Source organism: Pseudomonas sp. NPDC096925 (genome assembly GCF_044762545.1).
GTDB lineage: Bacteria > Pseudomonadota > Gammaproteobacteria > Pseudomonadales > Pseudomonadaceae > Aquipseudomonas.
Genome location: NZ_JBIWEM010000005.1, coordinates 1 through 361,512, shown reverse-complemented (window position 1 = coordinate 361,512; position 361,512 = coordinate 1). Strand labels below are relative to the sequence as shown.

General features: G+C 63.8%; 318 protein-coding genes, 2 pseudogenes and 2 riboswitches. Of the genes and pseudogenes, 190 read left to right on the top strand and 130 right to left on the bottom strand.

Going from position 1 to position 361,512, the window contains the following annotated elements; genetic code table 11:
- Positions 1-135: 135 nt before the first annotated feature.
- From ACIQYU_RS17265 to ACIQYU_RS17255, 3 genes are all read right to left on the bottom strand, one after another.
- On the bottom strand, positions 136-450 hold the full coding sequence (locus tag ACIQYU_RS17265; protein ID WP_063912157.1) for a DUF2388 domain-containing protein: 315 nt from the start codon (positions 448-450) through the stop codon (positions 136-138).
- Between the two features lie 89 nt (positions 451-539).
- Positions 540-2,225 (bottom strand): GspE/PulE family protein, encoded by a 1,686-nt coding sequence (locus ACIQYU_RS17260; RefSeq protein ID WP_402800976.1) that lies wholly within the window; start codon positions 2,223-2,225, stop codon positions 540-542.
- Between the two features lie 215 nt (positions 2,226-2,440).
- Complete coding sequence (locus ACIQYU_RS17255; protein WP_003259353.1) at positions 2,441-2,746, bottom strand: hypothetical protein; 306 nt, start codon at positions 2,744-2,746, stop codon at positions 2,441-2,443.
- 126 nt (positions 2,747-2,872) lie between these two features.
- On the opposite strand from ACIQYU_RS17255, the gene ACIQYU_RS17250 reads away from it, so the two are divergent.
- Entirely contained in the window at positions 2,873-3,343 is a 471-nt protein-coding gene (locus tag ACIQYU_RS17250; RefSeq protein WP_063912155.1) for an Lrp/AsnC family transcriptional regulator, read from the top strand.
- A 101-nt stretch (positions 3,344-3,444) separates the two neighbouring features.
- Here ACIQYU_RS17250 and ACIQYU_RS17245 read toward each other — a convergent pair whose 3' ends face one another.
- A complete protein-coding gene (locus ACIQYU_RS17245) occupies positions 3,445-4,812 on the bottom strand; it encodes a CYTH domain-containing protein (protein WP_207837464.1) in 1,368 nt (455 codons plus the stop codon).
- A 219-nt stretch (positions 4,813-5,031) separates the two neighbouring features.
- On the opposite strand from ACIQYU_RS17245, the gene argE reads away from it, so the two are divergent.
- Positions 5,032-6,174: an acetylornithine deacetylase gene (gene argE / locus ACIQYU_RS17240; RefSeq protein WP_402800969.1), complete on the top strand. Its 1,143-nt coding sequence runs from the start codon at positions 5,032-5,034 to the stop codon at positions 6,172-6,174.
- Positions 6,175-6,298: 124 nt separating this feature from the next.
- Positions 6,299-7,597: an amino-acid N-acetyltransferase gene (argA, locus tag ACIQYU_RS17235; RefSeq protein WP_063912152.1), complete on the top strand. Its 1,299-nt coding sequence runs from the start codon at positions 6,299-6,301 to the stop codon at positions 7,595-7,597.
- Between the two features lie 151 nt (positions 7,598-7,748).
- Here argA and ACIQYU_RS17230 read toward each other — a convergent pair whose 3' ends face one another.
- Together ACIQYU_RS17230 and ACIQYU_RS17225 are read right to left on the bottom strand one after the other, a co-directional pair.
- Positions 7,749-9,125, bottom strand: a complete 1,377-nt coding sequence (locus tag ACIQYU_RS17230) for a glutamine synthetase family protein (protein ID WP_063912151.1) — start codon at positions 9,123-9,125, stop codon at positions 7,749-7,751.
- A gap of 272 nt (positions 9,126-9,397) precedes the next feature.
- Positions 9,398-9,658, bottom strand: a complete 261-nt coding sequence (locus tag ACIQYU_RS17225; protein WP_207837469.1) for a hypothetical protein — start codon at positions 9,656-9,658, stop codon at positions 9,398-9,400.
- Between the two features lie 41 nt (positions 9,659-9,699).
- Between ACIQYU_RS17225 and ACIQYU_RS17220 the strand changes: the two genes are divergently transcribed.
- The 7 genes from ACIQYU_RS17220 to ACIQYU_RS17190 all read left to right on the top strand — a co-directional run bounded on the left by ACIQYU_RS17220 (position 9,700) and on the right by ACIQYU_RS17190 (position 18,008).
- Positions 9,700-11,058: a glutamine synthetase family protein gene (locus ACIQYU_RS17220; protein WP_013974708.1), complete on the top strand. Its 1,359-nt coding sequence runs from the start codon at positions 9,700-9,702 to the stop codon at positions 11,056-11,058.
- A gap of 47 nt (positions 11,059-11,105) precedes the next feature.
- Positions 11,106-12,467 (top strand): aspartate aminotransferase family protein, encoded by a 1,362-nt coding sequence (locus ACIQYU_RS17215; protein ID WP_063912149.1) that lies wholly within the window; start codon positions 11,106-11,108, stop codon positions 12,465-12,467.
- A gap of 170 nt (positions 12,468-12,637) precedes the next feature.
- Positions 12,638-13,735, top strand: a complete 1,098-nt coding sequence (locus tag ACIQYU_RS17210; RefSeq protein ID WP_063912148.1) for a polyamine ABC transporter substrate-binding protein — start codon at positions 12,638-12,640, stop codon at positions 13,733-13,735.
- Between the two features lie 157 nt (positions 13,736-13,892).
- The gene (locus ACIQYU_RS17205) at positions 13,893-14,987 is read left to right on the top strand and encodes a polyamine ABC transporter substrate-binding protein (RefSeq protein ID WP_207837471.1); all 1,095 of its coding nucleotides are present in this window, start codon (positions 13,893-13,895) and stop codon (positions 14,985-14,987) included.
- Between the two features lie 71 nt (positions 14,988-15,058).
- Positions 15,059-16,201 carry a polyamine ABC transporter ATP-binding protein gene (gene potA, locus ACIQYU_RS17200; protein WP_207837473.1) on the top strand — a complete coding sequence of 381 codons (1,143 nt, stop codon included), beginning with the start codon at positions 15,059-15,061 and terminating at the stop codon, positions 16,199-16,201.
- A gap of 35 nt (positions 16,202-16,236) precedes the next feature.
- Positions 16,237-17,118, top strand: coding sequence for an ABC transporter permease subunit (locus tag ACIQYU_RS17195; protein WP_172827500.1), 882 nt, complete (start codon positions 16,237-16,239; stop codon positions 17,116-17,118).
- Positions 17,115-18,008 (top strand): ABC transporter permease subunit, encoded by an 894-nt coding sequence (locus tag ACIQYU_RS17190; protein ID WP_003258560.1) that lies wholly within the window; start codon positions 17,115-17,117, stop codon positions 18,006-18,008. The genes ACIQYU_RS17195 and ACIQYU_RS17190 overlap by 4 nt, the downstream gene beginning before the upstream one ends.
- Before the next feature lie 106 nt (positions 18,009-18,114).
- On the opposite strand, the gene ACIQYU_RS17185 is transcribed toward ACIQYU_RS17190, so the two are convergent.
- Both ACIQYU_RS17185 and ACIQYU_RS17180 read right to left on the bottom strand, forming a co-directional pair.
- Positions 18,115-18,570, bottom strand: coding sequence for an REP-associated tyrosine transposase (locus ACIQYU_RS17185; RefSeq protein WP_402800959.1), 456 nt, complete (start codon positions 18,568-18,570; stop codon positions 18,115-18,117).
- Between the two features lie 254 nt (positions 18,571-18,824).
- Positions 18,825-19,688: an RHS repeat-associated core domain-containing protein gene (locus ACIQYU_RS17180; protein WP_343582557.1), complete on the bottom strand. Its 864-nt coding sequence runs from the start codon at positions 19,686-19,688 to the stop codon at positions 18,825-18,827.
- A 273-nt stretch (positions 19,689-19,961) separates the two neighbouring features.
- On the opposite strand from ACIQYU_RS17180, the gene ACIQYU_RS17175 reads away from it, so the two are divergent.
- The 18 genes from ACIQYU_RS17175 to ACIQYU_RS17090 all read left to right on the top strand — a co-directional run bounded on the left by ACIQYU_RS17175 (position 19,962) and on the right by ACIQYU_RS17090 (position 37,730).
- A complete protein-coding gene (locus tag ACIQYU_RS17175) occupies positions 19,962-21,050 on the top strand; it encodes an efflux RND transporter periplasmic adaptor subunit (RefSeq protein ID WP_333957322.1) in 1,089 nt (362 codons plus the stop codon).
- Positions 21,047-22,114, top strand: a complete 1,068-nt coding sequence (locus ACIQYU_RS17170) for an efflux RND transporter periplasmic adaptor subunit (protein WP_207837480.1) — start codon at positions 21,047-21,049, stop codon at positions 22,112-22,114. Before ACIQYU_RS17175 ends, ACIQYU_RS17170 begins: the two co-directional genes overlap by 4 nt.
- The gene (locus ACIQYU_RS17165) at positions 22,111-25,164 is read left to right on the top strand and encodes an efflux RND transporter permease subunit (RefSeq protein ID WP_207837482.1); all 3,054 of its coding nucleotides are present in this window, start codon (positions 22,111-22,113) and stop codon (positions 25,162-25,164) included. Before ACIQYU_RS17170 ends, ACIQYU_RS17165 begins: the two co-directional genes overlap by 4 nt.
- 250 nt (positions 25,165-25,414) lie before the next feature.
- Positions 25,415-25,597, top strand: a complete 183-nt coding sequence (gene oscA / locus ACIQYU_RS17160; RefSeq protein ID WP_016712582.1) for a sulfur starvation response protein OscA — start codon at positions 25,415-25,417, stop codon at positions 25,595-25,597.
- Positions 25,598-25,645: 48 nt separating this feature from the next.
- On the top strand, positions 25,646-26,653 hold the full coding sequence (locus ACIQYU_RS17155; protein WP_207837484.1) for a sulfate ABC transporter substrate-binding protein: 1,008 nt from the start codon (positions 25,646-25,648) through the stop codon (positions 26,651-26,653).
- Between the two features lie 185 nt (positions 26,654-26,838).
- Positions 26,839-27,657, top strand: a complete 819-nt coding sequence (gene cysT, locus ACIQYU_RS17150) for a sulfate ABC transporter permease subunit CysT (RefSeq protein ID WP_063912140.1) — start codon at positions 26,839-26,841, stop codon at positions 27,655-27,657.
- Between the two features lie 11 nt (positions 27,658-27,668).
- Complete coding sequence (cysW, locus tag ACIQYU_RS17145) at positions 27,669-28,541, top strand: sulfate ABC transporter permease subunit CysW (RefSeq protein WP_063912139.1); 873 nt, start codon at positions 27,669-27,671, stop codon at positions 28,539-28,541.
- A 3-nt stretch (positions 28,542-28,544) separates the two neighbouring features.
- Positions 28,545-29,534 carry a sulfate/molybdate ABC transporter ATP-binding protein gene (locus tag ACIQYU_RS17140; RefSeq protein ID WP_013974693.1) on the top strand — a complete coding sequence of 330 codons (990 nt, stop codon included), beginning with the start codon at positions 28,545-28,547 and terminating at the stop codon, positions 29,532-29,534.
- A gap of 319 nt (positions 29,535-29,853) precedes the next feature.
- Complete coding sequence (locus ACIQYU_RS17135) at positions 29,854-30,645, top strand: energy transducer TonB (protein WP_333957325.1); 792 nt, start codon at positions 29,854-29,856, stop codon at positions 30,643-30,645.
- Between the two features lie 30 nt (positions 30,646-30,675).
- Positions 30,676-31,395: a MotA/TolQ/ExbB proton channel family protein gene (locus ACIQYU_RS17130; RefSeq protein WP_063912137.1), complete on the top strand. Its 720-nt coding sequence runs from the start codon at positions 30,676-30,678 to the stop codon at positions 31,393-31,395.
- Position 31,396: 1 nt separating this feature from the next.
- Positions 31,397-31,798 (top strand): biopolymer transporter ExbD, encoded by a 402-nt coding sequence (locus ACIQYU_RS17125; RefSeq protein ID WP_063912136.1) that lies wholly within the window; start codon positions 31,397-31,399, stop codon positions 31,796-31,798.
- Between the two features lie 273 nt (positions 31,799-32,071).
- On the top strand, positions 32,072-32,653 hold the full coding sequence (locus ACIQYU_RS17120; protein ID WP_207837490.1) for an alpha/beta hydrolase: 582 nt from the start codon (positions 32,072-32,074) through the stop codon (positions 32,651-32,653).
- Between the two features lie 64 nt (positions 32,654-32,717).
- Positions 32,718-33,548, top strand: a complete 831-nt coding sequence (locus tag ACIQYU_RS17115; RefSeq protein ID WP_207837492.1) for a sigma 54-interacting transcriptional regulator — start codon at positions 32,718-32,720, stop codon at positions 33,546-33,548.
- A 175-nt stretch (positions 33,549-33,723) separates the two neighbouring features.
- Positions 33,724-34,509, top strand: coding sequence for a MetQ/NlpA family ABC transporter substrate-binding protein (locus ACIQYU_RS17110; protein ID WP_063912133.1), 786 nt, complete (start codon positions 33,724-33,726; stop codon positions 34,507-34,509).
- A gap of 276 nt (positions 34,510-34,785) precedes the next feature.
- Complete coding sequence (locus tag ACIQYU_RS17105; protein WP_402800946.1) at positions 34,786-35,451, top strand: amino acid ABC transporter permease; 666 nt, start codon at positions 34,786-34,788, stop codon at positions 35,449-35,451.
- Positions 35,432-36,091, top strand: coding sequence for an amino acid ABC transporter permease (locus ACIQYU_RS17100; protein WP_233694047.1), 660 nt, complete (start codon positions 35,432-35,434; stop codon positions 36,089-36,091). The genes ACIQYU_RS17105 and ACIQYU_RS17100 overlap by 20 nt, the downstream gene beginning before the upstream one ends.
- Positions 36,088-36,861 (top strand): amino acid ABC transporter ATP-binding protein, encoded by a 774-nt coding sequence (locus ACIQYU_RS17095; RefSeq protein WP_207837498.1) that lies wholly within the window; start codon positions 36,088-36,090, stop codon positions 36,859-36,861. Before ACIQYU_RS17100 ends, ACIQYU_RS17095 begins: the two co-directional genes overlap by 4 nt.
- Complete coding sequence (locus ACIQYU_RS17090; RefSeq protein WP_207837500.1) at positions 36,858-37,730, top strand: transporter substrate-binding domain-containing protein; 873 nt, start codon at positions 36,858-36,860, stop codon at positions 37,728-37,730. The genes ACIQYU_RS17095 and ACIQYU_RS17090 overlap by 4 nt, the downstream gene beginning before the upstream one ends.
- 129 nt (positions 37,731-37,859) lie before the next feature.
- Here the strand turns inward: ACIQYU_RS17090 and ACIQYU_RS17085 are convergent, their stop codons facing one another.
- Both ACIQYU_RS17085 and ACIQYU_RS17080 read right to left on the bottom strand, forming a co-directional pair.
- A complete protein-coding gene (locus ACIQYU_RS17085) occupies positions 37,860-38,678 on the bottom strand; it encodes an alpha/beta fold hydrolase (RefSeq protein WP_207837502.1) in 819 nt (272 codons plus the stop codon).
- A 63-nt stretch (positions 38,679-38,741) separates the two neighbouring features.
- A complete protein-coding gene (locus ACIQYU_RS17080; RefSeq protein ID WP_402800941.1) occupies positions 38,742-41,105 on the bottom strand; it encodes a penicillin acylase family protein in 2,364 nt (787 codons plus the stop codon).
- An 86-nt stretch (positions 41,106-41,191) separates the two neighbouring features.
- Between ACIQYU_RS17080 and ACIQYU_RS17075 the strand changes: the two genes are divergently transcribed.
- Positions 41,192-41,758 carry a sugar O-acetyltransferase gene (locus ACIQYU_RS17075; protein WP_087499796.1) on the top strand — a complete coding sequence of 189 codons (567 nt, stop codon included), beginning with the start codon at positions 41,192-41,194 and terminating at the stop codon, positions 41,756-41,758.
- Here ACIQYU_RS17075 and ACIQYU_RS17070 read toward each other — a convergent pair.
- Positions 41,737-42,306 (bottom strand): DUF6436 domain-containing protein, encoded by a 570-nt coding sequence (locus ACIQYU_RS17070; protein ID WP_402800937.1) that lies wholly within the window; start codon positions 42,304-42,306, stop codon positions 41,737-41,739. The two genes, ACIQYU_RS17075 and ACIQYU_RS17070, sit on opposite strands and share 22 nt — an antisense overlap.
- Positions 42,307-42,425: 119 nt before the next feature.
- Here ACIQYU_RS17070 and ACIQYU_RS17065 point away from each other — a divergent pair, with 119 nt between their 5' ends.
- Positions 42,426-43,352 carry an alpha/beta hydrolase gene (locus tag ACIQYU_RS17065; RefSeq protein ID WP_207837508.1) on the top strand — a complete coding sequence of 309 codons (927 nt, stop codon included), beginning with the start codon at positions 42,426-42,428 and terminating at the stop codon, positions 43,350-43,352.
- On the opposite strand, the gene ACIQYU_RS17060 is transcribed toward ACIQYU_RS17065, so the two are convergent.
- A complete protein-coding gene (locus ACIQYU_RS17060; RefSeq protein ID WP_063912124.1) occupies positions 43,353-44,105 on the bottom strand; it encodes a DUF2059 domain-containing protein in 753 nt (250 codons plus the stop codon). It abuts the gene before it with no gap.
- A gap of 113 nt (positions 44,106-44,218) precedes the next feature.
- Here ACIQYU_RS17060 and ACIQYU_RS17055 point away from each other — a divergent pair, with 113 nt between their 5' ends.
- Together ACIQYU_RS17055 and ACIQYU_RS17050 are read left to right on the top strand one after the other, a co-directional pair.
- The gene (locus ACIQYU_RS17055; RefSeq protein ID WP_207837517.1) at positions 44,219-44,851 is read left to right on the top strand and encodes a 2OG-Fe(II) oxygenase; all 633 of its coding nucleotides are present in this window, start codon (positions 44,219-44,221) and stop codon (positions 44,849-44,851) included.
- On the top strand, positions 44,838-45,341 hold the full coding sequence (locus ACIQYU_RS17050; RefSeq protein WP_402800933.1) for a DUF523 domain-containing protein: 504 nt from the start codon (positions 44,838-44,840) through the stop codon (positions 45,339-45,341). The genes ACIQYU_RS17055 and ACIQYU_RS17050 overlap by 14 nt, the downstream gene beginning before the upstream one ends.
- Positions 45,342-45,463: 122 nt before the next feature.
- On the opposite strand, the gene ACIQYU_RS17045 is transcribed toward ACIQYU_RS17050, so the two are convergent.
- A complete protein-coding gene (locus tag ACIQYU_RS17045; RefSeq protein WP_402800930.1) occupies positions 45,464-45,952 on the bottom strand; it encodes a transporter substrate-binding domain-containing protein in 489 nt (162 codons plus the stop codon).
- A gap of 224 nt (positions 45,953-46,176) precedes the next feature.
- Here ACIQYU_RS17045 and ACIQYU_RS17040 point away from each other — a divergent pair, with 224 nt between their 5' ends.
- Positions 46,177-46,653 carry a DUF4399 domain-containing protein gene (locus ACIQYU_RS17040; protein WP_207838168.1) on the top strand — a complete coding sequence of 159 codons (477 nt, stop codon included), beginning with the start codon at positions 46,177-46,179 and terminating at the stop codon, positions 46,651-46,653.
- Between the two features lie 165 nt (positions 46,654-46,818).
- Here ACIQYU_RS17040 and serA read toward each other — a convergent pair whose 3' ends face one another.
- On the bottom strand, positions 46,819-48,048 hold the full coding sequence (serA, locus tag ACIQYU_RS17035) for a phosphoglycerate dehydrogenase (protein WP_207838165.1): 1,230 nt from the start codon (positions 48,046-48,048) through the stop codon (positions 46,819-46,821).
- A gap of 170 nt (positions 48,049-48,218) precedes the next feature.
- Here serA and ACIQYU_RS17030 point away from each other — a divergent pair, with 170 nt between their 5' ends.
- The 4 genes from ACIQYU_RS17030 to ACIQYU_RS17015 all read left to right on the top strand — a co-directional run bounded on the left by ACIQYU_RS17030 (position 48,219) and on the right by ACIQYU_RS17015 (position 52,403).
- Positions 48,219-49,616, top strand: coding sequence for an FAD-binding oxidoreductase (locus ACIQYU_RS17030; RefSeq protein ID WP_402800925.1), 1,398 nt, complete (start codon positions 48,219-48,221; stop codon positions 49,614-49,616).
- Between the two features lie 25 nt (positions 49,617-49,641).
- Positions 49,642-50,307 carry a fumarylacetoacetate hydrolase family protein gene (locus ACIQYU_RS17025; RefSeq protein ID WP_207838159.1) on the top strand — a complete coding sequence of 222 codons (666 nt, stop codon included), beginning with the start codon at positions 49,642-49,644 and terminating at the stop codon, positions 50,305-50,307.
- A gap of 182 nt (positions 50,308-50,489) precedes the next feature.
- Complete coding sequence (locus tag ACIQYU_RS17020; protein WP_233694053.1) at positions 50,490-51,410, top strand: SdiA-regulated domain-containing protein; 921 nt, start codon at positions 50,490-50,492, stop codon at positions 51,408-51,410.
- A 90-nt stretch (positions 51,411-51,500) separates the two neighbouring features.
- Complete coding sequence (locus ACIQYU_RS17015) at positions 51,501-52,403, top strand: SdiA-regulated domain-containing protein (RefSeq protein WP_233694054.1); 903 nt, start codon at positions 51,501-51,503, stop codon at positions 52,401-52,403.
- Between the two features lie 102 nt (positions 52,404-52,505).
- Here the strand turns inward: ACIQYU_RS17015 and rpiA are convergent, their stop codons facing one another.
- On the bottom strand, positions 52,506-53,180 hold the full coding sequence (gene rpiA, locus ACIQYU_RS17010; RefSeq protein ID WP_063912115.1) for a ribose-5-phosphate isomerase RpiA: 675 nt from the start codon (positions 53,178-53,180) through the stop codon (positions 52,506-52,508).
- Between the two features lie 134 nt (positions 53,181-53,314).
- Here rpiA and ilvA point away from each other — a divergent pair, with 134 nt between their 5' ends.
- Positions 53,315-54,829, top strand: coding sequence for a threonine ammonia-lyase, biosynthetic (gene ilvA / locus ACIQYU_RS17005; RefSeq protein WP_063912114.1), 1,515 nt, complete (start codon positions 53,315-53,317; stop codon positions 54,827-54,829).
- Positions 54,830-54,978: 149 nt separating this feature from the next.
- A complete protein-coding gene (locus ACIQYU_RS17000; RefSeq protein WP_225779645.1) occupies positions 54,979-55,404 on the top strand; it encodes a DUF2269 domain-containing protein in 426 nt (141 codons plus the stop codon).
- A 129-nt stretch (positions 55,405-55,533) separates the two neighbouring features.
- Here the strand turns inward: ACIQYU_RS17000 and ACIQYU_RS16995 are convergent, their stop codons facing one another.
- On the bottom strand, positions 55,534-56,190 hold the full coding sequence (locus ACIQYU_RS16995; protein ID WP_207838151.1) for an HAD family phosphatase: 657 nt from the start codon (positions 56,188-56,190) through the stop codon (positions 55,534-55,536).
- Positions 56,191-56,331: 141 nt separating this feature from the next.
- Between ACIQYU_RS16995 and ACIQYU_RS16990 the strand changes: the two genes are divergently transcribed.
- Together ACIQYU_RS16990 and ptsP are read left to right on the top strand one after the other, a co-directional pair.
- Positions 56,332-56,811: an RNA pyrophosphohydrolase gene (locus tag ACIQYU_RS16990; RefSeq protein ID WP_003249017.1), complete on the top strand. Its 480-nt coding sequence runs from the start codon at positions 56,332-56,334 to the stop codon at positions 56,809-56,811.
- Between the two features lie 22 nt (positions 56,812-56,833).
- Positions 56,834-59,113 carry a phosphoenolpyruvate--protein phosphotransferase gene (ptsP, locus tag ACIQYU_RS16985; protein WP_087499782.1) on the top strand — a complete coding sequence of 760 codons (2,280 nt, stop codon included), beginning with the start codon at positions 56,834-56,836 and terminating at the stop codon, positions 59,111-59,113.
- Positions 59,114-59,247: 134 nt separating this feature from the next.
- Here ptsP and ACIQYU_RS16980 read toward each other — a convergent pair whose 3' ends face one another.
- On the bottom strand, positions 59,248-59,994 hold the full coding sequence (locus ACIQYU_RS16980; protein WP_233688357.1) for an NRDE family protein: 747 nt from the start codon (positions 59,992-59,994) through the stop codon (positions 59,248-59,250).
- A gap of 128 nt (positions 59,995-60,122) precedes the next feature.
- On the opposite strand from ACIQYU_RS16980, the gene ACIQYU_RS16975 reads away from it, so the two are divergent.
- From ACIQYU_RS16975 to ACIQYU_RS16965, 3 genes are read left to right on the top strand one after another with little or no spacing between them, the layout of a single operon-like run.
- A complete protein-coding gene (locus tag ACIQYU_RS16975; RefSeq protein ID WP_233688358.1) occupies positions 60,123-60,905 on the top strand; it encodes a sulfite exporter TauE/SafE family protein in 783 nt (260 codons plus the stop codon).
- 16 nt (positions 60,906-60,921) lie between these two features.
- Entirely contained in the window at positions 60,922-61,728 is an 807-nt protein-coding gene (gene lgt / locus ACIQYU_RS16970; RefSeq protein ID WP_063912108.1) for a prolipoprotein diacylglyceryl transferase, read from the top strand.
- A gap of 51 nt (positions 61,729-61,779) precedes the next feature.
- Positions 61,780-62,751 carry a thymidylate synthase gene (locus tag ACIQYU_RS16965; RefSeq protein ID WP_343585567.1) on the top strand — a complete coding sequence of 324 codons (972 nt, stop codon included), beginning with the start codon at positions 61,780-61,782 and terminating at the stop codon, positions 62,749-62,751.
- A 116-nt stretch (positions 62,752-62,867) separates the two neighbouring features.
- Here the strand turns inward: ACIQYU_RS16965 and cadR are convergent, their stop codons facing one another.
- The gene (gene cadR / locus ACIQYU_RS16960) at positions 62,868-63,311 is read right to left on the bottom strand and encodes a cadmium resistance transcriptional regulator CadR (protein WP_233688157.1); all 444 of its coding nucleotides are present in this window, start codon (positions 63,309-63,311) and stop codon (positions 62,868-62,870) included.
- 84 nt (positions 63,312-63,395) lie between these two features.
- Between cadR and ACIQYU_RS16955 the strand changes: the two genes are divergently transcribed.
- From ACIQYU_RS16955 to ACIQYU_RS16930, 6 genes are all read left to right on the top strand, one after another.
- Positions 63,396-65,609 carry a heavy metal translocating P-type ATPase gene (locus tag ACIQYU_RS16955; protein WP_233688126.1) on the top strand — a complete coding sequence of 738 codons (2,214 nt, stop codon included), beginning with the start codon at positions 63,396-63,398 and terminating at the stop codon, positions 65,607-65,609.
- A 9-nt stretch (positions 65,610-65,618) separates the two neighbouring features.
- Positions 65,619-66,488, top strand: a complete 870-nt coding sequence (locus tag ACIQYU_RS16950; RefSeq protein ID WP_402800911.1) for a LysR family transcriptional regulator — start codon at positions 65,619-65,621, stop codon at positions 66,486-66,488.
- Positions 66,489-66,707: 219 nt separating this feature from the next.
- On the top strand, positions 66,708-67,766 hold the full coding sequence (locus tag ACIQYU_RS16945) for a putative 2-aminoethylphosphonate ABC transporter ATP-binding protein (RefSeq protein WP_233688128.1): 1,059 nt from the start codon (positions 66,708-66,710) through the stop codon (positions 67,764-67,766).
- Between the two features lies 1 nt (position 67,767).
- Complete coding sequence (locus ACIQYU_RS16940) at positions 67,768-69,492, top strand: putative 2-aminoethylphosphonate ABC transporter permease subunit (protein WP_402800907.1); 1,725 nt, start codon at positions 67,768-67,770, stop codon at positions 69,490-69,492.
- Positions 69,493-69,510: 18 nt separating this feature from the next.
- A complete protein-coding gene (locus ACIQYU_RS16935; RefSeq protein ID WP_402800905.1) occupies positions 69,511-70,536 on the top strand; it encodes a putative 2-aminoethylphosphonate ABC transporter substrate-binding protein in 1,026 nt (341 codons plus the stop codon).
- A 133-nt stretch (positions 70,537-70,669) separates the two neighbouring features.
- Positions 70,670-71,218, top strand: coding sequence for a phosphonate degradation HD-domain oxygenase (locus ACIQYU_RS16930; protein ID WP_233688131.1), 549 nt, complete (start codon positions 70,670-70,672; stop codon positions 71,216-71,218).
- Positions 71,219-71,343: 125 nt separating this feature from the next.
- Here ACIQYU_RS16930 and ACIQYU_RS16925 read toward each other — a convergent pair whose 3' ends face one another.
- Complete coding sequence (locus tag ACIQYU_RS16925; protein WP_233688132.1) at positions 71,344-72,708, bottom strand: GTPase/DUF3482 domain-containing protein; 1,365 nt, start codon at positions 72,706-72,708, stop codon at positions 71,344-71,346.
- A complete protein-coding gene (locus ACIQYU_RS16920; RefSeq protein ID WP_233688133.1) occupies positions 72,701-74,092 on the bottom strand; it encodes a DUF2868 domain-containing protein in 1,392 nt (463 codons plus the stop codon). Before ACIQYU_RS16920 ends, ACIQYU_RS16925 begins: the two co-directional genes overlap by 8 nt.
- A gap of 54 nt (positions 74,093-74,146) precedes the next feature.
- On the opposite strand from ACIQYU_RS16920, the gene ACIQYU_RS16915 reads away from it, so the two are divergent.
- On the top strand, positions 74,147-74,662 hold the full coding sequence (locus tag ACIQYU_RS16915) for a dihydrofolate reductase (RefSeq protein WP_087499771.1): 516 nt from the start codon (positions 74,147-74,149) through the stop codon (positions 74,660-74,662).
- Positions 74,663-74,706: 44 nt separating this feature from the next.
- Here ACIQYU_RS16915 and ACIQYU_RS16910 read toward each other — a convergent pair whose 3' ends face one another.
- Together ACIQYU_RS16910 and ACIQYU_RS16905 are read right to left on the bottom strand one after the other, a co-directional pair.
- On the bottom strand, positions 74,707-74,913 hold the full coding sequence (locus tag ACIQYU_RS16910) for a hypothetical protein (RefSeq protein WP_233688158.1): 207 nt from the start codon (positions 74,911-74,913) through the stop codon (positions 74,707-74,709).
- Positions 74,914-75,057: 144 nt separating this feature from the next.
- Positions 75,058-76,449, bottom strand: a complete 1,392-nt coding sequence (locus tag ACIQYU_RS16905) for an L-cystine transporter (protein ID WP_233688134.1) — start codon at positions 76,447-76,449, stop codon at positions 75,058-75,060.
- Between the two features lie 243 nt (positions 76,450-76,692).
- Here ACIQYU_RS16905 and ACIQYU_RS16900 point away from each other — a divergent pair, with 243 nt between their 5' ends.
- The gene (locus ACIQYU_RS16900; RefSeq protein ID WP_233688135.1) at positions 76,693-77,748 is read left to right on the top strand and encodes a haloacid dehalogenase-like hydrolase; all 1,056 of its coding nucleotides are present in this window, start codon (positions 76,693-76,695) and stop codon (positions 77,746-77,748) included.
- Positions 77,749-77,757: 9 nt separating this feature from the next.
- Here ACIQYU_RS16900 and ACIQYU_RS16895 read toward each other — a convergent pair whose 3' ends face one another.
- Positions 77,758-78,426: an FMN-dependent NADH-azoreductase gene (locus ACIQYU_RS16895; RefSeq protein ID WP_015272171.1), complete on the bottom strand. Its 669-nt coding sequence runs from the start codon at positions 78,424-78,426 to the stop codon at positions 77,758-77,760.
- 139 nt (positions 78,427-78,565) lie between these two features.
- On the opposite strand from ACIQYU_RS16895, the gene ACIQYU_RS16890 reads away from it, so the two are divergent.
- Positions 78,566-79,420, top strand: coding sequence for a LysR family transcriptional regulator (locus ACIQYU_RS16890; RefSeq protein WP_402800896.1), 855 nt, complete (start codon positions 78,566-78,568; stop codon positions 79,418-79,420).
- Between the two features lie 70 nt (positions 79,421-79,490).
- On the opposite strand, the gene ilvD is transcribed toward ACIQYU_RS16890, so the two are convergent.
- Positions 79,491-81,332 carry a dihydroxy-acid dehydratase gene (ilvD, locus tag ACIQYU_RS16885; RefSeq protein ID WP_063912093.1) on the bottom strand — a complete coding sequence of 614 codons (1,842 nt, stop codon included), beginning with the start codon at positions 81,330-81,332 and terminating at the stop codon, positions 79,491-79,493.
- Positions 81,333-81,809: 477 nt separating this feature from the next.
- Here ilvD and ACIQYU_RS16880 point away from each other — a divergent pair, with 477 nt between their 5' ends.
- Positions 81,810-82,466 carry a magnesium transporter gene (locus tag ACIQYU_RS16880; RefSeq protein WP_233688137.1) on the top strand — a complete coding sequence of 219 codons (657 nt, stop codon included), beginning with the start codon at positions 81,810-81,812 and terminating at the stop codon, positions 82,464-82,466.
- 140 nt (positions 82,467-82,606) lie between these two features.
- Here the strand turns inward: ACIQYU_RS16880 and ACIQYU_RS16875 are convergent, their stop codons facing one another.
- Positions 82,607-83,803: a class I SAM-dependent rRNA methyltransferase gene (locus ACIQYU_RS16875; RefSeq protein WP_233688138.1), complete on the bottom strand. Its 1,197-nt coding sequence runs from the start codon at positions 83,801-83,803 to the stop codon at positions 82,607-82,609.
- Positions 83,804-84,142: 339 nt separating this feature from the next.
- Between ACIQYU_RS16875 and ACIQYU_RS16870 the strand changes: the two genes are divergently transcribed.
- Both ACIQYU_RS16870 and mutM read left to right on the top strand, forming a co-directional pair.
- On the top strand, positions 84,143-84,961 hold the full coding sequence (locus ACIQYU_RS16870) for an HDOD domain-containing protein (protein WP_233688159.1): 819 nt from the start codon (positions 84,143-84,145) through the stop codon (positions 84,959-84,961).
- Positions 84,962-84,964: 3 nt separating this feature from the next.
- The gene (gene mutM, locus ACIQYU_RS16865) at positions 84,965-85,777 is read left to right on the top strand and encodes a bifunctional DNA-formamidopyrimidine glycosylase/DNA-(apurinic or apyrimidinic site) lyase (RefSeq protein WP_233688139.1); all 813 of its coding nucleotides are present in this window, start codon (positions 84,965-84,967) and stop codon (positions 85,775-85,777) included.
- Positions 85,778-85,945: 168 nt separating this feature from the next.
- Here mutM and ACIQYU_RS16860 read toward each other — a convergent pair whose 3' ends face one another.
- The 5 genes from ACIQYU_RS16860 to ACIQYU_RS16840 all read right to left on the bottom strand — a co-directional run bounded on the left by ACIQYU_RS16860 (position 85,946) and on the right by ACIQYU_RS16840 (position 90,444).
- Positions 85,946-86,197, bottom strand: a complete 252-nt coding sequence (locus ACIQYU_RS16860; RefSeq protein WP_013974644.1) for a YfhL family 4Fe-4S dicluster ferredoxin — start codon at positions 86,195-86,197, stop codon at positions 85,946-85,948.
- Between the two features lie 108 nt (positions 86,198-86,305).
- The gene (gene coaD / locus ACIQYU_RS16855) at positions 86,306-86,785 is read right to left on the bottom strand and encodes a pantetheine-phosphate adenylyltransferase (RefSeq protein ID WP_003249065.1); all 480 of its coding nucleotides are present in this window, start codon (positions 86,783-86,785) and stop codon (positions 86,306-86,308) included.
- A 112-nt stretch (positions 86,786-86,897) separates the two neighbouring features.
- Positions 86,898-88,496 carry a GMC family oxidoreductase N-terminal domain-containing protein gene (locus ACIQYU_RS16850; protein ID WP_402800890.1) on the bottom strand — a complete coding sequence of 533 codons (1,599 nt, stop codon included), beginning with the start codon at positions 88,494-88,496 and terminating at the stop codon, positions 86,898-86,900.
- 21 nt (positions 88,497-88,517) lie between these two features.
- Positions 88,518-89,003, bottom strand: coding sequence for a twin-arginine translocation pathway signal protein (locus ACIQYU_RS16845; protein WP_233688141.1), 486 nt, complete (start codon positions 89,001-89,003; stop codon positions 88,518-88,520).
- Positions 89,004-89,013: 10 nt separating this feature from the next.
- Positions 89,014-90,444 carry a coniferyl aldehyde dehydrogenase gene (locus tag ACIQYU_RS16840; RefSeq protein WP_402800886.1) on the bottom strand — a complete coding sequence of 477 codons (1,431 nt, stop codon included), beginning with the start codon at positions 90,442-90,444 and terminating at the stop codon, positions 89,014-89,016.
- Between the two features lie 151 nt (positions 90,445-90,595).
- Between ACIQYU_RS16840 and ACIQYU_RS16835 the strand changes: the two genes are divergently transcribed.
- Positions 90,596-91,261: a TetR/AcrR family transcriptional regulator gene (locus ACIQYU_RS16835; RefSeq protein ID WP_233688143.1), complete on the top strand. Its 666-nt coding sequence runs from the start codon at positions 90,596-90,598 to the stop codon at positions 91,259-91,261.
- 47 nt (positions 91,262-91,308) lie between these two features.
- Positions 91,309-92,163 (top strand): sulfurtransferase, encoded by an 855-nt coding sequence (locus ACIQYU_RS16830; protein ID WP_233694065.1) that lies wholly within the window; start codon positions 91,309-91,311, stop codon positions 92,161-92,163.
- A 140-nt stretch (positions 92,164-92,303) separates the two neighbouring features.
- Here the strand turns inward: ACIQYU_RS16830 and ACIQYU_RS16825 are convergent, their stop codons facing one another.
- The 4 genes from ACIQYU_RS16825 to ACIQYU_RS16810 all read right to left on the bottom strand — a co-directional run bounded on the left by ACIQYU_RS16825 (position 92,304) and on the right by ACIQYU_RS16810 (position 96,952).
- Complete coding sequence (locus ACIQYU_RS16825; protein ID WP_233688145.1) at positions 92,304-93,296, bottom strand: hydrolase; 993 nt, start codon at positions 93,294-93,296, stop codon at positions 92,304-92,306.
- 215 nt (positions 93,297-93,511) lie between these two features.
- Positions 93,512-94,114: a 16S rRNA (guanine(966)-N(2))-methyltransferase RsmD gene (gene rsmD, locus ACIQYU_RS16820; RefSeq protein ID WP_233688146.1), complete on the bottom strand. Its 603-nt coding sequence runs from the start codon at positions 94,112-94,114 to the stop codon at positions 93,512-93,514.
- Positions 94,114-95,604 (bottom strand): M16 family metallopeptidase, encoded by a 1,491-nt coding sequence (locus tag ACIQYU_RS16815; RefSeq protein WP_402800880.1) that lies wholly within the window; start codon positions 95,602-95,604, stop codon positions 94,114-94,116. Before ACIQYU_RS16815 ends, rsmD begins: the two co-directional genes overlap by 1 nt.
- On the bottom strand, positions 95,597-96,952 hold the full coding sequence (locus tag ACIQYU_RS16810) for a pitrilysin family protein (protein ID WP_207828229.1): 1,356 nt from the start codon (positions 96,950-96,952) through the stop codon (positions 95,597-95,599). Before ACIQYU_RS16810 ends, ACIQYU_RS16815 begins: the two co-directional genes overlap by 8 nt.
- 231 nt (positions 96,953-97,183) lie before the next feature.
- Here ACIQYU_RS16810 and ftsY point away from each other — a divergent pair, with 231 nt between their 5' ends.
- The 4 genes from ftsY to rpoH all read left to right on the top strand — a co-directional run bounded on the left by ftsY (position 97,184) and on the right by rpoH (position 101,369).
- On the top strand, positions 97,184-98,710 hold the full coding sequence (ftsY, locus tag ACIQYU_RS16805) for a signal recognition particle-docking protein FtsY (RefSeq protein ID WP_402800877.1): 1,527 nt from the start codon (positions 97,184-97,186) through the stop codon (positions 98,708-98,710).
- A gap of 2 nt (positions 98,711-98,712) precedes the next feature.
- The gene (gene ftsE, locus ACIQYU_RS16800) at positions 98,713-99,384 is read left to right on the top strand and encodes a cell division ATP-binding protein FtsE (protein WP_013974630.1); all 672 of its coding nucleotides are present in this window, start codon (positions 98,713-98,715) and stop codon (positions 99,382-99,384) included.
- Positions 99,381-100,403 (top strand): permease-like cell division protein FtsX, encoded by a 1,023-nt coding sequence (gene ftsX, locus ACIQYU_RS16795; protein ID WP_207828240.1) that lies wholly within the window; start codon positions 99,381-99,383, stop codon positions 100,401-100,403. The genes ftsE and ftsX overlap by 4 nt, the downstream gene beginning before the upstream one ends.
- A gap of 111 nt (positions 100,404-100,514) precedes the next feature.
- The gene (gene rpoH, locus ACIQYU_RS16790) at positions 100,515-101,369 is read left to right on the top strand and encodes an RNA polymerase sigma factor RpoH (RefSeq protein WP_015272155.1); all 855 of its coding nucleotides are present in this window, start codon (positions 100,515-100,517) and stop codon (positions 101,367-101,369) included.
- Between the two features lie 170 nt (positions 101,370-101,539).
- On the opposite strand, the gene mtgA is transcribed toward rpoH, so the two are convergent.
- Positions 101,540-102,250, bottom strand: a complete 711-nt coding sequence (mtgA, locus tag ACIQYU_RS16785) for a monofunctional biosynthetic peptidoglycan transglycosylase (RefSeq protein ID WP_207828242.1) — start codon at positions 102,248-102,250, stop codon at positions 101,540-101,542.
- 64 nt (positions 102,251-102,314) lie between these two features.
- Here mtgA and ACIQYU_RS16780 point away from each other — a divergent pair, with 64 nt between their 5' ends.
- The 4 genes from ACIQYU_RS16780 to trmB all read left to right on the top strand — a co-directional run bounded on the left by ACIQYU_RS16780 (position 102,315) and on the right by trmB (position 104,570).
- On the top strand, positions 102,315-102,686 hold the full coding sequence (locus ACIQYU_RS16780; protein WP_144175501.1) for a DUF423 domain-containing protein: 372 nt from the start codon (positions 102,315-102,317) through the stop codon (positions 102,684-102,686).
- Between the two features lie 103 nt (positions 102,687-102,789).
- Entirely contained in the window at positions 102,790-102,990 is a 201-nt protein-coding gene (gene thiS / locus ACIQYU_RS16775) for a sulfur carrier protein ThiS (RefSeq protein WP_003257817.1), read from the top strand.
- A 53-nt stretch (positions 102,991-103,043) separates the two neighbouring features.
- The gene (locus ACIQYU_RS16770; protein ID WP_013974625.1) at positions 103,044-103,838 is read left to right on the top strand and encodes a thiazole synthase; all 795 of its coding nucleotides are present in this window, start codon (positions 103,044-103,046) and stop codon (positions 103,836-103,838) included.
- 9 nt (positions 103,839-103,847) lie between these two features.
- Complete coding sequence (gene trmB, locus ACIQYU_RS16765) at positions 103,848-104,570, top strand: tRNA (guanosine(46)-N7)-methyltransferase TrmB (RefSeq protein ID WP_013974624.1); 723 nt, start codon at positions 103,848-103,850, stop codon at positions 104,568-104,570.
- 428 nt (positions 104,571-104,998) lie between these two features.
- Here trmB and ACIQYU_RS16760 read toward each other — a convergent pair whose 3' ends face one another.
- From ACIQYU_RS16760 to ACIQYU_RS16720, 9 genes are all read right to left on the bottom strand, one after another.
- Positions 104,999-105,325, bottom strand: a complete 327-nt coding sequence (locus ACIQYU_RS16760) for a DUF3392 domain-containing protein (RefSeq protein ID WP_003257821.1) — start codon at positions 105,323-105,325, stop codon at positions 104,999-105,001.
- Between the two features lie 9 nt (positions 105,326-105,334).
- Positions 105,335-106,510, bottom strand: coding sequence for a radical SAM family heme chaperone HemW (gene hemW, locus ACIQYU_RS16755; RefSeq protein ID WP_207828244.1), 1,176 nt, complete (start codon positions 106,508-106,510; stop codon positions 105,335-105,337).
- Positions 106,507-107,103 carry an RdgB/HAM1 family non-canonical purine NTP pyrophosphatase gene (rdgB, locus tag ACIQYU_RS16750; RefSeq protein WP_207828246.1) on the bottom strand — a complete coding sequence of 199 codons (597 nt, stop codon included), beginning with the start codon at positions 107,101-107,103 and terminating at the stop codon, positions 106,507-106,509. The genes hemW and rdgB overlap by 4 nt, the downstream gene beginning before the upstream one ends.
- Positions 107,100-107,534, bottom strand: a complete 435-nt coding sequence (locus ACIQYU_RS16745; protein WP_013974622.1) for a DUF4426 domain-containing protein — start codon at positions 107,532-107,534, stop codon at positions 107,100-107,102. The genes rdgB and ACIQYU_RS16745 overlap by 4 nt, the downstream gene beginning before the upstream one ends.
- A 22-nt stretch (positions 107,535-107,556) precedes the next feature.
- Positions 107,557-108,177, bottom strand: coding sequence for a methionine biosynthesis protein MetW (gene metW / locus ACIQYU_RS16740; RefSeq protein ID WP_003249106.1), 621 nt, complete (start codon positions 108,175-108,177; stop codon positions 107,557-107,559).
- Positions 108,178-108,184: 7 nt separating this feature from the next.
- Entirely contained in the window at positions 108,185-109,324 is a 1,140-nt protein-coding gene (locus ACIQYU_RS16735; protein WP_207828248.1) for a homoserine O-acetyltransferase, read from the bottom strand.
- 99 nt (positions 109,325-109,423) lie between these two features.
- Positions 109,424-110,014, bottom strand: a complete 591-nt coding sequence (locus ACIQYU_RS16730; RefSeq protein ID WP_063912070.1) for a YggT family protein — start codon at positions 110,012-110,014, stop codon at positions 109,424-109,426.
- Positions 110,015-110,024: 10 nt separating this feature from the next.
- Positions 110,025-110,843: a pyrroline-5-carboxylate reductase gene (proC, locus tag ACIQYU_RS16725; RefSeq protein WP_207828250.1), complete on the bottom strand. Its 819-nt coding sequence runs from the start codon at positions 110,841-110,843 to the stop codon at positions 110,025-110,027.
- A gap of 38 nt (positions 110,844-110,881) precedes the next feature.
- Positions 110,882-111,568, bottom strand: a complete 687-nt coding sequence (locus ACIQYU_RS16720) for a YggS family pyridoxal phosphate-dependent enzyme (RefSeq protein ID WP_207828252.1) — start codon at positions 111,566-111,568, stop codon at positions 110,882-110,884.
- 65 nt (positions 111,569-111,633) lie between these two features.
- Between ACIQYU_RS16720 and ACIQYU_RS16715 the strand changes: the two genes are divergently transcribed.
- On the top strand, positions 111,634-112,632 hold the full coding sequence (locus ACIQYU_RS16715; protein WP_402800862.1) for a type IV pilus twitching motility protein PilT: 999 nt from the start codon (positions 111,634-111,636) through the stop codon (positions 112,630-112,632).
- A 127-nt stretch (positions 112,633-112,759) separates the two neighbouring features.
- Here ACIQYU_RS16715 and ACIQYU_RS16710 read toward each other — a convergent pair whose 3' ends face one another.
- The gene (locus ACIQYU_RS16710) at positions 112,760-113,398 is read right to left on the bottom strand and encodes a C40 family peptidase (protein ID WP_207828256.1); all 639 of its coding nucleotides are present in this window, start codon (positions 113,396-113,398) and stop codon (positions 112,760-112,762) included.
- 166 nt (positions 113,399-113,564) lie between these two features.
- Between ACIQYU_RS16710 and ACIQYU_RS16705 the strand changes: the two genes are divergently transcribed.
- Positions 113,565-113,981, top strand: coding sequence for a TM2 domain-containing protein (locus ACIQYU_RS16705; protein ID WP_207828258.1), 417 nt, complete (start codon positions 113,565-113,567; stop codon positions 113,979-113,981).
- 126 nt (positions 113,982-114,107) lie between these two features.
- On the opposite strand, the gene ACIQYU_RS16700 is transcribed toward ACIQYU_RS16705, so the two are convergent.
- From ACIQYU_RS16700 to ACIQYU_RS16690, 3 genes are all read right to left on the bottom strand, one after another.
- Positions 114,108-114,806 carry an SPOR domain-containing protein gene (locus ACIQYU_RS16700; RefSeq protein WP_063912064.1) on the bottom strand — a complete coding sequence of 233 codons (699 nt, stop codon included), beginning with the start codon at positions 114,804-114,806 and terminating at the stop codon, positions 114,108-114,110.
- Between the two features lies 1 nt (position 114,807).
- Complete coding sequence (gene argS / locus ACIQYU_RS16695) at positions 114,808-116,544, bottom strand: arginine--tRNA ligase (RefSeq protein WP_207828261.1); 1,737 nt, start codon at positions 116,542-116,544, stop codon at positions 114,808-114,810.
- A 121-nt stretch (positions 116,545-116,665) separates the two neighbouring features.
- Positions 116,666-118,885, bottom strand: coding sequence for a primosomal protein N' (locus ACIQYU_RS16690; RefSeq protein WP_233688147.1), 2,220 nt, complete (start codon positions 118,883-118,885; stop codon positions 116,666-116,668).
- Between the two features lie 167 nt (positions 118,886-119,052).
- Between ACIQYU_RS16690 and rpmE the strand changes: the two genes are divergently transcribed.
- The 3 genes from rpmE (at position 119,053) to ACIQYU_RS16675 (ending at position 121,538) form a co-directional block, all read left to right on the top strand.
- Positions 119,053-119,268: a 50S ribosomal protein L31 gene (rpmE, locus tag ACIQYU_RS16685; protein ID WP_008092997.1), complete on the top strand. Its 216-nt coding sequence runs from the start codon at positions 119,053-119,055 to the stop codon at positions 119,266-119,268.
- 2 nt (positions 119,269-119,270) lie between these two features.
- The gene (locus ACIQYU_RS16680; RefSeq protein ID WP_233688148.1) at positions 119,271-120,092 is read left to right on the top strand and encodes a thermonuclease family protein; all 822 of its coding nucleotides are present in this window, start codon (positions 119,271-119,273) and stop codon (positions 120,090-120,092) included.
- 177 nt (positions 120,093-120,269) lie between these two features.
- Positions 120,270-121,538 (top strand): malic enzyme-like NAD(P)-binding protein, encoded by a 1,269-nt coding sequence (locus ACIQYU_RS16675; RefSeq protein WP_063912060.1) that lies wholly within the window; start codon positions 120,270-120,272, stop codon positions 121,536-121,538.
- Positions 121,539-121,727: 189 nt separating this feature from the next.
- On the opposite strand, the gene ACIQYU_RS16670 is transcribed toward ACIQYU_RS16675, so the two are convergent.
- Complete coding sequence (locus tag ACIQYU_RS16670) at positions 121,728-124,178, bottom strand: penicillin-binding protein 1A (RefSeq protein WP_402800992.1); 2,451 nt, start codon at positions 124,176-124,178, stop codon at positions 121,728-121,730.
- 194 nt (positions 124,179-124,372) lie between these two features.
- Between ACIQYU_RS16670 and pilM the strand changes: the two genes are divergently transcribed.
- The 11 genes from pilM (at position 124,373) to ACIQYU_RS16615 (ending at position 139,469) form a co-directional block, all read left to right on the top strand.
- Positions 124,373-125,254, top strand: coding sequence for a type IV pilus biogenesis protein PilM (gene pilM / locus ACIQYU_RS16665; RefSeq protein ID WP_233688149.1), 882 nt, complete (start codon positions 124,373-124,375; stop codon positions 125,252-125,254).
- Positions 125,251-125,787, top strand: coding sequence for a PilN domain-containing protein (locus tag ACIQYU_RS16660; RefSeq protein WP_233688150.1), 537 nt, complete (start codon positions 125,251-125,253; stop codon positions 125,785-125,787). Before pilM ends, ACIQYU_RS16660 begins: the two co-directional genes overlap by 4 nt.
- A complete protein-coding gene (locus tag ACIQYU_RS16655) occupies positions 125,784-126,800 on the top strand; it encodes a pilus assembly protein PilP (RefSeq protein WP_233688151.1) in 1,017 nt (338 codons plus the stop codon). Before ACIQYU_RS16660 ends, ACIQYU_RS16655 begins: the two co-directional genes overlap by 4 nt.
- On the top strand, positions 126,724-127,992 hold the full coding sequence (locus tag ACIQYU_RS16650) for a type IV pilus secretin PilQ (protein ID WP_233688152.1): 1,269 nt from the start codon (positions 126,724-126,726) through the stop codon (positions 127,990-127,992). The genes ACIQYU_RS16655 and ACIQYU_RS16650 overlap by 77 nt, the downstream gene beginning before the upstream one ends.
- A gap of 4 nt (positions 127,993-127,996) precedes the next feature.
- Positions 127,997-128,515 (top strand): shikimate kinase AroK, encoded by a 519-nt coding sequence (aroK, locus tag ACIQYU_RS16645; protein WP_028698445.1) that lies wholly within the window; start codon positions 127,997-127,999, stop codon positions 128,513-128,515.
- Between the two features lie 96 nt (positions 128,516-128,611).
- The gene (gene aroB / locus ACIQYU_RS16640) at positions 128,612-129,709 is read left to right on the top strand and encodes a 3-dehydroquinate synthase (protein ID WP_015272135.1); all 1,098 of its coding nucleotides are present in this window, start codon (positions 128,612-128,614) and stop codon (positions 129,707-129,709) included.
- 15 nt (positions 129,710-129,724) lie between these two features.
- Positions 129,725-131,359, top strand: a complete 1,635-nt coding sequence (locus ACIQYU_RS16635) for an SPOR domain-containing protein (protein WP_207828293.1) — start codon at positions 129,725-129,727, stop codon at positions 131,357-131,359.
- A 372-nt stretch (positions 131,360-131,731) separates the two neighbouring features.
- Positions 131,732-136,177: a glutamate synthase large subunit gene (gltB, locus tag ACIQYU_RS16630; RefSeq protein WP_207828294.1), complete on the top strand. Its 4,446-nt coding sequence runs from the start codon at positions 131,732-131,734 to the stop codon at positions 136,175-136,177.
- A gap of 106 nt (positions 136,178-136,283) precedes the next feature.
- Positions 136,284-137,702 (top strand): FAD-dependent oxidoreductase, encoded by a 1,419-nt coding sequence (locus ACIQYU_RS16625; RefSeq protein ID WP_013974599.1) that lies wholly within the window; start codon positions 136,284-136,286, stop codon positions 137,700-137,702.
- Positions 137,703-137,940: 238 nt separating this feature from the next.
- Complete coding sequence (gene hemE / locus ACIQYU_RS16620; RefSeq protein ID WP_025340953.1) at positions 137,941-139,005, top strand: uroporphyrinogen decarboxylase; 1,065 nt, start codon at positions 137,941-137,943, stop codon at positions 139,003-139,005.
- A 116-nt stretch (positions 139,006-139,121) separates the two neighbouring features.
- A complete protein-coding gene (locus ACIQYU_RS16615; protein ID WP_063912051.1) occupies positions 139,122-139,469 on the top strand; it encodes a YgiW/YdeI family stress tolerance OB fold protein in 348 nt (115 codons plus the stop codon).
- A 100-nt stretch (positions 139,470-139,569) separates the two neighbouring features.
- Here the strand turns inward: ACIQYU_RS16615 and ACIQYU_RS16610 are convergent, their stop codons facing one another.
- The gene (locus ACIQYU_RS16610; protein ID WP_233688160.1) at positions 139,570-140,757 is read right to left on the bottom strand and encodes an MFS transporter; all 1,188 of its coding nucleotides are present in this window, start codon (positions 140,755-140,757) and stop codon (positions 139,570-139,572) included.
- Positions 140,758-140,923: 166 nt separating this feature from the next.
- Between ACIQYU_RS16610 and ACIQYU_RS16605 the strand changes: the two genes are divergently transcribed.
- The 4 genes from ACIQYU_RS16605 to ACIQYU_RS16590 all read left to right on the top strand — a co-directional run bounded on the left by ACIQYU_RS16605 (position 140,924) and on the right by ACIQYU_RS16590 (position 143,399).
- Positions 140,924-141,823, top strand: coding sequence for a LysR family transcriptional regulator (locus tag ACIQYU_RS16605; protein WP_207828305.1), 900 nt, complete (start codon positions 140,924-140,926; stop codon positions 141,821-141,823).
- A 76-nt stretch (positions 141,824-141,899) separates the two neighbouring features.
- The gene (locus tag ACIQYU_RS16600; RefSeq protein ID WP_207828307.1) at positions 141,900-142,673 is read left to right on the top strand and encodes a ParA family protein; all 774 of its coding nucleotides are present in this window, start codon (positions 141,900-141,902) and stop codon (positions 142,671-142,673) included.
- Between the two features lie 71 nt (positions 142,674-142,744).
- Positions 142,745-143,053, top strand: a complete 309-nt coding sequence (locus tag ACIQYU_RS16595) for a type II toxin-antitoxin system HigB family toxin (RefSeq protein WP_402800848.1) — start codon at positions 142,745-142,747, stop codon at positions 143,051-143,053.
- The gene (locus ACIQYU_RS16590) at positions 143,043-143,399 is read left to right on the top strand and encodes a type II toxin-antitoxin system HigA family antitoxin (RefSeq protein WP_207828315.1); all 357 of its coding nucleotides are present in this window, start codon (positions 143,043-143,045) and stop codon (positions 143,397-143,399) included. Before ACIQYU_RS16595 ends, ACIQYU_RS16590 begins: the two co-directional genes overlap by 11 nt.
- 3 nt (positions 143,400-143,402) lie before the next feature.
- Here ACIQYU_RS16590 and trxC read toward each other — a convergent pair whose 3' ends face one another.
- From trxC to betI, 7 genes are all read right to left on the bottom strand, one after another.
- On the bottom strand, positions 143,403-143,837 hold the full coding sequence (trxC, locus tag ACIQYU_RS16585; RefSeq protein ID WP_013974593.1) for a thioredoxin TrxC: 435 nt from the start codon (positions 143,835-143,837) through the stop codon (positions 143,403-143,405).
- 69 nt (positions 143,838-143,906) lie between these two features.
- The gene (gene selO, locus ACIQYU_RS16580; RefSeq protein ID WP_207828317.1) at positions 143,907-145,367 is read right to left on the bottom strand and encodes a protein adenylyltransferase SelO; all 1,461 of its coding nucleotides are present in this window, start codon (positions 145,365-145,367) and stop codon (positions 143,907-143,909) included.
- 180 nt (positions 145,368-145,547) lie between these two features.
- Positions 145,548-148,856, bottom strand: a complete 3,309-nt coding sequence (mscK, locus tag ACIQYU_RS16575) for a mechanosensitive channel MscK (protein WP_207828319.1) — start codon at positions 148,854-148,856, stop codon at positions 145,548-145,550.
- Between the two features lie 35 nt (positions 148,857-148,891).
- Positions 148,892-150,634: a potassium/proton antiporter gene (locus tag ACIQYU_RS16570; RefSeq protein ID WP_207828321.1), complete on the bottom strand. Its 1,743-nt coding sequence runs from the start codon at positions 150,632-150,634 to the stop codon at positions 148,892-148,894.
- Positions 150,635-150,899: 265 nt separating this feature from the next.
- Positions 150,900-152,597: a choline dehydrogenase gene (gene betA, locus ACIQYU_RS16565; protein WP_075046623.1), complete on the bottom strand. Its 1,698-nt coding sequence runs from the start codon at positions 152,595-152,597 to the stop codon at positions 150,900-150,902.
- A gap of 78 nt (positions 152,598-152,675) precedes the next feature.
- The gene (gene betB, locus ACIQYU_RS16560) at positions 152,676-154,148 is read right to left on the bottom strand and encodes a betaine-aldehyde dehydrogenase (protein WP_025340943.1); all 1,473 of its coding nucleotides are present in this window, start codon (positions 154,146-154,148) and stop codon (positions 152,676-152,678) included.
- Positions 154,149-154,187: 39 nt separating this feature from the next.
- Positions 154,188-154,844, bottom strand: a complete 657-nt coding sequence (betI, locus tag ACIQYU_RS16555) for a transcriptional regulator BetI (RefSeq protein ID WP_016712476.1) — start codon at positions 154,842-154,844, stop codon at positions 154,188-154,190.
- Positions 154,845-155,377: 533 nt separating this feature from the next.
- Here betI and ACIQYU_RS16550 point away from each other — a divergent pair.
- Positions 155,378-157,324 carry a BCCT family transporter gene (locus ACIQYU_RS16550; protein WP_402800989.1) on the top strand — a complete coding sequence of 649 codons (1,947 nt, stop codon included), beginning with the start codon at positions 155,378-155,380 and terminating at the stop codon, positions 157,322-157,324.
- 175 nt (positions 157,325-157,499) lie between these two features.
- On the opposite strand, the gene ACIQYU_RS16545 is transcribed toward ACIQYU_RS16550, so the two are convergent.
- The 4 genes from ACIQYU_RS16545 to gpmI all read right to left on the bottom strand — a co-directional run bounded on the left by ACIQYU_RS16545 (position 157,500) and on the right by gpmI (position 162,651).
- Positions 157,500-158,267, bottom strand: a complete 768-nt coding sequence (locus tag ACIQYU_RS16545) for a divergent polysaccharide deacetylase family protein (protein ID WP_207828332.1) — start codon at positions 158,265-158,267, stop codon at positions 157,500-157,502.
- Positions 158,268-158,275: 8 nt separating this feature from the next.
- Positions 158,276-159,592: a S41 family peptidase gene (locus tag ACIQYU_RS16540; protein ID WP_233688153.1), complete on the bottom strand. Its 1,317-nt coding sequence runs from the start codon at positions 159,590-159,592 to the stop codon at positions 158,276-158,278.
- A 78-nt stretch (positions 159,593-159,670) separates the two neighbouring features.
- Positions 159,671-160,975, bottom strand: a complete 1,305-nt coding sequence (locus tag ACIQYU_RS16535) for a murein hydrolase activator EnvC (protein ID WP_123085573.1) — start codon at positions 160,973-160,975, stop codon at positions 159,671-159,673.
- Positions 160,976-161,115: 140 nt separating this feature from the next.
- Entirely contained in the window at positions 161,116-162,651 is a 1,536-nt protein-coding gene (gene gpmI / locus ACIQYU_RS16530) for a 2,3-bisphosphoglycerate-independent phosphoglycerate mutase (protein ID WP_207828336.1), read from the bottom strand.
- A 207-nt stretch (positions 162,652-162,858) separates the two neighbouring features.
- Between gpmI and ACIQYU_RS16525 the strand changes: the two genes are divergently transcribed.
- The 3 genes from ACIQYU_RS16525 to secB are packed head-to-tail and all read left to right on the top strand — an operon-like array spanning position 162,859 to position 164,053.
- Positions 162,859-163,272, top strand: coding sequence for a rhodanese-like domain-containing protein (locus tag ACIQYU_RS16525; protein WP_402800838.1), 414 nt, complete (start codon positions 162,859-162,861; stop codon positions 163,270-163,272).
- Between the two features lies 1 nt (position 163,273).
- On the top strand, positions 163,274-163,528 hold the full coding sequence (gene grxC / locus ACIQYU_RS16520; protein WP_063912037.1) for a glutaredoxin 3: 255 nt from the start codon (positions 163,274-163,276) through the stop codon (positions 163,526-163,528).
- A gap of 39 nt (positions 163,529-163,567) precedes the next feature.
- On the top strand, positions 163,568-164,053 hold the full coding sequence (gene secB / locus ACIQYU_RS16515; protein ID WP_013974581.1) for a protein-export chaperone SecB: 486 nt from the start codon (positions 163,568-163,570) through the stop codon (positions 164,051-164,053).
- A gap of 163 nt (positions 164,054-164,216) precedes the next feature.
- Here the strand turns inward: secB and trmL are convergent, their stop codons facing one another.
- Positions 164,217-164,678 carry a tRNA (uridine(34)/cytosine(34)/5-carboxymethylaminomethyluridine(34)-2'-O)-methyltransferase TrmL gene (gene trmL / locus ACIQYU_RS16510; protein ID WP_025340939.1) on the bottom strand — a complete coding sequence of 154 codons (462 nt, stop codon included), beginning with the start codon at positions 164,676-164,678 and terminating at the stop codon, positions 164,217-164,219.
- Here trmL and ACIQYU_RS16505 point away from each other — a divergent pair.
- Positions 164,677-165,114, top strand: coding sequence for a hypothetical protein (locus ACIQYU_RS16505; RefSeq protein WP_207828353.1), 438 nt, complete (start codon positions 164,677-164,679; stop codon positions 165,112-165,114). The genes trmL and ACIQYU_RS16505 overlap by 2 nt on opposite strands.
- A gap of 435 nt (positions 165,115-165,549) precedes the next feature.
- Here ACIQYU_RS16505 and ntrC read toward each other — a convergent pair whose 3' ends face one another.
- The 3 genes from ntrC to glnA form a co-directional block, all read right to left on the bottom strand.
- Positions 165,550-166,986, bottom strand: coding sequence for a nitrogen regulation protein NR(I) (gene ntrC, locus ACIQYU_RS16500; protein ID WP_003249213.1), 1,437 nt, complete (start codon positions 166,984-166,986; stop codon positions 165,550-165,552).
- Positions 166,983-168,068, bottom strand: coding sequence for a nitrogen regulation protein NR(II) (gene glnL, locus ACIQYU_RS16495; protein ID WP_063912033.1), 1,086 nt, complete (start codon positions 168,066-168,068; stop codon positions 166,983-166,985). The genes ntrC and glnL overlap by 4 nt, the downstream gene beginning before the upstream one ends.
- 365 nt (positions 168,069-168,433) lie before the next feature.
- A complete protein-coding gene (glnA, locus tag ACIQYU_RS16490; RefSeq protein WP_015272115.1) occupies positions 168,434-169,840 on the bottom strand; it encodes a type I glutamate--ammonia ligase in 1,407 nt (468 codons plus the stop codon).
- A gap of 492 nt (positions 169,841-170,332) precedes the next feature.
- Here glnA and thiI point away from each other — a divergent pair, with 492 nt between their 5' ends.
- Together thiI and typA are read left to right on the top strand one after the other, a co-directional pair.
- The gene (thiI, locus tag ACIQYU_RS16485) at positions 170,333-171,787 is read left to right on the top strand and encodes a tRNA uracil 4-sulfurtransferase ThiI (protein WP_207828355.1); all 1,455 of its coding nucleotides are present in this window, start codon (positions 170,333-170,335) and stop codon (positions 171,785-171,787) included.
- Between the two features lie 127 nt (positions 171,788-171,914).
- A complete protein-coding gene (typA, locus tag ACIQYU_RS16480) occupies positions 171,915-173,735 on the top strand; it encodes a translational GTPase TypA (RefSeq protein WP_013974573.1) in 1,821 nt (606 codons plus the stop codon).
- A 186-nt stretch (positions 173,736-173,921) separates the two neighbouring features.
- Here the strand turns inward: typA and ACIQYU_RS16475 are convergent, their stop codons facing one another.
- Complete coding sequence (locus ACIQYU_RS16475; protein WP_003259873.1) at positions 173,922-174,326, bottom strand: YkgJ family cysteine cluster protein; 405 nt, start codon at positions 174,324-174,326, stop codon at positions 173,922-173,924.
- Positions 174,327-174,511: 185 nt separating this feature from the next.
- Here ACIQYU_RS16475 and ACIQYU_RS16470 point away from each other — a divergent pair, with 185 nt between their 5' ends.
- The 5 genes from ACIQYU_RS16470 to ACIQYU_RS16450 all read left to right on the top strand — a co-directional run bounded on the left by ACIQYU_RS16470 (position 174,512) and on the right by ACIQYU_RS16450 (position 179,876).
- Positions 174,512-176,962, top strand: coding sequence for a glycogen/starch/alpha-glucan phosphorylase (locus tag ACIQYU_RS16470; RefSeq protein WP_207828358.1), 2,451 nt, complete (start codon positions 174,512-174,514; stop codon positions 176,960-176,962).
- 255 nt (positions 176,963-177,217) lie between these two features.
- Complete coding sequence (locus tag ACIQYU_RS16465; protein WP_016712457.1) at positions 177,218-178,228, top strand: class 1 fructose-bisphosphatase; 1,011 nt, start codon at positions 177,218-177,220, stop codon at positions 178,226-178,228.
- 3 nt (positions 178,229-178,231) lie between these two features.
- Positions 178,232-178,828: a DUF924 family protein gene (locus tag ACIQYU_RS16460; protein ID WP_063912031.1), complete on the top strand. Its 597-nt coding sequence runs from the start codon at positions 178,232-178,234 to the stop codon at positions 178,826-178,828.
- A gap of 224 nt (positions 178,829-179,052) precedes the next feature.
- Positions 179,053-179,307, top strand: coding sequence for an outer membrane protein assembly factor BamE (gene bamE, locus ACIQYU_RS16455; RefSeq protein WP_003249234.1), 255 nt, complete (start codon positions 179,053-179,055; stop codon positions 179,305-179,307).
- Complete coding sequence (locus ACIQYU_RS16450) at positions 179,304-179,876, top strand: lipocalin family protein (RefSeq protein ID WP_207828367.1); 573 nt, start codon at positions 179,304-179,306, stop codon at positions 179,874-179,876. The genes bamE and ACIQYU_RS16450 overlap by 4 nt, the downstream gene beginning before the upstream one ends.
- A gap of 169 nt (positions 179,877-180,045) precedes the next feature.
- Here the strand turns inward: ACIQYU_RS16450 and ACIQYU_RS16445 are convergent, their stop codons facing one another.
- Positions 180,046-181,410 (bottom strand): formimidoylglutamate deiminase, encoded by a 1,365-nt coding sequence (locus ACIQYU_RS16445; RefSeq protein WP_207828369.1) that lies wholly within the window; start codon positions 181,408-181,410, stop codon positions 180,046-180,048.
- Positions 181,411-181,555: 145 nt separating this feature from the next.
- On the opposite strand from ACIQYU_RS16445, the gene hutC reads away from it, so the two are divergent.
- The 7 genes from hutC to hutG all read left to right on the top strand — a co-directional run bounded on the left by hutC (position 181,556) and on the right by hutG (position 190,201).
- On the top strand, positions 181,556-182,266 hold the full coding sequence (gene hutC / locus ACIQYU_RS16440; protein ID WP_177328482.1) for a histidine utilization repressor: 711 nt from the start codon (positions 181,556-181,558) through the stop codon (positions 182,264-182,266).
- Complete coding sequence (locus tag ACIQYU_RS16435; protein ID WP_207828378.1) at positions 182,263-182,835, top strand: HutD family protein; 573 nt, start codon at positions 182,263-182,265, stop codon at positions 182,833-182,835. Before hutC ends, ACIQYU_RS16435 begins: the two co-directional genes overlap by 4 nt.
- A 466-nt stretch (positions 182,836-183,301) precedes the next feature.
- The gene (gene hutU, locus ACIQYU_RS16430; protein ID WP_207828380.1) at positions 183,302-184,975 is read left to right on the top strand and encodes a urocanate hydratase; all 1,674 of its coding nucleotides are present in this window, start codon (positions 183,302-183,304) and stop codon (positions 184,973-184,975) included.
- Between the two features lie 106 nt (positions 184,976-185,081).
- Positions 185,082-186,614 (top strand): histidine ammonia-lyase, encoded by a 1,533-nt coding sequence (hutH, locus tag ACIQYU_RS16425; RefSeq protein ID WP_063912025.1) that lies wholly within the window; start codon positions 185,082-185,084, stop codon positions 186,612-186,614.
- A gap of 148 nt (positions 186,615-186,762) precedes the next feature.
- A complete protein-coding gene (locus ACIQYU_RS16420) occupies positions 186,763-188,166 on the top strand; it encodes an amino acid permease (RefSeq protein ID WP_207828382.1) in 1,404 nt (467 codons plus the stop codon).
- A gap of 15 nt (positions 188,167-188,181) precedes the next feature.
- Positions 188,182-189,387 (top strand): imidazolonepropionase, encoded by a 1,206-nt coding sequence (hutI, locus tag ACIQYU_RS16415; RefSeq protein ID WP_402800824.1) that lies wholly within the window; start codon positions 188,182-188,184, stop codon positions 189,385-189,387.
- A gap of 10 nt (positions 189,388-189,397) precedes the next feature.
- Positions 189,398-190,201 carry an N-formylglutamate deformylase gene (gene hutG, locus ACIQYU_RS16410; protein ID WP_207828386.1) on the top strand — a complete coding sequence of 268 codons (804 nt, stop codon included), beginning with the start codon at positions 189,398-189,400 and terminating at the stop codon, positions 190,199-190,201.
- Positions 190,202-190,260: 59 nt separating this feature from the next.
- Here the strand turns inward: hutG and ACIQYU_RS16405 are convergent, their stop codons facing one another.
- A complete protein-coding gene (locus tag ACIQYU_RS16405; RefSeq protein ID WP_402800821.1) occupies positions 190,261-195,789 on the bottom strand; it encodes a dermonecrotic toxin domain-containing protein in 5,529 nt (1,842 codons plus the stop codon).
- A 152-nt stretch (positions 195,790-195,941) separates the two neighbouring features.
- On the opposite strand from ACIQYU_RS16405, the gene pip reads away from it, so the two are divergent.
- The 7 genes from pip to ACIQYU_RS16370 all read left to right on the top strand — a co-directional run bounded on the left by pip (position 195,942) and on the right by ACIQYU_RS16370 (position 204,708).
- Positions 195,942-196,913: a prolyl aminopeptidase gene (gene pip, locus ACIQYU_RS16400; protein ID WP_207828389.1), complete on the top strand. Its 972-nt coding sequence runs from the start codon at positions 195,942-195,944 to the stop codon at positions 196,911-196,913.
- Positions 196,910-197,347 carry a D-aminoacyl-tRNA deacylase gene (gene dtd / locus ACIQYU_RS16395; RefSeq protein WP_207828391.1) on the top strand — a complete coding sequence of 146 codons (438 nt, stop codon included), beginning with the start codon at positions 196,910-196,912 and terminating at the stop codon, positions 197,345-197,347. The genes pip and dtd overlap by 4 nt, the downstream gene beginning before the upstream one ends.
- Before the next feature lie 263 nt (positions 197,348-197,610).
- On the top strand, positions 197,611-199,323 hold the full coding sequence (locus tag ACIQYU_RS16390; RefSeq protein ID WP_207828394.1) for a glucan biosynthesis protein G: 1,713 nt from the start codon (positions 197,611-197,613) through the stop codon (positions 199,321-199,323).
- Complete coding sequence (mdoH, locus tag ACIQYU_RS16385; protein ID WP_207828402.1) at positions 199,316-201,889, top strand: glucans biosynthesis glucosyltransferase MdoH; 2,574 nt, start codon at positions 199,316-199,318, stop codon at positions 201,887-201,889. Before ACIQYU_RS16390 ends, mdoH begins: the two co-directional genes overlap by 8 nt.
- Before the next feature lie 252 nt (positions 201,890-202,141).
- Positions 202,142-202,939, top strand: a complete 798-nt coding sequence (locus ACIQYU_RS16380) for a transporter substrate-binding domain-containing protein (RefSeq protein WP_024087841.1) — start codon at positions 202,142-202,144, stop codon at positions 202,937-202,939.
- Positions 202,940-203,018: 79 nt separating this feature from the next.
- Positions 203,019-203,981: an amino acid ABC transporter permease gene (locus ACIQYU_RS16375; protein ID WP_087499690.1), complete on the top strand. Its 963-nt coding sequence runs from the start codon at positions 203,019-203,021 to the stop codon at positions 203,979-203,981.
- Positions 203,974-204,708 (top strand): amino acid ABC transporter ATP-binding protein, encoded by a 735-nt coding sequence (locus ACIQYU_RS16370; RefSeq protein ID WP_063912406.1) that lies wholly within the window; start codon positions 203,974-203,976, stop codon positions 204,706-204,708. Before ACIQYU_RS16375 ends, ACIQYU_RS16370 begins: the two co-directional genes overlap by 8 nt.
- Positions 204,709-204,819: 111 nt before the next feature.
- Here ACIQYU_RS16370 and ACIQYU_RS16365 read toward each other — a convergent pair whose 3' ends face one another.
- The 12 genes and pseudogenes from ACIQYU_RS16365 to ubiE all read right to left on the bottom strand — a co-directional run bounded on the left by ACIQYU_RS16365 (position 204,820) and on the right by ubiE (position 215,152).
- On the bottom strand, positions 204,820-205,524 hold the full coding sequence (locus tag ACIQYU_RS16365; RefSeq protein ID WP_371106037.1) for a methyl-accepting chemotaxis protein: 705 nt from the start codon (positions 205,522-205,524) through the stop codon (positions 204,820-204,822).
- Positions 205,525-205,674: 150 nt separating this feature from the next.
- A pseudogene (locus tag ACIQYU_RS16360) lies at positions 205,675-206,763 on the bottom strand (methyl-accepting chemotaxis protein); the annotation flags it as partial.
- Positions 206,764-207,025: 262 nt separating this feature from the next.
- Positions 207,026-208,942, bottom strand: a complete 1,917-nt coding sequence (locus tag ACIQYU_RS16355) for a methyl-accepting chemotaxis protein (protein ID WP_207828442.1) — start codon at positions 208,940-208,942, stop codon at positions 207,026-207,028.
- A gap of 101 nt (positions 208,943-209,043) precedes the next feature.
- On the bottom strand, positions 209,044-209,751 hold the full coding sequence (locus tag ACIQYU_RS16350; protein ID WP_207828445.1) for a 16S rRNA (uracil(1498)-N(3))-methyltransferase: 708 nt from the start codon (positions 209,749-209,751) through the stop codon (positions 209,044-209,046).
- On the bottom strand, positions 209,748-210,536 hold the full coding sequence (gene tatC, locus ACIQYU_RS16345; protein WP_013974546.1) for a twin-arginine translocase subunit TatC: 789 nt from the start codon (positions 210,534-210,536) through the stop codon (positions 209,748-209,750). The genes ACIQYU_RS16350 and tatC overlap by 4 nt, the downstream gene beginning before the upstream one ends.
- The gene (tatB, locus tag ACIQYU_RS16340; protein WP_207828454.1) at positions 210,533-210,910 is read right to left on the bottom strand and encodes a Sec-independent protein translocase protein TatB; all 378 of its coding nucleotides are present in this window, start codon (positions 210,908-210,910) and stop codon (positions 210,533-210,535) included. Before tatB ends, tatC begins: the two co-directional genes overlap by 4 nt.
- Before the next feature lie 3 nt (positions 210,911-210,913).
- Positions 210,914-211,186 (bottom strand): twin-arginine translocase TatA/TatE family subunit, encoded by a 273-nt coding sequence (locus tag ACIQYU_RS16335; protein WP_003259853.1) that lies wholly within the window; start codon positions 211,184-211,186, stop codon positions 210,914-210,916.
- A 154-nt stretch (positions 211,187-211,340) separates the two neighbouring features.
- Complete coding sequence (locus ACIQYU_RS16330; RefSeq protein ID WP_207828456.1) at positions 211,341-211,676, bottom strand: phosphoribosyl-ATP diphosphatase; 336 nt, start codon at positions 211,674-211,676, stop codon at positions 211,341-211,343.
- Position 211,677: 1 nt separating this feature from the next.
- Positions 211,678-212,070, bottom strand: coding sequence for a phosphoribosyl-AMP cyclohydrolase (gene hisI, locus ACIQYU_RS16325; protein WP_013974544.1), 393 nt, complete (start codon positions 212,068-212,070; stop codon positions 211,678-211,680).
- A 72-nt stretch (positions 212,071-212,142) separates the two neighbouring features.
- Positions 212,143-213,762, bottom strand: a complete 1,620-nt coding sequence (ubiB, locus tag ACIQYU_RS16320) for a ubiquinone biosynthesis regulatory protein kinase UbiB (RefSeq protein ID WP_207828464.1) — start codon at positions 213,760-213,762, stop codon at positions 212,143-212,145.
- Positions 213,759-214,382 carry an SCP2 domain-containing protein gene (locus ACIQYU_RS16315; RefSeq protein ID WP_233687315.1) on the bottom strand — a complete coding sequence of 208 codons (624 nt, stop codon included), beginning with the start codon at positions 214,380-214,382 and terminating at the stop codon, positions 213,759-213,761. The genes ubiB and ACIQYU_RS16315 overlap by 4 nt, the downstream gene beginning before the upstream one ends.
- Positions 214,382-215,152, bottom strand: coding sequence for a bifunctional demethylmenaquinone methyltransferase/2-methoxy-6-polyprenyl-1,4-benzoquinol methylase UbiE (gene ubiE, locus ACIQYU_RS16310; RefSeq protein ID WP_013974541.1), 771 nt, complete (start codon positions 215,150-215,152; stop codon positions 214,382-214,384). Before ubiE ends, ACIQYU_RS16315 begins: the two co-directional genes overlap by 1 nt.
- Before the next feature lie 124 nt (positions 215,153-215,276).
- Here ubiE and ACIQYU_RS16305 point away from each other — a divergent pair, with 124 nt between their 5' ends.
- The 3 genes from ACIQYU_RS16305 to ACIQYU_RS16295 all read left to right on the top strand — a co-directional run bounded on the left by ACIQYU_RS16305 (position 215,277) and on the right by ACIQYU_RS16295 (position 216,894).
- Positions 215,277-215,552: a polyhydroxyalkanoic acid system family protein gene (locus ACIQYU_RS16305; protein ID WP_015272091.1), complete on the top strand. Its 276-nt coding sequence runs from the start codon at positions 215,277-215,279 to the stop codon at positions 215,550-215,552.
- Between the two features lie 123 nt (positions 215,553-215,675).
- Entirely contained in the window at positions 215,676-216,095 is a 420-nt protein-coding gene (locus tag ACIQYU_RS16300) for a phasin family protein (protein WP_023663112.1), read from the top strand.
- 10 nt (positions 216,096-216,105) lie between these two features.
- The gene (locus ACIQYU_RS16295; protein WP_207828474.1) at positions 216,106-216,894 is read left to right on the top strand and encodes a phasin family protein; all 789 of its coding nucleotides are present in this window, start codon (positions 216,106-216,108) and stop codon (positions 216,892-216,894) included.
- Positions 216,895-217,024: 130 nt separating this feature from the next.
- Here ACIQYU_RS16295 and ACIQYU_RS16290 read toward each other — a convergent pair whose 3' ends face one another.
- The 14 genes from ACIQYU_RS16290 to gshB form a co-directional block, all read right to left on the bottom strand.
- Entirely contained in the window at positions 217,025-217,639 is a 615-nt protein-coding gene (locus ACIQYU_RS16290) for a TetR/AcrR family transcriptional regulator (RefSeq protein ID WP_233694671.1), read from the bottom strand.
- Between the two features lie 13 nt (positions 217,640-217,652).
- The gene (gene phaC, locus ACIQYU_RS16285; protein WP_207828477.1) at positions 217,653-219,335 is read right to left on the bottom strand and encodes a class II poly(R)-hydroxyalkanoic acid synthase; all 1,683 of its coding nucleotides are present in this window, start codon (positions 219,333-219,335) and stop codon (positions 217,653-217,655) included.
- Between the two features lie 168 nt (positions 219,336-219,503).
- Positions 219,504-220,355: a poly(3-hydroxyalkanoate) depolymerase gene (gene phaZ, locus ACIQYU_RS16280; RefSeq protein ID WP_085587802.1), complete on the bottom strand. Its 852-nt coding sequence runs from the start codon at positions 220,353-220,355 to the stop codon at positions 219,504-219,506.
- A gap of 61 nt (positions 220,356-220,416) precedes the next feature.
- The gene (phaC, locus tag ACIQYU_RS16275) at positions 220,417-222,096 is read right to left on the bottom strand and encodes a class II poly(R)-hydroxyalkanoic acid synthase (RefSeq protein ID WP_087499673.1); all 1,680 of its coding nucleotides are present in this window, start codon (positions 222,094-222,096) and stop codon (positions 220,417-220,419) included.
- Between the two features lie 269 nt (positions 222,097-222,365).
- Entirely contained in the window at positions 222,366-222,743 is a 378-nt protein-coding gene (locus tag ACIQYU_RS16270) for a gamma-butyrobetaine hydroxylase-like domain-containing protein (RefSeq protein ID WP_207828480.1), read from the bottom strand.
- A gap of 163 nt (positions 222,744-222,906) precedes the next feature.
- A complete protein-coding gene (gene hslU, locus ACIQYU_RS16265; RefSeq protein ID WP_015272084.1) occupies positions 222,907-224,250 on the bottom strand; it encodes an ATP-dependent protease ATPase subunit HslU in 1,344 nt (447 codons plus the stop codon).
- 76 nt (positions 224,251-224,326) lie between these two features.
- Entirely contained in the window at positions 224,327-224,857 is a 531-nt protein-coding gene (gene hslV, locus ACIQYU_RS16260; protein ID WP_207828483.1) for an ATP-dependent protease subunit HslV, read from the bottom strand.
- A gap of 212 nt (positions 224,858-225,069) precedes the next feature.
- Complete coding sequence (locus ACIQYU_RS16255) at positions 225,070-226,341, bottom strand: dihydroorotase (RefSeq protein ID WP_207828492.1); 1,272 nt, start codon at positions 226,339-226,341, stop codon at positions 225,070-225,072.
- Positions 226,338-227,342, bottom strand: coding sequence for an aspartate carbamoyltransferase catalytic subunit (locus tag ACIQYU_RS16250; protein WP_046613439.1), 1,005 nt, complete (start codon positions 227,340-227,342; stop codon positions 226,338-226,340). Before ACIQYU_RS16250 ends, ACIQYU_RS16255 begins: the two co-directional genes overlap by 4 nt.
- Positions 227,343-227,354: 12 nt before the next feature.
- Positions 227,355-227,873 (bottom strand): bifunctional pyr operon transcriptional regulator/uracil phosphoribosyltransferase PyrR, encoded by a 519-nt coding sequence (gene pyrR, locus ACIQYU_RS16245; RefSeq protein WP_063912001.1) that lies wholly within the window; start codon positions 227,871-227,873, stop codon positions 227,355-227,357.
- 49 nt (positions 227,874-227,922) lie between these two features.
- Complete coding sequence (ruvX, locus tag ACIQYU_RS16240) at positions 227,923-228,360, bottom strand: Holliday junction resolvase RuvX (protein WP_013974530.1); 438 nt, start codon at positions 228,358-228,360, stop codon at positions 227,923-227,925.
- Positions 228,360-228,929, bottom strand: coding sequence for a YqgE/AlgH family protein (locus ACIQYU_RS16235; RefSeq protein WP_207828494.1), 570 nt, complete (start codon positions 228,927-228,929; stop codon positions 228,360-228,362). The genes ruvX and ACIQYU_RS16235 overlap by 1 nt, the downstream gene beginning before the upstream one ends.
- Before the next feature lie 171 nt (positions 228,930-229,100).
- On the bottom strand, positions 229,101-230,006 hold the full coding sequence (locus ACIQYU_RS16230) for an energy transducer TonB (RefSeq protein ID WP_207828502.1): 906 nt from the start codon (positions 230,004-230,006) through the stop codon (positions 229,101-229,103).
- 91 nt (positions 230,007-230,097) lie between these two features.
- Positions 230,098-231,051 (bottom strand): glutathione synthase, encoded by a 954-nt coding sequence (gshB, locus tag ACIQYU_RS16225; protein WP_207828505.1) that lies wholly within the window; start codon positions 231,049-231,051, stop codon positions 230,098-230,100.
- Positions 231,052-231,288: 237 nt separating this feature from the next.
- On the opposite strand from gshB, the gene ACIQYU_RS16220 reads away from it, so the two are divergent.
- The 7 genes from ACIQYU_RS16220 (at position 231,289) to ACIQYU_RS16190 (ending at position 240,937) form a co-directional block, all read left to right on the top strand.
- Positions 231,289-231,690, top strand: coding sequence for a PleD family two-component system response regulator (locus ACIQYU_RS16220; protein WP_003257770.1), 402 nt, complete (start codon positions 231,289-231,291; stop codon positions 231,688-231,690).
- A gap of 47 nt (positions 231,691-231,737) precedes the next feature.
- The gene (gene pilH / locus ACIQYU_RS16215) at positions 231,738-232,103 is read left to right on the top strand and encodes a twitching motility response regulator PilH (protein ID WP_025340906.1); all 366 of its coding nucleotides are present in this window, start codon (positions 231,738-231,740) and stop codon (positions 232,101-232,103) included.
- Positions 232,100-232,654, top strand: coding sequence for a chemotaxis protein CheW (locus ACIQYU_RS16210; protein ID WP_003257767.1), 555 nt, complete (start codon positions 232,100-232,102; stop codon positions 232,652-232,654). The genes pilH and ACIQYU_RS16210 overlap by 4 nt, the downstream gene beginning before the upstream one ends.
- 11 nt (positions 232,655-232,665) lie before the next feature.
- Positions 232,666-234,720, top strand: coding sequence for a methyl-accepting chemotaxis protein (locus ACIQYU_RS16205; RefSeq protein ID WP_207828510.1), 2,055 nt, complete (start codon positions 232,666-232,668; stop codon positions 234,718-234,720).
- A 22-nt stretch (positions 234,721-234,742) separates the two neighbouring features.
- On the top strand, positions 234,743-239,695 hold the full coding sequence (locus ACIQYU_RS16200; RefSeq protein WP_402800790.1) for an Hpt domain-containing protein: 4,953 nt from the start codon (positions 234,743-234,745) through the stop codon (positions 239,693-239,695).
- Positions 239,688-240,161, top strand: a complete 474-nt coding sequence (locus ACIQYU_RS16195) for a chemotaxis protein CheW (RefSeq protein ID WP_207828523.1) — start codon at positions 239,688-239,690, stop codon at positions 240,159-240,161. The genes ACIQYU_RS16200 and ACIQYU_RS16195 overlap by 8 nt, the downstream gene beginning before the upstream one ends.
- Before the next feature lie 158 nt (positions 240,162-240,319).
- Positions 240,320-240,937, top strand: a complete 618-nt coding sequence (locus ACIQYU_RS16190) for a hemolysin III family protein (RefSeq protein WP_063911994.1) — start codon at positions 240,320-240,322, stop codon at positions 240,935-240,937.
- Here the strand turns inward: ACIQYU_RS16190 and ACIQYU_RS16185 are convergent, their stop codons facing one another.
- Positions 240,938-241,657 carry a 16S rRNA (uracil(1498)-N(3))-methyltransferase gene (locus ACIQYU_RS16185; protein ID WP_207828526.1) on the bottom strand — a complete coding sequence of 240 codons (720 nt, stop codon included), beginning with the start codon at positions 241,655-241,657 and terminating at the stop codon, positions 240,938-240,940.
- 130 nt (positions 241,658-241,787) lie between these two features.
- Entirely contained in the window at positions 241,788-243,194 is a 1,407-nt protein-coding gene (locus ACIQYU_RS16180; protein ID WP_402800787.1) for an adenosylmethionine--8-amino-7-oxononanoate transaminase, read from the bottom strand.
- Positions 243,195-243,458: 264 nt separating this feature from the next.
- On the opposite strand from ACIQYU_RS16180, the gene ACIQYU_RS16175 reads away from it, so the two are divergent.
- From ACIQYU_RS16175 to ACIQYU_RS16165, 3 genes are all read left to right on the top strand, one after another.
- Entirely contained in the window at positions 243,459-245,324 is a 1,866-nt protein-coding gene (locus tag ACIQYU_RS16175) for a flavin monoamine oxidase family protein (RefSeq protein WP_402800784.1), read from the top strand.
- A gap of 273 nt (positions 245,325-245,597) precedes the next feature.
- Positions 245,598-246,149, top strand: coding sequence for a cytochrome b (locus ACIQYU_RS16170; RefSeq protein ID WP_207828532.1), 552 nt, complete (start codon positions 245,598-245,600; stop codon positions 246,147-246,149).
- A gap of 34 nt (positions 246,150-246,183) precedes the next feature.
- On the top strand, positions 246,184-246,762 hold the full coding sequence (locus ACIQYU_RS16165; RefSeq protein WP_207828535.1) for a YceI family protein: 579 nt from the start codon (positions 246,184-246,186) through the stop codon (positions 246,760-246,762).
- A gap of 158 nt (positions 246,763-246,920) precedes the next feature.
- On the opposite strand, the gene ACIQYU_RS16160 is transcribed toward ACIQYU_RS16165, so the two are convergent.
- The 5 genes from ACIQYU_RS16160 to ahcY all read right to left on the bottom strand — a co-directional run bounded on the left by ACIQYU_RS16160 (position 246,921) and on the right by ahcY (position 253,551).
- Positions 246,921-248,804 carry a DEAD/DEAH box helicase gene (locus tag ACIQYU_RS16160; protein WP_207828545.1) on the bottom strand — a complete coding sequence of 628 codons (1,884 nt, stop codon included), beginning with the start codon at positions 248,802-248,804 and terminating at the stop codon, positions 246,921-246,923.
- Positions 248,805-249,023: 219 nt separating this feature from the next.
- The gene (locus ACIQYU_RS16155) at positions 249,024-249,812 is read right to left on the bottom strand and encodes an ABC transporter substrate-binding protein (protein WP_207828548.1); all 789 of its coding nucleotides are present in this window, start codon (positions 249,810-249,812) and stop codon (positions 249,024-249,026) included.
- Positions 249,813-249,977: 165 nt separating this feature from the next.
- The gene (locus ACIQYU_RS16150) at positions 249,978-251,054 is read right to left on the bottom strand and encodes a hypothetical protein (protein ID WP_402800778.1); all 1,077 of its coding nucleotides are present in this window, start codon (positions 251,052-251,054) and stop codon (positions 249,978-249,980) included.
- 92 nt (positions 251,055-251,146) lie between these two features.
- The gene (gene metF, locus ACIQYU_RS16145; RefSeq protein ID WP_085621759.1) at positions 251,147-251,992 is read right to left on the bottom strand and encodes a methylenetetrahydrofolate reductase [NAD(P)H]; all 846 of its coding nucleotides are present in this window, start codon (positions 251,990-251,992) and stop codon (positions 251,147-251,149) included.
- Positions 251,993-252,141: 149 nt separating this feature from the next.
- Positions 252,142-253,551 (bottom strand): adenosylhomocysteinase, encoded by a 1,410-nt coding sequence (gene ahcY, locus ACIQYU_RS16140; protein ID WP_207828553.1) that lies wholly within the window; start codon positions 253,549-253,551, stop codon positions 252,142-252,144.
- Between the two features lie 20 nt (positions 253,552-253,571).
- Positions 253,572-253,668, bottom strand: a riboswitch (S-adenosyl-L-homocysteine riboswitch).
- 178 nt (positions 253,669-253,846) lie between these two features.
- Here ahcY and ACIQYU_RS16135 point away from each other — a divergent pair.
- Complete coding sequence (locus tag ACIQYU_RS16135; protein WP_003257757.1) at positions 253,847-254,248, top strand: acyl-CoA thioesterase; 402 nt, start codon at positions 253,847-253,849, stop codon at positions 254,246-254,248.
- 52 nt (positions 254,249-254,300) lie between these two features.
- On the opposite strand, the gene ACIQYU_RS16130 is transcribed toward ACIQYU_RS16135, so the two are convergent.
- Positions 254,301-255,536: a sodium:proton antiporter gene (locus tag ACIQYU_RS16130; RefSeq protein WP_207828556.1), complete on the bottom strand. Its 1,236-nt coding sequence runs from the start codon at positions 255,534-255,536 to the stop codon at positions 254,301-254,303.
- Between the two features lie 190 nt (positions 255,537-255,726).
- Between ACIQYU_RS16130 and ACIQYU_RS16125 the strand changes: the two genes are divergently transcribed.
- Complete coding sequence (locus ACIQYU_RS16125; protein WP_063911985.1) at positions 255,727-256,560, top strand: EamA family transporter; 834 nt, start codon at positions 255,727-255,729, stop codon at positions 256,558-256,560.
- Positions 256,561-256,590: 30 nt separating this feature from the next.
- A complete protein-coding gene (locus ACIQYU_RS16120; RefSeq protein ID WP_207828557.1) occupies positions 256,591-256,977 on the top strand; it encodes an MAPEG family protein in 387 nt (128 codons plus the stop codon).
- Positions 256,978-257,026: 49 nt separating this feature from the next.
- On the opposite strand, the gene ACIQYU_RS16115 is transcribed toward ACIQYU_RS16120, so the two are convergent.
- Positions 257,027-258,178, bottom strand: a complete 1,152-nt coding sequence (locus ACIQYU_RS16115) for a murein transglycosylase A (protein WP_207828559.1) — start codon at positions 258,176-258,178, stop codon at positions 257,027-257,029.
- A 119-nt stretch (positions 258,179-258,297) separates the two neighbouring features.
- Here ACIQYU_RS16115 and ACIQYU_RS16110 point away from each other — a divergent pair, with 119 nt between their 5' ends.
- Complete coding sequence (locus tag ACIQYU_RS16110) at positions 258,298-258,744, top strand: cytochrome c (RefSeq protein ID WP_025340887.1); 447 nt, start codon at positions 258,298-258,300, stop codon at positions 258,742-258,744.
- A gap of 183 nt (positions 258,745-258,927) precedes the next feature.
- Here ACIQYU_RS16110 and ACIQYU_RS16105 read toward each other — a convergent pair whose 3' ends face one another.
- The 3 genes from ACIQYU_RS16105 to ACIQYU_RS16095 form a co-directional block, all read right to left on the bottom strand.
- Positions 258,928-259,320, bottom strand: a complete 393-nt coding sequence (locus ACIQYU_RS16105; protein WP_207828561.1) for a DUF1090 domain-containing protein — start codon at positions 259,318-259,320, stop codon at positions 258,928-258,930.
- Between the two features lie 258 nt (positions 259,321-259,578).
- Positions 259,579-260,769 carry a methionine adenosyltransferase gene (gene metK, locus ACIQYU_RS16100; RefSeq protein WP_063911980.1) on the bottom strand — a complete coding sequence of 397 codons (1,191 nt, stop codon included), beginning with the start codon at positions 260,767-260,769 and terminating at the stop codon, positions 259,579-259,581.
- A gap of 18 nt (positions 260,770-260,787) precedes the next feature.
- Entirely contained in the window at positions 260,788-261,780 is a 993-nt protein-coding gene (locus ACIQYU_RS16095; RefSeq protein WP_207828564.1) for a metalloregulator ArsR/SmtB family transcription factor, read from the bottom strand.
- A 344-nt stretch (positions 261,781-262,124) separates the two neighbouring features.
- Here ACIQYU_RS16095 and tkt point away from each other — a divergent pair, with 344 nt between their 5' ends.
- The 10 genes from tkt (at position 262,125) to ACIQYU_RS16045 (ending at position 272,505) form a co-directional block, all read left to right on the top strand.
- Positions 262,125-264,122, top strand: coding sequence for a transketolase (gene tkt, locus ACIQYU_RS16090; protein ID WP_207828567.1), 1,998 nt, complete (start codon positions 262,125-262,127; stop codon positions 264,120-264,122).
- Between the two features lie 180 nt (positions 264,123-264,302).
- Entirely contained in the window at positions 264,303-265,364 is a 1,062-nt protein-coding gene (epd, locus tag ACIQYU_RS16085) for an erythrose-4-phosphate dehydrogenase (protein WP_207828569.1), read from the top strand.
- Positions 265,365-265,376: 12 nt separating this feature from the next.
- Positions 265,377-266,540, top strand: coding sequence for a phosphoglycerate kinase (locus ACIQYU_RS16080; RefSeq protein ID WP_024087831.1), 1,164 nt, complete (start codon positions 265,377-265,379; stop codon positions 266,538-266,540).
- Complete coding sequence (locus ACIQYU_RS16075) at positions 266,540-266,791, top strand: hypothetical protein (RefSeq protein WP_025340881.1); 252 nt, start codon at positions 266,540-266,542, stop codon at positions 266,789-266,791. Before ACIQYU_RS16080 ends, ACIQYU_RS16075 begins: the two co-directional genes overlap by 1 nt.
- A gap of 63 nt (positions 266,792-266,854) precedes the next feature.
- Positions 266,855-267,184, top strand: a complete 330-nt coding sequence (locus ACIQYU_RS16070) for an MliC family protein (RefSeq protein WP_063911976.1) — start codon at positions 266,855-266,857, stop codon at positions 267,182-267,184.
- Between the two features lie 100 nt (positions 267,185-267,284).
- A complete protein-coding gene (gene fba, locus ACIQYU_RS16065; RefSeq protein WP_016712383.1) occupies positions 267,285-268,349 on the top strand; it encodes a class II fructose-bisphosphate aldolase in 1,065 nt (354 codons plus the stop codon).
- Between the two features lie 323 nt (positions 268,350-268,672).
- On the top strand, positions 268,673-270,799 hold the full coding sequence (locus ACIQYU_RS16060; RefSeq protein ID WP_207828572.1) for a bifunctional diguanylate cyclase/phosphodiesterase: 2,127 nt from the start codon (positions 268,673-268,675) through the stop codon (positions 270,797-270,799).
- 39 nt (positions 270,800-270,838) lie between these two features.
- Positions 270,839-271,339, top strand: coding sequence for a M48 family metallopeptidase (locus tag ACIQYU_RS16055; protein ID WP_207828575.1), 501 nt, complete (start codon positions 270,839-270,841; stop codon positions 271,337-271,339).
- A gap of 12 nt (positions 271,340-271,351) precedes the next feature.
- Positions 271,352-271,648, top strand: a complete 297-nt coding sequence (locus ACIQYU_RS16050) for a helix-turn-helix domain-containing protein (RefSeq protein ID WP_016395304.1) — start codon at positions 271,352-271,354, stop codon at positions 271,646-271,648.
- Between the two features lie 119 nt (positions 271,649-271,767).
- Positions 271,768-272,505 (top strand): ABC transporter substrate-binding protein, encoded by a 738-nt coding sequence (locus ACIQYU_RS16045; protein WP_207828577.1) that lies wholly within the window; start codon positions 271,768-271,770, stop codon positions 272,503-272,505.
- 131 nt (positions 272,506-272,636) lie between these two features.
- On the opposite strand, the gene yccS is transcribed toward ACIQYU_RS16045, so the two are convergent.
- The 7 genes from yccS to ACIQYU_RS16010 form a co-directional block, all read right to left on the bottom strand.
- Positions 272,637-274,820 (bottom strand): YccS family putative transporter, encoded by a 2,184-nt coding sequence (gene yccS / locus ACIQYU_RS16040; protein WP_207828580.1) that lies wholly within the window; start codon positions 274,818-274,820, stop codon positions 272,637-272,639.
- 83 nt (positions 274,821-274,903) lie between these two features.
- Positions 274,904-276,085 (bottom strand): NAD(P)/FAD-dependent oxidoreductase, encoded by a 1,182-nt coding sequence (locus ACIQYU_RS16035; RefSeq protein WP_207828583.1) that lies wholly within the window; start codon positions 276,083-276,085, stop codon positions 274,904-274,906.
- A 122-nt stretch (positions 276,086-276,207) separates the two neighbouring features.
- Positions 276,208-277,545 (bottom strand): ATP-dependent RNA helicase DbpA, encoded by a 1,338-nt coding sequence (gene dbpA / locus ACIQYU_RS16030; RefSeq protein ID WP_233687397.1) that lies wholly within the window; start codon positions 277,543-277,545, stop codon positions 276,208-276,210.
- Positions 277,546-277,657: 112 nt separating this feature from the next.
- Positions 277,658-279,085, bottom strand: coding sequence for a multidrug transporter subunit MdtD (gene mdtD, locus ACIQYU_RS16025; protein ID WP_207828585.1), 1,428 nt, complete (start codon positions 279,083-279,085; stop codon positions 277,658-277,660).
- 127 nt (positions 279,086-279,212) lie between these two features.
- Positions 279,213-280,532, bottom strand: coding sequence for a TldD/PmbA family protein (locus ACIQYU_RS16020; protein WP_402800756.1), 1,320 nt, complete (start codon positions 280,530-280,532; stop codon positions 279,213-279,215).
- Positions 280,532-281,974, bottom strand: a complete 1,443-nt coding sequence (locus tag ACIQYU_RS16015) for a TldD/PmbA family protein (RefSeq protein WP_233687326.1) — start codon at positions 281,972-281,974, stop codon at positions 280,532-280,534. The genes ACIQYU_RS16020 and ACIQYU_RS16015 overlap by 1 nt, the downstream gene beginning before the upstream one ends.
- A gap of 31 nt (positions 281,975-282,005) precedes the next feature.
- Positions 282,006-283,808, bottom strand: coding sequence for an acyl-CoA dehydrogenase (locus ACIQYU_RS16010; protein ID WP_402800753.1), 1,803 nt, complete (start codon positions 283,806-283,808; stop codon positions 282,006-282,008).
- Between the two features lie 237 nt (positions 283,809-284,045).
- Between ACIQYU_RS16010 and ACIQYU_RS16005 the strand changes: the two genes are divergently transcribed.
- The 3 genes from ACIQYU_RS16005 to ACIQYU_RS15995 all read left to right on the top strand — a co-directional run bounded on the left by ACIQYU_RS16005 (position 284,046) and on the right by ACIQYU_RS15995 (position 285,620).
- Entirely contained in the window at positions 284,046-284,267 is a 222-nt protein-coding gene (locus tag ACIQYU_RS16005; protein ID WP_402800750.1) for a hypothetical protein, read from the top strand.
- A complete protein-coding gene (locus tag ACIQYU_RS16000) occupies positions 284,264-284,695 on the top strand; it encodes a hypothetical protein (RefSeq protein WP_207828595.1) in 432 nt (143 codons plus the stop codon). The genes ACIQYU_RS16005 and ACIQYU_RS16000 overlap by 4 nt, the downstream gene beginning before the upstream one ends.
- A gap of 661 nt (positions 284,696-285,356) precedes the next feature.
- On the top strand, positions 285,357-285,620 hold the full coding sequence (locus ACIQYU_RS15995; protein ID WP_019473937.1) for a DUF3077 domain-containing protein: 264 nt from the start codon (positions 285,357-285,359) through the stop codon (positions 285,618-285,620).
- Between the two features lie 426 nt (positions 285,621-286,046).
- Here ACIQYU_RS15995 and putA read toward each other — a convergent pair whose 3' ends face one another.
- On the bottom strand, positions 286,047-290,000 hold the full coding sequence (putA, locus tag ACIQYU_RS15990; RefSeq protein ID WP_402800746.1) for a trifunctional transcriptional regulator/proline dehydrogenase/L-glutamate gamma-semialdehyde dehydrogenase: 3,954 nt from the start codon (positions 289,998-290,000) through the stop codon (positions 286,047-286,049).
- A 12-nt stretch (positions 290,001-290,012) separates the two neighbouring features.
- Positions 290,013-290,360 (bottom strand): hypothetical protein, encoded by a 348-nt coding sequence (locus ACIQYU_RS15985; protein ID WP_207828606.1) that lies wholly within the window; start codon positions 290,358-290,360, stop codon positions 290,013-290,015.
- On the opposite strand from ACIQYU_RS15985, the gene putP reads away from it, so the two are divergent.
- The 9 genes from putP to ACIQYU_RS15940 all read left to right on the top strand — a co-directional run bounded on the left by putP (position 290,359) and on the right by ACIQYU_RS15940 (position 301,196).
- Entirely contained in the window at positions 290,359-291,837 is a 1,479-nt protein-coding gene (gene putP, locus ACIQYU_RS15980; RefSeq protein ID WP_207828616.1) for a sodium/proline symporter PutP, read from the top strand. The genes ACIQYU_RS15985 and putP overlap by 2 nt on opposite strands.
- Positions 291,838-292,022: 185 nt before the next feature.
- Entirely contained in the window at positions 292,023-292,859 is an 837-nt protein-coding gene (locus tag ACIQYU_RS15975) for a 23S rRNA (adenine(2030)-N(6))-methyltransferase RlmJ (protein WP_207828619.1), read from the top strand.
- Positions 292,860-293,053: 194 nt separating this feature from the next.
- Positions 293,054-294,811: a carbamoyltransferase gene (locus ACIQYU_RS15970; protein WP_207828621.1), complete on the top strand. Its 1,758-nt coding sequence runs from the start codon at positions 293,054-293,056 to the stop codon at positions 294,809-294,811.
- Positions 294,795-295,925 (top strand): glycosyltransferase, encoded by a 1,131-nt coding sequence (locus ACIQYU_RS15965; RefSeq protein WP_207828623.1) that lies wholly within the window; start codon positions 294,795-294,797, stop codon positions 295,923-295,925. The genes ACIQYU_RS15970 and ACIQYU_RS15965 overlap by 17 nt, the downstream gene beginning before the upstream one ends.
- On the top strand, positions 295,925-296,821 hold the full coding sequence (locus ACIQYU_RS15960) for an antimicrobial resistance protein Mig-14 (protein ID WP_207828625.1): 897 nt from the start codon (positions 295,925-295,927) through the stop codon (positions 296,819-296,821). The genes ACIQYU_RS15965 and ACIQYU_RS15960 overlap by 1 nt, the downstream gene beginning before the upstream one ends.
- Complete coding sequence (locus ACIQYU_RS15955; RefSeq protein ID WP_207828965.1) at positions 296,818-298,221, top strand: PIG-L family deacetylase; 1,404 nt, start codon at positions 296,818-296,820, stop codon at positions 298,219-298,221. The genes ACIQYU_RS15960 and ACIQYU_RS15955 overlap by 4 nt, the downstream gene beginning before the upstream one ends.
- Positions 298,222-298,270: 49 nt before the next feature.
- Positions 298,271-299,227 carry a glycosyltransferase gene (locus tag ACIQYU_RS15950; protein WP_207828627.1) on the top strand — a complete coding sequence of 319 codons (957 nt, stop codon included), beginning with the start codon at positions 298,271-298,273 and terminating at the stop codon, positions 299,225-299,227.
- Between the two features lie 66 nt (positions 299,228-299,293).
- The gene (locus ACIQYU_RS15945; RefSeq protein WP_207828628.1) at positions 299,294-300,067 is read left to right on the top strand and encodes a glycosyltransferase family 2 protein; all 774 of its coding nucleotides are present in this window, start codon (positions 299,294-299,296) and stop codon (positions 300,065-300,067) included.
- Positions 300,068-300,104: 37 nt separating this feature from the next.
- Positions 300,105-301,196 (top strand): glycosyltransferase, encoded by a 1,092-nt coding sequence (locus tag ACIQYU_RS15940; RefSeq protein WP_207828629.1) that lies wholly within the window; start codon positions 300,105-300,107, stop codon positions 301,194-301,196.
- 3 nt (positions 301,197-301,199) lie between these two features.
- Here ACIQYU_RS15940 and ACIQYU_RS15935 read toward each other — a convergent pair whose 3' ends face one another.
- A complete protein-coding gene (locus tag ACIQYU_RS15935) occupies positions 301,200-301,805 on the bottom strand; it encodes a toluene tolerance protein (protein WP_207828630.1) in 606 nt (201 codons plus the stop codon).
- Between the two features lie 100 nt (positions 301,806-301,905).
- Between ACIQYU_RS15935 and ACIQYU_RS15930 the strand changes: the two genes are divergently transcribed.
- From ACIQYU_RS15930 to hldE, 3 genes are all read left to right on the top strand, one after another.
- A complete protein-coding gene (locus ACIQYU_RS15930; RefSeq protein WP_207828631.1) occupies positions 301,906-303,081 on the top strand; it encodes an O-antigen ligase in 1,176 nt (391 codons plus the stop codon).
- Between the two features lie 15 nt (positions 303,082-303,096).
- Complete coding sequence (msbA, locus tag ACIQYU_RS15925) at positions 303,097-304,905, top strand: lipid A export permease/ATP-binding protein MsbA (protein ID WP_207828632.1); 1,809 nt, start codon at positions 303,097-303,099, stop codon at positions 304,903-304,905.
- Positions 304,906-305,035: 130 nt separating this feature from the next.
- Positions 305,036-306,457 (top strand): bifunctional D-glycero-beta-D-manno-heptose-7-phosphate kinase/D-glycero-beta-D-manno-heptose 1-phosphate adenylyltransferase HldE, encoded by a 1,422-nt coding sequence (hldE, locus tag ACIQYU_RS15920; RefSeq protein WP_207828633.1) that lies wholly within the window; start codon positions 305,036-305,038, stop codon positions 306,455-306,457.
- Between the two features lie 131 nt (positions 306,458-306,588).
- Here the strand turns inward: hldE and ACIQYU_RS15915 are convergent, their stop codons facing one another.
- From ACIQYU_RS15915 to ACIQYU_RS15900, 4 genes are all read right to left on the bottom strand, one after another.
- Positions 306,589-307,557: a metal ABC transporter ATPase gene (locus ACIQYU_RS15915; RefSeq protein ID WP_207828634.1), complete on the bottom strand. Its 969-nt coding sequence runs from the start codon at positions 307,555-307,557 to the stop codon at positions 306,589-306,591.
- Between the two features lie 52 nt (positions 307,558-307,609).
- Positions 307,610-308,422: an aldo/keto reductase gene (locus ACIQYU_RS15910; RefSeq protein WP_207828635.1), complete on the bottom strand. Its 813-nt coding sequence runs from the start codon at positions 308,420-308,422 to the stop codon at positions 307,610-307,612.
- Positions 308,419-309,594 (bottom strand): FAD-binding oxidoreductase, encoded by a 1,176-nt coding sequence (locus tag ACIQYU_RS15905; RefSeq protein ID WP_207828636.1) that lies wholly within the window; start codon positions 309,592-309,594, stop codon positions 308,419-308,421. The genes ACIQYU_RS15910 and ACIQYU_RS15905 overlap by 4 nt, the downstream gene beginning before the upstream one ends.
- Positions 309,595-309,787: 193 nt before the next feature.
- Complete coding sequence (locus ACIQYU_RS15900) at positions 309,788-310,120, bottom strand: multidrug efflux SMR transporter (protein ID WP_063911950.1); 333 nt, start codon at positions 310,118-310,120, stop codon at positions 309,788-309,790.
- A gap of 87 nt (positions 310,121-310,207) precedes the next feature.
- Here ACIQYU_RS15900 and ACIQYU_RS15895 point away from each other — a divergent pair, with 87 nt between their 5' ends.
- Both ACIQYU_RS15895 and waaA read left to right on the top strand, forming a co-directional pair.
- Positions 310,208-311,098 carry a LysR family transcriptional regulator gene (locus ACIQYU_RS15895; protein ID WP_207828638.1) on the top strand — a complete coding sequence of 297 codons (891 nt, stop codon included), beginning with the start codon at positions 310,208-310,210 and terminating at the stop codon, positions 311,096-311,098.
- A gap of 11 nt (positions 311,099-311,109) precedes the next feature.
- Positions 311,110-312,381, top strand: a complete 1,272-nt coding sequence (gene waaA, locus ACIQYU_RS15890; protein ID WP_207828640.1) for a lipid IV(A) 3-deoxy-D-manno-octulosonic acid transferase — start codon at positions 311,110-311,112, stop codon at positions 312,379-312,381.
- A gap of 114 nt (positions 312,382-312,495) precedes the next feature.
- Here waaA and ACIQYU_RS15885 read toward each other — a convergent pair whose 3' ends face one another.
- Positions 312,496-313,932: a TolC family outer membrane protein gene (locus ACIQYU_RS15885; protein WP_207828643.1), complete on the bottom strand. Its 1,437-nt coding sequence runs from the start codon at positions 313,930-313,932 to the stop codon at positions 312,496-312,498.
- Positions 313,933-314,092: 160 nt separating this feature from the next.
- Positions 314,093-314,199, top strand: a riboswitch (TPP riboswitch).
- 154 nt (positions 314,200-314,353) lie between these two features.
- Here ACIQYU_RS15885 and thiC point away from each other — a divergent pair.
- Positions 314,354-316,234: a phosphomethylpyrimidine synthase ThiC gene (gene thiC, locus ACIQYU_RS15880; RefSeq protein WP_087499604.1), complete on the top strand. Its 1,881-nt coding sequence runs from the start codon at positions 314,354-314,356 to the stop codon at positions 316,232-316,234.
- A 165-nt stretch (positions 316,235-316,399) separates the two neighbouring features.
- Positions 316,400-317,683, top strand: a complete 1,284-nt coding sequence (gene cytX / locus ACIQYU_RS15875; protein WP_207828645.1) for a putative hydroxymethylpyrimidine transporter CytX — start codon at positions 316,400-316,402, stop codon at positions 317,681-317,683.
- On the opposite strand, the gene ACIQYU_RS15870 is transcribed toward cytX, so the two are convergent.
- Complete coding sequence (locus ACIQYU_RS15870) at positions 317,652-318,398, bottom strand: RsiV family protein (protein ID WP_046613356.1); 747 nt, start codon at positions 318,396-318,398, stop codon at positions 317,652-317,654. The genes cytX and ACIQYU_RS15870 overlap by 32 nt on opposite strands.
- A 185-nt stretch (positions 318,399-318,583) precedes the next feature.
- Here ACIQYU_RS15870 and ACIQYU_RS15865 point away from each other — a divergent pair, with 185 nt between their 5' ends.
- The 9 genes from ACIQYU_RS15865 to ACIQYU_RS15825 all read left to right on the top strand — a co-directional run bounded on the left by ACIQYU_RS15865 (position 318,584) and on the right by ACIQYU_RS15825 (position 327,911).
- Positions 318,584-319,201: an NUDIX domain-containing protein gene (locus ACIQYU_RS15865; RefSeq protein WP_063911945.1), complete on the top strand. Its 618-nt coding sequence runs from the start codon at positions 318,584-318,586 to the stop codon at positions 319,199-319,201.
- Positions 319,192-319,644: a DUF1249 domain-containing protein gene (locus tag ACIQYU_RS15860; protein WP_016501905.1), complete on the top strand. Its 453-nt coding sequence runs from the start codon at positions 319,192-319,194 to the stop codon at positions 319,642-319,644. Before ACIQYU_RS15865 ends, ACIQYU_RS15860 begins: the two co-directional genes overlap by 10 nt.
- An 85-nt stretch (positions 319,645-319,729) precedes the next feature.
- Positions 319,730-320,530 (top strand): 3',5'-cyclic-AMP phosphodiesterase, encoded by an 801-nt coding sequence (cpdA, locus tag ACIQYU_RS15855; protein ID WP_207828652.1) that lies wholly within the window; start codon positions 319,730-319,732, stop codon positions 320,528-320,530.
- A 183-nt stretch (positions 320,531-320,713) separates the two neighbouring features.
- Entirely contained in the window at positions 320,714-321,322 is a 609-nt protein-coding gene (locus tag ACIQYU_RS15850; RefSeq protein WP_207828654.1) for a YqiA/YcfP family alpha/beta fold hydrolase, read from the top strand.
- A gap of 34 nt (positions 321,323-321,356) precedes the next feature.
- Positions 321,357-323,261: a DNA topoisomerase IV subunit B gene (parE, locus tag ACIQYU_RS15845; RefSeq protein ID WP_015272020.1), complete on the top strand. Its 1,905-nt coding sequence runs from the start codon at positions 321,357-321,359 to the stop codon at positions 323,259-323,261.
- The gene (locus ACIQYU_RS15840; protein ID WP_207828656.1) at positions 323,258-324,244 is read left to right on the top strand and encodes an esterase-like activity of phytase family protein; all 987 of its coding nucleotides are present in this window, start codon (positions 323,258-323,260) and stop codon (positions 324,242-324,244) included. The genes parE and ACIQYU_RS15840 overlap by 4 nt, the downstream gene beginning before the upstream one ends.
- A complete protein-coding gene (locus ACIQYU_RS15835; RefSeq protein WP_207828658.1) occupies positions 324,241-324,759 on the top strand; it encodes a TIGR02281 family clan AA aspartic protease in 519 nt (172 codons plus the stop codon). Before ACIQYU_RS15840 ends, ACIQYU_RS15835 begins: the two co-directional genes overlap by 4 nt.
- 10 nt (positions 324,760-324,769) lie before the next feature.
- Positions 324,770-327,028: a DNA topoisomerase IV subunit A gene (parC, locus tag ACIQYU_RS15830; protein ID WP_207828660.1), complete on the top strand. Its 2,259-nt coding sequence runs from the start codon at positions 324,770-324,772 to the stop codon at positions 327,026-327,028.
- A gap of 172 nt (positions 327,029-327,200) precedes the next feature.
- Positions 327,201-327,911 carry a membrane integrity-associated transporter subunit PqiC gene (locus ACIQYU_RS15825; protein WP_063911940.1) on the top strand — a complete coding sequence of 237 codons (711 nt, stop codon included), beginning with the start codon at positions 327,201-327,203 and terminating at the stop codon, positions 327,909-327,911.
- 160 nt (positions 327,912-328,071) lie between these two features.
- Here ACIQYU_RS15825 and ACIQYU_RS15820 read toward each other — a convergent pair whose 3' ends face one another.
- Entirely contained in the window at positions 328,072-329,529 is a 1,458-nt protein-coding gene (locus tag ACIQYU_RS15820; protein ID WP_207828663.1) for an AhpA/YtjB family protein, read from the bottom strand.
- 135 nt (positions 329,530-329,664) lie between these two features.
- Here ACIQYU_RS15820 and serB point away from each other — a divergent pair, with 135 nt between their 5' ends.
- Positions 329,665-330,879: a phosphoserine phosphatase SerB gene (gene serB / locus ACIQYU_RS15815; RefSeq protein ID WP_063911938.1), complete on the top strand. Its 1,215-nt coding sequence runs from the start codon at positions 329,665-329,667 to the stop codon at positions 330,877-330,879.
- Positions 330,880-330,976: 97 nt separating this feature from the next.
- Here the strand turns inward: serB and asd are convergent, their stop codons facing one another.
- From asd to ACIQYU_RS15800, 3 genes are read right to left on the bottom strand one after another with little or no spacing between them, the layout of a single operon-like run.
- Positions 330,977-331,840 carry an archaetidylserine decarboxylase gene (asd, locus tag ACIQYU_RS15810; RefSeq protein ID WP_063911937.1) on the bottom strand — a complete coding sequence of 288 codons (864 nt, stop codon included), beginning with the start codon at positions 331,838-331,840 and terminating at the stop codon, positions 330,977-330,979.
- 9 nt (positions 331,841-331,849) lie between these two features.
- Positions 331,850-332,659, bottom strand: coding sequence for a rhodanese-like domain-containing protein (locus tag ACIQYU_RS15805; protein WP_233687336.1), 810 nt, complete (start codon positions 332,657-332,659; stop codon positions 331,850-331,852).
- A gap of 44 nt (positions 332,660-332,703) precedes the next feature.
- Positions 332,704-334,239 (bottom strand): HDOD domain-containing protein, encoded by a 1,536-nt coding sequence (locus ACIQYU_RS15800; RefSeq protein ID WP_207828671.1) that lies wholly within the window; start codon positions 334,237-334,239, stop codon positions 332,704-332,706.
- Between the two features lie 130 nt (positions 334,240-334,369).
- Here ACIQYU_RS15800 and motA point away from each other — a divergent pair, with 130 nt between their 5' ends.
- Entirely contained in the window at positions 334,370-335,221 is an 852-nt protein-coding gene (gene motA / locus ACIQYU_RS15795; RefSeq protein ID WP_015272014.1) for a flagellar motor stator protein MotA, read from the top strand.
- Between the two features lie 3 nt (positions 335,222-335,224).
- The gene (motB, locus tag ACIQYU_RS15790) at positions 335,225-336,238 is read left to right on the top strand and encodes a flagellar motor protein MotB (protein WP_207828673.1); all 1,014 of its coding nucleotides are present in this window, start codon (positions 335,225-335,227) and stop codon (positions 336,236-336,238) included.
- 159 nt (positions 336,239-336,397) lie between these two features.
- Here motB and rsgA read toward each other — a convergent pair whose 3' ends face one another.
- Positions 336,398-337,429 carry a small ribosomal subunit biogenesis GTPase RsgA gene (gene rsgA / locus ACIQYU_RS15785; RefSeq protein WP_063911933.1) on the bottom strand — a complete coding sequence of 344 codons (1,032 nt, stop codon included), beginning with the start codon at positions 337,427-337,429 and terminating at the stop codon, positions 336,398-336,400.
- A gap of 145 nt (positions 337,430-337,574) precedes the next feature.
- Here rsgA and orn point away from each other — a divergent pair, with 145 nt between their 5' ends.
- Both orn and ACIQYU_RS15775 read left to right on the top strand, forming a co-directional pair.
- Positions 337,575-338,117, top strand: coding sequence for an oligoribonuclease (gene orn / locus ACIQYU_RS15780; RefSeq protein ID WP_003258152.1), 543 nt, complete (start codon positions 337,575-337,577; stop codon positions 338,115-338,117).
- A 100-nt stretch (positions 338,118-338,217) separates the two neighbouring features.
- Positions 338,218-338,829 carry a trimeric intracellular cation channel family protein gene (locus ACIQYU_RS15775; RefSeq protein WP_063911932.1) on the top strand — a complete coding sequence of 204 codons (612 nt, stop codon included), beginning with the start codon at positions 338,218-338,220 and terminating at the stop codon, positions 338,827-338,829.
- A gap of 297 nt (positions 338,830-339,126) precedes the next feature.
- Here the strand turns inward: ACIQYU_RS15775 and queG are convergent, their stop codons facing one another.
- Complete coding sequence (gene queG, locus ACIQYU_RS15770) at positions 339,127-340,191, bottom strand: tRNA epoxyqueuosine(34) reductase QueG (protein ID WP_207828675.1); 1,065 nt, start codon at positions 340,189-340,191, stop codon at positions 339,127-339,129.
- Positions 340,192-340,256: 65 nt separating this feature from the next.
- On the opposite strand from queG, the gene ACIQYU_RS15765 reads away from it, so the two are divergent.
- The 18 genes and pseudogenes from ACIQYU_RS15765 to ACIQYU_RS15680 all read left to right on the top strand — a co-directional run bounded on the left by ACIQYU_RS15765 (position 340,257) and on the right by ACIQYU_RS15680 (position 358,615).
- Positions 340,257-341,117, top strand: a complete 861-nt coding sequence (locus ACIQYU_RS15765; RefSeq protein WP_333956836.1) for an NAD(P)H-hydrate dehydratase — start codon at positions 340,257-340,259, stop codon at positions 341,115-341,117.
- Positions 341,118-341,119: 2 nt separating this feature from the next.
- Positions 341,120-341,578 carry a tRNA (adenosine(37)-N6)-threonylcarbamoyltransferase complex ATPase subunit type 1 TsaE gene (gene tsaE, locus ACIQYU_RS15760; RefSeq protein ID WP_243434030.1) on the top strand — a complete coding sequence of 153 codons (459 nt, stop codon included), beginning with the start codon at positions 341,120-341,122 and terminating at the stop codon, positions 341,576-341,578.
- An 11-nt stretch (positions 341,579-341,589) separates the two neighbouring features.
- Complete coding sequence (locus ACIQYU_RS15755; protein WP_063911928.1) at positions 341,590-343,026, top strand: N-acetylmuramoyl-L-alanine amidase; 1,437 nt, start codon at positions 341,590-341,592, stop codon at positions 343,024-343,026.
- Positions 343,023-344,921, top strand: a complete 1,899-nt coding sequence (gene mutL, locus ACIQYU_RS15750; RefSeq protein WP_207828679.1) for a DNA mismatch repair endonuclease MutL — start codon at positions 343,023-343,025, stop codon at positions 344,919-344,921. The genes ACIQYU_RS15755 and mutL overlap by 4 nt, the downstream gene beginning before the upstream one ends.
- Before the next feature lies 1 nt (position 344,922).
- Positions 344,923-345,894, top strand: coding sequence for a tRNA (adenosine(37)-N6)-dimethylallyltransferase MiaA (miaA, locus tag ACIQYU_RS15745; RefSeq protein ID WP_063911926.1), 972 nt, complete (start codon positions 344,923-344,925; stop codon positions 345,892-345,894).
- Between the two features lie 94 nt (positions 345,895-345,988).
- Positions 345,989-346,249, top strand: coding sequence for an RNA chaperone Hfq (gene hfq / locus ACIQYU_RS15740; protein ID WP_003258160.1), 261 nt, complete (start codon positions 345,989-345,991; stop codon positions 346,247-346,249).
- Positions 346,250-346,261: 12 nt separating this feature from the next.
- A complete protein-coding gene (hflX, locus tag ACIQYU_RS15735) occupies positions 346,262-347,563 on the top strand; it encodes a ribosome rescue GTPase HflX (protein WP_015272005.1) in 1,302 nt (433 codons plus the stop codon).
- Positions 347,564-347,659: 96 nt separating this feature from the next.
- Positions 347,660-348,841 (top strand): FtsH protease activity modulator HflK, encoded by a 1,182-nt coding sequence (gene hflK / locus ACIQYU_RS15730; RefSeq protein ID WP_063911925.1) that lies wholly within the window; start codon positions 347,660-347,662, stop codon positions 348,839-348,841.
- Positions 348,841-349,710: a protease modulator HflC gene (gene hflC / locus ACIQYU_RS15725; RefSeq protein ID WP_063911924.1), complete on the top strand. Its 870-nt coding sequence runs from the start codon at positions 348,841-348,843 to the stop codon at positions 349,708-349,710. The genes hflK and hflC overlap by 1 nt, the downstream gene beginning before the upstream one ends.
- A gap of 302 nt (positions 349,711-350,012) precedes the next feature.
- Entirely contained in the window at positions 350,013-351,200 is a 1,188-nt protein-coding gene (locus tag ACIQYU_RS15720; RefSeq protein WP_207828681.1) for an ATP phosphoribosyltransferase regulatory subunit, read from the top strand.
- 56 nt (positions 351,201-351,256) lie between these two features.
- Positions 351,257-352,549 carry an adenylosuccinate synthase gene (locus tag ACIQYU_RS15715; RefSeq protein ID WP_063911922.1) on the top strand — a complete coding sequence of 431 codons (1,293 nt, stop codon included), beginning with the start codon at positions 351,257-351,259 and terminating at the stop codon, positions 352,547-352,549.
- Positions 352,550-353,099: 550 nt separating this feature from the next.
- Positions 353,100-353,792, top strand: a pseudogene (locus ACIQYU_RS15710) (methyl-accepting chemotaxis protein); the annotation flags it as partial.
- Positions 353,793-353,813: 21 nt separating this feature from the next.
- Complete coding sequence (locus ACIQYU_RS15705) at positions 353,814-354,698, top strand: methyl-accepting chemotaxis protein (RefSeq protein WP_371034222.1); 885 nt, start codon at positions 353,814-353,816, stop codon at positions 354,696-354,698.
- Between the two features lie 98 nt (positions 354,699-354,796).
- The gene (locus tag ACIQYU_RS15700; RefSeq protein WP_233694651.1) at positions 354,797-355,288 is read left to right on the top strand and encodes a DUF2867 domain-containing protein; all 492 of its coding nucleotides are present in this window, start codon (positions 354,797-354,799) and stop codon (positions 355,286-355,288) included.
- A gap of 231 nt (positions 355,289-355,519) precedes the next feature.
- A complete protein-coding gene (locus ACIQYU_RS15695; protein WP_207828688.1) occupies positions 355,520-356,008 on the top strand; it encodes a type VI secretion system tube protein Hcp in 489 nt (162 codons plus the stop codon).
- 9 nt (positions 356,009-356,017) lie between these two features.
- A complete protein-coding gene (locus tag ACIQYU_RS15690) occupies positions 356,018-356,992 on the top strand; it encodes a hypothetical protein (RefSeq protein WP_402800711.1) in 975 nt (324 codons plus the stop codon).
- Positions 356,989-357,366: a hypothetical protein gene (locus ACIQYU_RS15685; RefSeq protein WP_207828699.1), complete on the top strand. Its 378-nt coding sequence runs from the start codon at positions 356,989-356,991 to the stop codon at positions 357,364-357,366. Before ACIQYU_RS15690 ends, ACIQYU_RS15685 begins: the two co-directional genes overlap by 4 nt.
- Positions 357,367-357,958: 592 nt before the next feature.
- On the top strand, positions 357,959-358,615 hold the full coding sequence (locus ACIQYU_RS15680) for a Bax inhibitor-1 family protein (RefSeq protein ID WP_207828700.1): 657 nt from the start codon (positions 357,959-357,961) through the stop codon (positions 358,613-358,615).
- A gap of 50 nt (positions 358,616-358,665) precedes the next feature.
- On the opposite strand, the gene ACIQYU_RS15675 is transcribed toward ACIQYU_RS15680, so the two are convergent.
- Both ACIQYU_RS15675 and ACIQYU_RS15670 read right to left on the bottom strand, forming a co-directional pair.
- The gene (locus tag ACIQYU_RS15675; RefSeq protein WP_207828709.1) at positions 358,666-360,231 is read right to left on the bottom strand and encodes an iron ABC transporter permease; all 1,566 of its coding nucleotides are present in this window, start codon (positions 360,229-360,231) and stop codon (positions 358,666-358,668) included.
- Positions 360,231-361,244 carry an extracellular solute-binding protein gene (locus ACIQYU_RS15670; RefSeq protein ID WP_402800705.1) on the bottom strand — a complete coding sequence of 338 codons (1,014 nt, stop codon included), beginning with the start codon at positions 361,242-361,244 and terminating at the stop codon, positions 360,231-360,233. Before ACIQYU_RS15670 ends, ACIQYU_RS15675 begins: the two co-directional genes overlap by 1 nt.
- Between the last annotated feature and the right edge of the window lie 268 nt (positions 361,245-361,512).

Here is a 361,512-nt window from a genome sequence, read left to right as displayed (position 1 = left end):
TCAAGATGGGGCTGGCCGGCCTGAGTCCCGTGGCATACAGGAATCAGGCCGCAGCAGCCTAATCAAAGATTGTCCAACAAATGGGGCGCACCTCAACCTGTGGGAGCGGGTTCACCCGCGAAGCAGGCGACGCGGTTACTCGGCTACCGCATTCTTGGCCAGGATGGCATTGGCCAGTTCCATGTCGGAAGCCTGCATCCCCGGGTTCTCCGCGCGGGCCTGGCGAATCGCCGCTTCAAGGAACGGCCCGCGGATTGCGCCTTCGCTGGCCACGAAGCTGCCGGCGTCATCCTGCGCCGCCATCACCAGCTTGTGATCCCCGGAGGTCAGATAGCTCGATGCCGTGGTAGCACCGGTAGTCATCACGTTACGCCAGAAGGTATCGGCCATGGCCGAGCCGATAGGTAGCGAAAGCAAGGCAGCAGCAGCGATGGCGGTTTTGACACGCATGTTGAAACACCTCGAAGGGTGAGGGTTGAAGATGCGCGGTTTGATCCTGCTACAGGGCTGCAAGTTCCTTGAATACAAAGGATTTTTGCTCAGGAACAAGCCCGTAGCACTTCCTCTGCACAGGTCTGCCCGCTGGCCACTTTGGCCTCGCCGCAGCGGCGCAGATCAAGCAATCCATCAGCTACGGCCTGACGCCGCAAACTGGCCAGGTCGCTGCCCGGGCCTATCTGGGCGCGCAGGCTGTCGCTGGGCACCAGCAGCTCGAACAACCCTGTGCGGCCGTGGAACCCGGTGCCGCGACAGGTGCGGCACGGCTGGCCACCGGGCACCGCTGCCTCACCCCGGCAATCCGCGCACAGTGTGCGCACCAACCGCTGGGCCATGACCCCGACCAGCGTCGCCTTTATCAGGTAGTCGGCCACACCCAGTTCCTGAAGGCGGGTGATTGCACCACAGGCGTCGTTGGTATGCAGGGTCGACAGCACCAGGTGCCCGGTCAGGGCCGCCTGCACCGCCACCAGGGCAGTTTCGCGGTCGCGGATTTCGCCAATCATGATGATGTCCGGGTCCTGGCGCAGCATGGCCCGCACCCCGTTGGCAAAACCCAGGTCGAGGGCGGGCTGCACCTGCAACTGGTTGAAGGCGGGTTCCAGGCGCTCGATCGGGTCTTCGATGGTGCACAGGTTGACTTGCGGCGTGGCCAGCAGCTTGAGGCTGGCGTACAGCGTGCTGGTCTTGCCGGAACCGGTGGGGCCGGTGACCAGGATGATGCCCTGGCGCTGGCGCAGCAGGCCTTGCCACTGGTCCAGTTGTGGCCCTTCCAGGCCGAGCCGTTCGAAGCCTTCCTGCAACTGATGAGGGTCGAACAGGCGCAGCACCAGTTTTTCGCCGTACGGGGTCGGCAGGGTCGACAGCCGCAGTTCTACCTCACCGCCGCCAGGCAGGCGGCTTTGCAGCCGGCCATCCTGCGGCCGGCGTTTTTCTGCGACATCCATGCACCCCAGGTGTTTCAGGCGGCTGACCAGCGCCAGGGTTACCCCGACGGGAAAGGCATAGATGCTGTGCAGCAGGCCGTCGATGCGGTAGCGCAGCTGGCCTTGCTCGCGGCGTGGCTCCAGGTGGATATCACTGGCGCGCTGCTCGATGGCGTACTGCAGCAGCCAGTCGACGATATGCACGATGTGCGCGTCGTCCGCGCTGGCCTCGGCCTGGCGCTTGCCCAGCTCCAGCAGCTGTTGGAGTTCGCCCAGGCTGGCTGACTGCTGGGATTGCGCGCTCTTTACCGATTGGGCCAGGCGGTGGAACGACTGCCCTGCCTGGCGGATCTGCAGCGGGCTGGCCAGCACGCGATGGATCGGCCGGCCCAGGCTGCGGGAGAGATCGGCCTGCCAGTCATCCTGGTAGGGCTGGGCGCTGGCGACGGTGACGCTGGAGGTGTCGGCGGCGACGATGAGGATGCCATGGCGCTGGGCGAAGGCCGGGGCCATCAGGCCGGTGACCTGGGGCAGGTCCAGTTGCAGCGGGTCGATGCGCAGGTAGGGCTGGCCGACCTTGTTGGCCAGCCATTGGCAGAGGCGGTCCAGGTCCAGGGGTTGACCAGGTTGTCTGCGGTCTTCCAGGGCGCAGGCGGCGATCTGCTCCAGCGGGTGAGTGGTTGGGTGGGTGGCGGCGTGTTCGAGTACCTGCAGGGTGTCGTTGGCGTGCAGGTGCTCGTCCATGAGCAGGGCCTGGAGCACGCGTTTGAGGTCGAGTGCCGGGTTGTCGGGGGTGTGCATGGTTGGCGTCCGTGCCTGATAGGGGAGTGCTGATCAAGGGTAGCCGGGCGAGGGAGGGTCAATATGGATGAAGGGTTTCGGGATTTTGCTGGGCCTGTGCTGGCCTCTTCGCGGGCTTGCCCGCTCCCACAGGTACACCACAGGGCTGAAGTCGGTGGTAATCCTGTGGGAGCGGGCGAGCCCGCGAAGAGGCCAGTACAGGAAAAGCGGATGATTCAGACCACCGCCAGCTCCACCCGCTGCAGGTTGCTCAGGCTCACCTCGCCCACACACACCAGGTTACGCAGTTTCTGCGCAATCACCTCGGCCCGGTGCCAGCTAAGGCCACCGATGCCAACTTCGATATCCAGCCAGTCATCCTGCTGGCTGACCTGCACGCTGTGTGGGGTCAGGAACTGCAGGGCAAACAGGTTGAGCACCCGGCACAGGCTGTCAGGCTCGGCCTCGGCCTGCAGGCGATAGTGCACGGTGCTGTGGGCGCTGCTGGCGGCCCAGGCGTCGGTACGAGGCTGTGCGTTCATGTCGGTCTCCGCAAGTGTGGGAGAAATTCTTGCACGTTGGTGGCGGTATTTTTTCGCTATGATTTGATCGTTTCGCTGTATTGGCGAATTGTTCTATTCGTGCGGTGCTGCCAAGGAGAATTATTAATGCAAAGCGAGCTGGACGCCTACGACCGCCGTATCCTCGAACTGCTGCAGGAGGACGCTTCGCTGTCCAGCGCGCAGATCGCCGAACGCGTGGGGCTGTCGCAATCGCCGTGCTGGCGGCGTATCCAGCGGTTGAAGGAGGAGGGGGTGATTCGCGGGCAGGTGACCTTGCTGGATCGCAAGAAGGTCGGCCTGAACACGCAGATTTTCGCCGAGGTAAAACTGAACGCCCATGGGCGTTCCAACTTCACCGAGTTCACCGAGGCGATCCGCGGGTTTCCAGAGGTGCTGGAGTGCTATGTGCTGATGGGGTCGGTGGACTTTCTATTGCGCATCGTCACCCCGGATATCGAGGCTTATGAACGGTTCTTCTTCGAAAAACTGTCGAACGTGCCGGGGATTCAGGAGGTGAACTCGATCGTGGCGTTGTCGGAGATCAAGTCCACCACCAGCCTGCCACTGTCGCGTTGAGGCATTCGCGGGTAAACCCGCTCCCACAGGGATATCAGTGAGCCAGAGAGCAGCGCGAGCCCTGTGGGAGCGGGTTTACCCGCGAAGAAAACGACGCGGTATCAAGCCTTGAGCAGGTGCTTCCAGCCGCGGCTCTGATCCACCGCCCGGGCCTGTTCGATACGTGCTTCCAGCACTTCATCGCTGATTGGCTGCTCGGCCAGCTCATGCAGCTTCTTCAGGTCGCCATACAGGCGGTCCATCTGCGGCGCTTCCAGCACCTGACGGGCATGGTGCAGCCAGGCCAGCAGCTGTTCGATACGCGGCAGCTGCTCGGCCAGGTCTTCCGGACGCTGGGTGTACAGCGGCAGCTTCAATGCTCGGCCTTCCTCGCCCAGCAGGTGCGCCAGCCAGCTGGCCAGTTGCGCCTTGCCCTGACGCTCGCCACGGCCTTTGCGTTCCACGGTCCAGGCACGGGCCAGCAGCCAGCGCGAGGTTTCCAGCGAGAACTGGCCCCAGCGTACGTCTTCCAGCTCTTCGGCGAACTGCTCTGGGGCGGCGCGGCGGATGTCTTCGTCTTCGTTGCCGGCCTGCACCAGCGGGCGCCAGTCTTCGAGCAGGGCGTCGAGGCTGTTGCGCAGGTCTCGGGTGGTGGCGCGCGGCGCGGCCTGGCCCAGGCTGGCGGTAATCGCACGCAGTTCGCTCAGGCACTCGACCCAGTCCTGCAGCAGGCGCCAGTGGCCGTTGTGGCGGTATTGCTCGGCCAGGCGCTGGCTGCTGCCCAGCAGTTGCCAGGCCAGTGCGGCGTAGGCGTCATCCACGGCCATTTCGGCTTCCAGCTCGGTGTGCGGCAGGCCCAGCTCGTAGCTGTCCGGCTCCAGCAGGCGGTAGCCACGCTCGGCCTTGCTGATGTCGCATGGCATCAGCGGCAGGCTGGCGGCCAGCTCGGCGGCCAGTTCCAGCAGGGCCTGCGGTTCACCTTCGCGCAGTTCCAGTTCCAGCTCGCAGATTTCTTCCTTGCGTTTGCCGGCGATCACGAAGCCCTGGTCCAGTGCTGCCTCGATCACCACCTTGCTCTTGCCACGGCCCCAGGCGATTTCGGCGTATTCACGGCTGAAGTCGGTGGTGAACAGCGGCTTGATGGTCTTTTTGTCCAGGTTGGCCAGTTGCGCGGGCCAGCAGCTGTCGTCGAGCTTCTTCAGGTCGAGCTTGACCTTGTCCAGCTGCCATTCGTGCTCGTTGCGCTCGGACAGGCCGGCCACGCTGGTGCCGCGGCACTTGAGGGTCTGGATGATGGCCTCGCCATCGCGGCGCAGGCGCAGGGCGACACGGGCAGCGGAGAGCTCGCGCTCCGGGGTGTCGAAGTACTGGTTGAGCAGTTCGCGGGTCTGCCAGCCGGACTTGTTGCGCTTTTTCAGCAGAGGGTGCTCGCGCAGGGCGGCAAGGGTCTCGCGGCTGGCGCGGAGCTTGAGTTCGGTTTCTTTGTGCATCACAGGCTCGAAGAAGGGGGCGTGGTTGCCCAGCAGTCTACAGGAGTCGGCTCTCGTCTGTTGGATCGTGGTGGCTTCTTCGCGGGTAAACCCGCTCCTACAGGTACTGTGCTGCCCCCAGGTGCGGCGCGTTCCCTGTGGGAGCGGGTTTACCCGCGAAGAAGCCCACACGGTTGGACGGCATTGCTATGATGGGCAACGCTTCCGAGGAGTACGCGCATGCCGTTGCCGACGCTGAAAGACCAGTTCGCCGCCCTGATCGCCGCGCCCTCGGTCAGTTGCACCCAGCCTGCGCTGGACCAGTCAAACCGTCAGGTCATCGACCTGCTGGCCGGCTGGCTGGGTGACCTTGGCTTCAACTGCGACATTCGCCAGGTCAGCCCCGGCAAGTTCAACCTGCTGGCCAGCCGTGGCACTGGCCCGGGTGGCCTGGTGCTGGCGGGGCACAGCGACACCGTGCCTTATGACGAACAGCTGTGGGCCAGCGACCCGCTGAAACTGACCGAAACCGACGGCCGCTGGGTCGGCCTGGGCAGTTGCGACATGAAGGGCTTCTTCGCCCTGGTCATCGAGGCGGTCATCCCACTGCTGGAGCACGATTTCAAGCAGCCGCTGCTGATCCTTGCCACCTGTGACGAAGAAAGCTCCATGTCCGGCGCCCGTGCCCTGGCCGAGGCCGGTCAGCCGCTCGGCCGTGCGGCGGTGATCGGCGAGCCCACCGGGCTGCGGCCGATCCGCATGCACAAGGGCATCCTCATGGACCGCATCGACATCCTCGGGCGCAGCGGCCACTCCTCGGACCCAAGCCTGGGCCGCAGCGCCATGGAGGCCATGCACGCAGTGATGGGCGAGCTGATGGGTTTGCGCCAGCAATGGCAGCAGACCTACCGCAACCCGCAATTCACCGTGCCGACCCCGACCATGAACTTCGGCTGCATCCATGGCGGCGACAACCCCAACCGTATCTGCGGCCAGTGCGCCCTGGAATTCGACCTGCGCCCGCTGCCAGGCATGGACGTGGAGCAACTGCGCGCGGCCATCCGCGCCAAGCTGGTGCCCGTGGCAGAGCGCTTTGAGGTGCGCATCGACTATGCACCGTTGTTCCCGGAGGTGCCGCCATTCGAGCAGGCTGCCGACTCCGAGCTGGTGCAAGTGGCGGAACGCCTTACCGGCCACCGCGCCGAAGCGGTGGCGTTCGGCACCGAAGCGCCTTATCTTCAGCAACTGGGCTGCCAGACCATCGTGCTGGGCCCCGGCGACATCGCCTGTGCCCACCAGCCCGGCGAATACCTTGAAATGTCACGAATCGAGCCTACCGTGCGTCTATTGCGTGACCTGATCCGGCACTATTGCCTGAACTAAACGTCAACCGGACTGATTCGTTCCTGCCTAGAGGAGACCGCGCGTGACCGCAAGCCTGTTCCGACGATGATCCTGAACGCCCCCTGTATCGCCGTTCTCCGTCCACTTATCCACAGGCCCTGTCATGCCCGACTACGTCAACTGGCTGCGTCATGCCTCCCCGTACATCAATGCCCATCGCGACTGCACCTTCGTGGTCATGCTCCCTGGCGATGGGGTGGAACACCCTAATTTCGGCAACATCGTCCACGACCTGGTGCTGCTGCACAGCCTGGGCGTGCGTCTGGTGCTGGTGCATGGCTCGCGCCCGCAGATCGAAAGCCGCCTGGCTGATCGCGGCCTGACCCCGCACTACCACCGTGGCATGCGCATCACTGATGCCGCCACCCTGGACTGCGTGATCGATGCCGTCGGCGCCTTGCGCCTGGCCATCGAGGCACGCCTGTCGATGGACATCGCCGCTTCGCCGATGCAGGGCTCGCGCCTGCGCGTGGCGTCCGGCAACCTGGTAACGGCGCGGCCGATCGGCGTGCTCGAAGGCGTGGACTACCACCACACCGGCGAAGTGCGCCGGGTCGACCGCAAGGGCATCAGCCGCCTGCTTGACGAGCGCTCCATCGTGCTGTTGTCGCCGCTGGGCTACTCGCCCACGGGGGAAATCTTCAACCTGGCCTGCGAAGACGTGGCCACCCGCGCCGCCATCGAACTGGGGGCCGACAAGCTGCTGCTGTTCGGCGCCGAGCCGGGCCTGCTGGACGAGGACGGCAAGCTGGTGCGCGAACTGCGCCCACAGCAGGTTGCCCCGCATTTGCAGCGCCTGGGCAGCGATTACCAGGGCGAGCTGCTGGACGCCGCGGCCGAGGCTTGCAAAGGCGGCGTGGCGCGCAGCCATATCGTCAGCTATGCCGAGGACGGCGCCTTGCTGACCGAACTGTTCACCCGTGGTGGTGGCGGCACGCTGGTGTCGCAGGAGCAGTTCGAAGTGGTGCGCGAGGCGACCATCGAGGACGTGGGCGGTTTGCTGGAGCTGATCAGCCCGCTGGAAGAGCAGGGCATCCTCGTGCGCCGTTCGCGTGAGGTGCTGGAGCGGGAGATCGAGCAGTTCAGCGTGGTCGAGCGCGAGGGCATGATCATCGCCTGTGCGGCGTTGTACCCGATTGCCGATTCCGACGCCGGCGAGCTGGCGTGCCTTGCGGTGAACCCGGAGTACCGTCATGGCGGGCGTGGCGACGAGCTGCTGGAGCGCATCGAAAGCCGGGCGCGGCAGTTGGGCTTGAACACCCTGTTCGTGCTGACGACGCGTACCGCGCACTGGTTCCGCGAACGCGGGTTTGCGCCGAGCGGGGTCGAGCGGCTGCCGGCGGCGCGGGCTTCGCTTTACAACTACCAGCGCAATTCGAAGATTTTCGAGAAGCCCTTGTAAGCCTGTACCGGCCTCTTCGCGGGTGAACCCGCTCCCACAGGATCTTCACCGGACCTGAGGCCGGCGCGGTCCCTGTGGGAGCGGGTTTACCCGCGAAGCAGGCGACACCGATCTCGAACAAAAACGCCGCCCTTGTGGGCGGCGTTTTCGTTTACACGGTGTGCAGGTACCAGTTGTACTCGAGGTCGGAGATCGAATGCTCGAACTCCTCCAGCTCGCTCTCCTTGCACGCGACGAAGATGTCGATGTACTTCGGATCGATGTACTTGTTCAGGATCTCGCTGTCGTCCAGCTCGCGCAGGGCATCGCGCAGGTTGTTCGGCAGGCTCTGCTCCAGCTGCTCGTACGAGTTGCCTTCGATCGGCTCACCCGGCTCGACCTTGTTGGTCAGGCCATGGTGCACGCCGGCCAGTACGGCAGCCATCATCAGGTACGGGTTGGCGTCGGCACCAGCCACGCGGTGCTCGATGCGCACGGCGTCCGGCGAACCGGTCGGCACGCGCAGGGCCACGGTGCGGTTGTCCAGGCCCCAGCTTGGCGCGTTCGGTACATAGAACTGCGCACCGAAGCGGCGGTACGAGTTGACGTTCGGGCAAAGGAACGCCATGGACGCGGGCAGGGTCTCGAGCACACCGCCGACAGCGTGACGTAGCGCGGCGTTCTGCTCGGGATCCTCGCTGGTGAAGATGTTGTTGCCATCTTTGTCCAGCACGGAAATGTGTACATGCAGGCCGTTGCCAGCCTGGCCCGGGTAGGGCTTGGCCATGAAGGTGGTGTCCATTTCATGGTCGTAGGCGATGTTCTTGATCAACCGCTTGAGCAGTACCGCGTAGTCGCAGGCCTTGAGCGGGTCGGCCACGTGGTGCAGGTTGACTTCGAACTGCGCCGGGGCGCTTTCCTTGACGATGGCGTCGGCCGGGATGCCTTGCTCCTTCGCGCCTTCCAGGATGTCCTGCAGGCAGTCGGCATATTCGTCGAGGTCGTCGATCAGGTACACCTGGGTCGACTGCGGGCGCTTGCCCGAAATTGGCGAGCGCGGCGGCTGCGGACGGCCGTTCACGTTCTCCTGGTCGATCAGGTAGAACTCCAGCTCGAACGCGGCGCAGATGGTCAGGCCCATCTCGGTGAACTTGCTCACCACCTGACGCAGCACTTCACGCGGGTCGGCGAAGAACGGCTCGCCTTCGAGTTCGTGCATGGTCATCAGCAACTGGGCGGTAGGGCGCTTTTGCCACGGCTCGTTACAGAGTGTGTCAGGGATTGGATAGCAGATGCGGTCAGCATCGCCGATGTCCAGGCCCAGCCCGGTGCTTTCGACGGTGGAACCGTTGATATCCAGGGCGAAGAGGGAGGCAGGCAGGTTGATGCCTTTCTCGTAAACCTTGTGGAGGCTGGTGCGCTCTATGCGCTTGCCACGCACCACACCATTCATATCTGCAATCAGAAGGTCAACGTAGAGAACCTCAGGATGTTCCTTAAGGAACGCGTTCGCTTCGTTAAGCTGAACGGCACGCGGGGGTACCGACATGATGCAACACCTTTGTTGTCAAAAATATCAATCAAGGGGGGCTTGCAAGACCAGTCAATCGAAAAGACAAACTGATGTCAAGCCAACCCCATGATGCCCTGAAATGGCACATCGACGGCAGATTTGCTGCATATCGGGGCAAGCCATTATCCGCTATTTCCCGCGGAAAGGGCTATCTCCGACAAGCCGTGTTTTATTTTTTACGGAGGTGTTGTGTAAAAAAATGAACAAGGCTAAGCTCGGTCTCAACCCAGAACACAATAATACGAGGGTCACATGGTCCGCTTGCCGCGACCTGAAAGCACTGCCTGCGCGGTGCCATCAGGTACATCCGTCATTTTTGCAAGCTTCGTCAATGGCGTGGCCGCCCTGGCCGCAATAATTGACGTTTGGCGCTCCCGGACCTGCCCTCGTAGCGGCTTGCCGCCCTTCGTTTCGTCTTTCTGCCTTTCGAACTCATTACGGACGCACCTGTTTTCAGTGTATCCACTGTGGCTCTGCGCGGGGGTTTTTGCTTTAGCAATGTACTCCATCCAGAATCAGTGCGCGGACCACCTTACCTCCTGAGGTATTTATGAGTAACAACCTCGACCAGCTCACCGATTGGTTGAAAGAGCACAAGATCACCGAAGTCGAATGCATGATCAGTGACCTGACCGGCATCACGCGCGGCAAGATTTCGCCTACCAACAAATTCATCGCCGAAAAAGGCATGCGCCTGCCCGAGAGCGTGCTGCTGCAGACCGTGACCGGCGACTACGTCGACGACGACATCTATTACGAACTGCTCGACCCGGCGGACATCGACATGATCTGCCGCCCCGACGAGAACGCCGTGTTCCTGGTGCCATGGGCCATCGAGCCGACCGCCCAGGTGATCCACGACACCTACGACAAGAAGGGCAACCCGGTAGAGCTGTCGCCGCGCAACGTGCTGAAGAAAGTCCTCAAGCTCTATGCCGACAAGGGCTGGCAGCCGATCGTCGCGCCGGAGATGGAGTTCTACCTGACCAAGCGCAGCGAAGACCCGGACTTCCCGCTGCAGCCCCCGGTAGGCCGTTCGGGCCGCCCGGAAACCGGCCGCCAGTCGTTCTCGATCGAAGCCGCCAACGAATTCGATCCACTGTTCGAAGACGTCTACGACTGGTGCGAACTGCAGCAGCTGGACCTCGACACGCTGATCCATGAAGACGGCACGGCGCAGATGGAGATCAACTTCCGGCATGGCAACGCCCTGCACCTGGCCGACCAGATCCTGGTGTTCAAGCGCACCATGCGCGAGGCTGCGCTCAAGCACAACGTGGCCGCCACCTTCATGGCCAAGCCCATGACCGGCGAGCCAGGCAGTGCCATGCACCTGCACCAGAGCGTGGTCGACGTGGCCACCGGCAAGAATATCTTCAGCAACGACGATGGCAGCATGAGCGAACTGTTCCTGCACCACATCGGTGGCCTGCAGAAGTTCATCCCCGAGGCGCTGCCGCTGTTCGCGCCCAACGTCAACTCGTTCCGCCGCTTCCTGCCCGACACCTCGGCGCCGGTGAACGTGGAGTGGGGCGAAGAAAACCGTACTGTCGGCTTGCGCGTGCCAGACGCCGGCCCGCAAAGCCGCCGGGTCGAGAACCGCCTGCCGGGCGCCGACGCCAACCCTTACCTGGCCATTGCCGCCAGCCTGCTGTGCGGCTACATCGGCATGGTCGAAGGCATCGACGCCAGCGCGCCGGTGCAGGGCCGTGGCTACGAACGCCGCAACCTGCGCCTGCCACTGACCATCGAAGATGCCCTGGAACGCATGGAAAACAGCCGTGCGCTGGTGCAGTACCTGGGCAAGAAGTTCATTACCGGCTACGTCGCCACCAAGCGCGCCGAACACGAGAACTTCAAGCGAGTCATCAGCTCCTGGGAGCGTGAGTTCCTGCTGTTTGCTGTCTGATCAACCTTGGTGCCGCAGGACGCGGCTGTCGAACAACGGAGAAGCACATGAGCGTCAACAACCCGCAAACCCGTGAATGGCAAACCCTGAGCGGGGAGCATCACCTCGCGCCCTTCAGCGACTACAAGCAGCTGAAGGAGAAGGGGCCGCGCATCATCACCAAGGCCCAGGGTGTGCATTTGTGGGATAGCGAGGGGCACAAGATCCTCGACGGCATGGCTGGCCTGTGGTGCGTGGCGGTGGGTTATGGCCGTGAAGAACTGGTGCAGGCGGCAGAAAAGCAGATGCGCGAACTGCCGTACTACAACCTGTTCTTCCAGACTGCCCACCCGCCTGCGCTGGAGCTGGCCAAGGCGATTTCCGACGTGGCGCCGCAAGGCATGACCCATGTGTTCTTCACCGGCTCCGGCTCCGAAGGCAACGACACCGTGCTGCGCATGGTCCGCCACTACTGGGCGCTGAAAGGCAAGCCACAGAAGCAGACCATCATCGGCCGCATCAACGGTTACCACGGTTCCACCGTGGCCGGTGCCAGCCTGGGCGGCATGAGCGGCATGCACGAGCAGGGCGGCCTGCCGATTCCGGGCATCGTGCATATCCCGCAGCCGTACTGGTTCGGTGAAGGCGGCGACATGACCCCGGATGAATTCGGGGTGTGGGCGGCCGAGCAATTGGAGAAGAAAATCCTCGAAGTCGGCGAAGACAACGTCGCTGCCTTCATCGCCGAGCCAATCCAGGGCGCCGGTGGCGTGATCATCCCGCCGGAAACCTACTGGCCGAAGGTCAAGGAGATCCTCGCCAAGTACGAGATCCTGTTCGTCGCCGACGAGGTGATCTGCGGTTTCGGCCGCACCGGCGAGTGGTTCGGTTCCGACTACTACGACCTCAAGCCCGACCTGATGACCATCGCCAAGGGCCTGACTTCCGGTTACATCCCCATGGGCGGTGTGATCGTGCGTGACACCGTGGCCCAGGTACTCAGCGAAGGCGGCGACTTCAACCACGGCTTCACCTACTCCGGCCACCCGGTAGCGGCGGCGGTGGGCCTGGAAAACCTGCGCATCCTGCGCGACGAGAAAATCGTCGAGAAGGCGCGCACCGAAGCGGCACCGTATTTGCAAAAGCGTTTGCGTGAACTGCAGGACCACCCGCTGGTGGGCGAGGTACGCGGCCTGGGCCTGCTCGGCGCGATCGAGCTGGTCAAGGACAAGGCCACCCGCAGCCGTTACGAAGGCAAGGGCGTGGGCATGATCTGCCGTACCTTCTGCTTCGACAACGGCCTGATCATGCGCGCGGTGGGGGACACCATGATCATCGCGCCACCGCTGGTGATCAGCCACGCGGAGATCGACGAACTGGTGGAAAAGGCACGTAAATGCCTTGATCTGACGCTCGAAGCGATCCGCTGACAGTTTGCTAGGCTAGCGATGTGACATTAAGTCGTTACAAGGCCCTGCTTTCCTTGAAACAGAGCCTTGTAACTTGCCAGACTAGCGACTGTTTCAGTCGCCGCGCGCTCTGCACCGTAGGTCCTGGCTGCTGAACAGATGGCTAAATAAAAAATTCTGGAGCAATACGCATGAATAAAATGGGCAAGACGTTGCTGGCCGCCGCCCTGATGGGTGCCATGGCTACCGCTGTTCAGGCTGAAGACAAGGTGTTGAACGTCTACAACTGGTCGGACTACATCGCTCCGGACACCATCGCCAAGTTCGAGAAGCAGTCGGGCATCAAGGTCAAGTACGACGTCTTCGACAGCAACGAAACCCTCGAAGCCAAGCTGCTGGCCGGCAAGTCGGGCTACGACATCGTGGTGCCGTCCAACAACTTCCTGGCCAAGCAGATCAAGGCTGGCGTGTACGAGGAACTGGACCGTTCCAAGCTGCCGAACTGGAAGAACCTCGACACCGACCTGCTCAAGGCCGTTGGCGATGCCAGCGACAAGGACAACAAGCACGCCTTCCCGTACATGTGGGGCTCGATCGGCATCGGCTACAACCCGGAGAAGGTCAAGGCCGCGCTGGGCGTGGACAAGATCGACTCGTGGGACGTGGTGTTCAAGCCTGAGAACATCGCCAAGCTCAAGAGCTGCGGCGTGAGCTTCCTGGATGCCCCGACCGAAATGCTGCCGGCTGCGCTGCACTACCTGGGCCTGCCGAGCAACAGCACCAAGAAGGAAGACCTGAAGGCCGCCGAGGACCTGTTCCTCAAGATTCGTCCTTCGATCACCTACTTCCACTCGTCCAAGTACATCGGCGACATGGCCAACGGCAACATCTGCGTAGCCGTCGGTTACTCGGGTGACCTGGAGCAGTCCAAGGCCCGTGCCCACGAAGCCGGCGACAAGGTCAAAGTGGACTACGTCATTCCGAAGGAAGGTGCTGGTACCTTCTACGACATGGTCGCTATCCCTAAAGATGCCGAGCATAAAGACGCTGCCTACCAGTTCATGAACTTCCTGATGCAACCGGAAATCATGGCTGAAATCACCAACGCCGTGCGTTTCCCGAACGGCAACGCTGCCGCCACCCAGTTCGTGGACAAAGAGATTACCAGCGACCCGAGCATCTACCCGCCTGCTGAAGTGAAGAAGCAGCTGTACGCGATCGCTGCGCCTGAGGCGTCTGCCCAGCGTGTGATCACCCGTAGCTGGACCAAGATCAAGTCGGGCAAATAAGCCCGATGCGGCACCTCTGGGCCGGGGTTCCCGGCCCAGAGCCAGTGAAAGGCAATTGATGATTGCGGCATCGAAGCTGCGAAGGTAAGTTGCGCGCCGGTTTTGCGTGTGCGGCAGCATTGTCGCTACCCAGGCACTGATTGTGAGGACCACCCACTTGTCCATTTCTGTATTCCGCAAGGCCTTGATGGCTGGAGCGGGCCTGACGCTGGCATGCAGCGTCCAAGCGGCGCCTACGGTGCACTTCTACAACTGGTCCGACTACGTCGGCCCGACCACACTCGCGGACTTCGAGAAAGCCACGGGCATCAAGCCCGTGCAAGACGTGTTCGACTCCAACGAAACCCTGGAAGGCAAGCTGCTGGCTGGCAATACCGGCTATGACGTGGTGGTGCCGTCCAACCATTTCCTCGGCAAGCAGATCAAGGCGGGCGCGTTCCAGAAGCTCGACAAGAACCTGCTGCCCAATTATTCCAACCTGGACCCGGCGCTGATGAAGCGTCTGGAAAGGAACGACCCGGGCAACCAGTACGCCGTGCCTTACCTGTGGGGCACCAACGGCATCGGTTACAACGTCGACAAGGTGAAGGCCGCGCTGGGCGTGGACACCATCGACTCCTGGGCAGTGCTGTTCGAACCCGAGAACATGAAGAAGCTCGCCAAGTGCGGCGTGGCTTTCCTCGACTCGGCGGACGAAATGCTGCCGGCGGTGCTCAACTACATGGGGCTGGACCCCAACAGCACCAATGCCAAGGACTATCAGGCCGCCGAGAAGAAACTGCTGGCGGTACGCCCGTACGTGACCTACTTCCACTCGTCCAAGTACATCACCGACCTGGCCAACGGCGACATTTGCGTCGCGGCGGGCTTCTCGGGTGATGTGTTCCAGGCCAAGGCCCGCGCTGAAGAGGCGAAGAAGGGCGTGAACCTGGCCTACGCCATTCCCAAGGAAGGCGGCAACCTCTGGTTCGACGTGCTGGCGATCCCCAAGGACGCCAGGAACGTCAAAGAGGCGCATGCCTTCATCAACTATTTGCTGAAGCCTGAGGTTATCGCCCAGGTCAGTGATTACGTCGGTTACGCCAACCCGAACCCCAAGGCTGGCGACCTGATGGACCAGGCCGTGAGGACTGACGCCGCGGTTTACCCACCGCAGGAAGTGCTGAACAAGATGTTCGTGAATTCAGAGTTGCCACCCAAGGTGCAACGGCTGATGACCCGTAGCTGGACCAAGGTCAAGTCGGGCAAGTAAAAATCCAGGCCCGCGGCGGCACCTGTAGAACAGGGCTCCCGGGCACAAAAATCTTGTTGGGAGTTTCACTCATGGCAGTTGCCTCCGGTGCCTATAAAAAAGCCCTCGAGGGTGGCCAGCAACCCAAGCAGGTGCTGGTCAAGATCGACCGGGTTACGAAAAAGTTCGACGAAACGGTAGCCGTGGACGATGTGTCCCTGGAAATCCGCAAGGGCGAGATCTTCGCCCTGCTGGGTGGCTCCGGTTCTGGCAAGTCCACCTTGCTGCGCATGCTGGCCGGCTTCGAGCGCCCGACCGAAGGGCGGATCCTCCTCGATGGCGTCGACATCACCGACATGCCGCCCTACGAGCGGCCGATCAACATGATGTTCCAGTCCTACGCGCTGTTCCCGCACATGACCGTGGCGCAGAACATCGCCTTCGGCCTGCAGCAGGACAAGATGCCCAAGGCCGAGATCGACGCCCGCGTGGCCGAGATGCTCAAGCTGGTGCACATGACCCAGTACGCCAAGCGCAAGCCGCACCAGCTGTCCGGCGGCCAGCGCCAGCGCGTGGCTCTGGCCCGCTCCTTGGCCAAGCGCCCCAAGCTGCTGCTGCTCGACGAGCCGATGGGCGCACTGGACAAGAAACTGCGTTCGCAGATGCAGCTGGAACTGGTGGAGATCATCGAGCGCGTGGGTGTGACCTGCGTGATGGTGACCCACGATCAGGAAGAGGCCATGACCATGGCCCAGCGCATCGCCATCATGCACCTGGGCTGGATCGCCCAGATCGGCTCGCCAGTGGACATCTACGAGACCCCCACCAGCCGCCTGGTGTGCGAGTTCATCGGTAGCGTCAACCTGTTCGAAGGTGAAGTGGTTGACGACGCCGAAGGCCACGCGATCATTGCCAGCCCGGAGCTGGAGCGCAAGATCTATGTCGGCCACGGCATCACCACTTCGGTGGAAGACAAGCACATCACCTACGCCCTGCGCCCGGAGAAGATGCTGGTCACCACCCAGCAACCGACCTGCGAGCACAACTGGTCGCGCGGCAAGATCCACGACATCGCCTACCTGGGCGGCCATTCGGTGTTCTACGTCGAGCTGCCGAGCGGCAAGGTCGTCCAGTCGTTCGTCGCCAACGCCGAGCGCCAGGGCACACGCCCGACCTGGGGCGATGAAGTGTACGTGTGGTGGGAAGACGACAGCGGCGTGGTACTGCGGTCATGAAACCTCGCAAGCTCAAGCGAGCACTCCAGCGCATCATCCCGGAGGGGCGGCATCTGGTGATCGGCGTGCCGTTCATCTGGCTGTTCCTGTTCTTCATGCTGCCGTTCTTCATCGTGCTGAAGATCAGCTTCGCCGAAGCCGACGTGGCGATCCCGCCGTATACCGAGATCTACAGCTACGTCGAAGACAAGCTGCAGCTGGTACTCAACCTGGCCAACTACGGCTTGCTGACCGAGGATGAGCTGTATATCTCGGCTTACCTGGGCTCGCTGAAGATGGCCTTCTTCAGCACCCTGCTGTGCCTGTTGATCGGCTACCCGATGGCCTACGCCATTGCCAACGCCAAGAAGGAGACGCAGACAGTCCTGCTGTTGCTGATCATGATGCCGACCTGGACCGCGATCCTGATCCGCGTCTATGCCTGGATGGGCATCCTCAGCAACAACGGCCTGCTCAACGGCTTCCTGCTGTGGACCGGGTTGATCGACCAGCCGCTGCAGATCCTCAACACCAACCTGGCGGTGTACATCGGCGTGGTCTATTCGTACCTGCCATTCATGATCCTGCCGCTGTTCGCCAACCTGGTGAAGCACGACCCGAGTCTGCTCGAGGCCGCTTCGGACCTGGGTTCGAGCACCTTCAACAGCTTCTGGAAGATCACCGTGCCGCTGTCGAAGAACGGCATCATCGCCGGCTGCATGCTGGTGTTCATCCCGGTGGTGGGCGAGTTCGTGATTCCTGAACTGCTCGGCGGCCCGGAAACCCTGATGATCGGCAAGGTGCTGTGGCAAGAGTTCTTCAACAACCGTGACTGGCCGGTGGCCTCTGCGCTGGCGGTGGTAATGCTGGCGATCCTGATTGTGCCGATCCTGCTGTTCAACCGCAGCCAGGCCAAAGAAATGGAGGGCAGGGCATGAAGCGCTTCAGTTTCTCCAAGCTGATGCTGGTGCTCGGCTTGCTGTTCATCTACCTGCCGATGCTGATCCTGGTGATCTACTCGTTCAACGCCTCCAAGCTGGTGACGGTATGGGGTGGCTGGTCGGTGAAGTGGTATGTCGGCCTGCTCGACAACACCCAGCTGATGGGTTCGGTGATGCGTTCGCTGGAAATCGCCTGTTACACGGCGGTGGCTGCGGTGGCGCTGGGTACCTTGGCGGCGTTCGTGCTGACCCGGGTGACCCGCTTCAAGGGCCGCACGCTGTTCGGTGGCCTGGTCACCGCACCGCTGGTAATGCCCGAGGTGATCACCGGCCTGTCGCTGTTGCTGCTGTTCGTGGCCATGGCGCAGATGATCGGCTGGCCGCAGGAGCGCGGCATCGTCACCATCTGGATCGCCCACACCACGTTCTGTGCGGCGTATGTGGCGGTGGTGGTGTCGGCACGCCTGCGTGAGCTGGACCTGTCGATCGAGGAAGCGGCGATGGACCTGGGTGCCAAGCCGTGGAAGGTGTTCTTCCTGATCACCATCCCGATGATTGCGCCATCGCTGGCGGCGGGCGGCATGATGTCGTTCGCGCTGTCGCTGGATGACCTGGTGCTGGCCAGCTTCGTGTCGGGCCCGGGTTCGACCACCTTGCCGATGGAAGTGTTCTCGGCGGTGCGCCTGGGCGTGAAGCCGGAGATCAACGCCGTGGCCAGCCTGATCCTGCTGTCGGTGTCGTTGGTGACCTTCTTCGTCTGGTACTTCAGCCGCCAGGCTGAAGAGCGCCGTCGCAAGGCGATTCAGCAGGCCATCGAAGAGGGTGCAGCGGCCAACGCGTCGCAGCCGCAGGTCAAGCGCCCGGCGCAGGTTGCTGCGTCGGCCTGACCCGGCCCTTTCGCGGGCTTGCCCGCTCCCACAAGGACATCACAGCCTTCAGGCTTGTGGTGATCCCTGTGGGAGCGGGCAAGCCCGCGAATGCCTCAACGATGATTCAAAGCCATACCGCATCCCAGTGTGGATAGTCCCTGACACTCCTGACCAATCCTGCCCTCAAGGGATTGGCAACAATGTACCGGGCTACATGCACCACACACTCTTCCCGCCGCAGCGCATGGTCATGGTAACCGGGTTGCCAGATCGGTTCGTGCCTGACACCTGCCTTGCGTAACGCAATGGCTGTGCGTGATTTGAACTTGCGCATCAGCGTTCCCAATGCCACTTCCTTCAGCTCGACCAGCCAATGCAGGTGGTCCGGCATCACTACCCAGGCCAGGGAATGGCAATCCTGAATGTCATTTGAAACCCGCAGATGTTTGACCACCAGGCGAGCATTGTCGAAGTCATGGAACAGTGGTTTTCGTTGGTGCGTGATGGTGGTCAGCAGATAGAGCCTGCCTGGCTCGGAGTAGCGCCCACGACGCAGTCGGTGGGATTCGGCTAATGGCATTGTGATCTTCCTTGAAATTGAACCTCCTTTTAAAGGTAGTGGCTGAAGCGGGGGTTACCGGGTGGCTGATGGTTTCTGAATATGGCAGAAGCTCATGCATTGCTGTGCCGGCCTCTTCGCGGGCGCGCCCGCTCCCACAGGTACAGCACAGGTCTCAATGCCTGCGCTCTCCCTGTGGGAGCGGGCGTGCCCGCGAAAAGGCCCGCGCAGGCGCTGAAAATGCCGAACTGATCTCCGTCATTGAACCCTGAACTTCATTCCGGGTTGCGAACATTACTAGCGGACATAGCCACCTGGTAAGGGGGAGGTGCAGCTCCGGGAATGCTGACTCTCGGGCTGTCTCCAATATTAGCGAATGTGGTCATTTCAATATCCGTGGAACGGGTTGCATTCGCGTAAGACGGAGGTGGAACTTCGGGGAAGAGTGTGTTGTAGGGAGGGGGTTCAACTGCTGTTCGCTGCCTGCGCTGCGAGAGCTGTGCAACTAGTGGCCGTATATTGTTTGACTTCAGAGCAGTATAAGCACCCAAAATAGAAGTAGCAGCAAATGCAGCGCCTGCAATAATTTCGGCTGTTTTGGACTTCGTAGCGACCGCTGCAACGACTGCTACTAATGTTGTCCCCAAGGCTGCTGAAGTAGCTAACAAGAGTGCCCGACGGGAAAAGTGCCCCGTAGGATCAGTACTATTTACCGGATCCCCGGCACAGTACGCATAAGCGTTCGGGCCACCTTCATCAAACGGGCTTGAATTATCTGGGCTACAGAACCTCTTGTGCGTGGGGCTGAACAGGCGATAGCCATTGCCTAGCAAGTAACCGCCTGTTGCCGTGTCCAGTTGCTCGCCGTTGAATGCCAAGGGGTTGTTCGCTTCGCTCTGGGCCGGGCGTCGGCCATAGGGGGTATAAGCGAACTGCACCTTACCGGCGTGTCCAAATTCGCTCATGACGGTGTTGGTATTGTTCACCGTCATGATTGAGCGCGATACCTCAGCACCTGACGTGCATTGCGCCAGGAGGCTACCCTGATGCCGGAAGATGGAGCGTGATACAGACCCGCCGAGTTCGGTGGAAACACGGCCGTTCTGGTAGAAGCGGCGTAAACTTTTTGCAGCGGCCATGGGGCCTCCGAGGGTTCAAGGGGGAACAGAAAAATGCCTCTCTGTGGTGCCACTGTCGGGGCGACCGGTTGGGGACACTATGTAATGCCCTGGCGATAATCGGCTACTGGCAGAAATGCCAGGTTTTCAACGAAAACCTTGTGCCGAACCTGCCCTGTGTCGCCAGCATTCGGTATGCCTCCCTTGCGCATATGGCCAGTGCCGTTTGTCCAACCCTGAACTACGCTGACAGTCGCATCCCACGAATCATTTGCGCGCAAGCAAGGAGCCTGCATGACGTTGATACGTCCGCTGTTGGTCGTCTGCCTGGGGCTTGTGTCCCTGCTGTCGGGCTGTAGTAAGGAAGAAACCACCGAAACACTGCCACGCGTAGGCGTGCAACAGGTATCACCCACCGATTTCGCTGCCAGGGTCACCCTGACCGGCGATGTGCAGGCACGGGTGCAGACCGACCTGTCGTTCCGCGTCGGCGGCAAGATCATTTCGCGCAGCGTCGATGTGGGCGATCACGTCAAGGCCAACCAGGTGCTGGCGCGGCTGGACCCGAAAGACCTGCAGAACAATGTCGACTCGGCCAAGGCCGAGGTGTTCGCCGCGCAGGCGCGGGTCACCCAGACCAGCGCCGCCTTCGTGCGCCAGCAAAAACTGCTGCCCAAGGGCTACACCAGTCAGAGCGAATACGATTCCGCCGAAGCCGCGCTGCGCAGCAACCAGAGCGCGCTCAAGGCCGCACAGGCGCAATTGGCCAACGCCAACGAACAACTGAGCTATACCGCGCTGGTCTCCGAGGCTGATGGTGTCATCACCGAGCGCCAGGCCGAGGTCGGCCAGGTGGTGCAGGCGACCATGCCGATCTTCAGCCTGGCCACCGATGGCGACCGCGACGCGGTGTTCAACGTCTACGAATCGCTGCTGGTGGCCCCGCCCAGCGATGCCGGCGTGATCGTCAGCCTGCTGGATGACCCGAAGGTCCAGGCCCGTGGCTTCGTGCGCGAAATCACCCCCACGGTGTCCGCACAAAGCGGCACGGTACAGGTCAAGGTCGGGCTGAGGGATGTGCCGCCAGGGATGCAACTGGGTGCACCGGTTACCGCCACCACCAATGCCCAGGGCCGGCCAAGTGTCGAGCTGCCATGGTCGGCACTGACCAAGGCCCTGCATGAGCCTGCCGTCTGGGTAGTGGGCGAGGGCGACAAGGTAGAGCTGCGCAAGGTCGAAGTCAGCCGTTACCTCACCGGCAGGATCGTGGTCGCCAGTGGCCTGAAGGGCGGCGAAACCGTGGTGGTCAATGGCGGGCAGTTGCTGCACCCCGGCATGCAGGTGCAGAAGGTCGACGCCAAGGCCCAAGGGGGTGAGCTATGAAGCGCCTGCTGCTGATGCTGTCGGCTGGCGTGCTGCTGGCCGGTTGCAGTAGCGAGGACGAGGTACCAGAGCCGATTCGGCCGGTGCTGTCGGTCAAGGTCGAACCCCAGGTGCAGTCGCAGCTGGGCCGTTTCGCCGGCAGTATCCAGGCACGTTTCGAAAGCACCTTGGGTTTCCGGGTTTCCGGACGTATTGCCCGGCGCTGGCTGGATGTGGGCGCCCAGGTGAAACCGGGTGACATCCTGGCCACGCTCGACCCGACCGACCAGCAGAACCAGCTGCGCGCCGCCGAAGGCGACCTGGCCAAGGTGCAGGCGCAGTGGATCAACGCCCAGGCCGATGCCCGCCGCCAGCAACAGCTGTACGACCGTGGCGTAGGCGCCCAGGCCCAGCTGGATATCGCCCAGACCAACCTGAAAACCACCAGTGCGGCGTTGGAGCAGGCGCGCTCTGCACTCAGCCAGGCACGTGACCAGCTCGACTACAGCACCCTGCGCACCGACCACGCCGCGGTAATCACCGCCTGGAAGGCCGAAGCCGGGCAAACCGTCACCGCCGGCCAGGCCGTGGTAACCCTGGCCCGGCCGGATGTGAAGGAAGCGGTGATCGACCTGCCGATCGGCCTGGCCGAGCAGTTGAGCAAAGGTCTGACCTTCACCGTTGCTTCGCAGCTGGACCCGACCATCAACACCACCGCCAGCCTGCGCGAGCTGGAGCCCCAGGCCGACGCCACCACCCGAACCCGCCGCGCCCGCCTGACCCTGGCCAGCACACCGGCGGCCTTCCACCTGGGCACTGCCATCAGCGTGACCCTGAGTTCGCAGGTGTCGCCGCGCAGCGAACTGCCCTTGAGTGCCTTGCTCGAGCGTGACGGCAAGACCCAGGTGTGGGTGATCGATACGCAACAGAAGACCGTGGCCACCCGTGACGTGGCCCTGATCGACCGCACCGCCGACAGCATCGTGCTGACCGCTGGCGTACAGCCCGGCGAGCGTGTGGTCACCGCCGGCGTCAACAGCCTCAAGCCTGGCCAGAAGGTCACCTTCGACGAGGATGCGCAATGAAAGGAAGCTTCAACCTGTCCGACTGGGCACTCAAGCATCAATCGTTCGTCTGGTACCTGATGTTCGTTGGCCTGCTGATGGGGATTTTCTCTTACTTCAACCTGGGCCGTGAGGAAGACCCGTCGTTCACCATCAAGACCATGGTCATCCAGACCCGCTGGCCCGGCGCGACCCAGGACGAAACCCTGTACCAGGTCACCGACCGTATCGAGAAGAAGCTCGAGGAACTCGACTCCCTCGATTACACCAAAAGCTACACCCGCCCAGGCGAATCCACGGTTTACGTCTACCTGCGCGATACCACCAAGGCCAAGGACATCCCGGAAATCTGGTACCAGGTGCGCAAGAAGATCCAGGACATTCGTGGTGAATTCCCGGCGGGTATCCAGGGGCCCGGGTTCAACGATGAATTCGGCGATGTGTTCGGTTCGATCTACGCCTTCACTGCCGACGGGCTGACCCTGCGCCAGCTGCGCGACTACGTGGAACAGGCGCGGGCCGAAGTGCGCGATGTACCCAACATCGGCAAGATCGAGCTGATCGGCACCCAGGACGAAGTGCTGTACCTGAACTTCTCCACCCGCAAGCTGGCAGCCCTGGGCATCGACCAGCGCCAGGTCATGCAGGCCCTGCAATCGCAAAACGCCGTGACCCCAGCCGGGGTGATCGAGGCCGGACCGGAGCGTATCTCGGTGCGTACCTCCGGGCAGTTCACTTCGGAAAAGGACCTGCAAACCGTCAACCTGAAGATCAACGACCGCTTCTTCCGCCTGGCCGATATCGCCGATATCGAGCGCGGCTACGTCGATCCCCCTTCGCCGATGTTCCGCTACAACGGCCAGACGGCGCTGGGCCTGGCCATCGGCATGAAGGCCGGTGGCAATATCCAGGTGTTTGGTGCGGCGCTGAAAAAGCGCATGGATCAAGTGGTCGAAGACCTGCCGGTGGGCGTCGGGGTACACACCGTCTCCGACCAGGCCGTGGTGGTCAAGCAAGCGGTCGGCGGCTTCACCAGTGCGCTGTTCGAGGCGGTGGTGATCGTGCTGGCGGTGAGCTTCGTCAGCCTCGGCGTGCGTGCCGGGCTGGTAGTGGCCTGCTCGATCCCGTTGGTGCTGGCCATGGTGTTCGTGTTCATGGAATACAGTGGCATCACCATGCAGCGGATTTCGCTGGGGGCGCTGATCATCGCCCTGGGCTTGCTGGTGGACGATGCGATGATCACCGTGGAGGTGATGGTCACGCGGCTGGAAATGGGCGAAAGCAAGGAGCAGGCGGCGACCTTTGCCTATACCTCAACGGCCTTCCCCATGCTAACCGGTACCCTGGTGACGGTGGCCGGTTTCGTGCCGATCGGCCTCAACGCCAGTTCGGCGGGCGAGTACACCTACACGCTGTTCGCGGTGATTGCCGTGGCGCTGATGGTGTCGTGGGTGGTGGCGGTGTTCTTCGCCCCGGTGCTCGGCGTGCACATTCTCAGCAGTGCCAAGCTCAAGCCCCATGAAGCAGAGCCGGGCCGTGTCGGCCGAATCTTCGAGCATGGTTTGTTGTGGTGCATGCGCAACCGCTGGCTGACCATCATCGGCACCGTGGCGCTGTTCGCCCTGGCGATCTTCTGCGAGCGCTTCGTGCAGAACCAGTTCTTCCCGTCCTCGGACCGCCCGGAAATCCTCGTCGACCTCAACCTGCCGCAGAACGCGTCGATCGAGGAGACGCGCAAGGTGGTCGACCGCTTCGAGGCGCGGATCAAGGACGACCCGGACCTGGTGCACTGGAGTACCTACATCGGCCAGGGCGCGATCCGCTTCTACCTGCCCCTCGACCAGCAGTTGCAGAACCCGTACTACGCGCAGCTGGTGATCGTCAGCAAGGGCTTCGAAGAACGCCAGGGCATGATGGACCGGCTGCAGAAGATCCTGCACGAAGAGTTCGTTGGCGTCGGCACCAACGTGCAGTCGCTGGAAATGGGCCCGCCGGTGGGCCGGCCGATCCAGTATCGGGTCAGCGGCGCCAATATCGACGAGGTACGCAAGCACGCCATCGAGCTGGCCACCTTGCTCGACCAGAACGAGCATATTGGCGAGATGATCTACGACTGGAATGAGCCGGGTAAGGTGCTACGCGTGGAAATCGCCCAGGACAAGGCTCGCCAGCTTGGTCTGTCGTCGGAGGACGTGGCCAATGTGATGAACAGCATCGTCAGCGGCGTGCAGATTACCCAGGTCAACGACAACATCTATCTGGTCGACGTGGTCGCCCGTGCCGAGGACAACGAGCGGGGTTCACCCGATACCCTGCAGAACCTGCAGATCCTCACGCCCAACGGCACCTCGATCCCGCTGCTGTCGTTCGCCACCGTGCGCTACGAACTGGAGCAGCCGCTGGTATGGCGCCGTGACCGCAAGCCGACCATCACCATCAAGGCCTCGGTCAACGGCGATATCCAGCCTACCGACCTGGTGGCGCAGTTGAAGCCGAAGATCGACGAATTCGCCAGCAAGCTGCCGGTGGGCTTCGAAGTGGCCACCGGTGGTACGGTGGAGGAGAGCGCCAAGGCCCAGGGGCCGATCCGCAAGGTCATCCCGCTGATGCTGTTCCTGATGGCGACGTTCCTGATGATCCAGCTGCACAGCGTGCAGAAGCTGTTCCTGGTGGTCAGCGTGGCGCCGCTGGGGTTGATTGGCGTGATCATTGCGCTGGTACCCACGGGTACGCCGATGGGCTTCGTGGCGATTCTCGGCATTCTCGCGCTGGCGGGCATCATCATTCGTAACTCGGTGATCCTGGTGACCCAGATCGACGAGTTCGAAGCCCAGGGCTTGTCGCCGTGGGATGCGGTGGTGGAAGCCACCAACCATCGGCGCCGGCCGATCCTGCTGACCGCGGCGGCGGCGAGCCTGGGCATGATCCCGATTGCCCGCGAGGTGTTCTGGGGGCCGATGGCCTACGCCATGATCGGCGGGATCATCGTGGCGACCCTGCTGACGCTGCTGTTCCTGCCGGCCTTGTATGTGGCCTGGTACAAGATCCGCGAGCCACAGAAACATTCCTGAAGCCGTGCAGTGAACCCTGTGGGAGCGGGTTTACCCGCGAATGCGATGGTGGATCTACCGCCGCATTCGCGGGTAAACCCGCTCCCACGGGGCCTTCTGTTGTCTTCAGGATGAGTGTTTGTTTTTGGTTATATAAACATTCTTAAACAGTATTTTTAAGAATAACTCCGCCTCACTACTATTGCCTTCAAGCCAGGCAATAAATCCCCTTCAAACCCCTGCCCGGCATCTCACTCCAAGGAGAACGAGCATGAGTGCATCTCTGCGTAGCATCGACGGTCAGGACGAAGCCACCATTCTGCGTGAAATCCAGAGCGCTCTGCGCGACCTGCGATTCGGTGCGGTGGAGATCACTGTGCACAACGCTCAGGTCGTACAGATCGAGCGCAAGGAGAAGTTCCGCCTGCAGCAGCCCGGCAACAAGGCCGGCTGATCGCGCCACACATCCAAAACTAGAAAAATGCCAATCGGGAGCTTCACCATGTCCATCCGCCGTTATGCGCTTGCCGCCCTGGCCAGTGCTGTTTTTGCCGGTTCCGCCATCGCCAAGGACTACGAACTGCTGAACGTGTCCTACGACCCGACCCGCGAGCTGTATCAGCAGTACAACGCCGAGTTCATCAAGCACTGGCAGCAGGCCCACCCGGGCGACAAGGTGAAGATCCAGCAATCCCACGGTGGTTCGGGCAAGCAGGCCCGTGCGGTGATCGACGGTCTGCGTGCCGACGTGGTGACCCTGGCCCTGGCCGGTGACATCGACGAAGTCGCCAAGCTCGGCAAGACCCTGCCGGACAACTGGCAGACCCGCCTGCCGGATGCCAGCACCCCGTACACCTCGACCATCGTGTTCCTGGTGCGCAAGGGCAACCCGAAAGGCATCAAGGACTGGGGCGACCTGATCAAGAAAGACGTGTCGGTCATCACCCCCAACCCGAAAACCTCCGGCGGCGCCCGCTGGAACTTCCTGGCTGCCTGGGCCTATGGCCTGAAGACCGGCGGTAGCGAAGAGAAGGCCAAGGCATACGTGCAGGAGCTGTTCAAGCACGTGCCGGTGCTGGACACCGGCGCCCGTGGCTCGACCATCACCTTCGTCAACAACGGCCAGGGCGATGTGCTGCTGGCGTGGGAAAACGAAGCCTTCCTGGCGTTGAAGGAAGACGGTGGTGCCGACAAGTTCGAGATCGTCGTGCCGTCGCTTTCGATCCTGGCCGAACCGCCGGTGGCGGTGGTGGACAAGAACGCCGAGAAGAAGGGCAATACCGAGATTGCCACCGAATACCTCAAGCACCTGTACAGCCCGGCCGGGCAGAAGATTGCCGCCGAGAACTTCTACCGCCCGCGTGACGAGAAGGTCGCAGCCGAATTCGGCAAGCAGTTCCCGAAACTTGACCTGGTAACCATCGACAAGGACTTTGGTGGCTGGAAAACTGCACAACCGAAATTCTTCAACGATGGCGGTGTGTTCGACCAGATCTATCAGGCACAGTAATCGCCAAGGAAAAGCGGGGCCGCTATGCGGCCCATTCGCGACGCAAGGCCGCTCCCACAAGGAACCGCAATCTCCTGTGGGAGCGGCCTTGCGTCGCGATTGGGCTGCAAAGCAGCCCCAAGATTCAGAAGCCTGCACCGGCCCGGGATTGATTCCGGGCTTCGTGCGTTCAACCAGGGATATTTATGTCACGCCGCATTTCCCCCGTCATACCCGGCTTCGGGCTGACGCTGGGCTACACATTGGTGTACCTCAGCCTGATCGTGCTGATACCGCTGGCCGCCATGTTCGTGCATGCCGCGCAGCTTACCTGGGAGCAGTTCTGGAACGTCATCAGTGCGCCGCGGGTGATCGCCGCGCTCAAGCTGAGTTTCGGCACCGCCCTGTTCGCCGCCGTCATCAACGGTGTGATCGGTACCCTGCTGGCCTGGGTGCTGGTGCGCTACACCTTCCCCGGGCGCAAGATCATCGATGCGATGATCGACCTGCCGTTCGCCCTGCCCACGGCCGTAGCCGGTATCGCCCTGACCGCCCTGTATGCGCCCTCGGGCTGGGTCGGCCAGTTCGCCACCGACCTGGGCTTCAAGATCGCCTACACCCCGCTGGGTATCACCCTGGCGCTGACCTTCGTCACCCTGCCGTTCGTGGTGCGGACGGTGCAGCCGGTACTGGCCGACATTCCGCGTGAAGTGGAGGAGGCCGCCGCCTGCCTGGGCGCCAAGCCGCTGCAGGTGTTTCGCCACGTGCTGGCGCCAGCGCTGCTGCCTGCCTGGCTGACAGGCTTTGCCCTGGCCTTCGCCCGCGGCGTGGGCGAGTATGGTTCGGTGATCTTCATTGCCGGCAACATGCCGATGAAGACCGAGATCCTGCCACTGCTGATCATGGTCAAGCTCGACCAGTACGACTACACCGGCGCGACCGCCATCGGCGTGCTGATGCTGGTGGTTTCCTTCATCCTGCTGCTGCTGATCAACCTGCTGCAGCGCCGTATCGAAACCCCTTGAAGGAGGCCGGCATGTCCAGTACATCCCTGAATGCAACCGCCGCCGCCAATGCCGCCCGCCGGGGCAGCGCCACATCGCGGCGCATCCTGATCGGCCTTGGCTGGCTGGTGTTCGCGCTGTTCCTGCTGCTGCCGCTGGTAATCGTGGTGTCGCAGGCGCTGAAGAACGGCTTTGGCACCTTCTTCGAGGCGATCTTCGAGCCTGACGCGTTGTCGGCGCTGAAGCTGACCCTGCTGGCCGTGGTCATTTCGGTGCCGCTGAACCTGGTGTTCGGCGTCAGCGCCGCCTGGTGCGTGAGCAAGTACACCTTCCGTGGCAAGAGCATCCTGGTCACCCTGATCGACCTGCCGTTCTCGGTATCGCCGGTGATCGCCGGCCTGGTCTACGTGCTGATGTTCGGCGCGCAAGGCCTGTTCGGGCCGTGGTTGCAGGACCACGATATCCAGATCGTGTTCGCCCTGCCGGGCATCGTCCTGGCCACCATCTTCGTCACCGTGCCGTTCGTGGCCCGTGAGCTGATCCCGCTGATGCAGGAGCAGGGCACGCAGGAAGAGGAGGCCGCGCGCCTGCTCGGCGCCAATGGCTGGCAGATGTTCTGGCACGTGACCCTGCCGAACATCAAATGGGGCCTGATCTACGGCGTGGTGCTGTGCACCGCGCGGGCCATGGGCGAGTTTGGCGCGGTGTCGGTGGTGTCGGGCCACATCCGCGGCGTGACCAACACCTTGCCGCTGCACGTGGAGATCCTCTACAACGAGTACAACCACGTCGCGGCCTTCAGCGTGGCCAGCCTGTTGCTGATCCTGGCGCTCTTCATCCTGCTGCTCAAGCAGTGGAGCGAGAACCGTATTAACCGCCTGCGCCACAGCGCCGCGGAGGAATGATTCATGTCGATCGAAGTTCGTAACGTCAGCAAGCGCTTCAACAGCTTCCAGGCCCTGGACAACATCAACCTGGACATCAACAGCGGCGAGCTGGTGGCCCTGCTTGGCCCGTCCGGCTGCGGCAAGACTACCCTGCTGCGCATCATCGCCGGCCTGGAAACCCCGGACCAGGGCAATATCGTGTTCCATGGCGAGGACGTGTCCGGCCATGACGTGCGCGACCGCAACGTCGGTTTCGTGTTCCAGCACTACGCGTTGTTCCGCCACATGAGTGTGTTCGACAACGTTGCCTTCGGCCTGCGCATGAAGCCCAAGGGCGAGCGCCCGAGCGAGAGCAAGATTGCCGAGAAGGTGCATGAACTGCTGAACATGGTGCAACTGGACTGGCTGTCCGACCGCTACCCCGAGCAGTTGTCCGGTGGCCAGCGCCAGCGTATCGCCCTGGCCCGCGCCCTGGCGGTGGAACCCAAGGTGCTGCTGCTGGACGAGCCGTTCGGTGCGCTGGATGCCAAGGTGCGCAAGGAGCTGCGCCGCTGGCTGGCGCGCCTGCACGAGGACATCAACCTGACGTCGGTGTTCGTCACCCACGACCAGGAAGAGGCCATGGAGGTGGCTGACCGCATCGTGGTGATGAACAAGGGCGTGATCGAGCAGATCGGCTCGCCGGGCGAGGTGTACGAGCACCCGGCCAACGATTTCGTCTACCACTTCCTCGGTGACTCCAATCGCCTGGCCCTGAGCGAAGGGCATCATGTGCTGTTCCGCCCGCACGAAGTGTCGCTGTCGCGGCACGAGACCGAAGGGCACCATGCGGCCGAGGTGCGCGATATCCGCCCGTTGGGTGCGACCACGCGGGTAACCTTGAAGGTGGAAGGGCAGAGCGAGCTGATCGAGGCCGAGGTGGTCAAGGACCATGACAGCCTGACCGGGTTGGCGCGAGGGGAGACGTTGTTCTTCCGGCCGAAGGTTTGGCAGAAGGTGGCGGATATCTGAGTCGCCTTTGATGATGAAAAGCCCGGGGTTGGTCCCGGGTTTTTTATTGCCTGGGAGATTGTCGGGGCTGCTTTGCAGCCCATCGCCGGCGCAGCCCTCGCGGCAATCTCATGCCTTGCGCGAATATTTTGAATGCGTGCAAAGCATGATTCATGGCTCGCTCTGCTACATCCCGCGAAACTCGCGGCATTGAGAAAACTCGCCAAAGTGTATATTCAGTAAAGTTCTAACTATAATTTTAAACATTACTTTAAGAGATAAGCCCCTGACCGCGATGATTCAGCCACACACCTGAATCGAGACCCCAGGAGTTTGATCAATGGGTAATGTCCAGTCGGCCGTCAGGGCCTACGACCAGCCATGGCGCCCGGCCCCGGGCGACCTGGTCGACCTTGGACGCACGCTTCGCCTTCCGCTTGGCCAGCTGCGCCTGCAACGCACGCCCGTCAGTGGGCTCAAGCGCCGCGACAAGCTGGTGTTGAGCCTGCTGGTGCTGGCCCTGCATGGCGCTGCAGCGTACTGGGTCAGCCAGGCACCAACGCCCGAGCTGCCGGTGGTGCCACCGCAAGTACCGCCCATGACCATCGAGTTCGCCGCGCCGGCGCCGCCTGTAGTCGAGCCACCGCCACCAGCTCCGGCACCGCCGGTGGTCCAGCCGCCACCGCCGCCTGTGGTCGACGAACTGGCCGCCAAGCCCAAACCCAAGCCAAAACCCGTACCCAAGCCGGTGGTCAAGCAACAGCCCAAGCCACAGCCCAAGCCGGTCGAGGCACCGCCGCCAGCCCCTGTGGCCGCTCCGGCACCGCCAGCGCCACCCGCGCCGGCCCCGGTCACCCCGGCCTCGGCCAACGCGGCGTACCTGAAGAACCCGGCGCCGGAGTACCCGCAGATGGCTCAGCGGCGCGGTTGGGAAGGCACCGTACTGCTGCGCGTCGAGGTGCTGCCCAGCGGCAAGCCCGGGCAGATCCAGATCCAGAAGAGCAGCGGCCGCGATGCCCTCGACGCTGCCGCACTGGCCGCGGTCAAGCGCTGGAGCTTCGTGCCTGCCAAGCAGGGCGACGTGGCCCAGACCGGCTGGGTCAGCGTACCGATCGATTTCAAGCTTCGCTAACTTTCTCGCAGAACACAGGAAGACATCATCATGAGCCTGCTGGCATCCCCCCTCGAATCCGTTGAAAGCGCAGTCATCTGGCTGCTGGTCGGTTTTTCTGTCGTCACCTGGGGCCTGGCCCTGGTCAAGGTCGTGCAGTTCGTGCGGCTGAAGCATCAGGACAAGCGCTTCCACCAGCAATTCTGGGCCGCCTCGAGCCTGGACTCGGCTGCCGAGCCCAGCCACGAACTGCCTGGCCCGGCCGCACGCGTTGCCCAGGCCGGTTACGCTGCCATCGCCGTCGGTGACAGCCAGGCCAACGACCTGAGCCACGCCATCAACCACCAGGACCGCCTGGAGCGTGCCCTGCGCCAGCAGATCGTGCGTGAGCGCCGCTCGCTGGAAACCGGCCTGGCGGTGGTCGCCAGTATCGGCAGCACCTCGCCCTTCATCGGCCTGTTCGGCACCGTGTGGGGCATCATGGAAGCGCTCAAGGGCATCAGCGCGGCCGGCTCCGCCAGCCTGGAAACCGTGGCCGGGCCGATTGGCGCGGCACTGGTGGCCACCGGCGTGGGTATCGCCGTCGCGGTGCCGGCGGTGCTGGTCTACAACTACTTCCTGCGCCGCCTCAAGCTCACCGCCGCCGACCTCGATGACTTCGCCCACGACTTCTACAGCCTGGCGCAGAAGAGTGCCTTCCGCGTGCTGGTGCACCCGGCGGTGCACAGGCCCCAGGCCGGCTTCACCCAGCCGGTGAAGGAGGCGTCCTGACATGGCCTTTTCGACCCAGGATAGCGACGAAGTCCTCAGTGAAATCAACGTCACGCCGTTGGTGGACGTCATGCTGGTGCTGCTGGTGGTGTTCATCGTCACCGCGCCGCTGCTGACCAATGCCATCCCCATCAACCTGCCCAAGACCGAGGCCGTGGCCCCGGTGGAGCAGAAGGACCCGCTGGTGGTCAGCATCGATGGTGGCGGCAAGTTGTTCATCAACAAGGACGAGATCCAGCCCGACCTGCTGGAAACCAGCCTCAAGGCTGCCAAGGACAAGGACGCGGACGTGCGTGTACAGCTGCAGGCCGATGACGGCGTGAACTACGGCGAAGTGGCGCGGGCCATGGCGGCTATCGAACGTGCCGGGATCAGCAAGCTGGCGGTGATTACCGCGCGCTAAACCTGCCACTTCTCTTCAGGCAAGTGCTTAGGGGCCATATCTCTTGGCAGGGGATGGCCCCTTTTTTTGCCTGGATTTCATTGATATCGATGCCCCCTGTGGGAGCGGGTTTACCCGCGAATGCGATGTAGGCGTCACCGACGCATTCGCGGGTAAACCCGCTCCCACAGGGATTGAATTTTGGTTATTAACAAATAGCTTCTTATTCCTTTACTGATATAACTCCCTCTCTATACTTGTCTCCAAGCACGCAAACTCACTGGAGGCGTCCCCATGCGCAATGAGTCGATTCGCTACCTGATTGTGCCGGGCTGGCAAGGATCGCCAGACAACCATTGGCAGAGTCACTGGCAGCGCACCCTGCCCAACAGTGCCCGGGTCGAGCAGCACGACTGGCTGACCCCGCAACGCCGGGACTGGGTGCAAGCGCTGGAGCAGGCGATTGCCGCCGAGCGCTCGCCGGTGATTCTGATCGCCCACAGCCTGGGTTGCATCACCGTCGCTCATTGGGCCGCGCAAGCCAGCCCGGCCCTGCTGCGGCGTGTACGCGGCGCGCTACTGGTGGCACCCGCTGATGTAGAGCGGCCGACCTGCGCGCCAGCCCTGCGCAACTTCGCGCCGATCCCGACCGAGGCACTGCCGTTCCCAAGCCAGGTGGTCAGCTCCGACAACGACCCGGCCGTGAGCGTGCCAAGGGCGCTGTACCTGGCCCAGGTATGGGGCGCCGAAGCAGGGCTGCTGACCAACGCCGGGCATATCAACGTCAAGTCCGGCCATGAGCGCTGGGAACAAGGCTTCGCCTACCTGTATCGCTTGCAAAGCCGGGTCGAGCAGCGCGCACTGCGCCGCGCCTGATCGCCCTTACTGTTTACCGTTTGCCTGACGCCCGGCCACTGCAGGCCTGGGGCGGGAGTTCGTCATGACTTTTCAAAACCCCTTTGGCCAGCCCTTGCTGACCTTCCCCGAGCTGGACAAGAGCCCGTTGAGCATCCGCGCCAAGGCGCTGGTGTTCATCGACCCGCGTTCGCAGCAGTTGCGCGCAGAGCTGGAGCAGCTGGCGCCGCAACCCCTGCCGGTGCTGATCCGTGGCGAAACCGGCACCGGCAAGGAACTGCTGGCCCGGCAGATCCACCGGGCCAGCGACCGCAGCGGGCTGTTCGTGTCGGTCAACTGCGCAGGCATCAGCCCTACCTATGCCGATGCCGAGCTGTTCGGCTACAGCGCCGGCAGCCAGGGCGGTACAGCCAGCAGCCGTGCCGGCTGGTTCGGCTCGGCAAACGGCGGCACGTTGTACCTGGACGAAATCGCCGACTTGCCGCTGGCCATCCAGGGCAAGCTGCTGGCCGCCCTGGAAAACCGCGAGGTAACCCGGGTGGGCGCGCAACAGCCGCAACCAGTGGACGTGCGCCTGGTGGCCGCCACCAGTATCGACCTGGCGCGGGTGGTGCGTGCGGGGCGTTTCAACGAGCGCCTGTACCAGTACCTGCGCGAGGGGGCGCTGGAACTGCCGCCGCTGCGCGAGCGGCCGGGCGATATCCTGCCGTTGGCCGAGTACTTCGTGGGCATCTACAGCGTGCGCCTGCAGCGGCCTGTGCCGCTGGTGAGCGAGGCGGCGCAGCAGGTTCTGGAGGCGCACCCCTGGCCCGGCAACACCCGTGAACTGGAGAACGTCATCCACTTCGCCTTGCTGGTGAATGACGGCGAAGAGATCCTGGCCGAGGACCTCGACCTGCCCGACCCCGCGCGCTAGACATGGCTCATAAGCAACGTGGCTGATGGCAGTCTGTTTTTGGAATAAGCAGCTAAATAAAAGATATTGTTACGGAATAAAAAATCTAGGTATTGTCCGCCTCACGCCCGCTGGTGAACCGGTTGGGCACCCGATTCGCCATCGTCGATGGCCCAGAACCAGAACAAGGACCACCATGAAGAAGACCCTGCTGACCACTGCCCTGGCCGCTGCCCTGTCGTTCGCCGGCCTGGCTGCCGCCGCCGAGAAACTGGTAGTTGCCGCCACCCCGGTACCGCACGCCGAAATCCTCGAGCTGATCAAGCCGACCCTGGCCAAGGAAGGTGTGGACCTGCAGATCAAGGTCTTCACCGACTACGTGCAGCCGAACGTGCAGGTTGACCAGAAGCGCCTGGACGCCAACTACTTCCAGACCCTGCCGTACCTGCAGAACTTCAACGAAGGCAAGGGCACCCACCTGGATACCGTGATCGGCGTGCACGTCGAACCCTTCGGTGGTTACTCGAAGAAGGTCAAGAGCCTGAGCGAACTGAAGGAAGGCGCCACCGTTGCCATCCCTAACGAGGGCAGCAACAGCGGCCGCGCCCTGCTGTTGTTGCAGAAGGCTGGCCTGATCACCCTGAAGGATCCGAAGAACGCCCTGGCCACCCCCAAGGACATCGCCGAGAACCCGAAGAAGCTGAAGTTCCGCGAGCTTGAGTCGGCCATGCTGCCGCGTGTGCTGGACCAGGTCGACCTGGACATGATCAACACCAACTACGCTCTGGAAGCCGGCCTGAACCCGGCCAAGGACGCGCTGGTGATCGAAGGCAGCGACTCGCCATACGTGAACTTCCTGGTCGCCCGCCCGGACAACAAGGATAGCGAAGCCATCCAGAAACTGGCCAAGGCCCTGACCAGCCCGCAAGTGAAGGAATTCATCGCCAAGAAGTACCAGGGTGCGGTGCTGCCGGCGTTCTGATGCGCTTACATTACCTTGCATGACCCAACGCCGACACCACGTGTCGGCGTTTTTGCTTGTGGGCGCAGTACCCTGTGGGAGCGGGCGCGCCCGCGAAGCAGGCGACGCGGTGGATGGCACCGGCTACGCCGGTGTTCGCGGGCGCGCCCGCTCCCACAGGGTACTGCGTGACGTCTCGGTGATATGAATATTCTATAAAGGTATTTACTAAAAAGTTTTTAGATCATTAGAGTCTATCTATCGTGCCCACGCGCACCCTGCAGACCTGCTTTACCCATGACCCTCGACACCGCATTCATCCTCAGCACGCTGCCCGCCTTCCTCAAGGCAGTGGGCATGACCCTGCAGGTCGGCCTGATCGCCATCGTCACCTCGCTGCTGGTCGCCCTGGTCAACGCCACACTGCTGGTATTGCGCACCCCGTACCTGTGGCGCCTGGTAAAAGCCTACGTGGAGCTGGCGCGCAACACGCCGCTGCTGATCCAGCTGTTCTTCGTCTACTTCGCCTTGCCCAGCCTGGGCCTGAAGATTTCCGGCTTTGCCGCGGCAATCATCACCATGACTTTCATGGGCGGTGCCTACCTGACCGAAGTGCTGCGCGCCGGCATCGAGGCCGTGCCCCGTGCCCAGCTGGAGTCCGGGCGCTCCATCGGCCTGTCCGAAGGCCAGCTGCTGCGCCACGTGGTGCTGCCGCAGGCCGGCATCCTCAGCCTGCCGGCGCTGTTCGCCAACTTTATCTTCCTGCTCAAGGAAACCACCGTGGTGTCGGCGGTGGCCGTGCCGGAAATCCTCTACACCACCAAGAACTACATCGCGCTGTACTACAAGACCTATGAAATGCTCACCGTGCTGACCCTGCTCTGCGTGCTGCTGTTCCTGCCGCTGTCGTTGCTGCTGCGCCATGTCGAAAGGAGGTTGCAACATGCCCAGTTCGGCGTCTGAACTGCTGTTGCAGGCGTTGCCGCAGCTGGCAGGCGGTGCGGCGCAGACCTTGGCCATCTCCGCGCTGGGCATCCTCTTCGCGACGCTGGGCGGTGTGCTTTATGGTGTGTTGGCAACCTTGGGCAACCGGGCCCTGAATATCGCCTTGCAGGTGTACCTGGAACTGTTCCGTGCCATCCCGGTGCTGGTCTGGCTGTACCTGGTGTTCTTCGGCCTGCCGATCTTCTTTGCCCTGAGCATCCCCAGCTTCTGGTGCGCGGTGCTGGTGCTGGGCCTGTGGGGCGCCAGCGAGGTGGGTGAGGTGGTGCGAGGCGCACTGCGTTCGCTGCCGCGCGGCCAGCGCGAGGCGGGGCTGTCGATCGGCCTGGCCGGCTGGCAGCTGTATGGCTACGTGCTGTTGCCACAGGCGCTCAAGCGCATGACCCCGCCGACCATCAACATCTACACGCGAATCATCAAGACCAGCTCGCTGGCGGTGCTGATCGGCGTGGTCGAGGTGATCAAGGCCGGCCAGCAGATCATCGAACGCACCTACGAGTCGGTGCTGATCTACGGTGCCTTGTTCCTGTTCTTCTTCATCGTCTGTTATCCGCTGTCCGCCGCTTCACGCGTGCTGGAACGCCGCTGGGCCCACTCATGAGCGCATTGATCGAATTCCAGGGTTTCAACAAGTTCTTTGGCGAGCACCAGGTGCTCAAGGACGTCGACCTCCAGGTGGCGGCCGGCGAGGTGGTGGTCATTCTCGGCCCCAGCGGCTGTGGCAAAAGCACGCTGCTGCGCTGCCTCAACGGCCTGGAGCAGGCCCACGGCGGCCACTTGCGCCTGGCCGGGCAGGAGCTGCTCGATCCGCGCACCGATTGGCGCGAAATCCGCCAGCGGGTCGGCATGGTGTTCCAGAGCTATCACCTGTTCGGCCACATGAGCGTGATCGACAACCTGCTGCTTGGCCCGCTCAAGGTGCAAAAGCGCGAGCGCGCCGAAGCGCAGGCCCAGGCCGAGGCGCTGTTGGCGCGGGTCGGCCTGCTGGACAAGCGCGACGCCTTTCCCCGGCAGTTGTCCGGGGGCCAGCAACAGCGCATCGCCATCGTGCGCTCGCTGTGCATGAACCCCGAGGTGATGCTGTTCGACGAGGTTACCGCGGCCCTCGACCCGGAAATGGTCAAGGAGGTGCTGCAGGTGATCCAGGGCCTGGCCCGCGACGGTATGACCTTGCTCATCGTTACCCACGAAATGGCCTTCGCTCGCGCGGTGGCCGACCGCATCGTGTTCATGGAGGCCGGCAGGGTCCTTGAACAGGGTGACCCCGAGAGCTTCTTCACCCGACCGCGGACCGCACGCGCGCAGCAGTTCCTGGAGAAATTCTCCTTCGTAGAAAGCCTGCCGAAGACACTGCACAAGGAACTGTCATGAAAACTGCCAACCTCACCAAACTGCTGGTGCCGCTGTTCGGCCTGGCCCTGCTGGCCGGCTGCAACAAGGCTGAAGAACCACCCAAGCCCGCGGCGGCCTCGCCGTCCACCAGCTACCTGGAAACCATCAAGGCCCGTGACAAGCTGATCGTCGGGGTGTTCACCGACAAGCCACCGTTCGGTTTCGTCGATGAAAAGGGCCGCTACGTGGGCTTTGACACCGACATTGGCCGGCGCCTGGCCAAGGACCTGCTGGGCGATGAAAACAAGGTCGAGTTCGTTGCCGTGGAGCCGGCCAGCCGTATCCCGTTCCTGCAGAGCGACAAGGTCGACCTGATCCTCGCCAACATGACCGTGACCCCGGAGCGCAAGGAAGCGGTGGACTTCACCAATCCCAACCTGCGCGTTGCCGTGCAGGCCATCGTCGCGGATGGCAGCCCGGTGCAGAAGCTCGACGACCTGGCCGACAAGACCATCATCGTCACCACCGGCACTACCGCTGATATCTGGCTGACCAAGAACCACCCGGACTGGAAACTGCTCAAGTTCGAGAAGAACAGCGAGTCGCTGCAAGCGCTGGCCACCGGCCGTGGCGATGCCTATGCACAGGACAACCTGATTCTGTTCAGCTGGGCCAAGCAGAACCCGGGCTACCGCGTGCTGCCTGAGCTGCTGGGTGAAGAAGCCCCGATTGCACCGGCGGTGAAGAAGGGCAACACCGAGCTGCGTGACTGGGTGAATGCCGAGCTGGCCAAGCTGGGGGAGGAGAAGTTTCTGCTGAAGCTGTATGACCAGTATGTACGCAAGGAACTGAGCGATGACACCAAGCCGGAAAGCGTGATTGTGGAAGGGGGCAAGTGGCAGGGTTAGTCGGGTAAATGGGGCCGTTGGGGGGGCGGGTTCACCCGCGAACACCGGCAAAGCCGGTGCCATACACCGAGTTGCCTGCTTCGCGGGTGAACCCGCTCCCACAAGGGCTGCAAGGCAGCCCCGGCAATATCACTGGTTGCGCGGCAGCCAGTTCAACAGGAATTCATTCACCACCCGCGGGTTCTCCAGGCTGGAGATATGCCCCGCAAACGGAATCTGCGCCGCCAGGCAGCCAATGATCCGTGCCATTTCATTGGACTCTTCCGGCGGCCGTGGGATGTCCTGGTCGCCACAGACAACGATGGTCCGCTCACTGGCCAGTTCTCCCAGCCGTGACAACAGGTCTGGCCGGCCAAAGATCACCCGCCCCATCGGATCGAGACTGTGCCGAATCACCTCGGCGCTGTTCGCCTTCAATGCTGCGCGGAAGCCTTCGCGCACTTCCGGCACAGTCTGCCCGCCTGCATGGAAGAAGATCGGCACGACGATATCCAACAATGGCTCCGGGAACAGCCCCGCAGCACTGGCGGCGTCGAGCAGGCCGAAGTACTTGAGCCGGGTCGCCTCCGGCTCGGCGCCGAGGTAAGTGTCCATCAGCACCAGGCGGTCTACCCGCTCGGGGTGTTCCAGGGCCAGTTGCGCGCCCCACATGCCGCCGACCGACAGGCCGACCAAATGGCATTTGCCAATGTCCAGGGCGTCCAGCAGTGCCAGATGCTGGCGGGCCAGGGCGCTCATGTCGATGGTCGTGGCAGGCGGAGCATCGGAGCCGCCGTGGCCCCACAGTTCGGGGACGATGACGCGGAAGTGTGCTGACAAGGCCTCGATTTGTGGCTGCCACATCTCGGCGGACCACAGGTAGCTGTGGCCGAGCAGGACCGGGAAACCCTGGCCCTGGTCGATGTAGCTCATGCGGGCGCCGTCGATTTCGATGAAGTGTCTTTGCATGGAATGGGTCTCGGCCGGGAGTGCTGTAGGGTATTCGAAATTGTCGAGGGCCGCTTTGCAGCCCTACGGTACTGGCACCAGACGCAAGGTACTCTGCGCCGGAATCACCCCCATCTGCGCCTTCTGGTACTGCCCCTGCACATACCCTTCGGCCTGATCCGCAAAATGCCTGTCGAACGGCACACCACTCTGGCCGACTGGGTTGCTGGTCAGCGCCTGCCCGGCATCGGCAAAGTCGACCAGCCGCCGAGTCGACGGCCCATAGGTCACCGGCCATGGCGCCGGGCCGATTTTCGCCGAGAGGTTGTTCGGCACTTCATGGGTGCCCGGTGCAGCGAACGGGCCGACGTTGAACAGCAGGTTCAGCGGCTTTTTGACCCCCAGCGGGTGGTTGTGGGTCAGGGTATGCGCCTTGCCCCACTGCCAGCTGGCCGGGTCACTGCCCACAGTCTCCCGCAGGTGCTTCAAGCTGTTCTGCCACGCCGTGCGTACCACGGCGGTACGGTCGGTGCGCTGGTTGCCTCCGCGAGTGCTCCACCAGGGCGAATCGGCATCCGCCGCCAGGCGCGGCAGGGCGGCGTCGATGGCGCGGGTGCTGATCAGCACCGGGAACCAGGTGTCGCCCAGTTCGTCATGCAGGGCCGCGAATGCCAGTTCGTAGAGGAACTGGTTGAACAGTGTGGCGCTGGTAGAGTCGAGCGGGTAGTCGCCGCCCCAGGCTGCCAGTTGCTCGACCAGCTCTTTCTCTTCGTCACCTTCGGCCACTGCACGTAGCGTTGCCAGCAGTGGTGCAAGGGTGCGCGGGCCATGGTCGCTGGCAGTGTCCAGTTGCAGCGCCTGGCTGTTTTGGGTGTCCCACTTCACCTCGGGGTCGGCCAGGTGGCGGTCGAGCTGGCGGCCACGGTCCGGCAGGTTGTAATAGCCCGGTACCGGCACCACCGCCGGCGGCTGGTAGTTGGCCGAGACAATGTAGCCGCGCGCCGGGTTCTCCTGTTGCGGGTTGACGCTGAATGGATAGAAGCCGAGCTTGTCGGCCTGCGCACTGCCACCGTCGAGGATGAACGCGGGATCGACGCCGTCGGGGCGGATCGGCAACTGCGCCGCCGCCCACCAGCCGATATCGCCACGGGCATTGGCCCAGACCAGGTTAAGCCCCGGCGCATGCACCTTGGCCGCGGCCTCGCGCATCTTGCCCAGGGTATTGGCGCGGTTGAGCTGGTAGAAACCGTCGAGAATCGGGTTTTCGGTTTCCAGGAACGCCCACCACATGGCGATAGGCGTGGGCCCGGCGGTGGCGCCCAGCACGTCGTTGACGATCGGGCCGTGGGGCGAGCGGCGCAGGCTGAGGGTGACCGGTGCTTCGCCTTTGACGGCGATCTGCTGCTCGGTCTTCTCCAACGCCTGCCATTTGCCATCGACCATCACCTGGTTGGCGTCGGCCGGGTTGGTGCGTTCGGCGATCAGGTCGACGTCGTCGTTCTGGAACATGGTCAGGCTCCAGCCAAAGTCGCGGTTGTGGCCGAGCAGGGCGAACGGGTTGAGCGCCTGGAAGTAGCCATACAGGTTGAAACCGGGCGCCGACAGCTCGGCCTCGTACCACACCGCCGGCACCGCGAAACCGATGTGCGGGTCGCCGGCCAGCAGTGGCTTGCCACTGCGGGTACGGCTACCGGCCACGGCCCAGGCGTTACTGCCCTCGAATTGCGGGATGCCCGCCTCACCCAGTGCTTCATGGCTGAGGCGGGCGAGGGCTTCCAGGCTTTGCCAGTCGGCAGCGGCCAGCGGTGTACCCAAGGCGCCCTCGGGCTGCCAGGCGAGATCGAAGATGTTCAGGTACTCGGGGCCCAACTGGTCGCGAATGTAGGTCAGCGCGGGCTCGGTGCGAAACGCGGCGGCAAAGCTGTAGGCCAGGTAGCCGGCGATGCTCAGGGTGTCTTCGGCGCTGAACGGGCGCGCAGTGATGCCCAGCAGGTCGAACTCCATGGGCTTGGGGTGGCTGGCCTGCCAGCTGTTCACACCCTCAAGGTAGGCCTGCAGGGCTTGCCAGGCGGGCGCTTGCCGGTCCTGACGCTTGGCCATCAGTGCTGCCTGCTCGCGAATGCGCAGGCTGCGGAACAGGGTGTCGGTGGGCAGCAGCTTGTCACCCAGCACCTCGGCCAGCTCGCCCCGGGCAAGGCGGCGCAGGATCTCCATCTGGAACAGCCGGTCCTGGGCATGCACGTAACCGAGGGCACGGTACAGGTCCGGTTCGCTCTGCGCCTGCAGGTGCGGTACGCCGCGGGCGTCGTAGCGCACGCTGACCGGGGCCTGCAGGCCGGCGATGGCCACCTCGCCCTCGCGTTGTGGCAGCTTGCCCTGCACATACCAGTATCCGGCGCCGGCGGCCACGGCAACTACCACGGCCAACAGGGTCAGGCTGCGCTTCATGCAGGCTCCTTGTGCGTTCAAGCGAAAAATGTGGTCCGATGATCGGCGGATTCGCGAACAGAGCATAGCCCCAGGAAGGAGTTTCCATGTCCCTTAGCGAAAAACAGAAAATGCTTACAGGCCAGCTCTATCACGCTGGCTGCCCCGAGCTGCAGGCCGAGCAGATCGCCAACAAGCACTGGATGCACCGCTACAACAGCAGTGTCGAGTTGCTCAACGACGCACGTCACGGGCTGCTGCTAGAGCACTTTGGCCAGGTCGGTGAAGGCGCGGTGATCCGCCCGCCGTTCTATTGCGACTATGGCTACAACATCAGCGTCGGCCGCAATACCTTCATGAATTTCAGCTGCGTGATCCTCGACGTGCTGCCGGTGCGAATCGGTGACGACTGCCAGATCGGCCCCAACGTGCAGATCTATACCGCCGACCACCCGCTCGACCCCGAGGTGCGCCGCACCGGGCTGGAGAGCGGTCGGCCGGTGACCATCGGCAACAACGTGTGGATCGGCGGCGCGGCGATCATCCTGCCGGGGGTGACCATCGGTGACAACGCCGTGGTGGGTGCCGGTAGCGTGGTCACCCGTGACGTGCCGGCGGGCGCGGTAGTCGTGGGCAACCCGGCTCGGGTGCGTCAGCCGGCCCAAGAGCAGTAGCAGCCCACCGCCAGGGTATTGGAGGCGCTCACCTGGCGGCCGTCGAGCAGCGCCTTGAGGATCGGTTCGATGAAGCTGTTGCTGGCGTTGCACACCGCGCCTTCACTGTAGGGGCCGAAGTAGGCGAGGTGGCCTTGCCGGTCCCAGATAGCCACCGCCGGGGAGGCGGGCAGGTGTTCGCTGCCGGGCAGGCCGGTGAGTGGCTTGAGGGCGGTGAGGTTGGCGGGCAGTTGGCCGTGGCTGCCGGGCTTTTGCAGCACGTGGAAGATCACGCCCTGGCTGGCGAACTGGCTGACCAGGTCGCCCAGGTGCTGCTGGTTGCCGACGTTGCACGGGCAGGCCGGGTCCCAGAAATGCACTACCCGGATCGGGCCGGGGCCAGCCAGTTCGGTGGGCAGTCGCAGCTGGCTACCATCGAACAGCGTCGCCTGGTTGTCGAACGGTCGCAGGTAGCGGGCCTGGAAGGTGGTGTAGGCCTGCCAGAGGATGGTCACGCCGACCAGAAGGGTGATTGCCGTGCACAGCGGTTTGATGAGCCGAGTCTTCATGAAGTTTCCGCGGTCCCTGTAGGAGCGGTGCTGGTGGTTCGAAGGTGAGCAAGCTTGCCACGACGCCAGCCAGAGCTGAATATCCCAGATCAATACTTGCTTCACTGTGGATGTACCCGATGCCCGCTGCCTTTCACCCTGACCTCCTGCGCACCAGCCTGGCGCCGCTGACCGCTCGCCAGCCGTTGTCGGCGCAGGCGCAGGACTACCAGCGCTTCTATGGCCTGAACCTGCCGGCACATAGCTGGCTGGGTGGCTTTCAGGCTGCCGGGTTCGACCTGGTCGGGCAGGTCTGGCTACCCGAACAGCCGACCGCGACGCTGTTCCTGCTGCACGGCTATTACGACCATATGGGCCTCTACCGGCATGTGATCGATTGGGCGCTCAAACAGGGTTTCGCCGTGATCAGCTGCGACCTGCCCGGCCACGGTCTGTCCAGCGGCGAGCGGGCCAGCATCAGTGATTTCGCGGTGTACCAGCAGGTGCTGGAGGCATTGTTCGAACAGGCGCGCACGCTGCAACTGCCGCGCCCCTGGCACCTGTGCGGGCAAAGCACCGGTGGCGCCATCGCCGTGGACCACCTGTTGAACCAGGGCGCGCGCAGCCCCATCGATGGCCAGGTCATCCTGTTGGCACCGCTGGTGCGGCCCTGTGCCTGGCGCTGGTCGAAGCTGAGCTATCGCGTGCTGCGTCACTTCGTGAACGGCATCGAACGGCGTTTCAGCGAGAACACCAATGACCCGGCCTTTCTGCCGTTTCTGGAAGCCGACCCGCTGCAACCGCGCCGCCTGCCAACGGCCTGGGTGGGCGCCTTGATTGCCTGGGTCAAGCGCATCGAGGCCGCGCCGCGCAGTACGCGGCGGCCGTTGATCGTGCAAGGAGAGGCGGATGGCACAGTGGACTGGCCGTACAACCTTGAAGTACTCAAGGCCAAGTTCGCCGAGCCACAGATATTGATGCTGCCTGAGGCCCGTCACCACCTGGCCAACGAGCTACCGGGCATTCGCCAGCGCTACTTCGACTTCATCGACCAGCGCCTGGGCTGATCACTTCAGGTCGTTGGTGCTCTGGCCAACCGCCAGGCCTGCGCGCACTGCGGCCAGGGCGGCCTGGTAGTAAGCCTTGCCATCTGGCGACTCGGCAAAGGTGGCGAACTCTTCCAGCTCGGCATCGGACAGGTCACGGTAGACATACAGCAAGGTGTTGTTGAGGTCTTCGCCGATCTGGTTCATCAGGCGTTGGCGCTGGCCGTCGAGCAGGCCCTGGGCCTGGCCGCTGCCGAACAGGCCGGGGATCATCGAGCTGAGGCTATCGGCCGCCACGCCAGCGATGGCCAGGCTCACTTCGGCGCCGGCTTCGCGCGCCGGCAGAGCCTGGGCCAGGTGGCCGATGATCAGCAGGCGGTCGTCGCTGGCCTGGATTTTCGGCAGGCCCTTGGCATTCCTGGCCAGTTCATCCTTGCGTGTGGCCTTGAGCTCGGCGGCTACCACCTTGCGGCCCAGCGGCGAGCGGAAAAAGGCCAGCGCCGGTGCCGGGTTGGCCAAGGTTGCGCGCAGCTGCGCCTGGGCACGCCGGTCCACCGCCTGGGCCTGGAAACGCTGGTTGCTGTTGTTGACCAGCGCCTGGTACACGGCGGGTGGCAAACTGTTGCGGTAGCGTTCCTGGGCGGCGGTCAGGGCATCGTTGAAATGGGCGCGCTGGTCGGGCCAGCCGGCGGCCTTGTACAGTTGATCCAGGTTGTCTGCCCAGACAGGCACGGTGCAGATCATCAGCAGAATCAGGGAAAACAGACGGCGCATTCAGGACTCCTGTCGGCAGGTGGCTATTGTCCGTGGCCGGGCGCCGGTTTGTCGAGATATCCGCGTGCTTCTCGGCCAAGTGGCGCTGTGCGCCGGCATGGCTAATGGATATGATGCGCGCCATGCACATCTCCCCTGAACACCCGATGCTTGCGGCCGTCGTCGACGATCTGGCCACCCATGGCTGGTCCCAGCAGGCGCTGTTTCTGCCTGCCGACCTGGTGCGCGCGCTGGCGGCCGAGTGCCGGCGCCGTGATGCCGAAGGCGAACTCAACCCTGCGGGGGTTGGGCGCGGTGCTGCCCAGGAGGTACGCGAGGCCATCCGCGGCGACCAGATCCAGTGGATCGACCCCGGCCAGGCCGAGGCCTGCGACCAGTACCTGGCCGCCATGGACCAACTGCGCCAGGCCATCAACCGGGGCCTGTTCCTCGGCCTGGAGGATTTCGAGTGCCATTTTGCCCTGTACCCACCGGGGGCATTCTATCGCCGGCATCTGGACCGCTTCCGTGACGATGACCGGCGCATGGTGTCGGCGGTGCTGTACCTGAATGAAGACTGGCAGCCGCAGGACGGTGGCCAGTTGCGCATGTTCCTGGCGGACGGTGTCGAGCATGATGTCGAGCCGGTGGCTGGCTGCCTGGTAGTGTTCCTGTCGGGCGAGGTGCCCCATGAGGTGCTGCCGGCCGGGCGTGAGCGGCTTTCGTTGACCGGGTGGTTCCGGCGCCGTGGCAATGACCTGTTCTGACCTGCCCAAGGTGCTGGTCAGCGCCTGCCTGCTGGGGCAGCCAGTGCGCTATGACGGCTGCGCCAGTGGCCACCCCGACCTTTTGCAGCATTGGCAGGCCGAAGGGCGCGTGGTGCCGTTGTGCCCGGAAGTGGCCGGTGGCTTGCCGACACCACGGCCGCCGGCAGAGATACCGGGCGGGCAGGGGGGGGAGGTGCTCGACGGTGGCGCGCAGGTGCTGACGGTGACGGGCGAGGATGTCAGCGCCGAGTTCCTGGCCGGGGCGCAACGGGCGCTGGAGCTGGTGCGCCGGCACGGCATTCGCGTGGCGGTGCTGAAGGCGGGTAGCCCTTCGTGTGGCAACCGGTTGACCTATGACGGCACGTTCAGTGGTGTGAAGGTGGCGGGGGAAGGGGTGACCACGGCATTGCTGCGGCGGGCGGGGGTGCTGGTGTTCAGCGAGCTGGAGCTGGACGAGGCACAGCAGGCGCTGGCTGGGCTTTCAGCTTAAGCCTGTACCGGCCTCTTCGCGGGTGAACCCGCTCCCACAGGGAAAGCACCCGCTCCCGGGCCTGTGATTAACCTGTGGGAGCGGGCGAGCCCGCGAAGAGGCCAGTACAGGCAATAAAGCGCTTACTGCCCGGACGCAGTTTCAGGCACACCCTTGAACCACTTCTGCTCAAGCTCGGCAGTCCGCCCGCTGTCCTTGAGCCGCTGCAGTGCATTGTTCACCGCGCTCTCGAACGCCGGGTTGTCCTTCTGGAACGGGATCACCAGCTGCTTCTCGCCAAACGGCAGGCTTACATCGAGCTGGCCGTCACCTTTGGGCGATTCGCTCGACGGGGTCAGTGCGATGTCGTACTTGCCACTCTCGACACCGGGCAGTACCTCTGTCGCAGGGGCTTCGATGAATTCGGCCCGCAGGTCCAGCTCCCTGGCCAGGTCCTGGCCGAACTCGATCTCGAAACCGGTCAGGTGGTCATTTTCCTTGAAGGCGTACGGTGAGTTGTCGGCCTGCACGGCGATGCGCAGTTCGCCCCGGTCGGCGATTTCATCTATCAGCTCGGCCTGAGCCAATGGCGTGATCAGTACCGCCAGCAATACCCCTATGGTCGAACGCATGAAAGCCCCTTTCTTCTTTGGCAAATGAATAACCTTCGCCACGGCTTTTTTCCTCGCCGTGGTCGAGCGCAGCCTATGACCTTGAAGCCTCGGCATTGTTTAACCTTGATTGAAATATTTCTGCCTGACGATGTGAACATCTGGGCGCACATATCAACTAAGGTGAACCACCGCCGCCACTGGAATATTGGCGGCGGTCAATAAGTGAATCACAGGAGAAGTGAATGAACAGCCTATTTTCGCGTGCTGCCGTTGCCGGTCTGTTGATGGGAGCGTCGGTGTTCGCCAGTGCCACAGATGCCCTGAAGAGCCAGGAACCGCCAAAGGAGGCCAAGGTCTTCATCGTTTCCCCCGCCGATGGCGCTACGGTCGACCAGACCTTCACCGTCAAGTTCGGCATCGAGGGCATGGCGCTCAAGCCCGCGGGTGACAATACCCCGCACACCGGGCACCACCACCTGCTGGTGGATGTGGACAAGGAACCCATGGCCGACATGGCGCTGCCAGTCAGCCAGATGCCACAGAGCGGCACCGCGCTGCCGGCGGGCCCGCAGGTGCTGCACTTCGGCAAGGCGCAGACCGAAACCAGCATTACCCTGACCCCGGGCAAGCACACCCTGCAGTTGGTGCTGGGTGACCAGTATCACGTGCCGTTCAAGCCGAGCGTCGTGTCGCAGAAGATCACGGTTGACGTGAAATAGGTGTTGGATTCTTCGCGGGTAAACCCGCTCTCACAGGGATCCCACAGGTCTGAAGCTTGTGGTGATCCTGTGGGAGCGGGTTTACCCGCGAAGCAGGCGACACCAATGTCACAGGCAAAAAAAGGGAGGCCACCAGGGCCTCCCTTTTTCATGTCGCCAGCGAACTTAGAACAGGACGCGGGAACGGATGGTGCCCTTGACCTGTTGCAGCTTCTCTTGCGCCAGGTCGGAGTACTCGGCGTCAACGTCGATCACCACGTAACCGACTTTCTCGTTGGTTTGCAGGAACTGACCGGAGATGTTGATGCCGTTCTCGGCGAAGACCTTGTTGATCTCGCTGAGTACGCCCGGGATGTTTTCGTGGATGTGCAGCAGGCGGTGCTTGCCTGGGTGTGCCGGCAGGGCAACTTCCGGGAAGTTGACCGAGGACACCGAGGTACCGTTGTCGCTGTACTTGACCAGCTTCTCGGCCACTTCCAGGCCGATGTTGGCCTGGGCTTCGGCGGTGGAACCACCGATGTGCGGGGTCAGGATCACGTTGTCCAGGCCGCGCAGCGGGCTTTCGAACTCTTCGTCGTTGGAACGTGGCTCGACCGGGAACACGTCGATGGCGGCGCCGATCAGGTGCTTGTCCTTGATGGCGGCGGCCAGGTGGTCCAGTTCGACCACGGTGCCACGGGCGGCGTTGATCAGGATCGAGCCCTTCTTCATGGCACGAATCTCCTTTTCGCCGATCATCCACTGGGTGGATGGCAACTCAGGCACGTGCAGCGAAACGATATCGGCCAGGCCCAGCAGCTCGTGCAGGCTGGTGACTTGTACGGCGTTGCCCAGTGGCAGCTTGGTCAGTGGGTCGAAGAAGTAGACCTGCATGCCCAGGCTTTCGGCCAATACCGACAGCTGGGTACCGATCGAACCATAACCGACGATGCCCAGTTTCTTGCCGCGGATCTCGAACGAGTTGGCCGCGCTCTTGATCCAGCCACCACGGTGGCAGGAAGCGTTCTTCTCAGGGATGCCGCGCAGCAGCAGGATGGCTTCGGCCAGTACCAGTTCGGCTACCGAACGGGTGTTGGAGTAGGGCGCGTTGAACACGGCGATACCGCGCTCGCGGGCAGCTTCCAGGTCGACCTGGTTGGTACCGATGCAGAAGCAGCCGACGGCGACCAGTTTCTTGGCGCAGTCGAAGATCTCTTCGGTCAGCTGGGTGCGCGAACGGATGCCGATGAAGTGGGCATCGGCGATCTTTTCCTTCAGCTCGGCTTCCGGCAGCGAACCAGTGAGGTATTCGATGTTGGTGTAGCCGGCGGCCTTGAGGGTATCGACCGCGTTCTGGTGCACACCTTCAAGAAGAAGGAACCGGATCTTGCTCTTGTCGAGAGAAGTCTTGCTCATCTGCGTAAACCTGTATCCCGGAGAAAAAATGGCGAGGGTGATGCCAGGCGCGAAGGCAGCCTTAGCATGAACAGCGGGAGGGCTATGCTAGCATACGCGACACAATCTGAGCTTATCCCGACAGGTGAAGTGTGCTCAGGGTGACTATGAATAAGTCGAGAGTTCCAGCGATGACTCACCTCGCTGTTATTGATGAACTGATGACCCTTGTCGACCCTGGCAAGGTCCTGACCGACGCAGCTTCCCTGGAAGCCTATGGCAAGGACTGGACCAAGCATTACCCACCGGCGCCCAGCGCCATCGTGTTTCCCAAAACGGTGGCGCAGGTGCAGGCGATCGTGCGCTGGGCCAATACCCACAAGGTGGCGCTGGTGCCGTCTGGTGGGCGTACCGGGCTTTCTGCAGGCGCCGTGGCGGCCAATGGCGAAGTGGTGGTCGCCTTCGACTACATGAACCAGATTCTCGGCTTCAATGCCTTCGACCGCACCGTGGTCTGCCAGCCCGGGGTGATTACCCGCCAGCTGCAGGCCTGTGCCGAAGAGCAGGGCCTTTATTACCCGGTGGACTTCGCCTCCAGCGGTTCCAGCCAGATTGGCGGCAATATTGGCACCAATGCTGGCGGGATCAAGGTAATTCGCTACGGCATGACCCGCAACTGGGTGGCCGGGCTGAAAGTGGTCACCGGCAAGGGTGAATTACTGGAGCTGAACAAGGACCTGATCAAGAACGCCACCGGCTATGACCTGCGCCAGCTGTTCATCGGCGCCGAAGGTACCCTGGGCTTCGTGGTCGAGGCCACCATGCGGCTGGACCGTGCACCGCGCAACCTCACCGCGATGGTGCTGGGCACCCCGGACTTCGATTCGATCATGCCGGTGCTGCATGCCTTCCAGGCCAAGCTGGACCTGACCGCCTTCGAGTTCTTCTCCGACAAGGGCCTGGCCAGGATCCTGGCGCGCGGCGACGTGCCGGCACCGTTCGAGACCGCCTGCCCGTTCTATGCGCTGCTGGAGTTCGAGGCCAGCACCGAGGAGGTGGCCAACGAAGCCTTGGCCACCTTCGAGCACTGCGTCGAGCAGGGCTGGGTGCTGGACGGGGTGATGAGCCAGAGCGAGACCCAGCTGAAAAATCTGTGGAAACTGCGCGAGTACCTGTCGGAAACCATCTCGCACTGGACCCCGTACAAGAACGACATTTCCGTCACCGTGTCGAAAGTGCCGGAGTTCCTGCGCGATATCGATGCCATCGTCGCCGAACATTACCCGGATTACGAAGTGGTGTGGTACGGCCACATTGGCGACGGCAACCTGCACCTGAACATCCTCAAGCCCGAGCACATGAACAAGGATGAGTTCTTTGCCTCGTGCACCAAGGTCAACAAGTGGGTGTTCGATATCGTCAAACGCTACAACGGCTCGATCTCGGCCGAGCACGGCGTGGGCATGACCAAGCGCGACTACCTGGGCTACAGCCGCTCGCCCGAAGAAATCGCCTGCATGAAGGCAATAAAGGCCGTGTTCGACCCTAACGGCATCATGAATCCGGGTAAGATCTTCGCACCTGAATAGAAAGCAGTATCCAGAGGAGTCGGCCATGAGTTACCAGCACCAGTACGTAGACGGCACGCGCATTCACTTCCCGCTGGGCAAGGTGGTGTGCATCGGCCGTAACTATGCCGAGCATGCCAAGGAACTGGACAACCCGATCCCCACCGAACCATTGCTGTTCATCAAGCCGGGCAGTTGCGTGGTGCCGGCCGAAGGTGGCTTCAAGATCCCGACCGAGCGCGGCTCTGTGCACTATGAGGCCGAAATTGCCGTGCTGCTGGGCAAGCCGCTGTCGACTCATCCGAGCGAGGAAGAGGTGCTGGACGCCATTTCCGGTTATGCCCCGGCGCTGGACCTGACCCTGCGCGATGTGCAGGCCAGGCTGAAAGAGAAGGGCCTGCCATGGGAGCTGGCCAAGTGCTTTGACGGCGCCTGCGTACTGCCGCCGTTCGTGTCGGCCGCCAGCTTCGAGGACGTGACCGACATCCCGGTGCGCCTGACCGTCAACGGCGAGGTGCGCCAGGACGGTAACAGCGCGATGATGCTCAACCCGATCGTGCCGATGATCCAGTACATGGCTGCGCATTTCTCGCTGCAGGCGGGGGATGTGATCCTCACCGGTACTCCGGCTGGCGTAGGGCCGTTCCATGTCGGTGACGAACTGGTGCTTGAGCTGCCGGGTGTGAGCCGCTTCGAAAGCCGGGTGCTTTGAGCTGGAACCGTATCGCCTTCTTCGCGGGCAAACCCGCTCCCACAGGAACTGCGCAACTCTCAAGGGCGGCGCTATGCCTGTGGGAGCGGGTTCACCCGCGAAGAGGGCAGACCTGTTTACCGATTTTTCACACCCAATCCGGATAATGCGCGGATCTACGCCCATTTCCCCAGGACCCCTGCATGCCATCTCCCTCCAGCGCCCCGGCAACCCCCAAGCGTCGTTTCTTCCTGCGCTGGCCCTTCGGCCTGGCCGTGGCAGCGGTAATCGGCTATGGCGTGGCCGTGGCCATGCACTGGGATGACCGCGGTGCGCTGTGGGTCAAGGAAAGCTTCGAAAGCACCGCCGAGCGCAGCGAAAGCGTATGGCTGCCGGACTACCAGGTCGACATCGATGCCAAGCCGCTGCCAGGCATGGACGACGATGAAGCCTCGGACGTGGCTTTCAACCCGCGTACCCGCACCCTGTTCGCAGTCATGGGCAAGAACCCGATCCTGGTCGAGCTGAGCCTGGATGGCGATGTACTGCGCAAGATCCCGCTCAACGGCTGGAACAACCCGGAAGGCGTTGCCGTGCTGGAAGACGGCTACCTGGCAATCACCGACGAGCGCCTGCACGACCTGACCGTGGTCAAGGTGGATGCGCAGACCACCGCGTTGAACCATGATGATTTCCAGAGCCACGACCTGGGCCAGTCGGTGAAGAGCAACAAGGGCTTCGAGGCGGTGGCCTGGGACCCGCTGCGCCAGCGCCTGGTCATCGGCGAGGAGCGCCCGCCCAAGCTGTATACCTGGAATACTGATGGCCGCAGCCCGCTCACCGGTGAAAAAAAGCTGCTGCCCAGCGATGAACTGGACCTGCGCAACCTCTCGGCGCTTAGCGTCGATCCGCGTACCGGCCACCTGTTGGTGCTGTCGTCCGATTCCAACATGCTGCTGGAGCTGGACGAGCAGGGCCAGCAAGTCAGCTTCATGACCTTGCTGGGTGGTTTCAACGGCCTGCAGGGCACCATCCCGCGGGCCGAAGGGGTGGCCATGGACGACAAGGGCAACCTGTACATGGTCAGCGAGCCGGCTCTGTTCTATCGCTTCAGAAAGAACTGACCCCAATATCCGGATTTTCGGATGCTGGCATTAAGCTTTACTTCAGTTGTTCATGGTTAGATTCGCCACCCCTATGTCGAGTCTGCCCTCATGCGCCGTTTTGTTCGCCCGTTTCCTGTTCTGGCCGTCATCGGCCTGATCCTGCTCGGCTTGGCCGGGCAGGAGTTCCGCCTGTTCGAGCGTGTCTGGTTCAATCTCAAGGCCTGGTGGCAGCCAGCCGAGCAGAGCATCGGCCTGGACCGTTACCGGGTGGTGGTGGAGGCACAGCCGATCGAGGGGCTGGATGACGACATTTCGGCGCTGACCTACGACCCGGACCGCAAGACCCTGTTTACCGTCACCAATGCCCGCTCGGAACTGATCGAACTGTCGCTGGACGGCCGCATCCTGCGCCGGGTACCGCTGACCGGCTTCGGCGACCCGGAAGCCGTGGAGTACGTCGGGCCCAATAGCTATGTGATTACCGATGAGCGTCAGCAGCGGCTGATTCGCGTGCGCCTGGAGGACGACACGATGTTCCTCGATGCCGGCGATGCCGAGCAGCTGACCCTTGGCATTGGCCTGAATGGCAACAAGGGCTTCGAGGGGCTGGCCTACGATTCGGCGGGCAAGCGCCTGTTCGTGGCCAAGGAACGTGACCCGATGCTGATCTACGAGGTGCATGGCTTCCCGCACGACAACCCGGAGCAGCCCTATGCGGTGCATGTGGTACAGGACCGCAAGCGCGATTCGCGGCTGTTCGTGCGGGACCTGTCGAGCTTGCAGTTCGATGAGCGCAGCGGGCACCTGCTGGCGCTGTCGGACGAGTCGCGGCTGGTGCTGGAACTGGATGTGGAGGGTCGGCCGCTGAGTACCTTGTCGTTGCGCAAGGGGTTCCAGGGGTTGCAGGCGACGGTGCCGCAGGCGGAGGGGATTGCGATGGATGAGGCGGGGACCATCTATCTGGTCAGTGAGCCGAACCTGTTCTATGTGTTCAAACAGCCGGCGGATTGATTGCCTGGAAGGGCCTATTCGCGGGCATGCCCGCTCCCACATACGCCACAGGTTTCAGACCCCGTGCAGTTCCTGTGGGAGCGGGCGTGCCCGCGAAGAAGATTACTCGGCCTTCAGGCTCTTCACGCCTTCAGCGGTACCCAGCAGCAGCAAATCCGCCGGACGCGCCGCGAACAGGCCGTTGGTCACCACGCCAACGATGGCGTTGATCTGCGCCTCCAGCTCCACCGGGTTGGTGATCTGCAGGTTGTGCACATCGAGGATCACGTTGCCGTTGTCGGTCACCACACCCTCACGGTACACCGGGTCGCCGCCCAGCTTGACCAGCTGGCGAGCCACGTGGCTGCGGGCCATCGGGATCACTTCGACCGGCAGTGGGAAGGCGCCCAGCACAGGTACCAGCTTGCTGGCGTCGGCGATGCAGATGAAGGTCTTGGCCACGGCGGCGACGATCTTCTCGCGGGTCAGGGCTGCGCCGCCGCCCTTGATCAGGTTCAGGTGCGCGTCGCTCTCGTCGGCGCCGTCCACGTAGAACTCCAGTTCGCTGACGCTGTTCAGCTCGTAGACCGGGATGCCATGGCCCTTCAGACGCTGGGCGGTGGCTTCGGAGCTGGCGACCGCGCCGTCGAAGGCAGTCTTGTGCTGAGCCAGGGCGTCGATGAAGAAGTTGGCGGTCGAACCGGTACCGACGCCGACGACGCTCTTTTCATCCAGCTTGGGCAGAATGAAGTCGACAGCGGCCTGGGCGACGGCCTGTTTGAGTTGGTCCTGGGTCATGCGGGCTCCGAGAGGGGCAGGGCGGTTTTGAAAAGAGCCTAGTATAACGGCTCGGGCGGCTTTGCTGTGGTCGCCCGACGTAGCGCTGGGGTAGACTCCCAGCCCTTGTCCCGCGGCCCAGTGATGCTTTCCCGATGCTCGAACAGTACGTCAAGAAGATCCTCACCTCGCGCGTCTACGACGTTGCGGTCGAAACCCCGCTGCAGAGCGCCGGGCAACTGAGCAAGCGCCTGGGCAACCAGATTCTGCTCAAGCGCGAAGACTTGCAGCCGGTGTTCTCGTTCAAGATCCGCGGGGCCTACAACAAGCTGGCCCAACTGACCCCGGAAGAACTGGCCCGTGGCGTGGTCACCGCCTCGGCCGGCAACCATGCCCAGGGCCTGGCCCTGGCCGCACGCGAGATGGGCATCAAGGCCACTATCGTGATGCCCAAGACCACCCCGGAGATCAAGGTCGAAGGCGTGCGTTCGCGGGGCGGCAAGGTGGTGCTGCATGGCGACTCGTTCCCCGAGGCGCTGGCCTATTCGCTGAAACTGGTCGATGAAAAGGGCTTCGTCTACGTCCACCCCTATGACGACCCGCACACCATCGCCGGGCAGGGCACGGTGGCCATGGAAATCCTGCGCCAGCACCCTGGCCAGCTGGACGCGATCTTCGTACCGGTGGGCGGCGGCGGCCTGATCGCCGGCATTGCTGCCTACGTGAAGTACCTGCGTCCGGAAATCAAGGTGATTGGCGTCGAGCCGGACGATTCCAACTGCCTGCAGGCGGCCATGGCGGCCGGTGAGCGTGTGGTGCTGCCGCAGGTCGGGCTGTTCGCCGATGGCGTGGCGGTGGCGCAGATCGGTCAGCACACCTTCGATATCTGCCGCCATCATGTGGATGAAGTGGTCACCGTCAGTACCGACGAGATCTGCGCGGCGATCAAGGATATCTACGATGATACCCGCTCGATCACCGAACCTGCCGGTGCCCTGGGCGTGGCGGGCATCAAGAAGTACGTCGAGTTGTACGGCGTCACCGGGCAGACCCTGGTGGCCATCGATTCCGGTGCCAACGTCAACTTCGACCGCCTGCGCCATGTGGCCGAGCGTGCCGAGCTGGGTGAAAAGCGCGAGGCGATCATCGCCGTGACCATTCCCGAGCGCCCAGGCAGCTTCAAGGCCTTCTGCGAGGCTATCGGCAAGCGCCAGATCACCGAGTTCAACTACCGCAAGCACACCTCCGACGAGGCGCATATCTTCGTCGGCGTGCAGACCCACCCGGAAAACGACCCGCGGGCGGCGCTGGTGCAGCAACTGACCGATCAGGGCTTCCCGGTTACCGACCTGACCGATAACGAGCTGGCCAAGCTGCATATTCGCCACATGGTCGGCGGCCATTCGGCTGGTGCCAGTGACGAAATGGTGCTGCGCTTCGAATTCCCCGAGCGGCCGGGGGCGCTGTTCAACTTCCTCAACAAGCTGGGCGGGCGCTGGAACATCTCGATGTTCCACTACCGCAACCATGGCGCGGCTGACGGCCGCGTGGTGGCCGGATTGCAGGTACCGGAGGACGAGCGCCACCTGGTGCCGACGGCGCTGGCGAAGATCGGCTACCCGTACTGGGACGAGACTGACAACCCGGCTTACAAGCTGTTCCTGGGCTGAGCGGCTAAGCTTGGGGCTGATGGCCCTTTCGCGGGTAAACCCGCTCCCACAGGTACTGCACAAGTCTCGAGGTCAGTGCAGTACCTGTGGGAGCGGGTTCACCCGCGAAGAAGCCACTGCAAAATGGCCTGCTCAAGGACAATAGAGACATGGAACACCTGACCACCTTCAAGACCCTGCACATCATCGCCACCGCGCTCCTGCTGCTGGGCGCCCTGGGCCTGGCGCTCTGGACCGTGCGTGCCCGCCGCCAGGGCGATGCCGAGGCTTACGCCAAGCTGCTGCGTCGCCCGCTGGTGTTCGTCTGGCTGGTGATGGGCCTGTGCCTGGTGAGCATGCCGTTCACCGGCTGGTGGCTGGTACATCTGGTGGGCTGGCCGCTGGGACAGACCTGGGTGCTGGCGTCCAGTGTCATTTATACGCTGGGCGCGTTTGCCGTGTGGTGGCTGCTGATCCGGCTGAACCGGCTGCGCAAGGCCGAGGTGGTGGGGTTGCGCTTTACCCTGGCACTGGCGGTATTCAGTGGGGTTTGCTTCCTGTCCATTGCCGGGCTTATGGGCGCCAAGCCGGTCTGAAAGCCTTGTGCTGTATGTGCTGGCCTCTTCGCGGGTAAACCCGCTCCTACAGGACCTGTGCAAGGCTTGATGGCTGTGCAGTACCTGTGGGAGCGGGTTTACCCGCGAAGAGGCCGCTACAGGAAAACCTCAATCTCGCAACGAAACCACCGGCCACCCACGTTGCTCGGCCTCCGCCCGCAGGTTCGGGTCGGGATCCACCGCTACCGCATGCGCCACCCGCTGCAACAACGGCAGATCGTTCATAGAGTCGCTGTAGAAGTAGCTGTCCGCAAGATCAAAGCCGTTCTCCAGCATCCAGCGTTCCAGTCGCGTCACCTTGCCTTCACGGAAACACGGTATATCGGTACTACGCCCGGTATAGCGGCCATCACGCGTCTCGCATTCGGTCGCCAGCAACACGCGAACCCCCAGGCGCCGGGCAATCGGTGCGGTGACGAAGCGGTTGGTGGCGGTGATGATCACCAGCTGGTCGCCGGCCTCGCGGTGCTGCTGCAGCAAGGTCAGCGCCTTGGGCAGGATGATCGGCTCGATGCAGTCGCGCATGAAGTCGCGGTGCAACTCGTCTAGCCGGGCTAACGGTGTTGCTGCAAGGATTTCCATGGAGAAGGCCAGGTAGGCCTGCAGGTCCAGGGTGCCATTCAGGTAGTCCTGGTAGAAGCCATCATTGCGTTGCTTGTAGGCAACCGGGTCGAGGATGCCGCGCTGGCAAAGGTAGTCACCCCAGGCATGGTCGCTGTCGCCACCGAGGAGGGTATTGTCCAGGTCGAATAAAGCCAGGCGCATCGAGGTCACTCGCATCAGCCACAGGGTAGGCCGGCAGAATACGGAGTTTTCACGCGGCTGCACATAAGCTTGGCGGGCGCGTTGCTGCGCTCGCAAGCTTTGTGGAACAATGCGGTGACATGCGTTTGCGAGGTTGCTGCCGTGATCGACCCGGATGGTTTTCGCCCCAATGTCGGGATCATTCTCACGAATGATGCCGGGCAGGTGCTATGGGCTCGCCGGATCAACCAGGATGCCTGGCAGTTTCCACAGGGTGGCATCAACCCTGACGAGACGCCGGAAGATGCCCTGTACCGCGAGCTGAACGAAGAAGTTGGCCTTGAACGCGATGATGTGGAAATTCTTGCCTGCACCCGTGGCTGGTTGCGTTATCGTTTACCCCAGCGACTGGTGCGTACGCATAGCCAGCCGCTGTGCATCGGCCAGAAGCAGAAATGGTTCCTGCTGCGTCTGGTCAGCAACGAACAACGGGTGCGGATGGACCTGACCGGCAAGCCGGAATTCGACGGCTGGCGCTGGGTCAGCTATTGGTACCCGCTGGGCCAGGTTGTGACATTCAAGCGCGAGGTCTACCGACGCGCCCTGAAAGAGCTAGCACCGCGTCTGCTGACGCGCGACTGACGACGGAGTTCGACCCCGAGCCATGCTCAATACGCTGCGCAAGATCGTCCAGGAAGTAAACTCCGCCAAAGATCTCAAGTCGGCGTTGGGGATCATTGTCTTGCGTGTCAAGGAGGCCATGGGCAGTCAGGTCTGCTCGGTCTACCTGCTCGACCCGGAAACCAACCGCTTCGTGCTGATGGCCACCGAAGGCCTGAACAAGCGTTCCATCGGCAAGGTCAGCATGGCCCCCAACGAAGGCCTGGTCGGCCTGGTCGGTACCCGGGAAGAGCCGCTGAACCTGGAAAACGCCGCCGACCACCCGCGTTATCGCTACTTTGCCGAAACCGGCGAAGAAAAATTCGCCTCCTTCCTCGGTGCGCCGATCATCCACCACCGCCGTGTGGTCGGGGTATTGGTCATCCAGCAAAAGGAGCGTCGCCAGTTCGACGAGGGCGAAGAAGCCTTCCTGGTCACCATGAGCGCCCAGCTCGCCGGGGTTATCGCCCACGCCGAGGCCACCGGCTCGATCCGTGGCCTGGGCCGCCAGGGCAAGGGCATCCAGGAAGCGCGCTTCGTCGGCGTACCGGGCTCGCCTGGCGCCGCCGTGGGGCGCGCCGTGGTGATGTTGCCGCCGGCTGACCTGGAAGTGGTACCGGACAAGACCGTCGATGACATCGACGCCGAACTGAAGCTGTTCCAGAACGCCCTCGAAGGTGTGCGCGACGATATGCGCAAGTTGTCGGCCAAGCTGGCCACCCAACTGCGCCCGGAAGAGCGTGCACTGTTCGATGTGTACCTGATGATGCTTGAAGACGCGGCCCTGGGCGGTGAGGTGACCGAAGTCATCAAGACCGGCCAGTGGGCCCAGGGCGCCCTGCGCCAGGTGGTGGGCGAGCACGTCAACCGCTTCGAGCTGATGGACGATGACTACCTGCGCGAGCGCGCCTCCGACGTCAAGGACCTTGGCCGGCGCCTGCTGGCCTACCTGCAGGAAGCCCGCGCACAGTCGCTGGTGTATGCCGACAACACCATTCTGGTCAGTGAAGAGCTGACCCCGGCGATGCTCGGCGAAGTACCGGAAGGCAAGCTGGTCGGCCTGGTCTCGGTCCTGGGCTCGGGCAACTCCCACGTCGCCATCCTGGCCCGCGCCATGGGCATCCCCACGGTGATGGGCCTGGTCGATTTGCCGTATTCCAAGGTCGACGGCATCGAGATGATCGTCGACGGCTACAAGGGCGAGGTGTTCACCAACCCCAGCGAAGTGCTGCGCAAGCAGTACAGCGACGTGGTCGAGGAGGAGCGCCAGCTGGCCCAGGGCCTGGATGCCCTGCGCGAACTGCCGTGCGTTACCCCGGACGGCCACCGCATGCCGCTGTGGGTCAACACCGGCCTGCTCGCTGACGTGGCCCGTGCCCAGCAGCGCGGTGCCGAAGGGGTAGGGCTGTACCGCACCGAAGTGCCGTTCATGATCAACCAGCGCTTCCCCAGCGAGAAGGAGCAGCTGGCCATCTACCGCGAGCAGCTGGCGGCCTTCCACCCGCTGCCAGTGACCATGCGCACCCTCGACATCGGCGGCGACAAGTCGCTGTCGTACTTCCCGATCAAGGAAGAAAACCCGTTCCTCGGCTGGCGCGGCATCCGCGTCACCCTCGACCACCCGGAAATCTTCCTGGTGCAGACCCGCGCCATGCTCAAGGCCAGCGAGGGGCTGAACAACCTGCGCATCCTGCTGCCGATGATTTCCGGCATCCACGAGCTGGAAGAGGCGCTGCACCTGATCCACCGCGCCTGGGGCGAGGTGCGTGACGAAGGCACCGATGTGCCGATGCCGCCGGTTGGCGTGATGGTGGAAATTCCTGCGGCGGTGTACCAGACCAAGGAGCTGGCGCGGCAGGTGGACTTCCTGTCGGTCGGCTCCAACGACCTGACCCAGTACCTGCTGGCGGTGGACCGCAACAACCCGCGGGTCGCCGACCTGTACGACTACCTGCACCCGGCGGTGTTGCAGGCGCTGAACACGGTGGTGCGCGATGCCCATGGTGAAGGCAAGCCGGTGAGTATCTGCGGCGAGATGGCCGGTGACCCGGCGGCGGCGATCCTGTTGATGGCGATGGGCTTCGACAGCCTGTCGATGAACGCCACCAACCTGCCGAAGGTGAAGTGGATGCTGCGCCAGATCAACCTGGGCAAGGCCAAGGAACTGCTGGCCGAGGCCCTGAGCCATGACAACCCGCAGGTTATCCACAGCTCGCTGCAACTGGCCCTGAAGAACCTTGGGCTGGCGCGGATGATCGGGCCCGGGGCCAATAAAACCCTCTGAATATGAGGTGGCCTGTTCCGGCCTCTTCGCGGGTAAACCCGCTCCCACAGGTACAGCGCAGCCTTCAGATGCGGCGAAGTACGTGTGGGAGCGGGTTTACCCGCGAAGAGGCCGGAACCAGCAACATCAAATTATCAGACAAGCAACTCAACTTCCCCCAAATGCCCACCAAAGGGCCCGAAACTGCGCTCAACCAGCCGCCTTCTTCCCTGATCATCCACAATCAGCACCGTACTCGCCCGCGTCCCGTAGTTCTGGCTGGCAATGAACACACTCGACAGCAGCTTCTCGGTCGCCAACCCAACGCCCGTCTCCGGTAACTCGCCCTCCGGCGCCGGTTCGGCATCGGCCAGTAACGCCAGCAAGCGCTGCGGCTCCGGCGTTTCCAGCAATCCTTCCAGCCCACTACGCGCCTTCACCAGCTTCGGCCACGGCGTATCCAGCCCGGCATTGGAAAGCCCGTAAACCCCGGCCTCCAGCAGGCGCGGCGCCGCGTCCCGGGCATGCAGGTAACCCAGCTGCCGCCCGTCGCCCACCAGCAGGTTGAACCCCGAATAGTGCCTGCTGTGGCTGGCCACCTGGTCCAGGTAAGCCTCGACCCCAAGCGCACCCTGCAGATACGCCGCCACCAGTTCACCCCGCGAACGCGGGCCCAACGCCTGCCCCGGGTCGCGGATATTGGTCAGCGCCGCGAACCGCCCCTGCGGGCCCACGCCCAGCCAGGTGCCTCCAGCTTCCAGGTCGCGCCCGGCATAGATCCCGGGCGCATCCTCCCAGGCCGCCAGGGCCTGGGTGGGGCGGGCATAGAACTCATCGCGGTTGGCCGCCACGATCAGCGGCAGGGCATGCCCCGGCCGCCAGGCGAATACGATCAGGCACATCGGTCGGGCCTCTGGGTTTTTTCCACTGTACCCACTCCGGCAGGGCGGATCCAACCTGACACACAGTTCACTAGAGCCCCGAGCCCGGCTTCCGTTACCATGCCGCATTGTTTTCTCGGGGAAGACGAATGGAATTCGTGCTCTATCTGCTGTTGGGCGCCTGCGCCGGTGTGCTGGCCGGGCTGTTCGGTGTGGGCGGCGGTATCATCATCGTGCCGGTGCTGGTGTTCAGCTTCACCTTGCAGGGTTTCGATGCCTCGGTGCTGACCCACCTGGCAGTCGGTACATCGCTGGCAACCATCGTCTTCACCTCGATCAACGCCGTGCTCGAGCACCAGCGCAAGGGCGCGGTGCAATGGCCGATCTTCGCCTGGATGACCCTCGGTATCCTGCTTGGGGCCGGTGTCGGCGCCAAGACCGCCTCGCTGATCCAGGGGCCGCTGCTGCAAAAGATCATCGGCGTATTCGCCCTGGTCATCGCCGCGCAGATGGCCCTGGACCTCAAGCCCAAGGCCAGTCGTGGCATCCCCGGCAAGCCTGCGCTGATTGGTGCCGGTGGGGTGATCGGCTGGGCCTCGGCCATTTTCGGCATCGGCGGCGGCTCACTGACCGTGCCGTTCCTGACCTGGCGCAGCCTGCCCATGCAGCAGGCAGTGGCCACGTCCTCGGCCTGTGGTCTGCCGATTGCCGTGGCCAGTGCCCTGAGTTTCATGCTGCTGGGCTGGCACGCGGAGCACCTGCCGGCCCACAGCCTGGGTTACGTGTACCTGCCGGCGCTGGTCGGCATTGCCGTGACCAGCATGTTTTTCGCCCGCTTCGGCGCGCGCCTGGCGCACAAGCTGTCGCCACGTTTGTTGAAACGCCTGTTCGCAGCCCTGCTGTTCTGTGTCGGCCTCAGCTTTTTGATTTGAATCGAGAGGAAGTTCCATGCTGCCTTACCCGCAGATAGACCCCGTGGCCGTGGCCATCGGGCCGCTGAAAATCCATTGGTACGGCCTGATGTACCTGGTCGGCATCGGCGGTGCCTGGCTGCTCGCCTCGCGCCGGCTGAACCGCTTCGACCCCACCTGGACGCGCGAAAAGCTCTCCGACCTGGTGTTCTGGCTGTCGATGGGGGTGATCGTCGGTGGTCGCCTGGGCTACGTGCTGTTCTATGACCTGCACCAGTACCTGGCCAATCCGACGCTGATCTTCGAGGTTTGGAAGGGCGGCATGTCGTTCCATGGCGGCTTCATCGGCGTGATGCTGGCGGCCTTGTGGTTCGGCAAGCGCAACAACAAGTCGTTCTTCGAGCTGATGGACTTCGTCGCCCCACTGGTGCCGATCGGCCTGGGGGCCGGGCGCATCGGCAACTTCATCAACGCCGAGCTGTGGGGCAAGGCCACCGACGTGCCATGGGCGATGGTCTTCCCGCCGTTCAGCGACCCGGCGCAGTTGCCGCGTCACCCGTCGCAGCTTTACCAGTTCGCGCTTGAAGGTGTGGCGCTGTTCCTGATCCTCTGGGCGTTCTCGCGCAAGCCGCGGCCGACCATGGCGGTATCCGGCATGTTCGCGCTGTTCTACGGCATCTTCCGCTTCATCGTCGAATTCGTCCGCGTACCTGATGCCCAGCTTGGCTACCTGGCCTGGGGCTGGCTGACCATGGGTCAGATTCTGTGCGTACCGATGATCCTGGCTGGCCTTGGCCTGATCTGGTGGGCTTATAATCGCAAGCCTACGGCGAAACCCGCCTGATTAATCCCACGGCAGGGGCGATCCCCCTGCCGTTTTTGCTACAGGTAAGCCATGAAACAGTATCTGGACCTGGTCCGCGACGTCATCGAAAACGGCACGCTGCAGGGCAACCGCACCGGCATCCGCACCATCAGCCTGCCGGGCGCCATGCTGCGTTTTGACCTGCAGAAGGGCTTCCCCGCCATCACTACTCGCAAACTGGCGTTCAAGTCGGCAATCGGCGAAATGGTCGGTTTCCTGCGTGGCGTGAAGAACGCCGGTGAATTCCGCGAGCTGGGCTGCAAGGTCTGGGACCAGAACGCCAACGAGAACGCCCAGTGGCTGGCCAACCCGTTCCGCCAGGGCCATGACGACCTGGGCGAGATCTACGGCGTGCAATGGCGCCAGTGGCCGGGCTACAAGCGCATCCCGCTGAGCAACCCGGCGGCCATCGAAATGGCCGAGAAGGCGGGCTTCCGCCGCATCGCCCAGGACGAGGAGGAGGGCGTCGCGTTCGTCATCCTGTACAAGGCCATCGACCAGGTGCGCCAGTGCCTGGACACCATTGCCAACGACCCGGGCAGCCGCCGTATCCTGTTCCACGGCTGGAACTGCGCGCAGCTGGACGAAATGGCCCTGCCGCCGTGCCACCTGCTGTACCAGTTCCACCCGAATGTGGAGACCAGGGAGATTTCCCTGACCCTCTACATCCGCTCCAACGACCTGGGCCTGGGTACGCCGTTCAACCTCACCGAAGGCGCGGCGCTGCTGTCGCTGTTCGGCCGCCTGACCGGCTACACCCCGCGCTGGTTCACCTACTTCATCGGCGATGCCCATGTGTATGAAAACCACCTGGACATGCTCAACGAGCAGCTCAAGCGTGAGCCGCTCGAAGCACCGAAGCTGGTGATCAGCGACCGCGTGCCGGCGTTTGCCGAGACGGGCAAGTACGAGCCGGAGTGGCTGGAGAAGATCGAGCCGAGCGATTTCTGGCTGGAAGGGTATGAGCACCATGCCCCGATGACGGCGCCGATGGCGGTCTGACAGATCACTATTGCCTGTACCGGCCTCTTCGCGGGTAAACCCGCTCCCACAGGGACCGCACAAAGCTCAGGCCTGTGCAGTACCTGTGGGAGCAGGTTTACCCGCGAAGCTTTGGGCTAATGCCCGTGGCTCCGCCCCACATGCGAATGCTCGGTATCCGGCACCGATACCGCCCCGTTCGTCTCCAGTTGCTGCAAGATCGCGCACTCAGCCCCCTGTGCATTGCAGCGCCGCCGTAGCTCCACAAGCTGATCCTGTAACGCCACCAACCCATCAATCCGTGCCTGCACATGCTCGATATGCTCGTCGATCAGCGCATTGACGCTGCCGCACGAATCGTCGGGGCTGTCGCGCAGGCGTAGCAGGCTGCGGATTTCATCCAGGGTCATGTCCAGGGTGCGGCAGTTGCGGATGAAGGTCAGCCGCTCGACATGGACCTGGGTGTACAGCCGGTAGTTACCGTCGCTACGCGCCGGTTCCGGCAGCAGCTGTTCACGCTCGTAGTAGCGGATGGTTTCCACCGCGCAGTCGGTGGCTTTGGCCAGTTCTCCGATCTTCATCACGAAATTCTCCAGCAAGTGGCTTGACCCTATAGTGGCTACAGGGTGTTCACTTGGCAACAGGCTCAAATTAAGGACGACCCCATGAACCAGCCTGTCAGCCACGAACACAAGCACGATCACCACGCCCACAGCTGCTGTGGCGGCGCTGCTGCGCCAGCCCTGGTCCAGCTGAGCGAAAAGGCCAGCAGCCACGCCCAGTTCAGCCGTTTCCGCATCGAGGCCATGGACTGCCCGACCGAGCAGACCCTGATCCAGGACAAGCTGGGCAAGCTGGCTGGCATCGAGCAGCTGGAATTCAACCTGATCAACCGTGTGCTTGGCGTTCGCCACACCCTGGGTGGCACCGCCGAAATCGAGCAGGCCATTGACAGCCTGGGCATGAAAGCCGAGCCGCTTGGCGCCGCAGATGATGGCACCGGGAGCGCACCACAAGTGGTCAAGACCCGTTGGTGGCCGCTGGCGCTGTCCGGTATTGCCGCGATCTCCGCCGAAATCGTGCACTTTGCCGCGCTGGCCCCGGAGTGGGTGGTGGCGGCGCTGGCGTTGGCAGCGATCCTTGGCTGTGGCCTGGGTACCTACAAGAAGGGCTGGATCGCCCTGAAAAACCGCAACCTCAACATCAACGCGCTGATGAGCATTGCCGTGACGGGCGCGGTGCTGATCGGCCAATGGCCGGAAGCGGCCATGGTGATGGTGCTGTTCACCGTTGCCGAACTGATCGAAGCCCGCTCGCTGGACCGCGCGCGCAACGCTATTGGTGGCTTGATGCAGCTCACCCCGGACATGGCCACCGTGCGCCAGGCTGATGGCCAGTGGCGGGCAGTTGAGGTGCGGGAGGTGGCCATCGGTGCCTTGGTGCGGGTACGCCCCGGCGAACGCATTGGCCTGGACGGTGAAGTGACTAGCGGGCAATCGAGCGTCGATCAGGCACCGATCACCGGCGAAAGCCTACCCGTGGAGAAGGGCGTGGGCGACAAGCTGTTCGCCGGCACCATCAACCAGGCAGGGGCGCTGGAATTTCGCGTTACCGCTGCTGCCGGTCAATCGACCCTGGCGCGTATCATCAAGGCCGTCGAGGAGGCGCAAGGCGCGCGCGCACCTACCCAGCGTTTCGTCGACCGTTTCTCGCGCATCTACACCCCCGTGGTGTTCGCCATTGCCTTGGCCGTGGCGGTGATACCGCCGCTGTTCATGGCTGGCGCCTGGTTCGACTGGGTCTATCGCGCCCTGGTGCTGCTGGTGGTGGCCTGCCCATGCGCCCTGGTGATCTCGACCCCGGTGACCATCGTCAGCGGCCTGGCCGCCGCCGCGCGCAAGGGCATCCTGATCAAGGGGGGCGTGTATCTGGAAGGCGGGCGCCAGCTGGACTTCCTGGCCCTGGACAAGACCGGCACCATCACCCACGGCAAGCCGGTGCAGACCGACGCCAAGGTACTGGAGCCGCTGTTCGAAGGCCGCGCGCAAGCCCTGGCCGCCAGCCTGGGCGAGCGTTCGGACCACCCGGTTTCCCGCGCCATTGCCCAGTTCGGCAAGGAGCAAGGCCTGGCCTTGAGCGAGGTCGATGACTTCGCCGCCCTGGCCGGGCGCGGCGTGCGCGGCACCATCGCGGGTGAGGTTTACCACCTGGGTAACCACCGTCTGGTCGAGGAGCTGGGGCTGTGCTCGCCCGAGCTCGAGGCCCAGCTGGATGCGCTGGAGCGCCAGGGCAAGACCGTGGTGCTGCTGCTCGACCGCTCCGGCCCGTTGGCGCTGTTCGCCGTGGCCGACACGGTCAAGGAAAGCAGTCGCCAGGCCATCGCCGAGCTGCACGAGTTGGGCATCAAGACTGTCATGCTGACCGGTGACAATCCACATACCGCCCAGGCCATCGCCACTGTGGTGGGTATCGACCGCGCCGAAGGCAACCTGCTGCCTGCCGACAAGCTCAAGAGCATCGAAGCCCTGTACGCACAGGGCCATCGGGTGGGCATGGTCGGTGACGGCATCAACGACGCCCCGGCGCTGGCCCGCGCCGAGATCGGTTTTGCCATGGCGGCGGCCGGTACCGACACCGCCATCGAGACCGCCGATGTGGCGCTGATGGACGACGACTTGCGGAAAATCCCGGCCTTCGTCAGGCTGTCGCGCCAAAGTGCGGCGATCCTCATGCAGAACATCGTTCTGGCGTTGGGCATCAAGGCGATATTCCTGGCGATCACCTTTGCCGGCATGGCCACCATGTGGATGGCGGTGTTCGCCGACATGGGCGTGAGCCTGCTGGTGGTGTTCAACGGCTTGCGCCTGTTGCGCAAATAGAGGACGTGCATGCTGAGTTCGGAGCTGAAAGCCTTCTACATGGTGGCCCGTTTGGGCAGCATCACCCTGGCGGCGAAGAAGCTCGGGCTCAGCCAGCCCACGGTGACCACGCAGATCCGCAACCTGGAAGGCCAGTACGCCGTGGAGCTGTTCTACCGCGGCGGGCGGCGCCTGGTGCTGAGCGAGGAGGGCGTGCGCCTGCTGCCGATGGTCAAGGCACTGTTGCAGCAGGAGGCCGACATCGAGTTCGAACTGCGCAACAGCGGCCAGGCCCAGGGCAGCCTGCGCATTGCGGCAACGGCGCCTTACTACATTCTCGACCTGGTGAAGATCTACCGCGAACGCCTGCCGCAGGTGGAAGTGGCGGTGGAAATCGGTAATTCGCAGCAGGTGCTGGAGATGCTTGAGGACTACCGGGTGGATATCGCCGCTTCGTCGCAACTGGTGGAAGACGCGCGGCTGGTGCGGCGGGTGCTGGGGACTGACCCGTTGGTGGTGGCGGTGCATCGCAACCACCCGTTGGCCCATCGCCAGGCGGTATCGATCGAGGTGGTGGCCGGGCACTGCCTTTTGATGCGCGAGAAGGGCTCGACCACACGCAAGCTGACCGAGCAGATGATGCAGGAGGCCGGGGTAAAGGCCGGGGCGTTGCTGGAGATTGGCAGCCGCGAGTCGATCCGCGAGGCGGTGCTGCGCAATATCGGCATCAGCGTGATTGCCCGCCATGAGGTGCCGCATAACCCCGACTTGCGGGTGCTGGCGCTGGAGAACGCGCCGGTGATGCATGAGTACCTGTATTGCCTGAAGGAAAGGCGCCAGGCCCGGTTGCCGGCGGCCTTCCTTGGGGTGGCGCAGGAAGTGGCCGGTTCGCACTTCTAGATTTGTGTTGGCTTTTTCGCGGGTAAACCCGCTCCCACAGCTACTGCACAGCCTTCAGAGGCGACGCAATCCCTGTGGGAGCGGGTTTACCCGCGAAGAGGCCCTCTCAGGGCACTACAAAATCTGCCTATACCACTATCACCCGCTTTTGCCCTAAAGCCACAGAACCTTCGCACAGCCTTTCTAGCATGGCCCCCATCGCTTCGATGAGGCCCTGCCATGAACCACACCACCCCCGGCGCACAGATGACAGTGCGCAATATCCACAAGCGCTTCGGTGCCTTCACGGCGCTCAACGATGTCTCGCTGGACATCGCCGCCGGCGAACTGGTGTGCCTGCTCGGCCCGTCCGGCTGCGGCAAGACCACGTTGCTGCGCTGCATCGCCGGCCTGGAGCGCCAGGACCGGGGTACGTTGTACATCGGCGAGCGCGACATCTCCGAGTTGCCACCCCAGGCCCGTGACTACGGCATCCTGTTCCAGTCCTACGCGCTGTTCCCCAACCTTACCGTCGAAGCCAACATCGCCTACGGCCTGACCGGCAGTGGCCGTGAGCAGGCCCGCCAGCGGGTGGCCGACATGCTCGAACTGGTGGGCCTGGCCGGCAGCGAGAAGAAATACCCAGGCCAGCTTTCCGGCGGCCAGCAGCAGCGTGTTGCCCTGGCTCGCGCGCTGGCGCCGTCGCCATCGCTGCTGCTGCTTGACGAGCCCATGTCGGCGCTGGATGCCCGGGTGCGCGAGCACTTGTGCACCGAACTGCGCCAACTGCAGCGCCAGCTGGGAATCACCACGCTGATGGTCACCCACAACCAGGACGAAGCCATGCTGATGGCCGACCGCATTGCGGTGATGAACAACGGCCAGGTCGAGCAGTACGCCACCCCGCAGGAAATCTACGACCAGCCGGCCACGCCGTTCGTTGCCGAGTTCGTCGGCCAGGGCAACTGGCTGCCGTTCCAGCGCAGCAGCGACAGCCATGCCCAGGTTGGCGGCATGAGCATGCGCCTGGCGCCGGGGTCGGCCCGGGCCAGCAGCGGCCGGCTGTTCTGCCGCCCGGAGGCGATCACGGTCAACCCGGTGGTGCACGAAGAAAACCTGTTCCCGGCCAGGGTCCGCGAAATCACCTTCCTCGGTAACCGCTGCCGCATGAGCTTCGAGCTCAAGGCCCTGCCAGGCCATGCACTGCTGGCGGAGCTGGCCCCCGAGGCCATGCCGCGCCTGGGCTCGCAGGACATCTGGGTGGCGCTGCCGCCGCAGCGCCTGCAGGTGTTTGCCTGAGATGGCTGCGCCAATGTCCCTGCCGTTGAGCCAGGCCAAAGCCGCGCCGCGTGCTGGCGTCGCCCTGGGTGACCGGTTGTTCGTCGTCGGCGGCAAGAGCCTGCTGCTGATCCTTCTGGTGCTGGCGGTGCTGCTGCCGCTGCTGGCGATCTTCTGGCGCGGCTTCAGTGCCGAAGCGGGCCAGGGTGGCGGCCTGCTGGCGGCCCGCGAACTGTTCGCCAGTGAAAACTTCCACTGGCTATTGGGCAACAGCCTGTCGGTGGCCTTCACGGTGGCGGCCATCGTGGTTCCGCTGGCCTACCTGTTCGCCTATGCCCTGCAACGCACGCTGATTCCGGCCAAGGGCCTGTGGCGGGGGATTTCGCTGCTGCCGCTGCTGGCACCGTCGATGCTGCCGGCCATCGCCCTGGTCTACCTGTTCGGTAACCAGGGGCTGCTGCGCGGGTTGCTCAGCGACAACATCTATGGCTTCTGGGGGATCGTGCTGGGCGAGGCCATCTATACCTTCCCACATGCCCTGATGATCCTGTTGTCGGCGCTGTCGCTGGCCGATGCACGCCTGTTCGACGCGGCGTCCAGCATGGGTGCCGGCCCTTGGCGGGCGTTCTCCAGCATCACCTGGCCGGCCACCCGCCAGGCGGTGTTCGCGGCGTTCTGCCTGGTCTTCACCCTGACCATCACCGATTTTGGTGTACCGGTCGTGGTCGGTGGCGATTATCAGGTGCTGGCGCTGGAAGCCTACAAGGCGGTGGTCGGCCAGCAACAATTCGGCCGTGGCGCGCTGATCGGCATGGTGCTGCTGTTGCCGGCGCTGTTCAGCTTTACCGTCGATGCCTGGCTGCGCCGGCGCCAGGGTGAGGCCATGAGCGGCCGTGCCCAGGTGTTCGAGCCCAAGCCATCACGCGGTCGCGATGCCTGCTTCCTGGCCATCGTGCTGCTGGTGTGCGCGGCGTTGCTGCTGGTGATCGGTATGGCTGTGTACTCGTCGCTGGTCACCTTCTGGTCTTACAACCTGGCGTTGTCGCTGCGTCACTACATGTTCGAGGACACCGCCGGTGGCGGCTGGCTGGCCTACCGCAACAGCGTGACCATGGCCATCGGCACCGCGCTGATCGGCAGCATGGTGATCTTCACCGGCGCCTACCTGATGGAGAAGACCCAGGGCCAACGCCTGCTCAACCAGGCGCTGCGCCTGCTCAGCTTCATCCCCATGGCCGTGCCGGGCCTGGTGCTGGGCCTGGGTTACGTATTCTTCTTCAACCTGAACGGCAACCCGCTGCATGTGTTCTACGGCGGCATGGGGCTGCTGGTGGTGTGCACAATCGCCCACTACCTGACCACCGCGCAGATGACCGCGAGCACCGCCCTGCGCCAGCTCGACGGTGAATTCGAGGCTGCCGCGCTGTCGCTGAAGGCGCCGCTGTACAGGCACTTCCTGCGGGTGACCGTGCCGATCTGCCTGCCGGCGCTGCTGGACATCATTCGCTACCTGTTCGTCTCGGCGATGACCACCGTGTCGGCGGCGATCTTCCTGTACAGCCCCGACACCATCCTGGCTGCCGTCGCCGTGCTGAACATGGACGACGCCGGCAACGTCGGTGGTGCCGCCGCCATGTCCACCCTGATCCTGCTGACCAGTGCCGGCGCTTCACTGCTGCTGGCCGCAGCCTCACGCGGCCTGCTGCGCCGCTCCCAAGCCTGGCGCCAACGCGCCGCGACCGTCTGACCTGTAAGGAACCTACCCATGTACAAGCACCTTGCACTTGCCGCTGCCGTTTCCGCCGTGTTCAGCCTGCAGGCTTCGGCCGCTGGTACCCAGCTTACGGTCTACACCGCCCTGGAAGCCGAACAGCTGAAGAGCTACAAGCAGGCCTTCGAGAAGGCCAACCCGGACATCGAGATCAAGTGGGTCCGTGACTCCACCGGCATCATCACCGCCAAGCTGCTGGCCGAGAAAGACCGCCCGCAAGCCGACGCGGTGTGGGGCCTGGCCGCGTCGAGCCTGGCCATCCTTGACCAGAACGGCATGCTCGAAGCCTATGCACCGAAGGACCTGGGCAAGATCGCCGGCAACTACCGCGATGCTGCCAACCCGCCAGCCTGGGTCGGTATGGACGTGTGGGCCGCGACTCTCTGCTTCAATACCATCGAGGCCGAGAAGCAGGGCCTGAGCAAGCCGGTCAGCTGGCAGGACCTGACCAAGCCCGAGTACAAGGGCAAGATCGTCATGCCGAACCCGGCCTCGTCCGGCACCGGCTTCCTGGATGTCAGCGCCTGGCTGCAGACCTTTGGCGAGCCGCAGGGTTGGGCGTACATGGATGCGCTGCACCAGAACATCGGCCAGTACGTTCACTCTGGTTCCAAACCGTGCAAGCTGGCAGCAGCGGGTGAATTCCCGATTGGCATCTCGTTCGAGTACCCGGCCGTGCAGCTCAAGCGCCAGGGTGCGCCGCTGGACATCGTGCTGCCGAAGGAAGGCCTGGGTTGGGAGATCGAAGCGACTGCGGTGATCAAAGGTTCGCCCAAGGCGGACGCGGCCAAGCGCCTGGCTGATTTCTCGGCAAGCCCGGTGGCCATGGAACTGTACAAGGAGAACTTCGCCGTGCTGGCCGCGCCGGGCATTGCCAAGCCGCAGACCGAACTGCCGGCGGATTATGAACAGCGCCTGATCAAGAACGACTTTGCCTGGGCCTCGAAGAACCGTGACCAGATCCTGGCCGAGTGGCGCAAGCGCTATGACGGCAAGTCGGAGAAGGTGGCTCAACAGTAACCTGCACCGGCCTCTTCGCGGGTGAACCCGCTCCCACAGGTACCGCGCAGTCCTTCAACTGTGCGCAATCCTTGTGGGAGCGGGCATGCCCGCGAAGAAGCCACTGCTGCAATCCAGCCAGGAGAAGACAGTGATGCCCACCCCAGCCCAGATCATCGACAGTACCTTCGCGCTGTACGAACGCCACGGCAGCGGCGATTACATCGGCGAAGCCATCACCCAGCTCGAACACATGTCCCAGGCCGCACAACTGGCCATGGCCGAAGGCTTCGACGATGAAGTGGTGCTGGCGGCGTTTTTCCACGACATTGGCCACCTGTGCGGCGGTGACGCCAGCATGGGCGGCTACGGTGTGGTCAGCCATGAACGCATCGGGGCCGAGTATTTGCGCCGTTGTGGTTTTGGCGAGCGCATGGCGCGGCTGGTGCAGTATCACGTGGAGGCCAAGCGTTACCTGACTTTGCGGCAGGCGGGGTATTACCAACGGCTGAGCGAGGCGAGCCGGAGAACCTTGGAGTATCAGGGGGGTGTGATGAGCGAGGCCGAGGCGGATGCGTTCGAGCGGGACCCGCTGTTCGAGGTGAGCTTGCGGATGCGGGAGTGGGATGAGCAGGCGAAAGTGGTCGGGGTGCCGGTGATTGACCTGGATGGGTTGAAGAAGAAGGCTTTGGCACTGCTTTGAGAGATGGGCTGCCTGTGCCGGCCTCTTCGCGGGTGAACCTGCTCCCACAGGAATAGTGCACATCTCAAGGAATGTGAGATACCTGTGGGAGCGGGTTTACCCGCGAAGAGGCCAGACCTGCTTGATCAAAACTGTGAAACCAGCGCCTCCAGCTGCTCCTGACGCTCAGCCTGGTTCAGCTTCGCCCCAGGGTTCAACGTGGACCACTGCGGATGCGCCCGGGCCTTGCTCAGCGCCTCCGGCAACTTGCCCTCCCGCCAGGCCTTCTCGTCCAGTTCCCCCAGCCGAATGCTGTCCTGCGCCGCATGCCCGCGGTTTTCCAGCGCCACCATCAACTGCTGCTGACGCAAGGCCAGCAGGCGCAGCACCGTGTCGTCCACAGTCAGTTCGCGCTTGCCCTTGAGCTTGCCCATCAACCGCGAACCATAGTTGCGCGCCGTCTGCAGCGCGCCGCCGGCAATCGCCCCGGCCAGCGCCGCCGCACCGAGCGTAAGGCCGCCGACCAGCAAGTCGACCCCGGCACCCGCCGCCGCACCGGCCGCCACACCGCTGCCCAAGCGCACGCCCAGCAGTTTCAGGGTCTCGGGATTGAACAGGTCATCGCCCCAACGGCCATCCAGCAAAGGCAGATCGGTGGCATGGGCATCCTCGCGGCGGAAGGCATACAGCTTGAGCAATGCCTCGACGCAGCGCTGTTCGCGCTGGCGCACCTCTTGCCGCAAGGCCTCGACGGCCCGGGCTTCGGCAGCCGGTTCGGCCTCGACGCTGCGCCGGCAGGCGGCGCAGTCCAGCAGCAGCTCGGCAATCAGGCGCTTGCCGCTGTGCCGGCGTGCCAGGCGCTGTGCCTGCTGGTCGTCGATCAGCCGCTGCAGGGCCGGGCGGGCGTCTTCCAGCAGCAGCGCCAGGCTTTCGTACAAACGACGCTCGCCGTCCTCTGGCGGCGCCACGCTGTCGAACCGCACCAACGCGTGAAGCCCAAGCCTGGCAAGGGCTTCACGCCATTGCGGTTCGCGGTGCTGGTGGCTGGCGACGAAGTTGAGCACCGGTAGCAGCGGCTTGCCGCAGCTGGCCAGCACTTCCAGTTCGTCGCGGTACTTGGCCAGTACCGGCTCGCGGGCATCGATCACATACAGGCCGGCATTGCTGGCCAGCAGCTGGCGCAGCACCTTGGCCTCCTGCTCGAAGCGCTGGCGCGCTTCGCTGCCCTGCAGAAAGCGCTCCAGGCGGGCCGGGCCGTCCAGGCGCTCGCCCGGGCGCTCCAGGCGTTCGAGGTAGTCGAGCAGGGCGATGGCGTCTTCCAGGCCCGGAGTGTCGTACAGCTCCAGCAAGGGTTCGCCGTCCACCGACAGCCGCGCACCTTCCACATGGCGGGTGGTGCTGGGGCGGTGGGAGACTTCGCCAAAGCCGACGTCGCGGGTCAGGGTGCGCAGCAGCGAGGTCTTGCCGACGTTGGTGTGGCCGACCACGGCCAGTTTCAGTGGCTCAGTCATGACCATGCTCCAGCCAGGTCAGCGGCGAGGTATCGGCATGCACCAGGCCAAAGCGGTCGAGGGCTTCGTGCCAGTCGCCCAGGCGTTGGGCGTCCAGGGCCTCGCCTGGTGCGGGCTGCAGTAGCCAGATTCGGGTCGCACCGGCGTTGCGTGCCAGTTCGGCGAGCAGCGCCAGGCTGCCACGGTCGGGCGAGCGGCGCGGGTCGCAGGCGATGGCCAGGCGTGCCGGGGGGAAGCGGCTGAGCTGTTCGAGCAGGCGGTTGCGCGATTCGCGGCTGTCGAGCACGCCGGCACTGGTCACGCTTTTCGGCAGGGCGGGTGGCCAGGGGTGCTGGTCGTCCAGCTCCAGGCCGACCAGCAGGGCACCGCTGCTGCCGCTTTCCAGCTGGCCTGCGGCAAACTGCGGCAAGGTTTCGGGCGCGGCATCCTGCACGCCGATGCGTTCGCTGCGCGGCATCAGCGCTTCACGCAGCTGCGCGTAGCCGGGCAGGCTGAGGTCCAGCGACAGGCGTTGGCGGCCCTGGCGCCAGCGCCACAGGCACAGCGCGGCCAGCAGCAGGCGCGGCAGCAGGCCGTACACCAGCACCACGCCAAGCAGCCAGCTGGCCCAGGCCTGGCGTGCCAGGTCCAGGGCCGGCTGGCTGTCGCCGCTGGCGCGGATCATGGCCTCGTCGGGTACCGTGAAGCCCAGTAACGAGGGCAGGGCGCCCAGGGCCTGGGTCAGGTGGATGAACGGGTCGGCGGCGAGCAGGGTGGTTTCCCAGACAAAGCCATAGCGCCGGGTCGCCAGCAAGGCCAGCAGCATGCCCAGCGCGCTGATCATCGCCAGCAGCCACAGGCCGTGCACCAGCAGGCCGAGCAGCCAGCGGTTGAGGCGCTGGCGTTGCAGCAGCACCAGCAGCGCCGGTGCCAGGTGCGCGGCCTTGGCATCACGGGCAAAGCGCTCGCTCAGCCACAGCCACAGGCGGCCCAGCCCCGCGCCATGCTCGCCGCTCACGGCAAAGCCGATGGCCCAGCCCAGCAGCATCAGCAGGTTCAGCCCCAGCAGGCTGCCCAGCGCCCAGAACACATTCACCGGGCGTTGCCCGTCGCCCAGGGCGGCCAGTGCCAGCCCCGCGCCGCTGAGCACGGCCAGCAGCAGCAAGGCCAGCAGCGCCAGGCGTGCGCCCTGCTTCCAGTGGCGCAGGGCGGTGCTGATACCGTCGCGTTCGGCCAGGAACAGCGCACGGGTTTCGATGCGAGCGGCCAGGTCACCGCCTGCCTGGCGGGCGCGGCGGTTGGCTTCCTGGTCCTCCAGGGGGCCGGCATGTTCCTCGCGCAGGCGTACCGCTTCGGTGAGCCAGCGCTTGTCCAGTGAAGTCGGTGCAGTCACAAGGTCTTCCATTGCACAGGTCAGGGCAGAAGCATAACCCACACGCCCGGTGCTATCCTCGCTGGCATGAATACATCACTCCCCCTCAGCCTGATCGCGGCTCACGCCGAGAACCGCGTGATCGGCATCGACAACTCCATGCCCTGGCATTTGCCGGGGGACTTCAAGTACTTCAAGGCCACTACCCTGGGCAAGCCGATCATCATGGGGCGCAAGACCTGGGACTCGCTGGGCAGGCCCTTGCCCGGGCGGTTGAATATCGTGGTCAGCCGGCAGGCAGGGCTGGAACTGGCGGGGGCCGAGGTGTTTGGTTCGCTGGAAGAGGCGCTGGTGCGGGCCGAGCAGTGGGCGCGTGAGCAGGGCGTCGATGAGCTGATGCTGATTGGCGGGGCGCAGCTGTATGGGCAGGCGCTGGAGAAAGGGCTGGTCAGCCGCATGTACCTGACGCGGGTCGAGTTGTCGCCGGAGGGGGATGCCTGGTTCCCTGAGTTCGATCGGGGGCAGTGGAAGCTGGTGTCGAGCGAGGCGCAGGCTGAGGAAGGCAAGCCTCGGTATCACTTCGAGGTCTGGAACAAGGTTTGAGATTGCCGGGGCTGCCTTGCAGCCCTTTCCGACCGGTCCGGCGCTCAGGTGAGCAGCTTGATGATCAATGCGGTGACAGTAGCCACCGTGGTGACGAAACCGACGGCGATGGCAACCGGGTACCAGAAGGTTTCGCGGGTCATTTGGCCGGCTTCAGCATTCAGCTTGCGTGTCTCGGCCATCAACTTATCCACTTCGACGCGGATCTTGGCAACCTCAACGCGGATTTTTTCGGCTTCTGCCTGGGTCATGTGGTACTGCTGCATGGTGGTTCCTTTCCATCGGCGCATTCGCTAGCCCGGCTGTCAGTATATCAACGCCAATAGCCAGCTATTGCTTGCTTCCCATGCCATTGCGTTACTGGATATTGGGGCCGCATAGCGACCCCTTCCTTATCAGGAATGGCTCAGCTCGGCATGTTCATCACCAGCCAGCACTTCCTTGTCGGTCTCTTTCAACAACTGGCTGGTCACCACCCCTGCGGTCATCGAACCGTTCACGTTCAACGCCGTACGGCCCATGTCGATCAGCGGTTCCACCGAAATCAGCAATGCCACCAGTTCCACCGGCAGGCCCATGGCCGGCAACACGATCAGCGCGGCGAATGTCGCACCACCACCTACGCCGGCAACCCCTGCCGAACTCAGGGTGACGATGGCCACCAGGGTGGCGATCCACAGCGGGTCGAAGGTATCGATGCCCACCGCCGGCGCCACCATCACCGCCAACATGGCGGGATAGAGGCCGGCGCAGCCGTTCTGGCCAATGGTGGTACCGAACGATGCGCTGAAGCTGGCAATCGACTGCGGTACGCCCAGGCGGCGGGTTTGCGCTTCGATGTTCAGCGGAATGCTGGCAGCGCTGGAGCGGCTGGTGAAGGCGAAGGTCAGCACCGGCCACACCTTGCGGAAGAAGCGCAGCGGGCTCACGCCGGTGGCGGCGAGGATAACGCCGTGCACCACGAACATCAGCGCCAGACCCAGGTACGACACCACCACGAAGCTGCCCAGCTTGAGGATGTCTTCCATGTTCGAGCTGGCCACCACCTTGGTCATCAGCGCCAGTACGCCATACGGGGTCAGCCTCATCACCACCCGCACCAGGCGCATCACCCAGGCCTGCAGGGTGTCGATGGCCGACAGCGCGCGCTCGCCCTTCTCGGCATCGTCCTTGATCAACTGCAGCGCAGCCAGGCCAAGGAACACGGCAAAGATCACCACGCTGATGATCGAGGTCGGCTTGGCCCGCGCCAGGTCACCCACCGGGTTGCTGGGGATGAACGACAGCAGCAGCTGCGGGATGTTGAGGTCGGCGACCTTGCCGGCGTAGTCGCTGTGGATAACCTGCATGCGTGCGCTTTCCTGGGCGCCAGCCACCAGGCCTTCGGCGCTGAGGCCGAACAGGTTGGTCAGGACGATGCCGATCAATGCGGCAATGGCGGTGGTCAGCAGCAGGGTGCCGATGCTCAGCACGCTGATACGGCCCAGCGACGAGGCATTGTGCAGGCGTGCCACGGCACTGAGGATCGAGGCGAAGATCAGCGGCATGACGATCATCTGCAACAGGCCGACGTAGCCGTTGCCGACCAGGTCGAGCCAGGCGATGGTGGCCTTGAGTACGGGGTGGCCGGCGCCATAGACGGTATGCAGGATCAGGCCAAACACCACGCCCAGCACCAGGCCCAGCAATACTTTCTTGGCCAGGCTCCAGTCGGTGCGGCGGGTTTGTGCCAGGCCCAGCAACAGGGCCAGGAACGCCAGCAGGTTAAGGGACAGCGGCAGGTTCATTGAAGCTCCAGCGGTAAAGGCAAAAGAGGCATCGCCTCTGTGAGCGAATGCGAACGGAAATGCTAACAGCCTGAAAACAAACGAATTTATACCCAAATGCTATGTGTATAGTCGTTTATGGAATAACGGCGTGTCGCGGATTGCAATGAACACGGCGTTTGCAACTGCATGGAGGTCGTTATCGAGGGCTGTCGGTAGGGGGTGTTGCACTAGCGTTTGTGGGTCATTTCAGGAGATCCGTGCATGAAATTCGCTCCGAAAGCCGTCGCCATCGGCCTGTCCCTGCTGTTCAGTATCGAAACCTTCGCCACCGAGCTCAAACACTGGCCTGCCGAGGCTGCCAGACAGCTCGACAGCATGATCGCCGCCAATGCCAACAAGGGTAACTACGCGGTGTTCGACATGGACAACACCAGTTACCGTTATGACCTTGAAGAGGCTTTGCTGCCGTTCATGGAAAACAAGGGGTTGTTGAGCCGCGACAAGCTCGACCCCTCGCTGAAGCTGATGCCGTTCAAGGATACCGCCGAGCACAAGGAAAGCCTGTTCAGTTACTACTACCGGCTGTGCGAAGTAGACGACATGGTCTGCTACCCGTGGGTAGCCCAGGTGTTCTCCGGCTTTACCCTGCAGGAGTTGAAGGTGCAGGTGGATGAACTGATGGCTTCCGGCAAGCCGATCCCCAGCACCTACTACGAAGGCGACCAGGTCAAGACCATCGAGGTGCAGCCACCTAAGGTCTTCAAGGGCCAGGCCGAGCTGTACAACAAGCTGATGGAGAACGGTATCGAGGTGTATGTGATTTCGGCGGCCTCCGAAGAGCTGGTGCGCATGGTCGCCTCGGACCCCAAGTACGGTTACAACGTGAAGCCGCAGAATGTGATTGGCGTGAGCTTGCTGCTGAAGGACCGCGCCAGCGGCCAGCTGACCACCGCGCGCAAGCAGATCAGTGCCGGGCACTATGATGCCAAGGCCAACCTGGGGCTGGAGCTGACACCGTACCTGTGGACCCCTGCCACCTGGATGGCTGGCAAGCAGGCGGCGATCCTGACCTATATCGATGAGTGGAAGAAGCCGGTGCTGGTGGGCGGCGATACGCCAACCAGCGACGGCTACATGCAGTTCCATGGCGTGGATGTGAGCAAGGGCGGCATCCACCTGTGGATAAACCGCAAGGCCAAGTACATGGACCAGATGAACGGGATGATTGCTCGGAATGCCGCGGCGCAGGCCAAGGAAGGGTTGCCGGTGACAGCGGACAAGAACTGGGTGATCGTGACACCGGAGCAGATCCAGTAACGAGGCCTGTCAGCCGTTGCGGCCCACGATGAGAGTCCGGGCCGCTTCCTGATCGATGTTCTGTGCCAACAAGGTCACTGCTTCGATGGCGCTTGCACGGACGCTGGCCCCCACCGGGCCAAGCGTCTGTTCGACCACGACACTGTGCACCTGGTTAATACCGACGAAGCGGAACCACGTATCGATGAAGGGCTTCTCCAGGCCAAAAGCCTGGTCGGGTGTCTGTGAGTCAGAGCCGTAACCAAGTCCACGGGAGTAGATTGCAACAGCCCGACGTCCGCCCAGCATGCCATTCAACCCTTGCTCATCGAAGGTGAACAGGACGCCTTTGTGCGAAATTGCGTCGATCAGATGCTTGAGCTTGTACGGGATGCCGAAATTCCACAGCGGTACGCTGAACACCAAGGTATCAGCCCGGTGGAACCGTTCAGCGAGTGCCTTGATCTGCCCCCATGCTGCAGCCTGGGCGGTTGACAGTGGGGCATCGGCAAGCCCTGCGTACTTTGCCGCGAGCAAAGCGCCATCCACTTCGGGGAGCTCGCATTCCCAAGGGTCAAGGCAGTCAATCTCCACGGCTTTGCGCTCGGCCAATGCCGTCAGGAACACTTCTGCAATCTGAGTGGAAACGGACCGCTCTCCTCTCGGTGAGGCACAAACATACAAGATACGTTCAACCATGGGGCTTCTCCTTGGCAGCGTTGGTGACACTTCCCCTGGCGTTCGACTGCACAGGTGCTTGGCGCAAAGTCTGATTCAGAATGATTGTTTATAGAAATGACGTATGCTCTGCATATTGAGTGAGATAGGTGATTAATCTGTGTTCGATACTGTGCTTTTGCGTAGCTTGCTTGCCGTTGCCGACAACGGTGGTTTCACGCGCGCGGCGCAGAGGCTGCATCTAACGCAGTCGGCGATCAGCGCTCACATCAGGCGGCTGGAGAGTGAAGCTGGGCACAAATTGCTGGAGCGCACGACCCGTTCGGTCAGCCTGACGCCAGCGGGCGCCCGGCTGGCAGGTTATGCCCGCACTATCCTGGCGTTGCATGATGATGCTCTCGCGAGCCTTGGCGTAGGCCGTCGGGTTTCAGGCATGGTATTTGTGGGCTTGAGCGAGGAGATGGTGAAAGCCCCCATCATCGACTGCCTGCGTCGATTCTCGGTGGCGCATCCCGATGTAGAGGTTTCCCTGAAAGTCGGCCTGACCGGCGAGCTGCTTGCACTTGTTCAATCGGGTGGGCTCGATATCGTGTTGGGGAGCCGCTGCGGCGACGAAGAACGTGGCGAACTGCTTTGGTCCGAGCCGTTGGTCTGGGCGAGAGGGCCGGTTGCGCTGCCCACCGATGATGCAACCACTCCAATACCCTTGGCGGTGTTTTCCGAACAATGCCCCTACCGTGCCGCCGCCATCGAAGCCCTGGCGCGTGCGGGGCGACAATGGCGGATCGTTTGCCAGAGCCCAAGTGCCGGGGGGCTGATAACCGCTGTCAGTGGTGGGCTGGGTGTAACGCCAGTCACCCGGTCGTCCGCACTGGCTGCAGGTTTACAGGAAGTGCCAACGCTGCCATCCCTTCCTCAAGCGCAGTTCATTTTGACCTCGGTGGCGAAGCCGAAGCGCTCAGTTGCCCTGCTGCTGGCGCAATTGCGCCAATGTGCTTCGAGGGGGGAGCTTTGACTCAGCATTTCTCTAGCGCCATAAAAAAGCCGGCGCACAAGGCGCCGGCTTTTTCAAACGCCAGAAAGCCTTACAACCCTTCCAGCATGGCCTTGTTACGCACGGCGCCCTTGTCGGCACTGGTCGCCAGCAGGGCATAGGCCTTCAGCGCGGTGGTCACCTTGCGTGGGCGTACTTCAGCCGGTTTCCAGCCCTTCTTGTCCTGCTCGACACGGCGCTCGGCCAGCTCTGCGTCGCTGACTTGCAGGTTGATCGAACGATTCGGGATGTCGATCAGCACCTTGTCGCCGTCGCGCACCAGGCCGATGGCGCCACCAGCAGCGGCTTCCGGCGAGGCGTGGCCGATCGACAGGCCCGAGGTACCGCCCGAGAAGCGGCCGTCGGTGAGCAGGGCGCAGGCCTTGCCCAGGCCCTTGGACTTCAGGTACGAGGTCGGGTACAGCATTTCCTGCATGCCCGGGCCACCTTTCGGGCCTTCGTAGCGGATGATCACGATGTCGCCGGCCTTCACTTCGTCGGCGAGGATGCCGCGTACGGCGCTGTCCTGGCTCTCGAAGATCTTCGCGGTGCCTTCGAACACCAGGATCGACTCGTCGACACCGGCGGTTTTCACTACGCAGCCATCCAGCGCGATGTTGCCGTACAGCACGGCCAGGCCGCCTTCTTGCGAGTAGGCATGCTCGACACTGCGGATGCAGCCTTCGGCGCGGTCCAGGTCCAGGCTCGGCCAGCGGGTCGACTGGCTGAACGCGGTCTGGGTCGGGATGCCGGCAGGGCCGGCCTTGAAGAAGGTGTGCACGGCTTCGTCATCGGTCTGGGTGATGTCCCACTTGGCGATGGCTTCTTCCATGCTGCGGCTGTGCACGGTCGGCAGGTCGGTGTGCAACAGGCCGCCACGGGCCAGCGAGCCGAGGATGCTGAAGATGCCGCCGGCACGGTGCACGTCTTCCATGTGATATTTCTGGATGTTCGGCGCAACCTTGCACAGCTGCGGCACCTTGCGCGACAAGCGGTCGATGTCGCGCAGGTCGAACGCCACCTCGGCTTCCTGGGCGGCGGCCAGCAGGTGCAGGATGGTGTTGGTCGAGCCGCCCATGGCGATGTCGAGCATCATGGCGTTCTCGAACGCCTTGAAGTTGGCGATGTTGCGCGGCAGTACCGACTCATCGTTTTCGCCGTAGTAGCGCTTGCAAAGCTCGACGATGGTGCGGCCGGCGGTGAGGAACAGCTGCTCGCGGTCGGCGTGGGTGGCCAGGGTCGAACCGTTGCCCGGCAGGGCCAGGCCCAGGGCTTCGGTCAGGCAGTTCATCGAGTTGGCGGTGAACATGCCGGAGCACGAACCGCAGGTCGGGCAGGCGCTGCGCTCGTATTCGGCGACTTTTTCGTCGGAAGCCGAGGAGTCGGCGGCGATGACCATGGCGTCGACCAGGTCCAGGCCGTGGCTGGCCAGCTTGGTCTTGCCGGCTTCCATCGGGCCGCCGGACACGAAGATTACCGGGATGTTCAGGCGCAGGGCGGCCATCAGCATGCCGGGGGTGATCTTGTCGCAGTTGGAGATGCACACGATGGCGTCGGCGCAGTGGGCGTTGACCATGTACTCCACGGCGTCGGCAATGATCTCGCGGCTTGGCAGCGAGTAGAGCATGCCGTCGTGGCCCATGGCGATGCCGTCATCGACCGCGATGGTGTTGAATTCCTTGGCCACGCCACCGGCGCGTTCGATTTCGCGGGCGACCAGCTGGCCCAGGTCCTTCAGGTGCACGTGGCCCGGGACGAACTGGGTGAACGAGTTGGCGATGGCGATGATCGGTTTCTTGAAGTCTTCGTCCTTCATCCCGGTGGCGCGCCACAGGGCACGGGCGCCGGCCATGTTGCGGCCTTGGGTGGAAGTCTTGGAACGATAATCAGGCATGAAACACTCCTGGCGGCTTAATCAGGTCACAAAAAGGGGAGTGAGCTTCACTTGTCCTTTGCGCCGCAGGCCGGTTGCCACTGGCACGGATGGGGCCGAAGACCGCGCGGGATCGCCGCGTGCTTGGGCAGAGCTCATAAACCCGCCGGGGATGACTGGCGATGAATAGGCCGATTCTACACCGCTGGCGCGGCGAGGGAATGGCGATGTGTCCAGGCGGTGGCTTTGGCCTAACGGCTGGTACTTGTAGGACGCTTCCGAAACGGCGGCCAAGGGGCTGACCGGCCCGCCTCGAACAACTATTATGCGGCCGCCGCATGTGCGGTTTCACGAGATACCCCTCAATGGACCTTCCCAGTTACCGGTTCCGCACGAACCTGCAATCTGGCACTGAGCGCGCCGCCGCCAGGGCTGCCGAAGGCTTGAGTCCGCAAGGCTGAAGTCTGTGGGCGCCTGGGTCGGCGCCTGGAGAACTTCATGCAAAATCAAATCGATAAAAACATCCTTCAACCGGAGACCCACGCAGCCCTTGAGGCGCAGCGGCGCGAAGCGACCGAGGATTTTCACAAAGGCGCTTCGATCACCAACCATGTTGGAAACCTGCGGGATGCAACCCTTGGGCTGCTTTACCGCAAGCGTGTGCTATGGCTGGTGGTGCTGGTGTTTGGCAACCTGTTTTCCGGGGCGGGTATTGCCGCATTCGAGGAAACCATAGCCGCACACATCGCCCTGGTGTTCTTCCTGCCGTTGCTGGTGGACAGTGGCGGCAATGCCGGCGCCCAGTCGGCGACGCTGATGGTACGTGGCTTGGCCACAGGGGACGTGGTGATGCGTGACTGGTGGCGCATGCTGGGGCGTGAATTCGGCGTGGCGCTGGCGTTGGGCGTAACCATGGCCATTGCAGTGGCGTCTTTGGGAGTGCTGCGCGGCGGGCCGCAAATCGCCTTGATTGTTGCCAGCAGCATGGTGGTGATCGTGCTGGTAGGCAGCCTGATCGGCATGAGCCTGCCGTTCCTGCTCAGCCGCTTCAAGCTGGACCCGGCCACGGCCAGTGGGCCGCTGATCACATCGATTGCCGATGCGGCGGGGGTGCTGGTGTATTTCGGGATAGCGACGCAGGTGTTGGGGATCTGACACTGTCTCGTGCTGGTTTCACCGGCCTCATCGCCGGCAAGCCAGCTCCTACAGGTACTGCACAGGTCTCGAGGGCTGTGGTGATCCTGTGGGGGCTGGCTTGCCGGCGATGGGGCCGGTGCAGGCCGTTTGCTTCTCGGTCAGCTGTTGGGCAGCAACCGGCAGGTGATGCTCTTGATGTAGCGGGTTTCGGCGATGGCCGGGTGCACCGGGTGGTCCGGGCCTTGGCCGCCGCGCTCGAGCAGTTGCATGTTGCGGTCCAGGTGGCGGGCGCTGGTCAGCAGGATGTTGTGCAGGTCGTCCTCGGGCAGGTGCATGGAGCACGAGGCGCTGACCAGGATGCCGTCCTTGGTCAGCATGCGCATGGCCTGCTCGTTCAGGCGGCGGTAGGCCGCTTCGCCGTTTTTCAGGTCTTTCTTGCGTTTGATGAAGGCGGGTGGGTCGGCAATGATCACGTCGAAGCGCTCTTCGGCGGCCTTGAGCTCGCGCAGGGCTTCGAACACGTCGCCTTCGATGCAGGTCAGCTTCTCGCTGATGCCGTTCAGCGCGGCGTTACGCTCCACGCCGTCCAGGGCAAAGCCCGAGGCATCGACGCAGAACACTTCGCTGGCGCCGAAGGCACCGGCCTGCACGCCCCAGCCACCGATGTAACTGAACAGGTCGAGCACGCGCTTGCCTTTCACGTACGGCGCCAGGCGTGCACGGTTCATGCGGTGGTCGTAGAACCAGCCGGTTTTCTGGCCTTCACGCACCGGGGCTTCGAACTTGACACCGTTCTCTTCCAGCGGCACCCAGTCCGGCACTTCGCCATAGACGGTCTCGACATAGCGCTGCAGGCCTTCGGCGTCACGCGCGGAGGAGTCGTTCTTGAACAGTATGCCGCTTGGCTTGAGTACCTGTACCAGGGCTGCAATCACGTCATCCTTGTGCGCTTCCATGGTTGCCGAGGCCAACTGCACCACGAGGATGTCGAAGAAGCGATCGACCACCAGGCCTGGCAGCAGGTCGGAGTCGCCATAGACCAGGCGGTAGCATGGTTGGTCGAACAGGCGCTGGCGCAGCGACAGGGCAACGTTCAGGCGGTGCACCAGCAGCGACTTGTCCAGCGGCAGCTTGGCGTCGCGCGACAGCAGGCGGGCACAGATCAGGTTGTTCGGGCTCAGTGCGACGATACCCAGTGGCTTGCCGTTGGCCGCCTCGAGAACGGCCTGCTGGCCGGCCTGGAAGCCTTGCAGCGGGGTCGCGGTAACGTCGACTTCGTTGCTGTAGACCCACAGGTGGCCGGCGCGCAGGCGGCGGTCGGCATTGGCTTTGAGGCGAAGGCTGGGCAGGGACATGACGTCGCTCCGGGAAAAAGAGCGGGATTATAACCTGTTGCCTGGCCGCGCGCCCGTTGTGGGAGCGGCCTTGTGTCGCGAAAGGGCTGCGCAGCAGACCCAGGGTTTCAGCGGCGCTGCATGGATTGCCGGGGCCGCTTTGCGGCCAATCGCGACGCAAGGCCGCTCCCACAACGTCCGCGCAGGCCTGTGCCGGTGAAGTAAAAAATCGCTGCAACCATTCAGTGGTTGGTCCCATTCCGCGTTAGAGGGTTAGAATCGCGGGTCCCAAAAGAGTGTGTACGTATGTCCCAGGAACTCAGCGCCGAACAGATCCAGCAAGCCTTGCAAGGCATCACCATCCCGCCGCAACCGCAGATCATGGTCGACCTGCAGTTCGAGCAGTACATGCCTGACCCGGACCTGGAAACCATCGCCAAGCTGATTTCCCAGGACCCGGGCCTCTCGGGGGCCTTGCTCAAGCTGGTCAACTCCCCGCATTTCGGCCTTTCCAACAAGATCGGCTCGATCCAGCGGGCGGTGAACCTGCTGGGCAGCCGTTCGATCATCAACCTGATCAACGCCCAGTCGATCAAGGGCGAGATGACTGACGAGACCATCGTCACCCTCAACCGCTTCTGGGACACCGCCCAGGATGTGGCGATGACCTGTCTGACCCTGGCCAAGCGCACCGGCATCCAGGCGGCGGACGAGGCTTACACCCTCGGCCTGTTCCATGACTGTGGCGTGCCGCTGATGCTCAAGCGCTTCCCCGACTACATGGATGTGCTAGAGGAGGCCTATGCCAAGGCCGACGAGGAAACCCGCGTGGTCGACAGCGAAAACCGCGTGTTCAACACCAACCATTCGGTGGTCGGCTATTTCACTGCCAAGTCCTGGCGCCTGCCCGAGCACCTCAGCGCGGCCATCGCCAACCACCACAACGCCTTGGCGGTGTTCCGCGACGAGAGCTCGCGCAATACCCAGAGCCAGCTGAAAAACCTGCTGGCGGTGCTGAAGATGGCCGAGCACATCTGCGCTTCCTACCGGGTGCTGGGTAACCAGGCCGAGGACCACGAATGGAATGTGGTCGGCCCGCTGGTGCTCGATTACATTGGCTTGTCGGAATACGATTTCGAAAACCTCAAGCAGAACATTCGCGAGTTGGGCGGGCACTGACACATGCCGGAATTACCTGAAGTAGAAACCACCCGGCGCGGTATTGCGCCCCATCTGGAAGGCCAGCGTGTCAGCCGGGTAGTGGTGCGTGACCGGCGCCTGCGCTGGCCGGTTCCGGAAGACCTGGATGTACGTCTGTCAGGGCAGCGCATCGTCAGTGTCGAGCGGCGTGCCAAGTACCTGTTGATCAATGCCGAGGTCGGTACCCTGATCAGTCACCTGGGCATGTCGGGCAACCTGCGCCTGGTCGAGCTGGGCTTGCCCGCAGCCAAGCATGAGCACGTGGATATCGAGCTGGAATCGGGGTTGATGCTGCGCTACACCGACCCGCGCCGCTTTGGCGCGATGCTGTGGAGCCTGGACCCGTTCAACCACGAACTGCTGCTGCGCCTGGGGCCGGAGCCGCTGACCGACCTGTTCGACGGCGAGCGGCTGTTCCAGCTGTCCCGTGGGCGGTCGATGGCGGTCAAGCCGTTCATCATGGACAACGCGGTGGTTGTGGGGGTGGGCAACATCTACGCCACCGAGGCGCTGTTTGCCGCCGGCATCGACCCCCGTCGGCAAGCGGGCGGGATTTCCCGGGCGCGCTATCTGAAGCTGGCGATCGAGATCAAGCGCGTGCTGGCGGCGGCGATCGAGCAGGGCGGCACCACGCTACGCGACTTCATCGGTGGCGACGGGCAGCCGGGGTACTTCCAGCAGGAATTGTTCGTGTACGGGCGGGGCGGGCAGCCATGCAAGGTGTGCGGCACGGAGTTGCGCGAGGTGAAGCTGGGGCAGCGGGCGAGTGTGTATTGCCCGCGCTGCCAGCGCTGAGGCAAGTTACGCGGAACCCCTTGTGGGAGCGGCCTTGCGTCGCGAAAGGGCCGCACAGCGGCCCCGGCAGTTTCTGCTGCGAAGCTGAAATCCTGGGGCCGCTTCGCGCCCCATCGCGACGCAAGGCCGCTCCCACACAGGGACCGCGTGGAGGCGGTCAGGCAGCGATCAGGCCTTGCCGGTAATCCGGCGGTACTTGGCCATCAGCTCTTCTTCGGTTTCCGGGTGCGCCTCATCCAGCGGGATGCAGTCGACCGGGCAGACCTGCTGGCATTGCGGCTCGTCGTAATGGCCTACGCACTGGGTGCACAGGTTAGGGTCGATCACGTAGATCTCTTCGCCTTGGGAGATGGCCTCGTTCGGGCACTCGGGTTCGCAGACGTCGCAGTTGATGCAATCGTCGGTGATGATCAGGGACATGGGGACTCCGGCCGGGGCTCAGCGCCCGGGCATGTTCAACGCAGTGGGCACAATTGTGCCGCATTCGCGCCCGCAGTGCACGCGGGCGCGATGATCAGCCGCTAAAGATTACTTCTTGAAGCGTTCGGTCAGCGCATCGGCCACCACCGGGTGGACGAACTTGCTGATATCCCCCCCCAGCGCGGCAATTTCCCGGACCAGGGTCGAGGAAATGAACGAGTAGCGCTCCGAAGGCGTGAGGAACAGGCTCTCGACGTCGGGCGCCAGTTGCCGGTTCATGTTCGCCAGCTGGAACTCGTACTCGAAGTCGGACACCGCACGCAGGCCGCGCAGGAAGACGTTCGCGCCCTGTTCCTTGGCGAAATGCGCCAGCAGCGAGGAGAAGCCGATGACTTCGACATTGGGCAGGTGCTTGGTGACCTCACGGGCGAGCTCCACCCGTTGTTCCAGCGGGAACAGCGGGTTTTTCTTGGGGCTGGCCGCCACCGCGATGATCACGTGGTCGAACAGCCGCGAGGCGCGCTCGACCAGGTCGCCATGGCCTTTGGTAATGGGGTCGAAAGTACCCGGGTACAACACTCGGTTCATCGCGTCATCCTGGCTGGAGTGCGTTGGGGAGTCGGATGGTAGCGCAGCGACGGCGCCCCGGCCAAGTCATGCGGCCGGCTGATGGCACTATAGACAGGGGCCCAGTTGCTTGTCATGCGCTGTGTGCCAGGCGGGCGACCAGTGCTTCGGTGAGCCTGGCGCTGATGGCATACACCGACAGTTGCGGGTTGGCACCAATGCTGGTGGGGAACAGCGAACCGTCGTGAATCGACAGGTTTTCCAGCTGGTGATGGCGGCCCAGGCTGTCGCACACCGCCTGGCGCGGGTCGTCGCCGAAGGCGCAGCCACCCATCACGTGGGCGCTGCCCAGGCGTGTGCGGAACGGCTCCAGGCGCAACTTGTCGATCATGGCCAAGGCCTGTTCCAGGCTGGACGCGGCGCTGGCATCGCTGTGCACGGGGGTAACCTGGGTGGCGCCGGCGGCGAACTGGATCTGCGCCATGCTGCGGTAGGCGCGGCGCAGGCCGTCGCGCAGGTAGTCGGTGACCGGGTAATCGAGCACTGGTGAGCCATCGCCGCGCAGCTCCACGGCCCCGCCCTGGCTTTGCGGGTGGAACCCGTCACGCAGCAGTGCCAGCATCACGTGGGTATGCGGCAGTTCGGCCATGCGCAGGGCATTCTCGTGGCCGTGCCCGCCCAGCAGGGTGCTGGCCAAGGCCGGGTGCAAGGGCGGTACTTCCAGCTTGTAGCCGATCGGGCCGTCGCTGCCGCCTTGCCATTGGAAATGGTCGCTATAGATGGACTGCGGGGCGCCGTAGTAGGGGTCGATACGCTCGTTGAAGCGTGCTGCGCTGAAGTTGACCAAGTGCAGGAAGGTACGTTTGCCCAGGCGGCCATGCGGGTCGGGCGCGTCGGAACGCAGCAACAGGGCCGGGCTGTTGATGCCGCCACCGGCGAGGATGTAGTGACGCGCGCGAACACGAACCAGCCGGCCTGTGGGGTGTATGCCCTGGGGATCCAGCGTCTGGCAGGTCAGGCCCTGGATGCGCTCGCCGTTGTGTTCGAAGCGCTCGGCCCGAGCCAGGTACAGCAGCTCGCCGCCCTGTTCGAGGGTGGCGGGAATACGGGTTACCAGCATCGATTGCTTGGCATTTACCGGGCAACCCATGCCGCAGTAGCCCAGGTTCCAGCAGCCGCGCACGTTGCGCGGGATCACCGCCCAGCGGTAGCCCAGCTGTTCGCAGCCACGGCGCAGCACGTCGTTGTTGGCATTCGGTGGCAGGGCCCAGGGGGTGATGCCCAGCTCCTGCTCGATGCGTTCGAACCAGGGGCGCATTTGCGCCTCGCCCAGGCCCGTCACGTTGTGGGCCGTGGCCCAGTGCGCCAAGGTCTGTGGCGGGGTGCGAAAGCTCGAGGTCCAGTTGACCAGCGTGGTGCCGCCCACGGCGCGGCCCTGGAGGATGGTGATGGCGCCGTCCTTGCTCATGCGGCCCAGGCCTTCCTGGTACAGGCTGGCATAGGCTTCGTTTTCCAGCAGGTGGAAATCGCTGCTGGTCTTCAGCGGGCCTTCTTCGATCAGCAATACCTTGAAGCTGGCAGTACTGAGCATCTGCGCGCTGGTAGCGCCACCGGCACCGCTGCCGATCACGGCAACGTCGGCTTCCAGCGTGAGATCGTGTGTCAGGCGCGAGGCGTCATGGGTGATCCAGCCGCTTTCCAGGCCTTGGCGAAACGGGTCGGGGACAGGCATTGGCGCTGCTCTTGATTGTTTTCAGATTTTCGGTGGCCCCGGGTAGCCGCAGGCGGCCCAGGATTCGGGGCGTTCGTACCAGGCCATCTGCAGCAACTGCAGCAGCGAGGCGTGGCCCATGCGCAGCAGGTTCAGCGAGCTGTCCTGCCAACGTTGCAGGAAGGCCGTGACCTGCGCGGCGCTGGCTTGGTCCCAGGCGCCCCAGACACCGGTCAGGGGACCACGGGTGAGCGGCAGGCTGAGCACGTCGAACAACTGCCGGGTGAGCTTGAGCATTTCCGGCGACAGCGCCGCCAGCTTGTGGTCGAGGCTGTGCAGCACCAGGGTCTCGGCGGCCTGCGTACCGGCCAGTACCACCGGGATCATCGCGCGCAGCAGCGGCAGGTCGTCGTTGCGCAATACCTGGTAGCCGGTCGCGGCTGTTTGTGCGCTGCAGCCGACCAGGCTGGTACCGGCCAGAAAGACGCTGGCACCAAGGCTGAAGCGCAGCAGTTCGCGGCGGTGCATGGGCTGGCCCTCAGCGGATGAACAGCTTGAAGACCAGGCGCTGCAAGGCTTTGCCATAAGGCGGGTAGACCAGCCTGGTAGCGTTGAAGCGCTGCTTGGCCAGTACCGCCTTGGCCTTGCTGAAGGTCAGGAAGCCGTCATGGCCATGGTAATGGCCCATGCCTGAAGGGCCGATGCCGCCGAATGGCAAGTCGTCCTGGGCGACGTGCAGCAGGGTGTCGTTCAGGCACACTCCACCGGAGTGGGTGTGGCGCAACACCTGCTCCTGGCCGGCGCGGTCATGGCCGAAGTAGTACAGCGCCAGCGGGCGGGGGCGCTGGTTGATGTAGGCCAGTGCCTGCTCAAGGCTGTCGTAGGGCAGCAGCGGCAGCAGCGGGCCGAAGATTTCATCCTGCATCACCTGCATGCCGTCGTTCACGTCCAGCAGCAGGTGCGGCGGCAGGCGCCGGCCCTGGCGGGTTTCGCCGGGGTACAGGTCGAGCACCTGCGCCCCTTTGGCGTGGGCATCGTCCAGCAGGTGCTGCAAACGCTGCAGTTGGCGCGGGTTGATGATGGCGGTGTAGTCGGGGTTGTCGGCGATGCGCGGGTACAGACGGCGGACGGCACGCTGGTAGGCGTCGCTGAAGGCCTCCAGCCGCTCGCGCGGCACCAGCACGTAATCGGGGGCAACGCAGGTCTGGCCCGCGTTGAGGGTCTTGCCGAAGGCGATGCGCTCGGCGGCGCTGTCCAGCGGTACGTCGGCCGAGACTATGGCCGGTGACTTGCCACCCAGTTCCAGGGTGACCGGGGTCAGGCTGTGCGCTGCAGCCAGCATTACCTGGCGACCCACGCTGGTGGCGCCGGTGAACAGCAGGTGGTCGAACGGCAGGCGGGCAAAGGCCTGGCCTACCTCAACCTCGCCGAGCACCACGCTGACCAGGTCACAGGGGAACACCCGCTCCAGCAACTGCTTAAGCGCCAGGCCAGTGGCAGGCGTGGCTTCGCTGAGCTTGAGCATGACCCGGTTGCCGGCGGCCAGGGCACAGGTCAGTGGGCCGATGGCAAGGAACAGCGGGTAGTTCCACGGCACGATGATGCCGACCACGCCCAGGGGTTGGTAGCGTACCTGTGCGCTGGCCGGCTGGAAGGCCAGGCCGACCCTGCGCCGACTGGCGCGCATCCAGCGTTGCAGGTTCTTTTCGGCGTGGCGCAGGCCTTGCACCGAGGGCAGCAGTTCGGCCAGCAGGGTCTCGTCGGCGCTGCGCCCTTCAAAGTCCTCGCCGATGGCCTCGATCAGTTCGGCCTGGCCGGCCAGCAAGGCTGCACGCAGGCTTTTCAGCCATTGGCGCCGCTGCGCGGCCGGCGGCAATGGGTTGCCGGCAAAGGCCTGGCGCTGGGCGGCGAACGTCGCCGCAAGGTCGAGGTCGAATTGCACAGGGGGCAAGGCACTGGGCGAGTTCATGGCGGCTTCGAGTCCGGGCAGGGAATCCCTAGAGCCTATACTCTAATTTGTACGATGGTGCGAATTTTTCCGCGCTGTCGAGCGGTGCATTCCACCGCCAATACGCCGTAAGATGACCCTTTGATGAAGGCCCGCAGACTGGGAGCTGAGCATGGCCCCGCGCATGAAGACCCGAGAGCGCATCGTGCAGAACAGCCTGGAGCTGTTCAACCAGCAGGGCGAACGCAGCGTCAGTACCAACCACATTGCCGCGCACATGGAAATTTCGCCCGGCAACCTGTATTACCACTTCCCCAACAAGCAGGCGATCATTGCCCTGTTGTTCAGCCAGTACGAAGAACTGGTGGACAGCTTCCTGCGCCCGCCACAAGGCCGTGCGCCGACTGTGGAGGACAAGCGCTTCTACCTAAAGGCGTTGCTGGCGGCGATGTGGAACTACCGCTTCCTGCACCGCGACCTGGAGCACCTGCTGGACAGCGACCCGGAGCTGGCCGCTCGTTACCGGCGCTTTTCCGAGCGCTGCCTGCGCCAGGGCCAGGCGATCTACCGTGGCTTCGTCGAGGCGGGCATCCTGGCCATGGCGCCGGCGCAGATCGAATCGCTGACCATCAACGCCTGGATCGTGCTGACGTCCTGGGTACGTTTTCTCAGTACCACGCGGGAGCATTCCGCGCACCTGGGTGAAGAAGCCTTCAAGCGTGGCGTCTACCAGGTACTGGTGCTGGAGCTCGGCTTCGTCACCGATAACGCCCGCAATGCCGTGGACGCCCTGTGCCAGGAATTCCATGTACCGTTCAACCAGGCCCTGGAGCACTAGCCCGGGGCCCCAGTGCTATCGATAGTGCCATCGATCAGGAGATTGTCATGCCCCTTGCGCAATTGATCACCCCGCAGCAGTTGGCCGAGCGTCTGGGCTCGCCCAAGTTGGTGATTCTCGACTGCCGCTTTGCCCTCGAGGATGTGGACTATGGCCAACGCAGCTATGCCTTGGGGCATATTGCCGGGGCGCATTTTGCCGACCTGGAGCGTGACCTCAGCGGGCCGGTGAGCAAGGGGCGCACCGGGCGCCACCCGTTGCCGGATCCGCGTCGGCTGGTCGAGCGCCTGCGCGAGTGGGGCCTGGACGACGACAGCGAGGTGGTGCTGTACGATGACGGCCCCGGCGCTTATGCCGCCCGTGCCTGGTGGCTGCTGGCCTGGCTGGGCAAGCGCAGCGGCGTTGCGATCCTCGACGGTGGCCTGAAGGCCTGGCATGCGGCGCACCTGCCGCTGAGCCTGGACCCACCGCTCAAGCGGGAAGGCACCTTCAACGGTGAGCCGGACGGCAAGCTGCTGATCGATGCCGAGCACCTCGCCAAGCGCCTGGGTGACGCAGACCTGACCTTGATCGATGCGCGTGCCTTGCCGCGCTTCCGTGGCGAAGTGGAACCGATCGACCCGGTGGCGGGGCATATTCCCGGGGCGCAGTGTGCGGCGTTTACCGACAACCTGGGGGATGATGGGCGCTTTTTGCCGGCGGATCAGCTCAAACAGCGCTTTGCCGAGAAACTGGCCGGGCGGGCGCCGGAGCAGTTGGTGGCGTATTGCGGGTCAGGGGTGACGGCGTGTCATAACCTGTTTGCCCTGGCGTTGGCCGGGTATCCGCTGGGCAAGCTGTATGCCGGGTCGTGGAGTGAGTGGATCAACGATCCGCAGCATGGCGTAGCCACTGGCGAATAAGCCGGTCAAATCCTGTAGAAGATCGCCCAGGCCCTGTGGGAGCGGGCGAGCCCGCGAAGCATGCAACGCGGTGGCTGGCACCGGCTGCGCCGGTGTTCGCGGGCGCGCCCGCTTCCACAGAGTTCCTGCAAAACAATCGTTTATGTGCCTTCCAACAGCCACTGTGGAATCCGCCGCTCCAGGTAGTACCCCGGGTTACGCAGGCTGCCATCGACAAAGCCCACATGGCCGCCGCGGCTGTGCAGTTCGAAGCGGGTCTGCGGCGCCAGTTCGCGGGCAGTTGGCAGGCTGTGGCCGGCGACGAAAGGGTCATCGCTGGAATGGATGATCAGCGTCGGCGTGCGGTTCTGGCCGAGGAAGAAATGACTCGATGAACGGCGGTAGTAATCGTGGGCATCGCGAAAGCCATTCAGTGGTGCGGTAACCTTGCCGTCGAAGTCCCAGAAGGTGCGCAGGTTGCCCAGCGGCCCCAGCCGTTGCAGCGCCGCCAGCCGTTCATGCTGGCCCTTGTCGTGGAAGTGCCGCTGCTTGAGCTGCACATACGCCAGCATCTCGCGCATGAAATGCGCCTGGTACACCTTTGAAAAGCCCTGGCCGATGCGGTCGGCGCAGTGGTCCAGGCGAAATGGCACCGACACTGCCACCGCCGCCTGCAACTGGCTGGCGACTCCGCTTTCGCCCAGGTATTTCAGCAGCACATTGCCGCCCAGCGAATAACCCACCGCATACAACGGCGCCAACGGCCGCTGGGCGCGCAGGTGGTTGACTATTTCCGCCAGGTCTTCGCTGGCGCCGGAATGGTAGCTGCGTGGCAGCAGGTTGGGCTCGCCCGAGCAACCGCGCCAGTTCACTGCCACGCTGGCCCAGCCGCGGCCTTGCAGCGCTTGCTGCAAGCCTTTGACGTAGGGCGAGTTGGACGAACCGGTCAACCCGTGCAGCACCAGCACCAGCGGAGCATGCGGCTGGTGCGGGCCGTGCCAGTCCAGGTCGATGAAGTCGCCATCGGCCAGCCACAGCCGCTCGCGGTTGCGCTGCAGTTCGGGCAGCTTGCGCCACAGTGGCCCCCACAGGGTTTGCAGGTGGGGGTTGGACAGGCCGATGGCCGGGCGGAATGTGGCGCTGGGGCTGGGCATGCTGGGCGACTCGTGATGTGCCTGCCTAGAGTGCCATGAAACAGCGGCACTGTACCTGCGCTATTGGTCGGTGGTGGCGTGTACCAAGCCTGCTGGCGCAGGTGGGGAGGGGCGCGCGGTCATGGTTGAAGTGCTCCTGCAGGAAACGAAGGAGCAGCTTCAGCCATGGGGGGCAGGTTTGTGGTAACCAAATACGGCAACCCTGGGTTACCGGATCAACCCCGTTGCCAAAGTGCGTAGTGCACCTGGCCGGTCTTCTTCTCACGGTGCAGGCGCCAGTTGCCCGGCAACTGCAAGGTCGATGGCGCTGCCTCGCTTTCGGTGTAGATCCACGCCTGTTCGCGAAGCCACTGGTTCTGTTCCAGCAGGTTGCAGGTGTCAGCCAGCAGGTCCTGGTGGAACGGCGGGTCGAGGAACACCACGTCGAACTGCTGCTTGGCCGGGCCTTGCAGATAGCGCAGGGCGTCGGTCTGCAGGATTTGCCCACGCGGGCAGCGCAGGATCTCGAGGTTGTTCTTCAGGTTGGCGATGGCCGCCGGGTTGCTGTCCAGCGCCACGGCGTCCTCGGCCCCGCGGGACAGGGCTTCGAGCACCAGGGCGCCGCTGCCGGTGAAGGCGTCCAGCACGCGGGCACCCTCGATATAGGGTGCCAGCCAGTTGAACAGGGTTTCGCGCACGCGGTCGGGCGTTGGCCGCAGGCCTTCGCCTTCCGGCACCGCCAGACGGCGGCTGCGCCATTCGCCGGCGATGATGCGCAGGTGGCCCTGGCCCTTGCTTTGGCCCGGTTGCGGGCGGGCGGGAGGGGTGGATCTTGGCATTAGTGCTCCGGTACCCCGAGCGGCTGCTCGGAGGGCTTGTCAGTGGGTGCTGGCAGCGGTTTTTGCGGCACTTTCGGGCCAGCGGTGACGATCACCAGTTTATCGGCTGACAGGTGTTTGTTCATGGCCGTTCTTACCTGCTCGACGGTGAGGGCCTGGGACTGCTGCATGAAATCCTCCAGCCAGGTCAGCGGCAGGTTGTAGAAGCCAATGGCACCCAGTTGGCCGACGATACTGGCGTTGCTGGCATTGGACAGCGGGAAGCTGCCAGCCAGTTCGCGCTTGGCATCGTCCAGCTCCTGCTGGGTGGGGCCGGCCTTGAGGTAGTCGGCGAGAATATCCTGCACCAGCTTGAGCGTGCCCTCGCTGAGTTCGGCACGGGTCTGCAGGTTGATCATGAACGGGCCGCGCACCTGCATCGGGCTGAACACCGAGTACACGCCGTAGGTCAGGCCGCGCTTTTCACGCACCTCGCTCATCAGCCGGGTGCCGAACGCACCGCCGCCGAGGATCTGGTTGCCCAATGACAGGGCCGGCCAGTCCGGGTCCTGGCGGTCGATGCCGAGTTCGGCCAGCATCAGGTGAGTCTGCTTGGACGGGAAGTCGATGTGGGTCAGGCCTGCCTTGGTTTCGCCGGGTTGGGCCGGTGCGGCCAGCGCGGGGCCCTTGGGCAGGCCAGCTGATACCTGGGCAGCGATGGCTTCTGCCTCGGCGCGGCTGAGATCGCCGACCAGGGCGATGACCGCGTTGCCGCTGGTGTAGGCCTTGGCGTGGAAGGCGCGAAGCTGTGCCAGGGTGATGCCGCTGATGCTTTCGGCGGTGCCGTCGCTCGGGTGGGCGTAGGGGTGGTCGCCGTAGAGCTTGGCGAACAGGGCCTTGCCAGCGACCTTGCCGGGGTTCTGCTTTTCATACTCGAAGCCGGCCAGCATCTGGTTCTTGATGCGCTTGAGGGCGTCTTCGGGGAAGGTCGGCTTGCCGGCCACCTCGGTGAACAGCTTGAGCGCCGGTTCGCGCTTGTCCCTGGCGCTGAGGCTGCGCAGCGAAGCCACGGCCATATCGCGGTAGGAACCGTTGCCAAAGTCGGCGCCCAGGCCCTCGAAGCCTTCGGCGATGGCAGTCACGTCCTTGCCGGCCACGCCCTCATTGAGCATGGCGTTGGTCAGGGCGGCAAGGCCTGGGGTGCCGCCATCCTGGCTGCTGCCGGCGGCGAAGGTGACGCGCAGGTCGAACATCGGCAGTTCGCGGGCTTCGACGAACAGCACCCGGGCGCCTTCGGCGGTGTTCCAGTGCTGGATGTTCAATTGGCGCCGGCTGGGCGCCTTGCCATCCAGCTCGGCCAGCGACTGCAAGGTGTTGGCCGGGCGAGCCGCGTTGCTGTCGGCCTTGGCGGCGTTGTCGGCCATGACCGGAGCGGCCAGCACCGCTGCCAGCGCCAGTGCGCGGATGCCCGTGGCCAGCAGGGTTGGGCGTGGTGCGCGGCGATCACTCATGAGCGGACTCCTCGGGCAGTACATGGGCAACGCTCAGGCGTTCGCGGGTGAAGTAGGTGCGCGCGGCGTTCTGGATGTCCTGCGGGGTAACGCGCCTGAGTTCGTCCAGCTCGCTGTCGATCAGCTTCCAGGACAGGCCGACGGTTTCCAGTTGCCCGATGGTGGTGGCCTGGCTGCTGATGGAGTCGCGGTCGTAGACCAGGCCGGCAATGACCTGGGCGCGTACGCGCTCCAGCTCTTCGGCGCTGGGTGGGGTGGTCTTGAGCTCATCCAGCAGCTGCCAGACGCCTTTCTCGACATCGGTGAGGGTTTTCTGCTTCTGCACGTTCGGGGTGGCCGAGATCAGGAACAGGCTGTCGCCACGGGTGAAGGCGTTGTAGCTGGACGAAGCGCCGGCCACCAGCTCCTGGCCACGCTCCAGGCGTGCCGGCATGCGGGCACTGTAGCCGCCGTCGAGCAGCGCCGAGATCAGGCGCAGGGCATGCACTGTACGCGGGTCCTTGGCAGTGGGCAGGCCAGGTACGTTGAAACCGTAGATCAGACTCGGCAACTGGGTGCGCACATGCAGGGTCAACTGGCGCTGGCCTGGTTTGGCCAGTTCGAGCGGCAACTTGGCCGGCGGCACGGCACGTTTGGGGATGCTGCCGAAGTACTTTTGCGCCAGGCCCTTGACCTCATCGGCGGTGACATCGCCGACCACCACCAGGGTGGCGTTATTGGGGGCGTACCAGGCTTCGTACCAGCGGCGCAGTTCCTCGACCTTCATGCGCTCCAGGTCGGCCATCCAGCCGATGGTCGGGGTGTGGTAGCCGCTGGCCGGGTAGGCCATGGCGCGGAACAGCTCGAACGCCTTGGCGTTGGGCTGGTCGTCGGTGCGCAGGCGGCGTTCTTCCTTGATCACCTCGATTTCGCGGCTGAACTCGTCGGCGGGCAGGCGCAGGCTGGCCAGGCGGTCGGCCTCCAGCTCCAGGGCCACCGGCAGGCGGTCGCGGGCCAGTACCTGGTAATAGGCGGTGTAGTCATCACTGGTGAAGGCGTTTTCTTCGGCGCCAATGTCACGCAGGATGCGCGAGGCCTCGCCGGGGCCGACCTTGGCGCTGCCTTTGAACATCATGTGTTCCAGCGCGTGGGACAGGCCGGTCTGGCCCGGGGTTTCGTAGCTGGAGCCAACCTTGTACCAGATCTGCGAGACCACCACCGGGGCGCGATGGTCCTCGCGCACGACCACTTTCAGGCCGTTGTCGAGGATGAATTCGTGGGTGGGTTGCACATCGGCGGCGAAGGCCGTGAGTGGCAGGCAGAGCGTGCCAAGCAACAGGCCAGCGGCGCGGCGGGCTAGAGCATTCATACGGTGTTTAACCTGTTCGACGGCCCGCTGGGTTTAGCGTCGGCGGGCCAGGAGGTGCTAGGATACTGATCCGGTTGCCTGGCGACCATGCCTGTCGCCGTTCTGGCCCGCAGGACACTAAGACAAAACGTTGCGCATGAACCAGCCGGCTTCAAGATAGTCTGTTCTGCGTAGAGAGAATTCCTGATGCGCCATAGCTGGCCCATCGCTACCCTGAGATAGCCGTCTTCCATGTTTGGTTCCAACGACGACAAAAAAGCGCCGGCCGAGGCTGGCGAAAAGAAAGGCCTGTTCAGCTGGTTCCGCAAGAAACCGCAGCAACCTGTGGCAACGGGCGTGCCCGCGAATGAAGCCCCCACCGTCGAGCAGCCTGCAGCCGCTCCGGTCGAGGGATCTACCGCCGAAGTGGCACAGGCCCCCGAGCCCGTTCAGGCCCCTGCGGCCCCACAGCTGACTGAACCGCAGCAGGTCCCCGCACCAGCCCAGTCCCCGGTAGTCGAGGCCCCCGTTCCCGAACCGGTTGCTTCCCAGCCGTTGCAGGCCCCTGAGCCCGAACCGGTCGCGTCCCGGCCGTTGGTGGCACCTGCACCGCAACCGGTCGCGTCGATGCCCTTGCAGGCAGCCCTGGTCGAACCGGCCCCTGTCGAGGCGGCCCCGGTCGTCGAGCCGGTCGCGCCGGTCAGCAACCTGGTGCTGCCGGTTGCCGAAGAGCCCGTGGCCCTGGTGCCGGACCTGGAGCCGAAAGCGCCGCCCGCCATCCCGGAACGCCCTGCACCAGCGCCTGCTGCCCCTGTGGCTGCGGCCCCGGTCGCCGCGCAGGCCGAACAGGCCAAGCCCGGCTTCTTCGCCCGCCTCAAGCAGGGCCTGTCGAAGACCAGCGCCAGCATCGGCGAGGGCATGGCCAGCCTGTTCCTGGGCAAGAAAGTCATCGATGACGACCTGCTCGACGAAATCGAAACCCGCCTGCTGACCGCCGACGTTGGTGTGGAAGCCACTTCGACCATCGTCCAGAACCTGACCCAGAAGGTTGCACGCAAGCAGCTGGCCGACGCCGATGCCCTGTACAAGTCGCTGCAGGAAGAGCTGGCTGCGCTGCTGCGCCCGGTCGAGCAGCCGCTGGTGGTACAGGCGCAGAACAAGCCTTATGTGATCCTGGTGGTCGGTGTGAACGGCGCCGGCAAGACCACCACCATCGGCAAACTGGCCAAGAAGCTGCAGCTTGAAGGCAAGAAAGTGATGCTGGCAGCTGGTGACACCTTCCGTGCCGCTGCGGTCGAGCAGTTGCAGGTGTGGGGCGAGCGTAACCAGATCCCGGTGATCGCCCAGCACACCGGTGCCGACTCCGCTTCGGTGATCTTCGATGCCGTACAGGCCGCCAAGGCCCGTGGTGTCGACGTGCTGATCGCCGACACCGCTGGCCGCCTGCACACCAAAGACAACCTGATGGAAGAGCTGAAGAAGGTCCGCCGGGTCATCGGCAAGCTCGACGCCGAGGCGCCGCACGAGGTGCTGCTGGTGCTCGATGCCGGCACCGGCCAGAACGCCATCAGCCAGGCCAAGTACTTCAACCAGAGCGTCGAACTGACCGGTCTGGCCCTGACCAAGCTGGACGGCACTGCCAAGGGCGGTGTGATCTTCGCCCTGGCCAAGCAGTTCAAGCTGCCGATCCGCTTCATCGGTGTCGGTGAAGGCATCGACGACCTGCGTACCTTCGAAGCCGAGCCGTTCGTCAAGGCTCTGTTCGCCGAGCGAGACTGACCATGATCCGATTCGAACAGGTTGCCAAGCGCTACCCCAATGGTCATGTGGGTTTGCATGAGCTGAGTTTCCGGGCGCGCCGGGGCGAATTCCTGTTCGTCACCGGCCATTCGGGCGCGGGCAAGAGCACCTTGCTGCGCCTGCTGCTGGCCATGGAACGCCCGACCAGCGGCAAGCTGATGCTGGCCGGGCAGGACCTGGGCCAGATCAGCAATTCGCAGATCCCGTTCCTGCGCCGGCAGATCGGCGTGGTGTTCCAGAACCACCAGCTGTTGTTCGATCGCACGGTGTTCAACAACATCGCCTTGCCGCTGCAGATTCTCGGCCTGTCCAAGGCCGAGGTCGCCAAGCGCGTGGACTCGGCGCTGGAGCGTGTGTCGCTGGCCGACAAGGGCGAGCTGTTTCCGGCCGACCTGTCCACCGGGCAGCAGCAGCGGGTGGGTATCGCCCGCGCCATCGTTCACCAGCCAGCCCTGCTGCTGGCCGACGAGCCCACCGGTAACCTCGACCCACGCCTGGCCGCGGAGATCATGGGCGTGTTCGAGGACATCAACCGCCTGGGTACCACGGTATTGATCGCCAGCCACGACCTGGCACTGATTGCGCGCATGCGCCACCGCATGCTGACCTTGCAGCGCGGCCGCTTGATCGGCGATGGGGAGGCCGGGCAATGAGCACTACACGTACGCCGAAGGTTTCCGAGCGGGTTGCGCCGAAACCGGCCGACCCGCAACCGGCGAAGAAAAAGCGCGACGACGATGACGGCCCGGATTTCCGCACGCTGCTGCATGCCTGGCTGGAAAGCCACCGTGCCAGCATGGCCGACAGCCTGCGTCGCCTGGGCAAGCAGCCGATCGGCAGCTTTTTCACCTGCCTGGTGATGGCGGTGGCGCTGAGCATGCCCATGGGTCTGTCGTTGCTGCTGAAGAACGTCGAGCAGCTTGGCGGCTCGTGGCAGCGCGCCGCGCAAATTTCGCTGTACCTCAAGCTCGATGCCGGCAGCCGCGAAGGCGAGGCGCTGCGCGACGAGATCAAGGGCATGCCTGGTGTGGCCGACGCGCAGTATGTCAGCCGCGAGCAGGCGCTGGAGGAGTTCCAGCAGCAGTCCGGCCTGGGCGAAGCCCTGCGTGAACTGCCCGACAACCCGCTGCCTGGCGTGGTGGTGGTGACCCCGACCGAGGTCGACAAACCAGCCCTGGAAGCCTTGCGTCAGCGCTTGTCGGAGCTGCCACGGGTGGAAACGGCGCAGCTCGACCTGGTGTGGGTCGAGCGCCTGGCGGCCATCCTCAAGCTGGGTGACCGCTTCGTCTTCGGCCTGGCCGTGATGCTGATTTCTGCGCTGCTGTTAGTAATCGGTAACACAATTCGTCTACACATTGAAAACCGCCGCACCGAGATCGAAGTGATCAAGCTGGTCGGCGGCACCGACGCCTACGTGCGCCGGCCTTTCCTGTACATGGGCGCGCTGTATGGCCTGGGTGCAGGCGTGATCGCATGGGGCATCCTGGCGTTTGGCCTGAACTGGCTGAACGAGGCGGTGGTAGGGCTTTCCGGGCTGTACGGCAGCGACTTCGCCCTGGGCGGGGTACCGGCGTCCGATGGTCTGTCCCTCTTGATCGGGGCGGTGCTGTTGGGGTATATCGGTGCATGGATCGCAGTGGCCCGCCACCTGAACGAGCTGGCGCCGCGATAGTTTTTACCTGCCAGCATTGACAAATTCTTCACTACGGAACTTGTACCGTCGTTCCAGGTCAATGTTGGCAGCGCCCACAAGGCGCGAGTTTTGTAAGTCGGAGGTTCTTGAATGACCACATCGTTGCAACCTGCCTATGCCCTGGTGCCCGGTGCAAACCTGGAAGCCTACGTGCACACGGTCAACAGCATCCCGCTGCTGACTGTCGAGCAGGAGCGTGATCTGGGCGAGCGTCTCTATTATGAGCAGGATGTCGAGGCCGCTCGTCAAATGGTGATGGCCCACCTGCGTTTCGTCGTACATATCGCCCGTAGCTATGCCGGCTACGGGCTGGCCCAGGCTGACCTGATCCAGGAAGGCAATGTCGGCCTGATGAAAGCCGTCAAGCGCTTCAACCCGGAAATGGGCGTGCGCCTGGTGTCGTTCGCCGTGCACTGGATCAAGGCAGAGATCCACGAGTTCATCCTGCGCAACTGGCGCATCGTCAAGGTGGCTACCACCAAGGCCCAGCGCAAGCTGTTCTTCAACCTGCGCAGCCAGAAGAAGCGTCTGGCCTGGCTGAACAACGACGAAGTGCACCGCGTGGCGGAAAGCCTGGGCGTGGAGCCGCGTGAAGTTCGCGAGATGGAAAGCCGCCTCAGCGGCCAGGACATGGCCTTCGATCCGGCAGCGGAAGCTGACGACGACAGCGCTTTCCAGTCGCCTGCGCATTACCTGGAAGACCACCGTTACGACCCGGCGGTGCAGCTGGAGGATGCCGACTGGAGCGACAACTCCACCAGCAACCTGCACGAAGCGCTGCAAGGTCTGGACGAACGTAGCCGTGACATTCTCTACCAGCGCTGGTTGGCGGAAGAGAAGGCCACGTTGCATGAGCTGGCGGACAAGTACAGCGTTTCGGCTGAGCGGATTCGCCAGCTGGAGAAAAATGCGATGAACAAGGTCAAGGCGCTGATCGCGGTCTGATCGAGCCCTGCCTGCAAAGAAAAGCCGCTGGCCCGGATAGGGCGAGCGGCTTTTTTATTGGTGTTGGCTTTGCCGGCCTCTTCGCGGGCGCGCCCGCTCCCACAGGGCCCCTGCTAATTCAATGAGTCATGTGCAGTTCTATGAGGGCGGGCGTGCCCGCGAAGAGGCCCTCAAAGCTTGCGTGAAGTGTCGAGCTGCATCAGGTAGCTGGGCCCACCCAATTGGCTCATCTGCCGGCGGATCCAGCCGGCCCGGCTGGCCACATAGGCACTCGGCCGACTGGCACTCCACTTGATCGGGCTCGGCAGCACCGCTGCCAGCTGCGCCGCCTGCTGTCGGCTGAGTCGACTGGCATCGACGCCAAAGTGATAGCGCGCTGCAGCCTGGGCGCCAAACACACCTTTGCCCCATTCGGCACTGTTCAGGTAGACCTCGAGAATCCGCTCCTTCGACCAGAACAGCTCGATCAATGCGGTGAACCAGGCTTCCAGCCCTTTGCGGAACCAGCTGCGCCCGGACCACAGGAACAGGTTCTTGGCCACCTGCTGGGTCAGGGTGCTGGCCCCGCGAATGCTGCCGCCGCGCTCGTTGTAGGCCAGTGCCGCCTGGATGGCCGGGATGTCGAAGCCCCAGTGGTTGGCGAACTTCTGGTCCTCGCCAGCGATGACCGCGACCTTGAGATCGTCGGAGATGTTCTCCCACGGCTCCCAGTCGCGCTGCAGGTCGATCGGCTCGCCATTCACCCAGGACTCCACCTTGCGCTCGACCATGAGCGCGGTACCGGGTGGTGGCACCCAGCGGAACACCAGCACCAGCACGATGCTGCCGGCAGCGAACCAGAGCAGGGCGCGGGAGAGGCGGCGGAGAAGGGTTGGCAGCATGACGATGGCTTGGCCGTACGGGTTGAAGGGGCCATTATACAGACCCGATCCAAGGAGTCGTCCCATGCTTCGCAGCTTCCTGATGCTTGCCGCCTTTTTCGGCTTCACCGGTGTCGCCCTGGGGGCTTTCGCCGCCCACGGCCTGAAAAGCCGACTGACGGCCGACTACCTGGCAATCTTCCAGACCGGTGTGTCCTACCAGTTGGTGCATGCCCTGGCGATCTTCGCCGTCGCCGTGCTCTCGGTGCACCTGCCGGGGCGCCTGGTCGGCTGGGCTGGCGGCCTGTTTGCCCTGGGGATAGTGCTGTTCTCCGGTAGCCTGTACCTGCTGACCCTGAGTGGCTTGGGCAAGCTTGGCATCATCACCCCGATTGGTGGCCTGTGCTTCCTCGCCGGCTGGTTGTGCCTGGGCCTTGCAGCCTGGCGGCTCGGTTGACCATGTGGTCCACAATCGCGACTAATGGCGTGCACCGCCCTTGGGTTGCAGGGCGGTTCAGCGCTAGAATGCGGGCCCCCAAAGAACAATGGTGGCCGTGCGCATGCGCATTCAACTGAACGGTGAACCTTACGAATTGCCCGCTGGCGAAAGCGTCGCGGCCCTGCTGGCCCGCCTGGAACTGACCGGGCGCCGCGTCGCGGTGGAGCTGAACCTGGATATCGTGCCGCGTAGCCAGCACGACAGTACGCTGTTGAACGACGGTGACCAGGTCGAAGTGGTCCACGCCATCGGTGGCGGCTGATTCCGGCCGGCGATTCACCTGCAAGCCCAGCAACCTATTCCCGAGGAACAACCATGAGCAACGTTCGTAGCGACAAGCCCTTCACCCTGGCCGGGCGTACTTTCCAGTCGCGCCTGCTGGTCGGTACCGGCAAGTACCGTGACATGGAAGAAACCCGCCTGGCCATCGAGGCTTCGGGTGCCGAGATCGTCACCGTTGCCGTGCGCCGCACCAACATCGGCCAGAACCCGGGCGAGCCGAACCTGCTCGACGTGTTGCCACCGGACCGCTACACCATCCTGCCGAACACCGCTGGTTGCTACGACGCAGTCGAAGCCGTGCGCACCTGCCGCCTGGCCCGTGAACTGCTGGATGGCCACAACCTGGTCAAGCTGGAAGTGCTGGCCGACCAGAAAACCCTGTTCCCCAATGTGATCGAAACCCTCAAGGCCGCCGAAGTGTTGGTCAAGGACGGTTTCGACGTGATGGTCTACACAAGTGACGATCCGATCATCGCCCGCCAGCTGGCCGAAGCCGGCTGCATCGCGGTCATGCCGCTGGCTGGCCTGATCGGTACCGGCCTGGGTATCTGCAACCCCTACAACCTGCAGATCATCCTGGAAGAGTCCAAGGTGCCGGTGCTGGTCGATGCCGGTGTAGGTACCGCGTCCGACGCTACCATCGCCATGGAAATGGGCTGCGAAGCGGTGCTGATGAACTCGGCCATCGCCCACGCCCAGCAGCCGGTGCTGATGGCCGAGGCCATGAAGCACGCCATCGTCGCCGGTCGCATGGCCTACCTGGCCGGCCGTATGCCGAAGAAACTCTATGCCAGCGCCTCTTCGCCGCTGGATGGTCTGATCAAGTAAGAGCCCCTGATGACTGAATCGCACGATACGCCGATCACCCCCGACGGCGAAGCCCGCCCGCACCGCCGCATCAAGAGTTTCGTGATGCGCGCCGGGCGCATGACCGAAGGCCAGCAACGTGGCCTGGAGCAGGGCGGCCCGCTGTACATCCTGCCGCTGGCCGACAGCCCGGTGGACTACGACCAGGTGTTCGGCCGTTCGGCGCCGCGCACCCTGGAGATCGGCTTCGGCATGGGCCATTCCCTGCTGGAAATGGCGGCTGCCGCGCCTGAGCAGGACTTCATCGGTGTGGAAGTACACCGCCCGGGTGTTGGCGCGCTGCTCAACGGTGTGCTGACCCAAGGCCTGAAGAACCTGCGGGTATATGACTGCGATGCCATCGAAGTGCTGAACCGCTGCGTGGCGGACAACAGCCTCGACCGCCTGATGCTGTTCTTCCCTGACCCATGGCACAAGGCGCGTCACCACAAGCGCCGCATCGTCCAGCTGGAGTTCGCCGAGCTGGTACGGCGCAAGCTCAAGCCCGGTGGTGTGTTCCACATGGCTACCGACTGGGAGCCGTATGCCGAGTACATGCTGGAAGTGATGAGCGCTGCCCCGGGCTATCGCAACCGTGCGGCCGACGGTACCTACGTGCCGCGCCCGGAAGAGCGCCCGATCACCAAGTTCGAGCGCCGCGGCGAGCGGCTGGGACATGGGGTTTGGGATTTGAAGTTCGAGAAGGTGGATTGATCGGCTGATACGGCCTTTCGGTGCACTGGTGCCTGCAGGAATGCAGGCGAAAAAAAACCGCCTTGAGAAGGGCGGTTTTTTTATGTGAGCGACAGGACTGAGTATCCTTCGATCTGAGGTTTCACAGAAAACCCTCACACAGTTTTCGAAGTCATCGAAGTGCCGGTTAGATGCTGGAAGATTGGCCCGCCAATACGGAGGCCAGGGCATATGAAGCGTTTGCTTGATGCGCTGAGCCGCGTTTGGAAGCTGGTCCGGATCTTGACTGTGCTCAAGACCGTTCGGGATTTCATGCGCGATCACTTCGATGATGCCCAGTAAGGGCTAGTCAAGTGGTAGGGCTGCCCTGGTTTTCCGGGGCAGCTTTTAGAACCCATCTCTGTACTCGGATTACGCGCTCCTACAAGGGTTCAGTGCCAGGCCGTGGCTCAGCCCCGGCGATCCGCCACTACCCCGATCAGCACCAATACCACCAGCAAAACCGGCGCCAGCGCGTAGTTGTTGAACTGGCTCAGCCCCTTCACCACCCACGGCGTGGCGTAGATCAGTGCCGCACCGCTGCCGATCATCACCAGCAAGGCCATGAACGGTACGCGCAGGGCGCCCGCCAGGCCGCCCAGGCGCTGTTCCACCCAGCCCTTGATATCGGTGCCGAACAGCACCAGCAGGCAGCCTACCAAGGCCAGTGAAATCTCCGACAGGTTGCTGCGGCTCCAGCGAGAAACCGTCGCGAGCAGATCAAGTACCAGATCCATGGGTCATCCTTAGGTCAAGAAATACTGCAGCAGGTCATTGAGGAACAACTGGCCCCTTGGCGTGGCCACCAGTCGATCCGGTTGGACCTGCAAAAGGCCTTTTTGTTCGGCGGCGCGGCGGGCTTCGGCCAGCTGTGCCAGCGGCAAACCGGTACGCTGGGTGAACAGTTCGGCTTCCACGCCATCGGTCAGGCGCAGTGCGTTCATCAGGAACTCGAACGGCAGTTCGTCGACCGGCAGCCGCTTCTCGCCGGCCTTGAACGGCTTGGCCAGGTTCAGGTAGTCCTTGGGCAGGCGGGTTTTCCAGGTGCGCAGGATGCGCCCGTCGGCGAAGGTCAGCTTGCCGTGGGCACCGGCACCGATGCCGATGAAGTCGCCAAAGCGCCAATAGTTGAGGTTGTGCCGTGCGGCGCGGCCCGCCTGGGCGTAGGCCGAGACTTCGTACTGGCGGAAGCCGTGCTCGGCCATCAGCGCCTGGCCGGCTTCCTGGATATCCCAGAGGATGTCGTCCTCGGGCAGCTCGGGTGGCTGGTTCCAGAACACCGTGTTCGGCTCCACGGTCAGCTGGTACCACGACAGGTGCGTCGGCCCCAGGTCGATGGCCTGGCGCAGGTCGCCCAGCGCGTCGTCCAGCGACTGCTCGGGCAGGCCGTGCATCAGGTCCATGTTGAAGTTGTCGAAGCCGGCGGCGCGCGCCATGCCGGCGGCGCGGACCGCTTCATCGCCGTTGTGGATGCGCCCGAGCGCCTGCAGTTTGGCTGGCTGGAAGCTCTGCACGCCGATGGACAGGCGGTTGATGCCGGTTTGCCGGTAGGCCTTGAACTTGTCCTGCTCGAACGTGCCCGGGTTGGCCTCCAGGGTGATTTCGATGTCCGGCGCAAACGGGATACGTTGCTCCACGCCACGCAGCAGCCGGCCAAGGGCGTCGGCACTGAACAGGCTGGGGGTACCGCCACCGAAGAAGATCGAGCTGATCGGCCGGCCTTGCACGGCGGCCAGTTCCTGGTCGAGGTCGGTCAGCAGGGCGGCGACGTAGGCGTCTTCCGGCAGTTCAGGCCCGGCAGCGTGGGAGTTGAAGTCGCAGTAAGGGCATTTGCGTACGCACCACGGAATGTGGATGTACAGCGCCAGCGGCGGCAGGCTGGTGAAGCCCGCCGCGCCGGGGTTGGACAGCGTTTCGATCATGCCAGGCCCAGACGTTGGCGCAGCAGGGCCATGGCGCGGGCGCGGTGGCTGAGCTGGTTCTTGTCCACAGGAGCCAGGTCGGCGCTGGAGCAGCCGCGCTCCGGAACCCAGAACAGCGGGTCGTAGCCAAAGCCGTGCTCGCCACTGGCCTCGAACATGATGCGCCCGTGCCACAGGCCTTCGCAGAGGATCGGCAGCGGGTCGTCGGCATGGCGCACCAGCGCCAGGACGCAGACGAACTGCGCACCGCGCTCGGCTTCAGGCACGTCTTTCAGCGCTTCGAGCAGCTTGGCGTTGTTCGCCGCATCACCCTTGCCGTCGGCATAGCGCGCCGAGTAGATGCCCGGCGCGCCGCCGAGGAAGTCCACCGCCAGGCCCGAATCGTCGGCCAGGGCCGGCAGGCCGGAAATGCGTGCGGCGTTGCGTGCCTTGAGGATGGCGTTCTCGACGAACGACAGGCCGGTTTCTTCCGGCTCGACCTGGCTGAACTCGCCGATCGAGTGCAGCTGCACGGAGGCGCCGAGCATGGCCTGGAGTTCCTTGAGTTTGCCGGCGTTGTGGCTGGCCAATACGAGTTGCTGGAAATTCATCATTCGCCTGGGAACACTTCCTGGTTGAAGCTGAGGGAGTTGCTGATGCCGCCGGTTTCGATGTTCAGGTCGAAGGTGACGGTTTCTGGCTGGTCGATCTTGAACTGGGCGATGTAGTACACGGCGCCCTGTTCGGTGATCTGCTTGAATGACAGCGGGCTGCTACGCCCGGTCAGGTCCTTGACCGTGCCGCTGACCACCGCCATGGCGGGCTTGTTGGCCTTGAGTACGGCAATGTTGAGCACACCCTGGTTCTTGCTGCGGACCAGGCCGGTGGCCGCGGCCACCTCCGGTGTCAGCATGCTCGAGGTGAACGCACTGTAGTGCACCGTCACGTCGCCAAACACTTCCTTGCGCTCGGGGCGGGCGGCATCGGCAGCCAGTACCGGCAGGGCCAGGCACAGGCTGATCAGGAACAGGGCTAGGCGACGCATGGGGTGACTCCTCCGGTGGGCGTCAGACCGCGAGCTGATGCTCTTGCAGGCCCGGGCTGCTGACGCGATAGATGCCGATCTCACCTAGAAGATTAGGCCAAAGCCGGCCACCCCACCCATTACGGTGCAAGTGATCGACGGCCAGGCGGTCGAGCACCTTGGCCCGGCGTTCGTGCACCAGCTCTTCGAAGTCGGCGAAGGTGCAGAAGTGGATGTTCGGCGTGTTGTACCAGGTGTACGGCATGAAGTCCGATACCGGCATGCGGCCTTTGGTCGCCAGGTACCAGCGGCAACGCCAGTGGCCGAAGTTGGGGAAGGTGATGATGCACTGGCGGCCCACGCGCAGCATCTCGTCGAGGATGCGGTCGGGGTACTCCACGGCCTGCAGGGCCTGGGTCATGATCACCACGTCGAAACTGTTGCTGGCGAAGTTGCCCAGGCCCTTGTCCAGGTCCTGCTCGATCACGTTGACGCCCTTGGCCACGCAGGCGGCGATGTTGTCGGCGTCGATTTCCAGGCCATAGCCGGTGACCTGCTTGCGGTCGCGCAGCGAGGCCAGCAGTTCGCCGCTGCCGCAGCCCAGGTCGAGTACCCGGCTGCCGGCGGGGATCCAGTCGTGGATGATTTCCAGATCGGCTCTCATGCTGTCCTCAGATGGCAATGCGGTTCATGTAGTTCGAGAAACCCTGCATGTAGCGAGGTGTGGGGATCAGGAAGGCATCGTGCCCGTAAGGCGAGTCGATCTCCAGGTAGCAGACGTTCTTGCGCGCAGCCATCAGGGCGTCGACGATCTCGCGCGAACGGGCCGGGGAGAAGCGCCAGTCGGTAGTGAACGACATGATGCAGTAATCCGCCTTGACGTGGTCCAGGGTGGCCGCCAGGTCGCCGCCTTTGGCTGCAGCCGGGTCGAAATAGTCCAGCGCCTTGGTCATCAGCAGGTAGGTGTTGGCGTCGAAACGGCCGGAGAACTCCTCGCCCTGATAGCGCAGGTAGCTCTCGACCTGGAATTCGACGCTGTGGAAGTCGTAGTTGAGCTTGTCGCTCTTCAGCTCACGGCCGAATTTTTCACCCATCGAGTCGTCCGACAGATAGGTGATGTGGCCGACCATGCGCGCCAGCATCAGGCCGCGTTTGGGGATTACCCCCTGGTCCTGGAACGAACCGCCGTGGAATTCGGGGTCGGTGAGGATGGCCTGGCGTGCCACTTCGTTGAAGGCGATGTTCTGTGCCGACAGCTTGGGCGCCGAGGCGATGTCGACGCAATGGCGCACGCGCTCGGGGTAGCTGATGGTCCACTGCAGCGCCTGCATGCCACCCAGGCTGCCACCGACTACCGCGGCCCACTGATGGATGCCCAGGCGCTCGGCCAGGCGCACCTGGCTGTGTACCCAGTCTTCCACGGTCAGCACCGGGAAGTCGGCGCCATAGGCTTTGCCGGTGGCCGGGTTGATGCTGCTGGGGCCGGTACTGCCGTTGCAGCCGCCCAGGTTGTTCAGGCTGACCACGAAGAAACGGTTGGTGTCGATCGGCTTGCCAGGGCCGATGCAGCTGTCCCACCAGCCCGGCTTGCGGTCGGTGGCGGCATGGTAGCCAGCGGCATGATGGTGGCCGGACAGGGCATGGCAGATCAGCACGGCATTGCTCGCGCTGGCGTTCAGGGTGCCATAGGTCTCGTAGACCAGTTCATAACTGGCCAGGGAGCGGCCACAGGCCAGGGCCAGCGGCTCATCGAACCGGGCTGTTTGCGGTACTACCAGACCGACGGAATCTTCGGGAAAGACAGTGGACATCGACCCTGCTCACGCTTGACGGAGGCGTAAGTCTAAAGAGCGCTACCCCCAGCGGCAAGCAAAGGCTTGCCGCTGGAAGCAACCAAGGTCAGGTGAGGCTCAGATCATCCGCCACAGCTCTTGTGGCATGCCGGCATAGGCGGCCAGCGGCGGCATGACGAACGACTGGATTACCTGGATCGCAAGGAAGGCGAAGATCGGCGAGATATCCATGCCGCCCAGGTTGGGCACGATGCGGCGGAACGGTGCCAGCACCGGCTCGCTGATCTGGTAGGCCAGTTCAGCTGCGGGGTTGTGGCTGTTGGGGGCCACCCAGGACACGATCACCATGACGATCATCGCCACCCAGAAAATCTTCAGGAATAGCGAGGTGATACCGATGATTGCCCACATCAGCAGGTGCAGGATGTCACCGAAGGTGCCGTAGGTGACCATCAGCACGAAGGCCATCAGCAGCGCCTGGATGAGCACCGACAGTAGCAGAGACGAGGTGTCCAGCCCGCCGACGCTGGGGATGACCCGGCGAATCGGCTTGAGCAGCGGCTGTGTGGCACGCACGGCGAACTGGCACAGCGGGTTGTAGAAGTTGGCCTTGACCAGCTGCAGGACGAAGCGCAGCAGGACGATCACCAGGTACAGGCTGACCAGGGTTTGCACCACGAAGATCGCGGCGCCGGACAGTGCATTCATCTATGGCTCCTTATTTGCCCAATTGTTCGGCCAGCTCTGCGGAGCGTGTGGCCGCGGCCTGCAGCGCCTGTTCGACGATGGCTTCGAAGCCGCTGGCCTGGAACGACTTGATCGCAGCTTCCGTGGTGCCGGCAGGCGAGGTGACCCGGCGGCGCAGTTCGGCGGCATCGACATCGCTGGCAACCGCCATGCGCGCGGCGCCCAGGGCTGTCTGCAGGGTCAGCTGGGAGGCGGTTTCACGTGGCAGGCCAAGCTTTTCGCCCGCCGCGGTCATGGCCTCGATCAGCAGGAAGAAGTACGCCGGGCCGCTGCCGGAGACGGCGGTCACGGCGTCCAGTTGCTGCTCCTGTTCCAGCCACAGGGCGGTGCCCACGGCCGACAGCAGTTGCTCGGCCTGCTCGCGCTGTGCGCCGGACACTTCGGCGGTGGCGTACAGGCCGCTGACGCCCTGGCGCAGCAGTGCCGGGGTGTTGGGCATGCAGCGCACCACCGGGCGAGCGCCCACCCAGCTCTGCAGGCTGGCGCAGGTGATGCCGGCGGCGATGGAAACGATCAGCTGGCCATCCTGCAGGTTCGGTTGCAGGGCCTGGCACACGGCTTTCATGACCTGCGGCTTGACCGCCAGCACGATGACGTCGGCGCCATCGATGGCCTGGGCGTTGTTCTCGAAGGTTTCGATGCCGTGCTCGGCCTGGATGCGGCTGCGGGTCTCGGCGCCCGGGTCGCTGGCGCGGATCTGCGAGGCGTCCAGGCCCTGGGCACGCAGACCACCGATCAGGCTGGCGGCCATGTTGCCGGCGCCGATAAAGGCAATACGAGTCTTGCTCATGTCAGGTCCTTGTGGGGAAGAGTGAGTAAAGCATGGAATCAGGGCTGCCCGTAGTCGCGGGCACCGAACAGGGCGGTGCCGATACGCACCCAGGTCGCCCCCTGTGCAATGGCCGCTTCCAGGTCGTGGCTCATGCCCATGGACAGGGTGTCCAGGCCAAGGCCCAGGCCTTCCTGCAGCTGGCGCAGGGTGGCGAAGGCGGCTTCCTGGGCGGCTCGGTCATCGGTGGGTTCGGGGATGGCCATCAGCCCGCGCAGGCACAGGTTGGGCAGCGCGGCTACCGCCTTGGCCAGGGCCGGCAGGTCGGCAGGGGCGCAGCCAGACTTGCTGTCTTCGCCGCTGACGTTCACCTGCAGGCAGATGTTCAGTGGCGCCAGCCCGGCCGGGCGCTGCTCCGACAGGCGTTGGGCGATTTTCAGGCGGTCCACGGAATGTACCCAGTCGAAATGCTCGGCGATGGCCTTGGTCTTGTTCGACTGAATGGGGCCGATGAAGTGCCAGATCAAGGGCAGGTCGCTGAGTGCCTGCTGCTTTGTCAGCGCTTCCTGTAGGTAATTTTCCCCGACATCGCGTACGCCAGCGGCATGGATCTCACGGATGGCGCTGGCTGGCTTGGTCTTGCTCACGGCCAGCAACTGGACGCTGGCCGGATCGCGCCCGGCAGCCTGGGCAGCGCTGGTGATACGGGCGGAAATAGCGGAAAGGTTGTCTGCTAGGGTGGACATGGACTGATGCCGGCGGCTGTGGGGTTTGCGGCATTCTACCTACTTGAAGGCCTTTGGGGAGTCTCATGGATGTGACCGACCTGTTGGCCCGGGCTGTAGATGCGGGGGCTTGCGACCTGCACCTGGCAGCGGGGCAGATACCGATGTTGCGCCTGGATGGCGAGCTGCAGCGCATGGCGCTGCCGGCCTTGTGCTCGGCCGCCTTGATCGAGGGGCTGGCACCCATGTTGGGTGAAGACCAGCGCCGGCAATGGGCCCAGGGTGATGAGCTGGACCTGGCGCTGGAACTGCCTGCGCTCGGGCGCTTTCGGCTGAACCTGTTTCGCCAGTTGCATGGCCCTGCCGCCACCTTTCGCCTGATCCCGGGGCGCATCGCCACGCTCGATGAACTCGACCTGAGGGATGTGTTTCAAGCTGTTGCGCAGTGCAGTGATGGCTTGATCCTGGTGGGTGGGCCGACCGGCAGCGGCAAGTCCAGCACCCTGGCGACGCTACTGGACCAGCTGAACCGTGATCGGGCACTGCATATCATTACCCTCGAAGACCCTGTCGAAGTTATCCACAGCAGCCAGCGCAGCCTGGTCAACCAGCGTGAGATCGGTCGCCACTGCGGTGGGTTCGCCCAAGGGCTACGCAGTGCCCTGCGCCAGGATCCGGATGTGATCATGATCGGTGAGCTGCGCGACCTGGAAACCATTCGCCTGGCCTTGCGCGCGGCCGAGACCGGGCACCTGGTGCTGGCGACCGTGCATACGCGTTCGGCGGTTAACAGCATTGACCGGTTGGTGGAGGTGTTTGCTGCCGAGGAAAAGCCGCTGGTGCGGGCGATGCTGGCCGAGTCATTGCGCCTGGTGGTGGCGCAGGTACTGGTCAGGCGTGCGGGCGGTGGGCGGGTTGCGGCGCGGGAAGTGCTGGTGGTGACGCCAGCGGTGCGCAATCTGGTTCGGGAGGGGCGGATGGCGCAGTTGTGTTCGGTGATGCAGGCGGGTGGTGCGGACGGGATGCGGACGATGGAGGGGGCGATGCGAGGGTTGAAGGAGAGGGGGCTGATCAGCGATCTATAGTGCCTGTGCTGGCCCTTTCGCGGGTAAACCCGCTCCCACATGGATAACACAGCCTTCGAATGCTGTGGTGTACCTGTGGGAGCGGGTTTACCCGCGAAGAGGCCCGGGCAGGAGAGCGCCGATCAGCTCAGCGCTTGGCCAGGTTCAGCTGCTGTTGTTCTTTCGGCAGCACCCGCTTGGCCACTACGTAATGCTTCTGCCAGTAAGGCTTGCTCAGGGTGTCGATGCTTACCCGCTTGCCACGGCGTGGTGCATGGATGAAGCGGTCGTTGCCCAGGTAGATGGCAACGTGGTTCACCCGGCGGCTCTTGATGTTGAAGAAGATCAGGTCACCTGGCTTCAGGTCACCCTTGGCCACCTTCACGCCGTGGCCCTGGGCCATGGCATTGGAGGTGCGCGGCAGGTCGACGTCGGCGACGTCGTTGAAGGCGTATTTGACCAGCCCGCTGCAGTCGAAGCCTTTCTTCGGGCTGCTGCCACCCCAGACATAAGGGGTGCCGAGCACATTCACCGCACGGCTGAGCACATCGCTGCTCTGCTTCGGCGACATGGCAGCGATCGGCATGCCGGGCACGCCGCGGCTGCTGCTGGCAGCATTGCCTGGGCGGGTGCGCAGCGCGGTCTGCTTGACCGGTGCGTGTCTCACCGAGGCGTTGGTGGTATAGCCGGTGAAACCATTGGGAAGACGTTGCTCACGGTTGGTGGCGTGGGCGGCCAGGGGCAATAATAGGCAGAGGGTCAGCCATGTCTTGAGTAAAGGCGGCATAGATGAAGCTCTTATGAATAGTTATGTGTTGGGCGCGCAACTTTATAACAGCTTTTTGATCAGTCTTTGATCCGTTGGTCGATTGTTCAGGTGCCGTACGTCGGCCTGCGACAAGAAAGTCACATTTTTTTTTAGAAAATTTTCGGATAACCCAAGGGGGCTATGAATGAACAGTTATCAACAGGGGGCGCCGTTTCACGACACCCACAGCAAGACCATTGGCTATCTGCTATGGATTTTCGGCTTTACCGGGTCGCATCGCTTCTATTACGGCAAGCCCGTCACCGGCACCATCTGGTTCTTCACCCTGGGCCTGCTGGGCATCGGCTGGTTGATCGACCTGTTCCTGATCCCGTCCATGGACCGTGAAGCCGACCTGAGGTTCCAGTCCGGGCGCGTTGACTACAACATCGCCTGGATCCTGCTGACCTTCCTCGGGGTGTTTGGCCTGCACCGGCTGTACCAGGGCAAGTGGGTGACCGCGATCATCTACTTCTTTACCGGCGGGCTGTTCCTGGTGGGGGTGCTGTATGACTTCTGGACGCTGAACAGCCAGGTTTCCGAGCGGAACGCATCGCGCTGAAATTATTCGCGGGTGAACCCGCTCCTACAGGCACCATAGAGCCCTGTGGGAGCGGGTTCACCCGCGAAGAGGCCGGAAGCGCCTATGAAAAAGGCCTGTCGCACCGAAGCGGCAAGGCCTTTTTTGTTACTGACGGGTCTGCCGCTGCTGCAGCAACAGGTTGCTGAAACCTGCCCCGGCCAACTGTTTCTGCGCCCCGGTAAGCTGCTCACGGTTGCTGAACGGGCCCACCAGTACGCGGTACCAGGTTTCGTCCTTGACCGTGCCCGACTCTACCTTCACTGCCTGGCCCAGCAGAATGATCTGCGCGCGCACCTTGTCGGCATCGGCCTGCTTGCGGAACGAGCCTGCCTGCAGGAAGAACTGGGTGGTCGCCGCCGGCTTGATCACCGGTGGTGCCGGTGGCGGAGTCTGCCCCATCAGCGCTGCCTGGGCGCGCGCCGTGTCGATCTTCGCCGCTTCGGCCGGTGTCACCGGAGTCACCGGTTGGGCCGGTACTGGAGGCGTTTTCTCTGGCACGGCCTCCGGCGGCACGATCACCTCGGACTCCGGCAGCAGCGTGTAGAAGTCATACTTCGGCTTCACCGGCTGCTGCGGGGTGGCCTGCGCCGGCTTGCCGGCTTCGGCCACTTTCTCCGCCTTCTGCTGCTCAGGCTTGGTGCGCTTGATGTCTTCGCCACCGGGCTCGAGTTTCATCAGGAACACGATGAACGCGCCTACGGTCAGGCCGACCGCCAGCCATACCCAACCGGGAATCGGCTGCTTGGCCGGCGCCGTCTGGCGGCTGGCGCCGCGTTTGGGTGCGGGTTTTTTCTTGGCAGCCAACTTACATGCGCTCCAGGGTTTCCAGGCCGAGCAGTTCCAGACCTTGCTTGAGGGTGCGGCCAGTCAGGGCTGCCAGGCGCAGGCGGCTCTGTTGTTGCTCCGGGGTATCGGCAGCCAGAATCGGGCAGTTCTCGTAGAAGCTGGAGAACAGGCCGGCCAGGTCGTACAGGTAGCTGCACAGCACGTGCGGCGTGCCCTTGTCGGCGACGTTGTTGAGGATTTCGCCAAACTGCGCCAGGCGCGCGGCCAGGTCCTGCTCGTGGGCAGCCTGCAGCACGATGTTGCCTTCGACTTCATCGAAGCCCTTGCCCAGCTTGCGGAACACGCCGGCCACGCGGGTGTAGGCGTACAACAGGTAAGGCGCGGTGTTGCCTTCGAAGTTGAGCATCAGTTCGAAGTTGAAGCTGTAGTCGCTGGTGCGGTGCTTGGACAGGTCGGCGTACTTCACCGCGCCAATGCCCACCACTTCACCGATGTGGCGCAGTTCTTCGTCGGCCAGGCTCGGGTTCTTTTCCTTGACCAGCGCGTAGGCGCGCTCCTTGGCCTCGGTGAGCAGGTCGATCAGCTTCACGGTGCCGCCGTCACGGGTCTTGAACGGGCGGCCGTCGGCGCCGTTCATGGTGCCGAAGCCCATGTGTTCCATCTGCATCGGGTGGCCGACGAAGCCTGCGCGGCGTGCAACTTCGAACACCTGGTTGAAGTGCAGGGCCTGGCGCTGGTCGACGAAGTACAGGGCGCGGTCCGCCTTGAGCACGTTGCTGCGGTAGCGCACGGCGGCCAGGTCGGTGGTGGCGTACAGGTAGCCGCCGTCGGCCTTCTGCACGATTACCGGCAGTGGTTCGCCTTCGCTGTTCTTGAACTCGTCGAGGAACACGCACTGGGCGCCCTGGTCTTCGACCAGCAGGCCCTTGGCCTTGAGGTCGGCAACCACGTTGGCCAGGTCGTCGTTGTAGGCGCTTTCACCCATCACGTCGGCCATGGTCAGCTTGACGTTGAGCAGCTCGTAGGTTTTCTGGCAGTGCGACAGCGAAATGTCCTTGAAGCGCGTCCACAGGGCCATGCAGTCCGCGTCGCCGGCCTGCAGCTTGACCACCAGGCCGCGGGCGCGGGTGGCGAATTCTTCGGATTCGTCGAAGCGCTTCTTGGCGGCACGGTAGAAGTTTTCCAGGTCCGACAGCTCGTCGCTGGTGATCGGGTTTTCTTCCAGGTAAGCCAGCAGCATGCCGAACTGGGTGCCCCAGTCGCCCACGTGGTTCTGGCGGATCACGTCATCACCGAGAAACTCCAGCACGCGCGCCACACTGTCACCGATGATGGTCGAACGCAGGTGGCCGACGTGCATCTCCTTGGCCAGGTTGGGTGCCGACATGTCGATCACCACCTTTTGCGCAGGGCCGGCCTTGCGCGCGCCCAGGTGGGCGTCGGCCAGTGCAGCATCCAGGCGGTTGGCCAGGGCGTCGGTGTTCTGGAAGAAGTTGAGGAAGCCGGGGCCGGCGATCTCGACCTTGCTGATGTCGGCGCTGGCCGGCAGGGCATTGATCAGTTTCTCGGCCAGGTCGCGCGGCTTCATGCCGGCCGGCTTGGCCAGCATCATGGCGATGTTGCTGGCAAAGTCGCCGTGGGTCTTGTCCCGGGCGTTTTCCACCTGGATCGCCGGCGACAGCCCTTCAGGCAGCACACCGTCGGTGACGAGTTGGGTGAGGGCTTGCTGGATCAGCTGGCGAATGGTGTCTTTCATGGGGATCTCTTTTCGACCGCAAGCGCGGTGGAGCGCTTGGATGCGCAGGTGGAAAAACTGGGCATTATCCGTGGCTGGGGGCGGGTTGCCAACCTTTGGGGCTGCAAAGCAGCCCGCAGGATCAATAAAGGTCTACCGGGTCGACATCCAGCGACCAACGCACCTGGCGCCCGCTCGGCATCTGCTCCAACACTAGCAACCAGGCGCTGATCAGTCGATGCAAAGGCGCCCGCGTATTGGCCTGTATCAACAATTGCGCGCGGAAGCGCCCGGCGCGGCGCTCCATGGGGGCCGGTACCGGCCCCAGCAGCTCGATGCCAGGCAGCTGCTGTTCGGCCACCAGGCGCTCGGCGGCGGCACAGGCCTCGTCGAGGAAACCTTCGGCCTGCCCGGGCTTGTGCGCTTCGGCGCGCAGCAGTGCCAGGTGCGAGTAAGGCGGCAGCCCGGCGGCGCGGCGTTCGTCCAGGGCCTGCTCGGCGAAGGCGAAGTAGCCCTGCTCGGTAAGCTGCACCAGCAGCGGATGGTCGGCCAGGTGGGTCTGGATGATGACCTTGCCGGGTTCCTCGGCCCGCCCGGCCCGCCCGGCAACCTGCACGATCAGCTGCGCCATGCGTTCGCTGGCGCGGAAATCGCCGGAGAACAGCCCGCCATCGGCATCGAGGATGGCCACCAGGGTCACCCGCGGGAAGTGGTGGCCCTTGGCGAGCATCTGGGTGCCGACAAGGATGCTCGGCTGGCCGCGCTGGATGGTGCTGAACAGGTTGTGCATGGCGTCCTTGCGTGCCGTGCTGTCGCGGTCCACGCGCAGGATCGGGTAATCCGGGAACAGCACTTTCAGGCGCTCTTCGGCGCGCTCGGTGCCGGCACCGACCGGGCGCAGGTCAACGTGGTTGCACTGCGGGCACTGCTGCGGCAGGCGCTCGTCATAGCCGCAATGGTGGCAGCGCAGCACGCCGGAGCGCTGGTGCACGGTCATGCGTGCATCGCAGCGCGGGCATTCGGACAGCCAGCCGCAATCGTGGCACAGCAAGGTCGGGGCGAAGCCGCGGCGGTTGAGGAACACCAGCACTTGCTGGCCCGCCTCCAGGGTCTGGCGGATGGCCTGCTGCAGCGGACCGCTGATGCCGCTGTCCAGCGGCAGGCTCTTCACATCCAGACGCAGCATGCGCGGCGGGCGGGCGCCGCCGGCGCGCTGGTTCATGCGCAGCAGGCGGTAGCGACCGGTCAGGGCGTTGTGCAGGGTTTCCAGCGATGGCGTGGCAGAACCGAGCAGGATCGGGATGTTTTCCTGGTGGGCGCGCACCAGCGCCAGGTCGCGGGCGTGGTAGCGCAAGCCTTCCTGCTGTTTATAGGAACCGTCGTGCTCCTCGTCGATGATGATCAGGCCGGGGTTCTTCATCGGCGTGAACAGCGCCGAGCGGGTGCCGATGATGATGTCGGCCTCGCCATCCCGGGCGGCCAGCCAGGCATCCAGGCGCTCGCGGTCGTTCACCGCCGAATGCAGCAGGGCGATGCGGGCGTTGAAGCGTTGCTCGAAGCGGGCCAGGGTCTGTGGGCCGAGGTTGATCTCCGGGATCAGTACCAGGGCCTGCTTGCCGGCTTCGAGGGTTTCGCGGATCAGCTGCAGGTACACCTCGGTCTTGCCGCTGCCGGTGACACCGGCCAGCAGGAAGGCACCAAAGCCGCCAAAGCCTTCGCATACGGCGTCGAAGGCGTCGCGTTGCTCTTCGTTGAGCGGTAGTTCCGGCTGGGCCAGCCAGTGTTCATGGCGCAGCGTCGGCAGGTGGCGGCGGACCTCGATCTGCACCAGGTCCTTGGCCAGCAGCAGGTCGAGGCTGTCCTTGTTCAGGTTGAGCTTGGCCAGCAGGCTGTGGGCCACACCGTGCGGGTGCTGGGCCAGGGTCTTGAGGGCATCGCGCTGGCGTGGTGCACGGGCGATGCGCGGGTCTTCCAGGCGGGCGCCGGGGGCGACGTGCCAGAAGCGCTCCTGGCGCATTTCGGCGGGTTCACCCTGGCGCAACAGGGTTGGCAAGGCCCAGCTCAGCGTGTCGCCCAGGCTGTGCTGGTAGTACTGGGCGGTCCACAGGCACAATTTGAATAGCGACGGCGGGATCGGCGACACCGGGTCGAGCAGGGCGCTGGCCGGCTTTAGCTTGTCGGCTGGCACTTCGCTCTGCTCGCACACCTCCACCAGCACGCCGATCATTTCGCGGCGGCCGAATGGCACGCGAATGCGCATGCCCGGGGTCAGGGTCTGGCGCGCCATGCTTGCCGGCGCCTTGTAGTCGAACAGGCGACGCAGCGGAGAGGGCAGGGCAAGGCGCAGGATGACGTCGGACACGCGGAAAGTCTCGGAGGGCGTTTCAAAGACTGGCGAGCCTAGCAGACGACGGTCGGTGCAAGCGACAACTTGCGTTGGCGTGATGCTCTGGTATTATTCGCCGCCTAATTACGTGCGGTATTCAACAATTGGTGTTGGGTGGCGGCACGCAGCTCGAGGAAGTGACCATGAAAGCAGATATTCATCCGAACTACGAAGTAGTTGCAGTCACCTGCAGCTGCGGCAACAAATTCGAAACGCGTTCGACCCTGGGCAACACCCTGGCGATCGACGTTTGCAACCTGTGCCACCCGTTCTACACCGGTAAGCAGAAAGTCCTGGACACCGGTGGTCGCGTACAGAAGTTCGCCGATCGCTTCGGTATGTTCGGTACCAAGAAGTAATCATGCGCATGGCGAATCCTTCGGGCTTCGCGTTGCTGCTGAAAAAAGCGCCCCTTGTGGGCGCTTTTTTTATGGGCGTCATCTGGCATGTCCCGGCCCTGGCGTTCTGCCCACTGCCAGAGCAAATGCAGCAGGTGGCGGTACGCCAGGTGGTGGATGGCGATACCTTGCGCCTGGTCGATGGCCGCAGTGTGCGCCTGATCGGCATAAATACCCCGGAAATCGGCCGCAACGGCCGCACCAGCGAGCCCTATGCCGAGGCCGCCAGGCAGCGCCTGCAAGCGTTGGTCAAGGCCAGTGACGGGCGTGTCGGGCTGGTGCCGGGCATCGAGGCCAGGGACAAATACGGCCGTACGCTGGCGCACATCTACGGCCGCAATGGCGACAATCTGGAAGCGCAATTGCTCAGCGAGGGCCTGGGTTATCGTGTGGCGGTTGCCCCCAATGTGCGCCTCAGCGCTTGCCAACAGCTTGCCGAGCAGGCAGCGCGCAAGGCTGGCAGCGGACTGTGGCGCCGTTCGCCGGTGGTGCGTGCTGGGGATGTGAGGCAGTCGGGTTTCGCGATCATTGCAGGCCGCATCGAAGGCGTGGAGCGCAACCGGGGCGGGGTCTGGCTGACCCTGGACAGTGCTGTGGTGCTGCAGGTTCCCGCTCGTCTGCAACGCAACTTCCCCGCCAGCTTCTTCGATAACCTCAAGGGACGCCAGGTCGAAGCGCGTGGTTGGGTGCTGGATCGTTCCCGCAAGGGCGGCCTCAAACCCGGGCAGCGACGCTGGGTGTTGCCGTTGACCGATCCGAGCATGTTGGAGCGCATTTCAGGCTAAAAGATGTAGACATTTCGCTATTAGATTGTACACACTGTGAGCCGTATGCCCCGTGGGTTATAGCGTAAAGTCGTAGGCTAAAGGCCTTGACACAAGTGACCGACCAGTCTTGTGACTCCCCGGCTCTTTGCGTATCCTCGGCGGTCCGTCAGAACAGTAAATAGCGGAATGCCCACCATGTCAGACCTGAAAACCGCCGCTCTCGAATACCACGCTCAACCTCGTCCGGGGAAACTGAGCGTCGAGCTCTCCAAGCCCACTGCCACCGCCCGTGACCTCGCCCTGGCCTACAGCCCAGGTGTTGCTGAGCCCGTGCGCGAAATCGGCCGTGATCCAGAGCTGGCTTACAAATACACCGGCAAAGGCAACCTGGTTGCGGTGATTTCCGATGGCACCGCCATCCTCGGTCTGGGCGACCTCGGCCCACTGGCTTCCAAGCCGGTCATGGAAGGCAAGGGTGTTCTGTTCAAGCGTTTCGCCGGTATCGACGTGTTCGACATCGAAGTCGAATCGGAAAGCCCGCAAGCGTTCATCGACACCGTTCGCCGCATCTCGATCACCTTCGGTGGCATCAACCTCGAAGACATCAAGGCACCTGAGTGCTTTGAAATCGAGCGCACCCTGATCGAACAGTGCGACATCCCGGTATTCCACGATGACCAGCACGGTACCGCCATCGTGACCGCGGCCGGCATGATCAACGCCCTGGAAATCGCCGGCAAGAAGCTGGAAGACGCCAAGATCGTCTGCCTGGGTGCCGGCGCTGCGGCCATCTCCTGCATGAAGCTGCTGGTGAGCATGGGTGCCAAGGTCGAGAACATCTACATGATCGACCGCAGCGGCGTGATTCACGCTGGCCGTGACGACCTGAACCAGTACAAGGCTCAGTTCGCTCACGCCACCGACAAGCGCACCCTGGCTGACGCCCTCGACGGTGCCGACGTGTTCGTAGGCCTGTCCGGCCCGAACCTGCTGAGCGCCGAAGGCCTGAAGTCGATGGCTGCCAACCCGATCGTGTTCGCCTGCTCGAACCCGGACCCGGAAATCGCGCCAGAGCTGGCTCACGCCACTCGCAGCGACGTGATCATGGCGACCGGTCGTTCCGACTACCCGAACCAGGTCAACAACGTACTGGGCTTCCCGTTCATCTTCCGTGGTGCCCTGGACGTTCGCGCCAAGCGCATCAACGAAGAAATGAAGATCGCTGCCGCCATCGCCCTGAAAGACCTGGCCAAGCTGCCAGTGCCGAAGGAAGTGTGCGACGCCTACGGCGTACAGGCTCTGGAGTTCGGCCGTGAGTACATCATTCCGAAGCCGCTGGACGCCCGCCTGATCACCGTCGTTTCCGACGCTGTGGCCAAGGCCGCCATCGAATCCGGCGTGGCTACCCTGCCGTATCCGAAGCACTACCCGCTGACCAGCGTGGATGACGTGTTCAAAGGCTGATTGCTGCCTGGCGACACAAAAAAGCCCCGGCTCGCATGAGCCGGGGCTTTTTGTTTGCCGGTGGGGTTGGCGCGGCCTTTGTGGGAGCGGGCGTGCCCGCGAAGAATCCAGCGCGGAGGCTGGCACCGGCTACGCCGGTGTTCGCGGGCATGCCCGCTCCCACAGGGTCGGTGTTGCCTTCGAGGGCTCTTAGAACAGATCCATCGGTGCCGCTTCATCCGCCGGCAGCGGGCTGCCCGGTGCTGCGCCAGTGCCCAGTTCGTCCACCGACGGCGGCGAGTCCTCGGCCTTGAACAGCTCGAAGTAGGCATTCGGCGTGCTCGGCGAAGCGGCACGGCCGCTGACCGGGTCGACGCGCAGACTGAGGATGCCTTCCGGCTCGGCAGGCGCATGCTCAGGCTTGTCCTTGAGTGCCGCACCCATGAAACTCATCCAGATCGGTAGCGCCACGGTGCCGCCATACTCGCGGCGGCCCAGGGTTTCGGGCTGGTCGAAACCAACCCACACGGTAGTCACGTAGTCGGCGTTGTAGCCGGAGAACCAGGCGTCCTTGGACTCGTTGGTGGTACCGGTCTTGCCTGCCAGGTCGGTACGGCCCAGGGCCAGCGCCCGGCGACCGGTACCGCGCTTGATCACGTCCTGCAGCATGCTGGTGAGGATGTAGGTGGTGCGCCCGTCGATGATCTGCTCGGCCACCGCCGGCGCTTGCGGTGCAGACGCCACCTGGCTGAAGGCAGCGGGTGCCTCGCCCGGCATGGCTGCGGTGCTGATCGGCTGTTCGGGCGCTGCCAGGCCCGCCTGGTCCTCGGCTCCTTGCGGTACCCGGGCCGGGTTGGCGGTAAACAGCGTCTCGCCGCTGCGGCTTTCGATGCGCTCGATCAGGTACGGGGTGATCTTGTAGCCGCCGTTGGCAAAGGTGCTCCAGCCGGTAGCGATTTCCATCGGGGTCAGGGTGGCGGTGCCCAGTGCCAGCGACAGGTTGCGTGGCAAGTCCTGCTTGTTGAAGCCGAACTTGGCGATGTAGTCGATGGTGCGGTCCACGCCCATGGCCTGCAGCAGGCGGATCGACACCAGGTTGCGTGACTTGTACAGCGCCTCGCGCATGCGGATCGGGCCAAGGAAGGTATTGGTGTCGTTCTTCGGCCGCCAGACCTTGTCCAGGTACTCGTCGACGAACACGATCGGTGCGTCGTTCACCAGGCTGGATGCGGTATAGCCACTGTCCAGGGCGGCACTGTAGACGAACGGCTTGAAGCTCGAGCCCGGCTGACGCTTGGCCTGCATGGCGCGGTTGTAGTTGCTCTGTTCGAACGAGAAACCGCCGACCAGGGCGCGGATGGCGCCGTTGTAGGGGTCGAGGGTGACCAGTGCACTCTGCGCCCCAGGTACCTGGCTGAACTTGAGCTTGCCATCCTCCAGGCGCTGCACGCGCACCAGGTCGCCGACCTGGGCCACGTCCGCCGGTGACTGCGGCGCACGGCCCTGGGAGTTGCTGTTGATGAACGGGCGCGCCCATTTCATGGTGTCCCAGGCAACCAGCTCTTCCTGGCCAGCGCGGGTCAGCACCTTGAGGCCGTTTTTTTCGACCTGGGTGACGATGGCCGGTTCCAGGCCGCCTAGGCTGCGCTGCTTGCCCAGTTCCTGCAGCCAGACCGCCTGGGTGCGGCCCGGGAAGCGTGCTTCGGGGCCGCGATAGCCGTGGCGCTCGTCGTAGTCGGAGAGGCCGTTGAGGATGGCCTTGTTGGCCATTTCCTGCATGTCGCTGGGCACCGTGGTGGTAACGCGGAAGCCTTCGGTATAGGCGTCGCTGCCGTAGCGGCCGACCATTTCGGCACGGGCCATTTCGGCGATGTAAGGCGCATTCACTTCAGGTGCGGGCACGTGGTAGCTGGCGTTGAGTGGCTCGGCCAAGGCTGCCTGGTAGCTGGCTTCGTCGATCTTGCCCAGCTTGTACATGCGGCCGAGGATCCAGTCGCGGCGTTCTTTGGCGCGCACCGGGTTGGCCAGCGGGTTGAAGCGCGAAGGTGCCTTGGGCAGGCCGGCGATCATCGCCATCTGCGCCAGGCTCACGTCGCGGATCGACTTGCCGTAGTACACCTGTGCAGCGGCGTCGATACCGTAGGCGCGGTTGCCCAGGTAGATCTTGTTCACGTACAGCTCGAGGATCTCGTCCTTGGTCAGCTCACGCTCGATCTGCAGGGCCAGCAGGATCTCGTTGGTCTTGCGCGAGAAACTGCGCTCGCTGGTGAGGAAGAAGTTCTTCGCCACCTGCATGGTGATGGTACTGCCGCCGGTCTGGATATGCCCGGTTTTCACCAGCTGGGTCGCGGCGCGCATCAGGCTGCTGGGGTCGACACCGTAGTGGTTGAGGAAATTGTCGTCCTCGGCCGACAGAAGCGCCTGGATGAACTGTGGGGGAATTTCCGCGAAACGGATTGGTGAGCGACGCATTTCGCCGAACTCGGCAATCAGCTTGCCGTCGCTGCTGTACACCCTGAGGGGGATCTGCAACTGGATGCTTCTGAGCGATTCGACCGAGGGCAGGCTGGGGCTAAGATACAGAAACGCACCGCTCACACCGAGTACGAGCGCGCAGATGACTGCGACGGAAGACCACCAGAAGAACTTCAGCAGGCGTATCAAGGCTTTTCGGTGTCCAGGTTGGGAGTGGATTGCGTGCAGGTCCGGCGGACCAGAAAACGCTGGGCATTATAAGCATTTTTTCGCCTCTCCGGGTTACCGGTCAGGCTGCCCGTCGCCTCGATGGGCCTGCGTGGCCCAGTGTTGGCGCGGGGTTGAGGCAGATAGCTGCGACAGACAACAAGGATGCCACGATGCTAGGACGCTTCGGCAAGGATGCCGGTTCACTCGTGGGGGTGGAAATTGCCCCTGACACCGTTCGGATGGTGCAACTGCAGCGGCATAACCGACGCTGCAGGGTGCTTGTGTCGTTACAAGAGCCGTTCGAATCACCGGCTGGCAGTGATTGGGTAGCAGAGCCTGCCGCCGTTGTGGCTGCCTTGAGGCGTGCCTATCGACGCAGCGGCCTCAGGCAGCGCCGGGTAGCGCTGGCGCTGCCGGCCAACCAGGTGATCTGCAAGCTGTGCCACTTGCCAGTGGAACAGGGCGGAGCAGAGATGGAGGCGCAGCTGCTGGCTGACGCCGAACGGCTATTCCCATTTCCGTTGGAAGACCTGGCCCTGGATTTTCAGGTCATGGGGGGCTCCCGTGACCAGCCAGGTTGCGCCGAGGTGATGGTGGCTGCGTGTCGGCAGAGTGCGCTGGCGCCACTTGAAGCCGTCGTCGAGGAGGCCGGGTTGCAGCTGGAGGCCGTGGAGATTGACAGCATTGCCTTGGGTCGCATGCTGCCGCAGGGCAGTCATCAGGGCGCGGCGTTGCTGCGTATCGAGGCGCACAGCACCACCCTCTATAGCTGGCAGTCGGGCTGGCCGCAGCAACGGCGTGAGCTGAGCCTGGGCATGTCGACGATATCGGGGGCGCTGCCGGAGCGCCTGCAGGACCTGCTCGCCAATGAGTCTTTGCCCGATTGCCTGTTGGTCGCCAGTCGTTCGCCGATAGAGGCGGGCCGGCTGCAGGACCTGGGCTCCCGGTTGAACCTGCCGTGTCGCCTGGTGCCCGACCTGGCAGGCCTGGAGCACCTCGATGGCGCGATGATCCTGGCGAGCGCCCTGGCGCTTGGAGGGTTGCGCCGATGATGCGGCTGAATCTTCTGCCCTGGCGCGAACGGCAGCGTCAGGCGGCGTTGCGGTGTTTTCGCAGGCAGCTGGTCGCCGGTGCGCTGCTGGCCCTGTGTGCCGTGATGCTGGTCGACCAGTTGGCCCGCCAGCGCGGGCAGCAGCAGGCGCTGGCCAACACCCAGCGCCAGGCAGCCCTTGAGGTGTTGGGCGAGCAATTGCAGCCGCTGGCCGAGGTGCGTGCGCAGCACCAGGCACTACTGGCTCGCACGGCCACGCTGGAAGGCCTGCGCGCCCATCAGGATGTGCTGGCCGGGCTGTTCGCCGACCTCGAGAGGGCGTTGCCAGTGGGTGTGCAGCTACTCGACCTCAGCCTTGAAAACGGCCGCCTGCAGATGACCGGGCTGGCCACGTCCGGTGCCGTGGTAGCGCAGTTCATGCGTGACCTGAGCCGCTCGAATGTGTTGTTCGGTCTGGAACTCAGGCGCATCAGGAGCCTGCCGGGCGGCGATGAATTCCTGCTGGGCGCGCGTTTTTCGGCGTTCTGGTTGTGAATGCTGCATTGGTACTCGGCTGGCTGGCCGTGGCCGAGCGCTCCCGACGCTTCAGGCAGCTGGCGCCAGTGCTGGTGGCCGTGGCGTTATTCGGCCTGGGCTGCGCGATACGTCTGCCGGCAGTGTTGCAGCAGCAGGCGCACGAGAAGGCCCGGTACATAGAGCTGAACGAACAGCAGGCAGCCAGTGCGGTGCAGCTGGCCGAACTGGAGCAGCTCCAGGCGTCCGTGGCCATTGCCGAGCAACGCTTGCAGGAGGCGCACTGGCACCTGGCCGCCGGAGAGGACATGAGCGACCTGCTCGACCGCCTGGCGGCTTCGGGGCATGCGCATGGTTTGCTCATCGAGCGGTTCGATGTGCACGAAGACGAACAACAGGCCGGTTTGCGCAAGGTACCGCTGGAGCTACAGGTGGTGGGGCGTTATGCGGCCTTGCGCCAGTGGCTGGGCGATTGGTTGGGCCAGGCGCGCGTGTTGCGCAGCGGTGACCTGCAGCTGGCTGCGGTCGCTGGCCAGCCTGGTCTGCTGCGCCTGCAGTTGCGGGTTGATGCCTATCAGGCGCTGGCCCCCACGCCGGCGCCCGCTGCACTTGCGCGCATGCCTGCCAGGGGCATGGCCGCAGCGCCCGCAGTCGACCCGTTTGCGCCCGGTGCGACGCGATTGACGGGCACCGGGCTGGCCAATGTGCCTTTGGCGCAACTGGAGATGGTTGGCAGCCTGTCGCGTGGGGAGGAACACGAAGCACTGCTGGTGGCTGCTGGCAGGCTCTATCGCGTGCGCCCTGGGGACCGGGTCGGGCGTGATCTGGGGGTGGTGGCGAAGGTTGATCAAAGCCAGGTCGAAGTACGCGAACGGCTGTTCATGGCAGGGGTGTGGCACGAGCGCACGGCGTTCATCACCCTCGCAAAGCGCCTGGGCAAGGAGGCCCCGGACCACGATGAAAACATTGAAGAAATGGGCGCTGGCAGCGGTGCTGCCGATCCCGCTGGCGTTGGCGACGCCTCATCAGGGTGAACCGCTGTCGCTGAACTTCCAGGATGTGGAAGTGCGCTCGCTGCTGCAGGTGCTGGCTGACTATGCCGGCGTCAATCTGGTCGCCAGCGATGCCGTGCAGGGTAGCGTCACCTTGCGCTTGCAGGATGTGCCGTGGGACCAGGCGCTGGACCTGGTGCTGCGCAGCAAGGGCCTGGCCCGGCGCCAGGAGGGTAATGTGCTGCTGGTGGCGCCTGCGGCCGAGTTTGCCGCGCAGTCTGTCGATGCCCGCATGGGGCAGGCGCTGGATGCGCAGTTGCAGCCGTTGCGTCGGGAACTGCTGCCCATCCATCATGCCAACGCCGGCGAGCTGGCGGAGTTGCTGCTGGCGAGCCTGGCGGACGACGGTATTCTCACCGGGCGAGGTAGCCTGAGTGTCGATGAGCGCACCAATACCCTGGTGGTATACCAGCCCGCCGACCGCCTTGCCGAGTTGCGGAAACTGGTGGCGCAGCTGGACGTGCCGGTGCGCCAGGTGGCAATAGAGGCACGTATCGTCGAGGCCAACGTCGATTACGAGAAGAACCTGGGGGTGCGTTGGGGTGGGCCGCTGTACGTTGAAAGCCCGCGGCCGGGCAAGGATTTGTTCGTCGACCTTGGAGTGGAGCGCGTGGGCAGCAGCATCGGCCTGGGCCTGCTGCGTGGCGGCGTGCTGCTCGACCTGGAGCTCAGTGCCATGGAAAAGAGCGGCAATGGCGAGATCATCTCGCAGCCCAAGGTCGTCACTGCCGACAAGGAAACGGCCAGGATCCTCAAGGGTACCGAGGTGCCTTACCAGGAAACCAGCAAGAGTGGCGCCACCTCGGTCGCGTTCCGCGAAGCCTCGCTGTCGCTGGAGGTGACCCCGCAGATCACTCCGGACAACAAGGTGATCATGACCGTCAGGGTGACCAAGGACGAGCCGGATTACGTCAATGCCTTGAACAATGTACCGCCGATCCGCAAGAACGAGGTCAATGCCAGGGTTCGCGTGGCGGACGGCGAAACGATCGTGATCGGTGGCGTGTACTCGACCTCGCAAAACAATGTGGTCGACAAGGTGCCATTTTTCGGCGATCTGCCGTATGTTGGGCGGCTGTTTCGACGCGATGCATTACAAGAGAAAAAATCCGAGCTGCTGGTCTTCCTGACTCCGCGTATCATGAATGACCAGGCGATTGCTGTGAGTCGTTGATTCTGTGCGAAATTTGATACTTGTGGGGCCCATGGGCGCTGGTAAAAGCACCATTGGACGCCTATTGGCCAAAGAGCTGCGCCTGCTGTTCAAGGATTCCGACAAGGAAATCGAACTGCGATGCGGCGCCAACATCCCGTGGATTTTCGACAAGGAAGGCGAGCCGGGTTTCCGTGACCGTGAGCAGGCGATGATCGCCGAGCTGTGCGCACTCGACGGCGTGGTCCTGGCGACCGGCGGTGGTGCGGTAATGCGCGAAGCCAACCGCCAGGCGCTGCATCAGGGTGGCCGGGTGATCTACCTGCATGCTTCGGTGGAACAGCAGGTTGGCCGTACCGCACGCGATCGCAATCGCCCCCTGCTGCGCACGGCCAATCCCGAGGCGACCTTGCGCGCCCTGCTGGAAGCCCGCGACCCGCTCTACCGCGAGATCGCCGACTTGGTAGTAGAAACCGACGAGCGGCCACCACGCATGGTGGTGATCGATATTCTCGAGCGCTTGCAGCAGTTGCCGCCCCGTTAGCCCGGGACTATTCTCGGCCCCCAGCGCCGAGGCGAGGTTCAACGTTACCGCGTGGGCGCCTGAACGGCGTCGCGCCCAAGTACATTGTGGGGATACATGCAGACACTAAAAGTCGACCTGGGCGAGCGTAGCTACCCGATCTACATTGGCGAAGGCCTGCTGGACCAGCCCGAGCTGCTGGCGCCGCACATCGCCGGGCGGCAGGTTGCCATCGTTTCCAACGAGACCGTCGCGCCCCTGTATCTCGAACGCCTGAGCAAGACCCTGGGTGCCTATTCGGTGCTGCCGGTGGTATTGCCCGATGGCGAAGCCCACAAGAACTGGGAAACCCTGCAACTGATTTTCGATGGCCTGCTGACTGCGCGGCACGACCGCCGCACCACCGTGGTCGCCCTGGGTGGCGGCGTGATCGGTGACATGGCCGGCTTCGCTGCCGCCTGCTACCAGCGCGGCGTCGACTTCATCCAGGTGCCGACCACCCTGCTGTCCCAGGTCGACTCTTCGGTCGGCGGCAAGACCGGCATCAACCACCCGCTGGGCAAGAACATGGTCGGTGCCTTCTACCAGCCCAATGCGGTGCTGATCGATACCACCAGCCTCAAGACCCTGCCGGCACGCGAGCTGTCCGCAGGCCTTGCCGAAGTGATCAAGTACGGCCTGATCTGCGACAAGCCGTTTCTCGCCTGGCTCGAGGACAATATGCAGGCGCTGCGTGCCCTCGACCCGGTGGCGCTGACCGAAGCCATCCGCCGCTCCTGCGCGGCCAAGGCCGCGGTAGTGGGTGCCGACGAGCGCGAGTCTGGCGTGCGCGCCACGCTGAACCTGGGGCATACCTTCGGGCATGCCATCGAGACCCACATGGGTTATGGCGTGTGGCTGCACGGCGAAGCCGTGGCGGCGGGCACGGTAATGGCCCTGGAGATGTCCATGCGCCTTGGCTGGATCGACCAGGCCGAGCGCGATCGCGGAATCCGCCTGTTGCAGGACGCAGGTTTGCCGGTGGTGCCACCACAGGAAATGACCCCGGCGCATTTCATGGAGCACATGGCGGTCGACAAGAAGGTTCTCGATGGTCGTTTGCGTCTGGTGCTGCTGCGCCAGATGGGCGAGGCCGTGGTGACCGACGACTATCCGAAAGAGATTCTACAGGCCACGTTGTCGGCGGATTACCGCGCGATCGTGGCCCAGCTTTGAGGTTGTGACAGCGCAATGACCAGTTTGCATGCCGATGAGGCCTTTCTCGACCATTACCAGTTGAGCCACGATCCGTTCGCGCCCCGCGTGCCCGGCTTCAAGTTCTTCCCGGCCCAGCGCAAGCCCGTGCTCGGCCAACTGCACCACCTGGCACGCTACAGTCAGCTGATGCTGGTTGTCAGCGGCCCGCTGGGCAGCGGCAAGACCCTGCTGCGCCAGGCCTTGGTGGCCAGCACCAACAAGCAGGCGGTGCAGAGTGTGGTGGTGTCCGCCCGTGGCGCCAGCGATGCCGCCAGCGTACTGGGCCAGGTCGCGCAGAACCTGGATGTGGCCCAGGCCGAAGTGCAGGCGATCCTGGCCAAGGTGGTGCAACTGGCACTGACCGGCCAGGAAGTGTATTTGCTGGTGGACGATGCGGAACAACTCGACGAGTCGGCACTCCAAGCGTTGCTGGAATTGGCAGCGGGGGTACCGGAAGGGCGCCCGCATGTGTTCCTGTTCGGTGAGCCGTCGCTGATTGCCGGGCTTGAAGAGATCCATGTCGAGGAAGAACGCTTCCACATCATCGAGCTCGCCCCCTACAGTGAAGAAGAAACCCGCGAGTACCTGGAGCAGCGCCTGGAAGGTGCTGGCCGGGGCATCGAGGTGTTCAGCCGTGAACAGATCGTCGATATCCATGAAAACTCCGACGGCTGGCCTGGCAACATCAACCAGGTCGCCCGTGACACTTTGATCGAAGCCATGATCGCCAGCCGCTCGACGGCCAAGCGACCATCCATGGGGTTCAAGATGCCTAAAAAACATGTGCTCGCGCTGTCCGCTGTGGTTGTGGTCGCCGTTGCGGCCGCGGTGTTGATGCCGAAGAAAGGTGAGAAGGCGCCCGCCGAAGCGCCGGCCGCCCAGGCCCAGTTGCCGCTTGGCGAGGGTCAGGCCAATGGTGGCAGCCCGGCTATCGAGTTCTCGGGTTCGTCCCAGCCGATGCCGCTGCCGCTGGTTGGCCAGTCGCAGCCGGTGATGCGCGAGCCGCTGGCCCAGGCTGCGGGCATGGGCGAGGGCGAAGAGGGCAGCCCGGCCGGTGATACTGCCCTGCAGCCTGGCAACCCACCGCCAACCGTGACCACCATCGCGCCGCCGCAAGGTGTGCCGGCGGGCCCGGCACCGGTACCTGCCCAGCCTGTAGCCACGGCGCCGGCCCAGCCAGTGCAGCCGCAACCACAACCGGTTGCGCCTGCGCCAAAACCTGTCGCAACCCAGCCTGCCAAACCGGTTGCGCCTGCCAAGCCTGCACCAGCACCGACCCAGGTCGCCGTGGCCAAGCCGGCCGCCAAGCCTGCCGAGAAGCCAGCGGCCGGTGGCAGCGGCAACAGCGGCTGGTACGCCGGACAGAAACCGGGCAATTACGTGGTGCAGATCCTGGGTACCAGCTCCGAGGCTTCGGCCCAGGCGTTCGTCAAGGCCCAGGGTGGCGACTATCGCTACTTCAAGAAAAACCTGCAGGGCAAGCCGCTGTACGTGGTCACTTACGGCAACTTCGCCAACCGCGACGCAGCGGTTGCGGCAATCAAGAACTTGCCAGCGAAGGTCCAGGCTGGTAAACCTTGGCCACGTACCGTCGCCAGCGTCCAACAAGAGCTGGCCTCGGCCCGCTGATACCTTCCGGGCGGCATCACCCCGCCGCCCAGTAGCTAAGCGAATTCTAGCTTTCGACTAGCCTGCTGCGCCTGAGCGCGGCAGGCTTTTCTGTCCCGGACTGCCGGCCACAAGCCTTACTTGCAGTCATGGCTGAAACGCTTCAGACTCGAGCCAAGCCGCTATCACGGCACATGGCGCAAAAACATTCAAAATTGCGACATAAATTTTCAATGGTGAGACATGAAAATTTGTGAGCATCGCTGTCGCTGTGCAACAATGGTTTTCCATGGCCACCGCAAAAAAGCTGGCGTTTGATCGGCGTGGATGGTAAGTGGTTGTTAAAAAAGAGATTTACCTCCGTTGAGAGGTGAACCTGGTGAGAATGTGTCTATGAAAACAGGTCTGTACCATCCCGAAGAATTCAAGGACAACTGTGGTTTTGGCCTGATCGCCCACATGACGGGCGAACCGAGCCACCACCTTCTGCAAACCGCCATGCAGGCCCTGACTTGCATGACCCACCGCGGCGGCATCAACGCCGACGGCAAGACCGGTGATGGTTGCGGTCTGCTCATGCAGAAGCCCGATCAGTTCCTGCGTGCCGTGGCCCAGGAGCACTTTGCCGTCGAACTGCCCAGGCAGTACGCCGTCGGCATGGTGTTCTTCAACCAGGACCCGGTCAAAGCCGAAGCCGCTCGCGCCAACATGGACCGCGAAATCATCAACGCTGGCCTGAAGCTGGTCGGCTGGCGCAAGGTGCCGATCGACACCAGCGTGCTCGGCCGCCTGGCCCTGGAGCGCCTGCCGCAGATCGAGCAGGTGTTCATCGGCGGTGAAGGCCTGAGCGACCAGGAATTCGCCATCAAGCTGTTCAGTGCCCGTCGCCGTTCGTCCGTGGCCAACGCCCACGACGCCGACCACTACATCTGCAGCTTCTCGCACAAGACCATCATCTACAAAGGCCTGATGATGCCGCGCGATCTCGCGGCCTTCTACCCGGACCTGGGTGACGAGCGCCTGCAAACCGCGATCTGCGTGTTCCACCAGCGCTTCTCCACCAACACCTTGCCGAAATGGCCGCTGGCGCAGCCGTTCCGCTTCCTCGCCCACAACGGCGAGATCAACACCATCACCGGCAACCGCAACTGGGCCATGGCCCGTCGCACCAAGTTCGCCAACGACCTGATCCCCGACCTCGAAGAGCTCGGCCCGCTGGTCAACCGCGTCGGTTCCGACTCCTCGAGCATGGACAACATGCTGGAGCTGATGGTCACCGGCGGCATCGACCTGTTCCGTGGCGTGCGCATGCTGGTACCGCCAGCCTGGCAGAACGTCGAGACCATGGACGCCGACCTGCGCGCCTTCTACGAATACAACTCCATGCACATGGAGCCGTGGGATGGCCCGGCCGGTATCGTCATGACCGAAGGCCGCCACGCGGTGTGCCTGCTCGACCGTAACGGCCTGCGCCCGGCGCGCTGGGTGACCACCAAGAACGGCTACATCACCCTGGCGTCGGAAATCGGCGTATGGGACTACAAGCCCGAGGACGTCATCGCCAAGGGCCGCGTCGGCCCGGGCCAGATCTTCGCCGTGGACACCGAAACCGGCCAGATCCTCGACACCGACGCCATCGACAACCGTCTGAAGTCGCGCCACCCGTACAAGCGCTGGCTGCGTCAGCACGCCCTGCGCATCCAGGCGACCCTGACCGACGACCAGGGCGTGGCCAGCTACGACGCTGACCAGCTCAAGCAATACATGAAGATGTTCCAGGTCACCTTCGAAGAGCGTGACCAGGTGCTGCGCCCGCTTGGTGAGCAAGGCCAGGAGGCGGTCGGCTCGATGGGTGACGACACGCCGATGGCCGTGCTGTCGCAACGCGTGCGTTCGCCGTACGACTTCTTCCGCCAGCAGTTCGCCCAGGTGACGAACCCGCCGATCGACCCGCTGCGCGAAGCGATCGTCATGTCCCTGGAAATCTGCCTGGGTGCCGAGCGCAACATCTTCCAGGAATCCCCGGAGCACGCTTCGCGGGTGATCCTCAGCTCGCCGGTCATCTCGCCCGCCAAGTGGCGTTCGCTGATGAACCTGGAGCGCGAAGGCTTCGACCGCCAGCTGATCGACCTCAACTATGAAGAGAGCGTCGGCCTGGAAGCGGCCATCCGCAACATCGCCGACCAGGCTGAAGAGGCCGTGCGCGCTGGCAAGACCCAGCTGGTGCTGAGCGACCGCTACATTGCTCCGGGCAAGCTGCCGGTGCACGCCTCGCTGGCCGTGGGTGCGGTGCACCACCGCCTGACCGAACAGGGTCTGCGTTGCGACAGCAATATCCTGGTGGAAACCGCCACCGCTCGCGACCCGCACCACTTCGCCGTGCTGCTGGGCTTCGGTGCCTCGGCCGTTTACCCATATCTGGCCTATGAAGTGCTGGCCGACCTGATCCGCACCGGCGAAGTGCTGGGTGACCTGGACGAAGTCTTCAAGTACTACCGCAAGGGCATCTCCAAGGGCCTGCTGAAGATCCTGTCGAAGATGGGTATCTCCACCATCGCCTCGTACCGTGGCGCGCAGCTGTTCGAAGCGATCGGCTTGTCCGAGGAAGTGGTCGGTCTGAGCTTCAAGGGCGTTTCCAGCCGCATCAAGGGTGCGCGCTTCGCAGACCTGGAAAGCGACCAGAAGCTGCTGGCAGCCGAAGCCTGGAGCGCGCGCAAGCCGATCCAGCAAGGCGGCCTGCTGAAGTTCGTCCACGGTGGCGAATACCATGCCTACAACCCGGATGTGGTCAACACCCTGCAGGCTGCCGTGCAGCAGGGCGACTACGCCAAGTTCAAGGAATACACCACGCTGGTCGACCAGCGCCCGGTGTCGATGATCCGCGACCTGCTGAAGGTGAAAGTGGCCGACCAGCCGCTGCCGCTGGAGCAGATAGAGCCGCTGGAGGCGATCCTCAAGCGCTTCGACTCCGCGGGTATCTCGCTGGGCGCACTGTCGCCTGAGGCCCACGAAGCGCTGGCCGAGGCGATGAACCGCCTGGGCGCGCGTTCCAACTCGGGTGAGGGCGGTGAAGACCCGTCGCGCTACGGCACCATCAAGAGCTCGAAGATCAAGCAGGTGGCCACCGGCCGCTTTGGCGTGACCCCGGAGTACCTGGTCAACGCCGAAGTGCTGCAGATCAAGGTTGCCCAGGGCGCCAAGCCCGGTGAGGGCGGCCAGCTGCCAGGCGGCAAGGTCAACGGCCTGATCGCCAAACTGCGCTATGCGGTACCGGGTGTGACCCTGATCTCGCCACCGCCGCACCACGACATCTACTCGATCGAAGACCTGGCCCAGCTGATCTACGACCTCAAGCAGGTCAACCCGCAGGCCCTGGTTTCGGTCAAGCTGGTGGCTGAAGCCGGCGTCGGCACCATTGCCGCCGGTGTGGCCAAGGCCTATGCCGACCTGATTACCATCTCGGGCTACGACGGTGGTACCGGTGCTTCGCCGCTGACCTCGATCAAGTACGCCGGTGCCCCGTGGGAGCTGGGCCTGGCCGAGACCCACCAGACCCTGCGTGGCAACGACCTGCGCGGCAAGGTACGGGTACAGACCGACGGCGGCCTGAAGACTGGCCTGGACGTGATCAAGGCGGCCATCCTCGGCGCCGAAAGCTTCGGCTTCGGTACCGCGCCAATGATCGCCCTGGGCTGCAAGTACCTGCGCATCTGCCACCTGAACAACTGCGCCACCGGCGTGGCCACCCAGAACGACAAGCTGCGCAAGGACCACTACATCGGCACCGTCGACATGGTGATCAACTTCTTCACCTTCGTCGCCGAAGAAACCCGTGAGTGGCTGGCCAAGCTGGGCGTGCGCAGCCTCGGCGAGCTGATCGGCCGTACCGACCTGCTCGACGTGCTGCCGGGCGACACCGAGCGCCAGCAGTACCTGGACCTGTCGCCACTGCTGGGCAGCTCGCACATCCCGGCGGACAAGCCGCAGTTCTGCGAAGTCGACAAGAACCCGCCGTTCGACCAGGGCGAGCTGGCCGAGAAGATGGTGGAAATGGCCATGCCGGCCATCCGCGACCAGGCCGGTGGCGAGTTCAGCCTCGACATCTGCAACTGCGACCGTTCCATCGGTGCGCGCGTGTCGGGTGAAATCGCCCGCTTGCACGGCAACCAGGGCATGGCCGCGGCGCCGATCACCTTCCGCTTCAAAGGCACTGCGGGCCAGAGCTTCGGCGTGTGGAACGCCGGTGGCCTGAACCTGCACCTGGAAGGCGACGCCAACGACTACGTCGGCAAGGGCATGACTGGTGGCAAGGTCACCATCGTGCCGCCAGCCGGCAGCCCGTTCGAAACCCAGCACAGCGCCATCGTCGGCAATACCTGCCTGTACGGCGCCACCGGCGGCAAGCTGTTCGCCGCCGGTACTGCTGGTGAGCGCTTCGCTGTACGTAACTCCGGCGCCCACGCTGTTGTCGAGGGCACTGGCGATCACTGCTGTGAATACATGACCGGCGGCTTTGTCTGCGTGCTGGGCAAGACCGGTTACAACTTCGGTTCTGGCATGACTGGCGGCTTCGCCTACGTGCTCGACATGGACAATACCTTCGTCGACAAGCTCAACCATGAGCTGGTGGAAATCCAGCGTATCAGTGGTGAAGCGATGGAGGCCTACCGCAGCCACCTGGCGCGGGTCCTTGCCGAGTACGTGGAAGAGACCGGCAGCGAGTGGGGGCGTGAGCTCTCGGAGAACCTGGACGACTACGTGCGGCGCTTCTGGCTGGTCAAGCCGAAGGCAGCCAACCTGAAGCAACTGCTGTCCAGCACCCGTGCCAACCCGCAGTAACAACAGCTGCAAGTGGCGGCCCCGTACGCGGGGCCCGTCGTGCTCAAGTGATCGTCTTGCAGCTTGCAGCCTGAGGCTGGCAACTGCGGTAAAGAGGTTTTGAAAAATGGCTGAACGTCTGAACAACGACTTCCAGTTCATCGAGGTGGGCCGCAAGGACCCGAAGAAAAAGCTGCTGCGCCAGCGCAAGAAGGAGTTCGTGGAAATCTACGAGCCGTTCAAGCCGCAGCAGTCCGTGGAGCAGGCACACCGCTGCCTGGGCTGCGGTAACCCGTATTGCGAATGGAAGTGCCCGGTGCACAACTTCATCCCCAACTGGTTGAAGCTGGTTTCCGAAGGCAACATCCTGGCCGCGGCGGAGCTGTCGCACCAGACCAACACCCTGCCGGAAGTGTGCGGCCGCGTATGCCCGCAGGACCGCCTGTGCGAGGGTGCCTGCACCCTGAACGACGGTTTCGGCGCAGTGACCATCGGCTCGGTGGAGAAGTACATCACCGACACCGCCTTCGCCATGGGCTGGCGACCGGACATGTCCAAGGTCAAGCCAACCGGCAAGCGCGTTGCCATCATCGGCGCGGGGCCGGCCGGCCTGGGCTGTGCCGATGTGCTGGTACGTGCCGGCGTGACCCCGGTGGTGTTCGACCGCAACCCGGAAATCGGCGGCCTGCTGACCTTCGGCATTCCCGAGTTCAAGCTGGAAAAGACCGTGCTCAGCAACCGCCGTGAAGTGTTCACCGGCATGGGCATCGAGTTCCGTCTGAACACCGAGGTGGGCAAGGACGTGACCATGGAGCAACTGCTCGCCGAGTACGACGCGGTGTTCATGGGCATGGGGACCTACACCTACATGAAGGGCGGCTTCCCGGGCGAGGACCTGCCGGGCGTGCATGACGCGCTGGACTTCCTGATCGCCAACGTCAACCGCAACCTGGGCTTCGAGAAGTCGCCGGAAGATTTCGTCGACATGCAGGGCAAGAAGGTGGTGGTGCTGGGCGGTGGTGACACTGCAATGGACTGCAACCGCACCTCGATCCGCCAGGGCGCCAAGTCGGTGACCTGCGCCTATCGCCGTGACGAGGCCAACATGCCGGGTTCGCGTCGCGAGGTGAAGAACGCCAAGGAAGAGGGCGTGAAGTTCCTCTACAACCGCCAGCCTATCGCCATTGTCGGCGAAGACAAGGTCGAAGGCGTGAAAGTGGTCGAGACCCGTCTTGGCGAACCGGATGCCCGTGGCCGTCGCAGCCCCGAACCGATCCCGGGGTCCGAAGAGATCCTGCCGGCCGATGCCGTGGTCATCGCCTTCGGCTTCCGCCCAAGCCCGGCGCCGTGGTTCGAGCAGCATGGCATCCAGCTGGACAGCCAGGGCCGCGTGGTGGCACCGGAGAAGGGCAAGTTCAAGCACCAGACCAGCAACCCGAAAGTGTTTGCCGGTGGCGACATGGTGCGCGGGTCGGACCTGGTGGTGACGGCTATCTTCGAAGGACGTACTGCTGCTGAGGGTATCCTGGACTACCTGGAAGTCTGATCGATTGTCGGGGCCGCTTCGCGGCCCTTTCGCGACACAAGGCCGCTCCCACAGGGGAAATGCATTCCTCATGTGGGAGCGGCCTTGCGTCGCGATGGGCTGCAAAGCAGCCCCAACGGCATTTTTGTATACAAAAATCCTTGATCCATGGCATCCAATAGACAAAACGCATGGCCTTGACCGTGCCTTTTGCGCTGGCGTCTGAGAAAATGCCCGCACTATTTTTCCGGATGCCGACATGACTGCCCTGAAGAACGATCGTTTCCTGCGTGCACTGCTCAAGCAACCCGTAGACGTCACCCCGGTGTGGATGATGCGCCAGGCCGGCCGCTACCTGCCGGAGTACCGCGCCAGCCGCGCCAAGGCCGGTGACTTCATGAGCCTGTGCATGAATCCCCAGTTCGCCTGTGAGGTCACCTTGCAGCCGCTGGACCGCTACCCGCTGGACGCTGCGATCCTGTTCTCGGACATCCTCACCATCCCCGATGCCATGGGCCTGGGCCTGTACTTCGAAAGCGGCGAAGGCCCGCGCTTCAAGAAAGTCATCAGCACCCCGGCCGACATCGAAGCGCTGCCAATCCCCGACCCGCAGAAAGACCTTGGCTACGTGATGGACGCGGTCAGCACCATCCGCCGCGAGCTCAACGGTCGTGTGCCGCTGATCGGCTTCTCCGGCAGCCCGTGGACCCTGGCCACTTACATGGTCGAAGGCGGCTCGTCGAAGGATTTCCGCAAGACCAAGGCCATGGCCTATGACAACCCGCAGGCCCTGCACCTGCTGCTGGACAAGCTGGCCCAGTCGGTCACCAGCTACCTCAACGGCCAGATCCTCGCTGGCGCCCAGGCCGTGCAGATTTTTGACACCTGGGGCGGCAACCTGTCGGCGGCGGCTTACCAGGAATTCTCCCTGGCCTACATGCGCAAGATCGTCAGCGGCCTGATCCGCGAGCACGAAGGGCGCAAGGTGCCGGTGATCCTGTTCACCAAGAATGGCGGCCTGTGGCTGGAAAGCATCGCCGAAGCCGGTGCCGATGCGCTGGGCCTGGACTGGACCTGCGAAATCGGCGACGCCCGCCGCCGCGTGGGTGACAAGGTGGCGTTGCAGGGCAACATGGACCCGACCGTGCTTTACGCCAAGCCCGAGGCCATCCGCAAGGAGGTGGCGCGCATCCTGGCCAGCTATGGCCACGGTACAGGCCATGTGTTCAACCTGGGCCACGGCATCACCCCGGAAGTCGACCCGGAGCACGCTGGCGTGTTCATCAACGCCGTGCATGAACTGTCGGCGCAGTACCATCAGTGAATCGATCGCTGAACACGAAAGCCCGGCCATGTGCCGGGCTTTTTGTTGCATTAAGTTTTAATTCAGCGATCGTCGTTAATCTGGTCCCATCGAAACCGAAACAGGACCTGATCCTCATGAAAGCACGTTATCTTGCATTGATCCTCGCCCCCTTGTTCAGCACTGCGGCCCTGGCTGCCGGGTATACCGGCCCAGGTGCCCAGTCGGTCACCACCGTAGCTGCGGCCAACGATGCTGCCGATGACACCCCGGTTGTGTTGCAAGGCTTCGTGACCAAGAAGATCAACAACGACGACAAGTACGAGTTCAAGGACAACACCGGCACCATCACCGTGGAAATCGATGATGAAGACCTGCCGCCGACGCCGTTCAACGACAAGACCAAGGTCAAGCTGACCGGTGAGGTGGAGAAGCACCTGATGAGCCGGGAGGTGGATGTGGATAGGGTCGAGATCATCAACTGAGCCACTGGCCTCTTCGCGGGTGAACCCGCTCCCACAGGTATAGCGTTGCCCTCAGCTGTAGCGCGGTCCCTGTGGGAGCGGGTTTACCCGCGAATGGGCCTCAAGCAGTTTTCGGTGGTAGCCTGCTCAGGTGCAGCGCCACCAGCAACGCCACCACCAGCAAGCCGCCAATGAACAGCCCGATGCCGTTCCAGCCCCACTGGTGCCAGAACACCCCGCCCGCCGTACCGGCCACACTCGACCCGGCGTAATAGCTGAACAGGTACAACGACGACGCCTGCCCTTTGGCCTTCAAGGCCCTGCGGCCAATCCAGCTGCTGGCCACCGAGTGTGCGCCGAAGAAGCCAAAGGTGAACACCAGCATACCGACGATCACCATCGCCAGGGGGCTGGCCAGGGTCATCAGCAAGCCACCCGCCATCACCACGATACTGGCCCAGAACACCTTGCGCCGGCCCAGCTTGTCGGCCAGCGCGCCGACCTGCGCCGAACTGTAGATGCCCGACAGGTACACCACCGACAGCAAGCCGACCAGTGCCTGGTTCATGTGGTAGGGCTCGGCCAGCAGGCGGTAGCCGATGTAGTTGAACAGGGTGACGAAGGCGCCCATCAGCAGGAAGGCTTCGAGGAACAGCCAGGGCAGGCCGGCATCCCTGAAGTGCATGACGAAGCCATCCAGCAGGCTGCGTGGGTTCATCGCCTGTGGGCGGAAGTTGCGCGATTCGGGTAGCACCCTCCAGAACACCAGCGCCGCCACCAGGGCCAGGCCGCCGATGGTCAGCATCGCCGTGTGCCAGCTGACGAAGTCGATCAGCACGCCGGTGATCAGGCGCCCGCTCATGCCGCCAATGGCATTGCCACCGATGTACAAGCCCATGGCCAGGCCGATGTGCTGCGGGTGAATTTCTTCGCTCAGGTAGGTCATGGCCACCGCCGCCAGGCCGCTCAACGACAGGCCGACCAGGGCGCGGGTGGCCAGTACCAGCTCCCAGCTCGGCATTATCGCGCTGGCCAGGGTGGAGAGGGCGGCGCAGACCAGGGCAAACACCATCACCGGCTTGCGCCCGATGCGGTCGGAGACAGGGCCGGTGATCAGCAGGCCGATCGCCAGCATGGCTGTCGAGACCGACAGCACCAGGCTGCTCTGCGCCGCATTGATGGCAAATTCCTTCGACAGCAACGGCATCATCGGCTGTACGCAGTACAGCAGGGCGAAGGTGGCGAAGCCGCCGCTGAATAGCGCCAGCACGGTCTTCATGAAGGCGGGGGTGCCTTTTTCGATCCACATTTCGTTCAGCGGGGCAGGTTCGGGCTCGGCGGGAAGGGGCGCTACAGCAGTTTTCACGGGCGGGTACCTCTGGCGCAATGAAAAAAAGCATATAGCTGGCTAATGATTAGATCCAATATATTGTTCGACCTATTTAAGACGTTTTACGACCTGTTCGGAGCCGATCATGGAACTGCGCCATCTGCGTTACTTCATCGCCGTGGCCGAAGAGCTGCACTTTGGCCGCGCTGCCCAGCAACTGGGCATTTCGCAACCACCTTTGAGCCAACAGATCCAGGCGCTGGAGCAGGAACTGGGAGCCCGGCTGTTCGAGCGTACCAACCGTCGGGTCGAGCTGAGCGAGGCGGGGCGGCTGTTCCTCGAGGAAGCCCGCCAGGTGCTGGCGCAAGTGGAGAAGGCCGCCGACGTGGCCCGGCGTGCGCAGTTAGGTGAGCTGGGGGAGATGAAGATCGGCTTTACCTCGTCGGCACCGTTTACCTCGAAGATCCCCAAGGCCATCCATGCCTTCCGCCAGCGCTTCCCGGCGGTGCACCTGAACCTCAAGGAAATGAGCAGCCGCGATGTTGCTGAAGGAGTATTCGACGAGTCCATCGAAGTGGGGCTGATGCGGCCGATGCCGCTGCCGGAAGGGCTGGTGGCCACTGAACTGTTTCGCGAGCCGCTGGTGGCGGTGATCAACGCCTCGCACCCGTTGGCCGAAGGCACGGAACATGGCGTGCACATGGCCGCCCTGGCCCATGAGCCGTTCGTGTTCTTCCCGCGCAGCTATGGCAGCGGGTTGCACGCGCAGTTGCTGAGCCTGGCGCGCCAGGCGGGTTTCAGCCCGCATTTCGCCCAGGAGGCAGGGGAGGCGATGACCATCATCGGCCTGGTGTCGGCGGGGCTTGGGGTGTCGGTGCTACCGGCGTCGTTCCAGCGCATGCGCATCGAGGGGGTGGTTTATCGCACGCTGCTGGATGAAGGGGCGATGTCGGCGGTGTGGCTGGTGCAGCGCGAGCGTGGGGCTTCGGCGATGGCCAAGGCATTCGCCGAGCTATTGACGGGGCAGGTGGTCGGGCAAGGGTAATGCGGGTCAAATGGCGCTGGTCATTGCCGCAGCCGCACCACATACTCGGGCATTCGTTGATACACGGAGGTCAATCATGCGGCGCGTGGTGTTCAATCAGAAAGGTGGCGTGGGCAAGTCGAGTATCGCCTGCAACCTGGCGGCGGTCAGTGCCAATGAAGGCTACCGGACCCTGTTGATCGACCTGGATGCCCAGGCCAACTCGACCCAGTACCTCACCGGCCTCACCGGCGAGGACATCCCCATGGGCATCGCCGACTTCTTCAAGCAAAGCCTGTCCAGCGGGCCATTCAGCAAGAAGAACCAGGTCGATATCTACGAAACCCCGTTCGACAACCTGCACGTGGTCACCGCCACGGCCGAGCTGGCCGATCTGCAGCCCAAGCTTGAGGCGAAACACAAGATCAACAAGCTGCGCAAGTTGCTCGACGAGCTGGACGAGGACTACGAGCGCATTTACATCGATACCCCGCCAGCGCTGAACTTCTATGCGGTGTCTGCGCTGATCGCCGCCGATCGCGTGCTGATTCCCTTCGACTGCGACAGCTTCTCGCGCCAGGCCCTGTATGGCCTGCTGGCCGAGATCGAAGAACTCAAGGAAGACCACAACGAAGACCTGGTGGTCGAAGGCATCGTGGTCAACCAGTTCCAGTCCCGCGCCAGCCTGCCACAGCAGATGCTCGACGAGCTGCTGGCCGAAGGGCTTCCGGTGCTACCGGTGTACCTGGGCAGCTCGGTGAAGATGCGTGAATCGCACCATGCCAGCCTTCCGCTGATTCACCTGGAGCCCAGGCACAAGCTGACCCAGCAGTTTGTCGAGTTGCACGATTTGCTCGAACGCTGCGAGTGAGCGTTGTTTCTTGTCGCTTGCAGGAAGGGTGACTACCGCTCACAATCTCCCAAAACGGGAGATATGCTTGGATGCGCGTCATTGCCAAAAGCACCTTGGTGAAGTTCTGGGGTTTGCCCGGACATGAGGATGCCAAAGCCCCCTTGGAAAGCTGGCACGACATGGCCATCAAAGCCATCTGGCGAACGCCGCAGGATGTAAAGGACCAGATTGGCAGCACCAGCATATGTGGCAACAACCGCGTGGTCTTCAACATCGGGGGTAACAAGTACCGGCTTGTAGTCGAGATGCAGTATCGAGCCGGTATTGCCTGGGTGAAGTTCGTCGGTACGCATGAGCGATATGACGAGATTGACGTGGAGACAATCTGTGAATATTAAGCCAATCCGCAACGATGATGATTTGCGAGCAGCATTCCAGCGGCTTGAAACCATTTTTCAGGCTGAAGCGGGAACGCCAGAAGCCGATGAAATGGAAGTGCTTGTGACACTGATCGAGGTGTACGAGAACAAGCACTACCCCATCCACCCGGCTAACCCCATCGAGGCCATCAAGTTCTGCATGGATCAGCAGGGGCTCACACCGCGTGATCTAGAACCCTTCATTGGTCCAAGCGGGAGAGTCTCGGAAGTCTTGAATGGAAAGCGTGGATTGAGCCTTTCCATGATCAAGCGCCTGCATGATGGCCTTCGTATCCCCTATGAGTCGCTGCTGGCGAGTGCTTGAGAACTAAACTCCCTGGCTACGCAACCACTCCAGCAACGACTGGAGTGGAAACGCCCCGGCTTGACGGCTGACTTCACGGCCATTCTTGAACAGCAGCAGGCTGGGGATCGAGCGGATACCCAGTTGCCCGGCCAGGTTGCGGTTGGCTTCGCTGTCGAGCTTGGCCAGGCGGCAGCGGCCGGCCAGTTGGCGGGCGGCCTGTTCGAATGTGGGGGCGAAGGACTTGCATGGGCCGCACCAGTCGGCCCAGATGTCGACCAGCAGTGGCAGGTCGCCTTTGATCTGGCTGGCGTAGCTGGCTTCGGTGAGTTCGAAAGGGGTGCTCAGCAACACGTCCTGTTTGCAGCGGCCGCATTTCGGCGCGTCGCCCAGGCGCTCGGCAGGCAGGCGGTTGAGGCCGTTGCAGTGGGGGCAGGGGATTACCAGTGGTTCGGACATATCAATTCCTTGTGTTGTTTGTTCGGGCCCTATCGCCGGCAAGCCAGCTCCCACAGGGTTCGGAGTTGGTCAGGAGGAGCAGCTGATTTCCAGGTGCTTGCCCCATTCCGGCGGTCGCTCGGCATAGTCCTGCATCCCGGCCTGCTCCTCGAACGGGCGGCTCAGCACTTCATGCAGCCGTCGCACTTCACTGTAATCCCCCGCTTCGGCCGCTTCGATGGCTTTCTGCGCCAGGTAGTTGCGCAGCACGTACAGCGGGTTCACCGCATGCATGCGCTCACGGCGCCCTTCGGCATGATTTGCTTCGCGCTCGCAGCGGGCCAGGTAGTCCGCCCCCCAGGCATCGAAACCGGCCAGGTCGATGAAGTCGTCGCGCACCACCTTCAGCGCCTCGGTGACGGGCTGATCACCCAGCTTGCGGAAGAACAGGTTGTAGTCCACACCACCGCTCTGCATGCGCTGCAGCAGGCGTTCTACCAGCGCCATGTCGTCCTCTTCTGCGGTGGTCAGGCCCAGGCGCCGGCGCATCAGGTCCAGGTAGTGTGCCTGGTACAGCGGCAGGAACAGGCCCAGCGCCTCCTTGAGCGGTTCGACTTCGATCACCGTGGTCAGCGCCTGTGCCAGCGCACTGAGGTTCCAGTGGGCGATCGGTACCTGGTTGGCGTAGCTGTAGCGACCACGGTCGTCGGAGTGGTTGCAGATGAAGTTGGCGTCGAAGTCGTCGAGGAAGGCGTACGGGCCGAAGTCGAAGGTGATGCCGAGGATCGACATGTTGTCGGTGTTCATCACCCCGTGGCAGAAACCATAGGCCTGCCAACGGGCGATCAGCTCGGCATTGCGTTCGACGATGGTGCGGAACATGGCCAGGTACGGCTGCTCGGCATCGCGGCATTCGGGGTAGTGCTGCTCCAGCACGTGGTCGATCAGCACGCGTTGCTGTTCCGGCTGCCTGGTGTAGTAGAAGTATTCGAAATGCCCGAAACGCACATGGCTCTGCGCCAGGCGGGTGAGCATGGCCGCGCTTTCGCGGGTTTCGCGCCACACCGGGGTGCTCGAGCCGATCACGCACAATGCCCGGCTGCTGGGAATGCCCAGGGCGTGCAGGGCCTCGGAGGCGAGGAACTCGCGGATCGACGAGCGCAGCACGGCGCGGCCGTCGCCCATGCGCGAGTAGGGCGTCTGTCCGGCGCCCTTGAGGTGCAGGTCCCAGTGCTCGCCCTGGTCATTCAGCACTTCGGCCAGCAGCAGCCCGCGGCCATCACCCAGGCGCGGGTTGTAGGAGCCGAACTGATGGCCGGAATAGACCATCGCCCGCGGATCGGCCTCTTCCCATAGCTTGTGGCCGCTGAACAGCTCGGCGAAAACCGGCAGCTCTGCCTGGGCCGGGTCGAGATCGAGCAGGGCCATGGCCGACTCGCTCGCTACCACCAGGCGCGGGTCTGCGATGGGTTCGGGCAGGACCTGGGTGGAGAACGCATCGCCCAGGCGGGCGAAGCGATTGTCGAAGGTGAGTTGGTCGAGGGCTTTCACGGGGCCGGCTCCAGAAATTGATAGGCTGGGGCCGCTTTGCGGCCCTTCGCGGGCTTGCCTGCTCCCACAGGGATTGCACCGCTCTCAGGGGCAGCGGTGGCCCTGCAGGAGCGGGCGAGCCCGCGAACGAGGGCAAAGCCCTCGCAGGGGTTCTGCACAGAATAAAGTATTCGCGCCCGTTCAGGCCGAAGCAGTGCCATCCGGTTTCGGCTGTTCCACCGGAATCAGCTGCTGTTTGCCGCCCTTCGGATCCATCAGGAACACCTCGACCTGGCGCACCGAGATCTTGATGTTGTGCGCCTTGAACTCGCGGTTGATGTAGCGGTTGATCTCGTCCAGCGTCGGGTTGCGATCGCCCAGGTCCCGCACGTGCATGCGCAGCTCGTGGTCCAGCGAGCTCTCGCCGAAGTTGAGGAAGTACACGATCGGCTCCGGGTCCTTGAGCACGCGTGGGTTTTCGTGGGCGCCCTTGAGCAGCAGGTCGCGCACCAGGTCCAGGTCCGAGCCATAGTCGATGCCCAGCTTCAGCGTCACCCGGGTGACCGTGTCGGTCAGCGACCAGTTGATCAGCTGGCCGGTGATGAAGGTCTTGTTGGGGACGATGATGTCCTTGCGGTCGAAGTCGGTGATGGTGGTGGCGCGGATGCGGATCTTGCTCACGGTGCCGGACAGGTTGCCGATGGTGATGGTGTCGCCAATCCGTACCGGGCGCTCGAACAGGATCATGATGCCGGAGATGAAGTTGGCGAAGATCTCCTGCATGCCGAAGCCCAGGCCCACCGACAGCGCTGCTACCAGCCACTGCAACTTGTCCCAGCTCACCCCGAGGGTGGACAGGGTACTGACGATGCCGACCCCGACGATGACATAGGACAGCAAGGTGGTGGTGGCGTACGCACTGCCCTGGGCCAGGTTGAGCCGCGACAGCACCAGGACTTCGAGCAGGCCGGGCAAGTTGCGTGCGAGCGCGAAGGTGATGCCGATGATGACCAGCGCACCGAGGAAGTCGCCCAGGCTGATCGGCACCATGCTGGCGGTGGCGCCGGTGCCGCTGGTGTATTCGTAGAGGACGAAGTTGTTGAGGTAGGCGAACACCGAGATCAGGTCTGACCACACCCAGTACAGGCCGGCGATGAAACCGCCAAGCAAGGCCAGGCGGATCAGGCGCAGCGACTGCTGGTTGACCTGTTCGATGTCCAGCGTGGGTTCTTCGGTGATGACTTCGCCATCCAGCCCTTCCTTGGCCGCCGCCCGCTTGCTCAGCGCACGCTGGTAGGCCAGGCGCCGTGCCGCCACCGACAGGCCACGCACGAACGCGGCTTCGATCACCAGCCAGAACAGCAGCAGGTACAGGGTGTAGATTAGCCGGTCGGTCAGTTTCAGCGCGGTGTAGTAGTAGCCGAAGCACACGGCCACGAACAGGGCGATGGGCAGGGCGGTGAAGGCCACGCCCACGGCCTTGCGGAACAGCGAGGTATCGCGGTGCGCCGGGCTGCTGAGCAGCAGGCGGCTGAGCAGCCAGGCCATCAGCGCGTAGCAGGCCAGCACCACGCCGATGCCCAGCACATCATCGGCCAGCGCCGAAGGCTGATGTTCGGCTACCGCCACCACGCCGACCAGCGCCAGTACCACGGTGCCCAGGCGGCGCACCCAGCCGCGCAGGAACTCGACCTGCGGCTTGTGCCAGCGGAAGTGGATTTCCGCCACGCCGCCGGGAGCAAGGATGCGGTAGGCGGTGTAGAACACCAGCCAGGCCTGGGCCAGTTGCCAGAGGGCGGCGCCGAGGTTGGCGTTCTGCCCGCGCGCGTCGATCTGCAGGGCGTAGCTGCACAGGGCCAGGCCCAGGCTGACCGGCATCGCCAACAGGATGTTGATGAGGATCGCCTGAGGCGTGTGCCACTGGCTGTCGCGGCGGAAGTGGCCGATGTCCTGGTGCACCTTGCCCAGCCTTTGGTACAGGTACGTGCGGCGCCACAGCAGGGCGCCGATCACCAGCAGCAGCGGCAGGAACAGCAACGGGCGTTGGCTCAGGCCGTCGGCCAGCTCCTTCAGGCCCGAGCCCCACGGCAGGTTGGCCACCTGGTCGGCCAGGCGTTCCGGCACATAGCGCAGCCAGTCCCAGTCCAGCGGCTTGTTGCTGGGGATCCAGAACATTTGCTCGTCGAGGGTAGTGCGCAGGCTCTGGGCAGTGCCCAGCAGCTGCTTCTGGTTGAGCTGCAGGGTGATCGATTCGTTGAGCAGTGCCGACAGCTCGCGGTTCAGCCGCTCCAGCAGGTCGCTGCGGGTAATCGCCACTTCCAGCAGGGCTTTGCGCAGCTGTGGCGTCACCTCTTCCTGCGGTTGGGCGGCCAGCAGCTTGTCGACGTAGGTGACCGGGCTGCTCATCTGCTCGCGTTGCTGGTTGACCTCGAACTGGTACAGGCGGGTGTCGGCGATCTGGTCGGCCAGGTCACGGTCGACCTTCAGGTGCGGCAGGGTCTGCTTTTGCTTGTAGAGGATCTTCGACAGCAGCAGGCTGCCCTTGAGCACATTGATCTGCTCGTCCAGTGCCTGGTCGGCCTGGGTCAGGCTATCCAGTTGCTGCTTGGTGCGCAGGTTCTGCTGGGTCAGTTCGTTGAGGCGGTCGGTGCTTTTCAGCAGGTAGTCGGAGAGCTTGAGGTTGACCGCGCTTTCGGTGGCCAGCAGGCTGCTGCCGCCGGCTTTCTGGGCCTCGATCGACTGCTGGGTGACGGCTTCCTGGGATTGGGCCAGGCGCTTGTCGTTGATCAGGGTCTGCAGGTCCTGGATTTCCTGCTCCAGGCGCGCGGCGCGTTCGATCAGCAAGTCGTGGCGGGCGTTGCCCAGGTCTTGCAGCAGGCTGTTGCCGGCCAGCTCCTGGCGGCGCAGCAGGGTCAGCGCGTTGAGCGAAGCCAGTTCGGCATTGAGCTGGTTGCGCTGGTCGGCGTTGATCTGTTTGCCGGCGTCCTTGCCTGTCTTGAGGATGTTGTTGATCTGCTGGGTGCGCGCCTGGCTGTTGCTGATTTCGGCTTGGGCGCGTTCCGGGCGGGTCTGCGAGTTGATGATCAGGCTGTTGGCTTCGGACAGTGCCTTCTGCAGCTCTCCCTGCTGGGTGCTGCGTTCGCTGAGCATCTGCTCCAGTTGCGGCACGCTGAGGCTGGCATAGCGCTGGGCCACCGGCTGTGGCTTGCTTTCCTTGAGCCTTGCCAGTTCGCGCTGGCTGTCGCTGGTTTCTTTTGGCGCACCAGCCAGCTGCTGCTTCAGCGCGGCGAGTTTCTTCTCGTTGTCTTCCTTGCTGGCGAGCAGGCTGAGGGTTTGCTCCAGCACCTGCTGCAGGGCTTTCTGCTCGGCCTCGGGTAGCTTGCGCTCGGCGATCTTGTCGAGGCTGTTCTGGATGCTGGCGGTGGTCGGGGCTTCTGCTGCCGTGGCTGCAAAAGAGAGAGACAGGCACAGCCCGAGCAGGGCTGTGCGGAGGTACACGCACAGGGACATAGGCAGACTACTTGTGGATCCGGCAGAAACGAAGTTTAGAGGAACAATCCTGGTCCGGGTCGCGTTCCTTCGGGGAATCTGACGCCTACTTTCTGGATCTTGTTCCCGTCCATGGTGGCCACGGTCCAGATCGTGCCATGCCATTCGACCTGGTCACCTACTACTGGAGCGCCTCCGACCTTCTGTCGGATGAACTGGGCCAGCGGCATTTTCGCGTCCAGGCCGTCGAGTTTCAGGCCGTACAACGCTGCCACCGCACCCAGTTCGGCATCGCCTTCGAGCACGAAGTCGCCAAAGAAGCGCAGGTCAAGGCCGCGTTGTGGCGCCTGGCTGAACAGTTTGCCCAAGGCCGGCAGGTTGTGCTCGTGGCCGATCACGCAGAGCATGTCACCCACTTCCAGCACGGTGCTGCCCGAGGGGTGCAGCAACTGCTCACCCCGGAACAGCGCGGCGATCCGCGTGCCTTCGGGCATTTTCAACTCGCGCAGGGCAGCGCCGATGCACCATTTTTCGGCGCCCAGGCGGTAGACGAACAGTTCCCACTCGCTGGTGATGTGCACTTCCAGGGCGGAGCGGGAGATTGGCGCCGGGTCTGGCGGTACCGTCACTTTCAGCAGCTTGGCCATCCACGGCAGGCTGGTGCCTTGCACCAGCAGCGACACCAGCACGATGAAAAAGGCCAGGTTGAAGAACAACTGGGCGTCCGGCAGGCCGGCCATCAGCGGGAACACCGCGAGGATGATCGGCACCGCACCGCGCAGGCCGACCCAGGAAATGAAGGCCTTTTCACGGCCGTGGAAGGCCTTGAACGGCAGCAGGCTGGCGACCACCGACAGTGGGCGTGCCACCAGGATCATCCATAGCGCCAGGCCCAGTGCCGGCAGGGCGATGGGCAGCAGGTCGTGGGGCGTGACCAGCAGCCCCAGCACCAGGAACATGCCGATCTGCGCCAGCCAGGCCATGCCGTCGAGCATGTGCAGGATGCCGTGGCGACTGCGGATCGGTTTGTTGCCCAGCACCAGGCCGCACAGGTACACGGCAAGGAAGCCGCTGCCGTGCAGGGCGTTGGTCGCCGAGAACACCACCAGGCCGCCGGCGATCACCAGGATGGGGTACAGGCCGCCAGCGAGCTTGATGCGGTTGACCAGTTGCAGCATCAGCCAGCCGCCGCCCAGGCCCAGCAGCCCGCCGATGCCGAACTCGCGTAGCAGGTGGGTGAGCAGGCTCCAGTGCAGGCCGGTCTGGCCGCTGGCGATCATGTCGATCAGGGTGACGGTGAGGAACACCGCCATCGGATCGTTGCTGCCCGACTCGATCTCCAGGGTGGCGGTGACCCGCTCGTTGAGGCCTTTGCCGCCGAGCAGCGAGAACACCGCCGCGGCGTCGGTGGAGCCGACGATGGCGCCGATCAGCAGGCCCTGGATCAGGCTCAGGTCGAACAGCCAGGCGGCGACCAGGCCGGTGAGGGCGGTGGTGATCATCACGCCGATGGTGGCCAGCGACAGCGCCGGCCACAGCGCCACGCGGAAGCTCGCCACCCGCGTGCGCAGGCCGCCGTCGAGCAGGATCACGGCCAGCGCCAGGTTGCCCACCAGGTAGGCGGTCGGGTAGTTGTTGAAGATGATGCCGCCACCATCGACCCCGGCGACCATGCCGACGGCGAGGATGATGACCAGGATAGGGATGCCCAGGCGCGACGACAGCGAGCTGACCAGGATACTTGCGCCCACCAGCAATGCGCCGATCAGGAACAGGCTGTTGATGGTGCTTGCATCCAAGGGCAGGTACTCCGGGGACAGCGGGGGGAGGGGACTTGATAGCATGTCGCTAGCAGGTCGCGTGCCAAATGATTCTAACCTGATGAATTGGCAGGCTGTAAAGCGTTTCTGCAGATGAAAAAAAGGCACCGCGGTGGGTGCCTTTTCTGGTGTTGCCTGGGCGGGCCCTTTCGCGGGTGAACCCGCTCCCACAGGTGCTGCACGGTTTCCAGACCTATGCAAAGCCTGTGGGAGCGGCTTTAGCCGCGAAGAGGCCGGTACAGGTTTACGCCTGCTTCACTTCACGCATCGGCTTGCCCTTCACCGGTGCATCGCCCGCCACGTAGTACTTGGCAGTGCTGCGCGGCAGCGGCTTGCGGCCACGGATCTTGTCCGAAATTTTCTCGGCGATCATGATCGTGGTGGCGTTGAGGTTACCGGTGATGATCAGCGGCATGATCGACGCATCGACCACGCGCAGGCCCTTCATGCCATGCACGCGGCCTTCGCCGTCGACCACTGCCATGTCGTCGGTGCCCATCTTGCACGAGCAGGACGGGTGGAAGGCGGTTTCGGCGTGCTCGCGGATGAACTTGTCCAGCTCTTCGTCGGTTTGCACGTGTGCGCCCGGGCTGATTTCACGGCCACGGTACGGGTCCAGTGCCGGCTGGGCCATGATTTCACGGGTCAGGCGGATGCCGTCACGGAACTCCTGCCAGTCCTGTTCGGTGGACATGTAGTTGAACAGGATGCTCGGGTGTTGGCGCGGGTCCTTCGACTTGGCCTGGATGCGGCCGCGGGCAGGCGAGCGCATGGAGCCCATGTGTGCCTGGAAGCCGTGTTCCTTCACGCCGTTGGAGCCGTTGTAGTTAATGGCCACCGGCAGGAAGTGGTACTGAATGTTCGGCCACTTGAATTCAGGGCGGGTACGAATGAAACCACCGGCCTCGAACTGGTTGCTGGCGCCGATGCCGGTGCCGTTGAACATCCACTCGGCACCGATGGCCGGCTGGTTCCACCACAGCAGCGACGGGTACAGCGAAACAGGCTGGGTGCAGGCGTACTGAAGGTACAGTTCCAGGTGGTCCTGCAGGTTTTCGCCAACGCCAGGCAGGTCGTGCACCACCGGGATGTCGAGGCTTTCCAGCAGGGCGCGCGGACCGACGCCGGAGCGCTGCAGCAGCTGCGGCGAAGCGATGGCGCCGGAGCTGACGATGACTTCCTTGCGGGCACGGGCTTCAACGCGCTCTTCGCTGTCGCCGACCAGGTAGGTCACGCCAATGGCGCGCTTGCCGTCGAACAGCACGCGGTCAGTCAGGGCGTGGGTGACGATGGTCAGGTTCGGGCGCTTCTTGGCCTGGTCCAGGTAGCCACGAGCGGTGCTGGAACGGCGGCCGTTCTTGGTCACGGTACGGTCCATGGGACCGAAGCCTTCCTGCTGGTAGCCGTTGAGGTCCTCGGTGCGCGGGTAACCGGCCTGCACGCCGGCTTCGACCATGGCGTGGAACAGCGGGTTGTTGCCCGCTTTTGGCGTGGTCACGCTGACCGGGCCTTCGCCGCCGTGATAGTCGTTCGGGCCGATGTCGCGGGTTTCGGCTTTACGGAAGTACGGCAGGCAGTCCAGGTAGGTCCAGTCTTCCAGGCCTGGCAGTTCTGCCCAGCCGTCGAAGTCCATGGCGTTACCGCGGATGTAGCACATGCCGTTGATCAGCGACGAGCCACCCAGGCCCTTGCCGCGGCCACATTCCATGCGGCGGCCGTCCATGTACGGCTCCGGGTCGGTTTCGTAAGCCCAGTTGTAGCGGCGGCCCTGCAGCGGGAAGGCCAGGGCGGCCGGCATCTGGGTGCGGAAGTCGAAACGGTAGTCCGGGCCACCGGCCTCCAGCAGCAGTACGGTGACGCCGGCGTCTTCGGTCAGGCGGGTCGCCAGGGTGTTACCGGCAGAGCCGGCACCGACGATGATGTAATCGAATTCTTGGGACATGAAAGTACCCTCGTGTTGGCGGTGATCAGGGAGCGGGAACGCCCGTGCGCAGTGGCACGGGCGGGGCCGTACAGGGCCTTAGAAGACCGAGTTGTAGCCGCCCAGCTCGACCTGGACCGACTTGATGCGAGTGTATTGCGCCAGCGAGCTGACGCCGTTCTCACGGCCGACACCCGACTGCTTGTAGCCACCGACCGGCATTTCGGCCGGCGATTCACCCCAGGCGTTGATCCAGCAGATACCGGCTTCGAGCTTGTGGATGATGCGGTGGGCGCGGGTGATGTCGTTGGTGCACACACCGGCGGCCAGGCCGTATTCGGTGTCGTTGGCGCGACGGATGACTTCTTCTTCGGTTTCGTAGGTGAGGATGCTCATCACCGGGCCGAAGATCTCTTCCTTGACGATGGTCATGTCGTCGGTGCAGTCGGTGAACACGGTCGGGGCCACGAACGCGCCCTTGGCGAAATCACCGGCGGTCAGGCGCTCGCCACCGCACAGCACGCGGGCACCTTCTTCCTTGCCCTTGGCGATGTAGCCGAGCACGCTTTCCATGTGCTGGAAGCTGACCAGCGGGCCGAAGTTGGTGTTTTCGTCTTCCGGGTTGCCAGCGCGGATGCGGGCAACGCGCTCGACGATCTTGGCCTCGAAGGCAGCCTTCATTTCAGCCGGGATGAACACGCGGGTGCCGTTGGTGCACACCTGGCCCGAGCTGTAGAAGTTGGCCATCATGGCGATGTCGGCGGCCTTGTCCAGGTCGGCGTCGGCGCAGATGATCAGTGGCGACTTGCCGCCCAGTTCCATGGTGACTTCCTTGAGCGACGAGCTCGAGGCGCTGGCCATGACCTTCTTGCCGGTGGTGGTGCCGCCGGTGAAGGAGACTTTTTCGATGCGTGGGTGTTCGGTCAGCCAGGTGCCGACTTCGCGGCCGCTGCCGGTCAGAACGTTGAACACGCCGTTTGGCAGGCCGGCTTCGGTGTAGATCTCGGCCAGTTTCAGGGTGGTCAGCGAGGTGACTTCCGACGGTTTGAAGATCATCGCGTTGCCGGCGGCCAGGGCCGGGGCGGATTTCCACAGGGCGATCTGGATCGGGTAGTTCCAGGCGCCGATACCGGCGGTCACGCCCAGCGGCTCGCGGCGGGTGTAGACGAAGGACGATTCACGCAGCGGGATCTGCTCGCCTTCGATGGCCGGAACCAGGCCAGCGTAGTACTCCAGCACGTCGGCGCCGGTGACGATGTCGACGTAGCGGGTTTCCGAGTACGACTTGCCGGTGTCCAGGGTTTCCAGCATGGCCAGCTCGTCGTTGCGCTCGCGCAGGATCTCGACGGCGCGGCGCAGGATGCGCGAACGCTGCATGGCGGTCATTGCGGCCCAGACTTTCTGGCCACGCTCGGCGCTTTCGACGGCCTTCTCGACGTCAGCCTCGGTGGCACGTTGCACGTGGGCGAGGACTTCGCCGGTAGCCGGGTTGATGGCTTCGAAGGTGGCATCGCTGCCAGCGTCGACGTAAGCGCCATCAATGTAGAGTTTTTGCGTTCCGAAACGGGCCATAGTGTCCTCGCAAGTGCAGTGTGTGGTTTGGCTTGCGCGTCACGCTCCTGCCGGGTTGGCAAGGGCCGTGCGCGGTTGTTCAGCGGCCTGGTCGTTTGTACCCAGGGTGTGCTGTTTAGCCAGTTGTAGATCCATGTATTCGTAAGCAATCCGTATCGCCTGGTCGGTGTCGAATGCATCACCCGACAGGGCGCCACGCAGCCACAAGCCGTCGATCAACGCCGCCAGGCCGCGGGCTGCCTTGCGCGCATGGTAGAGCGGCAGGGCGCGGCGGAACTGGCAGCACAGGTTGGAATACAAGCGGTGGTCGTTGATCCGCTGCAACCTGTGCAAATCGGGCTGGTGCATGCTGGAAGCCCAGAAGGCCAACCAGGTTTTCATCGCCGGGCCGTTTACCTGGCTGGCATCGAAGTTGCCCTCGATGATCACTTTCAGGTGGGCGCGCGGGCTGTCGTCTTTCAGTGCCTGGCGACGTGCTCTGACACCTTCGTTGAGCATGTTCATGATGTAACCCATCGTCGCTGCGATCAGGCCGTTCTTGTCCCGAAAGTAGTGACTGATGATGCCGTTCGACACACCGGCCAAACGGGCAATCAGCGCAATGCTGGCGTCACCCAGTCCGACCTGATCGACCGCCTGCAACGTGGCTTCGATCAACTGCTGGCGGCGGATGGGTTGCATACCGACCTTGGGCATCTTGCTATCTCCTCAGGCCTGCGAGCAGACGACGGGCGGCTGACTCGGCGAAGGCCAGTCTATTTTGTTTTGATTGAACGTTCAATCAATAAAGAATAAGCTCTGCGACAATTTGTGCCATTGACAGTTTTTCAGGCGGTCGAGAAGGCATGGATTGACACCCCAGGAAATCGCGTAACCCCCGGAATACAAGGCGTTGACGGGCATGAGCGATGCGAAATGCAGATTCTGCCGTGCGGTCATGGACCCTGCGGCGGGCCCTTGGAGCGGGCGGGGTGATCTGTGACGAATGCGCGCACCTCGGCTGAGGCGTGGCATTTGCAGCAGGCCACCTGTCTGTTTTTTTGCAACGTATCGATTCGGGATCACGGTTTCCAGGGTGCTTTTATAACACCTGATGCAGTGGGGATATTCCACCAATTGCTCGGGAAAGACTGATTAGCCTCCAAAGCCGCACTGCCCGGAGCATTCGTGCAATGAGTTCTGCCTCACTTACCAACCCTCCGGCCGAGAGGGTACGGGTCAACCGCGTGGTGTTCTTCACCTCCGCGCTAATGATCCTCGTTCTGACTGCCTTGCTTATCGCTGTACCCGAAACCGCCGGCCAAGTGCTGGGCGTGGCCCAGAAATGGCTGACGCGCACCTTCGGCTGGTACTACATGCTGGTAATCGGCGGTTACCTGCTGTTCGTCATCTACCTGGCCTTCTCCGACTACGGCAAGCTCAAGCTTGGCGGCAAGGATGACCAGCCCGACTTCAGCTATGGCGCCTGGGCCGGCATGCTGTTCTCCTCCGGTATCGGCATTTCGCTGCTGTATTTTGGCGCTTCCGAGCCGCTGGACCACTACTTCAACCCGCCAGAAGGCACCTCTGCCAGCCTCGACGCCGCGCGTCAGGGCCTGCAGCTGACCTTCCTGCACTGGGGCCTGCACGGCTGGGCGATCTACGCCCTGGTCGGCCTGGCCGTGGGTTACTTCGCCTACCGTCACAACCAGCCGCTGGCCCTGCGCTCGGCACTGTACCCGCTGGTTGGTGAGCGTTGGGTCAAGGGCGCTGCCGGCAATGCCGTGGACATCTTCGGCATGTTCGTCACGCTGTTGGGCCTGGTGACCAACCTGGGCATCGGCTCGATGCAAGTGGCCTCCGGCCTGGAATACCTGTTCGGCATGGACCACAGCAAGACCAACTTGCTGGTGGTGATCCTGGTCATGGCCGGCGTTGCCACCGTGGCGGCGGTCTCGGGTGTGGAAAACGGCATTCGCCGCTTGTCCAACCTGAACATCGTGCTGTTCAGCGGCCTGTTGATCTTCGTCCTGCTGGGCGGCGAAACCCTGCACCTGCTCAACGGCTTCGTGCAGAACATCGGTGACTACCTAAACGGCATCGTGCTGAAAACCTTCGACCTCTACGTGTATGAAGGCGAAGCCGGCAAGTCCGAGCGCTGGCTGGGCCTGTGGACCGTGTTCTACTGGGCCTGGTGGATCTCCTGGGGCCCGTTCGTCGGCATGTTCATTGCCCGTATCTCCAAGGGCCGCACCGTGCGCCAGCTGGTCAGCGGCGTGCTGCTGATCCCGCTGGGCTTCACCCTGGCCTGGCTGTCGATCTTCGGCAACACTGCGCTGGACCTGGTGATCAACCAGGGCGCCGTGGAACTGGGCAAGACCGCCCTGGAGCAGCCGTCGATGTCGATCTACCAGCTGCTGGAATACTTCCCGGCGGCCAAGATCGTGATCGGTGTAGCGGTATTCGTCGGCTTCGTGCTGTTCCTCACCCCGGCCGACTCCGGCGCGGTGATGATGGCCAACCTGTCGTGCAAAGGTGGCAAGGTCGACGAAGACGCCCCGCACTGGATGGTGGTGTTCTGGTCGGTGGTCATCACCCTGGTCACCATCGGCCTGCTGTTCGCCGGCAACTTCGAAGCCATGCAGACCATGGTGGTGCTGGCGGGCCTGCCGTTCTCGGTGGTGCTGGTACTGTTCATTTTCGGCCTGTACAAGGCCATGAAGCAGGATGTGGCGGTGGAAAGCGAGCGCGCCGAGCTGGCCGCCCGTGGCCGTCGTGGCTTCAGTGAGCGCCTGACCCAGCTGGAGCTGCAGCCGACCCAGGCCGTGGTGCAGCGTTTCATGGACAAGCATGTCAGCCCGGCGCTGAAAGAAGCCGCCGCGCAGCTGCAGACCTTGGGCTTCGAGGTGGAAACCCGGGTTGGCCAGTCGCGCAACACGATGGGCCTGCGGGTGATGATGGAAGAGGGCAACCCGTTCGTCTATGAAGTGAGCCTGGACGGTTACCTGGCCGCACCGAGCGAAGCGCCGGTGGAAGGCGAGCCGGAAGTGCGCCAGCGCTTCTATCGTGCCGAGGTGTACCTGCACGATGGCAGCCAGGAGTACGACCTGATGGGCTTTGCGCCAGAGCAGATCGTGCGTGATGTGCTGGACCAGTTCGAAAGCCACCGCCAGTTGCTGGGGCGTGTGTATAGCTGATCGCTGTTGAGGCAAAAGAAAACCCCGCTCACCCGAGCGGGGTTTTTTGTTGGGGCCGCTTTGCGGCCCTTCGCGGGCAAGCCCGCTCCCACAGGGTTGTCACTGGCCTCGAAACCTGCGCGATTCCTGTGGGAGCGGGCGTGCCCGCGAAGGGCTGCAAAGCAGCCCAGGTTTCTCAGCGATTGGTGTAGCGGCCATTCTTGCCATGCCCCGGCATCGCCTGATTGCTGCGCACGGCAATCATCTGCTTGAGCCTGATCAACTCGATGCCCTGGCTCCTGAGCCTTGGCAACTCCCGTTCCAGCACTTCCAGAGTCTGTGGATAAGGATGCCCGATCAGCACCGCCGACCCCTGCCTGCGCGCCAGGGCGATGCCCTGCTGCAACTGCCCGGTAATCGCTTCAGTGGTGCGCACATCATCAAGGAACACATCACGCGAAACGTGGGCCAGGCCGATGCGCTGGGCTTCGGCTGCGGCCACGGTGGCGGCGCTGGTACGGCTGTCGACGAAGAACAGGTGACGTTGCTGCAGCTCACCCATCAACCAGGCCATGGGCTCACGCTGCGCCGTCATGCGGCTGCCCATGTGGTTGTTGATGCCGGCGGCGTACGGCACCTTGGCCAGGGCCGCGTCCAGGCGTTTGGCCAGCTCTTCGATCGGCGTGCCAGGGTGCCAGGCATAGGGCCCGGTGGCCGGGTCCATGGGCATGTGCAGGATTACCGTCCTGCCGGCCTTGTGCGCCTGGCGGGCGAAGTCGGTGGCATGCGGGGTATCGGGCATGATCGCCATGGTCACCGGGCCGGGCAGGGCCAGGGTACGGCTGTCACGCTCGCTGCTCTGGCCCAGGTCGTCGATGATGATGCTCATGTAGGCCTTGCCGGCCGGCGCCGCTTGCGCGACCCCGGCCATCAGGCTGAACAGCAGACACAGCAGATAACGCATGGGGTGGATCAGTCGCCCTTGGTGATGTTCAGGCCTTTGAGCAGGCTCAGGGCCTGGCTCAGCTGGAAGTCGTTATCCTGCGGGCGCTCCTTGCGCTTGCCGCTGCCAGTCGGGCGGTCGGCACCGCCGTTGCCGTTGCCCAGGTGGCCTTGCAGGTCGGCTTCCTTGAAGTTTTCGGTGTCGGCTTCGGCAGTGAGCTTGGCCGGGCGCACTTCGATGTCGGGGACGATGCCCTGGGCCTGGATCGAGCGGCCGTTGGGGGTGAAGTACAGCGCGGTGGTCAGCTTCAGCGCACGGTCGTTGGCCAGTGGCAGCACGGTCTGCACCGAGCCCTTGCCGAAGCTGTCGGTGCCCATCAGCACGGCGCGTTTCTGGTCTTGCAGGGCGCCGGCGACAATTTCCGAGGCCGAGGCGCTGCCGCCGTTGATCAGCACGACCAGTGGCACGCCGTTGCTGGCGTCGGCCGGGTCGGCCGAGAAACGCAGCTCGGAGTTGGCAATGCGGCCCTTGGTGTAGACGATCAGGCCCTTGGTCAGGAAGTGGTCAGCCACTTCCACCGCCGACTGCAGCACGCCGCCCGGGTTGTTGCGCAGGTCCAGCACCACGCCGCGCAGCTTCTTGCCGTTGTCCTTGCGCAGCTTGGCCAGGGCCTTGCCGACTTCGTCGCCGGTCTTGACCTGGAACTGGGTGATGCGGATGTAGCCGTAGTCGTTCTCCAGCAGCTGGCTCTTCACGCTCTTGACCTGGATGACCGCGCGGGCCAGGGTCACGTCGAAGGGGGTGCCGCCGTCGCGCACCAGGGTCAGGGTGATTTTCTCGCCGACCTTGCCGCGCATCTTGTCGACCGCTTCGGTCATGGTCTGGCCACGGGTCGGGGCGCCGTTGATCTTGACGATCAGGTCGCCGGCCTGCACGCCAGCACGCGAGGCCGGGGTGTCGTCGATAGGCGAGACCACCTTGATGAAGCCGTCTTCCTGGCCCACTTCGATGCCCAGCCCGCCGAACTCGCCGCTGGTGCTTTCCTGCAGCTCCTGGAAGTCTTCGGGGCCGAGGTACGCCGAGTGCGGGTCGAGGTTGCTGAGCATGCCCTTGATGGCATTTTCCAGCAGGGTCTTGTCATCCACCGGCTCTACATAGGCCGCCTTGATGCGGTCCATGACCTCGGCGAAGGTGCGTAGCTCTTCAAGCGGCAGTGGCGCCTTGGCGGTCACCTCGGTGGCCGGTACTGCGGCTGGCTTGGCCGGCTCCGCGGCAGTAACCAGGGGCGCGCCGACCGCCAAGGCGATGGACAGGGCCAGCTGGGTGAGGCGAGGCGAGTGCAGCATGTCGAACGAACTCCTGATCCTGGAAGCGCTCCCTGGGGAGCATCGGCGCAGCCCGCAGGCTACGCCGTAGAAATTTGACTAGCCCCGGCACCACTGCGAAGGGTCGGTAGGCCGGCCCTGCTGGCGGATGGCGAAGTACAAGCCGGCAGCATCCTGGCCGCCGCTGTCGCCAACGGTGGAAATGGCCTCGCCGGCCTTGACGATATCACCGGCGCTCTTGAGCAGGCTCTGGTTATGGCCGTACAGGCTCAGGTAACCGTTGCCGTGGTCGAGAATGACCAGAAGCCCGGCACCGCGCAACCAGTCGGCGAACACCACGCGTCCGCCGTGCACGGCACGTACCTGGGTGCCCGGGTTGGCGCTGATCATCACCCCGTCCCACTTGGCGCGGGCATCGCTGCCGCGGGCATCACCGAAGCGTGCCAGCAATCGACCATTGACTGGCCAGGGAAGTTTTCCCCGTGCGGCAGAAAATGCGCCGCCGTAGCTCGCGCCGTCGCTGGAAACCATCGGGCCCAGGGTGGTGCGGGCCTTTTTCGGCGGCTCCACCGGTTCGCGGGCCTGTTCGCGGGCGGCAGCGGCGGCCAGGGCTTCCTGCTGGCGGCGTTTTTCCGCTTCCTGCTGGGCCAGCAAGGCCTTCTTGCGCGCTTCTTCGGCCTCGCGGGCCTGGCGGGCGAGGGTTTCCTCGATGGTCTTGAGTACTTTGGACAGGTCGGCCTGGTCCTGCTCGCGCGACTGCAGCTTCTGGTCGCGGTCCTTCATGTCGCTGTTGAGCTTGGCCAGCACCTGTTGGCGCTTGCCGCGCTCGGTTTCCAGGGCCTGGCGGCGGCTGTCGAGGTCGGCGCGCTGGGCCAGCAGCTGTTGCTGCTGGGTGGCGATTTCCTGTTCGACGTTGGCCAGTTGGCGCAGGGTCTCGTTGAAGGTGCGCAGTTGCTCCAGGCGCGCCTTGCTCAGGTAGTCGTAGTAGGTGAGGGTGCGGGCGAACTTCTCGGGGTTCTGCTGGTTGAGCAGCAGCTTGAGGTATTCCTCGCGGCCATTCTGGTAGGCCGAACGGGCCTGGATGGCGATCAGTCGCTGTTGTTCAACGCGGGCGCTCTGGAGTTTTTTTTTCTCGGTATCAAGGCGCTCCAGCTCGCCCTCGGTCTTTTTTAGTTCTTGCTGCAGGGCCTCCACCTGCTTTTCGAGGTTGCCGATATCGGTCTCGGTGGCTTTGAGGTCCTTTTGCACACCGGCCTTTTCTTCCTGGAGCTTGCCCAGCGTCTTCTTGAGCTCGGCAATGTCCTGGCGAGTGGCGTCCAGTTGCTGCTGGGTCTGCGCACGCTCATCGGCAAAGGCCGGGCTGAGCAGGCAAGACAGGGCTAGGAGGATCAGGGCGCGAAGCATGGGGTTTGGCGTACCAAGGATGGAGACTGGCCTAGTATGCCCGCCCGGGCGGGCAAAAAAAACGCCTCGCTGCAGGTGCAGAGGGGCGTTTGTCTGGAATTCATGAGCAAAGGGGCTGCAAAGCAGCCCCATAATTAGAATCAGGCGTCGACCAGGATGGACGTACCGGTCATTTCCACCGGCTTTTCCAGCCCCAGCAGCTTCAGCATGGTCGGCGCCACATCGGCCAGCACGCCGCCTTCACGCACCTTGACGTTGCGCTTGCCGACATAGATGAACGGCACCGGTTCGGTGGTATGTGCAGTGTGCGCCTGGCCGGTGCACTCGTCTTCCATCTGCTCGACGTTGCCGTGGTCGGCGGTGATCAGCGCTTCGCCGCCGACCTTGTCCAGTGCTTCGACGATGCGCCCGACGCAGCCATCGAGGGCCTCGACGGCCTTCACCGCAGCTTCGAACACGCCGGTATGGCCGACCATGTCGCCGTTGGCGTAGTTGACCACGATCACGTCATAACGCTGCTGCTCGATGGCCTCGACGATGCGGTCGGTCACTTCCGGCGCGCTCATTTCTGGCTGCAGGTCGTAGGTGGCGACCTTCGGCGACGGGATCAGGATGCGCTCTTCGCCTTCGAACGGCTCTTCGCGGCCACCGGAGAAGAAGAAGGTGACGTGGGCGTACTTCTCGGTCTCGGCGATGCGCAGTTGGGTCTTGCCGTTCTTCGCCAGGTACTCGCCCAGCACGTTGTTCAGGCTGGCCGGGGCGAAGGCGGCAGGGGCCGGGATCTTCGCCGAGTACTGGGTCAGGCCGATGTAGGCCGCCAGTTGTGGCAGGCGCGGGCGCGGGAATTCGTTGAAGTCGGCTTCGACGAACACGCGCGACAGTTCGCGGGCACGGTCGGCGCGGAAGTTCATGAAGATCACCGCGTCGCCGTCTTCGACCTTGACTGCATCACCGATACGTGTGGCCTTGACGAACTCGTCGCTCTCGTCGCGGGCGTAGGCCGCTTCCAGGCCAGCCAGGGCGGTGTCGGCGGTGTATTCGGCAGCGCTGTCGACGATCAGGTTGTAGGCGGCGCTGACGCGGTCCCAGCGGTTGTCGCGGTCCATGGCGTAGTAGCGGCCGATCAGGCTGGCGATGCGGCCCTTGCCCAGCCTGGCAAAAGTGGCGTCGAGCAGTTCGATGGACGACTGCGCGCTGCGTGGCGGCGTGTCGCGGCCATCGAGGAAGGCGTGCAGGTAGATCTTCTCTGCGCCGCGCTGCGCGGCCAGTTCAGCCATGGCCACCAGGTGGTCCTGGTGGCTGTGTACGCCGCCATCGGACAGCAGGCCGAGGATGTGCACGGCCTTGCCGGCACTGGCTGCCTTGTCCACGGCGCCGGTCAGTACCGGGTTCTCGAAGAACTCGCCGTCGCGGATGGCCTTGGTCACCCGGGTGAAGTCCTGGTACACCACGCGGCCGGCGCCGAGGTTCATGTGACCGACTTCGGAGTTGCCCATCTGCCCGTCCGGCAGGCCGACATCCATGCCAGAGCCGGAAATGAGGCCATGCGGCTGACTGGCGCGCAGGCGGTCATAGACCGGTGTGTTGGCGGCATAGATGGCATTGTATTCGGGGCTTTCGCTGTGGCCGAAGCCATCCAGGATGATCAGGACCAGGGGTTTGGGCGTACTCGTCATCAATCAAACTCACGGTTGTTCAAAGATGATAAAGACACGCATTTTAGGGCAAATGCGCCACCGGCGGCGAATATTCGTCCCATTCCCCCGACCGGCGCGCACGTGCCAGCAATGTGCAGGTGGCTTTGCCGCCGGCCCGCCGGGCTTTGGTGGCAATAAGGGGCTGTGTATACTGGCCGGCATTTTCAATCGCGTGGAACACCCCAGATGGTTGCTAACCTGATTCAATTTGCGACAAACCACTACATCCTGGTGGCGATCTTCGTTGTCTTGCTGGTCGCGCTGCTGGTCAATGAAATCCGTCGCGGTGGCCAGAGCCTGAGCAACGGCCAGCTGACTGCCCTGGTCAATGCCGATAAAGCCCTGGTCATCGACATCCGCCCGGCCAAGGAATACTCCGCCGGTCACATTGTCGGTGCGCTGAACATCCCGCAGGACAAGCTGGTCAACCGCATGACCGAGCTTGACAAGCACAAAGAGAAGACCCTGATCGTCGTCGACTCGATGGGCCAGCAGTCCGGCACCATCTGCCGCGAGCTGCTCAAGGCTGGTTACAACGCTGCCAAACTGAGCGGTGGCGTTTCCAGCTGGAAAGCCGATAACCTGCCCCTGGTGAAGTGATATGAAGCCCGTCATCGTCTATTCCAGCGACTACTGCCCCTACTGCATGCGCGCCAAGCACCTGCTCGAGAGCAAGGGCGTGGCCTTCGAGGAAATCAAGGTCGACGGCAAGCCGCAGGTTCGTGCCGAAATGAGCCAGAAGGCCGGCCGTACATCGGTGCCGCAGATCTGGATCGGCAGCACCCATGTCGGTGGATGCGATGACCTCTATGCCCTGGAGCGTGCCGGCAAGCTCGACGCGCTGCTGGCGGCCTGATTTGCACTGCATTCAAAAACATTAGGATAAGGATCTGCCATGACTGACCAACAGACCAACGGCGCTGCTGCAGAAGACAACAGCCCTCAGTTCTCCATGCAGCGCATCTATGTGCGCGACCTGTCGTTCGAGGCCCCGAAAAGCCCGCAGATCTTCCGCCAGACCTGGGAGCCGAGCGTAGCCCTGGACCTGAACACCAAGCAGAAAGCCCTGGAAGGTGACTTCCACGAGGTGGTGCTGACCCTGTCGGTTACCGTCAAGAACGGTGACGAAGTGGCCTTCATCGCTGAAGTGCAGCAGGCCGGTATCTTCCTGATCAAGAACCTGGACGCGGCTTCGATGAGCCACACCCTGGGTGCGTTCTGCCCGAACATCCTGTTCCCGTACGCCCGCGAGACCCTGGATAGCCTGGTGACCCGCGGTTCGTTCCCGGCCCTGATGCTGTCGCCGGTCAACTTTGACGCCCTGTACGCGCAAGAAATGCAGCGCATGCAGGAAGCCGGCGAAGCGCCGACCGTGCAGTAATAGCTGCTGGTATCAAGAAAGCGCCTCTCGGGGCGCTTTTTTGTTGCCTGTGCCGCCCCCTTCGCGGGTAAACCCGCTCCCACAGGTACAGCGCTGCCCTTGAGGTTGGCTTGGTTACTGTGGGAGCGGGTTTACCCGCGAAGAGGCCGGCACAGGCTATAGCTCAGCTCCCGGCAAACCCATTCTGCCGCCACGCCTCATACACCGTCACTGCCACGGTATTGGACAGGTTCAGGCTGCGGCACCCCGGCCGCATCGGCAGGCGCAGGCGTTGTTCGGCCGGCAGGCTGTCCAGGACTTCGGTCGGCAAGCCACGGCTCTCGGGGCCGAACAGGAAGGCATCACCCGGCTGGTAGGCCACTTCGTGGAACGGGTGCGAGCCCTTGGTGGTGAAGGCGAACAGCCGCGGGTTGCCCAGGCTTTCCAGGCATCCGGCCAGGCTCTCGTGGCGCTTGAGCGTGGCATACTCGTGGTAATCCAGCCCCGCACGGCGCAGGCGCTTGTCATCCAGTTCGAAGCTGATGGGTTCGATCAGGTGCAGGTCGCAGCCGCTGTTGGCGCACAGGCGAATGATGTTGCCGGTATTCGGCGGAATTTCTGGTTGAAAAAGGATGACGTGAAACATGCACGGCTCCAAGCGTGAAGATGACGGGCATTCTACCCCCGAACCGGACGTGCGTTCGAAGGCGTTCCCGCGGATGATGCTGTCGCTGGCAATCGTCGGCTTGATGGTAGGGCTGATGATCGGCCGGCTGACCACGCCGGACGAGCGCGAGCTGCAACAGGTGGAGGTGGTGCAGGATGGCCTGGAGCTGTGGTTCAACGAAGAGCCTCAGCTGCATGGCGAGAATGTGGACGGTACGGTTGCGCTATTGTTCCAGGCGCAGGGCAAGGCCCGGCAAGGGCAGTTGAGCCTGCAAGGCAAGCCTGTGAGCTGGCGGGTGCAGAAGAGCAAGGAAGGCTTGTTGCTGACGCTGGTGGCCGCGCGCCCCCTGCACGGCGAGTGGGCTGGTGCAGAGGACGCTGGGCGCTGGCGGGTGCAGGTGAAACTGCACGAATAAAAGAGGGGATATCCCGGCCTGCCTGTACCAGGGTCCCCGAAAGGGGTACTGCGTATAAAGGGGGGATGGCCCGGCCTGCCTGTACCGAGGTCCCCAAAACTGGCGATGTTGCGAATAAAAGAGGGGTTCACCCGGCCTGCCTGTACCAGGGCCCCCGAAACTGGAGATGTACTAGGTATTGCAGGGGGCGTGCCAGTTTTGCAAAGCCCGTGAATATTGGGCTTTAAGGGTGAATTAGCCGTTTTTTGAGGGGTTTTGTGCCTTCGTGAGGTGCATCGGGCACAGGAACGGTGCATGGAGCCGATATCTGTTCTGGTTCTATAAACGCATTCGCGGGTAAACCCGCTCCCACAAGTACGGCGCCGACCTTGAGGCTGGCGCTGTACTTGTGGGAGCGGGTTTACCCGCGAATGCGTCGGTGCAGCCAGTCAAGGATTAATGGTCATCACCTTCCTCATCATCCCCACCCGCCACATTCATCCCCAGCTCCTTGATCTTGCGCGTCAGGGTATTGCGCCCCCAACCCAGCAACAGCGCCGCATCGCGCCGACGGCCAGCGGTGTGCTTGAGCGCCGTCTCGATCATGATCCGCTCAAAGCTCGGCACTGCGCTGTCCAGCAGGCTGGTCTGCCCACGCGCCAACGCCTGGTCGGCCCACTGGCGCAGGGCCTGCTCCCAGTTGGTTACCGGCGCGGCGTCCTGTGGCAGGTTCAGCAACTCGGGCGGCAGGTCGCCGATCAGCACTTCGCGGCTGGAGGCCATCACGGTGATCCAGCGGCAGGTGTTCTCCATCTGCCGCACGTTGCCCGGCCACGGCAGATTGCGGATGAACTCTTCGGTTTCCGGCTTGAGGATCTTCGGCTCCACCGCCAGCTCCTGGGCGGCGCGGGCGAGGAAGTGGCGGGCGAGGGCGGGGATATCCTCACGGCGGTCGGCCAGCCGTGGAATGTGGATGCGAATCACGTTCAGGCGGTGGAACAAGTCCTCGCGGAACTTGCCGGCCTGTACCAGCGACTCGAGGTTCTGGTGGGTGGCAGCGATGATGCGCACGTCGACCTTGACCGGCACGTGGCCGCCCACGCGATAGAACTCGCCATCGGCCAGCACCCGCAGCAGGCGGGTCTGGGTATCGGCGGGCATGTCGCCGATCTCGTCGAGGAACAGGGTCCCGCCGTCGGCCTGCTCGAAGCGCCCCCGGCGCAGGTTGGCCGCACCGGTGAAGGCGCCTTTCTCATGGCCGAACAGCTCGGACTCCATCAGGTCCTTGGGGATCGCGGCCATGTTCAGGGCAATGAACGGCGACGCCGCACGTGGGCTGTGGCGGTGCAGGGCGTGGGCCACCAGTTCCTTGCCGGTACCGGACTCGCCGTTGATCAGCACGGTGATGTTGGAGTGGCTGAGGCGGCCGATGGCGCGGAACACCTCCTGCATCGCCGGTGCTTCACCGATGATTTCCGGGGTGCGTGCCAGGTTTTGCGGCACATCAAGCCCTTGCTGCTCCTGGGCGTGCTGGTTGGCACGCTTGACCAGCGAGACCGCCTCGTCCACATCGAATGGCTTGGGCAGGTACTCGAAGGCACCGCCCTGGTACGACGCCACGGCGCTGTCCAGGTCGGAGTGGGCAGTCATGATGATGACTGGCAGGCGCGGGTGCTGCTCGCGGATTTGCGCCAGCAGGTCGAGGCCACTGGTGCCGGGCATGCGGATGTCGGAAATGATCACGTCCGGTTGCTGGCGTGCCAGGCGGCCCATCACGCCATCGGCGCTGTCGAAGCTCTGGGTGGTCATGCCTTCCTGTTGCAGGGCTTTTTCCAGGACCCAGCGGATGGAGCGATCATCGTCGACGATCCATACGGTTTCACTTCGGCTCATGAGGCGGTGGCTCCTTGTTCCAGGGGCAGGTAGATCGAGAAGGCGGTGTGGCCTGCATGGCTTTCACACTCGATCAGGCCCTGGTGCTGGCTGATGATGTTCTGGGTAATGGCCAGGCCCAGCCCGGTACCGTCCGGGCGGCCGCTGACCATGGGATAGAAGAGGGTGTCCTGCAGTTCCGGCGGGATGCCCGGGCCGTTGTCGATGATCTCCACCCGCGCCACCAGGCGATGGCGCACGTGGCCGATGGTGAACTGGCGCAGGGCACGGCTGCGCAGGGTGATGCGGCCCAGGCGCAGCTCGTTCTGCGAGCTGATCGCCTGCATGGCGTTGCGCACGATGTTGAGCACAGCCTGGATCATCTGTTCGCGGTCGATCAACACATCCGGCAGGCTGGGGTCGTAATCGCGCACCAAAGTGATGCAACCCTGGCTTTCGGCCTCTACCAGGCTGCAGACCCGCTCCAGTACTTCGTGGATGTTGGTCATGGCCAGCGACGGTAGCTTGTTCGAGCCGAGCATGCGGTCGACCAGGTTACGCAGGCGGTCGGCTTCCTCGATGATCACGTTGGTGTAGTCGCGCAGGCCTTCGTCAGGCAGCTCGCGGGCCAGCAGCTGGGCTGCGCCGCGGATGCCGCCGAGCGGGTTCTTGATTTCGTGGGCCAGGCCGCGCACCAGCATCTTGGTGGTTTCCTGCTTGCTCAGCTGGGCCTCTTCCTTGGTGATGCGCAGCAGCCGGTCCCGTGGGTGAACCTCCAGCAGCAGCAGGGTCTGGCCCTGGTGCAGGATCGGCGTTACCGCGTAGTCGACGGTGATGGCCTGCCCGGTCAGCGAGGTGAGCTGCGCTTCGCGCTTGGTGAACGGGTGCGCCTGCTCGACCGCCTGGCGCAGCGAGCTGAGCGCTTCGGTCGACTCGGTGAACAGTTCGCTGATGAACTGCCCATGGCTGCGCTGGCCACTGACCGCCAGCAGCATTTCTGCGGCAGGGTTCATGTACTCCAGGCGTAGCTCGGCGTTGAGCAGTAGCGTGGCGGTGGTCAGGTTGTCCAGAAGCAGACGGTGCTGTGCATCGCTGATGGTCATAAGGCGTCGTTGACCTCTTTTGGCGCTTGGCTGGCATGGCGCGGCCATGGCCGGGCGCGCGGTGGATCCGCTGATGCGAGACTCTCTACCTGCAGAAATGCAAGAAACAAACCAAAGCTCCGAAAAGAAGCGGGATTTGCCGAAAAAGGCCTGGATCTGCGCAAAATCGGATCAGAAAGTCTTGGTGAAGCGTTTCATGTGAACCAGATTGGGGAGCAAATGGGGGCACGGCGTTCGATTGTGCACCAAGATAGAGCATAGCGTGACGGGCGGGGTTTCTGTGGGTTCTGTATGGCGCGGAAACGAAAACGGCCTCCCGAGGGAGGCCGTTCTGATCATGTCATCGGCGCCAGGCACCGATCAGATCAGCAGCTGTAGTACAGCTCGTATTCCAGCGGGTGAACGAAGGTACGGACCTTGATTTCTTCTTCGCTCTTCAGCTCGATGAAGGCATCGATGAAGTCGTCGGAGAACACGCCGCCCTTGGTCAGGAACGCACGGCCTTTGTCCAGCTCTTCCAGTGCTTCCTTCAGGCTGCCGCAAACCTGCGGAATGTCCTTGGCCTCTTCAGGCGGCAGGTCGTACAGGTTCTTGTCGGCAGCATCGCCTGGGTGGATCTTGTTCTGGATACCGTCCAGGCCAGCCATCAGCAGGGCCGCGAAGGCCAGGTACGGGTTGGCCGATGGGTCCGGGAAGCGTGCTTCGATACGGCGGGCTTTCGGGCTGCCGACGTAAGGAATACGGATCGATGCGGAACGGTTGCGAGCCGAGTAGGCCAGCATTACCGGGGCTTCGAAGCCTGGGACCAGACGCTTGTAGGAGTTGGTCGACGGGTTGGTGAAGCCGTTCAGGGCCTTACCGTGCTTGATGATACCGCCGATGAAGTACAGGGCGGTGTCGGACAGGCCGGCATAGCCTTCACCCGAGAAGGTGTTCTTGCCGTCTTTCCAGATCGACATGTGCACGTGCATGCCCGAGCCGTTGTCGCCGTACAGTGGCTTCGGCATGAAGGTGGCGGTACGGCCGTAGGCGTCGGCAACGTTGTGCACGACGTATTTCAGCGCCTGTACTTCGTCAGCCTTCTTCACCAGGGTGTTGAACTTGACGCCGATTTCGTTCTGGCCGGCAGTCGCCACTTCGTGGTGGTGAACTTCGACGGTCTGGCCCATCTCTTCCAGTGCGTTGCACATGGCAGTACGGATTTCGTGGTCGTGGTCGAACGGCGGAACCGGGAAGTAGCCGCCTTTCACGCCCGGACGGTGGCCTTTGTTGCCGCCTTCCACGTCAGCGCCAGTCATCCACGAGCCTTGCTCGGAGAAGATCTTGAACATCGAGCCGGAGATGTCCGACTGGAACTTCACTTCGTCGAAGATGAAGAACTCAGGCTCTGGGCCTGCGAATACGGTGTCACCGATGCCGGTGCTCTTCAGGTACTCTTCGGCGCGCTTGGCGATGGCACGTGGGTCGCGATCGTAGCCCTGCATGCTCGACGGGTCGACGATGTCGCAGGTGATGATCAGGGTTGGCTCTTCGGTGAACGGGTCCAGTACGGCAGTTTCGTCGACCGGCATCAGGATCATGTCGGATGCTTCGATGCCTTTCCAGCCAGCGATGGAGGAACCGTCGAACATCTTGCCGACTTCGAAGAAGTCGTCTTCCAGCGCATCACGCGCCGGCATGGTCACGTGGTGCTGAGTGCCTTTGGTGTCCGTGAAACGCAGATCAATCCACTTGACGTCATGATCTTTGATGAGTTGAACCGACTTCGACATGTTGTCCTCCGGATGGTCTAGAGCGCGGTGGGCCGCTGCCCTGGAAAAAGGGTGTTGCCGGGCGCGGATAGTCGGCCAAGCTTTACCTGCCTCACAAGGGAGCAAATTGCATGCCAGTGCCCGAAAATGGCGAGGGCGGGATAAAAGGGGGCGTTTGTGGGCATTTGGCGGTGGGGCGACGGGGGGAAATGCACCCTTAAGATGCGAATTTTGGTAGCAGTGCACCAATAGTGTGCATTGCTTGAGTTGTATGCTTTTCTTGAGGGCCTCTTCGCGGGTGAACCCGCTCCCACAGGGGATAGCACAACCTTGGAATTGTGTGCGGTCCCTGTGGGAGCGGGTTTACCCGCGAAAGGGCCGGAGCTGGCAGCACAAAACCCGCCTCCTGCATTTATCTGAAAGCTTCTGATCAAAAGTTGGTCAAATCCTGAGCAATTTCCGCTATAATTCGCGCCCCTCATTTTCGGCAGGCCCTGCGCGCGCTGTTAACCAATGAAACTTATCGTCAAAGTCTTCCCAGAAATCACCATCAAGAGCCGGCCGGTGCGCAAGCGCTTCATCCGCCAGCTCGGCAAGAACATCCGCAACGTGCTCAAGGACCTCGACCCTGAGCTGGTGGTCGATGGTGTCTGGGATAATCTCGAAGTGGTCACCCGCGTCGAAGACGAAAAAGTCCAGCGCGAGATGATCGAGCGCCTCACCTGTACCCCGGGTATCACCCACTTCCTGCAGGTAGAGGAATACCCGCTCGGCGACTTCGACGACATTGTCGCCAAGTGCAAGCACCACTTCGGCCACCTGCTGGCCGGCAAGCACTTCGCCGTGCGCTGCAAGCGCGGCGGCCACCACGACTTCACCTCGATGGACGTCGACCGTTACGTCGGCAGCCAGCTGCGCCAGCAGTGCGGCGCCGCCGGCATCGAGCTGAAGAACCCGGAAGTGCTGGTGCGCATCGAGATCCGCGACCAGCGCCTGTACGTGATCCACAACCAGCACCAGGGCATCGGCGGTTATCCGCTGGGCGCCCTGGAGCAGACCCTGGTGCTGATGTCCGGTGGCTTCGACTCCACCGTGGCGGCCTACCAGATGATGCGCCGTGGCCTGATGACCCACTTCTGCTTCTTCAACCTCGGTGGCCGTGCCCACGAGCTGGGCGTGATGGAAGTGGCCCACTACCTGTGGAAGAAGTTCGGCAGCAGCCAGCGCGTGCTGTTCATCAGCGTGCCATTCGAGGAAGTGGTCGGCGAGATCCTCAACAAGGTCGACAACAGCTACATGGGCGTGACCCTCAAGCGCATGATGCTGCGCGGTGCCGCACACATGGCCGACCGCCTGGAGATCGACGCGCTGGTCACCGGCGAGGCGATTTCCCAGGTGTCCAGCCAGACCCTGCCGAATCTGTCGATCATCGACTCGGCCACCGACAAGCTGGTGCTGCGCCCGTTGCTGGCCAGCCACAAGCAGGACATCATCGACCAGGCCACCGCAATCGGCACTGCCGATTTTGCCAAGCACATGCCGGAGTACTGTGGCGTGATCTCGGTGAACCCGACTACCCATGCCAAGCGTCATCGCATGGAGCACGAAGAAAAGCAGTTCGACATGGCCGTGCTGGAGCGCGCCCTGGAGCGTGCCAGGTTCATCTCCATCGACCACGTGATCGACGAGCTTGGCAAGGACATCGAAGTCGAGGAAGTGGCCGAGGCGCTGCCGGGCCAGATCGTCATCGACATTCGTCACCCCGATGCCCAGGAAGACGAACCTCTGGCGCTGGAGGGTATCGAAGTCCAGGCCATGCCGTTCTATGCGATCAACAGCAAGTTCAAGCACCTGGACCCTACGCGCCAGTACTTGCTGTATTGCGACAAAGGTGTGATGAGCCGTCTGCACGCACACCACCTGCTCAGTGAGGGACATGCCAATGTGCGTGTTTATCGTCCGACATAAGACGCCAGGGCTGTATGGCGGCAGCATCCGCCATCGCCCTCCCGACCATCGGGCCCGCTGAGCCTCAAACCGTACATATTCGCCGCCTACACTGGCGGCAACCGAATCCTCTGATCGAGATACAGTTGTGATCGAAAATCTGCGTAACATCGCCATCATCGCCCACGTTGACCATGGTAAAACCACCCTGGTCGACAAACTCCTGCGCCAGTCCGGCACCCTGGAGCGTAACGAGCTCAACGACGAGCGCGTGATGGACTCCAACGACCAGGAAAAAGAGCGCGGCATTACCATTCTGGCGAAAAACACCGCCATCAACTGGAACGGCTACCACATCAACATCGTCGACACCCCCGGCCACGCCGACTTCGGTGGCGAGGTTGAGCGTGTAATGTCGATGGTCGACTCCGTGCTGCTGCTGGTCGATGCCCAGGACGGCCCGATGCCGCAAACCCGCTTCGTGACCAAGAAGGCGTTCGAAGCCGGCCTGAAGCCGATCGTCGTGATCAACAAGGTTGACCGCCCGGGCGCGCGTCCTGACTGGGTTCTGGACCAGATCTTCGACCTGTTCGACAACCTCGGTGCCACCGACGACCAGCTGGACTTCCAGGTGGTCTACGCCTCGGCCCTGAACGGCATCGCCGGTCTGGACCACACCGACATGGCCGAAGACATGACCCCGCTGTACCAGTCGATCGTCGACAACGTACCGGCGCCGAACGTTGACGTCGATGGCCCGTTCCAGATGCAGATCTCCGCGCTGGACTACAACAGCTTCCTCGGTGTTATCGGCGTTGGCCGTATCGCCCGTGGTCGCATCAAGCCGAACACCCCGGTTGTTGCCATCGACACCGAAGGCAAGAAGCGTAACGGCCGTATCCTCAAGCTGATGGGCCACCACGGCCTGCACCGCGTCGACGTTGAAGAAGCCCAGGCTGGCGACATCGTCTGCATCAGCGGTTTCGACGAGCTGTTCATCTCCGACACCCTGTGCGACATGAACCACGTCGAAGCGATGAAGCCGCTGACCGTTGACGAGCCGACCGTATCGATGACCTTCCAGGTCAACGACTCGCCGTTCTGCGGCAAGGAAGGCAAGTTCGTCACCAGCCGTAACATCAAGGAACGTCTGGACAAAGAGCTGCTGTACAACGTTGCACTGCGCGTTGAAGAAGGCGACTCGGCTGACAAGTTCAAGGTTTCCGGCCGTGGTGAGCTGCACCTGTCGGTTCTGATCGAAACCATGCGTCGTGAAGGCTTCGAGATGGCTGTAGGCCGCCCTGAAGTGATCATCCGCGAAGTCAACGGCGTGAAGCAGGAGCCGTTCGAGAACGTCACCATCGACATCCCTGAAGAATCCCAGGGCAAGGTCATGGAAGAAATGGGCCTGCGTAAAGGCGACCTGACCAACATGGCGCCGGATGGCAAGGGCCGTGTACGTCTGGAGTACAACGTACCTGCTCGCGGTCTGATCGGTTTCCGTAACCAGTTCCTGACCCTGACCAACGGTGCCGGCATCCTGACCTCGATCTTCGATCGCTACGACACCATGAAAGCTGGCCAGATGTCCGGCCGCCTGAACGGTGTTCTGGTTTCGATCGAGACCGGCAAGGCGCTGACCTACTCGCTGGAAACCCTGCAGGCTCGTGGCAAGCTGTTCATCGAGCACGGCCAGGACATCTACAACGGTCAGATCATCGGTCTGAACAGCCGTGACAACGACCTGGGCGTGAACCCGACCAAAGGCAAGAAGCTCGACAACATGCGTGCTTCGGGCAAAGACGAAGTCATCGCCCTGGTACCGCCGGTTCGCCACACCCTGGAACAGGCTCTGGAATTCATCCAGGACGACGAGCTGTGCGAAGTGACTCCGAAGTCGATCCGCCTGCGCAAGAAGATCCTGGACGAAGGCGAGCGTACCCGCGCTGCCAAGAAAGCCAAGGCTTGATCGTCTAGCTTGAGCTGAAACGAAAACGCCCCCGGTCGAAAGGCCGGGGGCGTTTTTGTTTGCCTGCAGGATTTGTGTCGGCCCTTTCGCGGGCTTGCCCGCTCCCACAGGTACTGCACAGGTTGAATGTTGCGGAGATCCTGTGGGAGCGGGCAAGCCCGCGAAGAGGCCCTTGAAGGCTGGCGATCAGCGCCCGACCACCTTGGGCTTGTACGCACAATACCCCGGCCGCGGCCCGACCTTGGGGTGGTTGCGGCAGGTGTCCGGCCGCTTGTCATAAATGGTGCACAGCCGGCTTTTACGATCCAGGTACAGGCAGTCATCATTGCTCATCCGGGTCAGGGTGAAGATCCCCGACTTCTGGTTGAAGCGTTCGATGATGCCGTCCTTCTGCAGGCGCTTGGCGATGTTCTTCGGCGGTTCGTCTTTCTCGAACTCGTCGACCACGCCGATACGGATCAGATCCTTGATCTTCACCTCCACCGGCAGGGTGCAGCAGGTCGAATGGCAGCCATGGCACATGTTGCTGGTGTAGCGCTGCCAGGTCTCCAGGCGGTCGACTTCGGCCGCGGCGATCAGGGTCGTTTTCATCGTTATAGGGGTGTATCACGGTCTTGGGGCGCGCGATCATACCGGAATTGTTCAATTTATGAACAACCTTTTGCCGGAATCGCAGAGTGGGCATGAAAACTGCGAACGGTAACTGTCACTCCCTGTCGAAGGGGCTAGGCTCAACAGTCTCCCTCCGCTTTCGTCAACTTGCCAGAGGATGCCGCATGTCCCAGGAACCCAAAGCACGTGACGCCGAGGTGGCCGAATTTCGCGCCGCTGTATTGAAGAAGCTGACCTACGCGGTCGGCAAGGACCCGGAGCACGCCTTCGACCACGACTGGTTCGAAGCCATTGCCCTGGCCGCGCGCGATCACATGGTCGATCACTGGATGGACCACACCCGCCAGGCTTATCGCCGAAGCCAGAAGCGGGTCTATTACCTTTCCCTCGAATTCCTCATCGGTCGCCTGCTGTACGACAGCCTGAGCAACCTGGGCCTGCTCGATATTGCCCGCGAAGCGCTGGAAGGGCTGGACGTGGACCTGGAGCGCATCCGCCTGCTCGAACCCGATGCTGCGTTGGGCAACGGTGGCCTGGGCCGCCTGGCGGCGTGCTTCATGGAGAGCATGTCGACCCTGGGCATCGCCGCCCACGGCTATGGCATCCGCTACGAACACGGGCTGTTCCGCCAGGCCATGGTCGATGGCTGGCAGCAGGAGCAGACCGAGAACTGGCTGGATTTCGGCAACCCCTGGGAGTTCGAGCGCGCCGAGGTGATCTACCCGATCAGCTTTGGTGGCAGCGTCGAAACGGTGCACGACACCCATGGCCAGCAGCGCCAGGTGTGGTGGCCGGGCGAGACCGTGCGGGCGGTGGCCTATGACACCCCGGTGGTCGGTTGGCGCGGGGCCAGCGTCAACACCTTGCGCCTGTGGCGTGCGCGGGCGCTGGAGGAGCTGCACCTGGAGCGCTTCAACGCCGGCGACCACCTGGGCGCGGTGGCCGAGGTGGCACGGGCCGAAAGCATTTCGCGGGTGCTGTACCCGGCCGACAGCACCGAGGCTGGCCAGGAGCTGCGCTTGCGCCAGGAATACTTCTTCGTCTCGGCCTCGCTGCAGGACCTGCTGCGCCGCCACCTGAACATGCACGACAACCTGCTCAACCTGCCGGACGCGGCGGCCATCCAGCTCAACGACACCCACCCGTCGATCGCCGTCGCCGAGCTGATGCGCCTGCTGGTCGACCAGCATGAAATCCCCTGGGATACCGCCTGGGAGCTGACCGTCGGCACTTTGGCCTACACCAACCACACCTTGCTGCCCGAAGCCCTTGAAACCTGGCCGGTGGCGTTGATGGAACGCATGCTGCCGCGGCACATGCAGATCATCTACCTGATCAACGCCTACCACATCGACGCGCTGCGGGCGAAAGGCCTGCACGACTTCGACGTGCTGCGGGCGGTATCGCTGATCGAGGAGGACAACGGCCGCCGGGTGCGCATGGGCAACCTGGCGTTCCTCGGCTCGCACAGCGTCAACGGTGTGTCGGCGCTGCACAGCAAACTGATGAAAAGCACGGTGTTCGCCGAGCTGCACAAGCTCTACCCGCAACGGATCAACAACAAGACCAACGGCATTACCTTCCGCCGCTGGCTGTACCAGTCCAACCCGCAGTTGACCGCGATGCTGGTCGAGGCGCTGGGGCCGGAGCTGCTGGACGACCCCGAAGGGCGCCTGGCCGGCCTGGTGCCGTTCGCCGACAAGAGCGGCTTTCGCAAGCAGTTCGCTGCCCAGCGCCTGCACAGCAAGCGTGCCCTGGCCAGCATCATCCAGGACCGCCTGGGTGTCACGGTGAACCCCGAGGCGTTGTTCGATGTGCAGGTCAAGCGCATCCACGAGTACAAGCGCCAGTTACTTAACCTGCTGCATACCGTGGCGCTGTACCAGGCCATGCGCAACGACCCCGGTACCGACTGGGTGCCGCGGGTGAAGATTTTTGCCGGCAAGGCCGCGGCCAGTTACCACCAGGCCAAGCTGATCATCAAGCTGGCCAACGACATCGCCCGGGTGGTGAACAACGACCCGACCGTGCGTGGCCTGTTGAAGGTGGTGTTCCTGCCCAACTACAACGTCAGCCTGGCCGAAAGCATCATCCCGGCGGCGGACCTTTCCGAGCAGATTTCCACCGCCGGTTACGAAGCCTCCGGTACCAGCAACATGAAGTTCGGCCTGAACGGCGCGCTGACCATCGGCACCCTGGATGGCGCCAACGTGGAGATGTGCGAGCAGGTGGGCGCCGACAACATGTTCATCTTCGGCCTTACCGCGCAGCAGGTGGAAGCCCGGCGGCGTGCCGGGGACTTCGGTGCCAGTGCGGCGATTGCCGCGTCCAGCCGCCTGAGCGACGTGCTGCAGGCCATTCGCAGCGGGGTGTTCTCGCCGGACGACCCGTCGCGCTACAGCGCGTTGATCGATGGGCTGGTGGGCCATGACCGCTTCCTGGTGTGTGCCGATTTCGACGCTTACTGGGATGCCCAGCGGCGGGTCGAGGAACTGTGGCACACGCCGCAGGAGTGGTGGCGCATGGCGGTGCTGAACACTGCGCGGATGGGCTGGTTCTCGTCGGACCGGACCATTCGGGAGTATGCCAGCGAGATCTGGAAGGCTTTGGATTGAGATAAGCCTGCCCTGGCCTCTTCGCGGGTAAACCCGCTCCCACAGGAATTGCACAGCCTCGGAAACCTGTGCAGTCCCTGTGGGAGCGGGCGTGCCCGCGAAGAGGCCTACAACCAGACCACCGGCCTGGCGCACGCTGAACTACCGACCTATTGTGCCGTCTGAGAGCCGTGGCGAGTCTCATCACTCGCTAGCCCGCAACTCTCCCTGTAAACTGCGTGGGTTTTTCATCCCCCAATCCTTTCGGAGCCATACATGTCCCGCGTTACCCTGAGTCGCTATCTGATTGAGCAGACCCGCAGCAACAATACCCCTGCCGATCTGCGCTTCCTGATCGAAGTGGTGGCGCGTGCGTGCAAGGAAATCAGCCATCACGTGTCCAAAGGCGCCCTCGGCGGTGTGCTGGGCAGCATGGGCACTGAAAACGTGCAGGGCGAAGTCCAGAAGAAACTGGACGTGATTTCCAACGATATCCTGCTGGAAGCCAACGAATGGGGCGGCCACCTGGCTGGCATGGCCTCCGAAGAAATGGACAACGCCTACCAGATTCCGGGCAAGTACCCGAAAGGCGCCTACCTGCTGGTCTTCGACCCGCTGGACGGCTCGTCCAACATCGACGTCAACGTTTCGGTCGGTACCATCTTCTCGGTACTGCGTTGCCCTAACGAGTATCTGAGCCAGAACGAAACCCTGAACGAAAATGCCTTCCTGCAGCCAGGCACCCAGCAGGTCGCCGCCGGTTACGCCATCTATGGCCCGCAGACCATGCTGATCCTGACCCTGGGCAACGGCGTCAAGGGCTTCACCCTGGACCGCGAACTGGGCAGCTTCGTCCTCACCCACGAAAACATCCGCGTGCCGGAAAGCACCGCCGAGTTCGCCATCAACATGTCCAACCAGCGCCACTGGGAAGCCCCGGTTCAGCGTTACGTGGGCGAGCTGCTGGCAGGCGAGACCGGCCCGCTGAAGAAGAACTACAACATGCGCTGGATCGCCTCGATGGTGGCCGACGTGCACCGCATCCTGACCCGTGGCGGCCTGTTCATGTACCCACGTGACGCCCGCGAGCCGAGCAAGCCGGGCAAGCTGCGCCTGATGTACGAAGCCAACCCGATGTCGTTCATCATCGAACAGGCTGGCGGCGCCTCCACCAACGGTTACGATCGCATCCTCGACATCAAGCCGGAAAGCCTGCACCAGCGTGTGTCGGTAATCCTCGGCTCGAAGGAAGAGGTCGAGCGCGTCACCGCCTACCACAAGGAGTAAGTCATGCTCGCACCTTGGCAGCCGTTGCTGGAGTGGTGGTTCGGTTGGGGCACCAGTCCCCAGGCCGTGGCTGACGAGAAGAGCACGCTGTGGTTCGGCAAGCATCACGATGCCGAGGCCCATGCGCTGTTTGGCGAGCTGGTCGAGCACGCCCTGGCGGGTGGGCTCGACGAGTGGCAGCAAAGCCCGCAGGGCTGGCTGGGCCTGCTGATCCTGCTGGACCAGCTGCCACGCATGATCTACCGCGACACGCCGCGCGCCTTCGAGGGCGACCGGCGTGCCCAGGTGGTGGCGATGCAGGGTTTGCAGAAGAACTGGGATTACCAGTTGCTGCCGATCCAGCGGGTGTTCGTGCTGCTGGTGCTGGAGCATGCCGAAGTGCTTGACTGGCAGAACCTGTGCGTCGAGCGCTACCAGTTGCTGCTGGACGAGCAGCCCGAAGCCAACCGCCGGCTGTTCGAAGGCTTCCTCGACTATGCCGAGCAGCACCAACGGGTGATTGCCCGGTTTGGGCGCTTTCCGCACCGCAACCTGGTGCTGGAGCGGCCGAGCACCAGTGAAGAAATGGACTTTTTGCTGGAGCCAGGCTCCAGATTCTGAGGTTTTGTGGTCTGCTGCGCAGGCCATCGCGACGCAAGGCCGCCCCTGCACGGGGCGGCCTTTTTGTTTGGTCGGGATACTCCTTTGTGATTAATCGCACAGTAGTGGCCATCCGACCAATGGCGTAGGGGTAGAGGAGGGAGGGCAGGGAACCTGGGAGGGTTTTTATCGTCGAAGGTCACTACAGGCCACTCGCCTGTATCCCCTCTTCAGGAGTGTCCTTCATGTCGTTGCGTTCCCTCGCCCTGTTGTCGCTGTGCGTCGTCCTGACTGCCTGCAGCAAGATCAACCAGGAAAACTATTCCAAGATCAAGGCCGGTATGAACAAGGCCGAGGTCGAGCAGTTGCTCGGCACGCCGACCGAGTGCTCTGGCGCACTGGGCATGAGCAGCTGCACCTGGGGGGACGAGAAGAGCTTCATCAGCGTGCAGTACGCTGCAGACAAGGTACTGATGTATTCAGGGCAGGGTCTCAAATGAGGCGTCTGTATCTGCTGATGGGGGTATGCCTGGCGTTGCTGCTTGGTGGTTGTGCCGGCTCCGTGCACGATCCGCTGGCGCCGAAGACCGCTGGCCACATCGACCTCAAGCGCTACCAGGGCAAATGGTACGAGCTGGCGCGCCTGCCCATGCGCTACCAGACCGGCTGCGAACAGTCCGAGGCGCATTACAACCTCAAACTGGATGGTAGCCTCGGCGTGCTCAACCGCTGCCGTACCATGGGTGACGAATGGCTGCGCGCCGAAGGGCATGCGAGCATCCAGGAGCCGGGGCACACTGACAAGTTGTGGGTCGAGTTCGACAACTGGTTCACCAAGCTGGTGCCAGGTGTGGCCAGGGGCGAGTACTGGATTCTGTATGTGGATGAACGCTACCGCACGGCGGTGGTCGGCAGCCCGGATCGCAAGCACTTGTGGATCCTTTCGCGTACGCCGACGCTACCGGCCTGGGAGCGCGAGAACCTGATGTCCAGAGCACGGCAACAGGGGTATGACACCAGCCGCCTGATCTGGCGCGCGTCGGACCAGCAGATCGTCAAGAGGCACTGAGGTTCAGAGTGGTTGTGGGTGTGGGCCTACCCGCAACCGCGATGTATGGCACCGGCTTCGCCGGTGTTCGCGGGTAAACCCGCTCCCACAGGTACTGCACCGCATCTGAGTTCAGCGCCTCACCTGTGGGAGCGGGTTCACCCGCGAATGCGAGAGAACTGCCGGTAGATCAGCCCAAAAGCTGCCGCAGTACCTCGGCAAACGCCAACCGGCTTTCCTCTTCCTGCGCATGCCGCCCCTGGCGCACCACCCACTGCCCATTCACCATCACATCCCGCACCTGGCGATCGCCCCCGGCAAACAGCCAGCGGTTGAGAATGGCATCTCCGTCCGCCATGGCGATGTAAGGGTCCTGCCCGTCGAGCACCAGCCAGTCGGCGCGCTTGCCCACAGCCAGCTCCCCGACCGCCTGCCCCAGCGCCTGTGCACCGCCCGCCAGCGCAGCGTCATACAGCGTGCGCCCGACCATCGGCTGGTCGCCGCGATACAGGCGGTTACGCCGCTGGTCGCGCAGCCGCTGGCCATATTCCAGCCAGCGCAGCTCCTCCACCACGCTCAGCGACACATGGCTGTCCGAACCAATGCCCATCCGCCCACCCTGTGCCAGGTAGTCCACTGCCGGGAAAATCCCGTCGCCCAGATTGGCCTCGGTGGTCAGGCACAGCCCGGCTACCGCGCCGCTGCGAGCCATGGCCGTAACTTCATCCGGCTCGGCATGGGTGGCATGCACCAGGCACCAGCGTGGGTCCACGTCCACATGTTCGTATAGCCACTGCAACGGGCGCAGGCCGCTCCAGGCCAGGCAGTCGTCGACTTCCTTCTGCTGCTCGGCGATATGGATATGCACCGGGCATTGCTTGTCGCTGGCTGCCAGCACCTCGGCGATCTGCCCGGGCGTCACCGCCCGCAGCGAATGGAAGCACAATCCCAGTTGCTGTGCGGGTTGTGCGGCCAGCAGCGGGGCCAGTTGCGCTTGCAGTTGCAGGTATTGCTCGGTGGAGTTGATGAAGCGCCGTTGCCCGTCATTCGGGGCCTGGCCGCCGAAGCCTGAATGGCTGTACAGCACCGGCAGCAAGGTCAGGCCAATGCCACTGTCGGCTGCGGCTGCGCTGATGCGGCGGGACAGTTCGGCCGGGTCGGCATAGGTCTTGCCGGCCTGGTCGTGGTGCACGTAGTGGAATTCGGCGACCGAGGTATAGCCGGCCTTGAGCATCTCGATGTACAGCTGGCGGGCGATGACCTGCAGCTGCTCCGGGCTGATCTGGCCGACCAGGCGGTACATCAGGTCGCGCCAGGTCCAGAAACTGTCATTGGGGTTGCCGGCGACCTCCGCCAGCCCTGCCATGGCGCGCTGGAAGGCATGCGAGTGCAGGTTGGGCATGCCGGGCAGCAGCGGGCCGGCCAGCCGCTCGGCGCCCTCGGCCGAGGCGCCCGGCTCGATGCGGGCCACGTGGCCATCGCGGGTGACCTCGATACGGACATGGCTGGCCCAGCCCGTGGGCAGCAGGGCGCGTTCGGCAAAGTAGGCGGACATCGGTGAAAATCCTGTTATTGTTAACTTGTATATACATATACAGGCGTTTGCCTGCCGGGTAAACTGCGGCAAGCTACCGCTCATTCCATTTGCACAAGGATCCAACGCCGTGCCGACACCTCCTGTCTCCGCGCTGGTTGCCCAGATGGGCGAGGGCCCGGCGCCGCTGTACGCCCGGGTCAAACAGATGATCATCCAGCAGATCGACAATGGCAGCTGGCCACCGCATCACCGGGTACCCTCGGAGAGCGAACTGGTCAGCGAGCTGGGCTTCAGCCGCATGACCATCAACCGCGCCCTGCGCGAACTCACCGCCGAAGGCCTGCTGGTGCGCATGCAAGGGGTCGGTACCTTCGTGGCCGAGCCCAAGGGGCGTTCGGCGCTGTTCGAGGTCAACAACATCGCCGACGAAATTGCCGCGCGTGGCCACCAGCATAGCTGCCAGGTGATCACCCTCACCGAGGAAGCGGCCGGTTCCGAGCGGGCGCTGGCCCTGGACATGCGTGAAGGCCAGCGGGTGTTCCACTCGCTGATCGTGCATTTCGAGAATGGCGTGCCGGTGCAGATCGAGGACCGCTACGTCAATGCGGCGATTGCCCCCGAGTACCTCAAGCAGGACTTCACCCGGCAGACGCCTTACGCCTATCTGTCGCAGGTGGCGCCGCTGACCGAGGGTGAGCACGTGGTCGAGGCGATCCTGGCCGAGCCGGAAGAATGCCGCCTGTTGCAGATCGAGCGGGGCGAGCCCTGCCTGCTTATCCGCCGTCGCACCTGGTCCGGCCGCCAGCCGGTGACCGCCGCGCGGCTGATCCACCCCGGTTCCCGTCATCGCCTGGAAGGACGTTTCAGTAAATGAGTCAGCTGCAGTTGTTGCGTGCGCAGGACTACCCGCGCATGCCGTGGAAGAACGGTGGCGGTTTCACCGAAGAAATTACCCGCGACAGTGGCGAGGGCCTGGACGGCTTTGGCTGGCGCCTGTCGATTGCCGATATCGAGGAGTCCGGCGGCTTTTCCACCTTCGCCGGCTACCAGCGGATCATCACCGTGCTGCAGGGCGACGGTATGCGCCTGCTGGTCGACGGCCAGGCCAGCCGGCCGTTGCTGCCGTTCGATGCCTTTGCCTTCAGCGGCGAGAGCCAGGTCAGCTGCAAGCTGCTGGGCGGGGCGATCCGCGATTTCAACCTGATCTATGCACCGCAGCGCTACCGGGCGCGGTTGCAGTGGTTCGATGGCACCAGCCGCTTGTACAGCTCGGCGTCGACGGTGTTGCTGTTCGCAGCCAGCAGCCAGGTCGAGGTTGGCATCGCCGGGCGTGAGACGCAGCGGTTGGGGTTGTATGACTGCTTGCGGCTGGAGGGCAATGACCAGTTGCTGGGGCTCGAGGTTCAAGGGCGGTTCTGCCTGATCGAGTTGGTGGGGCGCTGAGGGGTTCGCCTGTAGGTTTTTGTCTCCTGTAAGTTCGCCTGTAGTTTTTTGTCGCCTGTAAGATCGAGCGCCGCCCGCGCGGCGCTTCGCGGGACAAGCCCGCTCCCACATTTGTTGCAACGTGCCGAACCTGTCAGGCCATGGTTGCTTGCCTTGGTGCATGTCTTGAGACGGGTGAGGCGGCCGCAGCGCCAGCCGAGAAATTGAGTCAGACCAACAAGGCTGACAACCATGGCCTGACAGACATGGCCACGTTGCAACAAATGTGGGAGCGGGCTTGTCCCGCGAAGCGCCGCGCGGGCGGCGCTCGATCTCACTGGCGCAGAAAGAATCAACGCATGCACCAAACCATTCAGCGGAAAGGTCCGATTATTTTGGTTGTCCATGCTTGTACATACAAGTAAAGATGTGTTTGTATATCTACCACGACATACCCGCCCGCGGACGACCGTAGAGGACCTTTCCCGTGACCGACAACAACAAATACCGTGACGTTGAGATCCGTGCCCCACGTGGCAACAAGCTGACTGCCAAAAGCTGGCTGACCGAAGCGCCACTGCGCATGCTGATGAACAACCTCGATCCACAGGTCGCGGAAAACCCGAAAGAACTGGTGGTGTACGGCGGTATCGGCCGTGCCGCGCGCAACTGGGCCTGCTACGACAAGATCGTCGAGACCCTGACCCGCCTGGAAGACGACGAAACCCTGCTGGTACAGTCGGGCAAGCCGGTTGGCGTGTTCAAGACCCACAGCAACGCCCCGCGCGTGCTGATCGCCAACTCCAACCTGGTGCCGCACTGGGCCAACTGGGAACACTTCAACGAACTGGACGCCAAGGGCCTGGCCATGTACGGCCAGATGACCGCCGGCAGCTGGATCTACATCGGCAGCCAGGGCATCGTCCAGGGCACCTACGAAACCTTCGTCGAAGCCGGTCGCCAGCATTACGGCGGCAGCCTGAAAGGAAAGTGGGTACTGACCGCCGGCCTGGGTGGCATGGGCGGCGCGCAGCCTCTGGCCGCCACCCTGGCCGGTGCCTGCTCGCTGAACATCGAATGCCAGCAGAGCCGCATCGACTTCCGCCTGGAAACCCGCTACGTCGACGAGCAGGCCACTGACCTCGACGACGCCCTGGCACGCATCGCCAAGTACACCGCCGAAGGCAAGGCCATCTCCATTGCCCTGCACGGCAACGCTGCCGAAATCCTGCCAGAGCTGGTCAAGCGTGGCGTGCGCCCGGACATGGTCACCGACCAGACCAGCGCCCACGACCCACTGAACGGCTACCTGCCGGCCGGCTGGACCTGGGAACAATACCGCGACCGTGCGCAGACCGAACCGGCTGCCGTGGTCAAGGCCGCCAAGCAGTCGATGGCCGTACATGTTCAAGCCATGCTCGACTTCCAGAAGCAGGGTATCCCGACCTTCGACTACGGCAACAACATCCGCCAGATGGCCAAGGAAGAAGGCGTGACCAATGCCTTCGACTTCCCGGGCTTCGTGCCGGCCTACATCCGCCCGCTGTTCTGCCGTGGCATCGGCCCGTTCCGCTGGGCGGCGCTGTCCGGTGATGCCGAAGACATCTACAAGACCGACGCCAAGGTCAAGGAACTGATCCCCGACGACGCCCACCTGCACCGCTGGCTGGACATGGCCCGCGAGCGCATCAGCTTCCAGGGCCTGCCGGCACGTATCTGCTGGGTTGGCCTGGGCCTGCGCGCCAAGCTGGGCCTGGCGTTCAACGAAATGGTACGCAGCGGCGAGCTGTCGGCACCGATCGTGATCGGCCGTGACCACCTGGACTCCGGTTCGGTGTCCAGCCCCAACCGTGAAACCGAAGCCATGCGCGACGGCTCCGATGCCGTCTCCGACTGGCCGCTGCTCAACGCCCTGCTGAACACCGCCGGCGGTGCTACCTGGGTTTCGCTGCACCACGGTGGTGGCGTGGGCATGGGCTTCTCCCAGCACTCGGGCATGGTCATCGTCTGCGACGGTACCGATGAAGCCGCCGCGCGTATCGCGCGCGTGCTGACCAACGACCCAGGGACCGGTGTAATGCGTCATGCCGATGCCGGTTACGACATCGCCATCGACTGTGCCAAGGAGCAGGGCCTGGACCTGCCGATGATCACTGGCTGATCGCCACGCTTTGGATCGCACCCCACAAGGGTGATACTGAACAACAAGAAGGGGCGCGCAGGCACCAGAAAACGGGCCTGCGGCTCCACGCGATTGGAGTAGTGAAGTGACCGAATTGACCCTCAAGCCCGGCACCCTGACCCTGGCCCAGCTGCGCGCCATCCATGCCGCGCCCGTGCGCCTGCAACTGGACGCCAGCGCCGCGCCGGCCATCGACGCCAGCGTTGCCTGCGTCGAGCAGATCATTGCCGAAGACCGTACCGCCTACGGCATCAACACCGGTTTCGGCCTGCTGGCCTCGACCCGCATCGCCAGCCACGACCTGGAAAACCTGCAGCGCTCGCTGGTACTGTCCCACGCCGCCGGTGTCGGCGCGCCGCTGGATGACGACCTGGTGCGGCTGATCATGGTGCTGAAGATCAACAGCCTCAGCCGTGGCTTCTCCGGCATCCGCCGCAAAGTCATCGACGCGCTGATCGCCCTGGTCAACGCCGAAGTGTACCCGCACATCCCGCTGAAGGGTTCGGTGGGCGCTTCCGGTGACCTCGCCCCGCTGGCGCACATGTCGCTGGTGCTGCTGGGTGAAGGCAAGGCCCGCTACAAGGGCCAGTGGCTGCCAGCCACCGAAGCCCTGGCTGTGGCCGGCCTCGAGCCGCTGACCCTGGCCGCCAAGGAGGGCCTGGCCCTGCTCAACGGTACCCAGGCGTCCACCGCCTATGCCCTGCGTGGCCTGTTCCAGGGCGAAGACCTGTACGCCGCCGCCATCGCCTGCGGCGGCCTGAGTGTCGAAGCCGCACTGGGCTCGCGCTCGCCGTTCGATGCGCGCATCCACGAAGTGCGCGGCCAGCGTGGCCAGATCGACACTGCTGCCTGCTTCCGTGACCTGCTGGGCGACTCCAGCGAAGTGTCGCTGTCGCACAAGAACTGCGACAAGGTCCAGGACCCGTACTCGCTGCGTTGCCAGCCGCAGGTCATGGGCGCCTGCCTGACCCAGCTGCGCCAGGCCGCCGAGGTACTGGGCATCGAAGCCAACGCCGTATCGGACAACCCACTGGTGTTCGCTGCCGAGGGTGACGTGATTTCCGGCGGCAACTTCCACGCCGAGCCGGTGGCCATGGCCGCCGACAATATCGCCCTGGCCATCGCCGAAATCGGTTCGCTCAGCGAGCGCCGTATCTCGCTGATGATGGACAAGCACATGTCCCAGCTGCCGCCGTTCCTGGTGGAAAACGGCGGGGTCAACTCCGGCTTCATGATCGCCCAGGTCACCGCTGCTGCCCTGGCCAGCGAGAACAAGGCCCTGTCGCACCCGCACAGCGTCGACAGCCTGCCAACTTCGGCCAACCAGGAAGACCACGTGTCGATGGCCCCGGCTGCCGGCAAGCGCCTGTGGGAAATGGCCGAAAACACCCGTGGCGTGCTGGCCATCGAATGGCTGGGCGCCTGCCAGGGCCTGGACCTGCGCAAGGGCCTGAAGACTTCCGCCAAGCTGGAGCAGGCGCGCCAGGCGCTGCGCAGCGAAGTGCCGCACTACGACCGTGACCGTTTCTTCGCGCCCGACATCGAAAAGGCCGTGGAACTGTTGGCCAAGGGTAGCCTGACCGGCCTGCTGCCGGCGGGTGTGCTGCCAAGCCTGTAATGCCCCTAGGGCCGCGTTGCGGCCCATCGCGAGCAAGCTCGCTCCTACAAAGGCAACGCATTCCCTTGTAGGAGCGAGCTTGCTCGCGATTGGGCAGCATGGCGGCCCCCTCGATCTCACGACCACAAAAACAATTCAAGGACGTGACATGCAACAAGCTCAAGGTCTCAAGCGCGGGCTGAGTGCCCGCCACATCCGTTTCATGGCCCTCGGTTCCGCCATCGGCACGGGCCTGTTCTACGGCTCCGCCTCGGCCATCCAGATGGCCGGCCCAGCCGTGCTGCTGGCCTACCTGATCGGTGGCGCCGCCGTGTACATGGTCATGCGCGCGCTCGGTGAAATGGCCGTGCACAACCCGGTTGCCGGCTCGTTCGGCCACTACGCCAGCACCTACCTCGGCCCCATGGCCGGCTTCATCCTCGGCTGGACCTACGCCTTCGAGATGGTCATCGTCGCCATCGCCGACGTTACCGCCTTCGGTATCTACATGGGCTTCTGGTTCCCGGAAGTGGCCCGCTGGATCTGGGTGCTGGGCATCGTCTTCCTGATCGGCGGCCTCAACCTGTGCAACGTCAAGGTCTTTGGCGAAATGGAATTCTGGCTGTCGCTGCTCAAGGTCGGCGCCATCGTGGCGATGATCCTGGCCGGCCTCGGCATCATGGCATTCGGCTTCAGCCAGGTAGGCACCGGGCAAGCCGTGGGTGTCAGCAACCTGTTCGACCACGGTGGCTTCATGCCCAATGGCGTGGGTGGCCTGATCGCCTCCTTTGCCGTGGTGATGTTCGCCTTCGGCGGCATCGAGATCATCGGCGTCACCGCCGGTGAGGCCAAGGACCCGCAGCGGGTCATCCCCAAGGCGATCAACGCCGTGCCGTTGCGCATCCTGCTGTTCTACGTGCTCACCCTGTTCGTGCTGATGTGCCTGTTCCCATGGCCACAAATCGGCAGCCAGGGCAGCCCGTTCGTGCAGATCTTCAGCAACCTGGGCATCGGTTCCGCCGCCGCCGTGCTGAACGTCGTGGTTATTTCCGCCGCGATCTCGGCCATCAACAGCGACATCTTCGGCGCCGGTCGCATGATGTACGGCCTCGCGCAGCAAGGCCATGCCCCGCGCGGCTTCAGCAAGCTGTCGAAGCACGGCGTGCCATGGATGACCGTGGTGGTGATGGGTGCTGCGCTGCTGATCGGTGTGCTGCTCAACTACCTGATCCCGGAGAACGTGTTCCTGCTGATCGCATCGATCGCCACCTTCGCCACCGTGTGGGTGTGGCTGATGATCCTGGTCACCCAGGTGGCCATGCGCCGCAGCATGAGCCGTGAACAGGTGGCCCAGTTGCAGTTCCCGGTACCGTTCTGGCCTTACGGCCCGGCCATGGCCATTGCGTTCATGGTGTTCATCTTTGGCGTGCTCGGTTACTTCCCGGATACCCAGGCGGCATTGCTTGTCGGCGTGGTCTGGGTGGTGTTCCTGGTGGCGTCCTACCTGCTGTGGTGCAAGCCGCGCGCAGGGCAGGGCCAGCCGGCAGCGCAACCGGCCGAGCTGCACCGCTAGTACAGGAGTAAATGTATGAAAACCGTCTGGCAGCACTGCCATGTGGCAACCATGGCCGAGGGCCGTTACTCGGCCATCGAGGACGCGGCCATTGTCACCAACGCCGGGCTGATCGAGTGGATCGGCCCACGCACCGAGCTGGCGTCGGTGGAGGCCGAGCGTACGGTGGACCTGGGCGGCGCCTGGGTCACCCCGGGGCTGATCGACTGCCACACCCATGCGGTGTTCGGTGGCAACCGCAGCGGTGAGTTCGAGCAGCGCCTGCAGGGCGTGAGCTATGCCGAAATCGCCGCACAGGGCGGTGGCATCGCCAGCACCGTGCGGGCCACCCGCGCGGCCAGCGAGGACGAGTTGTTCGCCAGTGCTCGCCAGCGGGTCCAGGCGCTGATGCGTGACGGCGTGACCACCATCGAGGTTAAGTCCGGCTACGGCCTGGACCTGGCCAACGAGCGCAAGATGCTGCGCGTGGCCCGGCGCCTGGCCGACGAGTTGCCGCTGGCGGTGCGCGCCACCTGCCTGGCCGCCCACGCCTTGCCGCCGGAGTACGCCGGCCGGGCTGACGACTACATCGCGCATATCTGCGACGAAATGTTGCCGGCCCTGGCCGCCGAAGGCCTGGTGGACGCCGTGGATGCCTTCTGCGAACACCTGGCGTTCTCCCCGGCCCAGGTCGAGCGGCTGTTCATCAAGGCGCGCGAGCTGGGCCTGCCGGTCAAGTTGCACGCCGAGCAGTTGTCCTCGCTGCACGGTTCCAGCCTGGCGGCGCGCTACCAGGCGCTGTCAGCCGACCACCTGGAGTTCATGACCGAGGACGACGCCATTGCCATGGCAAACGCTGGCACGGTCGCCGTGCTGCTGCCGGGCGCGTTCTACTTCCTGCGCGAAACCCAGCTGCCGCCGATGGACGCGCTGCGCCGCCACGGCGTGAAGATCGCCCTGGCCAGTGACCTCAACCCCGGCACCTCGCCAGGGCTGTCGCTGCGTCTGATGCTGAACATGGGCTGCACCTGCTTCCGCATGACCCCGGAAGAAGCCTTGGCCGGTGTCACCGTGCACGCGGCCACGGCGCTGGGCCTGGGCGACAGCCATGGCTCGCTGGAAGTGGGCAAGGTCGCCGACTTCGTCGCCTGGCGGATCGAACGCCCAGCCGACCTGGCCTACTGGCTGGGCGGTGACCTGCCCAAGCGCGTGGTGCGCAAGGGCCACGAGATTTCCAACTGAGAGAGGCACGATGGACAAGGTACTGAGTTTTCACCAGGGCCGCCTGCCGCTGCTGATCAGCATGCCCCATGCCGGCCTGAAACTGTCGCCGGCTGTACGAGATGGCCTGGTCGACCAGGCGCGCAGCCTGCCGGATACCGACTGGCATATTCCACGGCTGTATGACTTTGCCCGCGAGATGGGCGCCAGTGTGGTGGCAGCGGAGTATTCGCGCTTCGTCATCGACCTGAACCGCCCGGATGACGACAAGCCGCTGTACGCCGGCGCCACCACTGGCCTGTACCCAGCCACGCTGTTCGATGGCGAGCCATTGTTCAAGGACGGGCTGGAGCCGACTGGCGAGGAACGCAAGCAGTATCTGGAGCAGATCTGGCGCCCCTACCACGACACGATTCGTCGCGAGCTGGCGCGGCTGCGCGAGCAGTTCGGCTACGCCCTGCTGTGGGACGCCCACTCGATCCGTTCGCTGATCCCGCACCTGTTCGACGGCAAGCTGCCAGACTTCAACCTGGGCACCTTCAACGGCGCCAGCTGCGACCCGGTTCTGGCCGAACAGCTGAATGGGGTCTGCGCCCAGGCCCAGGGCTACAGCCATGTGCTCAATGGCCGCTTCAAGGGCGGGCATATCACCCGGCATTATGGCGACCCGGCCAACCACATCCATGCGGTGCAGCTGGAGCTGGCGCAGAGCACCTACATGGAGGAAACCGAGCCGTTCGATTACCGCGAAGACCTGGCCCGGCCGACACAGGAGGTGTTGAAACAGCTTCTGCAGGCGCTGCTGGACTGGGGCGAGGCGCGTTACGCGCGGTGAAGCTCGCCAACGAGAATGGCGACGCGATGCAGGTCATGCGCGTCGCCAGTCACTGCGGGTCAGTTGGTGTTGATCTGCTTGATGGTGAGTTCGCGCAGTAGCTCCTGCTCTTCCTGATCCTTGTCATCCTGCAGGCCTTGCTGCAAGTTCAACTCATCCTGAAGCGAGTGGTCCTTGCTGGCCAGTTCGAGCACGCGCAGGCGGAAACGGGCCTCTATTTCGGCGAAGCGGTCGGCATATTCGGTTCGCAGACGCATGCTCCAATCCGGATTCGCCAGCATGTAGTCGACCAGTGCATCGCTCAGTTCACTTTTACGGACCTTTTCCAGCACGTTGGATAGCTCATCGCGCGCCAGGTTCGCAGCCCCTCGAAAACGCATGCTGTCGGCGATCGGCAGGTCCAGTTCCCTGGCCAGTTCGCGACGGTAGGCCAGGCGCACCGAGACCCGGTCACCCGTGCCAGTCCGTTGGTTGGCCAGTAACTCCAGCCGTTCGATCCGGAAAAGCTGCAACAGGCGATGTCGCAGTGCTTGCAGGGTATCGCCGGCGTCGATCAACAGGCGTTGGCTCATCAGGTACAGTTCAATGTTGTTGAACTCCTGCAGCGCGCCATCATGGCAGGTCTGCGAGCCGGTTTCCGGGTCTGGCAACGCTGCTGCGGCGATGCTCTCCATGATCGGTCGTTCGGATTCGTTGCTTGCAGCCACCACCAGCATCATGCGTACCCGTTCGCAGAAGGTGGTTCGCGTATTCGGGTCAACGTATGGGGCGGCATTGTGCAAACGGCCCACCAGACGCAACAGGTCACTGCCTTCCAGTTGTTCCCAACAGTCCTGCAGCGCCTCGTTCTGCGCCTCGCTGCCCAGCATCCAGTCCTCCAGCCTGGGCGTATCGTCGCCCAGCAGGGGGAAGTGAGGGTGGTCGAGTGACCCTTCGCTCGAAGAATCGACGGCCATCAGGTTGCCCGGAATATCCAGGGCAAAGGAATAGCTGTGCTGGCTGCTGTCCGAGAACGCGCGTACCCGCAGGATGGTTTCAAGCGGCAGCGGGTTGTCGAACAGGGCGATCGACGAGATCGGCATGGGGTTGTTCAGGTTCGAGAGGATGTGCTCGGGCAACTGGGTAATGTTGTTCGAGCTCAGGTCCAGCAGCTCCAGCGGCAGCAAGCTGTCACACCAGCTAGGCCAGGCTTGCAGGTTCATGTTGGTCAGTGCGAGTGACTGCAGGCTGCTGGACAGTGATGCGGGTACCCGCTCGATGCTGCCCACACGGTTGCCTGACAGGTCCAGCGAGGTCAGGTGTTGCAGCCCTGCGAAGATATCCAGCATGGCCTGGTCGACTTCCAGCCCCATGTTGCGAAACTCCAGGTAGGCGAGCTGGGGAAGGCGAGCCAGGGCCGATGCCAGCGCGGGGGTGGCGGCCTGGTGCTCGTCGATGGTCAGTCGGGTGACGTTCGGGAACCGCCTGAGCAGTTCATCGAGCTGCGAGGCGCTGCCCCGTAACCGCGTCAGGCCAAGTGCACGCACGCGCGCACCGAAGAACGCCGGAAGCCGCCTGGGGAAATGCTCGATGGCCACCTCCTCGAGTTGCAAGCGAAGGTATGACTGGCCCTGCTCCTGTTGTTCCCAGAATTGACTGATCGCCGACTCGATGCGCTGCCTGTCTGCCAGTGCGGCCTGGGTCAAGGGGTTGCTCGAGCTGGACGCCTGGGCCCAGCCATCGATCGCTTCGCGCATCTGTTGTCGCTCCTCGCGAATGCGGGCGAGCTGTTCGGAAAGTGCTGCGGGCTGGTCCGTGGTGATACCCGACGTGTCGAAACGCTCATTCAGCAGCAAGCGCTGCAGGTGGGATTCATTGATGCTGTTGCCTTCCAGGGCGATCACCGGTGGAGTGGTCAGCGTGTCTGTTTCGTGAAGCAGGAACGAGGGCAACGACCTGAGGTTGTTGTGGCGCAACGACAGACGGGCAATGCGCGCCAAGGCGTCGCTGCCAATCCCGATTGGCCATTGGGCCAGCTGCATCTGGTCCAGGCCCAGGTAGTCCAGGGTCAGTTCATGGAAACTTGGCCTGTTGCCCTGCGCCAGACGGTTACCACTCAGGTCCAGGTATCTCAACTGGCGAAGCCCTGCCAGCAGGTTCAGGTCACTTTCGGAAAGCGCCATGTTCTGGTTGGTGATCACCAGCCGTTGCAACCCTGGCAAGTGTTCGGTGATGGTGGGAATGCAAAACAGGAAGGACGAGGGCGTTGCCCTGGGGTCGAACGGCCGGCTGATTTCCAGCGACTCGATCTGTGGCATCTGCCTGAGCAGGCGCTGCAGCAGGCGCTCGTTTTGCGCCCAGCCTGCCAGGGTTCCTGAAGGCAGGTCGATCAGGCTCAGGCTGCGCACCCGTGCGTTGAAGAAATCGGGCAAGGTCAGGGGGATGTCGGCCAGGGGCACACGGGCGATACGCAGCTCGGTGCCAGGCCCGGCGCTGTCGTCCAGTGCGGCGTCGTACCAATGTTGCATGATCGAGTCACGCAGGTTGTCGTAGTCGTGTGCTGCCTGGTCGGTTGCCGGCGAAATGGCTTCGCTCCAGTCGTCCAGCCTGCTTTGCAGCTCGTTGCGCTGCTCCAGCAGTGTCTGCAAATGTTCGAATATCTGCAGCGGTGTACGGCCGTGGCCGGCAAGTGCCAGCAGCACCTGGTCCGGGGAGCGGCCGGTACGAGCAGCGAGGCCTGTGGCTTCGACAGCTTCGAGCAGGCGCTGGCGGGTGACGCCTTGCGTGGCCGGGCCGCCGCCACTGAGCGGGTAGCCGAGGCGGCCGTCGGCCAGGCGCATGGGGGAGCGATAGCCAGGGCGTACCGGCTGCATGCCCAGCAGCACCCTCAGGGCCGGGCGAGGCAGCAACGGGCTTTCCTGTACAAGGCGCTGCAGCGCTTGCGGGGCGGCGACATCCATTTGTGCCATGGCCGCTGGCAGTGCCTCGTACAAGGCGGCGTAAAGGCTTGGGTGGGTTGTGACCACCGCACTCGACAGGTTTTCGTTGTGGACGATGTACCCTGCCCGGGCGTGGGTGATGGTCTTGTACGGGTGGTCGTCCAGCGGGCCTATGGCATGGTCCTGGGTCGGCCAGGACACACGCTGGAGCAGCCGGAGCCTGGTTTCTGTGGGCCAGCCTGGCAGGCGTTCGAGGGTGTGCATGATCAACCGGTCGCTGTCCCAGTTTGGCACGCTGGACAGGTACAGCCCTTCACGGGCGCGGGCCAGGCGGATGTGTTGCTGGTAGACGCGGGCCTCCTCGCCAAGGCGCAGTGGTACCTTGCCGTTGTCGAGCATTTGCAGCTCGTCGGTACTGGCGCCGCGCGCCAGCTCGTTGGCGACTGCTACCGGCAGTTTCGGGTACACCCGCTGTATGGCCTCGGCGCCCGGCGCCAGGCTGAGCGGCAGGCTGGCATAGGCCTTGGAAAACTCAGCTGGGCGAGTGCTGGCATCCGGCAGTTGGCGGATCGTTTCGTCCAGCTTGAAGCGTTGCAGGGTGTCTTCCAGCAAGGCCGGCAGCCGTTGGCTGTCGGCCAGGGCCCGGCGCAGCTCGTCTTCGTGTATGCCGCTGACGGCGAAAATCCGTTGCAGTGTCGGCTCGTCGAAGTGCGCGCTCAAGTGGCCGATACGGCGCAATAGCGTCGTGCCCGACCAACTCAGTGGCTTGTCCGTTACCTGCAACCATGCCCCGGCACCGTTGTGCCGCACTGGCGGTTGGTAGCGGCGAGGATTTGCCGGGTGTTGCAGACGATACTCACCGGTCGTTGGCGCTGGTGTGACGATGTACTGATTGCCCTGCAATACCAGCCAGCGTCTCCCTTGGTGATGCCGTAGGCCCAGTTCGTCCGGTACCAGGTCGTCGGGCAGTGTCTCTGTGCTTTGGTAGGGCGTGAGGTCGGGTTTCCACAGGCGCATCTGGCCATCGGGTGTTTCCACGTCTTCCAGTTCTTCGATGAAGGAAGGCGTTTCCACAGGAATACGTGCCAGCTCTGGCGCCTCATCCGCTGGCTCTTCGATCTCCGGCCCTTCCAGCGCGGTGCCGGCTTCGCCGCCCCGTGAACCTCCCAATGCCTTGGCTGCCGCGCCGAGGGCGGCCATGATCGCCACGTTTTCGATCACATCGACCAGGTAGCCATAGGCTGTATCACGCTCGTCGTTTTCCCAGGCGTCGATACCGTCATACACCTCATGGGCCAGCTGGGCCAGGCACACGGCAAGCATCGCTTCGCCCAGCCCCGGCACGAAGAAGCCGGCGATGTTCAAGCCCGTCAGTACGCGGCTGGCAATCAGTTCCCGGTGGGCGAGTGCGGTGCGCCGGTCGACGATTTCGGTCGGCGTGGCGTGGAACAGCACATCCTTCTCATGACGCTGGGCCTTCTGGAAGGCCATCACGCCCTGGAATGCGTGGCTGAAAGGCCTTTTGACCGGGTACAGGGTGGCGTGCGGGTCCGGAACACGTTCCTGCAGGCCGCGGACACTCCAGGCGAGTGGGGTGAGCCGGTCCTTGAGGCGGGTGATTATGGGCGCCTTGTCGCGGTCGGCGAGGTGCCTGTCCAGGTAGCCGATATCGGCCTGGAGCCTGTCGCGCAATTCGTCGTGCAGGGCTTTCTGGCTGGTGAACTCCTTGAGTGGCGTCGTGCTGTCTTCAGGAATATACAGGGCCACGGCCTGATGCCCTGTGGCTTGCAGGGTGATGAGCACAACCCCGGTCAGTTCGGCTTCCCACAAGTCGAGCAAGCTGAAGGTAATCGGTGAGGAGGGCGACGCCGCCTGGTCAAGTGGCGCGGCTAGAGCGGCGGTATATAGCGTTTCGCTGATGTCGCCCTTGAGGCGGGCGAAATGCAGGGATTGCCGGAATGCCGAGACCTCGGCACGCCCCAGGGTTTCATAAACGGCCAGTGCGGTTTCATCGGCGCTGAGCGGCGGCGTGGCCGCCGGATAGTAGATGGCATGTACCCGCTCATGGTACTTGCCGCCGATATCCAGCGTGCGACACAAGTCGGCGAAATCTTCGGCGGCGATGTCCAGTGCATTGATGATCGGCACGGTACCCATGAAGCGCCGATGATCGACGATGACCGACTTCTTCAGCAGGCTAGCGGGCGCGTCCATGCCATGTTCAGTGGTGGCGGGCAGGTCGAAGTTGTGCAAGGCGCAATGCAGCAGCGAGCGCGTAGCCCGGTCGATGGCCTGGCGGCTGTCGATGGCATTGGTCGCCTCGATCAGGCGGGCATCGATGAGGTAGGTGTTGCGCACATCCAGGTCAAGCCCGAATTGCTGCTTGACGGCTTCGGTGAGTGCTTGGGTGGCGTAGGTTTCCAGGGTTGGAAGCTGTTCGAACAGCTTGTGCACCTGCGCCTGGTGTTCGCGGTGGCGTGCATGCTCCTCCTGCCATGCCTTGGCGACCTCCGGTTGTTGCTGGAGTGCCGTTGCCAGCCAGGCAGGGGTTTGAAGCCAGTTGCGCATCGCGCGGTGGGTTTCTGGCGGAGCCTGCTTGAGCCAGGTGGGGACTTTGCGCTCGATGGTGGCGTAGTGAACACTAGGCGCGGCAGTGACTGCAGTTGGCATGGCGAGGCCCTTGCTTGATTTGGGGCAAGGGACTATCGCTGGCCTGTCCGGGCTGTGGGAGGTAGATATATGTGCCCTTCAGGGGCAGTGCTCAAAGCGCAATTCAGGTTTATGATGGCCCACGGCTGAACAATCCTCACACGGAGTGCGCAATGCAGACCCTGTACCCGCAGATCAAACCTTACGCCCGGCACGATCTGGCCGTGGAAGCGCCGCATGTGCTGTATGTCGATGAAAGCGGCTCGCCAGAAGGTCTGCCAGTGGTATTCATCCACGGCGGCCCGGGCGCCGGTTGCGACGCCCAGAGCCGCTGCTACTTCGACCCCACCCTGTACCGCATCATCACCTTCGACCAGCGCGGCTGTGGTCGCTCCACGCCGCACGCGAGCCTGGAGAACAACACCACCTGGCACCTGGTCGAGGACCTGGAGCGCATCCGCGAGCACCTGGGCATTGATAAATGGGTGCTGTTCGGCGGCTCGTGGGGTTCCACCCTGGCCCTGGCCTACGCCCAGACCCACCCCGAGCGGGTACATGGCCTGATCCTGCGCGGTATCTTCCTGTGCCGCCCCCAGGAAATCCAGTGGTTCTACCAGGAAGGCGCCAGCCGCCTGTTCCCCGACTACTGGCAGGACTACATCGCGCCGATCCCGCCGGAAGAGCGCGGTGACCTGGTATCGGCCTTCCACAAGCGCCTGACCGGCAACGACCAGATCGCCCAGATGCACGCGGCCAAGGCCTGGTCCACCTGGGAGGGCCGTACTGCCACCTTGCGCCCCAACCCGCTGGTGGTCGATCGCTTCTCCGAGCCGCAGCGCGCGCTGTCGATCGCCCGTATCGAATGCCACTACTTCATGAACAATGCTTTCCTCGAGCCGGATCAGCTGATTCGCGACCTGCCGAAAATTGCTCATCTGCCGGCGGTGATCGTGCATGGCCGCTATGATGTGATTTGTCCGCTGGACAACGCCTGGGCGCTGCACCAGGCCTGGCCGAACAGCGAACTGAAGGTTATCCGTGACGCTGGCCACGCGGCTTCCGAACCGGGCATCACCGATGCCTTGGTGCGTGCTGCCGACCAGATGGCCCGACGTTTGCTCGATCTGCCCCTGGAAGAAGCATGAGGGGCCTGCTGCAACGTGTGCGCGGCGCACGGGTGGAAGTAGCGGGGGAGGTGGTAGGTGCCATCGACCAAGGTTTGCTGGTGCTGGTGGCCGTCGAGCCTGAAGATACCCGTGAGCAGGCCGACAAGCTGCTGCACAAGCTGTTGAACTACCGGGTGTTCAGTGACGAGCAGGGCAAGATGAACCTGTCGCTCAAGGATGTCGGGGGTGGTTTGTTGCTGGTGTCGCAGTTCACCCTGGCGGCAGACACCCGCAACGGCATGCGCCCGAGCTTCTCGACGGCAGCGCCACCGGCCCTCGGCGCCGAGTTGTTCGACTATCTTTTGCAGCAAGCCAGGGCTCGGCACGCCGACGTGGCAAGCGGGCAATTCGGCGCAGACATGCAGGTGCACCTGGTCAATGATGGCCCCGTAACATTTATGTTACAAATGTGAGGGCAAAAAACCCCTTGTTCACAAGAAAACAAGGGGTTTTGTACGATAAATAGTTGTTCCAGCCTGATGCGTTGTCACGCGACCTGCTGGATAATCGCGCGCTGCATGGACCTGCGTTCGCAGGTTCGTTTCACTCTGACTCGAGCATTGTCTGGATCCGTTTGGGGAATCATTACGCCCTCACGGGGTCCGAACAGTGCTCGCCAACCCGGCATTTGTCGCTGGCCGTTGGTTTCATGATCTGTTTTCGGCGAGGGTTGCTCGTGATTGTTAGTCCCCAAAAAGCATCAAGAATCCCCGGAACCGGGCTACGCAAGGCCCTGATGGCCAGTGTGGCACTGATCGGCCTGATGAGCGCGGGCCAGCTGTGGGCATTCAATCTTGACGATGTTGCAGCCAAGGCAAAGGATCTGGCCGGCCAGAAGTACGACGCACCGAAAAGCAACCTGCCAGCCGTATTCCGCGACATGAAGTTTGCGGACTACCAGAAGATTCATTTCCTGCAGGAAAAGGCCGAGTGGGCCAAGGACAAGACTCCGTTCAAACTGTCGTTCTATCACCAGGGCATGCACTTCGATACCCCGGTGAAGATCAACGAGGTCACCGCCACCAAGGTCGAGGAAATCAAGTACGACCCGAGCCGTTTCGAATTCGGTGACGTGCCCCACGACCCGGAAACCACCAAGAACCTGGGTTACGCCGGTTTCCGCGTGCTGTACCCGATCAACAAGGCCGACAAGCAGGACGAGATCATGACCCTGCTTGGCGCCAGCTATTTCCGCGTGGTCGGCAAGGGTCATGTATATGGCCTGTCGGCCCGTGGCCTGGCCATCGACACCGCACTGCCGTCGGGCGAGGAGTTCCCGCGCTTCACCGAGTTCTGGGTCGAGAAGCCCAAGCCGACCGACAAGCATCTGGTGATCTACGCCCTGCTGGACTCGCCGCGTTCCACCGGCGCCTACAAGCTGACCCTGCGCCCGGGCAACGACACCGTGGTCGACGTGCAGTCCCGCGTGTTCCTGCGTGACCATGTCAGCCGCCTGGGCATCGCCCCGCTGACCAGCATGTACCTGTTCGGCCCCAACCAGCCGTCCAAGGTCCTCAACTACCGCCCGGCCCTGCACGACTCCGAAGGCCTGTCGATCCATGCCGGCAACGGCGAGTGGCTGTGGCGCCCGCTGAACAACCCGAAACACCTGGCCGTGAGCAACTTCAGCGTCGAGAACCCGCGTGGGTTCGGCCTGATGCAGCGCCAGCGCGCCTTCAGCGACTACGAAGACCTCGACGACAACTACCAGAAGCGCCCGAGCGCCTGGATCGAGCCGAAGGGTGACTGGGGCAAGGGTACCGTCGACCTGGTCGAAATCCCGACTGCCGACGAGACCAACGACAACATCGTGGCCTTCTGGAGCCCGGAAAAGCTGCCTGAGCCAGGCAAGCCATTCGAGTACGCCTACCGTCTGCACTGGACTATCGACGAGCCGAAGTTCCAGGCCCCCGAGCTGGGCTGGGTCAAGCAGACCCTGCGTTCCACCGGCGACGTCAAGCAGTCCAACCTGATCCGCCAGCCAGACGGCAGCGTGGCCTTCCTGGTCGACTTCGCCGGCCCGGCACTGGCCGCCCTGCCGGAAGACACCGCCGTGCGCAGCCAGATCAGCGTGGCCGACAACGCCGAGGTGGTCGAGAACAACCTGCGCTATAACCCTGAGACCAAGGGCTGGCGCCTGACCCTGCGTTTGAAGGTCAAGGAAGCCAACAAGTCGACCGAAATGCGTGCCGCGCTGGTGCGTGACGTGCCGGTCGAAGCCGCCAAACCTGCCAAGCAGGACAAGGCTGCAGCCAAGCAAGCCAAGGCCGAGAAAACCGCCAAGGCCGAACAACCTGCCGCCGATGCGGCGCCCACCAACGGGACCCCGGCCACCACCGAGAAGGTGCTGACCGAGACCTGGAGCTATCAGTTGCCTGCCGATGAGTAACTCAAGCGCAAGGCCGGAATCGCTTCGCGAGTACCTGGCCCACCTACCACTGAGCGACGAGCAACGGGCGGAACTCGCCAGCTGCACGTCATTCAGTGAGCTGCACCAACGCCTGGCGGCCAACCCGGCCGCCAGCTCTGCCGAGGCCGTGCAGGCCTCGGTGGGCCCGCGCCTGACCGTAGGCAGCGCCGCCGAGCTGGAAGACGCCGAAATGCTTGGCGTCGACGGCAGCGGCCGCCTGTGCCTGAAGATCGCCCCGCCGATCAAGCGCACCAAGGTCGTGCCCGAGCCATGGCGCACCAACGTGCTGATCCGCATGTGGCGGCGCATGACCGGCCGTACCAACGCGCCGCAGCCGCCCAAGCGCGAGCTGCCGCCGGCCCGCTGGCGCACGGTCGGCTCGATCCGCCGTTACATCCTGCTGGCGCTGATGATCGGCCAGACCATCGTCGCCGGCTGGTACATGAAGGGCATCCTGCCGTATCAGGGCTGGTCGTTCGTGGACTTTGACGAAGTCGTCAACCAGCCGCTTTGGGACACCGTGGTGCAGGTATGGCCGTATGCCTTGCAGACGTCCATCCTGATCCTCTTCGGCATTCTGTTCTGCTGGGTGTCGGCGGGCTTCTGGACCGCGCTGATGGGCTTCCTCGAGCTGCTCACCGGGCGTGACAAGTACAAGATTTCCGGTAGCAGCGCAGGCAACGAGCCGATCGCGCCCGAGGCGCGTACCGCGCTGGTGATGCCGATCTGCAACGAAGACGTGCCACGCGTGTTCGCCGGCCTGCGCGCAACGTTCGAGTCGGTGGCTGCCAGCGGCAACCTTGACCGCTTCGACTTCTTCGTGCTCAGCGACACCAACGACACCGACATCGCCGTGGCCGAGCAACAGGCCTGGCTGGACGTGTGCCGCGAAACCAAAGGCTTTGGCCGCATCTTCTACCGTCGCCGTCGGCGCCGGGTGAAGCGCAAGAGCGGCAACCTCGACGACTTCTGCCGTCGTTGGGGCGGCGAGTACAAGTACATGGTCGTACTCGACGCCGACAGCGTCATGAGCGGCGAGTGCCTGAGCAGCCTGGTGCGCCTGATGGAGGCCAACCCGGACGCCGGCATCATCCAGACCGGGCCTAAAGCCTCGGGCATGGACACCCTGTATGCGCGTCTGCAGCAGTTCGCCACCCGCGTGTACGGCCCGCTGTTCACCGCCGGCCTGCACTTCTGGCAACTGGGCGAGTCGCACTACTGGGGCCACAATGCGATCATCCGCATGAAGCCGTTCATCGAGCACTGCGCCCTGGCGCCGTTGCCGGGCAAGGGCGCGTTCGCCGGTGCAATCCTCTCCCACGACTTCGTCGAAGCCGCGCTGATGCGCCGTGCCGGCTGGGGCGTGTGGATTGCCTACGACCTGCCGGGCAGCTACGAAGAACTGCCGCCGAACCTGCTCGACGAGCTCAAGCGCGACCGCCGCTGGTGCCACGGCAACTTGATGAACTTCCGCCTGTTCCTGGTCAAGGGCATGCACCCGGTGCACCGTGCAGTGTTCCTCACCGGGGTGATGTCGTACCTGTCGGCGCCACTGTGGTTCCTGTTCCTGGTGCTGTCGACCGCGCTGCTGGCGACCAACACGCTGATGGAGCCGCAGTACTTCATCGAGCCGTACCAGCTCTACCCGCTGTGGCCGCAGTGGCACCCGGAGAAGGCCGTAGCGCTGTTCTCCACCACCATCGTGTTGCTGTTCCTGCCCAAGCTGCTCAGCGTCATCCTGATCTGGGCCAAGGGCGCGACCGAGTTTGGCGGGCGCATCAAGGTCACCCTGTCGATGTTGATGGAGATGCTGTTCTCCATGCTGCTGGCACCGGTGCGCATGATCTTCCACACCCGCTTCGTGCTGGCTGCGTTCCTCGGCTGGGCCGCGACCTGGAATTCGCCGCAGCGTGACGATGACTCCACGCCGTGGAGCGAAGCGGTGCGCCGCCATGGCCCGCAGACCCTGCTGGGCATTGCCTGGGCGGCGCTGGTGGCCTGGCTGAACCCGAGCTTCCTGTGGTGGCTGGCGCCAATCGTCGGTTCGCTGGTGCTGTCGATCCCGGTTTCGGTGATCTCCAGCCGCACCCGCCTGGGCCTGGCGGCCAAGGACGAGAAGCTGTTCCTCATCCCCGAGGAATACGCTACCCCGCAAGAGCTGCTGGCGACCGACCGGTACACCCACGAAAACCGCTGGCATGCCCTGCATGACGGCTTCGTGCGGGCCGTGGTCGACCCGCGGCAGAACGCCCTGGCCTGTGCCATGGCCACTGCCCGTCATGGCCAGGCGGCACCGATCGAGGCACTGCGCGTCGAGCGTGTGGCCAAGGCGATGGAAGTCGGGCCGCAAGGCCTTGACCTCAATACCCGCCTGGCCCTGCTCAGCGACCCGGTGGCGCTGACCCGCCTGCACGAGCAGGTCTGGGCCGAGCACAATGCGGCGTGGATCAACGTGTGGCGTGCATCGATCAAGAACGACCCGCATTCGCCGCTGTTGCCGCTGCACCCGGAGAATGAAGGCCAACCGGCACTCGTCGGCGCCTGATCGGGCCTCTTCGCGGGCACGCCCGCTCCTACAGGTACTTCACAGCCTTTGAGGCATGCGCTGTACCTGTGGGAGCGGGCGTGCCCGCGAAGCTTTTAGGGCCCTCCCTCGATTTTGGCCAACAAAGTCCCCCCCGGCTCTAGGTCCCCGAGCCGCCATGCGTTAGCATCCCTCTCCGATATGACGCATCGGCCGCTACGGCCATGCCAACAATAAGATTCGCTACTTTTCTTGCTAGGGGACTTGGTGATGATCAAGAAATACCTTTCGCGACTGCTGGTCGGTGTCACCGCCCTGGTCGCCGTGACGGCGGCCCAGGCGGGTGCTATCGATGACGCGGTCAAGCGCGGCACCCTGCGGGTGGGCATGGACCCGACCTACATGCCATTCCAGATGACCAACAAGCGTGGCGAGATCATCGGCTTCGAAGTCGATATCCTCAAAGCCATGGCCAAGTCCATGGGCGTCAAGTTCGAGCCGGTTTCCACCGCCTATGACGGTATCATCCCGGCCCTGCTGACCGACAAGTTCGACATGATCGGCAGCGGCATGACCCTGACCCAGGAACGCAACCTGCGCCTGAACTTCAGCGAACCTTTCATCGTGGTTGGCCAGACCCTGCTGATCCGCAAGGAGCTGGCGGGCGAGATCAAGTCGTACAAGGACCTGAACAACGAGAAGTACCGCATCACCTCCAAGCTCGGTACCACCGGCGAAATGGTTTCCAAGAAGCTGATCGCCAAGGCCAAGTACCACGGCTACGACAACGAGCAGGAAGCGGTGATGGACGTGGTCAATGGCAAGGCTGATGCCTTCGTCTACGACGCACCGTACAACGTGGTGGCAGTGGACAAGGCCGGTGCCGGCAAGCTGCTGTTCCTCGAAGAACCCTTCACCTACGAGCCGCTGGCCTTCGGCCTGAAGAAAGGCGACTACGACAGCATCAACTTCATCAACAACTTCCTGCACCAGATCAAGCATGACGGGACCTACGATCGTATTCACGACAAGTGGTTCAAGAACAAGGACTGGCTGAAGGAAATGGAATAAGGCCCAGGTCACAAGCCCGGCTTTATGACCCCGACGCGCAGGCAAACCCTGCGCGTTCGCATTTACGGAAGTACCCCACGTGATCAAACACAAGAAAGCCCAGTGGCCCTGGCACGGTTTGACTGCCCTGGTCCTGGTGGGCCTGGCGTTCAGCCTGTATATGGCCACCTCGATGATTTCCTACGAGTGGCGCTGGAACCGCGTACCGCAGTACTTCGCCTACAAGGCCGAGGAAGCACAGCGCGCCGCCGGTTACGGCACCGTGCAGGAGATCGTCATCTCGGGCGACAATGCCCGTGTCACGCTGAAAGATGAGAACGGTGCCGAGCAGGTACTCGACGTGGCCAAGGACAGCCTGCAGCTGGCCCGCGGCGACGATGTGGCCGAAGGCGACCAGATTGGCGTCACCCGCCACTGGGCGGCCGGCCCGCTGGTCTGGGGGCTGTGGACCACCCTGTGGATTTCGGTGGTTTCCGGTGCCCTGGGCCTGCTGATCGGCTTGTTCGCCGGCCTCTGCCGGCTGTCCAGCAACCCCACCCTGCGTGACCTGACGACGGTGTATGTCGAACTGGTGCGCGGTACCCCGCTGCTGGTGCAGATCTTCATCTTCTACTTCTTCATCGGTACCGTGCTCAACCTGTCCCGCGAGTTTGCCGGGGTGGCCGCACTGGCGCTGTTCACCGGCGCCTACGTGGCTGAAATCGTTCGTGCCGGCGTGCAGTCCATCGCCAAGGGCCAGAACGAAGCGGCCCGCTCGCTGGGCCTGAACGCGGGCCAGTCGATGCGCCACGTGATCCTGCCGCAGGCGTTCAAACGTGTGCTGCCGCCTTTGGCCGGCCAGTTCATCAGCCTGGTCAAGGACACCTCGCTGGTCTCGGTGATCGCCATCACCGAACTGACCAAGAGCGGCCGCGAGGCCATCACCACCTCGTTCTCGACCTTCGAGATCTGGTTCTGCGTGGCAGGCCTGTACCTGCTGATCAACCTGCCGCTGTCGCACCTGGCAAGCCGGCTCGAGCGGAGGCTTGCGCAAAGTGATTGAAGTCCGTGACCTGCTGAAAGTCTTCGACACCCGTGGCCACGTGGTACGGGCTGTGGACAACGTCACCACCCAGGTCGCCAAGGGCGAAGTGGTGGTGGTGCTCGGCCCGTCGGGTTCGGGCAAGTCGACCTTCCTGCGCTGCCTCAACGGCCTGGAGCATTTCGACGAAGGCCATGTGGCCATCGACGGCCTGCAACTGGCCGATCCGAAGACCGACATCAACGCCTACCGCCGCGAAGTCGGCATGGTGTTCCAGCACTTCAACCTGTTCCCGCACATGACCGTGCTGGAAAACCTGTGCCTGGCGCAGAAGGTGGTGCGCAAGCGTAACAAGGCCGACCGCGAGGCCAAGGCCAGGGCGCTGCTGGAGAAGGTTGGCATTGCGCAGAAAGCCAACGAATACCCGTCGCGCCTGTCCGGCGGCCAGCAGCAGCGGGTGGCGATCGCCCGCGCGTTGGCCATGGACCCGAAGGTGATGCTGTTCGACGAGCCGACCTCGGCGCTTGACCCGGAAATGGTCGGCGAGGTGCTGGACGTGATGAAGACCCTGGCCCAGGAAGGCATGACCATGGTCTGCGTTACCCACGAGATGGGCTTCGCCCGTGAAGTGGCTGACCGGGTGTTGTTCTTCGACCATGGCAAGCTGCTGGAGGATTCGGCCCCGGCCGCGTTCTTTGCCGCGCCGAAGGACCCGCGCGCGCAGGCGTTCCTGCGTCAGGTGCTTTAACCTGCACCGGCCTCTTCGCGGGTAAACCCGCTCCCACAGGTACTGCACCGACTTTGAGAGCGGCGAGGTACTTGTAGGAGCGGGTTTACCCGCGAAGCAGGCGACTCCTGTCTAGATGTTGAACCGCCCCACCATCCCCCGCAACTGTTGCCCCAACTGCTCCAGTTCGCCACTCGACGCCGCCGTCTGCTCACTGGCCGCACTGGTCTGATCCGACACATCGCGCACATTCAGCACGCTGCGGTTGATCTGCTCGGCCACCACGCTCTGCTCTTCGCTGGCCGTGGCAATCTGCTGGTTCATACCCTGGATGTTCGACACCGTATCGGTGATCTGGCTCAACGCATGCCCTGCCTTGCGGCTCAGCTCCACGCTCTGTTCGGTCAGGCTCTTGCTGCTGTCCAGCAACCGTGTCACTTCATCAGTCCCGTTGTGCAGGCTGTCGATCAGTTGGCCAATTTCCTCGGTCGCCGTCGAGGTGCGCTGCGCCAGCCCACGTACTTCGTCCGCCACCACGGCAAAACCGCGCCCGGCTTCACCGGCCCGTGCCGCTTCGATCGCCGCGTTCAGGGCCAGCAGGTTGGTCTGCTCGGACACCGACTTGATCACATCGAGGATGCCGCTGATACGCTGGCTCTCGCCTGCCAGATGCTGCATGGCCGCCAGGCAATGGTCCATCTGCCTGGCCAGTTGTTCGATACGGCCGATGGCCTCGGCCACTACCTGGTCGCCCATCTGCGCCTGCTGGTCGGCGTTTGTCGCGGCCAGAGAGGCCTGTTCGGCGTTCTGCGCCACTTCCTGTACGGTGGCGCTCATCTGGTTCATGGCAGTTGCCACCTGGTCGGTTTCCTCGCGCTGCTGGTTGATGCGCAGCTTGGTGTCCTCGCTGCTGGTCGCCAGCTCCGAGGCTGCCTGTGACAGTTGCCCGACGCCTTGGTCGATGCCACCGATCAGCTCGCGCAGGCTCAAGGTCATTTCGCGCATGCTGGTCTGTAACTGGCCCATCTCGTCGCACCGCTGCACCGTTTCGACCTGGCTCAGGTCGCCCTTGGCGATGCGTGCGGCCACGGCCAGGGTCTGGCGCAAGGGTTGGGTGATCTGCAGGGTGATCAGCCAGGCGGCCAGCACACCCACCGCCAGCGCCAGTAGCGCCACGCTGGTCAGCAGCGAGCGGGCAGCCAGGGCTTCGCTGTCGCGTTGCTCGACCTTGCGCTTGCCGAGCTCCAGGCTTACCGCGCGCAACTCATTGCCCATCTTTTCCAGGTTGTTCTGCAATTGCTCGACCTGCACCGCGGCGTGGCGGTACTGGTCCAGGCTGGTGCGGTACTTGGCCAGCTCGATTCCGGGCTGCTCGGTGACGGCGCGCGACAGGCGCAGCGGAGCAAGGCTCTTGAGCAGTTGCCCCAGGCTGGTATCGGCAGCGTCCAGGGCGCTGTCGCCGACCTTGGCGAAGTCCTCGACAGGGGTGAAGGTGTAGGCCGGCACCAAGCTCTGCTGGTTGGCACCGTCGATATGCCGGCTGAGGGTATCCATCAGGCTCAGCACACCGCCTTGCTGACTGTCGGCAGGCATCTCCAGCAAGGCCTGGGTCTGCAGTTCGTCGATCGCCTCGTTGAGCTTCTGTTCCTGCGCCTGCATGGCCTCGCGCAGGGCGATACGGTTGGCGACGGTGCGTTGCAGTTCGCTGAAGTCATCGCGCAGGCGCTGCAGCAGTGCCAGTTTGTCGGTCAGCATCTGCCGTGACTCATCGACGTTGCTGCGTTGTTGCAGCGTGGCAAGCATGCTGTTCAGTTGATCGAGGATAGTGATGATGCGTGACTTGCTGGCGTTGTCGTTCAGCACGCGGTAAGTGATGCGCTCTGCGCGCAGGTCCTTGGTCAGATCGTTTATCTGGCCTATTTCGCTGAGTTGCTGTGAACGGACAATAGCGCCATCCAGTGCACGCCAGCCGCTGATGGTGGTGGCCAGGGTAAGTAGCAGAACCACGGCGAAGCCGAGAGCCAGTTTGGCACCGACACTGATGTTGCCGAGCTTGCGGTTGAGGTAGCCGAGCATGGGAGGTCTCCGTGCGATTGAGAGAGGGAGGCGGGCGTATTGCCGGCATCACACCTCTGCCAATCGGCAGCGGAGTTGTAGGACTTGACCTGATAATCAGGTAGGAAATTTCACCGCAGCATGTGGGAGGATTCTGCCTGTGCCGGCCTCTTCGCGGGTAAACCCGCTCCCACAGGTACTGCACAGGTGTTGAGAGCTGTGCAGTACCTGTGGGAGCGGGTTTACCCGCGAAGAGGCCGGCACAGGCGACCCACCCATCAGCCTAGAGCCTGAACCGCCCCACCAACCCCTGCAAATGGGTACCCAACCGCGCCAACTCCATGCTGGAGCTCGCCGTCTCTTCACTGGCTGCCGAGGTCTGGTCAGAAATGTCCCGCACATTCATCACACTGCGGTTGATCTCCTCGGCCACGGCTGTCTGTTCTTCCGCGGCAGTGGCAATCTGCTGGTTCATCGCCTGGATCGACGAGACGGTGCGGGTGATGGTTTCCAGCGAGCTGCCGGCACGGCGGGTCAGTTCGACGCTGCTGTCGGTCAACTGGCGGCTGCTGTCCATCACGCTGGCCACGCGCTGGGTGCCGCTTTGCAGGCCGGCAATCAGCTCTTCGATCTCTTCGGTCGATTGCTGGGTGCGCTGCGCCAGGCTGCGCACTTCATCGGCCACCACGGCAAAGCCACGCCCGGCCTCGCCGGCACGGGCCGCTTCGATCGCCGCGTTGAGGGCCAGCAGGTTGGTCTGCTGAGCCACCGACTTGATCACGTCGAGCACGCTGCCGATCTTGTCGCTCTCGGCCTTGAGCTGGTTCATCGCTTCGCTGGAGTTGACCACTTCACCGGCCAGGCGCTCGATCTGCGCCACCGCTTCGCCCACCACACGGTCGCCTTCGCGGGCTTGCTGGTCGGCCATCAACGCGGCTTCCGAGGCCTGCTCGGCATTGCGCGCCACTTCATGCACGGTAGCGGTCATCTGGTTCATGGCGGTCGCTACCTGATCAGTCTCGACCTTCTGGTTGTTGACCCCGGCGCTGGTCTGCTCGGTCACCGCCGACAGCTCCTCGGCAGCGCTGGCGATCTGCGTGACGCCATCACCGATGCCGCCGATCAGTTCGCGCAGGCCCTGGGTCATGCGCTGCATGCTGGCTTGCAACTGGCCCAGTTCGTCACGGCGTTGTACCTGCAGCGCTTGAGTCAGGTCGCCACTGGCCACGCGCTCGGCGGCGCGCAAGGTCTGGCGCAGCGGGATGATGATCTGCCGGGTGATGGCCCAGGCCGCCAGCAGGCCGAGGGCCAGGGCCAGCACGGTGGCCACGGCGAGCAGGGTCTTGGCCTGGGCTGCGCCGGCGTCACGCACAGCGGTTTGTGAGATGGTCATCGCCTGGCTGGTCTGCAGCAGTACCGTGCCTTGCTCGGCCATGTGCTGCAGGGCCTGTTCACTGGCGACCTGGGCATTGCCGAACTGGGTGACCGCATCGCGGTAGCCGGCCAGGGCGGTGGCGGCATCGTCCAGGCTGGCGGCATGTTCAGCCGGTACTTTGGCCGGCAGCGCGCGCAGTTCGGCCAGAGCCTGGTCGATGGCTTTGAGCGCCGTTTGCTGGAAATCGGCATTGCCGCTGTAGGTGTAGCCACGCACCTGGAAGCGTGCCTGCTGGAGCAGGGCGCTGACTTCCACTGCGTACTGGTACTGGTTGATATCGCCACCTTGCAGCAGGCCCCGCTGTACCCGGCCGATCAGCTCCGCGGCCTTGTCGGCACTGTCGCCCAGCACGCCACGGCTGGCTTCGCGGCGTTGGCCGGCTTGCTTCAGTTCGTTGAACGCCTGCTGGTAGGTACGCACGGCCTCGCGTTGTTGCTCCAGGCGCTGGCGGTCAGTGGGTTGCTCGATCTGTCCGAGCATCAGCTGCACCTGGCGGTCGAGGTTGCCCAGGGCTTTTTCAAGCTCAGCCACCGAGGCTTCGTCACGTTGGCGCTGGTAATGCTGGCGGGCGATGCGCAGTTCCTGGGTGTACTGCTGGATGACCGAGATGTTTCCCAGCTTGTCGCCACGTTCGATGATGCTGTCCATACCGTGCCAGCCGACCAGAGTAATGGCCAGGGTCAACAGCAGCACCAGGCCGAAGCCCAGCCCCAGTTTGCGGTTGACGCTCACATTGCCCAACGATTGGGCGAACCATTGATACATATACGACTCCCTGGCGGCGTGGCAGCACAAATAGTTGTTGTGTTGCCAAGGCCATCGGCCAGGGAGAAGGAAACTTGATGGGCGAAAATGCGGCGTTTACGTCAGAAAATGCGCGAAAGCAGCGCCGTTACAGCAGTCTCGACCCGCAGGATACGCTCGCCCAGTTGCACCGGTGCCAGGCCTGCCTTGCCCAGCAGGTCGACCTCATAGGGGATCCAGCCACCCTCGGGACCTATGGCCAGGGTCACGGCTTGCTCCACTGCGCGCGGGCAGGCGGGGTAGGGGCCGGGGTGGCCGACCAGGCCCAGGGTGCCTGCGGCGATGGCGGGCAGGCGGTCTTCGACGAAGGGCTTGAAGCGCTTCTCGATGATCACCTCGGGCAGCACGGTGTCGCGCGCCTGTTCCAGGCCGAGGATGAGATTTTCACGAATGCTGTCCGGGTGCAGGAAGGGGGTTTGCCAGAAGCTTTTCTCGACCTTGTAGCTGTTCACCAGGATCAGCCGCGACACGCCGAGGGTGGCCACGGTCTGGAACAGCCGGCGCAGCATCTTCGGCCGGGGTACGGCGAGCACGAGGGTCAGCGGCAGCTTGGCCGGTGGCTGCTGGTCAAAGGCGACTTCCAGTTCGGCTTCGTGCTTTTCCAGGCGCAGCACCGTGGCCTTGCCCATCAGGCCGTTGATACGGCCCACGCGCAGGTTGTCGCCCACCGCCACGCGGTGGATGTCCTGCATGTGGGTGAAGCGCCGGTCAGCGAGAACGACGCGGTCGGCCGAGACGAAGTCGGCCTCTTCAAGGAGCAACAGGTTCACGGTTGGGTCGCTGGTGGCTGGTCGTTGTGGTCGTTGGCGGTTTCATCGTGGGCGCTGCGCTTGCGAATCAGGCTGCCGCACAGCACGCCGATCTCGAACAGCAGCCACATGGGTACGGCCAGCAGGGTCTGGGAGAAGATGTCCGGTGGGGTAAGGACCATGCCGACCACGAAGCAGCCGATGATCACGTAGGGGCGAATCTTCTTCAGGTACTTCACGTCGACCACGCCGATCCATACCAGCAGCACCACCGCCACCGGGATTTCGAAGGCCACGCCAAAGGCGAAGAACAGCGTCATCACGAAGTCGAGGTAGCTGGCGATGTCGGTCATCATCGACACGCCTTCCGGCGTGGCGCTGGCGAAGAAGCCGAAGATCAGCGGGAACACCAGGAAATAGGCGAAGGCCATGCCGGCGTAGAACAGGAATATGCTCGACACCAGCAGTGGAATGGCGATGCGCTTTTCATGGCGGTACAGCCCGGGCGCGATGAAGCCCCAGATCTGCTGGAGGATGAACGGAATCGCCAGGAACAGCGAGACGATCATGGTCAGCTTGAACGGCGTGAGGAACGGCGAGGCCACGTCGGTGGCGATCATCGTCGCATTGGCCGGCAGGTGCTCGCGCAGCGGCGCGGAGACCAGGGTGTAGATCTGCTGGGCAAAGGAGAACAGCCCGGCAAAGATCAGGAAAATGACGGCAACGCAGCGCAACAGGCGAGTGCGCAGTTCGGTGAGGTGCGAAACCAGCGGCATTGGCTGGTCGTGTTCCGGATTCTCGCTCATGGGGCTCGCGGCGGTTGAGGCGGTTCAGAAGGCGTGGCCGGGGTGGCAGCTGTTTCGGCTGGCCTGGCTTCGAGCCCGGCGGGGGGCTGCACGGTGGCGGTGGTGACGGGCGGCTGCGCCGGTGGCGTCATCGGGTTGAGGATGCGCTTGGCTTCCTCTTCCATCTGCAGGATGTGCTCGTTGTGCAGCTGGCGGCGGATTTCGTCGGCGCCGATTTCGCGCTCCACTTCCATCTTGATGCTGTTGAAGCTGCGCTTGAGCCGGCCGATCCACAGGCCTGCCGTGCGCGCGGCACCGGGCAGGCGCTCGGGGCCGAGCACCAGCAGGGCGACCAGGCCGACGAGCAGCAGCTCGCTGAAACTGATGCCGAACATGGGTCAGTCTTTCCGCTGCGGCTCTTGGACCGGCTGGGCCTGGCCTTCGATGGTGTGGCCCTGGTTCTGCTGGGCAGTGTTCTGCACCGGTGGAACGGGTTGGGCTGGCGGCGGGGTCTGCTCGGCCGGCTTGTTCTCTTCATCGCTCATGGCCTTGCGAAAGCCCTTGATCGACTCGCCCAGGTCGCTGCCGAAGTTCTTCAGCTTCTTGGTGCCGAACACCAGGACCACGACTACCAGCAGGACGATCCAGTGTTTCCAGTCAAAGATACCCATTTCGTACTCCTGAAAAATGTGTGTACAGCAAATCGATCCGGCAACACGGCCCCTGTGGGAGCGGGCATGCCCGCGAACATCGGCGTAGCCGGTGCCATGCACCGCGTCGCATTCTTCGCGGGCACGCCCGCTCCCACAGGCGCCCGAAAATACGTCAGGCCGAAGGCTGGCGTGCGGCCTTCTCGTCATGCCCGGAAAGCCCGAAACGGCGTTCCAGCTCGTCAAGCACGGCCTGCGGATGCTGGCCCAGCGCGCTGAGCATTACCAGGCTATGAAACCACAGGTCGGCGGTTTCGTAGATGACATCGCTGTAATCCTTGCTGACTGCAGCATCCTTGGCGGCAATGATCGTCTCGACCGACTCTTCGCCGAGCTTTTCGAGGATCTTGTTCAGGCCCTTGTGGTACAGGCTGGCCACGTAGGAGCTGTCGGGCGCCGCTTGCTTGCGTTCTTCAAGCACTGCGGCCAGGCGGTTGAGGGTGTCGCTCATGTCAGTGTCCTGCGCTGTAGATGGCATCCGGGTCTTTCAGGACCGGGTCGACGGTTTTCCACTGGCCGTCCTCGAAGACGCGGTAGAAGCAGCTTTCACGGCCGGTATGGCAGGCGATATGGCCCAGTTGTTCGACCATCAGGATGATCACGTCGGCATCGCAGTCCAGGCGCATTTCATGCAGCTTCTGCACATGCCCGGATTCCTCGCCCTTGCGCCACAGCTTGCCACGCGAACGCGACCAGTAGATGGCGCGCTGCTCGGCGGCGGTCAGGGCCAGCGATTCGCGGTTCATCCAGGCCATCATCAGCACGCGTCCGGTCTTGTGGTCCTGGGCGATCGCCGGTACCAGGCCTTCGCTGTTCCACTTGATCTCGTCCAGCCAGTCTTTCATCGTCGACTCCAAAGCGGGCCCGCTCCTGTGCCGGGCCCTTTGCGCTAGTGTGCCAGCCATGGGCGCGGCTGGCTATTGGCGCACGATCAGGTAAAGGCCAGCAGCCAGCATCAGCCAGGCCGGCCAGGCGGCAGGGGCGGCCAGGCTGGCGGCTGCGGCGGCGCCAGCGGCCAGGACCGCGCCTCCGCCGAGCAGGCCGGCGCCGAGCAGGCGCAGCGCCCAGCGGTCGCCCTGGCGGCGCCGCTCCGGCAGTTGCGGATCGTGCAGGTGCGGTTGCGACAGGCGTTCGAGCAGGTCGCGGGCCATGTCGGCCAGGTGCGGCAGTTGCTCGACCTGGCTGTGGATGTTGCCGAGCACGGCCTTGGGGCTCATGCGGTCGCGCATCCAGCGCTCGAGGAATGGCTTGGCGGTGCTCCACAGGTCCAGGTCGGGGTACAGCTGGCGGCCCAGGCCTTCGATGTTGAGCAGGGTCTTCTGCAGCAGGACCAGTTGCGGCTGCACTTCCATGTTGAAGCGCCGGGCGGTCTGGAACAGGCGCATCAGCACCTGGCCGAAGGAAATATCCTTTAACGGTTTTTCGAAGATCGGCTCGCACACGGTGCGGATTGCCGCTTCGAACTCGTTGACCTTGGTGTGTGCCGGCACCCAGCCCGAGTCGATGTGCAACTGGGCGACGCGGCGGTAGTCACGCTTGAAGAAAGCGATCAGGTTGCGCGCCAGGTAGTCCTGGTCCTCGGCGGTCAGGCTGCCGACGATGCCGCAGTCGATGGCGATGTACTGCGGGCTCCACGGTTTGACCGTGCTGACGAAGATGTTGCCGGGGTGCATGTCGGCATGGAAGAAACTGTCGCGGAACACCTGGGTGAAGAATACCTCCACGCCCCGTTCGGCCAGCAGCTTCATGTCGGTGCGCTGGTCGGCCAAGGTGGCCATGTCGGTCACCGGCACGCCGTAGATACGCTCCATCACCAGCACCTTGGGGCGGCACAGGTCCCAGTACACCTGGGGCACATACATCAGCTCGGAGCCTTCGAAGTTGCGCCGCAGCTGGCTGGCGTTGGCCGCTTCGCGCAGCAGGTCGAGCTCGTCGTAGATGGTTTTTTCGTAGTCGCCGACGATTTCCACCGGGTGCAGGCGGCGGGCGTCGGCCGAAGCGCGTTCGGCGGCCTTGGCAATCAGGAACAGCCAGGCCAGGTCCTGGGCGATCACCGGCTTCAGGCCCGGGCGTACCACCTTGACCACCACTTCCTCGCCACTTTTCAGGCGCGCAGCGTGCACCTGGGCCACCGAGGCCGAGGCCAGCGGCTCGACGTCGAAGCGGCTGAACAGTTGCGTCACCGGGGCGCCCAGCTGTGCCTCGATCAGCGCCACGGCCTGCCTGGGGTCGAACGGCGGTACGCGGTCCTGCAGCAACATCAGCTCATCGGCAATGTCGTTGGGCAGCAGGTCACGGCGGGTGGACAACAACTGGCCGAACTTGATGAAGATCGGCCCCAGGTCCTGCAGGGCCAGGCGCAGGCGCGCGCCACGGCTGAGCTCGTTCGGCTTGCGCGGCAGCCAGCGCCATGGCATCAGCAGGCGCAGGCTCATCAGCCACCAGGGCAGCGGCAGGTCGAACAGCAGGTCATCGAGACGGTAGCGGATCACCACACGCTGGATGCGAAAAAGACGGCGGACGGCGAGCAGCTTCATGCGTTATCGCTGGTATCAAGGGATCGGGAGAGGCGCTTGAGGCGCGCCTCGAGGCGTTCTGTATCGAGCTTCAGGGCATCGAGCTCGCTGAAGGCGGCTTCGGCTTCGCGCTTGCCAACCAAGGTACGGGACTCTTCGGCCAGGTACTCGGAAAGGTTCTGGCTGAAGCGCGCCAGGCCCTGGCGGGTCCAGCGTGCGCGCAGGCGGATGTGGCCGGCCAGCAGCGCCGTGGCGACCGGGCCGAGCCAGCGTTGCAGCTCGTGTTCCCAGTCAAGCTCCAGGTCCTGCAGCACACCGAACAGGTCGAGCAGCACGGCGCTGTCGCCATGCAGCTCGACCTGCGGGCTGTGCAGCACGGCGGTCTTGTCCTTGGCCAGGGCCAGTTGCGCCAGGCTGCCGGCCGGGGCGCGCAGGCTGCAATCGACCTCGCCTTGCCAATGGCCGGCGAGCATCAAGCCTTGTTCATCGGGCAGGATGAACACCTGCAGGGCCGGCTGGCGGCAGTCGATCTCGATGACCTTGCCGTCCAGCGCGGCCAGCCGCGGCAGGGCCGTGCTGTCCATGCGCAGGACCCGGTTCAGGCCATGTTCGACGCTGGCGAGCAGCCCGGCCAGCAGCATCAGGGCTTGATCCCCCGGTGCACGGCGACGATGCCGCTGGTCATGTTGTGGTAGGTGACACGGTCGAAACCGGCCTCGACCATCATGGCTTTCAGGGTTTCCTGATCGGGGTGCATGCGGATTGATTCGGCGAGGTAACGGTAGCTTTCCGAATCGTTGGTGATCAGCTTGCCGGCCAGTGGCATGAAGGCGAACGAGTAGGCGTCGTAGGCCTTGGACATCAGCTTGTTGGTCGGCTTGGAGAACTCCAGTACCAGCAGGCGACCGCCCGGCTTGAGCACGCGCAGCATCGAGCGGATGGCTTCGTCCTTGTGGGTGACGTTGCGCAGGCCGAAGGCAATGGTCACGCAGTCGAAGTGGTTGTCCGGGAATGGCAGCTTCTCGGCGTCGGCCTGGACGAACTCGATGTTGCCGGCCACGCCACGGTCGAGCAGGCGGTCACGGCCGACCTTGAGCATCGACTCGTTGATGTCGGCCAGCACGACCTGACCGGTCGGGCCGACCAGCCGCGAGAACTTGGCGGCCAGGTCGCCGGTACCGCCGGCAATGTCCAGTACCCGGTTGCCGGCGCGTACGCCCGACAGCTCGATGGTGAAGCGCTTCCACAGGCGGTGCATGCCGCCGGAAAGCACGTCGTTCATCAGGTCGTACTTGGCCGCCACCGAGTGGAACACCTCGGCGACTTTCTTCGCCTTCTGGCTTTCAGGGACGTCCTGGTAACCGAAATGGGTGGTGGGTTCGGCGTGGTCGCCTTTGCGCTGGTCGTTCATATCGCTTCACCGGAAAAAATTACCGCCATTCTAGGGCGAACGGGCGGATTTGTCTTGGCGGGGTGTGCCAGTGGGCAGGGGCGGGCATAATGCCCATTATGTCTTCATCTTCAGGAACACCCGCATGACCCAGATCAGCGTCGAACGCAAACATTCCCTCGGCCGTGATGCCGCCCGTGCCAAGGCCGAAGCGCTGGTCGACAAACTGACCCGCGAATACGACCTCAAGGCCACCTGGAACGGTGACCGGGTCGACGTGGCGCGCAGCGGTGCCAACGGCAGCGTGCACATCTTCGATGACCGCATCCGCGTCGAATTGAAGCTGGGCATGATGCTGTCGATGATGAGCGGCACCATCAAGGGCGAGATCGAGCGGGCGCTGGACAAAGCCCTGGCCTGATCCCTCCCCGGGGCCATGCTCGTTCACCTTAGGGTGAAGATTCTAATTTCCCTCTCTACCTTGTGCTCAAGCCCAACCTCCATGGGCGGTTCCTCCTCCACTCATGAGCATGAGGTACAGAGCATGGCCAAAGTGACAGTGAAGAAAAAGGACGACGCCCCGGGCACGCTGGGCGAGGTGCGCGGCTACGCGCGCAAGATCTGGCTGGCGGGCATCGGCGCCTATGCGCGCGTGGGCCAGGAAGGCTCCGACTACTTCAATGAGCTGGTCAAGGCCGGCGAAGGCGTCGAGAAGCGTGGCAAGAAGCGCATCGACAAAGAGCTCGATGCTGCCAACAACCAGATCGACGAAGCGACCCAGGAGGTCAGCCGCGTACGTGGCAAGGTCGAAGTTCAACTGGACAAGATCGAAAAAGCTTTCGACGCGCGGGTCGGTCGCGCCTTGAATCGCCTGGGCATTCCGTCTAAACATGACGTTGAGGCGTTGTCCATCAAGCTTGAACAGCTGCACGAGCTGCTCGAGCGCGTCGCGCACAAACCATAAGGAGAGCAGGATGGCTGGCAAGAAGAATTCCGAGAAAGAAGGCAGCTCCTGGGTCGGCGGGATCGAGAAGTACTCCCGCAAGATCTGGCTGGCAGGGCTGGGTATCTATTCGAAGATCGACCAGGACGGCCCGAAGCTGTTCGACTCGCTGGTGAAGGATGGCGAGAAGGCCGAGAAGCAGGCGAAGAAGACCGCTGAAGACGTGGCGGAAACCGCCAAGTCGTCGACCACTTCGCGTGTGTCGGGCGTGAAGGACCGTGCGCTGGGCAAGTGGAGCGAACTCGAAGAGGCCTTCGACAAACGCCTGAACAGCGCCATCTCGCGCCTTGGCGTGCCGAGCCGCAACGAGATCAAGGCCCTGCACCAGCAGGTGGACAGCCTGACCAAGCAGATCGAGAAATTGACCGGTGCTTCGGTTACGCCGATTTCGTCGCGCACTGCTGCGGCCAAACCGGCTGCGAGCAAGGCGGCGGCCAAGCCACTGGCCAAGACGGCAGCGGCCAAGCCTGCGGCGAAAACCGCGGCGGCCAAGCCGGCAGCCAAAACTGCTGCGGCAAAACCTGCCACCAAGGCGGCTGCCAAACCTGTAGCAGCCAAACCAGCGGCGAAACCGGCAGCGGCCAAGCCTGCGGCAGCCAAGAAACCTGCGGTGAAGAAAGCACCGGCGAAACCGGCAGCCGCCAAGCCGGCAGCCCCAGCGGCCAGCGCCGCTCCGGTCGCTAGCGCAGCTCCTGCACCAACCGCGGCTCCGGCCAGCAACCCGCCGTCGGCACCGACAGGCACCGGTACCCTGATCTGATACCGCGTCGCCTTCTTCGCGGGTAAACCCGCTCCCACAGGTAGTGCGCCGCTTGTAAGCTCTGCACCGTACCTGTAGGAGCGGGTTCACCCGCGAATGCGTCGGCTGCTGCAATACATTCCTGTCAGGCTTAACCCTCCAGGTAGCGCACCGCCAACTGCTCCGCCGCCCCCCGCGCCTGAGCCTGCAGATGCGGCGCCACCAGCATCATCACCTGGTACACCACAATCCCCACATCCCCATCGCGCCCCAGTACCCGCTGGTAATCCAGTGAGAACATCAGCGTCAGGGTGATCTGCTCCACCAGTTGCCCCAGCGCCTGGGTATCGCTCTCAACCAGCCCCTGGCCCTTGAGGCTGGCCAGCAATGCCGCCAGCGTGCGCTTGAGCGCGTTGATCAGGCTGCGCATGCCGCGGGCCAGTTTGGGCAGGCGCCCGGTCAGGTTCGACAGGTCCTGGAACAGGAAACGGTACTGCGCCATGCGCTCGACGATCAGGTGCAGGAACAGCCAGTAGTCCTCGGCGTCCAGGCGTACCTCCAGCGGCGGGTCGAGCAAGGGCATCAGCGCTTCTTCAAAGCGCTCGAACAGCCCCAGCACCAACGGCTCCTTGCCGTGGAAGTGGTAGTAAAGGTTGCCGGGGCTGATGCCCAGTTCGTTGGCAATCTCCAGGGTGGATACGTTCGGTTCGCCCTGCTGGTTGAACAGTTGCAGGGCGCATTCGAGGATACGGTCGCGAGTCTTCATCCAGTCGGCATGCTCATCGGGTCAGCACGTAAGTGCCCGGCGCTGGGCCCAGCGGTGGGTAGGTGGTATTGCCCAGCTCGCTGCGCGGTGCCTTGAGCGGGCCGGAGCGCGCGGTGATCCACTCCAGCCACAACGGCCACCAGCTGCCTTCGCTGCGCTTGGCGTCGTGGAACCAGGCGCGCGGGTCGCTGGACAGTTTGGGGTTGGCCAGGTAGTAGGCCTTGGGGTTGCCGGGCGGGTTGATGATGCTCTGGATGTGCCCGCTATTGGCCAGCACGAAGCGCCGGTCGCCCCCCAGCAGCAAGGCCGAGCGGTACACCGCGTCCCACGGGGTGATGTGATCGTTGCTGCCGGCCACGGTGAAGCTGTCCAGCTCGACCTTCTGCAGGTCGATGGGGGTGCCGCATACCTCCAGGCCGGCGGGGTGGGTCAGCGGGTTGTGCTTGAAGAAGTCCAGCAGGTCGCCATGCAGCGCGGCGGGCAGGCGCGTGCTGTCGGCGTTCCAGTACAGGATGTCGAAGGCCGGTGGTGTCTTGCCGAGCAGGTAGTTGTTGACCCAGTAGTTCCAGATCAGGTCGTTGGGCCGCATCCAGGCAAAGATCCGCGCCACCTCGGCGCCATCCAGCACGCCGCGCTGGTAGGAGCGGCGCTTGGCGGCCTCGATGGTTTGCTCGTCGGCGAACAGGCTGGCTGGGCTTTCGAACTTGCTGTCCAGCAGGCTGACCAGGTAGGTGGCGCTGCGCACCCGGCGCAGTTGGTGCTTGGCCTGCAGGTGGCCCTGCAACGCGGCCATGGTCAGGCCGCCGGCGCAGGCGCCCATCAGGTTGGGGTCGCGGTTGCCGCTGATGCTGCGGCAGGCGTTGAGCGCTTCTTCCAGGGCCTGCACATAGCTGGACAGGCCCCACTCGCGGTGGCGCGGGTCGGGGTTGCGCCAGCTGACCATGAATACCTGCAGGCCGCTCTTGAGCATGTACTGGACGAAGCTGTTGGTCGAGCTGAGGTCGAAGATGTAGAACTTGTTGATCTGCGGCGGCACCACCAGCAGTGGCCTGGCGTGCTGCTTTTCGCTCATCGGCTTGTACTGGATCAGTTCCAGCAGCTCGTTGCGGAACACCACGGCGCCGGCGGTCGCGGCCAGGTTGCCGCCTACTTCGAAAGCGCGTTCGTCGACCTGGCGTGGCAGGCCGTCATTGTGGCGCAGATCATCGAGCAGGTGAGCCACGCCGCGTACCAGGCTCAGGCCTCCGCTGTTGAACATCTCCTTGACCGCCAGCGGGTTGAGGAGCGAGTTGCTCGGCGCCAACGCATCGTTGATCAGGTTGAACAGGAAGTGCGCACGGGCGCGGTCATCGTCGTCCAGGTGGCTTTCCTCGATCCACAGGCGGGTCTGCTTCTGCCAGGCCAGGTAGGCCTGCAGGCCACGGCGGTAGAATGGGTTCTGGCTCCATGTAGGGTCGTTGAAGCGTGGATCGCGCGGGTTCGGCTGATACGGTGTGTCACCCAGCATCACCCGGCCCAGCTGGCCGCCCAGAGCCAACAGGTGATGCGCGGTGTGCAGCGGGTGGCGCAAGCTCTGGCGGCTGACATTGCGCAGCGTGGAAATCAGGTCCCGGCCGCGCAGGCCGAGGATGGCGTTCTGCACGTTCATGCTGGTGGCGGGAAGCGTTGGCGTTCCTTTGGCCGGTTTGTCTTTCATGGCAACACTCCCTCGTCCTGACCTGGTGCCTCATGACTAAACATACTTATTGATTTGGCAGGGGCTCTGTGGGAGCGGGTTCACCCGCGAACACCGGCGAAGCCGGTGCCATGCACCGAGCTGGATTCTTCGCGGGTGAACCCGCTCCCACAGGGCCCCAAATCGCCCTCACACTCCCGAAGCCGGGCGAGGGTGCATGACGGCGCGCTGTCGTTCTTGTTGAAGGAACTTCATGATGATCGGGGCGACGGCCTCGGCCCGGGTGATCAGGAACAGATGGCCGTCGTCGATAATGTGTAGCTGGGCATTGGGAATTCGCCAGGCCAGCAGGCGCATGTTGATCAGTGGGATCAGCGGGTCGTCGTCGCCGGCCAGCACCAGGGTTGGCTGCTGGATCTTGTGCAGCCAGTGGATGCTGGTCCAGCCAAGCCCGGCGAACAGCTGCCAGTAGTAGCCCATCTTGCCGCCGGAGCGCACCTTGGCGGCATGCTGCATGGCCAGCTCCGGGTCACGCCGGAAGCCGCCGCCATAGATCGTCGGCGCAATGCGGATGACATGCGACGGCTGTACGTAGCGCCGTGGGCTGGCCATCATCCACAGCACCTTGGGCTTGCCCGGCACCATCACCGCACCGGCGGCAGTGGCGGCCAGCACCAGCTTCTTGCAGCGCTCGGGGTAATCGTGGGCGAACTGCTGGGCCAGGGCGCCGCCCCAGGACACGCCGATGACATTGACCTGGCCATAGTCGAGGTAATCGAGCATGCGTGCTGTCAGCTTGGCCAGCCCGGGGAAGCGGTACGGGTGGCGCGGCGTGGACGAGCCGCCGACCCCGGGCACGTCGAAGGCAATGACTTCCAGGTCCGGGTCCAGTGCTTCGATGAACGGAAACACCAGCTCCAGGTTCGCGCCGATGCCGTTGAAGATCAGCAGCGGCGTCAGGTGCGGTTTGCCCGGGCGGACGGCGGTGCGAATGGACTGGTTGTCCAGCTCGACGGTCCTGAAGATATAGGGTTGCGGCATGCACGTGACTCTTGGGTGAAAGGAACACCGTGGCACCCCGCAGGGGCCACGGCGCTGCAGCTCAACGCTCGTGAACGTAGGTGCCCGGGGCGGCTTCGCCGGCGGCATAGGCTCGGTTGCCCAGGCGGGTCGGCGCCTTTTTCAGCTCGCCGGCACGCTCGCCCAGCCAGCTTTGCCAGTGCAGCCACCAGGAGTCTGCATGCTTGGTGGCGTTTTCCTGCCAGGCCACCGGGTCACCCGGGCGATCGGCACCGGTCATGAAGCGTGCCTTGGGGTTGCCCGGTGGGTTGAGGATGCTCTGGATATGGCCGCTGTTGGACAGCACGAACTCGATCTTGCCGCCGAACAGGTGTGCCGAGCGATAGCACGACTGCCACGGGGTGATGTGGTCGGCGGTGCCCGCTACGCTGAAGATGTCGCACTGCACTTTTTTCAGGTCGATCGGCGTACCGCACACTTCCAGGGCGTCCGGGCGGGTCAGCGGGTTGCTCTTGAACATTTCGATGAGGTCGCCGTGGAAGGCGGCCGGCAGACGCGTGGTGTCGTTGTTCCAGAACAGGATGTCGAATACCGGCGGCTCGTTGCCGAGCAGGTAGTTGTTGACCCAGTAATTCCAGATCAGGTCGTTGGGGCGCATCCAGGCGAACACCTTGGCCATCTCGCTGCCTTCGAGCACGCCAGCCTGGTACGAGTGACGCTTGGCGGCCTCCAGGGTCTGCTCGTCGACGAACAGCGCGACCTGGTTGTCCATGGTGGTGTCCAGCACGCTGACCAGCAGGGTCAGGGCATGGACCTTGTTCTCGCCAAGGGCGGCATAGTGGCCCACCAACGCCGTGCAGGTGATGCCGCCGGAGCAGGCACCGAGCATGTTCAGGTCTTTGCTGCCGGTAATCGCCAGCACCGCGTCGACTGCTTCCTTGAGTGCATCGATGTAGGTGGACAGGCCCCATTCGCGCTGGGCCTTGGTCGGGTTGCGCCAGCTGATGATGAAGGTCTGCTGCTGCGAGCGCAGGCAGTAGCGCGCCAGGCTCTTTTCCGGGCTCAGGTCGAATACGTAGAACTTGTTGATCTGCGGTGGCACCACCAGCAGCGGGCGGGCATGCACCTGCTCGGTGATGGGGCTGTACTGGATCAGCTCCAGCACATCGTTGCGGTACACCACGGCACCTTCGCTGGTGCCCAGGTTCTTGCCCACCTCGAAGGCGTCCATGTTCACCTGGCTCGGCATGCCGCCGTTGTTGACCAGGTCCTTGGCCAGGTTGGACAGGCCATCGAGCAGGCTCTTGCCGCCGGTTTCGAAGAAGCGTTTGACCGCTGCCGGGTTGGACAGGGTGTTGGTCGGTGCCATGGCCTCGGTCATCAGGTTGATGACGAACTGGCCGCGGCTGATGTCCTGGGGTGACAGGTCGCTGCTGCCGATCCAGTCCTGCAGCTCCTTGCGCCAGGCCAGGTAGGTTTGCAGGTAGCGGCGGTAAAGCGGGTTGTTGCTCCAGGCCGGGTCATTGAAGCGACGGTCGTCGCTTTCCGGGGCAAGGCTGGACTTGCCCAGCAGTACGTTCTTCAGTTCCAGGCCAAAGTGGGCCACATGCTTGGCGCTGTGCAGCGGTTGGCGCACGGCCTGGCGCAGCACGGTGCGTGCCGAGCTCAACAGGTCCTTGCGACGGATACCGATGACCGGGTTCAGCCCCAGGGTGTTTTCCGAGGCCTGCCGCTGCAGCTCATCGTTGTTCTTGTTACTCATCTACGACGCTCCGTTGTCCTGAGACGAGTACCGGTTGCTGTGGCGGGTGCACAGTGCTGAGCCCGGTACTGCTACTCGGGTTACCAGTGATAAGGAACAGCGGTGCTGCGAGGGTTCTGACTACCTGCCATTTGATGCAGGGAACTTGCCACCCCCCATTGGTTACCCGACTTTCATGTAATGCGCAAGACAGCCCGTCACTGGGCTGTCTGTAAGTCATTCAAACAGATGATTTTAGAAAATGCGCTCTAAACCCGGCAGGCCTTGCGCTAGAGCATGAGTTTGACCACCGACTCGGCGGGGTCGCGGGACTTTCCGGCCTTGTGCAGTTCGTCGAGGTACTCGGCCCACAGCTGTTCCTGGCGCAGGCACAGCTGTTCGAGGTATTCCCAGGTGAACAGACCGCTGTCATGGCCGTCGTCGAAGGTCAGTTTCAGTGCATATTGGCCGGCAGGTTCCAGGCCGATGAGGCCGACGTTGATCTTGCCGAACTGCAGGATGGGGTTGCCGTGGCCCTGGACCTCGGCGGAGGGGGAATGCACGCGCAGGAATTCGGCGGGCAGGTGGTAGACCTCGCCGGGGGCGTAGGTGAGGCTGAGGGTTTTCGAGGCTTTGTGCAGGTTGATGGCGGTGGGCAGGCGGGCCATGGGCGGAATCTCTCGGGAGCTGATGAAGCAAGCTTCCAGCTTATGATGGAGGGATTCAAGGGCCTCTTCGCGGGCACGCCCGCTCCCACAGGATCACCACATGCTTTGGGTCTGTGGTGATCCTGTGGGAGCGGGCGTGCCCGCGAAGCAGTCGACGCCGTTTTTACAGGATGTAACGCGACAGGTCTTCGTTCTGCGCCAGCTCACCCAGGTGGCTGTTCACATACGCCGCGTCGATCTGGATCGGCGCTTCGTCATGGGTGCTGGCCAGGTCGCCAGCGCTGAACGACACCTCTTCGAGCAACCGCTCGAGCAGGGTGTGCAGGCGGCGGGCACCGATGTTCTCGGTCTTCTCGTTGACCTGGTAGGCAATTTCGGCCAGGCGCTTGATGCCGTCGGCGAGGAACTCGATGTTCAGGCCTTCGGTTTTCAGCAGGGCCTGGTACTGCTCGGTCAGCGACGCGTGTGGCTCCTGCAGGATGCGCTCGAAGTCTTCCGGGGTCAGGGCCTTGAGCTCCACGCGGATCGGCAGGCGGCCTTGCAGCTCGGGCACCAGGTCGCTCGGCTTGCTCAGGTGGAACGCACCCGAGGCAATGAACAGGATGTGGTCGGTCTTGACCATGCCCAGCTTGGTGTTGACGGTGCAGCCTTCGATCAGCGGCAGCAGGTCGCGCTGCACGCCTTCACGGGATACGTCGGCGCCACCAACATTGCCACGCTTGGCAACCTTGTCGATTTCGTCGATGAACACGATGCCGTGCTGCTCGACCGCTTCCAGGGCCTTGGCCTTGAGTTCTTCCTCGTTGACCAGGCGGCTCGCTTCTTCATCGCGAACCATCTTCAGCGCTTCTTTCACCTTCAGCTTGCGCGCCTTGCGCTTGCCTTTGCCCATGTTGGCGAACAGGCTCTGCAGCTGGTTGGTCATTTCTTCCATGCCGGGCGGCGCGGCAATTTCCACGCCCACGGCATCGGCCACTTCGATCTCGATTTCCTTGTCGTCCAGCTGGCCTTCGCGCAGGCGCTTGCGGAACAGCTGGCGGGTGTTGGAGTCGGTGCTGGTCTGCGCGGCTTCCTCGGCGAAGCTGCTTACCCGCGCCTGCGGCAGCAGGGCGTCGAGGATGCGGTCTTCGGCGGCATCTTCGGCGCGGTGGCGCACGCGGATGATTTCCTGCTCACGCAGCATCTTCAGCGCGGCATCGGCCAGGTCGCGGATGATCGACTCGACGTCGCGGCCCACGTAGCCCACTTCGGTGAACTTGGTGGCTTCGACCTTGAGGAACGGCGCATTGGCCAGCTTGGCCAGGCGGCGGGCGATTTCGGTCTTGCCGACGCCGGTAGGGCCGATCATCAGGATGTTCTTCGGTGTCACTTCGGCACGCAGCTCGGCAGGGAGCTGCATGCGCCGCCAGCGGTTGCGCAGGGCAATGGCCACGGCGCGCTTGGCGTCGTCCTGGCCGATGATGTGGCGGTTGAGTTCGTGGACGATCTCGCGGGGGGTCATGGACATGATGAAAATGGTCCTCGGGCGGAATGAATCAGCGTGGAAAAGTCCCATCACCGGGATGGGACGCCAGAACCACTGATCAGTCGGCCAGGTCCTGCTCCTCGATGGTCAGGTTGTGGTTGGTGAACACGCAGATGTCGCCGGCGATGTTCAGGGCGGTCTCGGCGATTTCACGGGCCGAGAGGTCGGTCTTGTCCAGCAGGGCGCGGGCTGCAGCCTGGGCGTAGGCGCCGCCGGAGCCCATGGCGATCAGGCCGTCTTCGGGTTCGACCACGTCGCCGTTGCCGGTGATGATCAGGGAGGCGTCCTTGTTGGCTACGGCCAGCATGGCTTCCAGGCGGCTCAGGGAACGGTCGGTACGCCATTCCTTGGCCAGCTCGACGGCGGCACGGACCAGGTGGCCCTGGTGTTTTTCAAGCTGGCCTTCAAAGCGCTCGAACAGGGTGAACGCATCGGCGGTGGCGCCGGCGAAGCCCGCGATGACCTGGCCGTGGTACAGGCGGCGCACCTTCTTGGCGTTGCCTTTCATCACGGTGTTGCCGAGGGATACCTGGCCGTCGCCGCCCATGACGACTTTGCCGTTACGGCGGACAGAAACGATGGTGGTCAAGGGGAGAGTCTCCACGCAGCGGGGCGAAAGTGCCTGATGCAGACTCATATGGGGGTGGGGGGAAGGATTTCAACCGTGGGGGATGAATGGTCGCGCTTGGCAGGGGACACCGTGCAAGGGCATTCGCGGGCACGCCCGCTCCCACAGGATTACCACATGCCTTGGAATAGTGGTGATCCTGTGGGAGCGGGCGTGCCCGCGAAGAACTTTACTCAGGCCTCGTGGCAGACGTGCCCATCGACCAAGGTATAACGCACCGCACCCGGCAGGCAGTGGCCGATGAACGGGCAGTTCTCGCCGCGCGAGAACCATTGCTCGCCGGCCACGGTCGAGGCTTGCGGGTCGAACAGCACCAGGTCGGCCGCGCCCCCCACTTTCAGCTCACCGGCCGGCAGGCGCAGGGCCGCCGCCGGGCCGCTGCTCAGGCGGGCCAGCAGGGTTGGCAGGTCGAGCAGGCCGTCCTGCACCAGGGTCATGGCCAGCGGCAGCAGCAGTTCGACGCTGCTGATGCCCGGCTCGGTGGCGCCGAACGGGGCCAGCTTGGCGTCGCGCTCGTGCGGCTGGTGGTGGCTGGAAATCGCCTGGATCACCCCCGACTTCACTGCCGCACGCAGGCCGTCACGGTCGGCGGTGGTACGCAGCGGTGGTTGCACGTGGTACAGGCTGGAGAATTCACGCAGCGATTCGTCGGTGAGAATCAGCTGGTACAGCGCCACGTCGGCGGTCACCGGCAGGCCAAGCTGCTGGGCCTGCTCGATCAGCCGCGCGCCACGGGCACTGGTGATCTGGGTGAAGTGCGCGCGCACGCCGGTCTGTTCCACCAGCAGCAGGTTGCGCGCCAGGGCCACGGTCTCGGCGGTTTCCGGGATGCCCGGCAGGCCGAGGAAGCTGGCCATGGCACCTTCGTGGGCCAGGCCGCCGTGGGCCAGGTCGCGGTCCTGGGAGTGGAACACCACGGTCAGGTCGAAGGTGGCGGCGTATTCCAGGGCGCGGGCCAGGGTACGGTTGTTGGGGATTTCCTTCAGGCCATTGCCGAAGGCCACGCAGCCGGTGTCGCGCAGGGCCACCAGCTCGGCCAGCTGCTCGCCTTCCAGGCCCTTGGTCAGGGCGCCGATCGGGTAGACCTTGCTGTTGGCGGCCTCGCGGGCGCGGTCAAGGATCAGCTCGGCCACGGCCGAGGTGTCCAGCACCGGCTTGGTCTGTGGTGGGCAGCACAGGCTGGTGACACCGCCGGCGACGGCGGCGCGGGTTTCACTGGCGATATTGCCTTTGCGGCTGTAGCCCGGCTCGCGCAGGGACACACCGAGGTCGACCAGGCCGGGCGCGGCGACCAGGCCATCAGCCTGGATCGTGCGGCTGGCGCTGAACCCCGCCGGGGCTGCGCCGATGGCGGCAATGCGGCCGCCGTCCAGGTGCAGGTCGGTGACCTGGTCCAGGCCGCTGTTGGGGTCGATGACCCGGGCGCCGAGAATACTGATGGTCACTGGGCGTTCTCCTGGTCGAATTGACGTTGCGCGTTCTGCCCGCTCATGGCCATGGACAGCACGGCCATGCGCACGGCGATGCCGTAGGTGACCTGGTTGAGGATCACCGAGTGCTTGCCGTCGGCCACCGCCGACTCGATTTCCACGCCACGGTTGATCGGGCCCGGATGCATGACGATGGCGTCGGGCTTGGCCCCGGCCAGGCGCGCGGTGGTCAGGCCGAACAGGCGGTAGAACTCGCCTTCACTGGGCAGCAGGCCGCCGGCCATGCGCTCACGCTGCAGGCGCAACATGATCACCACGTCGACGTCCTTAAGGCCTTCGGCGAGGTCGGTGTACACCTTCACACCGTATTGCTCGATGCCGATCGGGATCAGGGTTTTCGGGCCGACCACACGAATGTCCGGGCAGCCCAGCGCTTTGAGTGCCAGCATGTCGGAGCGGGCCACGCGCGAGTGCAGGATGTCGCCGACGATGGCCACCGACAGGTTCTCGAAGCTGCCCTTGTGGCGGCGGATGGTGAGCATGTCGAGCATGCCCTGGGTCGGGTGCGCGTGGCGGCCGTCACCGCCGTTGATCACGGCCACTTCCGGGCACACGTGCTCGGCGATGAAGTGCGCGGCCCCGGAGTCGGAGTGGCGCACCACGAACATGTCGGCGGCCATGGCTTCGAGGTTGCGCAAGGTGTCGAACAGGGTCTCGCCCTTGCTGGTCGAGGAGGTCGACACGTTCAGGCTGATCACGTCGGCCGACAGGCGCTGGGCGGCAAGTTCGAAGGTGGTACGGGTACGGGTGGAGTTCTCGAAGAACACGTTGCACACGGTCTTGCCGCGCAGCAACGGGACTTTTTTCACGGCCCGGGCACCGACTTCGAGGAAGGAGTCGGCGGTGTCGAGGATCTCGGTGAGCAGTTCGCGGGGCAAACCGTCGAGCGAGAGGAAGTGGCGCAGCTGGCCCTGATCATTGAGCTGCAGCGGGCGCTTGGCGTCGATTGGCGTCATCGCGGGGGACTCTTAAAGGGCGGAAGCGGAGGCGAGGTCCTGGCGCTCGAGGGCGAGCGGTGCGGGTCCGGTCAATTTTACCCGTTCATGGGCAGCCAGCGACAGGGTGGCGCCGAGCACATTCGGGCGGATCGGCAGTTCGCCGGCATCCAGGTCCAACAGGCAGACCAGGGTGACGCTGGCCGGGCGGCCATAATCGAACAGTTCGTTGAGCGCGGCGCGCACCGTGCGACCACTCATCAGCACGTCATCCACCAGCACCAGGTGCTGGCCCTCGACCTCGAACGGCAGCTCGGACGGACGCACTTGCGGGTGCAGGCCGTTCTGGCTGAAGTCGTCGCGATAGAACGAGACGTCCAGAGTGCCCATGGGGCTGGTGTCGCCCATGGCTTCCTGCAGGGCCTGGGCAACCCAGACACCACCGGTGCGGATGCCGATGTAACGCGGCTCGGTAATCGCCCGGCGGGCCAGGTGGGCGCGAAGGTCGTCAGCCATCTGCCGGATCAGCTCGGCGGGATTGGGTAGGCTCATTGCGGGCTCCTCGGAAGGGTGCGCCGGGCGGGCCCGGCGGCAAAGATGATCAGGTATTGGCCTCCAGCCAGCCTTGCAACAACAGGGCGGCGGCGATGGCATCGACCGGGTTGTCGCGGTAGCTGCCGCGCTGGCCGCCACGGGCCATGCGCTCGCCCTTGGCCTCGAAGGTGGTCAGGCGTTCGTCGTGGGTGTGCACGGGCAGGTTGAAGCGGCCGTTCAGGCGGCGGGCGAACTTTTCCGCGCGGGCGCTCATTTCGCTGGGGGTGCCGTCCATGTTCAGCGGCAGGCCGACGACGATGGCATCGGGCTTCCATTCGGCAATCAGCTTTTCCACCTGGGCCCAGTCCGGCACGCCGTTCTGCGCCTTCAGGGTGCACAGCTCGCGGGCCTGGCCGGTGACCACCTGGCCGACGGCCACGCCGATCTGTTTGCTGCCGTAGTCGAAGCCCAGCAGTAGACGTAGTTCAGGGTGCAGTTCAGCCATCAGGCGTGGCCCGCCTGGCTGGTCAGCAGGTTCAGGTTGATCCCCAGGCTGGCGGCGGCGGCTTCCAGGCGCAGGTCGCTGGCCTTGCCGAAGATGATTTCCGGATCGAACGGGCAGTTGAGCCAGGCGTTGTCGGCCAGTTCCTCTTCCAGTTGGCCCGCTTCCCAGCCGGCATAGCCCAGGGTGATCAGGCTCTGTTTCGGGCCGACTCCGGCGGCGATGGCCAACAGGATATCCTGCGACGTGGTCAGCGACAGCCCTTCCAGTGCGACGGTGGCCTGGAAGCTGCACTCGCTGCTGTGCAGCACGAAGCCTCGGTCGGTCTGTACCGGGCCACCCAGGTAGATCGGCACCTGCAAGGTGCTGGCCGGCGGCATTTCGTCCGGGCGCAGCTGCTCGAGGATGTCGGCCAGGTTCAGCTCCTGCGGCCGGTTGACCACCAGGCCCATGGCGCCATGGGCGTTGTGCTCGACGATGTACGTGAGGGTCTGGGCGAAGTTCGGATCGGCCATGTGCGGCATGGCGATCAGGAACTGATGCTTGAGGTAGCTCGGCGTGTGGGTTTTCATGGGGGATAGTGTGGCGCCAGGTGGCGAGGCTGACAAGGTGCTCAACGAGGCTTGCGCGATCGCTGTGGGAGCGGGTTTACCCGCGAATGCGTCCGACCAGGCGGCATCATTGCCTGATCTGGCGCATTCGCGGGTAAACCCGCTCCCACAGCGATCGCGCAAGGCCGCAAATCAGTTACTGGACAGACGGTCCCCACGGGCAAAGCGCCAGGTGCGAATGATCTCCAACCGGTCAAACTCGGCCAGGTCCCCGGTAAACGGTGCAAACGGCGCCGCCAGCCGCACGATGCGCTGCGCCGCCTGGTCCAGCACCGGTTGCCCGGACGACTCCAGTACCAGCACCTCGTACAGCGAGCCATCGCGGTTGATCGACACCATCATGCGCAAGTTGCCGTAGATCTGTTGCCGGCGCGCTTCGTCGGGGTAGTTCAGGTTACCCACCCGCTCGACCTTCTTGCGCCATTCTTCCTTGTACCAGGCGCCCTTGTCGCGCATGGTCGAGGCGGCATTGAGCCGGTGGATACGCGGGCGCTTGGCATACATCTGCTGCTCGTTGGACAGCTCCGCCTCCAGGCTGGCGATCTGGCTGGACAGCTGCGAGCTGTCGAAGTCCGGTGCCGGCGCTTCCGGCTTGGGCCGCGGCTTGCTTTCCTTGGGCTTGGGCTCGACCTTCTGCGGTTTGGGCGCCGTGGTCACGACCGCCGACTTCTGCGGGGCAGGGGGCGGCACAACCTCGGGCCTGGCTGCAGGTGGCGGGGTGATCTTGTTGATCTTGCTGTCCTGGAACGGCGCCAGTTCGGTGGTCTTGGGCACCGCTTTCTTGTCCAGGGTGCCGCTGCCCTGCTGGTTGTCCTGGGCCTGGAAATCGGCCTTCTGCGGCGGTTTCTCGCTTTTGAAGGTGGCCAGGGTGATGTCCATGGTGTGGCGGATTTCGGCAGGCTTGACCACGCTGAAACCGACGCCGAGGATCAGCGCCAGGTGCACCAGGGCAGCCAGGAACAGGGTAAAGCCGAGCCGGTCCACCGGGCGAACTCGGGGGGGCAGCAGGTCGGCGGGGATGTCAGCGGGCAGCGTCATCAGGTATCCAGCAACCGCAGGGCGGGGCAACAGGCCAGGCAAAAAGGACCCGCATCATACCCCACTCTGGGTTGTTGCCGTGCGTCGGCGGTCAGCGCGCCTTCAGCTGGCGATCAATGGCATCCATCAGCTTGCCGCCGATATCGGTGTTGTAGGCGGCATCGATCTCGCGGATGCAGGTGGGGCTGGTGACGTTGATTTCGGTGAGGTAGTCGCCGATCACGTCCAGGCCCACGAACAGCAGCCCCTTCTCGCGCAGGGTCGGGCCGACCTGGGCGGCGATCCAGCGGTCGCGGTCGGTCAGCGGGCGTGCTTCGCCACGGCCGCCGGCGGCCAGGTTGCCACGTGTCTCGCCGCTGGCCGGGATGCGCGCCAGGCAGTAGTCCACCGGCTCGCCGTCGATCATCAGGATGCGCTTGTCGCCGTCCTTGATCTCGGGCAGGTAGGCCTGTGCCATGATCTGCTGGCCGCCGTGCTGGGTCAGGGTTTCGAGGATCACCGACAGGTTGGGGTCACCCGGGCGGTGGCGGAACACCGAGGTACCGCCCATGCCGTCCAGCGGCTTGAGGATCACGTCGCCGTGGGTGGTGGCGAACTCTCGCAGGATATCGGCACGGCGGCTGACCAGGGTCGGCGCCATGCACTGCGGGAACTGGGTGGCAAACAGTTTTTCGTTGCAATCGCGCAGGCTCTGCGGGCGGTTGACCACCAGCACGCCTTCGCGCTCGGCCTGCTCCAGCAGGTAGGTGCTGTAGACGAACTCCATGTCGAAGGGCGGGTCCTTGCGCATCAGGACCACGTCCAGGTCGGCCAGCGCACTGTCCTGCTCGTCGCCCAGCTCGAACCAGCGGGCCGGGTCGGCAAACACTTTCAGCGGGCGCATCTGCGCACGGGCCTGGCCGGCGCCCAGGTACAAGTCACGCTGCTCCATGTAGAACAGGCTCCAGCCGCGAGCCTGGGCGGCCAGCAGCATGGCCAGCGAGCTGTCCTTCTTGTAGGAGATGGACGCGATGGGGTCCATGACAATGCCGAGGCGAACGCTCATGGGGTGGTTCCTCTTGGCGGCGCGTGGCCGCGATGGATCGAAAGAAAAGTGGCTCAGGGTGGCGCTGTGAACGCTGCCGGTCAAGGGGCGCGGCAGATGGAATGGCCACCCGGAGTGTGCTAAAAATGCCAGTCATAGTGCTGAATGACAGGCCCATGGGGCTGCTGCGCAGCCCTTTCGCGACGCAAGGCCGCTCCCGCAACGGCCCCGGAATTTCGGCAAACGGTAGCCCAACAGATGGAACAACCCCTGAAGGTGATGGTGATCGACGATTCGCGCACGATCCGCCGCACCGCGCAGATGTTGCTCGGTGAAGCGGGCTGCGAGGTGATCACCGCCAGCGATGGCTTCGATGCCCTGGCCAAGATCGTCGACCACCAGCCCAGCATCATTTTCGTCGATGTGCTGATGCCGCGCCTGGACGGTTACCAGACCTGCGCGGTGATCAAGCACAACAGTGCCTTCAAGGACACCCCGGTCATTCTGCTGTCGTCACGCGACGGCCTGTTCGACAAGGCCCGTGGCCGGGTGGTCGGCTCCGACCAGTTCCTGACCAAACCGTTCAGCAAGGAAGAGCTGCTCGATGCGATCCGCGCCCATGTGCCCGGTTTTGCCGCAGCCCAACAACACGCACCCTGACCGCGCCCCGCCATGGCACGGTCTTTCTTTCCTGATGGGGAACCAGCATGGCCCGAGTTCTGATTGTCGACGACTCGCCGACAGAGATGTACCGATTGACCGAGTGGCTGGAAAAGCACGGCTACCAGGTGCTCAAGGCCAACAATGGTGCCGATGGCGTGGCCCTGGCCCGGCAGGACAAGCCCGATGCGGTGCTGATGGATATCGTCATGCCTGGCATGAACGGCTTCCAGGCCACTCGCCAGCTCAGCAAGGACCCGGAAACCAGCGCCATCCCGGTGATCGTGGTCACCACCAAGGACCAGGAAACCGACCGCATCTGGGCCACGCGCCAGGGCGCCCGTGACTTCCTGACCAAGCCGGTGGAAGAGGACGCGCTGATCGCCAAGCTCAAAGAAGTGCTGGGGGCTTGACCACCCGCCCGCAGGGCGCGTCGCTGACCGCCTTCGAGTTGTTGCTGGACATCGACCGGCGCTGCCGCCTGCTGGTCGCTGACCAGCCGCCGCAAGACAACCGCCTGCAACAGTGGAGCGGCATCGGTTTTCGCATTGCCGGGCAATGGTTCGTCGCGCCCATGGGCGAGGTGGCCGAGGTGCTGCGCGAACCGCGCAGCAGCCGCGTCCCTGGCGTGCAGCCGTGGGTGTGCGGGGTGGCCAACCTGCGTGGCCGGCTGCTGCCGGTGATGGACCTGAGCAGTTTCTTCGGCCTGGGCCACGCCGCCCCGGGCAAGCAGCGGCGGGTGCTGGTGCTGGACCACGAGGACCTGTTCGTCGGCTTGCTGGTGGACGAGGTGCTGGGCCTGCAGCACTTTGCCCTGGACAGCCTGCAGCTGTCGCCACCACAGCCCCTGATCCGTGCCGCTGCACCTTTCGTGCAGGGGCACTTCCCGCGTGAACGCAACTGGGCGATCTTCAGCCCCTTCGCCCTGGCCCAGGCGCCGGGCTTTCTCGATGTGGCGTTATAGGACCTGCGAACGTGAACAAGCCTGCCACCCCCGTCACTACCGTGACCCCACGTACCCGCAGCATCGCGCAGATCACCGTGCTGTTCCTGATCCTGATCCTGTCGATCATCCTGCTGTTCGCCAACTTCGCCTACCTGAACACCCAGTCCAACTACGACAAGCAGTACATCGGCCACGCCGGCGAACTGCGGGTGCTGTCGCAGCGCATCGCCAAGAATGCCACCGAAGCCGCCACCGGCAAGGCCCTGGCCTTCAAGCTGCTGTCGGACGCGCGCAACGATTTCGAACGGCGCTGGGGCTACCTGCGCGAGGGTGACAAGTCCACCGGCCTGCCGCCTGCGCCGCCCACGGTGCGTGACGAGATGGAAGCGGTACGCCGCGACTGGGAAAGCCTGCGCAAGAACACCGACACCATCCTCGCCAGCGAGCAGACCGTGCTGTCACTGCACCAGGTGGCGGCAACCCTGGCCGAGACCGTGCCGCAGTTGCAGGTGGAATACGAGAAAGTGGTCGAGATCCTGCTGCAGAGCGGCGCCCCGGCCAACCAGGTGGCAGTGGCCCAGCGCCAACTGCTGTTGGCCGAACGCATCCTCGGCTCGGTCAACACCGTGCTGGCCGGTGACGACACCGCGGCCCAGGCGGCCGACGCCTTTGGCCGCGATGCCGGGCGCTTCGGCCAGGTGCTTGAGGGCATGCTCAGTGGCAACGGGGCGATCCAGGTGACCCGTGTCGAGGATGCCGACGCCCGCGCGCGCCTGGCCGAAATTGCCGAGCTGTTCCAGTTCGTTGCCGGCTCGGTGGATGAAATCCTCGAAACCTCGCCGGAACTGTTCCGCGTGCGCGAGGCCGCGGGCAATATCTTCAGCCTGTCGCAAACCCTGCTCGACGAGGCCTCGTACCTGGCCAACGGCTTCGAGAACCTGGCTGGCGGGCGCACCCTCGACACCGTCGGCGGCTATGCCCTGGGGCTGCTGGCGCTGGCTTCGATCATCCTCATCGGCCTGGTCATGGTGCGCACCACCAACCGCCAACTGCGCGAGACAGCGGAAAAGAACGAACGCAACCAGCAGGCGATCATGCGCCTGCTCGACGAAATCGAAGAGCTGGCTGACGGCGACCTGACCGTGACCGTATCGGTGACCGAAGACTTTACCGGCGCCATTGCCGACTCGATCAACTATTCCGTGGACCAATTGCGCGACCTGGTCGCCACCATCAACCACAGCGCGATGCAGGTCGCTGCCGCCGTGCAGGACACGCAGAACACCGCACGCCAGCTGGCCAAGGCCTCCGAGCACCAGGCCGAGCAGATCAGCGAGGCGTCCGAGGCGGTCGGCGACATGGTCGAGTCGATCGACCGGGTTTCGGCGCACGCCTACGAGTCGGCCAAGGTGGCCGAGCGCTCGGTGGCGATCGCCAACAAGGGCAACGAGGTGGTGCACAACACCATCAACGGCATGGACAACATTCGCGAGCAGATCCAGGACACCGCCAAACGGATCAAGCGCCTCGGTGAGTCCTCCCAGGAAATCGGCGACATCGTCAGCCTGATCGACGACATTGCCGACCAGACCAACATCCTCGCCCTCAATGCGGCGATCCAGGCCTCGCTGGCCGGCGAGGCCGGCCGTGGTTTTGCCGTGGTCGCCGACGAGGTACAGCGCTTGGCCGAACGCTCGTCGTCGGCCACCCGGCAGATCGAGGCGCTGGTGCGCACCATCCAGGCCGACACCAACGAGGCGGTGATCTCCATGGAGCAGACCACCGCCGAAGTGGTGCGCGGTGCCCGCCTGGCCCAGGACGCCGGGGTGGCGCTGGCCGAGATCGAGGGTGTTTCGCAGAACCTCGCCGACCTTATCCACAGCATCTCCGATGCCGCCCAGTTGCAGACTTCGTCGGCCGGGCAGATCTCCCACACCATGGCGGTCATCCAGCAGATTACCGCGCAGACCTCCGCCGGCTCCGGCGCCACCGCCGACAGCATCCGCCACCTGGCGCGCATGGCCAGCGAGATGCGCCGTTCGGTGTCCGGGTTTACCCTGCCGCCACCCAAAGAGCCCAACTGAAGAGCAGCGCCGAGGAGTGCCCATGGCTGTAGTTGCTGTAAGCCCCGAGCGCCACGACACGGTGGCGCTGGCCTGGACCAGGGCTGCCATCCTCGACTGCCTGGGCCAGGCGCGCCAGGCGCTGGAGCGCTTTGCCGGCGAGCCGGGCGACCTGTCGATGCTGGCGTTCGTGGTCGATAACCTGCACCAGGTGCACGGCTGCCTGCGCATGCTCGAACTGCGCGGCGCCACGCGCCTGGCCGAAGAACTGGAGCTGTTCGCCAAGGCCCTGGCCGATGGCCAGGTCAGCCCCCGCGGTGATTGCCTGGGGGCGTTGTTCCGCGGCCTGGAGCAATTGCCCTCGTATCTGGAGCGCTTGCGCGGCGCCCGCCACGACCTGCCACTGGTGATGCTGCCGCTGCTCAACCAGCTGCGTGCCTGCCGTGGCGAGGAGCCATTGGCCCAGGCCAGCCTGATCAGCGGTGCCACCCAACGCTTTGCCGGTGCCGACGACCTGGCCAACCTCGACCTGTCGCTGGGCAACTGGCGCGAGCAGTTGCAGGCCGGGCCGGGCCGCGATGCCCTGCGCTCGGTGGTGACCGCGCTGTGCGATGACCTGATGCGCATCAAGGAGCGCCTGGACCAGTTCGTGCGCAGCGATCGCCAGCACAGCGAGCAGCTCGATGCCCTGCTGGCACCGCTGCGCCACGTGGCCGACACCCTGGCGGTGCTGGGCTTCCAGCAGCCACGCCGGGTGATCATCGACCAGGTGCTGGCGCTGCAGGCCCTGGCCCAGGGCGAGCGGGTGGTGGATGACGCGGTGTTGATGGATGTAGCGGGGGCCCTGCTGTATGTGGAGGCCACGCTCAATGGCATGGTCGGCCCGCTGGAGGAAAACGGCCAGGGTGGCCTGCCGGGCTCGGACCTGGCCGAGATCCGCCAACTGGTGTTGAACGAGTCGCTGAACGTGCTGCAGCAGGCCAAGGACCTGATCGGCGATTGCCTGGAGTCCGACTGGCCGCGGCAACGCCTGCAACCCTTGCCAGGGTTGTTGCAGCAGATTCGCGGGGCGCTGGCGATGTTGATGCTACCGGCTGTGGCCGAGCTGTTTGCCGGTTGCGCCAGCTATGTGCAGCGCTGGCTGCAGCACCTGGAGGTAGAGCCGCCGGCCGACGAGCTGAGGCACCTGGCCGAGGCCCTGAGCGCCGCCGAATGCTACCTGCAATGGCGGGTGGCGGACCCATTGGCGGATGGCCAGCCGTTCATCGACATGGCGCGCGCCAGCCTGGCGACGCTGGGCGTGCACTGCGCGCTGGTCGAGGCCACTGCAGGCCAAGATGGCAGCGCTGATGGCATCGATGACGAGTTGCGCGAAGTGTTTCTCGACGAGGCCGGTGAACTGCTGCCGGAAATCGAGCGCCACTGGCTGCGCTGGCGTGCCGACAACCAGCAGCGCGAGGCACTGGGAGAAGTGCGCCGCGCCTTGCATACGCTCAAGGGCAGTGGCCGCATGGTACATGCCGAGGCGGTGGCCGAGCTGGCCTGGGGCGCCGAGCACCTGTTGAACCGGGTACTCGAGGGCCGCAGCGTGCTCAGCCCGGAAGGCGTAGTGGCCCTGCAGCAGGTGTTCGTCCACCTGCCCGACCTGCTGGCCGACTTTGCCGCCGGCCAGTTGCCGCAACTGACGGCAATCGAGCGACTGGCCGGGCACCTGCATGCCCTGGCCGAAAACGATGCCCCCGTAGTGGCCGATATCGATGGCCTCGACCCGCAGCTGCTCGACATTTTCCGCAGCGAGGCGCAGGGTCACCTGGCCAGCCTGGAGGCTTTCCTGCAGGGTGCCGACGGCCACGACACGTCGGTCAGCGATAGCCTGCAGCGCGCCCTGCACACGCTCAAGGGCAGTGCCGCCATGGCCGGAGTGATGCCGGTCGCTGAACTGGCCACCGCCTTCGATCGCCTGGCTCGTGAATACAAGGGCCACCAACTGCCCCTGCAAATGGCCGAGATCCAATGGCTGGAAGCGGCGCATTCGCTGTTCCATCTAGGCCTGGCGCAACTCGACAGCACGCCGCTGGCGGCCATCCCGGGCGCCGCGGAGCTGATCGAGCAGGTCGGCCAGGCGGTGGATGGGCGCCTGGCCAGCTTGCATGACGACCCGCAGCATGCGCGGCGCAACAAGCGTGACCCGCAGTTGATCGCCAGTTTCCTGGCCCAGGCCATGGATATCCTGCTGGATGCCGAGTCGTTGCTGTCGCGCTGGCAGGAACAGCCCGGCCAGCGCGATGCGTTGGATTCCCTGCTCGACGAACTGACCACCCTGGGGCACGCCGCGCACCTGGCCGACCTGTGGCAGATGGATGACGTGTGCGAGGCCTTGCTCGACCTGTACGGTGCCGTGGAGGAGGGCAGCCTGCCCGCCGATGCGCGCTTCTTCGCCCAGGCGCAGCGGGCCCATGAAGCCCTGCTGGACATGCTCGACGAAGTGGCGGCCGGGCAGGATATCCCGCCACGGCCGGAGCTGGTCGACAGCCTGCGCAACCTGCTGGGCCAGGCCCTGGCACCGGAGGCCACCGGCCTGGTGGGCATCGACACGGTCACGCCGCTGCACCCGGACATGGACCTGGCAGATACCCTTGGCCTGGGGCTGGCGCACAACCCTTCGCTGCCCGCAGTGGCTGAGCCGCTGGTCGAAGAGCCGGAAAGCCCTGGCGAAGAGCTGCTGGAAGTTTTCCTCGAAGAAAGCTCGGACATCGTCGAGAGCGCCGCCGCAGCCCTGGCACGCTGGCAGGCCGACCCGCGCAGCAGCGTCGAGGTGGACAACCTGATGCGCGACCTGCACACCCTCAAGGGTGTGGCGCGCATGGTCGAAATTGCGCCGATCGGCGACCTGGCCCACGAGCTGGAGTTCCTCTACGAGCTGCTGGCCGCTGGCCGCATGCCGCCGAGTGCGCCCCTGTTCGCCTTGCTGCAGAACTGCCATGACCGCCTGGCGCACATGCTCGATGCCGTGCGCCTGGGGCAGCCGTTGCATGCCGCCACGGCGCTGATCGACTACATTCGCAACTTCAGCTTCTCGGCCCTTGCCGACAGCGCCGCCGGCCAGGGGCCGATCGAGGCTGCGACCATTGAGGCGCCGGCGGTGGCACCGGAGCGGGTACCGGGCGACATGGTCAAGGTCGATGCCGAGTTGCTCGACGACCTGGGCAACCTGGCCGGTGAGCACTCGGTCATCCGTGGGCGCATCGAGCAGCAGGTCAACGATGCGCAGTTCACCCTCAACGAGATGGAAACCACCCTCGAGCGCATGCGCGACCAGTTGCTGCGCCTGGACATCGAAACCCAAGGGCGGATCTCCAGCCGCCAGCAGTTCGAAGGCGATGCCTATGACGACTTCGACCCGCTGGAAATGGACCGCCACTCGCAGCTGCAGCAGCTGTCGCGGGCCCTGTTCGAGTCCGCCTCGGACTTGCTCGACCTCAAGGAAACCCTGGCACATCGTGCCCAGGAAGCCTACAGCCTGCTGCAGCAGCAGGCGCGAGTGAACAGCCAGTTGCAGGAAGGCCTGACCGCCACCCTGATGGTGCCCTTCGAGCGCCTGGTGCCACGCTTGCAGCGTGTGGTGCGGCAGGTGGCCAGCGAGCTGGGCAAGCAGGTGGAACTGGTGGTCGGCAATGCCGAGGGCGAACTGGACCGCAGCGTGCTCGAACGCATGGTGGCGCCGCTGGAGCACATGCTGCGCAACGCCGTCGACCATGGCCTGGAAAGCCGCGAAATGCGCCTGGCCGCCGGCAAGCCGGAGCAGGGCACCATTCACCTGAATTTACTGCACGAAGGCGCAGACATCGTTATCGAAATGACCGACGACGGTGCCGGCGTGCCACTGGAAGCGGTGCGCCGCAAGGCCATCAAGCGTGGCCTGCTGGACCCACAGGCGCATTTGAGCGATCACGAGATCCTCCAGTTCATCCTGCGCCCGGGCTTTTCCACTGCCGAGAAAATCACCCAGATTTCCGGGCGTGGTCTGGGCATGGACGTGGTACACGAAGAGGTCAAGCAGCTGGGCGGCTCGATGAGTATCGAGTCGGCCCAGGGCAAGGGCGCGCGCTTCCTGATCCGCCTGCCATTCACCGTGTCGGTCAACCGTGCGCTGATGGTGCACCTGGGCGAAGAGCAGTACGCCATTCCGCTGAACACCATCGAGGGCATCGTCCGGGTGCCGGCGGCTGAACTGGCAGCGTGCTACCAGCTGGACGTCCCGCGTTATGTGTACGCCGGCCACGAATACGAGCTGCGCTACCTGGGTGAACTGCTGCAGGGCATGCCGCGCCCGGCATTGCTCGGACAGAGCGTGCCGCTACCGGTACTGCTGGTGCATTCCCAGGAGCAGTCATTCGCCATCCAGGCCGACAGCTTGTCGCCCAGCCGCGAGATCGTGGTGAAGAGCCTGGGGCCGCAGTTTGCTGCCGTTGCCGGGTTGTCGGGGGCGACGCTGCTGGGCGATGGCCGGGTGGTGTTGATTCTCGACCTGCTGGGCCAGTTGCGTGGCCAGCAGCGGCGCCTGGCGCGCCTGCCGGGCGGCGGCGGGGCCCAGCGCCAGGTGTTCGGCCCGGCGCCGCGGCGGGCCTTGCTGGTCATGGTGGTGGACGACTCGGTGACCGTGCGCAAGGTCACCAGCCGCCTGCTGGAGCGCCATGGCATGAGCGTGCTGACGGCCAAGGACGGGGTCGATGCCATGGCCCTGCTGGAAGAACACCGCCCTGATGTATTGCTGCTGGACATCGAGATGCCGCGCATGGACGGCTTCGAGGTGGCCACACGCATTCGCCGTGACGAGCGGCTGAAAGACTTGCCGATCATCATGATCACGTCGCGCACCGGGCAGAAGCACCGCGACCGTGCCATGGCCATCGGCGTCAACGAATACCTGGGCAAGCCGTACCAGGAGTCGGTCCTGTTGCAGAGCATTGCCCACTGGAGCCAGACCCATGCTTGAACTGATCGCCGGCCAGCGCAGCAGCCTGACCGGGCTTTTGCTGCCATTGGGCGACCGTACCCTGGTGTTGCCCAACGTGGCGGTGGCCGAACTGAGTGGCCAGCGCAATCTGGTGTGCCAGCGCGGCGAGCCGGCCTGGCACCTGGGCTGGATCGACTGGCGCCAGCAGCGCCTGCCGCTGATCGGCTTCGAGGCCGCGTGCGGTGGCGAGACACCCTGCGGCGAGCGGGCGCGCGTAGTGGTGCTCAATGCTTTGGGTGATACCGGGCTGCGTTACCTGGCAGTGTTGCTGCAGGACATTCCGCGCTCGTGCAAGCTCGACAGCCAGCTTAATTACGTGGACGTGGCGCTGGGGCGCCTGGAGCTGGCGGCGGTGCAGGTGGGCGAACAGGTGGCGCGGGTGCCGGACCTGGTCGGGCTGGAACGGCTGGTGCGTGACGCGGAACTGCAACCTGACTTTGGTTAGGATGTAAGGCACAGGGCCTCTTCGCGGGTGAACCCGCTCCCACAGGGATCCCAAAAAGCCTGAGGGCGGTGCCGTACCTGTGGGAGCGGGTTTACCCGCGAAGAGGCCGTAGCAGAAGGACGCAGGAACCCAGCCCACCTCAGGAGGTCTGTGTTTGCATGTATCACGGTGAACGCTTCAACGCCTGGACCCACCTGGTCGGTGCCGTCCTGGCCTGTATCGGTGCCATCTGGCTGATCGTGGTCGCGGGCCTGCAGGGCGACCCGTGGAAGATCGTCAGTTTCTCCATCTACGGCGGCACCTTGCTGTTGCTGTACAGCATTTCCACCCTGTACCACAGCACTCGTGGGCGGGCGAAAGTGATCATGCGCAAGCTCGATCACCTGTCGATCTACCTGCTGATTGCCGGCAGCTATACGCCGTTCTGCCTGGTCAGCCTGCGCGGCCCCTGGGGCTGGAGCCTGTTCGGGGTGGTCTGGGGGCTGGCGGTGATCGGCATGCTGCAGGAGATCAAGCCGCGCTCCGAGGCGCGCATCCTGTCGATCATCATCTATGCGGTGATGGGCTGGATCGTGCTGGTGGCGGTCAAGCCGTTGCTGCACTCGCTCGGCAGCGCCGGCTTTGCCTGGCTTGCCGCCGGCGGGGTGTTCTACACCGTCGGCATCATCTTCTTCGCCTTCGACAGCCGCTTCCGCCACTGGCATGGCATCTGGCACCTGTTCGTGATCGCCGGCAGCCTCATGCACTTCGTGGCGGTGTCGCTCTACGTGCGTTAGTTAAAAGTCGCCCCACAGTTGCTGCGCCACCGACAGTGCCACCACCGGTGCGGTTTCGGTGCGCAGTACCCGCGGGCCAAGGCGTGCGGCGTGGAAACCGGCAGCCTTGGCCTGCTCGACCTCCGCTTCGCTCAGGCCGCCTTCGGGGCCGATCAGGAAGGCCAGGGTGGCAGGCTTGGCGTGGCTGGTGAGCGGTTCGGCCACCGGGTGCAGGACCAGTTTCAGGTCGGCCTTGGCACTATTGAGCCATTCGGCCAGTGTCACTGGCGGGTGGATGACCGGCAAGGTCGAGCGGCCGCATTGTTCGCAGGCGCTGATCGCCACCTGGCGCCAGTGGGCCAGGCGCTTGTCGGCGCGTTCGTCCTTCAGCCGCACTTCGCAGCGTTCACTGACGATCGGGGTTATTTCGTTCGCGCCCAGCTCGGTGGCCTTCTGGATCGCCCAGTCCATGCGCTCGCCACGGGACAGGCCTTGGCCGAGGTGGACGTGCAGGGGTGAATCGGCCTGGCCGGCCAGGGCCTGGTCGAGGCTGACGCGGACGGTTTTCTTGCCCACTTCGAGCAACTGGCCGCGGTATTCCTGGCCGCTGCCGTCGAACAGCTGCACGGCGTCGCCGGGGGCCATGCGCAGCACGCGACCGATGTAGTGGGCCTGGGCTTCGGGCAGGTCGTGCTCGCCAAGGCTCAGGGGGGCGTCGATGAAAAAGCGGGACAGTCTCATGGTTCAGCTCGGACGAAAAGGGAACATGTGACCCTGTGGGAGCGGGTTTACCCGCGAATGCGGCGGTGAGTCCACTATCGCATTCGCGGGTGAACCCGCTCCCACAGGGTTAGGCGGCAGGCTGTAGGACCTAGCCCGGGTCGCGGAAGTCGGGGTGGAAGTTGGCCGGTACGGCCACGCTGACGCTATCGCGGGTGGCAATGTCGATGCCTTCGCTGGCCACTTCTGCCAGGAAGTCGATTTGCTCCGGCGTAATCACATAGGGCGGCAGGAAGTACACCACGCTTCCCAGCGGGCGCAGCAGGGCGCCACGCGTCAGGGCATGCTCGAACACCTTCAGGCCACGCCGTTCCTGCCACGGGTAGGCGATCTTGCCGGCCTTGTCCTGGACCATCTCGATCGCCAGGGCCATGCCGGTCTGGCGAATCTCGGCCACATGCGCGTGGTCGGCCAGGTGCGCGGTGGCGCTGGCCATGCGTGTGGCCAGGGCCTTGTTGGCCTCGATCACGTTGTCTTGCTCGAAGATGTCCAGGGTCGCCAGCGCCGCGGCGCAGGCCAGCGGGTTGCCGGTGTAGCTGTGCGAGTGGAGGAACGCGCGCAGGGTCGGGTAGTCGTCGTAGAACGCCTGGTACACCTTGTCGGTGGTCAGGCAGGCGGCCAGCGGCAGATAGCCGCCGGTCAGGGCCTTGGACAGGCACAGGAAGTCCGGGCGGATGCCGGCCTGTTCGCAGGCGAACATCGTGCCGGTGCGGCCAAAGCCCACGGCGATCTCGTCGTGGATCAGGTGCACGTCGTAGCGGTCACAGGCCTCGCGCAGCAGCTTGAGGTACACCGGGTGGTACATGCGCATGCCGCCGGCACCCTGGATCAGCGGCTCGACGATCACCGCGCTGATCGAGGCGTGGTGCTCGGCCAGGGTCTGTTCCATGGCCTGGAACATGTTGCGCGAGTGCTCTTCCCAGCTCATGCCCTCGGGGCGCAGGTAGCAGTCGGGGCTGGGCACCTTCAGGGTGTCGAGCAGCAGCGCCTTGTAGGTTTCGGTGAACAGCGGTACATCGCCGACCGACATGGCGGCGATGGTTTCGCCGTGGTAGCTGTTGGTCAGGGTGACGAAGCGCTTCTTGCCCGGTTTGCCGACGTTCTGCCAGTAGTGGAAGCTCATCTTCAGCGCCACTTCGATGCAGGACGAACCGTTGTCGGCATAGAACACCCGGTCGAGGCCGGCCGGGGTCATGGCCACCAGGCGTTCGGACAGCTCGATCACCGGCTGGTGGCTGAAGCCGGCCAGGATAACGTGCTCCAGCTGGTCGACCTGGTCCTTGATGCGCTGGTTGATACGCGGGTTGGCGTGGCCAAACACGTTGACCCACCAGCTGCTCACCGCATCCAGGTAACGCTTGCCTTCGAAGTCTTCCAGCCACACGCCTTCGCCGCGCCTGATCGGGATCAGCGGCAGCTGCTCGTGGTCTTTCATCTGGGTGCAGGGGTGCCACAGGACCTTGAGGTCGCGTTGCATCCACTGATCATTGAGGCCCATGGGCACTTCTCCTGGCTTCGCGGCTTGGTTCGACCGCGTAAGCCTAAGCAATGCCGCAGGGCAGGACAACCGCTGCTGTTCATCGGCTTGCCAGCTTCGCTTGCCACCGTGTGGCAGGGCCGCAGGCAAAAATGTCAGTTGCCAAAAGGACTTGATGTCACTGCGCTGGCAGGGCCGGCGGACCTGACGTATTCTTAACGCATCTCTCCCGGGGCATTCCTGCCTCTCCCCGTTTCTGTAACCCCTGACTCGGAGTTCGCCGACATGGCTGCTGCTTGGGTGCGCCTGTGCGCGTTGGTATTGATTGGTGTGTCCAGCGGCGCTGCGCTGGCAAAGGACAAGACGCCCTCGGCGATCGTCGTGGGTGGCGGCCTGGCGGGCCTGACGGCCGCCTACGAGCTGCAGAACAAAGGCTGGCAGGTGACGCTGCTGGAAGCCAAACCGGGCATGGGCGGGCGCTCGGGCCTGGCCACCAGCGAGTGGATCGGCAACGCCAAGGCGCAGCCGGTGCTCAACCAGTACCTCGACCGTTTCAAGCTTGAAACACTGCCGGCACCGGAGTTCGTGCGTACCCCCGGTTACCTGATCGACGGCGAGTATTTCAGCGCCACCGACCTGGCCACCAAGCAGCCAGCCACCGCCGAGGCGCTCAAGCGTTACGAAAAAACCCTCGACGACCTGGCCCGTTCGATCGACGATCCGCTGAACCCGCAGGCCAACAGCACGCTGTTCGCCCTCGACCAGATCAACGTCTCCACCTGGCTGGACAAGCTGCAACTGCCGACCACTGCCCGTCAGCTGGTCAACCAGCAGATCCGTACCCGCTACGATGAGCCATCACGCCTGTCGCTGCTGTACTTCGCCCAGCAGAACCGCGTGTATCGCGGTGTCAGCGACCGTGACCTGCGTGCCGCACGCCTGCCCGGCGGCAGCCCGGTGCTGGCCCAGGCCTTCGTCAAGCAACTGAAGACCATCAAGACCAGTTCGCCGGTGACCTCCATCGTCCAGGACAAGGACGGTGTCACGGTCAAGGTCGGCAGCGTCGGTTACCAGGCGGATTACCTGGTCATGGCCGTGCCCCTGCGCGCCCTGGCCAAGATCCAGATGACCCCGGGCCTGGACAGCCAGCACCTGGCGGCGTTGAAGGGCACCAACTATGGCTGGCGCGACCAGCTGATGCTCAAGTTCAAGAAGCCGGTGTGGGAAAGCCGCGCGCGCATGTCGGGCGAAATCTTCAGTAACGCTGGTTTGGGCATGCTGTGGATCGAGCCTGCGCTCAAGGGTGGCGCCAACGTGGTGATCAACCTGTCCGGTGACAACGCCCGTCTGCTGCAGGCCTTTGGCGACAAGCAGATGGTCGACCAGGTGCTGATCCGCCTGCATGCGTTCTACCCACAGGCCCGTGGTTCGTTTACCGGCTACGAGGTCAAGCGCTACAGCACCGACGCCGGTACCGGCGGCGCCTACCTGGCCTATGGCCCGGGGCAGATCAGCAAGTACTGGCGCCTGTGGGAGCGCCCGGTGCAGCGCATCACCTTTGCCGGTGAGCATACCGACGCCCTCTACCCAGGTACCCTGGAAGGCGCCCTGCGCAGTGGCCAGCGCGCGGCCAGCCAGGTGCAGGACCTGCTGGCCGGCAAGTCGTTCGACTCGGCCAAGGCGGCACCGGTGGCGGCGGCGGCAGCGGCAGGCGCCGTAGCGGCCAAGGAGAGCAAGGGCGGGTTCTTCTCCAACCTGTTCGGTGGCTCGTCCGACAAGCGCGACAAGGCAGACAAGGCCCCGGCCAACGCTGAGCCGAAGGCGGTCGATGAGGCCAAGCAGGACAAACCAGGCTTCTTCAAGCGCCTGTTTGGCGGGGCGGACAAGCCTGAGGTGAAGGCCGAGCCGATTGCCAAGGCCGAGGAAGTGGTGCCGGCACCTGTGCCAGCGCCACAAGCCGCGCCGGCCCCGGTTACGCCAGCGCCTGTGGCCAAGGAAGCGGCGGCCAAGCCTGCTGCGACCAAGGCTGCACCTGCCAGGCATGCACCGGCGCACAAACCGGCCCACAAGCCTGCCGAGGCCAAGAAAGCGACTGCCAAGTCCGAACCGGCCAAGAAAGCTGTAGCCAATACCCAAGCCAAGGCCGGTTGATTTATTGCCAGTGCCGGCCCTTTCGCGGGTAAACCCGCTCCCACAGGGTCGGCGCAGTTTCTGATACCTGTGCCGGACCTGTGGGAGCGGGTTTACCCGCGAAAGGGCCGGCACTGGCAACCGCGAACGCTCCGTCTATCGTTAATGTTTTCTTAATGGGAAGCTTACAGAATAAATATCGGATTTCTCGATAATCCAAAGCAATTTTTTCCGCTTTTATTCGATACGTTACGCGTTAGTCTGTGCACAGCTTTCACGGGGAAACACGTCAACATGCAACTGCGCAATTCACCTTCTCGCTACGGCGTGGTCAGCATCGTCCTGCACTGGGGCGTGGCTCTGGCAGTGTTCGGCCTGTTCGGCCTGGGCCTGTGGATGGTCGGTCTCGACTACTACAGCCCTTGGCGCAAGGCCGGCCCGGACCTGCACAAGAGCATCGGCCTGGTGCTGTTGGCAGTGATGCTGCTGCGGGTGGTCTGGCGCTTCATCAGCCCGCCACCACCGGCACCGGCCAACCACGGTGCACTCACCCGCCTGGCGGCCAAGCTGGGCCACCTGGCCCTGTATCTGGGGCTGTTCGCGGTAATGATCGCCGGTTACCTGATTTCCACTGCCGACGGTGTCGGCATTCCGGTGTTCGGCCTGTTCGAAGTGCCGGCACTGGTCAGCGACCTGCCCGACCAGGCAGACCTGGCTGGCGTGATTCATCTCTGGCTGGCCTGGGGCTTGGTGATTTTTGCCGTGCTGCATGCCTTGGCAGCGCTCAAGCACCATTTCATCGACCGTGACGCGACCCTGACCCGCATGCTGGGCCGCAAAGCTTGACTCTCAACCTCAATTGCATAGGAAGGAAGTAAGGATGTTGAAAAAGACTTTTGCCGCTCTGGCGCTCGGTACCGCTCTGCTCTCTGCCGGCCAGGCCATGGCTGCCGAGTACAAGATCGACAAGGAAGGCCAGCACGCGTTCGTTGACTGGAAGATCAGCCACCTGGGCTACAGCTTCATCCACGGTACCTTCAAGGACTTCGACGGCAGCTTCACCTGGGACAGCGCCAAGCCTGAAGCCAGCAAGATCAGCGTCGACCTGAAAACCGCCAGCCTGTGGTCGAACCACGCCGAGCGTGACAAGCACATTGCCAGCGCCGACTTCCTCGATGTGAAGAAGTACCCGCAAGCCAAGTTCGTCTCCACCAGCGTCAAGCCGACTGGCGACAAGACCGCTGACGTGACTGGCGACCTGACCATGCATGGTGTGACCAAGCCGGTTACCTTCAAGGCCACCTTCAACGGTGAAGGCAAGGACCCATGGGGTGGCGAGCGCGCTGGCTTCAACGCCACCACTACCCTGAACCTGAACGACTTCGGCATCAAAGGCCCGGGCGCTACTTCGCAGACCCTGGACCTGGATATCAGTGTTGAAGGTGTGAAACAGAAGTAATTCGGCTTAGCTGAAAGACCGAGGGGGCTGCTTCGCAGCCCTTTCGCGACACAAGGCCGCTCCTACAGGTTTTGCGCAGTTTTCACTTGCAGCGCAATACCTATGGGAGCGGCCTTGTGTCGCGAAAGGGCCGCAAAGCGGCCCCCTCATGCTTTTTGTCAGCCCTTGCGGGTCAGCAGCGCCGGGCGCTCACCGCGTGGGCGGCTTGGCAGGTCATCCAGCTGCTCCGGCGTCGGGTAACGGTCGAGCTTGGATTCCTTGCGGATGATCACCGGCTGTTTTTCCGGCTGGCGCGGGTTGCGCACGGCCGGCTCTTGCCGGGCAGCATCGTCACGGGCCGGGCGACCACGGCCGCCGCCATCACGGCGGGCACCGCCACCGTTGTTGGCACGGGCCGGGCGTTTCTCGCCACCGCCACTGCGCTGCTGGCCAGCATTGCGACCCTGGCCACCCGCGTTGTTGCGTTGGCCACTACCTTGAGCCTGACCTTGGCCGGCATTGCCACCCGGGCGGCGATTGCGGCCCTGGTTTTTGCCTTGGTACGGGCTGACATAGTCGGCACGGTTACCGAAGTTGTCGATATCGTCGTCGAGGAATTCTTCCGGATCACGGTCGGCAGGCACTTTCGGCACGCTGTTGGTGCTGGCCTGCTGTTGCTGCTGGCGCGGCTTCTTGTCACGCGGCTTGCGTTGCTGCTGTTGCCTGTCGCCGCTCTTTTCCTTGTCGGCCGGCTTGTCCGCAGCCTGTTGCTTGGCCTTGCCTTTATCCTTGCCCTTGTCCTTGCGGCCACCGTTGGCGTCTTTGCCGCCTTCGCCACGGGCCTGCTGGTTGCGGCCGCCACGGCCGTTGTTCTGCGGGCGCTCGCGTACTTCAGGCTTTTCGGCTTCTACCTGGCTGGCGTCGAAGCCCATCAGGTCGCCGTCCGGAATCTTCTGCCTGGTGACCCGCTCGATGCTCTTGAGCAGTTTTTCTTCATCCGGCGCGACCATGGAAATGGCCTCGCCCGAACGCCCGGCACGGCCGGTACGGCCGATACGGTGGACGTAGTCTTCCTCGACGTTCGGCAGCTCGAAGTTGACCACGTGCGGCAACTGGTCGATGTCCAGGCCACGGGCGGCGATGTCGGTGGCGACCAGTACGCGCACGCTGTTGGCCTTGAAGTCGGCCAGGGCCTTGGTGCGGGCATTCTGGCTCTTGTTACCGTGGATCGCGGCGGCGGTCAGGCCGTGCTTTTCCAGGTACTCGGCCAGGCGGTTGGCGCCATGCTTGGTACGGGTGAACACCAGCACCTGTTCCCAGGCACCCAGGGTGATCAGGTGTGCCAGCAGCGCGCGCTTGTGGCTGGCAGGCAGGCGGTAGACGCGCTGCTCGATACGCTCGACGGTGGTGTTCGGCGGGGTGACCTCGATACGCTCCGGGTTGTGCAGGAGCTTGTCGGCGAGGTCGGTGATGTCCTTGGAGAAGGTGGCCGAGAACAACAGGTTCTGGCGCTTGGCCGGCAGGCGGGCGAGGACCTTCTTGACGTCGTGGATGAAGCCCATGTCGAGCATGCGGTCGGCTTCGTCCAGCACCAGGATTTCAACGTGGGCCAGGTCAACCTTGCCTTGGCCGGCCAGGTCGAGCAGGCGGCCCGGGCAGGCGACCAGCACGTCCACACCCTTGGCAATGGCCTGGATCTGCGGGTTCATGCCGACGCCGCCGAAAATGCAGGCGCTGACCAGTGGCAGGTCACGGGCATAGACCTTGAAGCTGTCATGCACCTGGGCTGCCAGTTCGCGGGTCGGGGTCAGGACCAGTACGCGAGGTTGGCGCGGGCCATGACGCTGCGACTTGTCGGGGTGGCCGGCCGGGAACAGGCGCTCGAGGATCGGCAGGGCGAAACCGCCGGTTTTACCAGTACCTGTCTGTGCGGCGACCATCAGGTCGCGGCCTTGCAACACGGCGGGAATCGCCCGCTGTTGCACGGGGGTCGGCTGGGTATAGCCCGCAGCCTCGATAGCGCGGACAAGAGCCTCGGAGAGACCGAGGGAAGCAAAGGACATGGGCAATCCTGTTCTCGTGTGGGCTGGGCCCGTTTGGGATGTTCTGCCTGGCGCGACGGGCATCGGTGGGATGCGATCGCGTCCGGTCCAGCTGGGCTTTCACTGCACATCCGGGTAACGGAGGGTGGACGCGAAGGCGCGTCGATGCCGATCGGGATGCCTGTTGCGAGGCCGAGCGTCCGGGCGTGAGCCGGGCGGGAAGGCCCGAGTATAACAGAGCTAACGCGCTGTGCTGCTTTCCTGCTGCTCAACGGCGTTGAGAGTGTTTCCGATGTTGCCTATGTAGCGGTTGCTGATCGCCGCGTAGGCGGGTTCCTGCTTGAAGCGCCGCAGTTCCACGGCGAAGGCCTGGGCCAGTGCCTCCCGCCCCGGCTTGCGTGCCAGCCCCAGGTATTGCGCCTGGCGGCTGATCACCAGCGGCAGCTCCTCGACTTGCTGTTGCAGGCCCAGATGCCGCAGCAGGTAATGGCCGACCCTGCGGTCGGTGATTGCCAGGTCGATGCGGCCCAGCATCAGCTTGCCGAAGTTGGCTTCATGGGTAGGCGCGGCTTCGCGCCTGAAATGTGCGGCCTCGTTGAACGTTGCACCATAGGCGTAGCCGGGTGAGGTGCCGACGGTGAGGCCGGCAAGGTCATCCAGGGCCGTGACGGCATGGCGACGTGCGCGGGCCTGGAACAGGACGAACTCGACCTCCGACATGGGCTCGGGGGCATACACCAGGTAGGGCTGGCGCGACTCGGCCTGGAAGATATCCATGATGCCATCGGCCAGGCCCTGCTCGATCATTGCCAGGCAGCGCTTCCAGGGCAGGAACTGCCATTCCACCTCGACGCCAAGGCGTTGGAACACCTGGGTGGTGACTTCGTAGTCGATGCCGCGCGGCTGGCCGTCCTGCTGGTACACATAGGGTGCCCAGTCGTCGGTCACCAGGCGCAGGCGCTCGCCCAGAGCCAGCGGGCTCAGGCAGGCGAGCAACAGGATCCAGAACAGACGGGCGACGTGTGGCATGGCCGGAGATTACGCGCTCGGCCTGTTCAAGGCCAGTGGGGATGGTGTTCTCCTGTACCGGCCTCTTCGCGGGTAAACCCGCTCCCACAAGTACTGCGCAAGTCTGCAAGCCAGCAGAGATCCTGTGGGAGCGGGTTTACCCGCGAAGAGGCCGGTACAGGTCACTCAAGTGTGGGAAGACTTCAGCAGATGTGCCTCGATATCTTTGCGCCGCTCGCCCAGTGACAGGCGCAACCCCGGGTGGCGCAGGCACTGGCGCAGTTGCTCGGGATCCATGTGGCCATGGCGGGCGTTGAGGTTTTCCAGGGCCTTGTCCCACCAGGCCGGCGCGCAGGCGCGGTCGAACTCGTTGGGGTAGGGGTAGCAGCCATACAGCAACTCGCGGGCGAACTGGCGTTCGTGGCTGGGCAGGGTCATGCTCAGTGCCTTGTAACCCAGCCGTTGCAGGGCCGGCGGCCGTGGCAGCTGGTCATTGACCAGGGGCACGTCGGCCAGCGCCGCCTGGCTCAGCGGGTCATGGCCGTGCTTGCGCAGCCAGGCCTGGATCTTGGCGCGGAACTGCGCCTTGCGGCTCCAGTAGTGGTGGATGACATCGGTGCATTCGGCCAGCTCCAGCCTGCGGTAGGCCGCCACCGCCAGGCAGAACTCCTCAAGGGTATAGGCTTCGCGAGCCAGGGGGTGGAACTCGTCCATCATGGCGATGGAGCGGTCCAGCGTGCCGGCGTCTTCGGCGGTAAGGCCGATCACCCCGGAGTTGACCAGTGGCATCTGGCAATCGGCCAGGCCCCGGGATTCGAGGATGGCCAGCAGGTTCTTGTACAGCAGGCACTTCTGGTTGCTGCCGTAGCGCGCGCCGATGGCATTGCACAGCAGGCGGCCTGGGGCTACCCGGGCGAACAGCTCCAGCGGCGACTTGCGGAAGAAGGTGTCGGTGTCGATCAGCACTGCCAGCGGGTGTTGCTGCAGCACCTGGCGCAACAGCACGTGCTTGCTGCGAAAGTGATAACCGTGGGGGGCGTTCCAGGCCTGGCGCGTGGCCTCGTCCAGCAGGTGTACGGTGACCGGCAGGCCGGCATAGGGCTGCGGGTTGTCGGTGTAGACCTGTATGTCCATGGCTTCGCCTGCTGCCGTGCCCAGGTGGGCGAGGGCGCTGACGATGCTGAAGCAGGCTTCCTGATGGTAGGTTGCCGGGCCAAATGCCAGGTAGACGAGCTGTGGACGCGATGGCGGGTGGGACTGCATGGCAGGCAAGACCTGTGTAACCGGAAAATGAATAAGGCTTTAGTCTATGACCAAAGCCTTAATCAGATCTTAAACAGATTTTGCAAAAAATTTCAGCGTGGCAGCTTCAGATTGTTCCAGATCGCCAGACTCGGCTCGGCCTGGTTCAAGGTGTAGAAGTGCAGGCCCGGTGCGCCGCCTTGCAGCAGCTGTTCGCACATGCGGGTGATCACTTCTTCGCCGAATGCCTGGATGCTGGCGGTGTCGTCGGCATAGGCTTCCAGCTGCTTGCGGATCCAGCGCGGGATCTCGGCGCCACAGGCATCGGAGAAGCGCGCCAGCTTGCTGTAGTTGGTGATCGGCATGATGCCAGGCACCACCGGGATGTCCACGCCCAGCTTCTGCGCGCGCTCGACAAAGTAGAAGTAGCTGTCGGCGTTGAAGAAGTACTGGGTGATGGCGCTGTCGGCACCGGCCTTGACCTTGTGCACGAAGTTGGCCAGGTCAGCCTCGAAGTTGCGGGCCTGTGGATGCATCTCCGGGTAGGCGGCAACTTCCAGGTGGAAGTGATCAGCGGTTTCCTGGCGGATGAATTCGACCAGGTCGCTGGCGTAGCGCAGTTCGCCACTGGCCATGCCCATGCCCGATGGCAGGTCGCCACGCAGGGCAACGATGCGCTTGATGCCGGCAGCCTTGTATTCGGCCAGCAGGGTGCGCAGTTCGGCCTTGGTGTCGCCGACGCACGACAGGTGCGGTGCGGCAGGTACCTTCACTTCGCTTTCCAGCTGCAGCACGGTATTCAGCGTGCGGTCGCGGGTCGAGCCACCGGCACCGTAGGTGCAGGAGAAGAAGTCCGGGTTGTAGGCGGCCAGCTGGCGGGCGACGCCCATCAGCTTTTCGTGACCGGCATCGGTCTTGGTCGGGAAGAACTCGAAACTGTAACGGCGTTCCTGGGACATCAGGCGTTCCTCTGGCAGCCAGCTGCAAGCGGCAGGCTGCAAGTAAAAGCCAGATCGGTTATGGCCGGCCTGGCTTGGGCATCGTTCAAGATCCTTTATGCTTGAGCTTCAAGCGGCAAACTTGCCGCTTGAAGCGTCAAGTTTGCCGCTTAGTAGCGGTAGGCGTGCGGTTTGAACGGGCCTTCGACGGTGACGCCGATGTACTCGGCCTGCTGCTTGGTCAGCTGGGTGACCACGCCGCCGAAGCCGCGGACCATTTCCAGGGCCACTTCTTCGTCGAGCTTCTTCGGCAGTACTTCAACGGTCAGGCGTTCGGCTTTCTTCTCGGCCGACAGGTCGGCGAACTTCTGCTCGAACAGGAAGATCTGCGCCAGTACCTGGTTGGCGAACGAACCGTCCATGATGCGGCTTGGGTGGCCAGTGGCGTTACCCAGGTTGACCAGGCGGCCTTCGGCCAGCAGGATCAGGTAGTCGTCGTTCTGCGGGTCGAAGCTGCCAGCGCCGGTGCGGTGGATCTTGTGCACCTGCGGTTTGACCTCTTCCCAGGCCCAGTTCTTGCGCATGAAGGCGGTGTCGATCTCGTTGTCGAAGTGGCCGATGTTGCACACTACGGCACGCTTCTTCAGCGCCTTGAGCATGTTGGCGTCGCACACGTTGACGTTGCCGGTGGTGGTCACGATCAGGTCGATCTTGCCCAGCAGGGCCTTGTCGATGCTGGCTTCGGTGCCGTTGTTGATACCGTCGATGAACGGCGAAACCACTTCGAAACCGTCCATGCAAGCCTGCATGGCGCAGATCGGGTCGACTTCGGTGACCTTGACGATCATGCCTTCCTGGCGCAGGGACTGGGCCGAGCCCTTGCCCACGTCACCGTAGCCGATCACCAGGGCCTGCTTGCCCGACAGCAGGTGGTCGGTACCACGTTTGATGGCGTCGTTCAGGCTGTGACGGCAGCCGTACTTGTTGTCGTTCTTGCTCTTGGTGACCGAGTCGTTGACGTTGATCGCCGGGACTTTCAGCTCGCCCTTGGCCAGCATGTCCAGCAGGCGGTGCACGCCGGTAGTGGTCTCTTCGGTGATGCCGTGCACGCGCTCCAGTACTTGCGGGTACTTCTTGTGCAGCAGTTCGGTCAGGTCGCCACCGTCGTCGAGGACCATGTTGGCGTCCCATGGCTGGCCATCCTTGAGGATGGTCTGTTCCAGGCACCACTCGTACTCTTGCTCGGTTTCACCTTTCCAGGCGAACACCGGGATACCGGCGGCGGCGATGGAGGCGGCGGCCTGGTCCTGGGTGGAGAAGATGTTGCAGGACGACCAGCGCACTTCGGCACCCAGGGCAACCAGGGTTTCGATCAGCACGGCGGTCTGGATGGTCATATGGATGCAGCCCAGGATCTTCGCACCCTTGAGCGGTTGCTCGGCCAGGTACTTGCGACGCAGGCCCATCAGTGCAGGCATTTCCGATTCGGCGATGATGGTTTCGCGACGGCCCCAGGCGGCCAGGGAGATGTCGGCGACTTTGTAATCGGTAAAACCAGCAGGCATGTTTGCAGCGCTCATGAGAGCCTCCATTCGTAGTGTGCGAATGGGCGCCGTTGTGCGTTAAGCGCCCGCGAGAGCGAGCAACGCCCCATCCGAGCCTGACAGGCCTAGCCTGCTGCAGCGCCCCTCGGACGGGTGGCGGGCATGGCGCCGCTGTGGGCGGCCATGTAAAGCGGCAGAGATTATAGCCGCGCCCGTCGGCTTGCCCAAGGTTTTCTGTCGATTAATCGCGACGATAGTCGATGTTCAATGGAGCGACAGCGGCCGCTCTGCCATCATTGCTACACGTTAGTCAGGCAGGTCAGGAGTACAGATGAACTTTCATACCCGCAAGTGGGTTAAACCCGAAGACCTCAACCCCAATGGCACCCTGTTCGGTGGCAGCCTGTTGCGCTGGATCGACGAAGAGGCGGCGATCTACGCCATCGTCCAGCTGGGCAACCAGCGTGTGGTGACCAAGTACATATCGGAAATCAACTTCGTCAGTGCCTCGCGCCAGGGCGACATCATCGAGCTGGGCATCACCGCCACCGAGTTCGGCCGCACCTCGATCACCCTCAAGTGCGAAGTGCGCAACAAGATCACCCGCAAGGCCATCCTCACGGTCGACAAGATGGTCTTCGTCAACCTTGGCGAGGACGGGCTGCCGGCGGCGCATGGGCGGACCGAGATCAAGTACATCCAGGACCAGTTCCCGGATTCCGCGGTGGAATAAGTTCAGCATTTGGCGCTTCGCGGGCAAGCCCGCGAAGAGGCCGGAAACTATCTCAAGGCTGAGCGCTGACCTTGCGCACCACCCGGCCGATACTCAACCCCTGCACCAGGATCGACGACAGCACCACGATGTAGGTGATCGACAGCAGCAGGTCACGTTCCTCGCCCTGTGGCAGTGACAGTGCCAGGGCTACCGACACCCCACCGCGCAGGCCACCCCAGGTCAGCACCCGCACCGTGCCCTTGGGCACCGGGCGCCAGCGCCGCAGCAGCACGATCGCCGGGGCCACGGTCAGCAGCCGCGACAGCAGCACCGCCAGCGCCAGCACGCCACCGGCTGCCAGGTGCATCCAGTTGAATGGCAGCAGCAACAGTTCCAGGCCGATCAACGCGAACAGCAGGGCGTTGAGCATGTCGTCGATCAGCTCCCAGAAACCGTCCATGTAGCGACGGGTCATGTCGTTCATCGCCAGGTTGCGCCCCAGGTTGCCGATGATCAGCCCGGCCACCACCATGGCGATCGGCGCCGAAACGTGCAGCTCGTAGCACATCGCCGAGCCGCCGATGACCAGCGCCAGGGTCAGCATCACTTCCACCTGATATTGCTCGACGCTCTTGATCATGCGGTAGGTGGCGTAGCCGATCAGGCCGCCGAACACCACGCCGCCGATGGCCTCGCGGGCGAACAGGATCGCGGTGTCGGTCATGCTCGGCGTCTCGCCCAGCTGGATGATGCCCAGCAGCACGGTGAACACCACTACCGCAGTGCCATCGTTGAACAGCGACTCGCCGACGATGGTTGTTTTAAGCGGTTTCGAGGCATTGGCGGTACGTAGTGCACCAAGCACGGCAATCGGGTCGGTGGGCGAGATCAGCGCACCGAACAACAGGCAGTAGATCAGCGGCACCTGCCAGCCGAACAGGGCGAACACCCAATGCGACAGGTAGCCGATGACCACGGTGGCAATCAATACGCCGACGGTGGCCAGCAGGCCGATGGGCCAGCGGTAGCTGCGCAGGTCGGAGAGGTTGACGTGCAAGGCCCCGGCGAACAGCAGGAACGCCAGCATCCAGTGCATCAGCAGGTCGTTGAAGTCGATCTGGTTCATCAGCCCTTCGACGCGTGCTTCCAGGCCAGGGAAGCCGATCAGGCTCAGGCCTTGCAGCATCAGGGAGAACAGCAGGGCCGTGACCATTACGCCGATGGCGGGGGGCAGGCCGATGAAACGGTAATTTACATAGGTGAGGAGGGTAGTGAGGCAGATAAACGCAGCAACGAGTTCAAGCATCCCGAATCCTGTAACAGTGGCTTCCAAGTCGTAACCCGAACGGCTCGGGCAGTTCTTTGATGACCTGGCGCGGGGTTCGGGACACAAGGTTTGACCAGATTCGTTCCAATCGTTCCCGTACAAGGGGCCGCACAGCGGCCCCCGAACGCTATATATTCACAGCCATGAAAAGCCACAAGGATAAGAAGGCGTGCTGGCAACTTCCCTGGTACTGATCGCCGCCCTGCTGCACGCGACCTGGAATACCCTGATCAAATTCAGCGGCGAGCGCCTGCTGGTGATCGCCAGCATGGATACGGTGGCGTTGGCCTTCGCGGTGCTGGCGGTGCCCTTCGTCGAGGTGCCGCCGGCCAACATCTGGCCCTGGCTGCTGGCTTCGGCGCTGGCCGAGCAGCTGTACCGCTTCCTGCTTATCCAGGCCTACCGCGTGGGCGACCTGGGGCTGGTCTATCCTCTGATGCGCGGGCTGTCGCCGCTGGTGGTGCTGGGACTGACCCTGGCCTTTGCCGGCGAGTCGCTGAGCCAGCAGCAGATCATCGGCATCCTGCTGATCCCTTGTGGCATGGCTTGCCTGTTGTGGCAGGGCGGTGGCGGTGACCGGCTGCCTTGGTCGATGCTGCCGGTGGTGGCCCTGATAGGCCTGTGCATTGGTTGCTACACCTGGTTCGACGGCCAGGCCGTGCGCTTGTGGGGCAAGCCCTGGGATTACCTGGTGTGGCTGACCTTGCTCAGTGCCTGGCCCTTCCCGCTGCTGGCCAGCGTGGCACGACGTGCGCCGTTCGTGCTGTTCTGGCGCCTGCAGTGGCGTCTGGGGCTGGCGGTGGGGTTGTGCGTATTGCTCAGCTACGCGCTGGTGCTGTGGGCCATGCACCTGGGGTCGGTGGCCGAGGCGGCGGCACTGCGCGAGTTGAGCGTGATCCTGGTGGTGCTGTTGGGCATGCGCTACCTGAAAGAACCTTTTGGCGGGCCGAGACTCCTAGCTTGCGGGCTGGTGTTGGCCGGCATGCTGGTAATGAAGCTTTGACCCGAAAAGACTGAACAAGGAGTCCTGTCCATGACCGTTGCCCTGTGGTGCATCCTGATTGCGCTGGTCTTGCCGCCACTGTGTGGTTTGATCGCCAAAGTCAGCAGTGGCCGCTTCCGCCTGCGCGACAACCACGACCCGCGTGCGTTCCTGGATACCCTGTCCGGGCTACCGCGGCGCGCGCATGCTGCCCAGCAGAACGGTTTCGAGGCCTTTCCGGCATTTGCCGCGGCGGTGCTGGTGGCGGATATCGTCGGCAATGCCGAGCAGGTGACCCAGGATGTGCTGGGGGTGATGTACATCACCAGTCGGCTGCTTTACATCATCTGTTACCTGGCCGACTGGGCTGCCTTGCGATCGCTGGTGTGGTTTGCCGGGATGGCGATGATCGTGGCGTTCTTCGTGGTTTCGATCTGAGACCGCGTCGCCTTCTTCGCGGGTTTACCCGCGAAGAATCCAGCACCGATCAAGGCACTTTAGGTACTTCAGGCAGTGGCTTGCCCTTGGGCCACAGCATCCAGATCTGCCCTTGCTGCTTCATGTTCCCGGCCAGCTCTCCGGCTTCCGGCCCGGTGCCCCAGAACAGGTCCGCGCGCACCTCGCCCGTAATTGCCCCACCGGTATCCTGAGCCCCCACCGGGCGTACCACCGGGGTTCCGTCCGGGCGAGTGGTGGAAAGCCACAGCAGGCTGCCCAGCGGAATCACCTTGCGGTCGATGGCCACGCTGTAGCCAGCGGTCAGCGGCACGTTCAGCGAACCACGAGGCCCTTCGTTGCTGTCCGGGCGGGTGCTGAAGAATACGTAGCTGGGGTTGCTGGCGAGCAGTTCCGGCACCCGCTGCGGGTTGGCCTGGGCCCAGGCGTGAATGGCGCCCATGCTCACTTCTTCCTTCTTCAACTGGCCCTGTTCCACCAGCCAGCGCCCGATTGGGCGGTAGGGGTGGCCGTTCTGGTCGGCGTAACCCAGGCGCAGCTGGCGGCCGTCTTCCAGTTGTACCCGGCCGGAGCCCTGGATCTGCAGGAACTGCAGGTCCATCGGGTCGGTCAGCCAGGCCAGCACCGGTGCCTTGACGCCGTCACGGTTGATCACCTCGGCGGTGTCGTAAGGCTTGAGCACCCGGCCATCAAGGCGACCGCGCAGGCGCTTGCCTTTGAGTTCGGGGTACACGCTGGCCAGGTCGACCACGATCATGTCTTCGGGGATGCCGTAAACTGCCACATGGTTGGTCGCCGACTGGCTCAGGCTGCCAGGGTAGACCGGTTCGTAGTAACCGGTGATCAGGCCGTTGGCATTGTTTTCGGCCGAACGCAGGCCGTATACCTGCAGGTTCTGTTGCAGGAAGGCGCGTACCTGCAGGGCATTGTCGGGTACGCTGGCGGCTGTTTCGCAGGTGCTGGCCCAGACGGTGTCGCGCTTAAGCTTTTCACAGCCGTTGCGCCAGGCCTGGAAGCCGGCTATCAGATCGCTGTCGCTGACGGTGGGCAGGTCCTGCCAGGTGGCATTGGCGTAGGTGGCGATGGCGTGCGGCTCGGGTTTGGCACTTTCGCCACCGTTGCAGCCGGCCAGCAGGGCCAGCGCCGGCAGTGTCCAGGCCAGATGGCGCAGGGCAGATTTCATGAGTACGTTCCTGTCATGGGTGAACATGAATATTCGCCCCTGTTTTTTATGTGGCTATTGGTCTTTGGCCCTTGGGCAGCGATACTGGCCGCCCATTTGCGTAGGCCGAAGTGACCGTGATGTTGAAGCGATTGACCGTTGTTCTGCTGGCAGCACTGGCCCTGGGGGGTTGCGATCGGGTTGACCCGAACTCCCCGCTGGGCAAGCGCAAGGTGATCTTCAAGGACATGCTCAAGACCAGCGAAGACCTGGGTGGCATGCTGCGTGGCCGGTTGCCGTTCGACGGGGTGAAGTTCGCCGACGGTGCACTGAAACTGGACAACCTTTCGCACCAACCCTGGCAGCACTTTCCACAGGCCCGCGATGGTGGCGACAGCAGCGCGCGTGCCGAGGTATGGGAGCGCCAGGCGCGCTTTCATGACCTGGCCCGGCAGCTGGAAGGCGTCACTGGCGAACTGGTCGATGTCACCCGCGGCCAGCCGCTGGACGCTGCGCAGTTGAAGGCGCCGATGGACAAGGTCGAAGCGGCTTGCAAGGCTTGTCATACCGAATTCCGCAATCACTGACTTGACTGCCCGTGCGGGGAGCAGCTGTCTTGCTCGATTTCTGCAAACTGGCGAAATTCCTGTGGGAGCGGGCGCGCCCGCGAACACGGGCGAAGCCCGTGCCATCCACCGCGGCGCTTGCTTCGCGGCGGTTCGACGCCTCGACACGCCCGCTCCCACAGGAATGGCGCATACCAGGGAAAGTCAGCGATCCAGATCCTCCACCGCTTCCTGCAGTTCCTTGCGCGACTCGGCCAGCTTGTCCTTGCGCTTGTTGATCTTCTCCGAATCGCCTTTCTTCTCGGCTTTCTTCAAGTCCTTTTCCCGCTGCGCCACTTCGTGACGGGCTTCGAGCACCTTTTGCTCACGTTCCTTGCGCAGGCTGGCATCGGTGCAGTTATCGACCCCACGCAGCGCCTCCTCCAGCCCTGCGACCTGGTCGTTGTTGCCGTGGTCACGGGCAATCTTCAACTGGTTCTCGATGGCGCTGCGCTTGGCGGCGCAACCGGTCAGGCCGGCATCCGGCTGGGCAGCTTGTACAGCGCCAGCGGCCAGGCCTAGTGTCGCGAGCAGGAAAAGGGTCGAAATACGTTTCATGAAAAGCCTCCTTGACGGGGCGGGGCAGCAAAAGTTGGGGGAAATCCTGCCTTGGTTTTGCCCATTTAGAAACCCTTGTTGGGGCTTTCCGGCTGAATCTCGGGTTTTTCCTGCAGGCAAATTGGTAAAAATTCATTGCTCGATGCTGTGCCTGTCGATCCTGAATCCGTCGAGCCCGGCCTTGCCGCTGAGCCGGCAAACACAAAAAAGCCCCTGCCGATTGCTCGGCAGGGGCTTTCGTCCGGCGCTGCAGGAAACTTACAGACCGGCAGCGTCACGCAGCGACTGGGCGCGGTCGGTGCGCTCCCAGGTGAAGGTGGTGAAGGTGTCGTCGCCGACCGTCTTCTGCTGCGGGGTACGGCCGAAGTGGCCGTAGGCAGCGGTTTCCTGGTACATCGGGTGCAGCAGGTCGAGCATGGTGGTGATGGCGTACGGGCGCAGGTCGAAGCACTCGCGCACCAACTGGACGATCTTGTCGTCGGAGACCTTGCCGGTACCGAAGGTGTTGATCGAGATGGAGGTCGGCTGGGCCACGCCGATGGCGTACGACACCTGGATCTCGCAACGCTCGGCCAGGCCGGCGGCGACGATGTTCTTGGCCACGTAGCGGCCGGCGTAGGCGGCGGAGCGGTCGACCTTGGACGGGTCCTTGCCGGAGAACGCGCCACCACCATGGCGGGCCATGCCACCGTAGGAGTCGACGATGATCTTGCGCCCGGTCAGGCCGCAGTCACCCACCGGGCCACCGATGATGAAGTTGCCGGTCGGGTTGATGTGGTACTGGGTGCCCTTGTGCAGCAGTTCGGCAGGCAGGGTGTGCTTGACGATCAACTCCATCACGGCTTCCTGCAGGTCTTTCTGCGAAACCTCTGGGTTGTGCTGGGTCGACAGCACCACGGCGTCGATGCCGACCACCTTGCCATTTTCGTAACGGCAGGTGACCTGCGACTTGGCGTCCGGGCGCAGCCATGGCAGCAGTTTCGATTTGCGCGCTTCGGCCTGGCGCTCGACCAGGCGGTGCGAGAAGCAGATCGGTGCCGGCATCAACACGTCGGTTTCGTTGCTGGCGTAGCCGAACATCAGGCCCTGGTCACCGGCACCCTGGTCTTCCGGGCGGGAGCGGTCGACGCCCTGGGCGATGTCCACCGACTGCTTGCCGATGATGTTCATCACGGCGCAGGTGGCGCCGTCGAAGCCGACGTCGGAGCTGTTGTAGCCGATGTCGATGATGACCTTGCGCACCAACTCTTCCAGGTCGACCCAGGCGGAGGTGGTGACTTCGCCGGCGATGATGGCGACACCGGTCTTGACCAGGGTTTCGCAGGCTACGCGGGCGTATTTGTCCTGGGCGATGATGGCATCAAGGACAGCGTCCGAAATCTGGTCGGCGATCTTGTCCGGATGCCCTTCGGACACGGACTCGGAGGTGAAAAGGGAGTATTCGCTCATCTCGAAGGTTCCTGAAATTTACCGATGGTGTATGTCGCCAGCCGTCCGCTGGAAATGGCGGACCTGGATCTGGAAACCGTTACGCAAGCCCACGTACAGGCTGTCCCCGGGGACCAGCCCGGCAGCGTTGGCCCAACGGGCCAGGTCGTCCTGTTCAAAGCCCAGCCAGAGGTCGCCGCAGGCTTCCCGCGCCCACCCCTGGTCATGGCTGCACAGTTCGGTGACCAGCAGGCTGCCGCCTGCCTTCACCCGTTTGGCCAGCTGGCGCAAGGCCAGGGCCGGGTCGCTGAAATGGTGCAGCACCATGTTCAGCACAACGCAGTCGGCGGCCACATCCGTTGCACCCAGTGCATCGGCCAACTGCAGGTTCACGTTGTCGAGCCCCTCGCGCTGGCACACCTGACGCGCCAGTTCGAGCATGGTCGGGCTGTTGTCCAGGGCGGTGACCTGGGCGAAGCGCCGGGCCAGGTCGGGGAGGAAACCGCCGTCGCCGGGGCCGACCTCCAGGGCGCTGGCGGCCGGGTCGAAATTCAGTTTGTCGAGCAACGCCAGCAGGCTTTCGCGGTACTGCGGCAGGCCGGCGATCAGGTCTTGCTGGGCACGGAACTTCTCTTCCACGCGCAGGAAGAAGTCCTGGCTGGTGGCCGCGCGGCGTTGCTGCACCTGGGCGATGCGCGCCTGCACGTCAGGCGGCAGGGTCAGGTCATCCACCTCTTCGAGCAGCGCCGCATGCAGCCGGCCGCCCAGGCGCAGGCTGTCGGGCAGGGCGCGGCGGTAGAAGATGGCATTGCCCTCGCGGCGGGTCGCCACCAGCTCGGCCTGGGCCAGCACCTTCAAGTGGTGGCTCATGCCCGACTGGCCCACGTCGAAGATCTGCGCCAGCTCCAGCACGCCGAACGAGTCGTTGGCCAGGGCGCGCAACACGTTCAGGCGCAACTCGTCGCCACTGGCTTTGCACAGGGCAGCCAATGCTTCGCGTTGCTCGGGGATCGATTGCGCACGGAGGTTCATGGTGCGGCAGTCTAGGCAGGTATCATTGCCCTAGCAAGGTCAATATCAAAAAGTTTTGATATTGACTGATGGGCGGAGTGCGGGGTTGCCCTTTCTGGCCTCTTCGCGGGTGAACCCGCTCCCACAGGTTCAGCACTGCCCTCAGGCTTGGTGCGACCCTGTGGGAGCGGGTTCACCCGCGAAGAAGCCGGCACCGATTTCCAGATTTTGCCCCGAAATGAGTGCCAATCAGAGGAAAATCCCCCGACTGCGACCATACGTCATTGCCCCAAGCCCCCCCAGTGGGCGAAAATGGCCGCCTTTTTTCGTGACACCACCTATTCAAGCCCCCCAGGAGATCAGCGATGCCCAGCCGTCGTGAACGTGCCAACGCCATTCGTGCCCTCAGCATGGATGCCGTGCAAAAGGCCAACAGCGGCCACCCAGGTGCCCCCATGGGCATGGCGGATATCGCCGAAGTGCTTTGGCGCGACTATCTGAAGCACAACCCGAGCAACCCGGATTTCGCCGACCGTGACCGCTTCGTGCTGTCCAACGGCCACGGTTCGATGCTGATCTACTCGCTGCTGCACCTGACCGGCTACGACGTTACCATCGATGACCTCAAAGGCTTCCGCCAGCTGCACAGCCGCACCCCGGGCCACCCGGAATACGGCTACACCCCAGGCGTCGAGACCACTACCGGCCCGCTCGGCCAGGGTATCGCCAACGCCGTGGGCTTCGCCCTGGCCGAAAAAGTGCTGGCGGCCCAGTTCAACCGTGACGGCCACACCATCGTCGACCACAACACCTACGTGTTCCTCGGCGATGGCTGCATGATGGAAGGTATCTCCCACGAAGTTGCCTCGCTGGCTGGCACCCTGGGCCTGAACAAGCTGATCGCCTTCTACGACGACAACGGCATTTCCATCGACGGCGAAGTGCACGGCTGGTTCACCGACAACACCCCGGCGCGCTTCGAGGCGTACAACTGGCAGGTGATCCGCAACGTCGACGGCCATGACGCCGACGAGATCAAGACCGCCATCGAGACCGCCCGCAAGAGCGATCGTCCGACCCTGATCTGCTGCAAGACCATCATCGGTTTCGGCTCGCCGAACAAGCAGGGCAAGGAAGACTGCCACGGCGCACCGCTGGGCAACGACGAAATCGCCCTGGCCCGCAAGGAACTGAACTGGAACCACGGCCCGTTCGAGATCCCGGCCGAGATCTACGCCGAGTGGGACGCCAAGGCTGCCGGCGCCAAGGCCGAAGCCGAGTGGAACCAGCGTTTCGACGCCTACGCCAAGGCCTACCCGGAGCTGGCTGCCGAGTTCAAGCGCCGTGCCAGCGGCGAGCTGCCGGCCGACTTCAGCGCCAAGGCCCAGGCCTACATCAACGAAGTGGCCGCCAAGGGCGAAACCATTGCCAGCCGCAAGGCCAGCCAGAACGCCCTGAACGCCTTCGGCCCGCTGCTGCCGGAGTTTCTCGGCGGTTCGGCTGACCTGGCCGGTTCCAACCTGACCCTGTGGAAGGGCTGCAAGGGGGTCGAAGCCAACGACGCCAGCGGCAACTACGTGTTCTACGGCGTGCGCGAGTTCGGCATGACCGCCATCATGAACGGCGTTGCCCTGCACGGTGGCCTGGTACCTTACGGCGCAACCTTCCTGATGTTCATGGAATACGCCCGCAACGCCGTGCGCATGTCGGCGCTGATGAAGCAGCGCGTGATCCACGTCTACACCCACGACTCCATCGGCCTGGGCGAAGACGGCCCGACTCACCAGCCGATCGAGCAGCTGACCAGCCTGCGCAGCACGCCGAACCTGGACACCTGGCGCCCGGCCGACGCGGTGGAATCCGCCGTGTCCTGGAAAAACGCCCTGGAGCGCAAGGACGGCCCTTCGGCGCTGATCTTCTCGCGCCAGAACCTGCAGCACCAGGACCGCGACGCCCAGCAGATCGCTGATATCAGCCGCGGCGGCTACGTGCTCAAGGACTGCGCCGGCGAGCCTGAGCTGATCCTGATCGCTACCGGTTCCGAAGTGGGCCTGGCTGTGCAGGCGCACGCCAAGCTGACCGAGCAAGGCCGCAAGGTGCGCGTGGTTTCCATGCCATGCACCAGCGTGTTCGATGCCCAGGACGCGGCCTACAAGCAGTCGGTTCTGCCGCTGGAAGTGGGGGCGCGCATCGCCATCGAAGCCGCCCACGCCGACTTCTGGTACAAGTACGTTGGTCTGGAAGGCCGCGTCATCGGCATGACCACCTATGGTGAGTCGGCGCCGGCTTCGGCCCTGTTCGAAGAGTTCGGCTTCACCGTGGAGAACATCCTCGGTACTGCCGAAGAGCTGCTGGAAGACTGATGTAAATATGGAGGGCAGTGACGCCCTCCAGGTCGTGCAAGGGGGAGGGCTTCGCCCTCCATCGCGACACAAGGCCGCTCCTACAGGGTATTGCGCATGCAGCCCGTTGTAGGAGCGGCCTTGTGCCGCGATGGGCCGCAACGCGGCCCCAACAGCCATCATGCGTTAGCGAGCCAACGAATGTCCCACCTGCGTCCCTACAAAGTTGCACTCAACGGTTATGGCCGTATCGGCCGCTGTGTCCTGCGCGCGCTGTTCGAGCGGGGGGCAAAGGCCGGTTTCGAGATCGTTGCGCTGAACGACCTGGCCGACCAGGCCAGCCTGGAATACCTGACACGCTTCGACTCCACCCACGGGCGCTTCCCCGGTGAGGTGAAGGTCGACGGCGACTGTCTGCATATCAATGGCGACTGCGTGAAGGTGATGCGCAGTGCCACCCCCGAAGGCATCGACTGGGCCGCCCTGGACATCGACCTGGTGCTGGAGTGCTCCGGCGCCTACCACACCCGCGCCGATGGCCAGCGCTTCCTCGATGCCGGCGCGCCGCGGGTGCTGTTCTCGCAGCCGATGGCCAGCGAGGCCGACGTCGATGCCACGGTGGTCTACGGTGTCAACCAGGCCTGCCTGACGGGCAGCGAGCGCCTGGTGTCCAATGCCTCGTGCACCACCAACTGCGGCGTGCCGCTGCTGCGTGTGCTGGACCAGGCGTTCGGCATCGAATACGTGCAGATCACCACCATCCACTCGGCGATGAACGACCAGCCGGTGATCGACGCCTACCACCACGAAGACCTGCGCCGCACGCGTTCGGCCTTCCAGTCGGTGATCCCGGTGTCCACGGGGCTGGCGCGTGGCATCGAGCGCCTGCTTCCGGAACTTGCCGGGCGAATCCAGGCCAAAGCGGTACGCGTACCGACCGTCAACGTCTCGTGCCTGGACATCACCCTGCAGACCGCCCGCGATACCAGCGCGGCCGAAGTCAACCGGGTGCTGCGCGAGGCGGCGCTGGAAGGCCCGCTGAAAGGCTTGCTGGCCTACACCGAGTTGCCGCATGCCAGCTGTGATTTCAACCATGACCCGCATTCGGCGATCGTCGATGCCAGCCAGACCCGTGTTTCCGGCCCCCGCCTGGTGAACCTGCTGGCCTGGTTCGACAACGAATGGGGGTTTGCCAACCGTATGCTCGACGTTGCCGAACACTATCTGCACGTCGTTCACCCAACCCGCAACAAACAGCCCTGAAGGACTGCATTCATGACCGTGTTGAAGATGACCGACCTCGACCTGCAAGGTAAGCGCGTACTGATCCGCGAAGACCTCAACGTGCCTGTGAAGGACGGTGTGGTAGCCAGCGACGCGCGTATCCTGGCAGCGCTGCCGACCATCAAGCTGGCCCTGGAGAAGGGCGCGGCGGTAATGGTCTGCTCGCACCTGGGTCGCCCGACCGAGGGTGAGTTCTCTGCCGAGAACAGCCTCAAGCCGGTCGCTGACTACCTGAGCAAGGCCCTGGGCCGCGACGTGCCGCTGGTGGCCGACTACCTCGACGGTGTCGAGGTCAAGGCTGGTGACCTGGTGCTGTTCGAGAACGTGCGCTTCAACAAGGGCGAGAAGAAGAACGCCGACGAACTGGCGCAGAAATACGCCGCCCTGTGCGACGTGTTCGTCATGGACGCTTTCGGTACTGCACACCGTGCCGAAGGTTCGACCCATGGCGTTGCCAAGTTTGCCAAGGTCGCCGCTGCCGGCCCGCTGCTGGCAGCCGAGCTGGATGCCCTGGGCAAGGCCCTGAAGGCCCCGGCCAAGCCGATGGCGGCCATCGTTGCCGGCTCCAAGGTCTCCACCAAGCTGGACGTGCTGAACAGCCTGAGCTCGGTCTGCGACCAGCTGATCGTCGGTGGCGGCATCGCCAACACCTTCCTGGCTGCAGCCGGCCACCCGGTGGGCAAGTCGCTGTATGAGCCTGACCTGGTCGACACCGCCAAGGCCATCGCCGCCAAGGTCAGCGTACCTCTGCCGGTCGACGTGGTGGTTGCCAAGGAGTTCGCCGAGAGCGCCGAAGCTACCGTCAAGGCCATTGCCGACGTTGCCGCTGACGACATGATCCTGGACATCGGCCCGCAAACCGCAGCCAACTTCGCCGAGCTGCTGAAGTCGTCGAAGACCATCCTGTGGAACGGCCCGGTTGGCGTGTTCGAGTTCGACCAGTTCGGCAACGGCACCAAGGTGCTGGCCAAGGCCATCGCCGACAGTGCTGCGTTCTCCATCGCCGGCGGCGGTGACACCCTGGCAGCCATCGACAAATATGGCGTTGGCGCCGATATCTCCTACATTTCTACCGGTGGTGGCGCTTTCCTCGAGTTTGTCGAGGGCAAGGTCCTGCCAGCCGTGGCAATCCTGGAAGAGCGGGCCAAGGCCTGATGACGTCGGCGCTTGGCAAAGGGAGTGGCCTGATGGTCAAGCAATTGCCTGTGATGATGCTGGCTGGTCTGCTGAGCGCCTGCGCCGGCAGCCCGGCTTCGGATGCCGATCCGGCGCAGCCGCCCAAGGGCGGTTGCTACCAGTCCGAGTGGCAGGCCGAGACCGTGCCGGTCATCAGCAAGCGCGTGGGCCCGGAGGGCCTGGAAAAGTACGACGAAGACCACCAGCGCAAGGCGCCGGGTTGCCCTTGATCCCGACATTTCGTCGGGCCAGGCAACCAAGCGGACGCTGCGTGGTCATCTAGAGGATATGTAATGAAAGCGCTTTTGGCCGTGACGGCCCTGGCGACACTGGCAGGATGCTCACTGCTGCAGCCGGCGCAACCCGCCCCGGCAGACGACTGGACCCGTTGGGTCTGCGACACCCAGGCTGAAGTGCTATGGCGTTTCGCCGATGCGCAGCGCGACCAGGTCGATGTGCGCCTTGGTGGCGGCGACCAGGTCTACCGGCTCAAGGCCGAGCCGGGGGCATCGGGTGCGCTGTACAGCGATGGCATGCTGGCCTTTCACACCAAAGGCGAAGAAGGCCTGGTGTACTGGGTGGCAACCAACGATCTGATTGGGCGGGGCTGCAAGGCACCGTGACTGGCCGGGCCGCGAGTGTGGCCCACACTACTTGAACAGCAACCGCCCCTGCGGCAGGCTTGCACGAAACAAACGACGCTTGTCGGGAGAGAGATACACAATGGCACTCATTAGCATGCGCCAGATGCTGGACCACGCCGCCGAGTTCGGTTACGGCGTACCAGCTTTCAACGTCAACAACCTCGAGCAGATGCGCGCCATCATGGAAGCGGCCGACAAGACCGACTCCCCGGTGATCGTCCAGGCTTCGGCCGGTGCCCGCAAATACGCCGGTGCTCCGTTCCTGCGCCACCTGATCCTGGCTGCCATCGAAGAGTTCCCGCATATCCCGGTGTGCATGCACCAGGACCACGGCACCAGCCCTGACGTTTGCCAGCGCTCGATTCAGCTGGGCTTCAGCTCGGTCATGATGGACGGCTCGCTGGGTGAAGACGGCAAGACCCCGACCGACTACGAGTACAACGTCCGCGTTACCCAGCAGACCGTTGCCATGGCACATGCCTGTGGCGTTTCGGTAGAAGGCGAACTGGGTTGCCTGGGTTCGCTGGAAACCGGCATGGCCGGTGAAGAAGACGGTATCGGCGCCGAAGGCGTGCTGGACCACAGCCAGATGCTGACCGACCCGGAAGAAGCCGCCGACTTCGTCAAGAAGACCCAGGTCGATGCCTTGGCGATCGCCATCGGTACCAGCCACGGTGCCTACAAGTTCACCAAGCCACCAACCGGTGACGTGCTGGCCATCGACCGCATCAAGGAAATCCACAAGCGCATCCCCAACACCCACCTGGTGATGCACGGTTCGTCCTCGGTACCGCAAGAGTGGCTGGCGATCATCAACCAGTACGGCGGCGACATCAAGGAAACCTATGGTGTACCGGTCGAGGAAATCGTCGAAGGTATCAAGTACGGCGTGCGCAAGGTCAACATCGACACCGACCTGCGCCTGGCTTCCACCGGTGCCATGCGCCGCCTGATGGCGCAGAACCCGAGCGAGTTCGACCCGCGCAAGTTCTTCGGTGAAACCGTCAAGGCCATGCGTGACGTGTGCATCGCCCGTTACGAAGCCTTCGGCACTGCTGGCAATGCCTCGAAGATCAAGCCGATCTCCCTGGAAGGCATGTACCAGCGCTACCTGAAAGGTGAGCTGGCCGCCAAGGTCAACTGATCTTCCGGTATTAATGAAAAAGCCCGCAGCGATGCGGGCTTTTTCATTTTCGGGTGATGGAACCTTCCGCCTGTGCCGGCCTCTTCGCGGGTAAACCCGCTCCCACAGGGTACTCACTGGCCTGGAAAACAGTGATGAACCTGTGGGAACGGGTTTACCCGCGAAGAGGGCGGCACATATTCCCGGCAAACCGACCGTTAGTCGGCTACCGTACAGTTGAGGCATTGATAGCGTTCTGATTGCATTGCGTGTTACCCGCTCAGGTCTAGAGTACAAGTGGATCCAAGCGTATCTTGAAGTCGGTCACAAAATAGAGAAGCAGCATGGATGGCGCTCACCCTCACCCTCAGCCACTGGATGGCAACTCGGTTCTTCTGGTGGTAGACGATTACCCCGAAAACCTCATCAGCATGCGGGCATTGCTGGCCCGTCAGGATTGGCAAGTATTGACGGCAAACTCAGGAATGGAAGCCCTGAGCGCGTTGCTCGAACACGATGTCGACCTGGTTTTGCTGGATGTACAGATGCCGGAGATGGACGGCTTCGAAGTCGCCCGGCTGATGCGCGGCAGCCAGCGCACCCGGCTGACCCCGATCATTTTCCTCACCGCCAACGAACAGTCCGAAGCGGCCGTGCTCAAAGGCTACGCCAGCGGCGCGGTGGACTACATGTTCAAACCGTTCGACCCGCAAATCCTCAAGCCCAAGGTCCAGGCCCTGCTCGACCAGCAGCGCAACCGCCGCATGCTGCAGCGCCTGACCCGCGAGCTGGAAGCGGCCAGGGCGTTCAATGCCTCAATCCTGGAGAACGCCGCCGAGGGCATTCTGGTGGTGGATGCCCAAGGCGTCATCAGCTTTGCCAACCCGGCCATTTCCCGTTTGTTGTCAGCGTCGGTGCAGCAGTTGCAGGGCGCCCATCTGCTTGACCTGGTGCAACTGACCAGTGCCAGCCTGTGGAATGAGTCGGACTTCTACCAGGCCTATCTGGGGCGGCGCATCTTCCGTGTGCACGATGCCCAGCTGCGCACCCAGGGCGGTGAGCTGGTGCCGGTGGCGTTGTCCTGCGCGCCGCTGCCGGCCGACCAGCAGGCCATGGTGGTCACCGTACTGGACATGTCGGCGGTGCGCAGCCTGCACCAGCAGCTGGAATACCAGGCCGTCACCGACCCGCTCACCGGCCTGCTCAACCGCCGCGGCTTCTACCAGGCCGCCGAAGGTGCGTTGCTGCGCAACGAGCGCTCGGACAAGGCACAGGCACTGATGTACATGGACCTGGATGGCTTCAAGCGCATCAACGACTCGCTCGGCCACGACGCGGGTGACCGGGTGCTGCACTGGGTGGCCGAACAGCTCAAGGATTGCCTGGGCAGTGAAGCGCTGCTGGCGCGCATGGGCGGCGATGAGTTCACCGCGCTGTTCGACGGCCTGCCTTATCCGGAGCAGGCCGGGCGCTATGCCGAGCGGTTGCTGGAACGCATTTCCATCAGCCACCAGGTGGAAGGGCTGGATGTGAGCCTTGGGGTGAGCATCGGCATCGCCACCTATCCGGACTGCGGGGCCAATGTCGAAGGCCTGCTGCGTGCGGCCGATGCGGCGATGTACGCGGCCAAGCAGGCCGGGCGCCAACAGTATCGCTTCTACGATCAGGAGCTCAACGGCCGGGCACGTTCGCGGCTGATGCTTGAAGACAGCGTACGCACGGCTGTCGAGCAGCAAGACTTCACGTTGGTTTACCAGCCGCAGGTCGGCTTCAACGATGGCCGCCTGCGTGGCTTCGAGGCTTTGTTGCGCTGGCAGCATCCCAGTGTCGGCGACGTACCGCCGGGGCTGTTCATCCCGTTGCTGGAAGAGGCGCGCCTGATCAACCGCCTGGCCAGCTGGATCTACCGCCAGGGCGCGGCCCAGCGCCAGGCCTGGTGCCAGCGTTTTCCGGCGGAACTGGTGCTGGGTATCAGCCTGAGCCGCGCGCAGTTCGTCATGCCCAACCTGGTCGACGAACTGCATCGGGTCATCCAGCTTTACCAGCTGGACCCGGCGCAGCTGGAAGTGGAAGTGGCGGAAACCTCGCTGATGTACAACATCGATGCGGCCGTAAAACAGATTCACCGTTTGCGCGAGCTGGGCGTGCGGGTGGCGCTGGATGATTTTGGTGCCGGTGACTGTTCGCTGCGCATGTTGCGCGACCTGCCGATCGATACCCTCAAGCTCGACCGCCACCTGGTGGCGCGCTTGCCCGACTCGGCGGTGGATGCGGCGTTGGTGCGCAGCGTTATCAGCCTGTGCGCCGACTACCGTATCACGGTGATCGCCGAGGGCGTGGAAACCTCGGCCCAGGCGGCCTGGCTCAAGGCCAATGGCTGTGAGTACGTGCAGGGCTTCCTGGTGGCTCACCCGATGACCGCTACGGATGCCAGTGCCTTCCCGGCGATTTTCTCCTGGCCAGGGCCATGATTGGCTAGAATCGGCGTTCGTTACACCGAATGCAGCGCCATGAACGTATTACGTTACTTGCAAGCCTACCCCCCGCACCTTCAGCAGCAAGTGCGGCAGATGATCGACAGCGGCCGCCTGGGCGAGTACCTGCAGCGCCGCTACCCTGACCGCCATGACGTGCAGAGCGACAAGGCGTTGTACGGCTATGCCCAGGATTTGCGCCAGCAATACCTGCGCAGCGCGCCAAACCTGGACAAGGTACTGTTCGACAATCGTCTCGACCTGACCCATCGGGCCCTGGGCCTGAACACGGCGGTATCAAGGGTGCAGGGCGGCAAGCTCAAGGCAAAAAAGGAAATCCGCATTGCCTCGCTGTTCAAGGAGGCCGCGCCGCAGTTCTTGCGCATGATCGTGGTGCACGAACTGGCACACCTGCGCGAGCGCGAGCACAACAAGGCGTTCTACCAGCTCTGCCAGCACATGGAGCCGGACTATCACCAACTGGAATTCGACCTGCGCGTCTACCTGACCTATCGGGAGCTGCCGGGCAACTGTTAAGGACCACGCAGCATGGAAGTGAGCAAGACCAAGAGCAGCTTCTACCGCCGCCTGTACGTAGCCTGGCTGATCGACAGCCAGACCGCGACCAGCGTGCCCGCCCTGATGGAGGCCACCGGTATGCCCCGGCGTACCGCCCAGGACACCATTGCGGCGCTGGCCGACCTGGATATCGTCTGCGAGTTCGAACAGCAGGAAGGCGCGCGTAACCACGCCGGGCATTACCGCATTCATGACTGGGGGGCGATCGACAAGCAGTGGATCATCCAGCACCTGCGGCAGATTCGCGAAGTGCTGGGGTATCCGTGAGCAATCTACGATCGCGGCCAAAATAGAGGCAAAATGACACTATTGGCAGCTGCCCTCGGCAATGGCTTTGTGTAATCTCATCGGCAGTGTGTGCCCCTCCATTGCGAAAGGACGTGAGCATGCGGCCACTGCTTTGTGTTCTGGGATTTCTGGCATTGATGCTGGCAACACCTGTTCTGGCTCAGGACAAGTTGCGTTTGGTGGCGGACAGCTGGCCGCCGTTTACCGATGCCAGCATGCCGGGCGGCGGCCTGGCGACCAGCATCGTCACCACGGCGCTGGCCAGGGCCGGCTACACCAGTGGGTTCGAAGAAGTGCCTTGGGCGCGGGCGTTGCTGGGGGTGAGTGAAGGGCGCTATGACGTGCTGATCAACGCCTGGTACAACGACTCGCGCGCCCGCATCGGGCAGTTTTCCACGGCCTACCTGACTAACCGCATTCGCTTGCTGCAGCGCAAGGGCGAGGCGTTCCGCTACAAGAGCCTGTCGGACTTGTATCCCTATAGCATCGCCGTGGTGCGGGATTACGCCTATTCCCCCGAGTTCGACCGCGACACCCGCCTGCACAAGGTGCCGGTGCGCAACTTTTCCTCTGCGGTACGCATGCTGGCGGCAGGGCGGGTGAACCTGGCAGTGGAGGACGAGTATGTGGCCCGTTACAACTTGCAACGCGAGCTGCCGGAGGTGCGCGACGGGGTGATGCTGGTTGAGCCGCCACTGGGAGAGAACACCTTGCATATCCTGGTCAGCCTGAAGCACCCGGAGCATGAGCGGATCGTCGAGCGGTTCGAGCAGGCGATTGCAGCAATGAAGGCGGATGGCAGTTTTGCGCGGTTGCTGCGCCAGTATGGCTTCTGATTTCTACAGCCTGTGCCGGCCTCTTCGCGGGTGAACCCGCTCCCACAGGAACACCACAAGCCTCAAGTCCTGTGAGATACCTGTGGGAGCGGGTTTACCCGCGAAGAGGCCGGCACAGGCGATAGTACAACTCAGGCCGGCGCACCTTCCTTGATCAGGTGTGCAGCCAAGGTCCGCAACGGCCCCAACTGTCGGCAGATCAACGCCAACTGCGTCTGCACCAACCGCTGATGCTCGTCCAGCTCCTCCGGCATCTGCTCCAGGGCATTGGCCAGTGCCTCTTCGGCATCACTGTGAATCGCCACCGGCAGCCGCGCCGCCAGGCCATTGGCAATCTCGTCCAGGCTGCGGGCCAGGCTTTGCCCGGCGCCTTCGATCAACTGCTCCTGCACCTCCGCCGGCAAAGCCGTGTCGCGGTGTGCGCCCAACCCCGAGAGGTAGCTGAGCAAGGTGTGCGACAGCACCAGGAAGCGGAAGCCGACGTCGGCCTCCTTCCGGAAATGCCCCGGCTCCATCAGCATGTTGGCCAGGGTGGTGGACAGCGCCGCGTCGGCGTTGTGGGCATTGCGCCGGGCCAGGCGGTAGGCCAGGTCGTCGCGCTTGCCATGGGCATACTGCTGCATGATCTGGCGCAGGTATACGCTGGCGCAGGCCAGGGTATTGGCCAGCGCCTTGTTCAGCCGCCGCCCCTGCCAGTCGGGGAGGAACAGGAACACCGCGAGGATGGCGATCAGGCTGCCGACCAGGGTATCGAACAGGCGCGGCAGGAACAGCCCATAGCCATCGCCGATCTGGTTGAAGCAGAACAGCACCATCAGGGTGATCGCAGCCGTGGCCAAGGTGTAGCGGGTGGTGCGGTTGACGAAGAACACCACCCCGGCGACCACGGCGAACAACGACTGGATGAGCGGGCTGGGGAACAGGTCGAACAACGCCCAGCCCACCGTCAGGCCGACGGCGGTGCCGACTACCCGCTGCACCAGCTTGCGCCGGGTCGCACCGTAGTTGGGCTGGCACACGAACAGTGTGGTGAGGATGATCCAGTAACCCTGGGTCGGGTGGATCAGGTGCACCATGCCATAGCCGATCGACAGCGCCAGCGGCAGGCGCAGGGCATGGCGGAACAGCAGCGAGGTCGGTGTCAGCTGAGTGCGCAGGCGGGTCCACACGTCCTTCAGTGAGCGTGGTGAGCGGTCGAGCAGGCTACTGTCGCTGGCGTCGGCCAGGCTGTCCGGGTTGCTGGCGGCGCTGAGCAGGCGGTCCAGCGTCGCCAGGTTGGCGGCCAGCGCTCGCAGCGAACGCAACAGGCCGCGCCAGGCCGGGTTGCTCTGGATGCGCAGGTGCTCCAGCGAGGCGTTGAGGTCTTCGAGGGCTTCGGGATAGCCGCTGGCCAGCACGAACGGCTGACGCAGGCGGATCGAGCGGGCCAGCTCCTGGCAGGACGAGCCTTGTTTTCGCAGCAGACGCTGGCAGCGGAACATCACGTCGCTGTGGAAAAAAGCCTCGGTCAGGGCGTTGTAGGGATAGTGCGAAGCACTGACCCGTTCATGGATGTCCTGGGCCAGGAAGTACAGCTTGAGGTAGCGGCTGACCTTGGAGTTGGGCTGGCTGTTGCCCACCCGGTGCAGGATGATTTCCTTGGCCGCGTTCAGCGCTGCCACCACCTTGCCGTTCTGCTGGGCCAGCTCCAGACGCCGGGCTTCTACGTCAAGGGTGCGGATGGGTTCGAACAGGCTGGCCTTGAGCTTGAGGTAGCTGCCCAGCTCGAAGAACAGCTTGGCCAGGCTCTGCTGCACCGGCTGGTTGGAAAACAGCGCCTGCCACAGTACCGACAGCAGCCCGTACCAGGCCGCACCCGCCACCAGCAGCAGCGGTTCGTGCCAGAAGTCGGTGACCTGGCCGCCGCGCTGGTCCACGCCGATCATGGTGTACACCGCAGTGATCAAGGTCGCCGAAGCGATGGCGCCATAGCGCTCGCCCAGGGCGCCGAGCATGGTCAGGCCGAAGGCAGCCAAGGCCAGGGCGATGACGAAGATCCAGGGGTAGGGGAACAGCAACTCGACCGCCAGCGCGGCGATGGCAAAACACACCAGGGTAACGGCCAGGGCGCTGAGGCGGCCCTGCCAGCTGTCATCGGTTTCGGCCAGGGCGCTGGCGATGATGCCGAGGAACAGTGGAATCAGCAGGGCCATCTCGTTCTGGTACCAGCACAGGGCCAGGCTGCCGGTGAGGGCGATGGTCACCCGGATGCTGTAGCTGAACTTGTCTTGGCCCCACAGGCGACGCAGTGACTGACGGAACGAGCTCGATGACATGATGGCCTGCTAGGCAGTGAGCGAATGAATGCATTGCAGCACGGCCAGCAAGAAGCGTTCCGTGCTGCTGAATGGATTCTACTCTACACGAACTGCGCTGCGGCGTTGGCCGATGCCCAGGCCCACTGGAAATTGAAACCACCCAGGTGGCCGGTCACATCCAGCACTTCACCGATGAAGTACAAGCCGGGGCTCTTCAGCGATTCCATGGTCTTGGACGACACCTCGCGTGTGTCCACGCCGCCCAGGGTCACTTCGGCGGTACGGTAGCCCTCGGTGCCGGCCGGCACCACTTGCCAGTTCGCCAGCTTCTCGGCGATCTGTGCCAGTTCCGCCGGGGTGTACTGCTTCATGGGCCGGGACTCGAACCACTGCTCGGCCAGCAGGTTGGCCAGCTTGCGGGTAAACACCTCGCCCAGCACGGTCTTCAGCTCGGCGTTGGCGCGTTCGGCCTGCATCTGTTGCAGCCAGGTCAGTGCATCGCGGTCGGGCAGCAGGTTGATCTCGACCGTGTCACCGGCTTCCCAGAACGACGAAATCTGCAAGATCGCCGGGCCGCTCAGGCCGCGGTGGGTGAACAGCAGGTTTTCGCGGAAGCTGGTGCCGTTGCAGCTGGCGGTGCAATCCAGCGAGGTGCCGGACAACTCGGTGCACAGTGCCTTGAGCTGGGGCTCGGTGATGGTGAAGGGTACCAGCCCGGCGCGGGTCGGCAGCAAGGTGTGGCCGAACTGGCGGGCCACCTGGTAGCCGAAGCCGGTGGCGCCCAGGGTCGGGATCGACAGGCCGCCGGTGGCGATCACCAGCGACTGGCAGGCGAACTGGCCGCCGCTGGTCTGCAGCAGGTAGCCGCTTTCGGTCTTTTCGATCTGTTCGATGCTGGTGTGCATGCGGATCTCGGCACCGGCCTCGTCGCATTCGGCCAGCAGCATGTCGAGGATGTCGCTGGCCTTGTTGTCGCAGAACAGCTGGCCGAGCTTCTTCTCGTGGTAGGCCACGCCGTGCTTGCACACCAGCTCGATGAAGTCCCACTGGGTGTAGCGGGCCAGGGCCGACTTGCAGAAGTGTGCGTTCTGCGAGAGGAAGTTGGCTGGCTCGGTATACATGTTGGTGAAGTTGCAGCGGCCGCCGCCGGACATGAGGATCTTCTTGCCCGGTTTGTTGGCGTGGTCGAGCACCAGTACCCGGCGGCCACGGCGGGCGCTGAGCTGGGCGCACATCAGGCCGGCGGCGCCGGCGCCGAGGATGATCACGTCGGTGGAGTGCACGGTGTAAACCTTATGAGAAAGAAACACAGAACCCTGTGGGAGCGGGGTCACCCGCGAAGGCGGCAGTGACCCCACCATCGCATTCGCGGGTAAACCCGCTCCCCCAGGGACCTTGGCTGGCTTTAGATAATGCGGACTTTCAGGGAACGCCCCTTGATCTTGCCGCTGTTCAAGCGCTGCATGGCCTGTTTGGCCAGCGGCCGCTCCACGGCCACGAAGGCCTGGAAATCGAAGATCGCGATCTTGCCCACCTGCTTGCCCGGGATCCCGGCATCACCGGTCAGCGCCCCGAGGATATCGCCCGGGCGCAGCTTGTCCTTGCGCCCGGCAGCGATGCACAGGGTGCTCATCAGCGGCAGCAGCGGCTCGCCGCCCTTGTGCTTCAGGCTGTCCAGCTGGTCCCAACGCAGCGGGCTCTTCTGCAGGTCTTCGATGGCCTGGGCGCGGTGGCCCTCGGCTGGAGCCACCAGGCTGACCGCAATACCTTTCTCGCCGGCACGGCCAGTACGGCCCACACGGTGCACATGGATTTCCGCATCACGCGCCAGTTCGACGTTGATGACCATGTCCAGGCCATCGATGTCCAGACCGCGCGCGGCCACGTCGGTAGCTACCAGCACCGAGCTGCTGCGGTTGGCGAACATGGTCAGCACCTGGTCACGGTCGCGTTGTTCCAGGTCGCCGTGCAGGGCCTGGGCTACGATGCCCTTGGCGGTCAGGTGGGCGACCACATCCTCGCACTGCTGCTTGGTGAAGCAGAACGCCACGCAGGACTGCGGGCGGTAATGGCCGAGCACGCGGGTGACGGCCTCGAGGCGTTGTTGCGGGTCGATCTCGATGAAACGCTGCTCGATCTGGTTGTCGGCGTGCAGGCTCTCGACCTTGACCTGCTGCGGGTTGCGCATGAAATCAGCGGCCAGTTGCTTGATGCCGGCCGGGTAGGTGGCCGAGAACAGCAGGGTCTGGCGCCGCGACGGGGTCTTGCCGATGATGCTGGCGATGGCATCGAAGAAGCCCATGTCGAGCATGCGGTCGGCTTCGTCCAGCACCAGGGTGTTCAGCCCGTCGAGCACCAGGGTGCCCTTGTCCAGGTGCTGCTGGATGCGCCCCGGGGTGCCGACGATGATGTGTGCGCCGTGCTCCAGCGAAGCGATCTGCGGGCCAAGCGAAACGCCGCCGCACAGGGTCAGGATCTTGATGTTGTCCTCGGCGCGGGCCAGGCGGCGCAGCTCCTTGGCCACCTGGTCGGCGAGCTCGCGGGTGGGGCACAGCACCAGCGCCTGGCAGCCGAAGTAGCGCGGGTTGATCGGGTTGAGCAGGCCGATGCCGAAGGCGGCGGTCTTGCCGCTGCCGGTCTTGGCCTGGGCGATCAGGTCCTGGCCCTTGAGGATGACCGGCAGGCTCTGGGCCTGGATCGGCGTCATCGAGGCATAGCCGAGGGCGTCCAGGTTGGCCAGCATGGCGGTGGACAGCGGCAAGGTGGCAAAGGCGGTGGATTCGGTGGTCACGAGGCGGGCCTGCGGTGCGAAGCGAAAAATGCCGCACAGTCTACCAGCCTCGTGGCCATTCGCCCTACGACTCCATGTGTTGTTCCGGACGACGGGCACGCCTTCCGTCCGTCGGCGCCAGTTGCAGGAAGATCGCCGCCGCCAGCATGGCCATCACGCCGATGGTGACGAAGGTCAGCTGGAACGCGCCCAAGGTGGTTTCCACACCCTCGGCGCTGCCCGCCGCGGTGAAGCCGCCGAGCAAGGCACCCGCACATGCCACACCGAGGCTCAGGGCCAACTGCGCGACCACCGACAGCAGGCTGTTGCCGCTGCTGGCACTGGCGTCGTCGAGGTCGATGAGCGTAACGGTGTTCATCGCGGTGAACTGCATGGAGTTCACTGCGCCCAGAAGTCCGAGTTGCACCAGCAACAGCCAATAGGGTGTCTGCTCGTCCACCAGCCCCAGGCTGGCCAGCAGTATGCCCAGCAGCAAGGTATTGCCGGTGAGGATGATGCGGTAGCCGAACCGTTCGATCAGCGGCCGGGCAATGGACTTGGCCAGCATCGCCGCCGCCGCCAGCGGGATCATGCTCATGCCGGCCTGGGCCGGCGAGTAGCCCAGCGCCACCTGCAGCAGCAACGGCACCAGGAACGGCAGGGCGCCGCTGCCCAGGCGGGCGAACAGGTTGCCGAGGATACCGATGGCAAAGGTGCGCACGCGGAACAGGCTGGGCGAGAACAGTGGCTCCGGGTCGCGCCCGGCACGCAGCCAGTAGGCCGCCAGGCAGGCCATGCCGGCGAACAGCAGCAACATCACCCGCAGGTGCGGCAGGTGCAGTTCGCCAAGGCCTTCCATGGCGATGGTGATCAATACCATCGCGGCGCCAAACAGCAGGAACCCGGGGCCGTCGAACGTGGTGCGCTCGGCGCCGCGCAGGTCGGGGATGAACTTCCATACGGCGTAGCAGCCGATCAGGCCAACCGGCAGGTTGAGCAGGAAGATCCAGTGCCAACTCAGAATTTCCACCAGCCAGCCGCCAACCGTTGGGCCCAGCAGTGGCCCAAGCAGGCCGGGGATGGTGATGAAGCTCATGATGCGCACCAGTTCGGTGCGCGGGTAGGCACGCAGTACCACCAGCCGCCCGACCGGCAGCATCAGCGCACCGCCCAGCCCCTGCACGACGCGGGCGAAGATCAGGAAGCCGAGGCTGTTGGCGGCGGCGCACAGCAGCGAGCCGAAGCTGAACAGCAGGATGGCGCTGAAGAAGATGCGCTTGGTGCCGAAGCGGTCGGCGATCCAGCCCGAGGCGGGGATCAAAAGGGCCACGGTGAGCATGTAGGCGATGATCACGCCCTGCATGCGCAACGGGTCTTCGGCCAGCGAGCGGGCCATGGCCGGCAGTGCGGTGTTGAGTATGGTGCCGTCCAGAGACTGCATGAAGAAGGCGATGGCCACCACCCAAGGGATCCAGCGGGCGGTGACAGGGTCCAGCGGAGCGCGTTCGGGCATGACTTCCTCGTTTGTCAGTGCCGGCCTCTTCGCGGGTGAACCCGCTCCCACAGGGATATCACTACATTCACGGGCAGTGGAGTTCCTGTGGGAGCGGCTTTAGCCGCGAAAGGGCCGGCAAGTCCAGTCACAATGTCAGAGTCAGGCCTTTGACCAGTGCACCTGGCAAATGACTCGACCCGGTACTGCGCTGTCCATAAGTACTGGTCGACAGAATCATCTCGCGCTCCTGGGTCAGGTCTTCCAGCTGGCTACCCAACAAGCTGTAAAGGCTGTCATCGAAGCGCATCGTCCTCACCGGCCCCTGGATCTGCCCGTTCTCCACCCAGAATGTGGCGAAGCGGGTCAGCCCGGTCATGCGTGCAGCCGGCAGGTCGGAATAGTTCAGGTACCACAGGTTGCTGATGTACAGCCCGGTGCCGAGCCGCTCCAGGACCTGGTCACTGGGCAGGCTGCCTGCTGCCAGGCTGAGCGCACACGGCGATTCGTAGCTGTCGGCACCATTGGCCAGCAACTCGAACTCGGCCGCACTGCGCGCACTGATCAGACGCTGCAGGGCCGTGCCATGCTGGATCAACGGCACATCCAGGCGCGGCGAGCCTTCATCGGAAAACGCCGGGCTCAGCGAGCCGCTGACCTGCTCGGTGAAACTTACCAGCGGGCTCAGTCGCGCATCGCCGTTGTACAGGCGCTGCAGGGCGCTGTTGCCGGTGGCCAGGGCCTGTGCGGAAAAGCCGCCCCAGCACAGCATGGCGGCTATTTCGTCCATGGCCGCCGGGGCCAGGTAGGCGCGGTAGCTCCCAGGTTTTAGCGTGACTGCCGGGCGGCCAAGGAAGCCCAGTTGCTCCCGCGCCTGGCGCAGGCGTGCGGTGAAGTCGTCGGCGCTCCACACCTGTCCGGCGTAGTTGGCCTTCACCGCCTCGCCGTTTTCGTGGAACAGGCTCCAGTCGAAGTTGAAGCTGTTGGCCTGGTGCCAGCCGAAGGCCCCGAACGAGCTGGCGAAGCCCCGGCAGATGGGGCCGGCGGCATAGATGCCGACCAAGTCGAGGTCGCCGGCCTCGCGGTCGAGCAGGGCCAGTACTTCGCTCAGTTCGGGCAGCGGCTGCGCCTGCTGGCTTTGGCTGTGCCAGGCACTTTCGTCCAGGCGCAGGTAGGGGTCGACAGCCAGCAGTGGCAAGGTCTGGCGCAGTTGCTCCAGGGCCGCGATCAGGCGCCGGCTATCCAGTTGCGTGTCACCACTCAAGGTCAGCTGTTGCTCTGCCTGACGGCCATCGCGGATCAGCCGTAGCTGCGCACTGGCCTGGCTCACTTCGCCAGCCTGGCGCACCTTGACGTGGTTGAAACGCACGAATTGCGACTGTTCGGCGCTGTAGCCAAGGGTGAACTGTTCGCTCGCTTGCAGGGCTTTGTGCACATCCCCGACCAAGGCTTCGAAAGTGTGTTTCATCAGGCATCTCCTCCGAATACGTCGATCTGGCGGAACACGCAGGCCGGCGAGGCATGCCCCACCCGCACCACCTGGTTGGGTTCGCCCTTGCCGCAGTTGGGCGTGCCCAGCACCTGGAAGGTACTGCGGTCGCCGACTGCCGCCAGGTTGCGCCAGAACTGCGCGGAGATACCGCGGTAGTTGGGGTTCTTGACGATGCCCTTGAGCTCGCCGTTTTCAATCAGCTGACCCCACTCGCAGCCGAACTGGAACTTGTTGCGTGCATCGTCGATGGACCAGGAGCGGTTGGTGCGCATCAGGATGCCGTGTTCGATGCCCTTCACCAGTTGATCCAGGCTCTGGTCGCCCGGCTCGATGTTGAGGTTGGCCATGCGGTCGATCGGCGCACGGTTCCAGCCGCAGGCGCGGCTGTTGGCCACGCCATCCAGGCCGGAGCGGAACTGCGACAGCGCGCCACCCAGCGGGCGTAGCAGCAGGCCGTTTCGGATCAGGAACTGCTTGCTGGCCGGGGTGCCGTCGTCGTCATGGCTGTAGCTGGCCAGCTCTTCGCCGATGGTCGGGTCGAAGGTCACGTTCAGCAGGCTGGAGCCGTATTGCAGGTGGCCGAAGTCGCTGGCTTTGACGAAGCTGGTGCCAGCGTAGTTGCGCTCGTCGCCGAGGATGCGGTCCATCTCCAACGGGTGGCCGATGGATTCGTGGATCTGCAGCATCATCTGGTCCGGCATCAACAGCAGGTCGCGCGGGCCGCTGGGGGTGTTCGGTGCCAGCAGCAGCTGTAGCGCTTCGTCGGCCACCCGGCGGGCCGCGCCGACCAGGCCGCAGCGCTCGATGATCTCGAAGCCGCCCTGCTGGCCGAAGTTGTCGCGGCCCAGGCTGCGGCTCTGGCTGTCCTGGCCGTCGCTGGCGGTCACGCCCAGGCCCGGGAACAGGAAGCGCTGGGCGTGGCGCAACTCGGCGCCGGCCGAGTTCAGGTAGGTCTGCTCGACCAGGCTCAGGCCCAGGCTGGCCTGCCAGTCCACCAGGCGGCTGTCCTTGGGCACGCTGGCCGATTCGGCCGCGAGCAGGCCGAGGCAATCGGCGAGGGTAGGTACGGGCTGGTCGAAGTTGGGCGAGATGTGGTCATGGCGGGCGCTGGTGACGGGCTGTTCGCGCAGGTCCAGCAGGCTGTGCCGGGCGACCTGCCGGGCCAGCGCCTCGGCTTGCTCCAGGGCGCGCTGCAGGCCGGCCTGGGACAGGTCGGCGGTGGCCGCGTAGGCCTCCACGCCATTGACCCGCACGGTGAGCATGGCGCCTTCGTCCTGGCTGAACAGCGGCGGTTCGGCGACATTGCGGCGCACCGACAGCGCCTGGTGCGACTGTTTCACATGGCGCAGGGAAAACAACTCGGCCGTACTGCGCAGCGCAGCGAAGCGCTGGCGCAGCAGGGCGCTGGAATCGAACATTCGGAAGCCTCCGTGTACACGGTGGCTCCCCCTAGAACCACCCGTCTTGCATGGCGAGGCAGGTATCGTCGCGCGCCTCGAGCAATGCCAGCTCATTATGGCAGCCCGGTACTTCCCAGGTCAGGAAATAACGCGCGGCCTGTAGCTTGCCGAGGTAGAAGTCGCGGTCGGCAGGGTTGCCCTTGAGCAGTCCAAGCTCGGCATGAATCGCCTGCTCCAGCCAGCGCCAGCCGATCACGCAGTGGCCGAAGGCCTTGAGGTACAGGGCGGAGTTGGCCAGGGTACCGGCGACTTTGCCCTGGGCCAGGTCACCCAGCAAGGCCAGGGTCACACCTTGCAGGCGGTTGACCAGTTGCTCCAGCGGCTGGCGCAGTGAGTCGAGGTTCGGGTGGTGGCTGGCGCGCTCGCCGGTGGCGGCGATCAGGCGGATCAGCTGTTTGAGGCCGGCACCATTGTTCTGCGCCAGTTTGCGGCCGAGCAGGTCGAGCGACTGGATGCCCTCGGTACCCTCGTGGATCGGGTTCAGGCGGTTGTCGCGGTAGTACTGCTCCACCGGGTATTCGCGGGTGTAGCCGTGGCCGCCGAGGATCTGGATCGCCAGTTCGTTGGCCTTGAGGCAGAAGGCAGAGGGCCAGGACTTGACGATCGGGGTCAGCAGGTCGAGCAGCTCCTGCGCCTGCTTGCGGGCGCTGTCGTCGCTGGCAGTCTGGGTGTCGTCGAACAGGCGCGCGGCATACAGGCCCAGGTCGAAGGCGCCTTCCACGTAGGCCTTCTGTGCCAGCAGCATGCGTTTCACATCGGTGTGTTCGATGATCGGCACTGCCGGGCTGTGCGGGTCCTTGTTGTCCGGCAGCCGGCCCTGCGGGCGCTGGCGGGCGTATTCCAGCGAATACAGGTAGCCGGCGTAGCCGAGCATCACCGCGCCCATGCCGACACCGATGCGTGCTTCGTTCATCATCTGGAACATGCAGGCCAGGCCCTGGTGCGGCTGGCCGACCAGGTAGCCGACGCACTGGCCGTTGTCGCCGAAGTTCAGCGCGGTGGAGGTGGTGCCGCGCCAGCCCATCTTGTGGAACAAGCCGGCCAGCAGCACATCGTTGCGCGGGCCACGGCTGCCGTCCGGGTTGACCAGGTACTTCGGCACGATGAACAGCGAAATGCCCTTCACCCCGGGCGGTGCGTCCGGCAGCTTGGCCAGGACCATGTGCACGATGTTTTCCGACAGCTCGTGGTCGCCGCCGGAGATGAAGATCTTGTTGCCCTTGAGCCGGTAGCTGCCGTCACTGGCGGGTTCGGCGCGGGTGCGGATATCGGCCAGTGACGAGCCGGCGTGGGGTTCGGTCAGGGCCATGGTGCCGAAGTAGCGGCCTTCGATCATCGGCTGGAGGAACAGGCGCTTCTGTTCTTCGCTGCCAAAACTCTCGATCAGGTTGGCCGCGCCCATGGTCAGGAACGGGTAGGCCGTGGTGCCGGCGTTGGCGGCCTGGAAGTGGGCGAAGCAGGCCTGTGAGACCAGGCTCGGCAGCTGCATGCCACCGACCTCGAAGTCACGGTTGGCGTTGAGGAAGCCGGCTTCGAGAAAGGCGTCGACGGCGGGTTTTACTTCGGGGATCAGCTCTGCACGGCCGTCGACGTAACGCGGCTCGTTTTCGTCGGCCTTGCGGTTGTGCGGGGCGAAGAACTTCTCGGCAATGGTGCGGGCAGTTGATAGCGCCGCATCGAAGGTTTCGCGGTTGTGCTCGGCGAAGCGTGGGCGCTGGGTCAGGGCTTCGGCGTCGAGGACTTCGTAGAGTTCGAAGGCGAGGTTGCGGGGGCTGAGCAGGGTCTCGGGCATGGTCGCAGTCCTGAGGCGGGATGCTGCGAGTGTAGGAGGGTGGTGGGGTGGGCGACAGGTTAATAGGTTTGGGTGATATGGGTTGAGAAAGTGTAATGAGACCTGCGGTCTGGCATCCGTACAGGTGTTGCTTTCCATGAAAGATAGAGAAATTTCCCACAGCGTTATCAGAAGTGGTCCTACAGATTTTTTGATCTAGCGAATGTAAACGTCGGTGTTCTGAATGGAGGATTGGCAATGGAAAAGCTCACTCGCTGGACGAACGGTCGAACGGATGACCAGTGTAGGGTCGAAGACCCATTCTTTTCGGCCGGGATAATTAGAGATTATTTGCAAAGTAGGGGCTACGTACAAGAAATATTCGGCGTAACAGAACTCTTGAAGGAGTGCGGTTTGTATGGCTCGGTTAGACTGGCGAGTGAAATCGCAAATGAAGAAAATGAGTTAAAAGATAAATGAGCTGGAGCATCGGCTTGATAAGGTCAACGCGTTTGGTCGGTTTGTTCTGGGGTGGTATGGATGCTTTTTACATTTCTTTCGTTGTGGTCAGTAGCCTGAATAGAGGTTTGACCCCCTTTGTGAGTGATTTCAATTCCGCCCTTGCAAACATGGAACAGTGGGGGGGAGGGCTTGAGTTCATGGTGTGGATGGGACTGATTGTCCAGGTATCCCTTGTTGCCAGTAGCATATTGCTTTGTATGGGGAGAAGATCAGGGCGTTATCTGGCTTTCGTTCAATTTCCATTTCGTGTCTTGTTTATAGTTCCGTCGTTTTCTTTGTTTCTATTATTGCCAGATACCAGTACGTGGGTTTGGTTGAGCCTTTTCGCAGCTTCTGAAGGGGCTAAAATCCTAAGCCTTTGGTGGTTCTGGCGAAGGCTCGGATGAGCGAGGGCATTAAAGGGGCTTGCTTCGGTTCTTTCTGTATCTGTGCGACCGAGCGGCGCTCGGTCGCACAGGCGCGCTGCAAAGGGCGAGGTGAGACCTGCCAGCCCTACCGCATTTCAGTCAGCACCCCGGCAGTTTTTTAGGTTTTTGCCTATTCCATGTAGTCCATTTCCCAAACATACTCCCAGCCTCCTTTTAGTCATTGCGATGCTCTGGGTAGGGCCCTAGTCTCGGGTGGTCGCTGGCGAATCAGTGACCGGCTTTGACAGGCCGTCCAGAAAATTCTCATGGCTCTCGCCTTTATGGCGGCTGTGTATGGGGCACCTCGCGTGCGCCGGGCTTTTTGGATTTTTCTACCGGTCTGTCAACCCATGCACAGCTGCCACCCTCCTGTTTGACAGCAGATGGTGGTGGCCCTTACCGAGAAAAATACCAATGCTGAAGAATGTCCCCGATCCACCTCGCTATCCCCCTTTCCATGAAGGCAGCCCGATGCCTGCTGTACGGCTTCGTTGATACGTCGCCTGGGCTGGCCCTTTCGCGGGTAAACCCGCTCCCACAGGATCTCCACAGGCTTCAAGAGTTACACCGTACCTGTGGGAGCGGGCGTGCCCGCGAAAGGGCCGGCCCAGGCAGTCGAGAATTATCAGGGGATTGAACAATGACAACAGAAGACACCCAATTCACCGTCGGCAAGACTACCTTCTACCAGGGCGAGAATGGCACACACCCGCTTTTCCGCATCGAGCCTGGCATCCCGTGCAGGGACGCCCGCGAGCAGTCTTCGGAGTTGATGGGTTATGTCCGTGAATTGACCATTACCGGGCTGATGGATGAGAAGCCGATGATGATCTGGGCTGCCCATTACCTGAGTGCGATGGCCAAGGCACTGATGGATGATGCTGAGTTGGGGATGAAGCAGTGAGGGTTTGGCTTCAGGTTGAATGAAGGCCGCCATGTGTTCGCCACAACAATTCCTGCGCCTATGAGATCGAGCGCCGCCCACGCGGCGCTTCGCGGGGCAAGCCCGCTCCCACATTTGTTGCAACGTGGCCATGCCTGTGAGGCCATGGTCGTCAGCCTTGGCGCATGACTAAAGACATGTGGGGCGGCAGCCGCGCCAGCGGGGAGATATCGTCAGGCCAACAAAGCAGGCAACCATGGCCTGACAGGTTTGGCACGTTGCAACAAATGTGGGAGCGGGCTTGCCCCGCGAAGCGCCGCGCGGGCGGCGCTCGATATCACAGGCGCAGAAAATTTTGTGGCGAACACGTGTCAGCCCAACCCCAGCCCCCATAAAAAAAGGAGAGCCGAAGCTCTCCCTTTTCTTCAACAACCCTCAGCCTCAGCTTCAGCCAATGGTCATCAAGCTGGCATTACCACCGGCAGCAGCAGTGTTCACACTCACTGCCCGCTCGATCACCAGACGCTCCAGCGCAATCTGATGATCCCCGCTGGACAGCCCGTGCACGCCCACGATCGCACCGGCACGCTTGGCCACCTGCAGGCACACGCCGCGCAGCTGGTCCGAGTCGCCATGATGGATCACGGCGTCGAACGCCACTTCATCCTTGTTCCAGTCCGCCACCAGCTTGACCTTGGCCTGCAGCTCACGCGGCAGGCGGGCACGCAGGGCCTTGCCCGGCTCGCCGTCAGCCCATACCGCCGAGCTGCCAACCGCCAGCACTGCGGCGAACTGCGCCAGCAGGTCGGCCTCGTTGTCGGCCAGGCACAGCACGTGCTCACGTGGCAGGATGGTGTAGCTGTTGCGCTCGCCGGTCGGGCCTGGCAGCAGGCGGGCGATGCCGCTTTGCGACTGACTGGCGAACTGGCTGCACAGCGCGGCCAGGTCGGCCAACTGGTTGCTCTCGGCCCAGGCCTTCAAACCGTGCAGCGGCTTGATCAACTGCTCGTGCAGGGCGCGGTCAGGCTTGCCTTCGCCGTCCTGCTGCTGGAAGTGGCGGCCAATCGCGTCGGCCGGGCGAGTCGACAGCAGGCGGTACAGGTACAGCGGGCCGCCGGCTTTCGGGCCAGTGCCGGACAGGCCTTCACCACCGAACGGCTGCACGCCCACCACCGCACCGACGATGTTGCGGTTGACGTACATGTTGCCGGCGTTGGCGGTTTCCACCACCTTGGCGATGGTCTCGTCGATGCGGGTGTGCACGCCGAGGGTCAGGCCATAGCCGGAGTTGTTGATCTGCTCGATCAGCTGGTCCAGGTTGCGGCGGTTGTAGCGCACCACGTGCAGCACCGGGCCGAAGATTTCACGCTTCAGCTCGTCGAAGCTTTCCAGCTCGATCAGGGTCGGCATGACGAAGGTGCCACGCTTGATCTCGGCAGCATCGGCAATGGCCACCTGGTAGACCGAGCGGCCTTTCTCACGCATGCCCTGGATGTGCTTCTCGATACCGGCCTTGGCTTCGGCGTCGATTACCGGGCCAATGTCCACGGCCAGGCGGTCCGGGCTACCCAGGCGGCTTTCGGCCATGGCGCCCTTGAGCATTTCGATCACGCGGTCGGCGGAGTCTTCCTGCAGGCACAGCACGCGCAGGGCCGAGCAACGCTGGCCGGCACTGTCGAAGGCCGAGGACACCACGTCGATCACTACCTGCTCGGTCAGTGCCGAGGAGTCGACGATCATCGCGTTCTGGCCGCCGGTTTCGGCGATCAGCGGGATCGGGCGGCCCTGGTTGTCCAGGCGGCCGGCGACGTTGCGCTGCAGCAGGCGGGCCACTTCGGTGGAACCGGTGAACATCACGCCTTTGACGCGCTCGTCACCGACCAGGCCGGCACCGACGGTTTCACCGCGGCCTGGCAGCAGCTGCAGCACGCCTTCCGGAATACCGGCTTCCAGCAGCAGGCGCACGGCCTGGGCGGCGATCAGCGGGGTTTGCTCGGCCGGCTTGGCCAGTACCGGGTTGCCGGCGGCGAGCGCTGCGGCCACCTGGCCGGTGAAGATCGCCAGCGGGAAGTTCCACGGGCTGATGCACACCACCGGGCCCAGCGGGCGGTGGGCGTCGTTGCTGAAGTCGTTGCGTGCCTGCACCGCGTAGTAGCGCAGGAAGTCCACGGCTTCACGCACTTCGGCGATGGCGTTGGCGAAGGTCTTGCCGGCTTCGCGGATCAGCAGGCCCATCAGCGGCTGGATTTCGGCCTCCATCAGGTCGGCGGTGCGCTCCAGGATGGCAGCGCGTTCGGCCGGCGGGGTGGCCTGCCAGATCGGTGCGGCATTCAGTGCGCACTGGATGGCATTGTCGACGTCGGCGACAGTGGCTTCCTGAACATGGCCGACCACGTCGCGGTGGTCCGCCGGGTTCAGCACCGGCGCAGCAGCGCCTTCGCTGGCGGCGCAGGCCAGCAGCGGGGCGGCTTTCCAGTCGTTGTGGGCGGTGGCCAGCATGGCGCAGGACAGCGACGCCAGGCGGTGTTCGTTGGCCATGTCGATGCCGGCCGAGTTGGCCCGCTCGCTGCCATACAGTTCACGCGGCAGCGGGATACGTGGGTGCGGCAGGCCGATGCTGCCTTCCTGGGTGCCCATGCGCTCGATGCTGGCGACCGGGTCGGCGACCAGTTCCTGGATGGAGATCGAGTGGTCGGCGATGCGGTTGACGAACGAGGTGTTGGCGCCGTTTTCCAGCAGGCGACGCACCAGGTAGGCCAGCAGCGTTTCGTGGGTGCCGACCGGTGCATAGACGCGGCACGGGCGGTTCAGCTTGCCTTCGGAAATTTTCCCGACCACCTGCTCGTACAGCGGCTCGCCCATGCCGTGCAGGCACTGGAACTCGTACTGCCCCGGGTAATAGTTCTGCCCGGCAATGTGGTAGATGGCCGACAGGGTGTGGGCGTTGTGGGTGGCGAACTGCGGGTAGATGGCTTCTGGCACGGCCAGCAGCTTGCGGGCGCAGGCGACGTAGGACACGTCGGTGTACACCTTGCGGGTGTAGACCGGGTAGCCTTCCAGGCCTTCGACCTGGGCGCGCTTGATCTCGCTGTCCCAGTAGGCGCCTTTCACCAGGCGGATCATCAGGCGGTGGCGGCTGCGCTTGGCCAGGTCGATGACGTAGTCGATCACGTACGGGCAGCGCTTCTGGTAGGCCTGGATAACGAAGCCGATACCGTTCCAGCCGGCCAGCGAAGGCTCGAAGCACAGGCGCTCGAGCAGGTCGAGCGACAGCTCCAGGCGATCGGCTTCTTCGGCGTCGATGTTCAGGCCGATGTCGTACTGCTTGGCCAGCAGGGTCAGCGACAGCAGGCGCGGGTACAGCTCTTCCATCACGCGCTCGTACTGGGCGCGGCTGTAGCGCGGGTGCAGCGCAGACAGCTTGATCGAGATGCCCGGGCCTTCATAGATGCCACGGCCATGGGAGGCCTTGCCGATCGAATGGATGGCCTGCTCGTAGGACGCCAGGTACTTCTGTGCGTCGTGCTCGGTCAGTGCGGCTTCGCCGAGCATGTCGTAGGAATAGCGGAAGCCCTTGGACTCGAAGCGGCTGGCGTTGGCCAGCGCTTCGGCGATGGTTTCGCCGGTGACGAACTGCTCACCCATCAGGCGCATGGCCATGTCGACGCCCTTGCGGATCATCGGCTCGCCGCTCTTGCCGATGATGCGGGTGAGCGAGGAGGTGAGGCCGGATTCGTTGTGGGTGGACACCAGCTTGCCGGTCAACAGCAGGCCCCAGGTGGCGGCGTTGACGAACAGCGACGGGCTGTTGCCCAGGTGTGGCTGCCAGTTGCCGGTACTGATCTTGTCGCGAATCAGTGCGTCACGGGTGCCCTTGTCGGGGATGCGCAGCAGGGCTTCGGCCAGGCACATCAGTGCCACGCCTTCCTGGGACGACAGCGAGAACTCCTGCAGCAGGCCCTGGACGATGCCGGCACGGCCACCAGCGCTCTTCTGGTTGCGCAGTTTTTCGGCGAGGCCGGCGGCCATCTTGTTGGTCGCTTCGGCCAGCGGGGCGCTCAGGCGCGCCTGCTCCAGCAGCATCGGTACCACTTCCTGCTCGGGGCGGCGGTAGGCGGCGGTGATCGCCGAGCGCAGTACCGACTGCGGCAGGATGCTCTCGGCGAACTCGAGGAAGCACTGGTGGCTGTGGTCGGCTTGGACTTCACCGGCGTCATCGGCCAGGCTGCTGGCATGGCCGTTGAGTTCGGTCAGGGTGGCACCACCCTCGAGCTTCTCCAGATAGTTGAAGATCGCTTGCTTGATCAACCAGTGCGGCGTGCGGTCAATCGACTGCGCAGCTGCCTTGAGTCGCTCACGGGTCGGGTCATCGAGTTTGACCCCAAGGGTGGTCGTCGCCATTTCTTATCCTCGTTATTGCCACGGTTGTGGCCTAAGCTGGCGCCAAGAGTAGCTGTAGGACAATTCGGGTGCAACCAGGTGCAACCCGAATTTTTCGTGGAAAAGGTGCAACTCGTCCGACAGATATTTCCACACCTTGGAAAGGGTCGTTTTTGGTGCGTTTTCTTCTGAAAAACGACCTTGTTGCTCCAAAAGTGGAGCAAAAAAGCGGCTTTGACTGAAAATGCACGAGCAGGTGCAACTTGCAAATGAAAAATGGTTGCACCCGCTTTGCGTTGTTGCATAGGATTCGCCGCCTGGGTGCAACCGCAATGGCTGCGGTTGTGCATGACATAAAAACAAACGCCAGGGCACACGCATGGGCAATCCACTAACGATCACTTTCGTGATCTATATCGCGGCAATGGTGCTGATCGGCTTCGCCGCCTATCGCTCCACCAAGAACCTTTCCGACTACATCCTCGGCGGTCGCAGCCTGGGTAGCGTGGTTACCGCGCTTTCCGCCGGCGCTTCCGACATGAGCGGCTGGCTGCTGATGGGCCTGCCGGGCGCGATCTACTTCTCCGGCCTGTCCGAAGCCTGGATTGCCATCGGCCTGACCGTCGGCGCCTACCTGAACTGGCTGTTCGTCGCTGGCCGTCTGCGCGTGCAGACCGAGCACAACGGCGATGCACTGACCCTGCCGGACTACTTCTCCAGCCGCTTCGAAGACAACAGCGGCGTGTTGCGGATCATCTCGGCCATCGTGATCCTGGTGTTCTTCACCATCTACTGCGCTTCCGGCATAGTTGCCGGTGCCCGCCTGTTCGAGAGCACCTTCGGCATGCCGTACGAAACCGCCCTGTGGGCCGGTGCCGCAGCGACCATCGCCTACACCTTCGTCGGTGGTTTCCTGGCAGTGAGCTGGACCGACACCGTGCAGGCTTCACTGATGATCTTTGCGCTGATCCTCACCCCGGTGATCGTGCTGATCTCCACTGGCGGCTTCGACACCACCTTCGCTGCCATCGATGCGGCGAACCCGGCCAACTTCGACATGCTCAAGGGCGCCACCTTCATCGGCATCATCTCGCTGATGGGCTGGGGCCTGGGCTACTTCGGCCAGCCGCACATCCTGGCGCGCTTCATGGCTGCCGACTCGGTGAAATCGATCGCCAATGCCCGCCGCATCTCCATGACCTGGATGATCCTGTGTCTGGCCGGTACCTGCGCCGTGGGCTTCTTCGGCATCGCCTACTTCTCGGCACACCCTGAGCTGGCGGGCCCGGTCACCGAGAACCACGAGCGCGTGTTCATCGAGCTGGCCAAGATCCTGTTCAACCCGTGGATTGCCGGTGTGCTGCTGTCGGCCATCCTGGCGGCGGTGATGAGCACCCTGAGCTGCCAGCTGCTGGTGTGCTCCAGCGCCCTGACCGAAGACTTCTACAAGTCCTTCCTGCGCAAGAACGCTTCGCAGGTCGAGCTGGTGTGGGTCGGCCGCCTGATGGTGCTGGCCGTCGCCCTGATCGCCATTGCGATGGCCGCCAACCCGGAAAACCGCGTGCTGGGCCTGGTGGCTTACGCCTGGGCCGGCTTTGGTGCTGCCTTCGGTCCGGTGGTGCTGATTTCGGTACTGTGGAAAGGCATGACACGTAACGGCGCGCTGGCCGGTATCGTGGTGGGTGCGCTGACCGTGATCCTGTGGAAGAACTTCGACACCCTCGGGCTGTACGAAATCATCCCGGGCTTCCTGTTCGCCAGCATCGCCATCATCGTGGTGAGCAAGCTGGGCAGTCCGTCGCAGGCAATGGTCAAGCGCTTCGAGACTGCTGATGCGGCGTATCACGCTGACAAGTAATACCCGTTGAGTCGGCGGCGCCTGCTTCGCGGGTGAACCCGCTCCCACAGGAATTGCACAGAACTCAAATTCTGTGAGGTGCCTGTGGGAGCGGGTTTAGCCGCGAAGAAGCCGCCGCCGATCAGCAGCCAGGCCTGACTCCGCCTGCAAGGCAAGGTAAACTTGCCACCCCCGCAGGAGTTGCCATGAACTATCGTCACGCCTTCCACGCCGGCAACCACGCCGACGTCCTCAAACACATCGTGCTGACCCGCCTCATCGCCCTGATGTCGCGCAAGGAACAGCCGTTCGCCTACATCGATACCCACGCAGGGCTTGGCCTGTACGACCTGCAAGGCGACCAGGCAACCCGCACCGGCGAGTACCTGGAAGGTGTCGCCCGCCTGTGGAATCGCGATGACCTGCCGGCCATGGCTGACGACTATCTGCGTATCATCAAACGCCTGAATGCCGATGGCGAGCTGCGCTATTACCCAGGCTCGCCCGAGCTGGCCCGCCGCCTGATGCGTCAGCAGGACCGCGCCCTGCTCAACGAGAAGCACCCTGAAGACGGGCCGCTGCTCAAAGAGAACATGAAGAAAGACCCGCGCGTGGTCGTGCACCTGGGTGAAGGCTGGCATGTGCCGCGGGCCTTGCTGCCCGTGCAGGAAAAGCGCGCGATCATGCTGATCGACCCGCCGTTCGAGCAAGCTGATGAGCTGAAGCGCTGCACCACGGCGATGAAAGAGGCGATCGGCCGCATGCGCCAGACCGTCGCGGCCATCTGGTATCCGATCAAGGACCAGCGTTCGCTGACCCGCTTCTACCAGGACCTGACCAGCACCGGCGCGCCGAAGCTGCTGCGGGTCGAGTTGTATGTGCATCACCAGGACAGCCCGCAGGGGCTCAATGGCTCCGGCCTGGCCATCGCCAACCCGCCGTGGGGGCTGGAGGACGAGCTCAAGGAGCTGCTGCCATGGCTGGCCAAGGAGCTGGCGCAGACCGCCGGCAGCTTCCGTATGGACTGGCTGATCGCCGAATAAGCAGTTGCCTTGGGGCATCTGTGGGAGCAGGCGCTGCGGTGCATGGCACCGGCTTTGCCGGTGTTCGCGGGCACGCCCGCTCCCACAGGTTAATGCAGTGCCTATCCTGATGTTTGCGTTATAATCCCGCCCTTTAGCCGCCACCCGCCCAAGAGGCCGCTGGCGCATTTCTACCGAATGAAGAGGCTAATCCCTTGGCATTGACGATTCTTGGCCTGTCCGGCGCCCTTAGCCATGACCCTTCCGCGGCCTTGTACATTGACGGCAAGCTGATTGCCGCCGCCGAAGAAGAGCGCTTCGTGCGTGACAAGCATGCGAAGAACCGCATGCCCTACGAGTCGGCGAAGTTCTGCCTGGAACAGGCAGGCATCAAGCCATCCGACGTCGACGTGGTAGCCATCCCGTTCGCCCCGATCAGCCTGTTCGGCAAGGCGCGCTGGCACTATGCCAAGCGCTACTGGTACGCCCCGGACCGCGCCTTCGACGCCATCCTGATGGGCAACCGTCGCTACAAGCGCTACCGCAAGAAGATTGTCTGGTGCCTGGAGCAACTGGGCTTCGACCCGAAAAAGGTCAAGATCGAGCCGGTCGAGCACCACCTGGCCCACGCCTCCAGCGCCTACCACTGCTCGGGCTTCAAGGAAAAAACCGCAATCCTCGGCATCGACGGCAAGGGCGAATACGCCACCACCTTCTTTGGCTATGGCGAAAACGGCAAGATCCACAAGATCAAGGAATTCTTCGACCCGGACTCGCTGGGCGGCCTGTACGGCGCAATCACCGAGTTCCTCGGCTTCGAGATGCTCGACGGCGAGTTCAAGGTCATGGGCATGGCGCCGTATGGCGACGCCAGCAAGTACGACTTCTCGCGCCTGGCCAGCTTCGAAAATGGCGAACTGGTGATCAACACCGAATACGCCAACGTCATCGGCCTGCGCCGCTATAAAGAGAAGGGCAAGGGCTTCTACTTCTCGCCGAAGCTGATCGAATGGCTGGGCCCCAAGCGCGAAGGCGATATCGCCGACGAGCCGTACATCCATTACGCGGCCAGCATGCAGGCGCTGTTCGAGAAAATCGCCCTGCAGATGATCGACTACTATCTGGGCGACACCCTGCGTGAAACCGGCAAGCTGGCCTTTGCCGGCGGTTGCGCGCTGAACGTCAAGCTCAACCAGAAGATCATCGCCCGCCCAGACCTGAAAGAGCTGTTCGTGCAGCCGGCTTCTGGTGACGCGGGTACCGCCGTGGGTGCTGCCGCCTACGTTTCCCACGCCCGTGGCGTGCCGGTCGAGAAGATGGAACACGTCTACCTCGGCCCGTCGTACTCCAACGAAGACGTGATCGCTGCCTGCGCCCGTCACCCGAACGCGCCAAAGTGGCGCAAGCTCGACGATATGCCGCAGCGCATCGCCAAAATCATGGTCGATGGCAACCCGGTGGCCTGGTTCCAGGGCCGCATGGAATTTGGTCCGCGCGCCCTGGGCGGCCGTTCGATCATCGGCTGCCCGAGCGTGCCGGGCGTGGCCGACCGCATCAACGAGCAGATCAAGTTCCGCGAACGCTGGAGACCTTTCTGCCCGTCGATGCTCGACACCGTCGCCCCGCAGATGATCAAGGTCGACCACCCGGCGCCGTTCATGACCTTCACCTTCGAAGTGGCTGAAGAGTGGAAGACCCGCGTGCCGGAAGTGGTCCACGAGGACGGCACTTCGCGTGCCCAGGTGCTCAAGCGCGAGTACAACCCGCGCTACTACGACATGATGAAGGCGCTGGAAGACCTGACCGGCAACGGCGTGTCGCTGAACACCTCGCTGAACCGCCGTGGTGAACCGATGATCTGCTCGCCGACCGACGCCCTGAACATGTTCTTCGGCTCGGACCTGCAGTACCTGATCATGGAAGACATCCTGGTTGTGAAGGACGGCGCGGCCCCGTATGACCAGCCGCTCTGAACCGCGCATCCTGCAGTTCTGCCATGGCTATGACGGGCCGTTCCTGGACTGCGCCCGTCAGTACGCCAGCCTGTTCCAGGGGCGTGGCTACCAGGTCACCACGGTGTTCCTCACCGGCGCAGCCGACCCGCAGGTAGCGGCCGGCTGCGCGTCGGACGAGGTGCTGTTCCTGGAGTTCAGCTCCAAGGCCGTACGCGGCCTGAAGCTCGGCGCCATCCGTGCATTGCGGCGGATCGCGGCCGAGCGCAATTTCGCCTTCTGCATTGCCCATCGCTTCAAGCCGATCTACGTGGCGTTGCTGGGCACCGGCTTGCCGGTGATCGGTGTGCACCATGCCTTCGGTGACTACGAGCGCAAGGGGCGACGCATCTTCGCCAACCTGTTCAGCAAACGCCTGAGCCTGCTGGGCGTGTCGGACGCCGTGCGTGACGACATGCGCCGCTGCCTGCCGCAGTGGCCGGCAGAGCGTATCCAGACCCTGTACAACCGCATCGACATTGACGCCCTGCAAGCGGCCCTGGTGCCGCGCGCCGAGGCGCGTCAGGCCTTGGGCCTGGATGCGCAGGCGTGGATTGTCGGTAACGTCGGGCGCCTGCACCCGGACAAGGACCAGGCTACCCTGCTGCGTGGTTTTGCCGAAGCACTACCGGGGCTGCCGGCCGGTGCCCGCCTGGCGATCCTCGGCAAGGGCCGCCTGGAAGCCAGGCTCAAGGACCTGGCCGCCGAGCTGGGCATTGCCGGGCAAGTGGACTTCCTTGGCCAGGTGCCGGATGCGCGTCGTTACTTCCAGGCGTTCGACGTGTTCGCCCTGAGCTCCGACCATGAGCCGTTCGGCATGGTCCTGCTTGAAGCCATGGTTGCCGGTGTACCCGTGCTGGCCACGGCTTGTGGCGGTGCCCGTGAAGTGGTCGAGGGTGTTGGCGTGCTGTTCCCGCTGGGCGATGCCGGGCAACTGGCCCAAGGCCTGAAGCACATGGCCGTGCTCGATGGGCAGCAGCGCCAGGCCTGTGCCGGGCACATGCTGCAGCGCCTGCATGAACGCTTCTCCGACCAGGCGGTGCGCGAGGCCTTCTGGCAGCTGCCGCAGGTCCGTGCGCTGGTGGGGAAGGCCTGATGCTCAACCGTATCCAGGCCTTCCGCGAGCGCGGTTGGCAAGTGATCGATGCCAAGGCCTACGCCGAGGCATGGGCCCGCTTTGGCGGCAGTGTCGCCACCCATCCTCTGGTGGTCGAGCAGCTTGCGGATCTGGCGCAGATCCCGGTGCGTTACCTGGGCTGGCACCAGGCCGGTGAGCTGAAGGCCGCCATCCCCACCTGGGGGCGCCACCTTGCGCTGTCCAAGGACGTGCTCAAGCGTGCCGGCAAAAAGGCGCTGTTCGACCTGGGTAACGCCGAGATCATCCTGCCGGCGGCGGCCGATGCCGCCGCGCCGTTGCGCCATGCCGCGCGCTACCTGTCCGAACTGAACCAGGGCCGCTTCAGTGGCCTCAAGGTGCAGAAGGAACAGCTGGCCATGGCTCGCGCCCACGAAGACCTGTCGAAGAAGTTCCGCTACAACCAGCGCCGCGAGCTTCGCCTGCTGGAAGAGGCGGGCGGTGTGGTGCGCCCGATCAGCGACTTCAGCGCGCAGGAAATCGCCAGCATGTACTGCGACTTGTTCCAGCGCCGCTGGGGCTTCCCGGCCACCGGTGCCGAGCGCATGGCCGAGGTGCTCGAGCGCCTGCGCGCGCTGCTGATCGGTTCGGTCCTGCTGCTGGACGGCAAGCCGATCGCCATCCAGCTGGTATACCGTGTCGAAGCGCCGGAATGGGTCAGCGTCGAGTACATCAATGGCGGTGTCGACCCTGAAACCAAGGCCTTCAGCCCCGGCAGCGTGCTGAGCTTCCTCAATACCCAGGCCGCCTGGGAAGACGCCCGTGCGCGCAACAAGCCGCTGCGGTTCTCGTTCGGCCGTGCCGACCGCGAGTACAAGGACCGCTGGTGCAACCCCGTGCCGGTGTATCAGGCGTGAGCCGCAAGCAGCAGTTGCTCAAGCGCCACCGGCGCAACAAGCGCCTGGGCCTGCTGGCGGGCCTGGTCGCGCTGGTGGCCTTGGGTGTGCTCAGCTGGTGGTGGTTGCCACTGTTGCTGTTGCCGCTGCTGTGGGTGGCCCATGAAGCCTGGTTTGCCGACCACCTGTTCTATGCGCCAGGCGAGGACTACGCCTACGACTTCGGCGAGCAGACCCGGCAAGCCCCTGCCAGCCTGAACGGCGGCCTGCTCAAGGCTGACTGCGCGCTGCAGGGCAACGAGACCCTGATCCTCGAGCTGCGGGTAGAAAGCCGCTGGCTTGGGCGCTTCCTCGACCCGCAGGTCGAGCTGGTGGCTGGTGAACAGACCGACCGGCAAACCTTCGAGCGCGGCGTCGATGGCGTGCGCTTCCTCAACTTGACCGGCCTTGCCGCACCGCTGCAGGCTGGCGCGTTGCGCCTGCGTGGCCGGCATTGTCGGCTGACGGGCCAGCCGCGCTTGTGGATAACTCCGGCGGTCGAGCTGCAAAAGCGCCGGGTGATGGTGATCGCGCCGCATGCCGATGATGCCGAGCTGGCCGCGTATGGCCTCTACAGCCAGGCCGATGAAACCTGGGTAGTGACCCTGACCGCTGGTGAAATCGAGGCCGAGCACTATCAGCAGATGGGCCTGGCAAAGGCCGAGGCCGCGCGCCTGAAGGGGCGCCTGCGGGCCTGGGACAGTATCGCGGTGCCACGCTGGGCCGGTGTGGCGGAGTCGCGCTGCGTGCAGCTGGGCTACTTCTGCCTGCAACTGCCTGCCATGCAGGCCGCGCCAGACCAGCCGGCCGCTTCTCGCGAGGCCGACCTCGCCGACATTCGCGTATTCCGCCGGTTCAACCCGTTCCCGCTGCCGGCCGACGGCGATGGCGCGCCGACCTGGCACAACCTGCTGGCGGACCTGCGTGCCTTGCTGGAAATGGCCAGGCCAGAGGTGCTGGTGATGCCGCACCCGCAACTCGACCCGCACCCCGACCACATCTGTGCCCAGGCAGCGGTGCTGGAAGCCTTGCAAGGCCTGGCCTGGCAGCCGCAAACCCTGCTGTGCTACGCCAACCATCTGCATGACAACGATCGCTGGCCGATGGGCGACAGTGGTGATGGCGTGGCCTTGCCGCCGCAGCTGAGCGCTGCCCAGGCCTGGGCACCCTGCAGCCTTGTGCTGGATCTGGCGACCCAGCGCGACAAGGCCATGGCCCTGGGCATGATGCACGACCTGCAGCCGCCGGCGCCGTTCAAGCGCCGCCTGCGCCGCTTGTTGCAGCGCTGGCTGGCCGGGCGGCGGCCGTCGCCTTACGGCGAGAACGAATTCTTCCGCAAGGCCGTGCGCCGACATGAACTGTTCTGGCGGCGTGAGCTGTAGCCGCGCCCCCATGGTTGACCGCGATGGCGCAGAGCGCCCAAGGAATGCAATGAAAGTCCTATTTTTGGTGCAGAAGGAACAGCGGGCGATTCTCGACCGCCTGTACGATGGCGTCGCGGCCAACTGCGAGTGCGACCTGCGCTGGCTGACCAGCGAAGACCAGCGCAATCTGCGCCGTTATTTCAAGCGTGAAGTGCAGGTCGAGCGTTATGACCGCATTGTGTTCTTCCTGCGTTTCAAGCAGGAAATCCGCCAGGCGGCGTTCATCCGCACCGTGCCGAACCTGGTCATCCTCGAGCATGATGCCTATCAGAACTACATCCCGTGCAAGTACACCGGCAAGTTCAGCGCCCATTACCGCAAGCTGCCCTGGGCGCGGGTGATCAGCTCCGGCTACATGGTCAGCGAGCGCCTGCGTCAGGAAGGTTTCGATGCCGTGTTCGTGCCCAAGGGCTACGACGAGCAGTTGCTGGCCGACCAGGGGCGTGAGCGCGACATCGAACTGGCCTTCGTCGGCAGCACCAACAGCGTGGCCTACAGTGGCCGCAAGGCGTTGCTGGACGAGCTGGGTCGGGTCGAGAACCTGGTGGTGACCCGTACCAAATCGGGTGAGGACTACTGCAACACGCTCAACCGGATCCGCTTCTTCGTCAGTGCCGACGTCGGCATGGGCGAATACATGATCAAGAACTTCGAAGCCATGGCCTGTGGCTGTGTGTTGCTGGCGTATGACCAGGGCGAGCAAGAGAACCGCGCGCTGGGCCTGCAGGACATGCACAACGTGGTGTTCTATGACAGTATCCCCACCCTTCAGGAAAAGCTCCGCCGTTTGCGTTCGGACCCTGAGCTGGCGCGGCAGATTGCAGAAAATGGCCGCCACCTGGCGGTTTCCCGTTTCAGTTTCGCGGCAGTTGGACGTAGCATCGTCGACCACATGCGCCCGGCGCTCAGGCCCCACCCACCGTTGTCTGCATGGCAGCGGCTGCGCCTGAAGCTGGGCATCTAACATAAGAACTTTCGCGCCTACGGAAAGGGTGCCGGAAGTCGATAGTCGCAATGCGGAGGGAGTCCGGTGCGCTTTTCAGGTGAGAGTGACATCACGCTTGTCGTGACCAGTTGTGGGCGGTTCGATCTGCTCAAAGATACCCTTGAGAGTTTCGATCGCTACAATACCGCGCCCATTCGCGAAGTGTTCATCACCGAAGATTCCGGTGACGATGCCGTGCATGCCGCTGTGCCTGAGCACTGGAAGCCGCATTGCAAGGTGTTCGTCAACCGGCCCAAGCTGGGCCAACTGCCGTCTATCGACCTGGCCTACAGCCATGTAAAGACGCCCTACATCTTTCACTGCGAGGACGACTGGCACTTCTATCGCCAGAGCTTCGTCGAAGACTCCCGGGCCATCCTGGAGGTCAGCCCCAACCTGTTGCAGGTCTGGCTGCGCAGCCATGCCCATGACCTGGCCATCCACAGCCCGTACATCCACCTGGGCGATCGCCAGGTGATCGCTGGCGTCCCTTGCTACCCGCTGCTGTCCGACAAGGCCGAGTGGCAGGCTTTTTCGCTCAACCCCGGGCTGCGTCGCTTGAGCGATTACCAGCGTTGCGCGCCATTTGCCGCCTATGCTGGAGAGAAGGCACTTTCCCGACGCTACGCTGAGTTGAACCTGACAGCGGTCACCTTGGAGGGTGATGCAGTATTACATACTGGATTCGGTAATCACGTGACCTTGCCCATCGAAGTGGAGCGCAAGGCCAAACGTCGTAAACGTGATCGGATCAAGTTGGCATTGACGCTCGTGGCGGGTGCCGTGATTGGCATGGGAATCACCATTTTTGTTCAATGAAGTCGCTGCCCCACCTGGCATGAGCGGGAGAGGGCCCATGAACATCGTCAATATGATGTGGGCGGGTGGAACGCCGTACATGTCCATCCACAAGGTGCATCGGCAGGTGCTGTCGCACGCGGGGGCCGATGCCCGGATTACCAACTGGCTGCTGCTGGGTAGTGGGCTCTGCTGTGGGCTTGGTGCGACCCGGGAGTGGCACATGCCGTCACGGGCGCTGAAAGGGCGGCACTTCTGGCGCCTGTTGCGCCCATGGTTGCGCATGCGCTTGCGCAAGGCGCTGAACGAGGCCCAGGCTGAAGTCGTGCTGCTCGACGGTGTCGGTGTGGCGCGGCTGGTGTTGCCGTTGTTGGAGCAGGTTCCGCAGGTGCGTGCCAAGGTGCTGTTTCACGGCAAGACGCGCCTGAGTGACAGTGATGTTCGCCTGCTGCGCATGTTCCCGGCCGAGCGGCTGAGCATTGCCGCCGTTTCGCAGACACTTGCCGCGTCCATCGAACACGACCTGGGCAGGCCGGTGCAGACCTTGCGCATGGCCCTTGACCCGCGGGCATTCGCCGAGCCGTTGTTGAGTCGAGGAGCGGCCAGGCAGGCCCTGCAGTTGCCACAGGTAAATGGGGTGATGCTGGGCGCGGTCGGGCGGTTGGTGGAGAGCAAGGGCTTCGAAATGCTGATCGAGGCATTCGCCAAGGCCAGTGCGCGCCAGCCGGACATGCAATTGGCCATCATCGGCGAAGGCCCCCTGCGTGCGGTGCTGCAGGCCCGTATCGACGCGCTGGGCCTGGCCGGGCGTGTTCACCTGAGCGGTCACCGCGATGACCTGCAGCAGCTGTACCGGGCATTCGACTGGCTATTGGTGCCCTCGCGCTCCGAAGGCCTGGGGCTGGTGGTACAGGAGGCGGTCATGGCCGACGTACCGGTGCTGTGCAGCGACCTGCAGGTGTTTCGCGAGCAGTTGCAGGACACCGGTGGCTACCTGCCCGTTGCCAATGAAAATGCCTGGGCCGAGGCGATCGAGCGTTGCACGGCGCTCAGTGCCCCGGCGGTAGCCGCCCGGCAGCGCCAGGCGCTGGCCCCGGAGCAGGCCTGGCAGGCGTTCTGCAACGGCTCGCAGAGCCTGCTGCGCAGCTGACGCTCAGCGCGCCAGCAGGGCCGCCTCGAAGTCGGCAAGGGGGAACCGGTCGCCCAGGTTCTCCCGTTCGATATAACGCACCATGTGCTGCACATTGCGCCGAATCATGCGCGCCGACAGCGGCGGGCGCAGGAAACGCATGTCGGCCACGTCGATCAGGCCCAGTTGCTGGTCGGGGGTGACCACCACATTTCCCAGGTGCAACGAGCGGAAGTACACGCCGCTGCGGTGCAACTGGCGGATCAGCTCGATGAGGCGCGGCAGATAAATACCCCAGTTGAAACCTTCATCGCGCGACATTTGCAACAAGGTGCGCCCTGGCAGCGGGCGGTACAGCACGGCAGTGCGCCCTGGCAGGTCGAGCTTGTGCTGGCTGATCACTTCCAGAGTGGGGATGCCCAGTTGTGCCAAGCGCGCGGCGTTGTCGACGAAGCGCTGCGAGTACGGGCGCAGCAGTGCAGATGAAATCAGCCGCTTCCTACGGAAAACCTTGAGGAAATTACCATCCGCAAGCAGGTAGACTTTGGCGCCATGGCTATCTGCCTCAAGCACCTGTGCGCCTTGTGTCAGCTGATCGAAGTCGACCTGGGTGAGCCGGGAGCATTGCATGAATAGAGCCTTGTCGTCTGGCGAGCAAAATGACCGGCAATAATGCCGAAAATAATGCAGTTGCACCATGGATGGTGTCTTTGATTCATCGGGGGAAAGGATGTTGTATCAAAAAAACTGGGCGCGAGCCTGGTTGGGTTTGGGGTTGGTCTGGTTCCTGGCAGCGATTGCCTTGGCACCGAGCAACAAGATTTATCAGCAAGGCCTGGTGTTGTTCCTGTGGTTGCCAACGCTGGTAATGGCGTGGTCCGCACGGCAAGTAATCGTGCAGGCCTGGCGGCGTCAGCCGGCCTTGTGGGGGAGTGTGTTGTTGCTGCTGGCTTGGAGCGGGCTCAGCCTGACCTGGTCTGCCGCGCAAGACCCGGGGCGCGAGGCCAAGCGCCTGCTCTACATCCTGCTGTTCCTGCTGGCGTTCCCGCTGCTGGCCCAGCTTGGCCTGGCCCGCATTCGTCAGCTGCTGCTGGCCGGTAGCGCCTTGCTGGCCGTGGCCGCGCTGGTTTCGGTCATCCATTTCTACGGCGTGCTGGGCATGCCGCTGGTGGCCCGCCTGGAGGGCATCGGCGAAATATCGCACCCGATCCTGGGCGCCTACGTCATCGGTTCGGCCGTGCTCTTCCTGCTTTACGAGCCGCCGCGGCAACGTGGCCTGCAGCTGTTGTGGCTGGCAGCACTGGCGTGCCTGGGGTTGTTTGCCATGCTCAGCCAGAGCCGTGGGGCGGTCCTGGCCCTGGTGCTCACCGTGATCATGGCGCCGCTGTGGTTCCGTGACCGCCACAGCCAGGTGTTCGCCATGCTGGCGGCCATTGCCACCGGCCTGGCCTTCTATCTCGTGTACGACCTGATCGCCCAGCGCGGCTCGTCCTACCGGCCGGAAATCTTCCATGCCGTGGTCGACATGATCGCCGCGCATCCCTGGACCGGCCTTGGCCTGGGGGCTGCCTACGACGTGAGTGCAGTGGGCAAGCACTTCGACCACACCCACAACATGTTCACCCACATCGCAGTGGAGATGGGCCTGCCTGGCATGCTGCTGTGGGTCATGGTGTGGCTGTACACCCTGGGCGAAATCATCCGCGCACGCGGCACGCTGTTCGGCAAGATCCTGCTTGGCTTCTGGGTCTACTCGACCCTGGCCATGCAGTTCGATGCCGCCAGCCTCACCGGCACGCCACGTGCCGAATGGTTCATCAGCTGGCTGCCCGTGGGCCTGGCGATGTTGCTGCCATGGGGGCGTGCCGAAAATGACGCCTGTGGTAAAATTTCCGGTTCAACCTGAACAGCGAGCTTGATAATGGCCGAAACACCGCGACCGGCGGAACACACCTCCAGCCTGAAGATCTACTTCCGGCTGCTGAGCTATGTGAAACCCTATGTCGGCATTTTCCTGCTGAGCATCATCGGTTTCGTGATCTTTGCCTCGACCCAGCCGATGCTGGCGGGGATCCTGAAGTATTTCGTCGATGGGCTGAGCAACCCCGAAGCGGTGTTGTTCCCCAACGTCCCCTACCTGCGCGACCTGCAACTGCTGCAGGCGGTGCCGCTGCTGATCATCCTGATTGCCGCGTGGCAGGGCCTGGGCTCGTTCCTCGGCAACTACTTCCTGGCCAAGGTTTCCCTGTGCCTGGTGCACGACCTGCGTGTGGAACTGTTCAACAAGCTGCTGGTGCTGCCTAACCGCTACTTCGACAACCACAACTCCGGGCACCTGATTTCGCGCATCACCTTCAACGTGACCATGGTCACCGGTGCCGCCACCGATGCGATCAAGGTGGTGATCCGCGAAGGCCTGACCGTGGTGTTCCTGTTCGGCTACCTGCTGTGGATGAACTGGCACCTGACCTTGGTGATGGTCGCCATCCTGCCGGTGATCGCGGTGATGGTCAGCGTCGCCAGCAAGAAATTCCGCAAGCAGAGCAAGAAGATCCAGGTGGCCATGGGCGACGTCACCCACGTCGCTTCGGAAACCATCCAGGGCTACCGCGTGGTGCGCAGCTTCGGCGGCGAGGCCTACGAGCAGGAGCGTTTCGGCAAGGCCAGCCAGAGCAACACCGACAAGCAGCTGCACATGACCAAGACCGGCTCGCTGTACACGCCGATGCTGCAGCTGGTGATCTACACCGCCATGGCCGCGCTGATGTTCCTGGTGCTGTTCCTGCGTGGTGACTCCACTGCCGGTGATCTGGTGGCCTATATCACCGCCGCCGGCCTGTTGCCCAAGCCGATTCGTCAGCTTTCGGAGGTCAGCTCGACCATCCAGAAAGGTCTGGCCGGTGCCGAGAGCATCTTCGAGCAACTGGACGAAGCACCTGAAGTGGACAGCGGCACCGTCGAGAAGGAACGGGTGGAAGGGCGCCTGGAAGTGCGCAACCTGAGCTTCACCTACCCGGGTACCGAGCGTGAGGTGCTGAGCGATATCAGCTTCGTTGCCGAGCCGGGGCAGATGATTGCCCTGGTCGGTCGCTCCGGCAGCGGCAAGTCGACCCTGGCGGCGCTGATCCCGCGCTTCTATCACCACGACCAGGGGCAGATCCTGCTCGATGGCGTGGAGATCGAGAACTATCGCCTGCGCAACCTGCGTCGCCACGTTTCGCAGGTGACCCAGCACGTCACCCTGTTCAACGACACCGTGGCCAACAACATCGCCTATGGCGACCTGGCCGGCGCCCCGCGCGCCGACATCGAAGCCGCTGCGGCCGATGCCTACGCCAAGGAATTCGTCGATCGCCTGCCGAAAGGCTTCGATACCGAAGTGGGCGAAAACGGCGTGCTGCTCTCCGGCGGCCAGCGCCAGCGCCTGGCGATCGCCCGGGCACTGCTGAAGAACGCACCGCTGCTGATCCTCGACGAAGCCACCTCGGCGCTTGATACCGAGTCCGAGCGGCATATCCAGGCTGCCCTGGACCATGTGATGCAAGGCCGTACCACGCTGGTGATCGCCCACCGCCTGTCGACCATCGAGAAGGCCGACCAGATCCTGGTCATGGACCAGGGCCGTCTGGTCGAGCGCGGCACCCATGCCGAGCTGCTCGCGGCCAATGGCCATTATGCCCGCCTGCATGCCATGGGCCTGGATGAACCGGCCAAGGCCGATATCACCTGAACCCTCGTTGATCGGGGCCGTCGCGGCCCCGATTGTCACGGGAATTTTCCTGGGGTGATCTGGCCATAAAGCCGTCGTCTACCCTGTGCTAATATCCTGCCCCTGTTCATTATTTCCATATGGGTTGCCCATGAAGTTGTCCATGCCGCGTTTCGATCAAGCCCCGGTACTGGTGGTCGGCGATGTCATGCTCGACCGCTACTGGCATGGCGGTACTTCGCGTATCTCGCCTGAAGCGCCAGTCCCGGTGGTCAAGGTCGATCAGATCGAGGATCGCCCCGGCGGCGCGGCCAACGTTGCCTTGAACATCGCCGCCCTGGGCGCACCGGCTTCGCTGATTGGCGTCACCGGCCAGGACGAGGCCGCCGACAGCCTGGCCAACAGCCTGCAGGCTGCAGGCGTGCGCTCGGTGTTCCAGCGCATCGCGCACCAGCCGACCATCGTCAAGCTGCGGGTCATGAGCCGTCACCAGCAGTTGCTGCGCATCGATTTCGAAGAACCGTTCGCCACCGACCCGCTGTCGCTGGGTGCCGAGGTCGACAGCCTGCTCGAAGGCGTCAAGGTGCTGGTCCTGTCCGACTACGGCAAGGGCGCACTGAAAAACCACCAGAGCCTGATCCAGGCGGCGCGGGCCAAGGGCATTCCGGTGCTGGCCGACCCCAAGGGCAAGGACTTTTCCATCTACCGTGGCGCCAGCCTGATCACCCCCAACCTCAGCGAGTTCGAGACCATTGTCGGCCGCTGCGCCGATGAGGCCGAGCTGGTCGCCAAGGGCCTGCAGCTGCTGCAGGACCTGGACCTGGGCGCCTTGCTGGTGACCCGTGGCGAGCATGGCATGACCTTGCTGCGCAGCGGCCAGCCGGCGCTGCACCTGCCGGCGCGGGCGCGTGAAGTGTTCGACGTGACCGGTGCCGGTGATACCGTCATCTCCACCCTCGCGGCGGCCATTGCTGCCGGCGAGGACCTGCCCCACGCAGTGGCCCTGGCCAACCTGGCGGCGGGCATCGTGGTCGGCAAGCTGGGTACGGCTGCGATCAGCGCCCCCGAGCTGCGCCGGGCGATCCAGCGTGAGGAAGGCTCCGAGCGCGGCGTGCTGGGCCTGGAGCAGCTGCTGCTGGCCATCGATGACGCGCGGGCGCACAAAGAGAAGATCGTCTTCACCAACGGCTGCTTCGACATCCTGCATGCCGGGCATGTCACCTACCTGGAGCAGGCGCGGGCCCAGGGCGATCGCCTGATCGTCGCGGTCAACGATGATGCCTCGGTCAGCCGCCTGAAAGGGCCGGGCCGGCCGATCAACAGCGTCGACCGGCGTATGGCCGTGCTGGCCGGGCTGGGGGCGGTGGACTGGGTGATCAGCTTCCCCGAGGGCACGCCGGAGAACCTGCTGAGCCAGGTCAAGCCGGATGTGCTGGTCAAGGGTGGTGACTATGGCATCGACCAGGTGGTGGGGGCCGATATCGTCAAGTCCTATGGCGGTACCGTGAAGGTGCTGGGGCTGGTCGAGAACAGCTCGACCACGGCGATCGTCGAGAAGATTCGCAAGAACTGATGCTTTGGGGGCTGCTGTGCAGCCCTTCGCGGGCATGCCCGCTCCCACAAGTACGGCGCAGGCTTGAGCATTACACCGCTCCTGTGTGGGAGCGGGCGTGCCCGCGAAGGGCCGCATAGCGGCCCCAATCATCATTTATGCAGTGAAGTACGCGCCCGCTCCAGCAGTTCCCGCGCCTTGTCGCCAAACCGCTGCAGGTGCGATGCCCGCACCGGCTTGCTCTCCACCAGCCCCTGCTGCTTCACCCAATCCCTCCAGCGCACCCGCTCGTCCGTGACCACCCAGCCCTCCTGCCGTGCAAAACTTTCGGCCAGGTACAGCCCGCGCGTGCTCGCCGGCACCAGTTCGTCTTTCTTCACGGTATACAGCTCAGCCAGTGGCTGGCCGTCCTTCAACGGCATCAGGTACAGGTCCGGCCGTTTGCGGTTGAGCCGCGCCACCAGTTGGTCGCCCTCCAGCCGCTCATCCACGTGGAACAGGCTGAGTTTCTTGGCGTCCCGGGGTACCTGCAGGCGCATGTCATAGATCAGTTGCAGCGAGGCGGTGGGCAAGTGCACATACGCCCGTGGCCGTTCCAGCAGCATCAGCTTGCCGCAGTGCACCGGGCGCGCCGCACCGGACTCCGGGGCCAGCACGAAGTGTGGCGTTTCGCGGTAGTGCAGGGCGGCAGCGTAGGGCACCGGCAGCCAGGTGTCGTTGAAGCGCCCGCCCAGCCAGCCCTCCGGGGTTTCCAGCAGGCATTCCTCGGCCACTTCCTGCACGGCGGTGTGCAACGGCAGGTTCAGCTCCTGCGCCGGTACATAGCCGGAAATCAGTTTCAGCACCACATCGCCACGGTCTTGCCGGCGCTGACGTACCAGCACCCAGTAATCGCGGTTCTGCCAATGCAGGGTCAGCCGCACCGACACGCCCAGGTTGGCCAGTTCGACCACGAAGCGCTGCACGTCGGGCAGCTGGATGGCCTTGCGCCGCTGTTGGGTCTGGGCAAAGTTCAGCGGCATGCCGATGCTCTGGTAGATCAGCCCTTCGGGCGTGGCCTCGACATGCAGCGGCAGTGTCTTGAAGTTGCTCGGGTTCTTGCGGATCAGCGTTCGCGCCACGAGGCTCCTCCTTGCGTCGGGTCAGTCTCCAGGCCCTTGGGCCTGGGGCAACTCAATGCTGGCCCAGGATACGGGCGACGGTGGCCACGTTGTGGGCCAGGTGCAACGGATTGATGGTGCCGACGATAGCACTGCTGACGCCCGGGTGGGCGAACAGCAGTTCGAAGCTGGCTTGCACCGGGTCGATGCCCGGGGCCAGGCAGATATGCCCGCTGGCCAGGGCCTTCTTCACCAGGATGGCCTTGCCGTGTTCGGCAGCGTAGTCCAGCACCGGGCGTTCTGCCTGTTCGTTGAGGTTGTAGGTAACCATGGCGCAGTCACCTTGCTCCAGCGCCTTCAGGCCGCCGGCGACGGTCTTGCCGGACAGGCCGAAGCCGAGGATCTTGCCCTCCTGCTTGAGCTCGGCCAGGGTCTGGTAGACCTCCTGCTGTTCAAGGATCGCCAGGTCGTTGCCGTCGGAGTGCACCAGCACCAGCTCGATACGGTCGGTTTCCAGTCGCCGCAGGCTGCGCTCCACAGAGCGGCGGGTGTGGGCGGCGCTGAAATCGAAGTGCGACTGGCCGTTGTCGAATTCTTCGCCAACCTTGCTGACGATTACCCATTCATCGCGCTCGCCGCGCAACAGCGGGCCCAGGCGTTCTTCGCTGCGGCCATAGGCCGGGGCGGTGTCGATCAGGTTGATGCCCAGCTCGCGGGCCTGGGCCAACAGCAGGCGGGCTTCGTCATCGCCGGGGATGGTGAAGCCGGTGGGGTACTTCACGCCCTGGTCGCGGCCCAGCTTGACCGTGCCCAGGCCTAGCGGCGAAACCTTGAAACCGGTGCTGCCCAATGGGCGATGGAAGTCGTGCAGGGTGGGCAGGCTCATGGCAGCAGTCGCTCCCAGGCCGGTACGCCCAGCGGTGGGCGTGGCAGGTCGGCCAGGTCGGCCTGCGCCTGTGGGCGGATGCCGTCGCGCTCCAGGTGGCTGATGACCCGGTCGCTGAAGTCCGGTGCCAGGGCCAGCTTGGTCGGCCAGCCGACCAGCAGGCGTTGCTGGTCGGCGAGGAAGGCGTTGTCCGGGCGTACCAGGCCTGATTGTGCAGGTTCCGCGCGGTCGACCCGCAGGGTGGCCCAGCGCACCTGGCTCTGGTCGACCCATGGCAGCAGGCTGGCGATTTCTTTCTGTGCCGCGGCGATTTGCGCAGCCGGTTCGCGGGCAACGCCATCGGCTTCGGCCAGGTCGCCGCCCAGGTACCAGACCCACTGGCCATCGGCGGCCGGGTGGGTGGTAACCGTCACCCGTGGCTTCGGCCCGCCGCCCAGGCAATGGGCGTAAAGTGGTTTCAGGTTGGCACCCTTGGCCATGACCATGTGCAGTGGGCGTGTCTGCATGGCCGGCTGGCTCAGCCCCAGGCCATGCAGCAGGTCTTCGGTGCCGGCGCCGGCGCTGAGCACGATGCGCTGGGCGCGGATGTCGCGCTCGTCCACGCGCAGGCCGATCAGGTCGTCGCCCTCGCGCAGTGGCTCGATGCGTTCACCGGCCAGCAGGCTGTCGCCTGCCAGTTCGGCCAGGTTGGCCAGCAGGCTGGGCACGTCGATGACCAGCTCGGCCAGGCGATAGACCTTGCCCTTGAAGGCGCGGTCCTGCAGCGCGGGTGGCAGTTGCTCGCCCTTCACCTGGTCGACCCTGCCGCGCACGGCCTTGCTGGCGAAGAAGCTGGTGAGGTTGCCGGCCAGGGTGCCTGGCGACCACAGGTAGTGGGCGTCGGACAGCAGGCGGGTGCTGGTCAGGTCCAGCTCGCCGCTGCCGCTCAGCGCTTCGCGCCAGCGGCGCGGCATGTCGGCGATGGCTTCCGAGGCGCCGGTGAGGGCGCCGTGCAGGGCGTACTTGGTGCCGCCATGGATGATGCCCTGGGACTTGATGGTCTGCTCGCCGCCAAGGCTGGCGCGTTCCACCAATACTGTCGAATAGCCCAGACGGCGCAGGCGGGCATTGAGCCAGAGGCCTGCGACCCCGGCGCCGACGATCAGCACGTCAGTGGAAATGGCGGATGGCATGGCGGTACCTCGAAGACTGGGACAGCTGGCAAGTATACAGGGTCGCGCCTGCGGGGGCTTTGCGATCCTTGGGGCTGCTGTGCAGCCCATCGCGACACAAGGCCGCTCCCACAGGTAGAGCACATGCTTTTGTGGGAGCGGCCTTGTGTCGCGAAAGGGCCGCAAAGCGGCCCCGACAATATTCAGGCGAACATCAATGCCCAGCCGTCTTCGAAAACAGCTGAATCACCACCACCCCTCCCACAATCATCGCCATCCCCAGCATCGCCGGTACATCCAGCTTCTGCCCATAGATCACCAGTGCCGCCACACTGATCAGCACAATCCCCAGCCCAGACCAGACGGCATAGGCGATCCCCACCGGAATGCTGCGCACCACCAGGGTGAGCATCCAGAACGCGATGCCATAGCCAACCACCATCAGCAGCAACGGCAAGGGCGTGCTCAAGCCTTTCACCGCTTTCATGGACGCGGTGGCGATGACTTCGGCGCAGATGGCGATGGCGAGGTAGGTGTAGGCATTCATGGCGAGATCCTCCGGTAACTGGGTGGGCATTCTAGGCGTTACCTGGATGGGGTAAAGTCATTACCTATCAGTATGGGAGATAGGTCGATGGCCGAGCAGTGGAACCTTGAACAGCTACGTACCTTCCTGCGCGTTGCAGAACTGCGCTCCTTCTCTGCCGTGGCCCGCGAGCAGCGCAAGGCCCAGTCGGCGATCAGCAGCGCGATCGCCCTGCTCGAAACCGACCTGGGGGTCACCTTGTTCGAGCGCAGCAGTGGCCGGCAACCCAAACTGACCGAGAACGGCAGCGCCCTGCTGGAGGATGCCCGTGAACTGTTGCGCCAGTGTGAGCGCCTGGATGGCCGTGCGTTGGCGCTGATGCGCGGGCAGGAGGCCCTGCTGCGGGTCGCCCAGGACGAAGCCATGCCCTATCAGCCGGTCATCGACAGCCTCGACGAGCTGGCCAGCCGCTACCCGTTCCTGGAGGTGCAGCTGGCCAGCGGCGCCCAGGGCGACGTGGCGCGCAAGCTGGTTGAGCGGCGCGCCGACCTTGGCCTGTTCTTCCACCACGAGAGCATCCCGGCTTCGCTGGAGCGGCGGGCTCTGGGCAGTGTGGAAATGGTCACGGTGTGCGCGGTCGGCCACCCGCTCGCCGGCGAAGGCCGGGTCACTCGCCAGCAACTGGCGCGCCATCGACAATTGCTGATCGCCCCGCAGCAAAGCGGCTACCCCGGCGGCGAGGCGATCAGCCCGCAGGTGTGGCGCGCCGACAGCTTCTACGCCATGGCCGAACTGCTGATGCGCGGCCTGGGCTGGGCCTGGCTGCCGCGGCACGTGGTGCAGTACCCGACCTACCAGGCGCACATGGTCGAACTGGACAGCGAGTGGCGGCCACCGGCCTTGGTGGTGGAACTGGCCTGGCGCCGTGACGCGCCACTGGGGCCGGCCGCGCAGTGGCTGGCCGAGCGCTTTGCGGTGCACCTGCGCGCGATCGGGTAAACTCCGCGGCCATGAACAGAACTCTCTATACCTTGTTGTTTCACCTGGGCCTGCCGCTGGTTGCGCTGCGCCTGTACCTGCGCGCGCGCAAGGCGCCGGCCTATGGCCAACGCATCGGCGAGCGCTTTGCCTTCAAGCTGCCGGTCATGCGCCAGGGCGGCATCTGGGTGCACGCGGTATCGGTGGGCGAGAGCATTGCAGCGGCACCGATGGTGCGTGCCTTGCTCAAGGCCTACCCGGGATTGCCGATCACACTGACCTGCATGACTCCGACCGGATCCGAGCGTATTCGCGCCATGTTCGCCGACGAACCGCGCGTGCAGCATTGCTACCTGCCCTACGACCTGCCTTGGGCGGCAGGGCGTTTTCTTGATCATGTGCAGCCGAAGCTGGGCATCATCATGGAGACCGAGCTGTGGCCCAACCACATTCACCAGTGTGCGAAGCGCGGCATTCCGGTAGCGCTGGCCAACGCACGCTTGTCTGAGCGCTCGGCCCGTGGCTATGGGCGTTTTGCCAGGCTGACCCGGCCCATGCTGGCCGAGATGAGCCTGATTGCCGTGCAGACCGAAACCGAGGCCCGGCGCTTCCGTGACCTGGGCGCGCGTCCGGAGTGCGTGCAGGTCACCGGTTCGATCAAGTTCGACCTGAAGATCGATGAGCAACTGTTGCCGCGTGCCAGGGCATTGCGTGAACAGTGGGGGGCTGCACAGCGCCCGGTGTGGATCGCCGCCAGCACCCATGAAGGTGAAGACGCATTGATCCTGCAGGCACATCGGCAGTTGTTGCAGGTGCATGGCGATGCCCTGCTGATCCTGGTGCCGCGCCACCCCGAGCGCTTCGCTGCGGTGCATGCGCTGTGCAGCGAACAGTTCACCACCGTGCGCCGCTCTGCCGGCACGCCGGTCGATGCGCAGACGCCGGTACTGCTCGGCGACACCATGGGCGAGTTGCTATTCCTCTATGCCTTGGCCGACATCGCCTTCGTCGGTGGCAGCCTGGTGGCGACTGGCGGGCACAACCCGCTGGAGCCGGCGGCGCTGGCCTTGCCGGTGCTGATGGGGCCGCATGTGTTCAACTTCCTCGAAATCAGCGCGATGCTGCGCGAGGCGGGGGCGTTGCAGCAGGTGGATGATGCCGACGGGCTGGCCGAGGCGGTGCGGCGGCTGGTCGAGTTGCCGCAGGACGCGCAGCGCATGGGCGAGGCGGGCAGGGCGGTGATGCGGGCCAACCAGGGGGCCTTGCAACGGTTGCTCGATGGGCTGGGTGCGTTTATCCGCTGATTTTTGCATTGGCTTCTTCGCGGGCTCGCCCGCTCCCACAGGATTGATGCATGCTTCGAGGGCTGCGCAATCCCTGTGGGAGCGGGCGAGCCCGCGAAGAAGCCAACACCTATCTCAAGGCCTGCGCTCGAAGTTCTTGGCGGCGGCGGCAGCCAGGTCCGGTGGCAGGAAGTCCTTGTCCGGGTTGTAGTCCGGCTTCAGGTACTGCTTGAGGTCCTGCAGGTCCTGCGGGCTCAAGGTGCCGGCTGCCTGCTTCAGGCTCAGGTTGTCGAGGATGTAGTCATAGCGGCTGTTGTTGTAGTCGCGTACCGAGGTGTACAGCTGGCGCTGGGCATCGAGCACGTCGACGATATTGCGGGTACCCACCTGGTAGCCGATCTCGGTGGCTTCCAGCGCGCTCTGGTTGGAGATGATCGACTGCTTGCGCGCCTGCACCTGTTCCACGTCGGTGTTCACCGCGCGGTGCAGGTTGCGGGTGTTTTCCACCACCTGGCGGCGCAGGCTTTCGCGCTGCTGCTCGCTCTGGCTCAGGCGCTGGTAGGCCTCGCGCACCTGCGAACTGGTCAGGCCGCCGCTGTAGATCGGGATGTTCAACTGCAGGCCGATGCTGGTCTGCTCGACGTCGCCACTGTAGTGCACGTTTGGCTGGGCAGCCGAGTTGGTGAAGCCAAGATTGTCGTTGTCGCCTTTCTGGTACTTGGCAACCGCATCCAGCGTCGGCGCATGGCCGGCCTTGCGCTGGCGCAGGGTTTCCTCGGCAGCGGTGACCGCGTGGTTGGTAGCCAGCAGGTTGAGGTTCTGGCGCCCGGCGGTTTCAACCCAGGCCTTGGCGTCGTTGGGCGTTGGCACCTGTACCGGTAGGGTATGCACCACGCCCTGGATCGAGGTGTACTCGCGGTTGGTCAGGGTAACCAGTGCCTCGAAGGCATCCTGTACCTGGCGCTCGGCAATGATCCGGTTGGCCCGTGCCGTGTCATAGCTAGCTTGGGATTGCAGTACGTCGGTCTTGTCGGAAAGGCCGACGTCGAACCGTTCGTTGGACTGGTCCAGCTGGCGCTTGAAGGCAGCTTCCTCAGCCTTGGTCGCGGCCAGGTTGTCCTGGGCGCGGAGCACGGCGAAGTAGTTTTGCGCGGTTTGCAGGATCAGGTTCTGCTCGGTCGCCGACAGCTCCAGTGCCGCCTGCTCGTTGACCGCCTCGGCCGCCTGCAACTGGAACCAGCGGTCAGCGCGAAAGATCGGTTGCGCCAGGGTCGCGCTCCAGGTATTGCCGCTGCGGTTGCTGGTGGCCGACGGCTCGTCGAACTTGGTGCGGGTGTTCTGCATCTCGGCACCGGCCGAAAGATTGGGCAGCAACCCGGCACGGGCCTGCGGCACCACTTCGCGGCGGGCGCCGTAATCGGCGCGGGCTGCAGCCAGGTCAGCATTATTGTCGACCGCTTCCTGGTAGACGCTGACCAGGTCGGTCTTCACTGTTTGGGGCACGTCCGCTGCCCAGACCACTCCGTTGGACGCACAAGACACGGCTATTGCCAGTGAGAGTTTGCGCAGCATAGAGGCAATCCTTGTACGAAATTGAATTACTGAACTGTTGAGTATCGAGCGACGGGCCAGTTTAGTGCCATGCGCACCCGGCAACAATCGCTCGGGGTGCCTTTCATCATCCGCGCATTTACCTGCTTGGCTTTGCCGACCACTCCAGTCTAGACTGCGCATGTTCTTGTCGGGGTGCCTTGAAGCAAAGGCTGAGATCGCAAAGTTGCGGATCCCGTTGAACCTGATCAGGTTAGCGCCTGCGTAGGGAACAAGATTGCTCGCCTTCCCGGGGAGCCTCTTGTGCCAGGTCCGGGATTGTCACAGTTGCATGCAGCTTCAGGCACCCCCATATCCGGCACTGCACCCATGAAGGGTGCGTCCGCGCCTTTCAGGTTCACCCCGACATTCCACTGCTAGGAAGCCGTCTGGAGAGCCTGTGATGACCAAACAAGAAAAAGCGATCAACCTCAGCGAATCGGCACAAGTCGATCAGCAGTCCGTGCAACCGTTCCCGCGTTCGCGCAAGGTGTATGTCGAAGGCTCGCGCCCGGACATCCGCGTGCCCATGCGTGAAATCAGCCTGGACGACACCCCGACCGATTTCGGTGGCGAGTCCAATGCCCCGGTACTGGTCTACGATACTTCCGGCCCGTACACCGACCCCAACGTGGTCATCGACGTGCGCAAGGGCCTGGCCGACGTGCGTTCGGCATGGATCGACGCACGTGGTGACACCGAGCGCCTTGCCGGCCTGAGCTCCGATTTCGGCCAGCAGCGCCTGAACGATGCCGAACTGGCCAAGCTGCGTTTCGCCCACGTGCGCAACCCGCGTCGCGCCAAGGCGGGCGCCAACGTCTCGCAGATGCACTATGCCCGCCAGGGCATCATCACTGCCGAGATGGAATACGTGGCCATCCGCGAAAACATGAAGCTGCAAGAGGCACGCGCCGCCGGCCTGCTCGACGAGCAGCACGCCGGCCACAGCTTCGGGGCCAACATTCCGAAAGAAATCACCCCCGAGTTCGTTCGCCAGGAAATCGCCCGTGGCCGCGCGATCATCCCGGCCAACATCAACCACCCGGAACTGGAGCCGATGATCATCGGCCGCAACTTCCTGGTGAAGATCAACGGCAACATCGGCAACAGTGCCTTGGGTTCCTCGATCGAGGAAGAAGTGGCCAAACTGACCTGGGGCATCCGCTGGGGTTCGGACACGGTCATGGACCTGTCCACCGGCAAGCACATTCACGAAACCCGTGAGTGGATCATCCGCAACTCGCCGGTGCCGATTGGTACCGTGCCGATCTACCAGGCCCTGGAAAAGGTCAACGGCGTGGCCGAAGACCTGACCTGGGAGCTGTTCCGCGACACCCTGATCGAGCAGGCCGAGCAGGGCGTTGACTACTTCACCATCCACGCCGGTGTGCTGCTGCGCTATGTGCCGCTGACCGCCAAGCGCGTCACCGGTATCGTCAGCCGCGGTGGCTCGATCATGGCCAAGTGGTGCCTGGCGCACCACAAGGAAAACTTCCTGTACACCCACTTCGAAGAAATCTGCGAAATCATGAAGGCCTACGACGTCAGCTTCTCGCTGGGCGACGGCCTGCGCCCCGGCTCGATTGCCGACGCCAACGATGCTGCACAGTTCGGTGAACTGGAAACCCTCGGCGAGCTGACCAAGATTGCCTGGAAGCACGACGTGCAGTGCATGATCGAAGGCCCTGGCCACGTGCCGATGCAGCTGATCAAGGAGAACATGGACAAGCAGCTGGAGTGCTGCGACGAGGCGCCGTTCTACACCCTCGGCCCGCTGACCACCGACATCGCGCCTGGCTACGACCACATCACCTCGGGCATTGGTGCGGCGATGATCGGCTGGTTCGGTTGCGCCATGCTCTGCTACGTCACGCCCAAGGAGCACCTGGGCCTGCCGAACAAGGATGACGTGAAGACCGGCATCATCACCTACAAGATCGCCGCTCATGCCGCCGACCTTGCCAAGGGCCACCCGGGCGCGCAGATTCGTGACAACGCCTTGTCCAAGGCGCGCTTCGAATTCCGTTGGGAAGACCAGTTCAACCTCGGCCTGGACCCGGACACTGCCCGTGCCTACCACGACGAGACCCTGCCGAAGGAATCGGCCAAGGTCGCGCACTTCTGCTCGATGTGCGGGCCGAAGTTCTGCTCGATGAAGATCACCCAGGAAGTACGCGAGTACGCCGCCAAGATCGAAACCGTGGATGTGACGGTCGAGCAAGGCATGCGCGAGCAGGCCGAGCGGTTCCGCCAGGAAGGCAGCCAGCTGTATCACAAAGTCTAAGACCGCTGGGGCCGCTTTGCGGCCCTTTCGCGACGCAAGGCCGCTCCCACAGGGACCGCGCAAGGCTTGAGGCCAACGCGGTTTTTGTGGGAGCGGCCTTGTGTCGCGATACGAGGACGCAGTCCTCGCCAGGAACACCAACAACATTGCCGGCGAGCGCCAACCATGACATCACCCAGCCAATTCTCCCCCGACCACCCGGTCCCCATCGCCCAGCGCATCTTCGGCGCCCGCGACCTGTTCTCGCTATGGTTCTCCCTGGGCATCGGCCTGATGGTGCTGCAGGTCGGCGCCATGCTGGCCCCAGGCCTGGGCCTGGCCGGTGCGGTGCTGGCCATCGCCCTGGGCACCGGCGTGGGTGTGCTGTTGCTGGGGGCTGCCGGTGTCATCGGCAGCGACACTGGCCTGTCGGCCATGGGCACCCTGAAACTCAGCCTGGGCGGCCATGGCGCGCGCTTGCCGGCGCTACTCAACCTGCTGCAACTGGTGGGCTGGGGCGCGTTCGAGATCATTGTCATGCGCGATGCCGCCAGCCTGCTGGGCGCGCGGGCGTTCGGTGAAGCCAGTGCCTGGAACAGCCCGATGCTCTGGACCCTGTGCTTCGGCGCCCTGGCCACCTTGCTCGCGGTCGGTGGGCCGCTGGCGTTCGTGCGCAAGGTACTGCGCACCTGGGGCATCTGGCTGCTGCTGGGCGCGTGCCTGTGGCTGACCTGGAACCTGTTCGCCAAGGCTGACCTGGCAGCACTGTGGAACCGCGCCGGTGACGGTTCGATGTCGCTGGCCGTGGGCTTCGACATTGCCATCGCCATGCCGCTTTCCTGGTTGCCGCTGATCGCCGACTACTCGCGTTTTGCCCGCAACGGCAAACAGGTATTCGGCGGTACGGTGCTGGGCTACTTCATCGGCAACACCTGGCTGATGAGCCTGGGCGTGGGCTACACCTTGGCCTTTGCCGGCAGCGGCGAAGCCAACGCCCTGCTGCTTGCCCTGGCGGGCGCCGGCATGGGCATTCCATTGCTGCTGATTCTGCTGGACGAGTCGGAAAAGGCGTTTGCCGACATACACTCGGCGGCCGTTTCCACCGGTGTGCTGGTACGCCTGAAGGTCGAGCACCTGGCGCTGGCCATTGGTGTGTTGTGCACGCTGATCGCCCTGCTGGCGCCACTGGCACAGTACGAAAACTTCCTGCTGCTGATCGGTTCGGTGTTCGCACCGCTGTTCGGTGTGGTACTGATGGACCACTACGTGATCCGTCGCCGCCGCCTGCCGGCACAGGTGAATGGCTTGCACTGGCAGGCACTGCTGGCCTGGGTGGTGGGTGTGGCGGCGTACCATGTGATCGCCGCACAAGCGCCGGACCTGGGGGCGACCCTGCCGGCATTGCTGCTGGCAGGGCTACTGCACGGGCTGCTCAGCTTCAGCCGCGGCCGGGAAACAGTTCAGGCTTGAGCACGCCATTCAGGCGCGGGTAGGGGATCTTCAATTCCACGTGGCCCATGGAGTAGGGCGCGATGCTATAGACCTCGTACTTGACCACCACCGCGCCGTACGTCAGGGCGATGTGCGGCGACTGCTTGAACGGCCAGGTCTTGATGAACTCGGCGTCCTTGTCCATGCCCACGCTGATCAGCCAGGCGCGGTGCGATTCCTCGACGGTTTTCCAGAAGGTGTCTTCCTGGCCGGGCACCAGCATGTCCTGCAGGGTCAGCACCTTGTCCAGCTTGCGCGAATAGTTGATGAAACCACGCCCGGGCATGCCGTGGGCGCCGCCGCTGTCCAGGTAGCTGGACAGTTCGATGATCACCAGTCCGTCATGCTGCTCGCGTACCTTGGCCTGCAGGTAGCTGCTGTTGCGCTTGTCGGCGCTGGCCAGGTACTGCTGCTCGTAGGCTTGCAGGGTGGCCGGTGCGTTGCCGCGCTGGTTGTCTTCGGTCAGTTGCAGCAGGCGTTTCTCGACGATGCCATCGAGCTTGGGCAAGGCCGGGAAATGGATCATGTCGATGTTCACCAGCGGGCAGTCGCTTTCGCTGCAGCCGGGTTTGACATGCTCCCAGGCATCGCGCTTGACCTCGAGCGGCGCCCGGTAGTTGGGCGTGAACAGGCTTTGGCAGGCACCCAGGGCCAGGGCCAGCACAGCCACGGAAGTCAGTTTGACAAGTGTCATGGGGATCCTTGCAGAACAGGGAAAAGTCGGCCTTTGACCGTCTGCGCGGCCTTCAGTTCGCCACTAAGCTAACAGAGAGAAGGCGCGCTGTCCCGAGTGCGCGAACGGTTGCCGGAAAGGGATGAAACCGGCAGGCGTGCAGAGTAGGATGGCGCGATGCGGTATTCGAGGTAATGAGGATTTCCATGTCAGACGCGTTGAACTCAGTGCCCAAGGGCTTCGAAATCATCGAGCGGGCCAATTGCTTCCAGGGCTTTTACAAGCTCGACAAGCTACGCCTGCGCCACGAGTTGTTTGCCGGGGGCATGGGCCGCGAGATCAGCCGCGAACTGTTTGTGCGCCATGATGCGGTGTGCGTGCTGCCCTACGACCCGCAACGCGACGAGGTGGTGCTGATCGAGCAGTTCCGTGTGGGGGCGCTGGACAAGGTGGGCAACCCCTGGCTGATCGAGATGGTGGCCGGGCTGATCGACAAGGACGAGCAACCCGAGGAAGTCGCCCACCGCGAAGCCGAAGAAGAAGCCGGCCTGACCTTCAGCGCCCTGTGGCCGATGACCCGTTACTTCCCGTCGCCCGGCGGCAGTGACGAATACGTTCACCTGTTCCTCGGCCGTTGCAGCAGCGAAGGGGCAGGCGGCCTGCACGGCCTGGAAGAAGAGGGCGAGGACATTCGCGTGCGCGTGTGGTCGTTCGAGGATGCCTTGCAGGCAGTGCGCGACGGGCGCATCTGCAACGCGGCGACCATCATCGGCCTGCAGTGGCTGGCGCTGAACCGTGACGAAGTACGAGGTATGTGGAAGTGAACCTGCTGCGCGAGCGTTATCGGGTCGACCTGGTCGGGCTGCAGGCAGCCTGCGAGGCCAACTACGCCCGGCTGATGCGCCTGTTGCCCGACATGCGTACCACCCAGAGCTCGCGCCGCATCGGCATGACCCAGGGCGACCAGATGCTTGGCGTGCTGGTGCTCGACGTGGTGCTGGCCTGCCCGTACACCACCACCCTGCACGTGCGCCAGGAGCACAGCCTGCCGTGGTTGCCGGTGCCGCACCTGGAAGTGCAGGTGTATCACGATGCGCGCATGGCCGAAGTGGTCAGTGCCGAACACACCCGGCGCTTGCGCAGCATCTACCCCTATCCCAACGAGGCCATGCACCAGCCGGACGAAAAGGCCCAGCTCAACCTGTTCCTCGGTGAATGGCTGAGCCACTGCCTGGCCTGTGGCCACGAGCTGGCAAGCGTTCGCTGAATTGTGACGTGGTTTGGGTGCGGGTGTTTGCTCGCAACCGTTGTACAGCCATAATTCGCGCTGAATCCGTTCGAGGAGACGGCCGTTGCCGCAGCCAGACCAAACGCGCCCCGTGCATGTGGTGCAACTGACCGATGCCCATCTGTTCGCCGACCCGGCCGGCAGCATGCTGGGTCTCAATACCCGTGACAGCCTGCGCCATGTGGTTGCCCAGGTGCGGCGGGAGCAACCGCTTGTCGACCTGCTGCTGTGCACTGGCGACCTTTCGCAGGACGCCAGCGTGGCGTCCTATGAGGCGTTCCGCGAGCTGACCGCACCGTTTGCCGTGCCTGCTCGCTGGTTGCCGGGCAACCATGACGAGGCGCGGGTCATGGCGCAGGTGGCGCCGGAACTGCTGCAGGCGGTAACCGATGTTGGTGCTTGGCGCATCGTCATGCTCAACACCGCAGTGTACGGCGCGACTCACGGTTTTTTGGAGAATGACCAGCTGGCAGTGCTGGAGGCCGCCTTGAAAGGGGCGGGCGAGCGGCATTGCCTGGTGTGTTTCCACCATCAGCCGGTGGACATCGGCTGTGCCTGGATCGCGCCGATCGGCTTGCGCAATGCCCAGGCGCTGTTCGATATCGTCGAGGGTTATCCACAGGTGCGAGCCTTGCTCTGGGGGCATGTGCACCAGGAATGGGATGAAGTGCGCGGCGGCCTGCGCCTGCTGGCTACGCCGTCGACCTGTATCCAGTTCGCGGCGCGTAGCGAGGATTTCCAGGTGAGCGAGGAGCAGCCGGGCTACCGCTGGTTGCGCCTGCATGCCGACGGGCGGTTGGAGACCGGGGTGAAGCGGGCGCTGGACTTCGAAGTGAAGCTCGACTTCGATAGCCCGGGGTATTGAGGATTTTGGGGCTGCTGCGCAGCCCTATCGCGACACAAGGCCGCTTCCCCAGGAGACCGCGTACCCCTGTTGAAGAATTTGTTGCTAAAACCCCTGTGCGGCGCCAAAAGCCGGCGAACGCGCTACACTGCGCGTCCCTGCGCCCGCATTATCAGGCGCGAAGCCACAGATTCCGGGGGCAGCATGTCGGGTTCCATCCTCTATATCCATGGCTTCAACAGCTCGCCGCTTTCCACCAAGGCGCGCCAACTCGAGGCCGTGATGCAGCAACTGGGCCTGTCGGCCCAATTGCGGGTGCCCGCCTTGCACCACCACCCACGGCAGGCCATCGCCCAGCTCGAAGCGGCCATCGCCGAGCTGGGTGCGCCATTACTGGTAGGCAGTTCGCTTGGCGGCTACTATGCCACCCATCTGGCCGAGCGCTATGGCCTCAAGGCCCTGCTGGTAAACCCGGCGGTAACGCCGCACAAGCATTTCGACGGCTACCTGGGCACCCAGCACAATCACTACACCGGTGAAGCCTGGGAGCTGACCCACGATCACGTGCAGGCCCTGGCCGAGCTGGAAGTACCAGCCCCGGGGGATGCCAGCCGCTATCAAGTGTGGCTGCAGACCGCCGATGAAACCCTGGACTATCGCCACGCCGAGCGCTATTACCGTGCTTGTGCCCTGCGCATCCAGGCCGGTGGCGACCACAGCTTCCAGGGCTTCGCCGAGCGCCTGCCGGCACTGCTGGCCTTCGCCGGCATTGCCCGTGGGCAGTATGCAGCGCTCGATTTTTCTGTATTTTGACCTATTGCATTCACCAGACTGACGACGAGACCCTATGGCCACTCCCAGCGCTAGCGCCTATAACGCAGACGCCATCGAAGTCCTCTCGGGCCTTGACCCGGTCCGCAAGCGGCCGGGCATGTACACCGATACCAGCCGCCCCAACCACCTGGCCCAGGAAGTCATCGACAACAGCGTCGACGAAGCCCTGGCCGGTCACGCCCGTTCGGTGCAGGTCATCCTCCATGCCGACCACTCGCTGGAAGTCAGCGACGATGGTCGTGGCATGCCGGTGGACATCCACCCGGAAGAGGGCGTGTCCGGGGTCGAGCTGATCCTTACCAAACTGCACGCCGGCGGCAAGTTCTCCAACAAGAACTACCAGTTCTCCGGCGGCCTGCACGGCGTCGGCATCTCGGTGGTCAACGCCCTGTCGACCCAGGTGCGCGTGCGCGTCAAACGTGACGGCAACGAATACCAGATGACCTTCGCCGATGGTTTCAAGGCCAGCGAGCTGGAAGTGGTCGGCTCGGTCGGCAAGCGCAACACCGGCACCAGCGTGTACTTCAGCCCCGACCCCAAGTATTTCGATTCGCCGAAGTTCTCCATCAGCCGCCTCAAGCACGTGCTCAAGGCCAAGGCCGTGCTGTGCCCGGGCCTGCTGGTCAGTTTCGAGGACAAGGCCAGCGGCGAGAAGGTCGAATGGCACTACGAGGATGGCCTGCGCTCCTACCTGGTCGATTCGGTCAACGAGTTCCAGCGCCTGCCTGACGAGCCGTTCTGCGGCAGCCTGGCCGGTAACAAGGAGGCGGTGGACTGGGCCTTGCTGTGGCTGCCCGAAGGTGGCGACAGCATCCAGGAAAGCTACGTCAACCTGATCCCTACCGCCCAGGGCGGCACCCACGTCAACGGCCTGCGCCAGGGCCTGCTGGATGCCATGCGTGAATTCTGCGAATTCCGCAACCTGCTGCCACGCGGCGTGAAGCTGGCGCCGGAAGACGTCTGGGAACGCATCACCTTCGTGCTGTCGATGAAGATGCAGGACCCGCAGTTCTCCGGGCAGACCAAGGAGCGCCTGTCGTCGCGCGAGGCGGCTGCCTTCGTTTCCGGCGTGGTCAAGGACGCCTTCAGCCTGTGGCTCAACGCCCACCCCGAGCTGGGCATGCAACTGGCGGAACTGGCCATCAGCAACGCCGGGCGCCGCCTCAAGGCCAGCAAGAAGGTCGAGCGCAAGCGCATCACCCAGGGCCCGGCACTGCCCGGCAAACTGGCCGATTGCGCCGGCCAGGACCCGATGCGTGCCGAGCTGTTCCTGGTCGAGGGTGACTCGGCCGGTGGCTCGGCCAAGCAGGCACGCGACAAGGAGTTCCAGGCGATCCTGCCGCTGCGCGGCAAGATCCTCAACACCTGGGAGGTTGACGGTGGCGAAGTCCTGGCGAGCCAGGAAGTGCACAACATCGCCGTGGCCATTGGCGTCGACCCGGGGGCCACCGACCTTGCGCAGCTGCGCTACGGCAAGATCTGCATCCTTGCCGACGCCGACTCCGACGGCCTGCACATTGCCACGCTGCTGTGCGCGCTGTTCGTCCAGCACTTCCGCGCGCTGGTCGAGGCCGGGCATGTGTACGTGGCCATGCCGCCGCTGTACCGCATCGACCTGGGCAAGGAAATCTACTACGCCCTCGACGAGGCTGAACGCGACGGTATCCTCGACCGCCTGGTGGCCGAGAAGAAGCGCGGCAAGCCACAGGTCACCCGCTTCAAGGGCCTGGGCGAGATGAACCCGCCACAGCTGCGCGAAACCACCATGGACCCGAACACCCGGCGCCTGGTGCAGCTGACCCTGGACGACGTGCAGGCCACCTGCGAGCTGATGGACAAGCTGCTGGCCAAGAAACGCGCGGGCGACCGCAAGAGCTGGCTGGAAACCAAGGGCAACCTGGCCGAGGTCATGGTTTGATTCGGCAGCTTCTGGCTGCCTGCCTGGCGCTGGTTGCCCTGCCGAGCCTGGCGGGCAACTGGCCAGAGCTGAAGCTGAGCGCCGAGCACCCGATCGACGGCATGCGCGGAGGCAACCTGTCTGGCCTGGTGGAATGCCGGGGCGGGCTGTGGGGCGTGTCCGACCGCGACGACGACCGTATTTACCGTTTCGACCGGCAAAACCCGACCTGGCGCGCGCAACCGCTCACCTTCACCCCGCCAGCGGTACCGGAAAGTGGCCTGCCGTGGGGCCTGAAGTCGCGCAACTGGGCGGCGTCGTATATCCGTGGTGGCGAGCTGGATTTCGAAGGCATCAGCTGTGACCAGGCGGGTAACCTGTACCTGGTCAGCGAGGCTCATGCCGCGGTGCTGCAACTGCCGCTGGAAGGCGAGGCGGACTGGTTGAAGATTGACCCGGCCATGGTTCGTCAGGCCCGGGCCAGCGGCATGCTGCTGAACTTCAACGCCTTGTTCGAAGGCCTGGCGATCAACCCGGCGGGCGACCGCCTGTGGCTGGCCGCCGAGCGCGAACGCCGTGGCCTGGTGGCCATCGAACGCCAGCAATCGGTGTGGACCTGCGGACGCAGCTGTGTGCTGCTGAGCGAGGCTGGCGTCGAAATGCAGCCGGCGCAGATGCCCAATGCCCAGGCACTGTCGCGCGACTTCGCCGACCTGGCCTGGTTCGAGGGCAAGTTGTTCACCCTGGAACGCAACGCCTACCGGGTCTGCCGGCGGGATACCGACAGCGGCAAGGTCGAGCGCTGCTGGTCGTTCGCTGCCGATGCCCTGGTCGAGTCGCGCCGCTATCAACAGCCGTTTGGCCTGGCCGAGGCCCTGGTGATCGACGCCAAGGGCGCCTGGATCGGTGTGGACAACAACAACGGCGCCCGCGCCGATGGCGAGACACGCCCGATCGTCTGGCGCTTCGACGCGCCGGAAGGCGGATGGAGCGCCAAGCCATGAGCCAGGCACCGGGCAAGCGGGCTGGCAAGGTATTGATGATCGTCGCCTGGGCGGCGGCGCTGTTTCTTGCCACGCGCTTCTTCGGCCAATGGGAAGACAGCCAGCGCAACCCCAATGCCCAGGTGCAGTCGTCGCATGGTGAAGGCTTTATCGAGGTGCGCCTGCTGGGCAACGGCCAGGGCCACTTCGTGGTGGATGGCGCGATCAACGGCCAGATGGTGCATTTCATGCTCGACACCGGGGCTACCGACGTGGCCATCCCCGAGGCGTTGGGCCGCGAGCTGGGCCTGGAGCGCGGCAGCCCGGTGCAGCTCAGTACCGCCAACGGCCGTACCGAAGGCTACCGCACGCGCCTGGCCAGCCTGCAGCTGGGGGATATCCGCCTGCAGGACGTGCGCGCCATCGTGGTGCCGGGCCTGGACGGGCAGACTGTATTGCTGGGCATGAGTGCCCTGAAACAACTTGAATTTACCCAGCGCGGCGGCACCATGCTGCTGCGCCAGAACCTGAAATGACGAGGCCCGCATGAGCGACTCACTGGAACTCAGCCTGGACGGCGTAGAACGCCGCTCGCTGGCTGACTTCACCGAACAGGCCTACCTCAACTACTCCATGTACGTGATCATGGACCGCGCCCTGCCGCACATCGGCGACGGCCTGAAGCCGGTGCAGCGACGCATCGTCTACGCCATGAGCGAGTTGGGGCTCGATGCCGATGCCAAGCACAAGAAGTCGGCGCGTACCGTCGGTGACGTGCTCGGCAAGTTCCACCCCCACGGCGACTCGGCCTGCTACGAGGCCATGGTGCTGATGGCGCAGCCGTTCAGCTACCGCTACACCCTGGTCGACGGCCAGGGCAACTGGGGTGCGCCGGACGATCCGAAATCGTTCGCCGCCATGCGTTATACCGAAGCGCGTCTGTCGCGCTACGCCGAAGTGCTGCTCAGCGAAGTCGGCCAGGGCACCGTGGACTGGGTGCCGAACTTCGACGGCACCTTGCAGGAGCCGGCCGTGCTGCCGGCGCGCCTGCCCAATATCCTGCTCAACGGCACCACGGGTATTGCCGTGGGCATGGCCACCGACGTGCCGCCGCACAACCTGCGTGAAGTGGCCGCGGCCTGTGTGCGCCTGCTCGACGAGCCCAAGGCCAGCATCGAGCAGCTGTGCGAGCACATCCAGGGGCCGGACTACCCGACCGAGGCCGAGATCGTCACGCCGCGGGCAGAAATCCTCAAGATGTACGAAAGCGGCCGTGGCTCTATCCGCATGCGCGCCGTGTACCGCGTCGAGGATGGCGACATCGTCGTCACCGCGCTGCCGCACCAGGTCTCCGGGGCCAAGGTGCTGGAGCAGATTGCCGCGCAGATGCAGGCCAAGAAGCTGCCGATGGTCGCCGACCTGCGTGACGAGTCGGACCACGAGAACCCGTGCCGCATCGTCATCATCCCGCGCTCCAACCGCGTGGACGCCGATGAACTGATGCAGCACCTGTTCGCCACCACCGACCTTGAGAGCAGCTACCGGGTCAACGTCAACATCATCGGCCTGGACGGCCGGCCACAGCTGAAGAACCTGCGTGCGCTGCTGCTGGAGTGGCTGGAGTTCCGTACCACTACCGTTCGTCGCCGTCTGCAGCACCGCCTGGACAAGGTGGAGAAGCGCCTGCACCTGCTGGAAGGTTTGCTGACCGCGTTCCTCAACCTGGATGAGGTTATCCACATCATCCGTACCGAGGACCAGCCCAAGCAGGCCCTGATTGCCCGTTTCGACCTGACCGAGATCCAGGCCGACTACATCCTCGAGACCCGCCTGCGGCAGCTGGCGCGCCTGGAAGAGATGAAGATCCGCGGCGAGCAGGATGAACTGCTGAAAGAGCAGGCCAAACTGCTTGCCCTGCTGGGCAGCGATGCCAAGCTGCGCAAACTGGTACGCAGCGAGCTGATCAAGGATGCCGAAACCTATGGCGACGACCGCCGCTCGCCGATCGTCGAGCGTGCCGAAGCCAAGGCCCTGTCGGAAAACGAGCTGATGCCGACCGAGCCGGTCACCGTGGTGCTGTCGGAGAAAGGCTGGGTGCGCTGCGCCAAGGGCCACGATATCGATGCCACCGGCCTGTCATACAAGGCCGGCGATGGCTTCAAGGCTGCTGCCGCCGGGCGCTCCAACCAGTTTGCCGTGCTCATCGACTCCACCGGTCGCAGCTACTCGCTGGCCGCCCATAGCCTGCCTTCGGCGCGTGGCCAGGGCGAACCGCTGACCGGGCGCCTGACGCCTCCACCGGGGGCCACCTTCGAGTGCGTGCTGTTGCCGGACGACGACGCGCTGTACGTGGTGGCCTCGGACGCCGGCTACGGCTTCGTGGTCAAGGGTGAAGACCTGCAGGCCAAGAACAAGGCCGGCAAGGGCTTGCTCAGCCTGCCCAACGGCGCCAAGGTCATGACCCCGCGCCCGGTGGCCAACCGCGAGCAGGACTGGCTGGCGGCGGTGACCACCGAAGGCCGTCTGCTGGTGTTCAAGGTCAGCGACTTGCCCCAGTTGGGCAAAGGCAAGGGCAACAAGATCATCGGTGTGCCGGGCGACCGGGTGGCCAGCCGTGAAGAATTTGTTACCGATCTGGCCGTGATTGCCGAAGGCGCGACTCTTGTATTGCAAGCCGGCAAGCGTACCCTATCTCTGAAAGCTGACGACCTGGAGCATTACAAGGGCGAGCGAGGACGGCGCGGCAGCAAGCTGCCACGTGGGTTCCAGCGGGTCGATGGGTTGCAGGTGGAAGTGCCGGCGTAACCGGTAGAAATGTCTGGAACGGCAATTTCAGCGTCGTTCCGGGCAGAAATGCTGGAGTCGGACGGTTATTTCGCGGATGATATGGCCCTTGCGGTGCCGGCGTGGCCGTGTGCCCGTTTGAATCTACATGTATCACTGCGGTTGGCCTGATGGCGACCGCCTGGATGGGATGATGAAATTTCTGCGCCTTCCATTTGCGCTGTTGATGACTGGCCTGCTGGGCCTTGGCGGGTGCACCATGCACCAGCCGGTTGCCCTGTACCAGCTCGACAGTGGTGATCCTGGCCAGCCTTCGCAGAGTGCAGGCATGGCCGTGGTACTCGGCCCGGTATCGGTGGCCGATTACCTGCAACGCGAGACGTTCCTGCAGCGTCAGGCCGACGGCAGCCTGACTTCGGCGACCGACGGTCGTTGGGCTGGCAGCCTTTCGTCGGATATCGACCAGCTGCTGGTGCGCCAGCTCGCCTGGCGCCTGGACAGCCAGCGCGTGGTGCTGGCCCCGGCGGCTGCCGGTTTCAACCCGGATGTACAAGTGCTGCTGTCGATCACTCGCCTGGACTCGGGCAAGGACCAGCCGGCCATTCTGGATGCCCAGTGGCGCCTTCTGGACCGCCGTGGCCATGTGCGTGACAACCGCATCGTTCACCTTGAGCAGCCGCACGCGGGCAGCGAGGCGTCGCAGGTGCAGGCCCAGGGCCAATTGCTGCAGAAGCTGGCCGAACAGCTGAGCACGGCGGTCAAGCCGCTGGCCAACCAGCCAGCGATTGCCGAAGAGTCGCCTAAGAAGCCAGCTGCGCCGGTACAGGTGAAGAAGACGCCAGAGAAATCCAAGATCCCGATGGCTGCACCAATTCGTACCGATATGGAAGTCTATCGGTTCTGATTGGACTGCCAGATACGAAAAAGCCCGCATTGCTGCGGGCTTTTTCGTATCTGCTGTTTTTGTACTGCCTGTAGCGGCCTCTTCGCGGGTAAACCCGCTCCCACAGGTTCGGCGCAGGTCCTGTGGGAGCGGGTTTACCCGCGAAGAGGCCAGCCCGGTATCAGGCCCGGCGTTCGTGCATCCGCGCCAACTGCCGCTCCAGCATCGACGGGTAGGGCTCCATCAGGCGCTCCACGCAGCAGGCGCCTTCCGGGCTGGCAATCGGGCGAATGCGGGCGCGCTGGCGAATCAGCGTGTCATCGCTGATCTGCCGCTCCACCAGCAACAGGTTGCGGCTGTGCTGCGACAGCGCCAGGGCGTCCTGGGCCTTCTCGGCCATCAGCAGGTCCACCAGCTCCAGCCCTTGCAGGTCGTTGCCCAGGGCCAGGCCCAGTTGCAACTGCAGGGTAATGCCGCTGTCCGCCACCTCGATCTGCAGGGCATGGCCCAGGGCGCGCAACAGTTCGCCGCAGCAGATGGCGTTGGTCAGGTAGTCCTCGCCACAGTCGCGGCTGTGGAACAGCACCAGGGTGCTGCCGTCGTTGAGCGTGTGGGTTTCACCGTCGTAGAGCGAGGCCGCGTGCTCCAGGCAATCGCGGTAGCGCTCGGTCAGTTCGGTCAGGCGCGTGCGTGGCAGGCGGCGCAGCTGCTCCTGCGACCCCAGTTGCACGGCGAGCACGGCGCTGTACTGCGGTTCGTCGGATTCGACCACGGTGGCCTTGGGCGCGCTGTCGTCGTCCAGCAGGCCGGCGAAGGCTTGTTCGTCATCCTCGTCTGCCTGGGCGGCAAACTTGGCGCGCGGTGCGGTCTTGGCTGCCGGAGTGGCATCGTGCAGGTCGTCGTACTGCTCGTCGTCCTCTTCCTCAGGCTCTGGCTCAGGTGGCGGCGGAGGGGCCAGGCGCGCATGCAGCTGGCGAGCGATGTCGCCGATCTCGTCCTGGCGGTCGGTGGCCGGGGTATAGGGTTGCGGGTCGCGCAGCCACACCCGCAGCTGCAGCAGCGGCAGGGTGATGAAGCGGCCTTGGCGCAGGCTCAGGGTCAGCGCCAGTACCAGCAGGATGGCGGCAAGGATGCCCATGCTCTGCAGGCTGATCAGCATCGGCTGCTGGAACTGGCTCATGTCCAGGCTGATGCGCAGTTGCCCGGCAGTCACGTCCTGGAAGGTGATCTTGGTCTGGTACAGGCCTTCGGCCTCGCCCAGCAGGCTGTTGCGCGGGCGCTGGCCGGCCTCGGCGAGGATGCGGTTGTCCACGCTGTAGATCGCCGCATGGGCCACCAGCGGGTTCTTCACCAGATTGCCGAGCAGCACGTTGAGGCTGAGGATGTCGTTGGCCACCAGCAGCTCGGTCGCCGAGGTGGCGGTCTGGGTGGTCAGGCTCTGGCCCAGGGCATCGGCCTGCTCGTGCATGGCCTGCTTGAACTGCAGGCCCATTACACAGGCGTAGATCACCAACGCCAGCGCCACCAGGAATATGTTGGTGCAGGCGATGCGCAGTGCCAGTGGCACGCGACGTTGACTCAGGGCGCGATAGATCATCAGGAAGAAGTTGTCTGCTTTGACGGGCGTGGGCCGGTTCACTGAGCTCGGCTCTTAATGGCATGAAAGTGTGGGGCAGTATAGCGAGCCGGGTTTTGTCGGCAAAGTATCGTTGGCGCCCGATGGTCACGGAAAATCGGTAGAATGCGCATTTTTCATCGAAGTCGGAGCCAGGTTGTGCGCGAAATCGTCCTGATCAACATCACCGGTGAGGACCGTCCCGGTCTCACTGCGGCTATCACCGGCGTCCTGCTGCAGGGCGGTGTGAGCATCCTCGACATTGGCCTGGCAGTCATGCACGGTACCTTGTCGTTCGGCATTCTGGTCGATATCCCGGACAACGAAGTGGCTACCGCCCTGCTGCAAAGCGTGCAGGCCAAGGCCCACGAACTGAACCTGCAGGCCCGCTACACGCCGATTTCCGAGGCGGACTACCAGCACTGGGCCGATGGCCAGGGCGAGGCGCGCCACATCGTCACCCTGCTCAGCCGCAAGATTACCCCCGAGCAGCTGCAGCGGGTGAGTGCAGTGATCAGCCATTATGGCCTGACCATCGAGCGTATCGAGCGCCTGTCGGCCCGTGTGGCGCTGGATGCCGAGACCGACAAGGGCAAGGCGGCCATCGAGATCTCCGTGCGTGGCGTGCCAAGTGACTCCCAGGCTCTGCGTGCCGATTTCTTCGCCTTGGCTGAAGAGCTGAGCGTCGACATTGCCTTCCAGAAAGATGACCTGTTCCGCCGAAACCGCCGCTTGGCGGTGTTCGACATGGACTCGACGCTGATCGAAGCCGAAGTCATCGACGAGCTGGCCAAGGCCGCTGGCGTGGGCGAGCAGGTGGCTGCGATTACCGAGCGCGCCATGCGCGGCGAACTGGACTTCCGCGCCAGCTTCAAGGAGCGCATGGCGCTGCTCAAGGGCCTGGATGTGGGCGTGCTGGACGAGATCGGTGCATCGCTGCGCCTGACCGAGGGGGCCGAGAACCTGTTTGCCGAGCTCAAGCGCCTGGGTTACAAGACTGCGATCCTGTCTGGTGGCTTTACCTACTTTGCTCGCCAGGTGCAGGCGCGGCTGGGTATCGACTATGTGTTCGCCAACGAGCTGGAAGTGGTTGATGGCAAGGTGACCGGCGTGGCCGTGGAGCCGATCGTCGATGCCCAGCGCAAGGCCGAGCTGCTACAGAAGCTGGCCAGCGAAGAAGGCTTGCAGCTGGAGCAGACCATTGCCGTGGGTGACGGTGCCAACGACCTGCCGATGCTGTCTCTGGCCGGCCTGGGCGTGGCGTTCCGTGCCAAGCCGCTGGTGCGCCAGTCGGCCAAGCAGGCTATTTCCACCCTGGGGCTTGATGGCGTGCTGTACCTGCTGGGCTTGCGCGACCGCGACGCGCGCGGCTGATCGGGACTTTGGGGCTGCTGTGCAGCCCTTCGCGGGCACGCACAGCGGACCCAATAAAAAGGCCCTGCAATGCAGGGCCTCTTTCATACTGCTCGAATCAAGCCTGCGCAGGCGCCGCCAACTGCTGCCCCATGCGCACCGCAGAACCAGCACCCAGGTTCTCAGCCCACTTCACCTGCTCCGGCCCGAACAGCACGATAGCGGTCGAACCCAGCTTGAAACGGCCCAGTTCGGCACCTTTCTCCAGATGGATCGGCGCGCGGCTGGCCTCGTCGTAACGGAAGGTCTTCAGCTCACGCTTGGGCGGCGTCACCAGCCCTGCCCACACGGTTTCGATCGAAGCGACGATCATCGCGCCAACCAGCACCACGGCCATCGGCCCGCGTTCGGTATCGAACAGGCAGACCACGCGCTCGTTGCGGGCGAACAGCTCGGGGACGTTCTCCGCGGTGGTCTGGTTGACCGAGAACAGGCGGCCCGGCACGTAGACCATTTCACGCAGGGTACCGGCCAGCGGCATGTGCACGCGGTGGTAGTCCTTGGGCGACAGGTAGATGGTGGCGAACTCGCCGCCCATGAACGGCGCGGCCATGGCCGGGTCACCGCCCAGCAGTTCCTGCGCGCTGAAGCCGTGGCCCTTGGCCTGGAAGATGCGGCCGTGCTCGATCGGGCCAAGCTGGCTGACGGCACCGTCGGCCGGGCACAGGATCGCGCCCGGGGTCTCGTCCAGCGGGCGGGCACCTGGCTTCAGGGCACGGGTGAAGAATGCATTGAAGTGCTCGTAGGCGCTCAGGTCTTCGACCATGGCTTCGGCCATGTTCACCTGGTAGCGCTTGGCGAACCAGGCGGTGAAGGCGTTCTTGAACCAGCGCACGCGGCACTCGGCAATGCAGCCGGCCAGCCGTGACAGCAGGTGGTGCGGCAGCAGGTACTGGCTGATGATGAACAAACGGGATTTCATGCAGGTTCCTTAGACTTCTACAGGCGTGTCCGGGTGGTTGCCCCATTCGCTCCACGAGCCGGCGTAAGCCTTGACGCGTGGGTAGCCGAGGGCCTTGGCCACCAGGTAAGTGAAACCGGAGCGGCGGTGGGTCTGGCAGTGGGTGATCACTTCCTTGTCGGGGGTGATGCCCAGGTTCTGCAGGACTTCGGCGATGTCCTGGCGGATGCGCAGGTGGTCGTTGAGGTCCATGCCGGCGGTCCACTCGAAGTTGATCGCGCCGGGGATGTGGCCGCCTTTGGCTGCCAGCACTTTCTCGCCGCTGAATTCCTGCGGGCCACGGGCGTCCCAGATGACCAGGTCGTCGGCGCCCAGGCGGCTTTGCAGGTACTCGCGAGTAGCGGTGGGCTCACTGTCGATGCGCAGGTGTACAGGCGTGTTGCCGCTGGCGGGTACTTCGGTGGAGAGCTTGTCGGCCGGCCAGGCCTGGATGCCGCCATTGAGGTAGTGGTAACGCTTGTGGCCGATCACGTCGAGCAGCCAGATGAAGCGCCCGGCCCAGCCGCCGCCTTCATCGTCATACACCACATACACGGCATCGTCGCGGTGGCCGAGTTCGCTGAACAGTTTTTCCAGCTCGCCCAGGGCCGGCAGCAGGCCGGGCGCGGGGGGCTGGCCGAGCTGGGTACGCTTGCCTTCGACGAAGCGTGCGCCGGGAATATGCCCGCTGACATAGCGGTTGGTGCTGCTCAGGTCGACCAGGATCAGCTGTGGCGAATCCAGGCGTTGCAGCAGGTCCGCGGCTTCGATTACCAGGGGCAGGCCGGAAAAGTCAGTCATCCACGGTCTCCAGTGTGGAAAGAGGGCCGATTGTAGCGCAAGGCTCAGGCCTTGCGGTTGGCAAACACCGACAGCGCCCGCTCGGTGCATTGTGCGGTCTTGCCGAAGGCTTGCACGCTGATATCGGCCAGTGGCCGGCAGCCCTGGTCAGCCACCATCAGCATCAGCACCTGGTCGTTCACCGCCAGCGAGCGCAGCAGCACGTGCTCGCTGCGGAACAAGGCGCGCAGCGGGGCCGGCAGCAGGGCCGAGAACTGGCTGTGGTTTTCCGGGGTGATGCGCAGTTGTCCAGCCTGGGCCAGCAGCTTTTGCAGCAGTTTGTTCTGCGATACCTGCAGGGCCAGGGCCCCGGCCTCCTTGGGCAGGCCGGCGAGTTGCTGTACTCGCAGGTAGTCGCTGGCCTTGTCCAGGCTCAGCAGCAGGATGCGCTGCATGCCGCAGGCCAGCAGGGCTTCGATGGCCTGGGTGGCCAGGTGCACGGTGTTGGTGAACGGGCTGGGCTGGGCCAGCAGGTGCTGGCACAGCTTGCGCCAGCGCGCCAGGTCGTCGCTGCTGGGCGGTGGCGGTGCCAGCATGTCCGGGTGCGGGCGACGCTGGTGCCAGGGCCAGATCAGCGCTTCGGCCGGGTGGAACAAGGCATGCTGGGCATGGCGGCGGGCGCTGGCCGCAGCCTGCTGGTGCACTTGCTGCTGCACGTCATCCAGCGAGGTCTGCAGGTACAGCGCGGTCAGCAGTTGCCAGCGCAGCAGGTGCGGGTTGTCCCAGCCCACCTGGGCCGCAAGGGCCAGGTTATTGGCCAGCAGCACGGTGTTGGCCGGCTGGTTGAACCAGCGGCGCAGGCCGGGCTCGGCATCCAGGCGGTGTTGCTGGCTGAGCAGGTCCTGGTCACGGGCGATATTGAGCACCTGGGCCAGCTGTTCGCGTTCTTCCAGCAGCAGGCGGTATCCCTGGGTCACCCATTGTGGCAGGCGCCAGTACTCCGCCATGGTCTGGCACAGCGCGATGATGCGCACGCCAAACAGCTCTTCCTCGACATGGGTGGCGTCCTCGCCCTTGTGGATAACCCGCAGCTCCCAGGTGTCGAGCAGCTTGGGGTAGGCCAGCGCCAGCGGCCAGAGTGGCGACAGGAACAGCAGGCTACCCCAGTGGATCTCCTGCCACAGCCGTGCCAGGCGGCTGGCGAACAGGCCGCTGGCCTGCTGCGAAGCGTGCTGGCTGATCAGCTGGAACTGGCACAGTACCGGCGGGATCTCTTCGACGGGTACCGCAGGCAGGCGCTTGAGCAACTGTTCGCTGCGCTCCAGACCCAGGCGGTTGAGGGCGACTTCCAGGCTTTCGGCTGGCTCGGCCAGGCTGGCATTGGTGGGGTGATTGGCTTCGCGCATCACCGACAGCACCAGTGCCGGGCTGTCCTGCATCAGTTCGGCGATATCGCGCAGCGAGCGGCGGCTATCGTGGATGGCGGCCATGACCCGGTCGTAGCTGTGCTTCGGCACGGGGATGCGAACACTCTCGAGCAGCTTTACCCAGGCCTCTAGCGTACGTGGAGCCTGAGCGGGCACCTTGGTTTCAATTGGCATTTTGACATCAGTCCGAACTGGCTTTTCGCATTGAGTGGCTATAGTCTGGCGCAGTTCTGCCGATAAGTAGAAGAAGAGTTTTAAAGCTCCCGCCTCTTCCCCTGACCACGACAGCAAGTGCTTTGAACCTATGGCTAAAATTATCGGCATCATCGTCGTATTCGCGAGCGTGCTCGGCGGATACGTGCTCTCCCACGGCAAGATCGCAGCGCTGATCCAGCCGTTCGAAGTACTGATCATCGGCGGTGCGGCCTTTGGTGCATTCCTGCAGGCCAACCCTGGCCACATGACCATGCACGTCATCAAGAAGTCGATGAAGATGTTCGGCTCGCGCTTTACTCACGCCTTCTACCTGGAAGTGCTGGGCCTGGTGTACGAGATCCTCAACAAGAGCCGTCGTGAAGGCATGATGGCCATCGAGGCCGACATCGAAGACGCCGCCGCCAGCCCGATCTTCGCCAAGTACCCGACGGTGCTCGCCGATGAACGCATGACTGCGTTCGTCTGCGACTACCTGCGCATCATGTCCACCGGCAACATGGCCCCGCACGAGCTCGAGGGCCTGTTCGACATGGAACTGCTGAGCATGAAGGAAGAGCTGGAGCACCCATCCCATGCGGTGACCGGTATCGCCGACGGCATGCCCGGCTTCGGTATCGTTGCGGCGGTACTGGGTATCGTGGTGACCATGGCCTCGCTCGGTGATGGTGACCAGGCCTCCATCGGCCTCCATGTGGGTGCGGCGCTGGTGGGTACCTTCTTCGGTATTCTGGCGGCTTACGGCTTCTTCGGCCCGTTGGCCAAGTGCCTGGAGCACGATGCCAAGGAAGAACTGAACCTCTACGAATCGATCAAGGCTTCGCTGGTGGCCTCGGCCTCGGGCATGCCGCCTTCGCTGGCGGTCGAGTTCGGGCGCAAGGTGCTGTACCCCAAGCACCGCCCAAGCTTCGCCGAACTGGAACAAGCGGTTCGCGGTCGCTGAGTCATGGAGAACAATCAGCCCATCATCGTCAAGCGCGTCAAGCGCTTTGGCGGCGGCCACCACGGCGGCGCCTGGAAAATCGCCTTCGCCGACTTCGCCACGGCGATGATGGCGTTCTTCCTGGTGCTGTGGCTGTTGTCCACGGCCACGCCGGAACAGAAGATCGCCATTGCCGGCTATTTCAAGGACCCGATCGGCTTCTCGGAAAGCGGCACGCCCTACGTCATCGACCTGGGCGGCTCGCCTCAGCTGGCGCCGGAAAAGACCATCAACCCCGAAGCCAAGTCCGAGCCGACGCCCGATACCAGCATCCAGCTGGACAAGGACCAGGTGGAGACCATGGCCGAGCAGGTCGAGCGTGAGCGCCTGGAGTTGCTGCTGCAGGAACTGCAGAACAAGGTGGAAGAGAACCCGCAACTGCAGAAGTTCAAGGACCAGATCCTGTTCGAGATCACCCAGGACGGCCTGCGCATCCAGATCATGGACGCCGAGAACCGGCCGATGTTCGACATTGGCAGCGCGCGCCTGCAGCCGTACTTCGAGGACATCCTGCTGGCCATGGCCGACACCATCAAGGCGGTGCCGAACAAGATCAGCATCAGTGGCCACACCGACGCCAAGCCGTATGCCGGCAGTGGCGAGTTCGGCAACTGGGAACTGTCGGCCAACCGTGCCAACGCCGCGCGCCGTGCGCTGGTGGCCGGTGGCTACCCGGATGGCCAGGTGGCACGGGTGGTGGGTTACGCGTCGTCTTCGCTGTTCGACCGCAAGAACCCGTTCAACCCGGTCAACCGCCGCATCGACATCATCGTGCTGACCAAGAAGGCCCAGCGCAACATCGAGGGTGAGCAGGGGACGCCGGAAGCACCGGCTGCTACGCCCGCAGCGCCGGGCGCTGCTGCACCGGCTGCGCCAGGGGAGACCGAGCAGGCACCCATGCAGCCGCGCGAGCTGCGCCAGAAGCTGAACATCTTCGAAGAGGGGACGCTGAAGATGGATGAGGCCAAGGACCAGTAAACCCTCTTTCGTCCTGCGCGGTCCCTTGTGGGAGCGGGCTTGCCCGCGAACACGGGCGAAGCCCGTGCCAACCACCGAGGTGCCTGCTTCGCGGGCACGCCCGCTCCCACAGGATTGGCGTAGCCCTCGAGCCTTGTGCAGAGCCTGTGGAGCAGGCGGTCAGTAGGCGTCTTCGGGCAAACTGGCAATGATCGAGCGGTAGCTGTTCATCCGTTGCTGCTTGATACGCCCCTCGTCCAGCGCCTTGAGCAGTGCACAGCCCGGTTCGCGATCATGCTTGCAGTCGCGGAAGCGGCACGTGCCGAACAGGTCGCGGAACTCGATGAAGCCATCCTCCACATCACTGCGGCTGACGTGACCCAGGCCGAACTCGCGGATGCCCGGTGAGTCGATCAGGTCGCCACCGTTGGGGAAGTGGTACAGCCGCGCGGTGGTGGTGGTATGGGTACCCTGGCCAGACCATTCCGACAGGTCGCCGACACGGGTGCCGGCGTCCGGCAGCAGGCTGTTGACCAGCGACGACTTGCCCACCCCCGACTGGCCGACGAACACGCTGATGTGGCCGTCAAGCATCTGCTGCAGGCGTTGCATGCCGTCACCGTGGTGCGCTGAAACCTCCAGCAGCGGGTAGCCCAGCTCGCGGTACACCTCTAGCAGCGCATGCAGGCCCGGGCCGTTCTCGTCGTTGATCAGGTCGGCCTTGTTCAGCAGCAGCAGCGGGCGAATGCCGGCATGTTCCGCCGCCACCAGGTAACGGTCGATCAGGTTGGGGTGCGGTTCGGGCGCGGGGGCGAAGACGATCACGATCAGGTCGACGTTGGCCGCCACCGGCTTCAGCTGGCCGTGGTTGTTCGGCCGGCACAGCTCGGTGCTGCGCGGCATCTGCGCGACGATCACGCCAATGCCCTGATTGCCCGCACGCCATACCACGCGGTCGCCGGTAACCAGCGCCGGCAGGTTGGCGCGCAAGTGGCAGCGGAACACCTGGCCGGCGACTTCGCCGTCCTGGGCTTCCACTTCTACCTGCACGCCGAAGTGCGCAATCACCAGGCCCAACTGCTCCGGCCCCAGGTCGCCACCCTCCAGTTCCTGCAGTACGTGCTGTTCGCGTTTGGCCGCACGCGCGGCGCGCTCGTTCTGGATTTTTTCGATGCGCCAGTTCTGGCGACGATTGAGCTGGCGTTTGGCCATGAAGGTTCCGTGCGTGGAGGGGCAGGTTGAAAACGGCAAGCAGTTTAGCACGCCAGGCGCCGGACCATTTCGCTTACCTTCGTGCCGTGAATGGGCGTGCCTTGGCCACTACGCTAATATGACGGCCTATACGAGGAGCCCCCGCATGCAAAACCCACAGAATCTGATCTGGATCGACCTGGAAATGACCGGCCTGGATCCGGACAGCGACGTCATCATCGAGATGGCCACCATCGTCACCGACAGCGAGCTGAATACCTTGGCCGAAGGCCCGGTGATCGCCATCCACCACAGTGATGAAGTGCTGGCGCGCATGGACGAGTGGAACACCCGCACCCATGGCGCTTCGGGGCTGACCCAGCGCGTACGCGAGAGCAAGGTCGGCATGGCCGAAGCCGAGGCGCAGACCATTGCGTTTCTCGAGCAGTGGGTGCCGAAAGGCAAGTCGCCGATCTGCGGCAACAGCATCTGCCAGGACCGCCGCTTCCTCTACCGCCACATGCGCAACCTGGAAAACTACTTCCACTACCGCAACCTGGATGTCTCGACCTTGAAGGAGCTGGCCGCACGCTGGGCGCCTGACGTGCGTGACAGCTTCAAGAAGGGCAACACCCACCTGGCACTGGATGACATCCGCGAATCGATTGCCGAACTGCGCCACTATCGCGAGCACTTCATCAAGGTGTGAGCCGAAAGGGCGCAGATATTGTATCTGCGCCCCCTTTTGGTGCCATGGGCAACTGGTTAGACTGCGCGCCTTTCTCGCTCGCCCGCACGGACCCCGCACCATGTTGTTGATGCTCTACCTTATCGCCATCACCGCCGAAGCCATGACCGGCGCGTTGTCTGCTGGCCGCCGCGGCATGGACTGGTTCGGCGTGGTGCTGATTGCCTGCGTCACCGCCCTGGGTGGCGGCTCGGTGCGTGACGTGCTGCTCGGGCATTACCCGCTGACCTGGGTGAAGCATCCGGAATACCTGGTGCTGACCAGCTGTGCGGCGCTGCTGACCATTTTCATCGCACCGATGATGCGCCGACTGCGCTCGCTGTTCCTGGTGCTCGATGCCCTGGGGCTGGTGGCCTTTACCCTGATTGGCTGCATGACTGCACTGGAGATGGGGCAGGGCATGCTGGTGGCGTCGATCAGCGGGGTGATCACCGGGGTATTTGGCGGGATCCTGCGGGATATCTTCTGTAACGACATTCCCCTGGTGTTCCGCCGCGAGCTGTACGCCAGTGTCTCGTTCGCTGCGGCGTGGTTCTACCTGGGCTGCGTGTACTTCAAGGTGCCGGCAGAGCAGGCGATGCTGCTGACCTTGTTTGGCGGGTTCCTGCTGCGGTTGCTGGCGATTCGGTTCCATTGGGAAATGCCCAAGTTCCACTACAACGACCAGCAGTAGTCTTGACATGCGTTCCCTGTGGGAGCGGGTTCACCCGCGAACACGGGCGCAGCCCGTGCCATCCACCGTGGTGGCTTCTTCGCGGGTAAACCGCTCTCATGCTGCACATTACTCGTTGAATTAGCAGGGACCCTGTGGGAGCGGCTTTAGCCGCGAACACCGGCGTAGCCGGTGCCATGCACCGCGTTGGATTCTTCGCGGCTAAAGCCGCTCCCACAGGGTACGAGGACCGCTTGCGAATTCAGTTGTCTGTGCAACAGCGCAGCCTAAAGCGCTGGGCAATCTCCCACAGGGGGGCTACGAAATGCCGTGCTGCGCCAGCGCCCACTCCACATGCTCGCGCACCAGCTCCGATGCATCCTCGCGTCGCGCCTTCAGCGCTTCGATCACCGGGATCGTCGAAGGCGCATTGCCCAACCCTATCGCCAGGTTGCGCAACCAGCGCTCATAGCCGGCCCGGCGCAACGGCCCGCCTTCGGTCTTGCGCAGGAAGGTCCGTTCATCCCACAGGAACATCTCTGCCAACTCGGCATTCTCCAGCCCGTGCCGTGGCTGGAAGTCCTGTTCCTGGCTGTGCCTGGCAAAGCGGTTCCACGGGCAGACGATCTGGCAGTCATCGCAACCGAACACCCGGTTGCCCATCTTTGAGCGCAACTCGACGGGGATCGGCCCCCGCAGTTCGATGGTCAGGTACGAGATGCAGCGCCGTGCATCCAGCACATAGGGCCCGACGAAGGCCTGGGTCGGGCAGATGTCCAGGCAGGCCTGGCAACGCCCGCAATGTTCGCTGGTGGTGGCTTCGTCCACCGGCAGTGGCAGGTCGACGAACAGCTCGGCGAGGAAGAAGTAGCTGCCCGCCTTGCGGTTGAGCAGCAGGGTGTTCTTGCCGATCCAGCCCAGCCCGGCCTGCTCGGCCAAGGCCTTTTCCAGCACCGGAGCGCTGTCGACGAAGGCGCGGTAACCGAACGGGCCGATAGCCTCCTGAATGCGATCGGCCAGGAACTGCACGCGCTTGCGCACCAGCTTGTGGTAATCCCGGCCCAGGGCGTAGCGCGACACGTAGGCTTTTTCCGGCTGTGCCAGGCGCTGCGCCATCTGCGTGTCGCCGGGCAGGTAGTCCATGCGCAGCGATACCACGCGCACCGTGCCGGGGATCAGTTGCTCTGGGTGTGCGCGCTTGCTGCCGTGGGCGCCCAGGTATTCCATCTCGCCCTGGTAGCCGGCGTCGAGCCAGCGCTGCAGGTGGTGTTCGTGTTCGCCAAGGTCGACCCCGGCGATGCCGACGTGGGCAAAACCGAGTTCTTGGCCCCAGATCTTGATCGATTGGGCCAGTTGGGCGAGGTCAGGCGTACAGGCGGACATGGATGGGCAAGGCAATACGGGCTCAGGTGCGTATAATTCTGCCAGACATTGGAGCCTTTGACCCCATGCCGCAGACCAAACACCCCAGCCATACCCCACAATTGCTCAGCAGCGTGACTGTCGCGCACCTGCCCGCACGGCATGCGCATGCCCATAAAGGCGACTTCGGCCATGTGCTGGTGGTCGGTGGCGACCTCGGTACCGGTGGCGCCGTGCTGCTCAGTGCCGAAGCCGCCTTGCGCTGTGGTGCCGGACTGGTCAGCGTGGCGACCCGGCCCGAGCACGTGGCCGCCAGCCTGGCGCGCCTGCCCGAGGTCATGTGCCTGGGCGCCAGTTCGGCCAACCAGCTGATGGGCGTGCTGGAGCGCGCTTCGGTGCTGGTGGTCGGTCCCGGCCTGGGCCAGGCAGCCTGGGGTCGCAGCCTGCTTTCGGCGGTGGCCAATGCCGAGCGCCCGCAGGTGTGGGACGCCGATGCCCTGAACTTGCTGGCGCGTACCCCGCTGGCCCTGCCCAGTGGCAGCATCCTTACCCCGCACCCGGGGGAGGCGGCGCGGCTGCTGGGTATTTCCACCGAGGCTGTGCAGGCGGACCGCCCGGGGGCTGCTCGCAAACTGGCGCGCCGTTACAACAGCGTCTGCGTGCTCAAGGGGGCCGGCACTCTGGTCGCCAACCCGGCCGGGCAACTGCTGCTGTGCGAACGCGGCCACCCGGCCATGGCCGGTGCCGGCCTGGGCGATGTGCTGACCGGTGTGCTGGCGGCGCTGCTGGCCCAGGGCCTGGATGCCTGGCATGCCGCGGGGCTGGGGGTATGGCTGCACGCCTGTGCCGGCGAGCGTCTGGGCGTTAAAGGTAGAGGCCTGGCTGCCAGCGATCTGGCGCCGGTCATTCGTGAGTTGTTGGAGGAGCATTCTGCGTGTCTGGCTTAAACCTGTTTCTGGCCGATGAAGCGGCCACGGTCAAATTCGGCGCACACCTGGCCGAGGTGACCGGCGGTCACGGCGTGATTTTTCTGGAGGGTGACCTGGGTGCGGGCAAAACCACGCTGTCGCGTGGCCTGATTCGTGGCCTGGGCCATACTGGTGCAGTGAAAAGCCCGACCTTCACGGTGGTCGAGCCTTACGAAATCGGTGAGGTGCGGGCGTTCCATTTCGACCTGTATCGCCTGGTCGATCCGGAAGAGCTGGAGTTCATGGGCATTCGTGACTATTTCGAGGGCGACCCGCTGTGCCTGTTCGAGTGGCCACAAAAGGGTGCGGGCGTTTTGCCAAAGCCCGACCTGACCATTACCATAAGCCCCCAAGCGGGCGGACGCTCGCTGATCCTTTCGCCGCAGGGGGCTCGCGGCGAGGCCTGGTGCGTTGCACTGGCCGAACACTATAAACAGTAAGTGGGGTAGGTATGCGCATACGCGCACTGGTCGCCATCGTTGGGCTGCTGCTGACAACGGTGACCGTTGACGCTCTGGCCGTCACTCAAGTCAAGAGCATGCGCCTGTGGCGCGCGCCCGACAACACGCGGCTGGTCTTCGACCTGTCTGGCCCTGTGCAGCACAGCGTCTTCACTCTGAGCGCACCTGATCGCCTGGTTATCGACATCAATGGCGCGACCTTGGCCGCGCCGCTGAACGTGGCTACCTCCAATACGCCGATCAGCAGCGTGCGTTCGGCCCAGCGCACCCCGACCGACCTGCGCGTGGTGGTCGACCTGAAAAAGTCGGTCACCCCCAAAAGCTTCACCCTGGCGCCCAATGCCCAGTACGGCAACCGCCTGGTGGTCGACCTGTACGACCAGGAAGCCGACGCCGTCGCGGCCAGCGCGCCGCCTCCGGCACCGGTACCAACGCCTGCAACCACGCCTGCTACCACCCCGGCAGTGCCGGTGACCCCGGCCCAGCCCGCCATCAAGCTGCCGCCGGTACCCAGCGGCAAGCGTGACATCGTGGTTGCCATCGACGCCGGCCACGGCGGCGAAGACCCGGGTGCGTCCGGCTCGCGTGGCCAGCATGAAAAAGACATCGTGCTGCAGATCGCCAAGGAACTGCAGCGCCAGATCAACAGCGAAAAAGGCTTCCGGGCCGAGCTGACCCGTACCGGCGACTACTTCATCCCGCTGCGCAAGCGCACGGAAATCGCCCGCAAGAAGGGGGCCGACCTGTTCATCTCGATCCATGCCGACGCCGCGCCATCCCGCGCTGCCTTTGGTGCCTCGGTGTTCGCCCTGTCCGACCGCGGCGCCACCTCCGAGACCGCGCGCTGGCTGGCCGACACGGAAAACCGTTCCGACCTGATCGGTGGTGCCGGCAACGTCAGCCTCGACGACAAGGACCGCATGCTGGCCGGCGTGCTGCTCGACCTGTCGATGACCGCCACGCTCAGCTCCAGCCTCAATGTCGGGCAGAAGGTGCTGGGCAACATGGGCCGCATTACCTCGCTGCACAAGCAGCGGGTGGAACAGGCCGGCTTCATGGTGCTGAAGTCGCCGGATATCCCGTCGATCCTCGTTGAAACAGGGTTCATCTCGAACAACAACGAAGCCGCCAAGCTGGCCACCGCCAGCCATCAGCAGGCCCTGGCTCGCTCGATCCACACCGGTGTGCGCCAGTACTTCCAGCAGAACCCGCCGCCTGGCACCTATATCGCCTGGTTGCGCGACACCGGCAAGATCGCCGCCGGGCCGCGTGAGCACACGGTGCGCCCTGGCGAAACCCTGGCGATGCTCGCCGTGCGCTATCAGGTCAGCGCGGCCAGCCTGCGTAGCACCAACGGCCTCAAGACCGATGAGCTCAAGGTTGGCCAGCGCCTCGATATCCCTGCCACCACATTGGCCTCGCAATGAGTGGTGGTTCGCGCATCCAGCTGCTCAGCCCGCGGCTGGCCAACCAGATTGCCGCCGGCGAGGTTGTCGAGCGGCCGGCCTCTGTCGCCAAGGAGTTGCTGGAGAACAGCCTGGACTCCGGCGCCCGGCGTATCGACGTGGAGGTGGAGCAGGGCGGCGTCAAGCTGTTGCGGGTGCGTGACGATGGCAGCGGCATTTCCGCCGACGACCTGCCGCTGGCCCTGGCCCGTCACGCCACCAGCAAGATCCGCGAGCTGGAAGACCTCGAAGGGGTATTGAGCCTGGGCTTCCGGGGTGAGGCCCTGGCCTCGATCAGCTCGGTGGCGCGCCTGACCCTGACTTCGCGTACCGCCAGCGCTACCGAGGCCTGGCAGGTGGAAACCGAAGGCCGCGACATGACCCCGCGGGTGCAGCCGGCGGCGCACCCGGTGGGGACTTCGGTGGAAGTGCGCGACCTGTTCTTCAACACCCCGGCCCGGCGCAAGTTCCTCAAGGCTGAGAAGACCGAATTCGATCACCTGCAGGAAGTCATCCGGCGCCTGGCGCTGGCGCGCTTCGATGTCGGCTTCCACCTGCGTCACAACGGCAAGAGCATCCTCAGCCTGCACGAGGCCCACGATGAAACTGCCCGTGCGCGGCGAGTGGGCGCCATCTGTGGCCCGGGCTTCATGGAGCAGGCGCTGCCGATCGACGTGGAACGCAACGGTCTGCGCCTGTGGGGCTGGGTCGGCCTGCCAACCTTCTCGCGCAGCCAGGCAGACCTGCAGTACTTCTTCGTCAACGGCCGTGCGGTGCGCGACAAGCTGGTCGCCCATGCCGTGCGCCAGGCCTACCGCGATGTGCTGTTCAATGGCCGCCACCCGACCTTCGTGCTGTTCCTGGAGCTGGAGCCCAACGGCGTCGACGTCAACGTGCACCCGACCAAGCACGAAGTGCGTTTCCGCGAGGGGCGCTCGGTGCACGACTTCCTGTATGGCACCCTGCATCGCGCCTTGGCCGATGTGCGCCCGGAAGACCAGTTGGCTGCGCCTGTCGCCGTGCCCGAGATGGTCCGCCCCACGGGCCAGCAGGCCGGCGAGTTCGGCCCCCAGGGCGAAATGCGCCTGGCCTCGCCGGTGCTTGAACAGCCGCGTGCCCCGCAGCAGTCGTTTTCCAATGGCGGCAGTGGCGCGGGTTACCAATACCAGTACACCCCACGCCCCTCGCAGCCGCTGCCGGCCGCCGAGGCACAGGCGGTGTATCGCGAGTTTTACAAGCCGCTGGATGAAGGCGCGGCGCCGACGACGGCGTTGCCCGAAAGCCAGGGTGACATTCCCCCGCTGGGCTACGCGCTGGCGCAGCTCAAGGGCATCTACATCCTGGCCGAGAACGCCATCGGCCTGGTGCTGGTAGATATGCACGCCGCTCACGAGCGCATCATGTACGAGCGCCTGAAGGTGGCCATGGCCAGCGAAGGCCTGAGCGGGCAGCCGCTGCTGGTGCCGGAGACCCTGGCCTTGAGCCAGCGTGAAGCAGACTGCGCCGAAGAGCACGCGCAGTGGTTCCAGCGGCTGGGCTTCGAACTGCAGCGCCTGGGCCCCGAGACCCTGGCCATCCGCCAGATCCCGGCTTTGCTCAAGCAGGCCGAGGCCAACCGGCTGGTGCAGGATGTACTCGCCGACCTGATGGAATACGGCACCAGCGACCGTATCCAGGCGCACCTCAACGAGCTGCTCGGTACCATGGCCTGTCACGGTGCCGTGCGCGCCAACCGGCGCCTGGCGATCCCCGAGATGAATGCCCTGCTGCGTGACATGGAAAACACCGAGCGCAGCGGCCAGTGCAACCATGGTCGCCCCACCTGGACCCAGATGGGCCTGGACGACCTGGACAAACTCTTCCTGCGCGGTCGATGAAATGAGCGGCAAGCCCCCTGCAATATTCCTGATGGGCCCGACAGCGGCCGGCAAGACCGACCTGGCCATCGAGCTGACCAAAGTACTGCCGTGCGAGCTGATCAGCGTCGATTCGGCGCTGGTTTACCGCGGCATGGATATCGGCTCGGCCAAGCCGTCGAAAGAAATCCTCGCCGCTCACCCGCACCGGTTGATCGATATTCGCGACCCCGCCGAAAGCTATTCGGCTGCGCAGTTCCGTACCGATGCCCTGGAGGCCATGGCCGAAATCACCGCGCGCGGCAAGATCCCGCTGCTGGTGGGCGGCACCATGCTCTATTACAAGGCGTTGATCGATGGCCTTGCCGACATGCCGGCGGCCGATGCCGCGGTGCGTGCCGAGCTGGAGGCACAGGCCGAAGCCCTGGGCCTGGCCGAGTTGCACCGCCAGTTGGCCGAGGTCGACCCCGAGTCGGCGGCGCGTATCCACCCCAACGACCCGCAGCGGTTGATCCGGGCTCTGGAGGTGTACCGGGTGAGTGGCGAGAGCATGACAGCACATCGCCAACGTCAATTCGCGGAAAGTCGCGGCGCAGACGCAGGCGCTGGCGGGCATTTGCCCTATACTGTCGCGAGTTTGGCGATTGCTCCTACAGATCGTCACATTTTGCATCATCGAATTGCGTTACGATTTTCACAGATGCTGGAACAGGGCTTCGTCGACGAGGTCCGATCGCTGCGAGCCAGAAGTGACTTGCACGCCGGGCTGCCGTCTATACGGGCAGTGGGGTATCGGCAGGTCTGGGACTACCTCGACGGCAAGCTGACCGAGAATGAGATGCGTGAGCGCGGTATCATTGCTACCAGGCAGTTGGCCAAGCGGCAGTTCACATGGTTGCGTGGCTGGCCTGAAGTACACTGGCTTGACAGCCTGGCCTGCGACAATCTGTCCCGCACCTTGAAATACCTTGGGGCCATCTCCATATTGGGCTGAGTCCCTGCTGATTGCCGTCTATTCTTGCGAAGGGGCGGCCTAATTTATCGATTTTCTTGATTTTCTATTATTTATCCTTACAGGAGTGCGGCATATGTCAAAAGGGCATTCGCTACAAGACCCTTACTTGAACACCTTGAGAAAAGAAAAGGTCCCGGTATCCATCTACCTGGTCAACGGCATCAAACTGCAGGGTTCGATCGAGTCCTTCGACCAGTTCGTGGTACTGCTGAAGAACACCGTCAGCCAGATGGTCTACAAGCACGCCATCTCGACTGTGGTTCCTGCCCGTCCGGTTCGTCTGCCAAGCCCGTCCGATTCCGAACACGGCGACAGCGAGCCAGGCAACGCCTGATAGGAGCCTGCATTGTTCTTTGAGCGCCACGGTGGTGGTGAGCGGGCGTTGCTCGTTCACTTGGAAGGTCAGAACCCTGAGGCGCGCGAAGACCCGCAGGAGTTCCAGGAGCTTGCATTGTCGGCCGGTGCCGACATCGTCTCGCTGGTCACGGTGGCAAGGCATCAGCCTTCCGCCAAATACCTGATTGGCAGTGGCAAGGTCGAAGAGTTGCACGACCTGGTCCATGCCGAACAGGTAGACCTGGTGATTTTCAATCACACCCTCACGCCCAGTCAGGAGCGCAACCTTGAACGTGTGTTCGAGTGTCGTGTGCTCGACCGTACCGGGCTGATCCTCGATATCTTCGCCCAAAGGGCGCGTACCCATGAAGGCAAGCTGCAGGTCGAACTGGCCCAGCTCGAGCACATGAGCACGCGGCTGGTGCGCGGCTGGACCCACCTTGAGCGTCAGAAGGGGGGTATCGGCCTGCGCGGCCCGGGTGAAACCCAGCTGGAAACCGACCGCCGCCTGTTGCGGGTGCGCATTCGCCAGATCAAGTCACGCCTGGAGAAGGTGCGCAGCCAGCGCGAGCAGGCGCGCCGCGGGCGCAAGCGCGCGGATATCCCGTCGGTGTCGCTGGTGGGTTATACCAACGCCGGCAAGTCCACGCTGTTCAACGCCCTGACCGAATCCGAGGTGTATGCCGCGGACCAGCTGTTCGCCACCCTCGACCCGACCCTGCGCCGGCTCGAGCTGAACGACCTGGGGCCGATCGTGCTGGCCGACACCGTGGGCTTCATTCGCCACCTGCCGCACAAGCTGGTCGAGGCATTTCGGGCTACGCTCGAAGAGTCGAGCAATTCCGACTTGCTGCTGCATGTGATCGACGCCCATGAGCCGGAGCGCATGGAGCAGATCGAGCAGGTGCTGGCGGTGTTGGGCGAGATTGGTGCCGAAGGGTTGCCGATCCTCGAGGTGTATAACAAACTCGACCTGCTCGAAGATGTCGAGCCGCAGATCCAGCGCAATGCCGATGGCAAACCGGAACGGGTCTGGGTATCGGCACGCGATGGGCGTGGCCTGGAGCTGGTCGGCCAGGCGATTGCCGAGTTGCTGGGGGATGATCTGTTTGTCGGTACCTTGTGTCTGGAGCAGCGTTTTGCCCGCTTGCGCGCGCAATTCTTTGCCCTGGGTGCCGTGCAGAGTGAAGAGCATGATGAAGAAGGGCGCAGCCTGCTGAGCGTGCGACTGCCCATGGTCGAACTGAATCGCCTGGTCAGCCGCGAAGGCATGGAGCCGCAAGTGTTTGTCGAGCAACACACTTTGCAATAAATGCTCGTCGAGGTCGCCGGGCAGCAATGACAGGCATTCTGTAGCATTGGACGGCGCGCCGTGGGCGCGTCTTTGCTTTATCAGATGGAGAGCGCTATGGCTTGGAACGAGCCGGGTGGCAACTCGAACAATCAGGATCCCTGGGGCGGCCGCCGGAATGGCGGTGGCGGCGGTGGTGACAAGAAAGGTCCACCGGACCTGGACGAGGCCTTCCGCAAATTGCAGGACAGCCTGAACGGCATGTTCGGCAGTGGCAAGAAACGTGGCGGCGGTGACCGCAATGTCGGCAAGGGCGGTGGCCTGGGCCTGCTGGGCATCGGCCTGGCGGTACTGGCTGCGATCTGGCTGTACAGCGCCGTGTACGTGGTCGACGAGCAGGAGCAGGCCGTGGTGCTGCGCTTCGGCAAGTACTATGAAACGGTCGGCCCCGGCCTGAACATCTACTTCCCGCCGATCGATCGCAAGTACATGGAGAACGTCACGCGCGAGCGTGCCTACACCAAGCAGGGCCAGATGCTGACCGAAGACGAGAACATCGTCGAGGTGCCGCTGACCGTCCAGTACAAGATCAGCAACCTGCAGGACTTCGTGCTCAACGTCGACCAGCCTGAGGTCAGCCTGCAGCACGCGACCGAGAGTGCCCTGCGCCACGTGGTGGGTTCCACCTCGATGGACCAGGTGCTGACCGAAGGCCGCGAGCAGATGGCCGTGGATATCCGCGAACGCCTGCAGCGCTTCCTCGACACCTACCGTACCGGTATCACTGTTACCCAGGTCAACGTCCAGAGCGCGGCAGCCCCGCGTGAAGTGCAGGAAGCCTTCGACGACGTGATCCGTGCCCGCGAAGATGAGCAGCGTGCCCGCAACCAGGCCGAGTCCTACGCCAATGGCGTGGTGCCGGAAGCCCGTGGTCAGGCCCAGCGCATCATCGAGGACGCCAACGGTTACCGCGACGAAGTCATCGCCCGTGCCAAGGGTGAAGCCGACCGCTTCACCAAGCTGGTCGCCGAGTACCGCAAGGCACCTGACGTGACCCGTCAGCGCCTGTACCTGGAAACCATGCAAGAGGTCTACAGCAATTCGAGCAAGGTCATGGTGGCAACCAAGGACGGGCAGAACAACCTGCTCTACCTGCCGCTGGACAAGATGGTCGAAGGCAGCCGCAACCCGTCCGCGCCGACCACTGGCGTGTCGCCATCGGTCAACGATGCGGCCGCCCGTGCGGCGCAGGACCTGCAACAGCAACAGCAGCCGCTGCGCACTAGGGAGAGCCGCTGATGAGCAACAGATCGCTGATCGCCCTGATCGCCGCCGTGGTCCTGGCCATCGTGGCCTGGAACAGCTTCTACATCGTGTCCCAGACCGAGCGTGCGGTATTGCTGCGCTTCGGTAAGGTAGTCCAGGCGGATGTACAGCCGGGCATGCACGTGAAGATTCCGTACGTGAACCAGGTGCGCAAGTTCGACGCCCGCCTGATGACCCTCGACGCCCCGACCCAGCGGTTCCTGACCCTGGAGAAGAAAGCGGTGATGGTCGACGCTTACGCCAAGTGGCGCGTCAAGGACGCCGAACGCTTCTACACCGCCACGTCCGGCATGAAGCAGATTGCCGACGAGCGTCTGTCGCGTCGTCTGGAAAGCGGCCTGCGTGACCAGTTCGGTAAACGTACCCTGCACGAAGTGGTTTCCGGTGAACGTGACGCGCTGATGGCTGACATCACTGCTTCGCTGAACCGCATGGCTGCCAAGGAGCTGGGTATCGAGGTGGTCGATGTGCGCGTCAAGGCCATCGACCTGCCGAAGGAAGTCAACCGCAGCGTGTTCGACCGCATGAGCACCGAGCGTGAGCGTGAAGCCCGCGAGCACCGCGCCAAGGGTAACGAGCTGGCTGAAGGTATCCGTGCCGATGCCGACCGTCAGCGCCGCGTATTGCTGGCTGAGGCCTATCGCGAAGCAGAGGAAACCCGCGGTGACGGCGACGCCCAGGCGGCCGCCATCTACGCCAAGGCCTACACTCAGGACCCTGATTTCTACGCGTTCTACCGTAGCCTGCAGGCGTACCGCGAGAGCTTCTCGAGCAAGAGCGACGTGCTGGTCCTGGACCCGAAGAACGAGTTCTTCCGCTTCCTGGACAAGAGCAGGCCGTGATGCTCAGGCCCTGATTCTCATGCAGCGGCGCCCCGCCTGGCAGCTAAAACACCAGGCGGGGTGCATCCTGAATGAAAAGGGGTGTATGATGAGGCAGCCGGGAAATTTCCCGGCTTTTTTGCGTCTGCAAGGTTGATTGGCAAACCGCCAGTTGACGGTTTGGTCAGGTCGCAAGGCAATTCGAGGGTGTCGGGTACGGTGGCTGCGCTGGGATCAGTGCTGCCCGCTGCTGTGCGCGATACCGGCTTTACTGACGGCTCGCCTGCTTGGCAAGCCGCCCGGACCAGAGGGGAAATGGCGTAATGGCAACGGTAGACCGCTGGCTGCTGCCAGATGGCATCGAGGAAGTACTGCCACCTGAGGCTGCGCGCATCGAGATCGCGCGCCGCCAGGTGTTGGACCTGTTCCAGAGTTGGGGCTACGAACTGGTCGTCACCCCGCATATCGAGTACCTGGAGTCGCTGCTTACCGGCGCCGGCCAGGACCTGGACCAGCGCACCTTCAAGGTAGTGGACCCGCAGTCCGGCCGCCTGATGGGCTTCCGCGCCGACTTCACCCCGCAGGTGGCGCGCATCGACGCCCACACCCTGCGCCGTGAAGGCCCTAGCCGCCTGTGCTATGCCGGCAGCGTGCTGCACGCCCAGCCGCGAGCCCTGTCCACCTCGCGCAGCCCGATCCAGCTGGGCGCCGAGCTGTACGGCGACGCCAGCCCCACCAGCGATGTCGAAGTCATCAGCCTGATGCTCGCCACGCTGCAACTGACCGATGTGCCGGATGTGCACATGGACCTCGGCCATGTCGGCATCTACCGCGGCCTGGCCCGTGCTGCCGGCCTGTCCGGTGCGGTCGAGCAGCAGCTGTTCGACGCCCTGCAGCGCAAGGCCGTGGATGAAGTGCAGGTGCTGACCGCCGACCTGCCGAAGGACCTGGGCAACATGCTGCGCGCGCTGGTCGAACTGTGCGGTGGTCGCGAAGTGCTGGCCGAAGCCCGCGTGCGCCTGGGGCGTGCCCCGGCCAGCGTGCTGGCGGCGCTGGACGACCTGCTGGCGATCGCCGATCGTCTGGCGGCGCGCTTCCCGGACCTGCCGCTGTACTTCGACCTCGGCGAGCTGCGCGGTTACCACTACCACACGGGCGTGGTGTTCGCCGTGTTCGTGCCGGGCGAGGGTCAATCGATCGCCCAGGGCGGGCGCTATGACGACATCGGCGCCGATTTCGGCCGGGCCCGCCCGGCCACCGGTTTCTCCACGGATTTGAAGACCCTGGTCACACTGGGGCGAGCGGAGGTCGTATTGCCAACTGGCGGCATCTGGATGCCGGACAGTGGCGACGCGGCCCTCTGGCAGCAAGTCTGCCAGTTGCGCAGCGAGGGCCAGCGTGTGGTCCAGGCCCTGCCTGGCCAGCCGTTGAGTGCTGCTCTCGAGGCGGATTGTGATCGGCAATTGATTCAGCAAGACGGGCGCTGGCAGGTTCTGCCGCTGGCCCAGTGAGTTTCTGCGCCGGCAACAGGCCGGCAACCAAGTTTGCGTGAATGAGGACCAATGTAATGGGTAAGAATGTCGTCGTCCTGGGCACCCAGTGGGGTGATGAGGGCAAAGGCAAGATCGTCGATCTGCTGACCGAACATGCTGCCGCCGTAGTGCGCTACCAAGGTGGCCACAACGCGGGTCACACCCTGGTGATCAACGGTGAGAAGACCGTTCTGCACCTGATTCCGTCCGGTATCCTGCGTGAAGGCGTACAGTGCCTGATCGGCAACGGCGTGGTCGTTGCCCCGGATGCCCTGATGCGTGAAATCACCAAGCTGGAAGAGAAGGGCGTACCGGTGCGCGAGCGCCTGCGCATCAGCCCGGCCGCGCCGCTGATCCTGTCGTACCACGTTGCCCTGGACCAGGCCCGCGAAAAAGCCCGTGGCGAAGCCAAGATCGGCACCACCGGCCGTGGTATCGGCCCAGCCTACGAAGACAAGGTCGCACGCCGCGGCCTGCGCGTGGGCGACCTGTTCCACCGCGAGCGTTTCGCCGCCAAGCTGGGTGAGCTGCTGGACTACCACAACTTCCAGCTGGTGAATTACTACAAAGAGCCGGCCATCGACTTCCAGCAGACCCTGGACGAATGCATGGCCTACGCCGAACAGCTCAAGCCGATGATGCTCGACGTCACCGCCGAGCTGCACAACCTGCGTCGTGCCGGCAAGGACATCATGTTCGAAGGTGCCCAGGGCTCGCTGCTGGACATCGACCACGGTACCTACCCGTACGTCACCAGCTCCAACACCACTGCTGGCGGTATCTCCACCGGTTCCGGCGTTGGCCCGATGTACCTGGACTACATCCTGGGTATCACCAAGGCCTACACCACTCGCGTAGGTTCCGGTCCGTTCCCGACTGAACTGTTCGACGAGACTGGCGCGACCCTGGCCAAGCGTGGCCATGAGTTCGGTTCCACCACCGGCCGTGCGCGCCGTTGCGGCTGGTTCGATGCCGTGATCCTGCGCCGCGCCATCGACGTCAACAGCATCTCGGGCATCTGCCTGACCAAGCTGGACGTACTGGACGGCCTGGAAACCATCAACATCTGCGTTGGCTACAAGAACGAGAACGGTGCCGTCATCGACGCGCCTTCCGATGCCGACAGCTACATCGGCCTGGAGCCGGTGTACGAAGAGATGCCAGGCTGGAGCGAATCGACTCTGGGCGTGAAAACCCTGGAAGAGCTGCCGGCCAACGCTCGCGCCTACATCAAGCGCATCGAAGCGCTGATCGGCGCACCGATCGATATCATCTCCACCGGCCCGGACCGCAACGAGACCATCGTGCTGCGTCATCCGTTCGCCTGATCTGCCTTCCAGGCTGATCTGACGCCGTGGCCCTGAAAGGGGCTGCGGCGTTTTCATTTGTGGGGTATGCCTGTCCCGGCGATAGGGCCAGTACCGGAAAACCCATTGCTAAACCTTGGCACTTATCCCTGCTGCCCCCGGCACAACCCTTGCTGTAAGAAGTTTCTGAAGATGCCATCAAAATAGTGGCGCCAGAAAACACGAGGGTTACACCGTGTCTGCCATTCTCTCACTGTTACGAAGCCGCCTTTTGCGGCCTGTGTTTGTTGCCCTTGGTATCGCTCTTTTGGTGCAGGTGCTGGTTGCCGTTGCGCTTACCCGAAGCACGGTCACCGCCCTGGAGGCCGACCTGGGTGAACGCCTGGGCAATGACAGCCGCCAACTCGCCAGTGAACTGGAGCAAGCCGGGCAAGATGTGCGCTCTGGTCTCGACGGCCTCTCCAGCAGTACCCGCCAGCGCCTGAGCGCAGGCTTGTCGGCACGCCTGCAAAGTGAGCAGCAGCAACTGCGCAGCACGCTGGAAAAGAACCTCAAGGACTCCGCCAACGACATGGCCGAGCTGCTGGCCTCGGTCGCCCCACGGGCGATCTGGGACAACGACGTGCCGGTGCTCTCCGACTTCGCCCGGCGTGCCCAGCGCAACCCCAACGTGCTGTTCGTGATTTACGACGATGCCCAGGGCCAGCACCTGACCCGCTACCTGAACCGGCAAAACCCGATCAACCAGGCATTGATGGACAAGGGCCAGGGCGAGCGTGCGCTGGACAAGGTGATCGACGCGGCCCGGCGCGACCCGGCGGTGTACTTCGTCGAGGCCTCGATCAACCCCAATGGTGCAGAAATCGGTAAGGTGGTGATGGGCGTTTCCACTGCCGGCATCGATCAGGAGCTCAAGGCCCTCGACCAGCGCTTTGCTGCCCTGATCGCCAGCGGCGAGCAATTGGTCGGCGACAGCCTGGTCGGTGCTGCAGCCGACAGCGGCAAGACCCTGCGCGAGCGCCTGGAGAAGGCGCAGGGCAGTGCTGCCGCGATGCAGGCCAATACCGCACAGACCGTGCGTGATGCTGCCGCCGAACTGCGCTGGCGCATCGGCCTGGGCCTGATGCTGGTCGGCCTGGGTGTGCTGGTGGTGGTGGCTGTGGTGCTTGGCCGCCGGGTGCTGAGCAAGCTGCGCCTGCTGATTGCCGCCCTCGATGACCTGGCGGCTGGCGAAGGCGACCTGACCAAGCGTGTGCCTCTCGACAGCCGCGACGAAATTGGTGACATGGCTTCGGCGGTGAACCGTTTTGTCGACAAGTTGCAGCCGATCGTGCGCGAGGCGGGCGAGGTGGCGCAGCGCACCGGCGTGGAGATTGGCGCGATGGCCCAGCGCAATGCCGGCGCCGATGCTGCCGCTGCGCTGCAACGCGATGAAGTGGCGGCCAGCCTGCGCGACCTGTCGAGCATGGCCGACGAGGCCCAGGCTGAAAGCCACGCGATGCAGGCAGCCCTGCAGCAGGTGGTGGATATCCGCCAGGCAACTGACGAGAACAGCCGCACCTCGACCCAACTCGCCGGTCTGATCGAGAACCTGGCCGGGCAGGTGGAGGCCGGCTCCCAGGTGATCGAGCGCCTGGCCAAGCAGAGCGAGCAGATCGAAGTGGTGCTGACGGTTATCCACGGCATCGCCGAACAGACCAACCTGCTGGCCTTGAACGCGGCCATCGAAGCCGCCCGTGCTGGCGAAACCGGGCGCGGGTTTGCCGTGGTGGCCGATGAGGTGCGGGCGCTGGCGAGCAAGACGCAAAGCTCCACGGGTGATATCCAGGCGCATATTGCCGCGTTGCAGAAGGGCGCCAAGGAGGCCGTGGCCACCATCAGTCAGGCAGGGCTAAAGGCCAGCGAGGGGCTTCTGGTGTTGCGTGACAACGAGCGCCGCCAGCAGTCGGTGCAGGCAGCAGTGGAGCAAGTACACGCAGCCATCGGCCTGGCCACCCGGGCGGCCGAGCAGCAGGCGAGCGGGGCGCAGGCCGTGCGTGGACGGGTTGAAACCATACACGCCCAGGCCGAACGCTCGGCCGAGGTGGTGATGCAGACCACCGCCAGCAGCAAGGTGCTGGATGACCTGGCTGCACAGCTGCGTGCCAGTCTGGGCCAGTTCAGAGCCTGATGCGGTCCCTGTAGGAGCGGCCTTGTGTCGCGAAAGGCCGTTCCTACAGCGAGTCATGTTGCTAAGCTGTCGGCGACACATGACAAAGGGAGTTGCTCATGTCCGCCCAACTGGTCGCCGCCAAGGCATGCCTGGATTTTCTCCACACTGACAGCGTGCAGCTGACGGTACCGCTGACCGCCCTGCAAGCCTACTGCGCCATGACCTCGGACGTCCCCGGCTGGCTGGCCTTGGCTTTTCACATTCGCGACTTCATCTCACGTCGTTTCAATGTCGCCGATATCCACGGCTTCACTCGCCGCGATCCAGAGCATGTACCAGCCGTCGGCGAGGGGCTGGACTTCTTCACTGTCGAGGCCATCTGCGACCAGCAACTGGTGCTGACCTCACGCGATACGCACCTGGCCGTCATGGTCTGCATGGATGTGTCGACAGGGGAGTGCGGCTTCCCGCAGTTGGACGTGACCACCTCGGTGAAGTGCTTCAACACCTTTGGGCGTTTGTACATGGTGCCGGTTGGATGGGTTCATGGCCTGATCGTGCGGCGGATGCTGAGCAACTTGCAGGGCCATCGTTTCGAGCGTCGATAAGCAGCAGACTCTTACCTGATAAATCAGAATTTTTACCTGATGTTGTAGGTAATTTCCCAAAGTTTGCTTTGGTTGGTGCGTGCTATTGCGTGGCTTGGCACCGGGAGCTAGTGTCAACCGCGCCTCGAGGCGATAGCGCTAAACCGCCGTGAGTTTTTCAGGCACAGCCGCAAGATGACAATGTCAGAGCGTTGTCGTTATCAGTCCAAACATTACCAGGGAGAGGTAAGCATGGCTTTCGATGCTTATATTCAAATCACCGGAATCGCTGGTGAAGCGCTGGACGAGCAGTTCACTAACTGGATCGAGATCGCTGGCTATAAGTTTGGTGCCAACCAGAGCACCTCTGCCACCGCCAGTTCTGCGGGCGGCGCATCATCAGGCCGCACCACCCTCACCAACTTCTCTTTCACCAAACACCTGGACAGCGCCAGCTGCAAGCTGCTGGAAGCCAGCTGTGCCGGCCAGCACCTGAAAGAAGTGAAGTTGGTGCTGTGCCGAGCGGGCGGCGACAAGCTCAAGTACTACGAAGTCGTCCTCGAAGAAGTGATCATCGCCGACTACACCCAGAGCGCCAGTGCTGGCGTGCCGATGGAGGTGGTGCAACTGAACTATGGCCGTATCAAGACCACTTACACACGGCAGAAGCGCCTCGATGGAAGCGCGGGCGGTAACGTGACCGGCGGCTGGGATCGCATCAGCAACAAGAAATATGCGTGAGGTGCGACCATGTCCGAGGCACGTAGCTTTATCAATCCCCAGGCGCAATCGTATGAGTCGCTGAAGGCCGGCACGCCGATGTCGGCCAATCAGCGGGCCAAGTTTGATGTGTTGAATGCGCATATTGCCAATAGCGTCGTTTTCCCTGGCGAACTCGTGATCGTGGGTGATCCAAGCACCCCCTCCTGCACTAGTCATGAAGCTTTTCTCATGGGTAAGGCGGTTGGAATACACCATGACATCGAAATCAACGGCGGAGGTGTTGACGGATTTTTTTTGGATAATTTCGAGATGCTTAAGAGTGTGTTAGCTCATGCCTCTATGGGGGTTGGCGCGGCTAGCGATGCCTGGAGCAGGAGTTTGAGTTTCATCAAAGGGACGCTAGAAGAGATTGAGCAACTACATCGCACATATATGGGAAGTGGGACGTTGAATGCGCGCGACCAGTTTTATGCCAGGCGCACAGCACTATTCACGAAGCTGGAGGAGCAACTCGATAAAGTGACTGCCCATGGCGCAGGGCTTAAAAATCAGAGCTCTATAAAGAGAATGTTAGAAATTTCCACTAAGAGCTACCTTCGGACAGGGGAAATTTCGAGGTATGCGGAAAAAGTAACCGGTGTCGCGCGAGCTGCAAACCTGATAAAGCGAGGTGCGTACATAGGCACCGCGCTGGATGTTGCATCAGCAGGTTTGGAAATACATAGGGCTTGTGTAATTGGGCGTGAGGATGATTGTCGTAGGGTGAAATATGTTGAGGGAAGCGCCTTGGTGGGTAGTGTGGTGGTAAGTGGGTACGGTGGTACCGTTGGTGCATTTATAGGGACTACAGTATGTGCTGTTGTTCTCGGTATTCCAACCGGTGGGACCGGGGCATTGGCATGCGTCGTTGTAGGTGGTGCGGCGGGAGGAGTAGTGGGCGGAGAGATTGGAAGCATGGCAGGGGAGAGGGTTGGGACGATTTTGTATGAGAATACACGATGACGGATAATCAAGAGGCAGCGATTTGGCTATTTTTGTTCACAATCGTAATTTCTACTATGCTTGCTTGGCTTTATATCGGCTGGCGGTATGCTGAATACATTGAATCTTTTTTTTCTGAAAGCTCCTTTGTGTTGGGGAATAAAAAAATGTATTCCAGTGCTGGCTTGTTTGGCAAAGTTATGCGCGTTGGTTCTGTTGCACTGATGTTGTCTATGGCTGCGTTATATGTGCGTAGAGGTTTGGTGAGCGCTTCGGAAGTGCTAGCGTTCCCCGTTGGTGTCAAACGTACGTTGGTGGGTCTTTGGCTGGTTCATGTGTTAGTGTTTGGTGTTCTTATAATGTTTTATTTTTGGGTCGGACTTTGTCGAAGCTAAGTTTGGCAGGTTCTGTGTGGTTGATTGGTTGGGTCGGTAGCGTAGTGCCTATGTCAACCTGCTGTCGCTTTATCTTGTTAGTGGTTGCTGTTAAGAGCTTAATTGGTGCTGGGTTAAGTTGAGCGTTTGATAAGGGGATAAAAAGCCAGCTTGTGATCGGAGGTGCTGTTGGTGGTGCTGCTGGCGATGCCATGGGAGGTGGTGTAGGGGAAATGTCAGGTGAATTGTTGTATGGGGTGACACAGTGATCGGCTTTGATACAAGGTGGTTAGGCATTCCTCTGATGGGGCGATCCTTTTGGTCATTTGCATATGGGTCTATGTTTCCATTCGCTACGTGGGCTACATTGAGTCGCTGCTTTCGAACAGTTCCATGGTTTCCGGTAATAAAAAGATTTTCATTCGGGCGGTTTTGCTTGGGAAGTCATGCGTACGGGCTCGGCCTCCGTCATGCTCTCAGCCAGTAAATACACTGATAATCCTGAAGTCACGATTAACAACACCGCATAAGGCACCTCCATCGCGAAATAGCAGCCTTGAGCGCGCGATCGCGCTTGGTACTTGTAGAAATGGATCCAGGGGGCATAATAGATATGCTGGAGAACGAAACCTTCAATCGACTCGGAAGCAATCATAAAATATCGGCGAGCATCTACAATCTGATCCTCGGCGCAGTACTGCTGTGGGGTTTCTTCGTCAACTGGTATCTGGTAATTACGGTGCCGCCCGATATTGTTCGGTCCATCCCCATGATGCTGTTCCTGGTTGGCTACTTGATCACCGCGTTAGCGGGTGTCGCGATCATCTTCAAATCTGAAAAGCCGTTGTACAGTTTCCTCGGCTACAACCTGATCGTGATTCCGGTCGGGTTGCTGCTTGTCATCGTCCTCCCAAAGTACTCACATGAAAACATTGTGAATGCCTTGCAGGCGACCGTCTTGCTAACCGTTACCATGATGTTGCTGGGGGCTGCATTCCCCCGCTTCTTCAAGCGCATCAAGGCGTCATTATGTATAGCTTTGATAGCTGTGATCTTCGTTGAGTTGGCGCAGGTTTGGTTATTCGGTATCCATCTCGCGGTAATGGATTGGATCACTGCACTGATATTCTGTGGCTATATCGGGGTCGATTGGGGGCGTGCGAACCAGATCGAGCGGACCGTGGATAATGCGATAGACAGCGCTGCATCGCTGTATCTGGACATTATCAATCTGTTTCTGCGGGTCTTACGGATCGTATCCAGGAAGTGAATTGCCCTAGTGGCGTAATACCCAGGCCGTATGGCGGCCTGGGCAAGCTTTCAAGCCTTATTCAAATACATCCGGGTAGTCAGCAGATAAACCGGCAACCCCGAAACCACAATCAGCAACGCCGCATAAGGCGCCGCCGCCGCGAACTCGACGTTGGCCGTATGCGCCCACACCTCTGTGGCCAGGGTGGTCATGCCGGTCGGGCTGAGCAGCAAGGTGGCAGTCAACTCCTTCATGGCGTCCAGGAACACCAGGGCAAAGGCTGCCGCCATGGCCGGGAAGATGATCGGCAGGGTCACCCGGCAGAACGCGGCAAAGCTGCTCGCGCCCAAGGTCCGTGCCGCTTCCTCCAGGGTAGGTGAAGCCTTGTTCAGTGCGGTGCGCACCGGCGACTGCGCCAGCGGCAGGAACAGCAGCGCATAGGCCAGCAGCAACAGTGCCGTGGTCTGGTACAGCGCCGGCACGTAATGCAGGGCGAAGAACACCAGGGTCAGGGCAATCACCAGGCCTGGCAGGGCGTGCAACAGGTATGGCAGGCGCTCGGCCCAAATTGCCAGGCGGCCCTTGTAGCGCACCACCAGGAAGCTGATTGGCAGGGCTAGCAGCACGCAGAAACCGGCACCCCCCAGCGACACCGACAGCGAGGTGAGCAGCGCCTTGGAAATGGCTGCCACAGGGAATGCCGCCGATGAACCCACGCTCAACCAGTAGCCGAGCATGGCCAGCGGAATACCGCTGCCCAACACCGCCAGGCCCACGCAGAACAGTTGCGCCAGCACTGCCCAGCCACGCAGCCGCACCGGTTGTGCTCGCCGCGCCACACCCTGGCCGATGCGCACATGGCGGGCCTTGCCACGTACCCGCAACTCAAGCCACAGCATCACCAGGCACATCGCCAACAGTACGGCGGACAGCATGGCGGCGTTGGCATTGCTGAACTCCAGTTCGAACTGCTGGTAAATCGCCGTGGTGAAGGTTTGCAAGCCGAGGATCGACAAGGCGCCGAACTCCACCAGCATGTGCAGGGCGATCAGCAGCGCGCCGCCCAGCATCGATGGCCACAGCAGCGGCAGGGTGACCTTGATGAATACGCCCCAGCGGCTGCAGCCCAGCGTACGTGCCGATTCCTCCAGCGAGGTATCGAGGTTGCGCAGGGTTGCCGCCACCGGCAGGAACACCAGCGGGTACTTGGACAGGGCCATGACCATGATTGCCCCGCCCAGCCCTTCGAAGTCCGAGCTCAGCGACACCCAGGTGAAGCTGCTGACGAACGACGGCACGGCGAACGGCAGGCACAGCACCACGCCCCACAGCCGACGACCGGCCAGGTTGCTGCGCTCCAGCAGCCAGGCCAGGGCCATGCCGACCACCATGCAGGTCAGCGTCACCCCGGCCATCAACATCAGGGTGTTGCGCATCAGCCCCCAGACAAACGGCCGCCACAGCAGGTGCAAGGCTTCGCGCCAGCCGGCTTCCCAGGCTTTCATGGCAACGTACAGCAATGGCAGCAAGCTCATGGCCACCAGGAACAGCACAGGCAGCACCACCCAGATCGAGGGGCGCTTGCGGCGCGGTACGAAGCGTACCGGCACCGGCTCGGACAGGGCGGCAGTCATCAGAGCAGGCCGACCTCGCGCTCAAGCTCGATCGCTTCCTCGGCATTGCCCAGGTCGGCTGGCGAGATCTTCGGCGGGCGCAGGTCTTCGAACGGCTTCAGGCCACGGTCGGAGACCATGCCTTTATGCAGCGGGTACTCGGCGGTGGTCTGGGTGATCACGCGCTGGCCTTCTTCGCTGGCCATCCAGTTGAGCAGGGCCTGGGCTTCTTTCGGGTGCTTGCTGGCCTTGACCACGGCTGCGCCGGAAATGGTGACCAGGTTGCCGGCATCGCCATCGGCCAGGTAGTAGAGCTTGGTGTCCAGCTTGCCGCGCTCGCGCTCAAGCGCATACCAGTAGTAGTTGTTCACCAGTACCGCAGCCACTTCGCCTTTTTCCACGGCTTTCAGGGCGACCATGTTGTTGGTGTAGGGCTTGCCGAATGCCTTCAGGCCGGTCAGCCATTCTTCGGTGGCTTCTCGCCCGTGCATCTTCAGGATGGCCACGGCCTGCTCCTGGAAGGCGCCGCTGGTGGGCACATAGCCGACGCGCCCTTCCCACTCGGGGTTGGCGAAGTCCATCACTGTGGTCGGCAAGTCTTTCTCGTCGACCTTCTTCGGGTTGAACACGACGATGCGCGTACGGGCGGTGATGCCCATCCAGGTGCCGTTGGCGCCAACGTACTCCTTGGGCATCATGTTCGCGGTGGCGTCGTCGATTTTCGCCAGCAGGCCCAGCTCACCCAGGTTGTTCAGGGGAGGGGACTCTTCGGTATAGATGATGTCGGCCGGCGAGCGTTCGCCTTCCTCGATGATCTGGCTGGCCAGCTGGTTGCTGCTGCCCTTGCGGATATCGATATGAATGCCGGTCTTGGCCTCGTAGGCCAGGGCGATGGCTTCGCCGATTTCCTTGTGCTGACCGTTGTACATGGTCAGGGTGACCGGTGCGTCTGCCATGGCGGCCGGAGCGCCGATGGCCAGGCTCAGCACGGCGGCGGCCAAGGTACGCATCAGCGGTTGCGGGCGGATCGTCATGCGGGTACTTCCTCGCTTACGGCTACATATTTGGAAACAATGGTAAACGAAATCGTTTCTCAAGTGGCCGGGTGACGAGAAATTCATGGTCGGATTGCCTTGGGCCTTTTTGCGCCTGTGAGATCGAGCGCCGCCCGCGCGGCGCATCGCGGCTAAAGCCGCTCCTACATTTGTGAACTGCGCCCCTGATGTTGGACAAAAATCCAACCTCAGGGGCGTTTCACATGAGCAAGCACACCAGACAGTTCAAGCTTTCCGCCATCCAGGC

Bases quoted from the DNA above. Each gene is read 5' to 3' on its own strand.
- ACIQYU_RS17265 (WP_063912157.1), bottom strand. From the start codon at position 450: ATGCGTGTCAAAACCGCCATCGCTGCTGCTGCCTTGCTTTCGCTACCT.
- ACIQYU_RS17260 (WP_402800976.1), bottom strand. From the start codon at position 2,225: ATGCACACCCCCGACAACCCGGCACTCGACCTCAAACGCGTGCTCCAG.
- ACIQYU_RS17255 (WP_003259353.1), bottom strand. From the start codon at position 2,746: ATGAACGCACAGCCTCGTACCGACGCCTGGGCCGCCAGCAGCGCCCAC.
- ACIQYU_RS17250 (WP_063912155.1), top strand. From the start codon at position 2,873: ATGCAAAGCGAGCTGGACGCCTACGACCGCCGTATCCTCGAACTGCTG.
- ACIQYU_RS17245 (WP_207837464.1), bottom strand. From the start codon at position 4,812: ATGCACAAAGAAACCGAACTCAAGCTCCGCGCCAGCCGCGAGACCCTT.
- argE (WP_402800969.1), top strand. From the start codon at position 5,032: ATGCCGTTGCCGACGCTGAAAGACCAGTTCGCCGCCCTGATCGCCGCG.
- argA (WP_063912152.1), top strand. From the start codon at position 6,299: ATGCCCGACTACGTCAACTGGCTGCGTCATGCCTCCCCGTACATCAAT.
- ACIQYU_RS17230 (WP_063912151.1), bottom strand. From the start codon at position 9,125: ATGTCGGTACCCCCGCGTGCCGTTCAGCTTAACGAAGCGAACGCGTTC.
- ACIQYU_RS17225 (WP_207837469.1), bottom strand. From the start codon at position 9,658: ATGGAGTACATTGCTAAAGCAAAAACCCCCGCGCAGAGCCACAGTGGA.
- ACIQYU_RS17220 (WP_013974708.1), top strand. From the start codon at position 9,700: ATGAGTAACAACCTCGACCAGCTCACCGATTGGTTGAAAGAGCACAAG.
- ACIQYU_RS17215 (WP_063912149.1), top strand. From the start codon at position 11,106: ATGAGCGTCAACAACCCGCAAACCCGTGAATGGCAAACCCTGAGCGGG.
- ACIQYU_RS17210 (WP_063912148.1), top strand. From the start codon at position 12,638: ATGAATAAAATGGGCAAGACGTTGCTGGCCGCCGCCCTGATGGGTGCC.
- potA (WP_207837473.1), top strand. From the start codon at position 15,059: ATGGCAGTTGCCTCCGGTGCCTATAAAAAAGCCCTCGAGGGTGGCCAG.
- ACIQYU_RS17190 (WP_003258560.1), top strand. From the start codon at position 17,115: ATGAAGCGCTTCAGTTTCTCCAAGCTGATGCTGGTGCTCGGCTTGCTG.
- ACIQYU_RS17185 (WP_402800959.1), bottom strand. From the start codon at position 18,570: ATGCCATTAGCCGAATCCCACCGACTGCGTCGTGGGCGCTACTCCGAG.
- ACIQYU_RS17180 (WP_343582557.1), bottom strand. From the start codon at position 19,688: ATGGCCGCTGCAAAAAGTTTACGCCGCTTCTACCAGAACGGCCGTGTT.
- ACIQYU_RS17175 (WP_333957322.1), top strand. From the start codon at position 19,962: ATGACGTTGATACGTCCGCTGTTGGTCGTCTGCCTGGGGCTTGTGTCC.
- ACIQYU_RS17170 (WP_207837480.1), top strand. From the start codon at position 21,047: ATGAAGCGCCTGCTGCTGATGCTGTCGGCTGGCGTGCTGCTGGCCGGT.
- ACIQYU_RS17165 (WP_207837482.1), top strand. From the start codon at position 22,111: ATGAAAGGAAGCTTCAACCTGTCCGACTGGGCACTCAAGCATCAATCG.
- oscA (WP_016712582.1), top strand. From the start codon at position 25,415: ATGAGTGCATCTCTGCGTAGCATCGACGGTCAGGACGAAGCCACCATT.
- ACIQYU_RS17155 (WP_207837484.1), top strand. From the start codon at position 25,646: ATGTCCATCCGCCGTTATGCGCTTGCCGCCCTGGCCAGTGCTGTTTTT.
- cysT (WP_063912140.1), top strand. From the start codon at position 26,839: ATGTCACGCCGCATTTCCCCCGTCATACCCGGCTTCGGGCTGACGCTG.
- cysW (WP_063912139.1), top strand. From the start codon at position 27,669: ATGTCCAGTACATCCCTGAATGCAACCGCCGCCGCCAATGCCGCCCGC.
- ACIQYU_RS17140 (WP_013974693.1), top strand. From the start codon at position 28,545: ATGTCGATCGAAGTTCGTAACGTCAGCAAGCGCTTCAACAGCTTCCAG.
- ACIQYU_RS17135 (WP_333957325.1), top strand. From the start codon at position 29,854: ATGGGTAATGTCCAGTCGGCCGTCAGGGCCTACGACCAGCCATGGCGC.
- ACIQYU_RS17130 (WP_063912137.1), top strand. From the start codon at position 30,676: ATGAGCCTGCTGGCATCCCCCCTCGAATCCGTTGAAAGCGCAGTCATC.
- ACIQYU_RS17125 (WP_063912136.1), top strand. From the start codon at position 31,397: ATGGCCTTTTCGACCCAGGATAGCGACGAAGTCCTCAGTGAAATCAAC.
- ACIQYU_RS17120 (WP_207837490.1), top strand. From the start codon at position 32,072: ATGCGCAATGAGTCGATTCGCTACCTGATTGTGCCGGGCTGGCAAGGA.
- ACIQYU_RS17115 (WP_207837492.1), top strand. From the start codon at position 32,718: ATGACTTTTCAAAACCCCTTTGGCCAGCCCTTGCTGACCTTCCCCGAG.
- ACIQYU_RS17110 (WP_063912133.1), top strand. From the start codon at position 33,724: ATGAAGAAGACCCTGCTGACCACTGCCCTGGCCGCTGCCCTGTCGTTC.
- ACIQYU_RS17105 (WP_402800946.1), top strand. From the start codon at position 34,786: ATGACCCTCGACACCGCATTCATCCTCAGCACGCTGCCCGCCTTCCTC.
- ACIQYU_RS17100 (WP_233694047.1), top strand. From the start codon at position 35,432: ATGCCCAGTTCGGCGTCTGAACTGCTGTTGCAGGCGTTGCCGCAGCTG.
- ACIQYU_RS17095 (WP_207837498.1), top strand. From the start codon at position 36,088: ATGAGCGCATTGATCGAATTCCAGGGTTTCAACAAGTTCTTTGGCGAG.
- ACIQYU_RS17090 (WP_207837500.1), top strand. From the start codon at position 36,858: ATGAAAACTGCCAACCTCACCAAACTGCTGGTGCCGCTGTTCGGCCTG.
- ACIQYU_RS17085 (WP_207837502.1), bottom strand. From the start codon at position 38,678: ATGCAAAGACACTTCATCGAAATCGACGGCGCCCGCATGAGCTACATC.
- ACIQYU_RS17080 (WP_402800941.1), bottom strand. From the start codon at position 41,105: ATGAAGCGCAGCCTGACCCTGTTGGCCGTGGTAGTTGCCGTGGCCGCC.
- ACIQYU_RS17075 (WP_087499796.1), top strand. From the start codon at position 41,192: ATGTCCCTTAGCGAAAAACAGAAAATGCTTACAGGCCAGCTCTATCAC.
- ACIQYU_RS17070 (WP_402800937.1), bottom strand. From the start codon at position 42,306: ATGAAGACTCGGCTCATCAAACCGCTGTGCACGGCAATCACCCTTCTG.
- ACIQYU_RS17065 (WP_207837508.1), top strand. From the start codon at position 42,426: ATGCCCGCTGCCTTTCACCCTGACCTCCTGCGCACCAGCCTGGCGCCG.
- ACIQYU_RS17060 (WP_063912124.1), bottom strand. From the start codon at position 44,105: ATGCGCCGTCTGTTTTCCCTGATTCTGCTGATGATCTGCACCGTGCCT.
- ACIQYU_RS17055 (WP_207837517.1), top strand. From the start codon at position 44,219: ATGCGCGCCATGCACATCTCCCCTGAACACCCGATGCTTGCGGCCGTC.
- ACIQYU_RS17050 (WP_402800933.1), top strand. From the start codon at position 44,838: ATGACCTGTTCTGACCTGCCCAAGGTGCTGGTCAGCGCCTGCCTGCTG.
- ACIQYU_RS17045 (WP_402800930.1), bottom strand. From the start codon at position 45,952: ATGCGTTCGACCATAGGGGTATTGCTGGCGGTACTGATCACGCCATTG.
- ACIQYU_RS17040 (WP_207838168.1), top strand. From the start codon at position 46,177: ATGAACAGCCTATTTTCGCGTGCTGCCGTTGCCGGTCTGTTGATGGGA.
- serA (WP_207838165.1), bottom strand. From the start codon at position 48,048: ATGAGCAAGACTTCTCTCGACAAGAGCAAGATCCGGTTCCTTCTTCTT.
- ACIQYU_RS17030 (WP_402800925.1), top strand. From the start codon at position 48,219: ATGACTCACCTCGCTGTTATTGATGAACTGATGACCCTTGTCGACCCT.
- ACIQYU_RS17025 (WP_207838159.1), top strand. From the start codon at position 49,642: ATGAGTTACCAGCACCAGTACGTAGACGGCACGCGCATTCACTTCCCG.
- ACIQYU_RS17020 (WP_233694053.1), top strand. From the start codon at position 50,490: ATGCCATCTCCCTCCAGCGCCCCGGCAACCCCCAAGCGTCGTTTCTTC.
- ACIQYU_RS17015 (WP_233694054.1), top strand. From the start codon at position 51,501: ATGCGCCGTTTTGTTCGCCCGTTTCCTGTTCTGGCCGTCATCGGCCTG.
- rpiA (WP_063912115.1), bottom strand. From the start codon at position 53,180: ATGACCCAGGACCAACTCAAACAGGCCGTCGCCCAGGCCGCTGTCGAC.
- ilvA (WP_063912114.1), top strand. From the start codon at position 53,315: ATGCTCGAACAGTACGTCAAGAAGATCCTCACCTCGCGCGTCTACGAC.
- ACIQYU_RS17000 (WP_225779645.1), top strand. From the start codon at position 54,979: ATGGAACACCTGACCACCTTCAAGACCCTGCACATCATCGCCACCGCG.
- ACIQYU_RS16995 (WP_207838151.1), bottom strand. From the start codon at position 56,190: ATGCGCCTGGCTTTATTCGACCTGGACAATACCCTCCTCGGTGGCGAC.
- ptsP (WP_087499782.1), top strand. From the start codon at position 56,834: ATGCTCAATACGCTGCGCAAGATCGTCCAGGAAGTAAACTCCGCCAAA.
- ACIQYU_RS16980 (WP_233688357.1), bottom strand. From the start codon at position 59,994: ATGTGCCTGATCGTATTCGCCTGGCGGCCGGGGCATGCCCTGCCGCTG.
- ACIQYU_RS16975 (WP_233688358.1), top strand. From the start codon at position 60,123: ATGGAATTCGTGCTCTATCTGCTGTTGGGCGCCTGCGCCGGTGTGCTG.
- lgt (WP_063912108.1), top strand. From the start codon at position 60,922: ATGCTGCCTTACCCGCAGATAGACCCCGTGGCCGTGGCCATCGGGCCG.
- ACIQYU_RS16965 (WP_343585567.1), top strand. From the start codon at position 61,780: ATGAAACAGTATCTGGACCTGGTCCGCGACGTCATCGAAAACGGCACG.
- cadR (WP_233688157.1), bottom strand. From the start codon at position 63,311: ATGAAGATCGGAGAACTGGCCAAAGCCACCGACTGCGCGGTGGAAACC.
- ACIQYU_RS16955 (WP_233688126.1), top strand. From the start codon at position 63,396: ATGAACCAGCCTGTCAGCCACGAACACAAGCACGATCACCACGCCCAC.
- ACIQYU_RS16950 (WP_402800911.1), top strand. From the start codon at position 65,619: ATGCTGAGTTCGGAGCTGAAAGCCTTCTACATGGTGGCCCGTTTGGGC.
- ACIQYU_RS16945 (WP_233688128.1), top strand. From the start codon at position 66,708: ATGAACCACACCACCCCCGGCGCACAGATGACAGTGCGCAATATCCAC.
- ACIQYU_RS16940 (WP_402800907.1), top strand. From the start codon at position 67,768: ATGGCTGCGCCAATGTCCCTGCCGTTGAGCCAGGCCAAAGCCGCGCCG.
- ACIQYU_RS16935 (WP_402800905.1), top strand. From the start codon at position 69,511: ATGTACAAGCACCTTGCACTTGCCGCTGCCGTTTCCGCCGTGTTCAGC.
- ACIQYU_RS16930 (WP_233688131.1), top strand. From the start codon at position 70,670: ATGCCCACCCCAGCCCAGATCATCGACAGTACCTTCGCGCTGTACGAA.
- ACIQYU_RS16925 (WP_233688132.1), bottom strand. From the start codon at position 72,708: ATGACTGAGCCACTGAAACTGGCCGTGGTCGGCCACACCAACGTCGGC.
- ACIQYU_RS16920 (WP_233688133.1), bottom strand. From the start codon at position 74,092: ATGGAAGACCTTGTGACTGCACCGACTTCACTGGACAAGCGCTGGCTC.
- ACIQYU_RS16915 (WP_087499771.1), top strand. From the start codon at position 74,147: ATGAATACATCACTCCCCCTCAGCCTGATCGCGGCTCACGCCGAGAAC.
- ACIQYU_RS16910 (WP_233688158.1), bottom strand. From the start codon at position 74,913: ATGACCCAGGCAGAAGCCGAAAAAATCCGCGTTGAGGTTGCCAAGATC.
- ACIQYU_RS16905 (WP_233688134.1), bottom strand. From the start codon at position 76,449: ATGAACCTGCCGCTGTCCCTTAACCTGCTGGCGTTCCTGGCCCTGTTG.
- ACIQYU_RS16900 (WP_233688135.1), top strand. From the start codon at position 76,693: ATGAAATTCGCTCCGAAAGCCGTCGCCATCGGCCTGTCCCTGCTGTTC.
- ACIQYU_RS16895 (WP_015272171.1), bottom strand. From the start codon at position 78,426: ATGGTTGAACGTATCTTGTATGTTTGTGCCTCACCGAGAGGAGAGCGG.
- ilvD (WP_063912093.1), bottom strand. From the start codon at position 81,332: ATGCCTGATTATCGTTCCAAGACTTCCACCCAAGGCCGCAACATGGCC.
- ACIQYU_RS16880 (WP_233688137.1), top strand. From the start codon at position 81,810: ATGCAAAATCAAATCGATAAAAACATCCTTCAACCGGAGACCCACGCA.
- ACIQYU_RS16875 (WP_233688138.1), bottom strand. From the start codon at position 83,803: ATGTCCCTGCCCAGCCTTCGCCTCAAAGCCAATGCCGACCGCCGCCTG.
- mutM (WP_233688139.1), top strand. From the start codon at position 84,965: ATGCCGGAATTACCTGAAGTAGAAACCACCCGGCGCGGTATTGCGCCC.
- ACIQYU_RS16860 (WP_013974644.1), bottom strand. From the start codon at position 86,197: ATGTCCCTGATCATCACCGACGATTGCATCAACTGCGACGTCTGCGAA.
- coaD (WP_003249065.1), bottom strand. From the start codon at position 86,785: ATGAACCGAGTGTTGTACCCGGGTACTTTCGACCCCATTACCAAAGGC.
- ACIQYU_RS16850 (WP_402800890.1), bottom strand. From the start codon at position 88,496: ATGCCTGTCCCCGACCCGTTTCGCCAAGGCCTGGAAAGCGGCTGGATC.
- ACIQYU_RS16845 (WP_233688141.1), bottom strand. From the start codon at position 89,003: ATGCACCGCCGCGAACTGCTGCGCTTCAGCCTTGGTGCCAGCGTCTTT.
- ACIQYU_RS16840 (WP_402800886.1), bottom strand. From the start codon at position 90,444: ATGAACTCGCCCAGTGCCTTGCCCCCTGTGCAATTCGACCTCGACCTT.
- ACIQYU_RS16835 (WP_233688143.1), top strand. From the start codon at position 90,596: ATGGCCCCGCGCATGAAGACCCGAGAGCGCATCGTGCAGAACAGCCTG.
- ACIQYU_RS16830 (WP_233694065.1), top strand. From the start codon at position 91,309: ATGCCCCTTGCGCAATTGATCACCCCGCAGCAGTTGGCCGAGCGTCTG.
- ACIQYU_RS16825 (WP_233688145.1), bottom strand. From the start codon at position 93,296: ATGCCCAGCCCCAGCGCCACATTCCGCCCGGCCATCGGCCTGTCCAAC.
- rsmD (WP_233688146.1), bottom strand. From the start codon at position 94,114: ATGCCAAGATCCACCCCTCCCGCCCGCCCGCAACCGGGCCAAAGCAAG.
- ACIQYU_RS16815 (WP_402800880.1), bottom strand. From the start codon at position 95,604: ATGAGTGATCGCCGCGCACCACGCCCAACCCTGCTGGCCACGGGCATC.
- ACIQYU_RS16810 (WP_207828229.1), bottom strand. From the start codon at position 96,952: ATGAATGCTCTAGCCCGCCGCGCCGCTGGCCTGTTGCTTGGCACGCTC.
- ftsY (WP_402800877.1), top strand. From the start codon at position 97,184: ATGTTTGGTTCCAACGACGACAAAAAAGCGCCGGCCGAGGCTGGCGAA.
- ftsE (WP_013974630.1), top strand. From the start codon at position 98,713: ATGATCCGATTCGAACAGGTTGCCAAGCGCTACCCCAATGGTCATGTG.
- ftsX (WP_207828240.1), top strand. From the start codon at position 99,381: ATGAGCACTACACGTACGCCGAAGGTTTCCGAGCGGGTTGCGCCGAAA.
- rpoH (WP_015272155.1), top strand. From the start codon at position 100,515: ATGACCACATCGTTGCAACCTGCCTATGCCCTGGTGCCCGGTGCAAAC.
- mtgA (WP_207828242.1), bottom strand. From the start codon at position 102,250: ATGCTGCCAACCCTTCTCCGCCGCCTCTCCCGCGCCCTGCTCTGGTTC.
- ACIQYU_RS16780 (WP_144175501.1), top strand. From the start codon at position 102,315: ATGCTTCGCAGCTTCCTGATGCTTGCCGCCTTTTTCGGCTTCACCGGT.
- thiS (WP_003257817.1), top strand. From the start codon at position 102,790: ATGCGCATTCAACTGAACGGTGAACCTTACGAATTGCCCGCTGGCGAA.
- ACIQYU_RS16770 (WP_013974625.1), top strand. From the start codon at position 103,044: ATGAGCAACGTTCGTAGCGACAAGCCCTTCACCCTGGCCGGGCGTACT.
- trmB (WP_013974624.1), top strand. From the start codon at position 103,848: ATGACTGAATCGCACGATACGCCGATCACCCCCGACGGCGAAGCCCGC.
- ACIQYU_RS16760 (WP_003257821.1), bottom strand. From the start codon at position 105,325: ATGGATCTGGTACTTGATCTGCTCGCGACGGTTTCTCGCTGGAGCCGC.
- hemW (WP_207828244.1), bottom strand. From the start codon at position 106,510: ATGATCGAAACGCTGTCCAACCCCGGCGCGGCGGGCTTCACCAGCCTG.
- rdgB (WP_207828246.1), bottom strand. From the start codon at position 107,103: ATGATGAATTTCCAGCAACTCGTATTGGCCAGCCACAACGCCGGCAAA.
- ACIQYU_RS16745 (WP_013974622.1), bottom strand. From the start codon at position 107,534: ATGCGTCGCCTAGCCCTGTTCCTGATCAGCCTGTGCCTGGCCCTGCCG.
- metW (WP_003249106.1), bottom strand. From the start codon at position 108,177: ATGAGAGCCGATCTGGAAATCATCCACGACTGGATCCCCGCCGGCAGC.
- ACIQYU_RS16735 (WP_207828248.1), bottom strand. From the start codon at position 109,324: ATGTCCACTGTCTTTCCCGAAGATTCCGTCGGTCTGGTAGTACCGCAA.
- ACIQYU_RS16730 (WP_063912070.1), bottom strand. From the start codon at position 110,014: ATGAATGCACTGTCCGGCGCCGCGATCTTCGTGGTGCAAACCCTGGTC.
- proC (WP_207828250.1), bottom strand. From the start codon at position 110,843: ATGAGCAAGACTCGTATTGCCTTTATCGGCGCCGGCAACATGGCCGCC.
- ACIQYU_RS16720 (WP_207828252.1), bottom strand. From the start codon at position 111,568: ATGTCCACCCTAGCAGACAACCTTTCCGCTATTTCCGCCCGTATCACC.
- ACIQYU_RS16715 (WP_402800862.1), top strand. From the start codon at position 111,634: ATGGATGTGACCGACCTGTTGGCCCGGGCTGTAGATGCGGGGGCTTGC.
- ACIQYU_RS16710 (WP_207828256.1), bottom strand. From the start codon at position 113,398: ATGCCGCCTTTACTCAAGACATGGCTGACCCTCTGCCTATTATTGCCC.
- ACIQYU_RS16705 (WP_207828258.1), top strand. From the start codon at position 113,565: ATGAACAGTTATCAACAGGGGGCGCCGTTTCACGACACCCACAGCAAG.
- argS (WP_207828261.1), bottom strand. From the start codon at position 116,544: ATGAAAGACACCATTCGCCAGCTGATCCAGCAAGCCCTCACCCAACTC.
- rpmE (WP_008092997.1), top strand. From the start codon at position 119,053: ATGAAAGCAGATATTCATCCGAACTACGAAGTAGTTGCAGTCACCTGC.
- ACIQYU_RS16680 (WP_233688148.1), top strand. From the start codon at position 119,271: ATGCGCATGGCGAATCCTTCGGGCTTCGCGTTGCTGCTGAAAAAAGCG.
- ACIQYU_RS16675 (WP_063912060.1), top strand. From the start codon at position 120,270: ATGTCAGACCTGAAAACCGCCGCTCTCGAATACCACGCTCAACCTCGT.
- pilM (WP_233688149.1), top strand. From the start codon at position 124,373: ATGCTAGGACGCTTCGGCAAGGATGCCGGTTCACTCGTGGGGGTGGAA.
- ACIQYU_RS16660 (WP_233688150.1), top strand. From the start codon at position 125,251: ATGATGCGGCTGAATCTTCTGCCCTGGCGCGAACGGCAGCGTCAGGCG.
- ACIQYU_RS16650 (WP_233688152.1), top strand. From the start codon at position 126,724: ATGAAAACATTGAAGAAATGGGCGCTGGCAGCGGTGCTGCCGATCCCG.
- aroB (WP_015272135.1), top strand. From the start codon at position 128,612: ATGCAGACACTAAAAGTCGACCTGGGCGAGCGTAGCTACCCGATCTAC.
- ACIQYU_RS16635 (WP_207828293.1), top strand. From the start codon at position 129,725: ATGACCAGTTTGCATGCCGATGAGGCCTTTCTCGACCATTACCAGTTG.
- gltB (WP_207828294.1), top strand. From the start codon at position 131,732: ATGAAAACAGGTCTGTACCATCCCGAAGAATTCAAGGACAACTGTGGT.
- ACIQYU_RS16625 (WP_013974599.1), top strand. From the start codon at position 136,284: ATGGCTGAACGTCTGAACAACGACTTCCAGTTCATCGAGGTGGGCCGC.
- hemE (WP_025340953.1), top strand. From the start codon at position 137,941: ATGACTGCCCTGAAGAACGATCGTTTCCTGCGTGCACTGCTCAAGCAA.
- ACIQYU_RS16615 (WP_063912051.1), top strand. From the start codon at position 139,122: ATGAAAGCACGTTATCTTGCATTGATCCTCGCCCCCTTGTTCAGCACT.
- ACIQYU_RS16610 (WP_233688160.1), bottom strand. From the start codon at position 140,757: ATGTGGATCGAAAAAGGCACCCCCGCCTTCATGAAGACCGTGCTGGCG.
- ACIQYU_RS16605 (WP_207828305.1), top strand. From the start codon at position 140,924: ATGGAACTGCGCCATCTGCGTTACTTCATCGCCGTGGCCGAAGAGCTG.
- ACIQYU_RS16600 (WP_207828307.1), top strand. From the start codon at position 141,900: ATGCGGCGCGTGGTGTTCAATCAGAAAGGTGGCGTGGGCAAGTCGAGT.
- ACIQYU_RS16595 (WP_402800848.1), top strand. From the start codon at position 142,745: ATGCGCGTCATTGCCAAAAGCACCTTGGTGAAGTTCTGGGGTTTGCCC.
- trxC (WP_013974593.1), bottom strand. From the start codon at position 143,837: ATGTCCGAACCACTGGTAATCCCCTGCCCCCACTGCAACGGCCTCAAC.
- mscK (WP_207828319.1), bottom strand. From the start codon at position 148,856: ATGTCCCTGTGCGTGTACCTCCGCACAGCCCTGCTCGGGCTGTGCCTG.
- betA (WP_075046623.1), bottom strand. From the start codon at position 152,597: ATGTCCCAAGAATTCGATTACATCATCGTCGGTGCCGGCTCTGCCGGT.
- betB (WP_025340943.1), bottom strand. From the start codon at position 154,148: ATGGCCCGTTTCGGAACGCAAAAACTCTACATTGATGGCGCTTACGTC.
- betI (WP_016712476.1), bottom strand. From the start codon at position 154,844: ATGCCCAAGGTCGGTATGCAACCCATCCGCCGCCAGCAGTTGATCGAA.
- ACIQYU_RS16545 (WP_207828332.1), bottom strand. From the start codon at position 158,267: ATGCGTTATCTGCTGTGTCTGCTGTTCAGCCTGATGGCCGGGGTCGCG.
- ACIQYU_RS16540 (WP_233688153.1), bottom strand. From the start codon at position 159,592: ATGCTGCACTCGCCTCGCCTCACCCAGCTGGCCCTGTCCATCGCCTTG.
- ACIQYU_RS16535 (WP_123085573.1), bottom strand. From the start codon at position 160,975: ATGCTTCGCGCCCTGATCCTCCTAGCCCTGTCTTGCCTGCTCAGCCCG.
- gpmI (WP_207828336.1), bottom strand. From the start codon at position 162,651: ATGACGAGTACGCCCAAACCCCTGGTCCTGATCATCCTGGATGGCTTC.
- ACIQYU_RS16525 (WP_402800838.1), top strand. From the start codon at position 162,859: ATGGTTGCTAACCTGATTCAATTTGCGACAAACCACTACATCCTGGTG.
- grxC (WP_063912037.1), top strand. From the start codon at position 163,274: ATGAAGCCCGTCATCGTCTATTCCAGCGACTACTGCCCCTACTGCATG.
- secB (WP_013974581.1), top strand. From the start codon at position 163,568: ATGACTGACCAACAGACCAACGGCGCTGCTGCAGAAGACAACAGCCCT.
- ACIQYU_RS16505 (WP_207828353.1), top strand. From the start codon at position 164,677: ATGCACGGCTCCAAGCGTGAAGATGACGGGCATTCTACCCCCGAACCG.
- trmL (WP_025340939.1), bottom strand. From the start codon at position 164,678: ATGTTTCACGTCATCCTTTTTCAACCAGAAATTCCGCCGAATACCGGC.
- ntrC (WP_003249213.1), bottom strand. From the start codon at position 166,986: ATGAGCCGAAGTGAAACCGTATGGATCGTCGACGATGATCGCTCCATC.
- glnL (WP_063912033.1), bottom strand. From the start codon at position 168,068: ATGACCATCAGCGATGCACAGCACCGTCTGCTTCTGGACAACCTGACC.
- glnA (WP_015272115.1), bottom strand. From the start codon at position 169,840: ATGTCGAAGTCGGTTCAACTCATCAAAGATCATGACGTCAAGTGGATT.
- thiI (WP_207828355.1), top strand. From the start codon at position 170,333: ATGAAACTTATCGTCAAAGTCTTCCCAGAAATCACCATCAAGAGCCGG.
- ACIQYU_RS16475 (WP_003259873.1), bottom strand. From the start codon at position 174,326: ATGAAAACGACCCTGATCGCCGCGGCCGAAGTCGACCGCCTGGAGACC.
- ACIQYU_RS16470 (WP_207828358.1), top strand. From the start codon at position 174,512: ATGTCCCAGGAACCCAAAGCACGTGACGCCGAGGTGGCCGAATTTCGC.
- ACIQYU_RS16465 (WP_016712457.1), top strand. From the start codon at position 177,218: ATGTCCCGCGTTACCCTGAGTCGCTATCTGATTGAGCAGACCCGCAGC.
- ACIQYU_RS16460 (WP_063912031.1), top strand. From the start codon at position 178,232: ATGCTCGCACCTTGGCAGCCGTTGCTGGAGTGGTGGTTCGGTTGGGGC.
- bamE (WP_003249234.1), top strand. From the start codon at position 179,053: ATGTCGTTGCGTTCCCTCGCCCTGTTGTCGCTGTGCGTCGTCCTGACT.
- ACIQYU_RS16450 (WP_207828367.1), top strand. From the start codon at position 179,304: ATGAGGCGTCTGTATCTGCTGATGGGGGTATGCCTGGCGTTGCTGCTT.
- ACIQYU_RS16445 (WP_207828369.1), bottom strand. From the start codon at position 181,410: ATGTCCGCCTACTTTGCCGAACGCGCCCTGCTGCCCACGGGCTGGGCC.
- hutC (WP_177328482.1), top strand. From the start codon at position 181,556: ATGGGCGAGGGCCCGGCGCCGCTGTACGCCCGGGTCAAACAGATGATC.
- ACIQYU_RS16435 (WP_207828378.1), top strand. From the start codon at position 182,263: ATGAGTCAGCTGCAGTTGTTGCGTGCGCAGGACTACCCGCGCATGCCG.
- ACIQYU_RS16420 (WP_207828382.1), top strand. From the start codon at position 186,763: ATGCAACAAGCTCAAGGTCTCAAGCGCGGGCTGAGTGCCCGCCACATC.
- hutI (WP_402800824.1), top strand. From the start codon at position 188,182: ATGAAAACCGTCTGGCAGCACTGCCATGTGGCAACCATGGCCGAGGGC.
- hutG (WP_207828386.1), top strand. From the start codon at position 189,398: ATGGACAAGGTACTGAGTTTTCACCAGGGCCGCCTGCCGCTGCTGATC.
- ACIQYU_RS16405 (WP_402800821.1), bottom strand. From the start codon at position 195,789: ATGCCAACTGCAGTCACTGCCGCGCCTAGTGTTCACTACGCCACCATC.
- pip (WP_207828389.1), top strand. From the start codon at position 195,942: ATGCAGACCCTGTACCCGCAGATCAAACCTTACGCCCGGCACGATCTG.
- dtd (WP_207828391.1), top strand. From the start codon at position 196,910: ATGAGGGGCCTGCTGCAACGTGTGCGCGGCGCACGGGTGGAAGTAGCG.
- mdoH (WP_207828402.1), top strand. From the start codon at position 199,316: ATGAGTAACTCAAGCGCAAGGCCGGAATCGCTTCGCGAGTACCTGGCC.
- ACIQYU_RS16365 (WP_371106037.1), bottom strand. From the start codon at position 205,524: ATGAGCGCCACCGTACAGGAAGTGGCGCAGAACGCCGAACAGGCCTCT.
- ACIQYU_RS16355 (WP_207828442.1), bottom strand. From the start codon at position 208,942: ATGTATCAATGGTTCGCCCAATCGTTGGGCAATGTGAGCGTCAACCGC.
- tatC (WP_013974546.1), bottom strand. From the start codon at position 210,536: ATGAGCGAGAATCCGGAACACGACCAGCCAATGCCGCTGGTTTCGCAC.
- tatB (WP_207828454.1), bottom strand. From the start codon at position 210,910: ATGTTCGGCATCAGTTTCAGCGAGCTGCTGCTCGTCGGCCTGGTCGCC.
- ACIQYU_RS16335 (WP_003259853.1), bottom strand. From the start codon at position 211,186: ATGGGTATCTTTGACTGGAAACACTGGATCGTCCTGCTGGTAGTCGTG.
- ACIQYU_RS16330 (WP_207828456.1), bottom strand. From the start codon at position 211,676: ATGAGCGACACCCTCAACCGCCTGGCCGCAGTGCTTGAAGAACGCAAG.
- hisI (WP_013974544.1), bottom strand. From the start codon at position 212,070: ATGAAAGACTGGCTGGACGAGATCAAGTGGAACAGCGAAGGCCTGGTA.
- ubiB (WP_207828464.1), bottom strand. From the start codon at position 213,762: ATGAAGCTGCTCGCCGTCCGCCGTCTTTTTCGCATCCAGCGTGTGGTG.
- ACIQYU_RS16315 (WP_233687315.1), bottom strand. From the start codon at position 214,382: ATGCTGCTGGCCGGGCTGCTCGCCAGCGTCGAACATGGCCTGAACCGG.
- ubiE (WP_013974541.1), bottom strand. From the start codon at position 215,152: ATGAACGACCAGCGCAAAGGCGACCACGCCGAACCCACCACCCATTTC.
- ACIQYU_RS16305 (WP_015272091.1), top strand. From the start codon at position 215,277: ATGACCCAGATCAGCGTCGAACGCAAACATTCCCTCGGCCGTGATGCC.
- ACIQYU_RS16300 (WP_023663112.1), top strand. From the start codon at position 215,676: ATGGCCAAAGTGACAGTGAAGAAAAAGGACGACGCCCCGGGCACGCTG.
- ACIQYU_RS16295 (WP_207828474.1), top strand. From the start codon at position 216,106: ATGGCTGGCAAGAAGAATTCCGAGAAAGAAGGCAGCTCCTGGGTCGGC.
- ACIQYU_RS16290 (WP_233694671.1), bottom strand. From the start codon at position 217,639: ATGAAGACTCGCGACCGTATCCTCGAATGCGCCCTGCAACTGTTCAAC.
- phaC (WP_207828477.1), bottom strand. From the start codon at position 219,335: ATGAAAGACAAACCGGCCAAAGGAACGCCAACGCTTCCCGCCACCAGC.
- phaZ (WP_085587802.1), bottom strand. From the start codon at position 220,355: ATGCCGCAACCCTATATCTTCAGGACCGTCGAGCTGGACAACCAGTCC.
- phaC (WP_087499673.1), bottom strand. From the start codon at position 222,096: ATGAGTAACAAGAACAACGATGAGCTGCAGCGGCAGGCCTCGGAAAAC.
- ACIQYU_RS16270 (WP_207828480.1), bottom strand. From the start codon at position 222,743: ATGGCCCGCCTGCCCACCGCCATCAACCTGCACAAAGCCTCGAAAACC.
- hslU (WP_015272084.1), bottom strand. From the start codon at position 224,250: ATGTCCATGACCCCCCGCGAGATCGTCCACGAACTCAACCGCCACATC.
- ACIQYU_RS16250 (WP_046613439.1), bottom strand. From the start codon at position 227,342: ATGACGCCAATCGACGCCAAGCGCCCGCTGCAGCTCAATGATCAGGGC.
- pyrR (WP_063912001.1), bottom strand. From the start codon at position 227,873: ATGAGCCTACCCAATCCCGCCGAGCTGATCCGGCAGATGGCTGACGAC.
- ruvX (WP_013974530.1), bottom strand. From the start codon at position 228,360: ATGGCTGAACTGCACCCTGAACTACGTCTACTGCTGGGCTTCGACTAC.
- ACIQYU_RS16235 (WP_207828494.1), bottom strand. From the start codon at position 228,929: ATGAAAACCCACACGCCGAGCTACCTCAAGCATCAGTTCCTGATCGCC.
- ACIQYU_RS16230 (WP_207828502.1), bottom strand. From the start codon at position 230,006: ATGACGCTGCCCGCTGACATCCCCGCCGACCTGCTGCCCCCCCGAGTT.
- gshB (WP_207828505.1), bottom strand. From the start codon at position 231,051: ATGAGCGTTCGCCTCGGCATTGTCATGGACCCCATCGCGTCCATCTCC.
- ACIQYU_RS16220 (WP_003257770.1), top strand. From the start codon at position 231,289: ATGGAACAACCCCTGAAGGTGATGGTGATCGACGATTCGCGCACGATC.
- pilH (WP_025340906.1), top strand. From the start codon at position 231,738: ATGGCCCGAGTTCTGATTGTCGACGACTCGCCGACAGAGATGTACCGA.
- ACIQYU_RS16200 (WP_402800790.1), top strand. From the start codon at position 234,743: ATGGCTGTAGTTGCTGTAAGCCCCGAGCGCCACGACACGGTGGCGCTG.
- ACIQYU_RS16195 (WP_207828523.1), top strand. From the start codon at position 239,688: ATGCTTGAACTGATCGCCGGCCAGCGCAGCAGCCTGACCGGGCTTTTG.
- ACIQYU_RS16190 (WP_063911994.1), top strand. From the start codon at position 240,320: ATGTATCACGGTGAACGCTTCAACGCCTGGACCCACCTGGTCGGTGCC.
- ACIQYU_RS16185 (WP_207828526.1), bottom strand. From the start codon at position 241,657: ATGAGACTGTCCCGCTTTTTCATCGACGCCCCCCTGAGCCTTGGCGAG.
- ACIQYU_RS16180 (WP_402800787.1), bottom strand. From the start codon at position 243,194: ATGGGCCTCAATGATCAGTGGATGCAACGCGACCTCAAGGTCCTGTGG.
- ACIQYU_RS16175 (WP_402800784.1), top strand. From the start codon at position 243,459: ATGGCTGCTGCTTGGGTGCGCCTGTGCGCGTTGGTATTGATTGGTGTG.
- ACIQYU_RS16170 (WP_207828532.1), top strand. From the start codon at position 245,598: ATGCAACTGCGCAATTCACCTTCTCGCTACGGCGTGGTCAGCATCGTC.
- ACIQYU_RS16165 (WP_207828535.1), top strand. From the start codon at position 246,184: ATGTTGAAAAAGACTTTTGCCGCTCTGGCGCTCGGTACCGCTCTGCTC.
- ACIQYU_RS16160 (WP_207828545.1), bottom strand. From the start codon at position 248,804: ATGTCCTTTGCTTCCCTCGGTCTCTCCGAGGCTCTTGTCCGCGCTATC.
- ACIQYU_RS16155 (WP_207828548.1), bottom strand. From the start codon at position 249,812: ATGCCACACGTCGCCCGTCTGTTCTGGATCCTGTTGCTCGCCTGCCTG.
- ACIQYU_RS16150 (WP_402800778.1), bottom strand. From the start codon at position 251,054: ATGCAGTCCCACCCGCCATCGCGTCCACAGCTCGTCTACCTGGCATTT.
- metF (WP_085621759.1), bottom strand. From the start codon at position 251,992: ATGTCCCAGGAACGCCGTTACAGTTTCGAGTTCTTCCCGACCAAGACC.
- ahcY (WP_207828553.1), bottom strand. From the start codon at position 253,551: ATGAGCGCTGCAAACATGCCTGCTGGTTTTACCGATTACAAAGTCGCC.
- ACIQYU_RS16135 (WP_003257757.1), top strand. From the start codon at position 253,847: ATGAACTTTCATACCCGCAAGTGGGTTAAACCCGAAGACCTCAACCCC.
- ACIQYU_RS16130 (WP_207828556.1), bottom strand. From the start codon at position 255,536: ATGCTTGAACTCGTTGCTGCGTTTATCTGCCTCACTACCCTCCTCACC.
- ACIQYU_RS16120 (WP_207828557.1), top strand. From the start codon at position 256,591: ATGACCGTTGCCCTGTGGTGCATCCTGATTGCGCTGGTCTTGCCGCCA.
- ACIQYU_RS16115 (WP_207828559.1), bottom strand. From the start codon at position 258,178: ATGAAATCTGCCCTGCGCCATCTGGCCTGGACACTGCCGGCGCTGGCC.
- ACIQYU_RS16110 (WP_025340887.1), top strand. From the start codon at position 258,298: ATGTTGAAGCGATTGACCGTTGTTCTGCTGGCAGCACTGGCCCTGGGG.
- ACIQYU_RS16105 (WP_207828561.1), bottom strand. From the start codon at position 259,320: ATGAAACGTATTTCGACCCTTTTCCTGCTCGCGACACTAGGCCTGGCC.
- metK (WP_063911980.1), bottom strand. From the start codon at position 260,769: ATGAGCGAATACTCCCTTTTCACCTCCGAGTCCGTGTCCGAAGGGCAT.
- ACIQYU_RS16095 (WP_207828564.1), bottom strand. From the start codon at position 261,780: ATGAACCTCCGTGCGCAATCGATCCCCGAGCAACGCGAAGCATTGGCT.
- tkt (WP_207828567.1), top strand. From the start codon at position 262,125: ATGCCCAGCCGTCGTGAACGTGCCAACGCCATTCGTGCCCTCAGCATG.
- epd (WP_207828569.1), top strand. From the start codon at position 264,303: ATGTCCCACCTGCGTCCCTACAAAGTTGCACTCAACGGTTATGGCCGT.
- ACIQYU_RS16080 (WP_024087831.1), top strand. From the start codon at position 265,377: ATGACCGTGTTGAAGATGACCGACCTCGACCTGCAAGGTAAGCGCGTA.
- ACIQYU_RS16075 (WP_025340881.1), top strand. From the start codon at position 266,540: ATGACGTCGGCGCTTGGCAAAGGGAGTGGCCTGATGGTCAAGCAATTG.
- ACIQYU_RS16070 (WP_063911976.1), top strand. From the start codon at position 266,855: ATGAAAGCGCTTTTGGCCGTGACGGCCCTGGCGACACTGGCAGGATGC.
- fba (WP_016712383.1), top strand. From the start codon at position 267,285: ATGGCACTCATTAGCATGCGCCAGATGCTGGACCACGCCGCCGAGTTC.
- ACIQYU_RS16060 (WP_207828572.1), top strand. From the start codon at position 268,673: ATGGATGGCGCTCACCCTCACCCTCAGCCACTGGATGGCAACTCGGTT.
- ACIQYU_RS16055 (WP_207828575.1), top strand. From the start codon at position 270,839: ATGAACGTATTACGTTACTTGCAAGCCTACCCCCCGCACCTTCAGCAG.
- ACIQYU_RS16050 (WP_016395304.1), top strand. From the start codon at position 271,352: ATGGAAGTGAGCAAGACCAAGAGCAGCTTCTACCGCCGCCTGTACGTA.
- ACIQYU_RS16045 (WP_207828577.1), top strand. From the start codon at position 271,768: ATGCGGCCACTGCTTTGTGTTCTGGGATTTCTGGCATTGATGCTGGCA.
- yccS (WP_207828580.1), bottom strand. From the start codon at position 274,820: ATGTCATCGAGCTCGTTCCGTCAGTCACTGCGTCGCCTGTGGGGCCAA.
- dbpA (WP_233687397.1), bottom strand. From the start codon at position 277,545: ATGCTGGCCAACCTGGACGCCCTCGGCTATGCCTCGATGACGCCGATC.
- mdtD (WP_207828585.1), bottom strand. From the start codon at position 279,085: ATGCCCGAACGCGCTCCGCTGGACCCTGTCACCGCCCGCTGGATCCCT.
- ACIQYU_RS16020 (WP_402800756.1), bottom strand. From the start codon at position 280,532: ATGAAACACACTTTCGAAGCCTTGGTCGGGGATGTGCACAAAGCCCTG.
- ACIQYU_RS16015 (WP_233687326.1), bottom strand. From the start codon at position 281,974: ATGTTCGATTCCAGCGCCCTGCTGCGCCAGCGCTTCGCTGCGCTGCGC.
- ACIQYU_RS16010 (WP_402800753.1), bottom strand. From the start codon at position 283,808: ATGCCCGAGACCCTGCTCAGCCCCCGCAACCTCGCCTTCGAACTCTAC.
- ACIQYU_RS16005 (WP_402800750.1), top strand. From the start codon at position 284,046: ATGGAAAAGCTCACTCGCTGGACGAACGGTCGAACGGATGACCAGTGT.
- ACIQYU_RS16000 (WP_207828595.1), top strand. From the start codon at position 284,264: ATGAGCTGGAGCATCGGCTTGATAAGGTCAACGCGTTTGGTCGGTTTG.
- ACIQYU_RS15995 (WP_019473937.1), top strand. From the start codon at position 285,357: ATGACAACAGAAGACACCCAATTCACCGTCGGCAAGACTACCTTCTAC.
- putA (WP_402800746.1), bottom strand. From the start codon at position 290,000: ATGGCGACGACCACCCTTGGGGTCAAACTCGATGACCCGACCCGTGAG.
- putP (WP_207828616.1), top strand. From the start codon at position 290,359: ATGGGCAATCCACTAACGATCACTTTCGTGATCTATATCGCGGCAATG.
- ACIQYU_RS15985 (WP_207828606.1), bottom strand. From the start codon at position 290,360: ATGCGTGTGCCCTGGCGTTTGTTTTTATGTCATGCACAACCGCAGCCA.
- ACIQYU_RS15975 (WP_207828619.1), top strand. From the start codon at position 292,023: ATGAACTATCGTCACGCCTTCCACGCCGGCAACCACGCCGACGTCCTC.
- ACIQYU_RS15965 (WP_207828623.1), top strand. From the start codon at position 294,795: ATGACCAGCCGCTCTGAACCGCGCATCCTGCAGTTCTGCCATGGCTAT.
- ACIQYU_RS15960 (WP_207828625.1), top strand. From the start codon at position 295,925: ATGCTCAACCGTATCCAGGCCTTCCGCGAGCGCGGTTGGCAAGTGATC.
- ACIQYU_RS15950 (WP_207828627.1), top strand. From the start codon at position 298,271: ATGAAAGTCCTATTTTTGGTGCAGAAGGAACAGCGGGCGATTCTCGAC.
- ACIQYU_RS15940 (WP_207828629.1), top strand. From the start codon at position 300,105: ATGAACATCGTCAATATGATGTGGGCGGGTGGAACGCCGTACATGTCC.
- ACIQYU_RS15935 (WP_207828630.1), bottom strand. From the start codon at position 301,805: ATGCAATGCTCCCGGCTCACCCAGGTCGACTTCGATCAGCTGACACAA.
- ACIQYU_RS15930 (WP_207828631.1), top strand. From the start codon at position 301,906: ATGTTGTATCAAAAAAACTGGGCGCGAGCCTGGTTGGGTTTGGGGTTG.
- msbA (WP_207828632.1), top strand. From the start codon at position 303,097: ATGGCCGAAACACCGCGACCGGCGGAACACACCTCCAGCCTGAAGATC.
- hldE (WP_207828633.1), top strand. From the start codon at position 305,036: ATGAAGTTGTCCATGCCGCGTTTCGATCAAGCCCCGGTACTGGTGGTC.
- ACIQYU_RS15910 (WP_207828635.1), bottom strand. From the start codon at position 308,422: ATGAGCCTGCCCACCCTGCACGACTTCCATCGCCCATTGGGCAGCACC.
- ACIQYU_RS15905 (WP_207828636.1), bottom strand. From the start codon at position 309,594: ATGCCATCCGCCATTTCCACTGACGTGCTGATCGTCGGCGCCGGGGTC.
- ACIQYU_RS15900 (WP_063911950.1), bottom strand. From the start codon at position 310,120: ATGAATGCCTACACCTACCTCGCCATCGCCATCTGCGCCGAAGTCATC.
- ACIQYU_RS15895 (WP_207828638.1), top strand. From the start codon at position 310,208: ATGGCCGAGCAGTGGAACCTTGAACAGCTACGTACCTTCCTGCGCGTT.
- waaA (WP_207828640.1), top strand. From the start codon at position 311,110: ATGAACAGAACTCTCTATACCTTGTTGTTTCACCTGGGCCTGCCGCTG.
- ACIQYU_RS15885 (WP_207828643.1), bottom strand. From the start codon at position 313,932: ATGCTGCGCAAACTCTCACTGGCAATAGCCGTGTCTTGTGCGTCCAAC.
- thiC (WP_087499604.1), top strand. From the start codon at position 314,354: ATGACCAAACAAGAAAAAGCGATCAACCTCAGCGAATCGGCACAAGTC.
- cytX (WP_207828645.1), top strand. From the start codon at position 316,400: ATGACATCACCCAGCCAATTCTCCCCCGACCACCCGGTCCCCATCGCC.
- ACIQYU_RS15870 (WP_046613356.1), bottom strand. From the start codon at position 318,398: ATGACACTTGTCAAACTGACTTCCGTGGCTGTGCTGGCCCTGGCCCTG.
- ACIQYU_RS15865 (WP_063911945.1), top strand. From the start codon at position 318,584: ATGTCAGACGCGTTGAACTCAGTGCCCAAGGGCTTCGAAATCATCGAG.
- ACIQYU_RS15850 (WP_207828654.1), top strand. From the start codon at position 320,714: ATGTCGGGTTCCATCCTCTATATCCATGGCTTCAACAGCTCGCCGCTT.
- parE (WP_015272020.1), top strand. From the start codon at position 321,357: ATGGCCACTCCCAGCGCTAGCGCCTATAACGCAGACGCCATCGAAGTC.
- ACIQYU_RS15835 (WP_207828658.1), top strand. From the start codon at position 324,241: ATGAGCCAGGCACCGGGCAAGCGGGCTGGCAAGGTATTGATGATCGTC.
- parC (WP_207828660.1), top strand. From the start codon at position 324,770: ATGAGCGACTCACTGGAACTCAGCCTGGACGGCGTAGAACGCCGCTCG.
- ACIQYU_RS15825 (WP_063911940.1), top strand. From the start codon at position 327,201: ATGAAATTTCTGCGCCTTCCATTTGCGCTGTTGATGACTGGCCTGCTG.
- asd (WP_063911937.1), bottom strand. From the start codon at position 331,840: ATGAAATCCCGTTTGTTCATCATCAGCCAGTACCTGCTGCCGCACCAC.
- ACIQYU_RS15805 (WP_233687336.1), bottom strand. From the start codon at position 332,659: ATGACTGACTTTTCCGGCCTGCCCCTGGTAATCGAAGCCGCGGACCTG.
- ACIQYU_RS15800 (WP_207828671.1), bottom strand. From the start codon at position 334,239: ATGCCAATTGAAACCAAGGTGCCCGCTCAGGCTCCACGTACGCTAGAG.
- motA (WP_015272014.1), top strand. From the start codon at position 334,370: ATGGCTAAAATTATCGGCATCATCGTCGTATTCGCGAGCGTGCTCGGC.
- motB (WP_207828673.1), top strand. From the start codon at position 335,225: ATGGAGAACAATCAGCCCATCATCGTCAAGCGCGTCAAGCGCTTTGGC.
- rsgA (WP_063911933.1), bottom strand. From the start codon at position 337,429: ATGGCCAAACGCCAGCTCAATCGTCGCCAGAACTGGCGCATCGAAAAA.
- orn (WP_003258152.1), top strand. From the start codon at position 337,575: ATGCAAAACCCACAGAATCTGATCTGGATCGACCTGGAAATGACCGGC.
- ACIQYU_RS15775 (WP_063911932.1), top strand. From the start codon at position 338,218: ATGTTGTTGATGCTCTACCTTATCGCCATCACCGCCGAAGCCATGACC.
- queG (WP_207828675.1), bottom strand. From the start codon at position 340,191: ATGTCCGCCTGTACGCCTGACCTCGCCCAACTGGCCCAATCGATCAAG.
- ACIQYU_RS15765 (WP_333956836.1), top strand. From the start codon at position 340,257: ATGCCGCAGACCAAACACCCCAGCCATACCCCACAATTGCTCAGCAGC.
- ACIQYU_RS15755 (WP_063911928.1), top strand. From the start codon at position 341,590: ATGCGCATACGCGCACTGGTCGCCATCGTTGGGCTGCTGCTGACAACG.
- mutL (WP_207828679.1), top strand. From the start codon at position 343,023: ATGAGTGGTGGTTCGCGCATCCAGCTGCTCAGCCCGCGGCTGGCCAAC.
- miaA (WP_063911926.1), top strand. From the start codon at position 344,923: ATGAGCGGCAAGCCCCCTGCAATATTCCTGATGGGCCCGACAGCGGCC.
- hfq (WP_003258160.1), top strand. From the start codon at position 345,989: ATGTCAAAAGGGCATTCGCTACAAGACCCTTACTTGAACACCTTGAGA.
- hflK (WP_063911925.1), top strand. From the start codon at position 347,660: ATGGCTTGGAACGAGCCGGGTGGCAACTCGAACAATCAGGATCCCTGG.
- hflC (WP_063911924.1), top strand. From the start codon at position 348,841: ATGAGCAACAGATCGCTGATCGCCCTGATCGCCGCCGTGGTCCTGGCC.
- ACIQYU_RS15720 (WP_207828681.1), top strand. From the start codon at position 350,013: ATGGCAACGGTAGACCGCTGGCTGCTGCCAGATGGCATCGAGGAAGTA.
- ACIQYU_RS15715 (WP_063911922.1), top strand. From the start codon at position 351,257: ATGGGTAAGAATGTCGTCGTCCTGGGCACCCAGTGGGGTGATGAGGGC.
- ACIQYU_RS15705 (WP_371034222.1), top strand. From the start codon at position 353,814: ATGGCTTCGGCGGTGAACCGTTTTGTCGACAAGTTGCAGCCGATCGTG.
- ACIQYU_RS15700 (WP_233694651.1), top strand. From the start codon at position 354,797: ATGTCCGCCCAACTGGTCGCCGCCAAGGCATGCCTGGATTTTCTCCAC.
- ACIQYU_RS15695 (WP_207828688.1), top strand. From the start codon at position 355,520: ATGGCTTTCGATGCTTATATTCAAATCACCGGAATCGCTGGTGAAGCG.
- ACIQYU_RS15690 (WP_402800711.1), top strand. From the start codon at position 356,018: ATGTCCGAGGCACGTAGCTTTATCAATCCCCAGGCGCAATCGTATGAG.
- ACIQYU_RS15685 (WP_207828699.1), top strand. From the start codon at position 356,989: ATGACGGATAATCAAGAGGCAGCGATTTGGCTATTTTTGTTCACAATC.
- ACIQYU_RS15680 (WP_207828700.1), top strand. From the start codon at position 357,959: ATGCTGGAGAACGAAACCTTCAATCGACTCGGAAGCAATCATAAAATA.
- ACIQYU_RS15675 (WP_207828709.1), bottom strand. From the start codon at position 360,231: ATGACTGCCGCCCTGTCCGAGCCGGTGCCGGTACGCTTCGTACCGCGC.
- ACIQYU_RS15670 (WP_402800705.1), bottom strand. From the start codon at position 361,244: ATGACGATCCGCCCGCAACCGCTGATGCGTACCTTGGCCGCCGCCGTG.